Origin of the sequence: Pannonibacter sp. SL95 (genome assembly GCF_026672425.1) — a bacterium.
Classification (GTDB): Bacteria; Pseudomonadota; Alphaproteobacteria; order Rhizobiales; family Stappiaceae; genus Pannonibacter.
The window spans coordinates 579,412-924,073 of sequence record NZ_JAPPRC010000004.1 but is presented as its reverse complement, the minus strand read 5'-3'; the positions used below and the strand labels follow the sequence as shown (position 1 = coordinate 924,073).

At 63.8% G+C, this 344,662-nt stretch carries 340 protein-coding genes, 4 tRNA genes, 1 other RNA gene, 8 pseudogenes and 1 riboswitch (1 of these 354 cut by a window edge); of the genes and pseudogenes, 150 read left to right on the top strand and 203 right to left on the bottom strand.

Annotated features, from left to right (window positions below):
• Positions 1-265: 265 nt before the first annotated feature.
• From OVA12_RS14990 to OVA12_RS14940, 11 genes are all read right to left on the bottom strand, one after another.
• On the bottom strand, positions 266-628 hold the full coding sequence (locus OVA12_RS14990; RefSeq protein ID WP_268138654.1) for a hypothetical protein: 363 nt from the start codon (positions 626-628) through the stop codon (positions 266-268).
• A 546-nt stretch (positions 629-1,174) separates the two neighbouring features.
• Positions 1,175-1,330, bottom strand: coding sequence for a hypothetical protein (locus tag OVA12_RS14985; RefSeq protein WP_268138652.1), 156 nt, complete (start codon positions 1,328-1,330; stop codon positions 1,175-1,177).
• 2,796 nt (positions 1,331-4,126) lie between these two features.
• Positions 4,127-4,711 carry a helix-turn-helix domain-containing protein gene (locus OVA12_RS14980; RefSeq protein WP_268138650.1) on the bottom strand — a complete coding sequence of 195 codons (585 nt, stop codon included), beginning with the start codon at positions 4,709-4,711 and terminating at the stop codon, positions 4,127-4,129.
• 33 nt (positions 4,712-4,744) lie between these two features.
• Positions 4,745-4,996 (bottom strand): hypothetical protein, encoded by a 252-nt coding sequence (locus OVA12_RS14975; RefSeq protein ID WP_268138648.1) that lies wholly within the window; start codon positions 4,994-4,996, stop codon positions 4,745-4,747.
• A complete protein-coding gene (locus OVA12_RS14970) occupies positions 4,993-5,124 on the bottom strand; it encodes a hypothetical protein (protein WP_268138646.1) in 132 nt (43 codons plus the stop codon). The genes OVA12_RS14975 and OVA12_RS14970 overlap by 4 nt, the downstream gene beginning before the upstream one ends.
• 34 nt (positions 5,125-5,158) lie before the next feature.
• Positions 5,159-6,202: a DNA polymerase III subunit beta gene (locus OVA12_RS14965; protein WP_268138644.1), complete on the bottom strand. Its 1,044-nt coding sequence runs from the start codon at positions 6,200-6,202 to the stop codon at positions 5,159-5,161.
• Positions 6,199-6,882 (bottom strand): SAM-dependent DNA methyltransferase, encoded by a 684-nt coding sequence (locus tag OVA12_RS14960; protein ID WP_268138642.1) that lies wholly within the window; start codon positions 6,880-6,882, stop codon positions 6,199-6,201. Before OVA12_RS14960 ends, OVA12_RS14965 begins: the two co-directional genes overlap by 4 nt.
• Before the next feature lie 47 nt (positions 6,883-6,929).
• On the bottom strand, positions 6,930-7,220 hold the full coding sequence (locus tag OVA12_RS14955) for a helix-turn-helix domain-containing protein (RefSeq protein WP_268133692.1): 291 nt from the start codon (positions 7,218-7,220) through the stop codon (positions 6,930-6,932).
• A gap of 299 nt (positions 7,221-7,519) precedes the next feature.
• Positions 7,520-7,990: a GcrA family cell cycle regulator gene (locus OVA12_RS14950; protein ID WP_268138640.1), complete on the bottom strand. Its 471-nt coding sequence runs from the start codon at positions 7,988-7,990 to the stop codon at positions 7,520-7,522.
• Positions 7,977-8,390, bottom strand: coding sequence for a hypothetical protein (locus OVA12_RS14945; RefSeq protein WP_268138638.1), 414 nt, complete (start codon positions 8,388-8,390; stop codon positions 7,977-7,979). The genes OVA12_RS14950 and OVA12_RS14945 overlap by 14 nt, the downstream gene beginning before the upstream one ends.
• A complete protein-coding gene (locus OVA12_RS14940; protein WP_268133695.1) occupies positions 8,387-8,893 on the bottom strand; it encodes a hypothetical protein in 507 nt (168 codons plus the stop codon). Before OVA12_RS14940 ends, OVA12_RS14945 begins: the two co-directional genes overlap by 4 nt.
• A gap of 83 nt (positions 8,894-8,976) precedes the next feature.
• Here OVA12_RS14940 and OVA12_RS14935 point away from each other — a divergent pair, with 83 nt between their 5' ends.
• The 3 genes from OVA12_RS14935 (at position 8,977) to OVA12_RS14925 (ending at position 11,126) form a co-directional block, all read left to right on the top strand.
• The gene (locus OVA12_RS14935) at positions 8,977-9,783 is read left to right on the top strand and encodes a WYL domain-containing protein (protein ID WP_268138636.1); all 807 of its coding nucleotides are present in this window, start codon (positions 8,977-8,979) and stop codon (positions 9,781-9,783) included.
• A 184-nt stretch (positions 9,784-9,967) separates the two neighbouring features.
• On the top strand, positions 9,968-10,687 hold the full coding sequence (locus tag OVA12_RS14930) for a helix-turn-helix domain-containing protein (RefSeq protein ID WP_268133697.1): 720 nt from the start codon (positions 9,968-9,970) through the stop codon (positions 10,685-10,687).
• Positions 10,688-10,847: 160 nt separating this feature from the next.
• A complete protein-coding gene (locus tag OVA12_RS14925; RefSeq protein WP_268133698.1) occupies positions 10,848-11,126 on the top strand; it encodes a hypothetical protein in 279 nt (92 codons plus the stop codon).
• 456 nt (positions 11,127-11,582) lie between these two features.
• Here OVA12_RS14925 and OVA12_RS14920 read toward each other — a convergent pair whose 3' ends face one another.
• Positions 11,583-12,296 (bottom strand): hypothetical protein, encoded by a 714-nt coding sequence (locus OVA12_RS14920; RefSeq protein ID WP_268133699.1) that lies wholly within the window; start codon positions 12,294-12,296, stop codon positions 11,583-11,585.
• A gap of 193 nt (positions 12,297-12,489) precedes the next feature.
• Positions 12,490-12,729: a hypothetical protein gene (locus tag OVA12_RS14915; RefSeq protein WP_268133700.1), complete on the bottom strand. Its 240-nt coding sequence runs from the start codon at positions 12,727-12,729 to the stop codon at positions 12,490-12,492.
• Between the two features lie 278 nt (positions 12,730-13,007).
• Here OVA12_RS14915 and OVA12_RS14910 point away from each other — a divergent pair, with 278 nt between their 5' ends.
• The 12 genes from OVA12_RS14910 (at position 13,008) to OVA12_RS14855 (ending at position 18,916) form a co-directional block, all read left to right on the top strand.
• Positions 13,008-13,382 (top strand): hypothetical protein, encoded by a 375-nt coding sequence (locus OVA12_RS14910; RefSeq protein WP_268133701.1) that lies wholly within the window; start codon positions 13,008-13,010, stop codon positions 13,380-13,382.
• Between the two features lie 15 nt (positions 13,383-13,397).
• Positions 13,398-13,625, top strand: a complete 228-nt coding sequence (locus tag OVA12_RS14905; protein ID WP_268133702.1) for a hypothetical protein — start codon at positions 13,398-13,400, stop codon at positions 13,623-13,625.
• The gene (locus tag OVA12_RS14900; protein ID WP_268133703.1) at positions 13,625-13,912 is read left to right on the top strand and encodes a hypothetical protein; all 288 of its coding nucleotides are present in this window, start codon (positions 13,625-13,627) and stop codon (positions 13,910-13,912) included. Before OVA12_RS14905 ends, OVA12_RS14900 begins: the two co-directional genes overlap by 1 nt.
• 18 nt (positions 13,913-13,930) lie before the next feature.
• Positions 13,931-14,524, top strand: coding sequence for a hypothetical protein (locus OVA12_RS14895; protein WP_268138634.1), 594 nt, complete (start codon positions 13,931-13,933; stop codon positions 14,522-14,524).
• A gap of 21 nt (positions 14,525-14,545) precedes the next feature.
• Positions 14,546-14,824, top strand: coding sequence for a hypothetical protein (locus OVA12_RS14890; RefSeq protein ID WP_268133705.1), 279 nt, complete (start codon positions 14,546-14,548; stop codon positions 14,822-14,824).
• Positions 14,824-15,090, top strand: a complete 267-nt coding sequence (locus tag OVA12_RS14885) for a hypothetical protein (protein WP_268133706.1) — start codon at positions 14,824-14,826, stop codon at positions 15,088-15,090. The genes OVA12_RS14890 and OVA12_RS14885 overlap by 1 nt, the downstream gene beginning before the upstream one ends.
• Positions 15,083-15,757, top strand: coding sequence for a hypothetical protein (locus OVA12_RS14880; RefSeq protein WP_268133707.1), 675 nt, complete (start codon positions 15,083-15,085; stop codon positions 15,755-15,757). Before OVA12_RS14885 ends, OVA12_RS14880 begins: the two co-directional genes overlap by 8 nt.
• A gap of 215 nt (positions 15,758-15,972) precedes the next feature.
• Positions 15,973-16,449, top strand: a complete 477-nt coding sequence (locus tag OVA12_RS14875) for a hypothetical protein (protein WP_268138632.1) — start codon at positions 15,973-15,975, stop codon at positions 16,447-16,449.
• Positions 16,355-17,209 (top strand): hypothetical protein, encoded by an 855-nt coding sequence (locus OVA12_RS14870; RefSeq protein WP_268138630.1) that lies wholly within the window; start codon positions 16,355-16,357, stop codon positions 17,207-17,209. Before OVA12_RS14875 ends, OVA12_RS14870 begins: the two co-directional genes overlap by 95 nt.
• 5 nt (positions 17,210-17,214) lie before the next feature.
• Complete coding sequence (locus OVA12_RS14865) at positions 17,215-17,478, top strand: DUF2312 domain-containing protein (RefSeq protein WP_268133710.1); 264 nt, start codon at positions 17,215-17,217, stop codon at positions 17,476-17,478.
• Between the two features lie 3 nt (positions 17,479-17,481).
• A complete protein-coding gene (locus OVA12_RS14860) occupies positions 17,482-17,760 on the top strand; it encodes a helix-turn-helix transcriptional regulator (protein ID WP_268138628.1) in 279 nt (92 codons plus the stop codon).
• Positions 17,741-18,916 carry a tyrosine-type recombinase/integrase gene (locus OVA12_RS14855; protein WP_268138626.1) on the top strand — a complete coding sequence of 392 codons (1,176 nt, stop codon included), beginning with the start codon at positions 17,741-17,743 and terminating at the stop codon, positions 18,914-18,916. The genes OVA12_RS14860 and OVA12_RS14855 overlap by 20 nt, the downstream gene beginning before the upstream one ends.
• A 225-nt stretch (positions 18,917-19,141) precedes the next feature.
• Here OVA12_RS14855 and msrA (OVA12_RS14850) read toward each other — a convergent pair whose 3' ends face one another.
• Together msrA (OVA12_RS14850) and OVA12_RS14845 are read right to left on the bottom strand one after the other, a co-directional pair.
• The gene (gene msrA / locus OVA12_RS14850; protein ID WP_268138624.1) at positions 19,142-19,816 is read right to left on the bottom strand and encodes a peptide-methionine (S)-S-oxide reductase MsrA; all 675 of its coding nucleotides are present in this window, start codon (positions 19,814-19,816) and stop codon (positions 19,142-19,144) included.
• A gap of 13 nt (positions 19,817-19,829) precedes the next feature.
• A complete protein-coding gene (locus OVA12_RS14845; RefSeq protein WP_268138622.1) occupies positions 19,830-20,153 on the bottom strand; it encodes a hypothetical protein in 324 nt (107 codons plus the stop codon).
• Between the two features lie 282 nt (positions 20,154-20,435).
• On the opposite strand from OVA12_RS14845, the gene OVA12_RS14840 reads away from it, so the two are divergent.
• Positions 20,436-20,525 (top strand) — tRNA-Ser (locus tag OVA12_RS14840).
• Positions 20,526-21,630: 1,105 nt separating this feature from the next.
• Here the strand turns inward: OVA12_RS14840 and OVA12_RS14835 are convergent.
• The 10 genes from OVA12_RS14835 to OVA12_RS14790 all read right to left on the bottom strand — a co-directional run bounded on the left by OVA12_RS14835 (position 21,631) and on the right by OVA12_RS14790 (position 37,360).
• Positions 21,631-24,042: a calcium-binding protein gene (locus OVA12_RS14835; protein WP_268138620.1), complete on the bottom strand. Its 2,412-nt coding sequence runs from the start codon at positions 24,040-24,042 to the stop codon at positions 21,631-21,633.
• Positions 24,020-24,853 carry an IS5 family transposase gene (locus OVA12_RS14830; RefSeq protein ID WP_268138618.1) on the bottom strand — a complete coding sequence of 278 codons (834 nt, stop codon included), beginning with the start codon at positions 24,851-24,853 and terminating at the stop codon, positions 24,020-24,022. Before OVA12_RS14830 ends, OVA12_RS14835 begins: the two co-directional genes overlap by 23 nt.
• Entirely contained in the window at positions 24,762-30,809 is a 6,048-nt protein-coding gene (locus OVA12_RS14825) for a calcium-binding protein (RefSeq protein ID WP_268138616.1), read from the bottom strand. The genes OVA12_RS14830 and OVA12_RS14825 overlap by 92 nt, the downstream gene beginning before the upstream one ends.
• A gap of 58 nt (positions 30,810-30,867) precedes the next feature.
• Positions 30,868-31,614, bottom strand: a complete 747-nt coding sequence (locus OVA12_RS14820; protein ID WP_268138614.1) for an imm11 family protein — start codon at positions 31,612-31,614, stop codon at positions 30,868-30,870.
• Positions 31,614-32,495 (bottom strand): DUF4261 domain-containing protein, encoded by an 882-nt coding sequence (locus OVA12_RS14815; RefSeq protein WP_268138612.1) that lies wholly within the window; start codon positions 32,493-32,495, stop codon positions 31,614-31,616. Before OVA12_RS14815 ends, OVA12_RS14820 begins: the two co-directional genes overlap by 1 nt.
• Positions 32,496-32,587: 92 nt before the next feature.
• Positions 32,588-33,073: a toxin-activating lysine-acyltransferase gene (locus OVA12_RS14810; protein WP_268138610.1), complete on the bottom strand. Its 486-nt coding sequence runs from the start codon at positions 33,071-33,073 to the stop codon at positions 32,588-32,590.
• A gap of 656 nt (positions 33,074-33,729) precedes the next feature.
• A complete protein-coding gene (locus OVA12_RS14805) occupies positions 33,730-34,224 on the bottom strand; it encodes a DUF4274 domain-containing protein (RefSeq protein WP_268138608.1) in 495 nt (164 codons plus the stop codon).
• 758 nt (positions 34,225-34,982) lie between these two features.
• Positions 34,983-35,390 carry a hypothetical protein gene (locus tag OVA12_RS14800; RefSeq protein WP_268138606.1) on the bottom strand — a complete coding sequence of 136 codons (408 nt, stop codon included), beginning with the start codon at positions 35,388-35,390 and terminating at the stop codon, positions 34,983-34,985.
• A gap of 333 nt (positions 35,391-35,723) precedes the next feature.
• A complete protein-coding gene (locus OVA12_RS14795) occupies positions 35,724-35,918 on the bottom strand; it encodes a helix-turn-helix transcriptional regulator (RefSeq protein ID WP_268138739.1) in 195 nt (64 codons plus the stop codon).
• A gap of 218 nt (positions 35,919-36,136) precedes the next feature.
• The gene (locus tag OVA12_RS14790) at positions 36,137-37,360 is read right to left on the bottom strand and encodes a tyrosine-type recombinase/integrase (RefSeq protein ID WP_268138604.1); all 1,224 of its coding nucleotides are present in this window, start codon (positions 37,358-37,360) and stop codon (positions 36,137-36,139) included.
• Between the two features lie 947 nt (positions 37,361-38,307).
• On the opposite strand from OVA12_RS14790, the gene OVA12_RS14785 reads away from it, so the two are divergent.
• The 19 genes and pseudogenes from OVA12_RS14785 (at position 38,308) to OVA12_RS14695 (ending at position 55,400) form a co-directional block, all read left to right on the top strand.
• Positions 38,308-38,718: a hypothetical protein gene (locus OVA12_RS14785; RefSeq protein WP_268138602.1), complete on the top strand. Its 411-nt coding sequence runs from the start codon at positions 38,308-38,310 to the stop codon at positions 38,716-38,718.
• Between the two features lie 47 nt (positions 38,719-38,765).
• Positions 38,766-40,031, top strand: coding sequence for a twin-arginine translocation signal domain-containing protein (locus OVA12_RS14780; protein WP_268138600.1), 1,266 nt, complete (start codon positions 38,766-38,768; stop codon positions 40,029-40,031).
• Positions 40,028-40,780, top strand: coding sequence for a hypothetical protein (locus OVA12_RS14775; protein ID WP_268138598.1), 753 nt, complete (start codon positions 40,028-40,030; stop codon positions 40,778-40,780). Before OVA12_RS14780 ends, OVA12_RS14775 begins: the two co-directional genes overlap by 4 nt.
• Positions 40,756-41,400, top strand: coding sequence for an isochorismatase family protein (locus OVA12_RS14770; RefSeq protein WP_268138596.1), 645 nt, complete (start codon positions 40,756-40,758; stop codon positions 41,398-41,400). The genes OVA12_RS14775 and OVA12_RS14770 overlap by 25 nt, the downstream gene beginning before the upstream one ends.
• Positions 41,401-41,430: 30 nt before the next feature.
• Positions 41,431-41,847: a hypothetical protein gene (locus tag OVA12_RS14765; protein WP_268138594.1), complete on the top strand. Its 417-nt coding sequence runs from the start codon at positions 41,431-41,433 to the stop codon at positions 41,845-41,847.
• Positions 41,848-41,962: 115 nt separating this feature from the next.
• Positions 41,963-42,637 carry a hydrolase gene (locus OVA12_RS14760; protein WP_268138592.1) on the top strand — a complete coding sequence of 225 codons (675 nt, stop codon included), beginning with the start codon at positions 41,963-41,965 and terminating at the stop codon, positions 42,635-42,637.
• 65 nt (positions 42,638-42,702) lie between these two features.
• On the top strand, positions 42,703-42,981 hold the full coding sequence (locus OVA12_RS14755) for a XapX domain-containing protein (protein ID WP_268138590.1): 279 nt from the start codon (positions 42,703-42,705) through the stop codon (positions 42,979-42,981).
• A pseudogene (locus OVA12_RS14750) lies at positions 42,978-44,705 on the top strand (amidohydrolase). The gene OVA12_RS14755 and the pseudogene OVA12_RS14750 overlap by 4 nt, the downstream one beginning before the upstream one ends.
• A complete protein-coding gene (locus tag OVA12_RS14745) occupies positions 44,702-45,595 on the top strand; it encodes a glycine betaine ABC transporter substrate-binding protein (protein ID WP_268138588.1) in 894 nt (297 codons plus the stop codon). The pseudogene OVA12_RS14750 and the gene OVA12_RS14745 overlap by 4 nt, the downstream one beginning before the upstream one ends.
• 24 nt (positions 45,596-45,619) lie before the next feature.
• Positions 45,620-47,272 carry an MFS transporter gene (locus OVA12_RS14740; RefSeq protein ID WP_268138586.1) on the top strand — a complete coding sequence of 551 codons (1,653 nt, stop codon included), beginning with the start codon at positions 45,620-45,622 and terminating at the stop codon, positions 47,270-47,272.
• Between the two features lie 172 nt (positions 47,273-47,444).
• Complete coding sequence (locus OVA12_RS14735) at positions 47,445-48,446, top strand: helix-turn-helix domain-containing protein (RefSeq protein WP_268138584.1); 1,002 nt, start codon at positions 47,445-47,447, stop codon at positions 48,444-48,446.
• Positions 48,443-49,357 carry a helix-turn-helix domain-containing protein gene (locus OVA12_RS14730; protein ID WP_268138582.1) on the top strand — a complete coding sequence of 305 codons (915 nt, stop codon included), beginning with the start codon at positions 48,443-48,445 and terminating at the stop codon, positions 49,355-49,357. Before OVA12_RS14735 ends, OVA12_RS14730 begins: the two co-directional genes overlap by 4 nt.
• Complete coding sequence (locus tag OVA12_RS14725) at positions 49,354-49,830, top strand: hypothetical protein (protein WP_268138580.1); 477 nt, start codon at positions 49,354-49,356, stop codon at positions 49,828-49,830. Before OVA12_RS14730 ends, OVA12_RS14725 begins: the two co-directional genes overlap by 4 nt.
• Positions 49,831-50,137: 307 nt before the next feature.
• Positions 50,138-50,761, top strand: coding sequence for a hypothetical protein (locus tag OVA12_RS14720; RefSeq protein ID WP_268138578.1), 624 nt, complete (start codon positions 50,138-50,140; stop codon positions 50,759-50,761).
• Between the two features lie 117 nt (positions 50,762-50,878).
• Positions 50,879-51,496, top strand: coding sequence for an isochorismatase family protein (locus OVA12_RS14715; RefSeq protein ID WP_268138576.1), 618 nt, complete (start codon positions 50,879-50,881; stop codon positions 51,494-51,496).
• A gap of 92 nt (positions 51,497-51,588) precedes the next feature.
• Positions 51,589-52,464, top strand: coding sequence for an alpha/beta fold hydrolase (locus OVA12_RS14710; RefSeq protein WP_268138574.1), 876 nt, complete (start codon positions 51,589-51,591; stop codon positions 52,462-52,464).
• A gap of 15 nt (positions 52,465-52,479) precedes the next feature.
• Positions 52,480-52,980 (top strand): cupin domain-containing protein, encoded by a 501-nt coding sequence (locus OVA12_RS14705; protein ID WP_268138572.1) that lies wholly within the window; start codon positions 52,480-52,482, stop codon positions 52,978-52,980.
• Between the two features lie 375 nt (positions 52,981-53,355).
• On the top strand, positions 53,356-53,958 hold the full coding sequence (wrbA, locus tag OVA12_RS14700; protein WP_268138570.1) for an NAD(P)H:quinone oxidoreductase: 603 nt from the start codon (positions 53,356-53,358) through the stop codon (positions 53,956-53,958).
• A 614-nt stretch (positions 53,959-54,572) separates the two neighbouring features.
• Positions 54,573-55,400, top strand: a complete 828-nt coding sequence (locus OVA12_RS14695; RefSeq protein ID WP_268138568.1) for a hypothetical protein — start codon at positions 54,573-54,575, stop codon at positions 55,398-55,400.
• Here the strand turns inward: OVA12_RS14695 and OVA12_RS14690 are convergent.
• A complete protein-coding gene (locus tag OVA12_RS14690) occupies positions 55,397-55,804 on the bottom strand; it encodes a tautomerase family protein (protein WP_268138566.1) in 408 nt (135 codons plus the stop codon). The genes OVA12_RS14695 and OVA12_RS14690 overlap by 4 nt on opposite strands.
• A gap of 93 nt (positions 55,805-55,897) precedes the next feature.
• Here OVA12_RS14690 and OVA12_RS14685 point away from each other — a divergent pair, with 93 nt between their 5' ends.
• Positions 55,898-56,767 carry a LysR substrate-binding domain-containing protein gene (locus OVA12_RS14685; RefSeq protein ID WP_326493915.1) on the top strand — a complete coding sequence of 290 codons (870 nt, stop codon included), beginning with the start codon at positions 55,898-55,900 and terminating at the stop codon, positions 56,765-56,767.
• A gap of 230 nt (positions 56,768-56,997) precedes the next feature.
• Here the strand turns inward: OVA12_RS14685 and OVA12_RS14680 are convergent, their stop codons facing one another.
• Complete coding sequence (locus tag OVA12_RS14680; RefSeq protein WP_268138562.1) at positions 56,998-57,924, bottom strand: LysR family transcriptional regulator; 927 nt, start codon at positions 57,922-57,924, stop codon at positions 56,998-57,000.
• A gap of 140 nt (positions 57,925-58,064) precedes the next feature.
• Here OVA12_RS14680 and OVA12_RS14675 point away from each other — a divergent pair, with 140 nt between their 5' ends.
• The 6 genes from OVA12_RS14675 (at position 58,065) to OVA12_RS14650 (ending at position 61,967) form a co-directional block, all read left to right on the top strand.
• Entirely contained in the window at positions 58,065-59,024 is a 960-nt protein-coding gene (locus OVA12_RS14675) for an MBL fold metallo-hydrolase (RefSeq protein ID WP_268138560.1), read from the top strand.
• Between the two features lie 90 nt (positions 59,025-59,114).
• Positions 59,115-59,579 carry a nuclear transport factor 2 family protein gene (locus OVA12_RS14670; RefSeq protein ID WP_268138558.1) on the top strand — a complete coding sequence of 155 codons (465 nt, stop codon included), beginning with the start codon at positions 59,115-59,117 and terminating at the stop codon, positions 59,577-59,579.
• A gap of 27 nt (positions 59,580-59,606) precedes the next feature.
• Positions 59,607-60,227 (top strand): pyridoxamine 5'-phosphate oxidase family protein, encoded by a 621-nt coding sequence (locus OVA12_RS14665; RefSeq protein WP_268138556.1) that lies wholly within the window; start codon positions 59,607-59,609, stop codon positions 60,225-60,227.
• Positions 60,220-60,414, top strand: a complete 195-nt coding sequence (locus OVA12_RS14660) for a hypothetical protein (RefSeq protein ID WP_268138554.1) — start codon at positions 60,220-60,222, stop codon at positions 60,412-60,414. Before OVA12_RS14665 ends, OVA12_RS14660 begins: the two co-directional genes overlap by 8 nt.
• Positions 60,415-60,417: 3 nt before the next feature.
• Entirely contained in the window at positions 60,418-61,056 is a 639-nt protein-coding gene (locus OVA12_RS14655) for a glutathione S-transferase family protein (RefSeq protein ID WP_268138552.1), read from the top strand.
• Complete coding sequence (locus OVA12_RS14650) at positions 61,053-61,967, top strand: pyridoxamine 5'-phosphate oxidase family protein (RefSeq protein WP_268138550.1); 915 nt, start codon at positions 61,053-61,055, stop codon at positions 61,965-61,967. The genes OVA12_RS14655 and OVA12_RS14650 overlap by 4 nt, the downstream gene beginning before the upstream one ends.
• A 527-nt stretch (positions 61,968-62,494) precedes the next feature.
• Here the strand turns inward: OVA12_RS14650 and OVA12_RS14645 are convergent.
• The gene (locus tag OVA12_RS14645) at positions 62,495-62,998 is read right to left on the bottom strand and encodes a YHS domain-containing (seleno)protein (RefSeq protein ID WP_268138548.1); all 504 of its coding nucleotides are present in this window, start codon (positions 62,996-62,998) and stop codon (positions 62,495-62,497) included.
• A gap of 36 nt (positions 62,999-63,034) precedes the next feature.
• Positions 63,035-63,583, bottom strand: a complete 549-nt coding sequence (locus tag OVA12_RS14640; RefSeq protein ID WP_268138546.1) for a carboxymuconolactone decarboxylase family protein — start codon at positions 63,581-63,583, stop codon at positions 63,035-63,037.
• A 675-nt stretch (positions 63,584-64,258) separates the two neighbouring features.
• On the opposite strand from OVA12_RS14640, the gene OVA12_RS14635 reads away from it, so the two are divergent.
• Complete coding sequence (locus OVA12_RS14635; protein ID WP_268138544.1) at positions 64,259-64,759, top strand: hypothetical protein; 501 nt, start codon at positions 64,259-64,261, stop codon at positions 64,757-64,759.
• A gap of 272 nt (positions 64,760-65,031) precedes the next feature.
• On the opposite strand, the gene OVA12_RS14630 is transcribed toward OVA12_RS14635, so the two are convergent.
• Together OVA12_RS14630 and OVA12_RS14625 are read right to left on the bottom strand one after the other, a co-directional pair.
• Entirely contained in the window at positions 65,032-66,240 is a 1,209-nt protein-coding gene (locus OVA12_RS14630) for an OpgC family protein (RefSeq protein ID WP_268138542.1), read from the bottom strand.
• A 56-nt stretch (positions 66,241-66,296) separates the two neighbouring features.
• Positions 66,297-67,697, bottom strand: coding sequence for a tetratricopeptide repeat protein (locus tag OVA12_RS14625; protein ID WP_268138540.1), 1,401 nt, complete (start codon positions 67,695-67,697; stop codon positions 66,297-66,299).
• A 237-nt stretch (positions 67,698-67,934) separates the two neighbouring features.
• Between OVA12_RS14625 and OVA12_RS14620 the strand changes: the two genes are divergently transcribed.
• Both OVA12_RS14620 and OVA12_RS14615 read left to right on the top strand, forming a co-directional pair.
• On the top strand, positions 67,935-69,158 hold the full coding sequence (locus OVA12_RS14620) for a YeeE/YedE family protein (RefSeq protein ID WP_268138538.1): 1,224 nt from the start codon (positions 67,935-67,937) through the stop codon (positions 69,156-69,158).
• A gap of 53 nt (positions 69,159-69,211) precedes the next feature.
• The gene (locus OVA12_RS14615; RefSeq protein WP_268138536.1) at positions 69,212-69,721 is read left to right on the top strand and encodes a DUF302 domain-containing protein; all 510 of its coding nucleotides are present in this window, start codon (positions 69,212-69,214) and stop codon (positions 69,719-69,721) included.
• A 24-nt stretch (positions 69,722-69,745) separates the two neighbouring features.
• Here the strand turns inward: OVA12_RS14615 and OVA12_RS14610 are convergent, their stop codons facing one another.
• From OVA12_RS14610 to OVA12_RS14600, 3 genes are all read right to left on the bottom strand, one after another.
• Complete coding sequence (locus OVA12_RS14610) at positions 69,746-71,392, bottom strand: thiamine pyrophosphate-binding protein (protein ID WP_268138535.1); 1,647 nt, start codon at positions 71,390-71,392, stop codon at positions 69,746-69,748.
• A gap of 233 nt (positions 71,393-71,625) precedes the next feature.
• Positions 71,626-72,474: a calcium-binding protein gene (locus OVA12_RS14605; RefSeq protein ID WP_268138533.1), complete on the bottom strand. Its 849-nt coding sequence runs from the start codon at positions 72,472-72,474 to the stop codon at positions 71,626-71,628.
• Between the two features lie 132 nt (positions 72,475-72,606).
• On the bottom strand, positions 72,607-73,308 hold the full coding sequence (locus OVA12_RS14600; RefSeq protein WP_268138531.1) for a Crp/Fnr family transcriptional regulator: 702 nt from the start codon (positions 73,306-73,308) through the stop codon (positions 72,607-72,609).
• Between the two features lie 297 nt (positions 73,309-73,605).
• On the opposite strand from OVA12_RS14600, the gene OVA12_RS14595 reads away from it, so the two are divergent.
• From OVA12_RS14595 to OVA12_RS14585, 3 genes are all read left to right on the top strand, one after another.
• A complete protein-coding gene (locus OVA12_RS14595) occupies positions 73,606-74,025 on the top strand; it encodes a FecR domain-containing protein (RefSeq protein ID WP_268138529.1) in 420 nt (139 codons plus the stop codon).
• Positions 74,022-75,887, top strand: coding sequence for a CHASE2 domain-containing protein (locus OVA12_RS14590; protein WP_268138527.1), 1,866 nt, complete (start codon positions 74,022-74,024; stop codon positions 75,885-75,887). Before OVA12_RS14595 ends, OVA12_RS14590 begins: the two co-directional genes overlap by 4 nt.
• Positions 75,888-76,159: 272 nt before the next feature.
• The gene (locus OVA12_RS14585; RefSeq protein ID WP_268138526.1) at positions 76,160-77,890 is read left to right on the top strand and encodes a hypothetical protein; all 1,731 of its coding nucleotides are present in this window, start codon (positions 76,160-76,162) and stop codon (positions 77,888-77,890) included.
• A gap of 85 nt (positions 77,891-77,975) precedes the next feature.
• On the opposite strand, the gene OVA12_RS14580 is transcribed toward OVA12_RS14585, so the two are convergent.
• Positions 77,976-79,364: an HD-GYP domain-containing protein gene (locus OVA12_RS14580; protein WP_268138524.1), complete on the bottom strand. Its 1,389-nt coding sequence runs from the start codon at positions 79,362-79,364 to the stop codon at positions 77,976-77,978.
• A gap of 149 nt (positions 79,365-79,513) precedes the next feature.
• Here OVA12_RS14580 and OVA12_RS14575 point away from each other — a divergent pair, with 149 nt between their 5' ends.
• Positions 79,514-80,587, top strand: coding sequence for a YeeE/YedE family protein (locus OVA12_RS14575; protein ID WP_268138522.1), 1,074 nt, complete (start codon positions 79,514-79,516; stop codon positions 80,585-80,587).
• Between the two features lie 27 nt (positions 80,588-80,614).
• Here the strand turns inward: OVA12_RS14575 and OVA12_RS14570 are convergent, their stop codons facing one another.
• The 12 genes from OVA12_RS14570 to OVA12_RS14515 form a co-directional block, all read right to left on the bottom strand.
• Positions 80,615-81,526, bottom strand: a complete 912-nt coding sequence (locus OVA12_RS14570) for an MBL fold metallo-hydrolase (RefSeq protein ID WP_268138521.1) — start codon at positions 81,524-81,526, stop codon at positions 80,615-80,617.
• 62 nt (positions 81,527-81,588) lie between these two features.
• Complete coding sequence (locus OVA12_RS14565) at positions 81,589-82,851, bottom strand: NAD(P)/FAD-dependent oxidoreductase (protein ID WP_268138520.1); 1,263 nt, start codon at positions 82,849-82,851, stop codon at positions 81,589-81,591.
• Positions 82,852-82,913: 62 nt separating this feature from the next.
• Entirely contained in the window at positions 82,914-83,618 is a 705-nt protein-coding gene (locus tag OVA12_RS14560) for a c-type cytochrome (protein ID WP_268138519.1), read from the bottom strand.
• A 6-nt stretch (positions 83,619-83,624) separates the two neighbouring features.
• Positions 83,625-84,782, bottom strand: coding sequence for a c-type cytochrome (locus OVA12_RS14555; RefSeq protein ID WP_268138518.1), 1,158 nt, complete (start codon positions 84,780-84,782; stop codon positions 83,625-83,627).
• On the bottom strand, positions 84,766-86,037 hold the full coding sequence (gene soxC / locus OVA12_RS14550; RefSeq protein ID WP_268138517.1) for a sulfite dehydrogenase: 1,272 nt from the start codon (positions 86,035-86,037) through the stop codon (positions 84,766-84,768). The genes OVA12_RS14555 and soxC overlap by 17 nt, the downstream gene beginning before the upstream one ends.
• A 22-nt stretch (positions 86,038-86,059) precedes the next feature.
• A complete protein-coding gene (gene soxB, locus OVA12_RS14545; RefSeq protein WP_268138516.1) occupies positions 86,060-87,745 on the bottom strand; it encodes a thiosulfohydrolase SoxB in 1,686 nt (561 codons plus the stop codon).
• Positions 87,746-87,966: 221 nt separating this feature from the next.
• The gene (gene soxA, locus OVA12_RS14540; RefSeq protein WP_268138515.1) at positions 87,967-88,836 is read right to left on the bottom strand and encodes a sulfur oxidation c-type cytochrome SoxA; all 870 of its coding nucleotides are present in this window, start codon (positions 88,834-88,836) and stop codon (positions 87,967-87,969) included.
• A gap of 35 nt (positions 88,837-88,871) precedes the next feature.
• The gene (gene soxZ, locus OVA12_RS14535; protein ID WP_268138513.1) at positions 88,872-89,201 is read right to left on the bottom strand and encodes a thiosulfate oxidation carrier complex protein SoxZ; all 330 of its coding nucleotides are present in this window, start codon (positions 89,199-89,201) and stop codon (positions 88,872-88,874) included.
• Positions 89,202-89,228: 27 nt separating this feature from the next.
• Entirely contained in the window at positions 89,229-89,648 is a 420-nt protein-coding gene (gene soxY / locus OVA12_RS14530) for a thiosulfate oxidation carrier protein SoxY (protein WP_268138511.1), read from the bottom strand.
• A gap of 27 nt (positions 89,649-89,675) precedes the next feature.
• Complete coding sequence (soxX, locus tag OVA12_RS14525; protein WP_268138509.1) at positions 89,676-90,149, bottom strand: sulfur oxidation c-type cytochrome SoxX; 474 nt, start codon at positions 90,147-90,149, stop codon at positions 89,676-89,678.
• A gap of 130 nt (positions 90,150-90,279) precedes the next feature.
• Complete coding sequence (locus tag OVA12_RS14520; RefSeq protein WP_268138507.1) at positions 90,280-90,840, bottom strand: SoxW family protein; 561 nt, start codon at positions 90,838-90,840, stop codon at positions 90,280-90,282.
• Between the two features lie 14 nt (positions 90,841-90,854).
• Positions 90,855-91,592: a cytochrome c biogenesis CcdA family protein gene (locus OVA12_RS14515; protein WP_268138505.1), complete on the bottom strand. Its 738-nt coding sequence runs from the start codon at positions 91,590-91,592 to the stop codon at positions 90,855-90,857.
• A 77-nt stretch (positions 91,593-91,669) separates the two neighbouring features.
• Here OVA12_RS14515 and OVA12_RS14510 point away from each other — a divergent pair, with 77 nt between their 5' ends.
• The 7 genes from OVA12_RS14510 to nrdF all read left to right on the top strand — a co-directional run bounded on the left by OVA12_RS14510 (position 91,670) and on the right by nrdF (position 97,961).
• Positions 91,670-92,032, top strand: coding sequence for a hypothetical protein (locus OVA12_RS14510; RefSeq protein WP_268138503.1), 363 nt, complete (start codon positions 91,670-91,672; stop codon positions 92,030-92,032).
• Positions 92,033-92,140: 108 nt separating this feature from the next.
• Entirely contained in the window at positions 92,141-92,482 is a 342-nt protein-coding gene (locus OVA12_RS14505; RefSeq protein WP_268138501.1) for an ArsR/SmtB family transcription factor, read from the top strand.
• 60 nt (positions 92,483-92,542) lie between these two features.
• Positions 92,543-93,589, top strand: coding sequence for a YeeE/YedE family protein (locus tag OVA12_RS14500; RefSeq protein WP_268138499.1), 1,047 nt, complete (start codon positions 92,543-92,545; stop codon positions 93,587-93,589).
• Positions 93,590-93,674: 85 nt separating this feature from the next.
• A riboswitch (cobalamin riboswitch) is annotated at positions 93,675-93,899 on the top strand.
• Between the two features lie 254 nt (positions 93,900-94,153).
• Positions 94,154-94,375 (top strand): glutaredoxin-like protein NrdH, encoded by a 222-nt coding sequence (gene nrdH / locus OVA12_RS14495; protein ID WP_268138497.1) that lies wholly within the window; start codon positions 94,154-94,156, stop codon positions 94,373-94,375.
• Between the two features lie 9 nt (positions 94,376-94,384).
• The gene (nrdI, locus tag OVA12_RS14490) at positions 94,385-94,783 is read left to right on the top strand and encodes a class Ib ribonucleoside-diphosphate reductase assembly flavoprotein NrdI (RefSeq protein ID WP_268138495.1); all 399 of its coding nucleotides are present in this window, start codon (positions 94,385-94,387) and stop codon (positions 94,781-94,783) included.
• Positions 94,777-96,969, top strand: coding sequence for a class 1b ribonucleoside-diphosphate reductase subunit alpha (gene nrdE / locus OVA12_RS14485; RefSeq protein ID WP_268138493.1), 2,193 nt, complete (start codon positions 94,777-94,779; stop codon positions 96,967-96,969). The genes nrdI and nrdE overlap by 7 nt, the downstream gene beginning before the upstream one ends.
• A gap of 17 nt (positions 96,970-96,986) precedes the next feature.
• Complete coding sequence (nrdF, locus tag OVA12_RS14480; protein ID WP_106752526.1) at positions 96,987-97,961, top strand: class 1b ribonucleoside-diphosphate reductase subunit beta; 975 nt, start codon at positions 96,987-96,989, stop codon at positions 97,959-97,961.
• A 17-nt stretch (positions 97,962-97,978) separates the two neighbouring features.
• Here the strand turns inward: nrdF and OVA12_RS14475 are convergent, their stop codons facing one another.
• A complete protein-coding gene (locus OVA12_RS14475; protein ID WP_268138491.1) occupies positions 97,979-98,923 on the bottom strand; it encodes a LysR substrate-binding domain-containing protein in 945 nt (314 codons plus the stop codon).
• 94 nt (positions 98,924-99,017) lie between these two features.
• Between OVA12_RS14475 and OVA12_RS14470 the strand changes: the two genes are divergently transcribed.
• The 8 genes from OVA12_RS14470 to OVA12_RS14435 all read left to right on the top strand — a co-directional run bounded on the left by OVA12_RS14470 (position 99,018) and on the right by OVA12_RS14435 (position 107,565).
• Positions 99,018-100,232, top strand: a complete 1,215-nt coding sequence (locus OVA12_RS14470) for a trans-sulfuration enzyme family protein (protein WP_268138489.1) — start codon at positions 99,018-99,020, stop codon at positions 100,230-100,232.
• Positions 100,233-100,252: 20 nt separating this feature from the next.
• Positions 100,253-101,140, top strand: a complete 888-nt coding sequence (locus OVA12_RS14465) for a helix-turn-helix domain-containing protein (protein WP_268138487.1) — start codon at positions 100,253-100,255, stop codon at positions 101,138-101,140.
• A gap of 123 nt (positions 101,141-101,263) precedes the next feature.
• Positions 101,264-101,920, top strand: coding sequence for a hydrolase (locus tag OVA12_RS14460; RefSeq protein WP_268138485.1), 657 nt, complete (start codon positions 101,264-101,266; stop codon positions 101,918-101,920).
• 87 nt (positions 101,921-102,007) lie between these two features.
• Positions 102,008-102,328: a XapX domain-containing protein gene (locus tag OVA12_RS14455; RefSeq protein WP_268138483.1), complete on the top strand. Its 321-nt coding sequence runs from the start codon at positions 102,008-102,010 to the stop codon at positions 102,326-102,328.
• 43 nt (positions 102,329-102,371) lie between these two features.
• A complete protein-coding gene (locus OVA12_RS14450; RefSeq protein ID WP_268138480.1) occupies positions 102,372-104,240 on the top strand; it encodes an amidohydrolase in 1,869 nt (622 codons plus the stop codon).
• Positions 104,241-104,243: 3 nt separating this feature from the next.
• The gene (locus tag OVA12_RS14445; RefSeq protein ID WP_268138477.1) at positions 104,244-105,869 is read left to right on the top strand and encodes an MFS transporter; all 1,626 of its coding nucleotides are present in this window, start codon (positions 104,244-104,246) and stop codon (positions 105,867-105,869) included.
• Positions 105,870-106,000: 131 nt separating this feature from the next.
• Positions 106,001-106,819, top strand: coding sequence for an alpha/beta fold hydrolase (locus OVA12_RS14440; protein WP_268138737.1), 819 nt, complete (start codon positions 106,001-106,003; stop codon positions 106,817-106,819).
• A gap of 53 nt (positions 106,820-106,872) precedes the next feature.
• Complete coding sequence (locus OVA12_RS14435) at positions 106,873-107,565, top strand: pirin family protein (protein ID WP_268138474.1); 693 nt, start codon at positions 106,873-106,875, stop codon at positions 107,563-107,565.
• Positions 107,566-107,587: 22 nt separating this feature from the next.
• Here OVA12_RS14435 and cobM read toward each other — a convergent pair whose 3' ends face one another.
• Both cobM and cbiE read right to left on the bottom strand, forming a co-directional pair.
• Positions 107,588-108,349 (bottom strand): precorrin-4 C(11)-methyltransferase, encoded by a 762-nt coding sequence (gene cobM / locus OVA12_RS14430; RefSeq protein WP_268138471.1) that lies wholly within the window; start codon positions 108,347-108,349, stop codon positions 107,588-107,590.
• 20 nt (positions 108,350-108,369) lie between these two features.
• A pseudogene (gene cbiE, locus OVA12_RS14425) lies at positions 108,370-109,655 on the bottom strand (precorrin-6y C5,15-methyltransferase (decarboxylating) subunit CbiE).
• 16 nt (positions 109,656-109,671) lie between these two features.
• Between cbiE and OVA12_RS14420 the strand changes: the two are divergent.
• Positions 109,672-110,444, top strand: a pseudogene (locus OVA12_RS14420) (cobalt-precorrin-6A reductase).
• Here the strand turns inward: OVA12_RS14420 and OVA12_RS14415 are convergent.
• The 12 genes from OVA12_RS14415 to OVA12_RS14360 all read right to left on the bottom strand — a co-directional run bounded on the left by OVA12_RS14415 (position 110,408) and on the right by OVA12_RS14360 (position 120,536).
• Positions 110,408-111,172 (bottom strand): precorrin-3B C(17)-methyltransferase, encoded by a 765-nt coding sequence (locus tag OVA12_RS14415; RefSeq protein ID WP_268138468.1) that lies wholly within the window; start codon positions 111,170-111,172, stop codon positions 110,408-110,410. The pseudogene OVA12_RS14420 and the gene OVA12_RS14415 overlap by 37 nt on opposite strands.
• Entirely contained in the window at positions 111,169-111,912 is a 744-nt protein-coding gene (locus OVA12_RS14410) for a precorrin-2 C(20)-methyltransferase (RefSeq protein WP_161676774.1), read from the bottom strand. Before OVA12_RS14410 ends, OVA12_RS14415 begins: the two co-directional genes overlap by 4 nt.
• Before the next feature lie 11 nt (positions 111,913-111,923).
• On the bottom strand, positions 111,924-112,556 hold the full coding sequence (locus tag OVA12_RS14405; protein ID WP_268138465.1) for a precorrin-8X methylmutase: 633 nt from the start codon (positions 112,554-112,556) through the stop codon (positions 111,924-111,926).
• Entirely contained in the window at positions 112,553-113,887 is a 1,335-nt protein-coding gene (cobG, locus tag OVA12_RS14400) for a precorrin-3B synthase (protein WP_268138462.1), read from the bottom strand. Before cobG ends, OVA12_RS14405 begins: the two co-directional genes overlap by 4 nt.
• Positions 113,887-114,675: a precorrin-6A synthase (deacetylating) gene (gene cobF / locus OVA12_RS14395; RefSeq protein ID WP_268138459.1), complete on the bottom strand. Its 789-nt coding sequence runs from the start codon at positions 114,673-114,675 to the stop codon at positions 113,887-113,889. The genes cobG and cobF overlap by 1 nt, the downstream gene beginning before the upstream one ends.
• 170 nt (positions 114,676-114,845) lie before the next feature.
• The gene (locus OVA12_RS14390; protein WP_326493914.1) at positions 114,846-115,559 is read right to left on the bottom strand and encodes an MIP/aquaporin family protein; all 714 of its coding nucleotides are present in this window, start codon (positions 115,557-115,559) and stop codon (positions 114,846-114,848) included.
• A 62-nt stretch (positions 115,560-115,621) separates the two neighbouring features.
• The gene (locus tag OVA12_RS14385; protein ID WP_268138456.1) at positions 115,622-116,125 is read right to left on the bottom strand and encodes an arsenate reductase ArsC; all 504 of its coding nucleotides are present in this window, start codon (positions 116,123-116,125) and stop codon (positions 115,622-115,624) included.
• Positions 116,126-116,135: 10 nt separating this feature from the next.
• Positions 116,136-116,468, bottom strand: a complete 333-nt coding sequence (locus OVA12_RS14380; protein WP_268138453.1) for an ArsR/SmtB family transcription factor — start codon at positions 116,466-116,468, stop codon at positions 116,136-116,138.
• Between the two features lie 110 nt (positions 116,469-116,578).
• The gene (locus OVA12_RS14375; protein ID WP_268138450.1) at positions 116,579-117,307 is read right to left on the bottom strand and encodes a response regulator transcription factor; all 729 of its coding nucleotides are present in this window, start codon (positions 117,305-117,307) and stop codon (positions 116,579-116,581) included.
• Positions 117,308-117,646: 339 nt separating this feature from the next.
• Positions 117,647-118,972 (bottom strand): flagellar protein export ATPase FliI, encoded by a 1,326-nt coding sequence (gene fliI, locus OVA12_RS14370; RefSeq protein ID WP_268138448.1) that lies wholly within the window; start codon positions 118,970-118,972, stop codon positions 117,647-117,649.
• 44 nt (positions 118,973-119,016) lie between these two features.
• The gene (flgF, locus tag OVA12_RS14365; RefSeq protein WP_268138445.1) at positions 119,017-119,742 is read right to left on the bottom strand and encodes a flagellar basal-body rod protein FlgF; all 726 of its coding nucleotides are present in this window, start codon (positions 119,740-119,742) and stop codon (positions 119,017-119,019) included.
• Positions 119,743-119,747: 5 nt separating this feature from the next.
• Positions 119,748-120,536 carry a DUF1217 domain-containing protein gene (locus tag OVA12_RS14360; RefSeq protein ID WP_268138442.1) on the bottom strand — a complete coding sequence of 263 codons (789 nt, stop codon included), beginning with the start codon at positions 120,534-120,536 and terminating at the stop codon, positions 119,748-119,750.
• 188 nt (positions 120,537-120,724) lie between these two features.
• On the opposite strand from OVA12_RS14360, the gene motA reads away from it, so the two are divergent.
• The 7 genes from motA (at position 120,725) to OVA12_RS14325 (ending at position 126,157) form a co-directional block, all read left to right on the top strand.
• Positions 120,725-121,621: a flagellar motor stator protein MotA gene (gene motA, locus OVA12_RS14355; protein WP_326493913.1), complete on the top strand. Its 897-nt coding sequence runs from the start codon at positions 120,725-120,727 to the stop codon at positions 121,619-121,621.
• Between the two features lie 2 nt (positions 121,622-121,623).
• Positions 121,624-122,568, top strand: coding sequence for a flagellar motor switch protein FliM (locus OVA12_RS14350; RefSeq protein WP_268138733.1), 945 nt, complete (start codon positions 121,624-121,626; stop codon positions 122,566-122,568).
• Positions 122,549-123,076 carry a hypothetical protein gene (locus OVA12_RS14345; protein WP_268138436.1) on the top strand — a complete coding sequence of 176 codons (528 nt, stop codon included), beginning with the start codon at positions 122,549-122,551 and terminating at the stop codon, positions 123,074-123,076. The genes OVA12_RS14350 and OVA12_RS14345 overlap by 20 nt, the downstream gene beginning before the upstream one ends.
• A 113-nt stretch (positions 123,077-123,189) precedes the next feature.
• On the top strand, positions 123,190-123,465 hold the full coding sequence (gene fliN / locus OVA12_RS14340; protein WP_442793880.1) for a flagellar motor switch protein FliN: 276 nt from the start codon (positions 123,190-123,192) through the stop codon (positions 123,463-123,465).
• A gap of 26 nt (positions 123,466-123,491) precedes the next feature.
• Complete coding sequence (locus OVA12_RS14335) at positions 123,492-124,526, top strand: flagellar motor switch protein FliG (RefSeq protein ID WP_106752542.1); 1,035 nt, start codon at positions 123,492-123,494, stop codon at positions 124,524-124,526.
• Between the two features lie 75 nt (positions 124,527-124,601).
• Entirely contained in the window at positions 124,602-125,678 is a 1,077-nt protein-coding gene (gene flhB, locus OVA12_RS14330; RefSeq protein WP_268138431.1) for a flagellar biosynthesis protein FlhB, read from the top strand.
• 50 nt (positions 125,679-125,728) lie between these two features.
• On the top strand, positions 125,729-126,157 hold the full coding sequence (locus OVA12_RS14325) for a hypothetical protein (RefSeq protein WP_268138429.1): 429 nt from the start codon (positions 125,729-125,731) through the stop codon (positions 126,155-126,157).
• 28 nt (positions 126,158-126,185) lie between these two features.
• On the opposite strand, the gene OVA12_RS14320 is transcribed toward OVA12_RS14325, so the two are convergent.
• The 31 genes and pseudogenes from OVA12_RS14320 to flgB all read right to left on the bottom strand — a co-directional run bounded on the left by OVA12_RS14320 (position 126,186) and on the right by flgB (position 152,867).
• Complete coding sequence (locus tag OVA12_RS14320) at positions 126,186-127,136, bottom strand: antitoxin Xre/MbcA/ParS toxin-binding domain-containing protein (protein ID WP_268138427.1); 951 nt, start codon at positions 127,134-127,136, stop codon at positions 126,186-126,188.
• 160 nt (positions 127,137-127,296) lie between these two features.
• Complete coding sequence (locus OVA12_RS14315) at positions 127,297-127,752, bottom strand: hypothetical protein (protein ID WP_268138425.1); 456 nt, start codon at positions 127,750-127,752, stop codon at positions 127,297-127,299.
• Entirely contained in the window at positions 127,749-128,168 is a 420-nt protein-coding gene (locus tag OVA12_RS14310) for a hypothetical protein (protein WP_268138423.1), read from the bottom strand. Before OVA12_RS14310 ends, OVA12_RS14315 begins: the two co-directional genes overlap by 4 nt.
• Positions 128,165-128,629: a rod-binding protein gene (locus tag OVA12_RS14305; RefSeq protein WP_268138421.1), complete on the bottom strand. Its 465-nt coding sequence runs from the start codon at positions 128,627-128,629 to the stop codon at positions 128,165-128,167. The genes OVA12_RS14310 and OVA12_RS14305 overlap by 4 nt, the downstream gene beginning before the upstream one ends.
• A 43-nt stretch (positions 128,630-128,672) precedes the next feature.
• Positions 128,673-129,110, bottom strand: a complete 438-nt coding sequence (locus OVA12_RS14300; RefSeq protein ID WP_268138419.1) for a flagellar biosynthesis protein R — start codon at positions 129,108-129,110, stop codon at positions 128,673-128,675.
• Positions 129,111-129,117: 7 nt separating this feature from the next.
• Positions 129,118-129,891 carry a flagellar biosynthesis protein FliR gene (gene fliR / locus OVA12_RS14295; protein ID WP_268138416.1) on the bottom strand — a complete coding sequence of 258 codons (774 nt, stop codon included), beginning with the start codon at positions 129,889-129,891 and terminating at the stop codon, positions 129,118-129,120.
• A 2-nt stretch (positions 129,892-129,893) separates the two neighbouring features.
• Entirely contained in the window at positions 129,894-131,984 is a 2,091-nt protein-coding gene (flhA, locus tag OVA12_RS14290) for a flagellar biosynthesis protein FlhA (protein WP_268138414.1), read from the bottom strand.
• Between the two features lie 334 nt (positions 131,985-132,318).
• Positions 132,319-132,585 (bottom strand): flagellar biosynthetic protein FliQ, encoded by a 267-nt coding sequence (locus OVA12_RS14285; protein ID WP_268138412.1) that lies wholly within the window; start codon positions 132,583-132,585, stop codon positions 132,319-132,321.
• Between the two features lie 2 nt (positions 132,586-132,587).
• Positions 132,588-133,004, bottom strand: a complete 417-nt coding sequence (flgD, locus tag OVA12_RS14280; RefSeq protein WP_268138410.1) for a flagellar hook assembly protein FlgD — start codon at positions 133,002-133,004, stop codon at positions 132,588-132,590.
• A 25-nt stretch (positions 133,005-133,029) separates the two neighbouring features.
• The gene (flbT, locus tag OVA12_RS14275; protein WP_268138408.1) at positions 133,030-133,452 is read right to left on the bottom strand and encodes a flagellar biosynthesis repressor FlbT; all 423 of its coding nucleotides are present in this window, start codon (positions 133,450-133,452) and stop codon (positions 133,030-133,032) included.
• Between the two features lie 5 nt (positions 133,453-133,457).
• A complete protein-coding gene (gene flaF, locus OVA12_RS14270) occupies positions 133,458-133,808 on the bottom strand; it encodes a flagellar biosynthesis regulator FlaF (RefSeq protein WP_268138406.1) in 351 nt (116 codons plus the stop codon).
• 67 nt (positions 133,809-133,875) lie between these two features.
• Entirely contained in the window at positions 133,876-134,925 is a 1,050-nt protein-coding gene (locus OVA12_RS14265; RefSeq protein WP_268138404.1) for a flagellar hook-associated family protein, read from the bottom strand.
• Between the two features lie 6 nt (positions 134,926-134,931).
• Positions 134,932-136,413: a flagellar hook-associated protein FlgK gene (gene flgK / locus OVA12_RS14260; protein WP_268138402.1), complete on the bottom strand. Its 1,482-nt coding sequence runs from the start codon at positions 136,411-136,413 to the stop codon at positions 134,932-134,934.
• Positions 136,414-136,440: 27 nt separating this feature from the next.
• Positions 136,441-137,716: pseudogene (locus OVA12_RS14255) on the bottom strand (flagellar hook protein FlgE).
• Between the two features lie 424 nt (positions 137,717-138,140).
• Entirely contained in the window at positions 138,141-138,668 is a 528-nt protein-coding gene (locus OVA12_RS14250; RefSeq protein WP_268138399.1) for a transglycosylase SLT domain-containing protein, read from the bottom strand.
• 13 nt (positions 138,669-138,681) lie between these two features.
• Positions 138,682-139,995 (bottom strand): flagellar hook-length control protein FliK, encoded by a 1,314-nt coding sequence (fliK, locus tag OVA12_RS14245; RefSeq protein WP_268138396.1) that lies wholly within the window; start codon positions 139,993-139,995, stop codon positions 138,682-138,684.
• Positions 139,986-141,329 carry a chemotaxis protein gene (locus tag OVA12_RS14240; RefSeq protein WP_268138392.1) on the bottom strand — a complete coding sequence of 448 codons (1,344 nt, stop codon included), beginning with the start codon at positions 141,327-141,329 and terminating at the stop codon, positions 139,986-139,988. The genes fliK and OVA12_RS14240 overlap by 10 nt, the downstream gene beginning before the upstream one ends.
• Entirely contained in the window at positions 141,326-142,735 is a 1,410-nt protein-coding gene (locus OVA12_RS14235) for a MotB family protein (protein ID WP_268138389.1), read from the bottom strand. The genes OVA12_RS14240 and OVA12_RS14235 overlap by 4 nt, the downstream gene beginning before the upstream one ends.
• Positions 142,736-142,831: 96 nt before the next feature.
• On the bottom strand, positions 142,832-143,377 hold the full coding sequence (locus tag OVA12_RS14230; protein ID WP_268138386.1) for a hypothetical protein: 546 nt from the start codon (positions 143,375-143,377) through the stop codon (positions 142,832-142,834).
• The gene (gene fliF, locus OVA12_RS14225) at positions 143,377-145,017 is read right to left on the bottom strand and encodes a flagellar basal-body MS-ring/collar protein FliF (RefSeq protein ID WP_268138384.1); all 1,641 of its coding nucleotides are present in this window, start codon (positions 145,015-145,017) and stop codon (positions 143,377-143,379) included. The genes OVA12_RS14230 and fliF overlap by 1 nt, the downstream gene beginning before the upstream one ends.
• A gap of 169 nt (positions 145,018-145,186) precedes the next feature.
• A complete protein-coding gene (locus tag OVA12_RS14220) occupies positions 145,187-146,104 on the bottom strand; it encodes a flagellin N-terminal helical domain-containing protein (protein WP_268138382.1) in 918 nt (305 codons plus the stop codon).
• Positions 146,105-146,570: 466 nt separating this feature from the next.
• Entirely contained in the window at positions 146,571-147,326 is a 756-nt protein-coding gene (fliP, locus tag OVA12_RS14215) for a flagellar type III secretion system pore protein FliP (RefSeq protein ID WP_268138380.1), read from the bottom strand.
• Entirely contained in the window at positions 147,323-147,811 is a 489-nt protein-coding gene (locus tag OVA12_RS14210; protein ID WP_268138377.1) for a flagellar basal body-associated FliL family protein, read from the bottom strand. The genes fliP and OVA12_RS14210 overlap by 4 nt, the downstream gene beginning before the upstream one ends.
• 26 nt (positions 147,812-147,837) lie before the next feature.
• The gene (gene flgH, locus OVA12_RS14205) at positions 147,838-148,554 is read right to left on the bottom strand and encodes a flagellar basal body L-ring protein FlgH (RefSeq protein WP_268138374.1); all 717 of its coding nucleotides are present in this window, start codon (positions 148,552-148,554) and stop codon (positions 147,838-147,840) included.
• Positions 148,554-149,117 carry a MotE family protein gene (locus OVA12_RS14200; protein WP_268138371.1) on the bottom strand — a complete coding sequence of 188 codons (564 nt, stop codon included), beginning with the start codon at positions 149,115-149,117 and terminating at the stop codon, positions 148,554-148,556. The genes flgH and OVA12_RS14200 overlap by 1 nt, the downstream gene beginning before the upstream one ends.
• Positions 149,118-149,295: 178 nt before the next feature.
• Positions 149,296-150,408 carry a flagellar basal body P-ring protein FlgI gene (flgI, locus tag OVA12_RS14195; protein ID WP_268138369.1) on the bottom strand — a complete coding sequence of 371 codons (1,113 nt, stop codon included), beginning with the start codon at positions 150,406-150,408 and terminating at the stop codon, positions 149,296-149,298.
• 2 nt (positions 150,409-150,410) lie between these two features.
• Positions 150,411-150,875, bottom strand: coding sequence for a flagellar basal body P-ring formation chaperone FlgA (flgA, locus tag OVA12_RS14190; protein ID WP_268138366.1), 465 nt, complete (start codon positions 150,873-150,875; stop codon positions 150,411-150,413).
• 26 nt (positions 150,876-150,901) lie between these two features.
• Positions 150,902-151,690 carry a flagellar basal-body rod protein FlgG gene (gene flgG / locus OVA12_RS14185; RefSeq protein ID WP_268138363.1) on the bottom strand — a complete coding sequence of 263 codons (789 nt, stop codon included), beginning with the start codon at positions 151,688-151,690 and terminating at the stop codon, positions 150,902-150,904.
• Between the two features lie 37 nt (positions 151,691-151,727).
• Positions 151,728-152,063, bottom strand: a complete 336-nt coding sequence (locus tag OVA12_RS14180) for a flagellar hook-basal body complex protein FliE (protein ID WP_268138362.1) — start codon at positions 152,061-152,063, stop codon at positions 151,728-151,730.
• 3 nt (positions 152,064-152,066) lie between these two features.
• Complete coding sequence (flgC, locus tag OVA12_RS14175) at positions 152,067-152,483, bottom strand: flagellar basal body rod protein FlgC (RefSeq protein ID WP_268138361.1); 417 nt, start codon at positions 152,481-152,483, stop codon at positions 152,067-152,069.
• A gap of 3 nt (positions 152,484-152,486) precedes the next feature.
• Entirely contained in the window at positions 152,487-152,867 is a 381-nt protein-coding gene (gene flgB / locus OVA12_RS14170; protein WP_106752571.1) for a flagellar basal body rod protein FlgB, read from the bottom strand.
• Positions 152,868-153,087: 220 nt separating this feature from the next.
• Between flgB and OVA12_RS14165 the strand changes: the two genes are divergently transcribed.
• Both OVA12_RS14165 and OVA12_RS14160 read left to right on the top strand, forming a co-directional pair.
• A complete protein-coding gene (locus tag OVA12_RS14165) occupies positions 153,088-154,386 on the top strand; it encodes an Hsp70 family protein (protein ID WP_268138359.1) in 1,299 nt (432 codons plus the stop codon).
• A 124-nt stretch (positions 154,387-154,510) separates the two neighbouring features.
• Positions 154,511-154,744, top strand: a complete 234-nt coding sequence (locus tag OVA12_RS14160; protein WP_268138356.1) for a hypothetical protein — start codon at positions 154,511-154,513, stop codon at positions 154,742-154,744.
• Positions 154,745-154,767: 23 nt separating this feature from the next.
• Here OVA12_RS14160 and OVA12_RS14155 read toward each other — a convergent pair whose 3' ends face one another.
• The 4 genes from OVA12_RS14155 to OVA12_RS14140 all read right to left on the bottom strand — a co-directional run bounded on the left by OVA12_RS14155 (position 154,768) and on the right by OVA12_RS14140 (position 157,939).
• The gene (locus tag OVA12_RS14155) at positions 154,768-155,292 is read right to left on the bottom strand and encodes a glycine cleavage system protein R (protein WP_268138354.1); all 525 of its coding nucleotides are present in this window, start codon (positions 155,290-155,292) and stop codon (positions 154,768-154,770) included.
• Positions 155,293-155,412: 120 nt separating this feature from the next.
• Positions 155,413-155,814, bottom strand: coding sequence for a carboxymuconolactone decarboxylase family protein (locus OVA12_RS14150; protein WP_268138352.1), 402 nt, complete (start codon positions 155,812-155,814; stop codon positions 155,413-155,415).
• Positions 155,815-155,999: 185 nt separating this feature from the next.
• Positions 156,000-157,421, bottom strand: coding sequence for a PepSY-associated TM helix domain-containing protein (locus OVA12_RS14145; RefSeq protein WP_326493912.1), 1,422 nt, complete (start codon positions 157,419-157,421; stop codon positions 156,000-156,002).
• Positions 157,422-157,504: 83 nt separating this feature from the next.
• Positions 157,505-157,939 carry a DUF2946 family protein gene (locus OVA12_RS14140; RefSeq protein WP_268138350.1) on the bottom strand — a complete coding sequence of 145 codons (435 nt, stop codon included), beginning with the start codon at positions 157,937-157,939 and terminating at the stop codon, positions 157,505-157,507.
• 588 nt (positions 157,940-158,527) lie between these two features.
• Here OVA12_RS14140 and OVA12_RS14135 point away from each other — a divergent pair.
• On the top strand, positions 158,528-159,568 hold the full coding sequence (locus tag OVA12_RS14135; RefSeq protein WP_268138348.1) for a cobalamin biosynthesis protein: 1,041 nt from the start codon (positions 158,528-158,530) through the stop codon (positions 159,566-159,568).
• Between the two features lie 20 nt (positions 159,569-159,588).
• Here OVA12_RS14135 and OVA12_RS14130 read toward each other — a convergent pair whose 3' ends face one another.
• The 3 genes from OVA12_RS14130 to OVA12_RS14120 all read right to left on the bottom strand — a co-directional run bounded on the left by OVA12_RS14130 (position 159,589) and on the right by OVA12_RS14120 (position 162,620).
• Positions 159,589-160,923, bottom strand: a complete 1,335-nt coding sequence (locus tag OVA12_RS14130) for a cobyrinate a,c-diamide synthase (RefSeq protein WP_268138345.1) — start codon at positions 160,921-160,923, stop codon at positions 159,589-159,591.
• Positions 160,920-161,798 carry a uroporphyrinogen-III C-methyltransferase gene (cobA, locus tag OVA12_RS14125; protein WP_268138343.1) on the bottom strand — a complete coding sequence of 293 codons (879 nt, stop codon included), beginning with the start codon at positions 161,796-161,798 and terminating at the stop codon, positions 160,920-160,922. Before cobA ends, OVA12_RS14130 begins: the two co-directional genes overlap by 4 nt.
• Positions 161,799-161,903: 105 nt before the next feature.
• Positions 161,904-162,620, bottom strand: a complete 717-nt coding sequence (locus OVA12_RS14120) for a WecB/TagA/CpsF family glycosyltransferase (protein ID WP_268138341.1) — start codon at positions 162,618-162,620, stop codon at positions 161,904-161,906.
• Positions 162,621-163,070: 450 nt separating this feature from the next.
• Here OVA12_RS14120 and OVA12_RS14115 point away from each other — a divergent pair, with 450 nt between their 5' ends.
• Both OVA12_RS14115 and OVA12_RS14110 read left to right on the top strand, forming a co-directional pair.
• On the top strand, positions 163,071-165,104 hold the full coding sequence (locus tag OVA12_RS14115) for a GumC family protein (RefSeq protein WP_268138339.1): 2,034 nt from the start codon (positions 163,071-163,073) through the stop codon (positions 165,102-165,104).
• Positions 165,082-166,485 (top strand): UDP-phosphate alpha N-acetylglucosaminyltransferase, encoded by a 1,404-nt coding sequence (locus OVA12_RS14110; protein WP_268138337.1) that lies wholly within the window; start codon positions 165,082-165,084, stop codon positions 166,483-166,485. Before OVA12_RS14115 ends, OVA12_RS14110 begins: the two co-directional genes overlap by 23 nt.
• Here the strand turns inward: OVA12_RS14110 and OVA12_RS14105 are convergent.
• Together OVA12_RS14105 and OVA12_RS14100 are read right to left on the bottom strand one after the other, a co-directional pair.
• Positions 166,464-167,537 (bottom strand): glycosyltransferase family 4 protein, encoded by a 1,074-nt coding sequence (locus OVA12_RS14105; protein WP_268138729.1) that lies wholly within the window; start codon positions 167,535-167,537, stop codon positions 166,464-166,466. The genes OVA12_RS14110 and OVA12_RS14105 overlap by 22 nt on opposite strands.
• A gap of 92 nt (positions 167,538-167,629) precedes the next feature.
• Positions 167,630-168,718: a polysaccharide deacetylase family protein gene (locus tag OVA12_RS14100; RefSeq protein ID WP_268138335.1), complete on the bottom strand. Its 1,089-nt coding sequence runs from the start codon at positions 168,716-168,718 to the stop codon at positions 167,630-167,632.
• A gap of 293 nt (positions 168,719-169,011) precedes the next feature.
• Here OVA12_RS14100 and OVA12_RS14095 point away from each other — a divergent pair, with 293 nt between their 5' ends.
• The 4 genes from OVA12_RS14095 to OVA12_RS14080 all read left to right on the top strand — a co-directional run bounded on the left by OVA12_RS14095 (position 169,012) and on the right by OVA12_RS14080 (position 174,485).
• Positions 169,012-170,244: a glycosyltransferase gene (locus OVA12_RS14095; protein WP_268138333.1), complete on the top strand. Its 1,233-nt coding sequence runs from the start codon at positions 169,012-169,014 to the stop codon at positions 170,242-170,244.
• Positions 170,241-171,611, top strand: coding sequence for a lipopolysaccharide biosynthesis protein (locus tag OVA12_RS14090; protein WP_268138331.1), 1,371 nt, complete (start codon positions 170,241-170,243; stop codon positions 171,609-171,611). The genes OVA12_RS14095 and OVA12_RS14090 overlap by 4 nt, the downstream gene beginning before the upstream one ends.
• Positions 171,612-171,721: 110 nt before the next feature.
• The gene (locus tag OVA12_RS14085) at positions 171,722-172,702 is read left to right on the top strand and encodes a glycoside hydrolase family 5 protein (protein ID WP_268138329.1); all 981 of its coding nucleotides are present in this window, start codon (positions 171,722-171,724) and stop codon (positions 172,700-172,702) included.
• 16 nt (positions 172,703-172,718) lie between these two features.
• On the top strand, positions 172,719-174,485 hold the full coding sequence (locus tag OVA12_RS14080) for an alpha/beta fold hydrolase (RefSeq protein ID WP_268138327.1): 1,767 nt from the start codon (positions 172,719-172,721) through the stop codon (positions 174,483-174,485).
• Positions 174,486-174,501: 16 nt separating this feature from the next.
• Here OVA12_RS14080 and maiA read toward each other — a convergent pair whose 3' ends face one another.
• The 3 genes from maiA to OVA12_RS14065 form a co-directional block, all read right to left on the bottom strand.
• Complete coding sequence (maiA, locus tag OVA12_RS14075; RefSeq protein WP_268138325.1) at positions 174,502-175,152, bottom strand: maleylacetoacetate isomerase; 651 nt, start codon at positions 175,150-175,152, stop codon at positions 174,502-174,504.
• Between the two features lie 147 nt (positions 175,153-175,299).
• Complete coding sequence (locus OVA12_RS14070; protein ID WP_268138728.1) at positions 175,300-176,460, bottom strand: alpha/beta hydrolase family protein; 1,161 nt, start codon at positions 176,458-176,460, stop codon at positions 175,300-175,302.
• Between the two features lie 191 nt (positions 176,461-176,651).
• Positions 176,652-177,191 carry a helix-turn-helix domain-containing protein gene (locus tag OVA12_RS14065; protein WP_268138323.1) on the bottom strand — a complete coding sequence of 180 codons (540 nt, stop codon included), beginning with the start codon at positions 177,189-177,191 and terminating at the stop codon, positions 176,652-176,654.
• Positions 177,192-177,358: 167 nt separating this feature from the next.
• On the opposite strand from OVA12_RS14065, the gene OVA12_RS14060 reads away from it, so the two are divergent.
• The gene (locus OVA12_RS14060; protein ID WP_268138321.1) at positions 177,359-178,081 is read left to right on the top strand and encodes an AzlC family ABC transporter permease; all 723 of its coding nucleotides are present in this window, start codon (positions 177,359-177,361) and stop codon (positions 178,079-178,081) included.
• Positions 178,078-178,401: an AzlD domain-containing protein gene (locus OVA12_RS14055; protein ID WP_268138319.1), complete on the top strand. Its 324-nt coding sequence runs from the start codon at positions 178,078-178,080 to the stop codon at positions 178,399-178,401. Before OVA12_RS14060 ends, OVA12_RS14055 begins: the two co-directional genes overlap by 4 nt.
• Here the strand turns inward: OVA12_RS14055 and OVA12_RS14050 are convergent.
• Positions 178,364-178,843 (bottom strand): DoxX family protein, encoded by a 480-nt coding sequence (locus tag OVA12_RS14050; protein WP_268138317.1) that lies wholly within the window; start codon positions 178,841-178,843, stop codon positions 178,364-178,366. The two genes, OVA12_RS14055 and OVA12_RS14050, sit on opposite strands and share 38 nt — an antisense overlap.
• Before the next feature lie 62 nt (positions 178,844-178,905).
• Here OVA12_RS14050 and OVA12_RS14045 point away from each other — a divergent pair, with 62 nt between their 5' ends.
• Positions 178,906-179,499 carry a TetR/AcrR family transcriptional regulator gene (locus tag OVA12_RS14045; protein ID WP_268138314.1) on the top strand — a complete coding sequence of 198 codons (594 nt, stop codon included), beginning with the start codon at positions 178,906-178,908 and terminating at the stop codon, positions 179,497-179,499.
• A 6-nt stretch (positions 179,500-179,505) separates the two neighbouring features.
• On the opposite strand, the gene OVA12_RS14040 is transcribed toward OVA12_RS14045, so the two are convergent.
• Positions 179,506-180,312, bottom strand: coding sequence for an undecaprenyl-diphosphate phosphatase (locus OVA12_RS14040; RefSeq protein WP_268138312.1), 807 nt, complete (start codon positions 180,310-180,312; stop codon positions 179,506-179,508).
• Positions 180,313-180,493: 181 nt separating this feature from the next.
• Between OVA12_RS14040 and OVA12_RS14035 the strand changes: the two genes are divergently transcribed.
• Both OVA12_RS14035 and queG read left to right on the top strand, forming a co-directional pair.
• Positions 180,494-181,186, top strand: a complete 693-nt coding sequence (locus OVA12_RS14035; RefSeq protein ID WP_268138310.1) for a glutathione S-transferase family protein — start codon at positions 180,494-180,496, stop codon at positions 181,184-181,186.
• Positions 181,183-182,361 (top strand): tRNA epoxyqueuosine(34) reductase QueG, encoded by a 1,179-nt coding sequence (gene queG, locus OVA12_RS14030; RefSeq protein ID WP_268138727.1) that lies wholly within the window; start codon positions 181,183-181,185, stop codon positions 182,359-182,361. Before OVA12_RS14035 ends, queG begins: the two co-directional genes overlap by 4 nt.
• Positions 182,362-182,375: 14 nt before the next feature.
• Here queG and OVA12_RS14025 read toward each other — a convergent pair whose 3' ends face one another.
• From OVA12_RS14025 to rplU, 15 genes are all read right to left on the bottom strand, one after another.
• Positions 182,376-182,891: an RNA pyrophosphohydrolase gene (locus tag OVA12_RS14025; protein ID WP_268138725.1), complete on the bottom strand. Its 516-nt coding sequence runs from the start codon at positions 182,889-182,891 to the stop codon at positions 182,376-182,378.
• Positions 182,892-182,999: 108 nt separating this feature from the next.
• A complete protein-coding gene (locus OVA12_RS14020) occupies positions 183,000-184,142 on the bottom strand; it encodes a divergent polysaccharide deacetylase family protein (protein WP_268138308.1) in 1,143 nt (380 codons plus the stop codon).
• Between the two features lie 138 nt (positions 184,143-184,280).
• Entirely contained in the window at positions 184,281-185,621 is a 1,341-nt protein-coding gene (locus tag OVA12_RS14015) for a S41 family peptidase (RefSeq protein ID WP_268138306.1), read from the bottom strand.
• Positions 185,618-187,063 carry a murein hydrolase activator EnvC family protein gene (locus OVA12_RS14010; RefSeq protein WP_268138304.1) on the bottom strand — a complete coding sequence of 482 codons (1,446 nt, stop codon included), beginning with the start codon at positions 187,061-187,063 and terminating at the stop codon, positions 185,618-185,620. The genes OVA12_RS14015 and OVA12_RS14010 overlap by 4 nt, the downstream gene beginning before the upstream one ends.
• Positions 187,064-187,218: 155 nt before the next feature.
• Positions 187,219-187,701: a 23S rRNA (pseudouridine(1915)-N(3))-methyltransferase RlmH gene (gene rlmH, locus OVA12_RS14005; protein ID WP_268138302.1), complete on the bottom strand. Its 483-nt coding sequence runs from the start codon at positions 187,699-187,701 to the stop codon at positions 187,219-187,221.
• A 59-nt stretch (positions 187,702-187,760) separates the two neighbouring features.
• Entirely contained in the window at positions 187,761-188,171 is a 411-nt protein-coding gene (gene rsfS / locus OVA12_RS14000; protein WP_268138300.1) for a ribosome silencing factor, read from the bottom strand.
• Positions 188,172-188,365: 194 nt separating this feature from the next.
• Entirely contained in the window at positions 188,366-189,004 is a 639-nt protein-coding gene (locus OVA12_RS13995; protein ID WP_268138298.1) for a nicotinate-nucleotide adenylyltransferase, read from the bottom strand.
• Positions 189,005-189,073: 69 nt separating this feature from the next.
• Positions 189,074-190,369 carry a glutamate-5-semialdehyde dehydrogenase gene (locus OVA12_RS13990; RefSeq protein WP_268138296.1) on the bottom strand — a complete coding sequence of 432 codons (1,296 nt, stop codon included), beginning with the start codon at positions 190,367-190,369 and terminating at the stop codon, positions 189,074-189,076.
• An 83-nt stretch (positions 190,370-190,452) separates the two neighbouring features.
• Entirely contained in the window at positions 190,453-191,601 is a 1,149-nt protein-coding gene (gene proB / locus OVA12_RS13985) for a glutamate 5-kinase (RefSeq protein ID WP_268138294.1), read from the bottom strand.
• On the bottom strand, positions 191,589-192,635 hold the full coding sequence (gene obgE, locus OVA12_RS13980) for a GTPase ObgE (protein WP_268138292.1): 1,047 nt from the start codon (positions 192,633-192,635) through the stop codon (positions 191,589-191,591). The genes proB and obgE overlap by 13 nt, the downstream gene beginning before the upstream one ends.
• A gap of 30 nt (positions 192,636-192,665) precedes the next feature.
• Complete coding sequence (locus OVA12_RS13975) at positions 192,666-193,214, bottom strand: GNAT family N-acetyltransferase (protein ID WP_268138290.1); 549 nt, start codon at positions 193,212-193,214, stop codon at positions 192,666-192,668.
• A complete protein-coding gene (locus OVA12_RS13970) occupies positions 193,211-193,777 on the bottom strand; it encodes a GNAT family N-acetyltransferase (RefSeq protein WP_268138287.1) in 567 nt (188 codons plus the stop codon). The genes OVA12_RS13975 and OVA12_RS13970 overlap by 4 nt, the downstream gene beginning before the upstream one ends.
• Complete coding sequence (locus tag OVA12_RS13965; RefSeq protein ID WP_268138284.1) at positions 193,774-194,379, bottom strand: GNAT family N-acetyltransferase; 606 nt, start codon at positions 194,377-194,379, stop codon at positions 193,774-193,776. Before OVA12_RS13965 ends, OVA12_RS13970 begins: the two co-directional genes overlap by 4 nt.
• Positions 194,380-194,504: 125 nt before the next feature.
• Positions 194,505-194,774, bottom strand: a complete 270-nt coding sequence (rpmA, locus tag OVA12_RS13960) for a 50S ribosomal protein L27 (protein ID WP_106752607.1) — start codon at positions 194,772-194,774, stop codon at positions 194,505-194,507.
• 49 nt (positions 194,775-194,823) lie between these two features.
• The gene (gene rplU, locus OVA12_RS13955) at positions 194,824-195,195 is read right to left on the bottom strand and encodes a 50S ribosomal protein L21 (RefSeq protein ID WP_268138282.1); all 372 of its coding nucleotides are present in this window, start codon (positions 195,193-195,195) and stop codon (positions 194,824-194,826) included.
• Positions 195,196-195,804: 609 nt separating this feature from the next.
• On the opposite strand from rplU, the gene OVA12_RS13950 reads away from it, so the two are divergent.
• Positions 195,805-195,894: transfer RNA gene (locus OVA12_RS13950), tRNA-Ser, on the top strand.
• Between the two features lie 288 nt (positions 195,895-196,182).
• On the opposite strand, the gene OVA12_RS13945 is transcribed toward OVA12_RS13950, so the two are convergent.
• Positions 196,183-197,808: a methyl-accepting chemotaxis protein gene (locus OVA12_RS13945; protein WP_268138281.1), complete on the bottom strand. Its 1,626-nt coding sequence runs from the start codon at positions 197,806-197,808 to the stop codon at positions 196,183-196,185.
• Between the two features lie 459 nt (positions 197,809-198,267).
• Between OVA12_RS13945 and OVA12_RS13940 the strand changes: the two are divergent.
• The 3 genes and pseudogenes from OVA12_RS13940 to OVA12_RS13930 all read left to right on the top strand — a co-directional run.
• A pseudogene (locus OVA12_RS13940) lies at positions 198,268-198,551 on the top strand (IS3 family transposase); the annotation flags it as partial.
• A 155-nt stretch (positions 198,552-198,706) separates the two neighbouring features.
• A complete protein-coding gene (locus OVA12_RS13935) occupies positions 198,707-198,961 on the top strand; it encodes a ribbon-helix-helix domain-containing protein (protein WP_268138280.1) in 255 nt (84 codons plus the stop codon).
• A 5-nt stretch (positions 198,962-198,966) separates the two neighbouring features.
• The gene (locus OVA12_RS13930; protein ID WP_268138278.1) at positions 198,967-199,278 is read left to right on the top strand and encodes a type II toxin-antitoxin system RelE/ParE family toxin; all 312 of its coding nucleotides are present in this window, start codon (positions 198,967-198,969) and stop codon (positions 199,276-199,278) included.
• A gap of 246 nt (positions 199,279-199,524) precedes the next feature.
• On the opposite strand, the gene OVA12_RS13925 is transcribed toward OVA12_RS13930, so the two are convergent.
• Together OVA12_RS13925 and OVA12_RS13920 are read right to left on the bottom strand one after the other, a co-directional pair.
• Positions 199,525-200,193 (bottom strand): glutathione S-transferase family protein, encoded by a 669-nt coding sequence (locus tag OVA12_RS13925; protein WP_268138276.1) that lies wholly within the window; start codon positions 200,191-200,193, stop codon positions 199,525-199,527.
• 316 nt (positions 200,194-200,509) lie between these two features.
• Positions 200,510-200,953, bottom strand: a complete 444-nt coding sequence (locus tag OVA12_RS13920) for a DoxX family protein (protein ID WP_268138274.1) — start codon at positions 200,951-200,953, stop codon at positions 200,510-200,512.
• 145 nt (positions 200,954-201,098) lie between these two features.
• On the opposite strand from OVA12_RS13920, the gene OVA12_RS13915 reads away from it, so the two are divergent.
• Both OVA12_RS13915 and OVA12_RS13910 read left to right on the top strand, forming a co-directional pair.
• Positions 201,099-201,482 (top strand): MarR family winged helix-turn-helix transcriptional regulator, encoded by a 384-nt coding sequence (locus OVA12_RS13915; protein ID WP_268138723.1) that lies wholly within the window; start codon positions 201,099-201,101, stop codon positions 201,480-201,482.
• A gap of 120 nt (positions 201,483-201,602) precedes the next feature.
• Positions 201,603-202,535, top strand: a complete 933-nt coding sequence (locus OVA12_RS13910; protein ID WP_268138272.1) for a polysaccharide deacetylase family protein — start codon at positions 201,603-201,605, stop codon at positions 202,533-202,535.
• 5 nt (positions 202,536-202,540) lie between these two features.
• Here the strand turns inward: OVA12_RS13910 and OVA12_RS13905 are convergent, their stop codons facing one another.
• From OVA12_RS13905 to OVA12_RS13890, 4 genes are read right to left on the bottom strand one after another with little or no spacing between them, the layout of a single operon-like run.
• Complete coding sequence (locus OVA12_RS13905) at positions 202,541-203,629, bottom strand: hypothetical protein (RefSeq protein WP_268138270.1); 1,089 nt, start codon at positions 203,627-203,629, stop codon at positions 202,541-202,543.
• Between the two features lies 1 nt (position 203,630).
• Positions 203,631-204,353, bottom strand: a complete 723-nt coding sequence (locus tag OVA12_RS13900) for an SDR family NAD(P)-dependent oxidoreductase (protein ID WP_268138268.1) — start codon at positions 204,351-204,353, stop codon at positions 203,631-203,633.
• A gap of 1 nt (position 204,354) precedes the next feature.
• Complete coding sequence (locus OVA12_RS13895; protein ID WP_268138266.1) at positions 204,355-205,698, bottom strand: AMP-binding protein; 1,344 nt, start codon at positions 205,696-205,698, stop codon at positions 204,355-204,357.
• On the bottom strand, positions 205,695-205,961 hold the full coding sequence (locus tag OVA12_RS13890) for an acyl carrier protein (protein ID WP_442793874.1): 267 nt from the start codon (positions 205,959-205,961) through the stop codon (positions 205,695-205,697). Before OVA12_RS13890 ends, OVA12_RS13895 begins: the two co-directional genes overlap by 4 nt.
• A 573-nt stretch (positions 205,962-206,534) precedes the next feature.
• Between OVA12_RS13890 and bcsA the strand changes: the two genes are divergently transcribed.
• From bcsA to OVA12_RS13875, 3 genes are read left to right on the top strand one after another with little or no spacing between them, the layout of a single operon-like run.
• On the top strand, positions 206,535-208,784 hold the full coding sequence (gene bcsA / locus OVA12_RS13885) for a UDP-forming cellulose synthase catalytic subunit (protein ID WP_268138264.1): 2,250 nt from the start codon (positions 206,535-206,537) through the stop codon (positions 208,782-208,784).
• A 3-nt stretch (positions 208,785-208,787) separates the two neighbouring features.
• Positions 208,788-211,193 carry a cellulose biosynthesis cyclic di-GMP-binding regulatory protein BcsB gene (locus OVA12_RS13880; protein WP_268138262.1) on the top strand — a complete coding sequence of 802 codons (2,406 nt, stop codon included), beginning with the start codon at positions 208,788-208,790 and terminating at the stop codon, positions 211,191-211,193.
• Positions 211,193-212,371: a glycosyl hydrolase family 8 gene (locus OVA12_RS13875; RefSeq protein ID WP_268138260.1), complete on the top strand. Its 1,179-nt coding sequence runs from the start codon at positions 211,193-211,195 to the stop codon at positions 212,369-212,371. The genes OVA12_RS13880 and OVA12_RS13875 overlap by 1 nt, the downstream gene beginning before the upstream one ends.
• On the opposite strand, the gene OVA12_RS13870 is transcribed toward OVA12_RS13875, so the two are convergent.
• Positions 212,305-212,928 carry a hypothetical protein gene (locus OVA12_RS13870; protein ID WP_268138258.1) on the bottom strand — a complete coding sequence of 208 codons (624 nt, stop codon included), beginning with the start codon at positions 212,926-212,928 and terminating at the stop codon, positions 212,305-212,307. The genes OVA12_RS13875 and OVA12_RS13870 overlap by 67 nt on opposite strands.
• Here OVA12_RS13870 and OVA12_RS13865 point away from each other — a divergent pair.
• From OVA12_RS13865 to OVA12_RS13830, 8 genes are all read left to right on the top strand, one after another.
• Positions 212,889-214,364 carry a hypothetical protein gene (locus tag OVA12_RS13865; RefSeq protein ID WP_268138256.1) on the top strand — a complete coding sequence of 492 codons (1,476 nt, stop codon included), beginning with the start codon at positions 212,889-212,891 and terminating at the stop codon, positions 214,362-214,364. The two genes, OVA12_RS13870 and OVA12_RS13865, sit on opposite strands and share 40 nt — an antisense overlap.
• Positions 214,364-215,440 carry a cellulose biosynthesis protein BcsN gene (bcsN, locus tag OVA12_RS13860; protein ID WP_268138254.1) on the top strand — a complete coding sequence of 359 codons (1,077 nt, stop codon included), beginning with the start codon at positions 214,364-214,366 and terminating at the stop codon, positions 215,438-215,440. The genes OVA12_RS13865 and bcsN overlap by 1 nt, the downstream gene beginning before the upstream one ends.
• A gap of 131 nt (positions 215,441-215,571) precedes the next feature.
• A complete protein-coding gene (kdpF, locus tag OVA12_RS13855) occupies positions 215,572-215,661 on the top strand; it encodes a K(+)-transporting ATPase subunit F (protein ID WP_161676873.1) in 90 nt (29 codons plus the stop codon).
• A 10-nt stretch (positions 215,662-215,671) separates the two neighbouring features.
• Positions 215,672-217,363, top strand: a complete 1,692-nt coding sequence (kdpA, locus tag OVA12_RS13850) for a potassium-transporting ATPase subunit KdpA (RefSeq protein WP_268138251.1) — start codon at positions 215,672-215,674, stop codon at positions 217,361-217,363.
• Between the two features lie 9 nt (positions 217,364-217,372).
• Complete coding sequence (kdpB, locus tag OVA12_RS13845) at positions 217,373-219,418, top strand: potassium-transporting ATPase subunit KdpB (protein WP_268138249.1); 2,046 nt, start codon at positions 217,373-217,375, stop codon at positions 219,416-219,418.
• Positions 219,419-219,433: 15 nt separating this feature from the next.
• The gene (gene kdpC, locus OVA12_RS13840; RefSeq protein WP_268138247.1) at positions 219,434-219,988 is read left to right on the top strand and encodes a potassium-transporting ATPase subunit KdpC; all 555 of its coding nucleotides are present in this window, start codon (positions 219,434-219,436) and stop codon (positions 219,986-219,988) included.
• Positions 219,989-220,000: 12 nt separating this feature from the next.
• Positions 220,001-222,739 (top strand): sensor histidine kinase, encoded by a 2,739-nt coding sequence (locus OVA12_RS13835; RefSeq protein WP_268138245.1) that lies wholly within the window; start codon positions 220,001-220,003, stop codon positions 222,737-222,739.
• Complete coding sequence (locus OVA12_RS13830; RefSeq protein ID WP_268138244.1) at positions 222,736-223,431, top strand: response regulator; 696 nt, start codon at positions 222,736-222,738, stop codon at positions 223,429-223,431. Before OVA12_RS13835 ends, OVA12_RS13830 begins: the two co-directional genes overlap by 4 nt.
• Positions 223,432-223,449: 18 nt before the next feature.
• On the opposite strand, the gene OVA12_RS13825 is transcribed toward OVA12_RS13830, so the two are convergent.
• Both OVA12_RS13825 and OVA12_RS13820 read right to left on the bottom strand, forming a co-directional pair.
• Entirely contained in the window at positions 223,450-223,770 is a 321-nt protein-coding gene (locus OVA12_RS13825) for a 2Fe-2S iron-sulfur cluster-binding protein (RefSeq protein WP_268138242.1), read from the bottom strand.
• A gap of 202 nt (positions 223,771-223,972) precedes the next feature.
• Positions 223,973-225,241, bottom strand: coding sequence for a cytochrome P450 (locus tag OVA12_RS13820; RefSeq protein WP_268138240.1), 1,269 nt, complete (start codon positions 225,239-225,241; stop codon positions 223,973-223,975).
• Between the two features lie 110 nt (positions 225,242-225,351).
• Between OVA12_RS13820 and OVA12_RS13815 the strand changes: the two genes are divergently transcribed.
• A complete protein-coding gene (locus OVA12_RS13815; RefSeq protein WP_268138238.1) occupies positions 225,352-226,203 on the top strand; it encodes a helix-turn-helix transcriptional regulator in 852 nt (283 codons plus the stop codon).
• Positions 226,204-226,206: 3 nt separating this feature from the next.
• On the opposite strand, the gene OVA12_RS13810 is transcribed toward OVA12_RS13815, so the two are convergent.
• From OVA12_RS13810 to uxaC, 8 genes are read right to left on the bottom strand one after another with little or no spacing between them, the layout of a single operon-like run.
• Complete coding sequence (locus OVA12_RS13810; protein ID WP_268138236.1) at positions 226,207-227,730, bottom strand: UxaA family hydrolase; 1,524 nt, start codon at positions 227,728-227,730, stop codon at positions 226,207-226,209.
• 47 nt (positions 227,731-227,777) lie between these two features.
• On the bottom strand, positions 227,778-228,506 hold the full coding sequence (gene kduD / locus OVA12_RS13805; RefSeq protein WP_268138234.1) for a 2-dehydro-3-deoxy-D-gluconate 5-dehydrogenase KduD: 729 nt from the start codon (positions 228,504-228,506) through the stop codon (positions 227,778-227,780).
• Complete coding sequence (gene kduI / locus OVA12_RS13800) at positions 228,503-229,327, bottom strand: 5-dehydro-4-deoxy-D-glucuronate isomerase (protein WP_268138232.1); 825 nt, start codon at positions 229,325-229,327, stop codon at positions 228,503-228,505. Before kduI ends, kduD begins: the two co-directional genes overlap by 4 nt.
• A 26-nt stretch (positions 229,328-229,353) precedes the next feature.
• On the bottom strand, positions 229,354-229,668 hold the full coding sequence (locus OVA12_RS13795) for a cupin domain-containing protein (protein ID WP_268138230.1): 315 nt from the start codon (positions 229,666-229,668) through the stop codon (positions 229,354-229,356).
• 7 nt (positions 229,669-229,675) lie between these two features.
• Positions 229,676-230,956, bottom strand: coding sequence for a TRAP transporter large permease (locus OVA12_RS13790; RefSeq protein ID WP_268138229.1), 1,281 nt, complete (start codon positions 230,954-230,956; stop codon positions 229,676-229,678).
• Between the two features lies 1 nt (position 230,957).
• Positions 230,958-231,494, bottom strand: a complete 537-nt coding sequence (locus tag OVA12_RS13785; RefSeq protein ID WP_268138228.1) for a TRAP transporter small permease — start codon at positions 231,492-231,494, stop codon at positions 230,958-230,960.
• A gap of 47 nt (positions 231,495-231,541) precedes the next feature.
• The gene (locus OVA12_RS13780) at positions 231,542-232,522 is read right to left on the bottom strand and encodes a TRAP transporter substrate-binding protein (RefSeq protein ID WP_268138226.1); all 981 of its coding nucleotides are present in this window, start codon (positions 232,520-232,522) and stop codon (positions 231,542-231,544) included.
• 27 nt (positions 232,523-232,549) lie between these two features.
• Positions 232,550-233,956 carry a glucuronate isomerase gene (uxaC, locus tag OVA12_RS13775; RefSeq protein ID WP_268138224.1) on the bottom strand — a complete coding sequence of 469 codons (1,407 nt, stop codon included), beginning with the start codon at positions 233,954-233,956 and terminating at the stop codon, positions 232,550-232,552.
• Positions 233,957-234,060: 104 nt separating this feature from the next.
• On the opposite strand from uxaC, the gene OVA12_RS13770 reads away from it, so the two are divergent.
• A complete protein-coding gene (locus OVA12_RS13770; RefSeq protein ID WP_268138222.1) occupies positions 234,061-234,768 on the top strand; it encodes a GntR family transcriptional regulator in 708 nt (235 codons plus the stop codon).
• 50 nt (positions 234,769-234,818) lie between these two features.
• Here the strand turns inward: OVA12_RS13770 and OVA12_RS13765 are convergent, their stop codons facing one another.
• Positions 234,819-236,255 carry a helix-turn-helix domain-containing protein gene (locus tag OVA12_RS13765; protein WP_268138220.1) on the bottom strand — a complete coding sequence of 479 codons (1,437 nt, stop codon included), beginning with the start codon at positions 236,253-236,255 and terminating at the stop codon, positions 234,819-234,821.
• A gap of 159 nt (positions 236,256-236,414) precedes the next feature.
• Here OVA12_RS13765 and OVA12_RS13760 point away from each other — a divergent pair, with 159 nt between their 5' ends.
• Positions 236,415-236,696, top strand: coding sequence for a response regulator transcription factor (locus tag OVA12_RS13760; RefSeq protein WP_268138218.1), 282 nt, complete (start codon positions 236,415-236,417; stop codon positions 236,694-236,696).
• A 35-nt stretch (positions 236,697-236,731) separates the two neighbouring features.
• On the opposite strand, the gene OVA12_RS13755 is transcribed toward OVA12_RS13760, so the two are convergent.
• Positions 236,732-237,745, bottom strand: a complete 1,014-nt coding sequence (locus OVA12_RS13755; protein WP_268138216.1) for a helix-turn-helix transcriptional regulator — start codon at positions 237,743-237,745, stop codon at positions 236,732-236,734.
• A 148-nt stretch (positions 237,746-237,893) separates the two neighbouring features.
• Between OVA12_RS13755 and OVA12_RS13750 the strand changes: the two genes are divergently transcribed.
• A complete protein-coding gene (locus tag OVA12_RS13750) occupies positions 237,894-238,151 on the top strand; it encodes a DUF1127 domain-containing protein (protein WP_268138214.1) in 258 nt (85 codons plus the stop codon).
• Positions 238,152-238,229: 78 nt separating this feature from the next.
• Here the strand turns inward: OVA12_RS13750 and OVA12_RS13745 are convergent, their stop codons facing one another.
• Positions 238,230-239,204: a complex I NDUFA9 subunit family protein gene (locus OVA12_RS13745; RefSeq protein ID WP_268138212.1), complete on the bottom strand. Its 975-nt coding sequence runs from the start codon at positions 239,202-239,204 to the stop codon at positions 238,230-238,232.
• 175 nt (positions 239,205-239,379) lie between these two features.
• On the opposite strand from OVA12_RS13745, the gene OVA12_RS13740 reads away from it, so the two are divergent.
• From OVA12_RS13740 to grpE, 12 genes and pseudogenes are all read left to right on the top strand, one after another.
• Positions 239,380-239,465: transfer RNA gene (locus OVA12_RS13740), tRNA-Leu, on the top strand.
• Between the two features lie 362 nt (positions 239,466-239,827).
• Positions 239,828-241,216, top strand: a complete 1,389-nt coding sequence (ahcY, locus tag OVA12_RS13735) for an adenosylhomocysteinase (protein WP_268138210.1) — start codon at positions 239,828-239,830, stop codon at positions 241,214-241,216.
• Positions 241,217-241,445: 229 nt separating this feature from the next.
• Positions 241,446-243,971 carry a sensor histidine kinase gene (locus OVA12_RS13730; protein ID WP_268138208.1) on the top strand — a complete coding sequence of 842 codons (2,526 nt, stop codon included), beginning with the start codon at positions 241,446-241,448 and terminating at the stop codon, positions 243,969-243,971.
• Between the two features lie 8 nt (positions 243,972-243,979).
• A complete protein-coding gene (tsaE, locus tag OVA12_RS13725) occupies positions 243,980-245,527 on the top strand; it encodes a tRNA (adenosine(37)-N6)-threonylcarbamoyltransferase complex ATPase subunit type 1 TsaE (protein WP_268138206.1) in 1,548 nt (515 codons plus the stop codon).
• A gap of 164 nt (positions 245,528-245,691) precedes the next feature.
• The gene (locus tag OVA12_RS13720) at positions 245,692-246,426 is read left to right on the top strand and encodes a nucleotidyltransferase family protein (RefSeq protein WP_268138204.1); all 735 of its coding nucleotides are present in this window, start codon (positions 245,692-245,694) and stop codon (positions 246,424-246,426) included.
• The gene (locus OVA12_RS13715) at positions 246,426-247,067 is read left to right on the top strand and encodes a hypothetical protein (protein WP_268138202.1); all 642 of its coding nucleotides are present in this window, start codon (positions 246,426-246,428) and stop codon (positions 247,065-247,067) included. Before OVA12_RS13720 ends, OVA12_RS13715 begins: the two co-directional genes overlap by 1 nt.
• The gene (locus OVA12_RS13710; RefSeq protein ID WP_268138200.1) at positions 247,037-248,275 is read left to right on the top strand and encodes a hypothetical protein; all 1,239 of its coding nucleotides are present in this window, start codon (positions 247,037-247,039) and stop codon (positions 248,273-248,275) included. Before OVA12_RS13715 ends, OVA12_RS13710 begins: the two co-directional genes overlap by 31 nt.
• Positions 248,260-249,579 carry a double-strand break repair protein AddB gene (gene addB, locus OVA12_RS13705; RefSeq protein WP_268138198.1) on the top strand — a complete coding sequence of 440 codons (1,320 nt, stop codon included), beginning with the start codon at positions 248,260-248,262 and terminating at the stop codon, positions 249,577-249,579. The genes OVA12_RS13710 and addB overlap by 16 nt, the downstream gene beginning before the upstream one ends.
• A pseudogene (locus tag OVA12_RS13700) lies at positions 249,549-249,749 on the top strand (UvrD-helicase domain-containing protein); the annotation flags it as partial. The gene addB and the pseudogene OVA12_RS13700, both read left to right, overlap by 31 nt.
• A 76-nt stretch (positions 249,750-249,825) precedes the next feature.
• Positions 249,826-253,098, top strand: coding sequence for a double-strand break repair helicase AddA (gene addA, locus OVA12_RS13695; RefSeq protein ID WP_268138196.1), 3,273 nt, complete (start codon positions 249,826-249,828; stop codon positions 253,096-253,098).
• A gap of 82 nt (positions 253,099-253,180) precedes the next feature.
• A complete protein-coding gene (trxA, locus tag OVA12_RS13690; protein WP_106752638.1) occupies positions 253,181-253,501 on the top strand; it encodes a thioredoxin in 321 nt (106 codons plus the stop codon).
• A 189-nt stretch (positions 253,502-253,690) separates the two neighbouring features.
• The gene (gene grpE / locus OVA12_RS13685; protein ID WP_268138193.1) at positions 253,691-254,287 is read left to right on the top strand and encodes a nucleotide exchange factor GrpE; all 597 of its coding nucleotides are present in this window, start codon (positions 253,691-253,693) and stop codon (positions 254,285-254,287) included.
• 76 nt (positions 254,288-254,363) lie between these two features.
• Here the strand turns inward: grpE and OVA12_RS13680 are convergent, their stop codons facing one another.
• From OVA12_RS13680 to OVA12_RS13590, 19 genes are all read right to left on the bottom strand, one after another.
• A complete protein-coding gene (locus OVA12_RS13680; protein ID WP_268138191.1) occupies positions 254,364-256,037 on the bottom strand; it encodes a hypothetical protein in 1,674 nt (557 codons plus the stop codon).
• A gap of 89 nt (positions 256,038-256,126) precedes the next feature.
• Positions 256,127-256,885, bottom strand: a complete 759-nt coding sequence (locus tag OVA12_RS13675) for a glycosyl hydrolase 2 galactose-binding domain-containing protein (protein ID WP_268138189.1) — start codon at positions 256,883-256,885, stop codon at positions 256,127-256,129.
• 6 nt (positions 256,886-256,891) lie between these two features.
• Complete coding sequence (locus tag OVA12_RS13670) at positions 256,892-257,908, bottom strand: DUF1839 family protein (RefSeq protein WP_268138187.1); 1,017 nt, start codon at positions 257,906-257,908, stop codon at positions 256,892-256,894.
• Position 257,909: 1 nt separating this feature from the next.
• Positions 257,910-258,818 carry an amino acid--[acyl-carrier-protein] ligase gene (locus OVA12_RS13665; RefSeq protein ID WP_268138185.1) on the bottom strand — a complete coding sequence of 303 codons (909 nt, stop codon included), beginning with the start codon at positions 258,816-258,818 and terminating at the stop codon, positions 257,910-257,912.
• 3 nt (positions 258,819-258,821) lie between these two features.
• Positions 258,822-260,003 carry an acyl-CoA dehydrogenase family protein gene (locus tag OVA12_RS13660; protein WP_268138183.1) on the bottom strand — a complete coding sequence of 394 codons (1,182 nt, stop codon included), beginning with the start codon at positions 260,001-260,003 and terminating at the stop codon, positions 258,822-258,824.
• Positions 260,003-260,251 carry an acyl carrier protein gene (locus OVA12_RS13655; RefSeq protein WP_268138181.1) on the bottom strand — a complete coding sequence of 83 codons (249 nt, stop codon included), beginning with the start codon at positions 260,249-260,251 and terminating at the stop codon, positions 260,003-260,005. The genes OVA12_RS13660 and OVA12_RS13655 overlap by 1 nt, the downstream gene beginning before the upstream one ends.
• 259 nt (positions 260,252-260,510) lie before the next feature.
• A complete protein-coding gene (locus OVA12_RS13650) occupies positions 260,511-261,572 on the bottom strand; it encodes a glycosyltransferase family 4 protein (protein ID WP_268138179.1) in 1,062 nt (353 codons plus the stop codon).
• Between the two features lie 177 nt (positions 261,573-261,749).
• The gene (gene ptsN / locus OVA12_RS13645; protein ID WP_268138177.1) at positions 261,750-262,217 is read right to left on the bottom strand and encodes a PTS IIA-like nitrogen regulatory protein PtsN; all 468 of its coding nucleotides are present in this window, start codon (positions 262,215-262,217) and stop codon (positions 261,750-261,752) included.
• A gap of 78 nt (positions 262,218-262,295) precedes the next feature.
• Positions 262,296-262,883, bottom strand: a complete 588-nt coding sequence (hpf, locus tag OVA12_RS13640) for a ribosome hibernation-promoting factor, HPF/YfiA family (RefSeq protein WP_268138175.1) — start codon at positions 262,881-262,883, stop codon at positions 262,296-262,298.
• A 286-nt stretch (positions 262,884-263,169) separates the two neighbouring features.
• Positions 263,170-264,753 (bottom strand): RNA polymerase factor sigma-54, encoded by a 1,584-nt coding sequence (gene rpoN / locus OVA12_RS13635; RefSeq protein WP_268138173.1) that lies wholly within the window; start codon positions 264,751-264,753, stop codon positions 263,170-263,172.
• Between the two features lie 184 nt (positions 264,754-264,937).
• Positions 264,938-265,729, bottom strand: a complete 792-nt coding sequence (gene lptB / locus OVA12_RS13630) for an LPS export ABC transporter ATP-binding protein (RefSeq protein WP_442793873.1) — start codon at positions 265,727-265,729, stop codon at positions 264,938-264,940.
• 83 nt (positions 265,730-265,812) lie between these two features.
• Positions 265,813-266,355: an LptA/OstA family protein gene (locus OVA12_RS13625; protein ID WP_268138171.1), complete on the bottom strand. Its 543-nt coding sequence runs from the start codon at positions 266,353-266,355 to the stop codon at positions 265,813-265,815.
• Between the two features lie 2 nt (positions 266,356-266,357).
• The gene (gene lptC / locus OVA12_RS13620) at positions 266,358-267,020 is read right to left on the bottom strand and encodes an LPS export ABC transporter periplasmic protein LptC (RefSeq protein WP_268138169.1); all 663 of its coding nucleotides are present in this window, start codon (positions 267,018-267,020) and stop codon (positions 266,358-266,360) included.
• Positions 267,021-267,236: 216 nt separating this feature from the next.
• The gene (locus tag OVA12_RS13615; RefSeq protein ID WP_268138167.1) at positions 267,237-267,857 is read right to left on the bottom strand and encodes a ribonuclease D; all 621 of its coding nucleotides are present in this window, start codon (positions 267,855-267,857) and stop codon (positions 267,237-267,239) included.
• Positions 267,858-267,987: 130 nt separating this feature from the next.
• Entirely contained in the window at positions 267,988-268,263 is a 276-nt protein-coding gene (locus OVA12_RS13610) for an HPr family phosphocarrier protein (protein ID WP_268138165.1), read from the bottom strand.
• Between the two features lie 32 nt (positions 268,264-268,295).
• On the bottom strand, positions 268,296-268,700 hold the full coding sequence (locus tag OVA12_RS13605) for a PTS sugar transporter subunit IIA (protein ID WP_268138163.1): 405 nt from the start codon (positions 268,698-268,700) through the stop codon (positions 268,296-268,298).
• A 132-nt stretch (positions 268,701-268,832) separates the two neighbouring features.
• On the bottom strand, positions 268,833-269,324 hold the full coding sequence (locus tag OVA12_RS13600) for an HPr kinase/phosphorylase (RefSeq protein ID WP_268138161.1): 492 nt from the start codon (positions 269,322-269,324) through the stop codon (positions 268,833-268,835).
• Positions 269,321-271,168, bottom strand: a complete 1,848-nt coding sequence (locus OVA12_RS13595; protein WP_268138159.1) for a sensor histidine kinase — start codon at positions 271,166-271,168, stop codon at positions 269,321-269,323. Before OVA12_RS13595 ends, OVA12_RS13600 begins: the two co-directional genes overlap by 4 nt.
• Positions 271,169-271,247: 79 nt before the next feature.
• Positions 271,248-271,946 carry a response regulator transcription factor gene (locus OVA12_RS13590; RefSeq protein WP_268138157.1) on the bottom strand — a complete coding sequence of 233 codons (699 nt, stop codon included), beginning with the start codon at positions 271,944-271,946 and terminating at the stop codon, positions 271,248-271,250.
• A 456-nt stretch (positions 271,947-272,402) separates the two neighbouring features.
• Here OVA12_RS13590 and OVA12_RS13585 point away from each other — a divergent pair, with 456 nt between their 5' ends.
• The 5 genes from OVA12_RS13585 (at position 272,403) to OVA12_RS13565 (ending at position 277,327) form a co-directional block, all read left to right on the top strand.
• The gene (locus tag OVA12_RS13585) at positions 272,403-274,013 is read left to right on the top strand and encodes a phosphoenolpyruvate carboxykinase (RefSeq protein ID WP_268138155.1); all 1,611 of its coding nucleotides are present in this window, start codon (positions 272,403-272,405) and stop codon (positions 274,011-274,013) included.
• Between the two features lie 201 nt (positions 274,014-274,214).
• On the top strand, positions 274,215-274,571 hold the full coding sequence (locus tag OVA12_RS13580) for an XdhC family protein (RefSeq protein WP_268138153.1): 357 nt from the start codon (positions 274,215-274,217) through the stop codon (positions 274,569-274,571).
• On the top strand, positions 274,561-275,271 hold the full coding sequence (locus tag OVA12_RS13575; protein ID WP_268138151.1) for an XdhC family protein: 711 nt from the start codon (positions 274,561-274,563) through the stop codon (positions 275,269-275,271). Before OVA12_RS13580 ends, OVA12_RS13575 begins: the two co-directional genes overlap by 11 nt.
• On the top strand, positions 275,271-276,881 hold the full coding sequence (locus OVA12_RS13570; RefSeq protein WP_268138149.1) for a molybdopterin-binding/glycosyltransferase family 2 protein: 1,611 nt from the start codon (positions 275,271-275,273) through the stop codon (positions 276,879-276,881). The genes OVA12_RS13575 and OVA12_RS13570 overlap by 1 nt, the downstream gene beginning before the upstream one ends.
• A 242-nt stretch (positions 276,882-277,123) precedes the next feature.
• A complete protein-coding gene (locus tag OVA12_RS13565) occupies positions 277,124-277,327 on the top strand; it encodes a hypothetical protein (protein WP_268138147.1) in 204 nt (67 codons plus the stop codon).
• 157 nt (positions 277,328-277,484) lie between these two features.
• On the opposite strand, the gene OVA12_RS13560 is transcribed toward OVA12_RS13565, so the two are convergent.
• From OVA12_RS13560 to OVA12_RS13535, 6 genes are all read right to left on the bottom strand, one after another.
• Positions 277,485-277,892 (bottom strand): F0F1 ATP synthase subunit epsilon, encoded by a 408-nt coding sequence (locus tag OVA12_RS13560; RefSeq protein ID WP_268138145.1) that lies wholly within the window; start codon positions 277,890-277,892, stop codon positions 277,485-277,487.
• 106 nt (positions 277,893-277,998) lie between these two features.
• On the bottom strand, positions 277,999-279,423 hold the full coding sequence (gene atpD, locus OVA12_RS13555) for a F0F1 ATP synthase subunit beta (RefSeq protein WP_268138143.1): 1,425 nt from the start codon (positions 279,421-279,423) through the stop codon (positions 277,999-278,001).
• Between the two features lie 19 nt (positions 279,424-279,442).
• Positions 279,443-280,321, bottom strand: a complete 879-nt coding sequence (locus tag OVA12_RS13550; RefSeq protein ID WP_268138141.1) for a F0F1 ATP synthase subunit gamma — start codon at positions 280,319-280,321, stop codon at positions 279,443-279,445.
• Between the two features lie 37 nt (positions 280,322-280,358).
• The gene (gene atpA, locus OVA12_RS13545; RefSeq protein ID WP_268138139.1) at positions 280,359-281,888 is read right to left on the bottom strand and encodes a F0F1 ATP synthase subunit alpha; all 1,530 of its coding nucleotides are present in this window, start codon (positions 281,886-281,888) and stop codon (positions 280,359-280,361) included.
• The gene (locus OVA12_RS13540; protein ID WP_268138137.1) at positions 281,888-282,448 is read right to left on the bottom strand and encodes a F0F1 ATP synthase subunit delta; all 561 of its coding nucleotides are present in this window, start codon (positions 282,446-282,448) and stop codon (positions 281,888-281,890) included. Before OVA12_RS13540 ends, atpA begins: the two co-directional genes overlap by 1 nt.
• 231 nt (positions 282,449-282,679) lie before the next feature.
• On the bottom strand, positions 282,680-284,875 hold the full coding sequence (locus tag OVA12_RS13535; protein ID WP_268138136.1) for a primosomal protein N': 2,196 nt from the start codon (positions 284,873-284,875) through the stop codon (positions 282,680-282,682).
• 294 nt (positions 284,876-285,169) lie between these two features.
• Here OVA12_RS13535 and fsa point away from each other — a divergent pair, with 294 nt between their 5' ends.
• Positions 285,170-285,823 (top strand): fructose-6-phosphate aldolase, encoded by a 654-nt coding sequence (gene fsa / locus OVA12_RS13530; protein WP_268138134.1) that lies wholly within the window; start codon positions 285,170-285,172, stop codon positions 285,821-285,823.
• 396 nt (positions 285,824-286,219) lie between these two features.
• Positions 286,220-286,642: a MerR family transcriptional regulator gene (locus OVA12_RS13525; protein ID WP_268138132.1), complete on the top strand. Its 423-nt coding sequence runs from the start codon at positions 286,220-286,222 to the stop codon at positions 286,640-286,642.
• Between the two features lie 505 nt (positions 286,643-287,147).
• On the opposite strand, the pseudogene lpdA reads toward OVA12_RS13525, so the two are convergent.
• From lpdA to OVA12_RS13465, 12 genes and pseudogenes are all read right to left on the bottom strand, one after another.
• Positions 287,148-288,552: pseudogene (lpdA, locus tag OVA12_RS13520) on the bottom strand (dihydrolipoyl dehydrogenase).
• A 77-nt stretch (positions 288,553-288,629) separates the two neighbouring features.
• The gene (locus OVA12_RS13515; protein WP_268138130.1) at positions 288,630-289,208 is read right to left on the bottom strand and encodes an HXXEE domain-containing protein; all 579 of its coding nucleotides are present in this window, start codon (positions 289,206-289,208) and stop codon (positions 288,630-288,632) included.
• 121 nt (positions 289,209-289,329) lie between these two features.
• Complete coding sequence (locus OVA12_RS13510; RefSeq protein ID WP_268138128.1) at positions 289,330-289,704, bottom strand: hypothetical protein; 375 nt, start codon at positions 289,702-289,704, stop codon at positions 289,330-289,332.
• 12 nt (positions 289,705-289,716) lie between these two features.
• Positions 289,717-290,946 carry a 2-oxoglutarate dehydrogenase complex dihydrolipoyllysine-residue succinyltransferase gene (odhB, locus tag OVA12_RS13505; protein WP_268138126.1) on the bottom strand — a complete coding sequence of 410 codons (1,230 nt, stop codon included), beginning with the start codon at positions 290,944-290,946 and terminating at the stop codon, positions 289,717-289,719.
• Between the two features lie 78 nt (positions 290,947-291,024).
• Positions 291,025-294,018, bottom strand: a complete 2,994-nt coding sequence (locus OVA12_RS13500; protein WP_268138124.1) for a 2-oxoglutarate dehydrogenase E1 component — start codon at positions 294,016-294,018, stop codon at positions 291,025-291,027.
• 191 nt (positions 294,019-294,209) lie between these two features.
• Entirely contained in the window at positions 294,210-295,112 is a 903-nt protein-coding gene (gene sucD / locus OVA12_RS13495; RefSeq protein WP_268138122.1) for a succinate--CoA ligase subunit alpha, read from the bottom strand.
• Positions 295,112-295,492 (bottom strand): hypothetical protein, encoded by a 381-nt coding sequence (locus tag OVA12_RS13490; RefSeq protein ID WP_268138120.1) that lies wholly within the window; start codon positions 295,490-295,492, stop codon positions 295,112-295,114. Before OVA12_RS13490 ends, sucD begins: the two co-directional genes overlap by 1 nt.
• Positions 295,492-296,691 carry an ADP-forming succinate--CoA ligase subunit beta gene (gene sucC / locus OVA12_RS13485; RefSeq protein WP_268138118.1) on the bottom strand — a complete coding sequence of 400 codons (1,200 nt, stop codon included), beginning with the start codon at positions 296,689-296,691 and terminating at the stop codon, positions 295,492-295,494. Before sucC ends, OVA12_RS13490 begins: the two co-directional genes overlap by 1 nt.
• 80 nt (positions 296,692-296,771) lie before the next feature.
• Positions 296,772-297,734 carry a malate dehydrogenase gene (gene mdh, locus OVA12_RS13480; RefSeq protein WP_268138116.1) on the bottom strand — a complete coding sequence of 321 codons (963 nt, stop codon included), beginning with the start codon at positions 297,732-297,734 and terminating at the stop codon, positions 296,772-296,774.
• A 159-nt stretch (positions 297,735-297,893) separates the two neighbouring features.
• The gene (gene zapE / locus OVA12_RS13475; protein WP_268138717.1) at positions 297,894-299,069 is read right to left on the bottom strand and encodes a cell division protein ZapE; all 1,176 of its coding nucleotides are present in this window, start codon (positions 299,067-299,069) and stop codon (positions 297,894-297,896) included.
• A gap of 246 nt (positions 299,070-299,315) precedes the next feature.
• A complete protein-coding gene (locus OVA12_RS13470; RefSeq protein ID WP_268138114.1) occupies positions 299,316-300,119 on the bottom strand; it encodes a DUF7662 domain-containing protein in 804 nt (267 codons plus the stop codon).
• A 110-nt stretch (positions 300,120-300,229) separates the two neighbouring features.
• On the bottom strand, positions 300,230-300,790 hold the full coding sequence (locus OVA12_RS13465; RefSeq protein ID WP_268138112.1) for a protease inhibitor Inh/omp19 family protein: 561 nt from the start codon (positions 300,788-300,790) through the stop codon (positions 300,230-300,232).
• Positions 300,791-300,985: 195 nt separating this feature from the next.
• Between OVA12_RS13465 and OVA12_RS13460 the strand changes: the two genes are divergently transcribed.
• Positions 300,986-301,567 carry a GNAT family N-acetyltransferase gene (locus OVA12_RS13460; RefSeq protein WP_268138110.1) on the top strand — a complete coding sequence of 194 codons (582 nt, stop codon included), beginning with the start codon at positions 300,986-300,988 and terminating at the stop codon, positions 301,565-301,567.
• 38 nt (positions 301,568-301,605) lie between these two features.
• On the opposite strand, the gene OVA12_RS13455 is transcribed toward OVA12_RS13460, so the two are convergent.
• Positions 301,606-302,787: a pyridoxal-phosphate-dependent aminotransferase family protein gene (locus tag OVA12_RS13455; RefSeq protein ID WP_268138108.1), complete on the bottom strand. Its 1,182-nt coding sequence runs from the start codon at positions 302,785-302,787 to the stop codon at positions 301,606-301,608.
• A 267-nt stretch (positions 302,788-303,054) separates the two neighbouring features.
• Between OVA12_RS13455 and OVA12_RS13450 the strand changes: the two genes are divergently transcribed.
• Positions 303,055-303,903 (top strand): N-formylglutamate amidohydrolase, encoded by an 849-nt coding sequence (locus OVA12_RS13450; protein WP_268138106.1) that lies wholly within the window; start codon positions 303,055-303,057, stop codon positions 303,901-303,903.
• Here OVA12_RS13450 and OVA12_RS13445 read toward each other — a convergent pair whose 3' ends face one another.
• The 4 genes and pseudogenes from OVA12_RS13445 to OVA12_RS13430 form a co-directional block, all read right to left on the bottom strand.
• Positions 303,904-305,088 carry an NAD(P)/FAD-dependent oxidoreductase gene (locus tag OVA12_RS13445; RefSeq protein WP_268138104.1) on the bottom strand — a complete coding sequence of 395 codons (1,185 nt, stop codon included), beginning with the start codon at positions 305,086-305,088 and terminating at the stop codon, positions 303,904-303,906. It lies immediately after the preceding gene.
• A 294-nt stretch (positions 305,089-305,382) separates the two neighbouring features.
• Positions 305,383-306,592 (bottom strand): annotated as a pseudogene (locus OVA12_RS13440) (acyl-CoA dehydrogenase).
• A 168-nt stretch (positions 306,593-306,760) separates the two neighbouring features.
• Positions 306,761-307,636 carry a sigma-70 family RNA polymerase sigma factor gene (locus tag OVA12_RS13435; RefSeq protein WP_268138102.1) on the bottom strand — a complete coding sequence of 292 codons (876 nt, stop codon included), beginning with the start codon at positions 307,634-307,636 and terminating at the stop codon, positions 306,761-306,763.
• Between the two features lie 27 nt (positions 307,637-307,663).
• Positions 307,664-308,194, bottom strand: coding sequence for a hypothetical protein (locus tag OVA12_RS13430; protein WP_268138101.1), 531 nt, complete (start codon positions 308,192-308,194; stop codon positions 307,664-307,666).
• A 252-nt stretch (positions 308,195-308,446) separates the two neighbouring features.
• Here OVA12_RS13430 and OVA12_RS13425 point away from each other — a divergent pair, with 252 nt between their 5' ends.
• Positions 308,447-309,373, top strand: coding sequence for a LysR substrate-binding domain-containing protein (locus tag OVA12_RS13425; protein ID WP_268138098.1), 927 nt, complete (start codon positions 308,447-308,449; stop codon positions 309,371-309,373).
• A 63-nt stretch (positions 309,374-309,436) separates the two neighbouring features.
• A complete protein-coding gene (locus OVA12_RS13420; protein WP_268138096.1) occupies positions 309,437-310,525 on the top strand; it encodes a glycosyltransferase family 61 protein in 1,089 nt (362 codons plus the stop codon).
• Between the two features lie 6 nt (positions 310,526-310,531).
• On the opposite strand, the gene OVA12_RS13415 is transcribed toward OVA12_RS13420, so the two are convergent.
• From OVA12_RS13415 to OVA12_RS13395, 5 genes are all read right to left on the bottom strand, one after another.
• A complete protein-coding gene (locus OVA12_RS13415) occupies positions 310,532-311,284 on the bottom strand; it encodes a hypothetical protein (protein ID WP_268138094.1) in 753 nt (250 codons plus the stop codon).
• 31 nt (positions 311,285-311,315) lie between these two features.
• Positions 311,316-312,281, bottom strand: a complete 966-nt coding sequence (locus OVA12_RS13410) for a glycosyltransferase family 2 protein (protein WP_268138092.1) — start codon at positions 312,279-312,281, stop codon at positions 311,316-311,318.
• Positions 312,278-313,348: a glycosyltransferase family 4 protein gene (locus OVA12_RS13405; protein WP_268138090.1), complete on the bottom strand. Its 1,071-nt coding sequence runs from the start codon at positions 313,346-313,348 to the stop codon at positions 312,278-312,280. The genes OVA12_RS13410 and OVA12_RS13405 overlap by 4 nt, the downstream gene beginning before the upstream one ends.
• Before the next feature lie 76 nt (positions 313,349-313,424).
• Positions 313,425-314,381 carry a DMT family transporter gene (locus OVA12_RS13400; RefSeq protein ID WP_268138088.1) on the bottom strand — a complete coding sequence of 319 codons (957 nt, stop codon included), beginning with the start codon at positions 314,379-314,381 and terminating at the stop codon, positions 313,425-313,427.
• Positions 314,382-314,474: 93 nt separating this feature from the next.
• On the bottom strand, positions 314,475-315,101 hold the full coding sequence (locus OVA12_RS13395) for a nitroreductase family protein (RefSeq protein WP_268138086.1): 627 nt from the start codon (positions 315,099-315,101) through the stop codon (positions 314,475-314,477).
• 125 nt (positions 315,102-315,226) lie between these two features.
• On the opposite strand from OVA12_RS13395, the gene OVA12_RS13390 reads away from it, so the two are divergent.
• A complete protein-coding gene (locus OVA12_RS13390) occupies positions 315,227-316,132 on the top strand; it encodes a LysR family transcriptional regulator (protein WP_268138084.1) in 906 nt (301 codons plus the stop codon).
• Between the two features lie 97 nt (positions 316,133-316,229).
• Here the strand turns inward: OVA12_RS13390 and rpsA are convergent, their stop codons facing one another.
• The 3 genes from rpsA to aroA all read right to left on the bottom strand — a co-directional run bounded on the left by rpsA (position 316,230) and on the right by aroA (position 320,278).
• Positions 316,230-317,927, bottom strand: a complete 1,698-nt coding sequence (gene rpsA / locus OVA12_RS13385; RefSeq protein WP_268138082.1) for a 30S ribosomal protein S1 — start codon at positions 317,925-317,927, stop codon at positions 316,230-316,232.
• Positions 317,928-318,299: 372 nt separating this feature from the next.
• Complete coding sequence (cmk, locus tag OVA12_RS13380; protein WP_268138080.1) at positions 318,300-318,926, bottom strand: (d)CMP kinase; 627 nt, start codon at positions 318,924-318,926, stop codon at positions 318,300-318,302.
• On the bottom strand, positions 318,923-320,278 hold the full coding sequence (gene aroA, locus OVA12_RS13375) for a 3-phosphoshikimate 1-carboxyvinyltransferase (protein ID WP_268138078.1): 1,356 nt from the start codon (positions 320,276-320,278) through the stop codon (positions 318,923-318,925). The genes cmk and aroA overlap by 4 nt, the downstream gene beginning before the upstream one ends.
• Positions 320,279-320,515: 237 nt before the next feature.
• Here aroA and OVA12_RS13370 point away from each other — a divergent pair, with 237 nt between their 5' ends.
• The 3 genes from OVA12_RS13370 (at position 320,516) to OVA12_RS13360 (ending at position 321,708) form a co-directional block, all read left to right on the top strand.
• On the top strand, positions 320,516-320,899 hold the full coding sequence (locus OVA12_RS13370; protein WP_268138076.1) for a TIGR02300 family protein: 384 nt from the start codon (positions 320,516-320,518) through the stop codon (positions 320,897-320,899).
• A 148-nt stretch (positions 320,900-321,047) separates the two neighbouring features.
• Positions 321,048-321,123, top strand: a tRNA-Ala gene (locus OVA12_RS13365).
• Between the two features lie 231 nt (positions 321,124-321,354).
• Complete coding sequence (locus OVA12_RS13360; protein WP_268138074.1) at positions 321,355-321,708, top strand: cupin domain-containing protein; 354 nt, start codon at positions 321,355-321,357, stop codon at positions 321,706-321,708.
• A 27-nt stretch (positions 321,709-321,735) separates the two neighbouring features.
• Here the strand turns inward: OVA12_RS13360 and OVA12_RS13355 are convergent, their stop codons facing one another.
• The 5 genes from OVA12_RS13355 to OVA12_RS13335 all read right to left on the bottom strand — a co-directional run bounded on the left by OVA12_RS13355 (position 321,736) and on the right by OVA12_RS13335 (position 328,016).
• The gene (locus OVA12_RS13355; RefSeq protein WP_268138072.1) at positions 321,736-323,427 is read right to left on the bottom strand and encodes a Na/Pi cotransporter family protein; all 1,692 of its coding nucleotides are present in this window, start codon (positions 323,425-323,427) and stop codon (positions 321,736-321,738) included.
• Positions 323,428-323,713: 286 nt separating this feature from the next.
• The gene (locus OVA12_RS13350; protein ID WP_268138070.1) at positions 323,714-324,844 is read right to left on the bottom strand and encodes a sn-glycerol-3-phosphate import ATP-binding protein UgpC; all 1,131 of its coding nucleotides are present in this window, start codon (positions 324,842-324,844) and stop codon (positions 323,714-323,716) included.
• 9 nt (positions 324,845-324,853) lie between these two features.
• Positions 324,854-325,696: a sn-glycerol-3-phosphate ABC transporter permease UgpE gene (gene ugpE / locus OVA12_RS13345; RefSeq protein WP_268138068.1), complete on the bottom strand. Its 843-nt coding sequence runs from the start codon at positions 325,694-325,696 to the stop codon at positions 324,854-324,856.
• Between the two features lie 10 nt (positions 325,697-325,706).
• Positions 325,707-326,588, bottom strand: a complete 882-nt coding sequence (locus tag OVA12_RS13340) for an ABC transporter permease subunit (RefSeq protein WP_106752711.1) — start codon at positions 326,586-326,588, stop codon at positions 325,707-325,709.
• Positions 326,589-326,705: 117 nt separating this feature from the next.
• Positions 326,706-328,016, bottom strand: coding sequence for an extracellular solute-binding protein (locus OVA12_RS13335; RefSeq protein ID WP_268138066.1), 1,311 nt, complete (start codon positions 328,014-328,016; stop codon positions 326,706-326,708).
• A 518-nt stretch (positions 328,017-328,534) separates the two neighbouring features.
• Between OVA12_RS13335 and ugpB the strand changes: the two genes are divergently transcribed.
• From ugpB to OVA12_RS13290, 9 genes are all read left to right on the top strand, one after another.
• Complete coding sequence (gene ugpB / locus OVA12_RS13330) at positions 328,535-329,845, top strand: sn-glycerol-3-phosphate ABC transporter substrate-binding protein UgpB (protein ID WP_268138715.1); 1,311 nt, start codon at positions 328,535-328,537, stop codon at positions 329,843-329,845.
• A gap of 92 nt (positions 329,846-329,937) precedes the next feature.
• Positions 329,938-330,822 carry a sn-glycerol-3-phosphate ABC transporter permease UgpA gene (gene ugpA, locus OVA12_RS13325; protein WP_268138064.1) on the top strand — a complete coding sequence of 295 codons (885 nt, stop codon included), beginning with the start codon at positions 329,938-329,940 and terminating at the stop codon, positions 330,820-330,822.
• Between the two features lie 12 nt (positions 330,823-330,834).
• A complete protein-coding gene (ugpE, locus tag OVA12_RS13320; RefSeq protein WP_268138062.1) occupies positions 330,835-331,683 on the top strand; it encodes a sn-glycerol-3-phosphate ABC transporter permease UgpE in 849 nt (282 codons plus the stop codon).
• 1 nt (position 331,684) lies between these two features.
• Positions 331,685-332,815, top strand: coding sequence for a sn-glycerol-3-phosphate import ATP-binding protein UgpC (locus OVA12_RS13315; RefSeq protein ID WP_268138060.1), 1,131 nt, complete (start codon positions 331,685-331,687; stop codon positions 332,813-332,815).
• A 151-nt stretch (positions 332,816-332,966) separates the two neighbouring features.
• Positions 332,967-333,923 carry a tyrosine recombinase XerC gene (locus OVA12_RS13310; RefSeq protein ID WP_268138058.1) on the top strand — a complete coding sequence of 319 codons (957 nt, stop codon included), beginning with the start codon at positions 332,967-332,969 and terminating at the stop codon, positions 333,921-333,923.
• A 324-nt stretch (positions 333,924-334,247) separates the two neighbouring features.
• On the top strand, positions 334,248-334,454 hold the full coding sequence (locus OVA12_RS13305) for a cold-shock protein (protein ID WP_106752704.1): 207 nt from the start codon (positions 334,248-334,250) through the stop codon (positions 334,452-334,454).
• A 245-nt stretch (positions 334,455-334,699) separates the two neighbouring features.
• Entirely contained in the window at positions 334,700-334,930 is a 231-nt protein-coding gene (rpsU, locus tag OVA12_RS13300) for a 30S ribosomal protein S21 (protein WP_106752703.1), read from the top strand.
• Between the two features lie 154 nt (positions 334,931-335,084).
• Positions 335,085-335,537 (top strand): hypothetical protein, encoded by a 453-nt coding sequence (locus OVA12_RS13295; RefSeq protein ID WP_268138054.1) that lies wholly within the window; start codon positions 335,085-335,087, stop codon positions 335,535-335,537.
• A 99-nt stretch (positions 335,538-335,636) separates the two neighbouring features.
• Positions 335,637-335,885, top strand: coding sequence for a hypothetical protein (locus tag OVA12_RS13290; protein WP_268138052.1), 249 nt, complete (start codon positions 335,637-335,639; stop codon positions 335,883-335,885).
• 44 nt (positions 335,886-335,929) lie between these two features.
• Here the strand turns inward: OVA12_RS13290 and OVA12_RS13285 are convergent, their stop codons facing one another.
• A complete protein-coding gene (locus OVA12_RS13285; RefSeq protein WP_268138050.1) occupies positions 335,930-336,280 on the bottom strand; it encodes an MmcQ/YjbR family DNA-binding protein in 351 nt (116 codons plus the stop codon).
• 161 nt (positions 336,281-336,441) lie between these two features.
• On the opposite strand from OVA12_RS13285, the gene OVA12_RS13280 reads away from it, so the two are divergent.
• Positions 336,442-336,870: an Hsp20 family protein gene (locus OVA12_RS13280; protein WP_198646964.1), complete on the top strand. Its 429-nt coding sequence runs from the start codon at positions 336,442-336,444 to the stop codon at positions 336,868-336,870.
• 56 nt (positions 336,871-336,926) lie between these two features.
• A complete protein-coding gene (locus tag OVA12_RS13275; RefSeq protein WP_268138047.1) occupies positions 336,927-337,199 on the top strand; it encodes a DUF1150 domain-containing protein in 273 nt (90 codons plus the stop codon).
• A gap of 139 nt (positions 337,200-337,338) precedes the next feature.
• Here the strand turns inward: OVA12_RS13275 and OVA12_RS13270 are convergent, their stop codons facing one another.
• Together OVA12_RS13270 and OVA12_RS13265 are read right to left on the bottom strand one after the other, a co-directional pair.
• Positions 337,339-337,923, bottom strand: coding sequence for a disulfide bond formation protein B (locus tag OVA12_RS13270; protein WP_268138045.1), 585 nt, complete (start codon positions 337,921-337,923; stop codon positions 337,339-337,341).
• A gap of 10 nt (positions 337,924-337,933) precedes the next feature.
• A complete protein-coding gene (locus OVA12_RS13265) occupies positions 337,934-338,089 on the bottom strand; it encodes a DUF5993 family protein (RefSeq protein ID WP_268138043.1) in 156 nt (51 codons plus the stop codon).
• Between the two features lie 465 nt (positions 338,090-338,554).
• Here OVA12_RS13265 and ffs point away from each other — a divergent pair.
• The 4 genes from ffs (at position 338,555) to msrA (OVA12_RS13245) (ending at position 341,844) form a co-directional block, all read left to right on the top strand.
• Positions 338,555-338,651: signal recognition particle sRNA small type (gene ffs / locus OVA12_RS13260), an RNA gene on the top strand.
• A 29-nt stretch (positions 338,652-338,680) separates the two neighbouring features.
• On the top strand, positions 338,681-340,717 hold the full coding sequence (locus OVA12_RS13255; RefSeq protein ID WP_268138041.1) for a DNA polymerase III subunit gamma/tau: 2,037 nt from the start codon (positions 338,681-338,683) through the stop codon (positions 340,715-340,717).
• A gap of 75 nt (positions 340,718-340,792) precedes the next feature.
• Positions 340,793-341,113: a heavy metal-binding domain-containing protein gene (locus OVA12_RS13250; protein WP_268138039.1), complete on the top strand. Its 321-nt coding sequence runs from the start codon at positions 340,793-340,795 to the stop codon at positions 341,111-341,113.
• A 95-nt stretch (positions 341,114-341,208) separates the two neighbouring features.
• On the top strand, positions 341,209-341,844 hold the full coding sequence (gene msrA, locus OVA12_RS13245) for a peptide-methionine (S)-S-oxide reductase MsrA (RefSeq protein WP_268138037.1): 636 nt from the start codon (positions 341,209-341,211) through the stop codon (positions 341,842-341,844).
• Positions 341,845-341,877: 33 nt separating this feature from the next.
• Here msrA (OVA12_RS13245) and recQ read toward each other — a convergent pair whose 3' ends face one another.
• Both recQ and OVA12_RS13235 read right to left on the bottom strand, forming a co-directional pair.
• Positions 341,878-343,752 (bottom strand): DNA helicase RecQ, encoded by a 1,875-nt coding sequence (gene recQ, locus OVA12_RS13240; protein ID WP_268138035.1) that lies wholly within the window; start codon positions 343,750-343,752, stop codon positions 341,878-341,880.
• Between the two features lie 117 nt (positions 343,753-343,869).
• Entirely contained in the window at positions 343,870-344,247 is a 378-nt protein-coding gene (locus OVA12_RS13235; RefSeq protein ID WP_268138034.1) for an MAPEG family protein, read from the bottom strand.
• A 117-nt stretch (positions 344,248-344,364) separates the two neighbouring features.
• Between OVA12_RS13235 and OVA12_RS13230 the strand changes: the two genes are divergently transcribed.
• A protein-coding gene (locus tag OVA12_RS13230; protein ID WP_268138032.1) for a methyltransferase family protein crosses the window boundary here: on the top strand, positions 344,365-344,662 show its 5' portion. The gene runs 158 nt beyond the window's last position; only the first 298 of its 456 coding nucleotides appear in the window; the start codon lies at positions 344,365-344,367; its stop codon lies beyond the right edge, outside the window.

Sequence of the window (344,662 nt, the reverse complement as noted above, 5' to 3'; positions counted from 1 at the left end):
CGGCGACGTGAGCGACAGGCCACCTTTCAGCACGGGCAAAGCCAGTCCCGGCGAAAGAGGTCACACGTTTACGCATCAATATCCCGCAGGCCTGGCAGACCGAGGGGGCGGAGCTGCGCGCGTGCGGCACGTGGCAACACTGATGGCGCGGTCAGCGTGACCACGCGCCGTCGATTTTTCCTGTCGCTTGCTTTGTCCAGCATCCGTGCCTGGTCCGGTTTTGGAAGTGGCGTGGTGTGCGCAGCTGTCGTCATCATATGCGCCGTCACGATGCGCCGTCTCGAGGACCGCTAAGCCTGATTTTCTTGTTGATGCTGTCCGGCATCAGATTTCCCACCGCCTTCTCGGGTAGGTCCTTGTCGGTCTCCGTCACCTGCCGGCTGAACCCCCTGCGGATCAATGAACGGGACAGACTGGGCCGCCGTCGAGCATGTTCGCGGCGCAGCCGCTCCAGCCCGCACGATCTCGCCGCAACCTGCGGTGGCTCGCGCAATGCGCTGCAGCGCCGGTAGCCAACGGCATACGCGATGCGGTCACCGTCCACCGGCTTGGTAACCCGTCGCGCGCCCAGACCGCAGTTGTCTGCCGCCGCGCGCTCGCGCAGCGTGTCGCCCGCGTCCAGAACCACGTCTTGCTGACAAACCGCTCGGCGTCCTGTTGGGTCGAGCACCGTGCTCGCGTGAATGTGAAATCGCGCGACCGCGATGTGTCGGTGACCGCCATAGCAGGGATACCTCGGCGGCAATCAGCGACGACATCAGCCTCGCCGGGCACAGGCCGACTGGTGTCTGGTGCTTGAAGGCGGCCGTCACCGCGTCAGTCCATTCGCAAAGTGCAGCCGGGCGAGCATTGTAGCTGCCCGCATTCGACCGCCTGGCTGACCTGCCTGCAGTGCTGGTGATACCTATGAGACAGGATCGAGCGAGCAGCGGGTTCGGCCACCCAGCACGAGGATCGCGGCTCTAGTCATCCCCCATGGAGGAGCAGACAAAAAGAATGTCGTGTCATCTCGACGATGCCATGCGCGATATTGATTGCGCGTATGCTCCTTGAAGCAGACGCTCTTCGATCTGCTCCGCGTTCGGGCTGGCACAAACAGGGGCTGACGCTGACTGAACCCGCGTTCGGCATGTCGATGACGCGTCGCGGTTGCGATGCCGAAAATTCCCGTCGGTCAGCGCCATACGGGCGCGGCCCGGACTTGCCCTCGTCCGACGAGATCGGCGCTGACTCCGCGCAGGTCGCCCGATTTGCCGTGATAGCGGCAAGGCCCAGACTGATCGACGCCGTGGACCACGCGGCGGGCCAGATCCGGCGAATGACTGTCCATGGCACCTGTATCCTTGAACAGGACCATCGCCTGTCTTGATGCGCCTCACAGACCTCGGCGCGGGCTCACCATCGGCGACGAGGCCGTAAAGCCGATGGCGCAGCATCGGGCTCTTGCCGTTGCCCTTGCCTTCCTTGTCATAAACTCATGGAACCGGCAGCTGGTGTCGCCGTTGAGCCAGCCAAAACAGCGAGCCGATTCGGAACCGGGCTCGGATGCAGGTAGAAGGGCCGCTTGAACGACCACGCCATTGAGCCGGAACCGGCGCGGAAAATACCCACCCGCCCGAAACTCCGTAGTCCTTGTCGAACACCAGGCCCTGCTGGATCGCCTCCTCGAGGTCGGTCAGATACTGCCTGGCGGCAGCGCGGATATGGGGACCGGCACCACCCGGCTCGCGTCGACATCCTTCGGCCCAGGCTGCCATCAGGATCAACGTCCGAATCCGTGCGCAGTCAGGTAAAATCGTCCTTGAACAGATCCGCCCGGCACTGGCCCCAGGGTTCTTGAGCCCGCGCTCTGCTGCCGGTGTCAGCCCGGAAATCCCGGGCGAGCGTCAGGAACCGGCGGAATGTTTCATTGAGCTGCCTGACCTCGGGCGGCACTTGATCTGCTCGCCGTTCCGGGTCAGTGTCACATAGGTCTCGCCACCCCCGGCGACGCCATGAACCGCCTGGCTGTACTCATGCCGCCGCGCCCGCGCTCGCACACATCAGGACGAACGCCTCGAGAACGGCCTGCGGACGACGTTGATGGTCGGATTGCGGATCGCGCGAGCCGGTCATAGATCAAGCAGCGCCAGGCTCAGATAGCCGGTTTTCAGCTCGGCCGCCGACCTGCCGCCTCGCGCTCCTCGCATCTGACATCGTCCATCCGCCACCGCCGCCGGTAAACGGGGACAACGGTTTCTCACTCGCTTGCGCTCCTTCATCTCACCCTTCACAACAGCTTTTGGCCCAATTCCCACCCGCTAAACAGAAACCCTCTTCCGCTGGTATCCAGGGCGAGGCGCTCAGCCTTTTGCCCCTCTACCCCGCCGAGGAAAACCGAGGGTCGACCGCTAGCCGTCGATGCCGACCTGGTCGAATAGCCGCGCGCCTCTTACCGGCAGCTTGACGCCATCGTAGTATCCGGGCATAGCGGCCGCAGCGCGCTGGACCAGAGCGGCTCGGCGTCGCCGCGATGCGCGACGATGTGGTCAGCCACGCCAGCAAACCGCCGCCGGGGATTGGTCTGGACGCTGCCGTCCATCTGCCGCGAGCCGTCATTGACGAATGCCCCGCTTGAGGCCAAAAATCTCAGACCGGGCCTGGCTCCACCTCAGCGAGACGCTGCCGCTTCAACCGCGGTGCTGTACCAGCGCCGGTACTCAGCCGCCTGGCGCTGCGATCATCCCCGGCGGCCTGCCATCGCCCGACCCCCAAAACGCAAAAAAGGCCCGCGATCCGCGAGCCTGCTGTCGTCATCCTGATCTCAATAGCAACCTGCCACGTTCAGCTCCACCGCTCCGGTGTCTGCTGGCCGGTCCGCCGCCCCGGTCGGTCTGTTGTTCGTGTTGTCCGCGCAGCCCCGGGGATCCGACGAGTTGTCCTGCGCAGAGAGTCGCCGACGCCTTGAGGCTGTCAACAGGCAGCGTTGCCTACACTCGCCGCTAAACGCCGAAACATCCGCCCACCGCCTCACCGCCCGCCGTAACGCCGTTGACAACAACCTGTTGCCCGGCAAACGGACCATCCACAACGAGCACCACATCGTCCAGCTGGACTTGTAGCCAACCTCGATCTCACGCCCCTGAACGAGGCAATCGAGGTCGCGATCACCCGGTGAGATCCCACCGGCACATGCACTGCCCGCCCGCCGCGCCCACCGACAACAGCCCCTGACGCCGTCCGTTGCCCGCACCAGGTCAACCGTCTCGCCGCTTTAACCACATCCAGCCCCACGAACAGATAATGCACCATCATCGGCCGGTAGGGTCAATCAATCCGCCATTCGACGCCCAGTCTGCCTCCGCTCGGCAACCATGTAGCGGTGTGATCAGCAGCCCCAGTCACTTGGCGGGGTGCCGCCCCATTGCTCGTAGCGCGGATTGCACCACGCCACCACCCACTCCAGCGGCACATGCCGCACCAGCGCCATCATCAGTATCCAGCTGCTGGATCAACGCGTAGTTGTGCCCGTTGATTGGGCAATGTCGCGCCCGCCCCCTCACAGTGTCGAAACGCACCCGCCCCATACATGTGCGACGGTCTCGCCCGCTTCCGGCCTCACGCGCCGGGAAATACACCCACTCGGCCTAGCGGCCAGCATCGGCAAACCACGGCCTTGCGTTGGCTCAGCTCCGCCCACGCCCGCCACAGGGCCGAGCCCCGGTACCTGCTCGGTCCGCTCGGCTAGCGCCAGCACCGCGGCGTCAACAGTCGTGCCGCGCGCCCGGTTGAGCGCGTTGTCCCAGCGTGTTGACGCGCGGCCAGCCACCCGCCGCCAGTTTCGCCTGCCACCTCGTCCGCCGACAGCGTCCCGGCTGCGATCATCTGCTGCCCATGCGCGTCGGAGCCATGTTGCAGCGCGGGTCCGGATCCGCCGCCAGCGCCGCAAACCGCGCCGCCGCCCAAGCTTTACCCCAGGCCGGGCCGCATGGGTGGAGGCTGCAGCTGAGGCCGCACCCCGCCGTCACCCGCTCCCAGCGCTTCTCGGCGAGGTAGGTCGAGACGAGCAGACTTGGTCCGCCCGGTCCGCCGCGCCTCGGCCACATAGGCCGCCAGCCTCGTCGCCGCCGCCTCGCCTGCTCGTCGGTCAGTGCAACCCAGGGTCGTTCGGCTGCAACCTCACTGTCGGTTGCAAAGGTCGGCCACTCCGGTGCACCCGCCTCATCCGGGCTCGCATCGTCTCGGCACGCACCGCGCCATCGGTGGCGCTGTCCGCGTTCCCGCTCGCGCGCTCTCTCAATAATGGTTCTTGATGGTTCATTACGGTTTGGGCGGCGTGGTGCCGCCCGTCTCTGTCGTGGATGTCACCCGTCTCGGCACCCGTGTCACCCGTCTCGACGGGCGGCGCAATGTCACCCGTGACACCATGACACCCGTCAGAGCCCACCGCCGCCCGCCCGATTGCCTCCGGCACCATGTCATATCGGGTCGCCTGACCGGGCCGCCCGGAGGCCTCCGCCACAACCACCAATAGGCCCTCCTTGACGAAGTCGGCCATGTGCCGCTGCACCGTGCGCCGGTCCATTTCGGTCTGCTCGGCCAGCGTCGCAACGGTTGGCCAGATGCCGCGCCCCTCGTCGTCGGCATAGTCGGCCAGCCGCAGGGCCAGAAGCTTGCGCGAGGGGCTCCCCATGCGCGCCTTGAAAATACGGGACATCAACAGGATGGACATGCGTCCGCCTCCTCCAGAAAATTCAGGGAATAGTCAGAGATCTGATAGGGAACGCTTACGCCCCGGCACCTCGCGAATGACCTGCAGCGCAGCGAGCCGGAACAGCGCCAGCGCCACGTAATGCGCGGGGTGGCCCAGGTCGCGGCCCAGCACCGCCCGGCTCACGCGCACGGCCTGCCCCGGCTGGTGCCGCTCGCACAGCTCGCGCAGCACCTCGCGCGACACATCGTCCCGCCCCAGCCGCGCCGAGATAGCCTCAAACCGGGACAGCGCCACCTCGCTCATGCCGCCACCAGCTCCCCGCACCGCGCCAGCAGGCGCATTGCGTAGTCACTTGGCGGCGTGTCCAGACGCATGGGCATCAGCAACGCCATGCGCGCCAGCCCGTCCGCATCCGGCTCCCCGCGCAGCACCAGCGGCGCGCCAGCCGCCGCCCCGCCCTTGAAATTAGGGCCGCTGCCCGGCGACGACGAAATCGCCCTTCTCGATCACGACCTCGCTGGCACCGGCCCAGTTCCGGAGCAGCTGCGCGAAATAACGTCCATCGACCTCAAGCACCACCGCATCGCCGGTCCCGCCGTTTGTCTCAACCCGCGCCCCGGCCACGACCTCCTCAAGGGCCGTGCCGTCACTCACGCGCGCCTCGATGACGACCACGCTGCGCGACATCACCAGCCTGACTGATCGCGGCCCGTCACCCAGCAGTGCCGACGCGCGCCGCAGCGCCCGCAGCGTCGCCGCCACATCCAGCGTCATGCGCAAGGCAGGCTCACCCGACGGCACAACGCGCCGCCAGTTCGGATAGGTCGCCTCGCACAGTTTTGCCGTCACGCGCACGCCGCCACCCTCGAACCGAGCGCGCTGCAACGCCCCCGCCGTGACCGTGACCGGCCCGGCCAGTCGCGCCACCCGGCCCGCCGCCCCCATCGGCAGCAGCACAGAGGAGAGCGCCCCCTCACCGCGCAGCCCGCAGGGCTCGGCAGCCAGCCGGTGCCCGTCGGTCGCAACAGCCAGACCACCCTCGATCAGCACGTTCTGCAGGTAAAACCGCGTCTCCTCGCGGCACACGTAGGGCAGGCACCGCGCAATCGCCTGGGCAAACCCCTCGCCCGCCGTCACCGGCGCACCCTCCGGCGTAAACGGCAGCTCCGGCCAGTAGGCAGGCTCAAACCCCGGCAGCACCACCCGCCCGCGCGCATGATCCAGCGTCACCGCCACCGCGCCCTCAGCGCGTGACAGCGTCAGCACCTCATCCGCGTCAAACGCGAGCAACAGCCGCGAAAGCAGCCGCGCTGGCACCACGGCCCGGCCACTGGCCTCAGCGGTCGCAAACGCGGCCCGCACCTCGACGTCGAGGTCGGTTCCGGTCACAGACGCCCCGTCCAGTAACACGCCCGTGAGGATCGGCGCGCGCATCCAGCGCTCAACCACCGGCAACACCGTCGCCAGACCCGCCCGCAGCTGCCCCGCCGTCGTCACAATCTTCATCATGCCTCGATCTCCTCAAACAGCGGCCCGGCCGCCTCCTGCGGGCAGCGCGCCCGCACCAGTGTCAGGTCAACCGCCCGGCTGTGCCGCTTGGCCGCGCCCGGCGCGATCCATTGCAGCGGCCGCGCCGCCGCCCCGTCCGTGCGCCAGACAACCCAGCAATAGGCCGTGGCCGTCCCGGCATCCGGGTCCCAGCCGCCCCGCGTCAGGGAAACGCGCTCGGCAAACACCGCAACCACATGCGGCGGAAGCGGGATGAACAGCTCCACCGCCCGGGCAATCGTCTCCAGCCAGCGCAGCGGCACAAACATGGCCACACCCACGCGCGGCCGGTGCAGCATCGCCCGCTCGACAAACTGCTGCGGCAAGTCGCCAAAGGGCGGATTGGTGATGATCCAGTCGAACCGGCCGGGCTCAAACTGGTCCTGCGGCAGCAGCGACAGGAAGTCCCATTTCGAGCCATGCAGCGGCGAAAACCCCCGGTCATGCAGGTCAGAGGCAACCACCTCGGCGAAGAAATCCGCCAGCGGCACGGCCATATGCCCCTCGCCGCAGGCTGGCTCCCAAACCGACAGCGCCGCGCCGGGATCCAGTCCCAGCACCTCGGCACACAGCGCCCGCGTCGCCCAGGGCGGCGTCGGAAAGAAGTCGTCCGACCCGCGCGGCTCGACCCGCGAGGCCATCACTGCCCGCGCCGCCGCCGGCTGCGCTTTCCGCAAGCCCCCATCGGTTAACCTCCCGCTAAGGTTTGTTTCATGGGGGGTTGCACGTGGATCATGTCACCCACAGCAACCTCCCCGCCGCACTCGACGAGAAACGCCAGAGGATCGAGCCCATAGACCGCACACAGAACGAGCACGCTCTGCGCCGACTGATAGGCATCCTCGCTCGCCCGCTCCGCCCGGCTGATCGTGGCCGAGGACACGCCAGTCAGCTCCGCCGCCTCGCGCACCGTCAGCCGCCACCGCGCCCGCCCGCCCGCCAGCGCCTGCCCGAGGGCAATCCGGTCAAGCCGCAGCATCGCCCGCCCCTCCCTGCGACCAGTGCCGCGCCCGCTCCTGAAAATCGCCGTAGGTGAGCCCGCAAAACCCGGCCAGCCGGTCGAGGTCATCCGCCGCCACCCGCCGCCGCGCGCCGGACATCACGTCCCGCGCCGCCGCCACCCGGCAGCCGCTACCAGCCCCGCCACATCGGCAGGCGTCAGCATGGCCCGGCCGAGCCCCCGCGCCCGGTGCCCCGCCTGGGCGCTGACAAACAGCGTGAGCAGGCTCCGCGCCCCGAACGGGGTGAAATCCGCGTGAAAAGAGGCAAGCGCCGCACTCATCCCTTGGCACTCCCCTTTTTCCGCCGCGCCTTGTCCGCAGGCGCCGGGCAATAGGCCAGCGCCCCATGGCCCTTGCAAAACGCCCCATGCGTGCGGCTCTCACCGCAGTAAACCGTCGATCCGTCATCCGCCGTCAGCGGCCAGCGGCAGGTTTGCGCATTGAGTGCATGCAGCCCGACAGGCCCGGCCGGGCGGCAGGAGGTCAGCGCCAGCGCCCGCCGCTCGTCCGCCGTCATGCCCGCCCGCTCCGCATGGCTCGCCGAATGTCCGCCCATGCGCGCCAACAGCGCCGAAAGCGTCGGCAGGCTGGCCGGGTCCGGCCGCTGCCGGTTGGCCGCATCGCCGCTCACCAGCCGCGTTTTTGCCCCGTCGCCTGCCGCCACCGCCCCGCGCCGTGCCGCCGCTGCCCGCGACGTCGAACCCTGCGGCTGCTGCAGAGCCAGCCCGGCCCGCTTAACACGCGGCAATCACAGACTCGCGGCTCAACACGCCATAGCGCGGTGCCAGCGCCGCAGCGATCTGCGATGCCGACAGCCCGGCCTCGACAAGCGGGCGCAGCGCCGCCGCCTTGTCCGCCGGGCGCAATCCGCCCCACGCGGCCTCAGGCCGCTCTCCGGCAACCGCCCCGGCCTCGCCCGCCTCACCCCCTACCAGCGCCAGTGCCGCCGCGCGCCGCGCCGCAACAATCCCCGCCGCCCGGCAGGCCGCCGCCGTCTGCGTAAACCGCATCGGCCCGTGCCGGACGGACAGCCGCTCCGCCATCTGGGCGTAACTCAGGCCCGCATCCGCCAGCGGCAGCACAGCCGCCTGTTTTTCCTGTGCCGTCAGCTGCCGCCACGGCCGGTCACCCTGTCCCGCCCCGCTCATTGACCATCCTCCAGAAGCTGGTCCGCCCGCGCGCGCATCGCCGTCAGGCTCTCGATCACCCGGCTCAAAAGGTCGCGAATGCGCAGGCTGCGCACCTCGTCGGCGCTCACCTGCCCGTCATCGGCCAGCGCCTGGCACACGGCCGCAACGGCCTCGCCATGCTGCCCGGCCACCGCGGCCAGCATCCGCCCCCAGTCCGCCGCCGCCCCGCCCGCGCCCGGCCCGGCCACATAGGCCCCGCCCGACAGCGCGCAGATCTCGCGCAGCAGCAAAGGCGCCTCGTCCCGCGTCACCGCGTCCAGCGTCAGGTCGAGCAGGACATCCAGCGGCATGTAGACGTCGGCATGGTCCGCCGCCGCCGAGCAATAGGTCTGCACGGTCTGGCGGCCGACGCGCGTCAACGCCGCCGCCGCCTCCTGCCCGCCCGCTTGCCGCACCTGGTGGGCGCAGGCGCGTTTCAAGGCCGCGCGCTGGTGTTCGTTGGATGGTCTCGGCAGTTTCATGGACGGCCTCCTGCGGCACAGGGACTCGACTCCCGCGCGTGCGCGTGCTGATCTGCACGCAAGCAAACCGGGAGGTGCTGGGGATGACGGGAATACGTTCGGCGATTGACGCCATTGCCTTTGAGATCGCGCTCATGGCCGCGCCGCCACCGCCGCGCGCCATCCGCCTGCCCATGGCGGACGACGACGAGGACGACGACGCCCGCGCCGATCTCGGCCATGCCGAAGGCCAGTCCTTCGCCATTGACTATGTCAACGCCAAGGGCGAGGCCTCCACGCGCCGCATCACGGTCTGGGCGATCCGCGAGGGCGCAGACGGCACGCCGCTGCTCTACGCCCGCTGCCACGAGCGCAAGGCCATGCGCTCTTTCCGCGTCGACCGCATCGCCTGCTGCATCGATTATGACGGCGAGGTGCATGACGATGTCGCCACCTTCCTCGCCGACAATTTCGGCATGACGCCGCAGCTGGTTACATTCACGCGCCCCGCCGCGCGGCAGCCCGGCAGCCGCACCCGCTGGCAGGAGGCACTTGCCCACATCAGCCCGCACGCAATCCTGCTCGCCGCCGTTGGCCGCGGCGACCGCCGGTTCATCCAGGTCGAGGCAGACGAGGCCGCGCTGCATTGCGCCGAGATTGCCGAGCGCGCCAGCCACGCCTTTGATCACGACTGGATGCCGCGCCTGTCGCGCTACATCGCCCGCCTGCGCCCGCCCGAAACAGCCATAGCCGAAGCGGTGGAAATGCTGCGCAACCGCAGCCCGCAGGAAATCACCAGCGCCCTCGTCGCCTGCCTCGCCGTCATGGACGCAGACGGCAAACGCCACAGCGCCGAACTGGCGCTCGTCAACGCCATCGCCGAGGACCTCACCGGCCTGCCGATTGCCTGACGCCCTCATCCCGCAATCTCCTCTGAGTTGCGGGATGACGTCTTTCGCCGGCGTGAGAGGGTGACGTTGTCGCCAAGCGCGCCGTCTCGGCGTCGATGTAGTCGACAACGCGCCGCGCCGTTTTCGTCCGGACATCGCCCCCGGCCCGCAGCCGCTCCACGAGGCGACCGTTACAGGCGGCACGATGCCCGAATGTCCACTCACACATGCGTTCACCGGCCCCATGTTTCAGAGACAAGAACGCGTCGATTTTGGTCAGCAGCTCTTTATGCATACGCCAAATATGCACGCTTTGGCGTGCAAATCAACCGAGACCCCACGAATTTACGTGCGTGCGAGCGTGCAATCCACTTTGTATAACTCACGCATGGGCGTGACATGGCAAGATAGGCTTAAAGCCGCATGGGCGTTTTCGGGGCTTTCGATGCGAAAGGCATCGAAGATGGCGCGGCTCGGTGACAACTACCTAAGCCAGGCGTTCAAGTCCCAAGGCGAGCCGAGGCTCGGCGATCTTGATCGCATCGCGCGGACGCTCAATGTGCCGACAGGCTGGATCCTGTCCGGCCTTCCCGCATCGAATGAACTCGACGAACTGACGACGATCACAACCGGTATGGAATGGCAGGACGCGCAAGCCGCAGCCGAACAGTTCCGCATGCGCGTTCAAGGCAGCAAGAGCTTGGCCCTCCCCGCTCCGACGACAGATTTCGAAAGCGACGCAGACGGCATCGAGACAGACGCATCAGGTAGTTCAATCGACTTGGAACTGTTCAAAGAAGCCCATGATCTTGCAATCCAGTACGAGCAGCGCTTGAGCGGAACTATGCAGAGCGCTGAGAAGCGCATGGAACTGGTAAAGTTTCTCTACGACCAACTGCGTAAAGACCGCCAAATACAACCCTGAAACCTGCCGCATTGTAGCGCAACCGCCGTACAATCACACACGTATTACCCACCTGCGCAACATGCTTAACCGCGAATTTTACTTGCCTTTCAAAATCTAATTGTGCGTAAGTCCGGCATCGGCACGTTTTGCCACCCCCGCCCCATCGGGTTACGAGTTAATGCCTGCACCTGACAAAGATCCGTACGACCTGTATTTAAGCGCGGCATCGAATATCTTAAGCGACACAATCGCAATAGATGACGCACGTGTACTTGCTTCGTATATCGAAGCCGCGCGGCGCTATAACGTCTACATGCTGGTCGCCGGCGTCATATGCTTCGACCTGTTTGGCCATTCGAGGCCGGATACACTGTCCGGCCAAGACGCCTTAACTTGGATAGACGCCGCCAGCCCGGTCATCCTGCTTGCGGCAGCAAAAGCCGGGAACCAACCATGAAGACATTCGCGTCGCGGCTTACTCTCGATCACCTCACGAGCGGCCACGGCGACGCGATGGCCTGCACCCTGCTCCAGCGGTGGCAGTCTAGCGCAGGGCTTCTCAATGAGGACGCGGCTCTCGCCGGCGCACAGCTCGTTATCCTCGACGGCACCCCGCAATCTGCCGACACACCGGACATCCTTTGGTGCGGCAGCGAAAGCCTCGCAGCCCAGCAATTCGGGCGCACATTCGCTCAAAGCGCCAATGCCGCCAAAGCCCTTCTTAGCCGTGACTATCGAGGGCTTTGCGCACAAAGCTATTACGACTGCGCGATTGGCGGCATGCCCGTTTTCGATATCGTTTCGGCAGGACGTGCCTTAACGACCTCAACATCCGGCGTCCGCTACCACCGTCTGCTGCTCCCCTACAGCAACGGCCAGGGCGCAAACTACACCCTGTGCTACTCATTTGGCCTCACGACCTCTGCAACTCGAGCAACGGGCTGCGAAGGATCTGCCGGACGCCGGCTGGTGTACAGCCGAGAAAACACAAGTCTTCATATGCCGCTGTTGCAGGAGGCACCTGCCAGCGTAGCGCACTGGAATAGAATTCGGTGAAGCCCCACCGCAGTCCGAGGCCCTTGAATGCATGCTTAGGCACCATCCAGCCATAGATGTATGCTGGCGACCACTTCATGCAACTGATTAGAATACACATGCGCACCAGATGCGCTGCAACGTTACCGCCCGACAACGCCGGATCTACAAACGTCTCGCCGATGTAGACGAATGGCCCTTGCCGCCCGCGCGCAAACGCGGCAGCGTCGTCATGCAGCCGCGCAGGCGCACCATCCACCCCAACGTAGCAACGCCCCCAGAATTCCCGAATATAGCGCTGGAGATCCCAGCCGCCGATATCGTCATATCTGTTCGCAGTCGTGAACAGTACGCGACCATCCGACGCCCAGCCCGAGACGCCAAGAAACCGGCTGGGCGGCAAGGTATTGAGGGACTTTCTGAAATGCTCCCCTGTCCGCCCCTTGTTTGAGGCATCAACCGCCGCCTCAAAATCAATGACCTCGTCGTGCAGGCGAATCTCGGCGACCTCCGCCCCAACAATTGCCGCCTCCAGCGCACTGACCGCACGCGACATTTCCAGCCAGTTGAAACTTTCACTGCGCAAGCTCATCACCCTTCAACCCTCTGCAATTTCTAGCGAGCCCGTCAGCACCGGCCCCGCTCGCCATGTCATCCACAGCGCCGCGTAAATCGCTCGGCTTGACATGCACGCTTTGGCGTGCATTTTAAACGAAGCACGCAACACTATCGTGCGCCGATGCACGCGGATTACCCGCGCGCATCCGTTGGGAGGCATGCATGCGTTATCCGCTCACACCGCTGTCAAAATGCTCGCTGGCCGACGCTATGGCCGCAGCCAGGCGGTGGAGATGCGCACCGGCCGCAGCCAGCTCCCCGGCTGCCAATCGTTCCGCCGGAAACGGGACAGCCAGGTCCGAGGCCCTGCCTGCCACCGTCACGCGAACCGTGGCCACAGCCACGTCACCCTCTTGCACCACGCTGACCAGCTCTGCGGTCAGTTCCCCATCGGCAACTACAAACATGCGTTCTCTCCTTCGCAGGGTGAGAGCCAAAACCTGCGCGGCCGGCTTCACCCCGGCCGCGCAGCCAGACGCTACAGCCCCCGCGTGCACCGCGCCAGCGGTGCCAAGCGGATTTCAACGCCACCCGTTTTGTGATCTCAGAACACCCCGCCGCGCCGCGCCCGCCGTCAGTCATGACGGCGCATGGGGCATGCTGGCAGCGGCCACCTGCGGCCTCGCCACAGGCATCTGCCTGGGCGAGGCCGCCTTTCTCATCCTGCGCACCGGAGCCCTGTGACATGAGCGAACAACCAAGCCTCCCAATCAAGACCGCCCGCAACATTGCGCTTAAGTACGGGTGGGATCAGGTCATCATTGTCGCGCGCAAGGTCGGCGAGCCGGGCCGCGAACACGTTATCACCTACGGGTTCGGCCAGGCCAACTCCGAAGCCGCCGCTCGCGCGGGCAACGCGATCAAGCACCATCTGATGCGCTGGCCGCACGCGCTTTTCAGCAGCGCGCTCCGGGTTGTCGGCGTCGGACGTGACAACGACCACCCGAGGTTTCTGTCCGTCGCTCTCAACACCGTGCCGGACGACGATGACATCAGGATGGTCCACGACATGCTGTGTCCACCGACCCACTCGCCAGCCGAGGTTGATCGCGGCGCCTGAGGAGAGGCTATCGACATGACCCGCACCGCCCTGATCATCCTCGCGCCCATGGCCCTCAGCGCCGCGCTCTGCGTCGCCGCGCTGGTCATCGGCATCACCCGCGCCCGCCGCGCCGCCATCCGCGAGGCCGACCCCTACGCCATCCCCGTCGACGACGCGCACCTCCCGAGCGTCGTCCACACCCCCGGCCGCGTGTCTCCTCCCCGCGCGGCCGGGGCACCGTTCAACCAAGGAGCAAAGTGATGACGACCATCACCGTTGACGCCGAAGTCGACCTGACCGACCTCGACCCGGACGACCTTTTGCTCGCCCTGAGATCCATGCGGGTCATCGACCAGCGCGAGTTTAAAGAGCTGCAGGCGCGCGCGCGCCTCACTCCGGATCAGCGCAAGCGCGATCCGCTCCAGCTCACCATTCGACAGGACGACATGGAGATCGCGCGGGAATGGGCCCTGCGCGGCAACAGGACAGAGACCTGTCAATACCTCGCCCGCGCGCTCGGTCATCCGTTCGACCGCGCCCTGTCCTGATCAACCCGGAGCCAGATGATGACCCCAGCCACCAGCAAAGTCGCCAATGCCGTCGCCACCGAGATCGCCAGCCCCGCGCCGGTCTATCAGGACATCAAGACCCGGCGCGATCCGTGGCCGCGCCTGCTGGAGCACAAGGGCAAGACGCCCGTGCTGCGCCTCGCCAGCTTCGGCGGCGGAATTGACCTGCTGCCCTTCAATGCCATCACCAGCGATTATGATTACGACCTCTACCGCAGCGCCCTGACGCTCGCCCTGTCCTTTGACCATTGGCGCGAGGAAACCCGCTTGGACGCCACCGGCCAGGCGCGCCGCGTGGCCGTGCTGGAAAACCCGTCCGGCGCAGCCGAACACGTCGCTTTCGAGGCTGACATGTTCGACGCTGAGGCCACGGACCGCGCCCCGCGCTACCGGCTGATCGACCGCAAGACCCGCACCCCGATCGACGTGAGCGCGCAGGTCACCGCACTGGAGCCGCGCGCACACGGCCGCACGCACCCCTCACTCGTCCGCCTCACGTTCTCACGGCGCAGCGAATACCTCCTGACCGAACCCCTCTACGGCCTCAAGCCCGGCACAGCCCTCGCCCTCTGGTACGGCTCCCTGCTCTGACCAGCCCCACAAGGATCAAGCATGTCCGCCACCCAGATCACGCCCGACCCACACACCCCAAGCCGCGCCGAATCCCTAATGCGGATCGCGCGGCTCGCCCAGCCGGGCAGCGCACCCCCGTTTGAGGCCGGCGTCAGCCTGCTGACAGCCTTTGTGCTGCTCTGCCGTCAGGAGGATCAGGACCCGGTCACAACCGCAAGCTGGCTGCTGCCGGTCATCACCGCAACCGTCGACACCCACCTCGCCAGCCAGACCGCACAGGCCGAGGCCGCGAGCGCGATCCCCCACGGAGCGAATTGATGACAGACCAGACACCCCAACCCGCCGACGCCCGCACCACGGTCACCCGCGCGATGACCCTGATGCGCGCCGCACAGCTGGTACAGCCACAAAACTCAGGCCAAAACAGCGCAGCGTACTGTTTGTTGACAGCCTTTGTCCTTGCTTGTTCGGCACTGCATATCGACCACGCCGAGTTTGCCTCCGACGCGTGGCACGACATTGCCGCCGACCTCGGTCGCTACAGCCTGCACACCGCGACTCAGGGAGAGGCCGGGCATGCGTGACCGTCCGATCATTTTCAGCGCGCCGATGGTTCGAGCCTTGCTCGACGGCAGGAAGACGCAAACGCGGCGCGTGCTGAAGCCGCTCAAAAGCGACGGACCCGGCTACGTAACGTGGCCGATCTACGCCCGTAAAAATGAGGGGATGCGCCGTTGCGGCTCCAGCACGCAGCCTGATCGCGCAGCGCCCTACGCTGTTGGCGACAAGCTTTGGGTCCGGGAAGCCTTTGTAGTTGGCCACGACATTGACGACGAATTGGGCCGGCCAGTCGGGGAGCAGAAAGTCTGGTTTCGCGCCACTGACAGTCGCTTGACATGGTTCGACCCGGACACGGAAAGCACGCTGGATAATCCGCCGTGGAAGCCATCCATCCACATGCCCCGCTGGGCATCGCGCCTGACGTTGCTGGTGACGGACGTTCGCGTCCAGCTGCTACAGGAGATCAGCGAGGCAGATGCCAAAGCCGAGGGCGTTTGGCGTGATACAAATGGGTGGGTGGATTACCTATTCCCCGGCACACAATGTTGCCCGACTGCTGCCCAGAGCTTTTGCACGCTCTGGGACAGCCTGCACGGCCCCGGCGAATGGGATGTTAATCCTTGGGTGGCAGCCATCAGCTTTAGCGTTCACATCGGCAACATCGACACGCTGGAGCCAGGCCATGCTTGACCGCTCCTCCCCGCCATTGACGCCCTTCAAGGCGTTTTTCACCGACAACACCACCATGGGCATATCGGCCGCCACCGCCGCCTAGGCCCGCAAGATCGCCAACGAGGTCGCCAGCAAGCGCCGCACCCTCGTTACCAAGGTCAAGGTCATCAAGGAGAAAGCCCGTGCCTCTGACTGACAATCCCAGCATCAACCGCCAGCTGGACGACACGACCATGGACCGGATCGACCATGCGCTTGGCAGGCCGCTCGATCCATTGCGCCCGAGCTATCGCAACCACTATGCGACCGACGAGACAGAGGGCTTTGAGCCGCCGCACTGGAGGCAAATCCGCATCATCGGCAGCGATATGCACTGCTACCAGGTCACAGACGCAGGCCGCGCCGCACTCGCCCGCCACCTGCTCCAGCTCGGCAACAAGCAGCGCCTGTTTCTTGTCGCCTTCGACGACATCGAAATCAGCATCGCCGCGGAGTCCCGCGCACAGGCCAGATACACGGCATGGCTGCGCTTCAGCGACAGCTGTCCAGATCTTGGTTTCCGCGCCTTCATGATGCGCGCGCGCTCAGCGCCGCAACACCAGCGCGCGAGGCAGCATGACCGAGACCGAACAGACCGAGCTGCGCCACCAGCTGCGCGAGCTGTCCCGCACCATCGCGCACATGCTGGTAAACAACGAGCCTGTGCGTGAAGCCCTGCTGCAGCAGGTCCAGCTCCTCAATGAGGCCTGGACCATGCCGGCGGCAGAGCCTCAGCCCGGGCGCGGCTTTGATCTGCGCCCGACGCGCCTGCGCCTCCTCGCCTGCGCCGCCGGGCCTGCAAAGCGACGCCGCCGCCGCCGAGGAGATGGACGAGCCATCCAAAGCCGCCGACATCCGCGCCGTCGCAAACGCCATCCTCAACGCCGCCCGCGTGCGCGGCCTCATCCCAAGGGAGTAACCCCCATGACACCAATCCCGCAGATGCACCCGATCGCCCCCGCAGAGAAGCAACACCCCTGCCCCGGCGATTGGAACTGGTGGGCAAGTTATGACGGCGGCGAGAACCTCGCCATTGGCCCCGCCAAAAGCCGCGATGACCTGGTCCGGATGCTGAGATCCGACAGGGGCGGCGAGTACCAGGACGATCAGGGCGGATGGCGCCTCAAAGCCCATATCGGCGAGTACCGAGACAACAATCAAAATCTCGCAGAGTGGCTCGATATCGATGACATGATCGCCTTCGCCGCCGAGCGCATGGACGACAACGACTGCGGAACAGTGGAGGGATTGCCGCATCCAATCGACGAAATCTCACCGGATCAGGAGAGCGAGCTTAAAGCAGCGATCCGCGCGACCGTCCATGATTGGCAGAAACGCCACCGTCTCGCCCTGCGCTGCTGGCAGTTCACGGAAAGTCGGAACTGCGAAACGCTGGACATCCCCGTCGAAATCACCACCCCCACGGAGTAACCCCCATGACCGAGACCAGCGAGATCACCCTCAGCGTCCCGATGCCCGCAGGCGATCAACTCCGCGCGTTCATCGAGCGCATCGAACGCCTCGAGGAGGAAAAGAAAGTCATCTCCGATGACATCAAGGACGTTTATGGCGAGGCCAAGGGCAACGGCTTTGACCCGAAGATCCTGCGCAAGGTCATCTCCCTGCGCAAGAAGCAGCCGCACGAACGTCAGGAGGAGGAGGCCATCCTCGACCTCTACATGACAGCGCTCGGAGGCTGACCGATGACGGCCGCGCTCGATCTGACCAAGGCTGACACACGGCGCATGCCGGTTGCCCCGCGCGGCCTCAACCGGGGCCAGGCGGCACAATATGTCGGCATCAGCGTCACATTGTTCGACCGCCTGGTCGCTGAGGGCGTCATGCCGGCGGCACGGGCTCTTGCAGGTCGGCTCGTTTGGGATATTGTCGAACTGGATCGCCACTTTGACGAGCTGCCCCACGCCAACGGCAACCCGGCCCCGGCGCGGACAGCCCGCCTGCATGACGATTTTGTCGACTGACCACAGGGACGCCATGAAGCGCGAGAAAGGCATCGTCCTCGACAAGGACCGCCACGGCAACCTGCGCTGCTATTATCGCCGCGCCGGCCTGCCCAAGATCCGCCTGCGCGAGCCTTATGGCTCTGATGCCTTTTATGACGAGCTGGCCTGCGCCCGCCTCGGCCAGCCCTATGTCAAGGCCGACACCCGGCCAAAGCCGATGGCGGAAACCGCCGGCAAGGGCACCTACGCCTGGCTGGTGCGCGAATACCTGCGCCGCAACAAGTCTTTGCTGGCAAAAAGCACGCTGGAACAAAAGCGCCGCGTCCTCGACGGCATCGGCGATGAAACCTGTCTCAGCAAGTCCGGCCAGCGCCTCGCCGAAATGGCCTTTGCCGGCCTGCGCTCCTCCCACATCGCCACATTGCGCGACCAGAAGATCGAGGCGCCGGAGGCCGCAAACCACCGCGTCAAGGCGCTGTCGGCCCTGTTCAAGTGGGCGGTCGAGGAAAAGCTCGCGAGCGCCAATCCCGCCGAGACGGTCAAGAAGATCGAAACCGCATCGACCGGTCACCACCCGCTGACCGAGGCGGAGATGCAAGCCTATCTCGACACGCATGGCCCGGGCACCAAGGCCCGCCTCGCCTTCCTGATTTTCCGCTACACATCCTTGCGCGTCTCCGACGTGTCAAAGCTCGGCCGCCAGCACCTCTACTGGACAACGGACCAGGACGCGGACGGCAACGAGATCCGGATCCAGCGCTTTGCCATTCGCCCGAAAAAGACCGCGCGCAAGTCTGGCACCGTCGTCGACATGATCGTGTTGCCGCCGCTCGCAGAGGCGATTGCCGCCCTGCCCGCAGACGGCGGCCATCTCGCCCTGCTGATCAATGACCACGGCAAGCCCTACAGCGAGAAAGGGCTCGGCCAGCGCATGCGCAAATGGTTTGACGAGGCCGGCCTGACCCACTGCTCAAGCCACGGCATCCGCAAGGCCAACGCGGTCACCGCCGCCGAGAACGGCGCCACCGCCGCGCAACTCCTGTCCATGTTCGGCTGGACCCAGCTGCGCCAGGCAGAAGGCTACACCCGCTCTGCCGAGCGCAAGCGCCTTGCCGACGAAGGCGCCCCACGCCTCCTCTCACGCCCGAAAAAAGTGGGACAGCCCCGCCCCTAACCCATTGGAGTTAAACACGGTGCCTTTCGTCCCACACCAGCCTCAACCGGTTGAAAAACCAGCAAAATCCCAGTCCGGCTCGGGCTTCCATCACCGCGCGCAACAGATCAGCCCGAAGGCGCACGCCGAAAACATCCTGCGACTGCGCCTCGGACAAACGCGCCGTTGCGCGGGGCAGCCGGATTGCTTCAGCGCCGGCAAGGGCGTTCGTGTCATCCATGGGAGTCATGCGTCCCGGTTCTCCGGCGAAACGCCAGCCGGGAAGGCAACGCCGCAGCCGCGCGTGCCGCAGGTGGCCCCGGGAACACGGGCCAGGTGCTGCTGCTGATAAGCCTCGGCGAAATAGAATGTCGTATCGAGGCGGATCTCGGTTGTGATCGCCGCCTGATGGCCGGCCCGCACCAGGGCCGCAGCATAGTCCCGGCGGGATGCTTCGGCCACTTCCCGGTCATCCTCCTGTTCAACCAGGATCAGCGAGCGGAACTGCGTGCCGATGTCATCGCCCTGGCGCATGCCCTGGGTCGGGTCATGCCCTTCCCAGAACACGGCGAGGAGACGCTGCAACGGGATCGTCTGCGGGTCATAGATGACCCGCACCATCTCGGCATGGCCGGTCCGCCCGGTCGAGACCTCGTTGCCGGTCGGATTGGGGGTATGCCCGCCGGCATAGCCAACGGCGGTCAGATGGACACCCGGAAGGTTCCAGAACCGTCTTTCCGCGCCCCAGTAGCACCCCATTCCAAACAGGACTGTCCGCATGCCGGATGGAACAGGCGCCGTGAGCGGTCGCCCGAGCACCGCGTGATCGATCTCCGGCAGCGTCGGCACCTCACGACCGGGCAAGGCCTCTGCGGCAGAGGGCACGGTAAACTTCTGGCTCAGCAGACGCATGAAGGACATCGATTGCTCGCTTTCAGACGAGGGCAGCCACCGGGCGGCGACGCATGCCGAGGATCAGCAGCAAGAAGGCAAGCGGCGGGAGCGCCAGCCAGACAGGCCACCCCAGCACGGTCTGGATGACCGGATCCCACAGCAAGGGGCTGACATGGCGCTGGATTGCCGCCTGGCTGATGTTCAGGCTGGCCGGCGACAGTTCGAACCACACCTGTCCGACCGGCGTGAAGGCGAAACTGCCGGCGGCAATCGACTTGCTGCCATCGACAACGGCAGCGACCACGGCCACGCCAAGCAGGAAATAGCCCGACAGCCGCAACAGGGCGCGCAACACGGCAAACATCTGCTCGGTTCCTTTCCATCGGAGAAATCAACCAGCCAAATGGCGAAGCCCGGGCGGGCAAGTCAACCTCTCTGGCCTGGAGTATACCTAGGTTGCCGCGCAGATCGCGGCAATGCACAAGCGCGGCATCAGCTTTTCCCACGGTTTCGCGCCCGTTTGGCAGTCAAGGAACCCGGGCCCGGCCAGAAGCCGGGGGCAAGCGAAAAAAACTTTACAAGAGTTCTTGCGCTCCCCGACTTCCTGAGTATATTCCGCCCACCTCAGGCGGACATCCGCCGAGACGGACAGGTGGCCGAGTGGTTGAAGGCGCACGCCTGGAACGCGTGTATACGGGAAACCGTATCGAGGGTTCGAATCCCTCTCTGTCCGCCATTCTTTCTTTTTATGTATTTGATTTTTAACGATTATATGCAGCGCCTAGCGCTCAGACCCTAAAGCTGTCCCTTAAAATTGATCGGGCATGCAGGTGCCGCCACTAAGAATCAGGAAGGTCTTTGTATCCCGCTACGGTTGGCCCTCAATGCAGCGCCAGCTGGCGCCACTGGGCAGGAGCGGCGTCCCGGTTCTGTTTGAAGCGCTGGCGGCTGATGAGCTAACGCCGCTGATTAAAGTGATTGCAGACTGACCCGTGGACCGCTAAGAACTTCTCTGACGTTTGGATGCGCCGGAAGCTCCAACGCTCGCTTTGTCGTAACGGCAAGTGGCTGCTCGCCACACGGTTGTTTGCCCGGCAGCCGACCTCATTGCAGACACCGTTAAGCGCCAGGTCATGCATCGCGGCGCCATAAAAGCTGAGCTTTTCCGAAGACAATTTGCTCGAATTTTTTCGTGCTAACACATCAGCTTCATGGCGGCAATCAGATCACGACTCTTTGTGACCAACGGTTCCAGAACCTCGCCCTCACGATCCACCTCCCATCACAGATAGTGACGGACGCCGGTGATATTCAAGAAAACCGTTTCGAGGTGCCAGCACCATTTCAAACCGAAGCCAGCAATACGCCTCTCCCTGATCTCACCAGCAATCAGCACCCGACCTGCTCCACCATTAGCGAACCGTCGGACGCCGGATACCGCTGCCTCGCCTACGGAACAGGTCCCCCACTTTGCGAAGCGTCAGCCGAACCCGCAAATACATCATCACTGTAAGATGGTTTATCTCGGGCGAAGTCTTGAAACAGCGGAACGGGTCTAATGTCGTCGTGCGCGCCGCCCCTACGAGGCCGACCCGCCGCTTTCAAACTTGTTAATTCCGAGGGTGCTCATTGCACTGTAAGGTCAAAATCGCCGGTAGAAATCTAACCGATCGCATTGCCAGAACCAGAATTACCTGCTGCAAGCAAGAGGCGGACTGGCCGTCGCTGTCGAAGGCCAGTCGCTCCGATCTCTTGTGCGTTTCACGCTTTATTTTTTGAAGCCATGCTCATTGAGCTCAGTTCTGCTCCAGATTCAGAGAATTCATCAGGCCTAAGACAATTCATATCCAAGAGGCAGAACTTATCTCCATACGCCCCCAAACCGCGCCGCCCGCGAATTCGATCCTGTCAATACCCCAGTTTGCGGTTTCGGAGTACAGTTGTTCGTCCAGCGTTATTGTGTGCCCGGTGCTGTTAACCAGGATCTTGACGTGTTTTCCGACGCGGCTAAATGTCAAATCAGGCGCATCAAGATCCGAAAAGCGCAGGACATCGACATCAACGGTTGAGCCCGTATTGTCATCAATGTAGTCGTTGCCGTCGCCGGAAGCATAGATATAGACGTCACTACCCGCGGCTCCATAGAGCCGATCATCTCCAAGCCCCCCGAAGATAACATCGCTTCCCGTCGTACCGTGAAGCGTATCAGCCCCGCTTGTTCCTCGAAGCCAAGCTGCAGCCTTGATCTGATCACGTCCCCACACAGTGCCCGCTGCGAATTCGATCCGATCGATTCCCCAGTTTGCGGTTTCGGAGTACAGTTGTTCGTCCAGCGTTATGGTGTGCCCGGTGCCGTTAACCAGTATCTTTACGTGTGTTCCGACCCGGCTAAATGTCAAGTCAGGCATATCAAGATCCGTGAAGCGCAGGACATCGACATCAACGGTTGAGCCCGTGTTGTCATCAATATAGTCGTGGCCGTCACCAGAAGCATAGATATAGACATCACTACCAGCAGCTCCGTTGAGCCGATCGTCGCCAAGACGGCCGATGATTACATCACTTCCCGTCGTACCGTGAAGCGTATCAACCCCGTTGGTTCCTCGAAGCCAAGCTGCTGCAGCCTTGATCTCATCACGACCCCACACAGTGCCCCCTGCGAATTCGATCCGATCGATTCCCCAGTTTTCGGTTTCGGAGTACAGTTGTTCGTCCAGCGTTATGGTGTGCCCGGTGCCGTTGACCAAGATCTTGACGTGGCTTCCAACACGGCTGAAAGTTACATCAGCTGCATTGAGGTCCGTTAGGCGCAAAACATCAATTTCTGTTGTCGATCCAGATTCGTCATCAATATAGTCGTGGCCGTCACCAGAAGCATAGATATAGACATCACTACCAGCAGCTCCGTTGAGCCGATCGTCGCCAAGACCGCCGATGATTACATCACTTCCCTTCGTACCGTGAAGCGTATCAGCCCCGTCGGTTCCTCGAAGCCAAGCTGCAGCCTTGATCTCATCACGACCCCACACAGCGCCGCCTGCGAATTCGATCCGATCGATTCCCCAGTTTGCCGTGTCGGAGTGAAGTTGCTCATCCAGCGTAATTGTTTGCCCGGTGCCGTTGACCAAGATCTTGACGTGGTTTCCAACACGGCTGAAAGTTACATCAGCTGCATTGAGGTCCGTTAGGCGCAAAACATCAATTTCTGTTGTCGATCCAGATTCGTCATCAATATAGTCGTGGCCGTCACCAGAAGCATAGATATAGACATCACTACCAGCAGCTCCGTTGAGCCGATCGTCGCCAAGACCGCCGATGATTACATCGTCTCCTGCAGTTCCAGAAAGTGTGTCATTCGAACTTGAACCCCGGATAGCCGCAATAGTATTCAATAGTGCGTCGAGTTGCCCCTCACCACCTCCCAGCACCTGACCATCCATGAAGACAATTTTCTCCACGCCTCCGGCCAGCCTCATCTGATTTTTCAGCGTAATAGAGTTACCTGTTGGGAAAATCCGCATGATGACATCTTGAGATCCACCACCAGGCCGCTCGAAAGTGACCTCTTCCTTCCGCAAGTCCACGAGGTGCAAAATATCGAGATCCGATCCGCCACTATCTTCGTCGATAGTGTCATTTCCATCACCTCGTCGATAGATATAGGTATCGCTCCCTGCGAGCCCTCGCAGGAGATCATCGCCATATCCAGCTCTGATGTCGGCATCATCTCCTGTAGTACCAACAATCGTATCGTTAGAACTTGTACCACCGATGTAAGAAATATTTGCGATAATATCGGACGTAGACCACACAACTCCGGAAGCGAATGAAATTTTTTCAATTGACGGGGCCCAAGCACCAGCTCTATCGCCGATCAAAGTTATTGTTGCATCGACCTGCGATGTCGAAGACGGTGCCAAAATTTGGAGATGAAGATCGAGCCCATTTCGAACAACGACAACGCTCGTTTCAAAAATGTCTGAAAACAAAAGCTGATCGAGCTCGCCCTCAAACTTGCCTTCCACAATCAGATCGTTTCCGTCTCCTCGCGAATAGAGATAGGTATCGTTCCCACCTTTTCCGGCAAGACGGTCATCTCCAAAAGCGCCGCGCAGCTCATCGGCGGTGTTGAAGCCTACCAGGTCATCGTTGCCAGCGGTTGACGCCTGTTGAATTAGTTTTTTTCTGATGTCATCGCGAGTAACTCTTAGAGTCGGACTCGAAAAGCCTTCAACGATAACCGTACCTTGCAAGTCGCCTTGTGATCAGGCGAATGTGGGCGATGATGATCCAAGCCTCTGATGAGGCGATGGACTTTTCGACATCCTTTGCCAATCTGCGGCATCTGCCGAGCCAGGCGAAGGTCCTTTCGACGACCCAGCGGCGCGGTAGGACTTCGAAGCCTTTCGCCTTGTCCGAGCGCTTGATGATCTCAACCGTCCAGCGCCCGATCTTCTTCAGCCGTCGCTTCAGCTTATCGCCCGCATAGCCGCCATCGGCGAAGACGTGCAGCAACCACGGCCACCTGTGGCGGATGGATTTCAGCAGATCGGGAGCGCCATCGCGATCCTGGATATCGGCCCCATGCACCATGAGGCCAACCATCAGGCCGAGCGTATCGACGATGATGTGGCGCTTGCGGCCTTTGGTTTTCTTCCCCGCGTCATAGCCCCGGATACCGCCGCTTTCGGTGGTTTTGACGCTCTGGCTGTCGATGACACCGGCCGTCGGTGAGGCCTCTCTGCCCTCCAGTTCGCGGGCTTCCATAACCAGATGGTGGTTGATGCGTGACCACAGCCCCAACGCCCGCCATTCATAGAAATAGCGCTGGACGGTCGAGCACGGTGGAAAATCCTTCGGCAGCATGCGCCACTGGCAACCGGTCGTAGCGATGTAAAGCAGCGCGTTGACGACCTCACGCAAGTCCGTGGTCCGCGGGCGACCCAGGCGGCGGGGCATGGGCAGAAAAGGCTCAACCAGTGCCCATTCCCGATCTGTCATGTCGCTTGCATAGCGTGCCGTCCGCCGGGCATAGTACCGACGGGTGATTTCGCTCCAGGCCATTCTGAACTCCATCGAATCTCGCAAATCCGAAGGAACCATAACCTGTTGAAATCACCCACCTCTTTTTGAGGCAGCCTCTTAGGCCATCGGCAAACTCGATCGTTTCAATGCCCTGGTCGTGGTATTCATCTAGACCACGCTCGATCTTTATGATCCCTCCGTCTGTCAACCCGCCTGAGCTGTTTGCAATTTCGAGCAACAGATGATCACCATCGCGAGCAAAAGCGGCGCCCGAACTCGTTACACCACGCAAGACGAGCCGGTCATCGCTCCCCCGGTTAGTCTCCTCAATGATTGTGTCATTGCCATCACCGCGCTCGTAAATATATGTATCATTACCGTGCTTGCCGTTCAGAACATCATTGCCCTTTCCTCCGATTAAAGTTTCAGCTGCATTGAAGCCATCAAGCACATCGTCACCAATGGTGCCGGAAATTACATTCAGCAAACCGAGGACATGTTCATAGTTCCAAACCGTCCCATCAGCGAACACGATCTCTTCGATACGATGATATTCTGTCTTGAAGTAATCCTCGACCTTAAGGACATCAGATGAATTCAGCTTCAAATACAGATCATAACCATACTCACCTCCCCGTTGAACGGTCAGATCCGAAACAGCGATACCTGAATTAAATTCAATCCTATCGGGCGCATCGGCAAAAATTGACACTTGAAAATCGTAAATGACGTCTTGCCCGTAACCGAGCCCAAAACGATAGATATCCCCGTGATCGCCACCCTCAAGCCTGTCGTTGCCGGCTCCGCCATCAAGAATGTCGCGCGAGAAGAAACCACGCAAATGGTCATCCTGGTCCGTCGCGCGTAACAGGATCTTTTGTATGTCGTCCGGGACCAGTACTGAGCCGTCAGCAAACTCGAATGTTTCAATTCCCCAGAGACGGCTCCCGCTGATGTTACTGGATACAAACTGCTTTTCGATCTTCAGGCTGCTACCATCAGAAAGCGTAGCGACAAGATCATCACTTCCAGCCGGGCGAGACCAGACGACATCCTTCGAAAGAACTCCTGCCTTGAAAACAACACGGTCGGCTTCATTCGAGAAGATCGAAACCATGTCATCGAACACAACGTCGTTGCCATAGCCCAGGCCAAAGACGTATGTGTCGTTTCCATCCCCTCCGTTCAAATAATCATTCCCAGGACCGCCATCTATGACGTCGTTATAGAACGTGCCAAAAAGTCGATCATCCTGGCCGGTTGATTGCAACAACTTGAGCTGGACGTCTTCGACAGTCCACACGGTTCCATCCGCGAACTCGAATGTCTCTATCTGCCAAAGCCTGTTTCCAAAATTGTTGGCAAAGAACTGATCTTCAATGGTTAATGTGCTTCCATCGAGCAATGTGATCACAAGTGCATTGTCTTTCTCAAATCGAGCCACTCGGACTTGATCTGGCCGCACACCACTCGTGAACACAACCTTGTCGACCTGCTCCGACATTACGTTGTAGTCGAACACATTCTCTCGAATTCGATCATGTCCATATCCCAAGCCAAAGATATACGTATCGTTATCGTTACCTCCAGAGAGTAAATCATTCCCCTTTCCGCCATCCAGAACATCTTCACGGCTAAAACCATAAACAAAATCATCACCATCAGTCTGACTTTGCTTAATGCTCAGATCCATGAGTTGGTTGTGATTGAAGAAATTCAGGCTTCCATTCGGATCCTTAAATTCGAAATGCTCGATCCGGTCGAACCAGCGAGTGCCGAACACACCGGTGTACGCAGCTCTAAACTGGCCGCGGATCTCCAGCTTGTCTGCCGTACCAAAGCTGATCGTGACGTCATGGCTATAGCCGGTGCGCGAAACAACCATTTTTGAATAGTCAAAGCCCTCTTTAAAGAGGATGACGTCTTCATTCCTTGAAAGAATATTATCGAGATTGTCATCGACTACGTCATGGCCATAGCCTGAACCAAAGATGTAGAAGTCGGTGCCGTCACCGCCACTCATCACATCATTGCCGAGACCACCATCCAGATAGTCAGTATGATCCGTACCCGTCAGTTGATCATCGCTATCCATCGGATGCGAGACCGCAAGCGCGATGTCACCTTTTGTCCAGACCGTACGGTTAGCAAAGACGATTTCATCGACACCTTGCGTCGGCAAAACGTTTCCACCAAATGCACTGTAGGCCATCTCATGGAACTGGCCCTTGATCCGGACGGCATCACTTGAGCCCTTGACTTGCAAAATCAGGTCAAGTCCCTCGCGCGTCGCATAGATGTCTTCAGGGTTCAGATGGGCGAACCTGATGACATCATAGCTATCTCCTGATTGCTGGAAGTCATCGATAACGTCATTTCCAAAATTCTTGCCGATAACATAGACGTCTCCACCGCCCTGACCTTTCGCGACGTCGTCTCCGGTCGACATGAAGAACATCTGTCCGGTTGAACTGCCTGTGCGCGTCCCTGTGCCGAAATCAACAATTCCGCCAGGAATACCGAGCGCTCCGGCTGCATCCTGCAAGCTGACGGACAACCCGACATTTTCATAAGCCGCAACTATGTTGGTGAACAAGAACGGATAGCTGACTTCGCTGGACCCCGGTCGATCGTAGTCTGCCAAGAATGCATTCAGCACCGTTCCCCAAGAGGCGAGCCATTCCTGCGCGCCTTCGGCATCGCCAGGTGCCGCCCGGAAGACCGCTTCAAAAAGAGGCACCAACTCACGCGGCGTCGTTGCAACAAACTTGTCTTGTTCAGTGACAAACTCGATACCGACAAAGTATGGCTTCAACCCACCCTGGATCGCAAGACGCAACGCCAGTTGGTCCAAGACGCGTTCTGAAGTCTCGAGCAGGCTGCCGAGTGCCTGAACTGCACCGTTGTTCAACGAGTTTGGATTGTCTACTGGAATGTCTTCCCCGATGTAACGCTCGAGGAAGTCAAGCTGAGAACCAGGGATGATCTGCCAGGCTCCTTCGTTTGCCAAAGTGAATTGCGATAGGACATCATCAAGGTCAGGATGCTTGATAATAATTCCATCTTTGCTTTGAACTTCGCTCCCCGTAGCGCGACGCCAGAAGGTCATGCTTACGATCGATCCGTCCGCCTGTTGGACGTTTTCGGTAACCTGAACTGCAAAGTCGATGACGGTCAGCTTGCCCCCAGCACGGAGGAGAAGAACCGGCACATCCGGATTGCCTGCTGAGGCAGCATGGGGCGGCGGCGCATCAACCCATGCTTCGAGGATATCGAACGCGCGTTCGCGCAGGGTCTCAAGGTCAGGAACGTTCAAGGTAGGAAGAACGGCCGCAACGGTACTTGCCAAGTGGCCATTCGCGCCCTGCAGGGTCATGGCCACATGAAGATCGGTCAGCGTTCCATGTCCCTTGAGGTTCGGCAGCGTTGCCGCAATGATGGGATTAACCGACTTGTCGCCAGCATAGGTCGTATCGTAGTTGTTGATCTGGAACTCGATGTCCCCAACCTTACCTGAACGGCCATCGGCGTAGGTAAATGTGCCCGTCCGTGCGACCGTGTTCAGCGCATTGAGGCGACCGTCGGTTGTTGCAGTCAAACCGATGGAAGCGATACCAAGACTGGACAGGGTACTCAGCTCGCCATCATTTGTAACACCATCCTGATTTAGGTCGCGCCAGACGCGCAGCTGAGAATAGACCTGATCATCCGCATTGATCACCCCATCCTTGTTGGTGTCATGGGTCGCCAGCTCGGAGAAACCGGAAACACGCGCGCCGCCAAACAATTCGCTGATATCGTCAATCTTGCCGTTGCCATTTGCGTCAAGCGCAAGAAGGCCATCATCCGGACGCACCCAACCCGTAAATTCAAGGAACCCATCGCCGTCCATATCGAACTTTGGACCGACACCTGTGACCCTTGCTGTCAGTTCGAGACCGTCGCCGTCAAGATCCAAGACGAGCGGATCGGTACCACCTGCGTAGTTCTCATCGAAGAACTCCTTGAGCGTTGCGCGCATGAAGTCCCACATCGCTTGGACAGCCGCTTTGGAAATGCTCGGCGCTGTTTCCATGATCTGCCAGACGTAGATTTCGATCTCGCCAACGCGAATACCAGCGGTCAGCTGGTCGGTCGGTGCCGTAGGGCTCCTGTTGCCATTTGCAAAGTAAACAAAGCTCTCCTCATCGCGTTCCGACGAGAACACGTCGCCAACAAGCAGCTCACCATCCTTGTTGAACCCGACCTTGATCAGCCCAGCCTTGCCATAAGCATAGTCACTCTCGGACCCGGCATATCGAATGTACGTTCCGGCAGCGTTGAGCACGCCATAGACGAAAAGTTCGTCATAACCATCGGCATCGGTCACGAGGGAGCCGCGGATGAAGCCAAGGCTATCGGCGTCGGCCTCTCCGCCTGGCCCGGTGTGAATGACGGATCCGGTCCCGGCCCAGAACAAGACGTCCTGGCCAGCGCCAAGGTGGATCTCGGCTGCACCGACAGAAATAACCCAGTCGTCACCGGCACCGGCGTCGACGGTCATTTCCTCGCGTTCCTGGCCGTAGGTCTGGCCGTCACCAGGTTCAACGCTGTTTTCCGCGTAGATGAAATCATCGCCGTCGCCGGCACGAACGGTGCCCTTGCCGATGTGGAAAATCCAGTCTTCGCCGGCCCCCGTGTCAATCTCGGCTTCGCCGTCGCCACGCGCCCAGATCAGATCGCTTTCACCGCTGCCACTGACAGCCAGCACGCCATTGGCGCTGGTCGTTGCCTCGGTCGTATCGACGATGATGAATTCCTTGAAGCCTGCAGCCGAGGCGGCCGATTGCAGGGCAACATTCACCAGATCGAGGATCACCTCGGCAGCTTGTCCAATGGCGTCCTTCAGGCCCCATTCGGGGAACACGGCATCCAGAATTTCAATGGTGAGCTGAATGATTTCGACGGCATCGGCCGCTTCGAGGCCGAGCCGGATTGCGGTGCCGACTCCCCCGGTCGCAACCGTCAGCACGGCCGTTTCGAAGGCCAGCTGCGTCACGCTGGTGGCCAGATCACCAGCGAGATTCTTGGCAAAATCAAGATCCAGCTGTTCCAGCAACTCGCTGGCAGAGGCATCCGTTGCGCCGACAACCTGAACCGCAGCAATCACGGATGTGGCGAGCACAGCGGCAATTGCCACCTTCGGGTCGCCAAGCTTGCCAGTGATCGCATCGAGCTTGCCGGGTGTCTTGGGATCGGCAGTGCCGCTCAGCGTCTGGCCGGTGCCTTTTGACGTGAGATCGAGGGCCGTTTCTTTCAAGGCATCAATCTGACTGGCTGAGAGCCCGATGCCATTGTAGGTCGTCATCCCGACGTCTTGCGCTGCCTTCAGCTTGAGCAGGACGGTATCAAGGCCAGTCTGCCGGACCTTTCCAGTATCCGGTAGCGGATCGTTGAATTTGACAGCGGCATTCAGCTTCGCTCCATTGATGAAGACATCTGTATTCTCAATGTTGCTAAGCTGGTCTAACCCTTTCTTCTTAAAGTGTTCGTCAAAAAACTCCTCATCGCCCAAAGGTTTGCCATTTGCATCCTTTGCGCGTGGATCACCATTGTTCACGAAAATCTTCGGTTGTTGGATCTTGCCATCTGCATCGATTTGCGCTGTCAACCCATCCTTGTAAAAATATTGCAAGGACGCAACTTTTTTCTGGAGCTCGGCAAGTGTCTTGCCTTGTCGTAAGTTACCAGTTGCATCGAAAAACTCTTTTTCCAGTTGGTCCAGATGCCCCTCGACGAGGCGGGTATAGGCTGGATGCTTGCCGGAATGTGCGCCATCGTTACCCTCAAAGGCAGCCAACGCGTCCGCATGCGCACCTTTACTCCCCAGTGTCGCGGGCAAGCGGATAAGATTGCTTGGGTCATCGATATCATACCCAAGCACATCGAAGATTTTGTGATCGGCCAACTGTCGAGGGAAGACATGATGTAGTTGAGTCTTATTCAAGGTGGTCATGCCCAAAACCCTCATCTTGCAATCGAACGAATAGAACCGGCGTCAACGTTTCTTCACATCACAGTCCGAGCCGTGCTCTGTATTCAAGGACCTCGATCTTCGAACGGGTGTTCGAGTACCAGGCCTCGGGCTCGTGACTGGCCTCCCAGTCGAGCATCGGCTTGATCTGCTCCTCGGCAATCCAGGGGATATCCAGCTCCGGGTACTGCGCGAATCTGAAAAATCGGATCTTGCGCGCCCTCAGCTCTGCGTAGAACGCGTCGGAGACGTAGATCTTGCCGTGCTGCCACAGATAATCGCCAACCCAGAGATGATGCCCTGCGATGGCCGGACGGCTGAACACCAGTTGAGAATCGAAGGAGATAGAACTCTCAGGCCGTCCCTCCGGTATCTTTTCAGATCCCCAGGAAAGCCCGCTTTCAGCAACAAGAACAGCATCGAGCCTGACGAGACAGTTGAAGATGTAATAGGGATCAGGGAGAGGAACGCCATTCTTGTCGCGCAGCGCCAGCGGAAAGAACTGGTGCACGCCAGGTTCGAACTCTTCCACCAGGTCCTTGAACCGCTGGTGCACCGCATTGCTCGCTGGCATGGGAAACACATCCGGCACACGGCCTCGGCTGGCCTGATAGCCACTCTTGGGCATGAATTCCGGATCTTTCCAGATTCCTCCGCTCCAACCAAACCCTGAAGATCCGACTGCGGGATACTTGTCCGCGTTTGCCTGGCGCTCCTCACGCGTCATGTCGAATTTGAATCCAGGAACCGAATAGTCCGAGAACATAAGCTTGACAGAATAGACCATCATGACCTCCCGCGTTTGCCAAAGGCGGGCTGTGTCTTGCCACTTGCCTGGTGTGCGGCGGCGGGCTGCTGTGCGGGGGCCGGGGCCACGACCTCCAGCTGCAACTGCATCACCGGACCACGGTGGACCAATCCTCGATCCAGCAGCCGCACGCGAAGGATCCCGCTCGTGCTTTCGCTCTCGCCAAGCGTGTCACCGTCCTTGATCTTCGCCTCATAGACCAGCAGATACAGCAAGGTGGTGTAGATCTTCTGCGCGATATCGGCGTTGGTCATGGCCGAGGGCAGAAGTTCGATCTCCCGGCCAATGAAGTCCGTTGCGCCGACCGAAACGGCACCGAAGCGATCATGGCCATCCGTGTCCGGCTGAACGAACCACTGCAGGCTCACCCAGTTCGCAACCGGCAGCTCCTTTTCCAGCAAACTCCGCGCGGCATCGTCGAGAGCCGACGGCGGCATCAGGATTTGCCCGGAAAGCCAATAAGCGGCGCTCGCCGCCAGCGGCCCCTGTGCCGCAGCTGCAACGAGTGTCGTGATCGTGGCAAAAAGCACGGCCTGGCTGTTGTCCTTGCCCTGGTTCAGGCAGGCGACAATCACATGCGCGCGGTGTGTCTCAGCGCTCTTCTTGACTTCCGGCCGGGACGAAGCCGTCGGCAAGGCGCGCGCCAGACTTTCCCCATCGACCGGAAATGCCATCGGCACAAGGCTGACCACAGCCGGCCCGACCTGAAGCAGGACCGGCTCGTCACCTGAACCATCCTGCAGCAAGGCTGCCGGCAACCCAAGCGGCTGCACACGCGCCCGGACAGCCTCAAGCAAATGCTGGCCCGAAACTGCGCGCGGCCCTGGTTGTAAAAGGGAACAGACAAAACGATCAGACATCAGCTTGCTTTCCTGTTTGGACGCAGCCTGTGAGGCGGCAGATTGGATAGGTCAGAGCCAGAAACGCTGGTGGCAGCGTCGCTTGACACACCTCAATACCGCTTCAGCGCGCGCCCTCCCAGCACTTCCGTGGCCAGCTTCTCTGCAAGCCGCTGCTGCAGCTCGGCAGGCCCGACGCTGACAACCAACCAGCAGATATCGCCGCTCTTCCAGTCCTGCGGCGTCAGGCGCGGCGGAATTCCGGCCTGTTTCTGCGCCTCAAGCTTCGCATCGACATCCGGCGACACCGTTGCCCACAGCCCAAGGCCGACCGGAAGTGTCACACCCTCGCGATCCTTGACCTTGCCTCGGGCGCTGACAATCTGTTGCAAACTCAACGGCGGCAGCAAAAGCCACTCAAGGTCGGCCAGAGAGGCGTGGCGCCAACGCGGATCACGCATCAGCAAAGTGACCATCTCCCCCAGCCCTTCATGCAAGGCACGAATCACCTGGAGCGGTGGCTGCGCGCCGGAGCCGGCCGGCCCTGTTCCAGTGGCGAAGGAAGGGCGCGCCACGGAATCAGCCTCGCCCGGCCGCACGCCTTGCCCCGTCTCGATATCCGTTACGTCAGAAGTTAGACCGCCCATTTGCCCCAACCCTGTACCGCCTTGGTTGCAGTGCCTCGCCTGTCAGGATCACGGTGGCAAAGACATCGCCTACCGGATCATTCAACATGACAAAAATCACAAGTCAGGAATTCCGGATAGCATCATCTCTGGGAAGGCGCAGCCCGCAGCCTATCCACAACCAAAACACAATCTTGCGCTGAACTTGAGGAGGCTCGAACGCCGATCCATGGGCCGGGACCGCGACCAATGGCGGGCGCTATGGCCCGAGAACTCCGGTCAATGACTACCGCTGGCAGGGTTCAGGCGTCAGAAGTGTCGCCCCTCGCGCTTTGGCCGGCAGACACGGACAAGACGGGGCAAGCACCAGCGCCCGGCGCTGGCCGGACCTGTTCCGTCCGTCAAAGCTTACCGGCCTTGACTGCTTGATTGGCCGCTTCGGCAAAGGACACAGGGATGGCCACGTTCTCGAAAAGCCCCCCTTCCCCTCCCGGGCCGGTTTCGAGCTTCGGCAATAGCGCCGCCACGGCCTTGGGCGAGTCAGATGGTGCCTTGCCGCTTCCGCATACGCAGCGGATGTGCCCGCGCCTGAGCCGCCTGGGACCATGGCCCATAGGGCTCTAGCCCCTTCAATCCGGAAAGCCACCGTTCAGGGCAAACTCGACTTCTTCCCTTTCCTTCTCGGTCAGCATGGAAGGAGAAAACACTTCACCCTCTGAAACAGCAAGAAACGGCGTCAGATCCCAGTCAATTCGACCTTCGCTGAAGGCTTTTCCTATCATCTCTGTTGCTTGGGCATCAGCGTCATTTCGCCCAATGAATTTTTCATTCTTGTAGAAGGAATTATAGGCGTTACGCCCAATCAGCTCGAACATTGCCTGAACGTAGGGATCTGAGTCATTCATTGCATCCAGATCTTCGCCCAGATGCCAAAGAACATCGACACCATAGGTCGAGACCCAAAAAATATCCTGAGCTGTTCCCCGGTCGCATTCCGGCTGGGCAGCAATCCACTCCAGGGGCTCGATACCGTTGTCCCAGTTCCAGTGACTTGCGATTGCATGCCAGACTTCTGATCTCTGATCAGCCAGCCACTCAATGATGCTGGAATAGGTCTTTTCCATATTGGTACCCTTTGCTGTCCGACAACCGGTCGCATCCTCTCGCCTTGCATCTCAGGCAGGACGGCCCCCCGTTTTCAGCCAGATCAGGTGCCTTGAGTCAACCTGATGAAGACCGCCGATAAGCGATGTCAGACAACAGGACGAATGTTTGCCTCCATGGTCAAACAGAGTGGCGACGCTGATTTGCAAGGGAGCGCATTGAATGGCCACCAAAAGGTGAAATGCGCTGGAGGACGAAGCGAAGTCAGGCGCTGGCAATCGCGATACGATTGGCGCACGAATGGCCGAAACGATCAAACGAGGCATATTGGCGTGCGCCGCCGCGTCCTACCGAGCTTGGCGAACGCCGTTTCCAAGTTTTCTTTTGTGCCCATGCATTCTCAGCAAAAGAGCCTGCGCTTGAACCTGATGACAAGGCCCTTGTCGCTTGTGGTCCTTGAAGCACCAGCCGCGAAGCCCCCATGCTACCCTGTCAGGCCCACGTCTGCTGGCGTCAGCCGGCCCCGCATGTGGCCTGGGCCGAGATACCGCACTGGCTCTGCCGCCTGCTCGTAGATGAGGGAGGTGACGCAGCTACATACTGTAGGTATGCTCGACCATTCTCGCTTTGGCCGCTTCCTACCGTTATTTTCCGTTAAATAGCGGACAGAATTATACTTTTCTCCGTATGCCGTTGACCTCCCTCACCAGTCGTCAGGCCCATATCTGGGCCGTTGGTGGCTCGGATATGGGCCGTTGACGGCTCAGAATGCGGCCAGCTACCGCTTGGCCTTGCACGCTTTAGGGAACGCGATCCAACGGCAGAAGGCGTTGGTCGGAGCGGTCCCGTGGTCCGTCGGATAACATGTCAGTGCATACCGGGCGGCCCGGCTTTCCTTGGCACCAACCATCCCGGAACCAGCTGCGACACACTCCGTCCAGCCCATGTCTTCAAGTTCTGTGATCGCCTTTGCCGCTGTGGCGCGACTGCACCCCAGAAAGACCGCAACCTTGCGCTGACTCAACTCAAACTCGTTGGCATTGGCCGGGCGATACCAGCTCAAAATTTCAAACAACAGAGCGCTGCTGTGACAGCTCAGGTAGCGATAAGCGGGCAAAGCCATCCAATCGCAATAGAACCGCACGTGAGCCTTGTCGCTGTGTCGCCTGCTCTCAAGTTTCGTCATCCAGTTCCCTTGATTTGGCATGACGTGGAAGACATGGCACGGCAATGCCCGTCCGGAAGCCCGGCGAACCTGCTGTGAACATTTGTGCGCATTGCCAGGCATCGGGCGTCAGCGCTTGAGCAATGGTGCCCAGCGCCGTGAACCAAGGCTGGCGTCTCCGATTGCCGTGTTAGCCTTCGGAGAGGTGGTTTCAGATGCTGAAAACGCAGGGACGGAAGCGATATGTCCGCAGACTGAAACTGCGCGCTTGGTGGTCGGCTGCCGGTTCGAACTTGTCGAGGGGGCACATAACCGACGCTTCCAATGCTGGTCCCTGTTTATGGCGTCCAGAAATCAGGATGACGGACGCGGCCCTTCAAGGCACTTCTTGGAGTTGACCCACTCGAGAATGTCGCTTTCGAGCCAACCAACCGCCTTTGCGGTCAACTTCAGCGGCTTGGGAAAATGCCCGCTGGCCATTTCCTTGTAGATCGTGGAACGGCCAATCCCTGCCATTTCCTCCACCTCACGGCGGCGCAAGATCTTCACTGCCAAATGCAAGCCTCCTTGCTAAGCAAAAGTTACGTACAAGTCCGTAACATCTCCTAAAATACCGTCACGCTCCGAAGCGGACAAAAGCAAATTGTCGTTTTCCACAAAGCTAAAAAAATAAATCAATAAATTCAATTAGTTGGACCGCTTGCCGCGATCCACATCAACAATTTCCGTGATAAATAGTGCTACCCGAATGAAGGAAGACAAAGTGATTATCTCTCCCCTCTAACGGAGTGAATTAAGATCACCGGATCGCTCTTGGAATTCGGCGCACACCACTGCCCCCATGCTTCCATGAGTTCACGGCGCTTTTTGAGAGCATCCCCACGGCGGTAAGCCCGCTCCGTCGCATCCCCCACCACATGGGCAAGCGCCGCTTCTGCCACTTCTCGGGGAAAGCCTGTTTCCTCGCCTGCCCAGTCCCGAAAGGCGCTCCTGAAGCCGTGGACCGTCACATGCCCAAAGCCCATCCGGCGAAGCTGCATCGTCATCGACATGCCAGACAAGGGCTTGCCACGCTTGGTGCCGGGGAACAGATAGTCGCCTTCCGTACGCAGCAGCTCCAGCCGCTCCAGAAGCTCCAGCATGCGCCTTGTGAGAGGCACGCGGTGTTCACGCTTGGCTTTCATGCGCTGGGCAGGGATAGCCCAAACAGCGCCTTCCTTGTCGATTTCAGACCATGTTGCCCCCAGCACCTCGCCAGACCGGCAGGCACTCAGGATGGCCCATTCCAGCGCTAGGGCGGAAAGGCTATCAACAGCGCGAAGCTTAGCCATGAAGTCGGCAAGCCCTGCATAGGGCAATGCTTCATGGTGGCCACGTGTCAGCCTGTCGCGCTTGGGCAAGAGATTGTCCAGATGACCGCGCCACCGTGCTGGATTTTCGCCCGTACGCAAGCCTTTGGCCTTGGCAGCGTCCAACACCCGTTCAATCCTGCCACGCACTCTAGAGGCCGTTTCTGCCTTCTGCTGCCATATCGGCTTCAGCACCGTCAGCACGTCCTGCGTCTCAATCTGGTCAAGGCGTTTGTCGCGCAAGGGCGCGGCATAGGTGCGAAGCGTCATGCGCCATTGGGCAATGTGCTTGGCGTTCTTGAACCCCGGCTCCAGCCCGTCAATCAGCTCATCAGCGAACGAGCCGAAGGAATGTTCCGCCTGCTTTGCCCGCTCAGCTTTGCGCCGGTCAATCGGGTTGGTTCCGTTGGCGACCGTACGTCGCGCCTCATTGGCGGCTTGGCGTGCTTCAGCCAGCGTAACGACGGATACAGAGCCCAAGCCCATTTCCTTGCGCTTGCCGTGCCACTGGAAGACGAACACCCACGACTTGGCACCGGAGGGCTTCACGGACAGGTAAAGTCCATCCCCATCCGCGTGCATCCCCGGTTCTTTTTCCGACTGAACGCGGCGAACCGTCAACCGAGCCTCGACCCGTGCCATCCCCTGCAGCCCTTTCCGTCCCTAAAAGCGCCCCTAAATCTTGGATCGGATCTCCATGGAATGCAACGGATCGCTAGATACAGATTCCTTTTATTTTCAGCGGCTTTCTACGTCGGTTCTGGACGAACAGGGTCATTGAAAGATGCTAGTTCGGCGGACTCTCTGTCCGCCATTACTTTTGCGTTCCCCTGAAAAATTATCTACTAGCTCTTTTTTGTCCAACCCTAGTGAAAGGTTGGACATTGATTGTCCTGGTGTGCGCGCCCGATCGGCAATGTCCGTGTAGATCGAGACCGTCCGAAGGTTGGTGTGCCCCGTCACTGACTTGACGATGTCCGCACTCATTCCCCTGACCATCCCCGCCAGGGCGCGTATCGCGTCGAGCAGGAGATGCGGCTCAAGGCCCTTGCAGAGTTTGCCGAAGGGGTCGCGGTGTCTGGCAGCGCCGCGGCATGCCCAAACGGCACGAACGCCTGTTCAGTCCGAAGACGGCGCTTGGGCCTTCGAGCTGGGCGAGGAACAGACCCAGCTAAGAGCCAGCGCGCAAGGTTTGGATGCGCCTTGGCAAGCAACATCTCCTGCACACAAGCGCCCGTGCCCCCAGACCAGGGTTGCACCCACCTCCAGTTGTGCAGCGTCAGGCTTCGAGCCAAAGACCTAGATACCGACCCGTTCGGTGAGATGGCCGGCAAGCATCTGCTGGGCCTATGCCGAGGGCCATCGACGGACAAGGGTATCTGCCTTTGTTCTGGGGAATGGCCTTGCGAGATTGCAGCTCCTGTCAACACGGGTCGCACCAATTGCACTCGTGCACCGCGTTGAGGACCAGCCCATGTGATCGCGCACCGGCGCGCGAAACGTGACAGGCGTGAGGGGATCTCGGAAGACCCCGGGCTCGAGTGCACCCATTTTCGATGGAGGAAAGCGTCTCTGAAAGGTTCAGAGAGATGACGGAGCATGAAATCCCGCAATCGCTGCGCCGCTTGCCGGAAGGCAGAATCAGATCCGCTGGTGAGGGGCTGATTTGGAGAACCCGCGTTCTATCCGGAAGCCGGACAAGTACTGGTGTCGCGCTGGCCATTGATGTGAACCGCTGCCGCGACTGGGCCCCGCGCACAGATCGGCGCACCATCGGGGCGCTGATGTTGAGACTGGTCCCACATTTAATCGAGCCGGCGGTTCGCGAAGGTTTGTGGGCCGAACTGCGGCCTGCTCATGCATGCCACGACCCGAAAGACCGCCATTGGACCTGTGCGGCACTGCTGCACTTGGCCCGGCAGGCGCCGCGCAACGTCACCATCTCTACTTTGCTGCCCACCGGCCCCAAAACGGCCCATGGCTCTCTTTGCCAGGGGTGAGGCTTCGTCCCTTCCCCAACTGACACGTCAATCGAAAGGCCTGACCGATGCCCGACCGCCGTGATTTCCTAAAGCTCCTCACGATTTCTGCAGCCACGGTGGCCGTAGCCGGCCATTCGCGTCGAGCGCTTGCCTCGACTGGCCGCCTCATGTCGATCAGCGCCATGACCATCGCCGCCGACCGACGCCTGATCCTTGCCGATTGGCGGCAGGGGGCACTTCTGGCCTTGAACCCGCCCGCCGGCAATCCGGGGCCGGATGGCGCTTTCAACCTCAAGGGCCTGAACGCGGCGCTCGAGGCGGCAGGTGCCTTACCGCGCGTCTCCGCGATGGTGTGGGACGCGGAGGGGCGCCGCGTCCTGGTAGCAGTGCCAACAGGGACCGCGCCCGATGCACCGACAGGACTTGCGGCGATCACGGCAGATGGCGCGGTGGTGCTGCACGACCCCGCAGAACTGGTCGTCGCGCGGCACGACCTTGTCGACCGCCCCGGCGACGGCGCACTGTGGCGCCATACGCCGGTGGCAAGCCTGACGGTCACGGACATGGTGTTGCGTGACGGCGAGCTGATCGTCGCAGGGTTGTCGAATGCAGATTTCGCAGCGACCCTGCGCCGCGTGCCCTGGCCCTTCGCGGCAGGTTCCGCCGCTGGGGTCACCCGGGTCGAGATGTACCACACCGTCCACAATCAGTTCGAGACACGCGCGCCCGTGCGCGCCATGGCGGTCGTGCCGCTGGACGGCACGGACCATCTTCTGGCCGCCTACACCTGCACGCCACTCGTGACGGCGCCGCTTGCCGATCTTAAGGACGGTGCGTCCGTCCGCGCCAAGACGATCGCCGAACTGGGCTATGGCAACACCCCGCTGCGCATCCTGCCCTTCGTGCTCACGTCCTATGACGGGACGCAATCGGACTGGGTTCTGGTCGCCAACGCGACCAAGGCGGCCGACCTTATCCCGCTCTCAGACATCGCCGCCGCGAACGCGCGCCCAGGTATTGCCGCGCCGGTGAAGGCGCCCTTCGAGACCACTGCCGGTTTGAGCCCCTTGCAGGTTCCACTGACCGGGGTCGTCGGGCTGTCTGACCAGGGGCCGGAGCATCTGATCGTGATGCGCCGCGAAAGCATGTCGGGCGAGCTCGAGCTCGTCTCGATCCGCAAGGGCGCATTCTTCCGTCTTTCGGACCATGTCAACGAATATGACTTTCCGACCTATGACTACCCGGCGGGCGACACGTTCCAGCAGAACTATATCCGCCCCTTCCATGCGGTTATGCGCAGCGAAGAGGGGTATCCGGACCTCGTCGAATGAACGTGCCAGCCATGTCCCTGCCGGGTGCCGAGCCCCTTCCACTGACGCCGGGCCTTTATCCCGCGCGTTTCTGGCCCGCGAACATCCTGCGGCTGCACCTTGTGTTCCCTCAGGCAATCGACGCCGGGGACTCGGCGCAGCCGGTGCGGCTGTTCGACGCCGCGGGCCGCGAGAGACTGGATGTCTTTGCCGACATTCCGGGCGGACTATGGTCGGCCTGCGGGCGCATACTGACTGTGCTTCTGCACCCCGGCCGAGTGAAGCGCGGGCTGGCGGCGCGCGACCGGCTGGGGCCTGGGCTGGTGGCGGGCGAAACGGTGACACTCACCCTGTCGTCAGCCCTCCGCGGGGCCGATGGCGGCCCGCATGGCCTGCCGGAGCGGTTTCTGATTCGCATCGCGCCGCCTGTTTTTGGGCCAATCCCGTCGGTTGCGTTCCGGCGCACCGGACACGGGTTGCGCCTGGGAGGGCCTGCCCCCATCGATGCGCTCGGTGCGCTGTCCTACATCCGCCTGATCGCTCCTGACGGGGCAGCGCTTTTCGGACGGCTAGCCCCCCTCACGGGATGGGCGCTGCATCTGTCGCCGAGCCACGCCCCGTGCCCGCACTTTCGCTTCGAGATCGTCGCTGCGCTTGAGGACTGCTGCGGCAATCGCCGCGACGCAGGGTTCGAAGTGCTGGCCGCCTCATCCGCCATGCCGCCAACCGTTACTGGAGATCTGCCATGCCTGACTACCTCTCCAAACTGACTCCTGACAACGCTGCTATGCTGCTGATAGACCACCAGACGGGCACCATGCTTGGCGTCCAGGACATTCGGCTGGATCAGTTCCGCTCGAACGTATTGGCGCTGGCCCGCACCGCACGCGCTCACGCGCTGCCGACAGTCCTCACCGCCAGCTACGCAGAGGGACCCAACGGCCCGCTGATGCCCGAACTGCTGACCATGTTTCCCGATGCGCCGGTGATCTACCGCCCTGGGCCGATCGACGCCTTCGACGATCCCGCCTTCGCAGCTGCGGTCGAGGCGACGGGTCGGCGCAAACTAATCATGGCCGGGGTCACGACGGATGTCTGCCTCTACTTCCCGGTGATCTCGGCCCTGGCGCGTGGCTATGATGTCTGGGCGGTCTATGACGCCTCCGGCTGCTGGGACACGATGTCGGAACTTACATCCTGCATGCGCATGGTGCAGGCCGGAGCTGTGGTCTGCAACTGGGCCGTCGTCACAGCCATGCTGCAGGCCGACTGGCGGCGGCAAGAGGCAGCGCAGCACACGTTAGGCATTTTTGGCGAGCATCTGCCCTTCTACGGAATGCTGGCCAACAACCTGGCCCATCGCACGCCCGGGGCATCGGCGGGCGAGTGACGTTGTCAACGCGCAAACGGAGACCGTGCAATGCCCCTTGCTTCCAACGCTGCAGTTCTGCCTCGCCAGCGCCTTGGCCGCCTTTTGATGGGGGCCGTCATTATCAGCACCGTCGGGATCGTTGCGGTTGCCGACATCTTCAATGCGACCCACCTCTTCAATCCGGACTGGCCGCCACATGCCCGCTTTCACAACGCAATGCAGGCCTGGACTCTTTTCCTCGTATCGATCGTGTCGCTGGCGGCACTCCGGCACGGGCAGATCGGCGTGGCGGCCATAGCCCCGGCAACCTTCTGGCCGTCGCTATGGCTGTCATGGCCGGTTCCAGGCACTTCGCCCTATGCCGCGCCCGCGCTGGAAGCCATCGGCTTTCCGGTCAACCTCGCCATCGCGGCTGTAATGCTGGTGCTGACGGGGCTCGCCGCCTGGCTATCACGTAACGGCTAAGCGCTAGGACTGAACGGGCGAAACCCGATGACCGACGACTTTCCAAAAAAGAAACACAGGGGCCGGTGCCCCAGTTCCCAAGCAGTCGTTCCTTAAACCTCAAAAGGAGTTCCTCATGCCTACCGCCTATGCTGAGCCCGGAAAGATGCTTCTGTCGCCCAGAGATCACACACTGATCCTGATCGATCACCAATCGCAAATGGCCTTTGCGACGCGCTCGATCGATACTATCCAGCTTCGTAACAACACCGGCCTGGTCGCCTCGGCAGCAGCGGCCTTCGACGTCTCGACGATCCTCACGACCGTAGCCGAGAAGACCTTCTCCGGCCCGATCTTCGATGAGATCAAGGCTGCCTTCCCGACGACGTCCATCATCGATCGCACCACGATGAATACGTGGGAAGACCCGCGCGTGACGGCAGAGGTCAACCGCATCGGCAAGGGCCGGATCGTGCTCGCGGGCTTGTGGACCAGTGTCTGCATCGTTGGTCCCGCCCTATCGGCGCTGGATCAGGGGTTCGAGGTCTACATCCTCGCCGATGCCTGCGGCGACGTTTCCGAGGAAGCCCATGCGCGCGCGATAGAACGGATGGTGCAGGCCGGTGCGCGGCCAATGACCTCGCTGCAGTACCTGCTCGAGTTGCAGCGCGACTGGGCACGGGGGGCGACCTACAACACCACGGTGGACATCGCCAGAACCTTTGGTGGTGCCTACGGCCTTGGCTTGATCTACGCCAAGACCATGCTGGGCGAACACGCTTCCGAAGCGGGCTCAGCGCCTGCGGCCTGAGCCGGGGCAGCCGCCGCAGCGTCTGTGCGTTCCGCTTCCGTTCTTCCCGCAGGTTCGAGGCTGTCATGCAAACCTACCTCATTACCCTGGCGCTCGGTCTTGCGGTCGGCGTGATCTACGGGCTTTCGGGCGTGCGCTCCCCCGCGCCGCCCGTCATTGCCCTGGTGGGACTGTTCGGGATTCTGGCGGGCGAGCAGGCCGTCTTTGCGGTCAAGCGCATCGCCGCCGGGCACGGCTTCACGACCGAGTGGCTGCACCACCACGCTGCGCCCCACCTGTTCGGGCAACTGCCGCCGCAACCCGATCCGCACGGCGCGCCCACCGGCAAGGAGACCCGCACATGACCGGGAGTTCAGAAGACCTGCTGCTCACCGGCGGGCGCATCACGACGATGAATCCCGCCCAACCCGAAGCCGAGTCCGTGCTGATCCGCGAAGGGCTCTTCGCAGAGGTGGGCAAGGATCGCGACCTGATACAGCGCCACCCGCAGGCACGCGGCATCGACCTCGGCGGGGCCCGCGTCATTCCCGGCCTGATCGACAGCCACACGCACATCATCCGGCAGGGCAACAATTTCGCACTGGAACTGCGCTGGGATGAGGTGCCCTCGCTGGCGGACGGCCTTAGGATGCTGCGCGCCCAGGCCGAACGCACGCCGCCCGGCGCCTGGGTGCGCGTGGTGGGAGGCTGGTCGGCAGATCAGCTTGCCGAGCGCCGTCTTCCCACGCTGGAGGAAATCAACGCCGCGGCGCCGGACGTGCCGGTCTTTGTTTTGCACCTCTACGACCGGGCTTGGATGAATGCAGCCGCGCTGCGCGCACTCGGTATCGACGAGCATTTCTACGAGCCATTCGTGTCCGGTCGGCTGGAGCGTGACGATTTCGGCCGCCCGACCGGGCTTGCCCTTGCAAGACCCAATGCCCAGCCACTCTATGCGCTCCTCGACCGGGCGCCGAAGCTCGACCGTGAGGCCCAGATCACGTCCACCCGGCACTATTTCCGCGCGCTCAACGCGCTCGGCCTGACCTCGGCCCTGGACTGCGCGGGAGGGTTCCTGAACTACCCGGACGACTACGGTGTCATCACCGAACTGCACCGCCGTGGCGAGCAGACTGTGCGCATCGGCTACCAGCTCTTCGCCCAGAAGCCTGGCCGCGAACTGGCGGATTTCCAGCGCTGGCACGACATGGTGAAGCCCGACCAGGGCGACGCGCTGCTGAAATGCGTCGGCGCGGGCGAGATGCTTGTCGCGTCCGCTTACGACTTCGAGGACTTCAGCTACCCGCGCCCGACGCTCGGACCCCAGATGGAAGGCGAGCTGGAACTCGTGCTCGACTTCCTGCTCGCGAACCGTTGGCCGATCCGTTTCCACTGCACCTACGAGGAAAGCGCGCGGCGCATCCTCGACGTGGTCGAGCGCGTCGGTGGCCGTCACGGGCTCGACGGGCTCAATTGGATCTTCGATCACGGCGAGACCATCACGCCGGCCACGATGGAGCGGGTGGCGCGGCTGGGCGGCGGCATTAGCTATCAGAACCGCATCGCCTTTCAGGCGCGCGAATACGAGCGCCGTTACGGCACGCAGGCGCTGCGCGAGGTCATGCCGGTGCGCGCCATGATGGCCGCCGGCGTGCCGCTGGCGGCGGGCACGGATGCAACGCGCGTCTCTTCCTACAATCCATGGCTTGCGATCCACTGGGCGGTCAGTGGCAAGGGTTGAGGCGGCGACCGGATCTGGGACGCAGGCCTTTCGCGTCACGACGCGCTCCGCCACTGGACGGTCGAGGGCGCCTGGTTCAGCCGCGAGGCGGGGCAGAAGGGCGCGATCGCACCGGGGCAGTTCGCCGACCTCGCCGTTCTCGACCGCGACTACTTCACGGTTCCCGAGGACGAGATCGGTGCAATCACCTCCGACCTCACGCTTTTGGGCGGCAGGATCGTTCACACGAAAGGGCGGTTCGTCAACGACGCGCCGCCGCGGCTGCCGGACCTCCCGGGATGGTCACCGGTGACGGCGTTCGGTGCGCCGGGCATGTTTCCGCTCCGACTGGAAGGAGGCCCCGCATGAGTCTCAACAGACCTCTGTCGCGTCGTCTTTTCGTCGCCGGATCGGTTGCCGCCGGATTGACCGTGTCGACAACGATGACGAGAGCTCAGCCTGGTGTTGTCCGCCTCGGCGTCATCGGCATCTCCTTCCACGCCATCGCAGGAGCGGTCGTGCAGACAGTTCTCGAGCGCTTGGGCAAGCAGGTGACGGTGCAACAGGCCCCCCATGACGAGATGTTCCGCAGGCTGGGCGGTGGTGAAGTTGACCTTCTGGTGGCTGCGTGGATGCCCGGAACGCATCGGCACCTTTTCGAACCCTTTGCTGATCGCCTGGCCCCCCTCGCCACACTCTATCGCAACGCCCAGCTCTACTGGACGGTGCCCGACTACGTACCAGCCGAGCTGGTTTCGTCAGTCGATGATCTGGTGCGGCCCGAGGTGATGACGCGGATGGACCGAACGATCCGCTCGATCGGGCCCTCGGCGGGGCTGTCGGTGCGCTCGGCGACGATGCTGTCGGCCTATGGGCTCGACGTGGCCGGATACCGGGTCGAACCCGGCGAGACCTCGCTCTGGCTCAAGAATTTCCGGGCCGCCCATACTGCGCGGCAGTGGCTGGTGATGCCACTCTGGCAGCCGCATTTCCTGAACCAGACCCATCAGTTGCGCCGCCTGAAAGACCCACAGGGAGTGATGGGCAGCGCCGATGACGCAGTGATCATAGCGAACTCCGCCTTCGCCCGATCGCTCGACCCGCGCAGCGCCCGGGTCCTTGCCGCCATCGACATCGGGCTTGATGGCATCACCGAGATGGACGTTGCTGTGAATGTCGGAGGCCTGACCCCTGCTGAAGCGGCAGTGCATTGGCTGGGTGCCGAGGACAAACGCGTTGCAAAATGGCTGGACGCTTAGCCTCGCGCACCGATGGAGGATCGGATGACCGCTGCTGCAGAGGACGACAAGGTGTGGCAACCACATGCACCCGAGAAGCCAAAGGCGCCGTCGGCCTGGGCTCCGTTTCGCTCCCGCATCTTTGCCGTGATCTGGGGCGCGTCGCTTGTGTCGAACATCGGTATCTGGATGCGCGATGTGGCCTCAGGCTGGCTGATGACTGATCTTGCCCCGTCACCACTCATGGTCTCTTTGGTGCAGGCGGCACTTTTGCTGCCAGTTCTTCTTTTCGCCCTTCCGGCCGGAGCGCTGGCCGACATCCTTGACCGGCGGCGGATGCTGATTGCCGTTCAGGTGTTTCTTGCTGCCGTATCCTTTTGCATGGCCGCCGTAGTCGCCGCAGAGGCGATGACGCCGCTAGCGCTCCTACTGTTCACCTTTGCCGCAGGAGTGGGGGCGGCGCTGACGCAGCCGGCGTTTCAGGCCATCGTCCCGGAACTTGTTCCCCGCACGGACCTGCGGGCAGCGGTGGCGTTGAATTCGATGGGGATCAATGTCGCACGGGCGATCGGCCCCGCGCTGGGAGGCGTCGTGTTGGCCGTAGCGGGCGTTACGGTTGCATATCTGTTGGATGCGCTCTCCACACTTGTCGCGATCGCTGCATTTGTCTGGTGGCGGCGCCCCCCTCCGGAACGCACGCTTTCGCCCGAACGGCTCGGTCCGGCCATGCGGACCGGGATGACATACGCGTTGCGCGCCCCGGCCCTGCACCGGGTCCTGTTGCGCGCACTTGCCTTCTTTCTCTTCGCCTCGGCCTATTGGGCGCTTCTGCCGCTGATCGCGCGGGACCTGCTGGCGGCGGACGCGACCTTCTACGGGCTGATGCTGACCTTTGTCGGCGCCGGCGCGGTGGCCGGGGCGCTGGTCCTACCGCGTGTAGGGCAACACTTCGCACCCTCGACACTGGTTTCGATCGGCAGCCTTGTTACAGCTCTGGCCATGGCGGGTCTTGCGGTTGCGCCTCCGACAGCCCTGGTGTTGGGCCTGTTGGGGCTGGCTGGACTGGCCTGGATCACGGTCCTGACCAGCCTAGGCGTTGCAGCACAGACCAGCCTACCCGATTGGGTGCGCGCACGCGGGCTTGCCGTCTATCTAATGGTCTTTTACGGCTCTATGGCGGCGGGCTCGGCGCTCTGGGGCCAACTTGCGGCACTGACTGACATTCCCACCGCGCTTATAGCCGCCGCTACGGGCGGAGTCCTGGCCGCGCTCGCAGCCACAACAGCGGAATGGCCCGGCGGATCGAGTGACCTTAGGCCTGCAGGCCATTGGCCGAAGCCAGACACGGCGCAAGACGTCGGTCCCGATGCCGGGCCAGTGCTGGTGACACTTAATTGGCACGTCGCGCCCGAGCAGCGCGCAGCATTCCTGGCCGAGGCCACAGCATTCTCGCATAGGCGCCGACGCGATGGAGCTTTCGGCTGGCAGATATGGGAGGATCTGTCCACTCCCGGACTCTACGTCGAAAGCTACATGGCAATGACCTGGGCCGATCATCTGCGCCAGCATGCACGCATCACCGCCGATGACGCCGCTGCGCAAGCCCATCTGAACTCGTTGGCCGAGGCCCCGCCCGTCGTGCATCACCACATCGCCGCGCGCAATATCCGAACGGAGGCCGAAGGTTTCGCTGTCTGACTGTAGATGACGGCAAGGATCCGCCGCAGAATCTTGACCAAGCCACAACCGATCTCGGATGGCACTTCGCCCATCGGCCCGGTAGTTCAGGTTCCCCGCGTTCTATCGGGATCCTGCTGCGTTGTTGGTGTCACAGCATGACGATAGACCCACGTCGTGGTAGCGTGACTCGATGGAAGTGGCCGTTACTGCCCCGATGACGGAGATCCGGCCCATGGATGCTATTCGAGGAACATCTGCTCCCCAGTTCCAGGCGGTCTATCACCCGCAATCAGGCATTGCCACTCTGGACGCAGCCGTCTATTCGGCCCCGGTCGGGCCGATCGAGTTGGTCGAACTGCTGCGGAACGGGCTAAGCATGGCGATCGTTCCTGCGCAACCTTTGGCACAGATCGTCGCGGCGCCGGGCGTCGGGTCGGACGTGATCATCCGCTTACTTGACCCGATCCGGCGGCTGGAGCGGGACCCTGCACCGGACCTGCGGCCACGCGCGGCTACCCTTCGGGCCAGCTCTCTGATTGCGATCCCGGAAGGGCTTGCCACCGATTGGTATCTGCCCAACGGCCAGCCGCGGGTCCTGCACCTGCACATCGGCGCAACCCTGCGCGAGACCATGCACGACGAGGCGGGGCGCGGTCTGGAACGGCAGTTAAAGCCACGCATCGGCTGGGACGTGTCGAGCGCGAACGCGATGTTCGAGCGGATGGAGCGGCTCGGTGCGGCCACCGGACCGCTCGACCGTCTGGAACTGCAAGGCCTTGGTTTGGCTGCAACGGCGGCAATCCTTCGCGCGTCGGGAGTGCTCGCGACACGAAACCCAAGCCAGGCGATGACGCCCGCGCGCTTGCGCAGGGTGCGTGCCTATGTCGAGGAGAACCTGGGCAGCGAAGTCTGCCTCGACGAGATGGCGGGCTGTGTCGGCCTGTCCACGAGCCATTTCGCCCGCGCCTTCCGGGCCGAGACGGGCATCAGTCCCTATGCCTTCGTGGTGCAGGCGCGGGTGAAACGGGCGAAGGACCAGCTTCTGAACAGCCGCCGCAGCTTGGCCGAGATCGCAATCGACTGCGGCTTCGCCACCCAGTCGCACATGACCGAAACCTTCCGCCGGGTGACGGGACTGCCACCCGCGCGCTGGCTGCGGGTGCAGGGGCGGGATGCGGAGGGCGAAGCATGAGCGTCCCGGCGTTCCGCCACGAGTCGGGTCTGCCCGGCCTTGACCATGTGCTATGCTCTGCCCCGCCGGTTCCGCACCGCCATGCCAGCGTTCTCGACGATGCGGTCACGGTATTCGAGCTGCCCGCGCAACCGCACGTACAGGAAGTGTCTGCGCCGCCGCTCGACCTCGACGTCATGATCTACATGCTGGACGGCATGATGGCCCTTGCCCGACCGCTGTCCGACGGCCTGCCGGTGCGCAGCCTGCGCCCGCGAACGGTGATGTTCCTGCCGGCGGGTACCGCAACGACGTGGCAGGCCGCGCAGGGGCAGGCGGGTGTGGTCCACCTGCACGTGCCGCGCGCGGTCCGGGACACGTGGCAGAATGGCAACGGCACCTACTGTGCCTGCCCGGCGGCAAACATCGACGACCGCGACCTGATCCGGAGCTTCGAGACCATCCACCGGGTGCTGGCGCAGGACGTACCGTTCCGGCGCCTTTTGCTGCAGGGCCTTTCCTATATGGTCGTGGGTCAGGTGCAGGCCCGTCTGCACAGCGCCCAGCCCGTCAGCAGCCCGAGCCGGGCGATGACACCGGGGCGGCTGCGGCGGGTGCGCGCCTATGTCGAGGAGAACCTTGGACGCGAGGTCTGCCTCGAGGACATGGCGGCCAGCGTGGGCCTGTCGGCAAGCCATTTCGCCCGCGCCTTCCGGGCCGAGACAGGAATCAGCCCCTATGCCTATGTCGTGCAGGCCCGGGTCGCGCGGGTCAAGGCCGAGCTTCTGCACAGCCGCCGCACGTTGTCCGAAATCGCGCTCGACTGCGGCTTTGCAACCCAGTCGCACATGACCGAAACCTTCCGCCGCGCGACAGGCCTGCCGCCGGCCCGGTGGCTGCGCGCGCAGGGGCGGAATGTGGAGGTGCCATGACAAACGCCACCAGTTCGCGCCGAGAATTCCTGCTGTCCGTTCGCAATCAGGATGCACAGCAACTTTTCCCCGGCTTGCCCTCGGCCAACAAGCAAAGGCCGCAGAAAGTGACCGAAGTGCATCTCGCGCGCCAGGCGCAGACCATAGTTATCTATGCCCGGCGCAGTTCGGATCTCAGCACGCAATTACCACCGAACATCTCGGCCGCGTCGGGCGACCTCGCTCTGGTCAGTGGCTACCTGCTGGGATGGCACCTCGTTGGGTTTTCGCGGCGCCCCGGCTCCAGACACTGCGCACACGAACTGCGGGCGGACTTCGCCAAAGCGATCCGGCGGGAGGTCCACCCTGAGGTCCTGCCACTCGCTGTGGGCCTGAACACTCCGGGGCTGGGCGAAAGACGGAAGTTGCCCTTCAGGCGTTCGAAGCCTTCCTATCAGTCGACCTGCAAAGCGCGGGCATTTCAGCAGTTATGATGCTGTTCAACACAAGTGTCGCGCTGGCCTGCAAGGGCAGGTGCTATCGGGCCTACGCCCTAGCATTTCCTCCGGGAGTTAAAGGTCGCCGCAAGTGCGGCCTGCCTTGCTCGGGTCGTGACGCACCGGAAGGACCAGATCACGGAGATGCTGAAATGGGGGATGACCCGCTCGCCGAGGTCTGCGGCTTTGCCGCGCAAAAGCATATGACATTGGCATTGCGCCAAGCTGTGGGCACAGCACTCGGGCGCTGACGCCACGACCGTCCGAGTGGACATGCCCAACGTTACACGGAGGAGCAGCCCTAATGAGCGACGAGCTCGGAAAATCAAAATCAGCCGGAAAGCGGGGCAAGGAGCCCTCACAACCGCTTGTCTTTCACGCCAAGTCGGGCCTGGCGGCTTATGATGCTGCGGCGTTTTACGGTGCGCCACCTGTTCATGGTCCGGCGATACGCTCGGAGCTAGGCTTTGGGGCGATGTTCCAAGCTCGCATGCGTCGCGTGCCCGAAGTGGAGGCGAACAGTGGAGGCGATCTTGTGCTGCTTATGGTCTCCTCTGCGCAACACGAAATCGAGGTCTGGATGGACGGACGCCATAGGGGCTGTGTCGGCTTTCGTCGGGGTGATCTGGTGTTGGTGCCGCCCGGAATGGCCAGCCGCTGGTGCGCGAAGGATGGCCAGGCGAGCGTGGTCCACTTGCACGTGACAGCCGAGCGTCTAGCGCAGACCTTGGCGGATGAGCCAAGTTGCACGGCGCTGAACCTGGTGCCGGGACTTGCCTTCCGCGACCCGGTGCTACAGCGTCTGATGACGGCCGCTGCCCGCCTCGATGAGACGGATGCGCTGTCGAGCCTGCAGGTGGCAGCAATCGGCGCATCGGCTCTTCTTCAGGTTCTGCGTCACCCACCACCAGGGTTAGGTCTTGTTTGACGTATCGGTTTTCGGGCGGGCATGTCGAATCCTTGCCGCCGAGATTCGCCGGTGCCTTTCCAAGGCGATAGAGCTGCTTGTAGGGTCCTGACATCACGGAAAGACGGAGCGGACCCTATGCCTCCATTTACCCCTTCCGACACTGCATTTCTGCTCATCGACCATCAGGTCGGCACGATGCAACTGATCAAGAACATCGACAGCGCCCACGCCGGCCGCATGGCCGTGGCGCTGGCTAAGGCCGCCAAGATCATGGGCGTTCCGGTCGTCATGACCTCGAGTCAGGAGGACCGCATCCAGGGCCCGCTGATGCCCGAACTGGAACAGGTCCTGCCCGAGGCCTTCGCCAGCCGCGTCAAGCGCGCAGGCGTGGTGAACGCCTGGACAGACCCGGCGTTCAGGAACGCGGTGCAGGCCACTGGTCGCAGAAACCTGGTGATGGCAGGCGTCACGACCGATGTCTGCCTGGTCTTCCCCGCCATCGACGCTGTGCAGGAAGGCTTCCGGGTGCAGGCGGTGATGGACGCTTCAGGGTCGCCGTTCGAGCTGTCGGAAGATATGGCACGCCGACGGATGGAGGCTTCGGGAGTTATCCTGACAGCAACCAACACGTTGGTGGCCGAGATGGCGCAGAACTGGTCCACCGCAAACGGATCACAGCTGATCCAGCTCCTTTTCACGGATGTGCTGCCGCCGGTGACTCCGTCCGTCGTCGCCAAGGGCGCCGCCATCTGACGCGAGGACCGGCGAGACCCAGTTTTTGCACACTGCGCCAGGGCCGACTGGCACTACCGCCGGGGCCAATACCTTCGCGACGGAGACAGGGCATGGCACTGGACGATTCCCTCGGCAGGACGGATCCGGGCACAGGATTTTTCTGGTCGGATCGGGACGAAGGGCGCCTTTTCGTGCGCACTCAAGGGCCACGAGAGGCGCCGGCGGTCCTGTTCCTGCACGGCAGGCCGCAGACGGGCCGAGCCTGGACCAGCGTAGCCGCACGGCTTGACGGGCGCGCCTACTGTCTGATGCCCGACCTACGCGGCTTCGGCGACAGCGCGCGTCCTGTTTCGGGCTACATGATGGATACGCTCGCGGAGGACCTTTTAATCCTTCTCGACACCGCTGGGGTCGAGCGCACGGTGGTAGTGGCCCATGACCTAGGCGGTCCTGCAGCCTGGGCACTCGCCCACACCGCGCCCGACCGCATCGCCGCAGTTGCCTTCTTCGAGACGCCGTTCCCCGGTGCGCCTCTATCCGACGCAGACCAACTCCTGTTGCGCTTCCCGCACCTTCTGTTCCACGCCAATGTGGACCTGGCGACCTGGCTGATCACCGGCCGCGAGGAGCGTTACCTCGACCATTTCATCCGCCAATTTGCGGGCAACCCTGATACAGCAACGGTCGGGCTGCCGATCTGGGCGGCCGGGCTCGCCCAGCCAGGCGGCCTACGGTCCAGCCTCGAGCACTACCGCGTTTGGCCTGAGAATGCCCGGCTCGGGGCCGAACTGGCCGCATCGCCGCTAACCTGCCCGGTGATTGCCTGGGGTGGTGACCATTCCATGGGCGACTACGTACTAACCGCGGCGCGCGCTATCGCGACAAACGTGCGGGGTGGAACGCTGGCCGACACCGGCCACTGGATCCCCGAGGAACGCCCCGCCGCCATCGTCAATGCCGTGCATGACATCATCTCCCATATCTGACCGAAAGGACCGGCCATGCCCAACACAGCCAAGATCCCGCCCGTCCCCCTGATCACCCATCTAGCTGACCGACCTGCCTATTGGGTGGTCGGCGACCGCTATACCACTCTTCTCAGTGCCGAAGAGACCGACGGTGCCTTTAGCCTCTTCGAATTCATCGTACCCGCCGGCCGAGGCTCGCCGCCGCACATCCACCACGGCGAGCACGAAACATTCGTGGTCCTCTCGGGCGAAATGGAGTTCACAGTGGCGGGCCAAGCCAACCGGATAGGTCCGGGAGGTTTGGTGTTTGGCGCCCGCAGCGTGGCGCACAGCTTCCGCAACGTCGGGCAGACCGAGGCGCGCATGATTGTCGTCTGCACGCCCGGAGGGCTCGAGCGCTTCTTCGCTGCGGCGGGCGTCAAGGCGGCGGACCGAACCTCGACTCCGCCCGCACCTACGGAAGCCGACAAGGCACGAATGCTGGCGATCGCGCTCGACCACCAGGTCGAGCTTCTGCCCCCACCCGGCCACTAGCCCCCGAGCCGCCGCTCCGGTACTGACAAGGTGATGGGCTTGAGTTGGGCAGCTCGAGGAATTCTGGCGCAAACCTTGGCTTTTTTGACTGATGTCTGCTGGAGATCCAATCGTCTCAGGGGTCGGTACTCCGCTCCCTCGACACCTTCGACCAGATCGGTCACTTGGGCGTCATCGATAGGTTGCACTTGATGTCAGCTTCACGTTGCGAGCTTGCCGACAGGCCGTCGCCCATGTCCTTGCCGGGGATGGCGTCAGGGACATTCTCGGCAAGCAGCCTGCACGCGTTGAGGCGCTGATCGGTTCAGCTCCTAGATCCCGTGGTCAACACGATGTGTTGCCATTACTTTCCACCTCAAAACCTGGAGACTTGAATTGGCTAAGATCCTGATCCTCTATCACTCGGCCTTCGGCCATATGGAACAGATGGCGCAGGCAGCGTCGGAAGGTGTCGCTGCAGTCGGCGGTGAAGCCGTCGTCAAGCGGGTGCCGGAGCTGGTCCCGGACGACATCGCGCGCAAGTCCGGCTACAAGCTGGATCAGGCTGCACCGATCGCGACGGTCGCCGAACTGGCAGACTATGACGGCATCATTCTCGGCATCCCGACCCGCTATGGCCGCATGTCCTCCCAGATGGCCAACTTCTGGGATCAGGCTGGCGGCGTCTGGGCCCGTGGACAGCTCGTCGGCAAGGTCGGCAGCGTGATGGCGTCGTCGGCAACGCAGCACGGTGGACAGGAGACAACCCTCTTCTCCGGCATCACCAACCTGCTGCATTTCGGCATGGTGATCGTCGGCCTACCCTATTCCTATGCGGGCCAGATGACGCTCGACGAGATCACCGGCGGCGCCCCCTATGGCGCAACCACGATTGCAGGTGGCCAGGGCCAGCGCCTGCCGTCCCAGAACGAGCTGGATGCGGCCCGGTTCCAGGGGCGCCTCGTGGCCGAGACCGCAGCGCGCCTGATCGCAGGCTGACCGCTCTCGCCCACAGGTGGACCGGCCACTCAAGCCCGGGCACCAGAGCGGCGGAGAACAGCTCGAGAGCGTGATCGCTCTGAATGCCAACTGGATGGATGGTCGTGCACCGCCGGTCCCACGCCGGCTGCACGGCCAGACATAACATCCCGCATGGTGCTCTGCGTCGGCATGGGCGAGAAGCTTGAGAATGATGCCACCAACTGACGTGGCCGCGTAGGACCCAAGCAGCTCGCCCTCCGGCAAACCCCAGGGCGGTTCAAGGGCTTTGAATAGCCGTGCCTCGTGACGGCGATCTACTGTTTGGTGCGCTCATCGCCGATGATCGCCCAATCCTCTGACCAGCCTAACTGGAGGGCTTCGCCTGGTGCGAACGCCAGACGCAAAAATTGCACCGCAGCCCCGTCATCTGCAATTGCGTCTGAGGATCCTCACGCCATTCCAACGCAAATGCCGCCACACGAATTTACGCCCCCTCATAGCCGGGGCTGACAAGATCATAGTGTCGCTGTTTCATCGTCCGCTTCTGCTTGCGGCTCTTCTTTCACAAAGTCTTCAGCCAGGCCGATAACTGATCTGCAAATGGATCAAGCTGGCTCGGCCTCTCCGGCACGATGACCTTCGGCTCAACGCCACCTGTTCGCAGCCATTTGGGAGATGCACAAGGCGCGGATCCTGGTAACGGGGGCAACAGGAAAGACGGGCGGCGCTGTGGTGAAGCAACTGCTGGACGAGGGGGGCCCGTCCGCGCGATTGCGCACCGCCAGGACCGCCGGGCGGAGGCACTTGCCAGCATCGGCGCCGAGGTTGCCGTCGCCTCCGCCCATGATCCCGAGGCGCTGGCCGCCGCGCTGAAGGGGGTGCATCGCGCCTACTATGTGCCGATCTTCGCGCCCCACGCGACGCAGGCGGCAGCGGCCTTCGCGGCGGCGGCAGAGGGATCGTCGCTAGAAGCAGTCGTGCAACTCAGCCGGTGGCTGTCGCACCCCGCGCATCCATCGATCCTGACGCGGGAAACTTGGCTGATTGACCGTATTTTTGCGCGTCTGCCGGGCGTGGCACACGTGATCCTGAACCCGGGCATGTTCGCTGACAACTTCCTGCGCACGATCGACATGTCGACGCTTCTGGGCCTCTATCCAGTGCTTACCGGCGACAGCCGCTCGGCCCCGACGCTTGCGTTGTTCGTCGCCATTTGGTTCGGAGCCTCGTCAGGACCCGCGTCATGGTGGCGAACCTGCGTGGCCCTAGTTCTGTTTATGGCAGCCGGCGTGATGGGTTTTCCCGCTCTGCGCGCTTTCCGGCAGGCGGGTACGACGATTGATCCGGTCAGCTCCCATTCCGCGTCCGGCAAATCTACGCGACCCATGACCGCTCCCGAAAATGCAGTCTTGAATGAGACGCTCGCCTCTTTGGGGAACCCTTTTGTCAACACACCTTAGCCATCTGTCCCGCGCTGCTGGGCCAGGGCCATGGCGAAAACACCGTTGCCGACGCTCCAGTCGGAGTAGTCGTTCTCGTGCAAGTAAATGAAGACATCCTTGGGCGATACCGCCGCGCTCCCCGCGAGGTTCCGCGTTATGGCAGCGTAGAGATCCCGCTTCATGGCGTCACTTCTGCCACGGCGCATTGTGATTTCCACGACGATCAGCCTGTCGGACCGGGCAATGCCGTTGAAGCCCCGGTCGTAGAAGAACTCGTCGTCACTGTATTGGGTGACGAGGTTGAAAAGTTCGTCCTTTGGCATGCCGATGCTCTCAACAAGCGCATCATGAATCCCCTGCACGATCTGCTGCTTGTGCAGTGTATCTGTGCCTTTCGGGATGGCTGTTCTGACAAATGGCATGGCTCACCTCGTCCTGTTGGTTCGCTCCTTTTTTCACCTATCCTGCGCCCAGTCCATTGACATTCCAGCCCGCTTATTGTGACTCTGGCTCACATGAAAAGCAGAAAGATGCTGCCTGTTGCGGCGCTCCGGGCATTCGAGGCTGCCGCCCGACATGGCCAAATCTCACGTGCTGCCGACGAGTTGGGCGTGACGCATGGTGCAGTCAGCCGCCAAGTCAGCCATCTCGAGGATTTCATTGGCGCGCCTTTGTTCGAGGGCGCGCGCAACCGCCCGAGGCTTACCGCAGAAGGCCGGGTCTTCGGCTTTGCCCTGACTGCGGCTTTCGATCAAATCGAGGATGCGCTGCGTATCATCGGGCGGGGAGATGGCAGCATCCTGGATGTGGCCTGCCTCAGCACTTTTGCAATGCGCTGGCTTATTCCGCGCCTGCATGACTTTGCGGCTCGGCACCCCCGCTATGATGTTCGCCTTGCAACCGATGACCGGCAGTCGCAGGTTCACGTCGATGCCCGTATTCTGGTCTTGCCGCCTGATGCCGAACTGCCAAAGACCTGCACGCGGCTATTTGCGGAGAAACTGGCGCTGGTCGTCACACCCTCGCTCGCATCGGGCTCCGAGACGGACGTACTCGCCCTGCCTCGGCTGGAGACGCGGACACGCCCTGATGTCTGGCGCGAATGGGCCTCCCTGACCGGCAAAGGCGTCGGGAATGCATCCGCCACGACCCGGATCTTCGATCATTATCACATGACGATCGAGGCGGTTCTCAACAACCTTGGTGTCGCAATCGCCCCCTGGCATCTGGTGGCGGGGGATGTCGCCGGCGGCCGGCTGGTCGCGCCGTTTGGTGCGGCTGACAGCAACTACGTCTATGCGGTGGAAGTCGCCCGACCGGGAGCGCCCAAAACAAGGGATTTCGTCAATTGGCTGAAGGAGGCCACGCAAGACCTTCGCGAATGACCGAATTGGGCTCGAAACCGACCTTCGCCCCATCTGCAACATAGCAAAAGACGATGCCCACCCCATCGATCCTGACCCCGAGGCCGTCGACGCACTGCTCGATGTCTGGCCGGTCTTGGGGGCGTTTCAGCTGACCTAGGTCTCCAAGGGTCGGCTGCTGGCGGTGGATTGGTTGGTCTGAGCTGCCGGACTGGTTGTGGGCTCGCAGCGGCGTCCTGAGCGGGGCCGGGTCAGGCGTCCTGTTCGTCTTGGTCCAATCCCAGGTCATCGAGGCTCTGCTTCAGCCGCGGGACTGCGAAGTCGACGAAGGCGCGCAGCTTGGGTGCAAGCAGGCGGCTCTGCGGAAAGACCAGATGCACCGGAACCGACGGCGGCGTCAGGTCCTCGAGCACTGGAACCAGACGGCCCTGGCGGATCTGCTCGGCGACCATGTAGGACAAGGCGATCGTGATGCCGTCACCGGCTTCGGCGGCCGCGATGGCGGTGACCGCATCGTTGATCTCGAACCGCGGCATGAACGACACGCTCTTGCCGCTGCGCCCGTCGAGGAACCGCCATTCACGGTTGGGCATCAGGCCCGTGAACGCGATGACGGAATGCTGTGCCAGATCACCCGGGGCAACCGGCACGCCGTGACGTGCAAGATAGTCAGGACTGGCCACAAGCATCCGGCGTACCGACCCGAGCTTGCGCGCAACCATGGTCGAATCCGGCAAGGACCCGACGCGGATTGCGGCGTCGATCCCCTCCTCGATGAGGTTGGTGACCCGGTCCAGCAGCAGCACCGACAGCGTGACATCGGGAAATTCAGTCAGGAACGCGCGGGCAACCGGGGCCAGCAACGCCCGCCCCAAAGTGACCGACGCCGTGATGGTGAGATGGCCACGGGCGGCCGTGGTTGCGCCCAAGGCCTCGCGTTCGGCAGCGGCGAGATCGTCCAGAACACGGCGGGCGCTTTCGAGAAAGCGCGAGCCGACATCGGTGATGGCCAGGCGCCGCGTGGTGCGCTGGAACAGCCGCGCGCCAAGCCGGTCCTCGAGCGCCGAGATCGCCCGGGTGACCGCTGGCGGCGACATGCGCAAGCGCTGACCTGCCTTCGCAAAACTGCCCGCATCGTTGACGGCGATGAACACCTCAAGTTCGTGGAAGCGGTCCATTCATTTCTCCCAATGGAATAATCAATTCCATATGTCGCGTATTCTTCCAGATCAAACACCAGACCATACTCGGGATCAAGGCTCTCGCCCCGCCGTCAGCGGAGTGAGACCAGCATTTTGCAACCCCGAAAGGACATCCGATGGTCAACCTGTCTCGCCGCAGCTTCGGCGCCGCCCTTGCCGCTCTTCCCCTGTCAGCTGCCCTTGCCACGCACGCCACCGCAAGGTCTGCAGGTCCGTTGCCGCGCCTGCCCGTGGTGGCCCGTTATCAGATCGGGCACTTCGAGGTGACGGTCATCTCCGACGGCTACATCGACTTTCCCTATGAGCTGTTCACCGGAGCTGGCCCGGCCGATGTCAAAGCCGCTGGCGACGCCGTGTTTGCCGCCGGCAAGAATGGCATCCGCGCCAGCTTTTCGACCTATCTGATCAACGACGGCGAGCGCTACATCCTCGTGGACAGCGGGCCGGCCGGAACGGTCAGCCCCACGTCCGGCTATCTGCCGGGCACGCTGGAAGCCCTGGGCGTGCCAGCGAGCAGCATTGATGCCGTCATCCTGAGCCATGCGCATGTCGATCACATCGCGGGCATGGTTGCCGGCGGGCGCAACACCTATCCCAACGCAGAGGTCTTTATCGATCGCCGCGATGTGGCGACCTTTACCGACCCCGGCATTCTGGCCCGCGCACCGCAGATCACGCATTCCAGCTTCGCCGCCACGGAACGTCTCGTCTCGCTGTATCCGCGGCTGCAACAGATCGACGGTAACCGGGAGATTTCGCGCGGCGTCTCCGTGTTCGACCTGTCGGGCCACACGCCCGGACAGATTGGCGTGAAGATCGAGGATGGCGACCAGAGCCTGTTGCTGGTCGCGGACATGCTGTTCCATCCGGCAGCGCACCCGGCAATCCCCGGCTTCGGGATCGTGTTCGAGATGGACAAGGCTGCGGCCGATGCCACCCGCACCCGGTTCTTTGCCGAAGCTGCCGAGCAGAAGGCTCTGATCGCGGCGACCCACATGCCGTTCCCCGGCGTCGGGCGGATCATCAACGAAGGTGGCGTCCCCCGCTGGCTGCCAGCCGACTGGTCCTACCTCTGACCCAGAGTTGCCCTCGCCATATAGGCCCGAACGACGTTGCCACTTCAGGCGCTCCCAAAAGGGGGCGCCGCTTCACCAGGAGAAATTTTCATGTCCCGCCCACCCTTGCCGCCCTTTACAGCCGAAACCGCCGCGCAGAAGGCCCGATTGGCCGAAGATGCCTGGAACAGCCGCGATCCCGCGCGCGTGGCGCTGGCCTATACCACCGACAGCCTGTGGCGAAACCGGGCCGAGTTTCCCCGTGGCCGGACGGAAATCGAGGCGTTTCTGACGCGCAAATGGGCGAATGAGCACGAGTATCGCCTGATCAAGGAGGTCTGGGCGTTTCACGCCAACCGGATCGCGGTGCGCTTTGCCTACGAATGGCGCAACGATGCCGGACAGTGGTTCCGCAGCTACGGCAATGAGAACTGGGAGTTTGATGCCGAGGGGCTGATGGCCGTGCGCCATGCCAGCATCAACGACCTCGCCATCGCCGAGACCGACCGCAAGTTCCATTGGCCGCTCGGCCGCCGCCCCGATGACCACCCGGGTCTCAGCGCGCTCGGGCTCTAGCAACACGACACGCCGAGAGGGCTTACCATGACACATCGCTTCGCCGACATTGCCTTTACGCCAACCGTCAAACAGGTGCAGCAGCGTCTGGGCAGCCGCGCGGCCTATGCCCGCAACGAGCAGGTGGCCGAGCCGTTCAACCACGTGCTGACCGGAGCTGAGGCGCAGTTTCTGACTGCGCGCGATTCCTTCTACATGGCCAGCGTTGGCGAAACAGGCTGGCCCTACATCCAGCATCGCGGCGGACCTCAAGGGTTTGTCCGTGTGCTGGGCCCGCAATTGATCGGCTTTGCCGATTTTCGCGGCAATCGCCAGTACATCACGGTCGGAAACCTCACGACTGATGACCGGGTGTCGCTGTTCTTCATGGACTATCCGAGCCGGACAAGACTGAAGCTGTTCGGCCGGGCGCAGGCGGTTGACCCCGAGGATACGGAGACGCTGGGCATGCTCGCCGTGCCCGGATACCGCGCGACGGTGGAACGCGGCCTGATGATCACGGTCGAAGGCTTCGACTGGAATTGTCCGCAGCACATCACCGAACGCTACACGCTGGATGAGGTTCGGCGCATGACCGCGCCCCTGCTGACGCGGATCGCCGACCTCGAAGCACAACTCCTGAAAAAGGAAGGAACACAAAATGGTTGAGCCCCATTCAAACCTGTCCCTCTATGCCGAATGCCTTGCCGCAATGGCGGCGTCCGGCGATGCCTATCCTTGCGAAATGTTTGCGCCCGTTCATCAGGGCGAGCGCAACCAGGGGCATGAGCGCGAGGCAATTGCTGACAATGATCAACGCTCGCGTGCCCTGCGCCATCGTCTCGACAGGATCTGACCAATGACCCAGTCCTTCCCTATCCGCCTGCACCGCTTCCGGCTGTCCGGCCACAGCCACCGGGTCGAGTTGATGCTGTCCTTGCTGCGGCTCCCGGTCGAGATCATCGATGTGCCACCCGGCGGCCAGAAGTCCGAGGCCTTTCTGGCGATGAACCGCTTCGGGCAGGTGCCGGTGATCGAGGATGACGGCTATGTGCTGGCGGATGCCAACGCGATCCTGGTCTATCTGGCCACGCGGTATGACCCAAGCCGCCGGTGGTATCCGGCCGATGCGCAAGGGGCTGCCGAGGCGCAGCGCTGGCTGTCGGTTGCCGCAGGACCGCTGTTCTCCGGCCCGGCCGTGGCGCGTCTGGTCGGGCTGTTTGACGCCAAGCATGATCTGGCCCGCGCCCATGCAACGGCTGCTGCGGTCCTCAGCACGATGGACGCGCATCTTGCCGAGGCTGGCCCCTTCTTTGTGGGTCAGTCCCCGACCATCGCCGACGTTGCGCTCTATTCCTACACGGCCCACGCGCCTGAGGGACATGTCTCGCTGGCCCCTTACCCGGCGCTGCGCGCCTGGATCGAGCGGATCGAGGCGCTTGACGGCTTTGTCCCGATGGTTCGCAGCGCGCCAAAGTTTGGAGGGCCTGCGGCGTGAACACCGACACAGATGGCTCGCCCTTTCACGAGGGCGAGCGCCAGGTGCAGGGCCGCGCCGGCACGCGCGCACGCATGGCGGTCGCCGGCCCCCGGCTGATCCGGGACCACATGCCGGATCAGCATCGTGAGCTTTTTGAAAAGCTGCCGTTTGTCATCGCGGCGCTGGCTGACGCCACGGGGCAGCCCTGGGCGACACTTGTGGCCCGAGCGCCGGGCTTCATCACGACAAGCCCTCGCCACATGCAGCTCTCAGCCCTGCCAGATCCAGCCGACCCTGTGCGTGCGGCGCTGACGCCCGGCGCGCCGATCGGGCTCCTTGGGATCGAACTTTCGACCCGCCGCCGCAACCGGATGAATGGCAAGGTCGGCGAAGCGGGGCCGATGGGCTTTTCCATCGATGTCGTGCAAAGCTTCGGCAATTGCCCCAAGTACATCCAGACCCGGCAGCATGAGCAGCTCGCGGGCCTCGATCCCGTTTCACGCCTCACCGAAAGCGCCAGCCTGAGCATGCAGGCCCGCAAGCTGATTGCGGAGGCGGACACGTTCTTCATCGCGACGACAAGTGGCCTCAGCCAGGCAGACTGGGCGGGAGGCATCGACGTGTCGCATCGCGGCGGTGAACCCGGCTTTGTCCAGATGCAGGATGGGCCCGGTGGCATCCGGCTGCGGGTGCCGGACTTTGCCGGAAACGGGTTCTTCAACACGCTTGGAAACCTTGCGCTCGATGCCCGCACGGGCCTGCTGTTTGTTGACTTCGCCCATGGCCACCTTTTGCAGCTGGCCGCGAGGGGCAGCGTAACCTGGAACGATGCAGAGACCGCAGCCGCGTCGGGCGCTGACCGGGTGCTGGAGCTGGACGTCACTGGCGGACAATGGCTGCAAAACGCGGCCGGCCTGCGCTGGTCTTGATGGGCCATCGGCCCGACCAAGCCGCCCAACGGCGGACCGCTGACGCTTCACGCCTTGAAATTGCTAAACGCTGCAAGGGCTTCCCATACACACAACGACCTGCGCCTTGCCTGTGGCTTCGCTGAACTGGGGCCACAGGCAAGGCGCAGGTCGTTTGCTTTTGGGGGATCTCTGTCAGGAACGAGGGACTGACCGGGACTGCGTGGCGCGTTGACGCGAGCCCCGTCCGGCGCTGGATACGCCCCCCCCCCCCGCGGCAACAGTTCGAAGCTGGAATGTTGCCATCTGCCAAGGGTGCATTCGGCCGATGGGAAATGAGGGCTGCGCCAGCCACAAGCGCGGACAGCTGCAGAAAAAAGAACTCCCCGGGCAAGGTGGTTGCCCGGGGAGTTGATGATCGAGATCAGAGGCCTGACCTGCGGCTTGTACCAAGGCGCCGAGATGCTGACGCATCACGCCTTGAAAAGACTCGATCGCCGCACGGCCTTGAACAACTCTCGATGGGTCAAGCTCACCGAGAGTAGGTCTTACTCCAGCGAAGCAGGGGTCTTGTTGCTGATGTTCGGCCAGTTGGCATTGGCCTTGGCCAGCGTGCCGGCCGGATCCTTGTCCCACAAGGCAACCGCATCCTTGGAGACAAAGACGTAGAGCTTGCCTTCGTACATGCGGAAGATGGCCGGGTCGCCGTCAAGCTTCTTGCCCAGAGCCGCACCGGTGGCGCAGAAGCCGCCGAAAGCCGGCTCGAAGGTGGCCGATGCTGCAAGGAACTTGTCACGCGACGCGCCGGAGGCGAAGTGGTAAGTCGCCCCGCCGACCTTCGCGGTATAGTCGGGCGAACCGGCGACCGGCGCAGCGCCGGTCGCATAGGTGGTGGCATCAACGCCGCGCAGGATCACGCCTTTTGCGTCCACGTTGATTGCCGCCGGGGAGTTCAAGTCATAGGCGAGGGCCGGCAGGGCCGATCCCATCAGCGCGGCAAAGGCCACCGCTGCGGCGAGGCGGCGTGCGGTATTCGAAAAGCTGGTCGTCATGTCGGATGTCCTTCTGGCTTGTTCGGGGCGATGAGGTCAGGCTGCGAGCGGCTTGGCCTGCGGAAAGTCGATGGCCGTTTCTGCGACGTTGTTGACGTAGTTGGTCAGGGTGTTCAGAGCGACGTGAAGCACGATCTCGACGATCTGGGCGTCGCTGAAACCAGCGGCGCGGACGGCCGCAACATCGGCGGCTGCAACCTGACCACGGGCAGAGGTCACAGCAACGGCAAACCGGACGGCTGCGTCAGCCATCGGATCCGTCGACCCACCGCGACGGTTGGCAAGGATCTCGGCCTCATCGAGCTTGGCAAGGTTCGCGCCGATGTAGCTGTGTGCGGACAGGCAGTAGTTGCAGCCGTTGATCTCAGCGACCGCGAGAGCGATCCGCTCGCGGGTCTTGGCGTCGATGGCGCCCTTGGCCAGCGCGCCGTTCAGGCCGAGATAGCCCTCAAGCGCGGCAGGCGAATTGCCAACGACGCGAAAGAGGTTTGGCACAAGCCCGAACTGCTTTTTCACGGCTTCCAGCATCGGCTGGGAAGCGGCAGGCGAGGCTTCAATCGTAGCGGGGGTAACAATGCGGGACATTTGCGTTCTCCGTTCCAAGTCGGCTCAGGGACACTCCCGAACCGCTGCAGAGAACCTAATAATTTCCCTCAGAAAGCATAATACTGTCATTTTGTAAGATACAATTCCGAGAATCGGAATAAACTCTGGGGCGTGGAGCACGGTTTGAGCGCGATGCAGCCACCGAGCCGGGAGCGCTCCATGGTTCGGTCCCGTTTCGGACGCAAGAGATCAAGGCGTGTTAGGCCAACTCCCGGCTGTCGACGACGGGCTCCATCCCCGGCAACAACGCGGGTGCCGGCGCGACCCGACCCGCCAGCTGCCCGGTGGAAAGGAGCCGTCCAGCCTCAAGCGATCTTCGTGATGGCGCCCTCATTTGACAGAACGAACCGGTGTAGCCCGTCACGCCTTAGGCAAAGTGTGACAGAGGTCCGCAGGCTCTGATGGCGCCTGTGATGAAACCGGAGGCCAAGGGGGGCCGATCATCGTCAAAGAAAGGAGCCGAGGATCACGCGGGGATCACGCGCAGTTTGATCGGCACGATCATCTGTGTACTGCCGACCGGGGCGGCATGCCCTAGAGAAAGTAAAGACGAACAGTTCAGGCCGGCGGGACTTCGCATCGCGCGAACCGCCTCTCCGGCGCCTCGGGACGAGGCCTTGTCCTGATCTGCAACGCGCCTGAAAGGAACTCGTGATGTCCCAGAACAGACTGCCTGCCACCCTCCCGAATGCCTCGTTTGCAACGCTTGGCCTGATGTTCATCTCTGGCTTCTTCGCCACCAATGCCTTCGACTTGTGGGGCCAGGTGGTGAGCCCCGGTCTTGGCTTTGCCAATCTCTCACCGCATGGGCTCGCCAAGAGCCTGCTGGAAAGCCTTGGTCTTCCAAGCAACGACTTCGCCGGATACTTCGTGCATTTCTATCTCGTCGGCCTGATCGGCTATCCGATTGGCTGGATGTTCATCTTTGCTCCGATCTGGCAGCGGGTGATCGGACAGACGTCGTGGATCCTGCCCGCTGCCGTCTATGGCTTTGGTCTCTGGGTTTTTGCGATTGGCGGCATCACGGCGATTGCGGGCCTGCCGCTGTTCCTCGGCTTCACGGGCATCACCTGGGTCGCGCTTGTGGGGCATGTGCTTTACGGGGTCGTCATGGTCGCGGTCCTTGCCCTGATTGAGCGGCGTGGACTGGCATGACCCCGCAGTCGTGTCAGCGGCTTGATCGTGCAGTGAAATGAGACATGCCCCGCCCGCGAGTTCCAGCCAGACTGGCCTCGCGGGCGGGGCTCGTCATTTTTGGCAGGGCCATGCGGACGGCGGTTGGCACGTTTTGCCCCGGCCTTGAGGAAACTGGCGGGGCTAGCCAGCACAAAAGGAGCGCCGGCCTTCGGGACGCGAGGACCGGCGCATGAGAAGAAACAGTTCTCCGGAGGTCACACGGCAACTGGTCGGATGAATGGCCCGGCTGCTCAGTGGCTGTTCACCTTGTGTGACTGAGACACGCCGATGCCTGACACACGGCGCCAAGGTTCCGACTTGTACCAGGCGACTAGGTAAGCCACCGCCACCAGGGTGGCGATGCCACCCAGATTCATCACCAGATCCACCAGCAGTCCTGAACCGCCCGCCGCATCGCGGGCGATGCCGGCGGCCTGCGCAACCGCGAGACTGGCCAGGAACACCGCCAGCGACTGCTGACCGACTTTCTGAACAACGGCAACGGCCCGTCCAACCCAACCGCCGGCAAGCAGATAGCGGCCGCCCTCGCCGACTGCGACCCAGGCGAGATAGGCAAGCGCCAGAAAATGGACATAGCGCAAGAGCCCAAAGCCGGTCTTCATCCAGAGCGGTTCCAGCGCCATCCGCAGCTGCAGCAGGGCCGGCACGGTTTCGTAGATGCGATACCAGGCAAGCGGAACACTGACGAGCACGATGGCAAGCGCCAGCAGAACCAGATCACGCCGGACCGGAGGCGCAGGGAGCCAACCGCGCATCAGGGCGAAGCCGGTGAAGAACAGCAGCTGCCAGGCAAAAGGATTGAAGAACCAGGACCGATCGGACCAGGGTTCCGCCGGCAGGTCGAGCCAGCCGAATTCAGCCGCAAGCCACGTGGCCACCATCGCTGAAAAGACGGCAGCCCGTCCGACCCTGGCCAGCGCCATCACCACCGGCATCATCGCCAGGATCACGACATACATCGGCAGGATGTCGAAGTAATTGGGCACATAGGTCAGGGTGAAAAGCCCCGGAAGCGCCTGCTGCGTTCGCTCGAACAGAAGCCAGAGATTGAGAGCTCCAACGACGTCAAAGGAGAGATCAAACCAGGTCTTCAGCACGCCGCTTGTCTGCAATGCGACCAGCGCCGAAGCGATGAGCAGAAACTGGCAGATATGGGCGAAATAGACCTGCCAGATCCTCTGGCTTACCCGCGCGGTTCCGATAAGCCAGCCGGCCTGGTCGAAGCTGCGGCCAAAGGCAATGGCCGAGGCCATGCCGGAGCAGAAGACGAACATCTCGGTCGCATCGGAAAAGCCGAAGCGGGCCGGGATCCAGAGCGTCCATGTGTTGTCCCGCACATGGGCAATGAAGATGATGAACATGCCTATGCCGCGAAAGAAGTCCAGACGCGGATCACGCGGCGCTTTGGGCAGACGCGGCACGGGCCTTTGCATGTTCATAGGAGCTTCTTTCAGACTGTCACCCGGTGACGCCACGCGCGGCGAGGCATCGATCATCAATTGCCCCAGACCGCCCGCTGTGGTTCGGCACGAAGCCGGGGGTTCTGCATGAGGGCCGTCCGCCGGGCCATGCGCGTCACCTGTTCGAGACGTTCGGCCGAGAAGCGATCCGTCGCCCCCCGCAGCGCAATGCGCTCGCGCAACAGCTGTTCGGCCTCCTCCGGCATTCCGGCACGCATGGTCGCGTCGATGGCGATCCGTTCGAAGACATCCCGCTGGGCATGGCTGCCACCGATGTCCCGCAGGTTGCGCCTGCCCTCGGTGAAATGCCGATACGCGGAAAAGAAATTGCCAAGGCGGTAGGACTCCAGTCCCAGAGCGACCTGCACCCCGGCAGCCCCGGCAATCCGGCCCATGTCGGTCGGCTCCTCGGCATGGGCGGACATGGAGGCGAGCATCTGGTCTGACGCCCTGCGGCGATCCGCCCCGACCAGCGACAGCATGTAATGCAGGTCGGCGAAGACATTGCAGTGGTCGTTGACCCGGGCTTCGGAGAGGCTGGCAAGTTCCTCCCAGCGGCCGCCAACGTGAACACCCTCGATTTCAAGGCGGACCAGCAGTGAGGCAGCGTTGGAAATGTCGCGGTAGTCATCCGTGCGTTCGGCGCGGATCTCCTGATCGTAGAGGGCGAGAACCCGGTCGACGTTGCCCTGGTCGAGATACATCAGGGCCAGATGCCACCAGACATGGAAGCGGAAATTGTTGCAATGGGCGAAGGCTGCGGTGTTGGTCTCGAGCCAGATGCGGCCCTCGTCGGAGCGTCCGTTCATATCAAGCACATGCGCCACAGCATGCAGGCCCCAGGCGTCATCCGGCGCGTGTTGCAAGGCATCGCGGCCGAGCTTCTCGGCTTCAGCGTAGTCGCCGGTTTCCTCAAGGGCAAAAGACTGGCAGCCCAGCATGTAACCATAGGCCGGATGACCGCTGTCATAAGCGCCGCTCACCGTTGCGAGTGACCGGCGCATGCCGACGCTGTCGCCAAGGACAAAGCGGATGGCATGCACGAGTTTCATCAGCAGCGCATCGCGGGGATAGCTCGCCAGCATCAGGTCAAGCCGGCTGGCCGCGCGCGATGGCCGGCCGTCAAGCCAGTCACGCAGGGCATCAATAACCGCCCTCTCCCGCTCCGTGGCGCCGACACGCTGCTGGCCCGCCGAGGCCCGGCACCAGTCGTCCTCTGCCGTGCAAACAAGCTCCCTCCGGCCGAGCAGCATGCAGAACAGCCCATGCGCTGCATGCGCCAGGGCAAAGTCCGGAGCCAACTCGACTGTTCTGGCGAGATGAACGGGGGTCTTGCTGGAATGGGCAAGGAACGCGCGAACCGTCTCGGTCCAGTGACCGAGCGCAGCTTCATCACTAAGGGATAACGGGTAACCGAAACTGTCGATGAGTGGCATGGCACGGGATCTCGTTGCTGGCGGCACGGGCGAACGGGAACGCTCCGGCAAGCCAAAGTGTCCGAAGCCAGCCAATGACGTGCAACACACAAAGTCTTGTCATGCATGTGTAGTCCGCGAACTCTGCCGCAGCGGTATCATCGGACTAGAGCAATCAGGCGATGGCCTGCAACGACGACTGCCCTTGAGGCAGGGAAATGGCCCACGGCCTTGTAAAACGCAGGAACAGGATCGGTCATGACCGAAGGCCACAAGCATGTCGAGGCCGGCTCCACCAAGCACGACCGGCGCGTCGTTCCGGCAACGGGTGGGAACCCGGTCCACACGGCGCGCATCCTCGTGCCGCTTGCCTTTGCGGTGATCACGACTTTTGTGATCGCCGTGACCGCAGGCAACTTCGGCGGAGTTCGTCTCGCCGGCGCAGCATTGATCGGTGCCGGAGCGGGGTTTGCGCTGTATCACGCCAGCTTCGGCTTCACCTCCGGCTGGCGCCGGTTCATCGTGGACCGGCGGGCCGACGGGCTGCGTGCACAGGCCTTGATGATCGCGCTTACCGTCACCTGCACCGTGCCGCTTATTGGCTGGGGCCAGTCCATCGGGATCGCTGCCGGTGGTTTCGTCTTCCCGTTTGGCCTCGGATCAGCCCTGGGAGCCGCCCTTTTCGGCATCGGAATGCAGCTTGCTGGCGGCTGCGGGTCGGGGACGCTGTTTGCGGCGGGTGGTGGCTCGACGCGGATGCTCATCACCTTGTTCGCGTTCGTCGCCGGCTCCGTCGCGGCGACTGCCCATTGGTCATTCTGGCAAGGCCTACCGTCGCTTCCCCCGCTGTCGCTTGTCGTGGAATTCGGTGTCGGCCCGACGCTTGCCTTGACCCTGCTGGCAGGGGGCGCCCTGATCGCCCTCGCAAATCGGGCCGAACAGCGCCGCCATGGCCATCTGCAACCCGATCGTCAGGCCGGCTCGATCCTGTCCGGTCCCTGGTCTGGCCGCCAAGGGGCCGTGGCCCTCGCCGCAGTTGGCGTAGCAACGCTGCTTGTTCTTGGACGGCCCTGGGGCATCACCTCGGCCTTCGCGCTGTGGGGCGCAAAAATTCTCGCCGCTGGCGGCGTCGATGTCGCCGCATGGGACTACTGGAGCGGGCAGAGACAGGCGCTCGATGCGCCAGTTCTGACCGATGGCACGTCTGTCATGGATTTCGGCATCATGCTGGGTGCCATGGCCGCAGCAGCTCTGGCAGGCCGGTTCCACCCGGCCTGGCGGTTGTCGATACAAGACATCGCAACGGCCCTCGCCGGCGGCCTGCTGATGGGATACGGCGCACGCCTCTCCTATGGCTGCAACATCGGGGCCTATGTCGGCGGCATCATTTCCGGCTCGCTGCATGGCTGGCTGTGGCTCGGCTTTGCCTTCGCCGGCAGCTTAACCGGCGTTGCCCTGCGGCGCCGCTTGGGCGTGACGTGATCCAATCCCTCCCCCAACCTACTTGCCGCAGTCCGGCTGCCTGGAGAAATGACGTGACCCGATCCCGCTCCACTCGTTACCTGCCGCTGATCCTGCTTGTGATGGCTTGGACAGCCAGCTTCTCCGCCGTCTCCAGTCCGGCCCTTTCAGCCGGCATTTCCGAGCGGCCTGGCTGGCGGGTGATCGAGACGCGGCACAGCTTTCCGGAGCTTGTCGAGAAACTAGACCAGTCGATCAAGGCGTCCGGCATGAACCTTGTCACACAGGCAAGTGCCTCCGACGGCGCAGCGGCACAAGGGATCAAGATCCCGGGCAACAAGGTCTTCGGTGTCTACCGGAACGACTATGCCCGCCGCATGCTGTCCGCGAGCACTGCGGCGGGCATCGAAGCACCGATCCGCTTCTATGTGAGCGAGCAGGAGGACGGGACTGCGATCCTGTCCTGGAAAACCCCAAGCTTTGTCTTTTCGCCCTATCTTGAAGAAGGGGGAGCCGCGCTCGAAATCCTTGGCCGCGAGCTGGACGGTGTGTTCGAGACGATCGGCAAGGCAGCAGCGGAGTAAGCTCCGCCGCTGTTCGGGTTGAGGTCAGAACTTGCCGTCATAGGCGCGCCGGCCAATGCGGCAGGCCAGCAGCGTAAAGCCTGTTCGCGCCAAAGCGGCCTGCGCCTCTGCCGCGAGCGTCTCCGCATCGTCGATCCAGACACCATGACCGCCCATCGCGCGGGCAACGGCCGGGAAATCAGTCCCGCCGAAATCGACGCCGACGTTGGCACGTTGATTTGCCCGTTGCTTGAGCTCGATCAGCGCAAGGCTTTCGTCCACCAGGACGCACACCAGCACCGGCAGTCCCAGATCACGCAGGGTTGCCAGTTCGCCAAGCCCCATCTCCAGCCCGGCGTCTCCGGTGAACACGACGACGGGGCGCGAGGGGTCGGCAAGCGCATGACCAATACCCAGCGGCAGCGCGCAGGCCATGGTGCACAAGGCGGAGGACTGCAGCATCCCTCGCGACAATCCGGTGCGCCACATCTGGGACACAAGGATGCGATGTGCGCCGCTGTCAGCCGTTGCGACCGTGGTATCGGGCAGCACCTTGCGGAGCGTGGCGAATACGGTGGCCGGACCAAAACCGGTTTCGGTCACGGCGAACAGGGCATCCAGTTGCCGCCGCACTGCGGCCGGCTCACGGCCCGGCCAGGTTGTTCCTGGCTCAAGTCCTGCCGCAAGATCAGCGAGGACGGGCGCAACACCGCCACCCAGGAGATGGCGGACCGCATGCATGCCGTGGTTGCGCGGAACCGAAGCGATCTCGATGACGGGGGCATCGGCAGCCCAGGGGTTGCGCCAGTTGATCCGCATTTCGATCGGGTCATAGCCGAGCAGAAGGATGCAGTCCGACTGGCGCACCAGCGGCAAAAGCAATGCATCGGCGCGCGGCGACAGACCGGCACCGCCGAGTGACAGGGGATCCGTTTCGTCCAGGAGGCCCTTGGCCTTGTAGCTTGTCACCAGAGGCACGCCGAAGGTGCGGCAGAAGTCAGTGATTGCCGCGCCCGCATCTTCATTGACGGCATCAACGCCTGCAATCGCGAGCGGCCTGCTGGCGGCAGAAAACAGCTGCCGAGCCGCATCAAGTTCCGGACCCAACGCGCGCATCTGGGAGGGGCGCAGCCGGGGGGCTGGCCCGGTGACCGGCTCGCCGGCCGCACCCTCCGCTACGGAAATCGGTACATCGATATGCACGGGACCCGGTTGCCCCTCCAGTGCGATACGGATCGCCTTGTCCATCATCACCGACAAGGCCCCTGGGGCGGCACGGAAGCTTGCCTTCACGACCGGACGCAGCAGCTGCTGGTGGTCGAAGACCTGATGCGTGTAGGTTTCTGCGTCATCCGCCGGGACGCAGCCCGTCAGGAAGATAAGTGGAACCCGGTCCTGCCAGGCATTGGCAACCACATTGATGGCGTTGGCCGCGCCGGGACCGAGCGTTGCGAGCAGAACGCCGGGCACATTTAGACCTGACCTCGCCTGCGCATGCCAAACCCCCTCGGCCATGAAGCCACCGGCATTCTCGTGCTTGACCAGATGGAAGCCGATGCCGGCCGTCTCGAGCGCCCCCATCAGGGCGAGAACCTCGCCGCCCGGAATGCCGAAGGCAAAACGGCAGCCTGCCTGATGAAGCTTGGCTGCGATCAGGTCGGCGCCCGTGGCTGGCAGATTTGGTGTCGGCATGCTTGGGCGGCTCTTTTCGGGCGGAACGAGCAGGGGATCGGCTCGTTCAAAGGAAGCCAGACTTTCGCAACAGGTCCCGAGAGTTACAAATCAAGTTGCCCGGAGATCCACTCCCTGCAATCTCACGCCGGCGTTATCGACCGCAGGGCCAGCGTGAACGAGACAAGGGGAGGCAATGCCTCCCGCGCGCGCTCGTGCCCCCACCGCGTCGCGGTAGGGGCAGAGGATCAGGTTCAGACGGCGACCGGGAAATACGTGAAGTCAGAAGCGGTGAGATGTGAGACGCCAACGAGCTGGGCCAGTTCCACGGCCGCGCCTGCCCCCAGCATGCCATCGGCATCGAAGAAGAGTTTCTGCGTCGTCTGGTCGAACACCAGCTCCGCCGCACCATCGCTGCGGCCACCCGTGTAGAGGCCGATGTCGGAGCGGAAGTTCACCAGAGATCCGGCAATGTCATATTCCGGCGACAAGGGCGCGTGGGCAAGCTTCGAGGTAATCGACTGATCGAGGAACAGCTTGTCCTGGCCGATGGTGAAGTCGGTGATCGTATCGACGCCCTGGTTCAGGCCGAGCACGAAACTGTCCTTGCCCTGACCACCCGTCAACGTGTCCGTACCGGTTTCGCCCGTCAGGAAATCATCGCCGCTGCCGCCTTCGAGGGTATCGTTGCCCGTGCCGCCAGCGAGACGGTCGTTGCCGGAACCGCCCTTCAGCACATCATTGCCGGAACCACCAACGAGCCGGTCATTGTCGGCACCGCCATCAAGCTGGTCGTTGCCCGAGCCACCAAACAGTTCGTCATTACCCTTGCCGGTGATGATCGTGTCAGAGCCCGACCCGCCATGGACGACGTCGTCGCCGGCACTGGTCGTGATCTTGTCGTTGCCACCACGGCCGTTGACGAACAGATCGCGGGTGAAGTCGAAGCGCTGGCCGTTGAACTCGATGAACTGGAGCGCCGTGTAGGTGTCTGCGTTGAAGGTCAGGTTTTCAAAGCCGTCACGGAGGGCATCCTCATGCACGATGACGACATTGTCGAAATTGATGCTGGCCAAGGGACTGGTCTGGAGGATCGGGGTCATGATCGGGTTCCTTCGGGTTGGGGGCGACGCTGTTGTTCGCCGATGACCAGACCCTAGCAACGCCCATGCATGGACACCTGTGACGTTGGTCACTGGCCAAACCGGCCGCGCCGCGCCGCTTTCGCTGTCCCGTCAGTCGAGCGCGGAAAGCCGCTCCAGACGCGCGCGATCCAGCACGATGAGCCAGCCCTCCTTGAGGTCAACCACCCCGGCGCGTTGCCACTTGCGCAGGCAGCGGTTCACGTTTTCCCGCGAGCTGCCGATCATGTTGGCGATCTCGGTCTGTGACAGCGACAACCGGGTCAGGGGCCGCGCCGGCGTGCCGGGCGAAGCGACGGTGACGCGCATCAGCATGCGCGCCATGCGCGTTGGCAGGTCGAGGAACGCGATCTCCATCATCCGCTCATCCGAGCGGCGGATCCGTTCGCACAGCAGTTCGATCAGCCGCACGGACAGCCTGGGGCTGCGCTGAAGCAACTCGAACAGGGCCGCGCGCTCCAGCACGACGAGGCTGCAATTGGTCAGCGCCCGCGCATCGGCAGAACGCTCCTTGCCATCGAGAAGCGCGATCTCGCCGAACACATCGGTGGGACCAAGATCAGTCAACGTGACATCGCGGGCGGTGGGCGACAGCATGCTGATGCGCACATGCCCCTCGGCAATGGCCATCATGCTGTGTCCCGGCGCCCCCATGGTGAAGATCACATCCCCGGCGGAATAGCGGCGCATGTGGGCGATGGCCGACAGTTCGCGCCGCCCGTCTTCATCCAGCGCCTGAAAAATGAAGCTCTGGTCCAGCAGCTTCTGCTTCTTCAACGTTTCAAGGTCGGTCATGCGTCTGGCTTTCGCTTGCAACGGGGCGGGGGCGTCGGGTGGGGCAGCTGGCCATGTATCTGGCGGGGACGGGCACAAGGCCCGCACAAGCCAAGGCCCAACGCAGGCTCGACAGCTGCCGGAATTTCATCATAAGGTCGTGAGGTTTGATATTGTTTTTGATCGATGGCTGGAACGCCAAATGGAGTTGATATGCCAAACGGATACTTCACCACACTGATTACTGCCGCAACTTTATTTGTGATCGCCCCACAAACAAGCCATGCCCAGGCCGCCGGCGACTGCGTCAAAACCGAGATGAGCAATCCCGCCCGGGTGGTCTACACCTGCGGCAACGGTCTCGTCATCGAGGCGGAAGCGGCCAGTGAACTGACAATCGAAGCGCCGGCTACCAATGCAAGGCCGACGGCGGTGAGCCTTACCAGCGACGCGGTTCTGGTCGAGCTGCCGACCGGGAGCGGTCCGTTCCAGATCCTGACGCCCCATGCCATCGCCTCGGTGCGTGGCACGATCTATGCGGTCGACGTGGACGGCAGCAAGACATCGGTCTTCGTCGTGCGCGGTGAAGTGGCCGTTGGCGCATCGGCTGGCGCCAGCGCCGGTCCCGTCACCCTCGGGCCTGGCCAGGGTGTCGAAGTGACCCCCGGCGCGGCGCTGGAAGTGAAGCGTTGGCCGGCTGAAAAGGCAGCCCGGCTGCTCGCCCGTTTCGGTCGATGAGATCACGCCTGCCGCTGTGGCTGATGGGCGTCGCGGTTCTCTGCGGCGCGCTTTGGGCCGTGTGGCTGGGACAGGGGCATCTCTCCGGGGTGGCCAGCAGCCTGGACCGGGCCGAGACCATGCTGCTCGACCTCAGGATCCTGACGCATGGGCCGAGAGCGGCGCCGGACGAGGTCGTCATCGTCGCGGTTGACGACGCGACCCTGTCTGTAACCGGGCGCTATCCCGTCGACCGGGCGCAACTGGCGGAGATTGTCGAGGGCATCCGGGATGGCGGTGCGAAGGCGCTTGCCATCGACATGCTGCTGATTGACCAGACAAACCCCGAGGCCGATGACAGGCTGGCCAAGGCGCTCGGGTCCCTGCCGACGGTGATTGCGGCGGCCGGCCGCTTTGCGACCGGGGCACAGGCCGCCTCGTCCGTTCCGCGCACGGTGGATGTGCTGCGGCCATTGCCGCTGTTTGCGCAGTCAGCCGCCGTCGGTCTCGTGAACATTGCGACCGATGCCGGTGGCACGCCGCGGCACATGCCGCTGGTTTTCGCGACGCAGCAGGGCCCGGCTCCTGCGCTCGCCCTGCGCGCCACAGGGCTGTTCACCGGACAGGATCCTTCGCTTGCAAAGGACGGCATCCGGGTCAACGGGATCCTCAAGCCGCTTGATCTCGGCTGGCATCTGCCACTGAACTACTATGGTCAGGCCGGGACAATCAGGACCGTCAGCGCGCGGCCTCTCCTCAAGGCATCCGGAGCGGCGGAAAGCGAACGCCCGAAGCTGGCCGGAAAGCTGGTGTTCCTCGGCGTGACCGCAACTGCGGTCGGGGATCGCTTCAGCACCCCGTTCGATCAGGTGCTGCCGGGCGTCGAAGTCCTGGCAACTGGAACGGCCAACCTGCTGGATGGCTCGGCACTGATCCGATCACCCGAGCTCCGCCAGCTGGATATCGTCGCTGCGGTTGTCCTGGTGGTGCTCGGCGTTGCGGCATTTTCCCTGTTTCCGATGGCGATAGCGTCGATCATCTATCTGCTGCTTCTCGCTGGCTGGCTGGCGTTCGTGACACTGGCCTATTCGAAGGGCTTCTGGTTCAGCGGGGCGCTGCCTCTGGCCGCCAGCCTGCCACCGGTGGCGGCTGTTGCCATCGTGAAGCAGATGTTTGACCGGCACCAGATGCGGCAGCTGCTGGCGGCGCGCGAGGCGCTGGGACGGTTCCAGGCCCCGGCTCTCGCCCGGCGGATCGCGGAAGACCCGGAATTCCTGCGCGAGCCGGTGGAGCTGGACGCAGCGATCCTTTTCATCGACCTGTCCGGCTACACCGGCCTCAGCGAAAGGCTCGGCCCAGGCAAGACACGGGAGTTCCTGAAGGCGTTCCACACGCTGGTCGTGGATGTATCAGGCCGCCACAACGGCCTTGTCCTGAATTTCATGGGCGACGGCGCGATGATCGGCTTTGGCCTGCCCGATGCCCGGCCGGACGACGCGGAAAACGCCATGCGATGCGCTTTTGCCCTGACGCGGGAAGCCCGCGCCTGGTTTTCCGGAACGGGACTGAGCGGGGAGGCAAATACGGTGCGGGTCGGCGCTCACAGCGGGCCTGTCGTGCTGTCACGCCTTGGTCACGAGGACCAGCAGCAGATCACCGTTACAGGCGATTGTGTCAATGTTGCCAGCCGGTTGATGGAAGTCGGCAAGGGCTTTGAGGCCGCGGTTACCGCTTCCGCGACCCTGACCGATGCGGCCCGGCTGACCTTTGCCGAACTGGCGCCGGCCCCACGCATCGAGACGGTTTCGATCCGGGGACGGCAACAGGCGATGGTGGTGGGCCTATGGACGGCGGCGGACATTGCCGCCCTCACCCAGCCGTAACCTGCAAGCTGACACAAGCCAGATTCATACGAATTTCAATATGAATTCATACGATAAATCGTGATTGTGTCTTATATATAATCCATGTCCACTTGGCTCAGGACGCCCTGATCCGCGACGGCTGCCCCGAAAAGAAGGGCGATCGCGGTCGGGCTCCGCCGGGCTGGCAGGCGCGTCGAACGCCAGATGCCCCCGGCCTGCGCTCTGCCTCCGGACGTCCCCCCACCGGGTGTTCGGAGGTCGACGATTTCTGGGAGGACACTTCTTTGCTCATGCGACATCTTTTCGCTGGCTGCGCGCTCATGGCCCTGACCGCGACGTCTTGCCTTGCGGCCGGCGGCGGCTCGAATGCCCCTGCCGTGATCGACATCCGCGATCCCTATCTGCGGCAGTGGCAGGACCTGACCTATGACAAGGCCCCGCCTGCCCCGGTGCCGGGGGTGGATTACGGCATGCAGCCTGACGGCAGCTTCCGCGCGCCGAAGGCAACACCGCTCGGAAGCAGCCCGAATTTCCCCGGCCAGATCGAAGGCTGGGACGACAAGAGCTACAGCAAGAACGTCGAACCGATTGCCTTCTATCCGCATGTCAGCTCCCCGTTCCATGCCTGGGTGGAAGTGGCCGATTTCGACGGCAAGCGGTTCATGTATGTGCACGACCGGGATTATATCCGCGTGCTGGACGTAACCGATCCGGCCAAGGCGACGGTCGTCTACTCCGAAGGCGGGGTGTGGGGCCCGGATGGCTCCAGCGAGAAATGGGATGCGAAAACGGTCCAGAATTACTGGGGCGGACTGACGTTTGCCTGGAGCAAGACGCTCGGCAAGAACGTCGCCGTCGCGTCCTACGAGATCGGGCGCTACGGTCTTCTGGAGAACAAGCGGACCCAGCCGGACCAGGTGGCAGCGCTGCGGAACTACAATTCGCTCAAGGGCTTCAAGGTCTATGAGATGAATGGCCCGCTGCCCAGCGACTGGAAACTGATCGCCACCCGCACGACCGACCGGGTCAATCCGCAGGCCCCGATCGGCGAACAGCAGGGCTCCGGCTCGCTGGATGCGGTGGCCTGGAACGGCGGCAAGTACATGTTCCTGTCCGCCGCGCCGGACGATGCCCATGCGCTCACCGAATATCCGGACTATCTGCATTCCCCCGGCTATCAGGTGTGGGACATGTCGGACCCGGCCGATCCGCAGTTCGTCACGCAGATCACCGTGCCCGGACAGGTGGTCGGGGATGCGGCCAGCGAAGCAGCGTTCCTAATGAACCCGCGCGCGGGCAACCGCACGTCGTGGATGGGTTCACGCATGGCACCGTTCCTGCCGAAGCCGGTGGAAGCCGGCGGCACCATCGCCTTCGGCGCAATGGGCGGCCTCGGGCTCTACAGCTTCGACATCAGCAACCCGGACAAGCCGGCGATCCTCGGCCAGGTGAACACGCTGCCGAGCTTTGCCGGCACCGAGTTCGACAATGCCGATGTGAGCCAGTTTGGCCGTACGGGCTATGTCTTTGCCAATGGCTACCCGATGAACTCGAACTGCTACGAGCCCTACAAGGACATCCTGGTGATCGATGCAAAGGCACCATCGGAGCTGAAGGTGGCGGCGAAGTTCCCGCGGCCGACCCCGCCGGCAGAGGCGGGCTTCAAGGATTATTGCCAGCGCAAGGGCAGCTTCGGCCCGAAGCGGTCCGGCACCAACCAGCCCGGGCACGGCCGCGACGGCCTTGTCGCCTATGCCTTCTACAACGCCGGCCTGCAGCTCTTTGACGTCAGCAATCCGCTGGAACCGAAGATCGCCGGCTACTACGTGCCGCGTTTCCCGACCGAGACCGAGATGCCGGACTACACGTTCGAGAACGGCAGCTTTGCCGCCTTCGTCGAGTATGACCGCAACATCATCTGGCTGTTCTCGGTGAACGGCGTCCACGCCCTGAAGTCGCCGCTGCTGGGTGAACCCAAGTCAGGCCTTGTCGGCGAGATCTGGCCGCCGCGGGCCAAATAAAGATCGCGTGCCGCAGCTCTTAAATGGGCTGCGGCACTGCTCCCATATTTAATGAGGGACATCTCACCCGGCGCGGCGGGCGGCCTTACGCTGCCACCGCGGCATCGAGGCGGGCAAGGCCTGTCTTGAGCGCTGCGATGCAGGTGGGGTCGAAGGCAGATCCGGCCTCCCTGTCGAGGATCGCGAGCGCTTCGGCGATTGGCATCGGGCCGCGATAGGGCCGCGCTGCGGTCAGGGCATCGAACACATCCGCGACCGTCAGGATCCGGGCTTCGAGACAGACTTCGTCGCCTTTCAGGCCGCGCGGATAGCCCTTGCCATCGAGCCGCTCGTGGTGAGCGCCGGCGACCGAGGCAATATCCGCAAAGGCGGACACGCGGGCCAAAATGGTCTCGCTTGCCAGCGGATGCGCACGCACTGCGCTCCATTCGGCATCGTCGAGCTTGCCGGGCTTGTCGAGCACCTGGTTGCTGACGCCCAGCTTGCCGAGATCATGCAGGAGAGCGGCCCGGCGCAGCCAGCGCCGGTGATCGGCGCCCAGCCCAAGCTCTTCGGCGATCAGATCGGTGTACAGCGTGACGCGGTTGGAATGATCGGAGGTGTAGGGGCTCTTAGCGTCGACGACATCCGAAAAGGCTTCGGCGATTTCATCAAGGTAGTCGGCATCCACCGGCTGCGACCGGCGGGCCGGCTCCATCGCAAACACCAGCTCCGGCAGGTCAGTCCGGTTGAGGTCCCGCCAGAATTGCGGATCCTCGCTGGCCTTAGCAAATGCCGCGGCGATGGCAGGGGCAAACCATGATCCCGACCGCGCCTGGATTTCCCGCAAGGCCGCGTCACGGCCCTGTTCCAGCTGAAAGACATCGGCGACCTGCGCCAGAAGGGCAATGGCCGAGGCGACCGGGACCTGATCGCCCTTCAAGCCCAGCGGCTTGCCAGAGCCGTCATGATGCTCGTCGAGACAGCGGATACCGTCCTGGACGGCGGCGGAGAAGCGCATCTTGGCAGCAATGTCAGCACCGCGATGGCACCGCGTCTCGATCAGATCGCGGACGATCTCGCCGCCATTCTGCAGGATATGGACGATGGCCCGGATCCGCTCCGACAGGCCGGATTTCAATCCGGTCTTGCGGAACACAAAGCGCAGGGCAGAGCTGAGCGAGCCATCGATGATCTTGAAATCGCGCTTGAAGCTGATGTCATCGGCCAGATAGAGCTCGCAGATGCGCGCGGCATTGCTGCTGCACCCAAGGTCTTTCAGGAGCAGCGTGTAATAGAGATCGGCCAGAGCGTCCTGCGACAGGCCGAGCTGAGCCCCCACCGCCATGCCGATGTAGCAGCAGCGGATGCAATGTCCCTCCGGCTGGCCTTCCGTCATGTCGAGGGCGTAGCTGAGCGATCCGAGCAGTTCGGCCAGGGCAAAGGTTTGCGGACGCGCCGCGTTGACCTGTTGCAGATAATGACTGTTGACCATGACACCCGCCTTTTGCGGTTGCTTTTACCAAGCGGCCTTTAAAGTCAGGTGAACTGGCGGCCGGGCATGGTGTTTCCTTGCGGCACGTCTGATACAAATCAAGGCATCGCCTGCCGTAAGGGGATAATGGCAGCTGTGGAGGCTACACCATGGACGTCACCCTGTTGCTCGAATACCTGGACGAGGGCCGGCTTGCAGCCCTGTTCGGACTTGTCACCGGACTGACCTTCGGCGTTGCTGCACAAAGGTCTTCATTTTGCCTGCGTGCCGCGACCGTCGAATTCGCCCGCGGGCAACTCGGGCCACGCATGGCGGTCTGGCTCCTGACCTTTTCGGCTGCCCTCATCCTGGTTCAGGGAGCCGAGATGCTGGGCCTGTTCGACAGCGGCGAGGCACGCATGATGGCGGTGACCGGTTCCTGGTCCGGCGCGATCATTGGCGGGTTGTTGTTCGGTGCGGGCATGGTGCTGGCGCGCGGCTGTTCCGGACGCCTGCTGGTTCTGGCCGCAACGGGCAATCTTCGTTCGCTGGTGTCCGGTCTGGTTTTTGCCGTGGTCGCGCAAATGTCGCTGTTTGGACTGCTTGCCCCGCTGCGGCAATGGCTGGCCGGATTGTGGGTAACGCCCGGGGGGCAGAATGTCGATTTGCTGGCAAGCCTGTCCCTGCCCCCCTGGAGCGGACTGGCACTTGGCGGCGTCACGGCCGTCATCGCCTTGCGTATTGCCCGCCAGAACAGTCTCGGCTGGGCCAACCTCCTGTTTGCGCCCATCATCGGCTTTGCCATCGCGCTTGGCTGGGTGCTGACCTATTCGCTGGCACAGGTTTCATTCGAACCGCAAACCGTGACATCTGCGACATTCTCTGGTCCTTCGGCCAATACGCTGATGTTCTTCCTGGAGGATTCCTCTGTCCTGGGGTTCGACGTCGGACTGGTGCCCGGCGTCTTCATCGGGGCCTTCCTGTCCTCGCTCGTCGGGCGGCAGTTCCAGTTCCAGGGCTTCGAGGGCGAGAGCCAGATGCGCCGCTCCCTGACCGGCGCAGCGCTGATGGGCTTTGGCGCGATGCTCGCAGGCGGTTGCGCCATCGGGGCGGGCGTGACGGGTGGCTCGATTTTCGTCGCCACCGCATGGCTGGCGCTGACCGCCATGTGGGTCGGTGCCGTGGTAACCGATGCGCTGGTCGATCAACGTGTGATCCGGCAAGCTGGCGTCGCCGCGCAATAGGCCAGCGTTCCGGCTGACTGCCTGTGGTCAGGCTTGCGGTGCAAAGCGATAGGCGGCCCCGTCCCGGACGACGCGGCCAATCCCGCCCTCCGGAAGATGGAAGCCGATGAGCCGGGTGTTCGCCGAGGCAAGCTGATCCATCAGAGCAAGGCGTGTTTTTGCCGCCAGCGCCGGATCCTGATCCGAGCCGGACAGGCTGCCGGGATAGGCAAAGGCCATGTGATGGTTGCCGATGGCATCACCGACGACCAGTACCGGGCCCTCCGGCGTGTCGATCTCGAAGGCAAGGTGGCCGGGCGTGTGTCCCGGGGTGAGCCGGGCGGTCACGCCATCGACCGGCTTGTCGTCGTTGCCAAGCAGCTTGATGCTGTCGGCGATGACGGCGAGGCGGCGCGCGGCACCAACTGCGAACGTGCTGCGCTCGGCGCCGATGCTGTTCACCGTGTCGGGATTGGTCCAGTAGGCGAATTCCTGTTCGCCCATCAGGAAGCTGGCATTGGGGAACAGCGGCTCATCGAACTCATCGAGTAGCCCCCACAGATGATCGGGATGGCCATGCGTGAACACCACGTGGGTGACGTCCTCGACAGACAGGCCGAGCGTTCCGAGCGCTTCCGGCAGCTTGCCGGCCGTCGACTGGAAGTCCTGCCCGGCTCCGACATCGAACAGAACAGTGTTGGTTCCGTCGCGCAGCAGGGTGACGTTGCAGGGCGGTGCAAGCGTGTCGCCGGCGAGGTCGAACTCTTTCTTGAGCCTTTCAACGTCGGCGGCAGGCAGTTCTGAGAAGATGAAGCCCTGGGGCAGAACCAGATTTCCGTCAGAAACCGTGTCGAGCGTGATGTTGCCTGCCTTCAAGGTCGTGGTCGCCCAAGTTCTCCAGGCGGGCAGCGAAAGGCAGGACGCTGTGGCAGACAGGATGAAGTGGCGGCGGGTCAGCATCTGGAGCTCCAAAAAAGAAACCGGGCACCTTTGCGAGGGTGCCCGGCAGTGGGGAGGAACGGTCAGCCGAACATGTCGGCGGTGATGCCCGCATACCAGCCGAGCGACTCCTCGTAGGTTGCCTTGCGCAGGGCGGCATCCTCGCCGGTCTGGCTGATGAAGCTCGTCACCGAGGCGATCTTTTCCGGTGTCGGCTCGTAGGAGGCACCGACCTTGACGCCATCGTCAGGCGCGATCAGCGACCAGCAGGTGTTGGAGTATTTGGCCGGGAAAACCTTCGAGCCTGTCAGCTCGGCGCGGATGACCATCGATGCGACCTTGGCCTGCGAGTTGGCCGAGAAGCCGGACTTGGGCATGTCGCCCTGGGCCGAACTGTCGCCCAGCACCCAGATGTTCTTGTCCACCTTGGACTGCATCGTCGCGGGATCGACAGGCGCCCAGCCAGCGTCATTGGTGACGCCTGCCACCTTGGCGATGGCGCCGGCCATTTGCGCGGGGATCACGTTGCAGACGTCGACCTTCTGGACTTCACCGTCAACGACGACCTCCATGGTCTTCGGCCGCACCTCGACCTTGTCGCCGCCGAACTCCGGTCCGATCCATTGGACCATGCCGTCATAGTGCTTTGCCCAGCCTTCCTCGAACAGGGCCTGCTTCGAGTACTTGTCCTTGGGGTCCAAGATCAGGATCTTGGCGGTCGGGTTCTTCTGCGACAAGAGATGAGCCACCATGCTGATGCGCTCATAAGGGCCAGGAGGGCAACGATACGGGTTCGGCGGGGCAACCATTGCGAAGGTGCCGCCGGCTGGCATTGCCTCGATCATCTTTTTCAGCAACTGCGTCTGCGGGCCTGCCTTGTAGGCATGCGGCATGACCTCGGCATCGGCAACGCTCCAGCCAGGGACGGCGCCGTCCTTGAAGTCGATCCCGGGCGACAGAACGAGCTTGTCATAGGACAGCACCTTGCCGCCGGCCAGGGTGACGGTGCGGGCGTCTCTGTCGACGGCCATTGCGCGGTCGTTGATGACGGTCACGCCGCCACCCGCCAGCTTGTCGTAGCCATGCTGCAGGCTTTCGAAGTCCCGGAACCCGCCGATATAGAGGTTGGAAAAGAAGCAGGTCGTGTAGATCGGATTGGCTTCGACCAGCGTGACGTCGATGGCGCCCTTGCTGTCCTTCGCGAGATAGCGGGCAGCTGTAGCGCCTCCGGCACCACCGCCGATGATGACAACCTTCGGCTTTGCCTGACCGAACACCATGGGCGCATAGAGCACCCCGGCTGCGGCCACACTCGATGCAAGAAAGCTTCTGCGATTCAGTGTCATGGGCTGTTCCTCCGGAGTTTGTTCCATTCCGGGCGCGGTTTTCTCCGCGCCTCGCCGTGTGCTCAGTCCAGTGCCGCGAAATAGGCTGCCAGCGACGCGATTTCCTCGTCTGTTAGCCGGCTTGCCATCATCTGCATGACCGGATGGGGCCTGAGTTTCTGCTTGTAGGCATGCATCGCGGCCACGAAATCATCCTGTGGCCAGCGGGTGATTGCAGGAATGCCCTGATCCGAGCCATCCCGCTGATGGCAGGTGGTGCATTCCGAAGAAAGGTACTCGCCATAGGCCGGATCGCCCTGGATCGCGAGGATCTTCGGGTCGAGCTCCGGGACCGTAGGCCGGGCCGTTGGCGATGCCTCCGGGATGTTCTGCGGCTTGTCCGACCATTGCCGCAGGAAGGCCATCAACGCCTGACGATCCGCCTGGTCCTTCATGCCGCGATAGCTCATGCGGGTTCCCGACACGAGGCTGCGCGGGTTGGCGAGATACGCGTCCAGGGTTTCCAGGGTCCAGGTCAGACCGTCGCTTCCCATCCGGTGCATGGCCTTGGAATAGCTGAAGTCCGCTATCGTTCCGGCACGCCGGTCGAACACGCCGTTGAGCTGTGGCCCGACCCTGTTGACAGCGCCCTCCCCCAGCTGGTGACAGGCGGCGCAATCCCGCTTGAACAGCTGCTCCCCACGAACCGGATCTCCGATTGTGTCCGCTTGGACGGCCCCGGCCGAAAGGCCGAGAACCATCGCAACCGTGAGGAGAAGGCGCGGCATCATCGCTTACTTCCCTAAACTTGCCAGATAGGCAATCACCGCCGCACGCTCGTCTTCCTTCTTGATCCCGGCAAATGCCATCTTGTTCTTGGGCAGGAAGCCCTTGGGGTCGGTCAGGTAGGCATCCAGCGTTGCGGCATCCCAGACCATTCCGCCCGCCCCTGCATCCAGCAGCACCTTGGAATACTTGAAGCCGTCGACAGCACCGACCTTGGCCCCGACCACGCCGTTCAGCACAGGTCCGGTGCCGTTCTTGGCGCCCTCGCCGACCTTGTGACAGGCAGCGCATTTCTTGAAGACGGTCATGCCTTTTTCGATCAGGGCCGGATCGGCAGTGGCGACGGAGGCCGGTGCAGGCGTTGCCGCCGGAGCCGGGGCTTGCGCCGGAGCGGCGGCAGGTGCCGGTGAAGCCGCCGCAACCTGTGTTTCAGCGGGAGGGGGAACAACGGCTGGCGCTTCGGCCTTGTCAGGCTGCGCTCCGATGGGCGGCAGGCTGCCGGCCGGGCGTCCGTCCGAGTCTTCCGGGGTGACGTTCAGCTCGATAGCCCGCTTGGTGACCTTCACCGGAGCCACGCAGTTGGACATGCAGGGCTCTTTGGTGAACAGCGGATACTCGGTCTGTGGCCGGTCGTCGGGATAGAAGCCGTCGGCATTCGGCAGCTTCACGTCGGTGAAGTTCTCATGCGACAGGACAAAATCATCTTCGACGAGCCCGTTCGAATAGAGCAGGAACGCGGTGATCGCGTAGGTCTCATCGATTGAGACCGTCTGCGCAGCACCAAAGGGCATCGACCGGTGGACGTAATCCCAGACAGTCGAGAGATAAGGCCAGTAGCTGCCAATGGTCTTGACCGGGCGGCGGTCCGTCAGACTGCCCTCACCGCCGGCCAGCACAGGCCAGCTGTCGAGACCCTCGGCGAACTCGCCATGGCATGCGGCGCATTTTTCGGCGAACACTTCCTCACCGGTGGCGACATCGCCGGAACCCGGACGCAGACCCTTGCCATCCGGGAGAACGGACAGGTCCCAGGCCGCAATTTCCTCGGGCAAGGCCTCGCGGCCAAGGCCCAGCTTGCCGGCGATGGCCGGGGTGACAAGGCTGCCGAGCATGAGGCCCGAAGCAACCAGCGCTGCGGTCAGGCGGAACTCAGGCAACTTCGACATTCTCGACCTCCCCATCAGCCTTGACCCACCAGGTCTGGATACCGTTGTTGTGATAGACGTTGTTCAGCCCCCGGATCTTGCGCAGCTCGTCCTTGGTCGGCTGGAGATATCCGGTGTCATCCATGGCCCGTGACTGAAGCAGCATTTCCTCGCCGTTCCAGTCGATATCGAGGTGGAAACGGGTCAGCGCCTTCGGCTTTGCATCGCCCGATATGCGCGCCGGCTGCCAGTTCACCCCACCATCCAGCGAGACATCCACGCGGGTAATGCGGCCGTTGCCGGACCAGGCGAGGCCGGTGATGACCAGAGGCCCCTTGCCATGACGGACCGGCACCTGCGGCGAGGGCGAGGTGATGACGGACTTTGCGTCCATGACCCAGGTCCACTTGCGGGCCCGTCCGTCCGGCATCAGGTCGGTGTATTTCGAGGTTTCCTCGCGGCTTTCGACAGCCTGGTCGTAGACCGCAATGCGGCGCAGCCACTTGACCCACATGTTGCCCTCCCAGCCGGGAACAACCAGACGGGCCGGATAGCCATGTTCCTTGCGCAGCGCCTCGCCGTTGGCGAAGAAGGCGACCATCACGTCATCCATGGCCTTTTCCAGCGGCATCGAACGGCCATTGGAGCTGGCGTCCGCGCCTTCGGCATAGACCCACTTGCCCTCCGGCTTCACGCCCGCTTCCTCGAGCAGAAGCCGGAGCGGGACGCCGGTGTATTCCATGTTGTGGATCATGCCCTGGGTGTACTGGCAGCCTTCCAGCTGTGCCCCGCCCCACTCCATGCCGCCATTGGCCGCGCATTCGCAGAAGGCGGTGGTCACGCTACGGGGAAAGCGCAGCAGATCCTCGAAAGTGAAGACGAGCGGCTTTTCGACCAGCCCGTTGATCATCAGCCGGAAGTCCTGCTTGCTCAGTTCGATTGCGCCGGAGTGGTGCCGTTCAAAGGCGCAGCCCTGCGGCGTGATCGTGCCTTCCAGCGCATGGATGGGCGTGAAGTTGATCGACGAGACCGGGCTTTCGGTCAGCCATTCGACGTTGCGGCGGACGACGTGGGATTCAAACCGGATGGGCATGCCGTAGGGCGCGGCATCAACGGCATCGCCAAAGCTTGATGCCCAGTCCTGGACTTCCGTAATCTTGGGATCCGGGCCAGCTGCAGCACGCGCGGAGGCGGCCCCGGCGACAAGTCCTGCGCCGGCGAGAGCCGTTGAACGCAGGAAGCCGCGGCGCGATTGGCTGACAGGTTCGTCGGTCATGGCGAACTCTCCTTGGGTCGTCTCAGATGCCGGTCACGGTGACCGATGTGTTGGGTTTCAGCTGCACGGTGCCGATCTTGCGCACGTGGGTTTCGATCACGTCCCAGATCTGCGGCCCTTCCGTGCCTTCGTTCACACTCGCCCAGCCGGCCACCGTGTAGGTCTTGCCCGCTTCGATGGCCTCGCCGCTGTCCGCAAGAGCAATGCTGGAGATGCGTTCGCCAATCGGCTTCGACACATCGATCGCATAGGCCAGCCCGCCGACACGTACCATGTCGCCGCCCTGCTGGTAGTAAGGATCCGGATTGAAGATGTTGTCGGCGACGTCCTCGAGGATCGTCTTGATCGTCTCGCCAGACATCTCTGTGCGGTAGCAGGCGCCATAGGTCATCGAGGTGACATTGTGGATGTCCTCGCGCGTGATGGCGTCGCCCGGCAGCAGCGTTGTGCCCCAACGCACACCAGGCGACATGGCGATCTGCGCGTCGCGCTCGGAGCGGATGGCATCGCAGATCAGGTCGTCCCAGGTGCCGTTGAAGTTGCCGCGCCGATACAGAAGGCTGTCTGTGGTGCCGATCTTCTCTTCCAGCTGCGCCTTGAAGGGCTCGCGCTCCTTGTCGATCAGGGCCGCCATGTCGGCATCCGGCTTGATGACATCGGAGAAGATCGGGATGAGCTTGTGCCGGTATCCCATCATGCGGCCGTCGCGCACATCCAGGTCGATGCGGGAGACGAACTTGCCGTTCGATCCCGAGGCAATCAGGATGGTTTCGCCGATCAACACCGGCTCCGGCACCGCGTCGTGGGTGTGGCCCGTCAGGACGACATCGATGCCCTTGACGCGGCTTGCCATCTTGCGGTCGACATCAAAGCCGTTGTGCGAGAGACAGACGACGAGATCGACGCCTGCGGCCCGGACCTCGTCGACGACTTCCTGCATGCGTTCCTCACGGATGCCGAAGGAGTACTCCGGGAACATCCACTTCGGATTGGCGATCGGCATGTAGGGGAACGCCTGCCCAATCACCGCGATCTTCACGCCGCCGCGCTCAAAGATCTTGTAGGGTTCGAACGCCGGTTCGTCCCACTCGGCATCAAAGATGTTCGCGCCGAGGAACGGGAACGGCAACGTTTCGACGATTTCCTTCACCCGATCCGTGCCGTAGGTCCATTCCCAGTGGCTGGTCATGGCTTCAACGCCCAGCGCGTTCATGACATTGACCATGTCCTGGCCCTTGGTCAGGAAGCTGGTCATGGACCCGTGCCAGGTGTCGCCGCCGTCCAGGAGCAGGGAGTCCGGACGCGCGGCGCGGATGGATTTCACGACCGTCGCAACCCGGTCCATGCCGCCCATGCGCCCATAGCTGCGGGCCAGCGCGACATAGTCGTCGTAGGTCAGCGCGTAGGCATCGGCCGAGCCCTTGGCAATGCCGAACTTCGACAGGAAGTCCGTGCCGGTCAGATGCGGCACGACGCCCTTTGCCTCACCGATGTTGATCTCCGGTTCGCGGAACCAGATCGGCTTGAGCTGGGCATGGATGTCGGTGACATGGATGAGCGTCACATTGCCGAAGTCATCGAAACGCAGGAGATCGTCCTGTGTCAGCGTCTGCTGCGCGGCAAGGCGCGACCAGGAACCAAAGGCATCGGTTCCCGTGATCGCGGCGAGGGCCATGGAGGCCTGCAGGAATTCGCGGCGGGTGATCATCCTGATCTCCGGGTTTGCGGACATGGCTCGGCCGTCGCGCCGCAGCACGTTTGCCAATGCCTGCATCAATCAATCGGTGCTTGGTGGCGGCTGCCGCATCTGCGGCAACCGGATGATTGAGCACTTTCGACGAAACGGAGCCGCCGCGAGTGCTCAATCCCTTTGTCTTCTCTCAAGTCCGGACGCAGCGCCGGTAGCGGCGTCCGCCGGACTTGTCTTCGTCAATGCCGGACCGAAACGCCCTCGACAGACAGCCCGTTGCCGCGCGAGGCCACATAGAGCTCAAGCGCCTTGAACTCGTCGGACCCGGCCTTGAAGGTCTCGGCTCTCGTATCGCGGACGCATCCGACAAAGCGCTGCTGCGCGCTCAGCATGCCTGCATCCTTCAGACGATAAGTCGGGAACCCGTTGATCTGGCCCTGGGACAAGTGGTCAGCGCGGATCATCTTGCCATAATTGTCCTCATGGCAATTGGCGCAGGACATCTCCAGCTGCCCATAGCGGGTGTAGTAGATTTCCTTGCCCTTTTCCCAGTAGGACTGCGCCGGACCATCAATGGCGATGTTCACGACATGACCACGGGACTGCATGGAAATGAGGCTGAGCATGTCTTTCATCTTGTCAGACGTCATGCCCCATGCCTCAAGGCCCATACGCTCCTTCACGCAGCCGTTGATGTAGTCCTCGACCAGCATCAGCTTGCCGGATTTGGCATCAACGCGCGGGGTGACGGCACGAAGACCGGCCATCGACTCCGGCCCCTGGTGACAACCGGCGCAGGACTCGCCGTTCTTGCCCATAGCCTTGTTCCAGGCATCCATGCCGCGGTCGACGAAGACCATGGCCGGATTGTCGAAGTCATCCTTCTGAAGGTCCCGTGTCTCGGTCTCACGGAACAGCCAGCCGGAATAGATCGTGTCCATGGCATCCTTGATATGCGCAGGGGCCGGAGCCCTGGTCACGAACTCGATGACGCCGTCGTCGGTTTCCACCTTCAGCGTGTCATCGACCGGGTCGGCCAGCGCGGACCCGAGGACTGAACAGCCCAAGGCAACCGTAGCGGCCAGTAATGCGATCTTGCGCGGCTGCATAAGCTCTCCTCCCAGAGTTCTGTGGCGCGTCGTGATCAGGCGACTTCGATCGGCTTCACGTCCTCGTAGACCGAACCGTCATCGTCGTACCAGGTGAACTTGAATTCACCGGCTGCCGCGACCTTGGCGTCAAATTCGAAATAGGGGTTCGTGGACACGGCCGGATCGATGGCAACGTCGACGACGTTTTCGCCATTCAGGTCGCAGGTGAACCGGTTGATGATGGACCGCGGGATGAGCTTGCCATCCTTGTCCTTGCGCTGACCCGATTCCATCGTGTGGCTGATCAGCGCCTTGATCGTGACGACCTCGCCGGCCTTGGCCGATTTCGGGACCTTCACGCGGGGCTTTGCGTCTTTTGCCATATCTCGTCTCCTTGCATCCGCCGCCGGTCAGCCGCCGCAGCCGCCAATCGTGACCTTGACCGTTGCCTGCGCCTTGCGGACAGATCCGTCCGCCATCTTTGCCAGCGCGATGACATCCTGCGTCTTGGCGAGGCGGATACGGGTTGCGGCCCGCTGGGACCCTGCGGCAGCGCCGAACTTGAAGGTCGCAACTGCCGGTTCCGGATTGCCCGCAGCCAGAAGCATGATCGCGACCGCGCCAGGCGCATCGACCTCGATGGGAACGGTGTTGCCGTTCTCGGCGATTTCCGGTGCAGTCAATGTGATCCCGCCGTCGGACGGAGCGGCGCTGCCGGCGAAAGCGGCGGTCAGTTCATCAACCTTGGCGGCCAGAGCGGCGCCGGGCAGCACGATTGCTGCAAGACCACCGAGGCCGAACAAGAGTGCATCGCGTCTTGAGAGTTCCATTTTCATCTCCATGAGACCAGGCAAGCCTCAGTCCTTCAGGGTCATCAGGTAGGCGACGACATCTTCGATCTGCTGAGCCGTCAGGATCGGCGGAAGCTCTCCCTTGGCTGCGGCGCCGGTGTAGCCATCGCCAGGACGGACGAATCCGCTGGTCTTGTAGAAGGCTGGCATGAAGGTGCCGTCGAAGGTCTTTTTGGCGTTGGCCACCAGGCCACGCAGTTCCGCTTCCGAATAGCGATCCGCAACGCCATCGAGCGGGGGGGCAATGGTGCCGGGAAACTGGACATCGGGCAGCGCACCGACCACGTGGCAGGCCACGCAGTTGCCAAGGGCGTTGGTGGTCATGACCTTGATGCCGTTCTTCGGATCGCCAGGCGTCCCCGTGAGGGACGCTGCAATCGCGCCGCCGTCAAAGACGATGTCCTTGGGCGCCGTTTCAGACATGACGGGCATAGCTGTAGCCGTGACCACAACCGCCGCCAGCGCAAGCCGACGTTTCATTGCTCTCCTCCCAGAGTGCTTCCTCACCTTGACGATAGACCCGACTCGATCCTTCATGCAATAGAAGAATATGTATTTTTGAATATTTTCATTTATGAGTGTTTCCAGCAACTTACCAATCGGGAAATCGTCAGGGTTGGCTCGTGACCCGGGTGGCAAGGAATTTCTGGAAGTGCTCGTCACTGTCGTAGCCATGGTCCTTGACCCAGGTGAGCAAGGCCTCGGTGGTCCCTTTGCCGAAGGCGCCCGGCATCATGGCGACGGCGGCCTTGCTGGCCATGGCCCCGTCATCGACCTTCTCCGGAAGGAAGATCAGCGTCGGTGTGAACATGACGCCCCACCTGGCAACCATCGCCTTCTCGGACAGGACCGTGCCGTCGAAATCGGTAACCTCGACATCGCCGAAGAGATTGAGCTGGACGACGAAATAGTGGTCACGGATCAGACGATCGATGGCCGGATCCACCAGCACTTCCTCATGCATCTTGGTGCAGTAGATGCATCCGCGCTGTTCCACGATGATCAGCAGCCGCCTCGATTGCGCGTTGGCCTCCGCCAGATCCTCGCGCAGGTCCTTGAAGGTCTCACGCAGCCAGTCGGGCTTGTGCAGACCGTCATCTCCCAGTTCTGCGGCTGTGGCAGTGAAGCTCGAAACCAGAAGAACCAGAACCAGTGCGATCAGGCGTTTCATTACTGCCTCCCTCGTTACAGAACGGTCGCCGACCAGTCGAAATTGCGGATCATCCATTCGGCGATGATGTTGACGGAGTTCGTGGCGATCAGAACTCCAAAGATCACAAGCATCAGTCCCATGGCCTTCTCGACATGGCGCATGGCCTGGCGATGGCGACTGAAGAACCCCAGGAACGGACCGGCAAACATGGCCGCGACCACGAAGGGGAATGTCATGGCAATGCCATAGACCAGCAGCAGCGCGCCGCCCCGCCAGAGCTCGCCCATGCCGCTGGCAACAAACAGGATGGCCGCGAGGGCCGGACCGACGCAGGGCGTCCAGCCGAAGCCAAAGGCCAGGCCCATGACATAAGATCCGGCAAGGGATGTTGCGGCGGCCGAGCTCTGCATCCGGGCCTCCCGGTACAGGAGGCTGATGCGGAAGACGCCAAGGAAGTGCAGCCCGAACACCACGAGGACCGCGCCGGCAATCCAGCTCAGCGTCTCTTTCCATTGCAGGAACAGGCCACCGAGGGCCGTGGCCCCCAGTCCGAGCAGGACAAAGATCGTGGTCACCCCGCATGCGAACGCGACCGCCTGCAGCACGAGCCGCTGTCTGGCACCGCTGCGAACCTGTCCTTCACCCGTGAGCTCACTGATCGACTGCCCGGCCATGTAGGACAGGTAGAAAGGCACCATCGGCAGGACGCAGGGAGACAGGAACGACAGGAGGCCAGCCAGCGCCGCGCCTCCAAAGCTGACTTCAAGCATCCGCTCCTCCCTGAGCTCGCTTGCGCCTTTTATTTTAATACATTAGGATATTCCTATGTAAATATAGGCCTGTCAACATGATCCGCCTGCTTCTCAGTCTCGTTCTGTTCGCTGGCCTCATGAACGAGGCGACGGCCGGACAACTGCGGCTGCTGATGTTTGAGCAGGCAGGATGCGTCTATTGCCTGCGCTGGCACGAGGAAATCGGGCCGAAGTATCCGCTGACAGACGAAGGGAAAGCGGCTCCCCTGGAGCGGCTGCATCTTCGGGGCGAACTGCCTCAGAACGTCACGATCGTCTCGCGGCCGGCGTTCACGCCAACCTTCATCCTGCTGCGCGAAGGGCATGAGGTGGGCCGGATCGAAGGGTATCCTGGTGAGGATTTCTTCTGGCCGATGCTGGCGGAGCTGATCGAGAAGGCGAACCGGCCTTCTCGCTAACGCCAGACAACGCCAGCTAAATCTGTTTGCCACAGGGATCAACCGGGTTTCCGTTGCAGGCACCCTGTCTTCGTCATATTTAGGGCGTTGAAGCATTGGGGTCGCCACGTGTCCGCAGCCGAGGAAAATATCGACGACAGAACTCCCCTGTCCGATCTACTCGGCTTGGTCGAGCAGTCGAACGAGGCTGCAGCGCTGCTCAAGGCGATGGGCCATGACGGGCGCCTGACAATCCTCGCCTATCTGTCCAGCGGCCCGAAGAGCGTGACCGAGCTTGAAAATCTTCTGTCTTCCCGACAGGCTGTCGTCAGTCAGCAACTTGCACGCTTGCGTCTCGAGGGGATGGTGAGCGCAAGGCGCGACGGGCAGACGATCTACTACTCGCTGCTCGACCCGAGGGTCGCAGCCATGATCGAGGTTCTTGCGAAACTGTTTGGCAGGCCGACCTGAGATTGGCCACCGGACGGCAGGCCCTTCCGGGCCAGCAGGGGATGGACGGGAGGAACACGAATGGATGCCATCCCTTATGGCCTCCTTGCCGCTCTTATTGGCCTCGCCGGTGGAACCGTGCTGGGCCTGGCCGGACGGCTCGGGAATTTCTGCACGGTTTCCGCAGTCGAAATGGCCGTCTATGGCAAGGACGCGCGCAAGCTCCGGCTTTGGGGCATCGTGCTGGCGGTGGCGGTTCTGGCGACGCAATTCGGCGCGCTGGCCGGCTACATCCATCTTGAAATGACATTCTACCATGAGCTGGTCTGGAACCCGGTCGCATCGGTCGTCGGCGGCCTGATGTTCGGCTATGGCATGGCGATGTCCGGCAACTGCGGATTTGGCGCGCTGACACGCATGGGCGGCGGCGACATCCGCGCCCTCGTGATCGTGGTCGTCATCGCCATTGCAGCCTATGTCACCCTGTCGGGCCCGCTTGCGCCCTTGCGCATGGCGCTGTTTCCGCAAGAGGACGCCAGCGGCCCGCAGGGCATCCTGCACGACCTGCAAACTTATGCCGGACTGCCGCCAGCCCTGGTCATTTCCGTCATTGCCTGTGGCCTCGGCTTCTGGGGCCTGTCCTACGGACCGTTACGCCGCGAACCGCACATGCTGTTCTGGGGCGTCGCTGCCGGGCTTGCGGTTGCCGGATGCCTTGCCGGGACGTCCTGGCTTGCGGACAGCAGTCTTGGGGCGATCGACGTCGAAGGTCCCTCCTTCACCGCTCCGGTGGGGCGGGCGTTGCTGTTCCTCATGACGTCAACGGCAGGCGGCATCTCGTTTTCGGTGGGGATTGTCGTTGGCGTCATTCTGGGCGGGTTCATTGGCGCCCTGGTGCGCGGGCTCTTCCGCTGGGAGGCCTGCGAAGACCCGCGCGAACTGGGCCGCGCCATTGTCGGCGCAATCCTGATGGGCGTCGGCGGCGTCGTGGCGATGGGATGCTCCGTCGGTCAGGGCGTAACAGCCTTTGCGACCTTGTCCTGGTCTGGCCCGGTCACACTCGCCGCCATCGCCGCCGGGTGCGTTCTCGGGTTGCGGCATCTGATCGGCGGCTATCAGGTGGAATGACCGGACGAGCGGTCTGACCGCTTCCGATCGGTGTATCTCGCCCGCCGCCCCGTTGGCACCTATTGACGCCGAGTGGATTTGAACTACTATATGTAGCGTTCAAGGTTCCTTCGATTCGAGTGGATCGATGGCTAAGACGGGAATGCGGAACGCAAGGCTACCAAGCCTCGCCAAGCCGCAGCTGCCCCCGCAACTGTGAACGGCGAGCGTGTACCCAAACCGTGCCACTGGCTTTCGCAAGAAGCCGGGAAGGCTGGGTGCAGCGTGATGACCCGTGAGCCAGGAGACCTGCCTTGAGCGAAACGTCCACCGGCGGGGTGACCGGTAGGGGGCATGTCTGGTTCGCCCGGCTCACGCCGGCCGCCTGCTTCCCCGGTTCCCTGCGAATGTGCTTCGGGGTGAAGTCATGTTGAACAGTTCGATTTTCCAGTTTCCGCCTGGGCGACCCAGCCGCAGTGCGTGACCCGGGCTGCCTGCCTCAGGCTGCCTGAGCCCTATTTCCCATCAAGGCCGACTGCGGACGCCGTGCTGCACCCTGTCGGCTTGCCTTTCGAAAGCCATGTCATGACTGTCACCGTCTACAGCAAGCCTTCCTGCGTCCAGTGCAACGCCACCACCCGTGCGCTGGAGCGCCAGGGCATCACCTACACCCTGGTGGACATCTCCGAAGATGCAGAGGCCTATGACCTCGTCACCGGCCTCGGCTACCGCCAGGTTCCGGTGGTGATCGCCGGCGAGCAGCACTGGGCCGGGTTCCGTCCTGACCTGATCGGCGGACTTGCCTGAGGCAAAGCGATGAGCGGGCTCGTCTATTTCTCCAGCACCTCGGAAAATACGCGCCGCTTTGTCGAAAAGCTCGGCCAGGACGCGCTGCGGATCCCGATCGACGCCAGCGCGCCAGCGCCGCTCGCAACACGGCCCTTCGTGCTGGTCACTCCCACATATGGGGGCGGAACGCCGAAAGGCGCGGTGCCCAAACCCGTGATCCGCTTTCTCAATGACGAGCGGAACCGCGCATTGATCCGCGGCGTCATCGCCGCGGGAAACACCAATTTCGGCGCGGCCTACGGGCTCGCCGGCGACATCATCGCGGCCAAATGCCAGGTGCCGTTCCTCTACCGCTTCGAGCTGCTCGGCACGGCGGAGGATGTCGCGAATGTCAGCCAGGGACTGGAACGGTTTTGGACATGCTAGACACGCCCTCACTCTTGGACGCGGATGACACGGCCGCGCAGCCCCTCACGGCCGACCGCAAGGGCCGGCCCGCCGAGGAGCTGGATTATCACGCGCTCAACGCGATGCTGAACCTTTATGACGCGAACGGCCGGATCCAGCTCGACAAGGACCGGGAAGCGGCGCGGCAGTATTTCCTGACCCATGTGAACCAGAACACCGTCTTCTTCCACAATCTCAAGGAGAAGCTCGATTATCTGGTGACCGAAGGATACTACGAGCCAGAGGTGCTGGCGCAGTATTCCTTCGCGTTCATCCGTGACCTTTTCGATGCTGCCTATGACAGGAAGTTCCGCTTCCCGACCTTCCTCGGCGCATTCAAGTACTACACCAGCTACACGCTGAAGACCTTCGACGGGAAGCGCTACCTGGAGCGCTACGAGGACCGTGTCTGCATGGTGGCGCTGACGCTGGCGCGCGGCGACGAGCAGCTGGCCCGTGATCTAATGGACGAGATCATTTCCGGCCGCTTCCAGCCGGCGACGCCGACGTTCCTCAACGCCGGCAAGAAGCAGCGCGGCGAACTGGTGTCCTGCTTCCTGCTCAGGGTCGAGGACAACATGGAGTCCATCGGCCGGTCGATCAATTCCGCCCTGCAGCTGTCCAAGCGCGGTGGCGGCGTCGCCCTCAGCCTGACCAACATTCGTGAGGCCGGTGCGCCGATCAAGCAGATCGAGAACCAGTCGTCCGGTGTCATCCCGGTGATGAAGCTGCTGGAAGACAGCTTCTCCTACGCCAACCAGCTTGGCGCACGCCAGGGCGCCGGCGCGGTCTACCTAAACGCGCACCACCCGGACATCCTGCGGTTCCTCGACACCAAGCGGGAGAACGCGGATGAGAAGATCCGCATCAAGACGCTGTCGCTTGGCGTTGTCGTGCCGGACATCACGTTCGAACTCGCGAAGAACAACGAGGACATGTACCTGTTCTCGCCGCATGACATCGAGCGGGTCTATGGCGTTCCCTTCACCGAGATATCGGTGACGGAAAAGTACCGCGAGATGGTGGAGGACAAGCGGATCCGCAAGTCCAAGATCAAGGCGCGCGAGTTCTTCCAGATCATCGCCGAGATCCAGTTCGAGAGCGGCTATCCCTACCTGATGTTCGAGGACACGGTGAACCGGGCCAACCCGATCGCCGGACGTATCTCGATGAGCAACCTGTGCTCGGAAATCCTGCAGGTTAGCGAGGAAAGCCGGTTCAACGAGGACCTGTCCTATGCCCATCTCGGCAAGGACATTTCCTGCAACCTTGGTTCGCTGAACATCGCCAAGACGATGGACAGCGCCGACTTTGGCAAGACCATCGAGACCTCGATCCGTGCGCTGACGGCCGTGTCGGAGATGAGCAACATCGCCTCCGTGCCTTCGGTCGCCAAGGGCAACGAGGACAGCCACGCCATCGGCCTTGGTCAGATGAACCTGCACGGCTATCTCGCCCGCGAGCGCATCCACTACGGCTCCGAGGAAGGCGTCGACTTCACCAACATCTATTTCTACACGGTGACCTATCACGCCATCCGCGCGTCGAACCGGCTCGCGGTGGAAAAGGGGCGCAGCTTCAAGGGCTTTGAGGCCTCGAAATATGCCTCTGGCGCCTATTTCGACAAGTACACCGACGCGGCCTGGACGCCGAAGACGCCGAAGGTCGCGAAGCTCTTTGCCGATGCCGGCATCCATATCCCGACCCAGGACGACTGGCGGGCGCTGAGGCAAGCCGTGATGACCGGCGGGCTCTACAACCAGAACCTCCAGGCCGTGCCACCGACCGGATCGATCTCCTACATCAACCACTCGACCTCCTCGATCCATCCGATCGTGTCGAAGATCGAGATCCGCAAGGAAGGCAAGATCGGCCGCGTCTATTATCCGGCAGCCTACATGAGCAATGACAACCTGGACTATTACCAGGATGCCTATGAGATCGGCCCGGAGAAGATCATCGACACCTATGCGGCGGCAACGCAGCATGTCGATCAGGGCCTGTCCCTGACACTGTTCTTCCGCGACACCGCGACGACGCGCGACATCAACCGGGCGCAGATCTACGCCTGGAAGAAGGGCATCAAGACCATCTACTACATCCGCCTGCGCCAGATGGCGCTGGAAGGCACGCAGGTCGAAGGCTGCGTGTCCTGCACACTGTGAACCGGGGAAAAGGCACCATGAACATGCATATCAAGCCCGCCTCCCGCGTGCGCGCCATCAACTGGAACCGGCTTGAGGACGACAAGGACCTCGAGGTCTGGAACCGCCTGACGGGGAATTTCTGGCTGCCGGAAAAGGTGCCGCTGTCCAACGACATCCCGTCCTGGGCGACGCTCCGGCCGGAGGAACAACGCCTGACCATCCGCGTCTTCACCGGCCTGACCCTGCTGGACACCATCCAGAACGGGGTTGGAGCGGTGAAGCTGATGGCGGATGCCGTGACCCAGCACGAGGAAGCGGTCCTGTCGAACATCTCCTTCATGGAAGCGGTTCATGCGCGCTCCTATTCCTCGATCTTCTCCACGCTCTGCATGACGTCCGACGTGGACGAGGCCTATCGCTGGTCGGAGGAAAACGAGTTCCTGCAGCGCAAGTCGGCGCTGATCATGGAGCAGTATGACAGCGGCGATCCCTTGAAGAAAAAAGTCGCCTCCGTCTTCCTGGAAAGCTTCCTGTTCTACTCCGGCTTCTATCTGCCGATGTACTGGTCGAGCCGGGCCAAGCTGACCAACACGGCAGATCTGATCCGCCTCATCATCCGCGACGAGGCCGTGCACGGGTACTACATCGGCTACAAGTTCCAGCGCGCGCTTGACCGCGAACCGGAGGCGCGCCGCCAGGAGATCAAGGACTTCGCCTTTGACCTGCTGCTGGAGCTTTACGACAACGAGGCCCGCTACACGGAAGACCTGTATGACGGGGCCGGCCTGACCGAGGACGTAAAGAAGTTCCTGCATTACAACGCCAACAAGGCGCTGATGAACCTCGGCTATGAGGCCCTGTTCCCGGCCGAGGCCTGCAAGGTGAACCCGGCGATCCTGTCCGCGCTCTCGCCCAACGCAGACGAGAACCACGACTTCTTCTCGGGCTCCGGCTCGTCCTATGTCATCGGCAAGGCGGTCGCGACCGAAGACGAAGACTGGGACTTCTGATCGCGTGCGCCGGCGGATCAGGGGCCCTGGTCCGCCGGCACTCCTTCCGGATGTGCAACAAGATCGGCAGGCTGCATGGGCTTTTCGCCAGCAAAGGATTGCAGCAGAGTTCTTGCGTCCTCGGCTATGCGCGAGCTGCGCCGCCCCGGAGGCGTCAGCAGCAGGGTGCAGAAATAGAGCGCAGGCTCGAACGGCCGCCAGGTCAGGCCGCGTCCCAGAAACGGTTCGGCGTTGAGCGGATTGATCAGGCCGCAGCCGATGCCCGCCTGAACCATGGCGCAGACCGTGGTCGAGTACGGTGTTTCCAGCACGATACGCGGCACGGCACCGGCGGCAGCGAGAAGCGTTTCCAGTTTCTGCCGTGTCCGGTCCTCCGGCGCCAGCGCGACAAAGGCTTCGCCGTGCAGGTCCAGCGGGCTGAGGACCGGCTTCGCACAGAGGTGATGTCCCTCCGGCAAGGCAATGGCGGCGCGATAGATCGCGAAGGGCTCGACCGTCACGCCGGTCGTATCCACCTCGTCGGAGGTCAGACCGATGTCAAACTGTCCAGCTGCAACCAGGTCGCGGATCGTGCTCGACATCTGGGTCTGGAAGGTGATGGCAACCTGCGGATGACGCTGCCGGAAGGCGGCGATCGCTTTCGGCACGATGTTCGTGCTCAGCGCCGACAGGCTCGCCAGCCGGATCTCGCCGGAGCCGAAATCGCGGATCCTTGCCGCAGAGCTGCGCAGCCGGATCAGGCCGGCGAAGGTCTGCTCCACCTCGCGGTGAAACAGCTCCCCCTCGGCCGTCGGCACCATTCGTCCCGTCGAGCGGTCGAACAGGGCGAAGCCGATGGAGCGTTCCAGATCCTGCACCGCCTTGCTGACCGCCGGCTGGGACAGGTTGAGCAGGACGGCTGCCTTTGACGCCGTCCCGGCTGCAAAGACCGCCTGAAAGATCTCGATCTGACGCAGGTTCATGGAGAGGTATAACTCCTGATTATAGTCAGAGCATATCTTACGATTGGACGGAATGCATCCGGCCATGTCCTATGGGGTCGTTCAGGAGATCCCCATGCAGGACACCAGCCGTTGCATCCTTCATCCGCAGCCGGAAACCGACGGGTTTCGCACGCTTGCGGTGCCCGTCTATCGTGCCTCCACCATTGTCTTCCCGGATGCGGCCACGTTCGCGGCGCGCGGCGATCTGGCCCCTGATGGCTACACCTACGGTCTGCACGGCACGCCGACGACGCGCATGCTGGAACGCAGCCTCAGCGACCTGCACAGCGGCGTCTGGACGTTTCTGACGCCCTCCGGACAGGCCGCGGTGGTGCTGGCCATGCTTGCCGTGCTGTCGGCTGGCGACACGGTGCTGATTGCCGATACGGTCTACCCGCCGGTCCGCCAGTTCGCCGATCTCGATCTTGTGCGGATGGGCGTGACGGTGCGCTATTTCGATCCGCTGTCGCCTGAGGATGTGGCCCGGCAGATCGACACCCGCACGCGGCTTGTCTGGTGCGAGTCGCCCGGATCCAACACGATGGAGGTGATGGATCTGCCTACCATCACCGCGATCGCGCACCAGCATGGCGCCCTCGTCGGCTGCGACAACACCTGGGCGACCGCGCTGCACTTCAAGCCGCTGCGGCATGGCGTCGACTTTGTGGCCGAAGCGCTGACCAAGTTTCATGGCGGGCATGCCGATCTGCTGATGGGCGCGCTGACCTTGCGCGACGAGGCGCTGATCCTGCCGCTCCGCAATCTGATCGGCCGGCTCGGCAGCGGCGTTTCGCCGGATGACGCGGCGCTCGTCCTGCGCGGCATGGAAACGATGCCGCTGCGGCTGGCCCACGCCAGCGCCGTCGCCCTGCGGCTGGCGACGCGTCTTGCAGGCCATCCTGTCGTTCATCGCGTGCTGCATCCGGCGCTGCCCGGTAGTCCGGGGCATGATGTCTGGCTGCGTGACTTCACCGGTTCCAGCCCGCTGTTCAGTGTCGAGTTCACTCCTGAGGCAACGCCGCATCTCGATGCCGCCCTGGACGGGCTTCAGACCTTTGCCATCGGCGCATCCTGGGGTGGAACGCGCAGCCTGCTGGCACCGCAACCCATCACCGGCACCCGCACCGCACGGCCCTGGCTGGGGGCTGCACAGATCCTGCGTTTCAGCATCGGGCTGGAAGCGGAGGACGACCTCACGCGGGACATTGACCTCCTACTGGACAAGCTCACGGCGGCCAGCGCGGATGTGCGCGGGGCTAAGCATCACCGTTCAGCGCAACTAACCTGAATCTGAAGGAGACCGCGTCCATGGCACTCACAGCCCCCCCTGCGCATGACCGCCTCGGCTGTACGGCCAAGGACCTGATCCGGGATCAGGAGGTACAAGGCACGGACCTGGTCTTTCTGCGCAAGACCTCGGGCAAGGCGGACCCGATGCAGGTGCGGACCGATGACACCGGGCAAGGATACATCGTCGGGCTGTCCCTGATGCCCGGTCATTGGCGTGACATCGGTCAGGGACGGCAGGTCACGCGCGCGCAGTTCGTGCAAGACAGCATCTATATTCGAGACTTCGACAGGCCTTACAAGGCGGAACTCAGCGGTCGTTTCGATTTCCTGCTGATCGAGATCCCATCCCATGTCATTGCCCCTCAGGACGATGAGCCGCGGTTCGGCAACCCGCGCCGGCTGACCTGCGAAGCGGGAACGGTCGATCCAACCATCGGGCATCTCATGCGGGCGGTCTTGCCGGTGCTGGGCGGCCGCGAGCCGGCAGAGCGGCTTTTCCTCGATCAGATGGGGGAAGCACTCTGCACCTATCTGCGCCGCCGCTATGCCAACAGCTTTGTCGACCTGCTCACGACATCGCCGCCATCGGCACTCATCAGCCGCGCCCTGGAGATCCTGCGCGCGAACCTTGATGGCGACATCGGTCTCGACCAGATCGCCAACCTGTGCCGCGTGTCGCGCAGCTATTTCTACGAGGCCTTCCGCAAGGAACTCGGCTGCACGCCGCATGAATGGTTGATGCGGCAGCGGTTGGAACGGGCGCAAGCGCTGCTCAAGGCAACGCGCATGCCCTTGTCTGAGATTGCGCAGCAATGCGGGTTCGCCGATCAAAGCCATCTGACCCGTCAGTTCAGCCGCCGCCTCGGGATTTCGCCGGCACGCTGGCGGGCACAGGCGGCAAACTGACGCCTGAGTTTGCCGGCGAAAAACTCCCGGACAATCGTACAAAACGCGATGGACGAGCGTTCAAGACGGCAGGAGGATGATCGGAGATAGGTGGTTTACCCGACCCAAGACGGAGTGAACCAGATGACTGTCAATGCCAAGCCCACCCCCGGCTCCCAGCTGATCTCGCCGACCGATCATGCCTTGATCATGATCGACTTCCAGTCGCAGATGTCCTTTGCCACCAAGTCGATCGACGCCGTCCTGCTGCGCAACAACGCCGCGCTGGTCGCCCATGCGGCCGCCGGTTTCAAGGTTCCCGCGATCCTTACGACCGTGGCCGAAAAGTCCTTCTCCGGCCCGCTGTTCTCCGAGATTTCCGACGCGTTTCCGGGACAGGCCATGCTCGACCGCACGTCGATGAACACCTGGGAAGACGCTGCCGTCATCGATGAGGTGAACCGTATCGGCAAGCGCCGTCTGGTCATCTGCGGCCTCTGGACCAGCGTCTGCATTGTCGGTCCCGCGCTCTCGGCACTGGATCAGGGCTTCGAGGTCTATGTCATCGCCGATGCCTGCGGCGATGTGTCGGACGAAGCGCATGACCGGGCCATGGACCGGATGGTCCAGGCCGGCGCCCGGCCCATGACGTCGCTCCAGTATCTCCTCGAGCTGCAGCGCGACTGGGCCCGGGGCGAGACCTATGACCTGACGACCGGCATCGCCCGCAAATTCGGCGGGGCCTATGGTCTGGGCATCATCTATGCCAAGTCGATGTTCGGCGCGTCCGAAGGTCACTGATTGTCAGCCCCGGTGCCCGCGCTGCTCTTGCGGCCGTGCCGACACCGGGGCGCCTCCGCTCGCCTTTCCAGTGCCGGAGACCGCACGATGCGCATGTATCTCCTTTCCCTGTCAGCCGGGGTTCTCGTCGGCGTTGTCTACAGTCTGCTGAACGTCCGATCCCCTGCCCCGCCGATCGTCGCCCTGGTCGGCCTGCTCGGCATTCTTGCCGGCGAACAGATGGTGCCGGTGCTGCGCCACATGCTGGCCGGTTCGCCGCTGACGCTCGGCTGGTTCACGGAGCACCGGCTGCCGCACATCTGCGGCGAACTGCCCACGGGCACGATACCGACCGGCACCGGGGCCGGCACCGGGTCTGGCCCTGGAACCGGCCAGGGGACTGACCGGTCAGATCCGCCTGCGGCGTGACATCCGTCGCACTTCAGACTCGCTCACTCCGCAGGAGGCTCCGATGGTGCCTGATCTCATCCTTTTCAACGGCCGCATCACGACGCTCGACCGTAGCCAGCCGACCGCATCGGCGGTGGCAATCCGTGACGGGCGCTTCGAGGCTGTCGGCGATGACGCCACGCTTTTTGCGCTGGCCGGGCCCACGACACGCCGCATCGATCTCAAGGGCCGCCGGGTGCTTCCCGGCCTGATCGACAATCACACCCACGTCGTTCGCGGCGGATTGAACTTCAACATGGAGCTGCGCTGGGACGGCGTGACGTCGCTTGCCGATGCCATGGACATGCTGCGGCGCCAGGTGGCCATCACGCCGCCGCCGCAATGGGTGCGGGTCATTGGCGGCTTTACCGAGCACCAGTTTACGGAGAAACGCCTTCCGACACTGGAGGAGATCAATGCGGCCGCGCCCGAGACGCCCGTTTTCCTGCTGCATCTGTATGACCGGGCGCTTCTGAATGGCGCAGCCCTTCGGGCCGTCGGCTATGACAAGGACACGCCCAATCCTCCGGGCGGCGAAATCCAGCGCGACGCGCGCGGCAATCCAACCGGACTGCTGCTGGCCAGGCCGAACGCGGGCATTCTCTATGCAACGCTGGCCAGGGGGCCGAAGCTGCCGCTGGAGTATCAGCTCAACTCGACGCGCCACTTCATGCGCGAGCTGAACCGGCTGGGCATCACCGGCGTCATCGATGCGGGCGGCGGCTTCCAGAACTATCCCGACGACTATGAGGTGATCCAGACGCTCGCCAATGCCGGGCAGATGACGGTTCGCCTCGCCTACAATCTGTTCACGCAGAAACCGCGTGAAGAAAAGGCCGACTTTCTCAACTGGACCCGGTCCGTGACCTATCGTCAGGGCGACGACTACTTCCGTCACAATGGCGCTGGCGAGATGCTGGTGTTTTCCGCCGCCGACTTCGAGGACTTCCGCGAACCCCGGCCGGACATGCCCTCCAACATGGAGGAAGACCTTGAGGAGGTCGTGCGCATCCTGGCGGAGAACTGCTGGCCGTGGCGCATGCATGCGACCTATGACGAGACCATTTCCCGCGCGCTCGACGTTTTCGAGAAGGTCAACCGGGACATCCCGCTGGACGGCCTCAACTGGATGTTCGATCACGCCGAGACCATCTCGGATCAGTCGATCGACCGGGTCGCGGCCTTGGGGGGCGGCATCGCCACGCAGCACCGGATGGCCTATCAGGGCGAGTACTTCGTCGAGCGGTATGGCGCGGCAGCGGCCAGCGCGACGCCTCCCATTGCCCGCATGCTGGACCGGGGCGTGCACGTCTCCGCCGGCACCGACGCGACCCGGGTCGCGTCCTATAACCCTTGGGTCTCGCTGTCCTGGATGGTGACCGGCCGCACCGTCGGCGGCTTGCGCTTGACCCCGCCGGCCGATTGCCTTGACCGGGAGACGGCGCTGCGGCTGTGGACCGAAAATGTCGCCTGGTTCTGCAAGGACGAAGGCCGCCGTGGCCGGATTGCGCCCGGATATCTCGCCGATCTGCTGGTGCCGGACCGGGACTACTTCACCGTGCCTGAGGCGGAGATCTCGCATCTGGTGTCAGACCTGACCATGGTCGGCGGCCGTGTGGTGTGGGGCGCTGGCGACTTTGCCGCGCTCGACGACAACCCGTTGCCACCGGCCATGCCGGACTGGTCGCCCGTGCGGACCTATGGCGGATATGGCGCCTGGGCCGCCGCCAGGACCAGCACCGGCCTTTCCGCGCATGCGCGCATGTCCTGCGGCTGCGCCAGCTCCTGCGGCGTGCATGGGCATGACCACGGCAAGGCCTGGGGGGCGACGCTTCCGGTTGCCGATCTCAAGGGCTTCTTCGGTGCCCTCGGCTGTGCCTGCTGGATGTGATCGATGACCGACGCCTCATCCACACCACCGGTCCGCAGCAGTGCCTTTGCCCCCCTCAGGCAGCGTATCTTCCTGATCCTCTGGCTGGCGACGATCATCGGCAACGCGGGCAGCTTCATACGTGATACGGCCAGCGGCTGGCTGGCCACGGATCTCAGCACCTCCCCGGCCGCCATCGCCGCCGTGCAAGCGGCCGCGACCTTGCCGGTCTTCCTGCTGGCGATCCCGGCGGGCGTCCTGTCGGACATCCTCGACCGGCGGCGGCTGCTGATCGTGATCCAGGTGTTGCTGGGCCTGGTCAGCCTGACGCTGATGCTGCTGTCGGCGGCCGGCGCACTGACGCTGACCGGGCTTGTCGCGCTGACGTTTTTCGGCGGCATGGGCGCAGCCCTGATTGCACCGACCTGGCAGGCGATCGTTCCCGAACTGGTGCCTAGGTCAGACCTGCGTTCCGCCGTGGCGCTGAATTCGCTCGGCATCAATGTGGCGCGCGCCATCGGTCCGGCCGCAGGCGGTCTTCTGATCACCCTGGCGGGGGCAACGGTGACCTACGCGGTGGACGTTGCGACCTATGGGGTCGTGATCGCCGCGCTGGTCTGGTGGCCGCGCAAGGGAAAGGCGAGCGATCCGCTGGCGGAGAGATTCGGCGGTGCCTTCCGGGCCGGTCTGCGCTACGCACGCCGCAGCAAGGACCTCCATGTCGTGCTGGTGCGCGCGGCCGTCTTCTTCCTCTGCGCCAGCGCGGTCTGGGCCCTGCTGCCGCTCATCACCCGCGATCTTCTGCAAGGCAGTTCGGGCCTCTATGGCCTGCTGCTCGGCGCGGTTGGTCTTGGCGCGATCGGTGGCGCGCTGGCTCTGCCGACGCTGCGGCTCCGGTTCAGTTCTGACAACCTGATGCTGCTGGCTGCGCTGGTTGCCGCATCCGTGATGATCGCCCTGGCGGCGGCCCCACAGCCGGCTATCGCCCTGGCGCTGCTCGCCGTGCTGGGCGCTGCCTGGATTACAGCGCTGACCACCTTGAACGGAACGGCGCAGTCCGTGTTGCCGGACTGGGTGCGGGGCCGGGCGCTGGCGGTCTATCTGACGGTCTTCAACGGCGCCATGACAGCCGGCAGCCTCGCCTGGGGCGGCGTGGCCGAGGCAACAGGTCTGGGCACGTCCCTGCTTCTTGCCGCCGCCGGCTTCGTGCTGACCGGCACCCTGTTCCACCGTCTCCGCCTGCCGCGCGGCGAAGCGGACCTGACACCGTCCAACCACTGGCCGGAACCACTGGTCGCCAGCCGTCTGGCCGAAGACCTCACCGACGGCGCCGCAGCGGACCGGGGCCCGGTGCTGATCACCATCGCCTACAAGGTGACCGCCGCCGACCGGGCAGCGTTTCTGGCGACCATCCATCGCCTGTCGACCAGCCGGCGCCGCGACGGGGCCTATGCCTGGGGCGTGATGGAAGACGTCGCAGATCCGGAGACCCTGCTGGAATGGTTCTTCGTCGCCTCCTGGGCCGAACACCTGCGCCAGCACCGGCGCGTTGCCTCACCGGACGCGGATCTCCAGCGCGAGCTTCTGCGCTTCCACGCCGGCGACAGCCCGCCGGAGGTGAACCACCACCTTGCCCTCCCGCCAACCTGAAGGAGCCTCCCATGGTCCTCGACCTTACCCGCCGCCAGACCCTGATTGGCGCAAGCGCTCTCGCCCTTTCCCTCGGCCTGCCCTTTTCCGGCAGCGCCACACCCCAAGCAGCAGACACAGGAGACATCGCGATGAATACGATCACCACCAAGGACGGCACGAAGATCTTCTACAAGGACTGGGGCACCGGTCAGCCCATCGTGTTTTCCCATGGCTGGCCGCTGTCCGGCGACGCCTGGGACGCGCAGATGCTGTTCTTCGGCCTGAACGGCTACCGCGTCATCGCCCACGACCGGCGCGGCCATGGCCGCTCCGATCAGCCCTGGACCGGCAACAACATGGACCAGTATGCCGACGATCTCGCCGAGCTGATCGAGCAACTTGACCTTAAGGAAGTCATCCTCATCGGTCATTCGACCGGTGGCGGCGAAATCGCGCATTATGCCGGCCGGCATGGCACGTCGCGTGTCGCCAGGATGGTTCTCGTCGGTGCCGTTCCGCCGATCATGCTGAAGACGGCGTCCAACCCGGAAGGCACGCCGATGGAGGTGTTCGACGGCATCCGCCAGGGAACCGCGCTGAAGCGCTCGCAGTTCTTCCTGGACCTGACGGTCCCCTTCTACGGCTTCAACCGCGATGGCAATCCGGCCCAGCCGGGCCTGCAGGAAAAGTTCTGGCTGCAGGGCATGGCCGGCAGCATCAAGGGCCATTACGACTGCATCCGCGAATTCTCCGAGGTCGACTACACCGAGGACCTGACGAAGATCGACGTTCCCACCCTTGTCCTGCATGGCTCCGATGACCAGATCGTGCCCATTGCCGCGTCTGCCGAGAAGGCCGTCAAGCTGCTGAGCAAGGGCACGCTGCTTGTCTATGAAGGCAGCGGACATGGGCTGGCCGAGCTGGAAGCGGAGCGGTTCAACAAGGATGTGCTCGCGTTCATCCGCTAAAGCATCAAGAATGACACCCGGCCGGACCCACCCGGCCGGGCAAGGACCCATCCATGACGTTGCTGATCCATGAGAACATGAGCCGCGGGCGCAGCCGGAAGGGCTGGCTCGACAGCTTTCACACCTTTTCCTTCGGCGAGTTCCGCGATCCCAAGCGCATGGGCTTCCGGGCGCTGCGCGTGATCAACGAGGACTGGATCATTCCCGGAGCCGGCTTTGCCTGGCACGACCATGCCGACATGGACATCCTGACCCTGGTGCTGAAGGGCAAAGTGCGGCACGAGGACAGTCTTGGACACAAGGGCCAGACAGCGGCGGGCGAGATCCAGCTCATGCGCGCCGGCAGCGGCATCTCGCATTCCGAGATGAACGGGGACGCGGACGAAACCACGCACCTGCTGCAGATCTGGATCATCCCGGACAAGGCCGGCGGAACGCCCGGTTATCAGCAAGCGGCGCTGCCGCCCCAGGACGATGGCTGGGTTGACCTAGCGGGCCCCGCGGGCAGCGGCGCGCTGACGGAGCTGGGCTCAGACACGCGGGTTTCCGTGCTTCAGGCGCGGGACGGCGATGTAACGCCGCTCCCGCATACGCCCGGGCGCGGCCTTTTCCTGCATGTCATAGACGGACTGGCGGAAATTGGCGGCGAGCGGCTGACGGCCGGCGACGGCATCCAGATCGACCAGCCGGCGCCGGCCATCCGCTGGCACACGGATGGCCGGCTGCTGCGCTTCGACCTCGCCTGACTAACGCCCCCGCGCGCTACCCTTACTCACCCCGGCCGCGGAAGCGGCGTTGGTAGGCGGTGTCGTAGAGGGCGCTTTCGCGGAAGTCTCGGGCACCGAGGCCGTGGCCGACGAAGATCAGTGCCGTGCGCTCGATCGGGTCGGCGGCGACCCTGGCGGCGATGTCGGCGAGTGTGCCGAGGATGATGCGCTCGTCCGGCCAGGATGCCTTGACGACGATGGCGACCGGGCAGTCGGCGCCATAGAGCGGGGTCAGTTCCTCGACAACCTGATCGAGCGCATGGATCGCCAGATGGATTGCGAGCGTTGAACCGGTTGCGCCGAAGCGGGTGAGCGTCTCCTCGTTCGGCATTGGCGAGGCGCGGCCGGAGACGCGCGTAAGCACGAGGCTCTGCGCCACCGCCGGGATGGTGAGCTCTCGCCCGAGTGCGGAGGCAGCGGCGGCGAAGGCCGGGACGCCGGGGGTCATGGTGTAGGAGATGCCATTCTTCTCCAGCCGGCGGATCTGCTCGGCCACCGCGCTCCACACAGAAAGATCGCCGGAGTGCAGACGGGCCACGTCCTGCCCGAGTTCGGACGCCCGGACATATTCCGCCTCGATCTCGTCCAGCGACATCGGCGCGGTGTCGATGATCCGCGCCCCGTCCGGGCAATACTGCAGGAGCTCCGGCGACACGAGTGAACCGGCATAGAGGCAGACCGGGCATTTGCCGATGAGATCGCGGCCCCGCACGGTGATGAGATCGGCTGCGCCGGGACCGGCGCCAATGAAGTGAACGGCCATGGGATTTCCTCGTGACGAATCTAGCTTGAAACGGGGGCGTCAGACGACTGCGCGGGGCTCTCGGGATCCGGCTTGACCCAGACCCATTGCGTGATCGGCATGGCCGGGCGCCAGGCGGTCATGCTGCCGACGGGCGAGGCGCGGGCGATCTCGAGCCGCGTCAGGCTGCCGCCGAGCCTTGCGTGAAGGGCGAGCAGCACGGCGTCCATCTCCAGCGTCACGGCATTGGCGACCAGCCTAGCCACCGGCTTTCAGCGCGGCGCAGGCTGCGTCCATGACGCCGGGCTCCGAGCCGCCGCCGCCGACGAAGATCGCATCGGGGCTTACCAGCCCCTGCAGTGCCTCGGGCGCGGTGCGCTGCACGAGCCGCAGGGACGGCACGCCGAAACGGGCGGCGTTGCGCACCAGACGGGCAGCGCGCTCGGGATGGGCCTCGATGGCGGTGGCGGTCAGCGAGGGGTCCGTGAGCATCCATTCGATGGCAACCGAGCCAGAGCTTAGCGCCAATGTCCCACAGGTGCTCGCCGCGGCGGGGCGCCAGCGCCGACAGGGTCAGCGCGCGGATCTCGCGCTTGGTGATCTGGCCGTCGTGCTCGAACAGGTTGTCGTCGCGGCCGGCGGCGAGCGGCAGGACGCGGGCTCCGGCGCTGGCGGCGACCTCGAGCGCGCAGACATTGAGGCTGTCGATGTCTGTGAGGCGGAAGCCCTCGGCCACAGTCGTGGTCACGCGCTCGCGCGGGCCACCCAGCGCTTCCAGAACGGTGAGGCGGGTGGCGCCGAAGCCCTCGGCGAGAAGCAGGGCGGCGAGATCGGCGGGGCCGGTGGCATCGGAGGTCAGCGCCAGCACACGGCTGCCGGGCTGCAGATGCGGCCGGATCAGGTCAAGCGGGCGGCCATGCAGGGAGACGCAGACCGTGTCCTGCAACGGCCAGCCGAGCCGGGAGGCTGCAAGGCTGAAGGAGGACGGGGCGGGATAGCTCCGCATCTCGGCCGCCGGAATGCGCCGCGACAGGGTGGCCCCGACGCCGAAGAGGAACGGATCGCCCGAGGCGAGCACGACGACGGACCGGCCCCGGGCCGCCAGGATGTCCTCCACCGAGCGCTCGAAGGGGCTCTGCCAGCTCCGTGCCTCGCCCCGGATCGCCGACTGGGCGAGGTCCAGATGGCGCTGGCCGCCGAACACCAGCTCGGCCCGGGCAAGCTCCGCCTTGGCAGCCTCGCCGAGCCCGGCTAAACCGTCTTCACCGAGGCCGATCAGGATGAGCCAGGGAGCGCTACAGGACGGCGAAGCCGCCGCGGGCGGCAGGGGGAGTTGGTCAGGCTTGGACACGCGTCACATCCTCGTTCTGGCGGGCACGACCGAAGCGCGCGAGCTGGCCGAACAGCTTGCGCCGCGCCGCGACATCGCGCTCACCCTGTCTCTCGCCGGGCGCACCCGCGATCCCCTGCCCCTGCTTCTACCCCGACCCGGACGGGCGGCTTCGGCGGTGCGGAGGGACTGGCGGCCTATCTCAGCCAGCATGCCATCGACGTGCTGATTGATGCGACCCATCCCTTTGCCCGGCAGATCACGCAGAACGCCGCGACAGCCGCAAGGCTGACCGGCGTGCCGCTGATCCGGCTGGAGCGGCCGGCATGGCAGGCCGAACCGGGCGACCGGTGGCAGCCGGTTGCCTCGGTCGAGGCGGCCGTGACGGCCCTTGGTGCTGCGCCGAAGCGCGTGTTTCTGGCCATCGGCCGGCAGGAGGCGGCGGCCTTCGAGGCGGCGCCGCAGCATCGGTATCTGGTGCGCAGCGTCGATCCGGTGGATCCGCCCTTGCAGTTGCCGCAACTGGAAACGCTGCTGTCGCGCGGGCCCTTCGATGAGGCGGCCGAGGAACAGCTCCTGCGCGCGCGACAGATCGACGTGATCGTCTGCAAGAACAGCGGCGGCGCGGCCACCTACGGCAAGATCGCCGCCGCGCGGACCCTTGGCCTGCCGGTGGTGATGATCGAGCGGCCAGCGCCGGTCACGGCCCTCAGGGCCGGGACAGCGGCGGAGGCGGTCGCGCTGCTGAATCATGGCCTGGGCCTGCCGGCAAAGCGCGGTGTGTAGACGAGATCCGGTCGGCCCGGGCGGGCAATGACTCGGGTCTCGGGCGAGCCGACCATGACGCAGGTGGCCATGTCGGCCTCGGCCGGATCGGCCGCCGCCAGCGTGCTGACAACGATCCGCTCGTCCGGGCGGTAAGCGGCGCGGCCAAAGATCACCGGCGTCTCGCCCGGCAGCACGGTGCGCAGGATGTCGAAGGCCCGGCCCAGCTGCCAGGGCCGCGCCTTGCTGATCGGATTGTAGAAGGCCATCACCAGCCCGGCCTCGGCCACCAGCTGCAGGCGGCGCTCGATCAGGTCCCAGGGCTTCAGGTTGTCGGACAGGGAAATGGCGCAGAAGTCGTGGCCGAGCGGCGCGCCGATGCGGGCGGCGACCGCCAGCATGGCGGTGAGACCGGGAACCACGACCAGCTCGAGCGCGCGCCAGGACTCCGGCCCATGCTCGATGGCCTCGCAGACGGCGCTGGCCATGGCAAAGACGCCCGGGTCCCCGCCGGAGACGACGCAGACATTGATCCCCTCGGCGGCGCGGGCGAGGGCCGCACGGGCGCGGGCCAGTTCCTCGCGGTTGTCGGATGCGACCGCTTTCTGGTCAGGCCTGAGGTTCAGGCGTTCGATGTAGGGAAAGTAGCCGTAGAACTCCTGCGACACCGCGACGGCGCGCAGGGCCTCCGGCGTCATCTGCTCCGGATTGCCGGGTCCGGTGCCGATGACATGGATGACGCCCGTCATGGCTGCCCGCTCCAGCCGGGCACGAGGATCAGCGAGAAATAGGGCGCGCTGTCATCCGGCTTGTCGGCAAGGCGGGTGGAGCTGGAGGTCGGCATGGTGCCGCGCTCGACATAGATCGCGTCCTCCAGACGGCCGGCGGCGGCAAGCGCGCGGCGCACCTTGGGCAGGTTGCGGCCGAGCTTCATGATGACGGCGCCTTCCGTATCCTTCAGGCGGCGCACCAGTTCGGCTTCCGCCATGGTGCCAGGCAGGACGGTCAGCACGTCGTCGCCCTGCACGATCGGCACACCGGCGAGCGACCAGCAGCCGGACATGGCGGTGATGCCGGGGATGACCTCGACGGGGAAATGCGGCGCGAGGCGCACATGCATGTGCATGTAGGAGCCATAGAACAGCGGGTCGCCTTCGGAGAGCACGGCCACGGTGCGCCCGGCGCGCAGATGCTCCGCGATGGCGGCGGCCGAGGTCTCGTAGAACGCGGTGATCTGGCTCTTGTAGGCGTCTTCTTCCTTGTCGATCTCGGTCGTCACCGGATAATAGAGCGGCAGCTCGATGATGTCGGGCTTGATGCGCGCCTCGACGATGCCGCGCCCGTTGCCGCGCCGGCCCGCCTTGGCGAACCAGGCCAGTACATCCGCCTCTTCCAGTGCCCGCGCCGCCTTCAGCGTCAGCAGCTCCGGGTCCCCCGGACCCGTTCCCACCCCGTACAGCCGGCCGATCTTGTCACTCGCCTCAGTCATCGTCAGATCCATCACAGTCCGGGCCGCGCCAGGGAATTGAGGGCAGCGGCCGTCATCGCGCTGCCGCCCAGCCGGCCGCGCACGATGGCGTAAGGCGCGCCATAGGAATTCTCCGCCAGCGCATCCTTGGATTCGGCCGCGCCGACAAAACCGACGGGCATGCCCAGGATCGCCGCCGGCTTCGGTGCGCCGTCGCGCAGCAGTTCAAGGAGGTAGAACAGGGCCGTAGGGGCGTTGCCGATGGCAACGACCGCGCCCGCCAGACGGGGAAGCCACAGCCGCAGGGCCGCCGCCGAGCGGGTGTTGCCGATCTCCTCGGCCAGCGTCGCGGTCTGCGGGTCGCGCAGGGTGCAGATGACCTCGTTGCCGGCTGGCAGGCGGGCCGCCGTCACCCCGCGCGCGACCATCTCGGCGTCGCAGAAGATCGGAGCGCCCGCTTCCAGCGCACCGCGCGCGGCTTCGACAAAGCCCGGGCCAAAAACGAAATGCTGAGCCGCCTCGACCAGTCCGGCGGCATGGATCATGAGCACGGCGGCGTCGGCCTCGGCTTCGCTGAAGCGGCGGAGGTCAGCCTCAGCGCGGATGATGGCGAAGGACTTCACATAGATCGCCTGACCGTCCTTGATGTAGTCGTAGACTGTCATGTCTCGTCTTTGATGAGGGCCCGGAGCCAGTCCGGCCCCAACTGGGTGATCTGGGTGACGGCGCTGTCCGAACCGGCACGCAGGCGCAGGCTCAGCTGACTCAGGGCCGGGCCGAGGTCGGCGAGGTCAAGCACGGCCACCGGAGCGTCGCCGGCCCGGCCGCCGACGACCAGCGCGATGCCGTCAGGCGTTCCGGTGAGGCCAAGGGGCGCGGCAGCAGGATGCGCGCAACCCTTGCCGCAGCCGGAGAGATGCAGCGTCAGCGATCCGTCGAGCAAGGCCGGAGCTGTGGTGACGAGCAGGTCGGTGAGCGCGAGCGGGTCGATCAGGCCGGAGCCGCAGCCACGCTGACCCGGACAGGCGACGATGTGATTGCGCGGGTCTGCCGGGTCGACGATCAGACCGGCCGCCTGCGCCAGCGCCGCAGCTTCGGCTGCCCGTTCCGGGGCAATCCCCAGCACCAGCAGGGCGTGGCCAGCGGCAAGACGAACCTCGCTCGCGCCGAGCCGTTCCAGCCCCTCGAGCCACGTGATCAGCGCCTCGGCAGCGATCCGGCCAAAGGGCAGGCGCACCCCCTGCACGGCGAGGCCCCCCACGGTGAGGAACCCGACCGGTGCGGGCGACAGGATCGCTTGCAGCGGTGGCAAGGTGGCTGACCGGGCGAGGGCAGCCGGATCAAGGTCCCGGCCCCGGGCGGTGGGGCCAAGCGCCGTAAGGGCCGAAAGCAGCTGGAGAACCGCCGCGACGGCCTCACTTTGCGGGACTTCAGCGAGGGCATGCGCGGACAATGCGTCACCCGCCAGTCCGATGCGCCAGAGCACCGCGCCGTCGCGGCAGACCGCATCGAGGCGGATATCGGCGACCTGACCCGAGAGGTTGAGCAGGCCGCCGCCGTCGACCACGACGGCAAGCTTGGGCGCAAGCCGAAGGGCATCGCCCTCAGCCATGACGGCAGCGCGAAGGGCTTCCGCCAGCGGTCGGCCATCGGCGATTTCGCTTGGGTCGAGGCCCGCGAGCGGCGGGGTCTCGATGGCAAGGCCGGTGTGGCTGTGAAGCCCGGCGTCGGCGAGATCCTGCGCCAGCTGTACGGCGCTGTCGCGGGTCAGGCCCCGGATCTGGAGGTTGCCCCGCGCGGTCACATCAAGCAGGCCGTTGCCATGCGTCCGGCTCAGGGTCGCCAGCCGCAGCCAGGCCTTAGGGGCGTAGCCCGGCGCGACGAGGCGCAGTCGCGCCAGCAGGCCGTCGCCGGTTTCCATCGGCGTTGCAAGCGTCGGACAGGCCCCCCGGCGTTCGGGCGGACGGGCTGCTGTGGCAAGGGGCTCGGCCACCATCATGCCGCCTCCCCGTCCGCATCGGCCTCAGCCGTGCTGGCGCGGATCAGGTAGATGTCCATGATCCAGCCGTGCTCCGCCCGGGCAGCGGCCCGCGTGGCGGTGACCTCGCCGGCAATGTCGCCGAGACGTCCCTGACGCAGGATCTGCATGGGTGTGCCGAGGTAAGCGCCCCAGGTGAGGGTCACATCCCGGTCGGCGACAGCATTGAAGGCCTGGACACCGTCGAGCATGACGGCCACGTCCGAGGCGCCCTCCGGCCAGCCAGCGGCAAGCCGGCGACCGGTGGTGATCGTCACCGGCGCGCCGATGCGATTGAGCGGCATGCGGTGTTCGGCGCAGAGCACCTGCAGGCTGGTGATGCCGGGAATGACGTCGTAGTCGAAGGACACCCGTGCCCGCGCCGTGAGCCTGTCGATCAGCCGCAGGGTGCTGTCGTAGAGCATCGGATCGCCCCAGACGAGCAGGCCCACGGTCTCGCCCACGGCGACCTCGGACAGGAGCAGGTCTTCGTAAATGGCGGCAATCGCGTCGTGCCAGTCGTCGACGGCGGCACCATAGTCGCCATCGGCGCGGCGCTTCGGCACGGCGTAGTGGACGAGACGCGGCATCGGGCCGGTGATGAAGCGGGTGCAGATTTCGTGGCGCAGTTCGGCGAGGAAGGCCTTTTCCTCGCCTTTGGTGGGCACGAACAGGACGTCACAGGAATTGAGCGCGTCAATTGCCTGAATGGTCATGTGGTCGGGATTGCCGGAGCCGATCCCGATGACGCGAATTCGCCTGCTCACTGCCTTCTCCCGTGCGCCCATTGCGCTCCCGGCCTGCGTCCCGGTTTGGGTCCCGCAAGTTTGTGTTTAGAGGCAGTTCCTGCAGATTGCCAGTGCGATGACCGACGGCAAATGGTCGAATCCCGAAGCCGGGATGGGCCCGGCGACGGTCGGGCCGTCGCAGGGAGGGATCAGGCCTGCCGCCGTCCGCCCAAGAACCAGGTGGCAAAGGCCAGCGCCAGCACCGCACCCGCCACCTCGGCCAGGATGAAGCCGGGAAGGTCAAGCGGACGTATGCCCGAGAACGTGTCGGTGAGGGAGCGGGCGATGGCAACCGCCGGGTTGGCAAAGCTGGTCGAGGCCGTGAACCAGTACGCGGCGGTGATGTAGAGACCGACCAGGACGGGAATGGCGTCGGACTTGAACCGCAGGCCGAACAGGATCGTGAACAGCAGACCGAAGGTCGCAACCGCTTCAGCCAGCCATTGCGCGCCGCCCGTGCGAATGGTTTGCGAGGCGTCCACGAGAGGCAGCTCGAACATCGCATGCGCGAGGATCGTGCCGACGCAGCCACCAAGAATCTGCGCAACCGTATAGAGACCGGCCTCGGATGCCTTCAGCTCGCCGCGCAAGGCGAAAACCAGCGAGACTGCCGGGTTGAAATGCGCGCCGGAAACCGGACCAAGGCAGGTGATCAGCACGACGAGAATGGCCCCGGTCGGCAGTGTGTTGCCAAGCAGGGAGACGGCAACATCATCGCTCAGCCGGTCGGCCATGATGCCCGATCCGACGACAGTTGCGACGAGAATGGCGGTGCCCAGCGCCTCGGCCAGAAGCCGGCGAGAGAGATTGAACTGCAAGATGTCGCTCCAGTGAAGCGCAGCCAGGCCATCCCGGGCTTCCATGAGCGCGCGGAATGGCTTGACGTATCGAGGTGAGGGAAGCCCGCGCGCGACGCAAGCCGTGATCAGTCAGCCGCCGTACCAGTGCCGATGTCTTTCAGCTTCTGCTGCAGCGACATCTGGTCCAGCGTACCGAGCGGCAGGTTGGCGAAGATCGAAATGCGGTTGCGAAGCATGCGGAAGGCTTCGGCGAAGGCCAGCATGCGGTCTGCCTCGGAACCGGTCGCGGCAGCCGGATCGGCTACACCCCAGTGGGCCGTCATCGGCTGGCCCGGCCAGACCGGGCAGGCTTCCGCTGCAGCCGAGTCGCATACGGTGAAGACGAAATCCATCTTCGGCGCGCCCGGCACAGCGAACTCATCCCAGCTCTTAGAGCGGGCAAAGGCGGTGTCGTGCCCGAGCTTCTGCAGCAATTGCAGCGACATGGGATGGACCTCGCCCTTGGGCTGAGAGCCTGCCGAAAACGCGCGGAAGCGGCCTTTGCCTTCCTGGGTCAGGATGGACTCGGCAAGGATGGAGCGGGCGGAATTGCCCGTGCAGAGAAACAGGACGTTGTAGACGTGAGACATGATTCCCCCTTCAGCAGGCGCAGGCGACCTGACGGATCAACGGTTGACACAGTTCCGGCTTGCCGCCGCAACAGTCCTGCATGAGGAACCCGAGAAGGGCCTGCATGCCATCCATGTCGGCGAAGTACCGGATCGCCCGGCCTTCGCGCTGGTTGCGCAGCAAACCAGCCGCAACAAGGATGGACAGATTGGCGGACAGCGTGTTCTGGCGCACACTCAAGGCCTCAGCGATCTCACCAGCCTGCATGCCATCCGCGCCAGCCTTGACCAGCAGACGAAAGACATCGAGACGGGTCTCCTGCGAGAGGGCAGCGAGGGCATCCAAAGCAGTTTTCTTTTCCATATTTCGAGATTACTCGATATTTTGATATATTGCGACAAAAAAATGCCCGGACTGTTCGCGGGAACGATCCGGGCAAAAGTGATAGAGGCTGTCAGGATAAGGAAACGGGATCAGACCCGCTCGAGGACGCGGCGGGTCTCGCTGATGCGGACCGGAGCTTCCTGGGCTTGTGCCTTCAGCATGTAGCCGATGTAGCGTTTGGATTCGATCGGGTCATAGCCCAGCCGATCCTTCAGCTTCTTGCGCAGCTTGGACACATGGCTTTCGACGACGCATTCATCGACCTCTTCATTCATGAGGCCGTAGACTGCGTTGTAGATCTGGGTCTTGGTGACGCGCCGGCCGTGGTTGCGGGCGAGATACTCAAGAATGCGGCGTTCACGGCGCGGCAGTTCAAAGACTTCGCCGGCGATGATCGGGTCGCGGCCATCGAAGAAGACGCGGATACGGCCGATCTCAAGGTTATCGGCTTCCGCCATGGTGCGCCGGCGAATGGCGCCGACGCGAGCCAAAATTTCGCGGACATGGACCGGCTTGCGCAGCACATCGTCGACGCCGCAGGCAAACAGCTCCAGCGTCTGATCGAGGCTCGGACGCTCATCCAGCGCCATCACGGGCGCCTGATCGCAGTAAGTCCGGATGAGGCGTGGAAAATCGGGGCGCTCAGCGCACTCACCAAGCAGGAAGGCTTCGATCGAGGCCAGATCATCTTCTGACGCGGTTTTCACCCATTCCGGCAGCTCCTGCGGCGTCAGCGCCAGGCACGCAAAGCCCTCGCGCTCGAAGCCGGAGGCGTATCCCGCCGTCACGATCTCTCGCTCATCTACGATTACAAACATGGTGTTGTCCCCAGCACAGCCTTGTTGATGAATTTCTATTTGTTCATCAACGCCAGGTCAAACATCACGCAGCTCAGGCCGGACTGCAGATTAATTCATCGGTTACGAATGGTAATTCGTCGATACTCAATATTACTTAATTCTTTGACTTTAAAATTTTAGATGAATTGAGCGCAAAAATTACTCGAAATTCGCCGGAAAGAACCTGAAAACTGACGGCGCTTTGCAATGAGATATATGTCGACTTCGCTTAACTTGCAAGGTGATTTGACACGGCAGCGGCCGAGCCCCGCAGGTTCGCTGCACCTTGGCCGGTTCGGGAGCTGCGATTGAAAGGTGTCAGTTCTGCGAGAGCGCGCGGGCAAGTTCCGTAAAGGGATCTCCCACCTGACGCGACTGGGCGTCCTGGCGGAGGAACTCATAAATCTTCGGCACCAGCTGGCAGGCCTTGTCGAGGCCTGCATCGCTGCCCGGCTGATAGCCGCCCATCAGGCGCAGATCCCGGGTGTCCTCATAGCGGGAGATCATCGCTTTCAGGCGCATGATCAGTTCGCGTTCCTCGGCGGACCAGGCGTGCTGCGACAGGCGAGAGACGGACCCCAGAACATTGACGGCAGGGTAGCGGCCCGCATCAGCGATCGCGCGGTCCAGCACGATGTGACCATCGAGAACGCCGCGTGTCGTATCCGCAACCGGGTCGTTGTGGTCATCACCGTCGACGAGAACCGAGAAGATGCCGGTGATTGCGCCCTCTCCTTCCGGGCCAGGACCAGCGCGCTCGAGCAGACGGGTGAGGTCCGAGAAGACGGATGGCGTGTATCCCCGGGCGACGGGCGGTTCACCGGCCGCCATCGAGACATCGCGGGCGGCATGGGCAAAGCGGGTAGCGGAGTCGATGATGAGCAGAACCGAGTCGCCGAGGCCGCGGAAATACTCAGCGACGCTCATGGCCGTGCGGGGCGCGAGGCGGCGCATCATGGCGCTTTCATCACCCGTCGCCACAACCACGACCGAGCGCTCAAGCGCCTTTCCCAGAACGTCCTCGACGAATTCGCGCACCTCGCGGCCACGCTCACCGACAAGTCCTACAACCACGGTGTCGAAGTCGTCGGATCCGGCCAGCATGGCCAGAAGGGTGGACTTGCCGACCCCTGACCCGGCAAAGACGCCGACGCGCTGGCCAACGCAGAGCGGAGTGAACAGGTCGATCACCTTGACGCCGGTCCGAACCGGCTTGCGCACACGCCCGCGTTCCAGCATCTGCGGCGGCTCGCCGTCGAGCGGGACAGCCTGGGGGCCATTGTGCAAGGGGCCGAGATTATCGGCGGGCTGGCCCAGCGCATCGACGACGCGGCCTTTCCAGCTGACATGGGGATGCACGGTCAGAGCCCCCTTGCGATAGGCCCTTGCGCCGATGCCGATGTCGGCATGGGGCTCGAAGGGCTTGACCATGACGTCCTGCTCGTCGAGGCGAATGATCTCGCCGCGCCGCTCGCCCGTCTTGCCGGAGAGCGTGACGAGATCGCCGAGGCACACCATCTTCGACAGGCCACTGACGCGGATCGCACTCGGCGTGACCTGGGTAACCCGGCCGCCGACCCGGACCGGGTCGACTTCCTTGGTGGCGGCAGCGATGGCGAAGGCGAGCCGGTCGAGTGCGTTCATGACAATCCTGATCCAGATGCGTGTGTGCCGAAACCAGCCGTGTGTCAGGCGCTTTCGCCGAGATCGCGGACGGCGAGACCCTGGGAATCGTTGCTGGTCTCGATCATCTTCGAGGCCGCATCAAACGCGCGGGTCAGCATGATGAGCTTGGTCATTTCGCGGATCGGATTGATGTTCGCAGTCTCGGTGAAGCCCTGGACCACACCGTCCTGGACGAATTCCTGGATCGGCTCTGCCGGACGATCCGGCATGACGGCCGAGTTCTCGAAGCGGCGCAGTTTCGCATCGTCCGGAATGCGGAACAGACCGATGGATCCTACCTGCTCCTCGCCCTGGGTGATGGCCCCGTCGCGGCCGATGTTCGGCAGGCCGTTGTCGGGGTTGAGCTGGATCGGCAGGCCGCCGGCATCGAGGACGTCATAGCCGTTGAGGGTGCGCAGGACGCCGTCCGTGTCGATCTGCATACGCCCGTCCCGGGTGTAGGCGACATCCTGGCCGACGCGGATGGCGAGCCAGCCTTCCCCTTCGACAGCAACGTCGAGGGCATTGTCGGTGCGGGTCAGTCCGCCGGTCTGGCGCGAGATGAAGGTTTCGCCCATGCTGGCGAAACTGACCGGATCCTGCGCTGCCTTGGACAGCATCTCGGAGAATTTCACCTCATCGGCGCGGTAGCCGACGGTGTTCATATTGGCGAGGTTGCGGGCAACCGTGTCGAGGCGGTTGGACAGGGCGACCTGCGCGGAGAGGGCAACATAAAGAGCTGACTGCATGGTGTTCAGAACCCGCCAAGCTTGAAGGACTGGATGCGGGCCAGGAGATCCTGGCCAATGCCACCGGGCGTGCCGCCGGTGTTCAGGATGACTGCCGGGGACGCGGCGGCTTGCGGCCCGCCATTCTGCAGGTCCCACATGGTGGCGAAGCGCTTCAGGAACGTGTCGAGCTTGGCCGGGTCCTTGAAGTCCTCGAACTTCACCCGGTTGGTGATGACCGCGGCCTGCTTGTCGATGTTGGCGGAGGCAAACTCCTTGGGCAGACCGAGCGAGGTCAGCACCACCTGTTGCAGCGCCCGGTCAGCGAGAACCTCGTAGGAGTTCTTCAGCGTGGCGGCCTTGCGCGAAAAATACAGCGCCAGCCGCACGGCCTCGTTGCTCTGGCCGCTTTTGACTTCCAGCGTCTGGCGGACATAGGCATCGACGATGGGCTTCTGCGTCCGGCTGAAGGTGGTCGTGGTCGCGCCGTAGCGGGCGAAATTGAAGACCTTCACGAACTCGGCATAGCGCTTGTCGGCCATCCGGTTTGCATAGGAGGTGCGGGAATCGACACCGCCTTCGAGAACCTTCCGCATCAGGCCCTTGGCATAGGCCATGTCGCCCAGGCCCATGGCCTTCATGGCGAAGGAGAAGACCTCGTCGTTCTTCAGGAACTCGTCGATGCTTTTGATCGAGCCGATTTCCTTCAGATACTTCGCACTCTCGCGGGCAACCTGCGGCTCCTTGGCCGTAAGCTTGAGGGACCGGCTGAGGTCGCCCGTCACCATCTGGTACTGCAGCAATGTGCTGATCATCGGCTGGGTCCATCTGTGAAGGCGCAGCGCGCCCGTCCTTTTGATGACCCCAATCTGCGGACCGAGGCTTGCGCCGGGCTGGTCCAAATCTGCTTGAAGCCGGCGAAAAACCGGACAGCCTCAGGCAAGCCTCGCCTCCTAGCCTCCAGACATCGACATGAAACATGCAACCGGCAAGGAGCTGCCAGGTGACAATCATTCTGGGTCTGATCATCGCCGCCGTTTCGCTGATCGGCGGGTTCTCCGCCCTCGGCGGCAAGGTGACCGTTCTCTGGCAACCCTGGGAACTGGTGATCATCATCGGTATCGCCATCGGCACGTTCTTCGTCGCCAATCCGATGAAGTCGATCGTCGACACGCTGCGGGCCACCCGCGAAGCGCTGTTCAATTCCATCCCGAAGAAGCGCGACTACCTCGACGTGCTGGCGCTGCTCTATGCGCTGATGCGCGAGTTGCGCTCCAAGGGCCGCAACGAGGTCGAGCCGCATATCGAGAATCCGCAGGAGTCCGAGATCTTCCGCGCTTTCCCGACGGTCTATCGCAACCGCGGCCTGTCGACCTTCGTCTGCGACTATTTCCGCCTGATCATCGTCGGCAACGCAAGGGCGCATGAGATCGAAGCGCTGATGGATGAAGAGCTGCAGACCATCCACCGCGACCAGATGAAGCCCTACTATGCGCTCTCTGCCCTGGCCGAAGCGCTGCCCGCCATCGGCATCGTGGCTGCGGTTCTCGGCGTGATCAAGGCGATGGGTGCCATCGACCAGTCACCGCAGATCCTCGGTTCGCTGATCGGAGCGGCGCTGGTGGGCACCTTTGTCGGCATCTTCCTGTCCTACGCCCTGGTCGCCCCGGTGGCGCATAAGGTGAAGGGCGTGCGTGAGGCGCGGCTGCGGCCCTACATCATCGTCAAGCAGTCGCTGCTGGCCTTCATGAACGGCGCCCCGCCGCAGGTCGCCCTGGAACATGGCCGCAAGACGATCTCTGCCTATGACCGCCCGACCATCGACGAAGTTGAGAACGAGACCATGAACTCCGGTGGCCATGCAGCCGAAGGTGTTCAGGATCTGAAGGGAGCCGCATGACCATGCTGGACACCGCCCCTTCCTATCAGAGCGAACGCGCCCAGATCACCGACCGCCTGCTGGATGCTGCCGGGATCTCCGTCGACCGACTGCCGATGCTGCCGGTGCTGTTCGACCGCATGGCCCGCGTGTTTGCCGATGCGATGCGCCAGAAGTCGGCCTCGCCGTCCTACATCTCGGTGTCGAACATCGACAACGAGCGGATCGGCGACGTGCTCGACGTCTATGAGGCGAATGCCCTTGTTGCGGTGCTTTATTCGCCGGAACTCGACACCCGCATGCTGATCGGCTTCGACCGGGACTTCATCTTCACGATGATCGACGTTCTGTTCGGGGCTGACGGCACCGAGCCGCCGGTGGACGAGGAGCGTCCGTTCTCCTCGATCGAGACACGCATCGCGCGGTCGGTGTTCGAGGTGGCTGCAAAGGCGCTGGCGGAATCCTTCAGCCCGATTGCCGAGACGACGCTCAAGATCGAGCGCGTCGAGAGCCGCATGGACTTTGCCATCATTGGCCGGCGCAACAATCCGGCCGTGATCGCCCGCCTGCTGCTGCAGGCGATTGGCCGCGGCGGCGAGATCTTCGTGGTCATGCCGCATTCGACGCTGAACCCGCTGCGGCAGAAGCTGTCGCAGGTTCTGTCGGGCGAAATGTCCACCCGCGACAAGCAGTGGACGCAGCACTTCCAGAGCGAAATCCAGCGCACCGAGGTGAAGCTGCAGGCCGTGCTGGAAGAGCGCGAAATGAGCCTTGGCGACATCGCCAATCTGCAGGTCGGGCAGGTCATCGAGCTGCAGGCGACGCCGCGCAGCCCGGTGAAGCTGGAGTGCAACCAGCAGCCGATCTTCAACTGCCGCCTCGGGCAACTGGACGGCTCCTACACCCTTCAGGTCGAGGACCTGATCCATCTGGAAAGGGACATCGTCGATGATCTCCTATCTCGTTGATGCGGTGCTGCTGATCGCGCTTGCGATCACCAGCGTCAAGATGGTGACCATGTACCGCGAACTGCGGCGGCTTGGCTCCTATCATGCGGACTACCAGCGCGTGTTCGACCAGACGGCCCTCGCCCTCGACGGCATCGAAGTGTCGATCCAGGAAATCAACGTGCGCGGCGCCCAGGTGCTCAATGCCCTTGGCTCGCGGATGGATGATGCCCGCGACCTCATCGCCGAAATCGACGGCCTGATCCGCGAGGCCAAGCGCCAGCAGTCCGTGCTGAAGGCCGAGCTGAAGCAGCTGTCAGCCGAACTGGCTGTCCGCCCGACCGCAAGCCAGTTCACGCCCTCCGACACCGACCCGGCCGCGGCCTCCTCCAAGGACGCTGCCCGCCGCACCGATCCGCTGCTGTCTGGCGTGACGCCCCCGACCGAGATGCGCGTCCACCGCATCGACGACATGCCGACCGGCCCGTTCCGTTCCGTTTCCATGCACCGCAAGGATGACCTGACATGAGCAAGACCACCGAGACCTTCGACAGCGCCGGCGTGAAGTCGGCAAGCCAGGCCGATTTCGCCAAGGTCGAGAGCGCAGAGCGCAAGGGCGCGAAGATTGCCCAGGAAGACCTGATGGGCGACGACCGCAACCTCGACACCATTCTCGGCATCCCGGTGAACATCCAGGTGGTGCTGGGCTCGGCGACCATGCTGGTGGCGAACCTGCTGAAGCTCGGCCGTGGCGCCGTCATTCCGCTCAATCACCGCGTCGGCGAACCGGTCGACATCGTGGTCAACGGCCGCGTTGTGGCCCGGGGTGAAGTGGTGGTCGTGGAAGACGACAACTCTCGCTTCGGCGTGTCGCTGACGGAAATCATCAGCGCGCAGAACAGCCTGCTGGACGCCTGAGCCGTCCGTTGAAAGACCAGAGGCCCATGATTGCGAGTGCGACCATGAACACCATGCTGCCAACCCGGGCGCTCAAGGGAACCCAGAAGGTGGCTGCCCTGCTGCTGGCACTCGGCAAGCCGAGTTCCAAGCGGCTGCTGCAGCACTTCGACCAGGAAGAGATCCGCATGATCACCGTGGCCGCAGCGCAGCTGGGCACGGTGGCCGCCGAAGAGCTGGACCGCCTGGCCGAGGACTTCATTGTCCAGTTCTCCAATGGCACGACCCTGTTCGGCACCGCCAATGAAGTGGAGAAGATGCTGGAGGGCGTTCTGCCGGAGGACCAGGTGGCCGACATCATGTCGGACGTACTGGGCAACTCCAACCGCTCGATCTGGGACCGGATCACCAGCGTTTCGGAAACGGTACTGGCCAACTACCTGATGAAGGAACATCCGCAGACTGCGGCCCTGATCCTGTCAAAGATCCGGCCCAGCGCCTCGGCCAAGGTGCTGAGCCAGCTGCCACCGCCGCTGCGCAACCAGCTGATGCGGCGCATGCTGTCGATCAAGGCGATCGTGCAGGAAATCATGCGGGACGTCGAAAAGACGCTGCATGAGGACTTCATGCTCAACCTGTCGGGCAGCATGGAGGCAGACTCCTACGCCCGCATGGCGGACATCCTCAACAAGATGGACCGCGACCACATGGAAGAGGCGCTGACCAGCCTGACCGAAGCGCGGCCGAAGTCGGCCGAGCTGCTGAAGGGGCTGCTGTTCACGTTCGACGACATCATCAACCTCAACTCGCGGACGCGGATGGCGATCTTCGACCAGATCCCGACCGACCGGATCGTCATGGCCCTGAAGGGCACCGACCGGAGTTTCCGCGAAGTGATCCTGTCGTCGCTGACCTCGCGCACCCGGCGCATCGTCGAACACGAACTGGCGAGCGGCGAGCCCGTCGGCCAGCGCGACGTGCTGCAGGCGCGTTCCTCGATCACCGACCTTGCCCTGGAAATGGCCGGTCGTGGCGAGATCGAACTCAACCCGAAGCAGGAGGAAGCGGCGTATTTCCGCTGATCCGGCTGCCTGCGGCCAGCCTGACCGGCCGGCACCGCAGGGCCCGAAGATCCACACTCCAGCCCGGTCGGAGCCATGTCGGAACAGGAAGACAAGGATTCAAAAACAGAAGAGCCGACCGAGAAGAAAATTCGGGACGCCATCGACAAGGGCAACATACCTGCCTCCAAGGAGGCGTCCGTCCTTGCCAGCTTTCTTGGAGTTCTGCTGATCGGAAGTTTCGTGACCGTATCAGGCGTCCAGCGACTGGTTGCCGGACTGAGCGGTCTTATCGACAACGCAGGAGGATACAGCCTTGGAAATGGTTCGGATGCGATCCAACTCACCCATAGCGTGGGCCTGCAGGTTGGGATTTTTCTCGCGCCCATCGTCGCGATCCTCATGGTGGCAGGGCTTGCCGCCTCGTTCCTCCAGAACGCGCCACGCTTCGTGCTCAACCGCATTCAGCCGCAGGCCTCACGCCTGTCCCTGCTCAAGGGGTGGCAACGCCTGTTCGGCGCGCAAGGCCTCGTCGAATTCGTCAAGGCACTGTTCAAGTTTGGCACGATCAGCTTCGTTTCTTTCCTGCTGCTCAGATCCAATGCGGACGGGCTGGTGAACGCCATGTTTACTGACCCCTCTGCCCTGCCAGAAACCATCCTGGTGCTGTCGATGAAGCTGCTGTCCGGCATCTGCATCGCCACGATCCTGCTGGTGGCCCTCGACCTTGTCTGGGCGCGGATGCACTGGCGACAGAACCTGAAGATGAGCCGCCAGGAACTGAAGGACGAGTTCAAGCAGTCCGAAGGCGATCCTCTCGTCAAGGCACGCCAGCGCTCCATCGCCCGCGACCGGGCACGCAACCGGATGATGTCTGCGGTGCCGCAGGCCACCCTGGTCATCGCCAACCCGACGCATTTCGCGATCGCCTTGCGCTACGACCGCGACGAAACGGCAGCTCCCGTGGTGATCGCCAAGGGGCAGGACCTCATAGCTCTCAAGATCCGACAGATTGCGGAGGACAATAACATTCCGGTCATCGAGAACCGGGAATTGGCGCGAGCCCTTTATGCAAGCACCGAACTGGAACGCATGATCCCGCCACAGTTTTATCGCATGGTTGCGGAAATCATCTCTTACGTGTATTCGCGCAAGACAGTAAAGGTCGTGTGATGCACGAATGGTTTGAAGGCCGCATGATGCAAAAAGGCTCCTCCAGTCCGATGACCCATCTTACAGGCGCCGGACAGGTCCGCGAAGAGATGCTCGCGGCCGCTATCAGTGACGTAGCGGAGGAGCTGCGGCTGGTTGACGTGATCGATTACATCGCCTTCGTGCGGACGGAAAAACACGCCAACATCTCAGACCTGGTGAAATCGTCGACCGAATTGTTCTTCAAGAACGAGACCCTCCGCTACGGCCTTGGTGCGCAGACGGAGCTGGACTGGAACACGACACCCAGCGTGCGGCTGGACCTGGAATTTCGCAACAAGGGCGTGTGGGTCTATTTTGGCCTGACCCTTGATGCGCGTGGATCGTCCGTTGACATCCATCACGTGGAATTTGCCGATCCGTCCGAGGATCCGGAAGAAAACACGGACCGCCTGGCCCATGCCCTCGCCGATGCGCGTCTGAAGCCAGTGGCTCAGTAGGCTCACGGGTTAACGACAGAACGTTGCGTCAGTTGTTTCGGCGGAACCCATCCCGCACATAGGCTTCGATGTAATCGAAAAGCTCTGCGGCGCCCGCATCCGTCTCAAGGAGATCGATGGGTCTCCGGCCATCGAAGTGTTCGTTTTGTTTGCGAGACCATTTGAGGACCTCGGCATCGGTGCCTAAAACTGGCCGGGCGAGTTCAAGCATCATCGTAATGTGATGCGGCTTTGCGTACCACGAATGAGGCTTGATGCTTGCGCGGCGAGCGCCGGTAACCACGTCGGGAAGTTGGGACGCCCTGAGTTCATCCGCCAGAATGTGGCGCCTCACCCAATTTGCATGCTTTGTCAGAGATGCGTTCGCCTCTCGCTCGACCACCCCATCGGCTCCCAGTTTACGGGTTGGGACGACAAGGCCTCGCACAATGTTCGGACAACGCGCCTTCAGCATTTCGAGTGCAGGGGAGAGATCCGTATCATTGGTCACCAATACCACTTGATCTATGTCTCCACTCAAAGCGTCATCATAAAGTTGTAGCGCGATGTTCACATCGGACTGCTTTTCCTCGAGTTTCCAAACCTGAACTCTTTCGCAATCCCTCGGCCAACGTGCAGGATCTTCGATGTCGACTGCGTATTGGTTCGCTTTGTATATCGAATATTTCCCTAAAATAAACCGAACGCGTCCGCGGCAGTGCTGCGTCAATGCATTATGATAATGCGCTTGAGATGATACTGAATCTTTTCCTCTCGCAGCACTTTCGATTATCTTTGCAGTGAAGTACTTCACTGCACAATCAGGATGCAGAACCATCCTTGCAGGGTCATTATTTGGTGTCGGACGATAGAGGATTGAGGGGAGAATCTGGTTCTCAAACAGAGCCAAGACATCCAGCCACTTGTACGCCGTTTCGCGCAGGCAGCCGTAGTAGAGATTGTAGCCGTCAATATAAACGCGCGTGCGTAACGTCAGCAATCTGCGCCCCCCGAGGGCATAAAAAAACCGGCTTTCGCCGGCTTTTTTCCCTCATCACCTGGAGCCCAAGTCTCTCAAGAAATGAAGTTAGTTGTTGTGTAGAAAATAGAGCCCTGACGCCTTTTTGTCAATTGCAAAGACCGTGCTGCACAATCAGTTCTTAGTGCGAGATCACGTCGTCCTTGGCGAAGTAGTTGAATTCCTCGACGAGGATGTCCTGGATCAGGTCCTTGCCGAGGCGGGCATTGACGGTGTCGCGGACACGAGTCTTGAGGCGTTCAAGATCATAGCGCTCGAGCTTGCGAAAATTCAGGCTCTCGTCCGCGTAGATCAGCCGGAAGGTCTCGTCGACGATGAAGGGATGCGGAGGCACAGCGAGACTGTTGAGATTGTCGCTGTCGGCGGTGAAGACGAGCTGGGCGACCACATAGCCTTGCAGGGCGCCATTCTCGAGGATCGGCACGTTGATCGGCCGCAGCCTTTCGTAGTCAAGGCCGCCCAGCTTCGCATCATCGGCCGCACCCGGGCCCTGGTGGGTCATGTAGTAGACCGCACCGTAGCTGGACGCGAGCGTGGCCAGGCAGATCCAGAGGGCTACGGCGACAAGCCGGATCATGGCCGCCACCCCGCGAGACGTTCGGAATAGGTGCCGTCAGACTCGGCCTCGAGCATGGCCCGGGAAATCACCTCGGCGATTTCGCGGACCGCATCGAGATGTTTGGCGAGCAGGGTCATGTTGGCGTCAAGCGCCTCGCGCAGATGGCCAAGCTCCTCGGCCACGGGTGTGCCGCGCAGGCTTTCGACGCCGGCGGGCAGAAGGCCGCGGCTGGCCCGCGTCAGCTCCAGAAGCGCCTGGCTCTTGCGATGTTCGAAGGCGCGCAGATCCAGACTTGCCTGCTCCCGCAGGGCGCGCGTTTCGGCTTCGACGACAGCATGTGCCTTGCTGATCGCGGCGATCAGCGCATCCCCGGCAGGGCCGGAGAGGCGGTCGACCGGTTCGGATGAGAGGGGCAAGACTGGGGCCTCGTTCATGCGCGTGCCTTCAGGGTAGAGTTGACGAAATCAGCGATGCCAATGCCGCCGCGCGCGGCGATCTGCGTGCTGATCTGTTCTGCCAGCATGGATTTCCAGATCCCGCCCGCAGTTCCCGAGCCGTAGACGCTCTCGGCATCGTCCGGCATCATGCCGTCGACAAACTGCTGCAGGATCATGGCTTCGAATTTCTGGGCCGGTGACAGGCTGCCATGATTGACGGATGTGGCGTTGTACATCGCCACGCGCGCCTCTCCCGTTCCGCCTGGCAGGGCCGGGACATCGGTGTATGCGCTGTCGGCACTGTCCAGCGCATCGGCAAAGGGCGTGCCCTCGACACTGTCTGCAGCGCCGGCGGCATAGGCCATCCGCTCCAGCTTTGCGGCCGCCAGGCGTGCGGTGGCTGGTTCAGCGGCACGGACAACATCAAGAACGAGATCGGTTGGCGGGGAAATCGCCATGGAGCACCTCCAGCGGCACAGTCCGGCAACGAAGGTCCGGAGATCAGGCTTCCATTGCCTTCGAAACTAGGTCGTCCAGCTTGTGGGAGGCTTGCGTCTCGGCATTGATGTGGCGCTCGATGATCTCCGCCAGACGGCGGTTTTCACTGGCCTGATGCTCGAGCCGGGCAACCGTTGCCAGACGGCGCTCGGTGACCTTCAGCATCCGCCCCTGCCGGGCCATCTCGGCCTCGACCTTCTCGCGCGCGGCAGACAGACGTGCTTGCTCTTCGGCAATGGTTTTCAGCCGCTGGGAGGCGTTGCGAATGAAGCGGTCCTGCAACGCAAGTTCCCCCTCGGACAGCGCCTTCAGCACACGCTCCTGCCGCTCGGCAAGCTGTTCGTCCTGGCGGTCGAGATTGACCAGCATCCAGGCTGACAACTGGTGGATCTGACGCTGGAGCTTGAGGATGCGCCCGATTTCCTTGGCGTTCTTTGACATTTGAGCCTCAACTGAATTTGAGCCAGGTGACATATCCGTCGAGGAACAGGAGAATTGCTTCCCCCAGCACGACGTAAAGGAAGTAAAGGCCGCCCGCGATGACGAAGGGCATGGCGATGAAATAGACCGGGATCTGCGGTGTCAGCTTGTTGGCAAGGCCAAGCGCGAAGTTGATCACCACCGCGTAGATCACGAAGGGACTGCCGATCCGCAGCGCCAGCAGGAACGTGGCCGAGAGCTGATCGGCAAACCGCGTCAGTCCGCTCTGCACATCGAGACCTGCCCCCGCCGGCACGGCGGAATAGCTGTCGGCAAGGGCGCGGATCAGCTCCCAGTGCTGGTTGGTGATGAACACCATGGCCGTCGCGGCAAGCGTCATCAGGTTGGCCAGCGGCGGGATCGCCTCGTTCCCTTCCACCGCCATACCAGGCATGGTGGACAGGCCGATCGACATGGAAATCAGCGTGCCGATGGTCTCCAGCGCAGCAATGAAGCAGCGCCCCATCAGCCCCAGCAACAGCCCGACAAACAGTTCCGCAGCAATGAGCCGCGTCACGGTGGCAAGCCCCTGATCGGGGATGACTGAGCGCATCGACGGCAGCAGCAGAGGCGACAGGGCCAGCGTGATGGCGATGGCGACGAACAGGCGCACCCGGATGGGAATGCGGTCGCTGCCAAAGCCGGGAATGACCATAAGGCAACTGCCAATCCGGCAAAACAGCAGGAAGACGGCCAGAACCGTCTCCGTACCGAACCTGGCCAGGATCATCTCGCCCAGCATGATCAGGAAATGCTGCCGATGGTCGCGACATCCGTGCCTCGCGCGATTTCGAGATGGGACAGGACCGGCAAGGTCGGGAACATGCGCTCCACGATCATGCGCACATAGGGGCGCGCTTCCGGCGCCGCGACGATGGCGAACCGTTTGCCGCCGGTCATGTGCGCCTTCACCGATGCGGACATCTGGGTGCCGAACTCCTCGACCAGCTGCGGCTCGATGTCGAACTCGATGACATCGCCCTTGCTGTCGCGCTTCATGCTCTGGTGGAAGGCCAGATCCCACCGGTTGCCAAGGCGCAGGATGTTGAGCGGCCCGCCTTCGGCAAGATCACCGCAGATCTGCTGGGCAATGCGCATGCGCACATGTTCCACCACCTGCTCCGAGCGGCGGACATGCGGAACGATCTCGGCCACAGCCTCCAGGATGAGGTGCAGGTTGCGGATGGACACGCGTTCCGACAGCAGAAGCTTCAGCACCGCCTGCAAGCCTGAGAACGAGATGTGCGACGGGCAGATGTCGTCGATCAGCTTGCGGTATTCCGGATCGAGCCGGTCCAGCAGGTTGCGCATGTCCTTGTAGGACAAAAGCTGCGGCAGGTTGTTGCGGATCACCTCGGACAGGTGGGTGAGGATCACCGTGTTGTTGTCGGCCGGCACGAGGCCATCGCGCTTCAGTTCATCCTGATAGGCCATCGGCACCCAGTAGGCCGGCATGCCGAAGGCAGGCTCACGGGTCGGTTCGCCCAGCAGCGGCAAGTTGCGGTCCTCGTCGGTCATGACCAGAAGCTCGCCAACCTTCAGTTCCTGCATGGCGACAACGGTGCCGTGAATGCGGATCTGGTAGGACTTGGGATCCAGGGTCAGGCTGTCGGAGACGCGGATATCCGGGACGACGAAGCCATACTGCTCGGCGAACTTGCGGCGCATCTTGCCGACGCGGCGGGCCAGCTCGTTGTGGCCGACCAGCAGCTGGGAGGCGACCTGCTTGCCGAGGCAAAGCTCGATCTCGGCCGTCTTGAGGGACTCCTTGACGGACTCGCGGCTGTCCCGCCGGGACTTGGCCTCGGCTGCTTCGGCGACGGCCTTCGCCATCTTGTCTGCTTCGGCCTTCTTCTTCGGGATCGAATAGCTGATGAAGGCCATAAGACCACCGAGGAACGCGAAGGGGACGAAGGGCAGGCCCGGCATGAGGGCGAAGATGCCCATCAGCGCTGCGGCAACCATGAGCGCACGCGGGTAGGCAGCGAGCTGGTTCAGCACCGCCGTCTCAGTCGCCCCGCGCGTACCGCCCTTCGACACCAGCAGACCGGCGGCCAGCGACACGATGAGCGCCGGGATCTGCGACACCAGACCGTCGCCAACCGACAGCTTGGTGAAGACGTCCGAGGCTTCGGACAACGACATGCCATAGCGCGTGACGCCGATGACAATGCCGCCGAAGATGTTGACCGCAGTGATGATGAGGCCGGCGATGGCGTCACCACGGACGAACTTGGACGCACCGTCCATGGCACCGAAGAAGGAGCTTTCCTCTTCCAGCTCGCGGCGGCGGCGCTGCGCTTCCTTGTCGTCGATGAGACCGGCGGACAGATCCGCATCGATTGCCATCTGCTTGCCGGGAATGGCATCGAGGGTGAAGCGCGCACCGACTTCAGCGATACGCGTCGCACCCTTGGTGATGACGATGAAGTTCACCGTGATCAGGATGGCAAACACGATGAGGCCGATGACGAAATCACCGCCCATGACGAAGGTGGAAAAGCCGTTGATGATGTGACCGGCAGCGTCAACACCTTCGTGGCCATTGGCCAGGATGACGCGGGTCGTGGCGATGTTCAGCGCGAGGCGCAGCATCGTCGAGATCAGAAGGATCGTCGGGAAAGACGAGAAATCGAGTGGCTTCTGGATCCAGAGGGACACCATCAGGATCAGGACGGACAGCGCGATGGACAGCGCCAGGCCCATGTCGATCATGAAGGTGGGAATGGGCAGGAAGAGAACCGCCAGGATCAGGGCGATGCCAACGGCAAAACCAATGTCGCGGCGACTTCCGTTGGGTGTCTGGCCGATGGCCGTAAGGGCTGTATCCGACATGCCTCATCTCGTTTCGAGGGATCGCGCCTCCACTATCGGTGGTGAAGCTTGCGCGGGCATGGACCGGAGGGCGGTGGGCGGTCCCATTGTATCGAAGCTGTGGCGTCGTCAGCCTGACGGGCAAGACTGTTCCACCCGTTGCCGAGAAGATGTCTGTGCCAGCAGACTTTGGAGAAGCAGCGCAGCGGCGGCCTGCTGCCTCACGAATGGTCTGACAGGCCGCGTATCCCCCTCTGCCCCCTGACGGGGGCATCTCACCCTCAAGGGAGGAGAGGGATGCTGCGGTTTGCGGCGCATCCATCTGCGTGTCCCAACCGCAACAGGACCTTGCCGATCAGAACCCGTTTTCGATGCGGCCGTAGACCAGGGCGGTGAGGGCATAGATTTCCGACCCGATGAACGGGGCGGCGATGATGATCATGACGAGGATCGCCAGGATCTTCGGGATGAAGGTCAGGGTGACTTCCTGAACCTGGGTCAACGCCTGCAGCAGCGCGATGGCAACGCCGACGACCATCGCGGGGACCACCGCCGGCGCAGAACCGACGATGATCGCCCAGATGGCGTTGCGCACGAGATCAATGGCATCGGCCTCGTTCATGGTCAGGAGATCTTCACGCCCGGGCCGAGAAGGACCTTCTTGCCATTTTCCAGCGCCAGCATGGTGCCATCGCTGTAGACCTCGACCGACGCCACCTTGCCGGAAACTTTGGTGGCGGTGTCAGTCACCGTCCGCCCGATCAGGTCATCGACCTGGCCAAAGGACATGTTGGTGAGCAGGGTTTCCAGCTTCGAGTTGGTCTTGATCGCCTGCTCGACCTGCGAAAAGCTGGCAAGCTGAGCGAGCTGCTGGGTCGCATCCACCGGTTCGGTCGGATCCTGGTTCTTCATCTGCGCCATCATCAGCTGCAGGAAGGCATTGTAGTCGAGGGTGAGCTGTTCCTTGGCGGCGGCCGTGCCGGACTTTCCGGCCTGAGTGGCCTGGTTGACCGGGATGGCGGTCGGCTGAATGACGGTCATCTGCGTTTCTCCTGCGGCGCGAGCGTCACGCGGCTTCGGTTTCGCCAGTGCGGCTTCGGTCGGCAACCTTGCCGCTCATGATCATGGCTTCGATGGAATAGAGGCCGCGGATGGTCTTCAGCGCGTCGAACAGACGATCCTCGGCCATGTAAGCCTCGACCTCCCCAAGACCATCGACGATGTCGCGGTTGGAGAAGGTCTTGCGGGTCGAGGCGATCAGCACCTCGGCAAGGTCGCGGGCATGGCTGGCGGCGACAGGGTCCATCAGCATCGACTGCAGCACGAAGTAGATCTGCCGCAGCGGCGTGGTCGTGTCCTGCGGCTGCAGGACATGCGCTTCGAGCAGAAACACCGCGTTGTTCATCAGCTCGAGGCTCGTCTTGCGGTCCACCCGCAGAACAGCGCCGTTGATGAAGATGCGTTCACCGGCTTTGAGGGCAATGTGCATTGAGGTCACCGTGCAAGGCTGTCGCGAATGATGATGTTGATCTCGATGAGGGCGTCGAGGCTGTCGGTCTCCTGGCGGCGGATTCGTTCCAGTTCCTTGATCACCCAGATGCCGATGGAGATGAGGTCGGCGCGGATCTCGACCGGAAGCTCGTTGGTTTCCTCGGCCAGATTGTCGATGAAGTAGCTCCAAAGACGGCGGGTGTTGTAGACGGCCTCGATCGTCTCGCGCGACCGGGGGCCGCGTTCGCGGGCCAGTTCGAGCTGGGCAATGACGAGGTCCATCGCCTGCCGTTCCTCGGCGCGCTGGTCACGGCCAAAGTCGTCAATCGCCTCGGCATAAGAAAAATTGTACATGTCACCTCACTTGTGCCGTCAGGGACAGGGCCGCGGACTTTGCCCCCGTCCTCCGAGCGGCCGCGTCTCACAGGAAGTTCAGGATGCTCAGTCTCTGGATGCGGGAGCTGACCGCGTAGGTCGTCTCGAGCTGTGTGATCGCGGTGTTGAGACGCACCGCCGTTTCCTCCTTGTCGACCAGCTCAAGGCTGTTCACGCGCTTGTTCAGGATGTTGGTCTGGACTTCGAGCCGGTCGCTGGCGGCCGACACGCGCGACTGCGCGAGGCCAACCTCGCCCTTGAGGTTGGTGACACCGACGACGGCCTCACCCAGAAGCGAGATCGCCTTGTCGACGACGACCTTGTAGGTCTCCTTGCCAAGCCCTTCGGCACCCAGATCCGCCATCATCGTGAAGGCCGCAGCGAGCTGGCGCATCGGCTTTTCGTTGGCGCTGACCGAGCTGTTCAGGGACTCGGCCGGGGAGATCTGCGAGGTCATGGTCTGGTTTGTCGCCGTCGACCAGGTGGCCCCCCACTGCGGATCAGCGAAAAGCGCATCGAACGGGCCGTTGAGGAAGGCCGTCATCGCCGCCGGGGTGATCGTTGCAACGCCCGGGTTGCTCTGGTTGAAGCCGAACGCGCCGGTAAAGGCCGCATCCACGGCTGTCTTGCTGGCGGAGGCCGGGGTCGCGAAATAGTCCGTGACCGGCTTGGCATCGGTGTTGATGCCGGAGAAAATGTAGGTGCCACCGAGCTGGGTGTTCAGACGCGAGATGAGCAGTTTCAAGCTGCCTTCCGCCTGCCCCTTGGCAACCGAGGCCGAGCCATTGCTGTCGCGCACGGCGACGAGGGTCGCAAGGCTCTCCTGCGTGGTGGTCAGGAGGTCCTTCAAGGCCGCCTGGGTGACGTCCAGGCGCGAGGCCGTGAGGGCATTGGTGTCGATCATAGCATCGAGCCGGGTGTGCTCGGCACGAACCGACACGGCCTCACCGGTCCGAGCCCCGAGATCAAGCCCGATGTCCGCCTTGCGGCCAGAGGAAATCTCGATCTGCAACTTGGCAAGGTTTGCGGTCTGGCGCTGCAGGAGGCTCCGTGAGGAGTCCGACAGGGTGAACGTGGAGATGTAGGACGTTTTCATCTTGGGTTACCTCGCGGCGGAGAGCAGATCGTCGAGCATGCGGTCAACGGCGGAAATCAGCTTGGCTGCCGCGCCATAGGCCCGTTCGATGTCGAGCAGCAGCGTCATTTCCTCATCGAGGTTGACGCCGGTGACGTTGGACAGCGCATCGGCCGTGCGCGTGACGATGACGGACTGCACCTCGACATCGGCTGCTGAAGACTTGCGCGCGGCCTGCAACCAGCTGACCGATGAGCCTGCAAAGCCCTTCAGCGTGTCGGTCGGGTCGAGGCCGACACCGCCATCGAAGACGCGCTGTGCATTGAGAGCCGAGACATTGTCCTGGATCCGCGTCGCATAGCCGGCGTTGTTGGCCGGGTTGTAGTCGTAGGCGGCGCCGTTCATGCCACCATCACGCAAGCGCTCGAGACTGCCGCCCTGGTCCGGATCGGCGCTGGCATTGATGCGGATATCTCCGGCAAGACCGGCCGAGAGCGTCGCCGTGGCCGGAAGCGCGGGGCCGCCGGAGTAGGTGAACAGACCGGCCAGATCGGGACCGCCGCCACCGGACTGGTCCTTCTCGGCAAAGGCCTCGATCAGACCGCGCGCCACTTCGTCGAGCTGGCTCTGGTAGGTGACGGCTGTCTGGTCGCGCAGCTGGGTCAGGCCATGCAGCCGACCGTTGCCGATGGGCATGATCGCGCTCGGTCCCGTCACCGGGACGCCATCGATGTAGATGGCATTGCCGGTCGTCGCCGCATTGAAAGTGTTGGTGGGCGCGAAGCTGACCGTGCGGGCCGTGGTCTCGAACAGGGTCACGCCGCTGTCGGTGTAGATCACGACCCCGCCATCGGGCGCGGTCAGGGTCGAGATGCCAATCTCTTCGGACAGGGCATGCAGGGCCTTGTCGCGGGCATCCAGCGCGTCAGTGATATCGGCGCCCGACTGGCCGCCCTTGACGATGACACCATTGAGGCGTTCGACCTGACCGAGCAGTTCGTTGATGCGGCCGACGGAGCTGTTGATGTCGGCATCTGCCTCGGCGCGCACACCCTGGACAAGGCCGGTGTACTCGTTGAGCAGCTGAACCGTGTCCTTGGCCGCCCCGAGCATCGTCTGGGCAAGAATGGAATTGCCCGGATCGGAGGCGTAGTTCTGGATGGCTGTTTCCAGAGTGCCGAGCTGGGCAGCGGGGGAGCGCTTCAGCTCGGTGTTGCCGACCGTCCGCTCAAGCTTCTCAAGGCCTGCGGCGACTGCGTCCTGCGATGTGGCGCGGGACGTGGAGCGCAGCAGCGAGCTGTAGAGGGCGGTGTCGGTCGTCCTGCGGATACCATCGCTGCGAACGCCGCCGGTGTGCCCCCCTTCGCTGACGACGGTGCTGAGCAGCACCGTCTTGCGGGAGTAACCGGCCTCCTGGGCCCCGGCGATGTTGCGGGAGACGGTCGCCGTTTCGGTCTGGCGCGCGCTCAGGGCCGACTGGGCGACCTTCAGGGCAACGGAAAGGCTCATGTCACATATTCCTTGCTGCTCGGCGCATCAGCGGACGAGGTTGACCAGTTCCTCGAGCAGGTCGGAGCCTGCCTTGAAGACCTTCGAGTTCGCCGTGTAGCCACGCTGGGACTCGATCATGGAGGTCAGCTCGGTCGCCAGATCGACGTTGGAGTCTTCGAGGGCACCGACCACCACGCTGCCCAGACCACCCTCACCCGGGAACCCGACGCGGATGTCGCCGGAGTTGTTCGACTGGGTGTAGATGTTGCCCGAGAGCGCCGTCAGCTTGTCCGGGCTCGGCACATCGGCGAGCGGGATGCGGAAGATCTCGCGGCGGGCACCGTTGGAGTAAACCGCGCTGAGCACGCCTTCCTGGTTGAACTCCACCGTCTCGACCGCGCTCGGCGCGTTGCCGTTCGCTTCGACCTTGGTGACTGCAAAGCTCGAGGCGAGCGAGGTGCTGCCGGAGAGATCCATGTTGAAGGTGCCGCCGTTCGGGATCGTGAGGGCGATGTCCTTCGGGCTGGCGGCCGTGAGTTTGCCGGTCGTCCGGCTGTAGGTCAGTGTCTGGGTCGACAGTGCCGGGCCGGTGTAGGGGAACCCACCGCCGGGGCCGGCCTGGGCTGCATTGTAGACGGCGACTTCCCAGGTGGAATCGGCAGCTGTCTGCGCGGTCTTGGAGTAGTAGACGTCCAGCTTCACCTGATTGCCGAGGTTGTCGAAAGTGATGACCGACGTCTTGGCGGAATAGGTTGCAGTCGCAGCGTTGGCCGACGGCAGGTTGGCCGGGGCAACAATCGTCGCACCCTCGGGCACGTTGGTCCAGAGCGTTGCCGCACTGGTCCGGGTTGCTTCCAGCTGGTTCTGGGAAACATTGACATCAACGAGGCCACCGAGACCGTTGGCAACCGGGGTTGCCGCGACGCCGCCCTTGATCGGATAGCCCTGAAGCGTGAAGCCGGCGGTGTTGACCAGATAGCCTTCCTTGTCGATGACGAAGGCACCGGCGCGGGTCAGTGACTGGGTGCCGTCACGATCGGCCACCACGGAAGAAGCCGTTGCCGTCGATGGCAAGGTTCAGGGACGATGTGGTGTAGCTGAGCGTGCCCTGCTGCGAGATGGCCCGCACCGTGTTCGCCTGGACGCCACCGGAGTTATAGGCACCCGTTCCCTGCGACAGGACCATCGATGTGAACTCGGACGCCGAGCGCTTGTAACCGGTGGTATTCGAATTCGCGATGTTGTCCGCAACGGTGCCGAGCTTGCTGGACTGGGCATTCATGCCGGACACGCCGGTGCGCATTACGCCGTAAAGACTCATGGAACGTCTCCCGTTTCCAAACCTTCTGGAGACATTCAACGCCGGCAATCTTGCGTGAAGCTGTTGAGGGAGCAACAGATCGTCAATTGCCGATATTTAATAAATTTTTAAGCATAAATTACTATTTTATACTGATAAATACACGAATTAATTGGATTTTTTGCATTGGAGCTGCGGATTTTATCTATTAGACACTAAATCCGCAGTCATCCCCGCCTTGTGCGGGGATCCAGCTTTTCGGCCGCCGGTATCAGGACCACAGGTCGGCCGTACCGGTGGTGTGGATCCCCGCACAAGGCGGGGATGACCTCGGAACGAGTGTTTCCGCATCAAGGACGACCATGCTCGCAGGACCAAAATGACGACTGCGGGCGCGCAACTTGACCGGAACGCGCACGCAAGGGGCGCATCCCGCGCGCCGCGATCAGGTCTTGCAGAATTTGCTGGCTTCCGGTGTCCACTCGCCAAAGCCACTGGCGACCATGTTGGTGATGACCTTGCAGACATAGCGCTTTTGCGCCGGATCGTTGTTCGGGCCGGCGTGATAGCGGGCCACCGCCATGGTCCAGGTTCCCTGGCGGGCGTGCAGTTCGTTGAGGAACCGTGCGGCGTAACGGACATTGGCGCGCGGCTCCAGCATGTGGGCGACAGAGCGGAACTTCTCGCCATGAAAATGCTGGTTGATCTGCATGCAGCCGACGTCGATCAGCTTCTTGCCGCGCGCCTTGGCAGCAAGAACCTCTGCCTCAGCCGCGCGGGCATTGGCCGGGAATTTTGGCTGCCCCTCGATGTTCAGGGCGTAAGGCGAAAGCGAATTGCGCCGCCCCGTTTCAGTGAGACCGACCGCGTAGAGAACGCCGAGCGGGATCTTGTAGGCGCGCGCTGCCGCCGCCATCTCGCGCTCGCAAATGGACTGGCCCGGCGCAGCAAGTGCTGCGCCGGTTGATCCCATCCCGAGCGGTGCATTACAGATAAACAGCGCCGCTGCGATCGCCGCGATTGTCCGAAACTGCTGCATGTGTCGCCGAGTCCTGATCTTCCTGTCCCTGACGCGATCCGGCCTTGCCGCCTGCCCCGTCTTGTCCCTGAGCGCCCTCACGCGTCTCGCCGCCAAAGGCGGCCGATCCATCGCCGGAGGCAGCGCCCCATCCCGTCGACTGGCCGTTTGACTGGCCACTTGACTGGCCTGGCATTGATCCGTTGATCTGGAACATCGGCCGGTCGTCGCCGGCGGACTGGATGGTGATCGTGTCCGCCTTCTGGCCGACAACGCGCAGCATCTGCTCGAGCAACTGGCGATCCTGTTTCAAGAGCTCCGCGGTATCCGGATTCTGTGCCGACAGGACCACTTCGACCCGATCACCTATCAGGCGCAGCGCAACCTTGACGCTGCCCAGTTCCATCGGCTGCAGCTGGATCTCCAGCACCTTGACCATTGGCCGGTCGGAGCTGGGACTGAAGAGGCTGGACGCCGCCGCACTGCCGCCCGGAGCGGGGCGCGGTTCAGCAAGAGCGCTTGTGATGGCCTCGCCAATCTGCTGGATCGGCGAGAGGCGCAATGACGGCGCAAAATGCGTTTCCTCGCGCAGCACGCGGACCTGACCGACTTCGGCCATCGCACGCAACGTCTCACCGGATCGGCCCTCGCCTGTCTTCAGACTTGCTTCCTCCGGTGCCACGGCGAAGCGTGCGAAGAGACCTTCGTCATCGATGCCGGAGAGTGCTGTCGCAGCTGCTGCGGTCGCATTCGTGCCGGACGATGTTCCGGCGGTCTGAGATGTGGTGCCTTGTCCGGTAATGGCCACGCCGGGGCCAACCGGGTTGCCGGTCGTGGGGACAAACGGCGTACCGGACGCCGCGCCACGTCCTGACGTTGACCCTTGAACCTGAGCCGAGGACTGGCCAGGTTTCGCACCAGCCTGCACAAGACCCAGCATGGCCGCCAGCGTACCGGCATCGACCGGCGCAGAGGTTGGCTGTGCAACCGTTGCTGCAACATCCCCTGACGGTGTGGCCGGGCTGGCGGCAGCTTCCAGCAGCTTCAGCAGACCGGCCGGATCATCGGCGTTTGGGGTCGCTGCCTCGACGGACGCGGCATCCGCAGGCTGGTCGTTTGTTGCCTGAGAGCCTGCCGCTTCGCTGTCCTGATCCTTCGGCTGCGACACATCGCGCAGAACATCCGAGAAGCCGCTGCCGGCCTCGTCGCTGCGGGTGTCCTGCGGCCGGCTGCTGCCGGCAGGTGCTGCAGCCTGGGCGACTGCAGAAGTGCTTACTGCCATGTCCGGGTTCCCCCCCGCTTATGGCCCAGAAGGGCATCTGTTTGTTTCAGGGCATATTCGGCCTCGCGCATGACCGGCCGCTGCCAGCCGGGCTCCGCCGGGCCGGATGCCCGCGCGTAGCCGCCCAGATCGGCGATCACACCTTCCGGCGGATTGGGCCAGTGGCGCACATGATTGAGGACCGCATAGACCGCATCCATCAGCGCAAGCTCTTCCGGACCGAGCGCCTTGCGATCAATCGACCAGAGCAGCTGGCGCGTGTTCATGATGTCCTCGGGTGCCAGCGCCGAAGCGGCCGTATAAAGCCGCAGCCGCAGCTCTTCCGGCGACCCTTTGGCAACCAGCGGGCGGGTCCGGTCTGCGGACTTGCGCGCGATGGCAAGGTTGCCGCTGGTGACCGCCTGGCGCGTAACCCCGAGGTAATAGGTCTGCCGCGCTTTCGGATCGAATTCGGCAAGGAGCTGCTCAAGCAGATCGAACCGGCGTTCATCCTTGCCAAAGCCGAGCCCGTCGAGAGCCAGGCCGAAGCGGCGCTGGAAGTCACCGGCATAGATGGATGTCTTGAACCGGCGCAGATAGCGGATCGACAGGGACTGGAAACGGTCGATCTCGCCGAGCTTGCCGGCCAGAAAGACCTCCCGCCGCAGGGCCGCTTCCTCGATCAAGGTGCCAGGCATCAGGAGACGGGCCTGACCGAGCAGCCGCAACGCCTCTTGTGGATTTTCCGAGACCTCCAGCGCCGCACGGACCAGCGCGACCTGTCCGCCAAGATTGGGTGGCATGTCCATCGGCTCGAAACCTGCGAGCAGCTTGCGCGCGGTCTCGGACTGGCCGTCGACATAGGCGATGGCCCCCTGCATCAGGTCAGCCTCGACGGCCGGGGGTGGAGACTGGACGAGCAATTGCCGCATCACCTTCGGGTTGCCACCGCTGAGCAGATGGATCACCGCGGCGCGTGCGTTGCGCTGATCGGTCCAGACCTCGGCAGGCGCTGCGAGGAACTCCGCATTCATCCGGTTGAGCAAGGCACGCTGGGCCAGATGCGCCTCGGCACTGCCCTTGGCGACTTCCCCCTGCAGGGCCTGCAGCGTTCGCACCAGCTCGTAAGGTTGCGTTCCGGCCGGGGCGGCGCGGTCCGCCAGCGCCGCGCCCGCCTGGGTGGCCTCCGCTGTTGCGGCCTGAGGTTCTGTCAGAGGTTCGCCCCCTGCCGGCATGCCGGCTTGGCCAGTTGCCTGCCCCGCCGCCGTACTGACGAAAGTCAGCGCAAGGGCAACAAGGGCAACCCGGGACGAGACGCAGCTGCGCGATGGCCTGAAGGATCGACACCAGATCATGCTTCGCCCTCCAGGATGAAGATCTCGATGCGGCGGTTCACAGGTGACAGCGGATCCTGCGGCTGCTTCAGGTCCCGGTCGGCGTAGCCCTCGACGCGGTCGATCCGGCCAGCGTCAACGCCACCACGCTGCAGCATGTAGAGGGCCATGTGCGCCCGCGCCGTCGACAGGCGCCAGTTGTCGTAATCCTTCGACTTGAAGGGACGCCCGTCCGTGTGGCCCCGGATGATGATCCGGCCCGGCTTGCCAGCGAGGACACCGCCGATCCGCTCCATCAGCTTGACCAGTTCCCCGCGCGGCTCGGCCGAGCCGACTGCAAACATGCCGTAGTTTTGGTCATCGGTGAGGCTGATCAGGACGCCGGCGCCCTGCTGCTCGACATTGATGCGGGCGGCCGTGGCGCCGAGGGCCGTGCCTTCCGCACCCTGCAACACCTTGCCAAGCGTCTCGGCGAGCTGACGCGCCTCGGTCTCGGCAACTGTCGGGGCGGGCTCGCCCGGCGCCGTCCCGTCCTGGCCCTTGACCATGGGCGCGGCTTTGGGATCGCTGGCATCCGCTGCTGCCTGGCGCGTGCTTGCCGTCGGTCCAGCGCCCAGCGCCGGCTGCGGACCAGCGCCACTGGCAACCTCCGTCGCCGTGGCCTCGGGCTTTGCAGGTTCGGACTTTGCGGTAGCGGGACGGGCGGGTGCGTCGCCCTCCGGCGTGTCGACGCTTGCCTGATAGGCCAGGGTCCCGTTCGGCACTTCGCCTGTCACAGCCTCAGTCTTTCCGCCTTCCTTGCCGGCGGTTTCGCGGCCCTGAAGGAACTGCCAGTACATGGGATCAAACGGATCGCGGAAGGCCTCGCCGCCCTGTGCGCCCTCCTGGCGCTGAGCCCCAAGCCCGCGTGTTTCAGGCGCCGCGCCCTGGCCCGGCGTCAGCGCGACACTTTCGGCCAGCTGGTCAAGAACGGCATAGGGATCGCGGAACAGGGCAGTCTCGGACTGCGACGGTTTGAACTCGCCCAGCCCACGCCGCGCGGCAGCTGCCTCGCGTTCGGCGGTCTGGGTGGTCATGTCCTGCCCGTTGGCCGTGCCTGGCGTGCCATTGGGATCCGGCGGGGAATTCATGATGACGTCGATCTCGCCGGGCTTGCCCTGTTCCGGCCCCGGCATGTCGGGATCGTTGAGTCCCTTGCGGGTCTGGGTCGTCGAGGCGAGCTTGACCGGGTTGAAATACTGGGCCACGCCCCGGCGCACGCTGTCATCGGTGACGTTGATCAGCCACATCACCAGAAAGAAGGCCATCATGGCGGTCATGAAGTCGGCAAACGCGATCTTCCAGACGCCGTTCTTGACCTGCTCACTGTCGAGCGATGCGCGGCGGCGGACGATCACGATCTCATTGGGCTGCAGTTCCGCAGTCATTCCACCTGCTCCCGGGCACTGCGGATCCGGTCGAGCCAGTCCGCGATCTGGGTTTCGATCACCGTGTCATCGAGAACGGCGCACACTTCCGGCCCTTCACCGGACACAAGCTGGACCCGGTCCTGCAAAGGCCCCAGCCCATCCGTGATCAGGGGAAAGAGCGCTTCTGGACCGCTGACGACGATGGTTCGCCGGTCCGTGCCGCCACCCGGTCAGGATCTCGGTGAGCGCTGTGCGGAAGCTTTCAAGGGCACGGCCCGTGACGGCCTCGCCGAGAAAGGGCAGCAGCACGCGCTCAGTTGCTTCGGCGAGCCGGGTTTCCAGTTGCTCGAAACTGTCGGCGAGTGTCTCGCCCAGCATCTCGGCGGCTTCCTGCTCATAGGCGCGGCGGGCCGTTTCAAACTCCTCGCGCAGTCCTTCGACACGCTTTTCGAGCTCGGCATCCACTTCCAGCCGGGCCGCCTGGCGCCCGGTGCGCACACCGCGGGCATATTCTGCCGCCAGACGTTCTTCGACCGTGGGCTCCGGCGGGCGGTCATTGCCGAGAATGACATCCGCGATGACCACATCCGCCTTGCTGAGGCGCGGGAAGCCGGGGGCGGAGAGTTCCGGGATGTGCGCGGCGATGGTGCGGTGCTGCATCAGACGCGCTCCCCTTCATACATCCACTGCTTGAGGATCGCGGCGGACTGTTCCTCGTCCAGTTCAAGCAGCGACTCGAGCTTCTTGATCGAGGACTGGTTGATCTTGTTGGTGAGATCGGTGAGCAGGGCCGTATGGTCGGGCGCGGCCAGGGCTCGCTGTTCTGCGAACTGCATGCCCTGCGCATCCATTTCGCCGGCCATGGCCATTTCGGAGATCTCGGCCGGCTTTTCGGCGCGTTGCGGGACGAGGACGGCCAGGGCCGGACGCAGGCCAAACCAGATCAGCAGGCCCGCGACGGTCATGATCGCGACCGCGTTGATCATGTTGCCCGACTGGCGCAGCAGCAGCTCGGAGATCGACAGCGGCGGCGCGGGAGCAAGATCGCCGGCACCTTCGAAGAACTCGACCATGGAGACCTTGATCGTGTCGCCGCGTGCCGCACTGACGCCGGCGGAGGAGGCAACAAGCTGCTCGATCTCGGCGAGCTGCTCGCGAACGGCAGTCTCGTCGGGCGTGCCGCCAAGCGCTGCCGCAAGCCGCGCCTTGTCGACGAGCACAGCAATGGACAGGCGCTCGACCGAATAGCCGTCCTGCGAGGTCTCGATGGTCTTGGACGAAATCTCGTAGTTGACGGTTTCCTCGCGGCGCTGGTTTTCCTCGCTGGAGCGTTCGCCATCCTGGGCCTGGACTTCCTCCTCGGGCAGGTTCTGCTCCACCGTCGTCGGGGTCTCGGTGCTGGAGTTCTGCGAGGTCTCGTTCTGGCGGATGGTGCGGACAGAGCGTTCGGTCCGCGATTCCGGATCGAAGACGGTTTCCGAAATGCGGCGCTTGTCGGTGTTGAGATCCGCCGCAACGCTGACCTGGAAGTGGTCAAGGCCGAGATAGGGGGTCAGGGTCTTGCGGATGTTTTCCTGAATGCGGGCGCTGACGGCGGTTTCGAGGCTCGCCATCTGGCCGGCGGAGGCATTCGCAGGATCCTTGCCGGTGGCCAGCAGGCCGCCAGAGGTGTCGAGCACCGTCACCTTGTCGGCGGTCATACCAGGCACGGAGGAGGCCACCAGATGGCGGATCGCGTCGGCCGTGCGCGTGTCATTCGGCGCATCGGAGCGGATGACGACGGAGGCGGAGGGCGGTTGCTGGTCGCGGCGGAAGGAGGCCTTCTCCGGCATGACGATGTGCACGCGGGCGGCGCGCACGTCCTGCATCAGCTGGATGGTGCGGGACAGCTCGCCTTCCAGCGCGCGGACGCGGGTGACTTCCTGCATGAAGGAGGTAAGACCCAGCGAGCCGACATCGTTGAACAGCTCGTAGCCCGAACTGCCACCGCGCGGCAGGCCCCTTTCGGCCAGCAGCATGCGCGCCCTTGCTGCGGCACCATGGCTAACCATGACCGCCGCGCCATCCGAGCTGATGTCGTAGGGAATGCCGGCATCCTGAAGTGCGGAGCCGATGCGGTTGACATCGTCGCCTTCAAGGCCGGTGTAGAGCGCCGTCATCTGCGGACGGCTCAGATAGTAGGCGCCCAGACCAACGGTCAGGACGGTCGCAAGTCCGATGAGGGCCAGCGCAATGAGGCGCTTGACACCAAGCTCCATCAGATTGGCCAAGAGTTTTTCGGCATGTTCACGGCCTGGCATTCCATACCCCTGTGCTCGTTCGGTCTGAACCTTGTCCGACTATCGCGGGGCTGGCTGGCGCGAGGCTTGCGGCAGGTGACGGGCCTTGCGGGTGAACGCCAAAAAACGAAAGAGGCCGCGCCCTTGCGGACGCGGCCTCATCGAGATCCTGGCCTTGCGGCCGAAGGTCTTAGCGGAACAGCGACAGGATGTTCTGGCTGCTCGAGTTGGCGATCGACAGGGCCTGGATGCCGAGCTGCTGCTGGGTCTGAAGAGCCTGCAGACGGGTCGATTCCTTGCTCATGTCGGCGTCAACCAGCTGGCCAACGCCACGATCGATGGCATCGGTGAGGGCCGTCGCGAAGTCCTTCTGCAGGTCAACGCGCTTCTTCACCGAACCCAGCAGGGTGGCTGCGTTGGTGATGTCACCAAGGGCAGCGTCCACGACCGAGATCTGGTTTTCCAGCGTGGTCAGGTCCGGCGCAGAGTCGGTCAGGGCCGAGATGTTGATGGTCGACACCTTTGCGGTGGTGCCACCAACGGTACGGTCCTTGTCGAGAATGCCCGACTGGTCGGCGCTGTCGTACAGTTCGGTCTTGGTGATGTCGATCGCGATCGTGTCGATCTTGATGGCACCGCCAGAGCGAGTGAACGAGCCAACGACCGTCTTGGTCGTGTTGTAAGATGCAGCGCCGGAGTTGACCGACAGCCAGTTCTCGCCGTTGAATACGGACGAGTCTGCAATCGTCTTCAGCTGGCCCTGCAGCTCGGTGACGTCGGACTGGATCTTGGCGCGGTCAACACCCGGCTGGCGGGCGGCGACGAGCTTCGACTTGATCTCGTTGACGACATCAACGGTCTTGTCCATGGCCGTGTACATGACGTCCACCGTAGCAGCGCCGAGACCCAGGGCGTCCTTCACTGCGGAAAGAGCCATGTTGTCAGAACGCATGGTGGTTGCGATCGACCAGTAAGCGGCGTTGTCCTGGGCCGAAGCCACCCGGTAGCCGGTGGAGATGCGGTTCTGCACCTGTGCCATCGACTTGTTGGTGGAGTTCAGCGTCTGGAGCGCCGTCATGGCGGATGCGTTGGTCATCAAGCTGGACATGATAAGTCCCTTTCATATTGGAAGATCTTGAAGGGGACATACCGGGCTTTCACCGGTACGACAGGGCGGCGTCATGCCTTTGAACGGTGTGTTGGGTTCCGTTCAACCTGTCGTGAGTTCAACCTAGACCGGCATGCTTGCGCGAAGCTGACCAGATGTGAAGCGGATGGAGTTTTCAAGTTTGCGGTGAGACGCAGGTAGCGCGTCGTGATCACCTGGCCGTCCCGGTTCGCATCACGGGTTCGGCTGGACCAAACATCCCCCCAACGACCGTCATCCCCGCCTTGTGCGGGGATCCGAACAAACGGTTCGGGCCAAGCCATGATTTCGCGAAGTGCACCGAAACCGAATGGATCCCCGCACAAGGCGGGGATGACCCTGGAGGTGGATATACACCGCCCCGGAATGCCAAAAGGGCGAGGCATTGCGGCCTCGCCCTGGGTCGTGTCAGGATTTTATTTGCCAGCTAAATGAACGATCTCACCAGGCTGCCGACGAGGAGGTTCCAGCCGTCAATTAGGATGAAGAACAGTGCCTTGAACGGTAGGGAAATGACGGTGGGTGGAAGCATCATCATGCCCATCGACATCGTGATCGTGGCGACGATCATGTCGATGACCAGGAAGGGCAGCGCGATGAGGAAGCCGATCTCGAAGCCCCGGCGCAGTTCGGAAATCATGAAGGCCGGGATCAGCACCCGCAGCTCCACTTCCTGCGCGGAATTTGCCTCGCCCTGCGTCACGCGGCCAGCGGCAAGCTCGTCAAACAGCACCAGATCCTGCTCACGCACCTGGCTGAGCATGAAATCGCGGAACGGATCGGTGATCCGGTCATAGGCCTCAACCTCGGTGATCTCGTTGTTCATCAACGGCGCCATGCCGTCCTTCCAGGCCCGGTCAAAGGTCGGGGCCATGACGTAGAAGGTCATGAACATCGCCAGCGAGATGATGATCAGGTTGCCCGGCGTTGTCTGCAGGCCGATGGAGGAGCGCAGGAACGAGAAGGCGATGGAAAAGCGGATGAAGCTTGTCACCATGATCAGGATGCCCGGCGCGACGGAGAGGACCGTCAAAAGGGCCATGACCTGAACAATGCGCCCTGCCGTGCTGCCTTCTCCTTGCGGGATCAGGCTGGAGAGATCAGGCAGGGCGGGAACGGACTGGGCCGCAGCCAGCGACGTGCCGGCCAGAAGGAACGCAAGGGCAAGCCAGAACCGCGTCATTGCACCACCAGGGATTCGAGAATGAGTTCGCGGACCTTGCCTTCGGAGCGGGCGATGGCGCGCTCGTTGAGGTCTTCCCGCAGATGCTGCAGTCCAGCCGCGCCCTCGACATGGGCGAGGGTGATCGTGCGCAGATAGGCGACGATATCTTCCTCGATATGTCCGGCAAGGACACCAGGGTCTTCGACGCCGGTCTCGTCCAGCACGATGGAAACCTGAACCCGGATCCAGGCGTCCTGCGGACTGGCGAGGTTGGTGACCAGTGGCTTCAGTGAGCGCAGCTGCGAGACCATGTCATAGACCGGCTTTGCCGGAGGCGGTGTGGCGGCCGCCTCGGCGTCGACTGCGCGGCGAACCGTATCGGTGAAATACAGCCCGGCAACGGCGCCGACCCCGACCGCCAGAATGGTCAGGAGCAGCAGGGACCCCATGAATCCGGCCGTGCCTGCGCTGCGGCCTGACGAGGAAAAATCGGCATCAGCCATGTCTGGTCTCCGTCGAAAGCCGGCCATCAGTAGGGCACCACCGCATCGTAAAGCTGCTGGCCCCAGCCCGGCTGCTGAACTTCGGAGATGCGGCCACGGCCGCCATAGGAGACGCGGGCCTCGGCGATCTTGTCGTATTCGATGGTGTTGTTGCCGGCGATGTCCCGCGGGCGGACGATGCCGGAGACGTTGAGCACACGCATCTCGAAGTTGACGCGCACTTCCTGCGACCCGGAGATGACAAGATTGCCGTTCGGCAGCCGGTCGGTGACGACCGCAGCGACGGAGAGTTCGATCTCCTCCTTGCGGTCGATCGACCCGCGCGAGGCGGAGTTGGACCCCGAGGTCCCGTCAAGCGAGGCTTCGCCGGCAATCGACTTGCCATCCCAGCCGGCCGACAGTTCGCCGCCAAGGCCGATGGTCGAGTTGCGGCCGCGGTTGGAATTGTTGTCCAGCGTCGCCTTGTCGTTGATGGCGATGCGGACGGTCAGGACATCGCCCACCCGGCGCGCGCGGGGGTCGGAGAAGAAGTCCTCACGGCCACCGACCCAGAGCGAATTGTAGTCCTTGCGCGCACTGGGGCTGAAGGTGTTGAGCGGATAGACGGCAGCCGGCTGGGAGGCAAGGCCGTACCCGACGGGCGACATGGTGGGTTCGCGGCCGAGATCCTGAAGCTGGCCGGCGCAGCCGCCGGAAAGAAGGCCCAGCGCGAGCACGGCCCGGGCAGACATGGACAGTCGCATCAAAGGCTTCCCTCAGCTTCGGATTTCGTCAGTCCGGCCATGGAATGGGTGAGCTGGGCTGCGCGGGCAGGCTCCATCTCGTCGAGGATCTGGCTGGCCGCGCGGGCGTTGAGCTTGACGAGCACGGCCACCGCCGTGTCCTCATCGAGGGTCGCGAGCTGCGCGGCGGCAGCCTCCGGCCGCATGCGCTGGAAGATCGAGACAACGTGCCCCTCGACCTCGCTCAGCACCTTTTCCCGCCGCTCGACCCAGGCCTCGTATTCGGCCCGTTTCTGTTCGAGTTCGCGAATGCGTACCTTCACCTTTTCCTCAAGCGAAATGAGGTTCCAGGTCTGCCAGGCCAGGCGCGCGTCGTTGGCGGCGTTGCCGGTGTTGCGACAGTACATTTCCGCATCGGACAGCCCGTCCTCCTCCAGCACCACCGCCTGCGGTTTCGGCATCGGAGTGTTTTGCGCAAGGGCAACGCCTGGCGCGAACAAGGTCGCGGCGGCGAGCGCCAGACGCGGCAAGAGCAATCGTGAGCGGGGGCCATGCCGCGCGGGCAGGCAAGACTTGCGGACCATGGGGAGGGACGTCCTTTCCTGTCGCTGTTGCCCATGACTATGGCCTGTGAGGCTTGCGCGGGGCTTGGCCGGACAGGATTGCGATCAGGGGCCAGGAGACCAAGAAAAAGCCCCGCACCGGGGGTGGTGCGGGGCTTTTTCTTGTTGGGGCGCGGGAGATGGACGCCGAGGGCTGCTGCTACTGGATCACCAGATCCGCCTGAAGCGCGCCGGCCGTCTTGATGGCCGTCAGGATGGCGATGATGCCGGTGGGTTTCAGGCCGATGCGGTTGAGGCCGCGCACCAGGGTCTGCAGGTCGGTGCCGCCAACGATTGCCAGCTGACCGCCCGTCTGTTCCGCGTCGATGAAGGTGCGCGGGGTCACGACGGTTTCGCCGGTGTAGGAGAACGGCTGCGGCTGGGACGCTTCCGGGGCTTCGGTGATGCGGACAGTCAGGTTGCCGTGGGTAACGGCGACGGTGGAGACCTGCACATCGCGGCCGATGACAACGGTTCCCGTGCGCTCGTCGATGACGACGCGGGCAGGCGTATCCGGCTGGACCAGCAGACCTTCGATCTCGGCCATGAAGCGGGTGACATTGACCTTCTTCGGCGGGGTCAGGTCGATGGAACGATAGTCCCGTTCCTTAGCTGCATTGACGCCATAGGTTGCCTTGGTGTGGCGGTTGATCGCATCGGCAACCCGGACAGCGGTGCGGAAGTCCGGATTGGACAGCTCCAGCACGAGACCTGGAATGTTGGCGAAGCGGTCGGGCAGATTGCGTTCGATCAGCGCGCCGTTCGGGATGCGGCCAACGGTCGGAATGCCCTGTTTCAGGCTTTCCGCTTGACCGGTTTCCGAAAAGCCGGAGACTGCGACCGCGCCCTGTGCAACGGCATAGACCGAGCCATCAGCGCCCAGCAGCGGGGTCGCCACCAGGGTGCCACCGGCAAGCGACGCCGCATCGCCCAGCGATGAGACGCTGACGTCAATGCGCGAGCCCTGGCCAGAGAAGGGCGGAAGCGTCGCCGTCACCACCACGGCCGCAACGTTTCGCGTGCGCAACCGGGCATCGCGGACGTTGACGCCCATGCTGTCCAGCATCGACTGCAGCGATTGCTCGGTGAAGGGGGAGTTGCGCAGCGTATCACCGGAGCCCTGCAGGCCCAGCACCAGCCCGTAGCCGACAAGCTGGTTGTCGCGCACACCCTGCAGTGTGGCGATGTCCTTGATGCGGACCATCGCAGACACGGGCGTTCCGGCAAGCGCGCAGCAGACAACTGCCGCCAGCGCGAGGAAAATTCGGCGCATGTTCAGTTTCCTATCAGGATGGATCCGTCGGTCTGGACCTTGCCGGTGACGATCAGGCCGCTGTCGATGTTGCGCACGCGGACAAACGCCCCGACGGTGCCGTTCTGCAGCGCCTCAGCCTGAGCGATGATGAAGAGACCGCCCTCCTGGAACACCAGCCGGGCCGGCTCGCCGCGCTTGATCACCACATCGGGCGCAATGGCGGTGGCTGGCACCGGATGACCGGGCTGCAGCGTCCGGCGCGCAACCTTGCCGACCATTTCCTGGCGGCTGGTCACGACCTGGAAGCGCCGGGTGGTCTGCTCGGGGAAGCGCCGGATGATGATCATGTCCTCGCTGATAACATCGCCGGGTTGCACTGTGGCGCGCGGCACCGGCAGATCGATGTTGCCAGCCTTGGCCGCGGACAGGGCGGCGGAGGCCGCCATGCCGGCGAAGAACATGCAGATGAACAGTCGCACGAACATGGCGCGCCTCCCTGTCAGGTCCGCGCTCAGCGGATGCCCTTGGTCACGACGCCCGCCATGTCGTCGGCGGCCTGGATGACCTTCGAATTCATTTCGTAGCCACGCTGGGCCGAGATCAGCTCGGTGATTTCCTTCACCGGATCGACGTTGGAGGCTTCCGTGTAGCCCTGGCGGACGATGCCAAAGCCAGGTTCGCCGGCAACGCCGCCGATGCCGACACCTGAAGCTGCCGTTTCGCGGAACAGGTTGCCGCCGATGGGCTCGAGGCCGGCATCATTGGCGAAGTTGGTGAGGGTGAGCTGGCCGAGTTCACGCGGATTGACCTCACCGTCGAGCTGGGCAAACACCTGACCGGACTCATTGATGATGATGTCCGTGGTCTCCGGCGGGAACAGGATCGCCGGCTCGACCGTGTAGCCATCGAGGGTGACGAGGCGGCCTTCGGCATTCTTGTTGAAGGCGCCGGCGCGGGTGTACAGGGTCTCGCCCTCCGGACCCGTGACCTGGAACCAGCCGCGACCGTCGATGGCCATGTCCAGCTTGTTGTTGGTGCTGGTCAGCGTGCCCTGCATGTGCAGCTTGCGAATGGCGGCGGAGCGCACGCCAAGGCCGAGCTGCGCGCCTTCGGGAACCGGATCCTCACCGCCCCGGTTCGGGACGCCCTGCAAGCGCTCGGCCTGGTAAAGGAGGTCCGTGAACTCGGCCCGCGCACGCTTGTAGGCGGTGGTGTTCATGTTGGCGATGTTGTTGGCAATCACCTCGACATTGAGCTGCTGCGCGCTCATGCCGGTCGCCGCAATGGCAAGGGCTTTCATGTCACTCTCCGTATCCTGAACGTCGAAGCGTGTGGCTTCAGATCGTCATGCGGCTGATTTCCTGGTAGGCGGAGACCACCTTGTCGCGGATGGCGATGGCGGTCTGGAGCGAGGCTTCTGCGGCCATCACGGCCTCGACCACCTGCTGTGCCGACGCCTTGCCGCTGATGCCGGAAATGGCTGCGGCCTCGCCCTCCTTGATCTTGTCGACCACATCGGTGGAAACCTGCGCCAGCGTGTCGGAGAAGCTTGCCTCCCCCACGCCGTCGATGGCTGCCGCCGGGGCCGGACCCGAGACGTAGCGGGTCTGCGACACGCCGGAGGTGATGCCGTCCGAGGACACCTTGGTCAGGGAAGAGATCTGGTCGATCATGGATCAGGTCCTCAAAAGATCGATGGTGCGCATGACCATGGAACGGGCCTGCGTCATCATCTTCAGGTTGGCTTCATAGGAACGGTTGGTCTCACGCATGTCGGCCATCTCGACCAGCGTGTTGACGTTCGGCATCTTAACGTAGCCCTGGTCGTCGGCGGCCGGGTGGCCCGGGTCGTATTCAACGGTGAACTCGCCCTTGTCGGAGCCGATGTCCTTGACCTTCACCAGATTGGCGGAATAGGCCCGGTCAACCTCGCTTTCGAAAGTGATCGTCTTGCGGCGATAAGGGTCGGCGCCCTTGGTCTTGCCAGTCGACTGGGCGTTGGCGAGGTTTTCCGAGACGACACGCAGCCGCTCGGACTGCGCCTGCAGGCCGGAGGAGGAAATCTTCAGGGTGGCGGTCAACGGGTCGATCATCGCTTAGCCTTTCAGGCTTGCCAGGTACATGCGGTGGAAGGATTTGACGACGGAGGTGGTCAGCGCATGGTCACGTGCGACCTCGCCCGCCTTCATCAGCTCCTGTTCAAGGCTGACGCTGTTGCCGGAATGCGAGACCTGCCAGGTGTCAGCCTTCTCCACCTCGGCGGGATCAGGGATCTCGGCGGCGCTGCCCATGTGGGTGCCATGCGTCGCAGTCATGGCGAGGCGCGTGTCGCTGAAGACGACGTCAAAGGATTCAATGTCGCGGGCGGCGTAGCCCGGCGTGTCGGAGTTCGCCACGTTCTGGGCGATCGTCGCCTGACGCACAGCCAGCCAGTCATTATGCTGTGAGGCCAATCTGGTGAGGTAGACCGGTTCCACGTTTGCTCTCCGAAACGGTGTCTTTCCGGTCTAAAGGGGTAACGCTTCAAGCTTGCACGAGGCTGGCCATGGGGCCGGTCAGGGTGCTGGCGATGGTTCTGGGATTGCGCGGTGCCGCCGTATGGGCTATTGCGCACGTCCTTTGCGGATTTGCCCTCCCGGATTGGCCCTGCCGGCCAGCCGAGTTCCGCCCTGCTCCTTCCCGCAATGAGGTCTTTCCATGCGCCCGGCTCTTGGCCTTGATTTCGGCACGTCCAACACCGTCCTTACCGCCGTTAACAGCGGCGGACAGGCCAGCAGCCTCACGTTTGGCGCAGGAGCTGAGGAAGTGGACAGCCTGCCGTCTGTGCTGTCATTCCTTGAGCCCCTGCGTGACGAGGCCGCCGACGCACGCGCCGATGTTGGCCCCTGGGCAATCCGGCAGTTTCTGGATCACACCGGCGAATGCCGCTTCCTGCAGTCGCTGAAGACATTCGTCGCGAGCAAGCTGTTTCGCGGCACGGGGATCTTCGGCAAGCAATTCGATTTCGAGGATCTGCTGGAGACCTTCCTGCGCCGCGCCGGGACTCACCGCAACGAGGCGCTGGACGCAGGCGGCGCGCGTCTTGTCATCGGCCGCCCGGTCACCTTCGCTGGCGGCGCGCCGGATGAGGCGCTGGCGATGCAGCGCTATCGCAACGCGCTCTCCCGCTTCGGTTTTTCCGATGTGCTGTTCGTCTACGAGCCGGTGGCAGCGGCCTTTGCCTTCGCCCAGCGCCTGGAAGGATCAGCCACGGTGCTGGTTGCCGACTTCGGCGGTGGCACGACCGACTTCTCATTGATGCGCTTTTCCCGCGACGGCGGACGCCTTGCGGCGGAACCGCTTGGACATGGCGGCCTCGGCATCGCCGGTAACACGCTGGACTACCGCATCGTCGACAAGGTGATCCTGCCGCACCTCGGCAAGGGCAGCCAGTATCGCAGCATGGGCAAGCTGCTCGAGGTGCCGCCAAACCTGTTCTCCAACTTTGCGCACTGGCATCTGCTGTCGGTGTTCAAGGCCTCGGCCGACTATCGCGAGCTGAAGAAGATGCTGTCGTCCTGCGTCGACGACGACAAGATCGAGTTGTTCATCGAGCTGGTGGAAACCGACCAGGGCTACCCGCTGTACAAGGCCGTGTCGGAAGCCAAGGCCCGTCTGTCATTCGCCGAGGAAACCGAGATCCGCTTTGCGCCCATCGGAGCGAATTTCTGCGAACGCGTGACCCGGGCAGACTTTGACACGTGGATCGAGCACGACCTGCAGCGCATCGACGAAACACTGATGCGGACACTGGACGAGGCCGGGCTGCAGCCGGGCGACGTGGACAAGGTGTTCCTCACCGGCGGCACATCATTTGTACCGGCAATCAGAAGCCTCTTCGCCCGCCGCTTTGGCGCTGACCGTCTCAGCGGCGGTGAAGAATTGTCGTCTGTCGCCAAGGGTCTGGCCCTGATTGGCGCGCGCGAGGACGCCGAAAACTGGACCGTCGCAGCCTGAGCCGGCTGATGACCCAGCGGCCAATCCGTCATATTGCCGATATAATTAACTTGAACAGAATCGAGGCGAGGCTTAAGGGAAATACCCGCGCAGGTTTAAATTCCTCACAGGAAGCGAGGACATCATGGCAGCAGAGCCAATTCTGGGGTTCGGATTTTACATCAATCCGCAGAAGAGTTCCTACGTGATCGAGTTTGCCATGGCGCGCAACCGCGAGAAGCACCGTGTGACGTTTGACGATGTGACCACCTTTGGCCACATCGCCCAGCTCGTCAACAACGCCTCCCATTTCGCGTTCGATCCCGAAACCGGCGAGATCCAGATCGGCGGCGGCCGCCTGCCCAGTATCGCGATCTAGGTCAGGGCCGTCGCGCGCGACACTCAGTCCTCTTCCTCGTTCATGTCGATGTCGGCCATCAGATCGGCTGCGATAGCCTGGATGGCGTCATGCAGCCGCGTGACGTTGGTGCCAGCCGGCAGACGCAGGTCAGCAGACGCGCGGAACAGCATTTCACCCGACATCGAGCCCGGCGCGACCAGCGTTTCCAGCGTTTCGATGCTGACGCCTTCTGCTGCGATCACCCGCGTCACGGCGCGCAGGATGCCCGGTTGATCCTGGCAAACGAGGTCGAGGCGTACAATCCGGCCCGGCTCCGTAACATCCGGCATGCCGGTTCGCAGCGTAACGGCAATGCCTTCGCTGGACAGGGCAGCAAGCGCGCTTTCGAGCGTCGCTGCGCGGTCATCGGGAACTTCAAAGCTGACAATGCCGGCAAATTCACCGCCAAGGCGCGCCATGGAGCTTTCCAGCCAGTTGCCACCTGCTGCGGAGATGACATCGGCCAATGCATCCACCAGACCGGGGCGATCCTTAGCAATCGCGGTCAACACCATGTGACGGCCCATCAACGACTTCCTTCTGCGCGACACCGCTCAAATGCGGCCTGATGCGACCATATCGCCGGATTGCGACAGGGGCACCCGGGAATTGCAATTATTTTCCGAAGGTCTACCCGCCCCCGTCTCTCAAGAAAGGTCAAACGCCGGATCGACTGGCACCTGCAAGGCAGTGGCGAGGTGATTGGTCTTGCCCGCCAGACCGACAATCGCCAGCAGCTCCCCATGCTGTTCGAAGGTCATGCCCTTGGCCCGTGCGGCAGCCGTGTGCGAGTGAACGCAGTAAGAGCAGCCATTGGCAACGGAAACGGCGATGTAGATCATCTCGCGCGTCAGGGGATCGATGCTGCCGGGGGTCGCCATGACGGCCTTGACCTCGGCCCAGGTGCGTTCAAGCCCTTGCGGGTCAACCGCCAGCGCGCGCCAGAAATTGTTGATGAAATCCGAGTTGCGCGTCTGGCGGATATCCGCGAACACCGCGGCAACACGGGGGCTGGCGTCAGCATCGCTAACCAGAGTGACGGTGGCCATGTCGTTCCTCCTGAGAGATCGTTCGGCACCAGTCTAGATCAGCTCCGGCCCGGCGGGATACGGCGGAACCTCCACGAAGCGCCGTTTGTGCGAATGTTCCTCCAGTCGGCGTTCGATTGATCGGAGGCAGGAGGCCAGTCGAGGAACCCGCGCGCACAGCTGACAGGCCGGCGCGCGGGGAGACGTCAGCGCAGCGCGCGGCGCAGGGCCGGCAGGCGCGAGACGAGAAGCAGGTCAATGGCGAGCACCGCAATCATCGTCAGACCGGCGAGCGGGAAGGCGAAGGCCACGAGCAGCATGACCAGCATCGCGGACCGCCACTGCGGCATGTCAGCAGGCACCTGCGGCGGCAGAAGACGCAGGGCAGCGCCCTTCGGACGGCGCATCCACCACATCACGATGCCCGAAACGGACATGAAGATGACAGCAAGGCAGAAGACGGTGTTGAAGGCAACGTTCCACCAGCCCATGTCCCCCTCATGCAGGGCGATGCCGATGGCCATCGCCTTGGCAGGAAGGCTGTAATCGGCGTAGGCCGCAACGGCGATGATCTTGCCGGTGTACTGGTCGACATGCACGGTGCGGTCATCGGCGGGGTTGCCGGTGTCGTTGCTCATGCTGTCCTGCGAAAGGGACCAGACGCCGCCTTCCCCCTTGGGGAACGCCATCTGGAAACGGCCTTCCATGCCGATGGCGCGGGCCAGCGCGGCAATACTGTCCGCGTCGACCTTCGCGCCAGCAGGAACGCCCGTGACACCGACGTCAGAGCCGGACGCGGGCATCGGGGTCTTTTGCAAGCCCCAGGAGACGTCGTTGCCGCCATGGTTCATCGAGGCATGGGTGACGTCGGACAGGGGCACGTTGTCCCACTTCTCGGCCGGGAAGGTGCTCCAGGCCTGGACATACTTGTCGCCCCAGATGCCGGCCCAGGACAAACCGGACAGCAGGAAGACAACAAGAACCAGCGAAATGTAGAAGCCGATCGAGACATGCAGCGACTTCATCAGCTTGCGGCCGGCAGCCCGCAGATCCGGCAGCAGAACCCGGGCCAAGCCCTCCTCACGCGGCCACCACATGTATAGACCAGTGATGATGAGCACGATGCCGAAGCTGGCTGCGATCTCGATTAGCCGGTCGCCAAGATCGCCGATCAGCAGGGTGCCGTGAATATCCGACGACAGGTCATAGAGCCCGGCACGGCGCGGCCAGCTCTCGAGCACTTCGGCGGTGTAGGGATTGACCGCAACGACGGTCGGGCCCTTTTCGCCGTCAACGCGCACAAGTGCCGTGCCCTCGGCCGATCGCGGCGCGATGTAGTGGCGGATTGTCGCCCCGCCATTGGCAGCACTCGCCGCCTCGACTTGCGCTGAAACCGGCGCAAGCGAGGCACCGGGCGTGACCGTGAAGCGGTACTCGCCATCGCGCCCATCCAGGACAGCAGTCCACAGCATGATGAGGCCGGTCACGGCGAGCATGATGAGAAACGGCGCAACATAGAGGCCGGCATAGAAGTGCCAGCGCCAGGCAGCGCGATAAAAACTTGCTGATGAATCAGTGGCCGCGCTTCCGGCGCCAGCCGGGGCGGAATCAGTCGTCATATCAGTCATTGCTGAACCTCTTGCATCCAGGCTCTAGGGCATGGCGCGCGCCATTGCGGCAGACCTGGGCTTTTCAGATCGGGCTTGTGAGGTCAGACAAGAGCCGGCGGGGCGCGTGCCCCAAGAGGCCGCAGGGAAATTGCAGCCAAAGCCCAGGAGAGGCCCGGAAAGGCAAGCGGACGCGCCTGCGGAAGCACATCCGACAGCGGTAGCGAATTGTCCGGGGCCGCCAGGGCAAGACCAACCGCAAAAATACAGGGCGAAGCGTGATCACTTTCGCGGTGATCATCGGTCGGCCAATCCGCGCCCGTAGGGATTTCCGCGCCGTCGGCATCAAGCGTTATGGTGCGAAACCCGTCCGGGCTGTCGGGACTGCAGATGACGATGGTGAAACGCCCGTCATCAGTGACGCCGGGCATGAAGCCGGACGGGACGAGCGACCAGAGCAGGACAGAGAACAGCGTCAGCCACGCGGCAATGCCACGCAGCCCTGCATGTCTCCAGACATCCTTACGTGATGTGCTCAACGCCCTGCCCCTCATGTCAGGTCTCTAGCGTATGGCTGCGCGCGCGGCAATCCAAAGCCTGTGCAACGCGCTGGCGGCCTCAGCGCTGCCAGCTTGCAGGACAGGCAGGGATGACGCACAAAGGCAGCTTGAAGTGGGCTCAAGAGCTCCAGGACCCGCGCCATGCGTCCCGACATGCGGATCTGGCGGCAGGAGGAAGACGGGCATGGTTCGCCGCGTACAACCGACACCAGCCAGGCCGGGCCGGAAGGCCGGAGGCAGCTATGGCGGCCCGGACCTGCCAGGACCCGGGGACGAGTACGGTTCTCCGGATGGCACCGAACAGAAGGCTGGGCCTTCCGCTCGGCTGTCTGCACCGGCAGCCTCCGGCCTGCGGTCGCGCGGGTTTCTGTCGCAAGGCGGCTCGGCTGATGGCGAGGCACCACGCCGTGCGCGCGGGAAGAAAACGCATGCCGTCGTCGTGAGCGAACCAACAGGAGCCGGCCCCGCCCCTCGCCCAGGTGACCTCTCCATCCGTGCAAAGCGCCTGCCCTCGCTGCGCGACGAGAAATCGGGCGAGAGCTGAAGCCGATCCGGAAGGAATGCTGCGTGACTGCCTGCCCTGTTGTTCTTGTGCTGACAGCGGATGCCTTGCCGGTGGCTCGGCGGATTGAAGCCGTCCTGCCGGGAGCCAGCCTGCATGCACTCGCCGGACGGATCCCCGAAGCAGACACCCAGTTCAGTGAGACACTGGATCATGTGCGCAGCCTGTTCTCCGCCTATGTTCCCATCATCGGCGTATGTCCGGCAGAACTGCTGATCCGCGCCATTGCGCCCCTGCTCGAAGAGGGCCGGGGGGCTTCGCCTGTCGTGGCCGTGTCGACGGACGGGCAGTGGGTGGTGCCGCTGGTTGGCTGCGCCCATGGCGGGAACGATCTGGCGCGGCATCTGGCGGATCTTCTTGGTGGGCAGGCGGCGGCGACTTCAGAGGCCGCCCGAGGCTTTACACTTGCGCTGGACCGGCCACCGCCGGGCTGGCGGCTGGCCAATCCGCAGGACGCACGCCCGGTGATGGCGGAGCTGCTGGTTGGTGCTCCGGTCCGGATCGAAGGCGATGCGCCCTGGCTCACGCGTCTGGGTCTGACGCTGGATGATGGTGCCGAGATCTCCCTCTGCGCCACAACGGAACCGGTCGCGGGATCCGCAACCTGCCTGGTCTATCACCCCTGCCGCGTGGTGCTCGGCGCCGGTACAAGCCGGGGCTGCGCACCGGACGAGCTGATTGCACTGGCGATGGACGCAATTGCAGAGGCCGGGATCGCGGCAGGGACCGTGGCCGTGGTCGCGACCCTCGAGCGCAAGGCGGACGACCCGGCACTGCGCGCACTGGCCCGCCATCTCGGTGTACCCTTGCGCGTTTTCTCCGCCGAGGAGCTGGAGCGGGAGACGCCTCGTCTGGCCAATCCTTCGCAGACGGTGTTTGCCGAGACCGGGTGTCATGGCGTCAGCGAAGGTGCTGCGCTGGCAGGCAGCGGGCCGCACGGCGTGCTGATCTTGGACAAGCGCAAGAATGGACGGGCGACTGTTGCCCTTGCCGCCGCGCCCGGGTCTCTGGTTGGTGCCGAACTAGGCCGGCCTGCAGAAGGGTAAGCCGAAGCGCTGGGGCGGTATCACGTGGCGATCAGGTGGGCGAATGAGCCCAGCACCGAGCCTTGAACCAGCCCCATGTCGGCCAGCGGCTCGCCCTGGGCATCGGTCGCGCCGAACAGGCGTGCGGCGCTGCCTTCCTGCTGGATGCTGGCGTAGTGGAACTCATGTCCGGTCAGGTGCGTGCCCCGCTGCAGTCCCTTGAAAGGCAGATCGACCAGCGCGGTCAGGCGGCGGTAGCCCAGATGCAGGCGACGGGCCGCAAAGCTTGTTTCCAGCGGCAACAGGTCGGCCATCTCGTGCCTGTCGCCGACGGCATCGACAATGCCCCGGCCGAGGACCATGTAGCCGCCGCATTCGCCGAACACCGGCACGCCACGCCCGGCCGCCTGCTGCAGCGAGGCAAAGAAGCGCCGGTTCGACGCAAGGACACCGGCATGCAGCTCCGGATAGCCCCCGGGCAGATAGACCGCGTCGGCGTCTTCCGGGACCGGCGCGTTGGCCAGGGGTGAGAACGGCAGGATTTCAGCCCCGGCGCGCTGCCAGCCGGCCAGCACATGCGGATAGGCAAAGGAAAACGCAACATCGCGCGCGACCGCGATCCGCTGGCCTGGCGGTGGCAAAAGCAGCGGAACGTCCGCTGGAGCACAGCGGATCGCAGTAGCCAGCGCAGCGAGTGCGGAGAGGTCCACGGCTTCGGCCGTCAGCCGGGCGGCTCCGTCAATGAAACCGGCGAGGTCTGCATTCTCTTCAGCTTGCACCAGGCCGAGATGGCGTTCCGGCAGGGCCAGCGCATCGCGGCGGGGCATCGCACCGAGCACGCGCATGCCGAGTGGCGCCAGCGCCTTGCGCAGCATGTCCTCATGACGCGGGCTGCCGACCCGGTTGAGCAGTACGGCGGCCACGTTCACATCGGCCCGGTGATCCCGGAACCCGCGCACAAGTGCTGCGACGGATTGCGCCTGCCGGCCGCAGTCGACGACCAGAACCACCGGAATGCCGAGGGCTGCCGCAACATCAGCGGCACTGGACGAACCGTCGTTGGCGCCATCGAACAGCCCCATCGCGGCCTCGACAAGCAGGAGATCCGCGCCGCACGCCTGTCCATTCGCGAGCGCCTGCAGAACGGCTGGAGCCATGGCAAACGGGTCGAGATTGACCGAGGCAGATCCGCTGGCAGCCTCATGGAACTTCGGGTCGATATAGTCCGGCCCGCATTTTGCCGCGCGGACCCTTAGTCCCTGCTGCCTCAGGGCCGCGAGCAGGCTCAGCGTCAACGTGGTCTTGCCGGAGCCCGAGGTCGGTGCGGCCAGCATGAGAGCCCTACCAAACGGACCAGCCCCGGCAGCATCGGTCATTCAGCCGCACCAAGAGCTTGCAAGGGATCACCGAGGCCGAGCGGGTCGCCCGTCAGCGAGCGGCCGGCCAATGCGCCCAGCCAGTCCAACCCAGCGCGGAGCCGGACAACTTCCCCGACACAGACAATCGCCGGAGGCTCCAACCGGGCAGCTTCCGCATCTACAGCGCAGCGGGACAGGGTTGTTTCCAGGACGCTCTGAGTCGGAAGGGAGGCATTGCACACGATGGCCACAGGTTCTTCACCCGACCGTCCACAGGTCATGAGTTCGCCGGCAATCTGCGAAAGGTGCTTCATCGCCATATACATGACGATGACGGGCGAGCCTTCTGCAATGCCCTTCCAGTTGATCGCATCCGGCGCAAGGCCGGTCTGATCATGGCCAGTCAGGAACGTCACCGCCTGATTGGTGTCACGGTGCGTCGCCGGAATGCCGGCATAGGCCAGACCGCCGATCCCGGCTGTGATGCCCGGGATGACGCGGAACGGGATACGGGCTCCGGCCAGCGCCAGGGCTTCCTCGCCGCCGCGGCCAAAAACAAACGGATCGCCACCCTTCAGCCGCAGCACGCGTTTGCCGTCGCGGGCGTAATCGATCAGTTTCAGGGTAATGTCGCGCTGCTTCGGGCTGGGCTTGCCGCCCCGCTTGCCAGCGAAGTCCAGCACGGCGCCCGGGCGAGCAAAGGACAGGACACTGGCATCGACCAGCGCGTCATAGACCACAACATCCGCCTGACGCAGGCCGTTGAGCGCATGCAAGGTGATCAGACCGGGATCGCCGGGCCCTGCGCCGGCCAGCCAGACCCAGCCCGGCTCAAAGGTCGGCAAGCTGTTGGCTAAGGAGAATCCAGTCAGATCGGTGTTCATCCCTGACATTTTAGCCCCCTCGACGCGTGAGGCCAAGCGGGGAAGCGGCACCGGGCCTCCCCCAAAACGACAGGGGAAGGCGGGAAGCCAGCAAACCGTTAGACTGGTGATTGCTCAGAGAATAGGCGGGAGACGGCGGCGGCCCTCAAGGGCGGCAGACCGTTTGGCTTCGGCACGCAAGCGCCAGACGGCATAGAGGAACCGGTAAATGCCGACCGTATAGCGCTTGCCGAGCCGGCGAGGCTCCTGCATGAGACGGAACAGCCACTCGAGGCCTGCCTCTTGCAGGAACTTCGGCGCACGGACAACGTCGCCCGACAGAAAATCGAACAGCGCCCCCACCCCGATGCAGATCGTCGGATTGAGACGGGCCCGGTTGTCGACGATGAACTGCTCCTGGCGCGGATTGCCCATGGCAACGAGCAACAGATCCGCCTTGGCCGCATTGATGTCGGCGATCACCTCGTCGAGATCCTCGGGCCCGAAGTAGCCATCGCGGTAGCCGGCGATGTGGTGGCCAGGGTAGTTTTCCTCGATATGCTCGGCGGCGCGGGCGACCGGTTCCGGTTTGGCACCCAAGAGATAGATCCGCAGTGGCAAACCGATCGTGTGCAGGACATATGGGATCAGGTCCGTGCCATTCAGATTGGCCGGAAACCGCGAGCCGGTCAGGGCACGGTTGGCGATATCGACGCCAATGCCATCATTGAACAGGGTCATGCGCGACAGCGTCCGGGCATAGGAGGGGCTGTCCATGGCCTGCAGGACGGTGTTTGCGTTGCAGATGCCGATATCCATCTTGATCCGCAACAGCAAAGCACTGCGCATCATGTCGACAGCCTGAGGGCGCGTCAGCTTGTGAATCCCAAGCGGACCGATCCGGGTAATTCCAGAACCTACTGGAGCTCCCAACTGCAAGCTGGACATCAACATTCTGGCCTCGCCTGAATTTATTATTTTCCTTGGCTCAGAACGATGCGCCCCAGCGAGTGAAGAACGAATTAAACTGAAATTCATCTTAGTATTACTGTAAATCATACCTGAATATACTATTTCAGTTTTTACGTGTCACGTTAACCTTTGTTTAAGGTTCTCGACGGGCAAGCGCAACCACCCTGTCGAAAATTCTGATGCACTGCGGGACGAAGTGGGAATTTGCCAGTTGTTAATCATGTTTGCCCATTCTCGCAGCGATGTGGACGCGCACCGGACGCGACCGGGTTTTGCATTCCTTGGGCCTCGCCGTCGGTGCTGGGGCAGTTGCGTGAGCGGTCACTGACAATGGTCGAAGTCTCTGACATTCCTGCAATTCTGGCGCGGAAGCTGCGCTGGCTGGTGCTCGTGCCGGCTCTGTTCGTTGCGCTTGCCCTTGCGTATGCCCTGGTCAGAACCCCGCTCTACAGCGCTGCGGCCGAATTGCTGGTCGAGCCGCCAAGCCTGCAGATCCTGGGCAAGGACTTTTCCGGCCGGGAGGGTGCATCGCCGCTGGAAAGCCTCGACGTTGACAGCCAGGCTTATGTTGTGATGTCGAACCCCGTCCTCACACAGGTGGTCGAAAAGCTGGACCTGCAAAAGGATCCGGCCTTTGTCGGCCCGGGGCTCAAGCAGCGTCTTTTGCCCTTCCTGTTTGCCAGCAAGGACAGCGGCGACAATCTTCCAGCGGTTGTCGAGGCCCTGCGCAAGACGTTGCAGGTCAGCCGGGTGGACCGGACCTTCGTGTTCCAGATCATCGCCACGCATCCGAACCGGATCAAGGCGGCCGAGATCGCCAATGCGACGGCACAGGCCTATCTGGACGAGACCCGAAAGGCGCGCTCGGAAGGGATGCAACGCACCAGCCAATCACTGCAATCTCAAGCCGATCAGCTGCGCCGGCAGGTGGAACAGGCGGAAGCGGCTGTCGAGCGCTACCGCGCGGACAATGGCCTTATCGCGACGACACAGCGCGGTCTCGTCGAGGACCAGCAGCTGCAGGACCTCAACACGCAGCTGACCCAGGCCCGCGTCGACCTGGAGAAGGCCAAGAACACGTTTGACCTCGTCCGGGGCCTCAGCGCTGCCGATGTCGAGGCCGGCGGCGTGCCCGTCGATGTCAACAACACAGTGCTGAGCTCGTTGCGAGTGCAGTACGCGACCCTTGCCGAGCGCGAGGCACGCGCGTCGACGACGCTTGGCGCAAACCACCCGCAGATGCGGGAACTCGCCGCCCAGATGCAGAACACGCGCCGGATGATTTCGGACGAGCTGTCGCGGATCCAACGCAATATCCGCTCCGACTATGAGCGGGCGCAGGCAAACCTGTCAGGACTGGAAGCGCGGATCGGTCAGCTGAAGGTCGCAAATTCCGATCAAGCCAAGGCGCAGATCGAGTTGAGGCAACTGGAGGCAGACGCCGAAACGAAGCGCGGTGTCTACCAGTTGTTCATGAAACGGGCGCAGGAACTATCCGAGCAGCAAGGCGTCGAAGCAACAAACTCCCGCATCCTGTCTGCCGCACAGCCACCCTTGTCTCCGGGAGGCCCTTCGGCCCTCATCCTTGTAGCGGCGGCCGCGATTTTCGGCATCGTGCTGACTGCTGGCATTGCCGTCGGGCTTGAGATCCTCAGCGGCCGGCTCAATTCCGAGCGGGAGCTGGTCGACTGGACCGGCGCGCCGGTTCTCACGAACCTGTCCCTGCAACCGGGCGGATCAAGCCGCAGGGGGCTGTTTGGCCGCACAAAAGAAGCTGCACCAGGCGCACTCAGCGGCGACGCCGAAATGGGACTGACTCGGGTCGCCTATGCCTTGCGATACGCGCTTGGCGAAGACCTGCCGGCCAACATCCTGGTGCTGAAGACCACAAACGCCGTCGAAACGCTGGCGATCACCCGGGGCATTGCTTCCTCGCTCTATGACATGAACGAGGAAGTCCTGTTGGCGCAGGCCCTGCCCCAGGCAACACGCGCCCAGGACGCGCGCCAGATCTCTGGTCGTCGGCGCGGTGAGACAAGAGGCAAGGACCTCGAATCACGGGGCACGCGCCACGCGGCCCCACCGCATGCCCTGTCCCGCTATGTGAGCGTCGAGCGGGTGGACGACCGGCGAAAATATGCAGGATCGGCTCTGTTCACCGAGGAAGGTCAGGACTTCCTTCTCATCGACTGCGGTTCGACGGAGAGCAATCCGATCCTCCCGGTGCTGCTGAAAAACTGTGACGCCATCGTGCTGGTCAGCCAGATCGGTGTGACGCGGATGGCCGATCTTGATCGGACGCTGTCCTACCTGCAGCCGTGGCAAGAGCGGGTGATTGGCAATGTCGTTCTCGAGGCCGCCTGAAACCCGCCTGACGCCTGCGACAGCTGCTCCGCCAGCCGAGAGGGGACCGATCTGGTTCCTGCTCGTCACCGCTGTCATTTTCGGCACACTGCTGTTCAATCTGGGCCTTGCCTTCGTCAATACGAAGGTGATGGGCATTTCGCAGAACCATGTGGTGCTGTGCGAACTGGCGCTGACAGGGCTCGCGCTTGGCCTCGCGATGACCCGGCGCGCCGGTCTCTACACGTTGATTACCCTCTATCTGGCCTACATGCTGATGCTGATGGCCTTGCGGGCCCAGCTGGATCTCAAATCGATCCGCGACGCCCTGGTGCCGATCATCTTTTACTTCGTTGGCCTGCAGATCCAGGACATCCGCAAGGTCGACAAGCTCGTTCTCTGGTCCGCCCTCGCCGTACTTGCTGTCGGGATGGTGGAGTTCCTGTTTCTTGACCTGTATCTCGCCAACGTCAACATCTTCGATTACTACGTCGCGCGTGGGACGATCACAGCAGACACGAATTTCCTTGGCGAGGACAACGCGCTGTTTCACAGCGGCGTGCGCTACGGCGGCCGGAATTTCTTCGGCTTTCTCGGTAATCACCGGGTGTCTTCGGTGTTTCTCGAACCGGTATCCATGGGCAACTTCGGGGCGTTCCTGGTGCTTTGGGGCGTGTTCCGAAAGGACATGCATCATCGCTTCGTGCTGATCGGCATTGCCTTTACGCTGATCATCCTGTGCGATGCGCGCTTCGGCATGTTCGTGTCCCTGCTGTTCTTCCTCGTAGCGCCGCTGCACCGGACCACGCCGCGTCTCCTGATGTTGCTGGCCCCGGTTGCCATCGTCGTTGCCCTGATGATCTATGCCGCCGCCGCCAACCGGATCGGCTGGGACGACACATTGACTGGCCGCTGGCTGTACTCCGGCCAGCTGCTGATGAAGCTGGACTGGTATGGGCTGCTGGGGATCTCGACCAAGGCAACGTATCTGTCGGACAGTGGCTATGCTTTCGCCCTGTTCCAGACCGGCGCCGTCGGGCTTATGGCGCTTTGGGCCATCTACATCTATGCGCCGATGGCCAATGATGAAGGCTGGAAGTTCAAGGTTCTGCTGGTCGTTTACATCTGCCTGCTGATGATCGTGTCCTACTCGCTGTCGACGATCAAGACGGGCGGGCTGCTATGGCTCTGTGCCGGCGCTGTCGACGCCTGGCGACGGGGACCCACATCTCCTGTGAGCCCGAAGATGCACGCATCCCCAGCATCTTCCGTGCGAGACTTTCTCACGAACCGGTGGCGCAAGCGGCCAGGCAATCTTGCCCAGCCGAATGCGATCACCGCCCGGCGGATGCCGAAGACTTCGCGCCTGCTGTCTGGCCGTCAGCCGAGAGCGCTGCGGTAAAAATCCTCGTATTGCTGTGCCGTTTGTGCCCAGCCATGCTGCGCAGCTGAAGCAATCGCGGCTGCCCGCAGTGCGAGGCTGTCATCGCTGAGGGATGCGAAGGCAGCTTCAACCGCACCCGCAGCACCGGACGGGTCGGCAAACCCCGACAACCGAACAGGGGGGTGTTTTCGAGCGAGCGACCGGAACGCAGCGTTCGGCTCGACGATCGGCAGAAGCCCGGCACTCAACGCCTCGATAAGGGCAATTCCGAAGCCCTCATATTCCGAGGCGCTGACGAAAAGGCTGCAGCGCTGCATCACATCCCTGATCTGGTCATTCGATGGGCCAACGTGCAGCTCGACGACACCGGCCAATTGGCGCTCAGCGATCATCTGGCGGATGTCAGCTTCACTCCAGTCGGACGAGGATCCGGCAATATGAAGTCGCCAGTTAGGATCTCGCCGGGTCAGCAATTGCATCATGTCGAGCAGCAGATCGAGGCGCTTGTTGTGCGAGAAACGACCGATGGTGATGAGGCCTTTCACAGGCCTGATGGAACTCGCAGAGCCGAACTTTTCAAGATCGGCGCCATTCTCGATCAGCCGCACGCGCGAAGGAGCGATTTTGTAGAACTGCGCCAGATCGCTCTCGCTGCAACAGGCGATGCCGCGGTACCGACTGGCTGAGGCCCGGGTCATGGTGTTGAACCAGACATTTTTCAGCTGCCTGTAATTGGCGGTGTGAAAGAAGCCGCCATGGGTCGTCGCAACCATAGGCGTCCGCCGGGCCAGAGACGTTGCCGCCAGAAAATCGAAGAAGAAGTCCACCGCGTGGACATGGATCAGGTCTGCACCATCAAGGCAGGACAGAACCGAAGGAGCCAGAGGATAGCGAGGCGAGCCACGGAATGGAATGCGCCGGACCTCGACGCCGTCGATGACATCATGAGCAGGCAGAAGCTTGTCCGGCTCGATAAAGAGCCGATCCAGCGTGACGACGCGCACCTTTGCAAAGTGCCCGGATTGTTGCCGGACCAGATTGCGCACGAAATCCTCAAGGCCTCCGATCATCGGGTAGAACTGCCGGACCACGTGGACAATCGTCCGGTCGTGGAGCTGGGAACCGGGCACGGCAGCTTGCGGAGAGCCTGCGGGCAAACTGGTCATGTCAGGTCTCCTTGGCCGTCAAGGGCAGGAACATCGAATGGCGGACCGAACCGGGTGGCGAGCGCACGGAAGACACCATTGGCGCCGGCGAGCGCGTGGGCGACAGGCGCAGCCGGGACTTCAGCGTTCTGGCGCGGCAGCAGGAATGGGGCGGCCGCCTGCGCAGGAAACAGGGCGCCAGGGTCAGTCGTGACCGCACCGCGAAAGCCCAGCTTGCGGACAATCTCGGCCTCACGCGTGCCGCCGATAGACGGTGGGCCATAGGGATAGGCAAACCAGCCAACCGGGCGGCCGAGCAGGGTTTCCAGGTAGCGCTTGTTCTCGCCGATGTCGGCCGCAACTTCATCCGGGGACAACAGACGCAGGGCACGGTGCGTTGTCGTGTGCGCACCGATCTCGATCAACGGATGCCGGTCAGCCGCCTGCACACCGGCTTCATCGAGTGCGAGGCGATCAACCAGAGCAGGCATCGACACGCCATGCCTCGCGAACAGGGACCCAAGGTCAAGCGCACGCGAGAAGTCCTGCCAGACCCAGGCGGTCATGCAGTCGAGCGCCGCATGCTTCGCTTCAAAGCTTGAGCACTGCAGCCGAACGCCCATCGGCTCCATATCAATCGTGTCACAGGTCAATGCCAGTTCACGCAGGGCAAGCCACCAGGCATTGATCGACCTGTCCACCATGCCCGTTGGCACGAAGATCGTGGCGGGTGCGGAGTATCGCTGCATCACCGGCAGTGCCAGATCGATGTTGGACCGATAGCCATCGTCGAACGTAAGCGCGGCGAAAGGGCGGGCCGCTGGATCGTGGAGACGTCTAAGCGCCTCGTCGCAAGTGACAAAGTCACGGCCAGAGGCTTTGAGCGCCGCCAGAATTGCCTCGAAATCGGCGATAGAGCAGCCCTGCCCCAAGGTGTCGCGCGTCGAGGTCACAAATTCGTGGAACATCAGCAGGACACCCTGCCCGCCATAGCGCCGGCCAATCAGGCGATCAACTCCAGACGAAACGAGAAGGCTGGACACGCCCGCCTTCACGGCAGCCTTCAAGCGTACCTTTGCCGTCACCTTGGGGGTGAGGGTAAGCATGCTGCTCTCCTGTCGGACCAATGACACGGCAACTTGCATCCTTGTTGCCCTTCAAACTCCGCAAAGCATTACCCCTTTGCTTTTAAATATTGTTTTAAGGCGAGTTGGCGTTTTCTTAATTCAATTCTAACGTTAATTTTTTAAATCTACAAAAACAACTCATGATTAACGTCAATTAGTACAATTGGTTACATTGTTTTGATTTAATTAAATTCACTCTGGAATTACCGTTCCTCAACACTCCCCCATGTAAGAATGGCTCAACATAGATTGATAGGGGGATACTGACCGAGATGCGACTGCTGATGGCCTGCGCCGCCTTTCCTCCGAACCTGCCTGGTGGCGCACAGACCTCCTCCTTCATGCTGGCCAAGATGCTGCAGGGCCAGGGTATCGACGTGACTGTGGTCAACGTCGGCGAAAAGGCTGGGCTTGATGAGGTCGAGGGCATTCCTGTCCGGCGGATCGCCAGCCCCAATATCTATTGGGACTATCTGAAACGCCGGCCAAACTGGAAGAAGCCAGTCTGGCATCTGCTCGAGAATGGCAACCCATTTGCGCTGTCCGCGATGCGCCGGCAGATTGCTGCTGTGAAGCCGGACATGCTGATGACCGTCAGTATCGAAAACATCAATGTCGCCAGCTGGGCGGCCGCCAAGCTGGCTGGCCTGCCCGTCGCCCACACGGCGTTCAACTCGTTCCTGATGTGCTGGAACTCGGTGATGCAGAAGAACTCCGAAAACTGCACTAGGCAGTGCGGCTCCTGCAAGGCAAGCTCACTTGGAAAAAAATTCTTCACCCGCTATGTTGATGGCGTTGTCGGAGAAAGCCAGGACGTTCTGAACCGTCATATGGCAGAAGGATATTTTCCGAACGCGGTGATGAAACGCATCCCCGCGGCCCTGTCGCGCCTGCACGCCACCGCTCCGCGTCGCTTTCCGACGGATCGTCCGCTCCGGGTCGGTTTCCTTGGGCTGTACAGCCATTTCAAGGGCGTTGCCTATCTGGGTGACGCCGCGCGGATGATGCCAGCAGACGCAAATGTAGAGTTTCATATCGCCGGCGAAGGCGCTGAACGTGACAATTACGGCGAAGAAGTCCGCTGCAGGTTCCCTGCAGAGCGCACAAAGTTCTATGGCTGGGTCAAGGCGGACGAGTATCTCTCCCAGATCGACGTTCTCGTCTATCCTTCCATCGGACGCGAGGCATTCGGCCGTGCGTCCATCGAAGCATTTGCCCATGCAATTCCGGTGATCTCGACCAGCATCGGCGGTGTTGCCGAAAACATCATCGATGGCGTCAACGGCTTTCATGTTCCTCCGGCAGATGCTCGGTCGATCCAGGAAGCCATCCTTCGTATCGCGGGGTCGCCTTCGACCTACGAGCGACTGTCGAGCGGTGCATTGACCGCAGCAAGAGGCTATCTGCCGGCAACACTCGGTTTCGAGTTCCAGTCATTCCTTGAGACTGTTGCTGCAAGACACCAACAGCGCGCGCTGCTGGCGAGAAAGGTCATTGCCGTATGAGCACGCCTGCCAAGTTGCTCGCAAAGATCAACCTGAAGGAGTTCATCTGGTCCTTCATGAGCCGGATCGCGTCTCCGGTCTTGAGCTTTGCAGTGCTGCTCATGGCCAGCCGCGTGCTGAGCATCGAGGAATATGGTCTCTACAATTTTCTGTTTTCGGTCGGCTCGTCGCTGGGGCTCATTCTGGTCCTCGGACAGAATGTCCTCCTGATCAAGCATTTCAGAAGCAACGACGACCCCGCATTTGCGGATCAAAATCGCAGCCTTCTGTTCATGAACATGGCCTGGATTTCCAGCGGCATCGGTGTAATTCTCGTCGCGGCGGCAATCATCCAGTTCTTCGCTCACGGCTTTCCACATCATTATGATGCATTGCCGATTGCATTCGTATTCGCAGGCATCTTCGCTGTCAGCGAATACATGCAGTATTATTTCCGGATCAGAGGAAATATCGGCCTTGCCCTGACCCCACGCGAGAACATCTGGCGCATTCTTTGCCTCGTAGCGTTGCCAGTCTCCGCCTATACGGGCTTCCTGACCTCTGGTGCACGAGCGATGGAAATCATCACTCTGCTGTTGCTGATCGTTGTCAGCTATCAGGCATTCCGGCTTGTGGGCATCGAGGGTCTTGGCTTTCTGCGTCGCAACGCCTCGACAACTGACACCGAAACCCGGGCGATATGGACGAAGGAAAGCCTGTTTTTTACAGCCAACAGCTTCTTCGTCAGCGCATCGCTGTACCTTGAAACGATCCTGATCGGCATTTTCCTTAGCCTCGAGGCGGCCGCATTCTATTTTGTCGCCTTCCGACTTGCGGCGCTGCTGATGCTTCCGGTCTCCATCATCGACACGATCGGCGTGCCGATGGTGTCTGCTAAATTGCAGGCACGCGACATTCCCGGAGCTCAAAACCTTGTCTCATTGCTCTCGGCGGCGAGCTTGGGTGGCACTCTTCTCGCGTTCGGCTTCATGTTGCTGATCGGGAAATTTGCCCTGTCTTTGTTCGAGCCAAGTTTCGCGGACCACTTTGAAGTCCTTGCTGTCCTCTGCCTTGCCCCGGTCACCCACGCATTTTTCGGTCCAGGCACCAACCTCATGATGATCGGTGGTGGAGAACGTTACTTTCTGATCTCGCGCAGCTTTGTCTTCGTCGTCTACGTTATCTCACTCGTGCTGCTCGGGATCTATTTTGGGATGATCGGGATCGCATTTGCCGGTCTGGTCCACGGATTGGCTGTCCTGATCATTTGCCGAAACTGGACACTTCAGCATGTTGGCGTCGACACGATGGCATCGACGGCGCTCGGACTTTTCCGGCACTGGCGAGAGACAAGATCCAACACGCAACCCAAGAGACCGACGTCATGACTGGAACGAGGTTGCTCGGTCGGATAGCGGTTTTGTTGCCGATCGCTGCGGTTCTGATCGTGCCGTCTGGTGGAACAGCCTTTGCCGCGCAATGCCTGCGCGGAGCGAATGTGGCCGGTGCCGAATTTGGCGATACGATCGGCAAGCTGGGAACGACGCATTTCTACCCCACGCGGGAGACGCTGGCCTATCTCGCCAGCAAGCGCATGAATGTCGTCCGGTTTCCGTTCAAATGGGAACGGTTGCAGCCGGTGCTCAACAAGCCCTTCGACATGAATGAACTGCAGCCGCTGATCAACAGCGTTGCCCTAGCGAAAAGCATGGGCTTCAAGGTCATCCTGTCGCCACATACCAACGCGCGCCACTTCGGCAAACAGATCGGCTCACGCGAGGTGCCAGCCAGCGCCTTTGCTGACTTCTGGACAAGGCTGGCAAAGCTCTATGCCGGGGATCAGGACATCATATTCCTGCTGCAGAACGAGCCCGACTTCATGGACGCTGCCTTCTGGCTTCCCTCCGCCAATGCTGGCATCGCCGCAATCCGGAAGACTGGCGCGGACAATATGATCCTGGTGCCTGGTACGATCTGGACGAGCGCTTACCATTGGTATGCAGACCAGAACGGCGGCAGCAATGCCGCCGTGATGAATGGTATTGTCGATCCTCTGGACAACTATGCCTATGACATTCACCAGTATCCGGATGAAGACTTTTCTGGAACACATCGGACCTGTCCAGCCAAGGACACGGCGATTGAGGCGCTGCAACGGGTCACTGACTGGCTGAAGGCATCCGGAAAGCGCGCCATCCTCAGCGAATTCGGGGGGACATCGTCCCCCGATTGCCTGGCTGCGATCCGGGAAATGGCCGGCTTCATCAACGACAATCCGGAAACCTGGATCGGTTGGACCTACTGGGCAGCTGGCGATTGGTGGGGCGATTATCCGCTGTCCATCCAGCCTGAAACAATGGGCGGAGCCGATCGGCCGCAGATGGATGCACTGGAGCCTTATGTGCTAGGAAGCTCGGGAGAAATACCAAGCTGTTCAGCGTTGGACGCCCAACGAGGTGGCTTGCGAACAGCCCGATGAGATCTGGACATCACCCATGACAGCCACCTCTGACAGCAATTTGCTGCCGCGCCCCCTGGCACTCGACGGATCGCCGGCCCTGTTGCTCGGCCCGTCTGGCCGGACCGGCGTGGTGCTGATCGAGGACTGGGGCTACGAAGGCCTTTGTGCAAGGCGCGGCATGCGGCTTCTGGCCGAGCAGCTGGCGCGTGAACACTATCCTGTGCTGCGGTTCGATCTGCCTGGCATGGGAGGCTCACTGGCTTCGCCGGAGACGATTGAAGGCATCGACCGGCTGGATCAGGCGCTGGACGCTGCCATCGATGCTCTCAAAGCGGAAGCCGGCGCTGAACAGATCGTCCTGGCGGGCCTTGGGCTTGGCGCATTGCTGGCCGCCCGTCGGATGGCCCGCAATCGGCAGAGCATTGGCGCCCTCGTGCTCATGGCACCACTTCTGTCCGGTCGGCTGTATCTGCGGGAAGCACAGATCCGCGGTGCAATGATTGCGGAGCGTACCCGCGTTGCACCCGATTTGCCTGAAGGAGCAGCCATGAGTGTGGCGGGTCTGGCCATGAGCAAAGGCCTTGCCCGAGACATCAAGGCAGCAAGCCTTGGCGAAGCTGCAATACCCGATGATTGTCCCGTTCTTTGCCTGCCACGTCCGGGCAGGACGGGCGAAGAGGAGTTCGCGGCAGCTTTGCTGGCCAATTGCCAGAGCGCGGCCAGCGTCCCCTTTTCTGGCTATGATGCGATGATGACCGATCCGACACTGGCGGAAGCGCCGTTAGCGGATATCCAAGCTATTGCCGACTGGCTGCAGCAAGTGCTTCCGGGCACGCCCTCTTCCCTGAGCAGTCCAGAGACAAGGTCAGCTTCCGACCCGGCCGTGCTGAAAGGGGACGATTTCAGTGAGGAGTTGGTCACGCTTGGCCGCCGCGGCTCGCTTGTTGGAACCTGGTGCATGCCGGACGGCCAGGTGCGGCGCGGCCGCACGGTCTTGTTCCTGACCGCTGGAGGAACGCCTCGCACCGGTTGGGGCATGGCGACACGGGAGACCGCCCGGGATCTGGCCCGGCAGGGCATTGCATCCCTTCGGCTGGATGTCTCCGACATTGGCGACAGCGCGGCGGCACCAGGAGCGCCAAGCCCGGTGCACTACAGCGCAAGGCAGCAGGAAGATATCGCCGATGCGCTGGCATTCCTCGAGACAAGGAACGCCGGCGAGATCATCGCGACGGGCGCCTGCAGCGGCGCCTATCTGGCCTTGCGCGGGGCCATCGCCGATGCGCGCATCAAAGGCGGTGTCTGCGTTAATCTGCAACGTTTCTTGTGGGATCCGCGCGAGAATATCGGTGACCTCTTGCGCTTCGACCATGGTGATACGGCCGACTACGCCCGCAAGCTGTTCGACCCGGCGCGGATCAAGAAGCTGCTCAAGGGTGAGGTGCCGGTCTTTGCTCTCATCGGCTTCCTGATCCGGCGCGCGCTGAACCGCTTTGAGCGCGCCAGCGCGCCCTATGCTCTGGGCCTTACAACGTCCTCACGGCTGCGCCGGCAGATCAACAATGACCTCGCAACGCTGGATCGCCGTGGCCAGACCGTCGACCTGATTTACAGCGAAAGCGACCCAGGGCTTCCATTCCTTGCACAAACCCTCGGCGCTCGCGGCAAGGATGCAGGCAAGTACAAGAATTTGCGCCTCACGTTCCTCGACGCCACGGATCACAATCTGACGCCGATATCTGCAAGAACCACCGTGCGCGACACGCTGCTGCGGCACGCTCTGGCCGATATTGCCGGCTGACTGAGCCTACGCGGGTTCACTCCGCATCAGGCTGGTTCTGCGGGGCGGCCGCGATGAAGGCGGGGAGTTCCATGGCGGCGGTGTGGATGCGCCGGATGACCGGATAGGGCTCCATGTCGACGCCGAACCGGCCGTTGTTGGCGACCTGTGCGACGAGGCAGATGTCGGCCATCGTCGGCGTGTCGCCATGGCAGAAGCGGCCGGTCTGCGGATCATTGGTGAGATGCTGTTCCAGCGGGCCGAAAGTCTCGGCAACCCAGGTGCGGAACCAGTCAGCGACGGCTGCATCATCAGCGCCAAAGCGGCTGCGCAGGGCGTTGAGAATGCGCAGGTTGTTCACCGGGTGGATGTCGCAGGCAATCATCTGCGACAAGGCCCTGACGCGGGCACGGCCAGCAGGATCGCGCGGCAGCAGCGCCGGCTCCGCGATCACCTCATCCAGAAACTCGATGATGGCCAGCGACTGGGACAGCACCATGCCGTCCGACCACACGAGCGTCGGCACCAACCCTTGAGGATTGACCGCAAGATAGGCAGGATCGCGATGCTTGCCGAGCCGCAGGTGGTGAAACTCTGACCGGTAGCTGACGCCCTTGAGGTTCAGCGCAATGCGGGCCCGGAAGGACGTGGAGCTGCGGAAATACGTGTGAAGGACCACTTCGCCCATGGCGCTCTCCCGGTCAGGATGGACAGGAAGAGATTGATTGCCAATGTAACCAATCGCCGTCAAGCGCGGACTGTGTCCCTCGCCATGATCATCAGGGCAAGAGGACGAAGACAGGGCCATGGCTGGCGCCTGTCTCCGGGCTGGACGTCACTTGCCGTCGAACCAGATCTTCCACTGCGGAACGGCGCGGGCGAAGGTGCCGCGGTGGCTGGTGTTGCCGGTCGAAACCGCTTCAGCCATCGGATTGCCGGCGCCCATGGCCGACTGATAGTTCTGCGCCATCTTGGCAACACCCACGGTGATCGCCTCGTCGGTATCACCATAATAGTTGCGCACCGGGGTCTTGATCACCCAGCGATAGGACTGGGTTTCGGCAATCAGGCGGCCATAGGCGGATGCCGCAAAATACTGGGCGTCAAAATACTCAGGACGGATGAGCTTCTTCAGGTCCGTCGGGATTGCCGCCGGATCGACAGGCTCGCGGACATAGGCCTTGCGGGCAAGCTCATAGGTCTCATCGGTGAACAGCGAGCGGGCGAGACCCGGGATGCCGTAGTAGTTCTCGAAGGAGAAGCTCGACAGGATGAACAGGCTGTTGACCCAGACCGCGTCGTTCTTGCGCGGGAAGTTGAGGAAGCCGTTGAGCGCGGCAAACACGTCCAGCGGGGCGCTGGCGGTGGCCGTCGCCTTGACCGGAACGCCGTCCCGTTCCAGCTTTTCCAGCATCGCCATGGTGACAAAGCCGCCCTGCGACCAGCCGGCGAGATAAAGGCCGATGTCGGAGAGTTTCATGTCGGCAATGACCTCGCGGCTCGCGGTCAGCATGTCGGTGGTGGCCTGCTGGTGGCTGGCCTTGACCATGTAGCCTTCCGGCTCGGTCGAGGAGCCCATACCGAAATAGTCGGCGCCAATCAGCAGATAGCCTTGCCCCGCGAACTGGGCGATCATCAGCTGGGTTTCTGGCGACTGGTCGGGATAGGAGGGAACTTCCTGACGACCGTAGACCGTCCCGTGCTGGTAGGACACCAGCGGCAAGGCGGTCTGCGTGATCTCCGGTACGGCAATCAGACCGGTGGCGACAGTCGGGCGGCTGTCGCGCTCGGGGATGACCGACGGATAGGTGACACGGTAGAGCCGGACGGGGTTCGTGGCCGGCGTGTAGGTCTCGGTGATGCCGGCGAAGGCTGGCGTATCCTTGGTCAGGATCTGGTTCAGCTTGTCGACGTCCCAGCGGCCGATCAGCTGGTACGAGATGCCACTCGAGACGTTGATCACGGGCTCATCGGCCCGCAAGCTTGCCGGTGACATCAGGACAAGGCCAGCAGCGGCCCCGAGCGCGAGAAGAACACGGCGGGCGTTCGAGACAGCAGGGTGCACGGAAAACCTCGTCAGCTGGACAGGAGCGGCAGGATGCCACCGGGTCCTCGACTGATAGCCTGAAGCCAACAAAAAACCGTTATTTTACAAGGTTAACCGTTTACGTTATCCGCCTTAGGGCATCAGGCGTGCTCCATCAGGAGCACGACGACGGTGTTCGGCTCGAGCGCCTCGTAACTGTGATGCACGTCGCCCGGATAGGCGAAGTAGTCGCCTGGCAGCAGCTCCTCCAGCGCATCCACCGGCCCCAGCCTGGCCCGCCCAGTTGCCACGATGACATGCTCGACCGTGCCGGGAATATGGGGCGGAGACCGGCGCACGCGACCGGGCTGAATGTCCAGCCGGTACAGATCGCGCCGGACGGACTGTGCGCCGGCGCTCAGCAAGGTGCCAGTGTAGTCGGCCAGTTCCGAGCGGGTGCCCGGCCCCTCGCCCGCGCGGATCAGACGTGCCGGGGCCCGGCGTGGACGATCAACCAGCCGGCTGAACGGAACCCCGAGAGCAACCGCCAGCGTCCACAGGGTCTCAACGCTGGGATTGCCGTTGCCGGCTTCGACCTGGGACAGCGTCGATTTCGACAGATTGGCCCGGCGGGCCAGTTCGCTGAGGCTGATGCCGGCCTTTTCCCGCTCCTGCCGCAGGGCGTAGGCAATCCATTGCATCAGATCATCAGCGCCGGAACCCAAGGCCGGATCGGAGGTCTGGGGTGAACCGGCCGGTGCGAGGTCCGGGGTAGGGCTGTCAGACGGCGTCAGAGGCTTGCTCCGTTCGAAATAAAATTCAATCGTTCGACTTGACGAACGAATGCTGTTCGTTCAGTTTAGCAAACATGCGGACGATATTTCAAACACCGATCTTCAAACACCTGACACGACAAGACGTCAGCGACGTCGCCCTAGTGGGCGTGGCTGCGGCGATTGTGGGCCTGTCCTTTGGCGCGATTGCCACCGGCGGCGGGTTCCCGGTCTGGGTTCCAATCGTGATGTCACTGGTTGTCTTCGCCGGCGCGTCGCAGTTCGCCGCGCTCGGCGTGATCCTGGCCGGGGGCAGTCCTCTGGCTGCGGTCCTGGCCGGACTGATCCTCAATGCCAGGCACCTGCCGTTTGGCTTCACCGTCGCCAACCGGCTGAGGGCCAGTGTTCTCGAACGCATCCTCGGTTCACACGTGCTGACCGATGAATCGCTGGCCTTTGCCCTGAAGGACAGCGATCCGGATCGCAGCCGTGCACTGTACTGGGCCTGCTCGCTCAGCCTGTTCGTGTCATGGAATGCCGGGACAGCCGTTGGCGCGATCATGGGCGAGACGCTGGGGGATGCGGCCACATTCGGTCTCGACGCGGCGTTTCCAGCGGTGCTGCTGGCGCTGGTGCTGCCAGCGCTGAAAGACCGCCGGACGCAAGCTGGTGCCGGGATCGGCGCAGCCGTTGGCCTGCTGCTGACGCCGTACCTGCCAGCTGGTGTCCCGGTGCTGGTGTCCCTCGTCGGGCTCGTTGCCCTGATCGGACAGAAGCACCAGACCGAACCGCTCACCCGCGAGGAGCCAGCAGAATGAGCAGCGCCGTCATGCCGATCTCGGCCATTCTTGCCCTGGCAGCGGGCACCTATGCCTTCCGCGTTGCCGGCCCCCTGCTGCACGACCGCCTGACCCTGTCTCCGGCCCTGCAGAAGCTGTTCACAACGGCGGCGGTGATCATGCTGCTGTCACTGGTGATCAGCTCGACCATCCTCGACGGAGGTGCCTTCGCGGGCTGGGCCCGTCCGCTTGGTGTCGCGGCTGCCGCTGCCCTCTATTTTGCGAAGATGCCGTTTCCCGTGATCGTCATCGGGGCCGCCCTTACGACAGCCGGACTTCGGGCTTTTGGCGTTGCATAACGATGCCCCCAGCGACCAGCGCGAGCCAGACATAAAGCGGCTGAAACGCCAGGCGAACCCAGTAGTACCAGCCGGAAGACGGCAGCCCGTCGACAGCCAGCCCATTCAATGCATTGGCGATGTTCGCCGGGAAGACACAAATGAAGTAGATCGCCAGCATGATGCCGGCGAGACGCCGCGTGGCTGGCACCAGAAGCCCGATGGCACCAGCGATCTCGCAAGCTCCTGTCACCAGCACGACTTGCTCCGCGAAGGGCACAAAGCCTTCGATCATCGGGACATATCGTCCAACCGACAGGAAATGATCGACGCCAAAGAACACCAGGGCTGCAGCCAGTCCGAACCGCAAGCGGCTAGCCCAGTCGGGGATCGAGGCGATGCCAAGCCGGTCAGCCAACAGGGCAAGAGCGGCAATAGCGGCAACAAAAGCCAAAAACATCATGACAGACCCTCCTCACTATGTGAACAATGCTAACATTGCTCTCGCATGTGAACGGTGTCAACATGAGTGAAGTCCCCTACCACCACGGCAATTTGGCGACGACGATGCTCGACGCCGCGAATGCAATGCTGGAGCACATGCCGGCGGAGAAAATCGGCCTGCGGGAAATCGCAAGACAGCTCGGCGTGTCGGCGTCCGCGTCCTACAGGCATTTCGGCAGCAGGGAGGCCTTGATGGCAGCGCTGGCGGCACGAGGCTTCCGGCAATTGTCCGCCGAACTGGACCGGGCGGCGGCGCTGCCAGGCGACACTCCGGCCCTGCAACGTCTCGGCCGCGCTTATGTCCGGTTTGCGCTCGCAAACCGGAACCTGTTCGACCTGATGATGCGGCACCCGCGGGACGGCACGTCACCAGACCTCGAATCCTCAACTGCGGAGGCATTCTCGAGGCTGAGCGTTGCCGTCTCGCGACTGACTGGAACGCATCAGCGGGAAGCGACTGTGGGTGCGTGGGCCCTTGTGCACGGGCTGGCCATCCTGATCAGCGACCGTCAGCTGGCAGAAGACCTTATGCAAGACGACACACTTGATCGCTTGGTCGAGGTAACGACCGCAACCTATCTCGCAGGCCTGACCAGCCCCGCTCCGACGAGCTGAACCGCCTCAGCCGAACGCGTAAAGCGCGGCGAGGCCGACGCCGCCAACGATGATGCGCCACCAGGCGAAGGGCGCAAAGCCGTGGCGGCTGACGAAATCGAGCAGGGTCTTGACCACGAAGGCACCGGCGATGAACGAGGTGACGAAACCGACGCCGATGATGGCCGCGTCGTCCATGGAGAGCACGTCGCGGTTCTTGTAAAGGTCATAGGCGAAGGCGCCTGCCATGGTGGGCAGGGCGAGGAAGAAGGAAAACTCCGCCGCCGAGCGCTTGTCCGTGCCCATGAGCAGGGCACCAACGATCGTCGCGCCGGATCGCGACACGCCCGGGACCATGGCAAGGCACTGGCAGAAGCCGATGGCGAGGCTGAGACCCAGCGGATACTCCATCGCGTTGGTGTAGCGCGGCGTGAGCGGCAAGCGGTCGACCGCCAGGAGCACGAAGCCGCCCAGAATCAGCGTGATGCAGATCAGCATGGGCGATTCAAACAACACGGTCTTGATGAAGTCGTGGGCGAGGACGCCAATGACCACGGCCGGGAAAAAGGCGAGGAGCACGCTGGCGGCAAAGCGCCGCGCCGCCGGATCATGCGGCAGAGCGATGAACACGCGCCACAGACGGCCGAAATACACCGACAGGATGGCGAGGATCGCGCCGAGCTGGATCAGCACCTCAAAGGTCTTGCCCGTGCTTTCAAAGCCGAGGAAATGCCCCAGCAGAAGCAGGTGACCCGTCGAGGACACGGGGATGAACTCGGTCAGCCCCTCGACGATGCCGAGAATGAAGGCGCTGACGATCGTGTCGCTGGTCATGGCAATGTCTCCTCGAAAAAGACTTTCCCCGATGGGATTGAATCAACTGGCTCGGCGTGATCTATGCGGGGCTTCGCGACGGCCGTGAGGCGGCGCGCCAGAAACAGGATGCTAACCATATCCACCTAAACTGGCGTCCGCGCGCTGGGGGGCCGCGGCGCTGAAGGTCCAAATCAGATTAATGCTCACGCTCTATCATCATCCGTTCTCTCCGTCTTCCCGTTTTGTGCGTCTGCTGCTCGGTGAGTACGGTGCCAATTTCGAGATGAAAGCCGTCAACCCCTGGGAAAGACATCGGGAATTCCTGATGCTCAACCCGGCCGGGACCGTGCCGGTGCTCGTCGAGAATGATGGCCCGCCGATCTGCGGCCCGATGCCGATCATGGAATATCTGGACGAAACACGCGGCTATGCGATGGCGGACCGCCGGTTGATGCCGGATCATCCGGACCGGCGCGCCGAGACGCGCCGCCTCGTGGACTGGGCGCTGCGCAAATTCGACGACGAGGTGGTGGGACATTTCGTGCGTGAGCGCATTTACAAGCAGGACATGCCGCGCTCGGTCGGCGGCGGCGAGCCGGACTCGGCCATCCTGCGCATCGCCCGCGCAAACATCCACCACCACATGCGCTATTTCGGCTATCTTGCAGCCTCGCGCAAATGGCTGGCTGGCGACCGTCTGAGCTTTGCAGACTTTGCCCTGGCCGCAGAGTTTTCCTGCGCCGACTATCTGGGCGAGGTGCCGTGGGCAGAAGAGGAAAACGTGAAGGCCTGGTACGCCCGCGTGAAGTCACGCCCGAGCTTCCGTCCGTTGCTGGCCGAGAAGATGCTGGGGATGCCGCCGTCGCTGAGCTACGCGGATCTCGACTTCTGAGCCGTCAGACCCCGCTGCCCGGCCAGCGTCCAGCGCCGGCAAAACTGCGCGGCGCCCTTGAGGCCAAGGCGCTCGCGCTGGGGTTCAGTTCGCTTGCCGTGACCCGGCCTGACGCGATTGCCGATGCGCCGGCCCGGCTGCGCCAGTTCCTGGCGGACGGGTTCCACGGCTCCATGGCGTGGATGGCGGAGACAGAGGACCGCCGCGCGGACCCGCGCGTGCTGTGGCCCGAGGTTCGCTCCCTGCTCATCCTGACGATGAATTACGGGCCGGATCGCGATCCGCTCAGCCATCTGGCGGATCCCTCGAGCGGCGGAATTTCGGTCTATGCGCGCAACCGCGACTATCACGACATCATCAAGGGCAAGCTGAAGGAACTGGCCAGCTTTCTTGTCTCCCGGACCGGTGGAGACGTGAAGGTGTTCGTCGACACGGCGCCCGTGATGGAAAAGCCGCTGGCTGCCGCAGCCGGCACCGGATGGCAGGGCAAGCACACCAATCTGGTATCGCGGCAGCTGGGGTCTTGGTTCTTTCTCGGCTCGATCTTCACGACGGCGGAGCTTGTCCCGGATGCGCCCGAGCGCGACCATTGCGGGTCCTGCCGGGCCTGCCTTGACGCCTGCCCCACCGATGCCTTCCCCGCCCCGTACCGGCTCGATGCACGGCGCTGCATTTCCTACCTGACCATCGAACACGCAGGACCGATACCGCCAGAGTTTCGCCGTCCGATGGGCAACCGCATCTATGGCTGCGACGACTGCCTTGCCGCCTGCCCCTGGAACAAGTTTGCCCAGGTCGCACAGGAGGCGAAGCTGCAGGCGCGTGACGATCTCGTCGATCCGCCGCTATTCTCGCTGCTCAAGCTCGATGATGCCGGTTTCCGGGCGTTCTTTTCAGGCTCGCCGATCAAGCGCATCGGCCGGGACCGCTTCGTCCGCAACTGCCTGATCGCTGCAGGCAACAGCGCTGATCCGGCTCTCATCGATGCAGTGCTAAGCCTTGCCGGCGATGCTTCCCCTGTCGTGCGCGGAGCAGCGGCCTGGGCCCTTGGACAGCTGATGCCGGAAGCTGACTTTGCGGCGCACAGGGCTGCGGCCCTGGTCGAAGAAACGGATGTCACGGTGCGCAACGAATGGCTGACCGTGGCAGCAAAGGGGCTAGCCGAAGGCTCCTGACGCTGGCCCAGCACCTAGCGCGTCAAGTGCGCGAAGGCTGCGACGACGTCTTCATAGACCTTGCGTTTGAAGGGGACGATCAGGCCGGGCAGCCGATGGGCTTCCTCCCAGCGCCAGTCGCTGAACTCCTGCGAGTGACCGGCCGGCGGGGTCAGAATGTTGATCTCGTCCTCATCACCGTCGAAGCGGAAGGCATACCACTTCTGCGCCTGACCGCGGTACTTGCCACGCCGGGCGGTCGCGATCACCTCGGGCGGATAGTCATAGGCGTACCAGTCGGGGGCTTCGGCTAGCAAGGTGACGCTGGCCACCGAAGTTTCCTCGAACAGTTCACGCCGCGCCGCCTCAAGCGGATCCTCACCCGGATCAATGCCACCCTGGGGCATTTGCCAAGCGTAGCCAGGATCAACCTTGCCATGGCCATCATGCCGACGCCCTGCCCAGACAAGCCCGTCGCGGTTGATCAGCATGATGCCGACGCAAGGACGATAAGGCAGGCCATCAAACGCATCAGGCCGGGTTGGATCCAATAGCGGGCCTTGCACGCAACTCTCCCTGTAACTCGTCAGGACAGGACCAGACCATCTTGGTCTATCCGGTCAGGTTGCGCTTGGAAAGAGCCGGTCGCTCGCCTCGAGCTAGGGGCGATCGATCGTTGCACTGATCGGCACCAACATCAGACCGCGTTGCTCAAGATCCCGCGACCATTCCTCCAGGGCCTTGATCGTGACGGGCAGAGCCGTGCCACTGGCAACGGCCAGGCCGCGAGAGCGGGCGAGCGATTCCAGCTGCAAGAGACGCGCGTTGATTTCATCTGCTTTGGGCACGGCATCCAGCACGACGTCGACCCGGCTGAAGGGTGTCTGCGTGCCACTTGCGACAGCGGGGGCAACGGTGCGCGAGGAGGAGCCATCGTCAACATACATCAGGCCGCGACGGGTGATCTCCTCGAGCAGATATTGCATCGAAGGTTCCGTCGAGGTGAAGCGCGCGCCCTGGGCGTTGATCACCCCGACGTAGTTGGTGACACGGCTCAACAGCCAGTAGAGCCGGTCGAGAAACTCCGGCCCACGCAAGCTGATCAGCAGCGTGTGAGGACCAGGATCGTTGTCCGGAAAATCGAACGGCTCGAGCGGCAGCTGCAGCAGGATCTCATGTCCGGCCATGCGCGCCTCACGCATCCAGCGATCCAGCCGGTCACCGTAGGGAGCAAGGGCGAACGTGACATCCGCGGGAAGATTTTGCAGCGCATTGCGGCTGCCGGCTTCCGACAGACCAATGCCACCGATGATGATCGCAATGCGCGGTGCAGATGCAGGCTCGGCGGCGATCTGTTTGGCGTAGATGTCGAGCGGGCGAATGCCATCGACGCTGACCTTCGGGATCAGACCGTGGTCCGCGCGATCGGTGACGCGGTCGTCGGGAAGCGTGGAGAGTTCGCGGCGCGATGCCATGTTCGGCTCGCTGCCGACAGGTGCTTCCTCAAACCGCGGCCCGAGGGTGACCTTGCGCTCCTTCGCGGCGTCCGGTTTGGAGTCCCCGGCGATGTCTGGATTGATTTCCACGACGGCAATATCGCGCGAGGACAGGCCTTCAACAGTGCGCTCGAGGGGGACAACGGCCGTCGGTTCGCCGCCTAGCGGATCGTCCACGACACCAATCCAGACGAGGCCAGTGGTGGCAATGACCGTCATGATGCCCATGCCGATAAGGCCAAAGGGCATGCGGAAGAACTTCCGCTTGCCCATGCCAAGGGGGGCTGTCAGGTCATTTCCCGCCATGTCGCGTCTTGCCAGTGCTTGAGGCCCATCCTGGGCGATTATCCGCCGACTGATGTCGGCGCATGGTCATTAGAAGAAAGACTGCGGTGCGCGGCTCCGGTCCCCAACGCGACACATGGGACCGGAGCTGTCATCACATCAGTTCGGGACGCTGGCTGCCTTGCCGGCCGCCGGCGGGAAGGCGTTGTTCACCTGGACGCCGCGCAGCAGGTCAAGCGCAAGGTTGAGCTGCTTGTCGTCCTTCGGATCAGCCGGGACATAGGCCTGGCTGCCGGACTCTTCCTTGCCCTCGGTGTTTTCGGAGGTCAGGTGACCGCGCAGACCAGCTTCACCCTTGGTCTCGGCCGTGCCCTTCAACTCTTCCGGCAGGTCCTGCAGCGTCTCGATGTCCGGCAGGATGCCCTTGGCCTGGATCGACGTGCCGGACGGCGTGTAGTACCGCGCCGTGGTCAGGCGGATCGCGCCGTTGGCACCGAGCGGGATGATCGTCTGGACCGAGCCCTTGCCGAAGGAACGGGTGCCGAGCACGGTGGCACGGCGGTGATCCTGCAGCGCACCAGCCACGATCTCGGACGCCGACGCGGAGCCGCCGTTGACGAGGATGATGACCGGCTTGCCCTTGGCCAGATCGCCAGAACGGGCGTTGTAGCGCTGGGTTTCCTCGGAGTTGCGGCCACGGGTGGAGACGATCTCGCCACGCTCGAGGAAGGCATCGGACACGGCAATCGCCTGATCGAGCAGGCCGCCCGGATTGTTGCGCAGGTCGATGACAAAGCCCTTGAGCTTGTCAGCCGGGATGTTCTTGGTGATTTCCTCGATGCCCTTCTGCAGGCCATCGAAGGTCTGTTCATTGAACTGGGTCACGCGGACGTAGCCGACATCACCCTCTTCGCGCCAGCGGACCGAGCGGATCTTGATGACATCGCGCGTGATCTTCAGCACCAGCGGATCAGCCCGGCCTTCGCGGCGCAGGGTCACCTCGATGTCGGTCTTGACCGGACCGCGCATCTTCTCGACAGCCTCGTTCAGGGTGAGACCCTGGACCTGTTCGCCGTCGATGTGAGTGATAAAGTCGCCGGCGAGCACGCCTGCCTTGAAGGCCGGAGTGTCGTCGATCGGCGAGACGACCTTGACGAGGCCGTCTTCCATCGTGACCTCGATGCCGAGACCGCCGAACTCGCCGCGGGTCTGCACCTGCATGTCCCGGAAAGTCTTCGGCGACATGTAGCTGGAGTGCGGATCCAGCGAAGTCAGCATGCCATTGATGGCCGACTCGATGAGCTGGGCATCATCGGGCACCTCGACATAGTCCGAGCGAACGCGCTCGAACACGTCGCCGAACAGGTTGAGCTGCCGGTAAGTGTCCGACGCCGCCGCATTGGCGGCACCGCTCAGCCAGATCGGAAGGTTGCTTGCCGTCGAGACAGCAATGGCGCCGACCAGGATACCGGTGCACAGCAGGGTAGCTTTCCGAATCATCCGCGTACCTTTTCTTCCTCGGTGCGGGCCCACCAGGGGGTGGGGTCGATCGCACTGCCATCTTTTCTGAATTCTACATACAGGACAGGATCTGCCGATCCCAAGGCAATCGTCGAAGCGCTTGCCCAATGCGTGGAGCCCATCACGCCCACTGGCTCTCCTGCCAGCACAAACTGTCCCGGTTCCACATCGATCCTGTCCATCCCGGCCAGGAGAACATGATAGCCATCGCCGGCATTCAGGATCAAGAGTTGGCCAAATGACCTAAAGGGACCGGAGTAAACCACCCACCCGTCATTTGGCGCTGTGACACGGGCGCCAGCGCGGGTGGAAATGGACTGGCCTTCCGTCACCCCGCCAAAATCATCAGCCTGACCGTAATCCTTCAGCAAGGCACCCGAAACAGGGCGCGGAAGCTGACCTTTTGCCTCGGCAAAGGCAATGGCAGGTGACAGGCGGCCCGGGTCCGCGAAGGGGTCATTGCCGCGTCTCTGGCCTGTGCCACGCTGTTCCGTCGCGCGGGCCGCCGCCTCGGCGGCCTTACGGGCGGAGGCAATTTCGGCCTCGAGGCTTGCGATCAATTCCTTGAGAGAACCGGCCTTGCCGGCCAGATCCTCGGCCCGCTTCTGTTCATCGGTGAGAATGCCGGCAGATGCCTCGCGCTGCTGCCGCTTGGCAGCGATCAGCAATTCAAGACGCGACTGCTCTTCTGCAAGGCGCATCGAATCGCCCGCCAGCCGCTCCTTCTCCGATGTGATGGAGATCTTCAACCGGGTCAGCTCCTCCAGATCCGACGCCAGCGCCTCGGCCTCGATCCGCAGATCGGGCATCACGGCATTGAGCAGGATCGCAGACCGGACGGCGGCAAGAGCGTCAGACGGGCGCACGGCAAGAGCCGGCGGCGGCCGGCGGCCGATCCGTTGCAGCGATGCCAGCACTTCGGCCAGCGTTCCGCGCCGCTCCCAGAGGGAGGCGCGCACCGCATCCTCGTTTTCCGCCAGTCGCTGCAAACGCCGCTCCGTGTTGGCGAGATCTGCCTCAAGTCCCTTGATCTTGCCGGCCGTGCGCAGCACGGCGGCGGTAATCTCGGCACTGTCGCGGTCAATCGCGGCAATTTCCTGCGCGATCTCGCGCTGACGCGTCGCCGAGAGTTCAATATCGCGTGACAGGGCAGCAAGCTCAGCCTCACGCTCCGCCTTGCGCTGGCGCGCCTCAGCCTCGGCAGGCGTCAGTGCAGCAGTCTGGGTGGCCTCGGGAACTTCAGTCTGGACTGGTTCCGTTGCCAGTACAGCCGTGGGCAGGCACAGGAGCAGGCAGCCAAGGCCGAGAATCGCGGCAGGTTTTCCTGCGCGGCCCCCGACATGTCGCTGTCGTCTTGCCCTGCCTAGCACGCCTTGCTTGTCCCGGCCTTGCGCCGCCTGGACCTCCCCTGCGGCGCGCATCTCATGCCCCAACCATGGGATGGGGTCGTTAAGGAAGCGTTTACCAAGGTAACTGGACCGCAAACCTTGGCGCCGTTCTCCCCGTTAATTGTCATGCCGGTGAATTGCGGCAAGATACAGGCTGTCCAAACCGGCTCCTGCGTAAAACAACAGTATCAGACCCGGTGATAGGGGTGACCTGACTGGATGGTAAAGGCACGGTAGATCTGTTCGGCAATCAGGATGCGGACGATCTGATGCGGCCAGGTCATCGCGCCGAGCGCCAGAACCACGTCGGCGCGGTCCCGGATCGCACTGCCATGTCCATCCGCGCCGCCAATTGCGAAGGCAATTTCCGGCGCGCCTTCGTCCATCCAGCTGCGCAGCCGATCGGAGAGCGCGGGGCTGGTCATGGTCTTGCCGGTCTCGTCGAGCACGATGAGCCGCGCGCGCGGTGACAGGGCAGCCAAAAGGGCTCCTGCCTCCTCGGCCTTGCGGTCATCGGAGCGTGCCGCCCGGCTTTCAGCGAGTTCGACCATGTCGACGGCGCTGACGCCAAGTCCCTTGCCCGTCTTGCGGGCGCGGTCGAGATAGCGGTCGAGGAGATCTCTGTCGGCTCCCGCCTTCATGCGGCCGACTGCGGCAATCACATAGCGCATCAAGGCTCACCTTCCGGCGGGAGCAGTCCCGCCGGCAAAGGGACATTCGCTGGTTCCGGTCAGCCGACGTATTGCGGCGCTTCGGACGGATCTGCGGCCCACATCTTCTCGAGATTGTAGAAGCCGCGGACTTCCGGACGGAACACATGCACGATCACATCGCCGGCATCCACCAGCACCCAGTCGCAATGGGACTGGCCTTCGGCGCGCGGGTTGCCGTAACCGGCTTCCTTCAGGTCGCGCAGCAGATGATCTGCGATGGCGCCGACATGACGGTGCGAACGGCCGGACACGATCACCATGTAATCGGCCAGGGCGCTCTTGCCAGCAATGTTCAGGGAGACAACGTCTTCCGCCTTCGCGTCATCGAGACTGGCGAGGATCGTTTCAATCAGCGTGCCCTTGGCTTTGTCGCCGAGTGCGGACTGAAGAGGAGCGGTCAAAGCCTGCCCCTCGCTTTCAAAGGTCATATTCAGGTGTTCTGCCTTTCAAAAACAGTTGTGGCGGATGCTCATGCCTTGCCGCCGTTCACCAACAGGGTGGCAGTGTTTCAGACCTTGCCTGCCACCTGCCAACAAGATAGGCACCGGCGCCTAACAATTTCAAGACAGATGCCTTGCCATCGTTAATGCCCGATGCCGGAACTGGCGCAACTCTGCGCCGTCTAACGCTGTCCGTCCTGTCGCCGCAAGGCCGTCGAGGACGTCGAGTCCAGGGGCGCATGCAGGAAAACCCAAGCTGGAGGCCTTGATCGCATCAAGAGCCCGGCCTCGTTTTCAGGGATACGCGCCCGCCCGAAGGCCTGAGCCATAGGCGAAAACAGCGGCGAAAGCGAGGCACCAGGCCGATTTACCACCGCAATTGGCACGGTTTCGACGATATCGCGCCAGTTTTGCCAGCGGTGGAAGCTCGCAAGATTGTCCGCGCCCATGATCCAGCAGAACGAGACATCCGGCCGCCGGTGCAAAATGCCGGCAAGCGTGCTGGCGGTATAGCTCGTGCCAAGGATCGCCTCGTACGCTGTGACCGTCATCCGGGGATGATCGGCTACGGCTGCGGCCAGGTGGATCCGCCGCTCGAGCGGTGCCAGATTGCCGTGGTCCTTCAGCGGATTGCCGGGGGTGACAAGCCACCAGACCTGGTCGAGCCCCAGCCGCCGCATCGCCGTTTCCGCCACCAGCCGATGACCGGAGTGGGGCGGATTGAAAGACCCGCCGAACAAGCCGATGCGATTGCCCGGTTCGGCGTGGGGCAGCTTCATCCACTCGGGGAGCACCGCAGCGGGGCGGTTCGGGTCACGCATCGACGGCGTCGTCCTTCCGGCTGACCGGGGTCTGGATATGGGGTCAGGGTCTCGGGTCAGGGTCTCGGATCAGGGCCGTGTCTGCCCCGCGCCGCGCACACGGTACTTGAAGCTCGTCAACTGTTCGACGCCCACCGGCCCCCGCGCATGCATGCGTCCGGTCGCAATGCCGATCTCGCCGCCCATGCCGAATTCGCCGCCATCGGCAAACTGGGTCGAGGCATTGTGCAGGACGATGGCCGAATCCACTTCCCACAGGAACCGCTCCGCTGCCGCCGCATCCTCGGTGAGGATGCAGTCAGTATGGTGCGATCCGAAGGTTTCGATGTGGTCGATGGCCTCATCCAGACCACTGACAACACGGACCGACAGGATCTTGTCGAGATACTCGGTCGTCCAGTCCTCGTCGGTTGCCGGGATGGCCTGCGCACACAGGGCCTGAACCTCGGCATCGCCACGGATCTCGCACCCCATGGCCGACAGCTCGGCCACAATGCCCGGCAGCAGGGCCGGCGCAATGGCCCGGTCAACGAGCAAGGTCTCCAGCGCGCCGCAGATCCCGGTCCGGCGCAGCTTGGAATTGATGATCACCGACTTTGCCGTCGCAGCATCAGCTGCGCGGTCGAGGAAGATGTGAACGATGCCTTCGAGATGCGCAAAGACCGGGACCCGGGCGTCACTCTGGACGCGGGCCACCAGGCTCTTGCCACCGCGCGGCACGATGACATCGAGATTGCCGTTGAGGCCGGCCAGCATTTCGCCGACCGCGGCGCGATCGGCCACCGGCACGACCTGAATGGCGTCAACCGGCAAGCCAGCCGCCTGAAGCCCTGCCTGCAACGCCGTGTGGATGGCCATGTTGGAATGCAGCGTGTCCGACCCGCCACGCAGGATGACGGCATTGCCTGCCTTCAGGCACAGCGCGCCTGCATCGGCGGTCACGTTGGGACGGCTTTCATAGATGACGCCAATAACGCCGAGCGGCGTGCGCACGCGCTCGATCTTCAGGCCGTTCGGGCGCTCCCAGGCGGCGATGGTGCTGCCGACCGGATCGGGCAGCGCTGCGATGTCTTCCAGCGCCCGGGCAATTGCCTCGATCCGGGCCTCGGTCAGGGTGCCACGGTCCAGAAAGGCGTCGGTCTGGCCGTTGGCACGCATGGCCTCCAGATCGCGCGCGTTGCCGGAGAGAATGTCGGACGTCGCGGCGCGAAGCGCGGCGGCCATGGCGAGCAGCGCCTGGTTCTTCGTCTGCGTGGAGGCCAGCGCAAGGGCGCGGGCTGCGGCACGCGCCTTCCGGCCCATGGTCGCCATCAACGCGGCGACATCGTCGCCCTGGCCGGCCGCATCCTTGATCTTGTCCAGCATCGTCCCCATCCCAATCTGCCAGTCGACGTTCAGCCTGTCCGTTCAGTCATCAGGCGCGCGGCCGGATGCGCCGCGATCCCTGCTTATCCTGCCCGCTCGAACGGAGCGTCATCCAGTGCCAGGTCATCGCGGTGGATCATCTCCGCCCGCCCGGGATACCCGACAATTGCCTCAATCTCGCGGCTGTTGCGGCCGGCGATCATGCGCGCCTCTGCCGCGTCATAGGCAATCAGCCCACGGCCCAGCACCCTGCCTTCCGGCGACAGGACCTTGACCGCGTCGCCGCGAGAGAAATTGCCCGCCACCGCGACCACACCGGCCGGCAGCAGGCTCTTGCCGGACTTCAACGCGGAGACAGCACCGGCATCAAGACGGATCTCGCCGCGCGGCTCCAGATGGCCGTTGATCCAGGCCTTGCGGGCCGTTGCCGGGGTTGAGGCCGCCAGGAACCACGTGCAGCGAGTGCCGTTGTCGATGGCCTTCAGCGGGTTCATCACCTTACCCGACGCAATGGCCATCACCGTGCCGGCAGCTGTTGCGATCTTGGCGGCGTCGATCTTGGTCTTCATGCCACCGCGCGAGAGTTCCGATCCGGCGCTGCCGGCCATCGCCTCGATTTCGGGCGTGATGCGCGGAACTTCCGGCAGGAACACGGCGTCCGGATTGGTCGCGGGCGGGGCTGTATAGAGGCCGTCAATATCCGACAAAAGCACGAGACAATCCGCGCTCATCATCGTGGCAACGCGCGCGGCAAGACGGTCGTTGTCGCCATAGCGGATTTCCGAGGTGGCAACGGTGTCATTCTCGTTGATGATCGGAACTGCGCCCATGCGCAGCAGCGTACCGATGGTGGCGCGGGCGTTGAGATAGCGGCGGCGCTCTTCCGTATCGCCAAGCGTCAGCAGGATCTGGCCCGCCTTCAGCCCTTTGCGCCCGAGGCATTCCGAATAGGCCTGCGCCAGCGCGATCTGGCCGACAGCGGCCGCCGCCTGGCTTTCCTCAAGCTTCAGCGCGCCTTTCGGCAAGCCGAGAACGCCGCGACCGAGCGCAATCGAGCCGGACGAGACGACCAGAACCTCGCAACCCTTTTCAACCAGCGCCGCAATATCCTCGACGATGGCCTCCAGCCAGGACCGGCGCAACTCGCCTTTTTCGACCAGAAGCGCGGACCCGATCTTCACGACAATGCGCTTGTGATCGGCAAGCTGACGCAACTCGTTCACGGACGCCATCCCTCCTCAGGCCGCGCCGGAACCTCGTTGGCGGCCTCTTCCTTGTCCTTGTCGATGGCGCGGATGATCATCCGGAGCGCCGTATCCACGTTCTCGCGGCTGGCGGAGGACAGGATCAGCGGCCGATGACCGCAAGCAGCCTCCAGCGAGGCCAGCCGTTCCTCACGCAGCTCCGGCGAGAGCGCGTCTGCCTTGGACAGGGCGACAATCTCGGGCTTCTCGTCAAGCCCATTGCCATAGGCTTCCAGTTCGCCGCGCACGATCCGGTAGGCTTCGCCCGGGTCTTCCACACCCGAACCGTCAACCAGATGCAGCAGCACACGCGTGCGCTCGACATGGCCGAGGAACCGGTCGCCGAGACCAACACCTTCATGCGCGCCTTCGATGAGACCCGGAATGTCGGCCAGCACGAAGCCACGGCCGTCCAGCTCCACCACACCCAGATTGGGATGCAGCGTCGTGAAAGGATAGTCGGCGATCTTCGGCTTGGCGGAGGACACGGAAGCAAGGAACGTCGACTTGCCGGCATTCGGCAGACCGACCAGACCGGCATCAGCGATCAGCTTCAGGCGCAGCCAAATCCACTTTTCCTCGCCCTCAAGCCCGGGGTTGGCGTGGCGGGGCGCCTGGTTGGTGGAGGACTTGAACTGGGCATTGCCGAAACCGCCATTGCCACCGCGCATCAGCAGCAGCCGCTGGCCGACCTCGGTGAGATCGGCGATGAGCGTCTCGTTATCTTCTTCCAGGATCTCGGTGCCAACGGGAACGCGCAGCACTACGTCGCGGCCCTTGGCCCCGGTGCGGTTGCGGCCCATGCCGTGAATGCCGGTGCCCGCCTTGAAATGCTGCTGATAGCGGTAGTCGATCAGCGTGTTGAGGCCGTCGACGCATTCCACCCAGACGTCGCCGCCGCGTCCGCCGTCACCGCCATCGGGGCCGCCGAACTCGATGAACTTCTCGCGCCGGAAGGAAACGGCGCCGGCACCGCCGTTGCCGGAGCGCACATAGATCTTGGCCTGGTCGAGAAATTTCATCGTGTGTCCGTTCCCCTGGCGCATCCCGCGTCAGGCGTTACTTGATCCTAGAAAGTCCGCGCGCTCAAGGCGCATGCGAACAGCCGGCACGGCGGCGCAGCGCGACAGGCTGCTGCATTCGTCCGCACCGGTGATGTCAAAGCCCAGCTTGCGCAGCAGCGCAGCTGATGCCGGATTCTCCTGCATGACCGAGGCCTCCACCGCCGCAGCATCGCAAGCGGTGAACAGCCAGCCGAGCGCGGCCGCCACCGCCTCGCTCATCAACCCCTGGCCCCAGTATGGGCGGCCAAGCCAATAGCCGATGACAGGTGTTTCATGCAATGCCCGGAAGGAAATCGCGCCCACAAGACCACCGTCATGGTCAATGGCAAAGCCGATTTCTTCAATGTCGGGCCAGAGTGCCGCATTTGCCTCGGCACTGCGCAGTTTTTCGATCCCGTCCGCCCGGTCATAAGGGTAAGGCACGCGAGAAAGCATCTTGGAGACTTCATAGTCACCGAGATACTCCGCCACCCGGTCGATATCGGTGGCGGCCAGCGGCCGCAAGGCGAGCCGCCGGCTGTCGATACGGATCGTCATGCCGGCAGCCTCCGGTCCTCGAAGGACGCCCGGTCGAGGCGCACGACGATGTTGCGGACCTTGCGGTTCAGCGGCCGGGCAAAGCGCTCGGTCACCGCTGTCGGCAGGAAACCAAGCCGGCGAAGAACCGCGCGCGAGGCGGCGTTGTCCTCATAGACGCGGGCTGCCACGGCGGCGCAGCGGTGGGTCTCAAACGCCCATCCCAACACCCGCTGCGCGGCTTCGGTCGTGTAGCCGAAGCCCTGAAATGGCCGGCCAAGCCAGTAGCCCAGCGTCGGACACTCCGCAGCTTCCGTGAGATCTCCGGGCGGATCGATCGCGATCAGACCGATGAACACGCCGCCCAGCGTGATGGCGAAGACCGCCGGGTCTTTCAGCGGATTGATCTTCTCCTGCCGGGCGATCAGCTGTTCCGCGGCCCCTTCCTCATAGGGCCAGGCAAAGCTGGTCATCCAGCGGGCAATCTCGAAATCCTGACCGCCGAGGCGGGCAATCGCCTCGGCATCACCGGCCTCCAGCGGCCGCAGGACAAGACGGCGCGAACGCAGAACGGGAAGCGTCATGCCACCCTCCCCCAGTGCTTGAGCGCGCGCCAGACCGACCGCTCGAGCGCAAACCGCTCGATCGGAACCGAACCACCGGCACCCAGTGAGCGGGCCATGCTCTGGTCCCGGTACTGGAAGCCGCACTTTACCAGCACCCGCCGCGAGGCTGGGTTGGTGACGCGGCAATCTGCCAGCAGTTCACGCATGTCGCCCTGGGCAAACGCATGGTCAACGAGCATCTGCAGGGCTTCCGTGGCAAAGCCCTGGCCCCAGAAGGGTTCGCCCAGCCAGTAGCCGACCTGCACCGGACCGCCCGGCTCGATGGCAGACCAGGTGGCCTGGCCGATCAGACGGCCGGTGGCCGCCATGCGGATCGCGAAGCTGGCGTGGGTGGAATTGAGAATGGCGCTGCGCTGAACCATCCGCCGCGCGTCTTCCAGCGAGAACGGATGCGGCATAGTCGCCAGATGTGAAGCAATTTTGCGGTTGTTGGCGAGAAACACGATGTCTGCCAGATCGTCCGTTCGCGGCATGTCGAGCCGCACACGGACACCTTCCTGCGGCATCACGGCCGCACTGAGACAACTTTCGTCGAGATATCCTTCGCTTTCGAGAACCATGGCTTCCTCCGGTCAAAGTGAAATGAAAAAAGGGGAGATGGCGTCCCATCTCCCCTTTAACTTTGACCGGTTCACACGAACCGCCGGGTCGATTAGGACGCCGGCGATCGATGATGCACTCGGCGTTACTCCGCTGCTACCGCTACCGGCAGCACGTTGATAGTGGTTCGGCCGTTGGATTTCGGCTGGAACACGACCTTGCCTTCGACGGTTGCGAAGATGGTGTGGTCCTTGCCCATGCCAACGCCGGTGCCCGGATGCCAGGTGGTGCCGCGCTGACGCGCAATGATGTTGCCCGGAATCACGGCTTCGCCGCCGAACTTCTTGATGCCGAGACGGCGACCAGCGGAATCACGACCGTTACGGGACGAACCGCCTGCTTTTTTGTGTGCCATGACGAAACTCCTCGTCTTTGCTGTTCAGTTGAAACCGAAGTGGCGGCGATTATTCGCCAGCAGCTTCTTCGGTCTTTGCCTTCTTCGCCTTCTTCGCCGGCTTTGCGTCGCCGGTCACGATGCCCGTCACCTTGATGAGGGTGTAGGCCTGACGATGACCGTTGCGACGACGCGAGTTCTGGCGGCGGCGCTTCTTGAAAATGATGATCTTGCGGTTGCGGGCCTGATCGACCACTTCCGCAGTCACGGTGGCGCCAGCCACGAAGGGCGCGCCAACGGTGGTTTCTTCGCCATTGCCGAGCATCAGGACCTCTTCAAAGGTCACGGTAGCGCCGGCTTCGGCATCGAGCTTCTCGACCTTCAGGAGGTCGTCCTGGGCGACGGTGTACTGCTTACCGCCAGTCTTGATCACTGCGAACATGTCTCGCACGTCCTTTTTTTCGTTCTGTTGTCGTATCCAAGGCTCGTTTCCGGCAATCAGAAACCCGACAACGCCAGAAAGCGATGGGAGGGCATCCGGATTTTCGGGGACTTTCAGGCGCTGCCGATCCAGCGGCAGAAGCCTCAAAGGCTAGAGCTTCGAACAGCCGATGGCGCGGGCGCACGTGTCCCAGTCCATCGAGCGGTTGGTGTATACCCCCGGGAAGCCGCCGAAGTCAACGCGCTTTCGCCTTCGCCGCCAAAGGTTTTTGTCGCCAGGGCAGGCGGTGCTCCGTGATTGCCGGACAACCGCCAGACAAGTTGCGCAGCTATCATAACAGCGCCCCCAGGACCGGGCACGGCCGCCGCGAGCGAACACGCACGTCAAGACCCGCAGCATCTTTGCCGGTCAGGCGAGAGCCCCAAAACCCCTCCAGGACGGTGCACCTGAGGACGGATGAGGCAGGCAAGCCTCTGATGTACGCTGGTTATCCACCGTTCGGGCAGCCCCGAAACCTTATCCCGCAAAATTCCGAAATTGCCTCTTGCAGGCCCGAAAACCCTTGTCTATGTTCCGCGCCACTTGAGACCCATTCATCTTGAGTGCCGCGGAGAGGTGCCAGAGTGGTTGAATGGGACGGTCTCGAAAACCGTTGTGCGGGCAACCGTACCGTGGGTTCGAATCCCACCCTCTCCGCCATTCCCCCCTTAGAAAGCAGGCGTGCCGATTGCAACGAATACCGTCCGCATTCGCGGCGCGGCTGGCAGGCACCCGCCGAGTTCGCACACGCCTTCTTGCGTCGAGAGACGGCGCTGCGCAACCCGACTACATCCACGCCGTCACCCGCCGCTCACACCGCCCCAACGGGCATTCACAGCCCCCGGAGCGAACTCAGAACCGGATAAAATTTGGCGGCAACGTCAACCATAGCGCAGCCAAAAAAGCTGATCACTGCGCCACTTTGCATGCCTACCCAAAGGTACAAGGTCAAGCAGCGCGAATAGAGCGCACGAAATCCGCCACTTCATTCTGCAACCGGGCCGACTGGCTATTCAGGCCTCCAGAGAGTGACATCAGCTGTATCGAGGCAGCGCCTGTCATTTCGGCGGCCGAACTTACTCCAGCAATCGTGCTTGTCACATCGGCAGCGCCGGCGGCGGCGCGCTGGGTGTTGCCGGCAATCTCGCTTGTTGCGGCGCCCTGTTCTTCGACTGCAGCCGCGATAATCTGCGAAGTTTCCTGAATGGAAGCAATGGTGCTGACTACGCGGGCAATGGAATCGACCGTTCCGGCCGTCGCCGTCTGGATTTCGCCAATCTTATGGGCGATTTCCTCCGTGGCCCTGGCCGTCTGATTGGCCAGTTCTTTCACTTCAGCCGCAACGACCGCAAAGCCGCGGCCGGCTTCACCCGCACGTGCTGCCTCAATGGTGGCATTCAGGGCAAGAAGGTTGGTTTGAGAGGCCACATTGTTGATCAGATCAACGATTGCACCGATCTGATTTGCAGCAAAAGACAACTGCTGCACCGAACGGCTGGAATCTTCCGCCTCAATCGCACCATCGTGCGCGACCTTGGAGGAGCGGGCTACCTGGCTGGAAATCTCACGGATGGAAGCGGTCAGTTCTTCAGCGCCAGCAGCAACGGTCTGCACGTTTGTGGAAGCCTCCTCTGCCGCACCTGAGACGGCCTGTGCTTGACGCGAGGTTTCCTCGGCTGTTGCCGAAAGACTGCGAGCCGCCGTTGCAACTTCCTCCGACGACTTCACGAAACCAGCGGCGAGTTCTTCCATGCGGGCAACAAAGGCCTCCGCTGCCTCCGCACGTTGACGGATGACCTCATCATCTTTGGCTTTGGCGGCCTCGCGCGCCTTGCGGTCCTGCTCTGCGGAGGCAAGAGCATCCCTGAAGGCGACAAGTGCAGCACTCATGGCCCCAATTTCGTCCTCCCGGGACTGGTGGCCAATCTCGACGGCATAGTCCCCGCCCTGCATCTTGCCCATCACAGCAATCGTGTCCCGGATCGGCAGCGCCAGCAGGCGGTTCAGCACAATGGCGGCAACAGCGCCAATGAGAAGGCCAGCAGCGATCAAACCGTAGACGGAATAGGAGATCGCGGAGAAGGCAACCGCCATCGCCTTCGAACGTTCATCAAGCAATGAAGCTTCAGCCGCACGGAACTCACCCAGAATGGAGCGGATGCCGTCGAAACTCTGCTTGCCATCGCCTCGGCGCTCGATATCGCGCGCGGCCTCCAGCGTCTCGGGGCTTGCAGCAAGTTCAATTGCCTTGCGGGAGATATTGCTCTGCCAGTTGGTGACTGCGGTCTTCAGCTCATCCAACCGCCGCTGCTGGGCCGAATTGTCGCTCGTCAGGCGTTTGGCATTGGCGAGCGCGTCTTTGAAATCGGCTTCGCCATTCACCAGCGGCTCAAGATTGGCTTTGTTCGCTGTAACGAGATAACCGCGAAGACCAGTTTCCTGATTGACGAGTGACAGGAGCATCCGGTCTGCTTCCTGCATGACATTGTATGTATGCACGGTCCAGCCAGCATTATTGGACAGCGTTGAGCGGGCCCAGTCAATGATACTCCCGCCGATTGCAATACTGATCATGACGGCTGCAAACGATGCCAGAATCTTTCCTCGTATCTGCAATCTACCCACGATTTCCTCCCCGACTCACGTAAATGTCATAAATAAAATTGGATCAAACAAATTAATGAAATTTTAACACCGTATAGAAAAGCCTGACCTGAGGTTGCAGGTAAAATAATAACGATCTTTTTTTGCTGAAAAATTTCAAATTGTTATTTGTATCAATATGATTTCAGCAAAAGTTAACGGAAATTATCAACGAATTACATATCAGCCGATAGAAAAGGCAATGGAAGGCTCTCGTGGAAAGGGATTCAACGATCTACAACCAAAGGAAGAATAGCAGATGTGTCTGCGTCGGAGACCCAGCCTACGAAGTTCAAGACCTACCGTTCTGCTCCCGATATTTTTCAGGCAGCCAACATGAACCGCACTGGGTTTGCCGGAGGGCTCAACTCCTGGGGAAGATGAGCCACCCTGAGCAAGACCACGAACAAGTTTCCCCCGAAGTGCGCCAGCGGGCGATCCGGCTGGTGCTGGATCCCGGGCGTGGGCATCCGTCCCGCTGGGCGGCGATCACCTCAATCGCATCCACGATCGGCTGCACGGCACAAACGCTGAACGAGTGAGTCAAGACGGCGGAGGTCGACGCTGGCAAGCGCCCCGGCGTGCCGAGCGAGATGGCCGAGCGGATGAGGGCCCTGGAGCGAGTGAACCGCGAGGTGGGACACTATCTCTCCTGCTTGCAGCAGCATGCCGCCGTTGCGCGGAAAATCCACTTTCCCGGATGTTCAGATTCTCGCAGCCACCTCTGCCACAAAGGCGGCGGGGTGTCCAAATTGGGCCTCCGCCACCAGACTTGATGTGTAGTGTTTTTTGATTATATTGAATACACACTAAGCATAAGGAACCCTCCATGTCCCGCACGACGACCATGACCGTCCGTCTGAGCGGTGCGCTTAGCGATTTCGTCGCGGCAAATGTCGGCGAGAACGGCTCCTACGAGAACATCAGTGAATACGTGCGCGACCTGATCCGGCGAGACAAGGAGCGGGCCGAGCAGGCAACTTTCGACCGGCTGAAGGCCGAGTTGACGCTCGCCTTTGCCGCGCCCGAGACCAGCTACAGGCCGCTGACGGCCGCCGAAATCATCGCCCGGAACAGAGACTGACCAAATTGGCGATCCGGGTTCAGGAGGCGGCCTCACTCCGCCTGGATGACATCTACCGCTATACGCGCGATCGATGGGGCGAGGCGCAGGCTGATTGCTACATCACCGGCATGTTCGAAGCGTTCGAGCGGATCGAAGCCTATGGCGTCGCCTCAAAGCCAATTCCGGCAGAGTTCGGCGTCGAAGGGTACTTCTTCAGGTACGAGCACCACTTCGTCTATTGGCGTCGACTGTCTGACGGCGATATCGGTATCGTCGCGATCCTGCATGAGCGCATGCATCAGATTGACAGGTTCACGGAAGATTTTCGAGCCTGAAACGGTCTACGCCCCCGACGGCTGCGCCGACATTGATCGTCCATAGCTTCTGATGCTGGGGAAGTTTCGACCGCAGGCCTTTGCTTTCCGCCATTTCCTCCAAAACAATTGGAGCCGTAGCCTGCCATGCAGGGTGCCTGTGTTGATGGGACAGTTCGGGCGCAATAAAGCGCCGCGAACATGCACTCTCGGGTAGATTGGCGGATCGGGCAGACGGCAGTCCGATCAACTCCGAGCCGTGACCAGTCATTCCCGCCTGTTGGCCATGACCGCCGACAGATGGGATCCACGCGCCATCAGGAAGTTTGTCAGAAGTTCGGGGTAGTCGTCGGTAACGGCCATCCTGACAGAGTGCCGCTGTGCCAGCTCAGCTCTCCACCGCTGCAGATGATCGAGCCCGGTCAGGATGCCAAAGTCGGCGATCTGGTCGAGAACGTCGAAGTAGCGGAAGACGGGGCCAAACACCGTGTCCACGAGGCAGAACCTTTCGCCGGCGAAATAGGGTCCCGCGCCCAGTTCGCGGTCAATCCTGACGAACTTCGCACGCAAGGCCGCAACCTTTCCGGCGAAAGCACCTGCATCCGGCGCGGAGTACAAGCCGGCAATATCGTTCAGAACTGCCGACCCAACCTCCATCCAGGCTCGATGGCCCGCACGCTCGAGAGGCAACTCGGGGTGCAACGGATTGGGCTGCGTCTCTTCGAGATACTCGAGGATCACCGACGATTCGAAGATCGGGACCCCGTCCACGAGAAGAACTGGCGTCTTGCCGAGGGGAGACAGGGCCAGAAACCAATCGGGTTTGTTGCCGAGGTCAATCGAGGTCCGCTGGAAGGCAACCCCCTTCTCCAACAGCGATATCGCCACGCGCTGGACATAGGGACACAGGGCATGGCTGATGAGATGAAGGGTCACGGCGCCTCTCCTCCTGCCTGAACCTGACCGCCGATGTCTGCCAGCGCGGACAACGCGGACCGTTTCGCCGCTGGCGAGCAATCCGGACGTCCTCCGTCCGCCGCACCGGCTTGAGCCGGACCAGGGCGGCTCGCATACCCGGCAAAGTCACCCTCTCCGGTCTGGCACCCGAAAGCGCCTGCGACGACGAGGCAACCATTGGGGGACGCGTGCGTTCGGGAAGCGGCGTGCCAGGCCTGCACTTCAGAACCGAAGAACGGGAAGATTTTCGCATCGCCCCTGACAGGAACGCCGCCGTGCCTGCGAAGTGTGCGCGTCATGACCGCACCTCGTGACCCAGATCCGCAGAGCCCTCGCCAAGCGCCAGCGACGGCCAAACAGCGAAACGGCCGTCCCCCACCAGACCTTGAACGATCGCCAGCACGGTCAAATAGGCAGGGTACTCCCAGCCGCCATCCGGATAGCCGAACATCCAGCCGTTGCCCCAATGGGCCCATGTCGCTCCGGCAAGAACCGGCACCATCGCAAGGGCGACCCAACGTGTCTGGACACCCAGGATGAGAAAGAGGCCCGCGATCGCTTCTACGGTGAAGATCACATAAGCCAGCCATCCGGGAAGGCCGATCGTGACGAAGAACTGTGCTGTTCCAGGCAAGGTGAAGACGAACAGTTTCAGCAGCAGGCTGTGCGCAAGGAACATGATCCCAAGCGCGACGCGGAGCAGGAAGGCGGCGATTTCGTTCAATGCAGTCTGTGTCATGGTGTACCCTTCAATATAGATGCAACTGCATCGACATAGGCCACAGGAAGCCTTCCTTGTCAAGGTTGATGCAGGTGCATTCAAATGGTACAGAATCCGAATGACAGAACCTGACCGACCGACACAGGCCGCCTGGGCCTTGCTGATGCGCACCAGCCGAGGGCTGCTCGAGGACGTTGAAGCAGCGCTGAAGGCCGCAGGGTTGCCGCCATTGGCTTGGTATGACGTTCTGCTGGAGCTTGAAAAAGCCGGCAACGAAGGGATGCGGCCGTTCGAACTGAAGAACCGCCTTTTGCTGCCACAATATGGAACCTCGCGACTGCTCGACCGCATGGTCACAGCCGGGCTTGTGGACCGTCAGGACTGCGAGGACGACGGGCGGGGCCAGATCGTGTCGATTTCGGACAGCGGCCGCGAAACCCGTGCGTCGATGTGGCCCGTCTACGGCAAGGTGCTCGTCACGCGGATCGGCGCGAAACTCACGCCGGAAGAGGCCATTCAATTGGCCCGATTGCTATCAAAGATCTGACTGATCCGATCTCATGCCCGCTGCAGCCGGACTTGACCTGACCACCGCAATACACAAGCATCACGCCGACAGCCGTGGCGGTATCTGGCTGTTCGAAGCGGTTGCAATCGGGGCCAGAGCATGCTGACGGTGGTGATGTATCACTATGTCCGGGACTTCTCGCGGACGCGCTATCCCGGCATCCGCGGGCTGGATCTGGCCGGGTTCCGCCGTCAGCTGGATTACCTGCAGGCGAACTATACTGTCGTCAGCGTTGCGGATGTGCTGGCGGCCCGTCGCGGCGCGGCAGCGTTGCCCGAGAACGCGGCCCTGCTCACCTTCGACGACGCCTATGCCGAGCACTATGCGCTGGTGTTTCCCGAGCTTCATGCAAGGCGGCTGCAGGGCGTGTTCTTCGCGCCGGTCGACCCGGTCTGTCATGGCCGGCTGCTTGACGTGAACCGGGTGCATTTCGTGCTGGCTGCCACGCTCAACCGGGTGGGTGAGCTGGTTCAGCTGCTTGAGGCCGCGGTGGAGGAGGCCCGCGCGGAGTTCGATGTGGAGACGCTCGGTGCCTACCGGGCGACGTGGGCCCACGCGAACCGCTTTGACGATGCGCAGACGATCTACATCAAGCGGATGCTTCAGACGGCCTTGCCGGAGCCCTTGCGCAACCGGATCGCGGGCGAGCTGTTTGCCCGGTTTGTCAGCGCGGACGAGGCAGCCTTTGCCGCTGAGCTCTACATGAGCGAGGCGCAGGCGCGGTTGATGCTGGACTGCGGCATGGCCATCGGCGCGCATGGCGCAAGCCATTGCTGGCTGAACCAGGTTCCGCGCGACCGGCAGGAGCAGGAAATCGATGCAAGCCTTGCCTTCCTGAAGCGGATCGGTGCGCCGGTCGAGGACCACTGGCTGATTGCGTATCCCTACGGTGGCTGGAACGAGGGGCTGCTCGAAGTGCTGCGCGGGCGCGGCTGCAGCCTCGGTTTTACGGTCGAGCCAGCACTTGCCGACCTCACGCGCCACGACCCGCTGCTGCTGCCCCGGCTTGATACGAACGACCTGCCGCAATAATCCCGTCAGAGCCCTGCGAGATCGGCACGCCGCGGCAAAGGCAGGGCGTTCGGCCGGTCCTGATCTGAGTCCGCCCGGTAGAGGCGCATCGGGGGGCCGGAATGAGCACGCAGCTTCCAGGCGCAGGCGATCGTGACTGTTCGCCGCTCAAAGGGCGCGAAGTAGTTCGGCAGCACGAGCCCCGGCACTTCGGCCGGCGAAAGCCAGCCCCCCTCAGCGAGCACCTCGGCGGGCGTTCCAATCTGCATCAGGTCGATATAGTCGGCGCCGCAGTCCATCAGCAGAGGCTGAAACAAGGCCCGACCCGCAGCGAGCCAGTCCGTGCCGCCGACAATGTCGACGATGCGCAGGATGGAGGCGCCCTCCGCCTCGACTTGCCGCCAGATGCAGAGTGACCCTGGAATCCCGTCCCGGCTGATCAGTCCAAACCGGTGCTCATACCAAGGGTGCCGCAGGTAACGGGCGGCAACATAAGCCGCAGATTTGGCAGGAAGGCTCGCGCGGGCGAGACGGTCGAGAACAGGCCCCAGCGCCGACACGGCTTCTGCGTCCAGCTGCGACAGGCTCCAGCCCGTTCCAGACGCGTGCTCATCGGATAAGGCAGCGTCGGGCACACCGGCGGCAATGCGCTGGGTCTGTCTGGCGGGATTGAAGATTGCTGACTGGTGCAGATCGCCAAGCTGATAGCCCAGCGCCCGGTAAATCGGCTTCACCTCATCCGTAATGCCGATGGCTCCGATCAGGCGCGGGTTAAGCTTGGCCGACAGCGTCTTGAGCAGCAGCAACCCGAGGCCGGGCGGCGCATCCTTGCGCGTTTTCCAGACGGCGAGCAGGATATCCGTATCGCCGAGGGCTGGATCGAACCGGCCCATCGGGATGAAGCCGAGCACGCCAAAGACGGTGTTGCCGTTGCTGGCGAAGATCATGTTCAGCCGGGTGGCAGAGGCGCCATACTGCCAGTCGAACACCTCGGGTGCGGCAACAAAGATGTGATGCGGCGACCAGTGGTCGCGCAGGAACTCGATCAGCGCCGGCTGATCGGCTGCCGTCGCAAGCCGGATCCCGATCTGTGCCGGAGGGGCAGCGCCGGTCATGTCAGGCGGTGCTCCCGCCATCGACGGTCATCACAGTGCCAGTCACCATGGCCGCCTCGGGCGACATCAGATAGGCGACCGCCCCCGCGACATCCTCCGGCTTCGGCAGGCCAAGCGGCGCACGCCGGCGTACGGAGGCGAGCTTGTCCTCCGTCAGGCCTGCGGTCATGTCGGTTTCCATGTAGCCCGGCGCGAGGCAGTTGACGGTGATCTTCGCGCGGCCAAGCTCCCGGGCCAGGGAGCGGGTGAACCCCTCAAGCCCCGCCTTGGTGGCACCGTAAACCGACAGCCCGGAAAAGCCGGTGGAGGCGATGATCGATCCGACGTTGACGATCCGCCCCGTTCCCACGGTCAGCATCGAGCGGCAGGCATATTTGGTCAGGAGAATGGGTGATTCCAGATTGAGCCGCAGCACCCGCGAAATATCGCTGGCGTGCTGGGTGGCGAGAAGCCCGTCGAGGCCGATGGCGGCGTTGTTGACGAGGCCATAGAGCGGGCCCATGGCTCCGGTGATCTCGCGCACCAAACCATGCAGCGCATCCAGTTCGGCAAGATCCTGCCGGAACAGAACAAGCCGGTCCGGATGAGCGTTCGCAAGGGCACGGAAATCGTCCGTTTCGCTGCGGGCCACTGCGGCAATCCGGGTGTCCGTCTCCTGCAGCAACCGGGCGGCGATGGCAAGGCCAAGACCACGCGAGGCACCGGTGACGAGAATCGTGCGCATGTCAGGATCTCCGGATCTTGCCGGCCGGATTGACGTCGAGATCCTCGACGAACCGGATCAGCGCAGGAACCATGTGGCGCGGCAGCCGCGCAGCCAGAAACCGGGTCAGATCCGCCTTCAGTGCAGGCAGGTCTGTTGTTGCCGGATCGAGAACGATATCGGCAGCCACAAGCGCGCCGGTGATCGGATTGGGCCGGGCGTGGATGCGGGCAAGGCGCACGGACGGATGCGCCAGCACGGCCGCTTCCACCACAGCCGGGGCGACCTTGTCACCGCCAACATTGATGACGCCGGACGCTCGCCCGCGAAACTGAACGCGCCCGCCTTCGATCTCCACCATGTCACCGGTATCCACCCATCCCGCATCGGACAGGGGCGCGCCGTCCAGATAGGTGCTGGCCGCCAGCATATTGCGGATGAACAGCCGGCCATCGCGCACGGCGAGCCCTATGCCTGACGGCGGGGTGTCCAGATAACTCACCGGGAACCCGGCCCGCCCGTCGGTCACCGAAAAGCCGACGCCAGCCTCTGTCGAGGCGAAGATGTGGCTCACACGGGCACCGGGAAAGGCGCGGGCGAGCGCGGCAAGGATGGCCGCATCGGCAATCTCCCCGCCGAGTGTCACCTGTCTGAGCTGCAGGAGCCGGTGTTCCGCCGTCATGAGGATCTTGCGCCACAAGGTCGGCGTCGCACTCAGATGGGTAACACCGGCCGCCGCCAGAAACCGGATCCGGTCACCAAGTCCGGCGGTGCGCTCGGGGACAGCAAGACACGCGCCCGACAGGAGGCTCTGCAACACCACCTGCAGTCCGGCGAAACGGGTGTAATCGTAAAGCAGGCCCCAGACCGTATCCTCTTCAGCGATCCGGTCGAGACGAACCGACCGGATGAGACCTGCCAGTAGGTGAGGCACGAGCTTGGGCGCGCCGGTGGTACCTGACGTGGTCAGGACCCAGGTTGTCTCGCGCGCCCCTGCGTCGGAAGCACGCCCGGAACCTGCGGTGGGTGCAGCGACGTCAGGCAACAGGGCAACCGAAGGGACGTCAACGGACGGCATCACCGGACAGCCCGCCTGAGCACAAAGGTCTGCCAGGGCAATGGGTTCGAGACCGGGCGATGCCAGCAGCAGCCGGTCGGCAACACCATCGGCGGCAACCAGCACCGGCACGGTCTCACAGAGATCATCCGAGTTAAGCGCCAGCCGTTCCGGAAGCCCCGCCTGTCGCAGCGATTGGGCGCGGGCAAGAATGTCGCCAAAGGTAAGGGTACATGTCGCCGTCGCCAAAGCTGGTCGGTCCGGCGAAATACGACCGAGATAATCCTCAAGGCGCGGCGGGATGGTCATTGCGGGCAGTGCGCGACGTAAAAAGCAACCAGCTCCCCGAAGGTCTGCGGGTAATAGGCTTCCGCCGCCAGGCTGAAGGGATCGTACCCAAGTTCATCCTCGAGCCGCGTGACGAGAATGGCAAAGCCGAGCGAGTCGAGACCCGTCTCCAGGAGGATACTGCCCGGTTCGAGGTCAGGCATGACACCGCCCGGATGCTGGCCGAGATAGATCTCCCGAAAGAGACTGCGGATCACGGTCTCGATTTCACCCGGCTTGGTCATACCTGTTCCTTCCTTCCCCTGCCTGCTCGCGGAGCGGCAGGGCAAATCACCTGTCAGATACTAATCCACGGCGCGTGGCTTCGTCACGTCCGCCAGTCTTGTCCATGCATGGGCGTGACCGCGTACCAATCGCCGCTTTTTTCGCCACTTCCCTTGCACCATAAGACCCTCGTCGCCGCGGCTATAGTTGCACTGCGAAGACATGACCCAAGGTGCGTCCGACCGAGGACAGATCGGAATGCCCGAGTGACGAAGGTCGCGCGGGTTTCGGCGTCTAAGCAATATTTGCAATGCTCTCAAAAACTGCCCATACGGTAACATTAACCTTTTTGCGTCGCCGCGTGCCGATCAGTTTAACGAATAAGAAACCAATTTATTCTTGCGTAAAATTTCGAATAATTGCAATTCCATCAGAAAATTACAGGCGAATTTTTTTGCCTAGGTCAATTTTTCCTGCAAAAACTCAAGTTTTAATTTTTTGGTAACCTCGTTTATTGGGTCGATTTTTACATTTTCCGGCAAGTCTGCGTTAACGCTCGGAGCTATCCGGGTGCTTTGCGAAAGTGCCGCATCATGAGTTCCTTCAGTCGCTTCCTGCCCTGGTTCATCTCGATCTGCCTCGTCGGGTTTCTTGTTGCGCTGCCACTTGGCACACAGTCCCAGCTCGTGCTGGGGGTAGTGCTGATTGGTGCGCTTCTGGTGGTCTGGCGCCTTTGGCCCGGCCCAAACCAGCGACTGATGATGATGTCGATCGGCACCCTGCTGGTGCTGCGCTATCTCTACTGGCGCGCGACGAGCACCCTGCCGTCGACAAGCGACATGGCCGACTTCATTCCGGGCATGATCCTGTTTGCCGCCGAACTGTTCTGCATCGGAATGCTGTTCATCAGCCTGTTTGTGGTTGCCAGCCCGCTCGAGCGCAAACCTGCACGTCGGCTGACTGACGCAGAACTTCCGACGGTGGATGTGTTCATCCCGACCTACAACGAAGATGTCCATCTGCTGTCGGCGACGCTTGCCGCTGCCCGCGCCCTCGACTATCCGGCGGACAAGCTGAAGGTCTATCTGCTCGACGATGGCGGTACGGACCAGAAGTGCACGCAGGAAAACGCCGTGGAGGCCGCCGGTGCCCGCCGGCGGCGCGCCGAACTGATGTCCCTGTGCGCCGACCTCGGCGCGACCTACCTGACCCGCCAGCGCAATGTCTCAGCCAAGGCCGGCAACCTGAACAACGGCCTCGCCCACTCGACAGGCGAACTGGTTGTTGTGTTTGACGCTGACCATGCGCCGGTACGAGAGTTCCTGCGCGAGACGGTCGGCCATTTCCGCGACGACCCACGCCTTTTCCTGGTGCAGACGCCGCATTTCTTCCTGAACCCGGATCCGGTGGAAAAGAACCTGTCCACCTGGCTGCGCATGCCCTCCGAAAACGAGATGTTCTACTCGGTCATCCAGCGCGGGCTTGATCGCTGGAATGCCGCGTTCTTCTGCGGCTCCGCCGCTGTCCTGCGCCGGGCGGCCCTGGTGGAAGCCGGCGGCTTCTCGGGTGTCTCGATCACCGAGGACTGCGAAACAGCGCTGGAACTGCATTCGCGCGGCTGGAACAGCCGTTATGTCGACCGGCCGATGATTGCAGGGCTGCAGCCGGAGACCTTCGCCTCCTTCATTGGCCAGCGTTCGCGCTGGTGCCGCGGGATGATGCAGATCCTGCTGCTCAAGAACCCGCTGTTCAAGCGCGGGCTCAGCGTGCCGCAGCGCATCTGCTACCTGTCGTCGGCGCTGTTCTGGGCCTTCCCGTTCCCGCGCCTGACCTTCCTTGTAGCGCCTCTGCTGTTCATCTTCTTCGATCTCAAGATCTTCATCGCCAACAGTCAGGAATTCGTTGCCTATGCGGTGACCTACCTGATCGCGAACATGATCCTGCAGAACTATCTCTACGGACGGGTGCGCTGGCCCTGGGTGTCCGAACTCTACGAGTACATCCAGTCCTTCTATCTGGCCCCGGCCATGCTGTCGGTGCTGCTCAATCCGAAGAAGCCGAGCTTTAACGTGACGGAAAAAGGTGTGACGACGAACCGGGATTTCCTGTCCTCGCTCGCGACGCCCTATTTCGTCTGCTTCGCTGTGCTGGTCGTGGCGATGGGATATGCCGGCTGGCGCTATTCGACACAGACGCTCGACAACGATCTTCTGGTGGTCGTCTGCATCTGGAATGCGCTGAACCTGGCGCTCGCAGCAGTCTCCCTCGGCGTCGTCTCGGAACGCTCAGAGCGGCGGCGCAACCAGCGTCTCGCTGTCAACCGCAGCGGCCGGCTCGACCTGCATGGCGGCAGCTTGCCGGTACAGATCCAGGATGCCTCCACGACTGGTGCAAGGGTCAAGTTGCTGACCCCGGGGATCGATCTGCCCGATGGCGAAGGCCTGCCGGTTGGCCGGCTGCACGTTGAAACGCTCGACGGCCAAAGTGTCACTGGCGGCATTCCGGTCATCGTCCGGCGGACGATCAGCGAGCCCGACAGCCTGGCCATCGGCCTGCAGTATTTGAAGCCGGCGCCGCAGCACTACACGATTATCGCCGAACTGATGTACGGCCAGGGCAAGCCGCTATCCGACTTCTGGAACCTGCGCCGTGCTGGCAAGGGTCTGCTGCGTGGCACCTTGATGTTCCTGCGCATGTCCCTGCGCCAGATGGTACGCGGGCTGCAGTTTGGCTGGCTTGCGCTTGGCCAGACCCGCGCGGATGAGCCCGAGCCCTCTGCCCTGCAGCAGCGAAAACCCGACACAGGTGGCTCGGTCACCCCCTTCAAGACGGCGGAGGGCTGACCCATGACCAGCTTGATGTCACGGCGCGCCCGCCGCGCCGCCTGTCTTCGCGCCGTTTCGCTGCAGCTGCTGTTGGCCATGGCCCTGACAGCTGGCGTTGAAGGTTCCGCCTTTGCGGCCGAACCCCTTGTCGCGGATGCCGCACAGGATCGCACATTCCGTCTGCTTCCAGCGTTGGCTGGCGGCCTCCGGCTGGCTGGCGAAAGCGACCATCGCGAATGGCCGGTCTATCTGACCCGCAAACAGGCCTCGCAACAAAGCGCCTTCGAACTGGCCCTGACGTCGGCCGTGTCCGTCATGCCGGAAGGCTCGACATTGCGGTTGTCAGTCAACGGACAAATGGTTGCCGAACAGCAGATCAAGGCCTTTGGCCAGCCGCAACTGATGCGTTTCGAGCTCCCGGCCGGATTGTTGCAACCGGGCCTCAACGCCGTGCGTCTGACGGCCAGCCAGCGGCACCGTGTGGCTTGCGACACCGCCTCCACATATGAGCTTTGGAGTGACATCGACCCGGCCCGCACCGGGCTGCGGTTCCCCGATGGCACGCTCGGCCTTGAGGCCTTGCCGGATCTCGCCGCACTCGCGCCGGATGCACGCGGCGCCCAGCGCCTGCGGATCGTGCAGGGCGACCTGACTGATACGAAATCCCTGACCCGGGCGATCCGCGTTCTGTCGCGGATCGCCCGCGATGCAGGCATTTCCCATCCGATCGTGGAAGTGACCGGAAGCGCCCGGCCAGCGCCGGGTCTCACCCTGCTGCTCGGCACGCCGGATGAGCTGCGCGCGATTGGCAGTCCGGCCATGCCTCAGCCCGGCAACCTGACACTGGTCGAGGGCGATGGCTCTGTTGTCATCGTCGCGGCCGCGCATGACCAGGCTGCGCTGGACGACCTCGCCGACCGGATCGGGCGCGGCGAACTGTCGATGGCCGCGCTTGCCGGGACCGAAGAAGGACGGGCAGCCTTTGCCCGGCTCACACCGGCGGCAGTTCAGCCGGGAACGTCTTTGACCCTGGCCGATCTCGGCGCCAGGACGAGCGAATTCAACGGGCGCCTGCAACGCACGCGCTTTGATCTGCGCATGCCAGACGACTTCTTCCCCGCAGAGACAGGCACGATCAACCTCTCATTGGCGGGCGGCTATGCGGCGGGTCTTGATCCGACCAGCCAGATCGTCGTGCGCGTCAATGGGGAGGTGGCAGCTGGCCTGCCTTTGTCGGATCCGGCCGGAGACATTTTCTCCGACAAGGTCCTGCGCCTGTCGCTCATGGCGTTTCGCCCTGGACTGAACAGCATCGAGATCACCACGCAGACCGAAGCCCGCGCCGACCGGCAATGCGATACCTTGGCCGCACTGCAGGAGCCGCCACGTTTCCTGCTGGTGGATGCAACAAGGCTGGATATTCCAGCCTTCCCGCGGCTGCTTGGTTTGCCGTCGCTGAATGCCAGCCTGTCGGGTGGCCTCGCCCGCATGACGGACGGTGACGTGCCGGTCTACGTGCCCTTTGCGACACCTGATCTCCTGTCAGCAGCCAGTACGCTTGCGGTCCGTCTCGGGATGGATCTGGATGAGGGTGGCTCGACCTCGATCCGCGTCGGCCGGCCGCAACCGCATGAACCGGCAGCGATCCTCGTCGGTGCCTTTGGCGATCTGTCGCCTGCCGCGATGGCCGCCGTCGGCCTCGACGGCGAGCGCCTGCGCGCCGCCTGGACCGCGCCCGCGCTGGACGGGGCGGCACCGCAGATGGTCAATGCCTCGAACCCGCTGCAACGCCGCGTGGTTTCGCTGCAGTCAATAAACCGCAGCGAACCGGTGATGACTGGCTCCATTCGGACACCTCAGGATCAGGGCCAGCCGGCACTGCAGGGTCTGGACATCGCGCAGACCGGCGCGGATGGCTCGACGGATGAAGCCATGCAGCGCTGGACCCAGGCGCATGTGGAACGTGACCTGTTGCGCAACACGCTGTCGCGCATCGAGACCACCGTCGCTGGTCTGTTCTTCCAACCTGACGAACCCCGCAAGCCCCTGACGGCAGGGACGACGCTGGTCATCGCGCAAGGCCGGCCTCAAGAGGAAGAGGCAGCATTCTGGACCGTTGTCACTGCGCCGAGCCCCGCCGCGCTTGCCATTGCAATGGAAGATATCGTCGCGCCCCAGAACTGGCGTCAGCTGACCGGCCATGAAGCCAGATACGACATGCAGACCGGCGTGATCTCGACTGATTCCGGTCAACCGCAGTTCCATGTCATCAGCGAACCGGACTCGATCGCCAACTGGCGTTTGGTCGCTGCCGGGTGGCTGTCCGGTAATCCGCTGGTCTACGCCGGACTGCTGCTGGCTGCCGCGCTTGGCCTCGCCTTGACGACATCCAGGGTGCTGCGGTCCGGTGGGCAGGCAGGGCTATGATGCGCTGGCGTACATTTGCCGCTCTGGCCGCCTCCCTGTGCGGCGTGGCTCTCCTCGGCTGGCTTGTCCTGTCGCAGGGCAGTGGAACGAGCCCGTGGAGCGAGGTTGCCAGTTCGCGAAACGAGCCATCCATGCCACCTGAAGCCGGTCCGCAACAGGTTGCCAAGCTGAAGATCCTGCCGAACCCGCTGCCCGGTAGCCTTGATGCGCCGGCCCTTTGGGACAATTACAAGCGCCGCTTCGTTTCCGCCGAGGGACGTGTCATCGACACCGCGAACGGGGGCATCAGCCATTCCGAAGGCCAGGGCTATGGGATGTTGCTGGCCGTTGCGGCCGATGACCGGCCCGCGTTCGACCGGATCTGGTCCTGGACACGAGCCAATCTCGACGTGCGCGGCGATGGCCTGGCTGCCTGGCGCTGGGAAGCCGGGGCGACGCCTTCGGTGACGGATCGAAACAACGCCAGCGACGGCGACCTGCTGATCGCCTGGGCGCTGGCCGAGGCAGGGCGGCATTGGAACGATGGCCGCTTGACGGACGCCGCCCTCGCCCGTGTCCGGGCCATGCAGGATCTCGTCGTGACCGACAGGACCGGGCGCGCGATGCTCTTGCCGGGCGCGAGCGGCTTTACCGCAGCCGAGCGGCCGGATGGCCCTGTGGTCAACCTCTCTTACTGGGTTTTTCCGGCGTTTCCGGCCCTTGCCGCCCTGGATGGCGGACCGCGCCGCGCGCTGGACTGGACTGGGCTGCGCGATAGTGGCCTTGCACTTCTGGCGGAAAGCCGCTTCGGGCCGCGCGACCTGCCGGCCGAGTGGGTGGCGCTCGGTGGTGCAGCGCCGGTTCCAGCCAACGGCTTCCCGCCCCTCTTCGGCTACAACGCCATTCGCGTGCCGCTGTATCTCGCCTGGGCCGGACCCAGCGAACGGCAGCAACTGGCCCCCTTTGCGGCAGCCTGGAGCAACCGTTCGCCGGAAGTGGTGGATCTCCTGACCGACACGGCTGGCGACCGGCTGACCGACCGCGGCTATCGCGCCGTCGCCGATCTGGTCCGCTGTGTCATGGACGGCACACCGATGCCGGATGACCTCAGCGCGCCAAGTGATGAACCCTATTACCCCGCCACCTTGAGGGCGCTTGCCCTCATCGCCGTCAAGCAGAGGTATCCCGAATGCTGGTGAGACCCCGTCTTCTTCTTGGAGCTGCGCTGCTCGTCCATGGGTTTGGCGGCTCTTTCGCGGCCAGCGCCCAGACGCTCGCCTCGGCACCCGAGACACTGCCCGACCCGGTGCTCTCCTCGGATCCGCAGATCAGCGGCGTCGATGAAAGCGCCCTGCGCTATTACGCTGCCCAGAACAACCGCGAACGCGTCGAGGCCGAGATCCGCCGCCTCAGGACGCTGCATCCCGGCTGGAACCCGCCGAAGGATCTCTTCACCGGCGCGGCCCGCGCCAATCCAAACCAGGATCTGTGGGACCTCTTTGCCCAGGATCAGCTCGATGCGCTGAAGAGCGAAATTGCCCGCCGTCAGGCAGGCGATGCGGCCTGGCAGCCACCCGTCGAACTTCTGGAAAAAATGGCGCGGAAAGAAACGCGCCAGCGCGTCGTTCAGGCCTCCGATGCGGGCCGCTCTGCCGAAGTCATTGCTGCCGTCGAGACTGACCCGCTGCTTCTGACCGTGTCGGATCTGGACGTGCTGTGGCGCGTTGCAGCAGCCTATGCCGTGGCTCAGGCGCAACCGGCGAGGCTTTCGATCTTTACCGGCTGGCGCTGGCCGCTGGTGATGTTTCAACATCGGACAAGCGCGCAACTGCGCAGAAAGCCGTTACCGTCCTGCCACTCAGCCAATCGCAGCGGCTGCTTGACGAGCTGCGCCAGGCGGCCGTGCCGGGGCTCGATGTTTCCGACGTGGAGCGCGATCTCGCCCGCCGCTGGGCCTCCGACTATCTGGAGCTGCGTCAGGATGTGGTCCCGTCGCAGGCGATGCTCGACGTCCTTGCAAGGCCGGCAGGTACCGTTGCGCAGGGCGACAACGAGATGATCAACACCCGCCTGCTGGCCTGGCTCCACCGCCGCGCCGGGCGCCATGGCGAAGCGCTCGCCCTGTTCGAGCGCGCCAGCACAGCGACAACCGGGGCAGCGGCCGCCGATGCCACATTGGGCCGGGCCCTCTCGCTGGCCGGGCTTGGCCGGGGTGCGGAAGCCGAACAGATCGCCCGCGAAAACCGTAAAACCTCTACCGCGCTGGAGGATCTCTTTGTTGGCCTCGTTGCGGAAGACCTGACTTCAGCCACGCCAAGACCTGCGACCGACGGCCGCCTCGAAGACTTCGCCGATGCGGTGCGTGCTCGCCAGTCTGCGCCGGGCGCATCTGCACTGGCCTGGTATGCCTTCGGGCTGAAACAGCATCAGGCAGCAGCGGCGTGGTTCGAGATGGCGCTCGCCTGGGGTGCCGACGACGAGGCCGCGGAAGGCCATGTCCTGGCAACGCTCGGGCTCGGTGACAAGGCTGCTGCGGCCGCGCTGTTGGCCGCCTACACCCCGCGCTATCCGCGTCTTGCAAGACTGACCCTAACCGCGCCCCGGACAAGCAACGGAGGCCGCTCGGGCGGCGGCGCGCTAGCCAAGGCCGAGAAGGCGCGCAAGGCTGGCGATCCGGCGGCATGTTTGCGTCTTGCAGTCTCGATCGCAGGTGCCGAAGCTGCGCTGCTCAAGGGCTGGTGCCTGATGGATCTCAACCGGCCCGAGGAAGCCGCCCTTGCCTTCAACGCCGCCCTGTCCGGCGACGGCAAGACGTCGCGCGATGCCGCCTATGGCAAGTCCCTCGCCATGTTGCGGGTCGGGCGGTCCTTTGATGCGGTGGAGGCAGCGCAGAGCGTCAATCAGCCCACGGAACGGCGGCAGGAAGTTGCAAGTGCTGCACTGGCGCAGGCGGCAGCCAGTTCCTTCGAGGCTGGAAACTATGCCGGCACTCTTGCGGCCCTCGACCGGCGCCGCCTGCTGGTGCCCGAGCCGCGCGACCTGATGTTGCTGCGCGGCTGGGCCCTGATCCACACCGGCCAGAAGACCGCCGCCCGCGAGGTCTTCACCCTGCTCGACCGGCAGCTCTCATCGCGTGAGACGCGCGCGGGTCTGCAGGAACTGGATCCCATTCTGATCGTGGACAGCGAATGATGACGAAAGCCGGAAACGCCCTCCGTTTCGCGCTGTCACTTGCCGTGCTTGGCTCCGCCGGCTGCGCGCAAGTGCCCACAGCAGTTACCGCCTATCATGACGCCGCCCTGTCTGCGTTGACCGACACAGCGCCGCGCGATGTGGGCACCGCGATGGCACTGGCACGCCTGCCAGAGGCCGCTGGTCAGGTCATCACGGTGACGCAAAGCCGCTCCGGCGGGATCGAGCGGCAACGCATCACCCTCGCCGGAGACGCCGGCAGCCGGGGCGAGAATGCCATCGAAATCCGGCTTGTGCCCGGGAAATCACAGCCAGCGCCCTCGGCCGCGACGCTGCAGCAGGAAATGGCAGCAGCCTTTCCGGGCCGCGCGTTGCGCCTGTCCACGCGCTTGCCCGTCAACGCCTATGGCCCCTTCGGCATCGCCAGCGACAATTCCGGCTGCAATTACCTGTGGCAGGATGTTCAGCGCAGCTCGGGCGAGGCGTCTTTCTTCCAGTCGCGCAAGGACGGGTTGGCCGAGATCCGGGTCCGGCTGTGCCGGTCAGGCCTCACGGAAACGGTTGCCGTGGACCTGATGCAGCGGCTGCAGCTTGCCGTGCCGGGCATCTCGTCCGCCAACCTTCTGTCGAGCCTGCAGACGCCGGGCATGGGCGTGTCACCCGCCCTCGCCAGCGTCGACACCTTGCTCGCTGCGCCGAACCAACCGGACACAGCCATAACGCCAGCTCGGCGCACGCGACCGGCCCCAACCACGCCAACAGCACAAGGAAGCCTGCCGCCAGTGCCGGCGCAGGTTCCCGCTCTTGCGCCGGTTGTGGCCACAGCGTCTCCGGTGCCCGTCACCGTTCCCCTTCCCACACCAATCGCGCCCGCAGTGATGCCGGGAAGCGCCGCAGCGCCGGCCGCCACCCTTGTTCCGTTGCCTGGCTCGGCCCCTGTGTCAAAACTTGCGCCGATGACAACAGGACCGGTTCGGGTGCCCCTTCCAACTGCACAAGAGCCAGCGTCCCAGGCAGTCGCAACGTTGGCGCAGGCGCAATCCAAACCTGCCGTTCGCGCCATTCCGCTGCCCTGAGCAAAGAAGGTCAGCCACAAGGCTTGCGGTCTTTACGCAAACTTTACGCTGACCCGCCGCATCCGGCATCGCGCCTTTACGCGTCGCGGGCCTAATGGATGAGCCGTCCTTTCAACAAGGGTGGCAGGTCCATGACACTTGACGTTGCACTGGGGCTGGCGCTGGCCGCCGGCCTCTTCGTTTATCTTCTCGCCGCGCTCCTCGCGCCCGAGCGGTTCTGAGGGGGCAGCGATGCAAGCTGATCTCCTCCAGGCCGGGCTTTATCTGCTCGTCCTCGTCGGCCTCGCGGTGCCGCTCGGCGCCTACATGGCCGCCGTCTTCTCCGGCGACATCCGGTTCCTCGCCCCGCTGGAGCGTCTCGTCCTTGCCCCAATCGGAGGCAAGGCACATGGCGAGCAACGCTGGACGGCCTATGCCCTGTCGCTGGTTGTCTTCAACGCCACAGGCTTCGCTGTCCTGTTCTCAATCCTGATGCTGCAGCATTTGCTGCCGCTGAATCCGCAAGGCTTTGATGGCCTGAGCTGGCACCTCGCCTTCAACACGGCGGTGTCCTTCATGACCAACACCAACTGGCAGTCCTACGGCGGCGAGACAACGCTGTCGCATTTCAGCCAGATGGCCGGCCTGACGACGCAGAACTTCCTGTCCTGCGCCACCGGCATGGCGGTTGCCGCAGCCGTTGCCCGCGGCCTTGCGGCCCGCAAGACGCGGCTGCTCGGCAATTTCTGGACCGACATGACCCGCGCCGTGCTTTACGTTCTGGTCCCGGGCGCAGTGGTTCTGGCGCTGGTGCTGGCCGCCCTCGGCGTGCCGCAGACGCTGGACGCCTCGGTTACGGCCACCACGCTCGAAGGCGCGCAACAGACGATCTCCGTCGGGCCCGTCGCCTCTCAGCTCGCCATCAAGCAGCTCGGCACCAATGGCGGCGGCTTCTTCAACGTGAACTCAGCCCACCCGCTCGAGAACCCGAACGCGCTCACCAACTTCCTGTCGATCCTCGCGATCCTGGTCATTCCGGTCGGCTTCTGCTTCACCTATGGCCGCATGGTCGGCGACCGTCGCCAGGGCCTGGCGCTGTTTGCCGCGATGGCAGTGCTTCTGGTGCTGTCCTTCACCGCACTCTATTCCGCCGAGCGGGCCGGCAACCCGATCCTGTCGGAGTTCGTCACGCCGGCCGGCAGCAACATGGAAGGCAAGGAGGTCCGGTTCGGCCTCGTCGGCTCCGTGCTCTGGGCAGTGGCAACGACGGCCGCCTCGAACGGTTCGGTCAATGCCATGCATGACAGCCTGACACCGCTTGGCGGCATGGTGGCCATGCTCAACATGCAGCTTGGCGAGATCATCTATGGCGGTGCCGGCGTCGGCCTCACCGGCATGCTGATCTTCGTGGTGCTGACGGTGTTCCTCGCCGGGCTGATGGTTGGCCGCACGCCGGAATATCTCGGCAAGAAGGTCGAGGCGCCGGAGATCAAGCTGGCCGCCCTGTCCCTGCTCGTGATGCCGGTCGGCGTGCTCGTGTTCAGCGCCCTGGCGATCTGGGCCGGCACGGCGGCGACCTCGGTGCAGGACGCAGGACCGCACGGCCTGTCGGAGCTGGTCTATGCCTATTCCTCCGCCACGGGCAACAACGGCTCAGCGTTTGCCGGCTTCAACGCCAACACACCATGGCACAATGTGTTCATTGGCCTCGCGATGCTGCTGGGCCGCTTCGGCTACATCCTTCCGATCCTCGGCATTGCCGGGCTGATGGCGGCCAAGATACCGGCCAGCGCCACCGCCGGCACGTTCCCGACCCATAGCACCGTCTTCGTCGTCCTCCTGCTGGTGACGATCCTGATCGTCGGTGCCCTGACCTTCCTTCCGGTTCTCGCCCTTGGCCCGATCGCCGAATTCATCGCGATGCAGGCCGGACAGACCTTCTGAGGACCTCCCATGTCGAAACATTCCAAGTCCGAGATCGGCCTGTTCTCGCCCGCCATCCTGATGCCGGCGCTGTGGCAGACCCTGACCAAGCTCGACCCGCGCCATCTGGTGCGCAACCCGGTCATCTTCGCCACGGCCACTGTGTCGGCGCTGGCCACCATCCTGGTCCTGCGCGAGGCGCTGACCGGCGGGCCGGCGGTGTCCATCGGCCTGCAGATCACTGTCTGGCTGTGGTTCACCGTCCTCTTCGCCAACTTCGCCGAAGCGCTGGCCGAGGGACGCGGCAAGGCCCGGGCCGATTCGTTCCGCGCCACCAAGTCGGCCGTGACGGCCAAGGTGCTGAAGGATGCGGCCGACCGCAGCAGCTTCACGCTTGAGAACGCCGACTTCCTGCAACCGGGCAAGGTGATCCTGGTCGAGGCCGGAGATGTCATCCCCACCGATGGCGAGATCGTCGAGGGCGTTGCCTCGGTGAACGAAAGCGCGATCACGGGCGAATCCGCCCCCGTGATCCGCGAGAGCGGCGGCGACCGGTCGTCGGTCACCGGCGGCACCACGGTCGTGTCCGACTGGCTGGTCATCCGGGTCACCGCCAAGCCGGGCGAGACCTATCTCGACCGGATGATTGCGCTGGTGGAAGGCGCCAAGCGGGCAAAGACGCCGAACGAGATCGCGCTCGACATCCTGCTCGCCGCGCTGACGCTGGTGTTCCTGCTGGTCGTCGTGACCCTGCCGTTCTTCGCGGCCTGGTCCGGGGCAACGATCCCGCCGATCTATCTGATCGCGCTGTTCGTGACGCTGATCCCGACCACCATCGGCGGCCTGCTCTCGGCCATCGGCATCGCCGGCATGGACCGGCTGATCAAGGCCAATGTCATCGCCAAGTCGGGCCGCGCCGTGGAAGCGGCCGGTGACATCGACGTGCTGCTGCTCGACAAGACCGGCACGATCACCTTTGGCAACCGCATGGCCGACGCCTTCGTGCCCGCACCGGGCGTTGCCGACAAGGATCTTGCCTATGCCGCCGTGCTCGCGTCGCTCTCTGACGAGACGCCGGAAGGCAAGTCGATCGTGCAGCTCGCCACGCGCAAGTTCGGCAGCTTCGACCTGGACGAGGCGCTGCGCGGCACCTTTGTTCCCTTCACGGCGCAGTCGCGCATGTCGGGCGTCGACCTGCCGTCCGGCGGGCGGATCCGCAAGGGTGCAGGCGATGCCGTCCGCGCTCTGGTCGGCGGGGCGCTGGACCCGCAGGTGGAGGCGTCCGTGAAGCGGATTGCCACTACGGGCGGCACGCCGCTGGTGGTGCTGCGCGACAGCCGCGTGCTCGGCGTCGTCCACCTCAAGGACATCGTCAAGCCGAACATCCGCGAGCGCTTCGCCGAACTGCGGCGCATGGGCATCCGGACAGTGATGATCACCGGTGACAACCCGCTGACGGCGGCCGCAATCGCGGCAGAGGCCGGTGTCGACGACTTCCTCGCGGAAGCGACGCCGGAGAAGAAGCTGGAGCTGATCCGGCGCGAGCAGGCGGAAGGCCGGCTGGTGGCCATGTGCGGCGACGGCTCCAACGACGCCCCGGCGCTGGCTCAGGCCGATGTCGGCGTGGCCATGAACTCCGGCACGCCGGCAGCCAAGGAGGCCGGCAACCTGATCGACCTCGACAGCGATCCGACCAAGCTGATCGAGATCGTCATGGTGGGCAAGCAGCTGCTCATCTCGCGCGGGGCCCTGACCACCTTCTCCATCGCCAATGACGTTGCCAAGTACTTCGCCATCCTGCCGGCGCTGTTCGTGGCGGCCTATCCGGGCCTGGGGGTCCTCGACATCATGGGGCTCGGCACGCCTGCGAGCGCCATCCTGTCGGCGATCATCTTCAACGCGCTGATCATCATCGGACTGATCCCGATCGCGCTGAAGGGCGTGGGCTATACCCCCGCCTCGGCGGCCGCCCTGCTCACCCGCAATCTGGCCGTCTATGGCATCGGCGGCCTTGTCGCCCCCTTCCTCGGCATCAAGCTGATCGACATCATTGTCGACACGCTGGCCCTCGTCTGATCCGGGAGACGGAACATGTTGCAGCATCTGCGCCCTGCGCTCTATCTGGTCGCGCTTTTCACCGGGCTTCTCGGGCTCGCCTATCCGCTGGCCATCCAGGGCATCGCCCAGGCCGTGATCCCGTTCCAGGCGAACGGGTCGCTGGTCACGCGGGACGGTGCCGTTGTGGGCTCTGCCCTCGTCGGCCAGGCCTTCACGGCAGAGCGGTACTTCCATGGCCGTCCTTCGGCCACAAGCGGCCCCTACAACGCCGCGTCGTCGTCGGGCTCCAACCTTGCTCCGACCAGTGCCGCCCTCAAGGCGGCGGTGGCGGAGCGGGTGATGGCCCTCGGCGGCGGCCGGCAGCCGGCCGATCTCGTGACCGCCTCGGCCTCCGGTCTCGACCCGCACGTGAGCCCCGACGCGGCGCTGGCCCAGGCCGCCCGCGTTGCGGCCGCCCGCGGTCTTGATCCGGCCAAGGTCCGGGCGCTCGTCACTCAGACTGTGGAGCCCCGGCATCTCGGGCTCGTCGGTGAACCAAGGGTCAACGTTCTCGAGCTCAACATGGCGCTCGACGCCCTCTACCAGTAAGGATCCCGCGCCGTGACGCCAGCCGAGGATGACCGTCCTGCCCCGGAAGCCTTTCTGCAGGCAGCCCGGGCCGAAAGCGAGCCGCCCCAAAAGCGCGGCAAGCTGAAGATCTTCCTCGGCGCCGCACCGGGGGTCGGCAAGACCTACGCCATGCTCGAGGAGGCGCATCTGCGCCGCCGCGCCGGCGTGGACGTGGTCGCCGCCCTGGTCGAGACCCACGGCCGCATGGAAACGGCGGCGCAGCTGGTCGGCCTTGCCCTCCTGCCCCGCCGGCGCGTGCCCTACCGGGGCCAGGTCCTGACCGAGCTGGACATTGACGCCCTGATCGAGCGGCGGCCCCAGCTTGCCCTGATCGACGAGCTGGCGCACAGCAACCCGCCCGGCTCGCGCCATCCCAAGCGCTGGCAGGACGTGATGGAGGTGCTCGACAGCGGCATCGACGTCCTGACCACGCTCAACATCCAGCACATCGAGAGCCTCAATGATGCCGTGACCCGGATCAGCGGTGCGCGCGTTCAGGAGACGGTGCCGGATGCGGTGGTGGCCGAGGCGGATGCGATCGAGCTGATCGACCTGCCGCCGGACGAGCTGATCGACCGGCTGAAGGAAGGCAAGATCTATCGCCCGGCCCAGGCCGGTCAGGCGCTCGAGAACTTCTTCACCCGCGACAAGCTGACGGCCCTGCGCGAGATGGCGCTGCGTACCACCGCCGGGCAGGTCGACGCGGAGATCCTGTCGCTGATGCAGGCCAAGGCCACGCGCGGGCCGCTGCCCAGCGGCGAGCGGCTGATGGTCTGCATCAACGAGGCACCGGTCGCCAAGACCCTCGTCCGCTCCGGCAAGCGCATGGCCGAGCGGGCCAAGATCCCCTGGCTGGCCGTCACCGTCGTGACGCCGACGCATGAGGCCCTGGGCGCGGAAGCACAGCAGCAGATGCAGGATGCGATGCGGCTGGCCGAGACGCTCGGCGCGGAAACCGTAACGCTGAGGGCTGAGTCTGATGTCGCCGGCGAGCTGCTGCGCTTTGCCCGCTCGCGCAATGTCTCCCGCCTGCTGATCGGCCGCCCGCGCTGGCAGAAGACTCCCTGGCGGCGGCTAACCGCCTTCACCCGCGAAGCCGTCTCGGACCGCCTCCTTGATGGGGCGACCGACTTCGAAGTCACGGTTGTCACGCCCAACGTCCGCAACGAACGGCGCAAGGCCGTGGCCCGCCCACGAATCGACACGCAGGCGCGCGGCTACGTTGCGGCCGTCGTCGTGACGGCAATCGCCACGCTTCTTGGACTGCCGGTGGAGAGCATCGACCTGCTGCCAAGCAGCGCGCTGACCGTCTTCTATCTTCTCGGGGTCATGCTGGTGGGCGCGCACTATGGGCTTGGCCCGTCGCTGTTTGCCAGCCTGCTCGCATTCCTGTGCTACAATTTCTTCTTCATCGACCCGATCCTGACGCTGACGGTCGCCAAGCCATCGGAAGTGGTCGCCCTGTCCGTGTTCCTGCTCGGCGCCCTGTTCACCGGCAATCTGGCCAGCCGGCTCAAGGCGCAGATCGAAAGCATGCGCGCGACCCAGACGCGGATCGAGACGCTCTACACCTTCGCCCGCAAGATCGCCTCTGCCACAAAGTTCGACGACGTCCTGTGGGCCGCGGCGGCGCATGGCGCCAAGGCCCTGAATGCACGCACCCTAATCCTGACACCGGATGCGGCTGGGGCGCTGCAGCAGGTTCAGGGCCATCCCAGCATCGAGGAACATCTCGATGCCAGAGCCGCAGGTGCAGCCCAGTGGGCGTTCGAGAAGGCCGAGGCCGCAGGTACGGGAACCGGCACCCTTCCGGGCAGTGACTGGCTGTTCGCACCGCTGGCAACGGCTGGAAAGCCCTTCGGGGTTTTCGGCGTCGCCTTCGCCGATCCGCAGCGCGCAGCCGATCCGGAGACACGGCGGTTGCTGCTCGCGGTCGAGGATCAGGTCGCCGTGGCCATCGAGCGCAACCGGCTGGCCGAGGAACTGTCGAACGCACGGGTCGCCGCCGAAAGCGACCAGCTCCGCGCCGCCCTGCTCAATTCCGTCAGCCACGACCTGCGCACGCCGCTGGTCACCGTTATCGGCGCCATGTCGAGCCTCGCCGATCCGGACACCGACCTGCCCCGGGACGACCGGCAGGAACTGGTCGAGACCGCGCTGGACGAAGCCCGGCGGCTGGATCGCTACGTGCAGAACCTGCTCGACATGACCCGTCTCGGGCACGGCGCACTGAAGCCGAAACGCGGCGCAGTGGATATCCGGGAAATCATCGGCCGGGTCCGGTCCGATCTGGCACGCACCCTGATGCGCCACAGCCTGCATGTCGAAGTGCCACGTGACTTGCCGATGCTGCAGGTCGATCCGGTGCTGATTGGCCAGGCGCTGATCAACCTTTTGGAAAACGCCGCAAAATATGCTCCGGCCGGAACGGCCATTACGGTCCGCGCGGGCCTTGATGGCAAGGGCAATGCGGAGATCCGGGTCATCGACGAAGGGCCGGGCATTCCAGTCGCAGATCGGGAGAAGGTATTCGACCTGTTTCACCGGGCCGCTCGCGGCGATGGTGCACCCGCGGGAACCGGCATGGGTCTTGCCATCGTGCGGGGCCTTGTCGCGGCTCATGGCGGCAAGGTGCGTGCAGACGCGGGCCCGGGTGGTCAGGGCGCTGCTCTGGTGATGACCCTGCCCCTGGCTCCACCGGAAGACACGGACGAGGAGAGCGAACAATGACCCCCAACGCTGCGTCCGCGCGCATTCTCCTCATCGAGGACGAGGCCCCCATCCGGCGATTTCTGAAGATCGCACTGGGGAGTGCCGGCCATGAAACTCTGGAAGCTGGCAGCGGGCGTGAGGGGCTGGAGCGGGCGGTGATTGGTAACCCCGACCTGATCATTCTCGACCTCGGACTGCCTGACATGGACGGCAAGGCTGTTGTCCGCGAGATCCGCAGCTGGTCGAGCCTGCCGATCCTCGTTTTGTCCGTGCGCGATGGCGAGGCCGAAAAGATCGCCGCGCTGGACGCGGGAGCCGATGACTATGTCACCAAGCCTTTTGCCACTGGCGAGTTGCTGGCGCGCCTGCGCGTTCTGCTACGCAAGCGGGGCGACAGCGAGGCCCAACCCTCGACCGTTCAGGTCGGGCCGTTGTCAGTCGACCTGGCGCGGCGTCTCGTCACCGTTGGGGACCAGGAGATCAAGCTCACGCGCAAGGAATTCGACATCCTGGCCCTGCTCGCGCGCCACGGCGGCCGCCTGGTCAGCCATCGGCAGATTCTGACCGAAGTCTGGGGACCGGCCCATGTTGACGACCTGCATTACCTGCGCATCGCCATCGGGCACATCCGCAACAAGCTTGATGATGACCCGGCCAGTCCGCGCTTCATCGTCACGGAACCAGGTGTCGGATATCGCCTGCTGAGCTGATCGCGGAGCCGCCCGGCTTCAATGCTGGCTGGCGGGCAAATGCACCACCAGTCCGTCCTGCGCCGCGGTGAGCTTCACCTGGCAGGACAGACGGCTTTCGGGACGCGGGTCGATCACACATTCGATCATCGCCGTTTCTGCCTCATCAGCCGGCGGCAGCAAGGCGAGCTGGCTAGCCTCAATGTAGCAGTGGCAGGTGCCGCAGGCACAAGCGCCGCCGCATTCCGCCGCGATTTCCTCGATGCCATGGGCCACGGCAGCGGCCATCAGCGTCTGGCCTTCCGTGGCCTCGACGTCCTGCTGCGTTCCGTCGGCGGAAATGAAGGTGATGCGGGGCATGGGTCTCTGGCTCCGTTTTCCGGGGTCTGATGGCTGTTTGCTTGCGAAACTGTACGCGGCAGGCGGTCCGGAGATCACCTGCCGCGCGCAAAGGGCGGAGGGGTCGAGGCGGTCAGGTGGGGTGACGCCTATGGCAACGGGGGAGGCCGCTGTCCTTGTTTCCTCTCCGGTCCCGATCAGGATCTTGTTTTGCTGGCCGATCTCATACGGGCACCAGCCGCAGGTCGAGCCGCTTCGGCCCGCGCACCGACAGGCCGCGCTTGTAGGTGACGGCCGGATCGGCCAGCTCGATCGCGCGGGTACGGGCCAGCAGCGAGCCGAAGATGATTTCCATATCGAGGCGGGCGAGGTGATTGCCGAGGCAGAAATGCGCCCCGCCGCCAAAGGCCAGGTGCCGGTTCGGCTTGCGCCCCACATCAAAGCGGTCCGCCGCCTCGAAGGCGGCCGGATCGCGGTTGGCGGCGCCATAGAGCAGGCCGAACTTGGTGCCGCGCGGATAGGGCGTGCCGGCGATGGTCACATCCTCGGTGGCGTAGCGATGGAAGAACGGCAGCGGCGACTCGTAGCGGAACATCTCCTGCACCGCGGTCGGCAGCAGCACAGGGTCGGCCTTCAGCCGGGCCGCCTGGTCCGGGAACTTCAGGAGGCAATGCATGCCTGATCCCAGCACATCAATCGTGGAGCCGTGGCCGGCCATCAGGATCAGCATGCAGGTGGAGATGAACTCGTCCTCGCTGAACTGGCCTGCGACCTCGGCCTTGATCAGCTCGGAGATGAGGTCGGCGCGCGGGGCCTTCAGCCGCTCCGCCTTCAGCGCGGACAGATACTCATAGAACTCCGTCGTCGCGGTCTCGGCGATCTGCTTGCGCGCGTCCGAGCGGTCGATGTCGAAGAACTGGACGATGTTTTCCGACCAGCTGCGCAACTTCGGGCAGTCCTCGTCTGGCACGCCGATGAGGCGGCCGATGATGTGGCCGGGCACTTCGGCAGCCAGATCCTCGACGAAATCGATGTCGCGCTGGTCGAGCAGCCGGTCAAGGAGGCGCGTCACATAGGCCTGAATGTCATCGCGGAGCTTTGCCACCATCGCCGGCGTGAACAGGCGGAAGACCGCCTTGCGCAGCCGGTCATGCACCTCGCCATCGCTGTCGAGCAGGCTGAACTGCACGAAACGGGAGTGATGCGGCATGTCGTGCCAGTTGGCCGCACGCTGCTGTGCCGCGATCTCTTCCGGCGGCACCAGCCCGTCCAGCGAGCGCACCATCGTCTTGTCCATCACGATGGCCGAGACGTCCTCGAAGCGGGAGGCGAGGTGAATGTCGAAATCCGCGAAATAGGTCAGGCCATCCCGCGCGCGCAGCCTGGCATAGGCGGCATAGGGATCGGCGGCGAAGGCCGGATCCAGTGGCGCAAACACCAGATCGTCGCCGGTCACACCGGTGTCCGGCGTGGCAGAAGTTGTGTGCGGCATGGTCGAACTCTCCCTCGATTGCCAAAAGATAGCGTGGCTTTTCATCAGGGAAAATGCCGTCATCTCGCACAAGATGGACAAAACTCGCATATCGGGTCATTGTATCAGGCATGGTGAACGCACGCGGCGACCTCGAGCACGAGGAGATCCTGTTCCACACGCCCGGCCGCCTGGCCGGAGCCCTGCCTTACGCGCTGCAGGTGGCCGGACTGGGGCTCGCGCGTCCCGGCCAGGAGCCGGTGCGCAAGCGCTATCATGACCACGTGCTGCTCCTTGCACTTGCGGGCCAGGGCCGTGTCGAGATCGGCGGCGCGGTGCATGTGGTCGAGCCGGGCCAGGTGCTCTGGCTGGACACCTCGCGCCCCTATGCGCATGGGGCATCAGGGGCGGAGCCCTGGCGCTATCTCTGGATGGGCCTGCGCGGAACCGGCCTCGATGCGCTGTACGGGTTGCTGGACGTGAGCCGACGGCCACTGTTCGGGCCCGAGCCCGCGCATGACCTGGAGACCGTGTTCCGGGAGGTTTGCGCGCTGGCCGGAAATCCCGCGCCGGAGGCCGATGCCCGCGCCAATGCTGCGGTGGCCGCGCTCCTCGCTGTGCTGGCGGGTGCGCGGGACGGCGGCCTCTCCGGGCTGCAGGACAGCTCTCAGATGGCGCGGATTGCCGAGCTGCTGCGGCAGGATCTCACCCGCGCCTGGACCATCGAGGATCTTGCGCGCCTCGCCGGCCTCAGCGCCTCGCAGCTGTTCCGGGCCTTCAAGGCGGCCAGCGGCAGCACGCCGATGAGTTACCTGCGCCAAGAGCGGATCGCCGAGGCGAGGCGCCTGCTGACGAAGACGACCGATCCGGTTGGTGAGATCGCGCGGCGCTGCGGCTATGCCGATCCCTATCATTTTTCGCGCGACTTCCGCCGGCTCACCGGCACGACACCGACGCTGCTGCGGCGCAGCACCGGCTTCTGAGCCTCACATCACCGCACCGACCTGCCAGGGCACAAATTCATTGTCGCCAAGGCCCAGCAGCTCGGATTTCGACTTTTCGCCCGATGCAACAGCGATGAGGAGTTCGAGGATCTGTTGCCCCTTGTCAGACAGAGGAACACTCTCGCTCAGAACATCGCCGCAGTTCAGGTCCATGTCCTCAGGCATGGACGCGAACAGGGCATCGTTGGTGGCTAGTTTCACGGTCGGAGCTGGCTTGGAGCCAAAGGCGGAGCCGCGCCCGGTGGTGAAGACCACGATCTGGGCCCCGCCGGCAATCTGCCCCGTTGCCGAGACCGGATCGTAACCCGGCGTGTCCATGAACACGAGGCCCGGCGCCGTCACCTGCTCGGCGTAGTCGTAGAAAGCGGTGAGCGGCGTCGAGCCCCCCTTGGCCACCGCCCCCAGCGACTTCTCGAGGATGGTGGTGAGGCCTCCGGCCTTGTTGCCGGGACTGGGGTTGTTGTCCATGCTGCCGCCATTCATCGCGGTGTAGCGCTCCCACCAACCGAGACAGGCGATCAGCCGGTCAGCCACCTCCAGGTTGATGGCCCGTCGCAGCAGCAGCTGTTCAGCCCCGTAGATTTCCGGCGTTTCCGACAGGATCACGGTGGCGCCAAGCCCCACCAGAAGATCGCTGGCCGCGCCCAGCGCCGGATTGGCCGTGATGCCCGACAGGCCGTCCGAACCGCCGCATTGCAGCGCGACCTTGAGCGCGGCGACGGGCACCGGTTCGCGCCGGACCGCATTCACGGCGGGCAGGATCTCCAGCACCCTGGCCTTGATCGCGTCGATCGTCTGACGCGTGCCGCCGCTGTCCTGGATTGTGAGCCCGTGGAAATGGTCCGCCCCGGCTGCGCCAGCCATCGCCTTCATGCGCGCGATCTGCATCACTTCGCAGCCGAGCCCGACAAACAACGCCGCGCCGACATTCGGATGGGTGGCATGGCCCCAGAGGACGCGCTGGAGCAGGTCGAAGCCGCGCCCTTCCCCGGCCATGCCGCAGCCGGTGCCATGGGCAAAGGCGACGATGCCGTCGACGTTGGGAAAGTCGGCCAGCACGCCGGAGGCTTCCAGCTCAAGGGCGGCGCGGCGGATGACGGTGGCCGAGCAATTGACCGTTGCGCAGAGCGCAATGAAGTTGCGCGTACCGACCCGGCCGCCGGAGCGCACATAGCCGGCAAACTGGCGTGGGGCCAGCCGGGGAATGGCCGCGCGGGCCCGGGCAAGATCGGCCCCGATGGCATAGCTGCGGTCATGCGCCCCGAAGCCGCAGTTGTGGCTGTGGACATGGTCGCCTGCCGCAATGTCCTGCGTCGCCTGACCGATGATCTGCCCGAACTTGTAAACCGGCTGGCCGGACGGAATGGGCCGCAGCGCGATCTTGTGGCCGGCGGTCAAGGGCGTCGGCAAGGGCTTGCCGACGCCCAGCGGGTCGGCGCCGACGGCGAGGCGCTCGCGCAGGATGCCGACACTGTCGTCGGGATTGAGAACGATCAGGGCGCTCATGAAGCGTCTCCACTTCTCAGGATGCTCAACCGCATTTCCGGACAGGCTCAGCGAGCGAGCCAACCACCGTCTACATTCAGGACGGCCCCATGAATGTAGCTGGCCGCGGGCGAAGCGAGGAACACCGCCGCTTCGCCAATGTCACTGGCCTGGCCCCAGCGCCCGGCGGGAATCCGCTCCAGGATCGCGCGGTTCCGGTCCGGATCGCCGCGAAGCGCCTCAGTGTTGTTGGTCTCGATGTAGCCCGGCGCGATGGCGTTGACGTTGATGCCCCGGGCTGCCCATTCATTGGCCATCAGTTTGGTGAGACCGGCAACACCGTGCTTCGATGCCGTATAGGATGGAACGCGAATACCTCCCTGAAACGACAGCAGCGAAGCGATGTTGATCACCTTGCCTTCGCTCTTGCGCTCCAGCACGGATCTGGCGAAAGCCTGACTGGTGAAGAAAACCGCTTTCAGGTTGATGTCCATCACCTCGTCCCAGTCGGCCTCGGTGAAGTCGACCGCATCCGCCCGGCGGATGATACCAGCGTTGTTGACCAGAATGTCGATCGCCTCCTGGGCGAAGAGATCCTGCGTCGCCAGTGGATCGGACAGATCGAGCCGGAGCTCGCGCGCCCGGCCGGCCAGCGCGACCGTCTCTGCCGAAGAGGAACGACCGGCACAGATGACGTAGGCCCCGGCGCGACTGAGAGCGATGGCGATGGCTTGACCAATGCCGGTGTTGGCACCGGTGACCAGCGCGATCCGGCCCTCCAGCGAGAACGGATTCACCGCAGGTCCTCCATGGCGACCATCTCGACGTCCTTGTAGTCGACATTGTCACCGGCCATGGCCCAGATGAAGGTGTAGCTGCCCGTTCCCGCGCCGCAATGGATCGACCAGGGCGGGGACACGACGGCGTCCTCGTTCTTCATCACCAGATGCCGCGTCTCGTCCGGGCGCCCCATGAAATGGAACACGCGCTGCTCCGGCTTCATGTCGAAATAGAGATAGGCCTCCATCCGCCGGTCATGAAGATGCGCCGGCATGGTGTTCCAGACCGAACCATTGTGCAGTCTGGTGTAACCGACGACGAGCTGGCAGGACGTCATCACGGCCGGATGGACGAACTGGTAGATCGTGCGCTCGTTGGACGTCTCGGCCGCCCCGAGCTTGACCACCGCGGCCTCGTCGAGACGGATCAGTCGCGCGGGATGGACACTGTGGGCCGGAGCCGAGAGGATGTAGAAACGGCCCTTGCCGTCAAAGGTGACCGGTCCCGAGCCAAGCGGCAGGTAGAGCACGTCGCCGCGATCCAGCGCATGGGTCACGCCGGCGGCCGCAACGGTGCCTGCTTCGCCGACATTGACGATGGCCATCTCGCGGCGGTCGAGAATGCTCGCCGTACCGCATTCCTTCACGTGGTCGAGGGTAAGCGGCGCGCCGGCCGGCACCGCACCGCCGACGATCATGCGGTCATAATGCGTGTAGACGAGGCGGATTTCGCCGTCATGGAACAGCTCGCCCAGATGGAAGTTGCGCCTGAGCTCGGCGGTATCCATGCGCTTGGCGGCGTCGGGATCTATGGCGTGGCGGGTTTCAACGGTCAGCATGGGTGTGTCCTTGGCAAGGCGAAAGGTCAGAGAAAGTCGTCGCGGCGGGGCGTGAACGTGTCGATCAGCGTGCCCGGTTCGAGGCAGACGCAGCCGTGCTCCACCCCCGAGGGAATGACGAAGCTGTCGCCGCGCGCCACCTCCAGGGCTTGCCCCGCGACCGAAAACCGGAACCGGCCGCTTTCGACATAGGTCGACTGGATGTGGGGATGGCTGTGTAGCCGTCCTTCGGCCCCGGCATGGTCAAAGCGGAACTCGACCACCATCAGCTCGGGGCTGTGGCTGAGGACCTGGCGCGTCACGCCAGGGTCCGTGGCAATGGCCGGGTAGGTCTTCAGCATGGCGACCTCACCGGAACAGGGATGGCAGCCACAGCGACAACGCCGGGACATAGGTGACCAGCATCAGTGCTGCGAAGGCCGCGCCATAGAAGGGCCAGATCGTCTTGACCGCATCCCAGACGGTGATCCGGCCAACGGCACAGCCGACGAACAGCACGGCCCCGACGGGCGGCGTGCACAGGCCGATGCCGAGATTGAGGATCAGGATCACCCCGAAATGCACCGGATCGACGCCGAAGGCGGTGGCGACCGGCAGGAAGATCGGCGTGGTGATCACAATCAGCGGCGACATGTCCATGAAGGTGCCGAGGAACAGGAGGATCACGTTGATCAGCAGCAGGATGACGATCGGATTGTCCGAAATCCCCTGCAGCAGTGCCACCATCTCGGCGGGAACCTTGAGCAGGGCCATCAGCCAGCCGAAGGACGCCGCGCAGCCGATCACCATCAGCACCATCGCCGTGGTTCGCACGGCCGCCATGGTGGAGGCAACGAAGTTGGCCCAGGTCATTGTGCGATAGGCGATCACGGTGACGAGCAGGGCGTAGACCACCGCGATGCAGGAGCTTTCCGAGGCGGTGAAGACGCCGGAGCGCACGCCGAAGAAGATGATCGCGATCAGCAGCAGCCCTGGGATGGCGTTGGCGAAGAGACCGGCCAGCGCGCCCCAGCCCGGGAAGGCTTCCGTCGGATAGCCACGGCTGCGCGCCACCCACCAGGCCGCGACCATCAAGCTGCCTGCGAGCAAGAACCCGGGGATGATGCCGGCGGTGAACAGGTCGGCGATCGAGATACGCCCGCCGGCCGAGATCGAATAGATGATCATGTTGTGCGACGGCGGGATCAAAAGGGCGATGATCGAAGACACCACCGTGACGTTGACCGCATAGTCGACGCCGTAGCCACGCTCCTTCATTTGCGGGATCATCAGGCCACCGATGGCGGAGGCATCAGCAGCCGCCGAACCCGAGATGCCGCCGAACATGACGGAGGCCGCTATGTTGACCTGTCCCAGACCGCCGCGCATGTGCCCGACGGCGGCTCCGGCGAGGGCCACGAGACGGCGGGCGATATCGCCGCGCACCATCAGTTCGCCGGCAAAGATGAAGAACGGGATCGCCATCAGGGCAAAGACCGACACGCCGGAATTCAGTCGCTGGAACACGATCATCGGCGGCAGGCCGAGATAGAGCACGGTGGCCAGCGACGAGATGCCGAGGCAGAAGGCGACCGGCATGCCGATCAGCAGAAGGACGGCAAAGGAGCCGAAGAGAACCCAGAGTTCCATCTCACGCCTCCGCCATGTCGACTTCGCCGAAGCGGGCCGTCGGCAGACCCGCAGCGCGGCGCAGCAACCGCTCCACGGAGAACAGCAGGATGAGAACCCCACCGCCGACCAGAGGCATGAAATCAACTGCGCCGGTCAGGCCGAGCGAGGGGAGTTTCGTGTTCCAGGCCGACAGCATCAGCTGGCCGCCGTACCAGGTCATACCCGCTCCGAAGAGCCCGACCAGCAGGTCCGACAGGCTGAAAAGGGCGAGCTTCACCCGTGTTGGCACCACGTAAAGCAGGATGTCGAAGCTGAGATGATAGCCTTCGCGGATTCCAACGGCCGCGCCAAAGAAGATGAACCAGCCCATCAGGATGACGGAAAACGGCTCGCTCCAGACGATGCTGTTGTTGAGCACGTAGCGATAGAAGACCTGTGCCGCGATAATCGCGGTCATCAGGGAGAGGCCGACCCCGGCGATCCAGAGGGCGGCACGGGCAACCAGCCCGCAGAATTCGGCAAGCGCGCGCATGTGATCCCGCGTTTCTTGAGGCATTGGAAAGGCTCCGTGCCGCGTTTGCGGCACGGAGCGACCGGATCAGGTCATTCGGTTGCCTGAATGCGGGCGACCAAGCCCTTGAGCTTGTCAGAGGTGACATGCTTGTCGTAGACCGGCTTCATCGCGTCGATGAACGGCTTCTTGTCGATGTCGGTGATGACCTGGGCACCGGCAGCGCGGACCTTGGCCTCGGACGCCTTTTCACGTGCGACCCAGAGCTCGCGCATGATCGGAACGGCATCCTTGGCTGCCTGACGGACCGTGGCCTGATCTTCGGCCGAGAGCTTGTCCCAGCTGGATTTCGACATCACCAGCACTTCCGGAACCATCAGGTGCTGGTTCAGCGTGTAGTACTTGGCAACTTCAAAATGGCCGGACGATTCAAACGACGGCCAGTTGTTTTCGGCCCCGTCGATGACACCGGTCTGGATCGAGGAATAGACCTCGCCATAGGGCATCGGCGTGGCATTGGCCCCAAGGGCGGTCATCATGTCGACGAAGATGTCCGACTGCATGACGCGGACTTTCATGCCCTTGAGATCGTCAACGGACGTGATCGGCTTCTTGGAGTTGTAGAAGCTGCGCGAGCCACCGTCGAAGAAAGCCAGGCCGACAAAGCCGTGCGGCTCGAACGCCTTCAGGATGTCCTCGCCGATCGGCCCGTCCATCACCTTGTGCATATGATCGGTCGAGCGGAAGATGAAGGGCAGCGAGACGACTTTGGTTTCCTCGACCAGATTGTTGAACGGCCCCATCGAGACGCGGTTCATGTCGATGACACCGAACTTGGTCTGCTCGATCGTGTCCTTCTCCTGACCAAGCTGGGCCGAATGGAACACCTCGACGCAGAGCCGGCCCTTGGTGCGCTCTTCAAGCAGCTTGCCCATGGCCTTGACCGCCTCGACGGTCGGATAGCCATCGGGATGCGTGTCGGATGAACGCAGCGTGGTCTCGCAAGCCAGGGCCGAACCAGTCATAAGGACGCCGGCCAGCAGTGCAGTTGCCGTCATTTTCAGAAAAGTCATGGTATCTCCTCCCATCAATGAACCCGGTCAGAGCCGGTAGGCTTGCCGTGCAAGCCGGTAAGCAAGGTCGTGTGCGACCTCGCGCGCCTCGTCGCCATCAAGCCGCCCGGAGGTGACTAGACCGGCAAGAAAGGCACAATCCACGCGCCGTGCCACATCATGGCGGGCCGGGATCGAACAGAACGCCCGGGTGTCGTCGTTGAAACCGACTGTATTGTAGAACCCGGCCGTTTCCGTGGTCATCTGGCGGTACCGCAACATCCCCTCCGGACTGTCGAAGAACCACCAGGCAGGCCCAAGCCGCAGTGCCGGATAAACACCGGCAAGCGGAGCAAGTTCCCGCGAGTAGGCCGTCTCGTCGAGCGTGAAGACGATGACGGTAAGATCGGCCCGCATGCCGACGGCGTCGAGCAGCGGTCGCAGCGCCCGCACGTAATCCGTGCGGGTCGGGATATCGAAGCCCTTGTCACGTCCGAAGGTGGCAAGAACACTGGCACTGTGGTTGCGGGCGGCGCCGGGATGGATCTGCATCACCAGACCATCGTCAAGGCTCATCCGCGCCATCTCAGTCAGCATCTGTCCGCGGAACGCATCGGCCTCGTCAGGCGAGCAGCGACCGGACAACACCTTGTCGAACAGGGCCGCTGCCGCAGTTGCCGGCAGGTTCTCGGTGCGCGCCGTGGGATGGCCATGGTCGGTCGCCGTTGCCCCTTGCTCCTTGAACCAGAGCCGGCGCAGACGATGAGCCTCGAGATAGCCACTCCAGCTCGTGGCATCGGTTCCGGTGAGCTGACCCAGTTGCTCGACCGCATCAGCAAAGCCCGGCATGTCAGGGTCCACCACCTGATCTGGACGATATGTTGTGATCACACGCCCGGCCCAATCGCTGTCGCGGATCATCCTGTGCCAGCGCAGATCATCGAGCGCACCTTCGGTCGTCGCCAACGTCTCGATGTTGAACCGCTCGAACAGGGCACGCGGCCGGTACTCAGAGCGGGAGAGGCAATCTGCAACCTGATCATAGATCGTATCGGCCGTGTCGGCGGACAGGCGCTGCGTTACGCCAAACACGTCACCAAGCGCGTGATCGATCCAGAGCCGGGATGGTGTGCCCCGAAACAGATGGTAATTCTCTGCGAACAGGCGCCAGATGCGCCGGCTGTCGGGCTCGCTCCAGCCGCCGTCGACACGGGGCACGCCGAGGTGTTCCAGGGCAATGCCCTGCGAACAGAGCATGCGGAAGACGTAGTGATCAGGGGTAACGAACAACCGGGCGGGATCGGGAAACGCTTCGTTCTCGGCAAACCAGCGCGGATCCGTGTGCCCGTGCGGACTGACGATCGGGAGCCCGCGGAGATCCTCATAGAGATCCCGGGCAATCGCCCGGCTCTCGAGGTCTGCCGGGAACAGCCGGTCTGGATTCAGGCTTGCCACTCTTGTTCTCCTCCCTGTTGCCGACTATTGCGGTTCTGTGACCCCTTGGTGGTCGGCAAGAAAACTAATATGCTAGTATGCATCTTGAGTCAACGGAGGTCCGGATGACAGGATCAGTGCAACTGCGAGCCCTTGAAGTGCTCAACCGACCGTCGGTTGCCGATGCGGTCTTTGACGCTTTGCATCAGCAGATCCTGTCGCTTGATCTGCCGCCAGGAACCAAGATTTCCGAAGTGGACGTGTCAAAGGCGATGGGTGTCTCGCGCCAACCGGTCCGCGACGCGTTCTATCGGTTGTCGAAGCTCGGCTTCCTGACCATCCGTCCGCAGCGCGCCACGGTGGTCTCCGTGATTTCCGAGAGCGCGGTCCTGCAGGCGCAGTTCATCCGTACAGCCATTGAAGCGGAGACCGTTCGCATCGCCTGCCTGAAGCTCACGCCAACGGATCATGCAGTACTGGATGCGATCCTCGAGGCGCAGCGTCAGGCGATCCTCGACAAGCGCCCATTGGATTTTCAGGCGCTTGATGACCAGTTTCACCGCGAGATTTGCGAAAGGGCAGGCCATGGCCACGCCTGGGAAATCATCCGGGAAAACAAGGCCCATATGGACAGGGTTCGCTACCTGTCGCTCGCGTTTGCCTCAAACGAAGCCTTTGAGGATCACCTGCGTGTCATGGAGGCCATCCGCGCAAGGGACGTCGGCACGGCCGTTCCGAACATGCGCGAGCACCTTGCCCGCATTCGAAAGCAGATCATCAGGATTCGCGCCGAGCACATGCAGTTCTTTGCCCAGGAGCTGGTGGAGGACTGATCTCTCCGGCTCGGCTGGCTGGCCCCATGCCGGTCAGCCGACGCACAAAGCTACCTGAGAGAGAATGGAACGATCCCCCGCGCGCGCTGGTCGACCAGCAGCTCCTTGTCGAGCGCGGGGAAGGCACGGTCCTGGCAGTCACTGCGCGGGCAGATGCGGCAGTTGATGCCGATGCGCGCGGGATTGACCCGGTCCGTCAGGCCCAGCTCGTCCGCATAGACGATCATGTCGGCGTATTTGAGTTCGCAGCCGAGCCCCAGCGCATAGCGCCGCTCCCGCTCGCCAAAGCGGGCGGTGGGCTTGGAGATCGACCGGGCGAGGCAGAGATACTGGCTGCCGTCCGGCATCTCGCCCACCTGCGCCTGCAGGCGACCGTCGCGATTCTCGAAGGCCTCGTGCACGTTCCACACCGGGCAGGCACCGCCATAGCGGGCAAACTGGAACCTTGTGGCGCTGTGCCGCTTGATCACATTGCCGGCCCGGTCAACCTTCAGGAAGTAGAACGGAACCCCCTTCTCCCCTGTGCGCTGCAAGGTGGACAGGCGATGGCAGATCTGTTCGAGGCTGGCGCCGGTCGTCACCATCAGGCGATCGAGATCGTGACGGTAGGATTTGGCAAGCAACAGGAAGCTGCCATAGGGCAGCAACAACGCGCCCGAGAAATAGTTGCGCAAGGCAAGCCGGCAGATGTCGCGCGCGGCCTGGCTGCGGAACCCGGCCTTCTGGACATGTCCTGAAATCAGCGGATCAGCCGTGATGTCGGCAATCAGGCAGCCGAGCTGGAATTCCATGGCCGAACGCGGCAAGGCCCGGTCCAGCGTCACGGTCTTGCTGCGCGGATTGAAGGAGGCAATCGGGCCGTCGGCCCGGGTCCGCTCGGTCACGTCCACGCGCACGCCATGCTCATCGGCCAGAAAGCCCGTCAGCACAGCAAAGCGGTCCGGATGCCAGGCAAGTCCCAGCCGCGCCGCCAGCGCCTCCGCGCTGACATCCAGGGCGTCGACATAGTTGTCGATGTAGTGGAAGTGATCGCGCACCTCGTCAAAGGGCGGCACCATGCGGGGGCCGCGCCCAGCCGCCTCGCCTTGCGAATCCATCGCATCATCAAGTGACGCCTGCTGCTCGCTCATGCGGCGCAGCGCGCCATAAAGGCCAAGGACTGCGCGGGCGAAGTCAGGCGTATGGGTGGCGACGCTTTTCAGGTCCAGCAACCCGACGCTGCCATCATGAAAGCGCGTGTCGGCGAAGGCCTCGCCGAGATCAGCCACCAGACGATCCAGATCGCTGGCCTCGAAACTGGCAAGATCAGCCCCGAATTCGCGGCTTACAGCGATCAGCACTGACGCCGACATCGGCCGGATGTTGCTTTCAAGCTGGTTCACATACGAGGGCGACAGGTCAAGGCGGCTGGCAAAGGCGACCTGGGTCAGCCCCGCGCGCTCGCGCAGCTTGCGCAGCACGTGACCGGCAAAAAGTTTCTTGGCCATGCCTGCGGCCGCCCCCTCAAAATGCGAATTCTTCGCAATTTAACATATCACTTCTTTGCATATCGCTACAAGCCGCCAAAACAGCTAGGGTTCAGTCCACCGGAGCCGACATGCGCAATTCCGGGATTTCGGCAAGTGAGCCAATGGCGGGAGAGAGACATGCTGGATAGCGTTTCGGAGAACTGGCATCGCGCGGCTGAATTCAAGTCCCGCCCGGCGGGCGTCGTGCTGGCCGAGGAGCGCGTGTCGCTGCTGACCGACCGGCAAAAGGATGTCATGCGCATGCTGGCCGAAGGCATGATCAACAAGCAGATCGCCCATCGGCTCGACATTTCCGTCGCCACCGTGAAGACCCACATTGCGGCAGCGGTCCGCCGGATGAAGGCGCGTAACCGCATCCATGCGGTCGCCATGCTGATCCGCGCCGAATCGTTCGCCTGACAGGACGGCCTCACCAGAGGCTGGCAAGATCCGGATCATGATGGCTGTCCGCCATGTGCGGCGGCCAGGGCCGCAAGCTCCTGTGCCAGACCTGCGCGCAGCTCCGCCGGGGCGATCAGCTCCGCGCCTGGCCCCAGCCAGCGCACCAACGGATACAGCCGCCCTGCCGACGTATCGGCCAGACGCACCCGCACCCCGCCTGAGCCATCAGGCGTGAACAGCGCGTGGCGATAAAACCAATCCTGGGACAGGCGGCGTGCCTGTTCGGCGGTCACGCGGAGTTCGGCGAGGCCATCTTCCTGCGCCCAGCGGCGCATGGCACGCGACAGCCAGGCCCCGCCAAGCAGGGATTCGACCGAGAATTCTTTCGGCGCGCGAAAGCGAAGTCCGGTTACCGTGAGATTGCGCAGCCGGTCGGCGCGATAGATGCGCAGGTCATCAGCGTCGACGGAGCGGCCGGCGAGATACCAGAGATTGCGGTCGAACAGGATGCCGTAGGGCTCAACCTCGTGCTCGCGCAGCTCGTCCCGCGCCGGATTGCGGTGCTGAAAACGGACGCGGCAGCCGGAGAGGATGCCATCCATGAACCCGTCAAGCGCAGCCTGCCACTCGCCGGCGGGCGGTGCCTGCGTCGCGTGGTGAAAGACATCGACGGGCATGGGCTCGATGCCGATGATCCGTTCCGCTCGGGTCAACAGATCCTGGGCGCTGCGAGGCAGCGTTGCGATCAGCTTGCGTTCGGCCGTCTCCAGCTCGGAAGCCAAAGGCGTCGCGCGGATGCCGCGCACGAAGGCCAGGGCCACGAGCAGGGCAGCCGTCTCCTTCCGCGTCAGGGCAACAGGGGGCTGATGATAGGCTCCGGACAGCCGGTAGCCCCCTTCCGCGCCGCGTTCGGCCTCGACGGGCACTCCGAGCGAGATCAGCCGCTCGACGTCACGATAGATCGTGCGCAGGGACACGCCGAATCGATCGGACAATGTTGTCGCTGTCACCAGCTTGCCGCTGGAAAGCAGCAGCAGAATGCCCAGGGCACGGTCGATCGGGTTCATGGGGCCAACGCTCGTCAGGGTTCAGGCATCGATTCGAAAAAAATCTATACGCTAAGAACAAAACGAGATCAAAGCTGACTCGCTGCTGTCAGGATTGGTCTGTCAGTGTCGAGGTCATGGCGGATTGGCCGCCGCAAGGAGACTGGACATGACGACGGGACAAGCCATGACTCGCAACGACCCTACCCTGATTTCACGGCGCAGCTCGGGCGTGGCGTCGCTGCTGCGCCTTATCCTGCAAGCCATTGGCCGCATGCGCGTCGCGCGGCAAGCCAACCGGGAACTGTCTTACCTCGATGAGCGGCTGCTGAAGGATATCGGTCTGATGCGCGGCGAAGACGGCCGCTGGCGCAGCGAGCGCTACGATGCCGAGACCTTGCAACGACACCGGGTGCACCGGCTATGAGCCCGATGCGGATCGCGGCCCCGCAGGGCCGCGATTCTGTATTTCATGATGGGCCGCATGATCGTGCGGCGAAGCACCTCAGGCGAGGCGGTGCGCGTCGTACTGGCCGCGTTCGCGGAACCGGTCGAGATAGGTCGGCAGGACAGCGGCCATCGACGACGGATTGATGCCCATGCCCGCAAGCGTCCGGCCAGCAGCTTCGGCCTCGGCGGAGACGACATTGTCCTTCTTCAGCATGCGGACCTGATCTGTGGTCAGGAGCTTGCCCGGCAGACGTTCAAGAATGCCAGCCTGCAGTCCGGCGATGCCAAAGGGAATCGGCAGCAGCACGCGCTGGCGCTGGATGACCTCGAGCATGAGTTCCAGGCAGGCCTTGAAGCTCTTCACTTCCGGTCCGCCAAGTTCGTAGACGGAACCGGCAGCCAGCTGGCCATCAACCGCCTTGGCGACGGCTTCGGCAACATCGCAGACATAGACGGGCTGGAACTTCGTCTCGCCGCCACCGATCAGCGGCAGAACCGGAGACATCCGCGCCATTGCGGCAAAGCGGTTGAAGAACTGGTCTTCCGGACCGAACACGATCGACGGACGCAGGATGATGCTGTCCGGCAGTGTTTCCAGGACAGCCGCCTCGCCAGCTGCCTTGGTGCGGGCATAGTCCGCATCAGAACCCGCATCAGCGCCGATGGCGGAGAGATGGGTGACGGCAGAAATGCCGGCACCACGTGCCGCCTCAGCGATGGCGCGGGGACCAAAGGCCTGCACGGCATCAAACGTCTGCTTGCCGGACTGGGCCAGGATACCGACGAGGTTGACCACCGCATCGGCGCCTTCGACCGCACGGTCGACAGACCAGCGGTAACGCAGGTTGGCCTGCACGGGCATAATCTGGCCCACGCCGCCCAGCGGCTGCAGGTGCTCGGCCAGATCAGGCCGGCGCACGGCCGCCCGGATGCGGTAGCCACGGCGCGCCAGCGCCTGAACCACATGGCGGCCAATGAAGCCCGAACCGCCAAACACCGTTACGAGTTTTCCGTTGAGCGCCTTGGACATGCCTGCCGCTCCTTGTCGCGTCGCTTGAGAAATCCACAGCCGTCCGGAAACGGCCCTACCGGAGGGTTCTTAGACCTTTGCCAGCCCAGTGTGAAGGCACGATGTACACAAACACATTTTTCCTCAAAAGGCCGGTTGACAACCCCCCGAGCCATCCTTAAAAGCCCCTCTCACAGCCCAGGTGGCGGAATTGGTAGACGCACTAGTTTCAGGTACTAGCGCTCACAAGGCGTGGAGGTTCGAGTCCTCTCCTGGGCACCAAATCCGCTTCGGACCACTACCAAGGTCCGAATGAAAAAGGTCCGGTTCTCCGGGCCTTTTTTCGTTTTAGGCCCCAGCACTCTTCGCTCCCCGGCCACCTTCTCCCAGAATGCGTTTATTCGTGCAGGCGCTTGCGGACAGCAGTTTTCCGCGCCGTCCATTCTTCCTTTACCCCGTTCGCAGCTTTTCGAATGGGATATAAAGAAAGCTTTATATCCGAATTGCAGGGCCGCGCCGCGCGGGGTATAAGGACGACGGTTGCTGCAGGGGGACCGGTCGGATTCCGACCGGGCACGCCCTGTGGCCAGATGCGTTTTCCGCCCCGCGCCGGGCCACTGGCCCGTCAGACACAGGACATTTTCATGACCGACTATATCGTCAAGGACATCAAGCTCGCCGACTGGGGCCGCACCGAGATCGAGATCGCCGAAACCGAGATGCCGGGCCTGATGGCCTGCCGCGCCGAATTCGGTGCCTCCAAGCCGTTGAAGGGCGCCCGCATCGCCGGCTCGCTGCATATGACGATCCAGACGGCCGTTCTGATCGAGACCCTCGTCGCTCTTGGCGCAGATGTCCGCTGGGCCTCCTGCAACATCTTCTCGACCCAGGACCAGGCTGCCGCCGCGATTGCCGCCGCCGGCATTCCGGTGTTCGCCACCAAGGGCGAGACGCTGGAAGAATACTGGGACTACGCCGACCGCATCTTCGACTTCCCGGAAGGTGCCAACATGATCCTCGATGACGGCGGCGATGCCACGCTCTACATCCTGCTTGGCGCCCGCGTCGAAGCCGGCGAGACCGGCCTGATCGAGAACCCGAAGTCGGAAGAGGAAGAATACCTCTTTGCCCAGATCAAGAAGCGCATGGCCAAGAACCCGGGCTGGTTCACCAAGCAGCGCGACCTCATCCAGGGCGTGACCGAAGAGACCACCACCGGCGTGCTGCGTCTCTATGAAATGCAGAAGAAGGGCCAGCTGCCGTTCCCGGCGATCAACGTCAACGACAGCGTCACCAAGTCCAAGTTCGACAACCGCTATGGCTGCCGCGAGTCGCTGGTTGACGGCATCCGCCGCGGCACCGACGTCATGATGTCGGGCAAGGTCGCCGTGGTTTGCGGCTACGGCGATGTGGGCAAGGGCTCGGCCCAGTCGCTCGCAGGCTCCGGCGCACGCGTCATCGTCACGGAGATCGATCCGATCTGCGCCCTGCAGGCGGCGATGGACGGCTTTGACGTCAAGACCCTCGACCAGGTTGCCGGCACCGCCGACATCTTCGTCACCGCCACCGGCAACAAGGACATCATCACCCTCGACCACATGCGGGCGATGAAGGACATGGCCATCGTCTGCAACATCGGCCACTTCGACAACGAGATCCAGGTTGCCGCGCTGAAGAACTTCCAGTGGCGTCCGGTCAAGGACCAGGTCGACATGGTCGTGTTCCCGGATGGCAAGCGGATGATCCTCCTGTCGCAGGGCCGTCTCGTGAACCTTGGCAACGCCACCGGTCACCCGAGCTTCGTCATGTCGGCGAGCTTCACCAACCAGGTGCTGGCGCAGATCGAGCTCTACACCCGCGGCGACCACTACAAGAACGAGGTTTACGTCCTGCCGAAGCACCTCGACGAGAAGGTTGCGCGTCTGCACCTCGAGAAGCTGGGCGTTACGTTAACCGAACTGTCCGACGATCAGGCCCAATACCTGGGGATTGCGAAGGCGGGTCCGTTCAAGTCGGAACACTACAAGTACTGATTTGACGCCGACCAGACACAATATCTGGTAAGGATCCGCAGTCTTACCCTGCGGAAAAGAACGATCCACAGGCCCCGCCCCAAAGCGGGGCCTGTTAACTTTTCAGCAACAGACTCTTTAGCGCGATTCTCGAACGCGGTATGGTCAGGACGAATCAGGGGAAATGAGGCATTTCCTTGAGGACTCCGGCCTCCGGCCGGACTTTTTGGCGGCGAATGAGGATTTTGAAATGCCGGCAGTCGGCGTGTCACGCTTGCGCTTTAGCGCAGGGCGGCGGGGACGGATTCTGAAAACGATATCCCTTTCTGGCGTCAGCGTTCTGGCCGTGATCGCGCATGCCGGCGTGGCGCTGGCGGCTGCCGAGGGCACGCCTGTTGAACCTGTGCAGATGGCCTGGCTCGCAGCCTTTGGCGGCGCCGTTACCTTTGCCATCACCGCATCGCTCGCCTACATCCGCAATCGCCGCATCTCCAACGAGAAGATCGAGGACATGTCTGCGGAAACGCAGGACCTGCGCCTCACGGTCGACCGGCTGGAATCGCTGCTCAACACCGACGGCCAGCGGATCATCGCCTGGACGGATGCCGGAGAAGCGCAAGGCACCCGGATTGGTGCCAGACCCGGCATCTGGGGCGTGCTGCCGGAAAGCTCCGGCGTTCCGCGCGCGCCTGCCCAATTGCTCGCCTTCGGCAGCTGGCTCGAACCGAAATCGGCCGAACGTCTGGAAGATCATCTCCTGCGGCTGCGCGCTGCCGGTGAGGCCTTCGCCCTGACGCTCGAGACGCGCGCGCAGACATTCGTTGAAGCCGTTGGACGGACCGCAGGCGCATCCGCCGTGCTGCGCCTGTCGGATCTGACTGGCGACCGTCAGGCACAGGCTGAACTTGGCGCGCTCAACACCCAGCTTGCCGGCGAACTGGCAACGCTGCGCGCCCTGCTTGAAGCCATGCCTGCACCAGCCTGGCAGAGCGACAGCGAAGGTCGGATCACCTGGGCCAACTCCGCCTATGCCCATGCCGTTGACGCCGCAGATCCGGCGCGCGCGGTGGAAGGCAACATCGACTTCCTCGACGCTGCCGCCCGCGAGGCGATCCGCAGGGACCGTCAGGCCGACGGCAGCTTCTCCGCCCGCATGCCGATCGTGGCCGCCGGCGAACGCCGCATCTTCGAGGTGACCGACGCGCGCAACCTGCATGGCGGCGCGGCTCTGGCCATCGACGTGTCCGAACTGGACCGCATCCGCAAGGAACTGTTGCGGACCGAAGAATTCCACGGCCGCACGCTGGACCAGCTGGCGACCGCCGTCGCGATCTATGGCGCCGACCGCAAGCTGCAGTTCTACAATGCCGCCTTCCGCGCGCTCTGGGACCTCGACCCGGCCTTCCTCGATGGCAATCCGGAAGACGGCACCGTACTCGACACGCTGCGCGCCGGCCGCAAACTGCCGGAGCAGGCCGACTATCGCGGCTGGCGGACCAAGATGCTGGAAAGCTACCAGTCTCTGGCAGCGCGCGAATTTTGGTGGCACCTGCCGGACGGCCGCACGCTGCGCGTCATTGCCAACCCGCATCCGCAGGGCGGTGTCACCTACATCTACGAGAACGTCACCGAACGCCTGGATCTCGAGAGCCGCTACAACGCGCTGATCCGCGTCCAGGGCGAAACACTCGACAACCTGTCCGAAGCCGTCGCCGTGTTCGGCTCCGATGGCCGCCTGCGCCTGTGGAACCCGGCATTCGGCCGGATCTGGCATCTGTCGGAAGAACGTCTCGCAGGACTGCCCCATGTCAACGAGGTCGTCGACAGCTGCGCTGCCACTTCCGACGAAGCAGACGCCTGGCGTCAGCTTGCGGGCTCGGTCACCGGATTGATGGACAGCCGCACGCATCTGGCCGGGCGCATGGAGCGCCGTGACGGCACCGTGCTGGACTACGCCACCGTGCCCCTGCCGGATGGCGGCACGCTGGTGACCTTCGTTAACGTTACCGACAGCGTCAATGTCGAGCGCGCCCTCGTTGACAAGAACGAAGCGCTGCAGCAGGCCGACCAGCTGAAGAACGCCTTCATCCAGCACGTGTCCTACGAGCTGCGCTCGCCGCTGACGAACATCATCGGCTTTGCCCAGCTGCTGTCGGATCCGAAGTTCGGCGACCTGTCCGACAAACAGTCGGAATATGCCGACTACATCCTCTCCTCGTCTTCCGCGCTGCTGGCCATCATCAACGACATTCTCGATCTCGCCACCATCGATGCGGGCATCATGGAGCTGGATCTCAGCGAAGTGGATGTGGCCCAGACCGTGGTTGCCGCTGTCGAAGGGCTGAAGGACCGCCTCGCGGACGCCGACATCACCCTGCGCACCCATGTGCCGGACGACATCGGCACCATGCTGGCTGACGAGCGCCGGCTGCGCCAGGTGCTGTTCAACCTGATCGCCAATGCCGTGCGCTATTCCGACAAGGGCGGCGTCGTCGACATCACCTGCGGCCGGCGCGGCAGCAGCATCGTGTTCACGGTAAAGGATCGCGGCTGCGGCATTCCGCAGGACATGATAGAGGCCGTGTTCAACCGTTTTGTCGGCCATGATTCCGGGGCCCGCAGACGTGGGGCCGGTCTCGGCCTTTCCATCGTCAAGAGCTTCGTCGAGCTGCATGGCGGGGAAGTGGAGATCGAATCCCGCGAAGGCGCCGGAACCACGGTCACCTGCATCTTCCCGGCCCGGCCGGAAGCAAGCGGCCGCGTTGCCGCCGAATAAGGACTTTCATGGCGCCTGTTCCCGCCACCGAGCTTTTCAGCCTCGATCTTGCCGATGAAGCCGCGACCGTCCGGCTCGCGGAAGATCTGGCCGCCCTCCTCTCCGCCGGTGATCTGATCGCCCTGTCCGGGAACCTCGGGGCCGGCAAGTCGACCTTCGCCCGCGCCCTGCTGCGCGCCTTTGCGGCCAACAGCACGCTGGAGGTTCCAAGCCCGACCTTCACGCTGGTGCAGACCTATGATCTGCCGCGCCTGACTGTCTCGCATCTCGACCTCTACCGGCTGGAAGACCCGGAAGAGCTGCTCGAACTCGGGCTCGACGAGCTGGTTTCAACGGGCGCGGCGCTGGTCGAGTGGCCGGAAAAGGCCGGGCATCTGCTGCCGTCCGGCGCCCTGTTCCTGACGTTCAGCGCCGGCCACGACGACGACGGCAGGCATGTGGTGTTTTCGGCCCGTGAGGCTGAGACGGCCGCCCGCTGGGGCGCAAGGCTTGAACGCACCATCGCCATCCGCAGCCTGATGCATGCGGCCGGCTGGGGCCAGGCCTCCCGCCGCTATCTGATCGGCGACGCCGCTGCGCGCACCTATGAGCGGCTGCATTTCGACGGCGCCAGCGCGATCGTCATGAATGCACCGCCGCTGTACAAGCTGGCCGGTCCCGGCGAAACGCCCAGCTACGGCGAGATCGTCCACCGCGCCCGCACCATCGCGCCGTTTCTTGCGCTGACGACGGAACTGCGCCGGCGCGGCTATGCTGCCCCCGAAATCCTTGCCGCCGATGAAGACCGCTGCCTCATCGTGCTGGAGGATCTGGGCACCGACACCATGGTGCACGACCGAGCCCCGATCCCGGAGCGCTACGGGGCTGCAGCGCTGCTGCTCGCCGACATGCACGCGAGCGCGCCCTGGTCCGAGACGCTGCCTCTGCCCGGCGGCGGCAGCTACACGATCCCGGCGTATTCTCGCCGTGCCCTTTTGACGGAAGCCGACCTGTTCCTCGACTGGTACGTGCCCTGGCGCGCCGGTGTTCCGGTCTCGCCAGACTTTGTTCCCACCGATGTCCGCGAGGAATATCACGCGCTCTGGCACAAGGCGCTGGATGACATCGCGCATGCAGAAACCGGCTGGGTGCTGCGCGACTATCATTCGCCCAACATCATCTGGCGCGAGCAGCGGCACGGCGTCGACCGGCTTGGCCTCATCGACTATCAGGACTGTGTCATCGGACCGCTGGCCTATGACGTGTCGTCGCTGGCGCTCGATGCCCGTGTCGACATGCCACACGAGCTGGAACGGCATCTGGTGGATCTTTATGTCACCGCGCGCCGCACGGTGGACATGCGGTTCGATCCGGAGCCCTTCCATGCCGCCTATGCGGTGACCGCGGCCCAGCGCGTTGCCAAGATTCTCGGCCTGTTCATCCGCCTGAACCTGCGTGAGGGCAAGCCCGGCTACATGGCGCATCTGCCACGCATGGCCGGCTATCTCGACCGGGCGCTGGCCCATCCGGTGCTGGCCGACCTGAACCACTGGTTCCACAAGCGGATTGGCGGCTGACACGGCCGCAAGGCCGGGCGACAGCTGCAACCGTCTGCCGCCGCGCGGCGCACTTGCACTCCCTCCGCGAAGCAGTCACAGCTAGGGCAGCATGGCTTGAGACCATGCTGCCCTTTTCTTACTTTCTGGCGAACCGTCGTTCGCACTCCAGCCAGGTCCCTGTCATGTCTGCCCGCCCGTTCCGTCCCCACACCGCCATGATCCTCGCCGCCGGTCTCGGCAAGCGCATGCGACCGATCACGGCGACGACGCCTAAGCCGCTGATCGAGGTCAACGGCAAGGCGCTGATCGACCACGGCATGGACAAGCTGGCGGCTGCGGGCGTGAAGCGCTGCGTCGTCAACGTGCATTACCTTGCCGACCTCGTCGAGGTGCACGCCCGGCGGCGGCAGGACATGGAAATCATCATCTCCGACGAGCGCGACACCGTGCTGGAAACCGGCGGCGGCGTGGTCAAGGCCCTGCCGGTCCTGGGCACCGATCCCTTCTTCCTGCTCAACGCCGACACGGCCTACTGGATCGAGGGCGTGAAGCCCAATCTCGAGCACATGATCGACGCCTTCGACCCTGAGCTCATGGATGGCCTGCTGCTCATTTCCGATCTGATCAACTCGGTTGGCTACGAGGGGCGCGGCGACTTTCTGATGGACACTGAAGGCCGCCTGACCCGTCGCCCGGAGCGTTACGTCACGCCCTTTGCCTATGCCGGGGCCGCCATCTTCTCGCCGCGGCTGTTCGATGGCGCGCCGGAGGGCAAGTTCTCGCTCAACGTGCTGTTCGACCGGGCCATAGCCGAAGGGCGACTGCACGGTGTCCTGATGGAAGGCATCTGGCTGCACGTCGGCACGCCGAAGGACATTGCCGCTGCCGAGGCTGCCGTGCGGGAAAGCGCCGACTGATGCCGGCGGCGCGGCGGATCTTCACCATCCCGGCCTCTGCGGATTTCTCCCGCGAGCTGATCGCGGCGCTGGCCGAAGGCCGGCTGATCGAGGGCTTCCGGCCGCTGGACGATCCGCTGCTCCTGTCCACCGTCACGCTCTACCTGCCGACCCGGCGCGCGGCGCGCAATCTTCCCATGCTCGTGCAGCAGATCTTCGGCGGTCGTCCGGTGCTCCTGCCGCGCATTCGCCCGCTTGGTGATGTCGACGAGGAAGCCCAGGTGCTGGAGGCGGTGGCCGACGGCGAGGCGCTGCCGCCCGAGCTGCCACTGCTGGAACGCCGTCTTGCCATGACCCGGCTGGTGATGAGCTGGAAGGCGGCCCTGCGGCGCGAGGTGCTGCGGCTTTCCGCCGACGAACCGCTTGGCCTGCCGGCCTCCGCCGCCGACGCCGCCTGGCTGGCGGGCGATCTCATCACGCTGATGGACGAGCTGGAGACGGAGGAAGCGGACTGGTCAGACCTGTCCCGCCTGGTGCCGGATGACCATGCCCGCTACTGGCAGGTGACGCTGGAATTCCTCGACATCGTGCGCAAGGCCTGGCTTAGGCCTATCTCGAGGAATGCGGCGCGATGGACCCGAAGGCGCGCCGCTCCGCCCTGATCCGCCGCGAGGCCGCGCGGTTGCGCCAGTCGCCGCCGCAGGGCCCGGTCATCGTCGCCGGCTCCACCGGATCGGTTCCGGCCACGGCCGAGCTTCTCGCCGCCGTCGCCGACCTGCCGCGCGGGGCAATCGTCCTGCCGGGGCTTGATCTCGACATGGATGACGCCTCGTGGGAGGCGCTTGGCGAGGCGCCGCGGCCGCGCCTCAGCGCGAAACATCCCGCCCCCGCCTTCACCGAGGGCAGTGTCAGCGGTCATCCGCAATATGGCCTGAAGCTGCTGCTCGACCGGCTGAAGGTGCTGCGCCGCGACGTGCTGGCGCTCTGCCCGCCGGAAAGCCCCCGGCTTGTCGCCCGCGCGCGCCTCGTCAGCGAGGCCCTGCGCCCGGCGGCCACCACCGACCGCTGGACCGGCTACCTCGCCCGCGTCTCGCCCGACGCGCGGGCGGAAGCGCTCACCGAGGTGGAGCTGCTGACCGCCCGCAACGAGGCCGAGGAAGCGCTGGCGGTCGCCATTGCGCTGCGCGAGGCGCTGGAGCGCGGCGAGACGGCTGCCCTCGTCTCGCCCGACCGCCTGCTGGCCCGCCGTGTCGCCGAGGAGCTGGGCCGCTGGTCGATCACCGTCGACGACAGCGCCGGGCGGCCGCTCGACCAGACCCCACCCGCCGTGCTCGCCATGCTCGCCGCCCGGCTGGCGCTGGAGGGCTGCGTGCCGCTGGACCTGCTCGCGCTCCTGAAACATCCGCTTGCCCGGCTGGGTTTGCCGGCGAAGGAAATCCGCGCCGCGGCCCGGTCGCTGGAACGCGGCGTCCTGCGCGGCCCCTTGCCGCGCCTGGGCTCCGGCGGGCTGGCCGAGGCCATCTCTGCTGCGCGTCTCGCGTCCGAGGGCGCGCATGTGCCGCGCTGGAAAAAGCTGGTGGAGGCGGACTGGACCGCCGTCGAGGATCTCGTCGCCCGCCTGCGCGCGGCCCTGGCGCCGCTGGAACGCCTGGCCGAGCAAGACGGGCCCGTGCCCGTTGTCGAGCTGACCAGCGCCCATGCCGAGGTGCTGAAGGCCATCGCCGGCGACGAGACGGGCAGCGAGGCGGAACTCTATCGCGGCGAGACCGGTGATGCGCTGGCCCTCGCCCTCGCCGGCCTGATGGAAGCGGGCCGCGCCGGGCTTGCCGTGCCGGCGCGCGCGAGTGGCCCTCGGTGTTCTCGGCGCTGATCGCGGGCACCGCCGTGCGCCGCCGGCTGCCCGGCGATCCGCGCATCCAGATCCTGGGACCGATGGAAGCGCGTCTGCAGCGGCCGGATCTGGTCATCCTTGGCGGCCTCAACGAAGGCGTCTGGCCGCAGCGCACCCGCAACGATCCCTGGCTCAACCGGCCGATGAAGCGCGACCTCGGGCTGGAACCGCCGGAACGCCGCATCGGCGCCGGCGCGCATGATTTCGTGCAAGGGATGGGCGCGCGGCGCGTGATCCTGTCCCGCGCGGCCCGTGCCGATGGCGCGCCGACGGTGACCTCGCGCTGGCTGCAAAGGCTCTTGACCCTCGCCGGACCGCAGGCCGAAGCGGAGATGGCCGCCCGTGGCCGCCGTTGGCTGGACCTCACCACCCGTCTCGACCGCCCGGATGGTCCGGTGACCCCCGCCGCCCGGCCGGAGCCGAAGCCGCCGCTGGCTGCCCGGCCGCGCCAGCTGTCGGTGACCGAGATCGAGCGGCTGGTGCGCGACCCTTACGCCATCTTCGCCCGCCGCGTGCTCGGTCTCGAGCCGGTCGATCCGGTTGGCGGCGCGCCGGGGGCGGCAGACAAGGGCACGATCATCCACGATGCGCTGGCGCGTTTTCTTGCCGACTGGGATGGCCCGTTCGATCACACGGCCGTCGCCCGCCTGACGGAGATTGGCGAGGAGGTGTTTGCGCCGCTGGATGCTTTCCCGGCCGTGCGGGCGCTGTGGTGGCCGCGCTTCCTGCGCATCGCCGAAGGCTTCGTCGCCTGGGAGCGGTCGCGCGACCCCCGTGTCTCCAACCGCTTCGTCGAGATCGGTGGCGGGGCGGAGCTGGTGCTGCCGGGGGCCGAATTCCGGCTGACGGGCCGCGCCGACCGCATCGATCTCCTGACCGACGGCACCCTGTCGGTCATCGACTACAAGACCGGCCAGGCGCCGAGCCAGAAGCAGGTGGATGCGCTCCTGTCGCCGCAGCTGCCGCTGGAAGTGGCGATGATCACCCGCGGCGGCTTTGCCGGCATTCCCTCCGACCGGCCCGTGTCCGAGCTGCTCTACCTGCAGCTGAAAGGCGCGCGCGAGGCCCTGAGCGAACAGGGCCGCACGCCAAAGGACATGAGCGTCGGCGAACTGGCGGAAGCCTCATGGCAGCGGCTGGAAGCGCTCATCGCCGCCTATCAGGATGAGGCGAAGGGCTATCTGTCCCGCGCGCGCGTGGAAAAGGAGCGCGACATGAACGGGCCCTACGACCATCTGGCCCGCGTCAAGGAATGGGCGATCGGCGGAGGAGAGGGCGAATGAGCAAGCCGCAGATCCCGCTCGCCACCCGCCAGCGCCAGGACCTTGCCTCGCGCCCCGGCGCCTCGGCCTGGGTGAGCGCCAACGCCGGCTCCGGCAAGACCTTCGTCCTGTCCCGCCGCGTCGTGCGGCTGCTGCTCGACGGCACCGATCCCTCGCGCATCCTCTGCCTCACCTTCACCAAGGCGGCAGCCGCCGAAATGGCGACCCGCGTGTTCCGCCTGCTCGGCGAGTGGGTCGGACTTGACGATGCCGCCCTTTCGGCAGCGCTCACCGACATCGACGGCACGGCCCCGTCGGCCGCGCGGCTCGCCACGGCCCGCTTGGCTCTTCGCCAAGGCGCTGGAGACCCCGGGCGGCCTGAAGATCCAGACCATCCACGCCTTCTGCGAGGCCTTGCTGCACCAGTTTCCGCTGGAGGCCAATGTCGCCGGGCATTTCTCGGTGCTGGACGACCGGCTCGCCGCCGAACTGATGGCGGAAGCGCGCGCGCGCGTCCTGCATGCAGCCGAAACCGCGCCGGACAGCGACCTCGGCCAGTCGCTGAGCCTGCTGATCACCCAGATGGGCGACAGCACCGTCGAGGAGCTGATGGCCGATGCGATTGCCCGGCGCGACGCGCTGGCGCGCTGGCTGGTCGACGCGGGCGACCTGGAACTGGCGCTGGCCGAGCTGCGCCAGAGCTTCGCCATCCCGGCTGGAGAGAGCGAAGCGGCGATTGCCGACGAGATGCGCAACGCCCGGCTGATCCGCGATCCGCTCGCCGTGGCCGAGGCCCTGCGCTACGGCTCGGCCAACGACCTCAAGACCGCCGACAAGCTGGTGGCCGCCGCTGCGACGCTGAAGCCGGGCAGCCCGGGACAGGCCAGCTTCGAGGCGGCCTGGCTTTCCGTGTTCTTCACCCAGAAACTGACCCCGACGAAGAGCCTCGCCACCAAGAAGGTGGCCGACCGGTTCCCGGACGTGCTGGAGCAGATGCAGGCCGAACAGGAACGGCTGATGGCCCTCCTCGACCGGCGCCGCGCGCTCAGGGCCTTCGAGGTGACGGCTGCCATCCTGCGGCTCGCCGATGGCGTTATTGCCGACTATGAGGCGGGCAAGGCGCGGCGCGGGATGCTCGACTTCGAGGATCTGGTGGTGCGCACCGCCAATCTCCTCTCCAACTCCGATGCGGCCCAGTGGGTGCAGTACAAGCTGGACCAGGGGCTCGATCACATCCTCGTCGACGAGGCGCAGGACACCAGCCCGCGCCAATGGCAGGTGGTGACGGCGCTGGCCGAGGAGTTCTTTGCCGGCGTCGGCGCGCGGCGCGGGCCGCGCACGATCTTTGCTGTGGGCGACGAGAAACAGTCGATCTACTCGTTCCAGGGCGCGGTACCGGCCTATTTCGACGAGATGCGGCGCTATTTCGACCAGCGGGCCGCCCAGGCGCAGCAACCGTTCCACCCCGTCGAGCTGCAGCTCTCCTTCCGCTCCACGCCGGATGTCCTTCGCGCCGTCGACAAGGTGTTCGAGGCGCCGGAGGCCCATGCCGGCCTGTCGCAGGACCTGAAGGCCCCCGTGCACGAGGCGATCCGCCGCGATCCGGGGCTCATCGAGATCTGGCCGCTGGAAGAGGAGCTGGAAACCGAGGAGCCGGACGACTGGACGCTTCCGGTCGACCATCTCGGCGCCGGCTCGCCGATGCTGCGCGTTGCCCGCCGCATCGCGGAGACGCTGCGCCAGTGGATGGACGACGGCACCGCCGGACCGGGCGACGTCATGGTGCTGGTGCGCAAGCGTGGTCCCTTCGTCGAGGCGCTCAACCGGGAAATGAAGCGGCTCGGCGTGCCGGCCGCCGGCAGCGACCGGCTGGTGCTGACCGAACACATCGCCGTCATGGACCTGGTCGCGCTCGGCCGCTTCATCCTGTTGCCCGAGGACGACCTGTCGCTGGCCGCCGTGCTGAAGAGCCCCCTGTTCGGCCTTGCCGATGACGCCCTGCTGACGCTCGCCCGCGAAACCCCGGAGCGCCTGCGTGCAGGAACCCTGTGGCAGGCGCTCCTGAAGCGCGCCGATCAGGATGCGGCCTGGGAAACGGTGCGCCGGCAGCTCGAGACCTGGCGCGCGCGGGCGGACTTCATGCCGCCCTTCGAGTTCTACGCCCGCCTCCTGTCCGTCGATGGCGGCCGCCGGACCTTCCGCACCCGCATGGGGGCGGAGGTGGATGACGTGCTGGACGAGTTCCTGGCGCTTGCCATGGGCTACGAGCAGACCGGCATTCCGGGGCTGGAAGGCTTCCTCGCCTGGCTCGCCGCCGCGCCGACCGAGATCAAGCGCGAGCTGACCAACGCCAGCGGTCTTGTCCGCATCATGACCGTGCACGGATCGAAGGGGCTGGAAGCGCCGATCGTCATTCTGGTCGATCCGGGCAGCGCGCCGGCCAGCGCCACCCATGACCCGAGTTTCCTGCCCTTTGCGCGCGGCAGCGACGCGCTGACACCGCCCGCCCTTGTCTGGCTGCCGCCGAAGGACGAGCGGATGGCCTGGCAGGACGACGCGATTGCCAACGCCCGTCGGGCAACGGAAGAGGAATACCGGCGGCTGCTTTACGTCGCCATGACACGGGCCGAGGACCGGCTGATCGTCTGCGGCTGGGCCCCGAAGAAAGGACCCAAGGATGGCTGCTGGTATCAGCTGATCGCCAGCGCGCTGAAGCCGGAGGCTGTCGAGCGCAAGAGCCCGGACGGGCAAGTCATTGCCTGGGACTGGCGCCAGCCCGGCACGGCAGCCGACGCGGCACCCATCGCCCGGTCGCATGCGACGGCCACTGCCGCCGCCCCCGCTCCCGTGCCGCTGCCCGACTGGCTCCTGCGGCCGGTCGAGACGCCGAAGCGGATGCCGCGCCTGCAGCCCTCCCGCGTCTTCGAGGCCATGGAGATGAAGGAAGGCATCGAGGCGACGCCCGGCCTTTCGGTGCTGGAGGCGCGGCGTCAGCCGGAGGCCTGGCCGCTGGAGCGCGGCCGTCTGCTGCACCGCCTGCTGGAAACCCTGCCGGACCTGCCGGCCGACGAGCGCGGCGCGGCGGCCCGGCGTCTCATCGCCTCCGGCCTTGCCCCCCGCTTTGCCAACCGGGCCGACGAGCTGACCGCAGAGGTGCTGCGCATCGTCGGGGATCCTGAGTTCGCCGAGCTTTTTGCGGCAGGAGGACTGGCCGAAGTTCCGATCACCGGACAGCTCGTGGCGGCGGACGGCATCACCGTGCAGGTCACCGGCCAGATCGACCGGCTGGTGGTGACTGCGCAGCGGGTGCTGATCCTCGACTACAAGACCAACCGGCACGTGCCGGAGGATGCCACAGGCATTCCGCCCGACTATCTTGCCCAGCTTGCCGTCTACCGCGCCCTGCTCCGGGAGATCTATCCGGACCGGCTGATCGAGGCTGCACTGCTGTGGACGTCGGCGCCGCTGCTGATGCGGGTCGAGAGTGCAGCGCTGGACGCAATCCTGATGCAGCTCAAGAGCACGGCCACGCTGACTTGACGGATGCCGCCCTGCTCCCTACGTTCCATTCAACGAAACTAGGGCGAGTCTCTCCCCACGCCCACAGACGAAAGTAATTGTCATGGCTACCAGCAAAGTGACCGACGCCAGCTTTGACGCGGACGTCCTGAACTCTTCCGAACCGGTCGTTGTCGATTTCTGGGCGGAATGGTGCGGTCCGTGCAAGATGATCGCTCCGGCGCTCGAAGAGATCTCCGAGGAGATGGCCGGCCAGGTGAAAATCGCCAAGATCAACATTGACGAGAACCAGGCGATGGCCATGAAGTATGGCGTCCGCTCCATCCCGATGCTGATCCTGTTCAAGAACGGCGAGCCGATGGCGACCCAGGTGGGCGCAGCCCCGAAGGGCAAGCTGGCCGACTGGATCAAGAACGCACTTTGATCTGAAGCACCGTCTTGTGCATCTGCCGGTTGGCAGATGCCACCGGGCGGGGTAAAGACCACCAAGGGCCGGTTCCAGCCCCGGGCAAGCCGCAAGGGTCAAGCTGCGTGATCGCACTGCCCCGATGCCCGGCTGGCCTGCGGCGAACCGGCCTTTGCATGTGTTCCCGAAACTCAGGGATTTTGAATGATGACCGACGAGACCAACACTCCCCCGGCGGACGATGCTGCCACTGCTGCCGACACCGGCGCGGGCAACGAGGCTGGCCTTGATCCCGTCGAGGCGCTCCGGGCCGAGAACGCCGAACTCAAGGATCGGGCCTTGCGCGTGATGGCGGAAATGGAAAACCTGCGCCGCCGCACCGAAAAGGAAATCAAGGACATCCGCCAGTACGCCGTAGCCGGCTTTGCCCGCGACGTGCTGACTGTCTCCGACAACCTGCGCCGCGCGCTCGAAGCACTCCCGGGTGATGCGCGTGACAGCGCCGATGCCGGCCTGACCGCGCTGATCGAAGGCGTGGAAATGACCGAGCGCGAGCTTCTCAACCAGCTCGACAAGCACGGCGTCAAGAAGCTCGATCCGATGGGCCAGAAGTTCGACCCGAACTTCCATCAGGCCATGTTCGAGGTGCCGAACCCGAACGTGCCGAACAACACCGTCGTCCAGGTGGTGCAGGCTGGCTACGCCATCGCCGACCGCGTGCTGCGCCCGGCCCTTGTCGGCGTTGCCAAGGGCGGCCCGAAGGACGCCCCGGCCCAGGACGCCAGCGTCGACACCACCGCCTGACCGGCGCTTGCCTGTCTTGCGCGATATGCTGTCCCGGCCTTGCGCCGGGACACTTGTTTGTTGCCGAGCCTGATCTCTAGGCCGTTATCCGCACATCCTGCAGGCCGTTGAGGGCGCTGATGACAGCGTCCAGCCGGGCATGGGCCGGCGTTCCTGCACGAGGATGCATCCGCACATGCCGGGTCTCGCCCGGCGCGATGTTCAGGCCGTTCATCTCGGCCCGGAATTGCGGATCGCGGATCACCACCCGCTGGGCAAAACGCCGTGCCGTCAGCGCCAGTTCGAACGTCCCCTCGCCCAGATCCTTCGCCTCCGCGGTGAGATCCAGCTGCTGGCGCGGCAAAGCCAGGCCAAGCGGCAAGTGGAACGCCTCGCTGAGCGATGTCCCTGATGCATCGACGAGCCTTGCCCGCACGACATCATGCGACGGCGGTCCAAAGCGGTAGGCGTAACCGAGATCGAAGAAGCTGCCGATCAGCGCGAAGCTGCCGTGACGCTGCGCCGAGCGCGGCGGCAGCAGGACATCCCGGGCGACGGAGAGCACCGGCGTCAGACCGTCCCGCCAGGCGGTCAGCTCCAGCCGTGCCTCGACGGGTGCCGACGTTTCGTTGAGGAGATGGATGTCGAGGCCATTGGTGCCCTCATCCGTGATCAGCACCTGCACCGGCGACAGCACCTGCGACAGGATGCCGAGCGCAAGCTTCGGCTCGCCATGGGCATCGATCAGCCCCCAGCCTGCACCAGGCAAAAGATCGGACAGCGCCAGCACCATCGCGCCCCGGCAGGTCGAGCCGACGCGCCGCCACTCGGCGAAGGTGGCCGCCATCACCTCGCCCGTCACGGCCCGGGACAGCTCCAGATAGCGCTCCGGGTCATGGCTGCGCAGCCTTGCGGGTTCGACGCCGTAGAGAGAGCCGAGATAGTGGTCGCGCACGTCCTCGAAGTCCCAGCCTGCCCCCCGGTCGCGCGGCACGCGCGCCTTCCAGCGCGGATCGTGGCAGGCAATGCCGGGCAGCTCGCGCTCCAGCGTCACGGGTTCCGGCACGTTGGCAAAGGCAAGACATTCGCCGGCAAAGCGAACCCCGGCCCGGCGCGCATCCTCCAGCGGCCGCAGGTAGGCGCCGACGCCGTAGTAGTGGCCGATGCCCGCATTGGGCAGGAACGGCAGGTCGCCCCCGGTCGGCGAGTTGCGCACATAGGGCACGGAGGGGGCCAGCGCCGCGACGAGATCAGGCAGAAGGCTTTCGATCAGCGGCTGCGCCCGGCGTTCGGGCGCAAGGCCCATCATGGCGGCCTGCTGCTCCATCTCGCTGCCGCCGCAGAAGACGGCAAGGCTCGGATGGATGCAAAGCCGGCTGATAACCTCCGTGGCCTCGCGGCGGACCGCAGCTTCGAAGACGGGGTCGGCGAGCGGATAGTCGAAATTGGCGAACTGGAAGTCCTGCCAGACCATCAGGCCCAGCTCGTCGCAGAGCGCGAAGAAGGCCTCGCCCTCGTAACTCGTGATGCCGGGAATGCGCAGGAGGTTCATGCCCGCGCCGGCCGCCGCCGCCAGCAGCGGCCGCAGCGCCTCGGGTGTCGAGGCGAGGCGCAGGATGTCGGCGCTGGTCCACACGGCCCCGCGTGCAAACACGGGAACGCCGTTGACGACGAGCCCAAAGCCCTGACCCTCAAAGCCGGCATCGACCTCGACCCGGCGGAAGCCGGTGCGGCCAAGCCGGTGGCGATGACCGGCAAGATGCAGCGTCACCTCATGCAGATGCGGCGCGCCGTGCGTCGCTGGCCACCAGGGCGCGACATCCGGGAGGTAAAGCGTCGCGGCGTACTGCCCGTCCGGGCTTAGCCACGAGCGGCACGTGATGGCCGAGCGCAGGCAAGCTCCGCGTCCACGAGCGGCGCGGCACTGGTGAGCGTCAGCGCCAGGACGCCGGTGCCGTCCTCGCCCAGCGAGCTGGCAAGCTGCGTGATGGCGATGTCGGGGGCTCGCCCGTCCTCGTCCGGAAACGAGACGAACACGGGCCGGTAGGGGCCGACGGCCTCCACCTCGGGGCACCAGCCGGGCATGTGGCCGAGCAGCGTGGTGCGCAGGCCGCGCAAGCCGGCCTGATCGACAAGCTGGGTCCGCCAGCGGGCGCGGGGCAGCTTTGCGGCGAGCCGGTCCGTCAGCGCCCGGAAGGCCAGATGCAGGGTGTTCCGGACTTTAGCCTCGACCTCGACCTCCAGCGCCGCGAACATGCTGTCCGAGCGGGCCACGAGACGGCCGTTCCAGAAGATGTCGGTGAGCGTGGCGAGGCCTTCAAAGCGCAGGCGGAAGCGGGCGCCGGCCTTGGCAGTAATCTCGGTCCGGTACCAGAAGTCCTTGTCCTGCAGGGAAAACGGCTCGGACGCGGAGAAGGCGCCGTGATCGGCAAAGACTCCGGCGACGGTGCCTGGGACAGTGGCCGGCAGCCAGTCGAGATCGGCAGGCAGGTCGGCAGGGGTTGCGGCCTCCCCGGCATAGGTGCCGGCCAGCTCCCAGCCGGCGTCAAGCGGATGCAGCTGCTCGGCAAGGCGGCGCGGCGCAGACAGGGGCGATAAGTCGGATACAGCACTTGCCATGCCGTCTCACTCCGCCACGGCAGCAGGCTGGTCCGACAGGAGCCCGGTCAGGCCGCCGTGCAGCCGGTCCCAGGCCTCGATCGCCGGCACCAGCGCGGGCGCGAGCTTGTCGAAGGCCTTGCGCATCACCGCCCGGGCGAGCTGGAACTGCACCACCTTGGCGGTTGCCGAGATGGTCCGTGCATCGGCGGCGAGCCGTTCAAGCGCGGACGCATCCAGAGCGGTGTCCTGCCGCGCCAGCCAGTCGAGATGGGCGGAGAACAGCTCGAAATTCGCGCCGAACTGGCGCAGGGTGTTGAAGGCGTAGAGATGGAAGAAGCCGAAGGGCCGCTCGGCAATCTCGGCCACCTGCGCCGGAAACACGGCGGCGAAGGTGGCAATCGGATTGGCCTCAGGCGCGCGCGCCAGATGCCGGCGGAGCAGGGCGACGGCGCGTCCCGCCAGCGTGGCTGCCTCAGGCAGGGCGGCCGGGAACTTCACGAATTCGGTGTAGGGCAGGAACGGCAGCGCACCCTCCGGCGCGGTGCGGTGGAAGATGCCGTCGAAATCCTCGCCTTCCAGCCGGTGCAGGCCGAGATTGTGGAAATAATCCATCGTTCGGCCGTCGACATCGAGCCGGTTGATGGCGACGGTCGTCTTGCCGTGTTCCTTGCGGTAGGCGGTGCCCTGGGTGTCGGGGAGATAGAAGCTGTCCATCTCGACAAGGCAGAGGTTGCCGCGCGCGATCTGTGCAGCGACATGCGCCTCGACCCGGTCGAAGATGGCGAGTTCGGTCACCCGGATGCCGAACAGGGTCTCGAGGTCTTCCAGCGGCACCTTGAAGAAGGTGAACTGGTCGCCCTCGAAGTCCTGGGTGATGGCATAGCCGAGCGCCGCCTCGGGCGGCTGCCCCAGCGCGGCCAGCACCTCGATCCAGATGTCGAGATAGCAGTTGGTCTCCGGCCAGTCGCGGCCGAGGTCGTGCAGGCCATGGCGCTGATACGCCAGCGGATCAAGCGCCGGAAACACCTTGTCCCGCGTCATGTCAGCCCCAGAGCGCCTTGCGCACCGTTGACGGCCAGTCGGCCGTATCAAGTCCGTGATGGGCAAAGAGCGCCAGCGCAATGCGCTCGAGGCCAAAGCCGACACAGGCCGTGTGCGCAACCGCGCCATCGGCTGTGGTCAGGCCCCAGGTCTTGCCGAAATGGTCCTGGTGATAGTTGAAGGACAGGCAGGCCGTCTTCTTCGCGGTCGAGGTCACCGGAATGAGCAGCTCGAACTTCAGGGCCTGGTCGCGCTGGTTGTTGGCCAGCATCTTGCCGGCGCGCCCGAAGAAGGGATCATTGGCAACATCGATCTCGACCGGCAGTTCGACCGCGGCGATCAGCTCCTGGCCGCGCTCCATCCACTGCTGGCGGAAAGCCATCACCTCGTCCGGCGTGCCCATGCGGACATATTCGCGCATGCGGAACAGCTGCATGCGGGCCGGGTCCTTCGACGGCTCATGCCGGAAGCAATAGGACTGCAGGTCGAACAGGCCCCCGCCCGCCGGCAGCGGGCCACGCTTGGCAATGGTCTGATAGAGCGGATAGCAGGCCGCCGGCGTCAGCACGATGTCCGTCGCCTTCTGGTCCTTGGTCCAGTCATTGCCCTCGGCCATGCACTGAAGCAGGTTCACGTGGTCCAGCTCGCAGCCGCAGAAGGAATGCACGGTTCCGGCAAGCTGCGGGAAGCTCTTCATGTAACCCGAGCCCTCGAAGTGGCTGCGGTTCATGCCCGGGGGAAAGCGGATGACCTCGGACGGCGAGCTGCTGCCGAAGGCCGAGATCAGCCCCTCGAAGCGCTGGATCACGTCCTCGAAGGCGCCCGAACGGCCGTAGAGGCCATCAACGCCGGTGTCGATCAGGAGACCTGCATCAAACAGCCGGTCGAGAAGGGAGGTCTGCATGTCCATGTCTCACCCCAACAGGCTGGTGTCCTGCTTGTTCACAAGCAGCATCGTGGAAGTGTTGCCGAGAATGCGGTCATTGGAGATCATCAGCTGGGCGGAATGCGCATCGCGCAGGTGCCGGCCGAGGCTGTAGGGCGTGCCGTTCTTGTAGCCCATGATCCCTGCGATCAGCAGGCAATGGTTGATGATCTCGAGGATCGTCTGCGACGAGGCGATCTTCACGTTGTTCATGGCCACCGCGAAGCCCATGGACGACAGCTTCGTCTCGTCCTTCTGGGCAGCGTCATACTGCTGCAGGGCGGCCAGGATGTTGGACTTGACCAGCTGCAGCAGGTTGGAGGCTTCCGCCAGACGCAGCGCGCCCGGCGGCACGGTGCCCGGGGTCTTGCGGGCAGCGGCGCGGACGAAGACCTGGGCACGGGCAAAGGCATCCGAGGCGATGCCGAACCAGACGCCGCTCCACAGGATGTGCGAATTGGCCAGCATCGACTGGGCCGCGATCTCGGCGAAAGGCTTGGGCAGGATCTGCTCCGCCGGTGCCTCGCCCTTGAAGATGAAGCCGTCCGAGCGGGTTCCGCGCATGCCGAGCGTGTCCCAGTGATGGGTCTTCTCGAGCGTGTACTGGCCTTTCTCGAACACGGTCATCACCTGGTCCGAGGGGGCGCTGTCGGCGCGGGCCCGGGAGGTGATCAGGATCGCATCAGCCTCGGTGGCGTAGGAAATGACCGTTGCGTCCTTCGTCAGGCGGCAGGTGTCGCCGTCGACCTCGATCGCGCAGATGGAATTGCGCAGGTTGCCGCCGATGCCACCCTCGGTGGTCGCCGAGGCAAGCAGCAGCTGGTCGGCCGCGATGCGGCGCATGTAGGCTTCGTGCCAGGGCGCGCCCTCGCCGTGCGACACCAGGCTCGACGCCTTGATCTGATGCATGGCGAAGACCATGCCGGAGGCAGCACAGGCCTGACCGAGAATGCAGCAAACTTCGGCGATTTCGGCCGTGGTCGCGCTTTCTCCGCCAAGATAGGCCGGAATCTGGATGCCGAGCAGCCGCTCAGCCTTCATTGCGTCGACGGCCTCGCGAGGGAAACGCCCGGCGGCATCGACATCATCCGCGTTGGCCGCGGCCACCGCCGCTGCCCTGCGGGCGCGCTCGGTCAGGCTGAGCGCCTTCGCCTTGGCCAGCTCGTTCATCACGCCACCGGTTCTTCAGTCAGGGATGCCACAGCGTCCCGGATCGCGGCGATCGACGCGAAGGACTTGCGATTGAGCAGGGTCTCGGGGAATTCGACATCGAACGCGTCTTCGAGCGCCAGCATCAGCTGCACGGAGGCAAATGACGACAGGCCAGCTTCGTACAGGTCGGCGGTGTCTGCCAGCGTCTCGACGGAAACCGGCAAGGCGCCATGCTTTGCCAGCAATTCGCGGATCTTGGTGGTCATATTGCGTAATCCCTCAACAAAATGCGTGCCACACCATTCTGGCTGCCGCAGCTACTTCTGCCCCTAGGGCACCTATAGCGCATGTTAAATAATTGTCACTTAAGGCACATGGTAAATTCGACAATAATGTTAAAGTTACATGCGGTCGATTTACGAATTGTTAAGGAATTAATTCCACGAACACAATCTCAATCGATCCACTCGCCAAAGAGGACATATTTCTACCCTCGCGTTAGATCCCGGGTGATGACGAAATCAGTTATTCTACGTAGGTCGAAAACAGTTTTGCCGCAGCGTGCCAATCGGCCAGTTGGGCAGCAGCCTGCAAAGCCCCCTGCTTCAGCGACTGACGCAAGCTTGCGTCACTGATCACCTTGTCCAGCGCATCCGTCAATCCATCGAGATCGTCCGGTTCAACATACAGCGCGCCGCCCAGCGCAAATGTCTTCTGCACTGCGGCGCCACCGCTGCCGACAACGGGCAGGCCATGTGCCAGCGCCTCGGCAAAGGCCATGCCGAAGCCTTCGTAACGGCTGGCGAGAACAATAGCGTCAGCGGCGGCATAGGCATGCTCAAGCGCCGCCGAATCCAGTGCGCCAACCAGCTCGATCCGGTTCGACAGTCCTAAGTCTTCAATCTGGCGACGTATGCTCGTCACACAATCGGCATCGCGCAGGCCGCCAATGATCCTGAGGCTCCAGTCAAGATCGGTCAGCCGCGCCAATGCTGCGACCACAAGATCATGCCCCTTGCGCGGCAAGACCGAGCCAACTGAAATCAGGGCAACGCCTGGACCGCCGCTTCCCCTGGCCGCCGGAGCCGGGTCCGTGCCGGGCTCGACAACGCCGATCCGGCCTACAGGCATGGCGAACAAATCCTGCACCAGCACGGCCGTCGCCGGACTGGTCACGATCACCTTCTGCGCATGCGCAAGAGCTGCACCTTCCTCGGACTTCAGAAGCGCGGCCTCGTCCGCCGAGAGGCCGTGCTCCAGACACAAGGGATGGTGGACAAGGGCCGTCAGCTGCAGATGCCTGCCAAGCTCCGCTGCACGCGCGCCGAGCCTTGCATAAGCCAGGCCATCCACCACCACACGGGTGGCCGGGGCCAGCGCTGCCAGACGGTCGTAGGCGGTATCGAGAACATCCTGAGGCGGGAAGGGATAGGTGTCGCCGAGTGGCAACAGGTCAACGCGCCATCCGAGCGCCTCGAGGCCAGCGATGATGCGCCGATCATAGCCATAGCCCCCCGTTGGCGTGTTGATGTCGCCAGCATAGGCAAAGCACAGCTCTAACGCGCTGGCAGGACTGGTAGAAGACACGCAGAACTCCTCGAACGACACAGGGCCTCAGGCCCAGGTATCCGTAGTTTCGACGAGTTTGGCTTCCAGGTAAACCCTGGGATCGCGCTACTGACCGTCACACGCCAGGTAACTCCGCTCTGGATCAGGTTCTGATGCAGCAGAGCGGGTATAGTCAGGATCGCAGGAGCGACAGGTTCAGGCCGCGTTGGACGAAGCCAAGGGCTGGGTCAGCAGGGAGAAGGCAGCTTCCGTGTCGTCTGCGGAGCGCAGGCCGGCGGCGATCTTGGGGTCGCGCAACTGGCGGGCGATCCGTGCCAGGGCCTTCAGATGGTCCGCGCCAGCACCTTCGGGTGCAAGCAGCAGGAAAATCAGATCGACGGGCTGATCGTCGAGGGAATCGAAGTCGATCGGCTTGTCCATCCGGGCGAAGACGCCAACGAGACGGGTCAGCTTGATCAGCTTGCCGTGGGGAATGGCAACGCCATGTCCGACGCCGGTCGAACCGAGCCTTTCACGCTGCAGCAGCGTGTCGAAGATCTCGCGTTCGGTCAGTCCGGTCAGTTCGGCGGCCTTGGCGGCCAGTTCCTGGATTGCCTGCTTCTTGCTGTTCGCCTTCAGCCCGACAACCACCGCGTCTTGCGTAATCAGATCGCTCAGATCCATCTTCTTTTTCCATTTCATCCCGGCGAGGGCTCCGGCGACTTGCGCCGTCGGGGCCCTGCATCTCCGGGAAGAGCCAGCCTAGCTGACTGTCTTCTGCCCCACCAGAGCCGGATCGATCCAGCCGATGTTGCCATCAGGACGACGGTAGACCACGTTCACGCCGCCGCTCGCGGCATTCTTGAACACGACCACCGGCGCTTCGGACAGATCAAGCTCCATCACGGCCATGCCGACGGTGAGCGTTCTGATCTTGGCCGAGGTTTCGGCAATCACCAACGGACTGAAATCCGCTGGCACTTCTTCCTCCTCCTCGGGCAAGGCCAGCACATAGGACGCTGCCTCGTAGGCTTCCCGAGCCACGCTGTTGGCACCATGATGTGCCTTCAGCTTGCGCTTGTAGCGGCGCAGACGCTTCTCGATGCGATCCGCAGCGCGATCGAAACTCGCGCGCGGCTCTGGATCCTCCCCAGAAACCTGCAACACGATGCCCGTGTCCAGGTGGATCGAGCATTCGGTCTTAAATCCGGATCCCTCCCGGCTAACAGTAACGTGTCCGTTGAAGCCGCCATCGAAATACTTCGACAGGGCGTCGGCTATCCGGTCGTTGACGTGATCGCGCATGGCAGTACCAACGTCGACGTTCTTTCCCGAAATCCGCAATGTCATGGGGACCTCTACTAGTTCATGGACCGAATTGCAGTCGGTGGCCCGACTCTCGAAGCACAGTGTGCCCCGGACGTTGCAGCATGAACCACTCGGCGCTCCGGCGCCATACCCCTTTGGCCATCGGTTTCGCGGGCGGTGCTATAGGCTTCGCCCAACCGAAAGTCAATCGCCGTGGCATGACACCTCCCGCCATGTGGAGCGGCTGCCTACGCAAATCATTATATAGGAATGGTTTGGCAGAATTCAGAAAAGAATGTCGCAGCCGCTTGTTATGGATAAAGCCGGCTTATCGCGCGCCACTTTTTTCCCGCCGCCGCTGGACGGATGAAGAAATGCGAAGCGCCTCGCGATACTTGGCAACCGTGCGCCGCGCGATGTCGATCCCTTCGTCCTTCAGCATCTTCACCAGCGTATCATCTGACAGGATGTCGGTCGGCGATTCTGCGTCGATGAGCTGCTTGATCCGGTGCCGAACGGCTTCGGCGGAATGGGCGTCACCGCCCTCAGTCGCAGAGATGGCCGAGGAGAAGAAATACTTCAGCTCGAAGATCCCGCGTGACGTGGCCATGTACTTGTTGGAGGTGACACGGCTGATGGTGGATTCATGCATGCCGACGGCATCGGCGATCGTCTTGAGGTTCAGCGGGCGCAGGTGCTCGATCCCGTGGGCGAGAAAACCGTCCTGCTGGCGGACGATCTCGGTCGAGACCTTCAGGATCGTCCGCGCGCGCTGGTCCAGGCTCTTGACCAGCCAGTTGGCAGTCTGCAGGCAATCGGTCAGATAGCTGCGCTCGGCGTCCTTGCGGGCCGTGCGGGTGACGCTCGCGTAGTAGGTCTGGTTGACCAGCACGCGGGGCAGCGTTTCCGCGTTCAGCTCCACGTTCCAGCCGCCATCGGAGGCACGGCGGACAATGACGTCAGGCACCACGGACTGCACCAGCGCGGAACCGAACGCCCGTCCCGGCCGCGGATCGAGCGCGCGGATCTCTGCGATCATGTCCGTCAGGTCTTCCTCGTCGACCCCGCAAAGCCGCCGCAATGCCGCCAGCTCCCGGCGCGCGAGCAGGTCGATGTTCTCGATCAGCGTCGCCATAGCCGGATCGAAACGGTCGCGTTCCTTGAGCTGCAATGTCAGGCATTCGGCCAGCGACCGCGCAAAGACACCCGAGGGCTCGAAGCCCTGCAGCACGGCCAGCACAGCTTCGACACGGCCAAGCGAAACGCCGAGCTGCTCCGCAGCCTCGGCAAGGTCCTGAGCCAGATATCCGTTTTCGTCCAGACTGTTGATGAGATGCAGGCCGATCAGCTTGTCGACCGGATCGGCCAGAGCCAGGTTCATCTGGTCGGTCAGCATCAGTGTCAGCGACTGCTCTTCGGCGACGAATGCCTCGAGATTGTAGTCCTCGCTGACCCCGCCACCGGTCCGCCCCTGGTCGGCCGCATAGGCAATGGCCTGTTCGGGGGCCGGGGCAACGCCGCTCTCATCGGGAAACACGTTGCCGAGATCGGTGTCCATGCTTGAAGCAATGGTCTCGGCGCTGGTTTCCAGCTGGTTCTTCATCCAGTCACCAGCCTCGGAATCGCCCCCCGCCCCGCCGTCAAAGCCACCGTCTGGCCCGCCATCATAGGCCTCGCCGCTGGACGAGCTTGCTTCCGGCAGGCTTTCGAGGGAACTGTCGCTTGTCCCCTCGCCCGAGGTGCCCGCCTCCGGATCGCCGCGCTCAAGCAGCGGATTTCGTTCCAGTTCGGCCTCGACATAGGCGGCCAGATCGAGATTGGAAAACTGCAGCAGCTTGATCGCCTGCATCAATTGCGGCGTCATGACAAGCGACTGGCTCTGCCGCATCTCAAGCTTGGTCGAGAGTGCCATGGGCGGGTCGCGCATCCTGCTGGGCAGGACGGTCAAGGCACTGCTGCTGGCCGCCGGTCCTGCGTGAAGTCTCTCCTCCTGGACGCCGCCGCGCCTTTCGTGGCGAGCAGACACAGTCCAGACTGCGAACGGATCAGACTGATCTGGTCCGTTTCTTGCTTATACCGCAGTCACGCGCGTCGCATCAAAGTGTAAATTGTTCGCCAAGGTAAAGACGGCGAACATCCGGGTCCGCAACGATCTCATATGGAGTGCCCTCGGTCAGCACTTCTCCGGCGGCAATGATGTAGGCCCGGTCAATCAGCCCCAGCGTTTCCCGCACGTTATGGTCCGTGATCAGCACCCCGATGCCGCGCTGGGTCAGATGGCGGACCAGCTGCTGGATATCCCCAACGGCGATGGGGTCAATGCCCGCGAAAGGCTCGTCAAGCAGCATGAAAGACGGACGGCTGGCCAGGGCGCGCGCGATTTCCACGCGGCGGCGCTCGCCGCCCGACAGCGCAATCGACGGCGACTTGCGCAGGTGCGTCAGCCCGAACTCGGCAAGCAGTTCGTCCAGATCTTCTTCCCGCCGCTTGCGATTGGGCTCGACCACCTCGAGCACCGCGCGGATGTTTTCCTCAACAGTGAGGCCGCGGAAGATGGACGCTTCCTGCGGCAGGTACCCAATGCCCAAACGGGCGCGGCGGTACATCGGCAGGCTGGTGATATCAAAACCGTCCAGCGTGATGGATCCCTGATCCGGACGGATGAGGCCGGTGATCATGTAGAACACGGTCGTCTTGCCGGCGCCATTGGGGCCGAGCAGACCGACTGCCTCTCCCGGATTGACCGTCAGCGAGACATACTTGACCACGCGGCGCTTGCGATAGCTCTTGCCGATGCCCTCGACCGCGAGCGCACCAAAACCAGCGCCCGGCGCATCGTCAGCGTCCTGAGCAGACCCAGTGCCGAAGGAAAAAGGCAACCATCTCACGCGTGGGCGTCCTGATAATGAGGGAAGTCCGAAACAGGGGGCAGCGGCGCAGATCGACGTCAGCGCCGCAACCCGGCAACTGATCAGTTGCCGGTGCCCTTTCCGTTCAGGCTGTTCGGCTGGATCAGCACCTTGACGCGGCCCGACTTCGGCGCTTCGAGATCGGCCTTGCCGGTTTCAAGGTTGATGGTCAGCTTGTTGCCGACAACGACGTTCGGCCCCTGGCTGAGCACGACCTGCTGGCCGGTCATCACCATGATCTTGCGAGCCATGTCGAAGCTGGCTTCATCGCCGGTTGCGGTCTGGTCCTTGGACGAGATGTAGACGCGGCCATTGGCCTCCAGGCGCATGATGCGCTGCTGCACACCGCCGTCGGCCTTGCCGTCATAGAACACCCGCAGCTTCTGCGTCTTCATGCGGGTCTCGCCCTGAGACACGAGAACGTCACCGGTGAAGGTGGCGCTGTTGGTCTTATCCTCGACCTGCAGCTCCTGCGCCTCGATCTGGATCGGTTCCTTGTCGTTGTCGCCAAAACCGGCAAAGGCGTTTGAAAAGGTCTGCGCGCCAGCCAGCCCAGGGACAAGGGCAATCAGGGCCGCAGCGGCAAGCAGGGAAATGCCCTTCATCTTCAATTCTCCGTATCCTTGGTGGCCATCTTGGCTGCACCCGGCCGTAACGTCATCTTGATACCATTGGTGAAGCGGACCACGCCATTGTCCTGATCATAAGTGAATTTTCCTGCACTTATGTCACCTTGCGTCGAACGGACCACGAGAGGATCCGACGTGCGGACCTCTCCGGTCTTCAGATCGACCTCGACCGACGAAAACTCGGCGTCATAGTCGCCGCTCCAGTCCAGCTTGATGCCGTCCTTCAGCAGCAGGGTCTCCGCTCCGTTGTTGTACGTGCCCTTGTTCGCCGTAATCGCCGCCCGTTCGCCTTCGCCCATGACGATCTCCGCCGTGATGGTCTCAAGGTCGATGATGCGGGGATCGGTGATGCGCTGGATCGCGCGCACGGCCGAAACCTTATAGGAGCGGTCGCCGTCATGACCGGACAGCTCGGGGCGATCCATCACGAGACCTTCGGCCGTCAGCATGACGTTGCCGATACCAAGGCTGGTGAGAAAGTTGAACAGGACAATCAGCCCGGCCATCACGGCAAGAATGCCGATACCGAGCAAGGGGAAGAGGATGCGCAGCACCCGCACGCGGCCCGAATGCCGGCGCGCGTCGCCGCGTGCACGCGTCAGCCGCGCGCCCGCTTCACCCTCCCACGCGTCAGAGCTCAAGAGCTGCCTCGCCGCTATGGCCCGTCCCACCGGAGCCGTTGGATCAATCGGATGCCAGGCTTCCCCAAGACCTGACTGCGCCTCCATATGGGGCACGTACATTAAACAATAAAGTGGCAGACATCAGTCTGCCAATCCTGACCGGCAAACCCCAGGATCTGCCGGCTCATCACCATGAAGCCGCCTGCAAGGCAGGGGGCGGGGCCAACAGCTGTCTCAGCTGTGGGCGAAAATGTCTTCTTCGTCCCAGCCGATCAGATCAAGACGCGCACGGGTCGGCAGGAAGTCGAAACATGCGTTGGCGAAGCCGCTGCGCTCTTCGCGGGCCAGCATCACCTCGAGCTGGCGCTTCAGGGCGTGCAGGTACAGCACATCCGAAGCGGCATAGGCGAGCTGCGCGTCTGTCAGCGTTTCAGCGGCCCAGTCCGAGCTCTGCTGCTGCTTCGACAGTTCCACGCCGATCAGCTCGCGCGTGATGTCCTTCAGACCGTGGCGATCGGTGTAGGTGCGCACCAGCTTCGAGGCGATCTTGGTGCAGAACACCGGCGCGACCTCGATGCCGAGGTAGTGGTACAGCACGGCCACATCAAACCGCGCGAAGTGGAAAATCTTGGTCACGGACGGATCGGTGAACAGGCGCGCCAGATGCGGCGCGCTCTTCTGGCCACGGTCGATCTGCACCACGTCAGCAGAGCCGTCGCCGGGCGACAGCTGCACGACGCACAGGCGGTCGCGGTGCGGATTGAGGCCAAGGGTTTCCGTGTCCACCGCAACAGCCGTCACGCCCTGATAGTGCGAAAGGTCCGGCAGGTCGTTCCTGTGATAGCGGATGGTCATCGTCTCGATCTCGTCATTCGTTGGTCCAGCGCCCTTACAGCACATTCAGGTGCACTGCGGCAAGGGAATGGCAGAAATCGATGACCAAAACGGTAAAGCCGGCGCGGCTCGCAGGCATAACGGCTGGAATTCAGTCTTCTTCGCCGAAACGATCAGCAACAAGCGCAGCAATCGCGGCCATCGCGGCATCGGCATCCGAGCCTTCGACCACGACATGGATGCAGCAACCCGGCGCGGCCGCGAGCATCATCAGCCCCATGATGGAGTTGCCACCGACGGTCTGGCCGTCCTTGGACACGTGCACCTGCGAGGAAAAGGTCTCGACCAGCTTTACCAGCTTGGCGGAAGCGCGGGCATGAAGGCCACGCTTGTTGACGATGGAAAGGTCCTGTTCAAGTCGCGTCATTTTATGCAGGCAGGGTCCTGGAACTTTGCGCGTCACACCTGGCCGGAGAGCACCTGGCTGGCGACGGAAATGTACTTTTGCCCGGCTTTGCGCGCTTCGTCCACTGCTTCGGGCAGACCACGATCGGCGCGTAGGCTGGCAAGCTTGATCAGGAGCGGAAGATTGACGCCGGCAACCACCTCGATGGTCTTGCCGTCCATGACCGAGATCGCAAGATTGGAGGGCGTGCCTCCGAACATGTCGGTCAGCAGAACAACACCTGCGCCGCTGTTGACGGCTGCGACGGCATCCAGAATGTCCTGACGCCGCTGTTCCATGTTGTCTTCCGGACCGATGCAGATGGTCGCGATTTGAGACTGTGGCCCTACCACGTGCTCCAGCGCCGCCTTGAATTCCTCGGCCAGACGGCCGTGAGTTACGAGTACGAGTCCGATCATCCTTGCCCGACCTGTCCTAGACCGTCCTGACGTTCTTTGCGTTCTTGCGGCAGCGCTGTCCGCATCCGGCGGCTTGCCCGCAATGTCGGCAAGGCGAAGGCGCAAAGCAAGTCGTTTTTGGCCAAATTCAAATTAAAGCGGGCAGCCAGCATCACCGCAGACCTCCCGCAGCGCCGCGCGCACCAGAGCCAGCTGGTGCATTGACGACCCTGCCGGCACCGGTTGCAGCGGCAGGCTGACCCCGGCCAGCACGCATTGCAATTGTCCATCCGCCGGCATCCGTTCCAGATCTGCCGGAAGCACCAGATCCACAACAAGCCGGATAAGTGCCTGTGGCTCATGCAAGTGGCGCTGAATTCCGCGTCCGCGCAGTTCAACGAGACCGGCAATTGCGGGCGCCCCCGCTGCGATCAGGCCAAACGACCCAGCGATCAGCTGGACACGGTCGTCGCCTATCAGCGCGGCAAAGTGCCGGCGCGCGCGCGCCTCTGCCAGGAGCATTTGCGCCAGGAGCGATTTTCCGGATCCCGACGGACCGCGCAGCAACACACCGTTGCAGCCCAGCAGCACGGCAGTGGCGTGCTGGAATGGCCCATCATCCGGTCCTGCACTGCCGTCAGTCATGCCGGCCGTCCGGCCGGCAGGGAGATGGTGAAGCGCGCACCGGCGATGCGGCTGCCGCCTGCGGCAGGATCGGCTTCCATCCGGTTCTCCGCGCAGATGGTGCCCTTGTGCGCCTCGATGATCTGGCGCGAGATCGACAGACCAAGACCGGAGTTGTTGCCGAAGTCCTCGCCGTCCGGCCGGTCCGTGTAAAACCGCTCAAAGATGCGCTCGATTTTCTCCGCCCGAATGCCCGGTCCGTCATCATCGACGGTGACGATGATGCGCCCTGCCTTGCGGCTGGCACCGATGCGCACCGTGCCCCCTTCCGGAGAGAAGGAGCGGGCATTGTCGATGAGATTGTTGATGACCTGGGCCAGTCGGCTGTCATAGCCCATCATCTCATAGGGCTTGTCCGGTGCCTTCTCGCCGGCTTTCTCCGGTTTTGCGTCGGCAATGGTGAGAATCACGCGCGGCGCGTCGGCAGCGGCGCGCTGGTTGCTCATGTCGGCCACACCGCGCAGCAGGTTCGCGACATCGAGCACCTCGGCATTGCCGCGTGAAAGCTCGGCATCGAGCCGGGATGCATCGGAGATATCGGTGATCAGCCGGTCGAGACGGCGCACGTCATGCTGGATGACTTCCAGCAACCGCGCCTTGGACGTATCCGACTTGGCCAGCGGCAGGGTTTCCACGGCACTGCGCAGCGAGGTCAGCGGGTTCTTCAACTCATGCGCCACATCGGCGGCGAAGCGCTCGATCGCATCCATGCGGTTATAGAGCGCATTGGTCATGTCGCGGAATGCACGTGCCAGATGGCCGATTTCGTCCTGGCGGTCGGAGAAGTCAGGGATTTCCTGGCGTGAGTTGGATCCCTTGCGCACCCGGTCCGCCGCAGCGGCGAGCCGCCGGACCGGGCCGGCGATCGTGCCGGCGAGCAGCACCGACATGATGAACATCACCACCGCTGCAACCAGGAAGACGCGCATGATGGCGATGCGTTCGGCGCTGACGATGGCGTCAATGTCACCGCCCTGCGTCGACAACAGCAGCGTGCCAAGCACGGCGCGGAAGCGCTGGATCGGGACAGCCACCGACACGATCAGTTCACCGCGCTGGGAAACACGCACAACGCTCGCCGGAGACCCCGCAAGCGCCGCTTCCACTTCCGGATAGATCCGGCCGTCACCGCCACCCGCCTCCTGGTACAGCGGCAGATCCCCCTGGCGCATCCAGAGCTTCACCGATTGCCAGATCCGGTCGACCATGCCGATTTCCTCGCCTTCAGGCGGCGGCAGATCAAACCGCAGGATCTGCGGTCCGGAATAGAGATGGCGCGAATCGAGGATCAGCATGCCATCGGGATCATAGATCCGGGCTCGGGTTTTGGTCGGAGAGATCAGCCGGCGCAGAACCGGGCCAACCCGTTCCGGGTTCACCGGAAAATCGAGCGAGGTCAGGCTGTCGGAGTCCGGTCCGAGCGTCTCGCCGGCCTGAAGCTGGAGCAGCTTTTCCGGATCGACGCTGATCGCCCCGGTGTCAACCGTTGCCGAGGCGGCGATGGCGCTGGCGATGATCTCGCCCTGTGTCAGCAGGCTCTGCACCCGGGCGTCGATCAGGCCGGCACGAAACTGGTTGAGATACAGAATGCCCGACACCAGCGCGATCAGCCCGGCGAGGTTCAGCACCACGATGCGCTTGGTCAGCGAGGAAAATACATAGGTGCCGAGAAACGCGCCAATGCGCGCGCGGGCACGTCGGCGCAGGCGGGGATTGCCAAGCCGGCGCAAAGGCGCGGGCACCCGTTCGCCGGCCGGGTCGGCCGTGCGCAGGCTCGCGTCATCCTTGTCCGTCTCGGTTACCATTGCATCCCGTTGCTGGGGGCGAGGCTCGCGCCTTCGGCCTCGGGCCAGCGTTCTGCTGCGATCCGACTACACCAGGGCATCAGGTTTCGCGGAAGCGATAGCCAACACCGTACAGCGTTTCGATCATGTCGAAGTCGTCGTCGACCATCTTGAACTTCTTGCGCAGGCGCTTGATGTGGCTATCGATGGTGCGGTCGTCAACATAGACCTGATCGTCATAGGCCGCGTCCATGAGGGCATTGCGGCTCTTGACCACGCCCGGACGCTGCGCCAGGGCCGACAGGATCAGGAATTCCGTGACCGTCAGCGTCACCGGCTTGCCGTTCCAGGTGCAGGTGTGCCGCTCCTGGTCCATCAGCAGCAAGCCGCGCTCGAGCAGCTTGTCGGCATCCTCGCGCGGGGCGGAGGCATCACGCGGCGAAACGCGGCGCAGGACGGCACGCACGCGCTCGACCAGCAGCCGCTGGGAGAACGGCTTCCGGATGAAGTCGTCAGCGCCCATCTTCAGGCCGAACAGTTCGTCGATCTCGTCGTCTTTCGACGTCAGGAAGATCACCGGCATATCGGAGGTCTGGCGCAGGCGCCGCAGCAGCTCCATTCCGTCCATGCGCGGCATCTTGATGTCGAAGATCGCGAGGGTCGGGGGATCAGCCTGCAGCCCATCGAGCGCCGACGCGCCGTCGGTGTAGGTCTGGACCCGGTAACCTTCGGATTCCAGCGCAATCGACACTGAAGTGAGAATGTTGCGGTCGTCATCGACCAAGGCAATCGTAGGCATGATGCGGGTCTTTGTCCTTTGATCCGTCAAGGTCTCATCTCTCTTCAGCTTTTGGTCCCGCAATTGCGCATAAAATAAGGCAATGCTTCGCCGCGACCAAACGTTATTGCGCCGAATACGACGGATCTGAGCGGATGATCTGATTAATCGGCAAAGCTGTGACCTGCATCACGTGCGGCAGCGAGACGTTAACCGTGCACATCCAGTCAAACGATTAAGCAAAGACAAAACCGCTTCTGCCACAGTTTTGCTTAAATTTAACCCCTGAAATAAATCCCGACGCAAAGTCTTCGTCTTTTAATCGATTTAGTGTGACGGTCATCTGAATGGATCACTTGTTGCGGAACTCTCAATCAACTAGGGTCCGACTGCCGCGGGACTTGGGAGGCAGCGTAAAGGTAAATGCCCCTCCCCCCGCCGCTCCACTTCAGGTTCTTCGACAGGGATTGCGCGACCATGAAAGAGACGGGTGTCAGAAATCCGGCCTTTGGCCTTGAAACCATCGGGCTGACGGATCTGTCCGCGATTTACTGGAACCAGAACGAGCCTGCGCTTTATGAGCAGGCGCTCACCCGAGGCGAGGCCTGCGTGGCCGCAGGTGGCGCGCTCGTTGCCGACACCGGCCAGCACACCGGCCGCTCGCCGAAGGACAAGTTCGTCGTGGCGGACGAGCACACCACCGACCAGGTCTGGTGGGACAACAACGCCCGCATGAGCCGCGAGCACTTCGACGTGCTGCTGGCCGATTTCATCGCGCATGCCAAGGGCAGGGATCTCTTCGCGCAGGATCTCTATGGCGGCGCGGATGAGGCGTATCGTCTGCCGGTTCGCGTCTACACGCAGTACGCTTGGCACTCCCTGTTCATCCGCAACCTGCTGATCCGTCCGAAGGCCGAGGAACTGTCGACGTTCCAGCCGAAGATGACCATCATCGACCTGCCGAGCTTCAAGGCCGATCCGGCTCGTCATGGCTGCCGCGGCGAAACCGTTATCGCTTGCGACCTGACCCGCATGATCGTGCTGATCGGCGGCACGTCCTATGCCGGCGAAATGAAGAAGTCGGTCTTCACTTTCCTCAACTACCTGCTGCCGCCGCAGGGCGTGATGCCGATGCACTGCTCGGCCAACGTCGGCAAGGACGGCGACACGGCTGTCTTCTTCGGGCTGTCGGGCACCGGCAAGACCACCCTGTCCGCTGACCCGGAGCGCACCCTGATCGGTGACGACGAGCATGGCTGGGGCAAGGGCGGCGTCTTCAACTTCGAAGGCGGCTGCTACGCCAAGACCATCAAGCTTTCGAAGGAAGCCGAGCCGGAGATCTATTCCACCACCCAGCGTTTCGGCACCGTGCTTGAAAACGTGGTGCTGGACGACAAGCGCGTTCCCGACTTCGATGACGGCCGCAAGACCGAGAACACCCGCGCGGCTTACCCGATCCACTTCATCTCGAACGCATCGAGCACCGGCATTGCACCGCAGCCGAAGACAATCATCATGCTGACGGCCGATGCCTTCGGCGTCATGCCCCCGATCGCCAAGCTGACCCCGGCGCAGGCCATGTACCACTTCCTCTCCGGCTACACCGCCAAGGTCGCCGGCACGGAAAAGGGCGTGACCGAGCCGCAGGCGACCTTCTCCACCTGCTTCGGCGCGCCGTTCATTCCGCGCCACCCGACAGAATACGGCAACCTGCTGCGCGACCTCATCGCCGAGCACAATGTCGACTGCTGGCTGGTCAACACCGGCTGGACGGGCGGCGCCTATGGCACTGGCAGCCGCATGCCGATCAAGGCCACCCGCACGCTCCTGCGCGCCGCACTTGATGGCTCTCTGAAGGGCGCGACCTTCCGCACCGACGCCAACTTCGGCTTCGCCGTGCCGGAGGCCGTTCCGGGCGTCGACAGCGCCATCCTGGATCCGCGCTCGACCTGGGCGGATGCCTCCGCCTATGACGCGCAGGCCAAGAAGCTGGTCCAGATGTTCATCGACAACTTCGCCAAGTTCGAGGAAGCCGTGGACGGTGCCGTCCGCGACGCAGCTCCCATCGTCCGCGAAGCTGCCGAATAACCGGCCAGCATGACTTCAGGACCGTCTGTCCGCCGGCAGACGGCTCCTCGCAGCGTCCCAGGGCAACCTGGGGCGCTGTTTTCGTTTGAGCGCCGCTGCGACAGTTCCGCAGCTGGTGACAGCCGTGACCCTTTCCGCCATCTGAACCGCCCTATATGCTCAAAGGAACGGAGAATACTATCGCCGTCAGGGAGGCAGTGCATGCAACCGGGGACGCAATCGGGGTCCGCTCCGCATCACCTCGACGTTCTGGCCGTGGCTGAACGCTGGGTGCAGTCGGGGCGCAAGGCAGCCATCGCAACCGTGGTCGAAACCTGGGGATCTGCTCCGCGTCCGGTCGGCTCTCACCTCGTCATCGATTCGGAAGGCAATTTCGAAGGATCGGTGTCCGGCGGCTGTGTCGAAGGGTCCGTCGTCAGCGAGGCACTTGATGCGATCACCAGCGGCCGTGCAACGATGCTCGAGTTCGGCGTGGCGGACGAAACCGCCTGGCGCGTCGGCCTGTCCTGTGGCGGCCGGATCCGCGTTTATGTGGAGCCCGTGACCGATGCGGCTTGATCTCCTTTCGGCCCTGAATGAGGCCAGGGCACGGCGGCAGGCGGCGATCCTTGTGACTGATCTGCAAGATGGCAGCCAGCGCCTTGTCCAGGCTGCCACCCTGTCTGCCGACGACCCGCTCTATCCTGAGCTGGAAAAGCGTTTTCGCAGCGGTGCGTCCGGTCAGGTCGAGGCGCCGGACGGCCGCGCCGCGTTTCTGACCGTTTCGGTTCCATCGCCGCGACTCGTGATCATCGGCGCTGTCCATATCTCTCAGGCGCTGCTGCCGATGGCCGAGATCGCGGGCTTTGACGTAACGGTCATTGATCCGAGAACGGCGTTTGCCAGTGAGGAGCGCTTTCCTCCGCGCGTGCTGCGAGCCGAGTGGCCGGACGAGGTGCTCGCCCGAACGCCGCTGGATGCCTACACCGCGCTCGCGGCCGTGACGCATGACCCCAAAATCGATGACATGCCCTTGATCGCCGCGCTGCAAGCGGGATGCTTCTATGTCGGCGCACTCGGCAGCCGCAAGACCCATGGCAAACGGGCGGAGCGATTGATGGCCGCCGGACTGACAGAGGCGGACGTCGCGCGAATCCGCGCGCCGATTGGCCTCTCGATTGGCGCCTCATCGCCGGCAGAGATCGCCGTGGCGGTGCTTGCCGAGGTTATTGGAGCGCTGCGCCAGAGCAATCTACCTACACCCGGCGGGGCACGCTGATGCGCTTTGGCCCGGTGTCTCTTGCCGAGGCCGAGGGCGCGCTGCTCGCGCATGGGCGGCGCATCGGGTCAAGGGTGCTCAAGAAAGGGCATGTGCTCACGGCAGACGATCTGGCGGCCCTTGCCGAAGATGGCGTCGAGACTGTCGTTGTCGCCCGATTCGAGTCCGGGGATGTCTCAGAGGACGCCGCTGCCGACCGGCTCTCGGCGGCCGTGGCCGGTTCCGACATCGACAGGGACACGCCGTTCACCGGCCGGGTCAATCTTTACGCCCGCGCCAACGGCTTGCTGATGCTTGATGTCGACGCGGTCCATCGCTTCAATCGGGTCGATCCGGCAATCACCCTTGCCACGCTGCCCAACCTGACACCGGTTCTGGCCGGGCGGATGGTTGCAACAACCAAGATCATCCCCTTTGCCGTGGCCGGTTCGCAGGTCGATGCAGCCGCGTTGCAGGGCGAGGGCGCGGTCCGTGTCGCCGCCTATCGTCCGCGTCCGGTCGGCCTTGTGGCAACGCGCCTGCCGCATCTCAAGCCGGCAACCATGGACAAGACCCGCCGCGTCCTGGAAGACCGGTTGCGGCCAACGGGGTCGCCGCTTCTGCCGGAGCTCCGCACCGCCCACGACGCGGCTGCCGTCGCTGCAGGGATCAAGTCGATGCAGCAGCAGGGCGCGGGTCTGATCATCCTGTTCGGCGCCTCCGCGGTGGTGGACTGCGATGACGTACTGCCCGAGGCAATTCGTCTGGCTGGAGGGACTGTGCTGCATTTTGGCATGCCGGTCGATCCGGGCAATCTCATGCTGCTTGGCGATGTTGGCGGCGTGCCTGTCATCGGCGCTCCCGGCTGCGCCCGCAGTCCCAAGGAGAACGGCTTCGACTGGGTCTTGCATCGCCTCCTGGCGGATATTCCCGTGATGCCCGACGATATCACGGCCATGGGTGTTGGAGGCCTGCTCATGGAAATCACCTCGCGCCCGCACCTGCGGGAACAGGCGTCCGAGCGGCCGGAACCGCGATTCGGTGCCCTGGTGCTTGCCGCTGGGCGCTCCAGCCGGATGGAGGGCGGCAACAAGCTGCTCGCGAGATTGAACGGACGCAGCCTCGTCGCCCATGCGCTGGATGCCACATGCGACAGCAAGGCCTCGCCTGTTGTCCTGGTCACCGGTCACATGGCAGACAAGGTTGCAGCAGAAGTCGGCGAACGCGACGTTGTGATCTGCCATAATCCGGATTTCGCCTCTGGCATGGCCAGCTCGATCCGCGCCGGGCTTGCCTTGCTGCCCGAGGACCTCGACGGTGTCATCATCCATCTGGCCGACATGCCGGGAATCACGTCCGGAATGATCAACCAGCTGATTTCTGCACATGACCGGTCGCGCCGGCATCTCATTGCGGTCGCGACCGCCGATGGCAAAAGGGGTAATCCGGTGCTCTTCGACAGCGCCTTCCTCACCGAGCTGCGGCAGTTGGAAGGCGACATCGGCGCCAGGCATCTTATTGCACGGGAAGCAGAAACCGTTGTCGAGGTCGAACTGGGCGTTTCCGCTCGGCTGGATCTAGACACGCGGGCCGCTCTGCTTTCCGCTGGCGGAGAAATGAATGCCGATTAACCTTCGGTAAAGCCATGTGAATTTTGCGCGGCTCTTATGCCGCCAAAAGAGTTGCGCTGCAGCATTCGTGAGATTATGTATGCGCCACTCGCGTCGCCGCGCCGCAGGTCGGGTCATCCCGTGTCTCGCATTCCGGCGACCAGATTTTCATCGACAGGTGCGCTTGCCAGGCCGTCCGGGTCATCCCGGGCCGACGGCCGGTTTTTTGCGCTGTCCTGTCAGAGACGACAAGAGGATTGACCATGGATCTCAGCCTGCCCCGTCCGGGCCGTTGCAAGTGGGCCGAAGGCGACACCGGCAACTACACCTTTCCGTGCAACCAGCGCGTAGATGCTGGTGTGTCGTATTGCACCGATCACCGCGCGCTGGTCTACATGCCGCCGGAAGAACGTCGTCGCTCCAAGCCGGCAAACAATGCCGCGAGCTTCAAGCGAATCGCAGCCTGAATCACAGGCGCGGTCACGTGCCCCATCGCGTGCGAAAGAGCCCGGAGCGAAAGCCCGGGCTTTTTTGTTGGCATGTCATGGACCGTAGAAACGAAAAAGGGCAGGCGCCTGATGGCCCTGCCCTTTTAATGTGTCTGCAAATGGCCTGTCGTCTCGATCAGGCGGCCTTGAGGGCAGCCTGGATCTCGCGAAGCTGGCTCAGCAGCGTCTCGGCCTTGTGACGGGTTGCGTCATCACGGGCATCGGCGACGTCTTCTTCGGCGTCCTTCACCTGCTGGGCGAGCATGTCACCCTTCAGTTCTGAAACCGGGATCGCCTGCTCGGCGAGGACGGTCAGGCCGGAGCCGTTGACGTCAGCAAAGCCGCCGCGAACGAAGAACTCGACGATCTGGCCGCCGTCCTTGCGAACCTTCAGCAGGCCCGGACGGACGGTGGACATGAACGGGCTGTGATCCTTGAGGACGCCGAACTCGCCTTCGCTGCCCGGCACGGTGACCTCAAGAACCTTTTCCGACAGGAGAAGGCGCTCGGGCGAGACAAGCTCGAACTGGAATGGCTGTGCCATCTGGCAAGTCCTTTACTGGTCGACTGGCTGGCAATCGGGTCGTCAGACGAGGCGCGACGGGCACGCCTCGGTTGAGCGGCCGCCGGTAACCCGGCGGCCTGATGCATCACGCGGCTTCGGCAGCCAGGCGCTGTGCCTTTTCGATCGCTTCCTGGATGTTGCCAACCATGTAGAAGGCAGCTTCCGGCAGGTGATCGTAGTCGCCGTTGACCAGACCCTTGAAGCCCTTGATCGTGTCTTCGAGAGCGACGAGCTTGCCCGGCGAACCGGTGAAGACTTCTGCCACGAAGAACGGCTGGGACAGGAAGCGCTCGATCTTGCGGGCGCGGGCCACGGTGAGCTTGTCCTCTTCGGACAGTTCGTCCATGCCCAGGATCGCGATGATGTCCTGCAGGGCCTTGTAGCGCTGCAGGGTCTGCTGAACCTGACGTGCCACGTTGTAGTGCTCGTCGCCGATGATGCGGGCGTCAAGCATGCGCGAGGTGGAGTCCAGCGGATCCACGGCCGGGTAGATGCCCTTTTCGGCGATCGAACGGTTCAGAACCGTCGTTGCGTCGAGGTGGGCGAAGGTCGAAGCCGGCGCCGGGTCGGTCAAGTCGTCGGCGGGCACGTAAACGGCCTGCACCGAGGTGATCGAACCCTTGGTGGTGGTGGTGATGCGTTCCTGCATGGTGCCCATGTCGGTCGCCAGCGTCGGCTGGTAACCCACGGCCGACGGGATACGGCCGAGCAGAGCGGACACTTCGGAACCAGCCTGGGTGAAGCGGAAGATGTTGTCCACGAAGAACAGCACGTCCTGGCCCTGGTCACGGAAATGCTCGGCGACGGTCAGACCGGTCAGAGCAACACGAGCACGTGCCCCGGGGGGCTCGTTCATCTGGCCGTAAACAAGCGCAGCCTTGGAACCTTCGCCGCCGCCCTTCTTGTTCACGCCGGACTCGATCATTTCCCAGTAAAGGTCGTTGCCTTCACGGGTACGCTCGCCCACGCCAGCGAACACGGAGTAACCGCCGTGCGCCTTTGCGACGTTGTTGATCAGTTCCATGATGAGAACGGTCTTGCCCACGCCGGCGCCGCCGAACAGGCCGATCTTGCCGCCCTTGGCGTACGGAGCCAGAAGGTCCACGACCTTGATGCCGGTGACCAGGATCTGGGCTTCGGTCGACTGCTCGACGAAGGCCGGAGCTTCCTGGTGGATGCCGCGCTTGGTGTCGTGTGCGATCGGGCCGGCTTCGTCCACCGGCTCGCCGATCACGTTCATGATGCGGCCGAGAGTGCCATCGCCAACCGGCACGGCAATCGGTGCACCGGTGTCGGTGACCTTCTGACCACGGACCAGACCTTCGGTCGAGTCCATGGCGATGGTGCGTACGGTGTTTTCGCCAAGATGCTGGGCAACTTCGAGCACCAGACGGGTGCCCTGGTTCTCAGTTTCCAGGCTGTTCAGAATCTGCGGCAGGTGGCCGTCGAACTTGACGTCGACCACGGCGCCGATGACCTGGGTAATCTGTCCGACTTTTGTGTCAGCCATCCCTAAATCCTCGATCCGGTCAGAGCGCTTCGGCGCCCGAGATGATTTCAATCAGTTCCTTGGTGATCTGAGCCTGGCGCTGACGGTTGTACCGCAGCGTCAGCTTCTTGATCATGTCACCGGCGTTGCGGGTCGCGTTGTCCATTGCGGACATGCGGGCGCCCTGCTCCGACGCGGCGTTCTCAAGGAGCGCGCGGAAGATCTGCACCGCGATGTTGCGGGGCAGAAGATCGGTCAGAATTTCAGCCTCGTCCGGCTCGTACTCATAGACCTGCGCGGCGTCACCAGACACCTTGCGCTCCGGCAGCTTGGCCGGAATGATCTGCTGAGCCGTCGGCACCTGGCTGATGACCGACTTGAATTCGGCATACAGCAGGGTGCAGACGTCGAACTCGCCCTTGTCGTACATCGACAGGACCAGATCGGCGATTTCGGCAGCGTTGGCATAGCCAATCGACTTCACGCCGCGCAGTTCGATCGTGCGCAGCACAAGCTTGCCGAACTCACGCTTGATTGCATCGAAGCCCTTCTTGCCGACGCAGAGGATTTTCACCTCCTTGCCCTGCGCGATCAGGCTGCGGGCGCGCTCGCGCGCCAGCTTTGCAATCGACGAATTGAAGCCACCGCAAAGGCCGCGTTCAGCCGTGGCGACGATCAGGAGATGTACCTGATCGCGCCCCGTGCCGGACATCAGCTTCGGCGCATCGTCGCGGCCCTCGAAGGCGACGGCGATGTTGGCGAGCACCTGGTCCATGCGTTCCGCATAGGGCCGGGCAGCCTCCGCAGCCTCCTGGGCGCGACGCAGCTTCGCCGCGGCCACCATTTTCATGGCCTTGGTGATCTTCTGCGTCGCCTTGACCGAGGCGATACGGTTTCGTAGGTCCTTCAGGCTCGGCATGGCCGCCCCTGCTCCTTCTCAGACAGCGTTCCGGGGATTAAGAGAAGCTCTTGGCGAAAGCGTCGATCGCCGCACGCAGGCGGGAGGTCAGCTCGTCGTCCAGGGCCTTCTTCTGCCAGATCGCGTCGAGGAGATCCTTGTGCTCACCACGCAGGGAGAGCAGCAGACCAGCCTCGAAAGCACGCACGCGGTCGACCGGGATCTTGTCCAGGTAGCCGTTCACGCCAGCATAGATCACCGCAACCTGCTCCTCGGTCTTGAGGGGCGAGAACTGCGGCTGCTTCAGCAGCTCGACCAGACGGGCACCACGGTTCAGCAGGCGCTGGGTGGTGGCGTCGAGATCGGAGCCGAACTGGGCGAATGCCGCCATTTCGCGGTACTGCGCCAGCTCGCCCTTGATCGGGCCTGCGACCTGCTTCATCGCCTTGATCTGAGCCGAGGAACCCACGCGGGACACGGACAGGCCGACGTTCACTGCCGGGCGGACGCCCTGGTAGAACAGGTCGGTTTCAAGGAAGATCTGACCGTCGGTGATCGAGATCACGTTGGTCGGAATGTAGGCCGACACGTCGTTCGCCTGGGTCTCGATGACCGGGAGAGCGGTGAGCGAACCGTTGCCGTTGGCATCGTTCAGCTTGGCCGCACGCTCCAGCAGACGGGAGTGCAGGTAGAACACGTCGCCCGGGAAGGCTTCACGTCCGGGCGGACGACGCAGAAGCAGGGACATCTGGCGGTAAGCCACGGCCTGCTTGGACAGATCGTCATAACCGATCACGGCGTGCATGCCGTTGTCGCGGAAGAACTCGCCCATGGCGCAGCCAGCGAACGGAGCCAGGAACTGCAGCGGAGCTGCGTCCGAAGCGGTTGCGGCGACGACGATGGAGTACGGCAGCGCGCCGCTGTCTTCCAGGGTCTTTACGAACTGGGCGACGGTGGAGCGCTTCTGGCCGACTGCAACGTAGATGCAGTACAGCTTGTTGCTCTCGTCGTTACCGGCGTGCAGCGGCTTCTGGTTCAGGAAGGTGTCGAGGATGATCGCGGTCTTGCCGGTCTGGCGGTCACCGATCACCAGCTCGCGCTGACCACGGCCAACCGGGATCAGGGCGTCGATTGCCTTGAGGCCGGTGGACATCGGCTCGTGCACGGACTTGCGCGGCAGAATGCCGGGAGCCTTGACGTCCACGCGACGCTTTTCGGTGAACTCGATCGGGCCCTTGCCGTCCAGCGGGTTGCCCAGCGGGTCGACAACGCGGCCCAGCAGGCCCTTGCCGACCGGGACTTCCACGATCGCGCCGGTACGCTTGACAGTGTCGCCTTCCTTGATTTCACGGTCGGAACCGAAAATCACGACGCCGACGTTGTCGGTTTCAAGGTTCAGCGCCATGCCACGCACGCCGCCGGGGAACTCGACCATTTCACCGGCCTGGACATTGTCCAGACCGTAGACGCGGGCGATGCCGTCACCGACGGACAGCACCTGACCAACCTCAGTCACCGCGGCCTCCTGGCCGAAGCTCTTGATTTGGTCCTTGAGGATAGCGGAAATTTCCGCGGCCCGAATATCCATCAGCCGACCTCTTTCATTGCGAACTTAAGAGAATTGAGCTTGGTGCGCAGCGACGTATCGACCATGCGGCTGCCAACCTTGACGACAAGGCCGCCAATGAGAGCAGGGTCGACGCGTGCAGCGATGTTGATCTTCTTGCCCGTGGAAGCAGAGAGAGCTTCCTTGAGCGCCGCGACATGGGCATCCGACAGCGCCGCTGCGGAGACAACCTCAGCCGTCGCCTCGCCACGCTTTTCAGCGAGCAGGGCACGGAAGGCCTTGATCATGTCGGGAAGAACGTAGAGACGCCGATTCTTGGCGGCCAGCTTCACGAAGTTGGCTGCCAGACCGGAAATTCCGGCCTTCGGAAGCAGGGCGTCAAGCGCCGCCAGCTGCTCATCGGCAGTAAAAACCGGGCTGCGCACAAGGCGGACGAGGTCCGCGCTTTCCGCCAGCATGGCCTCGAAAGCGGTAAGGTCACGCTCGACCGCCAGGGTCGCGCCACCGTCTTCGGCAAGTTCGAGCAGGGCAGCAGCATACCGCTTCGCCACGCCGGAAACGAGAGTTGTGTTGTCAGTCACCTGATCCGAGCTCTCTGACATAATTCCAAGGTGCCGCACCGGACTATCCGCCGCAATGCCTTGAAATTTATTGGGTTTTCAGGGTCAATTGGATTGACGGCAGAACCGCGCCCCCAGAAGCCGCGCCTCGAATAACACAGGCTGTTGTGGTGTGCAACTTCACAAGACCGGACAATAGGCGCAATTGCGAAGGATTCTGAGAGTCCGGCCCCTCCCCTGTCACAATTGCTGTCACAAAAACTGTTGCGGATCGATGTCGATCTGCAGTTTCAGACCGCCGCGCGCAGGCGGACAGAGGTGCATCCAGTGCTTCAGATAGGCCTGCAGGTCTGTCTGTCGTGGAGCCATAGCCAGCAAACGATATCTGTAGCGCCCGCGAACCATCGCAAGGGCAGCCTCGGCCGGCCCAAGAATTGTGACTGCGCGGTCCGGCGGCGCAACGCGGGAAACTGCACGGGCGTAGGCTTCGGTCGCTGGCTTGTCCGGGCCAGAGATCACCAGCGCCGCCAGCCTGCCGAACGGGGGAAGCCCGGCCACCCGGCGCGCTTCAATCTCGGCGTGGTAGAATGCTTCCCGGTCACCGGACAGGAGCGCGCGCAGCACGGGGTGCTCCGGCGAGTAGCTTTGCAGGATCCCGCGCCCACCGCCAGTGACGCGGCCGGCACGTCCCGTCACCTGGGCCAGCAGCTGGAAGGTCCGCTCGGCCGCGCGAGGGTCTCCGTGGGCGAGCCCAAGATCGGCATCCACGACACCGACAAGCTTCATCAGCGGAAAGTTATGTCCCTTGGCGACCAGCTGCGTGCCGATGACAATGTCGGCCCCGCCATCCTCGACAATCTTCATTTCCCGCCGCAGACGCTCCGGTCCGCCCATCAGGTCCGAGGAGAGGACAAGCACGCGGGCATCCGGAAACAGCCCCTCCACTTCCTCGGCCACACGTTCGACCCCCGGTCCGCAGGCAACGAGCGCATCCTGGGTGCCGCAGGCCGGGCAGGCGCGGGGGATCGCTTCGCTGTGGCCGCAGTGATGGCACACCAGCTTGCCCTTCATCCGGTGCTCGACCAGCCAGGCGCTGCACTGGCTGCACTGGAAGCGGTGGCCACAGGAGCGGCAGAGTGTCAGGGGGGCATAGCCGCGCCGGTTGAGAAACAGCAGCGACTGGCCCTTCTGGGCCAAAGTCTCGCGCATGGCCATGATGAGGCCGGGCGCGATCCAGCGGCCGCGCTCCGGCCCTTCGATGCGCATGTCGATGACCGACAGATCCGGCAGGCTTGCGCCGCTGGCGCGTTCCGGCAGCACATGCCGCTGATAGCGCCCGACATCCGCATTGACCCGGCTTTCCACCGAGGGCGTCGCCGAGGCGAGGATCACCGGGAACTTGCCGAGATGCCCCCGCACCACCGCCATGTCGCGCGCGTTGTAGGACACCCGGTCGTCCTGCTTGAAGGCGGTGTCATGCTCTTCGTCGACAACGATCAGCCCAAGCCGGGCGAAAGGCAGGAACAGCGCTGACCGCGCCCCGACCACCACAGGCACTTCGCCGCTGGCCACCCCGCGCCAGACGCGGGCGCGCTTCTTCGGCGTGATCTCCGAATGCCATTCGGCCGGCGCAACCCCGAACCGCGTTTCGAAGCGGCGCAGGAACTGTTCCGTCAGGCCGATTTCCGGCACCAGCACCACCGCCTGCTCGCCCCGCCGCACGGCTTCGGCCACAGCTTCGAAGTAGACTTCCGTCTTGCCGGATCCGGTGACACCGTCGATCAGCGACACTGTGCCGCGCCCCTCAAAACTGGCAACCAGCGCCTTGGCAACGTCCGCCTGCATCTGGGTCAGCTGCGGCGGATTGAAGTCGGGTTCCGGCGGTGGCGGCAACGGCGTCGCAGTCATGAAGACCGGCTCGAACACGCCCTGCCCGGTCAGCCCGTCGATCACGGACGAGCTGACGCCTGCAGTTGCCGCAAGGCCGGCCCGCGTCCAGGCAAAGCCTTCGCTTGCTGTTTCAATGGCGCGCGCCCGCGCCGGCGTCATGCGGTCGGGATGGCGATCCGGCACCAGCCGCAGCCCCGGCACCGGCGGTTCTGGCTCAAGCGCGTCTTCGGAGCGCAGGACCATGCGCAGCACCATGCCGGGCGAGGCCAGCGTCCAGCCGGCGACCCAGTCGATGAAGCGCCTCAGTTCCCCGTTGAGCGGTGGTGCGTCGTAGACATGCAGGATCTCTTTCAGCTTGCGCGGATTGATCGCCGCATCCGGCTGCGTGTCCCAGACCGCACCGATGACTTCCCGTGTGCCCAGCGGCACACGCACGATGCTGCCGGGCACCACGCGCGATCCCTCCGGCACCCGGTAGGTGTAGGGCTCGGGCACGGCGACAGGCACCAGCACGCTGGCAATCGTCTCACGCGTTTCTGGCAGGTCGTCGAACAGCACGCCGCAAGTGTCTCCTGTGCCAAGCCCGGACCGGTCCTCTGCCGGCTTTGGCGGTTAAGGTGGTCAGGACCGTGACTTGCGCGGTCCTTCATGCCTCCGGTCCGCGCATGGGCGCCTGAGGTACGTTCCGCAAAAACACTCCCTTCCGCGAATCGGGGGTGTTGCGGTGCGCGATCCTACGCTAAACAGACGGGGACCGGAGCGGCGCATGGGATATTTCCCCGCCGCGCCTCTCACAGTCGTATGGGAGCGTTCCGCTGTTTTCGGGAACGCGCAAGGGGAGTTGATACCCAGATGAAGTTCTTTGTCGATACGGCCGATACCGCAGAAATCGCCGAACTGGCTGCCACCGGCCTTCTGGACGGCGTGACCACAAACCCCTCCCTGATCATGAAGGCTGGCCGCCCGATGAAGGATGTGATCGCAGAAATCTGCAAGATCACGGACGGCCCGGTCTCCGCAGAAGTTGCCGCGACCGACTATGAAGGCATCATGCGCGAGGCCAAGGTGCTCGCCGCCATTGCGCCCAATGTCGTCATCAAGCTGCCGCTGACCATGGACGGTCTCAAGGCCTGCAAGGCGCTGACCTCGGCTGGTCACAAGACCAACGTCACCCTGTGCTTCTCGGCTACCCAGGCCCTTCTGGCCGCCAAGGCCGGCGCCACCTACATCTCGCCCTTCATCGGCCGCCTCGACGACATCAATCTCGATGGCCTCGAACTGATCCGCGAGATCCGCACGATCTATGACAACTACGGCTTCTCCACCGAGATCCTGGCTGCCTCGATCCGCACGATCAACCACGTGCGCGACTGCGCCATCATCGGCGCCGATGTCGCCACCATCCCGCCGTCGACGCTCAAGGCGCTGGTCAAGCATCCGCTGACCGACAAGGGCCTCGAGACCTTCCTGGCCGACTGGGCCAAGACCGGCCAGTCGATCGCCTGATCGCCCGGCCACCGTCATTGAAACGGCACCCTCTCGGGTGCCGTTTTTGTTTGAACGCCTTGTGATCGTCGATTTGCGTTCCGGGTCACCCCGGTCAAGCGAAGCGCCGAGCCGGGGCCTACTCGTTCCCAGAGTGTTGATGCGGGCACCGCGGTGCCCTTCACAAGCACAGGCAGCGTCAAGCCACTGGCGGCGCTGCCAACATCTTCTGCTCTGGAAGCGAGTAGGCCCCGGGTCTCCGCTTCGCTCTCGCCCGGGGTGACCTTCTTGTGTCAACCGGCAGCCGCGCAGCCACGCCTGCGCAGGCCGTTTCCGGCCGCCCCGCCCCTCTCGCCTCTTGCAGTGATCGTGCGAAGATCTCACTCTATAGTCACTGGAGCTATAGGATTTACAGTCATGTCCGACCTGTCCATCGGTGATCTCGCCCGCCGCACCGGCGTCAAGGTGCCGACGATCCGCTACTACGAGCAGATGGGTCTGGTGCCGGAACCTCCGCGCACCGAGGGCAACCAGCGGCGCTATGGACGGGCTGAACTGGAACGCCTCACCTTCATCAAGCATGCCCGGGATCTCGGGCTGCCGATGGAGGCAATCCGTGACCTCATTGATCTCAGCGCCCATCCCGAGCGCCCCTGCGGCGATGCGGAGCGGATCGCCGCCGAACAACTCGCCACTGTCCGCGATAAGATCGCTCGCCTGCAGCGGCTGGAAGCAGAACTGGAGCGGATCATGGCCCATGACCACGGTGCACACACGGTCGCGGAATGCCACGTCCTGCGCGCCCTCGCCGACCATTCCCTCTGTGACGGCGACCATTGAACGCCGCTGGGCGCACATTCGCCTGCTGACGCCAAAGCACATTCGGACGTCATCCCAGCCTCCGTGCGGGGATCCAGCTGCGCCGCACAAGCATCAACGCCTTGAAACCGTTGAGGCAGAATGGATCCCCGCACGAGGCGGGGATGACCGTGGTGGTGAAAGGCAGTGGTCGGGAATGACCGCACCCCGCTTTCCTGCATAGACGGTTCCAACCGAAGCACGGGCGATAGCGAAATGTGCAAAAGGCCGGAGCGTCGCCGCTCCGGCCCAGACTGCTGACAAACCTCGACCTCAACGTCGTCATCCCGGCCAAGCGCAGCGTCGAGCCGGGACCGGAGAGGCGAGGTCTCTATAATTCAATCCGTTAAACTCGGAGAGACCTTGGCTCTCCGGTCCCGGATCTCCGCTTCGCTGCGTCCGGGATGACGGTAGAGTGTTCGTCATCAACCTCTGCCGGAGCGTCACCGCTCCGGCCTTCTTGACATTCGGGACTGAACCCAGCCGATCAGGCGTGGATCGGCTTGGCGAATGTCGCCATGGCGGCTTCCTTCACGGCTTCCGACATGGTCGGATGCGCGTGGCAGGTGCGGCCGAGGTCTTCCGAGGAGCCGCCGAATTCCATCAGCACGGCTGCCTCGTGGATCATCTCGCCAGCGCCATGGCCGACGATATGCACGCCGAGAACGCGGTCGGTGGCCGCATCGGCCAGCACCTTCACGAAACCGTCGGTGTGGTTCATGGCGCGGGCACGACCGTTGGCGACGAAGTTGAACTTGCCGGCCTTGTAGGCGATGCCTGCGGCCTTCAGCTCTTCCTCGGTCTTGCCCACCGATGCCACTTCCGGTGAGGTGTAAACGACGCCCGGGATGACGTCATAGTTCACGTGACCGGCCTGGCCGGCGAGCATCTCGGCCAACGCCACGCCCTCGTCCTCGGCCTTGTGCGCCAGCATCGGGCCGACGATGACGTCGCCGATGGCGTAGATGCCCGGCACGTTGGTCTGATAATGGCCATTCGTCTCGACGCGGCCGCGGTTATCCAGCTTGACGCCAGCCTCTTCCAGGCCAAGTCCAGCCGTGTAGGGCTTGCGGCCGATGGCGACGAGAACCACGTCGGCCTCGATCACTTCAGCGGCACCGCCAGCGGCCGGCTCGACCGAGACTTCCAGACCCTTGCCCTTCTTGGCAACACCGGTGACCTTGGACGACAGCTTGAAGGTCATGCCCTGCTTGGCCAGCAGACGCTGGGAACTGCTTGGAGACATCGCCGTCCATCGGGCCGAGGATCTTGTCCATGAATTCGACAACGGTCACCTTGGCGCCGAGACGGCCCCAGACCGAGCCCAGTTCCAGACCGATGACGCCGCCGCCGACCACGACGAGGTGATCCGGCACCTTCTCAAGCGTCAGCGCGCCGGTAGAGGAGACGACCTGCTTCTCGTCGATCTCGACGCCCGGCAGCTGCATCACGTCGGAGCCGGTGGCAATGACGATCGACTTGGTGGCAAGTTCGGTCACCTTGCCGTCTTCAGCAGTGACGGACACCTTGCCCTGGCCCAGGATCTTGCCGGTGCCGTGGAAGGCCTCGATCTTGTTCTTCTTCAGGAGGAACGCAACGCCGCCGACATTGGCGTCGATGGTCGCCTGCTTGTGCGTCATCATCGCCGGCAGGTCGAGCTTCGGCTTGGCCACCTTGATGCCGAGCGCCTCGAAGCCATGGCCGGCCTCATGGAACATCTCGGAAGCATGCAGCAGCGCCTTGGACGGAATGCAGCCCACGTTCAGGCAGGTGCCGCCATGGGTGGCGCGCTTCTCGACCACCGCGACCTTCAGGCCGAGCTGGGCGGCCTTGATGGCGCAGACATAGCCACCGGGACCGGTACCGATGACAACGAGATCATACTGGGACATGGGAATGCCTCACGTTCTTATAGGTCAGTTTGAGGCAGCCGGCGCGCGTGCGGCCAGCCACCATAGCTTTCGGGAGATCATGCGGCAGGCGCGCTCCCGGCGAGACCGGCCTTCACCCGCGCCATGATCACTCCATGCAGCGCGATGATCAGGACCAGCGAAACGACATGCTGGGTCAGGCTTGCGACCGGCCAGAGGCCGGCAAAACCGGCGGCCCCCAGCGGCAGGAACAGGACGATTGCCGTCCAGACGCCCGGATTTGGCTGTCGCATGGCGATCATCTGGACGATGTGCAGCACCGCATTCACCAGCACCAGATAGACGGCGACCATGCCCCATCCGGCATCGATGAAGCGCATCGCGAGCATGGCCAGCGCGGCCACCCACCAGACGCCGAAGATGTTGACGGCAAATACGAAACCCGGGGTCAGCACCTCACGGCCATGGCCGATATGGGCATTGACGAACTGGCGGAACCGGTCGCGGTCATGCTCCTCGAACTGATGCAGCATGTAGACCGGCAGGACGAGATAGACGTAGAGTTCAGCCTGGGGCCATCCGGCGGTGAACACGGGGGTCAGGAGCAGCAGGACAAACCCTGCCATGAAGCCACCGTAGACCCAGTTTGCGCTGAGGCGCTCAAGCACACCCGTCATCATGCCCATCCGCTCCATGTGTCCGACTGCGACCTGTTGCCGCGCGGGCTAGCTTGACCGCCGTTCCTGCAATTGCAAGGGGCCAAGATCGGCACCGCGGCAAGGCTGGAAAGTGCGTGGCTTACTTGTGCGCCGGGTATCGCCGCAGATACAGGCAAATGCTCCCCCAGATTGCTGCCATGATAGCAATCATCACTGAAAGACCGATGACCTGCTGCTGATCACCAGCCAAGAACACCGGGAACATTATGATCCCGTAGCCAACGATGACGACGACAGCATTCACCCCGGCCAACCACAAAACTCTGGATCCGCGTACCCAGATCTCCGCAATCAGCCACAGGGACAGTGCAGCAGCGACTACGGAGAAAACAGTAGAGTAAATTGAATAGTTCTGGGTGCCACTCAACATGGCACCCAGGTTCCGGACCGTGCCCAGCACGCCGTAACCCAAATAAGCCAGAATTAGCCAAATCGGTATCGGGCGACCAAACACGGCGATTGCTCCTTAGAGATCCAGCACCAGACGGCGCGGGTCTTCCAGGCTTTCCTTGACGCGGACGAGGAAGGTCACGGCTTCCTTGCCGTCGACGATGCGGTGATCGTAGGACAGGGCCAGATACATCATCGGACGGATGACGACCTGACCATTCACGGCCATCGGACGGTCCTGGATCTTGTGCATGCCGAGGATGCCCGACTGCGGGGCGTTCAGGATCGGCGAGGACATCAGCGAGCCGTAGACGCCGCCGTTGGAGATGGTGAAGGTGCCGCCCTGCATGTCGGCAACGCCGAGCTTGCCGTCGCGAGCCTTGCGGCCGAGGTTGGCGATTTCCTTCTCGATCTCGGCAATCGACATCTGGTCGGCGTCGCGCACGACCGGAACCACGAGGCCCTTGTCGGTGCCGACGGCCACGCCGATGTGGCAGAAGTTTTTGTAGACGACGTCGGTGCCGTCGATCTCGGCGTTGACGGCCGGGATTTCCTTCAGCGCGTGGCAGACGGCCTTGGTGAAGAAGCCCATGAAGCCGAGCTTCACGCCATGCTTCTTCTCGAACACGTCCTTGTAGGCGGCGCGCAGGTCCATCACCGGGCCCATGTCCACTTCGTTGTAAGTGGTCAGCATGGCGGCGGTGTTCTGGGCGTCCTTCAGGCGGCGCGCGATGGTCTGGCGCAGCTTGGTCATGCGGACGCGCTCTTCGCGGGCCTCGTCCTCGGCCGGAACCGGCGCGCGGACGGATACGGGAGCAGCAGCTGCAGCCGGGGCAGCGGTGACGCCGGCAGCCACGGCGGCCAGCACGTCACCCTTCAGCACCTGGCCACGCTTGCCGGAGCCTGCAACCTGGTCAGCCGACAGGCCGGTTTCGGCCAGCAGCTTGCCAGCGGCCGGGGCCGGCGGCATGGAGGTCGGAGCAGCCGGGGCGGCGACGGCCGGTGCCGGAGCAGCGGCGGCAACGGCAGGGGCTGCAGCGGCGGCAGGAGCTGCGGCAGCCGCAGCGGCGCCAGCAGCGATCAGGCCGAGCAGGGCGCCGACGCCAACGGTGTCGCCTTCCTTGACGAGGATGCTCTCAAGGGTGCCGGACGCCGGGGACGGAACCTCGACGGTCACCTTGTCGGTTTCGAGTTCAACGAGCGGCTCGTCGGCCTTCACGGCTTCGCCGGGCTTCTTGAACCACTGGGCAATCGTTGCCTCGGAGACGGATTCGCCCAGAGTGGGCACGCGGATTTCGGTTGCCATGGTCGCCTTCTCTAAAAAATTGCCTTGGCCAGTTCCGGATCGGGGGTCCGGCCCGCCTGACTGGCGGGCCGTCCGGGATCAGTTTGCGAATGCCTCGTCCAGGAACGCCTGGAGCTGGGCAAGGTGCTTGGACATCAGGCCCGTTGCGGTCGACGCCGAGGCGGCGCGTCCCGCGTAGCGCGGACGGCGGCTCTTCGCACCGATCTGGTCGAGAACCCATTCGATGTAAGGCTGGACGAAGGTCCATGCCCCCATGTTCTGCGGCTCTTCCTGACACCAGACCATGTCGGCATTGCGGAAGCGGGACAGTTCCTGCACCAGCGCCTTCTTCGGGAACGGGTAGAGCTGCTCGACACGCAGGAGATAGACATCCGTGATGCCGCGCTTCTCGCGCTCTTCGTAAAGGTCATAATAGACCTTGCCCGAGCACATCACCACACGGCGGATCTTGTCGTCCGGCACCAGCTTGATGGTGCTGTCGGCCAGATACTCCGCATCGTCCCACAGCAGGCGGTGGAAGGTCGAATCCGCACCCAGTTCCACCAGCTTCGACGTGGCGCGCTTGTGACGCAGAAGCGACTTCGGCGTCATCAGGATCAGCGGCTTGCGGATGTCACGCTTCAGCTGACGGCGCAGGATGTGGAAGTAGTTCGCCGGCGTCGTGCAGTTCGCGACCTGCATGTTGTCTTCGGCGCAGAGCTGGAGATAGCGCTCCAGACGAGCCGATGAGTGTTCCGGACCCTGACCTTCATAGCCATGCGGCAGAAGGCAGACGAGACCGGACATGCGCAGCCACTTGCGCTCGCCGCTCGAGATGAACTGGTCGAACAGGACCTGCGCACCGTTGGCGAAGTCACCGAACTGGGCTTCCCACATGGTCAGCGCGTTCGGTTCGGCCATCGAGTAGCCATACTCGAACCCGAGCACGGCTTCTTCCGAAAGCATCGAGTTGATGACTTCGTAGCGGGCCTGGTCCGGGGCCAGGTTGTTGAGCGGGATGTAGCGGTTCTCGTCTTCCTGATCGTACAGGACAGTGTGACGCTGCGAGAAGGTGCCGCGTTCGCAGTCCTGACCGGACAGGCGCACGGGATGGCCTTCGGTCACCAGCGTGCCGAACGCCAGCGCTTCCGCCGTTGCCCAGTCGATGCCCTCGCCCGTGTCGATCATCGTGGCGCGGTTCGACAGGAACCGGCCGATGGTCTTGTGAACGTTGAAGCCTTCCGGAACTTCCGTGAGCTTCTTGCCGAGGTCCTTCAGGCGCTCGGTCGGGACACCGGTCGCACCGCGGCGCGGGTCTTCCTGGTCGTCTGCAGCCTTCATGCCGGACCACTTGCCGTCCAGCCAGTCGGCCTTGTTCGGCTTGTAGGTCTGGCCGGCTTCAAACTCGGCTTCCAGCTTGGCCCGCCAGGCCGTCTTCATCGCCTCGACTTCCTCGGCTGTGACGACGCCCTCAGCCATCAGACGCTCTGCATAAATCTGCAGCGTGGTCGGATGGTTGCGGATCTTGCGGTACATGACCGGCTGCGTGAAGCTCGGCTCGTCGCCTTCGTTGTGACCGAAGCGGCGATAGCAGATCATGTCGATGACGACCGGGCGTCCGAACAGCTGACGGAACTCGGTTGCGATCTTGGCGGCAAACACCACTGCTTCCGGATCATCCGCGTTGACGTGGAAGATCGGGGCCTCGATCACCTTGGCCATGTCGGACGGATACGGCGAGGAGCGCGAGAAGCGCGGGTTCGTCGTGAAGCCGATCTGGTTGTTGATGATGACATGCAGCGAACCGCCGGTGCGGTGACCGCGCAGGGCCGAAAGGCCAAAGCACTCAGCCACGACGCCCTGGCCGGCGAAGGCCGCATCGCCGTGGATGAGCAGCGGCAGCACCTTGGAACGGTCGGTCTGGCGCGCGTCCATCAGCCAGCGGCCGTCAACCGACGACAGCTGGTCCTGCTTGGCGCGGACCTTGCCGAGCACCACCGGGTTGACGATTTCCAGATGCGACGGGTTCGCCGTCAGCGACAGGTGCACCTCGTTGCCGTCGAAGGACCGGTCGGACGAAGCGCCCAGATGGTACTTCACGTCACCCGAGCCTTCCACGTCGTCCGGGGCGTAGGAACCGCCCTTGAACTCATGGAACACGGCGCGGTGCGGCTTGCCCATCACCTGGGTCAGCACGTTGAGGCGGCCACGGTGCGCCATGCCAAGGACGATGTCCTTGAGGCCCATGTTGCCGCCGCGCTTGATGATCTGCTCGAGCGCCGGGATCAGCGCTTCACCGCCGTCGAGACCGAACCGCTTGGTTCCGGTGTACTTGACGTCAATGAACTTCTCGAAGCCTTCGGCCTCGACGAGCTTGTTCAGGATCGCGCGCTTGCCCTGCGGGGTGAACTCGACATGCTTGTCCGGCCCTTCGATGCGCTCCTGCAACCAGGCCTTGGCGGCCGGATCGGAGATGTGCATGAACTCGACGCCAAGGGTCGAGCAATAGGTGCGCTTGAGGATCTCCAGCATCTCGCGCAGGGTGGCGTATTCCAGCCCCAGCACGTTGTCGATGAAGATCGGACGGTCCCAGTCGGCGTCGGTGAAGCCGTAGGACGAGGGATGCAGCTCCTCGTGGTCGCCCGGGGGCGAGAGGCGCAGCGGATCAAGGTCAGCGTGCAGATGGCCGCGCATGCGGTACGCACGGATCATCATCAGGGCACGCACGCTGTCGCGGGTTGCCTGATGCACGTCGCCAGCGGACACCGGAGCTGCCGCGCCCTTGGCATCGGCCTTCTGCTTCAGCTTGTCCCCGACCACCTTCTCGATCTGGCCCCAGTTGCCGTCGAGAGCGTTGATGAGGTCGCCCCCGGCTGCGACTGGCCAATCGGCCCGCGCCCACGGGGCACCGCGTGCTTCCTTCAGCACATCGGCTTTTTCATCCTGCAGACCGGCGAAGAAGTCCTGCCACTCGGCGTCAACCGAAGCGGGATTCTCCTGGTACTGGGCGTAGAGTTCTTCAATGTAGGCTGCGTTGGCGCCGTAAAGGAACGACGTCAGCGCGAAGACATTGTTCGCGTCCTGCCGGGCCATGCTCGTTCAGCGGAGGGTCGCTCCGCCCTTTTTTCTCAGGCGCAGCCAGAGGCCGGCCTGTGTTGCACGTTCGGGCCCGCGCCACAGGACACGGACCCCGCTCGAAAATCGCGGACACCGGGAGTGCCGATGTCCGCTTTCCTTGGTTATGCCTTACGAACCGTAAACAAATTGCCCGGCTCGCAGTGGCATCAGCCCTTCAGGACCTGGACGAGGGTCTCGCCCAGCTTGGCCGGCGACGGAGAGACGCGGATGCCAGCCGATTCCATGGCGGCAATCTTGTCTTCCGCACCGCCCTTGCCGCCGGAGATCACAGCACCTGCGTGACCCATCGTGCGGCCCTTCGGGGCGGTCCGGCCCGCGATGAAGCCGGCCATCGGCTTCTTGCGGCCCTTCTTGGCCTCGTCCTTGAGGAACTGGGCAGCGTCCTCTTCGGCCGAACCACCGATCTCGCCGATCATGATGATCGACTGGGTGGCTTCGTCGGCGAGGAACATCTCCAGCACGTCGATGAATTCCGTACCCTTGACCGGGTCACCACCGATGCCGACAGCCGTCGTCTGGCCGAGGCCGGCGTTGGAGGTCTGGAACACGGCTTCATAGGTAAGCGTGCCGGAGCGCGACACAATACCGACCGAACCCTTCTTGAAGATGGAGCCCGGCATGATGCCGATCTTGCACTGTTCCGGGGTCAGGATGCCGGGGCAGTTCGGGCCGAGCAGGCGCGACTTGGACTTCTCCAGGCGGGCCTTGACCTTCACCATGTCAGCCACCGGAATGCCTTCCGTGATGCAGACAATGAAGGGGATCTCGGCGTCGATGGCTTCGATGATCGCAGCCGCGGCACCGGCCGGCGGCACGTAGATCACAGAAGCATCCGCACCGGTCGCGTCCTTGGCAGCGGCGACGGAAGCGTAGATCGGCAGGCTTTCGCCCTTCGAGCCGGTCCACTTCTCGCCACCCTTGGCCGGGTGCACGCCGGCCACCATCTGGGTGCCGTAGTAGGCCAGTGCCTGTTCCGTGTGGAACGTGCCGGTCTTGCCGGTCAGGCCCTGGACGATGACCTTGGTATCTTTGTTGACGAGGATCGACATTATTCTGCTTCCTCTTCCTCAAACTCGAGGGCGTCAAACTCCTCGAAGACGTCATTCGTGAAACGATAGCCCTTGCCGGTCGCCTGCTTGTGCGGCATGTGCGCATCAAGGTTGCGGGACCAGTTGGTGCTGAACCAGTCGAAGTTGCCGTCGGACTTCGAGATACCGAGTTCACCCTGCCAGACGTAGGTCTTGGCATCCTTTGCCTTGATGGTCAGGTACTCGGACGCATCTTCACGGTCGGTGAAATGCGCCCAGCTGCTGGCCACGCCATCTTCCGGTGTGGGGGTGTTGTCCCAGCACACGAAGTAGCAAAGGTTGATGTCGGTCTCGTTCGGTCCGAAGGCCTGACGGTTCACGACCTTGCGTGCGGCCGCCATCACTTGGCGCCCTGCACGGCTGCGACGATCTTCTGTGCCGCATCGTCGAGGTCATCGGCGGCGATCACGTTCAGACCGCTGTCCGAGATGATCTTCTTGCCGAGTTCGACGTTGGTGCCCTCGAGACGGACGACGAGCGGAACCTGCAGGCCCACTTCCTTCACGGCCGCGATCACGCCTTCAGCGATGACATCACACTTCATGATGCCGCCGAAGATGTTGACCAGGATGCCTTCCACGCGCGGGTCCGCGGTGATGATCTTGAAGGCTGCTGCCACCTTCTCCTTGCTGGCGCCGCCACCGACGTCACAGAAGTTGGCCGGCTCCTTGCCGTACAGCTTGATGATGTCCATGGTCGCCATGGCAAGGCCGGCGCCGTTGACCATGCAGCCGATGTTGCCGTCGAGGGCGACATAGGCCAGCTCCCACTTGGAAGCCTCGATTTCCTTGGCGTCTTCCTCGGTCACGTCGCGCAGGGCAACGATTTCCGGGTGACGGAACAGGGCGTTGCCGTCGAAGGACACCTTGGCGTCCAGAACGCGCACGCGGCCGTCCTTCATGACGATCAGCGGGTTGATCTCCAGAAGGCTCATGTCTTTTTCCATGAAGGCCTTGTAGAGGATCGGGAACAGCGTCATGCCGTCCTGGCGGGCGTCGCCTTCCAGCTTCAGCGCATCGCAGAGCTTGGCAGCGTCAGCCGCGGTCACACCGGTTTCCGGGTCGATCGGCAGAGTGACGATCTTCTCCGGGGTGTGCTCGGCAACGGCTTCGATGTCCATGCCGCCTTCGGTGGAGACGACGAAGGCCGGACGGCCGACCGAACGGTCCACGAGGATGGAGAGATACAGCTCGCGCTCGATGTCGGCGCCGTCCTCGATGTAGAGGCGGTTCACGACCTTGCCGGCTTCACCGGTCTGGGCGGTCACCAGCGTGTTGCCAAGCATTTCCTTGGCGTGCTTGATGACGTCTTCCATCGAGAAGGCGAGGCGCACGCCGCCCTTGGCGTCGGCCGGCAGTTCCTTGAACTTGCCCTTGCCACGGCCACCGGCGTGGATCTGCGACTTCACGACCCAGAGCGGGCCCGGCAGCTGCTTGGCTGCGGCTTCTGCTTCGTCAGCCGAGAAGATGGCGACGCCTTCGGCAACCGGAGCGCCGTATTCCTTCAGGACCGCCTTGGCCTGATACTCATGAATGTTCATGGTCTCCCCCGTCGTTCGGAGAACCGCCGCCGGTGAGCCGGCGGCGGGTTGTATCTCTGGCTATCAGTTCAGCACGAGACTCAGGCGAGCGCCGGCTGGATCTTCTTGCAGGCTTCGACCAGCGCGTCGACGGATGCGACGGACTTGTCGAACATGGCCTTCTCGTCGGCGTTCATGTCGATCTCGATGACGCGCTCGACGCCACCGGCACCGATGACAACCGGCACACCGACGTAGGTGTTCTTGAGGCCGTACTGGCCGTTCAGCGCAGCAGCGCAGGGCAGCACGCGCTTCTTGTCCTTGAGATAGCTCTCAGCCATCGCAATGGCCGAAGAGGCCGGGGCGTAGAAGGCCGAACCGGTCTTCAGCAGACCGACGATCTCGGCGCCGCCGTCACGGGTGCGCTGGACGATCTGTTCCAGGCGCTCGGCCGTGCACCAGCCCATCTTGACGAGGTCCGGCAGCGGAATGCCGGCAACGGTGGAGTAGCGGGTCAGCGGCACCATGGTGTCGCCGTGGCCACCCAGCACGAATGCGGTGACGTCCTCGACCGAGACGTTGAACTCGTCGGCCAGGAAGTAGCGGAAGCGGGCGCTGTCCAGCACGCCGGCCATGCCGACGACCTTGTGGGACGGCAGGCCGGAGAACTTCTGCAGGGCCCAGACCATCGCATCGAGCGGGTTGGTGATGCAGATGACGAAAGCGTTCGGAGCGTGCTTGGCAATGCCGGCGCCGACCTGCTCCATGACCTTCAGGTTGATTTCCAGCAGGTCGTCGCGGCTCATGCCCGGCTTGCGCGGCACGCCGGCGGTGACGATCACGACGTCCGCGCCTTCGATGCCTTCATAGGTGTTGGTGCCGGCGAGCTTGGCGTCAAAGCCGTCAACCGGGGAAGACTCGGCGATGTCGAGCGACTTGCCCTGCGGCATGCCCTCGGCGATGTCGAAGAGGACGATGTCCCCCAGCTCCTTGAGACCAGCCAGGTGGGCGAGCGTGCCGCCAATCTGACCCGAACCAATCAAAGCAATTTTGTTGCGCGCCATGTCCGAAAGTTTCCCTTTACGTAAGATGGAACCTCACGCCATCCGCCGATGACTGGCGATGGCACTACTCCCTTTGATCCGCTCACGCAAGCCAATCAAAAGAATATACCCCTGCGAGAACCCAGTTTATGCCATTCCTTACGCGCTCACGTGCATGACCTAATGGGAATGCATATCACCGCGTGCAGAACTTCTGTTGTCTCCCGACAGATATGCTTCCGAACGCATCTCGATCAGACGCGAAATCGTTCGGTCGAACTCGAAGATCTCGGCCCCTGACGCCGCCCGGTACAGGTGGTCTGCCTCGACCTCCGCAGAGATGACCGTCTTCACCCCATTGTCGTACAGGGTATCGATCAGGTTGATGAACCTTTTGGCCTCATTGCGCCGTGACAGGTCCATTTCCGGCACGTTTTCGATGAAAACCGTGCCATAGGCATGGGCGATGCGCAGGTAGTCGGCCGCGCCCAGCGGGTTTGCGCAAAGATCGGCGAAGCTGAAACGGGCGATCCCGCTGGCAACGCGCGGCACCTCGATGCGGCGGCCCTTCATGTCCAGATGCTCGGCATGCTCCGGCATGCCATGGGTCAGCGAGCGCCAGAGATCCTCGAACGCGCGCGATGTTTCGGGCGAAAGCGGGCTCATGTAGACCTTCGCTCCGCCAAGCTTCTCCATGCGGTAATCGGTCGGAGAATCCAGCATCAGGACTTCGACATGCTTTGCCAGCAGCCCTAGAAAAGGCAGAAACAGCTGCCGGTTAAGCCCGTCCTTGTAGAGATTGTCAGGTGCAACATTGGAAGTTGCAACCACGATGACCCCGCGCGCAAACAGCTGCGTGAAAAGCCGACCAAGGATCATCGCGTCGGCGATATCTGTGACGGAAAACTCGTCGAAACACAGGAGCCGGGTCTCGAGCGCGATCTGGTCGGCAACGGGCGGGATCGGATCGTCGCCCTTGACCTCGCCGCGCTTCAGCGCCTGCCGCCAGGCATGGATCCGCTCGTGGGTCTCAGCCATGAACTCATGGAAATGCACCCGGCGCTTGCGGCGGATGATGGTCACTTCCATGAAGAGGTCCATCAGCATCGTCTTGCCGCGGCCGACCCCACCCCAAAGATAGAGCCCGCGGACAGCAGACCACATCTCGTTCTTCTTGCGGGCAAACAGCCAGCCGAGGGAGCTTTTCTTGGAGGCAAGCCGGACTTCGGCCAGGTGCTCGTTGAGGGCATCGAGCTTGCGGACGGCGGCCAGCTGGGCCGCGTCCTCGCTGATCGCTCCACTTGCAACCAGCGCTTCGTATCGCTTGGCCAGCGCGCGGCTGGCCGGCAGTTCCATCTTCGTCGTCGGCTTCAACGTGGGCTCTCCGCCTGCACCGGACGCATCCCGAGGTCCTGCGACCCGGGCCACGCCCGCGCGCGATCACGCACGGACGCCCGTGATTTCCGGTGCTGCGATACGGAGATTGGCATTCCCACGCAAGTCCCTTCATCCGTCGAGGACCTGGTTTTTAGCACGAGGTTGCGACCGGACCGTAAACGCGGCCCTTGCCCGGCCGCGCCGTGCATGCGCTCCTGAGGCGGCTTACCAGCGCAGCAGCCGGCCGCCGCGCCCCGCCTGCCGTTCCTGAATGGCGAGAAGCCGTGCGACCAGTTCCCGTTCCTGCGACTTGGCAAGATCAGCACCGCGTCCGCGTCCGTCGGTCAGGATCCAGCCATTGCCGGGCTTGACGACGTCGATCTCGCAAGCCGATCCGGGATCAATCCCCAACCGGTCAATCAGACGAACGCCCCCGACTGCATCAGGCGGTGTTTCGTCCTGGTCGAGGCCCTTGAACGAGCGGCGCAAGGCCGTGTGGAACCCGGCAAGATCACGGGCATCGACAATCGATGTGAAGGGGCGCCCTTCGCGCAGGCGTGTCAGACGGTAGACGCCGGGATCTGCCGGCAACATCTGCGAGCTGCAGGGAATATCGGCCAGCGCGCCAATGGCGGTCCATTCCGCGCGAACCGTGATCGAGACCGATTCACGCAAGGCAGGCATGAGCTGCGACAGGCGCGCCGCATCAACTGCCGGCGTTTCGGTCGCCTTCGGTGCCTCGGCCTCTATCCGCCTTGCAGCTTTTGCGAGTGCCGTTCCGCCAATTCGCAACCGACGAAAGACAACCAGATCGCGCTTCAGATCGGTGTGATCAACCCGCCAGCCTGCATCGAGCCAGGAATTCTGATGCACGAGGCTTCCGCCAGAATTCGCCCACCAGGTTCTATGTTCACGGGCGCTCATCGGCAGATTTGATCCGAGAATCTGCTCAAGATCCTCGAGTTTGGCCGCCCATACGACCTCATCGAGACGAGCCAGATGTTCGCGCAACGGATCATACTTCGCCATAATGCCTTCGCACTCCCCAAAGTTGCTATTCGTGAAACGATTGCCCGTTTCGCGTGAAATTTCCGCGAAACGGGCGTGAACGTTTCAGAGGGGAGGTGTGAAATGCAGGATCAGCGGGCGAGGCTGACGGCGGCACCCGAGCTGGTCTGGCCGCTGAAGCGCTCGCCGGACGTGGCATAAAGCCGGGCGATTTCGCCGCCGCTGCCATCCTTGAGCACGACCTGTTTGCCGCTGAGATCCCAGGCCGAGACCCCAGAGAGCGTTGCGTCGCTGCAACCACGGGTATTGGCGCGATAGCCGCCAGACCAGGTGGTCAGGGTCATGAACAGCATGCAATTGCTGCTGCCCGACGAGATTTTCCAGCCACCGAGCATATCGTTCCGGCCAACTTCACGGCTGTCGGCTGGAGCAGGCGCTGCCGGGAGCGAGGCGACCGCACCGGGCGCAGTCCCGGTTGCAGACGGTGCCGCGGGCGTGCCGGGCAGCGGTGCCATCGGGTCGGTCGTTACCGGACCAGGTGCCGGGGTCAACGGCTGCAGCTGGCCACCGGAAACCGGTGTTGTCGGTGTCGCCGGCAGCGGGGGAGCGGAATAGTTCCCGCCACCGAAGCGCTGGCAGCCAGCGACGCCGGTCAGGCAAAGCACAACTGCGATCGTTGCTACGCGTTTCATGTCGAATCAGTCCTTCCTGCTCCACAGGTCTGCTGCAGTCTACCGGTACCTGCGGGAAAATTCTCCCCCGCCAAAACGCCAATTCACGATGTTTGACGAAACGCCTTGATCCTGGCTGCCGTTAACGTCATATTTGGGGCAAGTCTTAGGGAGACCCAAGGGCGGCCGTCACTTCGCAACTGAAGGCACGGACCCATGCCGCACCTGACTACAAACGGGCGCATCCGCCTTCTGGGCAGCGCCGATAAACACCTGTTCCGCGATCATCTGCTGCGCCTCGATCCCGAGACGAAGCGGAGCCGTTTTGCCATGCTGGTCAGCGATACGTTTCTCGAAGCCTATGTCGAGACCTCGTTTTCGCTCGATACCGTCATCTATGGCTATATCGAAGATGACACCTTGCGGGCAACATCCGAACTGCGCCGCGTTGCCGATGCGACCTCGGGCGAGGCAGCGTTCTGCGTCGAAAGCGACTGGCGCAGCCAGGGGCTTGGAACGGCATTGATGGAACTCGTCCTGATCGCGGCGCGAGCCCAGGGCTACCAGCACATCTACATGAACTGCCTTGCGACCAACCGGTCGATGCAGGCGCTGGCGCGCAAGTTCTCGGCAGACCTGACGTTCGAGTCCGGCGATGTCGTCGCCCATCTTGCCCCGCAACCTGCCGAAGTGGAGGCCGCAGCGACGACGTCCCGCTGGCCACGGCTGGCATTCGACCGTCTGCGCGTCCTGCTGGGCCTCAGCGAACGGGAACACGGACCGGCGTCCGGCACCTGACGCAGCAGGCTGAGGCCAACATCGTCCTGTGCGCGTGTTTAGGCCAGCGCATGATCGAGAACCGCAATCGCCGCATCGACGCCGCCAGCGCCATGCGGAATGCCAAGGCGGCGCAGCCCGAGCTCCAGCGCCGCGAGAGTGCCGAGCAGCATCACGGCATTGACGTGCCCCATGTGGCCAATGCGGATGCCACGCCCGGCGATCTCGCCGATGGTTCCGCCCACGGTGACACCGCAGACATCCTTGACGAAGGACCTGAGCGGGGCCGGATCGACGCCGTTGAACAGGATCACCGTGACGCTGTCGGATCGGGCCTCCGGCACCTTGATGTTCAGTTCAAGGGCACCGGCCTGCCCCCAGACCTCGACCGCAGCGCGGGTTGCCTGCGCCAGCAGTGCGTGCCGCCGCCACACGGCCTCCAGCCCTTCCTCCTCGATCAGTTCAACCGCACGGTTGAAGGCGAACAGCAGATGCTCAGGCGGTGTGCCGCAGTATTTCATGTAGTGCTCAGGCCCGTCGCGGAACGTCCAGTCCATGTAGCTGTTGCGCAGGCCGGCGGTCTTGTGCGCGGCCAGCGCGCGCGGCCCTGCGGCCACGAAGGCAAGACCGGGAGGGGCCATTAGCCCCTTCTGCGAACCGGTCAGCGCCAGATCGACGCCCCAGGCGTCCATCTCGAAGGGCACGCAGCCGAGCGAGGCGATGCAGTCGACCATGAACAGCGCCGGATGCCCGGCCGCATCCATCGCCTTGCGGATCGCTGCAATGTCGTTGAGCACGCCAGACGCGGTATCGATCTGCACCACCAGCACCGCCTTGATGGCGTGGGCCGTATCGGCCTTGAGCCGTGCCTCGATGGCGGCCGGATCGACCGGCAGATGCCAGCTGCCTGGCAGAACCTCCATCTCGATCCCGCTCATGGCTGCTGCCTCGCCCCAGCCCAGCGCAAACCGGCCCGATTCCAGCACCAGCACCTTGTCGCCGCGCGACAGCGTGTTGGACAGCGCCGCGTCCCAGGCTCCATGGCCGTTGGAAATGTAGATGTAGGGCTTTCCCTCTGTGCGGAACAACCGCTTCAGCCCGGAGAGGCAGGCGTCCGTGGTGCGCAGCAGCGGCCCTTCATAAATGTCGACCGCAGGCCGGTGCATCGCCCTGAGCACCTCGTCCGGGACATTCGTCGGGCCGGGGATCATCAGGAATTCCTTGCCGTTCCGGAGTGTCATTTCGAAGCGTCCTGGACTACGGGATCGTAAAATCTGGCGAGAGCAAAGATATAACCGGGTTGAACGGCAAACAGCAACGGCCAGAAAGCAATGAAATTGCTGCCAATTCCTGGGGATTGACACCCCCATGCGGTGGCTGGCTGACCGCATTCGCAGCAATGTCGTCACAGTTGCGATGATTCGTTGGGTGTGCCGCAAGCGCCTGCTTGTGTGCCGACAGGACCTGTCGGACACTGCCACCCAGGGTTCAGCGGGTTTTTAGCGAAAATGATTGTGGTCGAAGAGCGGTCCTCGCCTCTTGTTCTTGTGTTGCCCCATTCTGGCCAACGGATTCCGAGGGAACTCGAGCGCCGGATGACGGCAACAGGGCGCCTGCAGACCGATCTGTCCTGGCATCTTGACCAAGTGGCCGACTTTACCGGCGAGCTTGGCATCAGTGTCCTGCGCACCCCCTTCTCACGCCTGGTCATTGACGTCGACCGCGATCCGGTGCGCGAAGCGGATGGTCAGCCGTCAGATCCGGCCGTGGCGCTATGCCCGCTGACCACGATGGACGGCAAGCGCGTCTATCAGGCCGAGGAAGATCCGGGGCCGGTAGAAATCGAAGAGCGGCGCAGGCTGTTCCACGAGCCGTTCCACACAGCACTGGGAGCCCAGATCGAACGGCTCAAGGGCCAGAACCGGCGCGTGGTCCTGCTCAACATCCAGTCCATGCGCTCACGCATCAAGGGCCGGTTCCCGGGCGAGCTGCCGCTGGTCAACATCGGCAATTGCCAAGGCCGCAGCTGCCACGAGGACGTAACCAGCATCGTCGCCAGCCTTGAAAAGGACTACCCGAACGGCGGTCTGTCGGAAAATGACATCACGACCGGCGGCTTCATCGCCCAGATGTTCGGTCAACCGCGCGACGGCGTGCATGTCATCACGCTCGTTCTGGCGCAGCGTGCCTACATCCGGCATGAAACGCCGCCGTTCGAGATGGACAAGGAGAGGCTGAAGCAGACCCGCGCGGCCCTGCGCCGCGTTTCGGCCGATCTGATCAACTGGGCCAATGGCGCGCAGAAGGCTCCGCCGCGCACGCTGCTGGAACCATTGCCGGATTTCCTGTCCGTCTGATCAGACCACGTTGCGCTCGATCAGCGGCTTGTCCTGTGCCAGCCGCTGGAGCCCCAAAGGCGCAAGATCCAGCGTCTCGTAACCTCCCGTCGCAATCAGCTCTGCCAGCCCCCGGCCGATGGCAGGAGACTGCTGCAACCCGTGCCCGGAAAAGCCCAGCGCGATATAGAGCCCCGGATGACCGGGCACGCTGCCGACGAAGGCATTGTGGTCGAACAGGTTCATGTCGTAGTGCCCAGCCCAGGCCGCGCCGGGGCGGATCGCCTCGAAGGCCGGCACCCGGTTCGCCAGGCTCGGCCACAGGCGCTCGTCGAAGAAGGCGTGATCAACCTCGAAGTCGTCCGCCGCCACGTCCGGATCGTCATCCGGGCCGGCGCCGCAGATGAAGCCCTCGCCCTCGGGCCGCACATAGGTGCCATCCGGGTCGATCAGCAGAGGCACACCGGTGACTTTCTCCCGGCAGGTGAAGGGGAAGACAAAGCGTTTGCGGCGGTGGATCGGCAGCTCCAGCCCGGCAAGCCGGCAGATCTCCGCCCCGCCTGACGCCCCGGCGGCGTTGAGCACCGCGCCCGCCTCGATCACGTCGCCCGTGTCGAGCCGCACCCGCCAGGCCGCCTCGCCCCGCTCAAGGCCGATCACCCGTGCGGCGACATATTCGACGCCGAGCGCCCGGGCGCGGGCGCGGAACGCCTGCATCAGGCCGTAGCCGTCGAACCAGCCTTCCCCGGTCGTGCCGTGACAGCCGGCGGCAATGCCTTCGATGTTGAGGAAGGGAAAGCGCCGCTGCAGATCACATGGTTCATAGAAAGCAATGTCGGCCCCGAGCTGGCGTTGCAGCGCGTGGTTCTCCTCCAGGATCGGGCGCGTTTCCGGCGTTGCCAGGAACAGATAGCCGCCCTCCTTCAGCCCGATGTCGGGCGCCTGCCCGCCCCCAGGGGTAGCAAGCCGCAGGCCGATGTCGCGCAGGAACGCGATGCCGAAGAGCGAGATCTCGATGTTGATCGCACTGGAAAACTGCTGCCGGATCGAAGCCGCCGAGCGGGCCGAGGCGCAGAAGGTGTAGGCCGGGTCCGCCTCGACCACGACGATCCGGCCGGAAAAATCGCTCCGCGCAGCAAGCTGGGCGGCCACCGACGAGCCAATTGCGGCCCCACCGATGATCACGAGATCTGCTGTGTCTGCCAAGGCGTCCTCCCCGCCACAAAACGCGAAAGACCGGGCGGCCATGCCGTCCGGTCGAAGTGGTCAAACGCGCTCAAGTCGCTCCGCCGGCATCCCTGCCCTCTCCGCCGTGCTCCCTGCCCCTCTCCGCGGTCATCCCCGCCTCGTGCGGGGATCCAGCCCCCGCATCAACGCGAGCCGGAACGGGAGAGAAGGCCGAAAGCCGCAAGGCTCCCCACAGCGGGGATGACCTCAGAGTACGGAACAGACCCTGAGCCAGCGGCGAAACGCAGGCTCAGGCGTCACCCTGTCCGTTCCTCAGAAGAACGCCTGCAAGCCCGTCTGGGCACGGCCCAGGATCAGGGCGTGGACGTCATGCGTGCCTTCGTAGGTGTTCACGGTCTCCAGGTTCTGGGCGTGACGCATCACGTGGTATTCTTCCTGGATGCCGTTGCCTCCGTGCATGTCGCGGGCCTGGCGGGCGACGTCGAGGGCCTTGCCGCAATTGTTGCGCTTGACCAGGGAGATCATCTCCGGCGCCACCTTGCCTTCATCGAACAGGCGGCCGACGCGCAGCGAGCCCTGCAGGCCGAGCGCAATTTCCGTCTGCATGTCGGCGAGCTTCTTCTGGAACAGCTGTGTCTGCGCCAGCGGGCGGCCGAACTGATGCCGGTCGAGGCCATACTGGCGGGCACGGTGCCAGCAATCCTCGGCCGCGCCCAGCGCGCCCCAGGAAATGCCATAGCGGGCGCGGTTGAGGCAGCCGAACGGACCCTTCAGGCCCGAGACATTTGGCAGCAGCGCGTCTTCGGACACTTCCCACGCCGTCCATGACGATCTCGCCGGTGATCGAGGCGCGCAGGGACAGCTTGCCGCCGATCTTCGGCGCGCTGAGGCCCTTCATGCCCTTCTCCAGCACGAAGCCGCGAATGGCATTGTCATGCGCTTCGGACTTGGCCCAGACGACGAAGACATCGGCGATCGGGGAGTTGGAGATCCACATCTTGGATCCCTTGAGGCGGTAGCCGCCGTCGATCTTCTCGGCGCGGGTGCGCATGCCGGCCGGGTCGGAGCCCGCGTCCGGCTCGGTCAGGCCGAAGCAGCCGACATATTCGCCGGAGGCGAGCTTCGGCAGGTACTTCTTGCGCTGCTCTTCCGTGCCATAGGCATAGATCGGATACATCACCAGCGAGGACTGCACCGAGTTCATCGAGCGGTAGCCGCTGTCGACACGCTCGATCTCGCGCGCCACCAGACCGTAGGCGACGTAGGAGGCATTGGCACAGCCATAGTCTTCCGGCAGGGTCACACCGAGCAGGCCCAGTTCGCCCATCTCGTTGAAGATCTCGCGGTCGGTCTTCTCATGCGCATAGGCTTCAAGCACACGCGGCATCAGCTTGTCCTGCGCATAGGCGCGGGCGGTTTCCATGATCAGGATCTCGTCCTCGTTCAGCTGCTCGCGCAGCAGGAACGGATCGTCCCAGGAAAAGGTACCGCCACCGGTGGGATCAGACTTCAGGGCCGCCATGTTCTTTCCTCCTCGTCGGCGAACGGGTCAAAGCCCGCCGCGCTGCGTCTCGACCGGACCTGCGTCACGCCGCAAGGCTTCCGGGGTTGGCAAAGACCATGACAGAGAGGGGGGGCGCGCTAAAGGGACAGTTTCTCCCGTTATCATTCCAGAAGGGAATGAACTTGATTACCCTTGAGGCGGCAAGGCCGTCAGCTTGTCGGGATTTCGCTGGATGTAGATGCCGCAGAGCTGGCCGTCCGGTGTCAGATCGAAGAACACCAGGCTGTCCGGCGCGCCCGGCTCTGCAAACTGCAGGGCTGTGCCGCCGTTCGCCCGGCGCGACACGATGGCCGTTCCCTGCGCCATTTGCCCGAGCACGCCGGCCAGAAAGCCGGACACCTCGGCCCGCCCGGTGAGCACGCGCCGTGCCGCGGCAACCTTGGGGCCGCCATCCGACACCAGCTCCACGTCATCCGCCAGAACTGCGGCAAGTGCGGCCGTGTCGCCGCTGCGCACGCAGGTCTCGATCAGCGCGGTCAGCCGCGCGATGTCCTCAGGCCGGGCGGGAAAGCGCGGCCGCTCGGCCTGCAGCTGTCCGCGGGCCCGTGAGGCCAGCTTGCGGCAGGTAACGCCGCTGCGGCCCAGCGTCTGGCCGATCTCCTCGAACGACAGTCCGAACAGGTCATGCAGCAGGAAGGCGGCCCGTTCCAGTGGACTGAGCCGGTCCAGCACCCGCATCACCGCCATCGACAGGTCAACGTCCGCCTCGACCATCGCCGGTACATCTGAGCCGTCCTCCACCCAGGGTTCCGGCAGCCAGCAGCCGGTATAGGCCGCCCGCTGGCGCTTCTGCCGGCGCAAGAGGTCGATGGCCCGGGTCGTGACCACCCGTGCCAGCCAGGCTTCCGGCCGGTCGGGCGGCTCGGGCAGCGCCAGTCCGGCCACCCAGGCGTCCTGCACCACATCCTCGGCATCCGCCCGGCTGCCCAGCATGCGATAGGCAAGACGCATGAGCCGCGGCCGCGCCTGCGTCACCTCCTGCTGCTCCAGCCAGACCGTCATGCGTTCCTGCTCCTGCGCCGATAGGGCTTAGGCCTTGCGTCTGAGCTCAAGAGGCCCGGCGCCACACTGCAACGCATGGCCGCTCCCGCGCTTGATCACCGTGTAAACCTGCTCCGAGGCAATCGCCGCCGCAAGCCCGATGCGGCCGCACCGGCCGAACCGGTCCAGCACCCGCTCCCCCAGGTCCAGTTGATCCGGGCTGTCCTGCAACACCGCTCGGGCAAAGGCCGCCGCCAGCCAGAGATCCGGCTCGACCACATCCTCGACTTGCCCGGCCAGCAGCGGCAACAGCCGGTGACGCGCGACGCCGGCCTCTTCGGCCAGTTTCAGCACCAGCTCGGCGCAGTCGCCGCAGCCACCGGCATCGGCCGTGATGAAGCGCGCAGCGAAATAGGCGGCAGCCGGCAGCCCGAAGCGGTGATCAAGAAACGGCATCGCCAGCCCAAGTTTCAGGCCACCGGTCAGATCCTGCGCGACGAGGTCTTCCAGAAAGGTCGTGTCATAGGCGTAGCGGCGGCCAAACTGGCGCGTCTGCGCCATCAGAATGGATTTCAGCATGGGGTCTCCGGCGAGAGCGTTGGGGGAGCAATGCGCAGGCAGAGATCGCCTGCACGTCCATGACGCTCGACCCCGCAAAACGTGACATCCCCCGTCTGCCGGTAGGTTGATGCTGCCGCCGCCACACGGTCCTCCTCTTGAGGTCTCTCCGACAGGGTTAAACTTTCATTCCAATTCCTCATCACCCTGCGCTAATCTGATCCGAACGTGCAGGTCTTTCCTGCGCAAGCTCCGCTGATCCGGAATGATCTCATGCTCAAGCGCGCCTTTCTTCCTCCCGCCGATGCCCTCGTCGCCTTCGAGGCGGCCGCCCGGCACGAGAGCTTCACGCGGGCGGCAGAGGAGCTGCACCTGACGCAGGGCGCGGTCTCCAAGCAGATCCGCCATCTGGAGCAACGCCTTGGCGTTGCCCTGTTCTCCAGAGTGCGGCAGCGCGTGCTCCTGACCGACGCCGGCCGGCTCTACCTGCACGAGGTGCGCGGCGCGCTTGACCATCTGCACGACGCCACCCGGCAGGTGATGTCCTTTGCCGGCAGTCAGGACGTGCTCAATCTGGCGGTCCTGCCCACATTCGGCACCCGCTGGCTGGCGCCGCGCCTTGCCGATTTCCTGCGCCAGACCCCGCAGGCCGCGCTCAACATCTCGATCCGCCTCAGGCCCTTCGACTTCGAGCAGGAACCCTTCGACGGGGCAATCCACCACGGCGACCCGCTCTGGGCCGGTGGCATCGTCGAGCCTCTGTTTCCCGAAGAGACCATCGTCGTCTGCTCCCGCCCCTTCCGCGACCGGCATCTTCTGGCAAAGCCCGCCGACCTGCTGCGCGTGCCGCGCCTGCAGCTCGCCACCCGGCCAATGGCCTGGCGCGACTGGTTCGAGGCCAATGGCCTAGTGACCGACACCGCCTTCCAGGGCCCGCGCTTCGAGCAATTCGGCATGATCGCCGAGGCAGCAGCGCATCATCTGGGCGTTGCCATCATGCCGGTGTTCTTCGTCGAGGATGAGCTGGCCTCCGGGCGGCTTGTGAAGCTGTTCGACGGCACGGTCGCCGAGCGCTCCGCCTATCATTTCGTCTATCCGGAGAACCGCGCGCTGCGTCCGGTGGTCTCCGCCTTCCGCCGCTGGTTGACGGCCGAGGCAAAGACCGCGCGCATCAGCCGGGAAAGCCTGTTGCCCGGTTGATGCGTCTTTTCACAGGCCACTGCAGCGCGTATTGAAGGCGGACGCAATTCAGGGGCATTTGCAGTGACCTATCCCTTTCGTGACCGGTTCCATGCAGCCCGCAAGGCTTTGATCCATAGGCTGGAACATCTCTGGCCGTCCTTGCCGCTCGAGGCGGTGAGCGAAGCGGTCGCACCCGGCCTTGTCCATCGTGTCACGCCGAAGCCGGTCCCGATGACGCCGATGCCGGCGCAGGCGCTCGACTGGCTCGCCGTCCACGGCGGTCGCACCGAGCAGCAGGGCGTCCTGCGCCTGACCCGTCCCGTGACCGTCGACCCGAAGATGGGCCTGCTTTTCGCCGGTGGCCGCATCATCTGGCGCAGCAGCGACACGCCGGAGCGCGAGAGGGGGCCGGATTTCATCGGGCACCTCCTGTCGCCGCAGCGCCGCCTGCCGGCCGCGATCCTGCTGCACCACGTGCATGGCGACAACTACTTCCATTTCTTCTTCTTCGTGCTGAGCAAGGTTGTTGTCGCCGAGGCGGCAGGGCTCGATCCGTCAATCCCGTTCCTCGTCGACGCCCGCACGGCCTCAACGCCCTGGTTCCAGCAGGCGCAAGCGCTCGGGGTCTTCGGCAACCGTCCCCTGCTCGTGCAGGAGCGCGGCGAGGTGATCGCCGTCGAGACTGCCCATGTGGTGCGCGACTTCTTCCTGACCCGGCCGCTGATGGAAGCGATTGCCGCGAGGTTCGGCGTCAGCGCCGATGCAAAGGGAGAGCCGCTGTTTCTGGAGCGCCGGTCGGGCGCGGCCAATGGCCGCCGCTTCCGCAATCAGGATGAGGTGACCGCGCTCGGCCGGAGCAAAGGCTTTCGCGTCGTCGATCCCGGCACGCTGCCGCTGCACGAGCAGGCCGCCCTGTTTGCCGCAGCGCCGGCGGTGGCTGGCGCGCATGGGGCGGGGCTGACCAATCTTCTCTTCCGGCAAGGGCCGTGCCGCGTGCTGGAGCTGTTCAGCCCCGGGATGGGCTCGCCACATTACTTCATGCTGGCGCGCGAAAAGGGCTTTGCCTACGAAAGCCAGCTCACCTTCAATCCGGAAGGCCGGGCCTTCACGGCGGACACGGATGTCAATCTTGAAGCCCTGTCCGACGGCCTTGACCGCCTGCTCGCCTGACGCGCCTCAGAGATAGTCCTTGAAGCTCGGCGGCGGCAGTTCGCGCAGGATGCGGTCGCGGTGGCGGTGGGCGAGCGGATGCAGCACGTCGGCGCAGATGAAGGACCAGGGCAGCGGATAGGCTGTGGTCACATCCGGCCCTTGGCTGTCATTGGCCTGGCGCGGTGTCGAGGCCGGATTGCGGGCAAGATCCGCCGCCGCCAGGTCGAGCCGCGCATTGACCGTATCCAGCCAGGCCTGCGTGAACTCCGTGCCTGGCTTGAAGATGTAGGCACACATGCCGATCAGCCGCTTGTAGTTCAGCCGCAGATAACGGTAGCGCATCAGGTTGGCGAGCGAACCCGCCCGCCGCGTGCCGATGTAGAGATCCCCGCCCAGCCTGTGCCGGTGGATATGCGCCACGCCCTTGGGCGAGCCCTCGCGGTAGCCGATGCCGAAGGCGTCGCTGCCCTCCAGCCTGTCAAACGCCGGCAGCCAGCTTTCGCGTGTGAACTTGATGTCGGCATAGCCGCCGCCATGGTGGTGCATGAAATAGGGGCGCAGGTAGTCGGAGCGATGCACGGCGCTGAGGCGGTCATAGGCCGGGTGCAGCGGCGCGCCCGGCACCAGCCAGTCGGACAGCGTGTCCGGTGTCACGAGGATCACCTGCGCGCCGGTCGCCGACAGGCTGGCAAGGCAGCGCGCCCGGTCCTCCGACATCGGGTTGCTGCCCGTCCAGAAGGCAAAGACCCGTCGCTCCAGTGTCCGCTCATCCGCCATGATCCGCTCCGGTGATGCTGGGACCAATCATCTATCGTCCGTCGATGGTGCCATAATAGTCCGGCCGGTGGCCGAAGACGCCCTGCAGGTTGCCCGAGGCACGGGCCAGCCGCAGCCGCGCCTTGTAGTATCGGTGCTCGGCGCGCCGGCTTCCGGCCAATTGCTGCAGCCGCGCCAGGGTGAGGAGCACGGCTCCGCCCACCAGCCGCCGCAGGCCCTTGACCAGATACTTCACGGCGGCGCGGGCGTATCCGGTCTTCAGGATATCGGCCTGCACATGCGCCTCGGCGCTCGCGCGCACCAGCGCGATCAGCCGCTCCGGCTCCACCCGGCTCGCCGGCACGTCCTCGGTCACCACGGCACGCGGCGCCCAGACGATGCGGTGCCCCTTGGCATGGGCCCGCTCGAAGAAATCGAGGTCCTCGTAGCCATTGAGGAACACCGGGTTGTAGCTGAGGCCGCTGCCCTCGGGCCGGATCAGCCGCGCCGAGAAGGCGACATTGTTGGTCGACGCGCGAGACAGGATGGTTCCCTCCGGATCCGGGCGCTTCACTTCCGGCGGCCACCAGTCCGGCGCAGGCCGCTCGAAGCGCTTCTTCACCCAGCCATAGGTTACCTCGGCCGCATGCGCCTGCGCCGTCGCCAGATGCATCGCCAGCCAGTCCGGCTCGGCCACCTCGTCATCGTCGATCAGGGCGATCCAGTCATAGCCATGCGCCAGGGCCTCGGTCAGCGAGCGGTTGCGGGCAAAGGGAATGCCGCGCCGGGTCTCGATCGCATAATGCACCGGCAGCGGCGAGCGGCTTGCCACCTCGTCCACCACGCTGCGGCTCGCCGGTTCGCTGTCATTCTCGATGACGCAGATCTCGGCGCTGACATCCGCCGGCAGCACCTGCCGGCCAAGCGCCTCAAGGCAGGCACGCAGCATGTCCGGCCGCCGCGCCGTACAGACGAGCATGCCGACCCGCAGGCGGGGAGTCGTGCTGGTCGCGGTCATCTGCTTTGGCCCTTTGCGGCCATCCGTTGCAACAGATCGTCATAGCGCCGGGCAACAACGGCCAGGTCCAGATGCCCGGTGGCATGGGCCCGCGCCGCCGCGCCCCTTGCGCGGCAGTCTTCCGCATCGCTGACGAGCGGTGCCAGCGCCTCACGCACGGTGTCGGCAGAAATGCTGTCCATGAGCAGTGCCGCTGGCCCGGCTGCTTCCGGCGTTCCGCCGCCGTTGCCGGCAATGACCGCGCAGCCACAGGACATGGCCTCGACCACCGCACGCGGGAAGCCTTCCCGCACGATGGACGGCAGCGCGGCAATGGCGGAGCGTGCCAGCTCGGCGCGCACCGCGTCGATGGTCAGGCTGCGGTGCACCTCGATGTCGGTGCGCCCGCCCGCGCGCGCCTCGATCGAGCGGGCAAAGGCAGCCTCCTCTTCGGTCTGCACCGACATGACCAGCGACAGGGTCCAGCCCGGTGCGTCCAGTCCGAGGAAGGCGTCCAGCAGCTCGCCGATGCCCTTATCGGCACGGGCGCGGCCCACATAGGTGATGCGCCGCTCCTTCGGGCCTGGCAGCCAGAGGCCTGTGTCGACGCCATTGGGGATCACCTCGCTGCGATCGGCGACGCCTGGAAAGTCCTCAAGAAAGGTGCCGCGGATAAACTCGCTGACGAAGATTACACGGCGGATGCGCGCCAGCTGCCGCGCCCGGCGCCAGCGCGACAGGAAGGTCTTCTGCCGTTTCAGCAGACCGTGCCGGTGCAGGACGACCGGCACATGCGGCAAGGCCCGGGCGATGGCAGCGGCGCTTTCGGGGTGCTGATGCACCACGATCACATCGGGCTCTGCCACCTTCAGCCGGTCAACGCAGCCCGCCACCATGCCGCGCTGGGACGAGGCCACAACGGAGCGGAACGGCACATCGGGAAACGGATTGTCCACGGCCGCGCCGATGACAGTTGTCGTCTCGCGGTAGCGGCTGGCCAGGATGAGGTCACGCGCCACCAGATCAATGGAGGTGGCCCCTTCCGGCGAGAAGCGCATGCCGCGCGGCAAGACAATGGATACGCGCACCGCGTGGGCTCCGTCTGTTTCCGGGTTTCCCACTGACTACCCGTCGCGGTGCGCGGCTGCAAGCGGTTCGCTTGGCTCAGGCGGGACCGGCGGCCTGCGGCTGAGGCGGCAAGGCCTGTCCTTTTCCGGTTGCTTCGCCCGCCGGTGCCGGTTCGGCCGAAGCGTTCTTTTCAGCCGATGCCTTTCCGGCCGCCATGCCCGCCCATTGGCCGGCCAGCACGCTGACGATGACAAAGCCCATGCCGACGAGCTGCCAGAAGCCCAGCGACTGGTCGAGCCAGACCCAGCCGAGCACCACGGCCATCGCCGGCGACAGCAGCGCGACTGGTGCCACCGCCGTCGGCCCCATCAGGGCAATGCCACGGAACCAGAGCAGATAGGTCAATCCCGCACCGATGAAGCTGAAATAGGCGAAGGCAACCCAGTTGATCAGCGTGAGCGGCGGCAGTGCCGGTTCGGTCAAGAGCGCGAGCGGCACCAGCAGCAGTCCACCGGCAGTAAGCTGCCAGGCCGTGAAGGTCAGAGCCGAGACATCCGGCTTCCACAGGCGCGTCAGCACCGTTCCAAAGGCCATCGACACGGCAGCGGCAAGCGCGGCGGCAATCCCCACACTGTCCAGCGCCGCCTGCGGCTTGAGCGTCAGCAGGCCGACGCCGAAGATGCCGACCATGGCGGCGGCGGCGGCAACAGCCGTCAGGCGAGTACCCAGCAGCAGCCGCGACAGACCCAGCACGATCAGCGGCTGGATCGCCCCCACCGTTGCCGCTACGCCTCCGGGCAGGCGGTAGGCGCCGATGTTCATCAAGGTCCAGAACAGGGTGAAATTCAGCGCGCCCAGCACAGTGACACGCCAGATCCATGCTCCGCGCGGCAGCTTGCGCACGATCAGGAGCAGCAGCAATGCTGCCGGCAGCGCCCGCCACATGGCCAGCGTCATGGGCCGGTCGGGAGGCAGGAACTCGGTGATGACAAGATAACTGCTGCCCCAGATCAACGGGGCGAGCAGGGTGACAAGCAAGGAAAGCCGGTACATGGGCTTCGTGTCCGTTCAGAAAGCCGGAGTGCGGGCGGTCGAGGCGAGACGCCAGTGTGGCCGTGCGGCACTCCGGGGATCGTGACTATTGCCTTAGACGAGCTTTGCAATCGATGTGGGAGCAAGGCGAGGCTTTTGCGGCCAGTTTCCATCAGCTGCAGGGCCGACAGCAACCAGCATCACCGGAACCTCATCCTCGCCGAGACCGAAGGCCTCGGCCACACCGTCTGCATCAAAGCCCACCATCGGGCAGGCGCCCAGTCCGTGCGCCTCGGCAGCGATCAACAGGAATGCTCCGGCGAGGCTCGCGGACCGGATGGCCTCGTCGCGGGACAACTGAACATTGCCCCCATAGAACGCGTCGGCAGCAGCCGAAAGGTCCGCTGCGAGCGCTGCTGGCATGTATCCGGCTTCGACGCTCGGCGCAAGCAGGGACGGCAGCGAGCCCTGACGCGGGTGCTGACCGCACAGGATGAAAGTGACGGCAGCGTCCTCGACCTTTGCCTGGCCGGACGCCAGAGCCCGCAACTTCGCCTTCTGCTCAGGCGAACGAACGGCCACGAAACGCCAGTTCTGCAGATTGAACGCCGAAGGTGCCCGCGTGGCAAGATCGACGAGGCGCAGGATTGCCCGATCGGACAGGGTCTGTCCGGGCTGGAAGAAATTGACCGACGACCGGGCTTCGATGGCCTCGATCAGGACCGGGGTATGGATCTGCATGGCGTTTATCCTTGGTACGGCTCGCGGCGTGAGCCCGTGCCAACAGAGATAGACGCCATGTCCGGAGATGATAATTCCTGCTATTCTCGCTTCACTCATAACCTGAAGTGAATAATCAACCACCCATGGAAACACTCTCCGCCTTGCGGTTGTTCCGCACCATTGCCGATCAGGGCAGTTTCGCTGCCGCAGCGCGGACGGCTGGCCTGTCACCGGCAGCCGTCAGCAAGGCAATTGGCGAGCTGGAAGCGGGATTGGGGACACGGCTCCTGAACAGAACAACCCGCAAGCTCAGCCTGACGGAAGCTGGTACGCTCTATCTCGAACAGGTTCGCCGGGCGCTCTCCGATCTCGACGAGGCCCGGGACCAGCTGGCCAGCCTCAATGCCGAACCATCCGGCCTGCTGCGCGTCAGCGCCCCGATGACCTCAAGTCTTGTCCTGCTGACAGAACGGATCCCGGAATTTCTCGACCGCTACCCGAAGATCAGCCTCGATCTGGATCTCAACGACCGCCGCGTCGATCTTGTCCGCGATGGTTTCGACCTTGCCCTGCGCGGCGGGCAAAGGCTGGACGACACGACGCTTGTAACCCGCAAGGTCGGGGCCTTGTGCCACGTGCTGTGCGCCGCTCCTGCCTATCTCGCCCGCAAGGGAACGCCTGCAGCGCCGCAGGACCTCTCGGAGCACGAATGTGTCCGCTTCTCCCTGTCCGGCCATGCCGACGAATGGACATTCCAGCGTGGCGGTGAAACGGTGAGCCAGAAGGTGCGCGGCCGCTATCAGGTGTCATCCAGCCTTGCCGTCCGCGACGCCTTGCGCGCCGGCTTCGGCCTCAGCCTGATCCCGCGCGCCTATGTCGCCGGGGACCTCGCCGCAGGGCGTCTCGTCCAGGTGATGGCTGATTGGACGGCCCCCGATGTGGTCGTCAACGCCCTCTACCCCTCCCGCCGCCACGTCCCCCCGAAAGTCCGCGCCTTCATCGACTTCGCCGCCGACGTCCTCCACGAGCATCGTGGCACGCGCAGCTAACGGACGGGGAATGTCGGCAACCTACATAAAGGAAAAACGGCCCGGGTTTGCACCCGGGCCGTTTTCTTGTTTCAGGCTGGAAAGCCGTGCGGGAGGATTAGTCCTCGTCGCGGGCCTTCAGGGCTGCGCCCAGGATGTCGCCCAGCGAAGCGCCCGAGTCGGACGAACCGTACTGTGCAACCGCTTCCTTCTCTTCGGCGATTTCCAGCGCCTTGATCGAGACGGAGACGCGACGGGTCTTCTTGTCGAACTGGGTGATGCGTGCGTCGATCTTCTCGCCAACCGAGAAGCGCTCCGGACGCTGTTCAGCGCGGTCACGGGACAGGTCGGCGCGACGGATGAAGGAGGTCAGGTCGCTGTCTGCGAGCTTAACTTCCAGGCCGCCTTCCTTCACCTCGATGACTTCGCAGGTGACGATGGCGTTCTTGCGGACTTCACCGGCTGCTGCGGACTCGAACGGATCACCGCCGAGCTGCTTGATGCCGAGCGAAATGCGCTCCTTCTCCACGTCGACGTCAAGAACCACGGCCTTGACGACATCGCCCTTCTTGTACTCTTCGATGACCTGCTCGCCCGGACGGTTCCAGTCGAGGTCGGACAGGTGCACCATGCCGTCCACGTCGCCGTCGAGGCCGATGAACAGACCGAATTCGGTCTTGTTCTTGACTTCGCCTTCGACTTCCGTGTTGACCGGGAAGCGCTCAGCGAAAGCATCCCACGGGTTCTGCAGGGTCTGCTTGAGGCCCAGCGAGATGCGGCGCTTGACCGGATCGACTTCCAGGACCATGACGTCGACTTCCTGCGAGGTCGAAACGATCTTGCCCGGATGGACGTTCTTCTTGGTCCAGGACATTTCGGAAACGTGGATCAGGCCTTCGATGCCCGGCTCCAGTTCGACGAATGCGCCGTAGTCGGTGATGTTGGTCACGCGGCCCGAGAACTTGGCGTTGATCGGGTACTTGGCTTCGATGCCATCCCACGGATCAGTCTCAAGCTGCTTCATGCCGAGGCTGATGCGGTGCGTGTCCTGGTTGACGCGGATGATCTGGACGCGGACGGTCTGGCCGATGGACAGCACTTCCGACGGATGGTTGATGCGGCGCCACGCGATGTCGGTGACGTGCAGCAGGCCGTCGATGCCGCCGAGGTCGACGAACGCACCGTAGTCGGTGATGTTCTTGACCACGCCTTCCACGGTCTGGCCTTCCTCGAGGCTCTGGACCAGTTCCGAACGCTGTTCGGCGCGGGTTTCTTCCAGAACGACGCGGCGCGAGACCACGATGTTGCCGCGGCGCTTGTCCATCTTGAGGATCTGGAACGGCTGCGGGGTGTGCATCAGCGGGGTGACATCGCGCACCGGACGGATGTCGACCTGCGAACGCGGCAGGAAGGCCACGGCGCCGTCGAGATCAACGGTGAAGCCGCCCTTGACCTGGTTGAAGATCTGGCCGGTAACCTTGTCGCCCTTCTCGAAGGAGACTTCAAGGCGGACCCAGCTCTCTTCGCGGCGAGCCTTCTCGCGCGACAGGACAGCTTCACCGAGGGCGTTCTCGACGCGCTCCAGGTAAACCTCGACCTCGTCGCCGACCTTCAGGTCGCCATCACGGCCCTTGACGCCGAATTCCTTCAGCGGCACGCGGCCTTCCACCTTCAGGCCGACGTCGATGACGGCCAGGTCCTTCTCGATGGCAACGATGAGGCCCTTGACGACCGAACCTTCATAGAGGTCGTTCGAGGCAAAGGACTCGTTCAGAAGGGCCGCAAAATCCGCGGTGGAGGGGTTCAGTTCGCTCATAAAATCTCCTGGTGCCATTTCTGGCGGGCGCCGGCGGGTTGGTGTTGTGTTTCGGATCCTTCACCTCCCGGGAGCCGGTTTCTGGCTCCAGCCATCCAGCCTGCAAAGCGCAGACGGAATGGGCCGGCGGGCGGAAGCCGGAGGATCCGGGTCTTCCAGTAAAGACGTGCGGTTTTGCTCGTCTTGAAAATCTTGTGCCGGCCAACCACCAGGGTTGGCGCGCTCCCCGAGACACTCACGCTGACAGACATCCGCAGGCGGTGCATCAGCTGGTCGCAAGGCCGAATGCTGGTTTTGAAACCAGATCGTCCCGCCACCCGGATCTCTACCGGTCTGGCAGGCCGTCAAGACGGCGTCGATTGCGGCAATCGCTCAGGAAGCCCGATAGGCTGTCACGATATCCACAGCCGCACGGAACGCCGTCTCTATATCCATTTCGGTCGTATCAAGCAAGTGCGCGTCGGCAGCCTGCTTCAAAGGGGCGACCGCACGGGTCTGGTCCCGTTCATCGCGCCGCTTGAGGTCCTCCAGCACCGAGGCAAACTCAGCCTCCTTGCCCTGGGACAGGATCTCGGCCGTGCGCCGCTTGGCCCGCGCTTCCGGCGCAGCCGTGACATAGAGCTTCACCTCGGCATCGGGGCAGACGACCGTGCCGATGTCCCGTCCGTCCAGCACAGCCCCCGGCGGAACCTTGGCGAAGGCCCGCTGCAGCCGCACCAGTTCCTCGCGCAGGGCAGGCAGCACGGCAATGCGCGAGGCCGCTTCGCCCGTTTCATGGGCCGACAGCAGCGCACGGTCCATATGCGCAAGGTCGAGCCGATGGGCGATGTCGACGGCAATCGCCTCGTCGCCCAGCGGCAGCCCTTGCGCCAGCAGCGCCGCGGCAACGGCACGATAGGTCAAGCCCGTATCGAGATACCGCAGGCCAAAATGTGCCGCGAGCCGGCGGGCCAGCGTGCCTTTTCCTGAAGCTGCGGGGCCATCGATCGCGATGATCATGCGTTGACGTCCTCAAGCTCGGCAATGTCGGCACCCAGGCCCGTGAACAGGCTGGTGAAGGTCGGGAAGCTGGTCGCAATCACCGCGCCGTCGTCCACGGTCACAGCCGTATCGCTGGCCATGCCCAGCACGAGGAAGCTCATGGCAATGCGGTGATCCAGATGGGTCGCCACCGTGCCTCCGCCGATGCGATTTGCGCCGCCGGTCACGGTCAGCTCTGCCTCGCCCTCGCGGCAGGGGATGCCATTGGCTTCCAGCCCGCGCGCCACGGCCGCCAGACGGTCCGATTCCTTCACCCGCAGCTCGTCGAGGCCGGGCATGTAGGTGTCGCCTTCAGCAAAGGCCGCTGCAATGGCCAGCACCGGATACTCGTCGATCATCGACGGTGCGCGGCTCGCCGGCACGCTCACGCCCTTCAGCTTGCTCGACCGCACGCGGATGTCGCCGACGCGCTCGCCGCCCGCCATGCGCTCGTTCTCGATGGAGATATCGCCGCCCATCTCGATCAGCGTCGTGATGAGGCCGGTGCGGTGCTCGTTGAGAAGCACGTTCTCGACCGTGATGTCGGAGCCCGGAGTGATCAGCGCGGCAACAATCGGGAAAGCCGCCGAGGACGGGTCGCCCGGCACGTCGATCGTCTGCGCCTTCAGCTCCGGCTGGCCCTTCAGACGGATGATCCGGGCGCCTGCATCATCGATGGTCACCGAGATGTCCGCGCCGAAGCCGGCCATCATCTTTTCGGTGTGGTCGCGGGTGGCAATGGGTTCGATGACCGTGGTCTCGCCCGGGGTGTTGAGGCCGGCAAGCAGCACTGCCGACTTCACCTGGGCCGAAGGCATCGGCACGCGGTAGGTGATCGGCACGGGCACGTCCGCACCACGGATCGACAGCGGCAGACGGTCGCCCACACGGGCGACGACCTGCGTGCCCATCAGGCGCAGCGGGTCAAGCACGCGGCCCATCGGCCGGCGTGACAGCGAGGCATCGCCGACAAAGGTCGCGGCGATCGGATGCGTGCCGAAAATGCCCATCGTGAGTCGCACGCCGGTCCCGGCATTGCCGAAGTCGATGACGTGGTCGGGCTCCATCAGGTTACCGAGGCCGACGCCGTCGATCAGGTAGGTGCCGTCCGGCGTCTTTTCGATGCGGGCGCCGACGGCGCGCATCGCACCGGCCGTGTTCAGGACGTCCTCGCCCTCAAGCAGGCCGGTCACGGTGGTGCGGCCAAGTGCCAGCGCACCGAACATCAGCGAGCGATGCGAAACGGATTTGTCGCCGGGGACGCGGATACGTCCGGTCAGGGCCGAACCGGCGCGAGACCGCAGGGGACGGGGCGACGAATGATGAGACATGGGCTCTTCCGAAGGCTGGTCGGTCAAAAAAGGTTGTCACTCCTATCACGGGGGCACCGGTCCGTCATCAAACAGCAGGCGGCCAGCTCGAATTTTTGCTTGTACGCCGCCTGAGAATGCTTCAGAGAACGTGACCGATCATTTAGCCTTTGACAGAGCGACGCGCCGACGATATGGGCCGCGCACTCCGGCGAGGGCACTCTGAAACCCCTCAAGCTCGAACAAAGGGTAAGCACGGTGGCAAAACCTGAACTTGGTACAAAGCGTCTGTGCCCTGGCTGCGGCGCCAAATATTACGACCTGAACCGCAACCCGATCACTTGCCCGAAGTGCGGCACCCTGTTCGACGTCGTGTCGAGCTCGCGCGCTGCCAAGGCCTCGCGCATCGTCGCTCAGGAAGACGACGAGGAAGAAGAAGAGGATCTGGTCGCTCCCGAGCTGGTCACGCTGGAAGAGGCCGATGCCGAGGTCGAGGGCGATGTTGTCCCGGATCTCGAAGAGGATGAAGAAGCTGACATCGGCGACGACGCCGTGGATGATGTCTTCATCGACGTCGAGGACGAAGAAGACGAGTCCGTTCCGGGTATTGTTCTGGAAATCGATGACGATACAGACCGTTAAGCGGTTAGCCGGGGGTGGCTGAGGTGCTTCCGGATTGTCCACAGGGCTGTGAAGAAAAAACTTCGAATAAGCTCTTGATCAATCCGGATACCCCCTCTATAAGCCAGCTCCACAAGATGCCGGTTGCCCAAGCCGGCCGACGAGATACGGGGCCATAGCTCAGTTGGGAGAGCGCTTGAATGGCATTCAAGAGGTCGTCGGTTCGATTCCGATTGGCTCCACCACTTAAAAGGCAGGTTCGATTTCGAACCTGCCTTTTTGGTTTTTGGGATTCAGCGATCACCGCAAGTCAACCCTTGCCTGGCTGGCTTGGTCTCCGGCCCCCATGTCGCGTCGACGGCTAACGCCAAATGCGGATGCGGATGCGGATGCGGTACCACCGCTGGTCACGGGCGCATTTGCAACATCCGGCCAAGCGTTGCAAAGTGAACGGTCGACCTGTTCAGGACAATCCCATGCAGCACTTCCTTCCCTTCGACCTTGACCGCCTCACAGCCGAAACGGACACACCGGCGCCGGAGAAGATCGTGTCGGGCTCGCCGCAGTTCACCACGTGGCTGGTCGAGACGCGGGACAATGACCGCCAGTTCACCGGCGTCTGGCAGTCCACACCGGGGGCGTGGCGCGTGTCCTATGACGAGTGGGAATTCTGCTCGATCCTCAGTGGCCACTCGCGCCTGACCGACGCCAGCGGCACTGTCCGGGACCTCAAGGCCGGTGACAGCTTCATCATCGAGCCGGGCTTTTCCGGCGTCTGGGAGGTCGTCGAGACGACACGCAAGCTGTTCGTCATTCGACTGCCGGACTGATCCTCATCTTGCGGCGCCGCGCGCGCCTCAGGCGAGGCGCAGCGCCTCCGCTGTCTCCTGGCCGGGTTCCGCCAGCCGGCTCTTGAGCATCAGCCCCTGTTCCTCGAGGATCGGGTGCGCGACGGTCACCAGCAGGGAATTGATCTCCTTGAACGCCCGTACGACCTCCAGATGCATGTTCGAGGTGGCGATGCTGTCAGCGTTGCCGGTCTGAAGCCGCTTCAGGTGCCGGGCATGGCTGTCGCGCTCGAGCTGGCGCATGGCCTCTTTCTCGCGCATCAACTGTTGCGCGGACTGGGTGTCGCCTGAAATCAGCACATTCATCGCCATCTGCAGATTGGCCAGAACCCGGGCATGCAGCCGCAGCATTTCCGCCCAGCCTTCATCCGAGAAACTCAGGCGCAGGCGATTCTTCTCGTCGGCAAGCGGCAGCAGGGTCTTGGCGATGATGTCGCCGATGTGCTCCATGTTGATGGCCACGTCGGTGAGCTCAAGCCCGCGCCGCGCCTCGTCCTCGCTCAGCTTGCCACGTGTCATCTCGGCAATGAACAGCTTGATGTCGCGGTGGCGGCGGTTGACCTCTGTATCGAGGTCGCGCACGGCGCCGATGCGCTCGCCGTCGGCTCCGGCCATCAGGTCCATCACGGGACGGAACATCTGCTCGACAGTTTCGCCCATCAGCAGCAGTTCCCGCTTGGCGGAGGCGAGTGCGAGGCCCGGCAGCGCCAGCGTCGATCGGTCGAGGGCACTTTGTGGCCGCTGGCTGGCCAGGACTTCGGGCACGGGCTTTTCTTTCAGCAACCGTTCGGCAAGACGGTACACCGGACGCACGAACGGAAGCGCTGCGAGCGCCAGCAGGCCATTGAAAGCAAGATGCGCGTTGACCAGTTGCGCCGCACCGCCCGTCCCCAGCCAGTCCGGATTGACCGGAACGAGGGCGAGCAGGACCAGTCCGCCCAACGCCGCCAGCGCCCGGACAAGAAGATTGCCCAGCGGAATGCTGCGCGCCGCCGGCGCCATGTCGCGGGTCAGCCAGACGGCGATGAACCCGGCGCCCAGATTGGCCCCCAGCACCATCGGCAGCGCAGCATCAAGCGGGAGCACGCCCGCGCCTGCCAGGGTCGCCAGCAGCAGGATCATGGCAACAGACGAATGCAGTCCGAAGGTCAGGAGGGCGATCAGCGCGAAGGCGGTCAGGGCATCGCCCTGCAGGTACCCGATCACCGCCGGCAGCACCTGGCTCTGCCGCAGCGGCGCGGTCGCCTCGCCAATCATTTGCAGCGACAGGAGCACGAAGCCGATGCCAAGCACGATGCGGCCGAACTGCCGCGGCTGCCGGCCTTCGAATTTCAGGAACAGCACGCAGCCAACAAGGATCAGCACCGGGATGAGGGCAGACAGATCCATCGACAGGATCCGAACCACCAGCGCCGACCCGACATCCGCACCGATCAGCGCCGCAAGCCCCGCCGCGCCGCCAAGCAGACCTGTCGCAGCAAACCCGGCGGCGAGCAGGCCGACGGCGGTGGAACTCTGCAGCAGCACCGCCAGCACCGCCCCGGCCAGCGCCATGCCGGCAGCGCCGCCTTGCGCCTTGCGCAGGCCATCGCGCAAGGCGGCGCCATAGGCCCGCTCCATGCCGGTGCGCACCATGCGCACAGCCCAGAGAAGCAGCATGACCGCAGCGGCCAGATGCAGCAGAAGCAGGAGTGGGTGCATGGTCGCCCTCCGGTGCGCGTCCAGACCGCTGAACGTCATCAAACCGTCACATCACGCCCGACGACTACGCCAGGAATGCGGCCAGGTTAAGTGTCGCACCGGAAAATGTCGTGTTCGGACAGATGCATGTCGCACACGGAAAAATTACGCCGGCAAATGAAAATGCCGGCTGTTCATTTGCGGCGATGGCAGCGCCATCGCCCAAGAAGAAACCCCGGCGCGCGCGAAGGGTCGCGGCCGGGGCGTGAGTGTCATTCAGGCGGTTCTGGTTTCTGCCTCCCCGCGTTTAGCGTGGGATGCGTTTGCCTGTTGTCTTGTCGAAGGGGTGGATGCGGTCTGCGGGGGCGGTGAAGGAGAGGACTTCGCCGGGCTGGTGGCGGGCGGCGGCGGGGACGCGGATGACCACATGCGGGGCCGCGCTGTTTGCCACTGTGCCGGTTGTCGCACTGTCACCGCCGATGGTGGCATAGAGATAGCTCTCTGCGCCGACCGGTTCGAGCACGGTGGTGGTGACGGTGAGGCTGAGGTCGCCGGGGCCGGCGGGCCGCTCGCTTGCCGGCACGAAGTGCTCGGGCCGCACGCCCAGCGTATAGCCAGCGCCATTGCCAAGGTCCGGACCGGACAGGCCGGCGCCGCCTGCTGCCGTTTCGCTGTCGAGGATTGCGCGGCCATCCCGCACGCTGACCGGGATCAGGTTCATGGCCGGCGAGCCGATGAAGGAGGCAACGAAGGTGGAGGCGGGCTGTTCATAGACCGAGATCGGATCGCCGATCTGCTCGATGGCCCCGCCATTGAGCACGACGAGCCGGTCGGCCAGCGTCATGGCCTCGAGCTGGTCATGGGTGACATAGACCGAGGTTGTGCCGAGGCTCTTCTGCAGGCGCTTGATCTCGACGCGCATCTGCACGCGCAGCTTGGCATCGAGGTTGGAGAGCGGCTCGTCGAAGAGGAAGGCGGCCGGCTCGCGCACGATGGCGCGGCCCATGGCCACGCGCTGGCGCTGGCCGCCGGAGAGGGCCTTGGGCTTGCGCTCGAGGAAGGCACCGATCTCGAGGATGCGGGCGGCTTCCTTCACGCGGCGGTCGATCTCGTCCTTGGGCACGCCGCGATTGCGCAGGCCATAGGCGAGGTTGTTGTAGACGCTCATATGCGGATAGAGCGCGTAGTTCTGGAACACCATGGCGATGTCGCGGTCGGCCGGATCGATCCGGTTGACGACCCGGTCGCCGATGCGGATGGTCCCGGCGGAGATTTCCTCGAGCCCGGCGATCATGCGCAACAGCGTGGACTTGCCACACCCCGACGGCCCCACCAGCACGATGAACTCGCCATCGGCGATGTCCATCGACACACCCTTCACCGCCTCAACACCGCCAGCATAGATCTTGCGGACTTCCTCTAGACTGATCGTCGCCATCGCAGTCGCTCACTTGTCGCTTTCGGTCAGGCCCTTGATGAACCAGCTCTGGAACACCACCACGATGAGCACGGGTGGCAGCATGGCCAGGATCGTCAGGGCGAAGGCCTCGTTGTACTCGGGGATGTTGGAACCGATCCAGGCGAGCAGGATCGTCTTGATGCCGCGCACCAGGGTGTAATAGCCCTCGTCATTGGTCATCAGCGTCGGCCAGAGGTACTGGTTCCAGCCGTAGACGAACATGATGATGAAGATCGCCGCGATCATCGTGCGCGAGATCGGCACCAGGATGTCGAGGAAGAACCGGACCGGCCCGGCGCCATCGATGCGGGCAGCCTCGACCAGCTCCTCCGGCACGGAGCGGAAGAACTGGCGGAAATAAAAGGTGCCGGTCGCCGAGGCCAGCAGCGGCACGATCAGGCCGGAATAGCTGTTCAGCATACCGAGCCCCTGAACCACCTCATAGGAGGGCAGGATGCGCACTTCGAGCGGCAGCAGCAGCGTGGTGAAGATGATCCAGAAGAACAGGCTCGCCAGTGGCATCCGGAAATAGACCAGCGCATAGGCGGCAAGCATCGACAGGATGATCTTGCCCACGGCAAAGCCGACGCCAAGGATCAACGAGTTCATCAGCATGGTCATGCCGGTGACCTGGCCGGTGAACCCGCCCTTGTGAGTCAGGACCTTGCCATAGGTCGACAGGAACTCGTCGCCCAGGGACAGCATCAGTCCGTTCTGGTGGATCTCGACGGCGGAGTGGGTGGACGTGAGGAAGGCCATCACCACCGGGGCGATCATGACGAAGGCCCCCAGCATGAGGATCAGGTGATCGAGCGGCTTGAACCGGGACATGGTGCTCTCCTCAGCCGTAATGCACGCGCCGCTCGATGAAGCGGAACTGGGCCATCGTCAGCACGAGCACGACGATCATCAGGATCACCGACTGCGCCGACGATCCACCAAGGTCGTTGGACCGGAACCCGTCGAGATAGACCTTGTAGACCAGCGTCAGCGGATTGTTGGCCGGCTCGTTGCGGGTGACCACGTCGATGATGCCGAACGTGTCGAACAGGGCGTAGGTCATGTTGATGATCAGAAGGAAGAAGGCCGTGGGGGCCAGCATCGGCAGGGTCACGGTCCAGAACCGGCGCAGTTCCGAGCGGCAGTCGATGGCCGCCGCCTCGCGCAGATGCTTCGGGATGGCCTGCAGTCCGGACAGGAAGAAGATGAAATTGTAGGGGATCTGCTTCCATACGGCGATCACGACCATGGCGAAGGCGGTGTCGTAATAGTTGACGCCGACACGCATGTCCCAGCCGAACAGGGCGGCCAGATCCACCAGCGGGCCGATGTGCTGGTCGAAGAACATGATGCCCATCAGGCCTGCCACCGGCGGGGCGATGGCATAGACCCACATCAGCAGGCTGCGATAGGTGGAAGCGCCTGTCAGCACCGCGTCGGCCTTCACCGCCAGCACCAGGGCGATGGACAGCGACAGGAAGGTGACGATCAGGGTGAACACCAGTGTGAACTGGGCAATGCGCAGATATTCGGACGAGCCCAGCACCGTGGTGTAGTTCTCGAGCCCGACGAAGGTGGCGCCAAAGCCGAAGGGATCCTCGATGTAGAACGAGGACTGGATCGCCTGTGCCGACGGCCAGTAGAAGAAGATGAAGATGATGGCCAGCTGCGGGGCGAGCAGGAAATAGGGCAGCAGCGGCGAGGAAAACTGGGCGCGCTTCATGGGCTTGCTCGCGGATCTGGCGGGCGTCCCGGCCTCGGAGGGCCGGCAGGACGCGGAACGGACGACAGGACGAACGGCCGGGCATGGCCCGGCCGTTGTCTCACTGGCAGGATCAGATCAGCCGGCAGTCTTGGCGAAGCGGGCGAGGATCTGGTTTGCTTCTTCTTCGATGGTCTTGAAGGCGTCTTCGACCTTGACTTCGCCAGCGAAGACCTTGCCGAACTCGCGGTTCATGACGTCGCGGATCTGCGGGTAGAAGCCGAGGCGATAGCCCTTGGACCATTCACCAGCCGGCAGCATCAGCTGCTGGATGCCGACTTCGGCAGCCGGGGTCGCGGTGTAGTAGCCGTCCTTCTTGGCCAGCTCATAGGCGGCCGAGGTGACCGGCACGTAGCCAGAGGTCTTGTGATACCAGTACTGGATCTCCGGGGAGGTCAGGAACTGGAAGAAGTCTGCGGTGCACTTGTTCTCGGCAGCCGGCTTGCCAGCCATCGCGAACAGGGCTGCGCCGCCGATGAAGGAGTTGGTGCCAGCGCCCTTGATGCCTTCCCAGTAGGGCAGGAACGTCGCGCCGAACGGCATCGTGGCCGTCTTCTGCAGGCCGCCGAAGGAACCCGACGAACCGATCCACAGGGCAACCTTGCCTTCTTCGAACGGCTTCTGGTTCTCGTTCCAGCCAGCGCCGTAGAAGCCGAACAGGTCAGCCTGCTTCCACTCGACCAGCTTCTCGAACATCTTGCGCTGTTCGGGGGAGTTGACGGTCAGCTTTGCGCCTTCCGCACCATCGAAGCCGTTGTTGTTGTTGGCAAACGGCAGGTTGTTGCGGGAATGGAAGTTCTCGACCATTTCCCACGGCAGGTGCGACTGCACCAGCGGGATGTAACCAGCGGCCTTGAGCTTCGGAGCGATCGCTTCGAACTCTTCCCAGGTCTTCGGAGCCTCGACACCGGCCTTCTTCAGCGCGTCGGTGTTGAAGTACATGATCGGGGCAGAGGAATTGAACGGCATGCCAACGAACTTGCCGGCCTTGTCGGCATAGAAGTAGCGCACGCCCTGGATGAAGTCTTCCGCCTTGAACGGATAGCCAGCTTCGCGGATCAGGTCTTCGGCGGCAACGGTCGCGCCCTTGGCGTTGATGATGGTGGCGGCGCCGGCGTCGAACACCTGCAGGATGTTCGGCTGCTGGCCGGAACGGAACGCCGCGATGCCCGAAGCGAGAGCTTCTTCGTAAGTGCCCTTGGAGACCGGGGTCAGCGCGCAAGCCGACTGGGCTGCGTTGAACTTGGTGGCCAGTTCATTGATGATCTCGCCGTTGCGGCCGCCCATGCCGTGCCACCAGGAAATCTGGGTGGCGGCAAAAGCCGGAGCGGAGAGGCTGACGAGAGCAGCCGCGGCGACGGCGCCAGCGACGATGGTGCGGAAGGACATGGAACACTCCCTGAGTGGAACGGCAAAAATGCGCGAATGAGCCTTTGACCCGGGCGCGCAGCTGTTCAACCGCACGCCCTATGGGCCGGCATTGGGTAGTGTTTTCATGTGAACTCATGATGTCGCGTAGGCGAAAATTTGACGACAGTTGAATGACACATTCAAGGCGCCAGCAAGTTCGAAAATCCGCCCTGTAATAGAATGTGCGTTGCGCGTTTGTGACAATGGAATATCGTGAAATATATTGAAACGCACCCCCGCAGCTCGCGCGAATTCAATGTTTTTCGCCATTGTGCTGCGCCGCACTATGCAAGGTGGCGCGAGTCCCCATTGTCGACGTCATCGAACTGTCGTACAACTTTCATATGAACGACATGCGCCGTTCATATGAAAACAATAAGCAGCGCAGGGGCAGACAGGGTTTTCGGCTTTCGGGCCGCAAGCCCCGGTTCCAAGCACTGTCCGGGCCAGACGGCTCAGCAACTGGGAGCAGACACACAATGGCTACTCGTCATCTCATGGCCAGCCTCATCGCCGCAGTGGCGATGGCCGGCACCTCGACCGCAGCTTTCGCAGCAACCGAAATCACCTGGTGGCATGCCATGGGTGGCGAACTCGGCGCGAAGCTCGAGGCAATCGCGACCAAGTACAACGAATCCCAGAGCGATTATAAGGTCGTTCCGGTGTTCAAGGGCACCTACCCGGAGACCCTGACCGCTGCCATCGCCGCGTTCCGCGCCGGCCAGCAGCCGCACATCGTGCAGGTCTTCGAAGTCGGCACCGGCACCATGATGGCTGCCAAGGGCGCCGTCTATCCGGTCTACCAGCTGATGAAGGACGCTGGAGAGCCGTTCGACCCGAAGGCATTCCTGCCGTCCGTGGTCGGCTACTACACGGACACCGAAGGCAACATGCTCTCGATGCCGTTCAACTCCTCGACCCCGGTCCTGTATTACAACAAGACCGTCTTCGAGAAGGCCGGCCTTGACCCGAACACTCCGCCGAAGACCTGGGAAGAGATGGAATCCTTCTCCAAGAAGATCATGGATTCCGGCGCTGCCAAGTGCGGCTTCACCACCGGCTGGGTTTCCTGGGTCCAGACCGAGAACCTGTCCGCCTGGCACAACCAGCAGATCGGCACGCTCGAGAACGGCTTCGGCGGTCTGAAGACCGAGCTGACCTACAACAACCCGCTCGTTGCCAAGCACTGGGCCAACCTGAAGAAGTGGCAGGACGCCGGCATCTTCCAGTATGGCGGCAAGGGCGGCGGCAATGACGCTCCCCCGAAGTTCTATTCGCAGGAATGCGCCATGTACATGAACTCCTCCGCTTCGCGCGCTGGCGTTCTGGCGAACTCCAAGGACTTCCAGGTCGGCGTGGCCATGCTGCCGCATTATGCTGACGTGAAGCCGCAGAACTCCATCATCGGTGGCGCCACCCTCTGGGTGCTGCAGGGCAAGAAGGACGCCGAGTACAAGGGCGTCGCTGACTTCTTCTCCTACCTCTCCTCCGCTGAAGTGCAGGCCGACTGGCACCAGGGCACCGGCTACCTGCCGATCACCCAGGCGTCCTACGAGCTGAGCCAGAAGCAGGGCTACTACGACAAGAACCCGGGCGCAGACGTCTCGATCAAGCAGATCACGCTGAACGAGCCGACCGCCAACTCCAAGGGTCTGCGTTTCGGTAGCTACGTGCAGATCCGCGACATCATCGACGAAGAATTCCAGCAGGTCCTGAGCGGTGCGAAGACCTCGGAAGTTGCTCTCGGCGATCTGGTGAAGCGCGGCAATGCCCTGCTGCGTGAGTTCGAGGCAGCCAACGCCAACTGATCCTTCAAGGATCCAAATCGCCCACGTCCCGGTCGCCATTTTGGTCGCTGGGGCGTGGGTCTTTCTGTCCGTCGCGCGACCGGGTGTCCCTGATGCAAACCAAACGCACGATCTTCCCAAACAAGGTTCTGCCTTACTTCCTGCTGGCGCCCCAGCTTGTCATCACGGGCATCTTCTTCTTCTGGCCTGCGGGCCAGGCGATCTGGCAGTCGTTCCTGCGCGAAGATGCATTCGGCTTCAAGACCACCTTCGTGTGGCTGGCCAACTACACCGCGCTATTTGAAGATCCGAACTATCTCAATTCACTTCAGGTCACGCTGGTGTTTTCGGTCTGCGTCGCGGCGCTGTCGCTTGGGCTAGCGCTGCTGCTTGCGGTCTGTGTCGACCGGCTGATCAAGGGGGCGAGCGGCTACACCACGCTGTTGCTGTGGCCCTATGCCGTTGCCCCGGCCATCGCCGGCGTGCTGTGGTGGTTCCTGTTCAACCCGACCATCGGCATCCTGCCGTTCATCATGGAGCGGCTGGGTTACAACTGGGACCATGCTCTGAACAGCACCGACGCCATGATCCTTGTCGTCGTTGCCGCCAGCTGGAAGCAGATCTCCTACAACTTCATCTTCTTCCTGGCCGGGTTGCAGTCGATCCCCCTGTCGCTGCGCGAAGCCGCCGCCATCGACGGCGCCGGCCCGTTCAAGCGCTTTTTCACGATCACGCTGCCGCTGCTGTCGCCCACCTCGTTCTTCCTGATGGTGGTGAACGTCGTCTACGCCATGTTTGACACGTTCGGCATCATCCACGCCACCACCGAGGGCGGCCCGGCGCAGTCGACCAACATCCTGGTCTACAAGGTTTATGCCGATGGCTTCATCGGGCTCAACCTTGGCTCTTCCGCCGCACAGTCCGTCATCCTGATGGGCATTGTCATCCTGCTCACCTTCGTCCAGTTCCGCTATGTCGAGCGGCGCGTGGCCTACTAGGACCGGTCCGTCATGGTCGAAAACAAACCCTGGCTTACTGCCCTCGCGCATCTGGTGCTGATCCTCGGCGTCATCGTCGTCGCGTTTCCGGTCTATGTCGCGCTGATCGCCTCGACGCGGGCACCGGATGAATTCATGTCCGGCCTCATCCCGCTGGTTCCCGGTCCCCATGCCCTGGGGACATACTGGGAGCTGCTGACGACCGGTGCGTCCACGTCGGGCGCCCCGCCGCTCGGGCCGATGATGCTGAATTCGCTGGTGATGGCCCTGATCATCGCCACCGGCAAGATCGCGATCTCGATCCTGTCGGCCTTCGCGATCGTCTATTTCCGCTTCCCGTTCCGCCAGTTCTTCTTCTGGATGATCTTCGTCACCTTGATGCTGCCGGTCGAGGTGCGCATCCTGCCGACCTTCAAGGTCGTGGCGGATCTGGGCATGCTGAACAGCTATCTCGGGCTGACCGTGCCGCTGCTGGCCTCGGCCACCGCGACCTTCCTGTTCCGTCAGTTCTTCCTGACGGTTCCGGACGAGCTGCTGGAAGCCGCCCGTGTCGATGGTGCCGGGCCGATGAAGTTCTTTCGCGACATCCTGCTGCCCCTGTCGCAGACCAACATCGCAGCGCTCTTCGTCATCCTCTTCATCTATGGCTGGAACCAGTATCTCTGGCCCATGCTGGTGACCACCGAGACCGGCTACTACACGATCGTCATGGCGATCAAGCGCATGGCCGAAGTCGCGGACGGCCTGCCCTACTGGAACTATGTGATGGCCGCAGCTGTCCTGTCGATGCTGCCGCCCGTGCTTGTCATCATCGTGATGCAGAAGCTCTTCGTCAAAGGTCTTGTGGAGACGGAAAAGTAAAATGGCGACGATCAGTCTAGAGGAAGTCCGCAAGATCTATGCTGGCGGTGTTGAGGCGGTGAAGGGTGTGTCGATGGACATCGCCGATGGCGAATTCATCGTGCTGGTGGGGCCGTCGGGCTGTGGCAAGTCCACGCTCCTGCGCATGATCGCCGGGCTCGAGGAAATCTCCGCCGGGACCATCCGCATCGGCGACCGGGTCGTCAACCGGATCGATCCGGCCGACCGCGACATCGCCATGGTGTTCCAGAACTACGCGCTCTATCCGCACATGAGCGTCTACAACAATCTCGCCTATGGCCTGCGCAATCGCGGCGTGCCCAAGGACGAGATCGACCGCCGCGTGAAGGAAGCCGCCCGCATCCTCGAGATCGGTGCCTTCCTCGAGCGCAAGCCCAAGGCCCTCTCCGGCGGCCAGCGCCAGCGCGTGGCCATGGGCCGCGCCATCGTGCGCGAGCCGGCCGCCTTCCTCTTCGACGAGCCGCTCTCCAACCTCGATGCCAAGCTGCGCGTGCAGATGCGCGTCGAGATCAAACGCCTGCAGAAGAGCCTCGGCACCACCTCGGTCTATGTCACCCATGACCAGCTCGAGGCCATGACGCTGGCCGACCGGCTCGTCGTGCTCAATGGCGGGGCCATCGAGCAGATCGGCGATCCGATCTCGGTCTATGAGCAGCCCGCCTCCACCTTCGTTGCCTCCTTCATCGGCTCGCCGGCCATGAACCTGATCCCGGTCAGCGTGCGGGATGGCCGTGCGACCCTCGACAGCGAAACGGCAGCAGGGGGCAGCGGCCTGTCCGGTCCGGACCTTGCCAATGGAGCTGGCTATACGCTGGGCGTGCGGCCCGAGCACTTCGTGCCGGCAAGCGAGCGGCCCGCCGACCCCGGCGACCTCAGCCTCACCGTCACCACCACCGTGCTCGAACCGGTCGGCGCAGAGAGCTATCTCTATGCCACCATCGGCGGTGACAGTGCGGCAAACGGCACAGTGGCAAACAGCGCGGCCCCGCATGTGGTCATCCGCGTCCCCGCCGCCGCCCGCCACCAGCCCGGCGAAGTCCTCTCCTTCACCGCCCCCGCAGACCGCATCCACCCCTTCGACAAGGCTACAGGCAAACGCATCCCACGCTGAAAACGGGGAAAGGCGCAAAGCCAGTCGCATACCCTTCCGCCTGCCATTCCGGCCGCGCCCCTTCACGCGCCGGAAAAGGCGGGCGGAGGGGCACCTTCTTGTCAGTTCCCGCTCCCTGCCCTGCCGCTGGCAACTCCTGTATGCTGCGGCCATGTCCGATCTGACCGATTCTCCTCTGGTGCACGCGACGCCCGAGCTGATGCGCCGCGTTGGGGCCTGGCTCGACCATCTGGGTGACGAGCGGCGGCTGTCCGACAAGACGCTCATTGCCTATGAGCGCGACGTGACGCAGTTCCTGCGGTTCCTGACCAACCACCTTGGCGGCGCGCCTGGCCTTGACGAAATCCGCGAGCTGGCTCCGGCCGACTTCCGCGCCTTTCTGGCCCGCCGGCGCAACTCCGGTGCGGGCAGCCGGTCGCTTGCACGCGGGCTGGCCGGCATCCGCTCCTTTCTGGGTTACCTTGAACGGCGCGGCGAGGTGAATGCGGCCGCGGCCGGCGCAGTGCGGCCGCCGCGCCAACCCCGGTCGCTGCCGAAGCCCTTGTCGGTCAGCGACGCCAAGGCCGTGACGTCCGGTGACCTCGCCATGGAGGCCGAGCCATGGATCGAGGCCCGCAACGCGGCGGTCCTGACCTTGCTCTATGGCTGCGGCCTGCGCATTTCCGAAGCCTTGTCGCTAACGCGCCGGGCGGCGCCCTTGCCGACCACCCGCAGCCTGCGCATCACCGGCAAGGGTGGCAAGGAACGCATCGTTCCGCTGCTTCCGGCGGTCGGCGAGGCAATCGCCGCCTATCTGCGCCTGTGCCCCTATCAGCCGGAGATGGATGGGCCGCTGTTCCTGGGCGCGCGCGGAGGACCGCTCAGCCCGCGCATCGTGCAGCTCGCGGTCGAGAAGCTGCGCGGAGCGCTGGCGCTTCCCGACAGCGCGACGCCGCATGCGTTGCGGCATTCCTTTGCCACACATCTCCTTGCCAAGGGCGGTGACCTGCGCTCGATCCAGGAGCTTCTGGGACACGCCAGCCTGTCGACCACCCAGATCTACACCGAGGTCGACGCCGCCCGCCTGCTGGAGGCCTATGACCGCGCGCATCCCCGCGCCCAGGAGTGACCCCTTTCAAGGCGTGATGCCTCAGGATCCCGGCGCCTTGGCATCACGGCGAACTGCTGTTTTACGGTTGGTTTTCCGCGTCAGCAAAAAGGAAAACCGCGCCCTGCCGGAGGCCACGAAAAGCAGATGTCACGTTCTGGCAGAATCGTTCTTGGAAAAACGTGATATCTGGCGTATAAGAAGCAATCGACTTTTTGGGCCAGGCTTGGCTTCTCGCGGTGTCAGCGATATCGACCCGCCAATCTCTCTTCCAAAAATCTGCGATGAACGACCGCCGCGCTCATTCGGAACGTGGCGTCGAAACTCTTTATCAAGGTACTGCACATGAAAACCGGAACCGTAAAGTTCTTCAACGGCCAGAAGGGCTTTGGCTTCATCCAGCCGGAAGACGGCAGCCGCGATGTCTTCGTTCACATCAGCGCTGTCGAGCGTTCGGGCCTCAGCCACCTCGGCGAAGGTCAGAAGGTCAGCTTCGAGCTGGAAACCGACCGTCAGGGCCGCAGCGCAGCTGCCAACCTGCAGCTCCTCTGAGCTGAATTCTAGCGCCTTGAGAGCGCCATTGCCCTGACCGCGGATGTACCGGCGGGGTGATCGAGCCGCCTCTGGAGCGCCTTGGCCCCGGACAAGTCCGGGGCCGAAATTTTTTCGCGGCAGGGGGGTGCAATTTCCCAGAAACCTGCTAGGTTGCGCCACCTTTCGTGCCGATATGGCGCTTGTACTCAACTCCCCGGTACCCGGCCATGCTGGATCCGGCCGGGCCAACGTCAGGATTTACCTTGCAGGTTCTCGTTCGTGACAACAACATCGAGCAGGCGCTCCGCGTCCTGAAGAAGAAGCTCCAGCGCGAGGGCGTGCTGCGCGAGATGAAGGCGCGCCGCTCTTTCGAGAAGCCGTCTGAAAAGCGCGTCCGTGAGAAGGCAGAAGCCGTCCGTCGCGCTCGCAAGGCAGCTCGCAAGCTGGCTCAGCGCGAAGGCCTGATCGCCGCTCCGAAGCGCAAGGCACGCTGAGACGTCTGAGCGTCTGACGCTCGGGTGACAGTCTTCCTGTTCCTGCAATAGCCCTCGAGCCAGCTGGTTTCGGGGGTTTTTGCATTGGCCCAAATCGCAGACCGTTAACGCAAGGTTAATCGCCTTCGGCTAGCCTCCGGACAAGGAGGCACCCATGCACCTCATCCTCAAAGCTGCCCTCTTGTTGCTCGGCGCGGGTCTTGGGCCGATTCTCTTGTCAGCCGCCGGCGCACAGCCGGCCTTTGCCCAGTCCGGCACGCGCACCTATTGCCCCTTGCCGGAGGATGGCATCTGGGTCGATCGCAAGGCGAAGATGCAGGAGCTGACCCGGCTGGAAGTCGAGAGCCGCTGCATCGACGACCGGGTCGAGATCCGCGCCCGAGCCTACATGCGCTGCAACCCGCGCGACTGCAAATGGGGCTGGACCCCTGCCGTCCTGCGCAGCGGAGGCGGAGTAACCGTTCGCCTCGACGGCTTTTACGGAGCCAGGATCATCGAGATGCGCGCATTCGGCGATCAGATCGAGGCCTATGTGACCGCAAAGCCCTATGATCCCTTGTTGCAGGAAGCCGTGACCAGCCACATCCTGAGCCGCGCCAAGCGATAATCCGCACCGATTTGTGATGTCACGCTGCTTGCCGGCAGGCCTACATGCATTACCCTACGTCATCGGGTCGATCATGACCCTTGCGCAGGAGGACATCGCATGCTCGCTCTGAAGACGTCCGCAACCGTTCTGGCTCTCGGCCTCGCCGGCAGTCTTGCCCTTGCCGGTGCCGCGCAGGCCTGCGGCCACATGAAATCGGTCAAGGCTCCCACCAGCATGTCGGTGGCTCAGACGCCACTGCCGGGCAGCACCTCGGTGAACCCAAATCAGACTGGCATGTCCATCGCCACAAGCGACGTCAAGACGCCGCTGCCGGTCCTGACACAGCCGGCGCCGGCAACCCGCTGACAGCCTCTGGCACACCAGCCGTTGCAGCCTGCCGGCAGAATCGCTCAGGCGAAGCCGAGTTCCAGCTTCACCCGTCGCGGCAGTTTTGCCGCGATGAGCTGATGTGCCGCAGCGACATAGGCTTCGGTCTCGCCGGCTTCGACGCTGGTGCTGGAGATCAGCTGCATCCAGCCCGCGCGCGCCAGATAGGGCGCGGGCTGATACTGTGGCCGCTCGCGCAGCATCTCGCCGGTCAGGTCCGAGGCCTTGAAGCTGATATGGCCATTGGCGTCGTCCCCGCCCCAGATGGCAAAGATCTTGCCGCCAACCTTCCAGACAGACGCGCCTCCCCACTGGATGACATGCGTGGTGCCTGGCAGGCTGGCGCAGAAAGCGTCGAACTCGGATCGGGTCATCGGGGAAAGAACCTCGGGCAAGGAATCGGGCGGGGCGCGGTTGCTTGAAACTCTGTCGTACAGTCGCCATATTCGCAAGCAGTACGGGGTGACAGGCACCCCGGTCCGGATGCCTCCTCAGAGGGTCCGGGTCTCAAGGTCGCTTCAAGAGGACTTTGACGATGACGCGAATGTCAGCGTTTTCTAGCCCGTTCATGCTCGGCTTCGATGATATCGAGCGGGTTCTGGATCGGGTATCCAAGGCCGCCAGTGACGGCTATCCGCCCTATAACATCGAGCGTCTGCCGAAAACCGACGCGCATGGCGAGGTGATCCGCATCACTCTGGCCGTTGCCGGTTTCACGCGCGACCAGCTGGACGTCTCCGTCGAGGAACGCCAGCTTGTCATCCGTGGACGCCAGATCGACGACAAGGCCCGCCAGTATCTGCACCGCGGCATCGCCGCCCGGCAGTTCCAGCGAGCCTTCGTGCTGGCGGAAGGGATCGAGATCCTTGGAGCGGATCTGAAGGATGGGCTGCTCTCGATCGATCTGGTTCGACCCGAGCCCGAGCGGGTGATCCGCCGGATCGAGATCTCCTCCGGCGAGTAAGGCCCCTGACCGGTTCGACCCGGCCAGGCCAGACAAGAAAACAAGGAAAACCGACTATGACGCGTGATGCAAATCCACGCGCAAGCCTTTCGCGCGCACTCTCGCCTGAAGTTTTCGCCCAGCTTGGCGCCGGTCACGTCGGCTATCTGCGCCAGATCACGTCCGACGATCTGCGCCGCCTGTTTCCGGATACGCCGGAAATGGCGCGCGGCCTGCGTCTGTGGGCCCTGCTCGGCGCGGACGGCAATCCGATCGTCGTTGCCGACAGCCGCGAGGCGGCAATCGCCAACGCCCTGGAAACCGAACTGCTGATGGTCAGCGTGCACTGAGCCGGTGCGGCCTCAGGTCCGGGTGGGCCTGACCGCGCCGGTCCGGACATCGGGCACATGGGTGTAACCCGCTCTGACAAGGGACCGGTGGGACCATCCCCCGGTCTCTTGTCGTTTGGACCTTCATCAACCGAAGGACTTACCGGGCAGCTGCCGGCAACGGCTCGCCGCCAAGGATCCAGTAGTTTGTCGGGTCGTCCGCACATTCAATCGGACCGCATTCGGCAAAGGTCGTCACCGTGTTGGCGGCCGCGAGCACGATGATCGCTGTGACGGCAACCTTGCCGAGCACGGGCAGCGCAGAAAAGCGTCCAGGCGCAGTTTCGGTGCGCTCGAACTGGCGGTCCATGAGCAGCAGGATCGCGCTGCCCAGGATGACGAGGCAGAACAGCACTAGCGCCCAGGTATAGAAATGCAGACCTAGGAACGGTGCGCCGTAGCTGCCGGTTCCCGGAACGATGTGCAGCAGCACCTGACGGCTGGCAACGGCAGCGCCAAAGCAGGCAGCCAGCAACATGAATCCGTAATGGCGCGGCCTTGGCCCGTGAACCACGTTCATCAGCAGTCCAAATCCGACCGCCGTCAGAGCCACGCGCTGCAGCAGGCAGAGCGGACAGGGCAGATCGCCGCCGAAAAACTGGTCGTAATAGGCAAACGCCAGTGCGGCGGAAATTGCCAGAAGGCCGAGCGCATTGAGCTGTCGGGCAAGTGCGGGCGTCAACATCGGGGCCTCCTTAAAGCGAAATGGCGAGCGGATCGGTCATGTGGTGGTTGAACCACACAAGGCCGACGGCCAGCGCAAGGGCGAACAGAAGGCTGGCCGGCCGGGCCCGGCCGGTGGCCGCAACCCAGAAAGCGGCGGTCAGAAGGGCAAAGATGAGCGTCGTCATGCAAAGGTCTCCGGGCCAATCGACGGCCGGCGCCAACTGTCATCTCAAAGTCTTTCAATTTGATTTCATTGAATTTTTTCACGTTACGGCAAGTTCCAGACGGCGGCACGGCGCGTCATTCAGCCATGTCGTTTTTTGCCTCTTGCAGGATCTCGCTACTGCGCTAACCTTCTATGTGTCTGCAACAACCGAAAGGAGGTGAGCCCATGTCGAGTGAGACCCTGTGCGTGGCCCTGATGTCTGGGCGGAAGGGTGAGATGCTGGAGCAGCCTCTGGCAGCGAGAATTTCCGCCGGGATCTGATCCGGACACGAGGTCATGCCGATCTCACGGGAGGGCCGCGATTGCGGCCCTCTTTGTTTTTCAGAAGCTAATCCTCTGAAAACGCAGCGAAAATAACCCATCTTCGGCTTTATCCGATGAAAGCCTTGCCAAAGGCCCATGCCTTGCTGATATAAGGGGCTCGGGAGGTTGGTGGTGGACGAGCCACTCGCCAACCGGGTCAGGTCCGGAAGGAAGCAGCCCTAACGAGATCGGCACGGGTCGCCGTGCCAGCCTCCCACCCTTTCCCGCGCAGATCAGACGGGTTTCCATGAGCGGTATCGATGGCGACAGCCCGGACGGCATGACGGAACCCGGCGCGGAAGAGATCCGTGATGATCTGACCCTCTCCATGTTTGGCGATGCGCCGTCCCCGACGGCTGCCGCCGCTCCTGCGGTGGTGGCAGAGGCAGCGCCCAAGGCTGCAGCCTATCGCGTCCTTGCCCGCAAGTACCGCCCCCAGACTTTCGACGATCTCGTCGGCCAGGAGCCGATGGTCCAGACGCTTGAAAACGCGTTTGCTACCGGCCGTATCGCCCAGGCCTGGATGCTGACCGGTGTCCGTGGTGTCGGCAAGACGACGACGGCCCGCATTCTGGCGCGCGGCCTCAATTACGAGATCCCCGGCGAGGCTGACCGGCCGACGGTCAAGCTGACGCGCGAGGGCGTGCATTGCCGCTCGATCATGGAAGGCCGCCACGTCGATGTGATCGAGATGGACGCCGCCTCGCACACCGGCATCAACGACATCCGCGAGATCACCGATGCGGCGCGCTATCGTCCGGCGACGGCGCGCTACAAGGTCTACATCATCGACGAAGTGCACATGCTGTCCAACGCGGCCTTCAACGGGCTGCTGAAGACGCTCGAAGAGCCGCCGGAGCATGTGAAGTTCATCTTCGCCACCACGGAAATCCGCAAGGTCCCGGTCACGGTCCTGTCCCGCTGCCAGCGCTTCGACCTGCGCCGTATCGAGCAACCGAAACTCGTCGGCCTGCTGCGCCGGATTTCCAATGCTGAAACGATCGATATCTCAGACGAGGCGCTCACCCTGATCGCGCGCGCGGGCGAAGGCTCGGCGCGTGACAGCCTGTCGCTGCTGGACCAAGCCATCGCCCACGGTGCCGGTCACATCGACGCCGGCCAGGTGCGCGAGATGCTGGGCCTTGCCGACCGCGCCCGCGTCATCGACCTGTTCGGCCATGTCATGTCGGGCCGTATCGCCGAGGCGATGCAGGAACTGGCGCAGCAATACTCCATTGGCGCAGATCCCGCCGTCGTCCTGACCGATCTTGCGGACTTCACCCATCTCGTTACGCGCCTGAAGATCGTGCCGAAGGCGGGCGAGGAAGTCTCCGTCACGGAGACAGAGCGTCTGCGCGGCCGGGAGTTTGCCGAAAAACTGTCGATGCGGGCCCTGTCACGCGCCTGGCAGATCCTGCTCAAGGGCATTTCCGAGGTGCAGGCCGCGCCGAAGCCGCTGGCTGCCGCCGACATGGTGCTCGTGCGCCTTGCCTATGCCGCCGATCTTCCGGATCCGGAGGAAGCGCTGAAGCTGCTGCGCTCCGGCGCGCTTGGTGCCCTGCCGCAGGGCGCCTCTGCACCGGGTGGCGGCCAAGGCGCTGGTCCCTCTGGCGCTGGTCCCTCTGGTGCAGGCTCGTCTGGAGGTGGCGCCATGGCCGTTGGCATGGGCTCTGGCCAGATGGGCCAGATGCCGCAGCCCTCGGGCGCGCCCGTCGCCGCGCTATCTGGCGCGCAGCCGCAGCCAGATGGGCGGCCTCGTCTCGCATCCATTCAGGGCGGCATGACCCAACCCGCCGTGGCACCGCAGCCGGCCCAGCCGCAGCGTGACGTTCCGCCGGCCAGGCCAGCGATTGTCCTGCGCAGCCTGGCCGACTGTGCCGCGCTTGCCTCCGAGAAGCGCGACATTCCGATGAAGGTCGCCATCGAGCGGCAGATGCGTCTGGTCAAGTTCGATCAGGGGCACATCGAAATCCAGCCGACCCGCGACGCGGGAGCCGATGTCGCCGGTGAACTGGGCCGCAAGCTGACCGAATGGACCGGCACCCGCTGGATCGTCTCCGTCAGCCGCGAGCAGGGCCGCCCGACGATCCATGAGGAACGCGAGGCGACCCAGGCGCAGCTTCTCTCCGATGCAAGATCGCATCCGACTGTCGCAGCGCTCCTGTCCGAGTTTCCCGGCGCGCGCATCGTGGACGTCCGCGTCACGGCTGACGAGGACGAGGCAGACCTCGCCGATCCGCTGCTCAACGAGGCGCTCGGCACCGACGACAGCGACGATATCTGAGCCGCGCCAGCGCCCGAGGCTTGCAATCACCACGCCGCATTCCCAGTTCCACATCGTCAATCGATGGAGGCCGGAATGATCGTCACCACCACAAGCACCCTGCAGAACCGCGAGATTCTTGATTACAAGGGCCTCGTCACCGGGGAAGCCATTCTGGGTGCCAACATCTTCAAGGACCTCTTTGCCGGTATCCGCGACATCGTCGGCGGGCGCTCCGGCGCCTATGAGGCAGAACTCGCCAAGGCGCGTACGATTGCCCTCGACGAAATGCAGCAGAATGCCGCGCGTCTGGGCGCCAACGCGGTGATCGGCGTCGATCTCGACTACGAGACCGTCGGCCAGAACGGCTCGATGCTGATGGTCACCGCGACCGGAACCGCAGTCGTGGTGCGTTGATCCCTGTCGTGCCTCACATGCTCAAGCCACTGTGAGATGACGGTGACCGACGCGCGCCCTATGGTCCTGTGACCATTTATCGGGAGATTGCCACCATGGTGCGCGCCACTGTTCTCGCTCTTGCTCTTGGCCTTGCCGTCCCCCTGCCGGCCAGCGCGGACACTGCGCTGTTCGCAGGCGGTTGCTTCTGGTGCGTCGAGGCGGACATGGACAAGGTGCCCGGCGTCACGGCGACCGTCTCCGGTTACGCCGGCGGCAAGACCGACAAGCCGACCTACAAGACCTATGAGGACGGCGGCCACCGCGAGGTGGTCGAGGTCACGTTCGATCCGGCGAAGGTCAGCTACGGCGATCTCGTCGCCATCTTCCTGCGCACTGTCGATGTGACCGATGCGGGCGGCCAGTTCTGCGACCGGGGCCATGGCTACTCAACCGCGATCCACGCGCTTGATCTGGCGCAGGAAAAGGCTGCCAAGGCGGAAATCGCCAAGGCCGAGAAGGCCTTGGGCCAGTCCATCGTTACCCCGATCGAGGGCAAGGCCACGTTCTGGGCGGCCGAGGACTATCATCAGAACTACTATCTCGGCGAGGATCGCACGCTGACCCGCTTCGGCTATGTCAAGCAGAGCGAAGCCTACAAGGGCTATCGCGGGGCCTGCGGCCGCGATGTCCAGGTCAAGCGGGTCTGGGGCAACGAAGCCTACAAGGGCCTCAGCAAGGCTGGTTCCTGACGCCGCGAGTGGTCCGGCGTCCGGCGCGATCTGTCAGACGCCCGCCTCGAACGCCTCGACCAGCTCGAGAAACGCATCGCCATAGCGATCCAGCTTGGTCTGGCCGACGCCGGAGACGGCAAGCAGCTGCTCCGGTGTCACCGGCCGCGCATGCGCAATGCCGATCAGTGTGGCATCGGGAAACACCACATAGGGCGGCACTTCATTCTCGCGCGCAATCTGCGTCCTGAGCCGGCGCAGGCGCTCGAACAGCAGCCGCTCTTCCGCATCAAGATCATCCGCCAGTGTCGACGACCGCTCGCCGCGCGAGGACTTGAGGCTGGCAGCAGCGCGGTCGCGGCGCAACAGCACCTTGCGCTCGTTGCGGAAAACCGCTCGAGCCTCCTCGGTCAGCACCAGTGCGCCATAGCTGGCGTGATCGACCCCCACCAGCCCCATCGCCACAAGCTGCCGGGCGACCGACTGCCAGGTCTTCGGCGACAGGTCCTTGCCGATCCCGTAAACGGTCAGCTTGTCGTGGCCGAAGCGGGTGATCTTCTCGTTGTCCTTGGCCAGCAGCACATCAATGACATGCCCGGCGCCGAAGCGCTGGCCGGTGCGGTAGATCGCCGACATGAACTTGGAGGCGGCCTCCGTGCCATCCCAGGTCTCCACCGGTGACAGGCAGGTGTCGCAGTTGCCACAGGGCTTCGGGTACACCTCGCCAAAATGCGCCAGCAGCGCCTGACGGCGGCAGCCGGCCGTCTCGCAAATGCCGAGCAGGGCGTTGAGCTTGGCGGTTTCCGCCCGCTTCACCTCATCCGGCGCATCGCCCTCGGCGATCATGCGCCGGCGCTGCACCATGTCGGCCATGCCATAGGCCATCCAGGCTTCGGCCGGGGCGCCATCACGGCCGGCGCGGCCGGTTTCCTGATAATAGGCCTCGACGGACGACGGCAGGTCCAGATGGGCCACGAACCGCACATCCGGCTTGTCGATGCCCATGCCGAAGGCCACCGTGGCGACGAGGACGAGATTTTCCTCCAGCAGGAACGCGTCCTGGTTCGCTTCCCGGATCTCCCGGTCGAGCCCGGCATGATACGGCAGGGCACGGATGCCCTTCGAGGTCAGCCAGTCGGCGATATCCTCGACCTTTGCCCGCGACAGGCAATAGACGATGCCGCTTTCGCCCTTGTGCCGCTTGAGGAAGTCGAGGAGCTGCTGACGCTGGTTCTCGCGCTCGACAATCTCGTAGCGGATGTTGGGCCGGTCAAACGACGTCGTGAACACATGCGCATGTTCAAGCTTCAGGCGTACGCCGATGTCCTCGCGGGTGTGCGGATCGGCGGTCGCCGTCAGGGCCACGCGCGGCACGCCGGGATAGCGCTCGGCAAGGCTCGCCAGCTGCAGGTACTCCGGCCGGAAATCATGTCCCCACTGGCTGACGCAATGGGCTTCGTCGATGGCAAACAGCGAGATGGAGACCCCATCAAGCAGCCGCGAAAAGCCCGCAGTCGCCACCCGCTCCGGCGTCACATAGAGTAGATCCAGCGCGCCCGACCGGCAGTCAGCGGCAATGCGCGCCTGTTCCTCCGGGCTGATCGCCGAATTGAGTGCTGCGGCACGCACGCCAGCGCCCGTCAACGCCCCCACCTGATCCTTCATCAGCGCAATCAGCGGGGAAATGACAATGCCCATGCCCGGCCGGCACAGCGCCGGGATCTGGAAACACAGCGACTTGCCCGCGCCGGTCGGGAACAGCACGACGGCGTCGTCACCAGCCATCAGCGCGTCGACCACTTCCCGTTGCCGGCCACGGAAAGACGCATAGCCGAACACGTCGGCCAGCACCTTCGCCGGGTCGCGGCGGACGGAGGACGTTGCTGGAGTGATGAAGTCGTCGGCTTGTCGAGCCTGAGGATGCGGCATCTGCGGCGGTTTCCCTTGTCCGGCGCACAATCCCTTATTCGCGCGCGCCGGGCAATGACCTGATGTGGATGGCGCCACAAAACCCGCCGGAAAAGCGGCCCGGAAAGCCGCTGCCCGTCAGCTCCAGAGCGGGCTGGTGAAGATCGCGACCGAGGACGCGGTCGCCACCATCCAGGACAGGGAACGCGGGCTGGCCCGGTCTGTCCAGTAGCAGACGGTGTAGATGATCCGCATCAGCACAAACAGCCCGGCGAGCTGATCGATCCAGACCGGATCGCCGCCCTGCCACAGCCCGACCACCACCGCCACGGCGAACAGCGGGAAAGCCTCGAACCCGTTCGCCTGCGCCCACTGGGCGCGGGCGCGGAATCCTTCGGCGAAATAGGCCGGATCGCGCGGACGGGCATTGTCGAAGTCCTTCGACATCTTGGCAGGCAGAACGGCCAGCATGGGCAGGAAGGCGGCAACGAGAACGCACCAGAGGGCAATCGGCAAGGGAACGGCTCCTGAAAGGGGATCCGCAGATGCGGATCAAGTCGTGTCCCGCTATGTTGGTCAGGATGTGCCGCACGTCAATGAAAGACGCCCATGCAAGAGCCACAGTCGAACGGGATGTCCCGACCCATCGTTCCCCCGCCGGTTCAGGCTCTGGGATGGGCAGTCATCATGTGGCTGGCGGCTTGGCTCTGGCCGGAGCCGACGGTCAGATTTCCGGGCCAGACCGTTCTGGCCGGCCTTTTGGCAGCGAGCGGGCTGGCCATCGATCTCGTTTCGGTCGCCCGCTTCTTTCGCCAGCGCACCACCATCAACCCCTTGAAGCCCGAGGCCGCCAGTCACCTGGTCGTCTCCGGCCTTTACCGCTACACCCGCAATCCGATGTATCTCGGCATGCTGCTGGTGCTGATCGGCT

Coding starts and splice junctions, on each gene's coding strand:
- OVA12_RS14985 (WP_268138652.1), bottom strand. CDS start 1,330: ATGGACAGTCATTCGCCGGATCTGGCCCGCCGCGTGGTCCACGGCGTC.
- OVA12_RS14980 (WP_268138650.1), bottom strand. CDS start 4,711: ATGTCCATCCTGTTGATGTCCCGTATTTTCAAGGCGCGCATGGGGAGC.
- OVA12_RS14975 (WP_268138648.1), bottom strand. CDS start 4,996: ATGAGCGAGGTGGCGCTGTCCCGGTTTGAGGCTATCTCGGCGCGGCTG.
- OVA12_RS14965 (WP_268138644.1), bottom strand. CDS start 6,202: ATGATGAAGATTGTGACGACGGCGGGGCAGCTGCGGGCGGGTCTGGCG.
- OVA12_RS14960 (WP_268138642.1), bottom strand. CDS start 6,882: ATGGCCTCGCGGGTCGAGCCGCGCGGGTCGGACGACTTCTTTCCGACG.
- OVA12_RS14955 (WP_268133692.1), bottom strand. CDS start 7,220: ATGCTGCGGCTTGACCGGATTGCCCTCGGGCAGGCGCTGGCGGGCGGG.
- OVA12_RS14945 (WP_268138638.1), bottom strand. CDS start 8,390: ATGAGCGGGGCGGGACAGGGTGACCGGCCGTGGCGGCAGCTGACGGCA.
- OVA12_RS14940 (WP_268133695.1), bottom strand. CDS start 8,893: ATGAAACTGCCGAGACCATCCAACGAACACCAGCGCGCGGCCTTGAAA.
- OVA12_RS14935 (WP_268138636.1), top strand. CDS start 8,977: ATGACGGGAATACGTTCGGCGATTGACGCCATTGCCTTTGAGATCGCG.
- OVA12_RS14930 (WP_268133697.1), top strand. CDS start 9,968: ATGCCCGAATGTCCACTCACACATGCGTTCACCGGCCCCATGTTTCAG.
- OVA12_RS14925 (WP_268133698.1), top strand. CDS start 10,848: ATGCCTGCACCTGACAAAGATCCGTACGACCTGTATTTAAGCGCGGCA.
- OVA12_RS14920 (WP_268133699.1), bottom strand. CDS start 12,296: ATGAGCTTGCGCAGTGAAAGTTTCAACTGGCTGGAAATGTCGCGTGCG.
- OVA12_RS14915 (WP_268133700.1), bottom strand. CDS start 12,729: ATGTTTGTAGTTGCCGATGGGGAACTGACCGCAGAGCTGGTCAGCGTG.
- OVA12_RS14910 (WP_268133701.1), top strand. CDS start 13,008: ATGAGCGAACAACCAAGCCTCCCAATCAAGACCGCCCGCAACATTGCG.
- OVA12_RS14905 (WP_268133702.1), top strand. CDS start 13,398: ATGACCCGCACCGCCCTGATCATCCTCGCGCCCATGGCCCTCAGCGCC.
- OVA12_RS14900 (WP_268133703.1), top strand. CDS start 13,625: ATGACGACCATCACCGTTGACGCCGAAGTCGACCTGACCGACCTCGAC.
- OVA12_RS14895 (WP_268138634.1), top strand. CDS start 13,931: ATGACCCCAGCCACCAGCAAAGTCGCCAATGCCGTCGCCACCGAGATC.
- OVA12_RS14890 (WP_268133705.1), top strand. CDS start 14,546: ATGTCCGCCACCCAGATCACGCCCGACCCACACACCCCAAGCCGCGCC.
- OVA12_RS14885 (WP_268133706.1), top strand. CDS start 14,824: ATGACAGACCAGACACCCCAACCCGCCGACGCCCGCACCACGGTCACC.
- OVA12_RS14880 (WP_268133707.1), top strand. CDS start 15,083: ATGCGTGACCGTCCGATCATTTTCAGCGCGCCGATGGTTCGAGCCTTG.
- OVA12_RS14875 (WP_268138632.1), top strand. CDS start 15,973: ATGGACCGGATCGACCATGCGCTTGGCAGGCCGCTCGATCCATTGCGC.
- OVA12_RS14870 (WP_268138630.1), top strand. CDS start 16,355: ATGACCGAGACCGAACAGACCGAGCTGCGCCACCAGCTGCGCGAGCTG.
- OVA12_RS14865 (WP_268133710.1), top strand. CDS start 17,215: ATGACCGAGACCAGCGAGATCACCCTCAGCGTCCCGATGCCCGCAGGC.
- OVA12_RS14860 (WP_268138628.1), top strand. CDS start 17,482: ATGACGGCCGCGCTCGATCTGACCAAGGCTGACACACGGCGCATGCCG.
- OVA12_RS14855 (WP_268138626.1), top strand. CDS start 17,741: ATGACGATTTTGTCGACTGACCACAGGGACGCCATGAAGCGCGAGAAA.
- msrA (WP_268138624.1), bottom strand. CDS start 19,816: ATGTCCTTCATGCGTCTGCTGAGCCAGAAGTTTACCGTGCCCTCTGCC.
- OVA12_RS14845 (WP_268138622.1), bottom strand. CDS start 20,153: ATGTTTGCCGTGTTGCGCGCCCTGTTGCGGCTGTCGGGCTATTTCCTG.
- OVA12_RS14830 (WP_268138618.1), bottom strand. CDS start 24,853: ATGGCCTGGAGCGAAATCACCCGTCGGTACTATGCCCGGCGGACGGCA.
- OVA12_RS14825 (WP_268138616.1), bottom strand. CDS start 30,809: ATGACCACCTTGAATAAGACTCAACTACATCATGTCTTCCCTCGACAG.
- OVA12_RS14820 (WP_268138614.1), bottom strand. CDS start 31,614: ATGGTCTATTCTGTCAAGCTTATGTTCTCGGACTATTCGGTTCCTGGA.
- OVA12_RS14815 (WP_268138612.1), bottom strand. CDS start 32,495: ATGTCTGATCGTTTTGTCTGTTCCCTTTTACAACCAGGGCCGCGCGCA.
- OVA12_RS14805 (WP_268138608.1), bottom strand. CDS start 34,224: ATGGAAAAGACCTATTCCAGCATCATTGAGTGGCTGGCTGATCAGAGA.
- OVA12_RS14800 (WP_268138606.1), bottom strand. CDS start 35,390: ATGACGAAACTTGAGAGCAGGCGACACAGCGACAAGGCTCACGTGCGG.
- OVA12_RS14790 (WP_268138604.1), bottom strand. CDS start 37,360: ATGGCACGGGTCGAGGCTCGGTTGACGGTTCGCCGCGTTCAGTCGGAA.
- OVA12_RS14785 (WP_268138602.1), top strand. CDS start 38,308: ATGACGGAGCATGAAATCCCGCAATCGCTGCGCCGCTTGCCGGAAGGC.
- OVA12_RS14780 (WP_268138600.1), top strand. CDS start 38,766: ATGCCCGACCGCCGTGATTTCCTAAAGCTCCTCACGATTTCTGCAGCC.
- OVA12_RS14775 (WP_268138598.1), top strand. CDS start 40,028: ATGAACGTGCCAGCCATGTCCCTGCCGGGTGCCGAGCCCCTTCCACTG.
- OVA12_RS14770 (WP_268138596.1), top strand. CDS start 40,756: ATGCCTGACTACCTCTCCAAACTGACTCCTGACAACGCTGCTATGCTG.
- OVA12_RS14765 (WP_268138594.1), top strand. CDS start 41,431: ATGCCCCTTGCTTCCAACGCTGCAGTTCTGCCTCGCCAGCGCCTTGGC.
- OVA12_RS14760 (WP_268138592.1), top strand. CDS start 41,963: ATGCCTACCGCCTATGCTGAGCCCGGAAAGATGCTTCTGTCGCCCAGA.
- OVA12_RS14755 (WP_268138590.1), top strand. CDS start 42,703: ATGCAAACCTACCTCATTACCCTGGCGCTCGGTCTTGCGGTCGGCGTG.
- OVA12_RS14745 (WP_268138588.1), top strand. CDS start 44,702: ATGAGTCTCAACAGACCTCTGTCGCGTCGTCTTTTCGTCGCCGGATCG.
- OVA12_RS14740 (WP_268138586.1), top strand. CDS start 45,620: ATGACCGCTGCTGCAGAGGACGACAAGGTGTGGCAACCACATGCACCC.
- OVA12_RS14735 (WP_268138584.1), top strand. CDS start 47,445: ATGGAAGTGGCCGTTACTGCCCCGATGACGGAGATCCGGCCCATGGAT.
- OVA12_RS14730 (WP_268138582.1), top strand. CDS start 48,443: ATGAGCGTCCCGGCGTTCCGCCACGAGTCGGGTCTGCCCGGCCTTGAC.
- OVA12_RS14725 (WP_268138580.1), top strand. CDS start 49,354: ATGACAAACGCCACCAGTTCGCGCCGAGAATTCCTGCTGTCCGTTCGC.
- OVA12_RS14720 (WP_268138578.1), top strand. CDS start 50,138: ATGAGCGACGAGCTCGGAAAATCAAAATCAGCCGGAAAGCGGGGCAAG.
- OVA12_RS14715 (WP_268138576.1), top strand. CDS start 50,879: ATGCCTCCATTTACCCCTTCCGACACTGCATTTCTGCTCATCGACCAT.
- OVA12_RS14710 (WP_268138574.1), top strand. CDS start 51,589: ATGGCACTGGACGATTCCCTCGGCAGGACGGATCCGGGCACAGGATTT.
- OVA12_RS14705 (WP_268138572.1), top strand. CDS start 52,480: ATGCCCAACACAGCCAAGATCCCGCCCGTCCCCCTGATCACCCATCTA.
- OVA12_RS14695 (WP_268138568.1), top strand. CDS start 54,573: ATGACCTTCGGCTCAACGCCACCTGTTCGCAGCCATTTGGGAGATGCA.
- OVA12_RS14690 (WP_268138566.1), bottom strand. CDS start 55,804: ATGCCATTTGTCAGAACAGCCATCCCGAAAGGCACAGATACACTGCAC.
- OVA12_RS14685 (WP_326493915.1), top strand. CDS start 55,898: ATGAAAAGCAGAAAGATGCTGCCTGTTGCGGCGCTCCGGGCATTCGAG.
- OVA12_RS14680 (WP_268138562.1), bottom strand. CDS start 57,924: ATGGACCGCTTCCACGAACTTGAGGTGTTCATCGCCGTCAACGATGCG.
- OVA12_RS14675 (WP_268138560.1), top strand. CDS start 58,065: ATGGTCAACCTGTCTCGCCGCAGCTTCGGCGCCGCCCTTGCCGCTCTT.
- OVA12_RS14670 (WP_268138558.1), top strand. CDS start 59,115: ATGTCCCGCCCACCCTTGCCGCCCTTTACAGCCGAAACCGCCGCGCAG.
- OVA12_RS14665 (WP_268138556.1), top strand. CDS start 59,607: ATGACACATCGCTTCGCCGACATTGCCTTTACGCCAACCGTCAAACAG.
- OVA12_RS14660 (WP_268138554.1), top strand. CDS start 60,220: ATGGTTGAGCCCCATTCAAACCTGTCCCTCTATGCCGAATGCCTTGCC.
- OVA12_RS14655 (WP_268138552.1), top strand. CDS start 60,418: ATGACCCAGTCCTTCCCTATCCGCCTGCACCGCTTCCGGCTGTCCGGC.
- OVA12_RS14645 (WP_268138548.1), bottom strand. CDS start 62,998: ATGACGACCAGCTTTTCGAATACCGCACGCCGCCTCGCCGCAGCGGTG.
- OVA12_RS14640 (WP_268138546.1), bottom strand. CDS start 63,583: ATGTCCCGCATTGTTACCCCCGCTACGATTGAAGCCTCGCCTGCCGCT.
- OVA12_RS14635 (WP_268138544.1), top strand. CDS start 64,259: ATGTCCCAGAACAGACTGCCTGCCACCCTCCCGAATGCCTCGTTTGCA.
- OVA12_RS14630 (WP_268138542.1), bottom strand. CDS start 66,240: ATGAACATGCAAAGGCCCGTGCCGCGTCTGCCCAAAGCGCCGCGTGAT.
- OVA12_RS14625 (WP_268138540.1), bottom strand. CDS start 67,697: ATGCCACTCATCGACAGTTTCGGTTACCCGTTATCCCTTAGTGATGAA.
- OVA12_RS14620 (WP_268138538.1), top strand. CDS start 67,935: ATGACCGAAGGCCACAAGCATGTCGAGGCCGGCTCCACCAAGCACGAC.
- OVA12_RS14610 (WP_268138535.1), bottom strand. CDS start 71,392: ATGCCGACACCAAATCTGCCAGCCACGGGCGCCGACCTGATCGCAGCC.
- OVA12_RS14605 (WP_268138533.1), bottom strand. CDS start 72,474: ATGACCCCGATCCTCCAGACCAGTCCCTTGGCCAGCATCAATTTCGAC.
- OVA12_RS14600 (WP_268138531.1), bottom strand. CDS start 73,308: ATGACCGACCTTGAAACGTTGAAGAAGCAGAAGCTGCTGGACCAGAGC.
- OVA12_RS14595 (WP_268138529.1), top strand. CDS start 73,606: ATGAGCAATCCCGCCCGGGTGGTCTACACCTGCGGCAACGGTCTCGTC.
- OVA12_RS14590 (WP_268138527.1), top strand. CDS start 74,022: ATGAGATCACGCCTGCCGCTGTGGCTGATGGGCGTCGCGGTTCTCTGC.
- OVA12_RS14585 (WP_268138526.1), top strand. CDS start 76,160: ATGCGACATCTTTTCGCTGGCTGCGCGCTCATGGCCCTGACCGCGACG.
- OVA12_RS14580 (WP_268138524.1), bottom strand. CDS start 79,364: ATGGTCAACAGTCATTATCTGCAACAGGTCAACGCGGCGCGTCCGCAA.
- OVA12_RS14575 (WP_268138522.1), top strand. CDS start 79,514: ATGGACGTCACCCTGTTGCTCGAATACCTGGACGAGGGCCGGCTTGCA.
- OVA12_RS14570 (WP_268138521.1), bottom strand. CDS start 81,526: ATGCTGACCCGCCGCCACTTCATCCTGTCTGCCACAGCGTCCTGCCTT.
- OVA12_RS14565 (WP_268138520.1), bottom strand. CDS start 82,851: ATGACACTGAATCGCAGAAGCTTTCTTGCATCGAGTGTGGCCGCAGCC.
- OVA12_RS14560 (WP_268138519.1), bottom strand. CDS start 83,618: ATGCCGCGCCTTCTCCTCACGGTTGCGATGGTTCTCGGCCTTTCGGCC.
- OVA12_RS14555 (WP_268138518.1), bottom strand. CDS start 84,782: ATGTCGAAGTTGCCTGAGTTCCGCCTGACCGCAGCGCTGGTTGCTTCG.
- soxC (WP_268138517.1), bottom strand. CDS start 86,037: ATGACCGACGAACCTGTCAGCCAATCGCGCCGCGGCTTCCTGCGTTCA.
- soxB (WP_268138516.1), bottom strand. CDS start 87,745: ATGATCACCCGCCGCGAATTCCTGCAGGCCTCCATGGCCCTCGCCGCG.
- soxA (WP_268138515.1), bottom strand. CDS start 88,836: ATGCAGCCGCGCAAGATCGCATTACTGGCCGCTACGGTTGCCTTGGGC.
- soxZ (WP_268138513.1), bottom strand. CDS start 89,201: ATGGCAAAAGACGCAAAGCCCCGCGTGAAGGTCCCGAAATCGGCCAAG.
- soxY (WP_268138511.1), bottom strand. CDS start 89,648: ATGGAACTCTCAAGACGCGATGCACTCTTGTTCGGCCTCGGTGGTCTT.
- soxX (WP_268138509.1), bottom strand. CDS start 90,149: ATGAAACGTCGGCTTGCGCTGGCGGCGGTTGTGGTCACGGCTACAGCT.
- OVA12_RS14520 (WP_268138507.1), bottom strand. CDS start 90,840: ATGAAACGCCTGATCGCACTGGTTCTGGTTCTTCTGGTTTCGAGCTTC.
- OVA12_RS14515 (WP_268138505.1), bottom strand. CDS start 91,592: ATGCTTGAAGTCAGCTTTGGAGGCGCGGCGCTGGCTGGCCTCCTGTCG.
- OVA12_RS14510 (WP_268138503.1), top strand. CDS start 91,670: ATGATCCGCCTGCTTCTCAGTCTCGTTCTGTTCGCTGGCCTCATGAAC.
- OVA12_RS14500 (WP_268138499.1), top strand. CDS start 92,543: ATGGATGCCATCCCTTATGGCCTCCTTGCCGCTCTTATTGGCCTCGCC.
- nrdH (WP_268138497.1), top strand. CDS start 94,154: ATGACTGTCACCGTCTACAGCAAGCCTTCCTGCGTCCAGTGCAACGCC.
- nrdI (WP_268138495.1), top strand. CDS start 94,385: ATGAGCGGGCTCGTCTATTTCTCCAGCACCTCGGAAAATACGCGCCGC.
- nrdE (WP_268138493.1), top strand. CDS start 94,777: ATGCTAGACACGCCCTCACTCTTGGACGCGGATGACACGGCCGCGCAG.
- nrdF (WP_106752526.1), top strand. CDS start 96,987: ATGAACATGCATATCAAGCCCGCCTCCCGCGTGCGCGCCATCAACTGG.
- OVA12_RS14475 (WP_268138491.1), bottom strand. CDS start 98,923: ATGAACCTGCGTCAGATCGAGATCTTTCAGGCGGTCTTTGCAGCCGGG.
- OVA12_RS14470 (WP_268138489.1), top strand. CDS start 99,018: ATGCAGGACACCAGCCGTTGCATCCTTCATCCGCAGCCGGAAACCGAC.
- OVA12_RS14465 (WP_268138487.1), top strand. CDS start 100,253: ATGGCACTCACAGCCCCCCCTGCGCATGACCGCCTCGGCTGTACGGCC.
- OVA12_RS14460 (WP_268138485.1), top strand. CDS start 101,264: ATGACTGTCAATGCCAAGCCCACCCCCGGCTCCCAGCTGATCTCGCCG.
- OVA12_RS14455 (WP_268138483.1), top strand. CDS start 102,008: ATGCGCATGTATCTCCTTTCCCTGTCAGCCGGGGTTCTCGTCGGCGTT.
- OVA12_RS14450 (WP_268138480.1), top strand. CDS start 102,372: ATGGTGCCTGATCTCATCCTTTTCAACGGCCGCATCACGACGCTCGAC.
- OVA12_RS14445 (WP_268138477.1), top strand. CDS start 104,244: ATGACCGACGCCTCATCCACACCACCGGTCCGCAGCAGTGCCTTTGCC.
- OVA12_RS14440 (WP_268138737.1), top strand. CDS start 106,001: ATGAATACGATCACCACCAAGGACGGCACGAAGATCTTCTACAAGGAC.
- OVA12_RS14435 (WP_268138474.1), top strand. CDS start 106,873: ATGACGTTGCTGATCCATGAGAACATGAGCCGCGGGCGCAGCCGGAAG.
- cobM (WP_268138471.1), bottom strand. CDS start 108,349: ATGGCCGTTCACTTCATTGGCGCCGGTCCCGGCGCAGCCGATCTCATC.
- OVA12_RS14415 (WP_268138468.1), bottom strand. CDS start 111,172: ATGACGGGCGTCATCCATGTCATCGGCACCGGACCCGGCAATCCGGAG.
- OVA12_RS14410 (WP_161676774.1), bottom strand. CDS start 111,912: ATGACTGAGGCGAGTGACAAGATCGGCCGGCTGTACGGGGTGGGAACG.
- OVA12_RS14405 (WP_268138465.1), bottom strand. CDS start 112,556: ATGACAGTCTACGACTACATCAAGGACGGTCAGGCGATCTATGTGAAG.
- cobG (WP_268138462.1), bottom strand. CDS start 113,887: ATGGTGGCCGAGCCCCTTGCCACAGCAGCCCGTCCGCCCGAACGCCGG.
- OVA12_RS14390 (WP_326493914.1), bottom strand. CDS start 115,559: ATGGAAGCCCGGGATGGCCTGGCTGCGCTTCACTGGAGCGACATCTTG.
- OVA12_RS14385 (WP_268138456.1), bottom strand. CDS start 116,125: ATGTCTCACGTCTACAACGTCCTGTTTCTCTGCACGGGCAATTCCGCC.
- OVA12_RS14380 (WP_268138453.1), bottom strand. CDS start 116,468: ATGGAAAAGAAAACTGCTTTGGATGCCCTCGCTGCCCTCTCGCAGGAG.
- OVA12_RS14375 (WP_268138450.1), bottom strand. CDS start 117,307: ATGTTTGTAATCGTAGATGAGCGAGAGATCGTGACGGCGGGATACGCC.
- fliI (WP_268138448.1), bottom strand. CDS start 118,972: ATGAACGCACTCGACCGGCTCGCCTTCGCCATCGCTGCCGCCACCAAG.
- flgF (WP_268138445.1), bottom strand. CDS start 119,742: ATGCAGTCAGCTCTTTATGTTGCCCTCTCCGCGCAGGTCGCCCTGTCC.
- OVA12_RS14360 (WP_268138442.1), bottom strand. CDS start 120,536: ATGATCAGCACATTGCTGCAGTACCAGATGGTGACGGGCGACCTCAGC.
- OVA12_RS14350 (WP_268138733.1), top strand. CDS start 121,624: ATGCTGGACACCGCCCCTTCCTATCAGAGCGAACGCGCCCAGATCACC.
- OVA12_RS14345 (WP_268138436.1), top strand. CDS start 122,549: ATGATCTCCTATCTCGTTGATGCGGTGCTGCTGATCGCGCTTGCGATC.
- fliN (WP_442793880.1), top strand. CDS start 123,190: ATGGGCGACGACCGCAACCTCGACACCATTCTCGGCATCCCGGTGAAC.
- OVA12_RS14335 (WP_106752542.1), top strand. CDS start 123,492: ATGATTGCGAGTGCGACCATGAACACCATGCTGCCAACCCGGGCGCTC.
- flhB (WP_268138431.1), top strand. CDS start 124,602: ATGTCGGAACAGGAAGACAAGGATTCAAAAACAGAAGAGCCGACCGAG.
- OVA12_RS14325 (WP_268138429.1), top strand. CDS start 125,729: ATGACCCATCTTACAGGCGCCGGACAGGTCCGCGAAGAGATGCTCGCG.
- OVA12_RS14315 (WP_268138425.1), bottom strand. CDS start 127,752: ATGATCCGGCTTGTCGCCGTAGCCCTCTGGATCTGCCTGGCCACGCTC.
- OVA12_RS14310 (WP_268138423.1), bottom strand. CDS start 128,168: ATGAACGAGGCCCCAGTCTTGCCCCTCTCATCCGAACCGGTCGACCGC.
- OVA12_RS14305 (WP_268138421.1), bottom strand. CDS start 128,629: ATGGCGATTTCCCCGCCAACCGATCTCGTTCTTGATGTTGTCCGTGCC.
- OVA12_RS14300 (WP_268138419.1), bottom strand. CDS start 129,110: ATGTCAAAGAACGCCAAGGAAATCGGGCGCATCCTCAAGCTCCAGCGT.
- fliR (WP_268138416.1), bottom strand. CDS start 129,891: ATGCTGGGCGAGATGATCCTGGCCAGGTTCGGTACGGAGACGGTTCTG.
- flhA (WP_268138414.1), bottom strand. CDS start 131,984: ATGTCGGATACAGCCCTTACGGCCATCGGCCAGACACCCAACGGAAGT.
- OVA12_RS14285 (WP_268138412.1), bottom strand. CDS start 132,585: ATGAACGAGGCCGATGCCATTGATCTCGTGCGCAACGCCATCTGGGCG.
- flgD (WP_268138410.1), bottom strand. CDS start 133,004: ATGACCGTCATTCAGCCGACCGCCATCCCGGTCAACCAGGCCACTCAG.
- flbT (WP_268138408.1), bottom strand. CDS start 133,452: ATGCACATTGCCCTCAAAGCCGGTGAACGCATCTTCATCAACGGCGCT.
- flaF (WP_268138406.1), bottom strand. CDS start 133,808: ATGTACAATTTTTCTTATGCCGAGGCGATTGACGACTTTGGCCGTGAC.
- OVA12_RS14265 (WP_268138404.1), bottom strand. CDS start 134,925: ATGAAAACGTCCTACATCTCCACGTTCACCCTGTCGGACTCCTCACGG.
- flgK (WP_268138402.1), bottom strand. CDS start 136,413: ATGAGCCTTTCCGTTGCCCTGAAGGTCGCCCAGTCGGCCCTGAGCGCG.
- OVA12_RS14250 (WP_268138399.1), bottom strand. CDS start 138,668: ATGGGATCAACCGGCGCAGCACTTGCTGCGCCGGGCCAGTCCATTTGC.
- fliK (WP_268138396.1), bottom strand. CDS start 139,995: ATGGCAGTAAGCACTTCTGCAGTCGCCCAGGCTGCAGCACCTGCCGGC.
- OVA12_RS14240 (WP_268138392.1), bottom strand. CDS start 141,329: ATGATCTGGTGTCGATCCTTCAGGCCATCGCGCAGCTGCGTCTCGTCC.
- OVA12_RS14235 (WP_268138389.1), bottom strand. CDS start 142,735: ATGACTGCGGAACTGCAGCCCAATGAGATCGTGATCGTCCGCCGCCGC.
- OVA12_RS14230 (WP_268138386.1), bottom strand. CDS start 143,377: ATGCAGCACCGCACCATCGCCGCGCACATCCCGGAACTCTCCGCCCCC.
- fliF (WP_268138384.1), bottom strand. CDS start 145,017: ATGCCAGGCCGTGAACATGCCGAAAAACTCTTGGCCAATCTGATGGAG.
- OVA12_RS14220 (WP_268138382.1), bottom strand. CDS start 146,104: ATGTCCAGCTTGATGACCAACGCATCCGCCATGACGGCGCTCCAGACG.
- fliP (WP_268138380.1), bottom strand. CDS start 147,326: ATGACGCGGTTCTGGCTTGCCCTTGCGTTCCTTCTGGCCGGCACGTCG.
- OVA12_RS14210 (WP_268138377.1), bottom strand. CDS start 147,811: ATGGCTGATGCCGATTTTTCCTCGTCAGGCCGCAGCGCAGGCACGGCC.
- flgH (WP_268138374.1), bottom strand. CDS start 148,554: ATGCGACTGTCCATGTCTGCCCGGGCCGTGCTCGCGCTGGGCCTTCTT.
- OVA12_RS14200 (WP_268138371.1), bottom strand. CDS start 149,117: ATGGTCCGCAAGTCTTGCCTGCCCGCGCGGCATGGCCCCCGCTCACGA.
- flgI (WP_268138369.1), bottom strand. CDS start 150,408: ATGCGCCGAATTTTCCTCGCGCTGGCGGCAGTTGTCTGCTGCGCGCTT.
- flgA (WP_268138366.1), bottom strand. CDS start 150,875: ATGTTCGTGCGACTGTTCATCTGCATGTTCTTCGCCGGCATGGCGGCC.
- flgG (WP_268138363.1), bottom strand. CDS start 151,690: ATGAAAGCCCTTGCCATTGCGGCGACCGGCATGAGCGCGCAGCAGCTC.
- OVA12_RS14180 (WP_268138362.1), bottom strand. CDS start 152,063: ATGATCGACCAGATCTCTTCCCTGACCAAGGTGTCCTCGGACGGCATC.
- flgC (WP_268138361.1), bottom strand. CDS start 152,483: ATGATCGACCCGTTGACCGCCACCCTGAAGATTTCCTCCTCCGGCCTG.
- OVA12_RS14165 (WP_268138359.1), top strand. CDS start 153,088: ATGCGCCCGGCTCTTGGCCTTGATTTCGGCACGTCCAACACCGTCCTT.
- OVA12_RS14160 (WP_268138356.1), top strand. CDS start 154,511: ATGGCAGCAGAGCCAATTCTGGGGTTCGGATTTTACATCAATCCGCAG.
- OVA12_RS14155 (WP_268138354.1), bottom strand. CDS start 155,292: ATGGGCCGTCACATGGTGTTGACCGCGATTGCTAAGGATCGCCCCGGT.
- OVA12_RS14150 (WP_268138352.1), bottom strand. CDS start 155,814: ATGGCCACCGTCACTCTGGTTAGCGATGCTGACGCCAGCCCCCGTGTT.
- OVA12_RS14145 (WP_326493912.1), bottom strand. CDS start 157,421: ATGACTGATATGACGACTGATTCCGCCCCGGCTGGCGCCGGAAGCGCG.
- OVA12_RS14130 (WP_268138345.1), bottom strand. CDS start 160,923: ATGACCGATGCTGCCGGGGCTGGTCCGTTTGGTAGGGCTCTCATGCTG.
- cobA (WP_268138343.1), bottom strand. CDS start 161,798: ATGTCAGGGATGAACACCGATCTGACTGGATTCTCCTTAGCCAACAGC.
- OVA12_RS14120 (WP_268138341.1), bottom strand. CDS start 162,620: ATGATGCGCAGTGCTTTGCTGTTGCGGATCAAGATGGATATCGGCATC.
- OVA12_RS14115 (WP_268138339.1), top strand. CDS start 163,071: ATGGTCGAAGTCTCTGACATTCCTGCAATTCTGGCGCGGAAGCTGCGC.
- OVA12_RS14110 (WP_268138337.1), top strand. CDS start 165,082: ATGTCGTTCTCGAGGCCGCCTGAAACCCGCCTGACGCCTGCGACAGCT.
- OVA12_RS14105 (WP_268138729.1), bottom strand. CDS start 167,537: ATGATCGGAGGCCTTGAGGATTTCGTGCGCAATCTGGTCCGGCAACAA.
- OVA12_RS14100 (WP_268138335.1), bottom strand. CDS start 168,718: ATGCTTACCCTCACCCCCAAGGTGACGGCAAAGGTACGCTTGAAGGCT.
- OVA12_RS14095 (WP_268138333.1), top strand. CDS start 169,012: ATGCGACTGCTGATGGCCTGCGCCGCCTTTCCTCCGAACCTGCCTGGT.
- OVA12_RS14090 (WP_268138331.1), top strand. CDS start 170,241: ATGAGCACGCCTGCCAAGTTGCTCGCAAAGATCAACCTGAAGGAGTTC.
- OVA12_RS14080 (WP_268138327.1), top strand. CDS start 172,719: ATGACAGCCACCTCTGACAGCAATTTGCTGCCGCGCCCCCTGGCACTC.
- maiA (WP_268138325.1), bottom strand. CDS start 175,152: ATGGGCGAAGTGGTCCTTCACACGTATTTCCGCAGCTCCACGTCCTTC.
- OVA12_RS14070 (WP_268138728.1), bottom strand. CDS start 176,460: ATGTCACCGGCAAGCTTGCGGGCCGATGAGCCCGTGATCAACGTCTCG.
- OVA12_RS14065 (WP_268138323.1), bottom strand. CDS start 177,191: ATGCAATGGATTGCCTACGCCCTGCGGCAGGAGCGGGAAAAGGCCGGC.
- OVA12_RS14060 (WP_268138321.1), top strand. CDS start 177,359: ATGCGGACGATATTTCAAACACCGATCTTCAAACACCTGACACGACAA.
- OVA12_RS14055 (WP_268138319.1), top strand. CDS start 178,078: ATGAGCAGCGCCGTCATGCCGATCTCGGCCATTCTTGCCCTGGCAGCG.
- OVA12_RS14050 (WP_268138317.1), bottom strand. CDS start 178,843: ATGATGTTTTTGGCTTTTGTTGCCGCTATTGCCGCTCTTGCCCTGTTG.
- OVA12_RS14045 (WP_268138314.1), top strand. CDS start 178,906: ATGAGTGAAGTCCCCTACCACCACGGCAATTTGGCGACGACGATGCTC.
- OVA12_RS14040 (WP_268138312.1), bottom strand. CDS start 180,312: ATGACCAGCGACACGATCGTCAGCGCCTTCATTCTCGGCATCGTCGAG.
- OVA12_RS14035 (WP_268138310.1), top strand. CDS start 180,494: ATGCTCACGCTCTATCATCATCCGTTCTCTCCGTCTTCCCGTTTTGTG.
- OVA12_RS14020 (WP_268138308.1), bottom strand. CDS start 184,142: ATGGCGGGAAATGACCTGACAGCCCCCCTTGGCATGGGCAAGCGGAAG.
- OVA12_RS14015 (WP_268138306.1), bottom strand. CDS start 185,621: ATGATTCGGAAAGCTACCCTGCTGTGCACCGGTATCCTGGTCGGCGCC.
- OVA12_RS14010 (WP_268138304.1), bottom strand. CDS start 187,063: ATGCGCGCCGCAGGGGAGGTCCAGGCGGCGCAAGGCCGGGACAAGCAA.
- rlmH (WP_268138302.1), bottom strand. CDS start 187,701: ATGCGCTATGTGATTGCCGCAGTCGGCCGCATGAAGGCGGGAGCCGAC.
- rsfS (WP_268138300.1), bottom strand. CDS start 188,171: ATGACCTTTGAAAGCGAGGGGCAGGCTTTGACCGCTCCTCTTCAGTCC.
- OVA12_RS13995 (WP_268138298.1), bottom strand. CDS start 189,004: ATGCGTGACCCGAACCGCCCCGCTGCGGTGCTCCCCGAGTGGATGAAG.
- OVA12_RS13990 (WP_268138296.1), bottom strand. CDS start 190,369: ATGCTGGACAAGATCAAGGATGCGGCCGGCCAGGGCGACGATGTCGCC.
- proB (WP_268138294.1), bottom strand. CDS start 191,601: ATGGCGTCCGTGAACGAGTTGCGTCAGCTTGCCGATCACAAGCGCATT.
- obgE (WP_268138292.1), bottom strand. CDS start 192,635: ATGAAATTTCTCGACCAGGCCAAGATCTATGTGCGCTCCGGCAACGGC.
- OVA12_RS13975 (WP_268138290.1), bottom strand. CDS start 193,214: ATGACGATCCGTATCGACAGCCGGCGGCTCGCCTTGCGGCCGCTGGCC.
- OVA12_RS13970 (WP_268138287.1), bottom strand. CDS start 193,777: ATGACGCTTCCCGTTCTGCGTTCGCGCCGTCTTGTCCTGCGGCCGCTG.
- OVA12_RS13965 (WP_268138284.1), bottom strand. CDS start 194,379: ATGGTTCTCGAAAGCGAAGGATATCTCGACGAAAGTTGTCTCAGTGCG.
- rpmA (WP_106752607.1), bottom strand. CDS start 194,774: ATGGCACACAAAAAAGCAGGCGGTTCGTCCCGTAACGGTCGTGATTCC.
- rplU (WP_268138282.1), bottom strand. CDS start 195,195: ATGTTCGCAGTGATCAAGACTGGCGGTAAGCAGTACACCGTCGCCCAG.
- OVA12_RS13945 (WP_268138281.1), bottom strand. CDS start 197,808: ATGATCAGTATTGCAATCGGCGGGAGTATCATTGACTGGGCCCGCTCA.
- OVA12_RS13935 (WP_268138280.1), top strand. CDS start 198,707: ATGTCCCGCACGACGACCATGACCGTCCGTCTGAGCGGTGCGCTTAGC.
- OVA12_RS13920 (WP_268138274.1), bottom strand. CDS start 200,953: ATGACACAGACTGCATTGAACGAAATCGCCGCCTTCCTGCTCCGCGTC.
- OVA12_RS13915 (WP_268138723.1), top strand. CDS start 201,099: ATGCGCACCAGCCGAGGGCTGCTCGAGGACGTTGAAGCAGCGCTGAAG.
- OVA12_RS13910 (WP_268138272.1), top strand. CDS start 201,603: ATGCTGACGGTGGTGATGTATCACTATGTCCGGGACTTCTCGCGGACG.
- OVA12_RS13905 (WP_268138270.1), bottom strand. CDS start 203,629: ATGACCGGCGCTGCCCCTCCGGCACAGATCGGGATCCGGCTTGCGACG.
- OVA12_RS13900 (WP_268138268.1), bottom strand. CDS start 204,353: ATGCGCACGATTCTCGTCACCGGTGCCTCGCGTGGTCTTGGCCTTGCC.
- OVA12_RS13895 (WP_268138266.1), bottom strand. CDS start 205,698: ATGACCATCCCGCCGCGCCTTGAGGATTATCTCGGTCGTATTTCGCCG.
- OVA12_RS13890 (WP_442793874.1), bottom strand. CDS start 205,961: ATGACCAAGCCGGGTGAAATCGAGACCGTGATCCGCAGTCTCTTTCGG.
- bcsA (WP_268138264.1), top strand. CDS start 206,535: ATGAGTTCCTTCAGTCGCTTCCTGCCCTGGTTCATCTCGATCTGCCTC.
- OVA12_RS13880 (WP_268138262.1), top strand. CDS start 208,788: ATGACCAGCTTGATGTCACGGCGCGCCCGCCGCGCCGCCTGTCTTCGC.
- OVA12_RS13875 (WP_268138260.1), top strand. CDS start 211,193: ATGCGCTGGCGTACATTTGCCGCTCTGGCCGCCTCCCTGTGCGGCGTG.
- bcsN (WP_268138254.1), top strand. CDS start 214,364: ATGACGAAAGCCGGAAACGCCCTCCGTTTCGCGCTGTCACTTGCCGTG.
- kdpF (WP_161676873.1), top strand. CDS start 215,572: ATGACACTTGACGTTGCACTGGGGCTGGCGCTGGCCGCCGGCCTCTTC.
- kdpA (WP_268138251.1), top strand. CDS start 215,672: ATGCAAGCTGATCTCCTCCAGGCCGGGCTTTATCTGCTCGTCCTCGTC.
- kdpB (WP_268138249.1), top strand. CDS start 217,373: ATGTCGAAACATTCCAAGTCCGAGATCGGCCTGTTCTCGCCCGCCATC.
- kdpC (WP_268138247.1), top strand. CDS start 219,434: ATGTTGCAGCATCTGCGCCCTGCGCTCTATCTGGTCGCGCTTTTCACC.
- OVA12_RS13830 (WP_268138244.1), top strand. CDS start 222,736: ATGACCCCCAACGCTGCGTCCGCGCGCATTCTCCTCATCGAGGACGAG.
- OVA12_RS13825 (WP_268138242.1), bottom strand. CDS start 223,770: ATGCCCCGCATCACCTTCATTTCCGCCGACGGAACGCAGCAGGACGTC.
- OVA12_RS13820 (WP_268138240.1), bottom strand. CDS start 225,241: ATGCCGCACACAACTTCTGCCACGCCGGACACCGGTGTGACCGGCGAC.
- OVA12_RS13815 (WP_268138238.1), top strand. CDS start 225,352: ATGGTGAACGCACGCGGCGACCTCGAGCACGAGGAGATCCTGTTCCAC.
- OVA12_RS13810 (WP_268138236.1), bottom strand. CDS start 227,730: ATGAGCGCCCTGATCGTTCTCAATCCCGACGACAGTGTCGGCATCCTG.
- kduI (WP_268138232.1), bottom strand. CDS start 229,327: ATGCTGACCGTTGAAACCCGCCACGCCATAGATCCCGACGCCGCCAAG.
- OVA12_RS13795 (WP_268138230.1), bottom strand. CDS start 229,668: ATGCTGAAGACCTACCCGGCCATTGCCACGGACCCTGGCGTGACGCGC.
- OVA12_RS13790 (WP_268138229.1), bottom strand. CDS start 230,956: ATGGAACTCTGGGTTCTCTTCGGCTCCTTTGCCGTCCTTCTGCTGATC.
- OVA12_RS13785 (WP_268138228.1), bottom strand. CDS start 231,494: ATGCCTCAAGAAACGCGGGATCACATGCGCGCGCTTGCCGAATTCTGC.
- OVA12_RS13780 (WP_268138226.1), bottom strand. CDS start 232,522: ATGACTTTTCTGAAAATGACGGCAACTGCACTGCTGGCCGGCGTCCTT.
- OVA12_RS13770 (WP_268138222.1), top strand. CDS start 234,061: ATGACAGGATCAGTGCAACTGCGAGCCCTTGAAGTGCTCAACCGACCG.
- OVA12_RS13765 (WP_268138220.1), bottom strand. CDS start 236,255: ATGGCCAAGAAACTTTTTGCCGGTCACGTGCTGCGCAAGCTGCGCGAG.
- OVA12_RS13760 (WP_268138218.1), top strand. CDS start 236,415: ATGCTGGATAGCGTTTCGGAGAACTGGCATCGCGCGGCTGAATTCAAG.
- OVA12_RS13755 (WP_268138216.1), bottom strand. CDS start 237,745: ATGAACCCGATCGACCGTGCCCTGGGCATTCTGCTGCTGCTTTCCAGC.
- OVA12_RS13750 (WP_268138214.1), top strand. CDS start 237,894: ATGACGACGGGACAAGCCATGACTCGCAACGACCCTACCCTGATTTCA.
- OVA12_RS13745 (WP_268138212.1), bottom strand. CDS start 239,204: ATGTCCAAGGCGCTCAACGGAAAACTCGTAACGGTGTTTGGCGGTTCG.
- ahcY (WP_268138210.1), top strand. CDS start 239,828: ATGACCGACTATATCGTCAAGGACATCAAGCTCGCCGACTGGGGCCGC.
- OVA12_RS13730 (WP_268138208.1), top strand. CDS start 241,446: ATGCCGGCAGTCGGCGTGTCACGCTTGCGCTTTAGCGCAGGGCGGCGG.
- tsaE (WP_268138206.1), top strand. CDS start 243,980: ATGGCGCCTGTTCCCGCCACCGAGCTTTTCAGCCTCGATCTTGCCGAT.
- OVA12_RS13720 (WP_268138204.1), top strand. CDS start 245,692: ATGTCTGCCCGCCCGTTCCGTCCCCACACCGCCATGATCCTCGCCGCC.
- OVA12_RS13715 (WP_268138202.1), top strand. CDS start 246,426: ATGCCGGCGGCGCGGCGGATCTTCACCATCCCGGCCTCTGCGGATTTC.
- OVA12_RS13710 (WP_268138200.1), top strand. CDS start 247,037: ATGGACCCGAAGGCGCGCCGCTCCGCCCTGATCCGCCGCGAGGCCGCG.
- addA (WP_268138196.1), top strand. CDS start 249,826: ATGCCGCCCTTTCGGCAGCGCTCACCGACATCGACGGCACGGCCCCGT.
- trxA (WP_106752638.1), top strand. CDS start 253,181: ATGGCTACCAGCAAAGTGACCGACGCCAGCTTTGACGCGGACGTCCTG.
- grpE (WP_268138193.1), top strand. CDS start 253,691: ATGACCGACGAGACCAACACTCCCCCGGCGGACGATGCTGCCACTGCT.
- OVA12_RS13675 (WP_268138189.1), bottom strand. CDS start 256,885: ATGGCAAGTGCTGTATCCGACTTATCGCCCCTGTCTGCGCCGCGCCGC.
- OVA12_RS13670 (WP_268138187.1), bottom strand. CDS start 257,908: ATGACGCGGGACAAGGTGTTTCCGGCGCTTGATCCGCTGGCGTATCAG.
- OVA12_RS13665 (WP_268138185.1), bottom strand. CDS start 258,818: ATGGACATGCAGACCTCCCTTCTCGACCGGCTGTTTGATGCAGGTCTC.
- OVA12_RS13660 (WP_268138183.1), bottom strand. CDS start 260,003: ATGAACGAGCTGGCCAAGGCGAAGGCGCTCAGCCTGACCGAGCGCGCC.
- OVA12_RS13655 (WP_268138181.1), bottom strand. CDS start 260,251: ATGACCACCAAGATCCGCGAATTGCTGGCAAAGCATGGCGCCTTGCCG.
- ptsN (WP_268138177.1), bottom strand. CDS start 262,217: ATGGATCTGAGCGATCTGATTACGCAAGACGCGGTGGTTGTCGGGCTG.
- hpf (WP_268138175.1), bottom strand. CDS start 262,883: ATGACATTGCGGATTTCGGGAAAGAACGTCGACGTTGGTACTGCCATG.
- rpoN (WP_268138173.1), bottom strand. CDS start 264,753: ATGGCACTCTCGACCAAGCTTGAGATGCGGCAGAGCCAGTCGCTTGTC.
- OVA12_RS13625 (WP_268138171.1), bottom strand. CDS start 266,355: ATGAAGGGCATTTCCCTGCTTGCCGCTGCGGCCCTGATTGCCCTTGTC.
- OVA12_RS13615 (WP_268138167.1), bottom strand. CDS start 267,857: ATGACCATCCGCTATCACAGGAACGACCTGCCGGACCTTTCGCACTAT.
- OVA12_RS13610 (WP_268138165.1), bottom strand. CDS start 268,263: ATGACGCGACTTGAACAGGACCTTTCCATCGTCAACAAGCGTGGCCTT.
- OVA12_RS13605 (WP_268138163.1), bottom strand. CDS start 268,700: ATGATCGGACTCGTACTCGTAACTCACGGCCGTCTGGCCGAGGAATTC.
- OVA12_RS13600 (WP_268138161.1), bottom strand. CDS start 269,324: ATGACTGACGGCAGTGCAGGACCGGATGATGGGCCATTCCAGCACGCC.
- OVA12_RS13595 (WP_268138159.1), bottom strand. CDS start 271,168: ATGGTAACCGAGACGGACAAGGATGACGCGAGCCTGCGCACGGCCGAC.
- OVA12_RS13590 (WP_268138157.1), bottom strand. CDS start 271,946: ATGCCTACGATTGCCTTGGTCGATGACGACCGCAACATTCTCACTTCA.
- OVA12_RS13585 (WP_268138155.1), top strand. CDS start 272,403: ATGAAAGAGACGGGTGTCAGAAATCCGGCCTTTGGCCTTGAAACCATC.
- OVA12_RS13580 (WP_268138153.1), top strand. CDS start 274,215: ATGCAACCGGGGACGCAATCGGGGTCCGCTCCGCATCACCTCGACGTT.
- OVA12_RS13575 (WP_268138151.1), top strand. CDS start 274,561: ATGCGGCTTGATCTCCTTTCGGCCCTGAATGAGGCCAGGGCACGGCGG.
- OVA12_RS13570 (WP_268138149.1), top strand. CDS start 275,271: ATGCGCTTTGGCCCGGTGTCTCTTGCCGAGGCCGAGGGCGCGCTGCTC.
- OVA12_RS13565 (WP_268138147.1), top strand. CDS start 277,124: ATGGATCTCAGCCTGCCCCGTCCGGGCCGTTGCAAGTGGGCCGAAGGC.
- OVA12_RS13560 (WP_268138145.1), bottom strand. CDS start 277,892: ATGGCACAGCCATTCCAGTTCGAGCTTGTCTCGCCCGAGCGCCTTCTC.
- atpD (WP_268138143.1), bottom strand. CDS start 279,423: ATGGCTGACACAAAAGTCGGACAGATTACCCAGGTCATCGGCGCCGTG.
- OVA12_RS13550 (WP_268138141.1), bottom strand. CDS start 280,321: ATGCCGAGCCTGAAGGACCTACGAAACCGTATCGCCTCGGTCAAGGCG.
- atpA (WP_268138139.1), bottom strand. CDS start 281,888: ATGGATATTCGGGCCGCGGAAATTTCCGCTATCCTCAAGGACCAAATC.
- fsa (WP_268138134.1), top strand. CDS start 285,170: ATGAAGTTCTTTGTCGATACGGCCGATACCGCAGAAATCGCCGAACTG.
- OVA12_RS13525 (WP_268138132.1), top strand. CDS start 286,220: ATGTCCGACCTGTCCATCGGTGATCTCGCCCGCCGCACCGGCGTCAAG.
- OVA12_RS13515 (WP_268138130.1), bottom strand. CDS start 289,208: ATGACGGGTGTGCTTGAGCGCCTCAGCGCAAACTGGGTCTACGGTGGC.
- odhB (WP_268138126.1), bottom strand. CDS start 290,946: ATGGCAACCGAAATCCGCGTGCCCACTCTGGGCGAATCCGTCTCCGAG.
- OVA12_RS13500 (WP_268138124.1), bottom strand. CDS start 294,018: ATGGCCCGGCAGGACGCGAACAATGTCTTCGCGCTGACGTCGTTCCTT.
- sucD (WP_268138122.1), bottom strand. CDS start 295,112: ATGTCGATCCTCGTCAACAAAGATACCAAGGTCATCGTCCAGGGCCTG.
- OVA12_RS13490 (WP_268138120.1), bottom strand. CDS start 295,492: ATGGCGGCCGCACGCAAGGTCGTGAACCGTCAGGCCTTCGGACCGAAC.
- sucC (WP_268138118.1), bottom strand. CDS start 296,691: ATGAACATTCATGAGTATCAGGCCAAGGCGGTCCTGAAGGAATACGGC.
- mdh (WP_268138116.1), bottom strand. CDS start 297,734: ATGGCGCGCAACAAAATTGCTTTGATTGGTTCGGGTCAGATTGGCGGC.
- zapE (WP_268138717.1), bottom strand. CDS start 299,069: ATGGAACTGCCGGCCAGCCGCGCGCTGGCCAAGCGATACGAAGCGCTG.
- OVA12_RS13470 (WP_268138114.1), bottom strand. CDS start 300,119: ATGGCGAAGTATGATCCGTTGCGCGAACATCTGGCTCGTCTCGATGAG.
- OVA12_RS13465 (WP_268138112.1), bottom strand. CDS start 300,790: ATGAAACGCGTAGCAACGATCGCAGTTGTGCTTTGCCTGACCGGCGTC.
- OVA12_RS13460 (WP_268138110.1), top strand. CDS start 300,986: ATGCCGCACCTGACTACAAACGGGCGCATCCGCCTTCTGGGCAGCGCC.
- OVA12_RS13455 (WP_268138108.1), bottom strand. CDS start 302,787: ATGACACTCCGGAACGGCAAGGAATTCCTGATGATCCCCGGCCCGACG.
- OVA12_RS13450 (WP_268138106.1), top strand. CDS start 303,055: ATGATTGTGGTCGAAGAGCGGTCCTCGCCTCTTGTTCTTGTGTTGCCC.
- OVA12_RS13435 (WP_268138102.1), bottom strand. CDS start 307,636: ATGACGGTCTGGCTGGAGCAGCAGGAGGTGACGCAGGCGCGGCCGCGG.
- OVA12_RS13430 (WP_268138101.1), bottom strand. CDS start 308,194: ATGCTGAAATCCATTCTGATGGCGCAGACGCGCCAGTTTGGCCGCCGC.
- OVA12_RS13425 (WP_268138098.1), top strand. CDS start 308,447: ATGCTCAAGCGCGCCTTTCTTCCTCCCGCCGATGCCCTCGTCGCCTTC.
- OVA12_RS13415 (WP_268138094.1), bottom strand. CDS start 311,284: ATGGCGGATGAGCGGACACTGGAGCGACGGGTCTTTGCCTTCTGGACG.
- OVA12_RS13410 (WP_268138092.1), bottom strand. CDS start 312,281: ATGACCGCGACCAGCACGACTCCCCGCCTGCGGGTCGGCATGCTCGTC.
- OVA12_RS13400 (WP_268138088.1), bottom strand. CDS start 314,381: ATGTACCGGCTTTCCTTGCTTGTCACCCTGCTCGCCCCGTTGATCTGG.
- OVA12_RS13395 (WP_268138086.1), bottom strand. CDS start 315,101: ATGCAGATCCATACCCCGGTCCTGATCGAGGCCATCGAAGCCCGGTCG.
- OVA12_RS13390 (WP_268138084.1), top strand. CDS start 315,227: ATGGAAACACTCTCCGCCTTGCGGTTGTTCCGCACCATTGCCGATCAG.
- rpsA (WP_268138082.1), bottom strand. CDS start 317,927: ATGAGCGAACTGAACCCCTCCACCGCGGATTTTGCGGCCCTTCTGAAC.
- cmk (WP_268138080.1), bottom strand. CDS start 318,926: ATGATCATCGCGATCGATGGCCCCGCAGCTTCAGGAAAAGGCACGCTG.
- aroA (WP_268138078.1), bottom strand. CDS start 320,278: ATGTCTCATCATTCGTCGCCCCGTCCCCTGCGGTCTCGCGCCGGTTCG.
- OVA12_RS13360 (WP_268138074.1), top strand. CDS start 321,355: ATGCAGCACTTCCTTCCCTTCGACCTTGACCGCCTCACAGCCGAAACG.
- OVA12_RS13355 (WP_268138072.1), bottom strand. CDS start 323,427: ATGCACCCACTCCTGCTTCTGCTGCATCTGGCCGCTGCGGTCATGCTG.
- OVA12_RS13350 (WP_268138070.1), bottom strand. CDS start 324,844: ATGGCGACGATCAGTCTAGAGGAAGTCCGCAAGATCTATGCTGGCGGT.
- ugpE (WP_268138068.1), bottom strand. CDS start 325,696: ATGTCCCGGTTCAAGCCGCTCGATCACCTGATCCTCATGCTGGGGGCC.
- OVA12_RS13340 (WP_106752711.1), bottom strand. CDS start 326,588: ATGAAGCGCGCCCAGTTTTCCTCGCCGCTGCTGCCCTATTTCCTGCTC.
- OVA12_RS13335 (WP_268138066.1), bottom strand. CDS start 328,016: ATGTCCTTCCGCACCATCGTCGCTGGCGCCGTCGCCGCGGCTGCTCTC.
- ugpB (WP_268138715.1), top strand. CDS start 328,535: ATGGCCAGCCTCATCGCCGCAGTGGCGATGGCCGGCACCTCGACCGCA.
- ugpA (WP_268138064.1), top strand. CDS start 329,938: ATGCAAACCAAACGCACGATCTTCCCAAACAAGGTTCTGCCTTACTTC.
- ugpE (WP_268138062.1), top strand. CDS start 330,835: ATGGTCGAAAACAAACCCTGGCTTACTGCCCTCGCGCATCTGGTGCTG.
- OVA12_RS13315 (WP_268138060.1), top strand. CDS start 331,685: ATGGCGACGATCAGTCTAGAGGAAGTCCGCAAGATCTATGCTGGCGGT.
- OVA12_RS13310 (WP_268138058.1), top strand. CDS start 332,967: ATGTCCGATCTGACCGATTCTCCTCTGGTGCACGCGACGCCCGAGCTG.
- OVA12_RS13305 (WP_106752704.1), top strand. CDS start 334,248: ATGAAAACCGGAACCGTAAAGTTCTTCAACGGCCAGAAGGGCTTTGGC.
- OVA12_RS13295 (WP_268138054.1), top strand. CDS start 335,085: ATGCACCTCATCCTCAAAGCTGCCCTCTTGTTGCTCGGCGCGGGTCTT.
- OVA12_RS13290 (WP_268138052.1), top strand. CDS start 335,637: ATGCTCGCTCTGAAGACGTCCGCAACCGTTCTGGCTCTCGGCCTCGCC.
- OVA12_RS13285 (WP_268138050.1), bottom strand. CDS start 336,280: ATGACCCGATCCGAGTTCGACGCTTTCTGCGCCAGCCTGCCAGGCACC.
- OVA12_RS13280 (WP_198646964.1), top strand. CDS start 336,442: ATGACGCGAATGTCAGCGTTTTCTAGCCCGTTCATGCTCGGCTTCGAT.
- OVA12_RS13275 (WP_268138047.1), top strand. CDS start 336,927: ATGACGCGTGATGCAAATCCACGCGCAAGCCTTTCGCGCGCACTCTCG.
- OVA12_RS13270 (WP_268138045.1), bottom strand. CDS start 337,923: ATGTTGACGCCCGCACTTGCCCGACAGCTCAATGCGCTCGGCCTTCTG.
- OVA12_RS13265 (WP_268138043.1), bottom strand. CDS start 338,089: ATGACGACGCTCATCTTTGCCCTTCTGACCGCCGCTTTCTGGGTTGCG.
- OVA12_RS13255 (WP_268138041.1), top strand. CDS start 338,681: ATGAGCGGTATCGATGGCGACAGCCCGGACGGCATGACGGAACCCGGC.
- OVA12_RS13250 (WP_268138039.1), top strand. CDS start 340,793: ATGATCGTCACCACCACAAGCACCCTGCAGAACCGCGAGATTCTTGAT.
- msrA (WP_268138037.1), top strand. CDS start 341,209: ATGGTGCGCGCCACTGTTCTCGCTCTTGCTCTTGGCCTTGCCGTCCCC.
- recQ (WP_268138035.1), bottom strand. CDS start 343,752: ATGCCGCATCCTCAGGCTCGACAAGCCGACGACTTCATCACTCCAGCA.